We start from the raw sequence: 457168 nt of genomic DNA, 5'->3' as shown, positions 1-457168 counted from the left end.
GTCGATGAAGACGATCTCCGACGACGACCCGGTGAGATCCCGGACCAGGGTGGCCAGCTCCAGCATGGTCACCTCGTCCGGGTTGCCGATGTTGACCGGCCCGGCGAAGTCGCTGCGCGCCATCGCCATGATCCCGGAGACGGTGTCCTCGACGTAGCAGATCGAGCGGGTCTGCGAGCCGTCGCCGGTGATCGTGATCGGCTCGCCGGTCAGCGCCTGCCGGATGAACGTCGGGATGGCCCGGCCGTCGAACGGGCGCATCCGCGGGCCGTAGGTGTTGAAGATGCGCACGATCCCCGTGTCGGTGCCGCGCGAGTGCCGGTAGGCCGTGGTCAGCGACTCGGCGAAGCGCTTGGCCTCGTCGTACACGCTGCGCGGCCCGACCGGGTTCACGTTGCCCCAGTACGTCTCCTTCTGCGGGTGCTCCAGCGGGTCGCCGTACACCTCGCTGGTGGAGGCGAGGACGAACCGGGCGCCCTTCTCCCTGGCCAGCCCGAGCGCGTGCAGGGTGCCGACGCTGCCCACCCGCAGCGTCTCGATGGGATAGCGCAGGTAGTCGGCGGGCGAGGCGGCCGAGGCGAAGTGCAGCACCAGGTCCAGCCGGTCCGGCACGTGCACGAACCCCGTCAGGTCGCTCTCGACGAGCCGGAACTCGGGCCGCTCCATCAGGTGCTCGACGTTGCGCGGCCCGCCGGTGAGGAAGCTGTCCATGCAGACGACCTCCGCCCCCTCCTCCAGCAGCCGTTCGCACAGGTACGACCCGAGGAAGCCGGCGCCTCCCGTGACCAGAGCCCTCATGACGTGACCTCCAGGGCAGCTTCGACGACTTCGGAAACCTCGATCTTGAGCAGGCCGGGATGCGGCCGCTCGCCGTGCGGGTCGCCGTTCTCGCCGGCCCACAGGGCCACGTGCCGCCACCCGGGCGGCGGCCCCCACAGCGCCGGCGAGACCGGCCCGAACAGCACCACCGACGGCACGCAGAACGCGGTCGCCAGGTGCGCCACGCCGGTGTCGCCGCACACGACGAGCCGCGCCCGGCCGACCAGGTCGATCAGGTCGGCCAGCCCGGTGCGCCCGGCGAGCACCCGCTCCGGCGGCAGACCGGCCAGCTCGCCGACCTTGCGGGCGATCGGCACCTCCTGCTCGTTGCCGGTCACCACCACGTCCTCCAGCGCCGCCGCGACCTGCGCGAAGCGCTCGGGCGGCCACCGACGCGCGGGGAACGACGCGCCCGGGTGCACGACGGCCGGGCCGCTGCGGTCGGAGATCCCCAGCGTCAGGTCGGTGGGGTCGGCCGGGATGCCGTGCCACTCCAGCAGCTCGCACCAGCGGCGCACCTCGTGCACGCCGTCGCGCCAGCGCGGGCCGGTGCCGTAGCTGATCAGCCGGCCCGGCTGCGTGCCCCGCAGCGCCTCGATGCTCTGCGGCCCCTTGCCGTGCAGGTTGACGGCGATGTCGGGCCGCTCGTACGGCAGCTCGTCCATCGGCACGGGCCCCGGTCCCGCGACGTCCACCTGGCCGTCCACCGCGCCGGTCAGCGGCAGCAGCGCCTCCAGCGCCCGCGGCGCGGCCAGCGTGATGCGGTGGCCGGGGAACGCCTGGCGCAGGGCCCGCAGCGCGGGCACGGCCGTGAGCAGGTCGCCCAGGCCGAGCCCGCGCAGAGCCAGGAGCTCTAGGGCCATGACGTCTCCGTCGACGGGCAGACCACGAGCTCTCTCACCTCGCATCCGGCGGGCTGCCGCAGCGCGAACACGACCGTCTGGGCGACGTCGGCGGGGTCGTTGAGCCCGGCCTCGGGCCCCGGTTTGTACTGGTCGGGCCGGCCGTCGAAGAAGCTCGTGCGCATGCCGCCGGGGATGAGCAGGGTGACCCCCACCTCGCCGCGCAGCTCGACGGCCAGCGCCCGGGTGAGGCCGACGACGCCGAACTTCGAGGCCGAGTACGCCGAGGCGTCGCTGAGCGGCCGCAGCCCCAGCGTCGAGGCGCAGGTGACGATCCTGCCGCGGGTGTGCTTCAGGTACGGCAGCGCCGCCCGGATGACCGACGCCGTGCCCAGCAGGTTGACCTTGACGACCCGCTCCCAGTCGTCGGCGGGCACGTCCTCCATCCGGCCGCAGGCGTCGATGCCGGCGGCGGTGACGACGCCGTCGAGGCCGCCGGCCCGTTCGGCCAGCTCCCGGACCGCCCGCTCGGCCTCGCCCCGGTCGGACAGGTCGGCCGTGACGTGCTCGAAGCGCTGGTCCGGCGGGCGTACGTCCACGACGAGCGCCCGCCAGCCCTCCTTCTCCACGGCCTCGGCGGTCGCCAGGCCCAGTCCGGAGGCTCCCCCGGTAATCAAGATCTTCACTGGATCTCCCTGATCAGGTTGGTGGTGGAACGCCCCGGCAGGGTGCTCAGCACGACGATCTCCGCGCCGAGCCTGCCGAGGACCTCGGACTCGGGCAGGAACTCCCCCTCGTAGTCCCCGCCCTTGACCCACACGTCGGGGCGCAGCAGCGAGATCGCGCGGTCCGGGGTGTTCTCCTCGAACACCAGCACCGCGTCCACGCAGCTCAGCGCCCTCAGCACCTCGACCCGGTCGCGCACGTCCACGACGGGCCGCTGCGGGCCCTTCAGGCGGCGTACCGAGTCGTCGGAGTTGACGCAGACGACGAGCGCGTCGCCGAGCGCCCTGGCCCGCCGCAGCAGGCTCACGTGGCCCGCGTGCAGCAGGTCGAAGCAGCCGCCGGTGGCGATGAGGCGGCCCCCGTTGGCGCGGGTGAACTCGGCCACCTCCAGCGCCGTGCGCGGCCGGTCGCCGAGCTGCTGCTCGGCGACCTTGACGTTGGCGGCGCCGCCGCGTTCGACGAAGCGCGAGGCCTCGCCGACGCCGATGGTCACCGCGTCCCTGACGTCGAGACCGTCGCGCAGGGCCAGCGCGGCGGCGCCGGCGAAGCGGTCGCCCGCGCCGCAGGCGTCCCGGCCGCCGGCCTGCACGGGCGGCGGCACGTGCGCGGACGGGCCGCCCTCCACGGCGAGCGCGGCCCCGTGCGAGCCCGTCGTCACGGCCACGGCCCGCGCCCGCAGCCTGCGGACGAGCTGCCTGGCCGCCTGCTCGGGCCCCGCCCACCCGATGGGGCACAGCGCCCGCGCCTCCGCCTCGCTCGGCGTCAGCAGCGAGCAGCCCGGCATCGGCTGCTCGCCGCGCGGATGCGGGTCCCACACCACGGGCACGTCCGTGCCGTGCAGCAGCTCGCGCGCCATCCTGGCCATGCCTCTGCCGTAGTCGGACACCAGCACCGCGCCGGCCCGCCGGACGGCCTCGATCGCCGCGTCGGTCGGCGCGTAGCGGGCCAGGCCGTCGCCGGTGTCCAGCCGGACCAGGGTCTGCCCGCGCGAGCGGACCCTGGTCTTGCGCACCGTGCCGCCGTCCAGCGGCAGCCGGAGCAGCTCCACCTCCTCCGACAGCAGCCCGCACAGGCGGTGCCCGTCGGGGTCCTCGCCGATGGCCGTGACCAGCACGACCTCGGCCCCGTCGCGGGCGGCCAGCAGCGCGGCCAGCCCGGCCCCGCCCGGCCGCGCCTGCTCGGCGGCGACGTCCACCACCGGCACCGGCGCGTCCGGGCAGAGCCGGCCGGAGTCACCCTCCACGTCGACGTCCAGCAGCGTGTCGCCGATCACCACGAGCGGCCCCATCTACAGCGCCTCCTCTAGCGCGTCGCACAGCAGGTGGATCATGGCCAGGTGCACCTCCTGCACGGTGGCGGTCTCCTCGGAGGGAACGGCCACCGCGCCGTCGCACAGCTCGGTCAGCGGATTGGGACCCGGGCCCGTCATGGCCCAGGCCAGCACCTCGCCCTCGCGGGCGGCGCGCGCGGCGGCCAGCACGTTGGGGCTGGAACCGCTGGTGGACAGGCACAGCAGCACGTCGCCCGGGCGGCCGTGCGCGCGCACCTGGCGGGCGTAGACCTCCTCGGCCCCGAAGTCGTTGGCGATCGCCGTCATCGACGAGGTGTCGGCGTGCAGCGCGATCGCCGCGTACGGCCGCCGGTCGTCGCGGAAGCGGCCGACCAGCTCGGCCGACAGGTGCTGCGCCTCGGCGGCCGAGCCGCCGTTGCCGCAGACCAGCAGCCGGCCGCCGGAGCCGAGCGCGCCGGCCAGCGACACCCCCCAGGCGCGTACGACGGCGGCCTGGTCGTCGACCTTCTCCAGCGTGTTCCAGAGCTTCTTGAGATGGACGTCCATCCGCTACCCCCCCATCGCCTCAAGGCCGCACAGCCTGCCGCCGATGACCTGCGCGTAGACGGCCTCGGTGCGCTCGGCGACGCGCGGCCAGCCGTAGCGCTCGCGGGCGCGCCTGGCCCCGGCGGCGCCCACGCGGGCCCGCTCGTGCTCGTCGCCGAGCAGGTCCAGCAGCGCCCTGGCCAGCGCCCGGGGCCGGCGCGGCGGCACCAGCACGCCGCAGCCGGCCACGGTGTCGAGGTGCCCGCCGACGGCCGAGGCCACGACGGGGACGCCGCAGGCCATGGCCTCGACCGTGACCATGCCGAACGGCTCGTACCAGGGGACGGTGACCAGGACGTCGGCCGCGCGCATCAGCGCGGGCACGTGGGCGCGCGGCACGCTGCCGATCACGTGCACGCGCTCCTCCAGCCCGTAGGCCGCGGCCAGGTCGCGCAGCCGGGCGGCCTCCTCGTCGCCGGGGCCGCCGCCGGCGATCACCAGCTCGGCCCCGGGGACCTGGCGCAGCGCCGCGATCACGGTGTCCACGCCCTTGCGCGGCACCATCCGGCCGATGCTGAGGATCATCGGGCCGGCGGTGCGCGGCGCCTTCGGCCCGTCGGGCCGGAAGTGCTCCAGGTCCACGCCGCAGGGCACCACCGCGATGCGCTGCTCGGGGATGCCCATCGCGCACAGCTCGCCCACCTCGTCGCCGCACGTGGCGAGCACGGCGTCGGCGCGTTTGCCGATCTCGCGCTCGGTGTCGATCCGGTGCGCGGGGCTGGTGTCGGCCTCGCCCTGCCAGCGCCGCTTGACCGTGCCGAGGGCGTGGAACGTCTGCACCACGGGGAAGCCGTCGGCGGCCTGGAGCGCGGCCTGCCCGCTCATCCAGAAGTGCGCGTGCGCGACGTCGGGCGGGTCGATCGCCCAGCGTTCGGCGAGGAAGTCGGTGAACTCGGGCATGTACGGCGGCAGCTCGTCCTTCGGGAGGGGAGCCGCGGGCCCGGCGGGGACGTACTGGACGACGACGCCGGGCGCCAGGCGCACCGAGCGGGGCTGGGACGGCGACGAGCGCCGCGTGTGGACGACGACCCGGTGGCCGCGTCCGGCCAGCGCGAGGGCGAGGGCGGCCACGTACACGTTCTGGCCGCCCGAGTCCACGCCGCCGACGGCGGCCAGCGGGTCCGCGTGCTCGGAGATGAGATCGACCTTCACTGCGTCAGCTCCCTCACTGCCTTGACCACCTGCTCACTCGTCACCTGGGACAGGCATGGGTGTCCGGGGACCGGGCAGGTGCGCGCCCTGCTGTCCCTGCAGGGCGCCTGCTGGTCGCCGAGCAGCACGGTCGCGACCCCGTACGGGGCCCACCGGGCGGCCGGGACGACGGGAGCGAACAGGCTCACGACCGGCGTGCCGACCGCCGCGGCGAGATGCGCGGGACCGGTGTTGCCGGCCACGAGCACGCTCGCCCGCTCGATCACGGCGGCCAGTTCGGCCAGAGTGGTCGCGCCGCCGAGGTCGGCGGCGTCGTCGCCGGCGACATAGGCGGTGAGGTCTCGTTCCGTGCCGGTCACCGCGACCCGGTGCCCGTCCTCCACCAGCTCCCGCACGGCCTGCCGGTGCCGTTCGGCGGGCCAGTTGCGCGCGGGGGCCGACGTCCCTGGATGCACCACGACATAAGCGCCTTTGTCGGCCTCGGCGCCGACACCGAAGAAGTGCCCGGTAATCGCGGTGATATCCGGCAAGGGGTGCTGAACAGCGAGTTTGCCGTCGTCGCCCGGTGGCGGCGTGAACCCCGCCGCCCGCGCCACGGCCAGCATCCGCTCGGCCTCGGGCACGTCCACGCTCTCGTCCCACCGGTGGCGGACGTCGAGCAGCGAGCCCGGGTAGTCGTTGCTGATCGCGGTGATCCGCCCCACCCCGGCCAGCCGCAGCAGCAGCGCGAGCGGCAGCGCGGACTGGTGGAACGAGGTGAGGATCACCGCCTCGTCGAGGCCGCGCAGGCGGGCGACGAGCCCGTCCACCTGCTCCTGGCCGACCGGCGGGGGAGTGTGGTCGATCCACGGCGCCCGCCACGTGAGCACGCGGTCCACGCCGGGCAGCAGCTCGGCGGCGGCCCGGCCGTTCGGTCCCGCGAGGAAGACGACCTCGGCGGCGTGCGCCGCCACCGCCCGCACGGCGGGACCGGCCAGCAGCACGTCGCCGGCGTCGTCCAGCCGGGCGACGAGCACGCGCCCCCTGCCGCCGGGCCCGCCGGCGGCTCGCGGCGTCCTGTCGCTCATCGGCGCACCTTCCATTCCCCCCGCATCCGGTGCGCGCACGCGACCGGCGGGATCACCACGCTGGTGACGGTCATCCGCCACAGCTCGTCGGGGGTACGGGGACCTGGCGCGATCCTGCGCCAGGCGAACTCGGCGGTCAGCGCCGCCCAGGCGGCCCCGGCCGTCACGGCCAGGGCGGGGACCAGCCGCGCCCGGACCCCGGGGACGAGCGGCCCCCTGACCCGGACGGCCAGCGCACCCAGCGCCAGCGCGGCCAGCCCGGCCGCCGTCGTCGCCGCGTGCGTCCGCAGCCGGCCGCGCCCGCCGCCGATCAGCTCGCGCCAGCCCGGCCCGTGCAGGCGCCGCATGAGGGCGTCGTCGGCGTTGCCGCGCTGGAAGCGCACGCTGGCCCAGAAGCCGTCCTGGCGGACCGGGTGCCGGGTGACGCGGGCGCCGCGCACCAGCCGGTGCCCGGCCCGCGTCACCCGCAGCGCCAGGTCGGCGTCCTCCCGGTAGGCGCGGGGGAAGCGCTCGTCGAAGCCGCCTGCCTCCTCCAGCGCGGCGCGCCGGTAGGCCATGTCGGCGGTCACCCACGACGCGCCGGTGAGCCCGGCGGTGTGCCGCTCGCCGTCGGTGGGGGGCCGGTCCCGCGGCAGCGGGACGACGATCCGGCCCTGGCTGCCCGCGACGTCGCCGGGCAGGCCGGCCAGATCCGCGCGGAGCGCCTCCGCCCAGCCGGGCTCGGGGATCACGTCGTCGTCGAGGAAGACGATCCAGGGGGTGTCCGCCGCACGCCATCCGGCGTTGCGGGCGGCTGCGGGACCTCTTCCGCCACTGCGCACCAGGCGCACGTGGGCAGGCGGATGTTTCAGAACGGTGGGCATGCCGAACTCCCTTGAGTGGCTGCCACCGCCATCACCGACTGTACCCGACGCGACGCGGTCGGTAACAACGCTTTCCGCGACGGCGGAACCGGGGCGATCGTCCACCACGACGACCGGCACGCCGGAGCCGATCGCGGCGATCGTCTCGCGCAGCGTCGGCCGCCCGACGGTGGGGATCACGACGGTGATCACGGACCGAACACCTCCTGGCGCCGCACCACGTACGGGCCCAGGACCAGCACCTCCACCGGCGCGGACCCGAAGCACTCCAGGGCGTCGCGCGGATCGTCCACCATGGGCCGGCCCGCGGTGTTCAGGCTCGTGTTGACGACCACCGGCAGCCCGGTGCGCCGCTCGAACTCGGTGAGCATCCGCGCCACCAGCGGCTCGGCGTCCGGCGAGACCGTCTGGACGCGGGCGGTGCCGTCCACGTGCACGACCGCCGGGATGCGGGCGGCCCAGTCCGGGCGCACGTCGTGCACGAACAGCATGTACGGCGACGGCACCGGCCCCCGCCCGAAGACCTCGCGGGCCCGCGACTCCAGCACCATCGGCGCGACCGGCCTGAACTGCTCGCGCCCCTTGACGTCGTTGAGCCGCTCGGTGTTGGCCGCGTGCCCCGGGTGCGCCAGCAGCGACCGGTGGCCGAGCGCCCGCGGGCCGTACTCCGCCCGGCCCTGGAACCAGGCCACGATCCTGTCGGCCGCCAGCTCGGCCGCGACCTCGGCGGCCAGGTCGGCGGGCCGCGTGTACGGCACCCGCGCCACGTCCAGCCAGGCCCCCAGCTCCTCGTCGGTGAAGCCGCGGCCCAGCGCCGCCGTGCCCATGGGCGCGGCCGGCTCGCCGTACGCCTGCGCGAGGTGCAGCGCGCCGCCGAGCGCGGTGCCGGAGTCCCCGGCCGCGGGCTGCACCCACACCTCCGCGAACGGCCCCTCCCGCAGCAGCCGGGTGTTGGCCACGCAGTTGAGCGCGACGCCCCCCGCCAGGGCGAGGCGCCGCTCGCCGGTGCGCTCGTGGAGCCAGCGCGCCAGCTCCATGAGCACCTCCTCCAGCCGCGCCTGCACGCTGGCGGCGAGGTCGGCGTGGTCGGAGGTCCACGGGGCGCCCTTGGGCAGCGCCTTGGCGTAGACGTCCCAGTCGACCGGCTCCACGCGGAACCCGCCGTCGCCGGTCGTGCGGATCACCTCGCGCAGCGCGTCCAGGTGGCGGGGCCGGCCGTAGGAGGCCATCGCCATGACCTTGTACTCGTCGCTGGAGCGCAGGAAGCCCAGGTGCTCGGTGACGTCCTCGTACATGAGGCCGAGCGAGTGCGGCAGCTCCTGCGCGGCCAGCACCTCCAGCCCGCCGTCGCGGTAGCGGCCCGCGAGGTGCGAGACGTTCTCGCCGCGGCCGTCGCACACCAGCACCGCGCAGTCGCGCCAGGGCGAGGCGAGGCCCGCGGAGGCGGCGTGCGCCACGTGGTGCGGCACGTACGTCACCCGCGCAGGGTCCAGCCCCGGCAGCGCCGTGGCGAGGAACAGCGGGGCGCGCACCGCGTACGTCGTGCGCAGGTCCTCCCAGTCGCCCTCCGGCCGCCGCACCACGAGCGACGGGTCGTAGGAGTAGGCGACGGCGTCCACGTCCTCGGGGGCGAGGCCCGCCTCGCGCAGGCACCACGCGGCGGCCTGCTCGGGGAGCTCCCAGGCGGAGAACGCCAGCGGCCGCTTGCCGTGCTTGCGGCGGCTGAAGCGCTCCTCCTCCGCCGCGGCGACGATCCGCCCGTCGGCCACGAGCGCCGCCGCCGGGTCGTGGAAGATCGCGTTGATGCCGAGAAACCTCATGCTGCCTCCCCGATGGGATGTCGAGAACCGCTACCGAGAGAAGCGGTTGTCAAACCTCGCGTAACCTTCTCAAGTGCGGAAATGTCCTCAGAACCCCCTCTCTCGCCTGCCGATCGTCACGCTCCGTGGTTGTTTGCGGGGGTGCCTCCCGGGTAGCTGGGCGGCACGCGACGGAGGCGAGAGGTGGGTGAGAGGTGTTCGAACGACGACGTCCCGGCGCCGTGCTCTTCGACCGGGACGGGACCTTGATCAGGGACGTGCCCTACAACGGCGACCCGCGCAGGGTCGAGCCCATGCCGGGAGCCGCCGAGGCGCTCTGCCGGCTCCGCCGCGCCGACGTGCCCGTGGCCGTGGTCACCAACCAGTCCGGCGTCGCCAAGGGCCTGCTCACGCCCGACGAGATGGACCAGGTGAACGCCAGGGTGGAGGAGCTGCTCGGGCCGTTCGACGCCTGGGCGATCTGCGTCCACGACGACGGCGACGGCTGCACCTGCCGCAAACCCGCCCCCGGCCTCGTGATCAGGGCGGCCGCCGTCCTCGACGTCAGCCCCCGCGACTGCGTGGTCGTGGGCGACATCGGCCGGGACATGGAGGCGGCGCGCGCCGCCGGCGCCCGCGGCATCCTCGTGCCCACCGCCGTCACCCTGCCCGAGGAGATCGACCAGGCGCCCGAGGTCGCCGAGGACCTGACCGACGTGGTGGACCGCGTCCTCAGCGACGCCGAGGGGCCCGTGCCGGCCGTCGCCGCGCCGTGGGCGCGCGCGATGGGCTGGAGCCGCTGGTGAGGATCCTGCTCTGGCACGTGCACGGCTCCTGGACCGACGCCTTCGTCCGCGGCGCGCACGAGTACGTGCTGCCGCTCGTCCCCGGCCGGGGACCCGACGGGCGCGGCCGGGCCGGCACCTACGACTGGCCCGCCGCCGCCCGCGAGGTGCCCTGGGACCGCCTGCGCGACGAGCGCGTGGACGTCGTCGTCTGCCAGCGCCCGCACGAGCCCGCCCTGGCGAGGGAGTGGCTCGGCCGCGACGTGCCCGCCGTGTACGTCGAGCACAACACCCCGGCCGGCGACGTGCCCCGCACCCGCCACCCGCTGGCCGGCCAGGACGCCGTCACGCTCGTCCACGTCACCCACTTCAACGAGCTCTACTGGGACAACGGCCGCGCGCCCACCCGCGTCATCGAGCACGGCGTCCCCGACCCCGGCCACCTCTGCACGGGTGAGCTGCCCAGGGCCGGGGTCGTGGTCAACGAGCCGGTGCGGCGCGCCCGCGTCGCCGGCACCGACCTGCTGCCGCGCTTCCACGAGCGGGTCCCGCTGGACGTGTTCGGCATGAAGGTCGACGGGCTGCCGTACGGCACCTACGAGGACCTGCCGCGGTACGTCATGCACGCCGAGCTCGCCCGGCGCCGGGTCTACCTGCACCCGTACCGGTGGACCTCGCTCGGCCTGGCCCTCATCGAGGCCATGCACCTCGGCATGCCGATCGTGGCGCTGGCCGCCACCGAGGCGATCGAGGCCGTGCCGCCCGAGGCCGGGGTGCTCTCCACCAAGGTGCACGTGCTCGCCGACGCGCTGCACGACTTCGCCACGGATCCGGAGCGCGCCGCCCAGGCCGGAAAGGCCGCCCGCGCCGCCGCTCTGGCGCGCTACGGGCTCGACCGCTTCCTCGCCGACTGGGATCGCCTGCTCAGCGAGGTATGACCGTCTTCCGCCCGGGTAGGCGCCAGAAGCATGATGATGCTCGACTGGACACGCAGGGCCGCCTGCCTCGACCTGGACCCGGAGCTGTTCTTCCCGATCACCATGGAAGGGCCGGGCCGGTCACAGGTCGAGCAGGCGAAGACCGTCTGCCGCGGCTGCCCGGTGCGGGAGCCGTGCCTGGCGTACGCGCTCAGCACCCGCCAGGCGTACGGCGTCTGGGGCGGGACCGATCCCGACCAGCGCCGTGAGCTCAGCCCGACGGCAGCGCGGCGGCCAGAAACCGTTCCCGCTCAGCCGCTTCGAGGTGATCGCTGAACAGCACGCCGTCGAGATGGTCGGCCTCGTGCTGCAGCACCCTGGCCAGGACGCCGAGCGCCCGGAGCGTCACCGGCTTGCCGAACATGTCCCGGCCACGCGCGGTGACCATGTAGGAACGTTCCAGTGGCCACCACACGCCGGGCGCGGACAGGCACGCCTCGTCGGCGACCACCCGCCGCTCCGACAGTTCGAGCCGCGGGTTGACCAGATGGCCCGCGCGGCCGTCGTAGTCGTACACCAGCACCCGCACCGGCTCGCCGACCTGCGGCGCGGCCAGCCCGGCGCGGCCGGCGCCGGCCCGCATCGTCGCGGTCAGCGCCTTCACCAGCCGGCGCAGCTCGCGGTCGAAGTCACGCACCGGCTCGGCCGGCTCGCGCAGCGCCGGATCGTCGAACGTGCGAATGGGCAGGACCGTCACCCGTGGCTCCCCGGTAGGCGGCGTCGTCACGCTGAGAGCTTCCCATGATCGTCACGTGCCAATCGCCCGGGTCCCCGCTTGTAGCACAGCGGTAACAGAAGAGACCCCGGGGCGAAACCCCCTGAAAGCAGTATCGAAGGGTGATCTCACTTGCGTCACACGCGCCTGTGATGCCTGGCCGGGCGCTCGGGGCCCGGCCAGGCTCCCACGAGTACCTGGAGGTGACGGCATGACCGCACTCGCCGTCGGCAACGGCACTTCCCCGGAGACGGCGCCGGACGCCCTGGCGGGCTTCACCGTCGGCGTGACCGCGACCAGGAGGCGCGAGGAGTTCGGCGCGCTGCTGGAGCGCCGCGGCGCGCGCGTGGTCAGCGCCCCCGCCATCCGGCTGGTGCCGCTGGCCGAGGACGCCGACCTGCTCGCCGCCACCCGGCGGGCCCTCGGCGCGCCGCTCGACGACGTCGTCGTCACCACCGGCGTGGGCTTCCGCGGCTGGATGGCCGCCGCCGAGGGCTGGGGCCTGTCCGCCGACCTCGGAGCGCTCCTCACCCGGTCCCGCCTGCTCACCCGCGGCCCCAAGGCCAGGGGGGCGGTGCGCGCCGCCGGGCTCAACGACCACTGGACGCCCGCCACCGAGTCCTGCCAGGAGGTCAAGGAGTACCTCCTCGCCCAGGACCTGCGCGGCCGGCGCATCGCGGTCCAGCAGCACGGCGAGCCGCTCAGCGAGTTCGTGGCCGAGCTGCGCGCCGCCGGCGCCGAGGTGATCGAGATCCCGGTCTACCGGTGGCTGCCGTACCGGGACATCTCGCCGCTGCGCCGCCTCATCACCCAGACCGTCTCCGGCGCGGTGGACGCCGTCGCCTTCACCAGCGCCCCCGCCGTCAACGCCATGCTGAACGCGGCTCGCGCCGAGGGCCTGGAGGACGCGCTGCTCGCCGCCTTCGGCGGGCCGGTCGTGGCCGCCTGCGTCGGCCCCGTCACCGCCGACCCGCTCACCTCGCGCGGCGTGGCCACCCTGCAGCCGGACCGCTCGCGGCTCGGCGCGCTCGCCAGGGCCCTCGCCCGCCACCTGCCCGAGCACGGCGTCACCCGGCTCGCCGCCGGGGGGCACCAGCTCGAGATCCGCGGCCACGCCGTCGTCGTGGACGGCGAGCTGCGCCCGCTGCCGCCCGCCCCGATGGCGGTGCTCAAGCGCCTGGCCGACAAGCCGGGGCACGTCGTCTCCCGCGCCGACCTGCGTACGGTGCTGCCGGGCAGCCTCGCCCGCGAGTCCGCCGAGCACGCCGTCGAGATGGCCATCACCCGGCTGCGCCGCGCGCTCGGGCCGGGCGGCATCGTCGAGACCGTGGTCAAGCGCGGCTACCGGCTGGCCTGCCAGTACGACGGCCCGTACGAGGGGGGGATGTGACGCCCGCGCCGGCCCTCGTCCTGGCCGCGCACGGCACGCGCAGCCCCGCCGGTGAGGCGGCCCTCGCGGCCCTGGCCGAGACGGTCAGGAGGGCGCGGCCCGGGCGGCGGGTCGAGCTGAGCCACCTGGAGATCAGCTCGCCCCTGCTGGCCGACGTGCTCCCCGCGGTCCGCGGGCCGGTGGTGGTGGTCCCGCTGCTGCTGGCCGGCGGTTACCACGTCCACATCGACCTGCCCGAGATCGTCGCCGCGTGCCGGCCCGACGCGGTGGTGGCCGGCGCGCTCGGGCCGCACCGGCTGCTGACCGGCGTGCTCGCCCGCCGGCTCGGCCGGGCGGGGCTGCGCGCCACGGACGCGGTCGTCCTCGGCGCGGCCGGCTCCTCCGACCCCGCCGGGCTCGCCGACGTACGGGCCGCCGCCCGCATGCTGGCCGTGCGGCTGGCCAGGCCGGTCACCGCGGCCTTCGCCTCGGCGGGCTCGCCGTCCCTGGAGGAGGCCATGGAACGGCTCGCCGCGACGCCGGCCGCGCGCGTGGCGATCGCCTCCTACGTGCTGGCTCCCGGGTTCTTCCACGACCGGCTGGCCGCCGCGTCCGCAGGGCCGGTGAGCGATCCCCTCGGGGCCGACCCGGACGTGGCCGCGCTCGTCTGGCACCGCCACGACGAGGCCGTCCGCGCCGCCCGGAGCGTCCCTCAGACGGCGGCCGGTGCGGAGGGCGCGGGTTCCAGCCGCAGTTCGCGCACCACCTCCCGGGCGCTGGCCTCGCGCGACGGGCAGGTGTCGGCGCCGACGAACATCTCGACGTAGGCCCGGTGGAAGCAGCCCGCGATCAGCAGGCGGGCGCTCGCCTCCGGGTCGGCGTCGGCCCGTACCCGGCCGAGGCGCTGCTCGGCCGCCAGGTACGCGGCCAGCGGCGCCGCCTCGGTCCACGGGCCGAGCCCCGTCTCGCGCACGGCCTGGCGGAAGCGCACGGTGACGTTCGGCGAGGTGAACGCGGGCAACGCCGCGCTCTGTACGTCGATGTAATATTGAATGCCTGCTTGTGCTATCGCTTGAAGATTGTCCTCTACGCTCCCTTTCCCGATCCGATGCGCGAGATCGTGGAGCATGCTGAGCCAGGACGGGAGCCGGTCCTGGAGCAGGGCGAGGAAGTGGTCGACGGAGCCGCCGCCGCGGTCCTCCCGGAGCGAGACGGCCATCTCCAGGACGCGCCGCCTGGCGTCCTGGCTCCGCTGGTAAGGGTCAACATGGGATGTCGCCATGGCGTGCCTAACGTGCGCGGTCAGAGGAGTAGGCATCGCGGCGCGAAGCCGGTGAGTCGCGATTTGTTGGTATGCGTGGGATGGGTGGCTCGGATCCCAACTTAGTGCAAAGTTCTACGGTCACCGATTATTACCTGAAACTTCGAAAAAGTGTCAGATTTAATCCCTGACGGTTAGCTGTCAGTGGCGCGTCCGGAGAGCCCCCAGGTGCCCAGGGGTGACAACGGTGCCCCTGAGAGCCCTCCGGACCCACGCGCCAAGCCTCATCCCCCAGCGGGAGGCCAGGGCAGGCTTCCCCGGATGGGTGCGGGCCCTGATCCGCGTCACGAACGGGGGAAACCCCCACGTCCCGGCCTGGCGACGACGGCCTCGGCGGTGGACTTCCTGGTCACGCTGATGCCCGTCACCGCCAGGGCCGCGGCCTGGCGCCGTCCCGTACGGCTCGACGGCGCGGCCGACCTGCCGGCCCTGGTCACGTGCGACATGGTGCTGCACCGGAGGGACGAGGCGTCCCGGACGGTTGGGGAGGCGGACGGGCTCTTCCAGACCCGGACCGACAAGCCGGTCACCCGGTTCTACCCGTACGTCTTCGACCTGTCGGGGTCGTCCGTCCCGCTCGCGGCGGTCGTGGCCGACCTGATCGGCCGCTGCCAGGCGAAGGCGCCCTGCGACGGCTGGGCCTGGGCGGTCCCGACGGCCGCCGAATGGCTCGCCCTGGCCGGATGCCAGGAGGGGACGGACCATCCTTGGGGAGCGGAGCCGATAGGCCCGCACCACGCCAACCTGCGGACGGGAGGCCCGGCCAGGCTGGAGCCCGTCGGGATCCGGCCCGCGGGCCGGTCCGTCACCGACACCTGGGACTGCCTGGGCAACGTGCACGAGCTGGTGGCCTGGGACGACGACGGCTACCGCCTGGCGGGTGGCTGCATGCGCAACGCGCCGAGCCAGGTGGACGCCCGCCGCTTCCGCCCGCTGCTGGACAGGAAGCCCCGGCGGAGGAACGTCGGCCTCCGGCTCATCAGGTACAGGGTGAAGGACGCGGAGCGCCGGACGGCCGTGCTGCGCGCCTACCGCTCGAGCCGTCCCTCCGTCTGAGGCCCGGCAGGGCAGGCCGCCGGAGCGGGCCGGGCGCTCAGGTGTCGGTGTCGCGGTCGCGGCGGCGCAGGTAGCGCTCGAACTCGGCCGCGATGGCGTCGCCGCTGGCCTCGGGCAGCTCGGCGGCGTCCTTGCGCTCCTCGAGCTCCTTGACGTAGTCGGCCACCTCGGAGTCCTGCGAGGCCAGCTCGTCGACGCCGCGCTCCCAGGCCCGCGCCTCCTCGTCGAGGTCGCCGAGCGGCATCGGGATCTCCAGGACGTCCTCCAGCCGGCGCAGCAGCGCCAGCGTGGCCTTCGGGTTGGGCGGCTGGGCGACGTAGTGGGGGACCGACGCCCACAGCGAGATGGCGTCGAGCCCGGCCTTGCCGAAGGCGTGCTGCAGCACCCCGACGATGCCCGTCGGCCCTTCGTAGCGGCTCAGCTCCAGGTTGGTCGAGCGGGCCAGCCCCTCGTCGGTCGCGCCGCCCAGGATGGGGACGGGCCGGGTGTGCGGCGAGTCGTTGAGCAGCGCGCCCAGCATGACGGCCAGCTCCACGCCGAGCTCGCGGCAGATCTCGATGATGTCGGCGCAGAACGAGCGCCAGCGCATGTTGGGCTCGATGCCGCGCAGCAGCACCACGTCGCGCTCGACGCCCGGCGGGCGGGCGCGCAGCAGCCGGGTGGTCGGCCACACGATCGACTGGGTGAGCCCCTCGCTCATCTCGACCACGGGCCGCGTCACCTGGAAGTCGTAGTAGTCGTCGGGGTCGAGGGCGATGAGCGGCTCGGCCTTCCACGCCGACTCGAGGTGCGCGATGACGCCGCTGGAGGCCTCACCCGCGTCGTTCCACCCCTCGAACGCGGCAATGAGCACCGGGTCGACGAGCTCGGGGAGCCCTTCGAGCTCTATCACGGGTCGCCTCCTCTCTCCATTGTCCCGCTTAGCCTATGCGCTGAGGAGGCTCCGGCGTCACTGATCTCCTCGCGAACCCCTTGCCCCGCACGGCCTCCCGTCACTCCCGTCCGTACGGAACCCGCCGCCGGTCCAGGGCCGCGTCGCCCCGCCCGTACCGCACAGGTGTTCGCGCTCAGCGCACAACCGGGGCGGGCGCGGTCAGCGCCCGCCGTCCGTGGTGTGCGCGACCAGCACGTCACACGCCGCCCGGTGCAGCACCCCTGAGGGCACGGAGCCGAGCAGCCGCCCGGCGAGGCTGTTGAGCCCGCGGTTGCCCACCACCACGAGGTCGGCGCGGTGCCGCGCGGCCAGGGCGATCAGCACGTCCACGGCGTCGCCCTCCTCGGCGGCCAGCACCACGTCGGAGGCCCCCGCCGCCACGGCGTGCTCGCGCGCCGCCCGCAGCGCGTCGTCCGCGGGGGTGGAGCCGCTCACCTTGTACGCCAGCTCGCCCAGCCGGTCGGCGGCGACCGCCCGCTCGCTCTCCCGCATCGGCAGGTACGCGCAGGCCAGGACGAGGGTCGCGCCGGACGCCGCGGCCAGGGACGCCGCCGAGGTCACGGCGCGGAAGGAGGAGGCGGAGCCGTCGGTGCCGACGAGCACGGTGCGGTAGGCCATGGGAGCCCCAATTGGACGCGATGTTCAATTGACAACCGGCAGACTAGCGCCCGTTCGCCCGGATCATCACGGAACACCCAGAATGATCTTCTGTCCTGGCTCCGAGCAGCGGCCGGAGAGCACCCGATAAGCTCTACTGCATGAGCATCTCCCCGTCCTTCCGTGAAGTGCTTGACCAGCGCGTGATCGTCGCCGACGGCGCCATGGGCACGATGCTCCAGGCCCAGGACCCGACGCTCGACGACTTCCACGGCCACGAGGGCTGCAACGAGGTGCTCAACGTCTCGCGCCCCGACATCGTGCGAGGCGTCCACGACGCCTACTTCGCCGTCGGCGTCGACTGCGTCGAGACCAACACCTTCGGCGCCAACCTCGCCGCGCTCGGCGAATACGACATCGCCGACCGCGTCTTCGAATACTCCGAGGCCGGCGCCCGCATCGCCCGCGAGGCGGCCGACCACTGGTCCACGCCCGAGCAGCCGCGCTTCGTCCTCGGCTCGATGGGCCCCGGCACCAAGCTGCCCACGCTCGGCCACCTGCCCTACGCGAGCCTCCGCGACGCCTACCGCGACAACGCCGCCGGCCTCATCGCGGGCGGCGCCGACGCCCTCATCGTCGAGACCTGCCAGGACCTCCTCCAGGTCAAGGCCGCCGTCATCGGCGCCAAGCGGGCCGCCGAGGACTCCGGCCGCGACATCCCGATCATCGCCCAGGTCACCATCGAGACCAACGGCGCGATGCTGCTGGGCAGCGAGATCGGCGCGGCGCTGACCGCCATCGAGCCGCTCGGCGTCGACGTCATCGGGCTCAACTGCGCCACCGGCCCCGCCGAGATGAGCGAGCACCTGCGCCACCTCGCCCGCCACTCCCGGCTCCGGCTGAGCTGCATGCCCAACGCGGGCCTGCCGGTGCTCACCTCCGACGGCGCCTACTACCCGCTCAGCCCCGGCGAGCTGGCCGACGCCCACGGCGCCTTCACCCGCGACTACGGGCTGTCCCTGGTCGGCGGCTGCTGCGGCACCACCCCCGAGCACCTGCGCCAGGTCGTCGAGCGGGTGCGCGGCAAGGAGACCGCGCCGCGCCGCCCCCGCCCCGAGCCGGGCGTCTCCTCGCTCTACCAGAGCGTCCCGTTCCGCCAGGACACCTCCTTCCTCGCCATCGGCGAGCGCTGCAACACCAACGGCTCCAAGGCATTCCGCGAGGCGATGCTGGGCGGGCGCTGGGACGACTGCGTCGAGATGGCCCGCGAGCAGGCCCGCGGCGGCGCCCACATGCTCGACCTCTGCGTCGACTACGTCGGCCGCGACGGCGTCGCCGACATGAAGGAGCTGGCCTTCCGCTTCGCCACCGCCTCCACCCTGCCGATCATGCTCGACTCCACCGAGCCCGAGGTGCTGCGCGCGGGCCTGGAGATGCTGGGCGGCCGGGCGGCGGTCAACTCCGTCAACTACGAGGACGGCGCCGGCCCCGACTCCCGCTTCCAGAAGATCATGCGTCTGGTGCGCGAGCACGGCGCCGCCGTGGTCGCCCTCACCATCGACGAGGAGGGCCAGGCCCGCACCGCCGACTGGAAGGTGCGCGTCGCGAGCCGCCTGATCGAGGACCTGACCACCAACTGGGGCATGCAGGTCGAGGACATCATCGTCGACACCCTCACCTTCCCCATCGCCACCGGCCAGGAGGAGACCCGCCGCGACGGCCTGGAGACCATCGAGGCCATCCGCGAGCTCAAGCGCCGCTACCCGGGCGTGCAGACCACGCTCGGCGTCTCCAACATCAGCTTCGGCCTCAACCCGGCCGCCCGCATGGTGCTCAACTCGGTCTTCCTCAACGAGTGCGTCAACGCCGGGCTCGACTCCGCGATCGTGCACGCCTCGAAGATCCTGCCGATGGCGCGCATCCCCGACGAGCAGCGCCAGGTCGCCCTCGACATGGTCTACGACCGCCGCCGCGAGGGCTACGACCCGCTGCAGCGCTTCATGGACCTGTTCGAGGGCGTCGACGCCGCCGCGCTGCGCGCCGGCAAGGCCGAGGAGCTGGCCTCGCTGCCGCTGTGGGAGCGGCTCAAGCGGCGCATCGTGGACGGTGAGCGCAAGGGCCTGGAGGCCGACCTCGACACCGCGCTGGAGCAGCGCCCCGCGCTGGAGATCATCAACGAGGTGCTGCTCGACGGCATGAAGACCGTCGGCGTGCTGTTCGGCTCCGGGCAGATGCAGCTGCCGTTCGTGCTGCAGTCGGCCGAGGTCATGAAGGCCGCGGTCGCCCACCTCGAGCCCCACATGGAGCGCGTGGAGGGCGAGACCAAGGGCCGCATCGTGCTGGCCACCGTCAAGGGCGACGTCCACGACATCGGCAAGAACCTCGTCGACATCATCCTGTCCAACAACGGCTACCAGGTCGTCAACCTCGGCATCAAGCAGCCGGTCTCGGCCATCCTCGAGGCCGCCGACGAGCAGAAGGCCGACGTGATCGGCATGTCCGGGCTGCTGGTCAAGTCGACCGTGGTGATGAAGGAGAACCTGGAGGAGATGAACTCCAGGGGCCTGTCGGACCGATACCCGGTGCTGCTCGGCGGCGCCGCGCTCACCCGCGCCTACGTCGAGCAGGACCTCGCCGAGCTGTTCGAGGGCGAGGTGCGCTACGCCCGCGACGCCTTCGAGGGGCTGCGGCTCATGGACGCGTTCATGGCCGTCAAGCGTGGCGAGAAGGGCGCGACGCTGCCGCCGCTGCGCGAGCGGCGGGTCAAGACCGGCGCGGTGCTCCAGCGCACCCCGGTCGAGGAGCTGCCTGCCCGCTCCGACGTCGCCGCCGACAACCCGGTCCCGGTGGCCCCGTTCCTCGGCGACCGCGTCGTCAAGGGCGTCTCGCTGGCCGACTACGCGGCCTTCCTCGACGAGCGCGCGCTGTTCCTCGGCCAGTGGGGGCTCAAGCCCACCAGGGGCGGCGAAGGTCCCGGCTACGACGAGCTGGTCGAGACCGAGGGCCGGCCCCGGCTGCGCATGTGGCTCGACCGCATCCAGACCGAGGGCCTGCTGGAGGCGGCCGTCGTCTACGGGCACTTCCCGTGCGTCAGCGACGGCGACTCGCTCGTCATCCTCGACGACGCGGGCGGCGAGCGCACCCGCTTCACCTTCCCGCGCCAGCGCCGCGACCGCCACCTGTGCCTGTCCGACTTCTTCCGCCCGAAGGAGTCCGGCGAGGTCGACGTGGTCGGCTTCCAGGTCGTCACCATGGGCGCGAAGATCGCGCAGGCCACGGCCGAGCTGTTCGCCAAGGACGCCTACCGCGACTACCTCGAACTGCACGGCCTGTCGGTGCAGCTCACCGAGGCGCTGGCCGAATACTGGCACGCCCGGGTGCGCGCCGAGTGGGGCATCGGCGGAGACGAGACGCTCGACGACATGCTCAAGGTCAACATCCAGGGCTGCCGCTACTCCTTCGGCTACCCGGCGTGCCCCAACCTGGAGGACCAGGTGCAGCTCTTCCAGCTCCTCCAGCCCGAGCGCATCGGGGTGAGCCTGTCGGAGGAGTTCCAGCTCCACCCGGAGCAGGCCACGTCCGCGCTGGTGGCGCACCACCCCGAGGCCAAATACTTCAACGTCTGACAGCGGCGGCACGGGCACACGGGGGCACGGGTCACAGGGGCATGGAAGCCGTCTTCTTCGACATGGACGGGCTGCTGGTCGACAGCGAGCGGGTCTGGCTGGAGATCGAGACCGGGGTGATGGCCAGGCTGGGCGCCGCGTGGACGCCCGAGCACCAGGCCCACCTCGTCGGCGGGTCCATGGAGCGCACGGTCGGCTACATGCTGGCCGTCTCGGGCGCCGAGGTGCCGCCCGCGACCGTGCGGGCGTGGATGGTCGACGGCATGGTGGCCCGGCTGTCGGCCGGGGTCGAGCTCATGCCGGGGGCCGCCGAGCTGCTCGACGCCGTGCGCGCCGAGGGGCTGCCCGCCGGGCTGGTCACCTCCTCGCTGGCCGAGATCGCCGACGCCGTGCTCAAGGCCGTCGGGCGTGAGCGCTTCGACGTCGTCGTCACGGCCGACGACGTGACGCGCACCAAGCCCGACCCGGAGCCGTACCTCACGGCGGCCAGGCTGCTGGGGGTGGAGCCGGTGCGCTGCGTCGTGCTGGAGGACTCCCCGAGCGGGGTGGCCGCGGCGACGGCGGCCGGGTGCGCGGTGGTGGCCGTCCCGAGCATCCTGCCGATCGAGCCGGCCCCCGGCCGCCTGGTCGTCCCCTCTCTCACGGACGTCACCGTGCCCGACCTGCGCGCCCTCCTGCCCGGGTGAGCCCGGACGTCCGGGCCCGGGTGTCTGGCTCGGCCCTGAGCGTGCCCGCAACGGCCGCTACGCCCCGTTCGGTGGGGTTGGCCCTGAAAGGATGGCAGGGGGCGAGCGGCGTTCCCCTAGGGGACGGCTGGTTCTCGCGGAGGAGAGCGAACGGCCGTTCGCATGCCAGGATGGAGGCAGAAGCCGAGACGAAGGGATGGCCGGATGGACTTCAACCAGATCGCGTGGCTGCCGCTGTGCACCGGTGCGACGGTGGCGGGCCTGGTCCTGAGCTTCCTGGCGTTCCGCCGGAGGGGAGCGGCGTCGGGCCTGCGGATGGCGGCGTGGGCGCTGCTGCCGGCGGCGGCCTATCTGACGGACGCGCTGCCGGCGCTGTGGACCATCGGCACCACGGCGGTGAAGTTCGTCACCGGCCTGGTGCTCAACCCCGCGGTGTGGGCGGGCGTCGCCGTGGCCGGGCTGTCGGCGGTGCTGTTCGTGGTGTCCGGGTTCATGCGCGGCCGCAGGCTGTCCGCCGGGCGCAAGGGCGCGGACGAGACGAAGGGCACGGGCGAGACGCCCGCGCAGCGGCCGGCCCAGCCGGGCGCGGCCAAGCCCGCCGCACCGGCCGCCGCGGCCAAGCCGGCCGTCGCGGCGAAACAGCGCAAGGCTCCCGCCGACGACGACTTCTCCGACATCGAGGAGCTTCTGAAGCGGCGCGGTATCAGTTGACCACGGGTGTGTCACGAATCCGAGACGTAACCGGGACCGGGCCACGACATTCGAATCAAGATCAGTACGAATGAGTTTCGCATCAATCACAGATTAGCCACATAGCGGCCTGAGGGACTGGTCATAGCAGCTCAGGCCATAGATTCTGCCTCCTGAGGTCGCGACTCGCGGTCTAAGTCCAGTTTCAATAGACAGCGTCGTCTGGATCCAGGGGGCTATTTCGCATGACCGCGCCGCTTGACGTGCCCGGTTCCGCGGCAGAAGCGCAACCGGAGTCGGTGCTCGCGGGAGCGGGCAAGGCCATCCAGGGCCGGTCCCTCACGAGGATCGCCTGGCTGCGGCTGAGGCGGGACAAGGTCGCCCTGGGCGGCGGCGTCGTCGTCGTCCTGCTGATCCTCGTGGCGATCTTCTCCGGGCCCATCATCTCGGTCTTCGGGCACGATCCGCTGGAGTTCCACCAGGACGCCATCGACCAGAGCACGCTGCTGCCCCAAGGCTCCTTCGGCAACATGGGCAGCGAATACCTGCTCGGCGTCGAGCCGGTCAACGGCCGCGACATCTTCAGCCGCATCGTGGCCGGCGCGTGGATCTCGCTGCTCATCGGCTTCCTCGCCACCCTGGTGTCAGTCGTCATCGGCACCGTCCTCGGCGTGGTCGCCGGCTACTTCGGCGGCTGGGTCGACCAGGTCATCGGCCGCATCATGGACGTCTTCCTCGCCTTCCCGCTGCTGGTCTTCGCGATCGCGCTGGCGGGCGTCGTCCCCGACAAGGGGTTCGGCCTGGAGGGCAACGGCCTGCGCATCGCCATGCTGATCTTCATCATCGGCTTCTTCAGCTGGCCCAGCATCGGCCGCATCGTCCGGGGCCAGACCCTCTCGCTGCGCGAGCGGGAGTTCGTCGACGCCGCCCGCAGCCTCGGGGCGCGCCACGGCTACATCCTCTTCCGTGAGGTGCTGCCCAACCTGCTCGCGCCGATCCTCGTCTACGCGACCCTGCTCATCCCGACCAACATCCTGTTCGAGGCCTCGCTCTCCTTCCTGGGCGTCGGCATCAACCCGCCCACCCCGACCTGGGGCGGCATGCTCTCGGAAGCGGTGCGCTTCTACACGCTGCCGCACTTCGTGCTCTTCCCGGGCCTGGCGATCTTCATCACGGTCCTGGCGTTCAACCTGTTCGGCGACGGGTTGAGGGACGCCTTCGACCCCCGCGCGCACTGACCTTCGCCTACGCTCCATCCCCCATCTCACTACCAAGGGGTTAGTCAATGAGAAGGAAATCCGCACTGGCGGCGGCCGCGACAGCGGCCCTGGCCATGGTGCTCTCCGCCTGTGGCGGAGGTGGCGGCACGCCGCAGCAACCCGCGCAGTCGGCGTCCGGCGGCGGCGCGCAACCCGCGTTCAACGCCTCGCTCACCGGTGTGTACAACCCTTCGACGAAGAAGGGGGGCACGATCAAGGCAGCGCACTCCTCCGACTGGGACAGCCTCGACCCGGCCGACACCTACTACGGGTACTCGTTCAACTTCGGCCGCCTCTACTGGCGGACGCTGACGACGTACAAGACCGGGCCGGGCCCCGACGGCAACCAGGTCGTCCCCGACCTCGCCGAGGGTCTGGGCACGCCGAGCGAGGACGGCAAGACCTGGACGTACAAGATCCGCCCGGGCCTCAAGTACGAGGACGGCACCCCGATCACGGCCAAGGACGTGGCCTACGCGGTGGCCCGCTCGTACGACAAGGAGACCTTCCCGCACGGCCCCTCGTACCTCAACGAGCTGCTCGCCTGGCCGAAGGACTTCAAGGGCGTCTACAAGACCCCCGACGTCGACTACAAGTCGGCCGTCGAGGCGACCGACGACACCACGGTGGTCTTCCACCTGGTCAAGCCGTTCGCGTCCATGGACTACATCGTCCAGATGCCGATGACGGCGCCGGTGCCGAAGGACAAGGACACGGGCGCGAAGTACCGCGAGCACGTGATCTCCTCGGGTCCGTACAAGTTCGAGACCAACGAGATCGGCAAGCGCTTCACCCTGGTCCGCAACGACCAGTGGGACCCGGCCACCGACCCCAACCGGCCCGCGCTGCCGGACAAGTGGGAGGTCCAGCTCAACGTCAACGCCGACGACCTGGACAACCAGCTCATGTCGGGCAGCATCCAGCTCGACATCCCGGGCACCGGCATGCAGCCCGCGGCGCTCGGCAAGGTCCTGCCGGACCCGGCGCTGAAGGCTCGTACCGACAACCCGACGATCCAGCGCCTGTGGTTCATCTCGGTCATCCCGGACACCAAGCCGCTCGACAACGTCGAGTGCCGCAAGGCCGTGATGTTCGCCGCCGACCGTGTCGCCAACCAGACCGCCTTCGGCGGCCCGGTGGCCGGCGGCGAGATCGCCACGAACGTCATGCCGCCCGGCATCGTCGGCCAGGAGAAGTTCGACCTGTACCAGACGCCGGAGAACAAGGGCGACGTCGAGAAGGCCAAGCAGGCCCTGGCCGCCTGTGGCCAGCCGAACGGCTTCGAGACCACGATGACGTTCCGCGCCGACCGCCCGCGTGAGAAGGCCCTCGCCGAGGCCATGCAGCAGGCGCTGTCCAAGGCCGGCATCAAGCTGACGCTGAAGGGCTTCCCGGCCTCCAGCTACTTCTCCGACTACGCCGGCAACGTCGACTACGTCAAGAAGAACGGCATCGGCCTGGCCACGCACGGCTGGGGCTCCGACTGGCCCGACGGTTACGGCTTCATGCAGGCCATCGTCGACAGCCGGACCATCCGCCCGGCGGGCAACTACAACCTGAGCGTCAAGAACGCCGAGGTCGACAAGCTCGTCGACCAGGCCGCGGCCGAGCTGGACGCCGCCGCCCGCGCCAAGCTGTGGGTGGACGTCGACAAGAAGGTCATGGAGGACGCCTCCCTCCTTCCCGTCGTCTGGGCCAAGTCGCTGCTCATGCGCGGTCAGGGCGTGACGAACATCGCCTACAACGAGGGCCAGCAGATGTTCGACTACGTGCTGCTCGGCGTGGAGTGACCAGGCGAGGTTCGGGGATCTAGCGAAGGCAGGTGAAGGCAGGAGTGGCCGGCCCGGGACGGGCCGGCCACTCGGCCGGCAGCGGTGCTCACATACATCATCAGGCGTCTGATCGGCGCGCTCGCGATGCTCATCGTGGTCAGCATGGTCACCTTCGGCATCTTCTTCGTCGTGCCGCAGTGGGCCGGGGCGACTCCCGAGGCCCTCGCCTCGCGCTACGTCGGGCGCGCGGCGACCCCGGAGACCGTTCACCTGGTCGCCGAGCGGCTCGGCTTCAACGACCCGGTGGTCGTGCAGTACGGCAGGTTCGTCAAGGGCATCTTCACCGGCGCCGAGTACGACTACGGCGCGGGCGTCGAGCAGTGCCCCGCCCCCTGCTTCGGCTACTCCTTCATCAGCGGGCAGCCCGTCTGGCCGGACCTGGTCGACCGCATGCCGGTCACCTTCTCCCTCGCCATCGGCGCGGCCATCCTGTGGGTGCTGGGGGGCGTCGCCATCGGCGTGCTGTCGGCGCTGCGCCGCGGCAGCTTCTTCGACCGGCTGTCCATGGGCACCGCCCTCGCCGGCGTGTCGCTGCCCATCTTCTTCACCGGCATGGTCTCCCTGGTCGTCTTCAGCTACGGCCTCGGCTGGACCCCGCCGGGCGGCGCGTACACACCGCTGGCGGAGAACCCGGCGCTCTGGGCCTACGACCTGCTGCTGCCGTGGATCACGCTGGCCTTCCTGTTCGCCGCCACCTACGCCCGGCTCACCCGGGCCGGCATGTTGGAGACCATGGGGGAGGACTACATCCGCACCGCCCGCGCCAAGGGACTGAAGGAGCGGGAGGTCATCGTCAAGCACGGCCTGCGCGCCGCGCTGACGCCGATCCTCACGCTCTTCGGCATCGACTTCGGCCTGCTGATCGGCGGCGCCGTGCTCACCGAGACCACCTATACTCTGCCCGGGCTCGGCCAGTACGCCATCCTCGCCATCAGGAACCAGGACCTGCCGCAGGTCATGGGGGTCGTGCTGGTCGCCGCGCTGTTCGTGGTGGTCGCGAGCCTGGTCGTCGACCTGCTCTACGCCGTGGTCGACCCGAGGGTGAGGTTGTCGTGAGCTTCCTTGAGGTCAAGGACCTGAAGATCCACTTCCCGACCGACGACGGTCTGGTCAAGTCCGTCGACGGGCTGACGTTCGACCTCGAACGCGGCAAGACGCTCGGCATCGTCGGCGAGTCCGGCTCCGGCAAGAGCGTCACCAGCCTCGGCATCCTGGGGCTGCACAAGGGCGGCCGCGCCAACATCTCCGGCGAGATCTGGCTGGACGGCGAGGAGCTGAACGGCGCCTCCGCCGAGCACGTACGCTCCCTGCGCGGCAAGAAGATGGCGATGATCTTCCAGGATCCGCTGTCGTCGATGCACCCCTACTACACGGTCGGCCACCAGATCATCGAGGCCTACCGCATCCACAACGACGTCAGCAAGCAGGCCGCCCGCAAGCACGCGATCGACATGCTCGGCCGCGTCGGCATCCCCGAGCCGGCCAGGCGCGTCGACAGCTACCCGCACGAGTTCTCCGGCGGCATGCGGCAGCGCGCGATGATCGCCATGGCGCTGTCGTGCGACCCCGAGCTGCTCATCGCCGACGAGCCCACCACCGCGCTCGACGTGACCGTCCAGGCCCAGATCCTCGACCTCATGGTCGACCTGCAGCGCGAGTTCAACTCCGCGCTGATCATCATCACCCACGACCTGGGCGTGGTGGCCGAGCTGTCCGACGACATCCTCGTCATGTACGCCGGCAAGTGCATCGAGTACGGCCCGGCCGACAGCATCTTCTACCGCCCCGAGCACCCCTACACCTGGGGCCTGCTGGGCTCCATGCCCCGCCTCGACCGGGAGCCCACCGAGCGGCTGCTGCCCATCAAGGGCTCGCCCCCCTCGCTCATCAACGTGCCCTCCGGCTGCGCCTTCCATCCGCGCTGCCCGTACGCCGAGCGCACGCACGGCAAGGCCGACACCGAGGTGCCCGCGCTGGCCGAGACCGAGGGCGGCCACCTGGTGCGCTGCCACATGAGCCGCGACGAGCGGCGCGGCCTGTGGGAGAACGAGATCAAGCCAGTGCTGGAGACCCAGTGAGCGAGCCGAACTACGACAGCGAGCCGCTTCTTTCCGTGCAGGACATGGAGAAGCACTTCCCCGTGACCAAGGGCCTGTTGAAGAGACAGGTCGGCGCGGTCAAGGCGGTCGACGGCATCAGCTTCGACGTCTTCAAGGGCGAGACCCTCGGCCTGGTGGGGGAGTCGGGCTGCGGCAAGTCCACGACCGGCCGCCTGGTCACCCGCCTCCTGGAGCCCACCGGGGGCAAGGTCGTCTTCGAGGGCCAGGACATCACGCACATGAGCCAGGGCCGGCTGCGGCCGCTCCGGCGCGACATGCAGATGATCTTCCAGGACCCCTACTCGTCGCTGAACCCCCGGCACACCGTCGGCGCCATCGTCGGCGCGCCGTTCCGCATCCAGGGCGTGCAGACCGAGAACGGCATCAAGAAGGCCGTCCAGGACATCCTCTCGCTGGTCGGCCTCAACCCGGAGCACTACAACCGCTATCCGCACGAGTTCTCCGGCGGCCAGCGCCAGCGCATCGGCATCGCCCGCACGCTCGCGCTGAAGCCCAAGCTCATCATCGCCGACGAGCCGGTCTCCGCGCTCGACGTGTCCATCCAGGCCCAGGTCGTCAACCTGCTGGAGGACCTGCAGAACGAGCTGGACCTCACCTACGTCGTCATCGCCCACGACCTGTCGGTGGTGCGCCACATCAGCGACCGGGTCGCCGTGATGTACCTCGGCAAGATCGTCGAGATCGCCGACCGCAAGCGGCTCTACAGCACGCCCATGCACCCCTACACCAACGCCCTGCTGTCGGCCGTGCCCGTGCCCGACCCCAAGGCGCGCAAGGGCCGTGAGCGCATCCGGCTGGCCGGCGACGTGCCGAGCCCGCTCAACCCGCCGCCCGCCTGCCGCTTCCACACCCGCTGCTGGAAGGCGCAGGAGATCTGCAAGACGGTCGAGCCGCCGCTCGGTGAGGTGGCGAACGGACACCGCGTCGCCTGCCACTTCCCGGAGAACGCCGTGGAGACCCCGGCGGCCGCGGCCGCCGAGCAGAGCTGAGACGCGCCGGGCGTCCCTGACGACGGGCCGCCCGGCCCGGTCAGGACAGGGCGCCCGGCGTGATCAGCCCCGTCTCGTAGGCCAGCACCACCGCCTGCACCCGGTCCCGCAGCCCCAGCTTGGTCAGCACGTTGCCGACGTGCGTCTTGACCGTCGTCTCGCTGACCACCAGCTTGGCGGCGATCTCGGCGTTGGACATGCCCTTGGCGATCAGCCGCAGCACCTCCAGTTCGCGCTCGGTCAGCCGGTCGAGCCGGGCCGGGGCCGCCTGCTCGTACGCCGACGGCAGCCGCGCCGCGAACCGGTCGAGCAGCCGCCGGGTCACGCTCGGCGCGACGATCGCCTCGCCCGCGGCCACCACCCGGATCGCCTGCACCAGCTCGTCCGGCGGCACGTCCTTCAGCAGGAACCCCGACGCGCCCGCCCGCAGCGCCTCCACGATGTACTCGTCGAGGTCGAACGTGGTCAGCACCAGCACCTTCGGCACGTGCGCGGACGGCGCCGCCTCCCGCACGATCCTGCGGGTCGCCTCGATGCCGTCCACCCCCGGCATCCGGATGTCCATGAGCACCACGTCGGGCAGCAGCGCCCGGGTCTGCTCCGTCGCGTCCTTGCCGTCGCCGGCCTGCCCCACCACCGTGATGTCGGGCTCGGCCTCCAGGATCAGGCGGAATCCGGTGCGCAGCAACGGCTGGTCGTCCACCAGCAGCACTCTGATCGTCATTCGCCGTCCTTCAGCGGGAACCTCGCCCGCACCTCGAAACCGCCCCCCGGCAGCGGACCGATGCTGAGGATTCCACCATAGAGTGCCACTCTTTCGCGAATGCCGACCAAGCCGTGCCCTTGCCCCGATGACGGATCCCCGGCCGTGCCGCCTGTCCCGTCGTCCTCGACCCGTACGTCCAGCTCACGCGGCTTGTGCCGGACGGTGACCGTCGCCCCGGCCCCCGCCCCCGCGTGCCGCAGGCTGTTGGTCAGCCCCTCCTGCACCAGCCGGTACGCCGCCAGGTCCACCCCGGCGGGCAGCGCCCGCGGCTCGCCCTCCACCAGCAGCCGGACCGGCAGTCCCGCCTCCCGCATCTGCTCCACGAGCGCCGGCAGGTCCCGCACGCCCGGCTGCGGCCCCAGCTCGGCCCGCGCGTCGGCGCGCAGCACCCCGACGATCGTGCGCATCTCCGCCATCGCGGTGCGCCCGGTGTGCTCGATGGCCGACAGCGCCTCGCCCGCCAGCCCCGGATCCGCGGCGAGCACCCGCCGCGCCGCCGCGGCCTGCACGATCATGACGCTGACGTGGTGGGCCACCACGTCGTGCAGCTCCCGCGCGATCCGCGAGCGCTCCTCGGCCCGCGCCGCGCGGGTGTCGGCCGCGTGCGCCCGCTCCAGCCGCGCCGCCCGGTCCTTCAGCTCCTCCAGGTAGGCCCGCCGCAGCCGCAGGCTGCGCCCCGCGCCCCACACCGCCGTCACGACGATGACGACCGCCACGTGGTCGGTCCAGGCCGCCAGCCGCACCGGACCGGCCGTCGCCCCCAGGGCGTACGCCGACAGCGACACCAGCAGCCCGCCCAGCGCCATCGCCAGCCCCCGGTGCGAGGCCACCGAGTAGAGCAGCACCAGCCCGGCCAGGCCCGGCACGCCCGCGCCGTAGCCGGCCATCGTCAGCAGCAGGCCCGGCACCAGGGACGCGCACAGCGCCGCCAGCGGCCAGCGCCGCCGGAAGGCCACGGGCACGCCCGTCACGGCCACCAGCGTCACGCCCAGCGCGTCGGGCGGCCGCAGCCCGCCGGACGTCGGGATCAGCGGGTCGTCGAGGGTGTGGAGCACCACCGAGACGATCGCCACCGCCACGGCGAGAACCGGGTCGTGGAGCCGGGGTCGGTCGATGCGCACGGCTTCACTGTAGGACCGCCCGCGAGTCCGCTTCCTCCTCCCCGGGGAGGATTAGTCCTGCTAAAGCTCGTCGGTCGCGGCCCGCCGGCTGCTGCGCACGGTGTCGCCCGGCTGCCGGTCGGGCACCGGGGGAGGGGTGCCGCCGAACTCGGGGCACAGCGCCTGGTGGTCGCACCAGTCGCACAGCCGGCTGCGCCGCGCCCGCCACTCGCCGCTCCGCATCGCGCGCTCGATCGCCGTCCAGAGCGCCATCACCTTGCGCTCGGTGGCCTGCAGGTCGGCCTCGTCGGGGGCGTAACGCAGCACCTCGCCCTGGCCGCCGAGGTAGACGAGCTGCAGCAGCCGCGGCACCCGGCCGCGCAGCCGCCACAGCACCAGCGCGTAGAACTTCATCTGGAACAGCGCCTTGGCCTCGAAGTCGGGCCCCGGCGCGCTGCCGGTCTTGTAGTCGACCACCCGGACCTCGCCGGTCGGCGCCACGTCGAGCCGGTCGACGTAGCCGCGCAGCATCAGCCCGCCGTCGAGCACCGCCTCGACGTAGAGCTCACGCTCGGCCGGCTCCAGCCGGGTCGGGTCCTCCAGCGTGAAGTAGCGCTCCAGCATGCCGCGCGCCTGCGCCAGCCACTCGGCCTGCTCCTCCTCGCCGGAGAACATCTCGGCGTATTGGGGGTCGTCGTCGAGCAGCCGCCGCCACTGCGGCTCCAGCAGCTCCAGGGCCGCCGCCACCGACCGGCGCGGGGCCGGCAGGTCGTAGAGCCGCTCCAGGACCGCGTGGACCACCGTGCCGCGCACCGCCGCGGGGGAGGGCCGCTCCGGGAGCTGGTCGATCACCCGGAAGCGGTAGAGCAGCGGGCAGGTCATGAAATCGCCCGCGCGGGAGGGGGACAGCGCTCCGATGATCACCGGCTCGGTCAGCGTCATGAACGGCACTCTAGGTCACGGCCCCGACAGATTGTCCCCCGGCGCGACGATGGGCGCTCCCTACGGCGCGTAGCATCAAGGCAGCGAGACCACGCACCGCCGGGGCCCGACCGCACGCGGACCCGCCGGAAAGACGTACGAGGAGAGCGGTGAGCGAGCAGAGCCCCCGGCAGGAGTTCTCCGGCGTCCCGATGGGGAGGCTGTTCGGCATCCCCGTCTACGTGTCCTGGACCTGGTTCCTCGTGGCCGGCTTCATCACCGTGATGTTCGGCCCCTACTTCGGGCGGATGCTGCCCCACCTCGGCGAGGCCGCCGCCTACGGCGTGGCGTTCGTCTTCGCGGTGCTGCTCTACGTCTCGGTGCTGCTGCACGAGCTGGCGCACAGCGTCCTGGCCAAGGCGTACGGCCTGCCGGTGCGCCGCATCACCCTCTACCTCCTCGGCGGCGTGTCGGAGATCGAGAAGGAGCCGCCCACGCCTGGCAAGGAGTTCCTGGTGGCCGCGGCGGGGCCGGGGCTGTCGCTCGGGCTGGCCGGGCTCGGCTGGCTGGCCGACGTCTACCTCATCAACGACGGCGGCATCCTCGAGGTGCTGGTGCTGCAGCTCTGGTTCGCCAACCTCATCGTCGGCGTCTTCAACCTGCTGCCGGGCCTGCCGCTCGACGGCGGGCGGATGCTGCGCGCCGGCGTGTGGAAGGTCGCCGGCAGCCCCGGCACCGGCACGATCGTCGCCGCCTGGGGCGGCCGGGTGCTGGCCGTGCTGCTGGCCGCCGTGCCCATCGCGTCGGTGCTCACCGGCGGCGGCGACGCCGACTTCACCGACGTGATCTGGCCGCTGGTGCTGGCCTCCTTCATCTGGATGGGCGCCTCGCAGTCGCTGCGCGTGGCCAAGATCCGCGCCCGCATCCCCAAGGTCAACGCGCGGGCCCTGGCCCGCAGGGCGGTGCCGGTGAGCGGCGACACGCCGCTGTCGGAGGCGCTGCGGCAGGCGGGCGAGCGGCACGCGGGCGCCATCGTCGTGGTCGACCACGACGGCCGGCCGGTCGCGATCGTCAGCGAGGCCGCCGTGCAGGCCACCCCCGAGCACCGCCGCCCGTGGGTGAGCGCCGCCTCGCTGGCCAAGTCCCTCGACCCGGCCATGGTGCTGGCCGCCGACCTCGTGGGCGAGCCGCTCATCGACGCCATGCGCGAGGCTCCCGGCAGCGAATATCTCCTCGTGGAGCCGGGCGGCGAGGTCTACGGCGTGCTGTCCACCGCCGATGTGAACCGGGTGTTCACCGGCGTCTGATTTGTCCCACTCGTTTAAGCCGCGGCCCCCGGATAGGGTCGTGTCCAGCGGTTTCCGGGTTCCGGAGCGGACCCGGGCGATTTCTGCGATGCGATGACTGGCCGATAGTGTGCTGTTTGGCCAAACTTGCACAGTTAAGGGGTTTGTTGCGGTCCACCGGTTCATCGAATCGAGACGACGGGGGCGCGGCGCGGCTCCGTCGTCTGGGTATGCGTATGGCTGGTGGCCGGCACGGCAGTGCGGGTGCCGTAACATCGCCGGCTTCCGGGGAGGAGAGTTGAGTGACCGAGCGCAGCGAGGGCACCTATGAGCGCGGCACGGTCGTCATGAGGGAGGACGCATGACCGACCAAGGCTTCGGAGTGGTGCGCCCGCTTCCTGGTGACGGTCTCGTCGCCTACCTGGGCGGGCTGCTGCTGGTGTGCGATCCGGGCGAGGCCACCGCCGACGGCCTGCTCGACGCGCTGCGCGAGACCGCGGCCTCCGGCGGCGACGGCCGGGCCCTCGCGCGCCGCGCGGCGCAGGTGCTGGCGGCCAACATGGCGGGCGACCCGGCCGCGTGCGCGGTCGCGGGCCCGGTGACCGGCGGCGTCGCCGTGCTGGTCAGCGGCTCGGCGTCGGCGAGCGTCGTCACCTCCGCGGGCGAGACGCGGCTGGCCGGCAGCGACTCCCTGACCTGGGCCGACCGGCTCGTCACCGGCACCGTCGAGCGGGTCGAGCTGAGCCTGCCCGGCGCCGGCTCCCCGCATCCCGCCGTGCGCCTCGACGGCGGCGTGGTCCACGGCGGCGGCCTGGTCAGCGACCTCGCCGAGCAGCCCGCGGGGCGGTCGTCCGCGGCGCCCGCGCAGTCCCGGCCGCTGACCAGCGAGATGCCGGCCACGGCCTTCCACATCGAGGCCGACCTCATCCAGCCGCCCGCCCAGCAGCAGCCCCAGAGCCAGCCGCAGCACCAGCCCCAGCCGCAGAGCCAGCCGCAGCACCAGCCGGTGGAGCGGCCGCCCTACCCGCTGGCCGACCAGCCGCCGGCCGTGCCGAGCCCGCCCTCGGGCCCCCAGCCCGTCCCGGCGGCCATGGAGCAGCAGCCGCACTACCACACGCCGCAGGACCAGCCCTACCCGTCGCAGGAGCAGCACGCTCCCTACGGGCCGCCGCACGACCAGCCGCCCTACCCCTCGCGCGAGTCGTCGCCGTCGCTGCCCGAGCCGGCCCCCTACCCGTCCTACGACGAGCCGCCGCCGTCCGGCAACGGCCTGCCCGACCAGCAGGCGCCGCAGCCCTTCGGCGGCCCCGACCACTTCGGCGACCAGCAGGCGCCGCCCCCGCCGCTCGGCCAGCCCGACCACTTCGACCACCCGGGCCCGCCGCCGCAGCAGCAGGAGCAGCAGCCCGAGCACGGCGACCGGCCGCTGGTCTACGGGGTCGACTGCAAGAACGACCACTTCAACGACCCCCGCGTCCCCTACTGCGCGGTCTGCGGCATCGCCCTGGTCCAGCGCACCCTCGTCCCCTACAAGGGCCCGCGCCCCTCGCTCGGCGTGCTCATCCTCGACGACGGCACCGCGCTGCCGCTGGAGAGCGACTACCTGCTCGGCCGCGACCCCGAGCGGGCCCCCGAGGTGGCCGGCGGCACGGCCCGCCCGGCCAAGGTGACCAGCCCCGACGGCTCGGTCTCGCGCCGCCACCTGCGGGTGGCGCTCGACGGCTGGGACGTCAACCTGGTCGACCTCGGCTCGGTCAACGGCACCCAGATCCAGCCGCCCGGCGACCCCAACTTCTACGACATCCCGCCCAACGAGCCCGTCACCATCGCGCCCGGCACGACCGTGCGCGTGGGCGTCTCCCGCACCCTGCGCTACGAGGCGCACCGCGGCTGAACGCCGGCCGGCCGCGTCCCCCGGGCGGGGGCGCGGCCGTGAACGGGGTCCCAGGAGCCCGCGCGCGGCGGGTGGCACGACGGCCCGTCAGGCGGACGGAGCGGCGGCCCGTCAGGCGGGGCGGAAGGCCCGCACGCCCCGCAGCAGCCGCACCGCCGCCTCCAGTCCGCTGGCCGCCTCCAGCGCCCGGCCGGCCGCGATCGCGTACCTGCTCAGCAGATGCTCGTCGCCGTCGCAGAAACCCCGCCCCGCGACCCACACGTACACGTGGTCGCACGACAGCGCGGGCACCGGCGTCGCGAGGAAGCCCGGCTCGCCCACGCCCGGGTCGTACGCCAGCCGCACCGGCTCCACGGCGTACGCCAGCTCCTTCAGCACCCCCGACTCCGCCAGCCAGCTCCGCACCCGCAGCGGATCTCCGGGCGGCACGAGCACGTACATCGGCCGGGCCTCCTCGCGCTGCGGGTCCACGCGGACGAAACCCGCGTACGAGGTGTTCGCCACCGCGGCGGCGGCCCGCGCCAGCCGGTCGACCAGGTCCGCGGCCTCCAGCCCGGAGAAGGCGGAGATGAGTTCGCGCATGGCGACGTCGACACGGTTGTATGGCATCGCGTGATCCCTCGGCGGGGCGGCGGCGAGTTCGCGCGAGCCGATCACGCGACCCTCGAAAGCGGCTGCCCCGACTATCACTCCCGACGTGACCCTTGACCAGACCCCAACAGGAAATCGGGATTTCTCCCCATTCCGGGCCGTCCTCGGGCGCCTGAACGGCGGTCGTCAGGAGGAGCGGACGCGGGCCCAGGCGATGTCGTCCACGCGCCTGCCGCCGCCCTTCGGGAACATCTCCCGGTGCACGCCCTCCCGGCTGAACCCGGCCCGCTCCAGCACCCGGTGTGAGGCGAGGTTGCCGGCCTCGGTGCCGGCCACGATCCGGTGCAGCGCCGTGTGCGCGAACGCCCAGTCCGTCAGCAGCCGCACCGCCCGCGTCATGAACCCCTTGCCGCGGAAGCCGGGCATCAGCGAGTAGCCGACCATCGCCTGCCCGAGCGCCGGCGTCACCTGCGTGAGCTGCACGTGCCCGGCGAACGCGCCGGACCCGGCGTCGCGCACGGCCAGCTCGATCCGCTGCCCCGACACCCACCAGTAGCCGGTGTAGCGGCAGCGCCGCTCGTCGTCCTGCAGCGTGCTCGGCGGCCCCACCTTGTACGCCGCCACGACCGGGTCGGCCAGCATCCGGTGGAAGTCGCCCGCGTCGGCGGGGGCCATCGGCGTCAGCCGCACCACGCCGTCGGAGAGCTCGCCGCCCTCGAAGAACGGCAGGTACGGCTCCGTCTCCAGCGCCGCCTCGCCCGGCAGCCGCCCGAAGGTCACCAGGTCGGCGGGACGCCCGTCGCGCAGCGACTCGGCCTCGCGCCGCAGCCCCTCCTCGCGGAACCCCGCCTTGTACGCCACCCGCAGCCCGGCCACGTTCTCCACCTCGGCCTCCATCTCGACCCGGCGCACCCCCTGGTCGAACAGCCAGTCGGCGACCGCGCGCACGGCCGTCGAGGCCACGCCCTTGCCGCGCGCCCACGGCGCGACCAGGCAGCCGAGCCGGGTGACCCGCCGGCGGTCGGGCGGCCGGACGCCGATCGAGCCGGCGTACCGGCCGTCCTGGGTGATCGCGAACTCGGCGCCGCCGGCCTCCCACCTGGCCCGGGCGTGCTTGAGATGGTCGGAGGCGTCCGCGAGCCCGTACGGCGAGGGCAGCAGCGGCAGGAAGCGGGCCGTCACCGGGTCGTCGCAGGCGCGCGCGATCGCCTCGGCGTCGGAGTCGGAGGGAGCCCGCAGGACGAGGGGACCGGCGGAGATCACGTGGCGCGCGAGCATCCCCCATACTTATCGCGCGTCCGGAGCCGTCCGAAAGCCCTATAACCTTGCCGCCATGGGTTTCCGCAGGCATGGGCCTTTCCACGTCGGGGATCAGGTGCAGCTCACCGACCCCAAGAACAAGCGCCACACGATCACGCTCAAAGAGGACGGCGTCTTCCACACCCACAAGGGCGCCATCCCGCACAGCGACCTGATCGGGCAGCCCGAGGGCTCCGTGGTGCGTTCCTCCGGCGGCACCCAGTACCTCGCCTTCCGTCACCTCCTCCAGGACTACACGCTCGCCATGCCGCGCGGCGCGGCCGTGATCTATCCCAAGGACGCCTCGATGATCGTCGGCATGGCCGACGTCTTCCCCGGCGCGCGGGTGATCGAGGCGGGCGTCGGCTCCGGCGCGCTCACCTGCTTCCTGCTGCGCGCCGTCGGCCCCGACGGGCACGTGACGAGCTACGAGCGCCGCCAGGACTTCGCCGACGTGGCCCGCAAGAACGTCCAGAACTTCTACGGCGGCCCCATGGACGACACCTGGCGGCTGGTGGTCGGCGACCTCAACGACTCCATCGACGAGGCCGACGTCGACCGGGTGATCCTCGACATGCTCGCGCCCTGGGAGTGCGTCGACGCCGCGGCCAAGGCCCTGACGCCGGGCGGCGTGATCTGCTGCTACGTGGCGACGACCACGCAGATGTCGAAGACCGTCGAGGTCATTCGCGATCACGGGTGTTTCACCGAGCCGCATGCGTGGGAGACCCTGGTTCGCGACTGGCATGTCGAAGGGCTCGCGGTGAGACCGGATCATCGGATGATCGGCCACACGGGGTTCCTCGTCTCCGCCCGCCGCATGGCGGACGGAGTGACGCCCCCGCCGAGACGCCGCCGACCGAAGGGGACGACCGAAGAACTATGACAATTTGGCCACGAGGGTGCGTTGGTGCGTGACAGGGGAACAGATCGTCGTGTTCCTGTGCTGGGAGTATTAAACGCGCTATTGAGGATTTATCGCCGAACACTGAATGTCACTCTACGAACACTGCCCGGCCAGGTTACGGAGGGGCCCGAGATAGGTAAGGTCCTTAGTAGTCGCCCTCGACTGGGAAGGAGGTGACGGGGCGTGGCAGCTCGCGATGATGCTGAGGCTCGAGCCGCGCAGCGCGAACGGGAGGTCGCTGATCTTTCAACACAGGTCTCCTTCCTCCAGGAGGAGATCACCGCGCTGAGGCGGAAACTGGCCGAGTCACCCCGTCAGGCCAGGGTCCTCGAAGAGCGTCTCCACGAGGCCCAGGCGAATCTGTCGGCCGTGACCGGCCAGAACGAACGCCTTGTGGCCACACTCAAGGAGGCCAGGGACCAGATCGTCGCTCTCAAGGAGGAGGTCGACCGGCTGGCGCAGCCGCCGTCCGGTTTCGGCACCTTCCTGGAGGCCAGAGAAGACGGCACGATCGAGGTGTTCACCGGCGGCCGCAAGCTGCGGGTGAACGTCAGCCCCGCCGTCGACGTCGACTCGCTGCGGCGTGGCCAGGAGGTCATGCTCAACGAGGCGCTCAACGTGGTCGAGGCGCTCGGCTACGAAGAGGTCGGCGAGATCGTGATGCTCAAGGAACTGCTCGACGAGGGCAAGCGGGCCCTGGTCATCTCGCACGCCGACGAAGAGCGCGTCGTGCGGCTGGCCGACTCGCTGCAGGGCCAGCCCGTCAGGGCCGGCGACTCGCTCCTGCTGGAGCCTCGTTCGGGCTACGTCTACGAGCGCATACCCAAGTCCGAAGTCGAAGAGCTCGTGCTCGAAGAGGTCCCCGACATCTCCTACGAGGAGATCGGCGGCCTCGGGCGGCAGATCGAGCAGATCAGGGACGCCATCGAGCTGCCCTACCTGCACGCCGACCTGTTCCGCGAGCACCTGCTGCGGCCTCCGAAGGGCGTGCTGCTCTACGGCCCGCCCGGTTGCGGCAAGACGCTCATCGCCAAGGCCGTCGCCAACTCCCTGGCCAAGCAGGTCGCGGAGAAGACCGGCCAGTCCGGCAAGAGCTTCTTCCTCAACATCAAGGGCCCGGAGCTGCTCAACAAGTACGTCGGCGAGACCGAGCGGCACATCCGCCTGGTCTTCCAGCGGGCTCGTGAGAAGGCCTCCGAGGGCACCCCGGTGATCGTGTTCTTCGACGAGATGGACTCGATCTTCCGCACCCGTGGCTCCGGCGTCTCGTCCGACGTCGAGAACACCATCGTCCCTCAGCTGCTGTCGGAGATCGACGGCGTCGAGGGCCTGGAGAACGTCATCGTCATCGGCGCCTCCAACCGCGAGGACATGATCGACCCCGCGATCCTGCGGCCCGGCCGCCTGGACGTGAAGATCAAGATCGAGCGGCCGGACGCCGAGGCGGCGAAGGACATCTTCTCCAAATACCTGCGTCCCGACCTGCCCCTGCACCCGGACGACCTGGCCGAGCACGGCGACTCGCGCCAGGGCACCATCCAGGGCATGATCCAGAGCGTCGTCGAGCGCATGTACACCGAGAGCGAGGAGAACCGCTTCCTCGAGGTGACCTACGCCAACGGCGACAAGGAAGTCCTCTACTTCAAGGACTTCAACTCCGGCGCGATGATCCAGAACATCGTCGACCGGGGCAAGAAGATGGCGATCAAGCAGTTCCTCGAGACCGGCCAGAAGGGCCTGCGGGTGCAGCACCTGCTCACGGCCTGCGTGGACGAGTTCTCCGAGAACGAGGACCTGCCCAACACCACCAACCCCGACGACTGGGCTCGCATCTCCGGCAAGAAGGGCGAGCGGATCGTCTACATCCGCACGCTGGTCTCCGGCAAGCAGGGCAGCGAGGCCGGCCGGTCGATCGACACCGTCGCCAACACCGGCCAGTACCTGTGACCCCTTCCCGAGAGGGCCACGGCACGTAACGCCGGCACGACGGACGAGCGGGAGGGCCTCCGGGCCCTCCCGCTTCCCGTTCCCGCTGGTCGCCGCGCGTGCCGCGACACGCGCGATAGGCATGCGCGACCCGCCTCCCCGAGCGCACACTTGGCCATGTGACCACTTCCGGCCAGGCCAGGTTCGATCAGACGGGGTTCGATCAGACGGGGTTCGACCAGGTGGGGCTCAAGCGTGTCGAGGTGCACGTCGAGGGCCTCGTACGGGGAGTCGGCTTCCGCCCCTTCGTCCGCGCCCTCGCCCGGCGGCTCGGCCTGGCCGGTCAGGTACGCGACGACGTCAACGGCGTGCACATCGAGGTCGAGGGCGACCGCCCTCGCGTCGCGGAGTTCCTCACCTCGCTCGAACGCGACGCCCCCGCCCTGTCGGAGATCGAGCGGGTCACCGTCGTCCGCGCCGAGCCCGCGGGCGGCAGCGGCTTCACCGTCGCCGCCGGCGACCCCTCCGGCCTGCGCCGCGCCGCGGTCTCCGCCGACCTCGCCACCTGCGACGACTGCCTGCGCGAGCTCACCGACCCGGCCGGCCGCCGCCACCGGCACCCGTTCGTCTCCTGCGCCCACTGCGGGCCGCGCTTCACCGTCGTCCGCGCCGTCCCCTACGACCGGCCGCTGACCACCATGGCGGGCTTCGCGATGTGCGCGGGCTGCGCCGCCGAGTACCACGACCCCGGCGACCGCCGCTTCCACGACCAGCTGATCTGCTGCCCCGGCTGCGGGCCCCGGCTGCGGCTGCTCGACGGGCGCGGCGGCGAGCTGCCGGGCGATCCCGTCGCCACCGCCGCCGCGCTGCTGCGCGCGGGCCGGATCGTGGCCGTCAAGGGCCTCGGCGGCTACCACCTGGCCGTCGCCGCCTCCAGCGAGCCGGCCGCCGCCGCGCTGCGCCTGCGCATCCACCGCGAGCACGAACCGTTCGCCGTCATGGCCGCCGGCCTCGCGCAGGCCCGCCTGCTCTGCCTCGTCGACGAGAACGCCGCCGGGCTCCTCACCAGCCGGGCCCGCCCGATCGTGCAGCTCCCGCGCCGCGACACCCCGCACGCCCCGCGGGTCGCCCCCTCCGTCGCCCCCGGGCTCCGGGACCTCGGCCTCGTGCTGCCCGGCACGCCGGTGGACCACCTGCTGCTCGCCGAGGTCGCCGGGCCCGTCGCCCTCACCGGCGGCGCCGCCGGCGACGAACCCGTCGCCTGCGCCGACGCCGACGCCCTGGCCCGGCTCGGCGGCGTCGCCGACGCCTTCCTCACCCACGACCGGCCCACCCACGTCCGCGCCGGCGACAGCGTGGTGCGGCCCACGGCCGGCGGGGTCACCGTGCTGCGCCGGGCCCGCGGCTACGCGCCCGAGCCGCTGCCGCTGCGCCACTTCGTCCCCCGTACGGTGCTCGCCTGCGGCGCCGGCCCCACGAGCGCCTTCTGCCTGGCGCGCGACCGGCGCGCGTTCCTCTCCCCGCACCCCGGCGGCCAGGAGAGCCACGAGACCCCGCGCTCGTACGCCGCCCGCGTCGAGCACTTCCGCGCCCTGTTCGACCTGTGCCCCGAGGTCGTCGCCCACGACCTGCACCCCGGGCACCTCTCCGCCGTCCACGCGCTGGGGATGACCGGCGTCGAGCACGTCGGCGTCCAGCACCACCACGCCCACATCGCCTCCTGCCTGGCCGACAACGGCGAGCCGGGCCCCGTGATCGGCGTCGCCTTCGACGGCGCCGGCCACGGCACCGACGGGACCGTCTGGGGCGGCGAGTTCCTGCGCGCCGACCTGGCCGGCTTCGAGCGCCTCGGCCGGCTGGAGCCCGTGCCCATGCCCGGCGGCGACGCCGCGGTCCGCGAGCCCTGGCGCATGACCGCCGCCTACCTCGGCCCCGGCGACGGCCCGCCCAAACTGGACGTCGTACGCCGCCATGCTGATCAATGGGCCGGCGCGCTCGCCCTCTCCGCCGGCTCCCCGCTCACCTCCAGCGCGGGCCGGCTCTTCGACGCCGTGGCCGCGCTCCTCGGGGTCCGCGACCGGATCACCTACGACGGCCAGGCCGCCGCCGAGCTCGAACAGCACGCCGACCCCGCCGAGACCGGCGCCTACCGCGCCCGCCTCACGCCGGGGGAGCTGCTCACCGTGCACGGCGCCGACCTCGTCCGCGCCGCCGCCCGTGACCTGGAGTCCGGCCGGCCCACCCCCGTGATCGCCGGCCGCTTCCACAACGGCGTCGCCGCCGCCGTCGCGGCCGCCTGCGCCGCCCTCAGGGACACCACCGGCCTCACCGCGGTCGCCCTGTCCGGCGGCGTCTTCCAGAACGTGCTCCTCACCGAGCGCACCGTGCGGCGGCTGCGCGCGGCCGGCTTCCGCGTCCTCACCCACCGGCGGGTGCCGCCCGGCACCGGCGGCCTCAGCCTCGGCCAGGCCGTCGTCGCCGCCGCCCGCGATCGGGCCCGCCTATCACTCTGACGCTCCGTGACGAATGTGAACAGCGGCACCAGGGGAACCAAAGTGATCGCTGTGACGTCAAAAGGGGCGTGCGCACCCCCACCCGGCCGAAGCATGCCCGCGAGAACGGCCGGTTGGCCGAGCTCGACCTCCTCAGGTTCCTCGCCGCCCTCGCCGTCGTCGCCTTCCACTACCTCGTGGCGTACGCCAGCGTGTGGGGGGACCGGCCCGCGGAACTCTTCCCCGCCGTGGCCCCCGTGGCCGGGCTCGGCATCCTGGGCGTCGAGCTGTTCTTCATCATCAGCGGGTTCGTCATCCTCATGACGGTGTGGGGGAAGGGGCTCGGGGCGTTCGCCCGTTCCCGTCTGATCCGGCTCTATCCGGCGTACTGGCTCAGCCTCGCCGCCGTCGCGGCCCTTTACGGCCTCACCGGCGCCAAGGCCCTGGATCCCAAGCTGTCCACCGGCGAGTACCTGGTCAACGCCACCATGTTCCAGCGGCTGTTCAAGATCACCGACGCCAGCGGCGTCTACTGGTCGCTCTGGGCCGAGCTGCGCTTCTACCTGCTCATGGCCGTCCTCGTGCTCGTCGGTGTCACCTACGGGCGCGTCCTGGCCTTCTGCGGGATCTGGCTCGCCGCCGCCCTCGCGCTCAAGCTGCTCCAGCACGGAGACGTCGCCGTCCCTCCGATGATCACCGAGACCGTCATGCCCGACTACGCCCCCTACTTCGTCGCCGGCATGGGCCTCTACCTCGTTCACAAGCACGGCCACGCCTGGCTGCCGTGGATCTACGTCGCCGCCGGCTACGCCCTGTCGCTCGACAGCGCCCTGGCCCGCGTCCACCGCCGCATCGACGCCGCCGGGTTCAAGAACATGCCCGTCACCGACACCAGCGTGATCATCGCGATCACGATCATCTTCGCGCTCATGGCGCTGGCCGCCACCGGGATGCTGCGCCTCAAACCGTCCAGGACGCTGACCGCGCTCGGGGGCGTCACCTACCCGCTCTACCTGTTCCACAGCATCGTCGCCGTCGCCGTCATCCCCGTGCTCAGCGGGGATCTGCCGCCGTGGATCGTCGCCTCCTGCGCCACGCTGATAGCCGTACTCCTGTCCTATCTGGTCTACGTCTTTGCCGAGCGCCCCATCCAGCGCATACTCAAGCCCCGCGGGCGCACGCGCACCTCGGCGGCTTCCGCCGTACAGATGGAAAAAGCGTCGGTGCCATAACCTTGTGGCCCTGGGGCACTGTGAAGGGCATAGGCTCGGGCATATAAACGGCGGATAGACAGACCCGGACGAACAGAGGATGTTGCATGACGGTGCGTCGGGTGATGGGCATCGAGACCGAGTACGGCATTTCCGTACCCGGCCAGCCAGGCGCCAACGCGATGGTGACCTCCTCGCAGGTCGTCAACGCGTACCTCGCCGCCTCGGCGGCCCGCGCGCGCCGCGCGCGCTGGGACTTCGAGGAGGAGAACCCGCTGCGCGACGCGCGCGGGTTCGACCTGGCGAGAGAGGTCGCCGACCCCACGCAGCTCACCGACGAGGACCTCGGGCTCGCCAACGTCATCCTGACCAACGGGGCCCGGCTCTACGTCGACCACGCCCATCCCGAGTACTCCGCGCCCGAGTGCACCAACCCCCGCGCCGCGGTCATCTGGGACAAGGCAGGCGAGCGGGTCATGTACGACGCCGCCACGCGTGCCTCGGCCATCCCCACGAACGCGCCCATCCAGCTCTACAAGAACAACACCGACGCCAAGGGCGCCAGCTACGGCTGCCACGAGAACTACCTCATGCGCCGCGCCACGCCCTTCGCCGACATCGTGCGCCACCTGACCCCGTTCTTCGTCAGCCGGCAGGTCGTCGTCGGCGCGGGCAAGGTCGGCATCGGCCAGGACTCCCGCGGCGAGGGCTTCCAGATCAGCCAGCGCGCCGACTTCTTCGAGGTCGAGGTCGGCCTGGAGACCACGCTCAAGCGGCCCATCATCAACACCCGCGACGAGCCCCACGCCGATCCGGAGAAATACCGGCGCCTGCACGTGATCATCGGCGACGCCAACATGTCGGAGATCTCGACCTACCTCAAGCTCGGCACCACCGCGCTCGTGCTGGCCATGATCGAGGAGGGCTTCCTCAGCCGCGACCTCGCCGTCGAGAGCCCCGTCCAGGCCCTGCGCGCGGTCTCCCACGACCCGACCTGCCGCTACGAGATCGCCATGCGCGACGGCCGCAAGCTCACCGCCGTCCAGCTCCAGATGGAATACCTGGAGCAGGCGCGCAAGTTCGTCGAGGAGCGCGGCACCGCCCAGGACGAGATGAACAAGGACGTCCTCGACCGCTGGGAGTCCGTGCTCACCCGCCTGGCCGAGGACCCCATGCAGCTCGCCCGCGAGCTCGACTGGGTCGCCAAGCTCGAACTCCTGGAGGGCTACCGCAGCCGCGACGGCCTGGCCTGGTCCCACCCCCGGCTCCAGCTCGTCGACCTCCAGTACAGCGACATCCGGCCCGACCGCGGCCTCTACAACCGCCTGGTCGCCCGGGGCCGCATGCAGCGCCTGGTTTCCGAGGAGGAGGTGCAGCGCGCCGTCGAGCACCCGCCCACCGACACCCGCGCCTACTTCCGCGGCCGCTGCCTGCGCCAGTACAGCGAGGCCGTCGCCGCCGCCTCCTGGGACTCCGTCATCTTCGACATCCCGGGCCGCGAGTCCCTGCAGCGCGTCCCCACCCTGGAGCCGCTGCGCGGCACGAAGGCGCACGTCGGCGAGCTGTTCGACCGCTGCCACACGGCCGCCGACCTGGTCGCCGCGCTCACCGGCGGCGAGTGACCGCCCGCTGACGCCCGGGGCGGCCGGCCGCGTTCACAGAAGGCCGACGCCCAGTGTCAGCGTGCCCACCGCCAGGCCCGCGCCGCCCGCCACGGTCAGCCAGATCAGCTTGTTCGGCCTGGTGTCGGCCGGGCGGGCCACCGACAGGAAGAAGCCCAGCGGCATCAGGATCGGCGCCGCCACGATCAGCACCCGGGTCAGCGTCCTGAGGCCGTCGGGGAGCGAGGTCTGGTCCACGTACAGCATCGCCACCAGGGCGAACAGGACCAGCACGCCCGCGTGCGCGTGTCCCGCCCGCCACAGACTCCGCCGGACGGGGTTGTCCCGGTAGCCGGGAACGCCCCGCATCAGGAACGTCAGCAGCGACACGCCGCCGAACGCGATCGTCGGGACTGTGATGAGGAGCACACCTGCCGTGCTCAGGGACATGGGGGACATTTCGCAACCTCCGTGTGCGTAGGGGATTCATTATTAGATAGCTCTGCTATCCAGTCAACCGATACAAGATCGCGCAAGGTTGGGCGCGAAATGTCGCACGGTTCGGGGAAGATATGCCTAGGAGGCAGTCCCCCAAGCGGAGGTAGGACATGGCAACCAAGGACACCGGCGGTCAGAAGCAGACGGGGCGGCGCGAGACCGAGGTTGAGGAGACCGAGGCCTCGGCGGCACCCGACGTTCAGGAGCGCCAGGAGAAGCTCACCGACGACGTCGACGCGATCCTCGACGAGATCGACGAGGTTCTCGAGGAGAACGCGGAAGAATTCGTGCGCAGCTACGTCCAGAAGGGCGGGGAGTAAGAAACCCGGCACGCCACCATCACGATCGAGAGTCACGGCACGACCGAGGACGACGTCGAGCGCGCGCTCGCCCGCCAGGGCGGGCCCTGCGCCGTCGCCCTCGGCGCCGCCCCGGCGGCAAGCACCTTCAGGAGACGGACACACGAACGGGGAAGTCCTCCGGCCGGAGCCATGAATCCCGCCGGAGCCGGGGGAGAGGGCCCGGCCCCGCCTCCCGAAGCCCCGCCTGGCAGGCGATGACCGGCACCACCCCGCCCCCGACATGCCCTGAACATCGGGCAGATGACCGGCACCTCACCTTCGCTCCCGGCACGCACGCTGACACGGGCCCACCCACCCCCGCTTGATGGCCGGCGACGCGGCGACCGCAACCAGCCGCACGAATGCCAGCCGTACGAAGACCGGCCGCGTGGATGCCGGCCGTACGAATACCGGCCCCGTGGGTGCCGGGCACATGGGATGTCGGCCGCATGAATGCCAATCACATGGAGCCGGCAGTACCAAAGGCGGCCAGGAGCCTCGCTGGGGCCAGAAACACGCGCACGCCACTCAACGACGCCTGCCACTGCCATCACGCACGTCACTGCCATCGCGTCACTGCCACGCCCGTCACTGCCACGCCCGCCACTGCGCGCATGCTGCGGCCCTCGGGCGTGTTGCCGCTGTCCTCGCTGTGGGTGCCGGGGCCAGGGCGTGGGGCGAGGAGTTGCCCGCGCCCGGCGACCTGGTCACGGTCCCTCAGGGCGGGCGGGCCGGTGGCGGGAGCCCGGACGGGGTTCCTGCCGGTGAGGGGGCCGGCGTCGCGGCCCGCTGCGAACCGGGTGAAGCGCTTGTCCCGACCCCCCAGCCTCCTGACGTCGGGCCGGAGTCGGCGAGCGGGCCGGCGCCTTGCGGTGACGGCCGTAAGGAAACGATCCGGACAATGATCGCCTCGCGCAGGGGTAGGTTGGCCGCGGTGGGGGAGGGTTCGCCGTGAGCTGATCGTGGGAAGTGCGGACAGCAACGCAACAACAGTAGGGTCGCCCTAGGGACATGACGTTTGGGAGGGAGTCGCGTGGCATCGCACAGGGATCTGCCCGTCGGCTTGGTGAATCGGCTTTTCCAGAACTCTGGGAGCTCCTCGTTCACAGAGTTTGTCAGCTCGTACGCGCCGGAATTGCTGCCACGGCGGGATGAGGTTCTGGCCACCCCGATCGGCGACCAGGTTCCGCACGCGACCACGATCGTCGCCGCGACCTTCGCGGGCGGAGTGATCATGGCGGGCGACCGGCGGGCGACGTCGGGCAACGTGATCTCGCAGCGTGACGTGCAGAAGGTGTTCAGGACCGACGACTACTCCTGCATGGGCATCGCGGGCACGGCGAGCACCGGCATCGAGTTCGCCCGGCTGTTCCGGGTCGAGCTGGAGCACTACGAGAAGCTCGAAGGCCGCACGATGTCCGTGGCGGGCAAGGCCAACCGGCTGGCGACCATGATCAGGGGCAATCTCGGCATGGCGATGCAGGGGCTGGTGGTGGTGCCGCTGTTCGCCGCCTATGACGCCGACAAGGACGAGGGCCGCATCTTCAGCTATGACGTGGCGGGCGGCCCCTACGAGCGGGAGCGGTTCGACGCGATCGGTTCCGGCTCGATCTTCGCCCGCGGGTCGTTGAAGAAGCTCTACCGCGACGGCGCGTCGGCCGACGACATGGCGATGACGCTCATCCAGGCGCTCTACGACGCGGCCGACGACGACTCGGCGACCGGCGGCCCCGACGTGACCAGGAAGATCTGGCCGGTCGTGGGGGTCATCGACGCCGACGGCTTCCGCCGCCTCACCGACGAGCAGGTCGCCGGCTACGTCGACCAGATGCTCGAAGCCCGGATGATCTCGCCCGACGGCCCCATCGCCCCGCTGCGCTAGAAAGGACCACCTGCCCGTGTCCATGCCTTTTGGATATGCGTCCCCTGAGCAGATCATGCGGGACAAGGCCGACTACGCGCGCAAGGGCATCGCGCGGGGCCGGTCGGTCGTCGTGCTCCAGTACGTCGACGGCATCCTGTTCGTCGCGCCCAACCCGTCGCGGGCGCTGCACAAGATCAGCGAGATCTACGACCGCATCGGGTTCGCGGCCGTGGGCCGCTACAACGAGTTCGAGGAGCTGCGGCTCGGCGGCATCCGCTACGCCGACATCAACGGCTACACCTACGACCGTTCCGACGTGACCGGCCGCGGCCTGGCCAACCTCTACGCCTCCAACCTGGGGCGCATCTTCACCGAGTCGATCAAGTCGCTGGAGGTGGAGGTCGTGGTCGCCGAGGTCGGCGAGACCAAGGACGGCGACGCCATCTACCGGCTCACCTTCGACGGGTCGGTCTTCGACGAGCACGGTTTCGCCGCCATGGGCGGGCAGGCCGAGGCGGTCGCGGGGCGGCTGAAGGAGCGCTACCGCGAGTCGATGTCGCTGGCCGACGCGCTGGAGGTGGCGCTGACAGCGCTGACCGAGCCGGGCGGGGAGCGGCCGCCGGTGGCCCAGCTCGAGGTGGCGGTGCTCGACCGCAACCGTGAGCACCGCAAGTTCCTGCGGCTGACGGGGGCCCGGCTGGAGCGCCTGCTGGCCCAGACGAGCCAGCCGCCCGCCTCGCCGCCCCCGTCGTCCGAGTCGTCATCGGAGTCGTCGCCGGAGTCGTCTTCGGGGCCGTCGTCCGAGCCGCCGTCGAAGGGCTCCGCCGGTTCGTCCGGGGACACCCCGCCGCCCACGGGCCCCGAAGGCCCGGTGGACGACGGCTCCTCGCCCCTGTAATTCACGCGCCTGTCTCCCGGCGGGGCCGCCGTCCACGCGGCCCCGCCGTTTCATCACGCGGCCCCGCCGTTTCATGCTGTCCGGCCGCGCGCTGGTGTGGCGAGGAGCGCCCGCCGGTCGCCAGCCGGCCGGCACAGTGTGAGCTGGATCACTGGGCCGGGCGCGAACCGGAGGTGCGTGGCGAGGGTCTCAAGGTCCGTGAACACTTCGTTGCGCACCCTCCTCGCCGGCGGCGTGGCCGCCGCGGCGCTGGTGGCGTCCGGCGGCGCCGTTCAGGCCGAGACCGCCGCCTACCCCCGCTTCAAGGCGCCGAAGATCTTCGGCACCACCTTCCAGCCCGACCCGAAGCACGACTTCACCAAGCGCATCAGCCCCCGTCACGACGGGATCCTGCGCGGCTGGATCACCCACGTGAGCGGCGGCGTGGCCGAGTACCAGCCGATCAGGTGGAAACGGGACAAGCACACAATGGGCTACTTCGTGGGCCCGCGCGAGGGCGACGCGATGGCCTACGCCTCGCCGATCGCGAAGAACGTGGTGTTCCTGTCGGCGTACGGCTGCAAGCAGTCGGCCGGTTCGCTCACGGTGAGCAGGAAGACCGGCCTGGGCGCCAAGCGCTGCCCAGCGTCGGTGCTGGTCAAGCGGCACGGCAAGCAGCGTCAGCCGTCCCTCATCACGGTCTACCGGGGCAAGATCGTCAAGGTCCAGGAGATCTACGTCCCGTGAGTGCGCCGCCGTGCTCTTCAGGGGCGGGCACGGCAGGGCACGGCGAGGACGAAACGCCTCAAATGGGACGGCCACCGAAAACACCCGGCACGATCTCTCCCGATCGCCGATCCATGGGCATAGTGTGAGGTGATGGATCGTCGCATCTTCGGGCTGGAGAACGAGTACGGCGTGACCTGCACGTTCAGGGGGCAGCGCAGGCTGTCCCCTGACGAGGTCGCGCGCTACCTGTTCCGGCGAGTCGTGTCCTGGGGCCGATCGAGCAACGTCTTCCTCCGCAACGGCGCCCGCCTCTACCTCGACGTGGGCAGCCATCCTGAATACGCAACACCCGAGTGTGACAACGTCATCGAGCTCGTCACCCACGACAAGGCGGGCGAGCGCATCCTGGAAGGTCTCCTCGTCGACGCCGAGAAGCGGCTGCGCGAGGAGGGCATCGCCGGCGACATCTACCTGTTCAAGAACAACACCGACTCGGCGGGCAACTCCTACGGCTGCCACGAGAACTACCTCGTCGGCCGGCACGGGGAGTTCGGCCGCCTGGCCGACGTGCTGATCCCCTTCCTCGTGACGCGGCAGATCGTCTGCGGGGCCGGGAAGGTGCTGCAGACGCCGCGGGGGGCGGTCTACTGCGTCTCGCAGCGGGCCGAGCACATCTGGGAGGGCGTCTCCAGCGCCACCACCCGGTCGCGGCCCATCATCAACACCCGTGACGAGCCGCACGCCGACGCCGAGCGCTTCCGCCGCCTGCACGTCATCGTCGGCGACTCCAACATGAGCGAGACCACGATGCTCCTCAAGGTCGGCGCCACCGACCTGGTGCTGCGCATGATCGAGTCCGGCACGGTGATGCGCGACCTGTCGCTGGAGAACCCGATCAGGGCCATCCGCGAGGTCTCCCACGACATGACCGGGCGGCGGCGGGTGCGCCTGGCCAACGGGCGCGAGGCGTCGAGCCTGGAGATCCAGCAGGAATACCTGTCCAAGGCGAAGGACTTCGTGGACCGGCGCGGCGGCGACGCCATCGCCCACCGCGTACTGGAGCTGTGGGAGCGCACGCTGCGCGCGGTCGAGACCGGCGACCTCGACCTGGTCTCGCGCGAGATCGACTGGGTGACGAAATACCAGCTCATCGAGCGCTACCGGAAGAAGTACGACCTGCCGCTCTCCTCGCCCCGGGTGGCGCAGCTCGACCTCGCCTACCACGACGTGCACCGCAAGCGCGGCCTCTACTACCTGCTGCAGAAGCGCGGCTCGGTGGAGCGGGTCGCGTCCGACCTGAAGATCTTCGAGGCCAAGTCGGTGCCGCCGCAGACCACGCGGGCGCGGCTGCGGGGCGAGTTCATCCGCAAGGCGCAGGAGAAGCGGCGCGACTTCACCGTCGACTGGGTGCACCTGAAGCTCAACGACCAGGCGCAGCGCACCGTGCTGTGCAAGGACCCGTTCCGCAGCGTGGACGAGCGGGTGGACAAGCTGATCGCCGGCATGTGAGCCGCCGGGCGGGCGGGACGCGCGCGGTGCGTTTACCTCGGGCCTACCCGAGCTTCGGGTAGGGTGACGCGAATCTGACGTCTTTTCCGAGGGAAACGCATGCGCCGCGTTCTGGCCGTTCTGACAGCGATGCCGCTGATCTTCTTCGCCGCGGGATGCGGCTCCGACGGCGGCGCCACCGGCGCCGCCTCCGGCGGGTCCGCCGGGGTCAAGGTCGCCGGGGATCTCGGCGCCAAGCCCACGCTGACCTTCCCGTCCGGCACGCCGGCCACCAAGTCGTCCTACGAGGTGATCCAGCCGGGCAGCGGCACCGAGATCAAGACCGGTGACAAGGTCATCGTCAACCTGACCGTCTGGGACTGGGACGGCAAGACCAACGCCGCCCAGGGCTCGTCGTACGACACCAAGGCCCCCGAGACCATCTCGGTCAACGAGCAGCTCCCGCAGGTGCTGCAGGAGGGCTTCACCAAGGTCAAGCACGGCGGCCGGCTGCTGGCCGTGCTGGCGAACGACTCGGTTCCCCAGCAACAGCAGCAGCAGCAGAGCGCGCCGGCCGAGCCGACCAAGGTGTTCGTCTTCGACGTGGTCGGCACGCAGCCGCCCGCGCTGAAGGCCGCCACCGGCAAGGAGACCGGGCAGTCCATCAAGGGCGTCAAGGTCGACAACCCGGGCGGCGAGAAGGCGCCGACGCTCACCACGAAGACCGGCGAGAAGCCCCCGGGCGAGCTGGTCGTCAAGACGGTGATCGAGGGGACCGGCGCGAAGGTGCAGCCCAACCAGACGCTCACCGTCCACTACACGGGCAAGATCTGGGGCACCGACAAGCAGTTCGACTCGAGCTGGGAGCGGGGCGAGGCGGCCGAGTTCCCGCTGAGCGGGGTCATCCAGGGCTGGCAGCAGGGGCTCGCCGGGGTGCCGGTCGGCAGCCGGGTCGTCATGAGCATCCCGCCGTCCCTGGGCTATGGCGACCAGGAGCAGCCGAACATCCCGGCCAACAGCACGCTGGTGTTCGTCGTGGACGTCCTGGGCGCCTACTGAGCCGTTCGGCCCCGGTGTCCGCGATTTGCGGATTCGGCGGGGTTTGTGGCGGGCCGGCGCGGTAGCATCGCGAGCCCCGGGGACACCCCCGGGGCTCGCCGCGTAGGGAGGGCCCGATGCTCCGCCATGCCATCGCGCCGAAAGCCGCGCGGAAGCCCATGCCGGTGACAGGGCCGGTGACAGGGCCGGTGACAGGGCCGGTGGTTTCGCCGGGGCCTGGGGCGGTGTTCGTGCGGGTGCTGAGGGCGGTGCTCGTAGGGGCGGTGCTGGCGGGCTGCAGCGCGGCGCCCGCCGAGGGGCTGGAGCTGAAGGTGGCGGGGGCGTTCGGCGCGCGGCCCACCGTCGACTTCCCCGAGGGCAGGCCCGCGCCCGGCCTGCAGGTGGACGAGCTGACCACGGGCAAGGGCGCCCGCCTGGAGCCGGACGACGTGGCGGTCGTGCAGTACACCGCCCACGTCTGGGACGGCGGCCGCAACCGCCTGGTCGACTCCAGCTTCACCCGTGGCGCCCCTGCCGCGTTCCCCGTGGGTGGCCTGCTGCCGGGCCTGGACCGGGCCCTGGAGGGGCGTACGGTCGGCAGCAGGGTCATCGCCGCCGTCCCGCCCGGCGACGGCTTCGGCCCCAACCCGCCGCGCGGCGTGAGCCCCTCCGACGAGCTGTTCTACGTCGTGGACATCCTCGGCGCCCACCACAAGGGCGCCTCGGTCGAGGGCCGCGCGGGCACGCTGGCGGGCGTGCGCGTGAGCGGCGGCGCGCGCCCGGCGCTGCGGGTGCCCGCGGGCGCTCCGCCCGCCCGGTTCGCGTCCACGGTGGTCGAACGCGGCTCAGGCCCCAGGGCGCGGCCGGGCCGTCTCGTCGTCGCCCAGTACGCGGGCGCGGTCTGGGGCAGCCGCCGCGTCTTCGACACCACGTGGACGAGCGGCCTGCCGAAGGCGTTCAAGCTCGGCGACGGCGGCCTCATCAGGGCGTGGGAGCAGGCCCTGACCGGCGTTCCGGCCGGCAGCCGGGTGCTGATGGTCGTCCCGCCCGCCTACGGGTACGGCGCTCCGGGCTTCCCCGCGTACGGGATCAAGGGCGACGACACCCTCGTCTTCGTCGTGGACGTGCTGGCCGTCTATTGAGCGGGGCCGCGCACATAGACTCCCGCCTGTGAGCACCGACGACCTCGACGCGCTGGCCCTGCTGAACGACCCGGTACGCCGCAGCCTCTACGAGGCCGTCGCGGCCGGCGGCGGCGACGTCGGCCGGGGGGAGGCCGCCGAGGCGGCCGGGGTGTCGCGGACGCTCGCCGGCCACCACCTCGACAAGCTGGTCGAGGCCGGGCTGCTGGAGAGCGGGTTCCGCGCGCCGGCGAAGAAGGGGCCGGGCAGCGGGCGGCCGGCCAAGGTCTACCGCAGGGCGAGGGGCGAGCGCTCGGTGAGCCTGCCGCCGCGCGACTACGTCACGCTCGCCTCGGTCCTGGCCGGCGTGGTCGACCTGCTGGGCGCCGAGGAGCAGGCGGAGCAGGCGGCGCGCGGCGCGGGTGAGCGCATCGGGGCGCGGCACGCGGGCGAGCCGGTGGAGCGGGTGCTGGGGGAGCGGGGCTACGAGCCGTACGAGGAGGGCGGGCTGCTGCGGCTGCGCAACTGCCCGTTCCACGTGCTGGCCGTGGAGGAGCCGCTGCTGGTGTGCTCGATGAACCTGGCGCTGTGCCAGGGGCTGCTGCGTGGGCTGGGCGAGGACCCGGGGCGGGCGCGGCTCGATCCGCGGCCGGGGGAGTGCTGCGTCGCCCTTTCTAAAACAAATGGAGATTGACATAGAACGCCGGGGGGTGATGTGCTGAGCGTCATGCATCTCGCCCAGCTCAACCTCGCCCATCTGCGCGCGCCCATCGACTCCGCCGAGCTCGCCGAGTTCGTCGCACTGCTCGAACCGATCAACGCCGTTGCCGACGCCGCCCCCGGGTTCGTCTGGCGGCTGAAGGAGAGCGAGAGCGACCCCACCGCGACCGTCCGCCACGACTACGGCGACTACCTGCTCGTCAACTTCTCGGTGTGGGAGTCGCTGGAGTCGCTCTGGAACTACGTCTACCGCTCCCCGCACCTGGACGTGCTGCGCCGGCGCAGGGAGTGGTTCCAGCGCATGGCGGAGCCGACGATGGTGATGTGGTGGGTCCCCGAGGGCACCATCCCGACGCTGGCCGAGGCCATGGAGCGGCTCGAACGCCTCAAGACCGAAGGGCCGAGCCCGGAGGCGTTCACCTACAAGGACGCCTACGACAGCAGCGAGGCCGCGAACCTGCCCGCCGCCGCCGAGGCCAGGAAGTAGGCCAGGTCCTCCTCCAGGCCCCGGCCCATCGTCGAGAGCCGGACCGGGGCCGCCCGCAGCGCCTCGTGCAGGCCGTCCACCGGCACCGGCACCAGGCGGTGCCGCACCGCCAGCAGCTCGGCCTGGTCGCGCACCCGCGCCCCGAACTCGCCCGGCAGGTCGGGCACGGGAACGTCGGCCGGGCACAACGCCACCCGCCCGAACGCGGTCAGCGAGTGGTGCGACACGCCGAGATGCCGCTCGCGCCGGTCGCCCTCGCTGACCCGCAGCGCCGCCACCGGCCGCCCCCGCAGCACCCCGGCCGCGTTGACCGCCTCGCCCGCCTGCACGCCGGAAAAGCCCCACCGGGTGCCCGAGCCCAGGTTGCCGGGGCCCTGCGCGACGATCGCCACGTCGGCCTCCAGCACGTGCCGGGCCGCCAGCAGCGCCGTGTGCACGGTCACCGCCTCCAGGTCGCCGCCGAACGCCTGCCCCGCCGTCACCACGCCCGCCAGCCAGCCGCACTCGCGCAGCCGCGCCGCCGTCATCGAGAACCACGCGGGCAGCGCGCCGCCGTCCTGCATCACGTACGCGACCCGGGTGCCCGGCGCGGCCTCGTACAGGCCGGCGAGGATCGGCGCGAGCGCCGAGTGCAGGTCGGCCACCACGACGGGCATCCCGTCCAGGGAGTCGGCCTCGCGCAGGACCTCGTGGTGGGGCGAGTCCTGCTCGTCCGCGCCCTGCACCGTGGCCTGCAACGGCGTGTACCGGGCCTTCACCAGGTGCCCCGGCCCCTGAGGATCTTCCGGCAAACGGTTCGGGACGGCCACCACCATGGCGTAACCTCCCGTACCGAGACCCATCGCGAGCGCGGTCGTGTTGAGCAGCACGTCGTCGCCGGGTTCCGGGCGCCCCACCAGCGGGGGGTACGCAAGCGCCCGGCACTCCCCCTCGGGGACGGCGACGTCCAGCTCCACCGCTCCCGGCCACTCGCGTCGGATCCGTACGACCTCGCCCCTGCGCCATCTGATCACGGGGGCAGGGTAGCGTCGATGAAGGAGGAATGAGGCAGATGTCGCGCCGGAAGACGGAACGGCTGCTCAATCTCGTCATCTGCCTGCTCGCCACCCGGCGCCCGCTGTCGGCCGAGCAGATCCGCCAGGCGGTGCCCGGCTACGACCGGGACGGCGACGAGGCGTTCCAGCGCATGTTCGAGCGGGACAAGAACGAGCTGCGCGAGATCGGCATCCCCATCGACGTCGTCCGCGACCCGTGGGAGGACGAGCCGGGCTACCGCATCCAGCGGGAGTCGTACGAGCTGCCGGAGATCACCCTGGAGCCCGACGAGGCCGCCGTGCTCGGCCTGGCCGCGCAGGTGTGGCAGCGGGCCAGCCTGGCCGAGGCCGCCTCGGGCGCGCTGCTCAAGCTGCGCGCCGGCGGCGTCGCCACCGACCAGCCGGTCGGCACGGGCGCGCTGGAGCTGCGCGTCGACACCCGCGACCCGGCCTTCCCCGCGCTGTGGGAGGCCGTGCGCGACCGGCGCGTGGTGCGCTTCGACTACCGCGGCGCCGGCAGCGAGACCGTACGCGCCCGCACGGTCGAGCCGTGGGGCGTGGTGAGCCGGCGCGGCCGCTGGTACCTCGCCGGGTTCGACCGCGACCGGCAGGCGCCGCGCGCCTTCCGGCTCAGCCGCATCGCCGGCCAGGTCGCGCACGTCGGCAGGCCCGGGGCGGTCCGCGTGCCGGACGGCGTCGACCTGCGGGCCATGGTCGGCTTCCCCGACGAGACGACGGACGAGCGGGTCGCCGTCGTACGGGTGCGCCAGGGGGCGTGCGAGGGGGTGCGCCAGCTCGCCAGGGCCGTCCACCCCGGCATCGACGGCTGGGACGAGGCCGAGCTGACCTTCTCCGACCCCGAACGGCTGGCCGGCTGGATGGCCAGCCTCGGCGGCGACGTCGAGGTGGTCGAGCCGCCGGACGCGCGCGAGGCGGTCATCCGCAGACTGAAGGGGGCCATGGCGTGAACGCGCAGGCCGTGAGACGGGGGGAAGACGCATGAGCGGGAGCGCGGACCGGCTGCCGCGGCTGCTGGCGCTGGTGCCGTACCTGATGTCCCATCCCGGGGCGCAGGTCGGCGAGGTGGCGGCCGTGTTCGGGCTGAGCGAGAAGCAGCTCATCGACGACCTGCAGCTCGTGTGGATGTGCGGGCTGCCCGGCCACACCCCGGGCGACCTCATCGACGTCTCCTGGGACGGCGGCGAGATCCTCATCGACAACGCCGACACGATCGCCCGGCCGCTGCGGCTCGGCATCGACGAGGCCAGCGCCCTGCTGGTCGCGCTGCGCATGCTGGCCGCCACCCCCGAGCTGGCCCTGCCCGCCGCCAGGGAACAGGCGGGCGGCGGACAGGCGGGCGGGGTGACCGGCGACGCGCTCGCGCGGGTGACGGCCAAGCTGGAGCGGGCCGCGGGCGAGGGCGCCGCCACCGTCAGCAGCCAGGTCGCCGTCGACGTCGACGCCGCCCCCGACGCGCTGCCCCGCGTCCGCGAGGCGCTGACCGGCGGGCGGCGGCTGTCGCTGCGCTACTACGTGCCAGGCCGCGACGAGGTCACGCCACGCGAGGTCGACCCCACCCGCGTGGTGGTCGTGGACGGCCGGGCCTACCTGGAGGGCTGGTGCTACCGGGCCGAGGCGATGCGGCTGTTCCGCCTCGACCGGATGCTCGGCGTGGACGTGCTCGACGTGCCCGCCGACCCGCCCGCCGAGGCCGAGCCGATCGACGTCACCCGGGGCGTCTTCCGGCCCTCGCCCACGGACGAGCTGGTCGAGCTGGAGCTGAGCGCGGCCGGGCGGTGGGTGGCCGAGTACTACCCGTGCGAGGAGGTCGCCGAGCTGGGGGAGGGCCGGCTGCGGGTGGCGCTGCGGGCCCGCGACGAGGACTGGATCGTCAAGCTCGCGCTGCGGCTCGGCGACACCGGCCGGGTCGTCGCGCCGCCCCGGATGGCCGAGACCGTGCGCGCGGAGGCCGAGCGGGCCCTCGCCCTGTACGCTCACGGGTCATGACGTGGATCATGCCGGCGGCCGTCGTCGTGCCGGCCGGGCTGGCCGTTCTGGGGGTCCTGACGGCCCGCGTGGTCGTCGCCGCCCGTGCCCTGAACAGGGAGGTTGCTCGAATTAACCAGCAATTCAGGGTGAAAGCGGACTCCAGGGGATGAGGCAGGGCCCTCGGCAGCGTACGATCGGGTTTGGACAGCACTCGGCTCACCTGTAAGGACGTCACATGAACCTGGGAGCTCCGGAGATCATCCTGATCCTGGTGGCATTGGTCCTGCTCTTCGGGGCCAAGAAGCTGCCGGACCTGGCCCGTGGTGTCGGCCGGTCCCTGCGCATCTTCAAGGCCGAGACCAGCAAGATGAACGACGACGACGACGAGCGTCCGACCGTCGTCCAGGCCCAGGCCCAGGCCCAGCCCGCGCCCCCGCAGCAGATCCCGGCCGCCGCGCCGGCGCCGCAGCCGTCCGTGGAGGAGCAGGCCCGCCAGCTCGAGGAGCAGGCCGCCCGGCTGCGTGCCTCGGCGCAGGCCGACAAGCGCGTCTGAGCCTTCCCCTTCATCCGACCCCTCGTCCCCGAGGACTCACTAGATGGCGCTGCTGAAGAAGTCGGGCCCGAAGCCGTCGCGGGACCCGGAAGGCCGGATGCCGCTGATGGAGCACCTCCGGGAGCTCCGCAACCGGCTGCTCATCGCGATCGCCGCCGTGGCCGTCGGCCTGGTCGTGGGCTGGCTCGTCTCCAGCCCGGTGTGGGAGATCCTCAAGGAGCCCTACTGCCAGACGGCCCAGGCCCGGCAGCTCACCGGTGAGTGCAGCCTGACCTACAACGGCATCTTCTCGTCGTTCTTCATCACGCTGAAGATCTCGCTGATGGTCGGCCTCGTGGTGTCCTCGCCCGCGTGGCTCTACCAGATCTGGGCGTTCGTCACCCCGGCGCTCTACCGCACCGAGAAGCGCTACACGCTGACGTTCCTGGGGCTGGCGATCCCGCTGTTCGCCCTCGGCGCCTGGCTCTGCTACTTCATCATGGACACCTCGCTGTCCTTCCTGCTGGGCTTCTCGCTGGACGGCACGGTGGCGACGATCGCCATCGACGACTACCTCGACTACGTGCTGATCATGTTGATGATCTTCGGGGTGTCGTTCGAGCTGCCGCTGCTGCTGATCTTCCTCAACCTCATCGGCGTGGTCTCGCACGCCGCCATCGCCAAGCACCGGCGGCTGGTCGTCTTCCTGATGTTCGTCTTCGGCGCGGTGATCACGCCGGGCGGCGACCCCATCACCATGATGGCGCTCGCGGCGCCGATGATCCTGCTGTTCCTCGCCGCCGAGCTGTTCATGTACCTCCGCGAGCGCAGGCGGCCGGCGGACGAGTTCGCCGGGCTGTCCGACGACGAGGCCTCGCCGCTGGCCGACGACGACAGGCCCCTCGACGACCCTCCGCTCGATGACAGGCCCCTCGATGACAGGCTGGTCTCCGACACGGCGGTCCGTGACAGGCCGGTTGCCGACACGGCGGTCGCTGACAGGCCGGTTGCCGGTGCTGACAAGTCCGTCGGTGACCTGGCGGACGCTGAAAAGCCCGTCGGTGACGTGGCGGACGCTGAAAAGCCCGTCAGTGACGTGGCGGCCGACGACAAGCCGGCCGACGACAAGCCGGGCGGTGACAAGCCGGGCGGCGGGGATCCTGCTGGGCGATAGGCGGCAGAGGATTCCGGTTCGGCGCGATAGGCGATAGGTTCCGGGCGTGTCCCCCCAACTCGCCCTGCTCGTCAACCCGGCCGCCCGCGGCGGCCGGGCCCTGCGCCAGCTCGAACCCGTGGCGCGCCGGCTGCGCGCCGGCGGGGCCGAGCTGTCGGTGATCGTCGGCGCCGACGCCGCCGACGCGCTCGAACGCGCCTGCACCGCCGTCGCCGAGCGCCCCGACGCGCTCGTCGCCTTCGGCGGCGACGGCCTGGTGCACCTGGCCGTGCAGGCCGTGGCCGGCACCGACGTGCCGCTCGGCATCATCCCGGCCGGCACCGGCAACGACATCGCGGCCGCGCTCGGCGTGCCGTTCAAGGACCCGATGGCCGCCGCCCGGGTCGTGCTGCGGATGAAGTCGCGGCTGGTCGACGCCGCCCGCGTCCGCGCCGGGCGGGCCGAGGAGCTGTTCGCCGGGGTGCTGTGCTGCGGCTTCGACTCGCGGGTCAACGAGCGGGCCAACCGGCTCACCTGGCCGGCCGGGTCGGCCCGCTACGTGGTGGCCATGGTGGAGGAGCTGCGCTCGTTCCGGCCCGTGCCGTTCCGGCTCGTCCTCGACGATGACGAGGTGATCGAGCGGGAGGCCATGATGGTGGCGGTGGCCAACACCCGTTCGTACGGCGGCGGCATGCGGGTGTGCCCCGACGCCGCGCCCGACGACGGGCTGCTCGACGTGCTGATGGTCGGGGCCCTGCCGAAGAGCGAGTTCCTGCGCGTCTTCCCGAGCGTCTACCGGGGCACGCACGTCGGGCATCCGGCGGTGACGACGCGCCGGGCGCGGGCGGTGCGCCTGGAGGTGGCCGACCCGGCGGGCATGGTGGCCTACGCCGACGGCGAGCGCGTCGGGCCGGTGCCCGTGGAGTGCGAGATCCGGCCGGGCGCGCTGCGTGTCCTCGCTTGAGATCTACTTTGTAAAGGCGCCGGGCCGGGATCGCCCGTGCCCGGCCGCGTACGGAAGGACGGACCGGAATGGCGGTTTCGGTAGGCTGACGGGTATGACAACGCCAGCGGAACGTTATGCGGCCTTCCGCCAGAAGCACGCCGACGACGGGGCCGCGCTCACATCGTTCCGAGGTCTCTACGACTTCGAGCTGGACGACTTCCAGCTCGACGCCTGCCGGGCCCTGGAGGCCGGTGACGGCGTCCTGGTGGCGGCGCCGACAGGGTCGGGCAAGACCGTCGTCGGCGAGTTCGCCGTCCACCTGGCCCTGCAGCAGGGCATGAAGTGCTTCTACACCACCCCCATCAAGGCGCTGTCCAACCAGAAGTACAACGACCTGGTCAAGCGCTACGGCACCGCCAAGGTGGGCCTGCTGACCGGCGACAACAGCGTCAACGGCGAGGCCCCGATCGTGGTCATGACCACCGAGGTGCTGCGCAACATGCTCTACGCCGGGTCGGCCACGCTGGCCGGGCTCGGCTTCGCGGTGATGGACGAGGTCCACTACCTGGCCGACCGGTTCAGGGGCGCGGTGTGGGAGGAGGTCATCATCCACCTGCCGGAGTCGGTCCGGCTGGTGGCGCTGTCGGCGACGGTGAGCAACGCCGAGGAGTTCGGCGAGTGGCTGGGCGACGTGCGCGGTGACACCACGGTCATCGTCGACGAGCACCGCCCGGTGCCGCTGTGGCAGCACATGATGATCGGCAACCGGATCTACGACATGTTCGTCAACGACGACCTGACGCCGCGCATCAACCCCACGCTGATGCGGGTGACCAGGGACGCCGAGCGGCTGACGGCGGGCCGGGGGAGGGGCCGGGGCTACGGCCGGCCGCAGCGGGCCAGGCCGCCGGACCGGGTCCAGGTGATCGAGAAGCTCGACTCCGAGGGGCTGCTGCCGGCGATCACGTTCATCTTCTCCCGTGCGGGCTGCCAGGCGGCGGTGCAGCAGTGCCTCTACGCGGGCATCAGGCTCACCACCGACCGCGAGCGGCACGAGATCCGCCAGCTCGTCGACGAGCGCACCGCCCACCTGCCCGACGAGGACCTCGCGGTGCTGGGCTACCTGGAGTGGCGCGAGTGCCTGGAGCGCGGGCTCGCCGCCCACCACGCGGGCATGCTGCCGGCCTTCAAGGAGGTCGTGGAGGAGCTGTTCACGCGGGGGCTGGTCAAGGCGGTCTTCGCGACGGAGACGCTGGCGCTGGGCATCAACATGCCGGCCCGCAGCGTCGTGATCGAGAAGCTGGACAAGTGGAACGGCGAGACGCACGCCGACCTGACGCCGGGCGAGTACACCCAGCTCACCGGCCGGGCGGGGCGGCGCGGCATCGACGTCGAGGGCCACGCCGTGGTGCTGTGGCAGCCGGGCATGGACCCGCTGTCGGTGGCGGGGCTGGCCGGCACGCGGACCTATCCGCTGCGTTCCAGCTTCCAGCCGTCGTACAACATGGCGGTCAACCTGGTGGGGCAGTTCGGCCGCGAGCGGGCGCGGACGCTGCTGGAGGAGTCGTTCGCGCAGTTCCAGGCCGACCGGGCGGTGGTGGGGCTGGCCAAGCAGCTCCGCAAGCACGAGGACGCGCTGGAGGGCTACCAGGAGGCCATGACGTGCCACCTGGGCGACTTCCCCGAGTACGCCGCGCTGCGGCGGCGGCTGTCGGACCGGGAGGCCGAGCTGTCCAGGCAGCGCGGCGCGGCCCGGCGGGCGGCGGCGGTGCGGTCGCTGGAGGCGCTGCAGCCGGGCGACGTGATCCGGGTGCCGGGCGGGCGGCGGGCGGGGCTGGCGATCGTCCTCGACCCGGGCCGCAACCCGCGCGGGCACGGCCCGAGCCCGCTGGTGCTGACGATCGGCAAGCAGGTCAAGAAGCTCGACCCGGCCGACTTCCCGGTGCCGGTCGAGCCGCTGGAGAAGCTGCGCATCCCGAAGAACTTCAACGGCCGCTCCCCGAAGGAGCGCGCCAACCTGGTCTCCACGCTGCTGGCCAAGATCGGCGACCGTGACCTCGGCAAGCCGCCGCGCGTGCGTGACCACGCGATGGAGGACGACGAGATCAACGAGCTGCGCAGGCGCATCCGTCAGCATCCGTGCCACGGCTGCGACGAGCGCGAGGACCACGCCCGCTGGGCCGAGCGCTACTACAAGCTGCTGCGCGAGACCGAAGGGCTGCGCCGGCGGGTGGAGGGCCGCTCGCATGTCATCTCGCGGACGTTCGACCGCATCTGCTCGGTGCTGGAGCAGCTCGGCTACCTCGACGGCGAGACGGTCACCGACGAGGGCCGCCGCCTCGGCCGCCTCTACACCGAGCTGGACCTGCTGACGGCCGAGAGCCTGCGCCAGGGCCTGTGGGAGGAGCTGGACCCGGCGGAGCTCGCGGCGTGCGTGTCGGCGCTGGTGTTCGAGTCACGGGCGGCCGACGACGCGCGCCGGCCGAAGATCCCGGCCGGGCGGGCGCAGGACGCGCTGACGGCGATGCTGCGGCTGTGGGGGGAGCTGGAGGGCATCGAGTCCGACCACGGGCTGTCGACGCTGCGCGAGCCGGATCTGGGGTTCGCGTGGGCGGCGTTCCGGTGGACGAAGGGGCACACGCTCGACGCGGTGCTGATGGACGGCGTCAACGGCAACGAGCTGGCCGCCGGCGACTTCGTCCGGTGGGTCAAGCAGCTCATGGACCTGCTGGGGCAGCTCCAGAACGCGGCGGCGCCGGGCAGCAGGATCAGGCAGACGGCGGGCAAGGCGGTCGACGCGATGCGGCGCGGTGTGGTGGCGTACTCGTCGCTGACCTGACGCGCGGGGCGCCGGTCTCGCGGGCCGGCGCCCTCATTCGTCGCCGTGGGCGGCGCCCGCGACGGTGAGCACGAGCCCGAGCAGGCCGGTGACGATCGCGGCGGCCGTCAGCGTGCCGCCGTCGAACACCAGGTGGAGCAGGCCGAAGTCGCGGTCGAAGACGTGGGCCGCGACGAGGGCGCCGAAGCCCTGGATCATGAGGAGCGCGCCGAGGGTCGTCATGGGTCCCATCGTGGCGAGCCGTGACGGGGGCGGGCATCGGCCGAAAGTAGCGGTCGGGCCGACTTGTGGCCACGTCCGGGAGGCGTTCTCTTGGCGCCGGCGTGGCGTTTCTTTGGTTCTTTTACTCGTTTGCGGCGGATTTAACAAGAAGGGCGAAACGCCGTTCTCGTCGCGCTTTACCGGTCAAACTTTCACGGTTTCATCGGAAATGTCGTGATTTATGTGAATTGAGCGGGTAACGTCCGAATTGTCAAGTCTTCAGCCGTTCAACGGGGGAGGAATCATGACGAACACTCAGCTCACACACGTCGGCTACCAGCAGGGATGGGGCTGCCGACGCCGCCGCTGGCGCCGCCGCTGGTCCTGCGGCCGGCGCAGGTGGTGGGGCTGGGGGTGCTGAGAGTGCCCCGTGAGAGCCGGCGGCTGAGCCGCCGGCTCTCCTTTTCCGCCTCCGGCCGAGAACTCGCGCCGGCGATCACCCTTCGCCGGACTTTCCGCGAGTTCTGGCCGGACACTCGCGGGCTGCGGCGGCTGTTCGCGGCCGGAGTGGTGTTCGCCATCCTGGCCGCGTTGTGCGAGGTCGCCGCGATCCGCCTGTTCGGCCACATCACGGACGAGGTGCTCACCACCCGGGACCTGGGGGCCTTCTGGGCTCCCGCGTTCAGCTGGCTGGGGCTCGCCGCGGTCGCGGGGGTCGCGTCCTTCGCCGGGACGTACATCACCGCCCTCGGGGCCGAACGCTTCCTGCTGAGACTGCGTGACCGGATCTTCGGGCACCTGCAGACGCTCGCGCCCGACTACGCCGAGAAGCGGCGGCTCGGCGACCTCATGGCCCGGCTCACCGACGACGTCGAGGCCATCGAGGAGCTCGTCGGCTCGGGGCTGGTCAAGGCGATCACCACCGCCGCCAGCGTGGTGTTCTTCGCCGGGGCCGCGTTCCTCGTCCGCTGGGACCTGGCGCTCGTCACGCTCGCCCTGATCCCGGCGTTCCTGCTGGTGTCGAAGGTGTTCGCGGCGAGGTTCCGCGTCGCCGCCGCGCGCGAGCGGCACAGCAACGGCGCGATGAACAGCGTCCTGGAGGAGGGGCTGGCCAACCAGCCGCTGGTGCAGGCGTACAACCGGCAGCGCGACGAGGCGCGCAGGCTGCACCGCGAGGGACGGACCTGGCTGCGCGCCAACCTGTCGCAGGCGTGGCTGTCCGGCCTGTACAGCCCGGTCGTGCAGGTGATCGAGACCGTCTGCCTGATCGTCGTGCTCGGCGTCGGCGCGTGGGAGATCGCCGCCGGCCGGCTGACCATCGGCGGGCTGCTGGCCTTCGCCGCGTACCTGGCGCTGCTCTATCCGGCCGTCCAGGGGCTCGGCGAGCTGGCGCTCACCGTGTCGGAGGCCGCCGCGGGCTCCGACCGGATCATCGAGGTGCTGCGGGCCCGGCCCGCCGTCACCGACGCGCCCGGCGCCGTCGCCGCGGATCGTGGCCGGGGTCGGGTGGAGTTCGACCGGGTCGGGTTCGCCTATCCGGGGCGCGCCTCGCGACCCGCGCTGCGCGAGGTGTCCTTCACCGCCGAACCGGGGGAGGTGCTGGTGATCACCGGGCCCAGCGGGGCGGGCAAGTCCACGCTGGCCAAGCTGCTGCTGCGCTTCTACGACCCGGACGAGGGCCGCGTCCTGCTGGACGGCGCCGACGTCCGCGGACTGACGCGCGAGTCGCTGCGCGAGAACGTCACCGTGCTGCACCAGGAGACGCTGCTGTTCTCCGGGTCGGTACGGGACAACATCGCCTACGGGCGGCCGGGAGCCTCCATGGAGGAGATCGTCCGGGCCGCGCGGACGGCGGGCGTGCACGACTTCGTCAAGGACCTGCCCCAGGGGTACGACACGCCGGTGGGGCAGCGTGGGCGGCTGCTGTCAGGAGGGCAGCGGCAGCGGGTCGCGATCGCCAGGGCCGTCCTGCGGGACGCGCCGGTGCTGGTGCTCGACGAGCCCATGACCGGGCTGGACGAGGAGACGGCCGCGCAGGTCATGGGGCCGCTGGGGCGGCTCATGGCCGGGCGGACCACGATCCTCATCACGCACGACCTGCGGCAGGTGCCGCCGGGCTCGCGCGTCATCGGGCTGCGGCCGGTGCCCCGGCACGAGCGCATCCGCCTCCGGCGCGCCGGCCTCCCGCGCCTGGCCAGGGACAGGACCGGCACGCGCCGCGGCGCCTCCCGCGCCGGCCGCCAGGAAGCGGCCCACCAGGCGGACGCCGGGCGAGGCCGCCGGCTCGCGCCTGAGCGTGGCAGCCAGGGCTTGGGGTCCGAGCCTGAGCCGATCTCCGGGCCGTGAGGCGGTGGGGCCGCGTATGAGACACCCGTCCTTTCCGAGGGCGGGTGTTCTCGTGTGGTCGGGGCTGTATGTCCGGGAAGTCCGCCCGTAGAATCGGAGAGAACTCTCCGGTTGCCGGGTGAAGGCGGGTGGAGCGCATGGGCGACGATCACAGCACGGCCAGGCCGCTCCGCGCGGACGCCCGCCGCAACCGGGAACGGGTGCTGCAGATCGCCCAGGAGGCCCTGGCCAGCGACGGCCTGGCCATCTCCTTCGACGAGATCGCCCGCAGGGCCGGGTTCGGCGTCGGCACCGTCTACCGGCACTTCCCGACCAGGGAGGCCCTGTTCGAGGCGGTGCTGCTCGGCCGGATGGAGCGCTTCGTGGCCGACGCGCGGGCGCTCGCCACCGCGGAGGACCCGGGCCGGGCGTTCTTCGGCTGGTTCCGCGCGGTGGTCGAGCAGGCGTCCGCCAACCAGGCGCTGTGCGAGATGCTGGAGGGCGGCGCGGTCCCGGCGTTCCGGCGCGGCACCACGCTGGAGGCCGACTTCGCCGCCGCGCTGGGCCGGCTGCTGCAGCGCGCCCAGCGGGCCGGGGCGGTGCGCGGCGACCTCCGCGCCGAGGACGTCCAGGACCTGCTGCGCGGCTGCCTCACCGCCGAGCGGCGGGCGCGGGCCAGAGGCGGGAAGGTCCCGATGGCCGAGGTGGTCTGCGACGGCATGCGCTCACACCCCCGCTGAGCCCCGCCCACGAGGGGGAGCGTCTCAGGGGGAGCCGTCGAGGGTGAAGCGGACCTCGCGGGTGGACGGATCGGCCTTGGTCAGGCGGACCGTGACCCGCGCGCCGAGCGGTAGCGCCCCGTCGCAGCGGGCGATCACCGCGGGATCGACGAGCTGGACCTGGCCGCCGCCGCGCCGCTCGTCCACGTCGATCACCACCGCCTCGAACGCCTCCCCGACCCGCCCCCGCAGCAGGAACGCCTCCACCAGGTCCACGCACGCCCGGTCCACCGCCGAGGCCCGCCGCCCGGACACCGCCATCAGCTCCGGCAGGCCGGCGAGACCCGCCCGCACGTCGGCGGGCACCGGCTCGCCGGCCGCGACCGCCAGGCACACCTCGGTCGCGTACCGGTCGACCAGCCGCCTGAGCGGGGCCGTGACGTGCGCGTACGGCGCCGCGACCGCCGCGTGCTCCGCCTCCTTCGGCGGCGCCCCGTCGAACGCCTCGTAGCCGGAGCCGCGCAGCAGCACCCGCGACTCGTGCAGGAACGCCGCCTGCCGCGGGTTCTTCGGATCCAAGCCGTGCACCACCTCGCCGTACCCGGCGCCGTCCGGCCACGGCACGTCCAGCGCCTCCGCCACCCGGCGGACCTTGGCCAGGTCGTCCCGCCGGGACGCGGGCAGCACGCGCAGGATGCCGATCTCCGCGTCGAGCATCATCGCGGCCGCGGCCATGCCGGTCAGCAGCGAGATCTGCGCGTTCCACGCCTCGGCGGGCAGCGGCAGCCGGAACTCCAGCCGGTAGCCGTCGCCGTCCGGGACGACCTCCTGCTCGGGCGTCGGCAGGGTGACGCCTCCGCGCTCGCGCTCCAGCTCCAGCCGCAGCCGCCCGATCTCGGCCAGTAACCCGAGCACGCCGTCGGCGGTGCCGGTGTCGACGGCGGCCTGCACGTAGGCGTAGTCGAGGCGTTCGCGGCTGCGTACCAGGGCGCGCCGCACGTCGGCGCCGATCGTCCGGCCGTCGGCGTCGAGGTCGATCCGCCACACCGCGGCCGGGCGGGGCAGGCCGGGCAGCAGGCTGGCCGCGCCCTCGGACAGGACCTGGGGATGCAGCGGGACCTTGCCCTGTGGCATGTACACCGTCTCGCCCCTGGCCCGGGCCTCGGCGTCGATGATCCCGCCGGGGCGGACGAACGCGCCGACGTCGGCGACGGCGTACCAGACCCGGTAGCCGGCGCGCAGCCGTTCCAGGTGGAGGGCCTGGTCGAGGTCCAGGGAGCCGGGCGGGTCGATGGTGACGAACGGCACGTCCGTGAGATCCTCGCCGCTGAGCCGCGGCACCTGCGCCACCCACGCCGCCTCGTCCAGCACGACGGGCGGGAAGCCGGTGGGCAGCGCCAGCTCCCGCCCGATCCGGTCGAACCCGTCTTCCAGCTTCAGCGGGATCTCTTCGGGAACCTGAATCATCGACACGCGCACAACCTATCGAGACCGCCTCACGGCGGGGCTTTTTGCGAAATTACCGCTTTGCGTGATCGCTCACATTACGCTGCTGCCCCGGTAGGTACGAGGGGGAGCGCAACGTGTGGATCGCAGTCGCGGTGCCGGCCGCCGCCGTCGTCGGGATCGTGCTCTGGTGGCTGCGCCGTGAACGGCCCGCCCGCGCGGACACCGGCGGCGCTCTCACGGCCGGGCGGGCGGTGGAGTGGGAGCCGGGCCTGACGCCGGAGGCGGACGCCGCGTTCGTGGAGGGGCTGGGCGCGTACGACGCCACGGGCGAGGCACTGCGGCCGGACTGGGACCGGGGAGTGCTGGCCGTGGACGGGACGCCGCCGCTGCTGGTCTCGCTGCCGCTGCTCGCCGGCGGGTTCGCCGCCCTGGGTGAGGCCGCACCTGGGTACGCCCCCCGGCGGAGCGGGAGCGCGACACCCTGACGGCGGCCTGCGCCCCGCCCTCGGACTGAACCTCCGTCACCCCCCGCCGGCCTCTTCCCGGCCGGCCGCCGCGGCGCAGGCGGCCTCCAGACGCTCGAACGGGCCTGGACCGTCGTGCGGCTTCGCCGGCGCGCCGAGGTGGCGGACGCGAAGCTCGTCCATGAGCTCCTCCAGGAACGCCGGGCCCTGGTCGCGCAGGAACTGCTGCCGGGCTCGGAGCTCGTCGCTGCCCGGGCGCCAGTCGAGGCCCCAGTCGCCGAGGGCGTGGATGACGGGCAGAGTCCGGATGCCGGCCTCGGTGAGGCTGTAGCGGGCACGCTGTCCCCGTACGGCGGTGCCGCGGGTGAGGATCCCCGCCTCGACGAGCCGTACGAGGCGGTCGGCGAGGATGTTCGAGGCGATGCCCTCGGCCGACCCGGTGAGCAGCCCACGGAAGTAGCGGCGGTCGCCGAACATGATGTCGCGCAGCACGAGCAGCGACCAGCGGTCTCCGAGCACCTCGACGGCGGCGTTGACCGGACAGCCGGACCGTGGTTCCACGATTCCCTCCTTGACAGGTATTTCGCCCTCCCGATAGTAGTTGCATACTACAACCACTTGGGATGAGGAGCTGATGGGCCGCTTCGTCTATGCGATGCAGGTATCCCTCGACCTGCGCATCGAGCAAGTTCCGGGGGACAACGGCGCCGGCGAGTGGCTGCGCGTCGACGAGGAGCTGCACCGCGCGGCCAACGAGCTGACGAGGGCGCTCGCGCTCATGGTCCACGGCCGGGTGTACTACGAGGTGATGGAGGAGTACTGGCCGCGGGCGCACGAGGACACGTCGCTGCCGGACGTCATGCGGGAGTACGGCGAGATCTGGACCGCCAAGCCCAAGGTGCTGGTCTCCCGCACGCGCCGCGACGCCGGTCACAACACCCGGGTCATCGGCGGCGACGACGCGATCGAGCAGCTCGCCGCCCTGCGGGCCGGGACCGACGGCGGCATCAGCGTGGGCGGCGCGACGCTCGCGACGCAGCTGCTCAGGGCGGGGCTCCTCGACGAGCTGCTGCTCTTCACCCATCCCGCGGTCCTCGGCTTCGGCAGGCCGCTGTTCGACGACTACGACGTGCCGATCGAGCTCGACCTGATCGAGCAGCGGTCGTTCAGCCAGGGGGTCACGATGCACCGCTACGCCGTGCAGGACGTGAAGGAGGCGAGCTCGTGCTGACCCGGGTCGCGGAGGGTGTGCTGGTCCACGAGAGCGCGTTCGTGCAGAGCAACGCCGTCGTGGTGCAGGGCCGGGCCGGCGTGCTGCTCATCGATCCCGGGGTGACCGGGTCCGAGCTGGACTGCCTCGCGGACGACCTCGCCGCATCGGGTCAGCCCGTGGTGGCGGGGTTCTCCACGCATCCGGACTGGGATCACCTGCTCTGGCACGCCCGGCTCGGCGAGGCGCCCCGCCACGGCACGGCGCGCTGCGCGGACACCGTCAGGGACCTGCTGTCGGACCCGGACGTGACGGCCCGCGTCGCCGACCACCTGCTGGAGACGGAGATCGCCGGGCAGGTGCCGCTGGACCTGTTCGGCCTCGTCACCGGCCTGCCCCCCGGGACCGGGCAGATCCCCTGGGACGGCCCTCAGGTCCGGATCATCGAGCATCAGGCGCACGCCCCGGGGCACGCGGCGCTGCTGATCGGGGAACGCCGGGTTCTCGTCGCCGGCGACATGCTCTCCGACGTCCTGGTCCCGATGCTCGACCTGGAGGGCGCCGCCGACCCGGTCGAGGACTACCTCGCCGCGCTGGAGCTGCTCCAGGACGTGGCGGCCGACGTCGACGTCGTCGTCCCCGGCCACGGGTCCGTCGGCGGGCCCGGCGAGGCGCAGGCGCGGATCGACCTGGACCGGGCGTACGTACGGGCGTTGCGTGACGGCCGGGCTCCCGCCGACCCGCGGATCGGCCCGTCGGCCAGGCCCGGCTGGGAGTGGGTGAGCGGCATCCACGAAGGGCAGCTCCAGCGTCTCGCCCGATGAGGCGCCGCGCCGGCGACGGCGTCAGCCGCCGCCCTCGGCGCGGCCCTCACGCCAGTACCCCATGAACGCGACCGCCCGCCGGTCCATCCCCCGCTCGCCCACCAGATGCCGCCGCAGCGTCTTGATCACGCCCGCCTCGCCCGCCAGCCAGGCGTACAGCGGGTCGGCGGCGTCCTCCTGCGGCACCTCCCACAGCTCCCCGGCGTCCACGTCGACGTCCATGTCCGCGTCGGGGGCGGCGTCGCGGAGGCCGTCAGGCCGCCCGCCGGAGGAGGACAGCAGCCGCTGGGCGGCGGCCTGGACGGCGGGGACGAGCTGTCCGCCGCGCTCGCCGCCGTTCCTGGCGAGCCAGCCGACGCGCACCGAGCAGGAGGTCTCGACGGGCAGGGCGTCGTCGTCGAAGGGCACCTCCATCAGGGCCTCGCCGGTGACCCCGGCGGGCAGGCGCTCCAGGACGGAGCAGATGGCGGGCACGGCGGTCTCGTCGCCGGCGAGCAGCACGGTGGTGCCGCCGGTGGGCAGCCGGAACTCCAGCCCGCCGTGCACCCCGTCGTAGCGGGCGTCGGGGCCGAGGATCGCGGCCTCGTCGCCTGGCTGGACCCGCTCCGCCCAGCGGGCGACCGGCCCGCCGTCGGGGTGCATGACGACGTCCACGTCCAGCTCGCCGGCGTGCGCCCGCACCTGGCGCGCGGTGTAGGTGCGGATGGGGTTGCGCCTGGAGTCGTCGAGCTGCCGCCACTGCTGGTACCAGTCCGCCCCGGACGGCAGGTACGACAGCCCGCACCCGGGCAGCGGCAGGACGAGCTTGATCCGCTGGTCGTAACCGTTGTCGGCGAAATGGCACAGGTCGTCCCCGGTGAAGGTGACCCGCAGGAACGACGGGCTCAGCCGCCGCAGCCGGTCCACCTGGACGTGGAACATGTGAAACGGCGAGCTCATCCCCGACTCCTCCAGCAACGTTAGGTGAGCCTAACCTAAACGATCGCCGGAGGGCTGGCCACCGTGCGGGCCGCTCACGGCCGCGCACGCAGGGGAGTCACCGCAGGTGGCGGCCTGGATCACCGAACTCGACAAGCCGCTGTGATGAAACTTTCAGCGGCGATTGACACCGGGAAAGCGCTTACCTACGCTGTGGCGTGTTCGCTTTCACGTACGTCGATCATGTATGTGAACGGATGCTCGCTGGGGGGACACCATCCGCAGACCTGACAGGTCTGCCCGGGCCGGCAAGGAGCAGAAACGTGCGACACGAATCCATCGGCAGGACGGGCGCGGTCCTCGCGGGCGTCGTCACCCTCACCGCCTCCGCGGTGACCGGCGTCGTCATGGCCTCGGCGGCGGAGGCCGCTCCCGCGCCCGGGGCGTACACGATCGTGAACAACGCGAGCGGCCTGTGCCTCACCGTGCCGGGCGCCGGAACGTCCGACGGCGTCCAGCTCACCCAGGCCGGCTGCGGCGGCTCCGGCCAGGTCTGGAACCTGGCCGCCGCCGGCTCCGGCTACACGGTCAAGGCCGCCCACAGCGGCAAGTGCGCGGGCGTGGAGGGCGCGAGCACCTCCGCGGGCAAGGCCGTGCAGCAGGAGAGCTGCACCGGCGCCTCGTCCCAGACCTGGACGGTGACCGAGTCCGGCGGCACCGTCAGGATCGCCAACGCCAACGGCGGCAAGTGCCTCAACACCAAGGACAACTCCACCTCCTCCGGCGCCCTGGTGCAGGTCAACTCCTGCGACTCGGTCGCCACCAAGCAGTGGAGGCTGGCGCCCGCGAGCGGCGGCACCACCGGCCCGACCCCGACGACCACGCCCACCACGCCGCCGCCCGGCGGCGGAACCCCGAACGGCCTGGTCGGCTGGGCCACGCAGGGCGGCGGCACCACGGGCGGCGGCGGCACCAGCCCGACCACCGTCACCTCCTCCTCGGCCCTGTCCAGCGCCCTGTCCGCGAGCGGCGCGGCGGTGATCCGGGTCTCCGGCACGATCTCCTGCTCAGGCATGCTGAAGGTCGGCTCCAACAAGACGATCCTCGGCAACTCCGGCGCCGTCATCTCCGGCTGCGGGCTCAACATCTCCCAGGCGTCCAACGTCATCGTCCGCAACCTCACCTTCAGGAACTGGAACGACGACGCCATCAACGTCCAGTACTCGACCCGGGTGTGGATCGACCACAACAGCTTCAGCAACGGCTACGACGGCGCGGTCGACGTCAAGCGGGCCAGCGACTACGTCACCATCTCCTGGAACAGGGTCAGCTCCCACGACAAGACGATGCTGCTCGGCCACGACGACGGCAACGGCTCGGAGGACCGCGGCCACCTGCGGGTGACCTACCACCACAACTGGTTCGACGGCACCAACCAGCGCCACCCGCGGGTGCGCTTCGGCAACCCGGTGCACGTCTACAACAACTTCTACGGCAACATCGGCAGCTACGGCGTAGCCTCCACCCAGGAGGCGGGCGTGCTGGTCGAGGGCAACTACTTCGAGAACACCGACGACCCGTACCACCGGGGCGAGGGCGACTCCGGCCCGGGCAGCCTGGTCGCGCGCAACAACTGCTTCGTCAACTCCGGCAGCGGCGAGGCGGGCGGCAGCGTCGCCTCCATCCCCTACTCCTACACGCTGGACACCCCCTGCAACGTCAAGTCCATCGTGACCGGGGGCGCGGGCGCCGGGCGGATCTCCGTCTGAACGCCGTCCCCACCCCGATCGAGGCCCCTCCGGCGACCGCCCGCCGGAGGGGCCTTCCCTCGCCTGGCGGGGCCGGGTTCGATAGCGTCTTTCCGCGCGTCACACCCCCTGAGCCCGTTTGCGTGAGGAGCCCGGCTTGTCCTTCCTGATGCTGTCCGCGGCGGATGTCGCCCTCCTGCTCGACGCCTCCGGCCCCGGCCTGCCCCGCGTCCGCCACTTCGGCGCCGCGCCCGGCACGGACGACGGGGCCGAGCTGCTTCCCCTGCTGGCGTCCCTGGTGCCGGCGCCGCCGCTGCTGCCCGCCCAGGGCGACGGCTGGTACGGCCGCCCCGGCCTCGCGGGCTCCCGCGACGGCGAGCACTGGCCGGTGCGCTGGACGACGGCAGGCGTGGACGTCTCGGCGGAGCCGGGCCGGGGCGGCACCGTGACGGTCACGGCCGCCGACGAGCGGGCGGGCCTGGCGCTGGTGAGCGAGGTGGCCATGGACGCCCACGGCGTGGTGACGCTGCGGCACACGGTGACGAACACGGCCGCCTCGGCGTACCGGCTGGCGGGCCTGGTGTGCGCGCTGCCGGTGCCGGCGCGGGCCGACGAGCTGCTGGACTTCACCGGGCGCTGGGCGCTGGAGAAGGTGCCGCAGCGGCGGGCGTTCGGGCACGGCGTGTGGAGCAGGGAGAACCGGCGCGGCAGGACCGGGCACGACGCGACCGGCCTGCTCGTGGCGGGCGGCGCGGGCTTCGGCTTCCGCTCCGGCGAGGTGTGGGCGGTGCACGCAGGCTGGAGCGGCGACCACGTCCACTACGCCGAGCGGCTGCAGGAGGGGGCGGCGCTGCTGGGGGCGGGCGAGCTGCCCGAGCCCGGCGAGATCGTCCTGCGGCAGGGCGAGAGCTACCGCACGCCGCTCGTCTACTTCACCTGGTCGGCGGAGGGCCTGGACGGGGCGAGCGCCCGGCTGCACGACCACCTGCGCGCCGCCCGGCCGCTGCCGGTCCGGCCGGTCACGCTCAACAACTGGGAGGCGACGTACTTCGACCACGGTCTGGACCGGCTGCTGGAGCTGGCCGGCCGGGCCGCGGCGGCCGGGGTCGAGCGGTTCGTGCTCGACGACGGCTGGTTCCGCCACCGCCGCGACGACCGGGCCGGGCTCGGCGACTGGTACGTCGACGAGGGCGTCTGGCCCGCCGGCCTGCACCCGCTGGCGAAGCGCGTGCGCGAGCTCGGCATGCAGTTCGGCCTGTGGTTCGAGCCGGAGATGGTCAACCCGGACTCCGACCTGGCCCGCGCCCACCCCGACTGGGTCCTCGGCCACGCCGGGCGCCTGCCGCCGCCGCACCGCAACCAGCAGACGCTCGACCTGGCCAGGCCCGAGGTGTACGCGTACCTGCTGGAGCGCATCGACGCGCTGATCGGCGAGTACGCCCTCGACTACCTCAAGTGGGACCACAACCGCGACATCGCCGAGCCCGTCCACGACGGGGTGTCGGGCGTGCACGCGCAGACCCTCGCGGCCTACCGCCTGCTGGACGAGCTGCGCGCCCGCCATCCGGGGCTGGAGATCGAGTCGTGCTCGTCGGGCGGCGCCCGCGTCGACTACGGGGTGCTGGCGCGTACCGACCGGGTGTGGGCCTCCGACAGCAACGACGCACTCGACCGGCAGGCGATCCAGCGCTGGACCGGGCTGCTGGTGCCGCCGGAGCGCATGGGGGCGCACGTCGGCGCGCCGCGCGACCACATCACCGGCCGGTCGCTGCCGCTGGCCTTCCGCGCGGGCACCGCCCTGTTCGGGCACATGGGCGTGGAGTGGGACCTCACCTCGGCGAGCGAGGCGGAGCTGGAGGAGCTGGCCGTCTGGATCGCGCTGCACAAGCGGCTGCGGCCGGTGCTGCACGCTGGGCGGGTGGTCCGCGCCGACCATCCGGACCCGTCGGCGCTGCTGCACGGCGTGGTGCTGCCGGAGCGGGCGGTGTTCGGCTACGCGCAGCTCGCCTCGCGGCCGGAGTCGGCCCCCGCGCCGCTGCGGCTGCCGGGCCTGGACCCGGCCGCCCGCTACGAGGTGCGCGTGGCCGGTCCGGTGCCCGGCTCGGCGCTCATGCCGTGGTGGGCGAGTGAGCCGGTGCGGCTGCCGGGGGCGGCGCTGGCCGAGCTGGGGCTGCCGGCCCCGGCGCTCCAGCCCGCCTCGGTGGTGGTGATCGAGCTGGAGCGGGTCTGACGGGCTCGCGCGGCTACCGGGGCACGTTGTAGGGGTAGGGGGCCGGGTAGGCGACGGGCGCGGGCCGCCAGGCCGCCCAGTCGATCCGTACGCGCTCGCGCCGCTGCCGGTCGACCTTGACCGGCAGCACCGCGCCGGGCGCGAGGATCCCCGCCGGGACGCGCGGCAGCGACTGCCGGTGCGTGACCCGGTAGACCTCGCCGTCGGCGGCGCGCACGGCGAGCACGAAGCGCGCCACCGGCCGCTCGTCGACCGACATGCCGGTGTCGCTCACGGACTCGACGACGGCCTGCGCGGGGACGCCGGTGGCGAGCAGCCGCCGCCCGCCCCACGCGGTGACGGCGAACGGCACCCAGACCCCGGCCGTGATGAGCATCGTCACACCTGCGATCGCCAGGGGCAGCCACATTCCCGAGCTCACTGTCTCTCCCCGTTCTTCCTGTTCTCCGACCTTCCTGGTGTTTTCTAGGCTTGGCCGTTTGCATGCCGCTTGATCACCGCTTGCGAAATCCCGGCTTCACGCAGGGCCGCCGATGGGAACGCATAGAGGCACAGTGAAAAGCCCGGTAGCCTTCGTGTCGATTCACCACAAATCACCCCATCTTCGGGAGCACACCTTGACAGCTCACGGCGACGCCGGCCAGCTCCGCATGAAGGAACTCCTGCGGGAGCGGGAGGAGACCGTCCTCAAGCGCTGGACCGACATCGCGGGCGCCACCGTCGGTGGCAGGGCGGACCGCAGCGTGCTGGCCGGGCGGCTGCGCGAGATCTACCACGCGCTCACGCAGTTCATCGGAGAGGGAGGGGACGCCTCCGACCTGCGCGGACTGCTCGCCGACCTGTCACGGGCCCAGGCACGGGAGGGCTTCACGCCGTCGGAGACCGCCGCCGTGGTGTTCGGACTGAAGGAGGCGGTGTACGCGCTGATCGAGTCCGAGGACGACGCGGCGACCCTGCGCGGCTACATCTGGCTGTCGGGGCACATCGACGACCTGGGCCTGTTCACGTTCGAGACCTTCGTCAGCGCCCGCGAGCGGATCATCACCGACCAGGCCGAGCAGCTCCTGGAGCTGTCCACGCCGGTGGTCAAGCTGTGGGACGGCATCCTCGCGGTGCCGCTGGTCGGCACGCTCGACTCCGCCCGTACGCAGGTGGTGATGGAGAAGCTGCTCCAGGGGCTGGTGGAGACCGGCTCCGAGCACGCGGTGATCGACATCACCGGCGTGCCGGCCGTCGACACCCAGGTGGCGCAGCACCTGCTCAAGGCGGTGGTGGCGGCCCGCCTGATGGGCGCCGAGTGCGTCATCTCCGGCATCCGCCCGCAGATCGCCCACACCATCGTCACCCTCGGCATCGAGTTCGGCGACATCGTCACCAAGTCCTCGCTGGCCGACGCCCTCGCCTACGCGCTGCGCAAGAGCGGGGTGCAGGTCACGCAGCGGGCCGACAAGCACGTCGTGGTCGGGCTGGAGCGAGCCTGATGGAACGTGTCCCCGTTCTCAAGCTCGGCGACCTCCTCATCGTCTCGATCCAGATAGACCTGCAGGACCAGAGCGTGCTCATGCTCCAGGAGGACCTGGCGGACGCGATCGTCGAGAGCCGGGCCCGCGGCGTGATCATCGACATCACCGCCGTGGAGATCGTCGACTCCTTCATCGGCCGCATGCTCTCGACCATCGCCTCGATCTCCCGCATGCTGGACGCGGAGACCATCGTCGTGGGCATGCGCCCGGCGGTCGCGATCACGCTGGTCGAGCTGGGCCTGTCGCTCGGCGGCGTCCGCACCGCCCTCAACCTGGAGAAGGGCGTCGCGATGCTCAAGGAGCGCGACGGAGCCGACGCGGCAGCGGTGCCGGAGTGACGTCCGTCATCGAGCTCGCCATCGCGGGCAACAGCGACGTGGTCATCGTGCGCCAGCAGGTGCGTAACAGCGCCCAGCAGGTCGGCCTGTCGCTGGTGGACCAGACCAAACTGGTCACCGCGGCCAGCGAGCTCGCCCGGAACGCCCTGATCTACGCCGGGGGCGGCCGGGTGCGGATCGAGGTCGTCAACAACGGCGTACGCGACGGCCTGCGCCTGGACTTCACCGACGAGGGCCCCGGCATCCCCGACCTGGACCAGGCCCTGACCGACGGCTGGTCCACGGGCGGCGGCCTCGGCCTCGGGCTGAGCGGCTCGCGCCGGCTCGTCGACGAGTTCGACCTGGACTCCAAGACCGGCGAAGGGACCCGGGTCACAGTGATCAAGTGGGCGCGATGATCCGCTCCGGGGACCAGCCCTGGGTCCGCATCGAGGACGACAGCGCCATCGGGGCGGCCCGCCGGGCCGCCACGACGATGGCGGAGGCGTGCGGCTTCGGCGAGCACGACCGCGGGCGGGTCGCCGTCGCCGTCAGCGAGGCGGCCTCCAACCTGGTCAAGCACGCCGTCGAGGGCATGATGCTGATCCGGGCGCATCCCGAGTCGGCGACCGCCGTCGAGGTGATCGCCCTGGACAAGGGGCCGGGCATCCGCGACGTGCGCAGCGCGGTGCGGGACGGCTACTCCACGGCGGGCACCCTCGGCGTCGGCCTCGGCGGGATCACCAGAATGGCTTCGGCCCACGAGGTCTACTCGCTGCCCGGCCGTGGCACTGTGGTGACCATGTGCTTCACCGCCGCCGGCGCGCCGGCCCCCGTCTCCCGGGTGAGCGGGCTGACCCGCCCCATCGGGGAGGAGATCGTCTCGGGGGACGCCTTCGCGTACGTCGAGGGTGGCGACACCGCGATCGGCCTGCTGTGCGACGGACTCGGCCACGGCCCCGCCGCGGCCGCCGCCTCCCGCGAGGCGGTGCGGGTCTTCGAGCACCAGCACGATCTCCCTGTGCTGGAGCTGCTGGAGCGCGTCCACAAGGCGCTGACGGGCACCAGGGGCGGCGCCGTGGCCATCGCCCGGCTCGACCGCGCGCGCGGGACGGTCCGCTACGCCGGGCTCGGCAACGTCTCGGGCTGGATCGTGCACGCCGAGGGCCGGCAGGGCATGATCTCCGTGCCGGGCATCGCCGGGCACCAGCGCAGCCGCCTGCGCGAGTACGAGTACACCGTCCCCCCGCACAGCGTGCTCGTCATGCACTCCGACGGGCTCTCCGACCGCTGGGACCCGGTCTCCTTCCCCGGCCTGGCCGCCCGCTCCCCGGCCGTCGTGGCCGCCACCCTGCTGCGGGACGCCGGCACGCGCAGGGACGACGCCGCCGTGCTCGCCGTGGGGACGGCCCCATGACGCACGGCCCCGCGAGGAGGGCGCCGTGAGGGCGGCCCAGCTGGCCACGGTCACCGTCGCGGGCGAGGCGGACGTCTTCGCCATGCGCCAGATGGGCCGCGAGGTCGCCGCCGTGCTCGGCATGTCCCAGCAGGACCAGATCCGGGTGGCGACCGCGCTCAGCGAGCTGGGCAGGGAGATCGTCATCGAGGGCGCGGCCGGCATGGTCGTCGCCTTCGCCCTCGACCTCGGCGACCTCGTGATGGAGGTGAGCTTCTCCGACGCCGCCGCGCGCCACGTCGCCGAGGGCGTCACCATGGCCGGGCGGCTCATGGACATGGTCGACACCGGCGAGCGCGGCCGGGTGGTCCTGCGCAAGCGGCTGCCGGCGAGCGCGTCCGCGCTGTCGGCCGCCCAGGTCCGCGCCCAGGTCAACGCCCTGGCGCCGGCCAGCGCGCTGGACGAGCTGCGCCAGCAGAACCACGAGCTCGCCTCGACCCTGGAGGCGGTCCGCCAGCTCAACGCCGAGCTGGAGGAGACCAACCACGGGGTCATGGCGCTGTACAACCAGCTCTCCGCCGAGCTGGAGGAGACCAACCGCGGCGTCGTCGCCCTCTACGCCGAGCTGGACGAGAAGTCCATGCAACTGCGCGAGGCCAGCGACGCCAAGAACCGCTTCTGGGCCACGGTCAGCCACGAGCTGCGCACGCCGCTCAACTCGATCATCGGCCTGGTCCGGCTGCTGACCGGACCCGGCGGGGACCCGCTGGGCGAGGAGCAGGCGCGGCAGGTCGAGCTGATCGGCTCCTCGGCCGAGACCCTGCTCGCCCTGGTCAGCGAGCTGCTCGACATCGGCAAGGCCGAGTCGGGACGGCTCGACCCGCAGCTCACCACCGTCGACCTCGTCGCCCTGGCCGAACGGCTGCGCATGACCATGGGCCCGGCGCAGAGCACCGACCGGGTCACGCTGCGCGTGAGCGTCCCGCCGCCGCCGTTCACCATGCCGGCCGACGAGGCGATGCTCACCAGGATCCTGCGCAACCTGCTGGCCAACAGCCTGAAGTTCACCCAGGAGGGCGAGGTCGTGCTGGAGGTGGCCCACGACCTGGCCGCCAGCGAGACGGTCTTCACCGTCACCGACACGGGGATCGGCATCCCCGCCGAACACCTGGAACGGGTCTTCGAGGAGTTCTACCAGGTGCCGGGGCCCGCGCAGACCCGCGCCAAGGGCACCGGGCTCGGCCTGGCGTACGCGCGGCGGCTGGCCGAGGCGATGGGCGGCACCCTGACGCTGGCCAGCACGGTGGGAGAGGGCACCACTGCGGTGCTCCGGCTGCCGTACGAGCCGCACGACGTGCCCGTCGTGCGGCGCGTCCTCATCGCCGACGACGACGAGAACTTCCGCGCTGGGGTGCGGCGCATGCTCACCGGGTTCGCCGCGCACATCGACGAGGCGCCCGACGGCGCCGCCGCGCTCGCCGCGATGGCCGCCGCGCCGCCCGACCTGGCCCTGCTGGACCTGCTCATGCCCGGCCTCGACGGCACCGCCGTCCTGCAGCGCATGGCCGACGACGAGCGGCTGCGGGACGTGCCCGTGATCATCGTGACGCTCGCGCAGGCGCACCGCCGCCCCGAGCGGGCCGAGGCCGTGCTCGGCAAGCAGGGGCTGCGCAGGGACGTGCTGCTGAACGCCATCCGCCAGGCCCTGGGGAGCCGTGATGAGTGACGCGACGCCGTCGAGGGCGACGATCCTCGTCGTCGACGACACCCCGACCAAGCTCTACATCCTGTCGAGCTGGCTGCGCCGGGCCGGGTACGAGGTCGTCGAGGCCACCGGCGGCCTGGAGGCGCTGCACCGCATCGCCGACCTCCACCCCGACCTGGTGGTGCTCGACGTCCGGCTGCCGGACATCTCCGGCTACGAGGTGTGCGAGCGCATCAAGAGCGACCCCGCGACCTCCTCGATCCCCGTGATCCAGATCTCCGGAGCGGCGATCACCGCCGCCGACCGGGCGCTCGGCCTGCACCGCGGCGCCGACGGCTACCTGGCCGAGCCGATCGAGCCGGACGAGTTCGTCGCCACCGTGGAGGCGGCCCTGCGCTACCACCGGGCACGGCAGCGGGCCGAGCGCCTGGCCGCCCGCCTCGGCGCGCTCACCGACCTCACCCTGGCGATGAACGCCGCCCAGACCTTCGACGAGCTGCTGTCGACCGCCGTCTCGGGCACCAGCCGCATCCTGGGGCGCAAGGCCGGGGTGGTGGCCCTCGCGCCCGACGGGCGCACCAGGCGGCTGACCGCGCTGCCCCCGGAGGGGACCCCCACGTTCAGGACGGTCCAGCCCTCCGTGCTGGAGCTGCTCGGCGAGCGGGCCCTCGGCCAGCGGGCCGGCACCGAGTTCCTCATCATCCCGCACGACTACTGGTCGGCGATCGCGCCCGACACGCCGTCCCGGCTCGACATCACGGCCGTGCTGTCGCGCACCAAGCGCGACCGGCCGCCCGTCCTGCTCGGCGTGGAGCCGGACCCCGAGCTGGACGAGGACGAGCTGAGCATGCTGCGCCAGCTCGGCCAGGCCGTGGCGCTGGCGGTGGAGGCGCTGCGCGCCTACGCCGAGGAGCACGCCATCGCGCTGACCCTGCAGCGCAGCCTGCTGCCCTCGCGCGTCCCCCGGGTGCCGGGGCTCGACATCGTCTGGCGCTACCAGCCCGCGGTGGACAACGTCGAGGTGGGCGGCGACTTCTACGAGGTGCTGGAGCTGGGCGAGAAGGTCCTGGTCGCGGTCGGCGACGTCCAGGGCCACTCGCTGCTGGCCGCCACCGTGATGGCCGAGCTGCGCCACGCGCTGCGCGCCTCGCTCATCGGCAAGGTGGAGCTCGACCAGTCGTTGTCGCTGCTCAACGACGTGCTGCGCCGCTACCACCCGCGGATGACCGCGACCGTGTGCCTGACGCTGCTCGACCCGGTGACCGGCGAGGCGCAGATCGCCAACGCCGGCCACATCCCGCCGCTGCTGCTCGACGGCGACGGCGGGGCCCGCTACCACGAGCGCTTCGGCAACCTGCTCCTGGGTGTCGCCGAGGAGGTCTACCGGATCGACCGGGTCGTGGTGCCGCCGGGCGGCTCGGTGCTGATGTTCACCGACGGGCTCGTCGAGGACCGTGACAAGTATCTCGACGACAGCCTGGAGATCGCCCGGCGTGCCGCGGAGGAGATCGGCGACGACATGGACGAGGCGGCCGGCCGGCTCATCGACACCTTCGGCGCGCGCGAGGACGACGTCGCCTTGGTGATCGTCCGCCGCCACCCTCCGCTCATCGCTCGATGAGCGTGACCTCCAGCGAGTAGAGCGAGGCGCGGTAGACGTGCGAGCCGTGCTCGACCGCCCGGCCCTGGTCGTCGTAGGTGGTGCGGACCATGGTGAGCAGCGGGGCGCCGCGGCGCTCGTCCAGCAGCCGGGCCTCGGCCTGGGAGGCGGCGCGCGCCCCGATGCGCTGGTTGGCCACCCGCATGCGCACCCCCGCGCCGCGCAGCAGCTCGTACAGGCCGCGGCTCTGCAGGTCGGCGCGGGTGAGCTGGGCCAGGCCCAGCGGCAGCCAGTTGTGCAGCACGGCCAGCGGCTCGCCCGCCGCGAAGCGCAGCCGCTCCAGGTAGAGGATGTCCGCGCCGGGCTCGACGCCGAGGATGGCGGCGACGTCCTCGTCGGCCGTGCGCGGCTCCAGCGCCAGCACCTCCGTGGCCGGCTCCTGGCCGGAGCGGCGCAGGTCGTCGTAGAGGCTGGTCAGCTCGACCGAGCGCTTGACCTGGCCGTGCACCACCTGCGTGCCCACGCCCCGCTTGCGGACCAGCAAACCCTTGTCCACGAGGTACTGGATCGCCTGGCGGATCGTGGGGCGCGACAGGCCGAGCCGGTCGGCCAGCAGGATCTCGTTGTCGAGTCGTGAGCCGGGGGGCAGGTCGCCCCGCCGGATGGCCTCGGCGATCTGCTCGGCCACCTGGAAGTAGAGCGGCACGGGGCTGGATCGATCCAGGTCGATCGCCAGGTTCGAGGTCATGCTGATCAGCTTAACCGAGGTCAGAATGTCATGACAAATAGGTGAAAGGTTAGGGTAGGGGACGATGGATGCGACAGAACTGCTCGGCACCGCCGTAGAGGCGGCCAGGTCCGTCGGCCCCCGGCTGCGCGAGGCGTTCCGGTCCCGGCCCGAGGTGGACACCAAACGCGACTTCCACGACCCCGTCACCGAGCACGACCGCGCCGCCGAGGAGACGATCCGCGCGGTCATCGAGGCGCGCGCCCCCGGCAGCGCCGTCGTCGGCGAGGAGGGCGGGGCCACCGGCTCCGGCGACCTCGTCTGGTACGTCGACCCGATCGACGGCACCGCCAACTTCGCCGCCGGGCTGCCCTACTTCTGCGTCTCCGTCGCCGCCGCCGTCCGCGGGGAGCTGGTGGCGGGCGTCGTCCACGACCCCGTGCGCGACGACACGTTCACCGCGAGCACCGAGGGCGCCTGGTGCAACGGCGAGCCGATCCGCAGCCGCGGCGCGGCCGGCGACCGCGAGGCCGTGCTGCTGTGCGGCTACCCGCAGCCGATCGACCTCGACGCCGAGGGCGAGGAGGCGCTGCTGCGCTACGGCCGCTTCCTGCGCTCGTTCTCCACCATCCGGCGGCCGGGCAGCGCGGCGCTGAACCTGGCGCACGTCGCGGCCGGCTGGTCCGACGCCACCTACGGCACCTGGTCCCATCCCTGGGACGTCGCCGCCGGGGCGCTGCTGGTGCGCCGGGCGGGCGGCGTCTACCTGGGCGACCCCCTGGTCAAGGGCGACTACCTGGCGCACGTCGGCGGCTTCGACCTGGCCGGCTCCGCCCTGGCCGAGGTGAGCGGGCGGCTGCGCCGCGACGAGCCGAGCCCGTACTGACCGCACTCAGCGGAGCGCCGCCACGAGGGCGGGCAGGGCGGCCGCCGCCGCGTCGGCGGCGGCCCGGTGGTCGAGCAACGTGCCGTCCAGGTCGAACAGGACCCCCCTGATCATGGCCCCGACGTTACCGGGTGCGTCCCGGTCGCGGCCGAGACGGCGATGCGCTCGGCGGTCTCGTGCGGCGGATAGCCCAGGGTGAGGCCGCGCACCGACAGCGGCGCCCGGGTAGCCGTACCAGACGGTGACGACCTCGACCCGCCGGTCGGGGAGGGGGCGCTGGTAGGTGCCGTTCATGATGTGGCCGCCCTCGGGGTGCCGCCAGGGGCCGGGGGCGATGCCTGCGCCGGTGGGGACCGGGGGAGTCCGGTAGTCGGGATGCAGGATCCACGTGTCCGCCACGGTTGGGGCCCTTCCCGATCGACGTGTGCGTGCGGTGCGGGAGCATCAGAGTGGCATCGTGCCCACCCCGTTGCAACAGGGCGGGTCAGGTGCGGGCGCGGAAGGCGCCGGCGTGGCGGACGTGCTCGATCATGACGCGCTCGGCCGCGTCGCCGTCGCCCGACGCCAGGGCCGCCAGGATGCCCTCGTGCGCGTCGAGCTGCGCCTGGACCTGATCGCGGGCCAGCCACAGCGACGCCTCCGCCGGCACGGGGACGCTGTTGCGCACCGCCCGCGCGTGCGCGCCCAGGAACGCGGGCCCGCCGATGTCCACGATGCGCAGGTGGAAGCGGAGGCTCTGCTCGCCCAGGCGGTCGTTGCGGCCGCGCGCGGCGTCCTCGACCATGGCGGCGTGCAGCTCGCGCAGCTCGGCCAGCTCACCGGCCGTGACGCGGGCGGCGGCCAGCCGGGCGCCGAGCCCTTCGACGACGGCGCGCAGTCCGTAGTACTCCGCCAGCGCCTCCTCGCCGAGGTCGACGACCGTCGCCCCGTGGTGCGCCTCGTATCTGATCAGGCGGTCCTTCTCCAGCCTGCGCAGCGCCTCCCGCACGGGCGTGACGGACACGCCGAGCCGCCTGGCCACCTCGCCGGCGCGCAGCGCGGTGCCGCCGGGGATGCGCGCGTTGCGGATGTCGTCGAGCAGCGTGTTGTAGACGTATTCGGCCTTGCTCACAGGGGGCCGCGGCTCCAGCGCTGACATGTCGTCCAGTGTCCCGCACGTTCTCGTCGAATTGACCTATGACATATTTCTTATAACTTACATCCATGACGATCCTCGGCGACCTGCGGATCATCGACGCGGCGACGTTGTTCGCCGGTCCCTCCGCCGCGATGATGCTCGGCGACTTCGGCGCCGACGTGATCAAGATCGAGCACCCCCGGCGCGGCGACCCGTCCCGCGGCCACGGCGCCTCGGCCGGCGGCGTCGGCCTGTGGTGGAAGACGCTCGCCCGCAACAAGCGCACCGCCGCCGTCGACCTGTCGTGCGCCGAGGGCCAGGAGATCCTGCGCCGCCTGTGCGAGCGCTCCGACGTGCTCATCGAGAACTTCCGCCCCGGCACCCTCGAACGCTGGGGCCTCGACCCCGACGACCTGATGAAGCTCAACCCCCGCCTGATCGTGGCCAGGATGACCGGGTTCGGGCAGCACGGGCCGATGGCGCGGCAGCCGGGGTTCGGCACGCTGGCGGAGGCCATGAGCGGGTTCGCGGCCATGACCGGCCTGCCCGACGGCCCGCCCACGCTGCCGCCCCTGGCCCTCGCCGACGGCATCGCGGGCCTCGCCATGTCGTACGCGGTCATGCTCGCCCTGCACGCCCGCGAGCGCACGGGGCGCGGCCAGGTGATCGACCTGGCCATCATCGAGCCGATCATGGGCCTGCTGGGGCCGCAGATGACGGCGTACAAGGCGCTCGGGGTGGTGCCGCGGCGCACCGGCAACCGCTCCAGCAGCAACGCCCCCCGCAACACCTACCGCACCCGCGACGGCCGCTGGCTGGCGATCTCCACCAGCGCCCAGCCGATCGCCGAGCGCGTCGTCGCCCTCGTCGGCCGGCCCGACCTGGTCGAGCAGCCGTGGTTCGCCACCGGGCAGGGCCGCGTCCAGCACGTGGACGAGCTGGACGAGGCCGTCGCCTCCTGGATCGCCGAACGCGACGCCGCCGAGGTCATCGCCCGCTTCGAGGAGGCGCAGGCCGCGGTCGCGCCCATCTACGACGTCACCGACATCGCGGAGGACCCGCAGTACAAGGCGCTCGGCACGTTCGTCGAGCTGCCCGACGAGGAATTGGGGACCGTCACCATGCAGAACGTGCTGTTCCGGCTCTCGGACACGCCTGGCGAGATCCGCTGGCCCGGGAGACCGCTCGGCAGGGACACCGACGAGGTGCTGGGCGAGCTCGACTACTCCCGCGAGCGCGTCGCCGAGCTGCGCGAGGCCGGGGTGATCGCATGATCCCGCCGGTGACCTGGCTGTACGTCCCCGGCGACCGGCCTGAGCGGTTCGCCAAGGCGGTCGCGTCCGGGGCCGACGTCGTCATCATCGACCTGGAGGACGCGGTCGTGCCCGCCCGTAAGGACGAGGCCCGCGCCAACGCCGTCGCCTACCTGCGCGAGCGGCCCGCGAGCGCCGCCGCCGTGCACGTCCGGGTCAACGACCTCGCCACCGCGCGGGGCCGGGCGGACCTGGAGGCGGTCGGCGACCTGGCCGACGGCGTACGGCTGCCGAAGGTCGAGGACCCCGCCGTGCTCGACGGGGTCGCGGACGGGCGGGCGTACCCGCTGCTGGAGTCGGCGGCCGGGATCCTGCGGGCGGCGGCCGTCGCCGCCCATCCGGCCGTGGCCGGGATCGCGCTCGGCGAGCAGGACCTCTCCGCCGAGCTGTCGATGACCGACGAGGCCGCCATGAACCACCTGCGGCTGCAGGCGGTGCTCGCCGCGGCGGCGGCCGGGCTGCCGCCGGTGCCGATGTCGGTCTACCCCGACGTCAGGGACGAGGAGGGGCTCGCCGCCTCCTGCCGGGCCGGGCGCGCGATGGGCCTGTTCGGCAGGACCGCGATCCACCCCCGGCAGATCCCGGTGATCCGGCGGGCCTTCCGGCCGGGGGAGGAGGAGCTCGCGCGGGCGCTGGAGATCGTCGAGGCGGCCGAGCGGGCCGAGCGGGCGGGGCTCGGCGCGGTGGCGCTGCCGGACGGCCGTTTCGTGGACGTGCCGGTGCTCGCCCGCGCCCGCCGTACGGTCGCGCTCGCCCGCCACCTCGACGGCGAGGTCTGAGTCAGGAGCCGGTCCACCAGCGGGAGGACAGCTCCTCGTCGGTGACCGCGGGGCCGGGCAGCTCGCGGCGGGCGGGCGGCAGGCGCAGTGCGTCCATCATCAGGGCGAGGTGGCGGTGGCGCAGTTCGGAGATGCGCCGCTCGTCGCCCACCCGGATGGAGGCGATCTGCTCCAGCAGCAGCGCGATGTCGGCGGTGGTGAGGTCGGGGCGCAGCACGCCCGCCTCCACCGTGCGCCGGTGGATCTCGGTGGCCAGGGCGCTCGCCCGCATCGCGTAGTGGCCCAGCTCCTCCGTCGGCTGGAAGGTCCCGGCCAGCTTGATCGTCAGTGAGTTGGTGTCGGCGTCGACGATGCCGCGCAGGTAGCCGGCGAACGCCTCCCACGGGTCGCCCTCCTCGGCCAGCGCCCGCTCGGTCACCTCGATGTAGAGCTTCAGCCCGTCGCCGCAGAGCTTCTGCAGCAGGGCCTCCTTGCTGGGGTAACGGCGGTAGAGCGCGCTGATGCCGACGCCCGCCCTCTCGGCCACGGCCGCGATGGGGGCGCCCGGGTCGGCGGTGAAGACGGCCCGCGCCGCCTGGAGGATGAGCTCGTCGTTCCGCGCGGCCTGTGCCTTACGGCCGCTCATGGGTGCGCTGGTCATGTGTGCCATTATAGGGAACGTAGTCTTCCGTTCTGCAAGTACGTGTGTCCTTATGTCTATACGACACGTTGACCATGGGGTAGAACCAGGCCAAGCCTGTTGGTCCTGGAGGTGTCCCTGTGAGACGTACCCCGATCGTGCTGGCACTCTTAGCCGCCCTCACCCTCACCGGCTGCTCGTCGCCGGACGGGCCGAGCGCGCAGAGCAGCGCCCCCGCTGCCGAACCCGCGGCCCCCGGCGGCGGCAAGTACGCCGTGATCACCCACGGCGCCGCCGGCGACGCCTTCTGGGACGTGGTCAAGAACGGCGCCGAGGCCGCCGGCAAGCAGTACGGCGTGACCGTCACCTACCAGGGCGACGGCGACCCGGCCAAGCAGTCCCAGCTCATCGACCAGGCCGTCGCCGAGAAGGTGGACGGCATCGTCGTCTCCATGGCCAACCCCGACGCGCTGAAGGAGGCGATCGGCAAGGCCGTCACCGCGAAGATCCCCGTGGTGACCATCAACTCGGGGGCCGGCTCCTCCAAGGCGTTCGGCGCCCTCACCCACGTCGGGCAGTCCGAGGACGTGGCCGGGCGCGGCGCGGGCGAGCAGCTCAAGGCGGCCGGCGTCACCAAGCTGCTGTGCGTCATCCACGAGGCCGGCAACGTCGGCCTCGACCAGCGCTGCAAGGGTGCCGAGGAGACCCTCGGCGGCGCCGTCGAACGGCTCCAGGTGGACATCGGCAACCTGGCCGACGTGACGTCCAAGGTCACCGCCAAGCTCCAGTCGGACAAGCAGGTCAACGGCGTGCTGGCGCTCAACCCGGCGGTCGCCGTGGCCGCCAGGGACGCCGTCAGGGACTCGGGGTCGGCGGCCAAGGTGGCGACGTTCGACCTGTCGGCCGACGTCGTGGACGCGATCAAGGCCGGCGAGGTCCTGTTCGCCGTGGACCAGCAGCAGTACCTCCAGGGCTACCTGCCCATCACGTTCCTGCGCCTCTACACCACCAACCTCAACACCGTGGGCGGCGGCCTGCCGGTCAACACCGGGCCCGGCTTCGTCACCAAGGACAACGCCGACCAGGTCGCCAAGCTGGCGGAGGCGGGCACCAGATGAGCTCGGGGACGGCGCCAGGGACGGAGGTGGCCGCCGACGAGCGGATCGCCCGCGTCGGCCTGCCCCGCCGCCTGCTCATCCGGCCCGAGCTGGGCGCGGCGGTCGGCGCGGTGCTCGTGTTCGCGTTCTTCGCCGCCCAGTCGCCGGTGTTCCGCTCGCCGGCGGGCGTCGCGAACTGGCTCGACCCGGCCGCCACCCTCGGCATCATGGCGGTCGCGGTCGCGCTGCTGATGATCGGCGGCGAGTTCGACCTGTCGGCGGGCGTCCTGACCGGCACCAGCGGCCTCATCCTGGTCACGCTGGCCACCCGGTTCGGGCTCGACGTGTGGCTCGCCATGCTGGCCGGGCTGGCGGTGGCGCTGGCCGTCGGGTTCGCCAACGGGCTGATCGTGACCCGCACCCGGCTGCCCAGCTTCATCGTCACGCTCGGCACGTTCCTCATGCTGCAGGGCGTCAACCTCGGCGTCACCAAGGCCATCACCGGCACCGTCCAGGTCGGCGGGCTGCGCAGGGCCGACGGGTACGACGGCGCGAGCGCCCTGCTGGCCGGGACCTTCGACGTCGGCGGCACCTCGTTCCGGGTCGCGATCCTGTGGTGGCTGCTGGTGACGGCGGTCGCGACGTGGGTGCTCATGCGCTCCAGGGCGGGCAACTGGATCTTCGCGGTGGGCGGCGACGAGCGGGCGGCGCGCGCGGTCGGCGTGCCGGCCGCGCGGACGAAGATCGCGCTGTTCATGACGACGGCGTTCGCCGCCTGGCTGGTCGGCTCGATCCTGGCGCTGCGCTACACCTCGGTCCAGGCCAACATCGGCATCGGCCAGGAGTTCATCTACATCATCGCGGCCGTCATCGGCGGCTGCCTGCTCACCGGCGGGTACGGCTCCGCCGTCGGCGCCGCCATCGGCGCGGTCATCTTCGGCATGGCCGACAAGGGCATCGTCTTCCTCGGCTGGGACGCCGACTGGTTCAAGTTCTTCCTGGGCGCGATGCTGCTGCTGGCCACGCTGGCCAACCGGCTGGTCCGCCGCTACGCCGAGGAGGTGCGGCATTGATCCTGGAGACCCGCGGCATCGGCAAGACGTTCGGCTCGGTGCTGGCGCTGCGCGAGGTGTCGATGGGCGTGGCGGCCGGGGAGGTGCTGTGCGTGCTCGGCGACAACGGCGCCGGCAAGTCGACGCTCATCAAGATCCTGGCCGGCGTGCACCAGCACGACACCGGAGCCCTGCTCGTGGACGGCCGGGAGGTGCGCCTGTCGAGCCCGCGCGACGCGCTCGACCGCGGCATCGCCACCGTCTACCAGGACCTGGCGATGATCCCGCTGATGTCGGTGTGGCGCAACTTCTTCCTCGGCTCCGAGCCGCGCAGGGGCCTCGCCTTCGACGTGGCGAGGGCCCGCCGGGTGGCCCGCGAGGAGCTGCGGGCCATGGGCATCGACATCCGCGACGTGGACCAGCCGGTCGGCACGCTGTCCGGCGGGGAGCGGCAGTCGGTGGCGATCGCGCGGGCCGTGCACTTCGGCGCCCGCGTGCTGATCCTCGACGAGCCGACCTCGGCGCTCGGCGTCAAGCAGGCCGGGGTGGTGCTGCGCTACATCGCCCGCGCCCGTGACCGGGGGCTCGCCGTGGTCTTCATCACCCACAACCCGCACCACGCCCACCCGGTGGGCGACCGGTTCCTGCTGCTCAACCGGGGCACCAGCATGGGCCAGTACGCCAAGGCGGACATCACCCCGCAGGAGCTGACCGCGCTCATGGCGGGCGGGGCGGAGCTGGAGGAGCTGGCGCACGAGCTGCGGCGCGAGAGCGGCTCTTGAGCGGGAATTGACGGTTCCTGGCGGGTTCCTGGAGGGAGGCCGAGGCACAACCATCCCAGGCGCACACGAGAGCCTGGAGGTCGCCGGTGTCCACGACGCTCAGCGGGAAGGTCGTGCTGGAGCAGGCGGCGCGGGAGTTCGCCGAGGCGACCTCCGAGCCGCCCTTCGTCTACGAGGTGCCGCCCGAGCACGGCCGCGAGCTGCTGGAGAAGCTCCAGTCAGGGGCCGGCGTGCCCAAGCCGGAGATCGACGAGGAGTGGATCCAGGTCCAGGGCGGCCCGACCGGGATGGTGCCGGTGCGCGTGGTCAGGCCCAAGGGTGCCACGGGGACCCTGCCGGTGATCCTCTACATCCACGGCGCGGGCTGGGTGCTCGGCTCGGCGCACACCCACGACCGGCTGGTACGCGAGCTCGCCGTGCGCTGCGAGGCGGCTGTGGTCTTCCCCGAGTACGACCGCGCGCCCGAGGCGAAGTACCCCACCCAGATCGAGCAGAACTACGCCACCGCCCGGTGGGTGACGGAGCACGGCGGCGAGAAGGGCCTCGACGCCGGGCGGATGGCCGTCGCCGGCGACTCGGTCGGCGGCAACATGGCCGCCGTGCTGGCCCTCATGGCCAAGGAACGCGGCGACGTGCGGCTGCGCGGCCAGGCGCTGTTCTACCCGGTCACCGACGCGAGCTTCGACACCGAGTCCTACCACCGGTTCGCGACCGGCTACTACCTCAACCGCGACGGCATGAAGTGGTTCTGGGACCAGTACACGACCGACGCCGGGCAGCGGGCCGAGAGCCACGCCTCGCCGCTGCGGGCCAGGGACGAGGAGCTGCGCGGCCTGCCGCCCGCGATCGTCCTCAACGGCGAGGCCGACGTGCTGCGGGACGAGGGCGAGGCGTACGCGGCGCGGCTGCGCGCGGCCGGCGTCGACGTGACCGCGGTCCGGCTGGCCGGGATGCTGCACGACTTCCTCATGCTCGACGCGCTGCGCGACACCAACGCCGCCAGAGCCGCGATGGCCCTGGCCACCGGCGCGCTGCGGACCTGGCTGCGCGCATGACGTACCGGATCCGCAGGAACGGCCGGGAGCTGCTGCGGAGCGGCCCGTTATTACGCCGCCTCCGGCCGGGGCCCGCGGGCCCCGGCCGGATCTCCGCACCGGCGAGGGCTGGGGGAGAGGCGCCTTCGCGTGGCATGCTCGTGGCAGCCGGAAGGAGGCCCCCTGTTGCCCGCCCGTCCTGATGGCCGCCTGCTCGCGGTCAGTGACCTGCACGTCTCCTACGCCGAGAACCGCGCGATCGTCCAGGAGCTGAAACCGCACGCGCCCGGAGACTGGCTGCTGGTGGCGGGAGACGTCGCTGACTCCCTGGAGGACATCCGCTGGGCGCTGCGGCTGCTCGCGGGCCGCTTCGAGCGGGTGGTGTGGACGCCGGGCAACCACGAGCTGTGGACGCCGCGCGGCGACCCGCCCGAGCTGCGGGGCGTGGCGCGCTACGAGCACCTGGTCGCCATGTGCAGAGAGCTGGGCGTCCTGACGCCGGAGGACCCCTACCCGCTGTGGGAGGGGCCGGGCGGGCCGGTGCGGATCGTGCCGCTGTTCCTGCTCTACGACTACACCTTCCTGCCGCCCGGCATCGCCTCGAAGGAGGAGGCCCTGGAGTACGCCCGCGGCACCGGCGTGGTGTGCACCGACGAGTACCTGCTGCATCCGGACCCGTACCCGAGCAGGGAGGCGTGGTGCCGGGCGCGGGTGGCCGAGACCGAGCGGCGGCTCGCGGCGGCGGCCGGCGACGGCGCGCCGCTGGTGTTCGTCAACCACTACCCGCTCGTCCGCGAGCCCACCGACGTGCTGTGGTACCCGGAGTTCGCGCAGTGGTGCGGCACCACCGCCACCCGCGACTGGCACCGGCGCTTCCCGACCGCCGCGATGATCTACGGCCATCTGCACATCCCGCGCGTCACCCGGTACGACGGGGTGCGCTTCGAGGAGGTCTCGCTCGGCTACCCGCGCGAGTGGCGCCGCCGCCCGCCCCGCGACCTGCTGCGCGACGTGCTGGTCCCGCAGGAGCCGCCACCCGGGCCGATGAGCCCGCTCACATGAACGCCTGGGCCAGGGCCGCGCCGCAGTAGGCCGCGCCGAGCCCGGCGACGATGCTCGCGGCGGCGTTGGCCACCGCGTGGAAGCGGGCGCCCTCCTCCATCAGCCGCACCGTCTCGTAGCCGAACGTCGAGTACGTCGTCAGCGCCCCGCAGAACCCGGTGCCGGCCAGCGCCATCAGCCCGCCGTCCACCGGCAGCGCGGCCAGGAACCCCAGCAGCGCCGACCCGGCCACGTTGACGGCGAGCGTCCCCCACGGGAAGACCGTGTCGTGCCGGGCCTGCACCGCCCGGTCGGCGAGGTAGCGCAGCGGCGCGCCCACCGCCGCGCCCGCCACGATCAGCAGCAGCGTCATCCCGCAGCCGCCCGCCTCCCGGCGAGGCGCCGGGTCAGCCACATGCCGGCGGCGACGGCCGCCAGCGCCGCGGCCAGCGTGGCGGCCAGGTAGGCCAGCCCGACGACCGGAGCGCCCGCCTCGACCACCCGCCGGATGTCCGCCACGTACGCCGAGAACGTCGTGTAGCCGCCCAGCACCCCCACGCCGAGGAACGGCCGCACGAGCCGGTGCGCCGGCCGCACCTCGGTGATCACCACCATGAGCACGCCGATGAGCAGGCAGCCCGACACGTTGACCCCGAACGTCGCCCACGGGAACCCGCCCGGCGGGGCCGGCAGCGCGGACTGCGCGCCGTGGCGGGCCAGCGCCCCGAGCGCGCCGCCCGCCGCGATGGCGGCCAGGACCGGCCAGTGCAGCTCGGCGCGCTGCGCCGGGACGTGGAGATCGACGTCCGGATCGATCGGGCGTTGGGTCACGCAATCCTCCCCGTGTCGGAACAACTCAAGCCGGGAATTTCTCTAGAGATCTGGAAGCGTTGTCGGAGGCCCGATTGAGTACGAAGGACGCCATCGCCCTTCTCGCGGGAGCCATCATCGTCGTTTCCTTCGTCGGCACGGCCAGGACGCCACCGGCCACGGCGGCCAGCCCGCTGGGCAACGCCGGCGGCACCTTACCCGGTCTGGCCCCCATCATCTCCAACGCCGACAAGGCCGAGGCACGCGCCCTCATCCGGCGGCTGCGCACCCGGGGGCTCGGTTCCAACGCCGGCTACGAGCGCACCCGCTTCGGCGAGAACTGGGCCGACACCGCGCCCGGCGTGCCGTACGCGGGCAACGGCTGCCGCACCCGCGACGACCTGCTGGCCCGCGACGGCCGGGACGTGAAGTACCGCGCGGGCTCGCGCTGCGAGGTCGTGTCGCTGACCCTGGAGGACCCCTACACCGGCCGGCTCATCCGCTGGCACAAGAACCGCGCGGGCGAGGTGCAGGTCGACCACGTGGTGCCGCTCAACTACGGCTGGCGCATGGGCGCGCCGCGCTGGCCCATGTCGAAGCGGCTCGACTTCGCCAACGACCCGCTCAACCTGCTGCCCGTGGCCGGCGCGGCCAACGAGGAGAAGGACGCCTCGGGGCCGTCGGGCTGGCTGCCGCCGCAGCGGCGGGTGCGCTGCGCGTACGTCACCCGCTTCGCCCAGGTCGCCGTGAAGTACGGGGTGCCGGTCACCCCGGCGGACAAGAAGGCGATGCTGGCGCAGTGCCGATGACGAGGCCGCGGATCAGCGCAGGTCGATCCAGTCGAAGCCGCGGCCGAAGGTCTGCGCGGCCAGCACCCGCTGCCCGGCCGCGCTGGGGTGGAAGAAGTCCCACTTGCTGACGTGCTCCAGCGTGAACGGGAAGGAGAAGACCGCGCCGCCGTCGGTGTCGCACTGCGGGCCGTAGGCGGCGCAGACCTCGGCGGCGGCGCGGTTGTAGTCGATCACCCGCGCCCGCACCCGGGCCCGGCGCTCGACGTCGGCCTTCTTCACCGACGACGGGCTGGCCAGCATCGACGGGCAGACCCGGCCGAGCGTCCAGAACGTACGGGCCACCGGGTGGTCCTTGCCGACCTGCCACAGCCGCCGCAGGTCGGGGATGCTCGCGACCAGCACCCGCGCCTGCGGCATCCCGGCGCGCAGCGTGTCCAGGGCGGTCTCCAGGCGCCGCCGGTAGGTGGCGACCGGGGTCATCGCCTTCTCGGTGCGCACGCAGGCGTCGGTGGCGCCGATGAGGACGGTCACGTAGTCGGCCTTGGCCTCGACCGCCTTCCTCACCTGGCCGAGCAGGTCGGCGCTGGTCGCGCCGGGGACGGCGAAGTTGAGGTTGTGGCCCTGGAGCGTTCCAGACAGCTTCGACAGGCGCAGGTAGTGGCTGGAGACGGCGGCGTGGTCGCCCGCCGACCACGAGCGCGAGGTGCAGGAGACGTACCAGCCGCAGGCGTTGAAGCCGGTGGAGATGGAGTCGCCGAGAGCGGCCATGACCTCGGGGACGGGCTGCGCCGCGGCGGTGGCCGCGGCGGCCGGCGCCGTGACCGAACCGGTGAGGACACTGGCTGCGGCGAGGACATGGGTCAGGCGACCGATCATGGCCCCACGGTAGAGAGCCGGCCCGGCCCCGGCCATCGGGTCCGGGCGGCTCTGCCGTTTCAGGACCGACTTCATATGACGGCTTGACAGGCCGAAGCCCGGACGGGCCGGCCGCAGCCCGCACGCCATCCGCTTTTTCCCGATTCGCTTGCCTTAACGTGGCATTCGTGGGGGTCCGAGTCGAACATGTTCAGGTGACGCATAGCATGTCTTGAGTGAGTGTCGCGCTCGGAACAACCCGCCCGCTGCCGGTTCGCACCACACCCGTCGGCGATCCCGGCGACCTGCTGGCCTCCCTGCCCAGGTCGTCGCCGTACGCCTGGATCAGGAACGGTGAGGGGATCGTCGGATGGGGTGAGGCGGCCCGCGTCGCCGTGCCCCCGGGCTCGGGCCGCTTCGCCTGGGCCCGCGAGTGGCTGGCCGGCGTGCTCGGCGGGGCCGGGTTCCCCGGCGCCGACAACGGAGGGCCGGGCACCGGCCCGGTCGCGTTCGGCAGCTTCACCTTCGACGAGGACGCGCCCGGCTCGGTGCTCGTCGTGCCGCAGGCCGTGCTGGCCCGCCGCGACGGCCGCGCCTGGCTGACCACGATCGGCGACGCGCCGCTCGGGACCGTCACGCCGGTCCTCGACCCCGGCCGCATCAGCTACGGCGACGGCAGCCTCACCGCGCCCGAGTGGGAGCACGTGGTGGCCCGCGCCGCCGCCCGCATCCGCGACGGCGAGCTGGAGAAGGTCGTGCTCGCCCGCGACCTGGTCGCCACCGCCGAGCGGGCCATCGACGTGCGGCTGCTGCTGTCGCGGCTGGCCCGCCGCTACCCCGAGTGCTACACCTTCTCCGTCGCCGGGCTGGTCGGCGCCACGCCCGAGCTGCTCATCCGGCGCACCGGCCAGGAGATCGAGTCGCTGGTGCTGGCCGGCACGACCGCGCGCGGCACCGGCCCCGCCGACGACCTCGCCCGCGGGGCCGCGCTGCTCGCCTCCGCCAAGGACCGGCACGAGCACGAGTGCGCGATCGCCTCCGTCCGCACCGCGCTCGGGCCGCTCTGCTCGTCGCTGGAGACGCCCGACGAGCCCGAACTGCTCGTGCTGCCCAACGTCCAGCACCTCGCCAGCCACGTCACCGGGCGGCTCGCCGACGGGGCGTCGGTGCTCGACGTGGTCGCCGCCATGCACCCGACGGCCGCCGTCGGCGGCACCCCGACCGACCTGGCGTCCAAGCTCATCCGCGAGCTGGAGGGCATGGACCGCGCCGGCTACGCCGGGCCGGTCGGCTGGATCGACGCCAACGGCGACGGCGAGTGGGGCATCGCGCTGCGCTCGGGGCTGGTGCGGGGGCGGCGGGCCCGGCTGTTCGCCGGCTGCGGCATCATGGGCGACTCCGACCCGGCCGCCGAACTGGCCGAGGCGCAGGCCAAGTTCCGCGTCATGCAGTACGCCCTGGAGGGATAGCGCTCAGGCGGGGACGTGCACGTCCTCGCCGACGCTCACCCGGGCGCGGCCCGCCGTCAGCGTCGCCACCCAGTCGGTGAAGGCCGCCACCTCGTCCTCGCCGACCGCCACGCTGAAGGTGACCTGGGCGGCGTAGGCGACGTCCTCGAGGGCGTACCGCGAGGCGCGCAGGTCGTTCTCCACCCGGCCCGCCTGGTCGTGCGCCACCGCCACCCGCACCCGCCTGGCCGGCACCATCCGCACCGGCTCGGCCCGGTCCAGGGTCTCCGTCACCGCGGACCCGTAGGCGCGCACCAGCCCGCCCGCGCCGAGCAGCACGCCGCCGAAGTAGCGCGTCACCACCGCCACCACGTCGCTGTAGCCGCGCCCCACGAGCGCCTGCACCATGGGGGTGCCCGCGGTGCCGCCCGGCTCGCCGTCGTCGTCGCCCTTCTGGACGCGCTGCCCGATGACGTAGGCCGTGCAGTTGTGGGTGGCGCCGGCGTGCTCGCGCCGCCGCCCCGCGATGAACGCCGCCGCCTCCTCCACGCTGCGCGCGGGCGCGACCGCGCAGATGAAGCGCGAGCGCCGCACCTCGGTCTCGTGCTCGACGGGGCCGGTGAGGGTGAGGTACGGGGCAGACACATCCGACAGGGTATTCCCTCGCCGGTGAGGCCCGGCGAGCTACCATCGCCTTCGGAGCTCAGGGGAGGGTCTCATGCCCATTCCGACGGAAACGCTCGTGGACGTCGCCGACGACGTCATGCCCTTCGCCACCCTCGCCATCGGCGTCTACGGCGTGAGCGTGCTGGCCAGGACCAGGGAGTCGGCCGCAGGCACCCCGGTCGCCCTCGGCACGCGGGTGCTGCAGCGGGTGTTCGGCCGCGGCGACACCCACACCCGAGGGCTCATCGAACGAGTGGCGAGGGCGACCGGCGACGCCCGCCCCGGCGACGGCCGGGAGGCGTTGCGCTCGGCCATCGTGGCAGCCTTCCACGACGACCCGATCCTGGCCCCCGAGGTGGCCGCGATGCTGCTCCGCGCCCCAGTAGGCGCCAACCGCGCCTGAACCCGCGCTTGGGCCCGCGCCTGAACCCGCGCTTGGGCCGGCGCCCGGACCCGCGCTCGGGCCGGCGCCTGAGGCCTTGTGGCCTCATGGGCTGCCGGCCGCCTCCGGCACGGCGTCGGAGGCGGGCGGGCCCTGGCCGCGGAGGCGGTCCATGTCGCGGGCGGCCGGGTGCAGCCCCGCGAGCGTGGTGGTGAGCCCGTAGACCACGCCGCATGCCACCAGCACCGGCGCGAGCCCGGCCGCCGCGACCGCCGCCCCGGCCAGCACCCCGGCGACGGGGATCCCGGAGAACGCCAGCGACGTCTGCAACGCCCCCACCCGGCCGAGCAGGTCGCGGGGCACCCGCTCGTACGCGACCGCCCCCAGGATGGGGTTGAGGAACCCGCCGCAGAACCCGCCCACCCCGAACACCGCCATCACCGCCCACACCGGCACGCCGTCCACGGCCAGGACCAGGTACTGCGGCGGCCCGGCCACCAGGAACGCGGCGAAGAACACCGGCCGCCGCCGCAGCCGGTGCGCCAGCCCCGCCGCCACCAGCCCGCCCCCGATCGCGGTCAGCCCCATGAGGCCGCGGCTGAGACCCCACACCGCGGGCCCGTGGCCCGACTCCTCGGCCCACACGGGCCCGAGCACCTGGGCGTAGGCCGCGTCCAGCAGGTTCGTCACCGCCACGGTGGCGATCAGGACGAGCAGCAGCGGCTGCTCCCGCAGGAACGCCCACCCCTGCCCGAACCGCCGCCAGTACCCCGCGGACCCGCCGTCCTCCCGCTCCGGAAGGGCGGGGGCGCGGTGGCCCATGCCGCGCGGCAGCGCCAGGGCCACCACCACCGAGCCCAGCGCGAAGCAGCCGGCGCTGACCGCGAGCCCGGCCGGCGCGCCCACCGCCGCGACCGTCGCGCCGCCCGCGACCGGCCCGACGAGCTGCGCCAGCCGCTCCACCGCGCCCATCAGCCCGGTGGCCCGCTCCAGCGGCACCCGCCCCCGGTCGGCCGCCTCGGGCACCATGATCGACTTGGCCAGGTCGCCGGGTCCGCGCGCCGCCCCGATGACCGCGACCAGCCCGGCCAGCACGCCGAGCGGCAGCAGCGACAGCGCGTGCAGCAGCGCGATCGCCCCGGCCGCGGCCGCGCTCACCACGTCACCGGTCAACGACACGCGCCGCGGCCCGATCCGGTCGAGCAGTGGCCCGGCCATCAGCTTGACCACCACGTACGGCGCCATCTCGGCGAACGCCACGACGCCCGTCCAGACCGGGCTGCCGGTGGTCACCAGCACGAACCAGGGCACCGCGATGGCCGACACCCGCGTGCCGGTGAGCGACACGGCGACGGCCGCCAGCACCCCCGCGAGCGGCCTGGGTAACGCGGTCGCGGCCATCAGCCCCCCTCGGCCTCGCCGCCCGCCCCGCCGCCCGTCCCGTCAGCGGCCCCGTTGCCGGCCCCGTTGCCGGCCCCGTTGCCGGCTCTGTCGTCGAGTTCGGGCAGGAGCTCGGTGATCAGCGTCACCCGCCGGGCGTCCGGGGGCGCCTCCTCGCCGTCGCGCCGGTAGCGGGCGATCACCTCGCCCAGCTCCTCCCGCAGCCGCCACCCCTCCTCCTCGGTGAGGCGCAGCGCGAAGGAACTGAGGTCGAGCACCCGCCGCCAGCCGCGCGGCATGGTCTGCAGCTCGTTGAGCGCCTGCTGGGTGCGCAGGTTGTACAGGGCCGCGATGGAGTGCAGGTAGGCGTGCACGGCCTCCGGCTCGGCGTCGGCGAGCCCTTCGTCGTTGAGCCGGGTGACGCGGTGGATCGACCGCCACCAGCGCTCCCGGGCGTTGCCGCGCTCGGCGTCCTCCTCCACGAACCCGGCCGCGCCCAGCTTGCGCAGGTGGTAGCTGGCGGTGCCGGAGTTGACGCCGAGGCGTTCGGCGAGGCGGGTGGCGGTCGAGGGGCCGTGCTTGCGCAGCAGCTCCACGAGCTGGACGCGGACGGGGTGGGCGAGCGCCCGCAACCCTTTGGCGTCGAGGACGACGACGCCGCTCTCCCGGGAATCGGCCATGGCTCCACCCTAGACCGCAAACACTTCTTCGCAAACAGTTCTTCGCGAAGGAATGTTTGCGGTCTGGCGCCGGCTCACGGCATCAGGGCGTGACCTCCGGAACGACCGGCACCACCGCGAGCCGTACGGGGGGCTCGGCGACGGCCTGCGCAGGGGGCTCCGGTGCGGCCGGCTGGACGGGCGCCTGGGCGGCCGGCTCGGCGGGCGGCTGGGCCGTGCGCGGGACGTAGCTGCCGTCGCGGCGGGCCAGCAGCTCGGCCAGCAGCGCGTCCCACTTCCGCCCGACCTCCTCCACGCTGTACGTCGCCGCCGTCTCCAGCGCGCGGGTGCCCAGATCGCGGCGGAGCTGCTCGTCCTCGATGACCCGGATGATGCCGGCCGCGAGGTTGGCGTTCGTGCGCGGCTTGATGAGCAGCCCGTCCACCTCGTTCTTGATCATCTCCTTGGGGCCGTGCGGGCTGTTGAAGCTGACGATCGCCAGCCCCTTGGCCATCGCCTCCAGGACCGTCATGGGGAAGCCCTCGTGGCGCGAGCTCATCACGTACAGCGACGCCTTCTCCAGCTCGGCGCCGACGTCGGTGGTCGGCCCCGGCAGCTCGACCTTGTCCTGCAGCCCCGCCTCGGCGATCTGCGTCCGCAGGTTGTCCTCCTGCGGCCCGGCGCCGAAGATGCGCAGCGTCCAGTCGGGGTGGGCGGCGGCGACGGTCTCCCAGGCGGTGATGAGCCGGTGGAAGCCCTTGATCCGGGTCATGCGGCCGACCGCGACGGCGACCTTGGCGTCCAGCTTGGACGGGTCGCCGGTCATCGGCGGCACGGCGTTGGGGATGCGGGTGAGCTTGCGCGGCTTCTTCGGCAGCGTCTCGCGGTAGTCGTTCAGATCGGCCCTGGTGAGGGTGACGAGGGCGTCGAGACGGCGGTAGCGCCACTTGATGAGCTTCTGCACCGGCTCGGGCTGCGTGCGCAGCGCCACGTGCTCCTGCCCGATCGTGATCACGCCTGGCTGCGCCAACTGGGCCATCGCGAGGTTGAGCCCCGGGCGGGTGCCCATGAGCACGCCCGTGTCGAGCGAGCGGATGTAGCGGGCGAGCCGCAGGTCGGTCCAGAGGTTGAAGCGGTGGTAGGCCGACTCCTCCTTCGGGATCAACCGGCTCGGCCGCTTGGAGAGCAGCAGGCGCAGCGGGTTGCGGCTCGGCCGCAGCCGGTCGTCCAGGAAGCGGAAGCGCACCCGCGGGTCGATGGGGAAGAACGGCTCCTCGGCCTCCTTCAGGATGCTCACGATCTCCACGTCGTGCTCCTCGGCCAGGTAGCCGGCCAGGTTGAACACGGTCCTGATCGTGCCGCCCATGCCGTGGGCGTGCAGCAGCAGGATGCGGATCCGCCGTGTCGAGGGGGGTGGCGCGTTCCGCGCCTTGCGCCGGTTGTACCCCCGATAGAGCCGCACCGCGGCCGACTTGCCCTTACGTGCCAGTGCGCGCACCTGACAGGTCCCCCTTTAGAACGTGAAAGCAGGCAACATCACTTCACGGCCCGGCGCGTGGTCGTCTGCCGATGCGCCGGCCGGCGTTCGTCTGAGCGGTCTTGCGTGAGCGGGAAGCACGGCTCATCCCCGGTGTGCTTTCCCCACTTATGATCATTAGACGCCGTGAAGGTGACTAAGGTTGCATACGCGGCCGATGCCGTGAATCGGGCGTGTGTGGGGGATGCTCGGCCAGCAGCTCCAGCGCCACGTCGATGGCCCGTTCGAGCTGCGTGTCCACGCCGCGCGCGTAGTCCTGCGGGGTGATGTCCACCTCGATGTCGGGATCGGTGCCGTAGTTCTCCACCTGCCAGCCGACGTCGTCGAAGGCGAAGGAGAACTCCGGCTGCGTCGTCACCGTCCCGTCGGCGAGCTGGTGGCGCGGCCAGATGCCGATGACGCCGCCCCAGGTGCGCCTGCCCACCAGCGGACCCAGCTTCAGGACCTTGAAGGTGTGGCTGAAGATGTCGCCGTCGGAGCCCGCCCACTCGTTGGTGACGGCGACCAGCGGCCCGCGCGGCGACTCCGGCGGATACGGCTCCGCCGCCCCCCATCGCGGGTAGTCGTAGCCGAGCCGCCGCCGGGCCAGCTTCTCCAGCAGCAGCGCCGAGACGTGACCGCCGCCGTTGAAGCGCACGTCCACGATGAGCGCGTGCCGGTCGTGCTCGGCGAGGAACCCCCGGTGGAACTCGCCGAACCCCTCCGGCCCCATGTCGGGCACGTGCAAATAGCCGACACGGCCCGCGGAGCGCTGGTGGCACCGGGCCCGGTTGAGGTTGACCCAGTCGCGGTAGCGGGCGGGCTGCTCGTCGGCCAGGGCCCGCACGGTGACCGCGAACACCTTCTCGCCGCGCCGCAGGGTCAGCTCGACCTCCTCGCCGGCCTGGTTGACCAGGCGCTCGTTCGGGGTCGCGACGCCGTCGCCGATGGGCGCGCCGTTGATGGCCAGCACCGCGTCGCCGGGGCGTACGTCCAGGCCGAGGCGGTTGAGCGGCGAGGTCGCCTTCGGGTCCCACGGGTCGCCGGTGACGACGGAGGCGATGTGGTAGACGCCGTCGCGGTGCTCCCAGTCCACGCCCAGCTTGCCCTGCGTGTAGTCGGGGCCCGGGCGGTACTCGCCGCCGCTCTCGTAGGCGTGACTGGTGGCCAGCTCGCCGTGCAGCTCCCACAGCAGGTCCGAGAACTCGCCCCGGGTCGTCACCCGGTCCACCAGCGGCTGGTAGCGGTCGTACACGGCCGGCCAGTCGACGCCCGCCATGTCCTCGGTCCAGAAGTTCTCCCGCTGCAGCCGCCACGCCTCGCGGAACATCTGCCGCCACTCGGCCTCCGGGCACACCGACACCTTGATGCGCGACAGGTCGATCCAGCCGCTCCCGCGCCCCGGCCGGTCGTCGTCGTGGCCCGGCACCTCGCCCGCCTTGACCACGCGCAGCCGCGAGCCCGCCCGGTACAGCAGCGTCTTGTGGTCGCGGCCCAGCTCGAAGTCCGTGACGCCCTCGGCGAACGTCTCGTTGTCGTTCTTGGCGAAGTCGTACAGGTGCAGGGTGTTGTCGCCCTCCAGCGGGCTGGTGAGGACGAGCGCCTTGCCCTTCAGCCCGGCCACCCGCTCGTAGCGGCCCTCGGGGAGGGGGAAGGCGGTGACGCGGCGGGCCAGGCCGTCCACGTCCACGCGCAGCGTCTCCGGCCGCTCCTCGCCGTCCTCCTCCTCGCCCTCGCCCTCGTCGTCCTCGTCGTCGTCCTTCTGCTCCAAGGGACGCTGGCGCGGCACGAACGGGTCGGGCACGTCGGCGCGCAGCGCCACCGCGTACGGGCGGGTGCCGAGCGGGAAACCCAGGTCGAACTGGAGCTGGTCGTAGACGGGGGAGAAGGTCCGCTGGCCGATGAAGTAGAGGTAACGGCCCTCGGGGTCGAAGGCCGGCATCGAGTCGATCAGCACCGGCTCGGTCGCCTGCACGGTCCGCCCGCTCTCCGGATGGTGCAGCTTGATCGCGGTGGTCTGGGCGTTGAGCGGCGCAGCGTAGGCGAGCCACGAGCCGTCGGGCGACCACGCCGGGTCCTCCGGCGAGCCGTACGGGTTGGCCTCCACCAGATCGCGACGGCCCGTGGCGAGGTCGAGCAGGTGCAGCTCGTAGCGGTGGTTGACCACGGCCACCCGGTCGTGCGCCGGGTCGGGCACCAGCGCGGTGATCCGGCCCAGCCGGGCGACCTCCGTGCCGGGGCCGCCCGCGCCGCTCTCCAGGACGACCAGCCGCTCCTCGTCGCCGTCGTCGCTGGCCGCCGCGATCAGCCGTACGCCGTCGTTGAGCCAGGTCAGGAAGCGGTAGCGGACGCCGTCCTCGGCGCCCTGGCGGCGTACCGGGCCCTCCCAGCCGGCCATCGTGTACGCCTTGCCGCGCGCGGTGATCGCCAGCGCGCTGCCGTCCGGGCTGAGCGTGGCGTTCTCCAGGTAGTCGGCGGCCTCGACGAAGCGCCGGTTGCGCTGGGTGCGCGAGCTGGCCAGCGCCACCTCCAGCCGGCGCGGCCGCTCGCCGGGCTCCAGCAGGTAGAGGTCCGCGCCCGCGTGGTAGACCAGCCGGTGCCCGTCGCCGGACAGGTTGCGGGCGTAGTAGTCGTCGTGGTGGGTGAGCTTGCGCAGGTCGCTGCCGTCGGGCAGGCACGAGTAGACGTTGCCGACGCCCTCGTGGTCGCTGATGAAGCACACCCGCTCGCCGCTCCAGCAGGGGGAGGCGAGGTTGCCCGGCAGCCGGATCAGCCGCCGGAACTCGCCCCCGCCGGTGGGGTCGATCCACAGGTCGCCGACCGTGCCGCCCCGGTAGCGCTTCCAGCGGGCCGGGTCGGCGGTGTTGCGGCCGAGCACGATCATGCCGCCGGGACCGTGCGCGATCGAGTTGGCCGGTCCGTACGGCAGCCGCTCCGGCACCCCGCCCGGCGCCACGCGGTGCAGCCACTTGCGCCCCTCGAAGGGCTGGGACTGGTCGCTGGCGTAGAGGATGCGGCCCTCGGGATCCCAGCCGGTCACCGTGCAGCGCGCGCCGTGGAAGGTCACCCGGCGGGCCGCGCCGCCGGACGCCGGCATGACGTAGACCTCCTCGGGGCCCTCCTCGCGGCCGACGAAGGCGAGCTGGTCGCCACGGGGGGAGATGCGCGGATAGCCCGCCTCGGCCAGCCCGGCCGTGAGGCGGAAGGCCCGGCCGCCCTGGGCGGAGACCATCCACAGGTCGTCCTCGGCGGCGAACACCACGACGTCCTGGAACACGGACGGGAAGCGCAGGTAGGCGGACATCGCGGCAGCTCCACGGTCGATGCGACAGCCGGGAGCCGGGCTCCCGGCTGTCCGATCATGTCACCATAGATCAGCTCTCGTCAGAGCCCTTCCTGGTTTCCTTCTTCGTCTCCTTGGCCTGCCTGCTGCTCTTGATGGCCTGCTTCTTCGACTTGCCCGACTTCGTGGCAGGTTTCTTCTTCGTGTCTGCCATTGGAAATCCCCCCTGTACGGACATGACGCACGGATGATTCGTGCACCAAACCCATTGATACCCATTTGCCCACGAAACCCGACATGTCGCCAGTTCGCCCCTCACAACAGGCGAAGCTGCTCGACCACCGGCCCCTGGGCCGGGCGGGGCGGCAGGCGGCGGGGCCTGGCCGGGGCCGCGCGGCCGACGCCGAAGCGCTCGGCCAGCTCGTGCACCCGGGCCACGATGCGCGCCTGGTAGGGCTTGGGCGCGTAGGCGCCGCGCCCGTACAGCTCCAGGTAGCGCGGCACCAGGCGCGGGTGCTCGCGGGAGAGCCAGCGCATCCACCACTCGCGGGCGCCCGGCCGCAGATGCAGGACGATGGGCGTCACGTGCGTGGCGCCCGCCTCGGCGATCTCCTTGACGGTGCGGGCGAGCTGGGCGGGGGAGTCGGTGAGGTAGGGCAGGACCGGCGCCATCAGCACGCCGCACGCGATGCCGTGGTCGTTGAGCGTGCGGCAGACCTCCAGGCGGCGCAGCGGGTGGGGCGCGCCGGGCTCGACCGCCCGCCACACCTCGGGGTCGACGAACCCGGCCGAGACGGCGGCGCTCACCTCGGTGACCTCGGCCGCCTCGGCGAGCAGGTCGAGGTCGCGCAGGATCAGCGTGCCCTTGGTGAGGACCGAGAACGGGTTGGCGGCGTCGCGCAGCGCGGCCAGGATGCCGGGCATCAGGCGGTAGCGGCCCTCGGCGCGCTGGTAGCAGTCGACGTTGGTGCCCATGGCGATGTGGTGGCCGCCCCAGCGCGGCGAGGACAGCTCCTTGCGGGCCAGCTCGGCGGCGTTGACCTTGACCACGATCTTGGCGTCGAAGTCCGCACCGGAATCCAAATCCAGATATTCGTGTGTTTTCCGGGCAAAACAGTAAACGCACCGATGGCCGCAGCCGCGATAAGGGTTGATCGTGTACTCGAACGGGACCCGGCTCGCGGCGGGCACGCGGTTGACGATCGAGCGGGCCTGGATCTCGTAGAAGGTCATGCCCTGGAACTCGGGCGTGTCGAAGGTCCGCGTGACCGCTCCCCGAGCGAACAGCGGGACGGACGGATCGGCCTCACCGTCGGCGGTCAGGCGCAGGTTGTCCCAGCGCATGCCATGATTAGAACAAAAGTTCGAGCTTGATCGCAAACCGAAAAGAGGGTGCAATTACCTGGTCAGGCCGTGGCTAATGATCTTCATGGTTGGGCAGGAAGAGGCCACAGAGCTTGCGTTCCGGAGGTGCACGTATGGCCTGGTCGCAGGACGAGGAGCGGATGCTCGCCCAGATAGAGCAGCACCTCGTCGAGGACGATCCGCGGCTCGTCGCCCGGCTCGAGTCCTTCAACGAGCGAGTGCGCCGCAGCGAGGCGAGGTCGCAGGGGCAGTCCGGCGGCTGGCGCCGGCCACGCCGCTCGACGGTCATCATCCTGATCAGCTGGGTGCTCATCGCGACGCTGGTCGCCACACTGCTGATCATGGTCCTGCACAACGAGCCCGCCGCCGCGGGGCTGTCGCTGGGGGCGGTGCCCGGCGAGCCGGCGGCGGAGGTCGCCGCCGACACCGCCGACGCCACCCTGGCGGGGGCCCTCTGACGCCTCGCCGCCCTCCGGCCCAGGCCGTCCAGGACGGCGCGGAGCTGGGAAACCCGGCGACGGGGCGTGCAGTCGTCTCCTCACCATGATCCTGGTGAACCCCCTGCACAACCCGATCTCACGTGGCGGCGCGCACCTCCGGCTCGTGGCGTACCGGGAAGTTCACCGAGGCGGCGATGAAACAAGCCTTGTGGGCGTCGGCGTGCAGGGCGGCGGCCTTCACCGCCATCTCCGGCGCGGCCACCGTGACCTCCGGGCGCAGCACGACCTCCGTGAAGCGGCCGCCCTCCGCGCCTGCCGCCATCGTGCCGGTGGCGCGGTCGACGTACGCGGTGACGACGACGCCGTTGACCGAGCACAGGTGCAGGTACCACAGCATGTGACACTGCGACAGCGAGCCGACCAGCAGCTGCTCGGGGTTCCAGCGGGACGGGTCGCCGCGGAAGGCCGGGTCGGAGCTGCCGAGGATGGTGGCCGGGCCGTCGGCGGACAGCTCGTGGTCGCGGGCGTAGTCGCGGTAGCCGGTCGTGCCGGAGCCCTTGTCGCCGGTCCAGGTCACGACGGTGGCGTAGGTGTGGTTGCGGGTCATGAGCGGTCTCCTTCGGATCGCGGTCCGGGCTCGTGGCCGGTGGTCGTGCGGGTGTCCAGGACGTGGGCGCGGGCGACGGCGGCGGCCTCCTCGGGGCGGCCCTCCGTGATCGCGGCGAGCAGGTCGTCGTGCTGCGCGGTGACGTGCGCGTGCCGGGCGGGCGGCGCCAGCGAGCGCAGCGTGGACACCTGGATCTGGTCCCAGACGCGCTCCAGCGTGCGCAGCGCCAGGGCGTTGCCGGCCAGCTCCGCGATCGCCCGGTGGAAGCGGCGGTTGAGCGGGACGGCGTCGGCCAGGCGGCCCTCGGCCGTGGCCGCCGCCGTCCGCGCCGCGACGTCGCGCAGCGCGCGCAGGTCGGCGGGGGCGATGCGGCCCTCGCGCTGCCGTACGGCGGCCAGCTCGGCGGTGAGCGCCTCCAGGGCGGCCCGCACCTGGTAGGCGTCGTCCAGGTCGTCCTCCTCCAGGGCGACGACCGTGACGCCGCGCCCGGCCGGCCGGACCAGGCCGTCGGCGGCCAGCGCCCGCAGCGCCTCGCGCACGGGGGTCCTGCTCATCCGCAGGCTCGCGGCCACCTCCATCTCGGTCAGCCGCGCGCCCGGCGGGTAGACGCCGCCGAGTATCAGCTCCCGCAGCCGGCTGCGCGCCACGTCGGTCCGCATGGGACGAGACTAGCGGTTTGTATGCAATGCATGCAAAGAAGCACATTGCCGCCAAATACTCGCAGACGTATACTCGCGAACGAGTAAAGGAGGACGACATGGCGAAGCGGCGGCCCGTGCGCAACCTGCTGGGACTGGCCGTGCTCACCGTGCTCGTGCAGCGCCCCATGCATCCGTACGAGATGGCCTCGGTCCTGCGCGCCCGCGCCAAGGACCGCGACATGCGGATCAAATGGGGCTCCCTCTACACGGTGGTCCGCAACCTGGAGAAACACGGCCTGATCGCCGCCGTGGAGAGCAGCCGCCAGGGCGCCCGCCCCGAGCGCACCGTCTACCGCGTCACCGACGCCGGCCTCGCGGAGGCCGCCGACTGGACGCGGGAGCTGCTGTCGGCCCCGGCGGACGAGACGTCGGCGTTCGAGGCCGGACTGTCGGTCCTCGGCGGTCTCGGCCCCGACGAGGTCGCCGGGCTGCTGCGGCGGCGGCTCACCACGCTGGAGCGGCGCCTCGCGGAAGGCCGGGAGGAGCTGGAGCGCGACGGGCGGGAGCTGCCCCGGCTCTTCCTCCTGGAGGCCGAGTACGCGCTCACGATGCGCCAGGCGGAGGCCGCCTGGGTGCGCGGCCTGCTCGCCGAGCTCACGGACGGCACGTTCCCCGGCCTGGACGCCTGGCGCGCCTACCACGAGACCGGCCGGCTCCCCGACGACGTGGCCGCCGCCGCGGAGAGGGGACGCCGGGACGACTGAGCACACAAGAACCCGGCGGCGGTGCTGGCACACCGCCGCCGGGTGACCTCGCATCCGACAGACCCGCGGAGCGGACCCTGGCCACGAGGTGGCAACGGCAACAATAGCCGGGCTCCCCGCCGCGGTCCCGACCATGGGGAGCAATCATGATCACTCTTGACCGCGTGACGTCACAGGACGGCACCACGATCGCCTACCGCCGCCTCGGCGGCGACGGCCCCGGCCTGGTGCTGCTGCACGGCGCCATGCAGACCGGGCACAGCAACATCGAGCTGGCCGAGGCCCTGTCCGGCGCGTTCACCTGCTACGTCCCCGACCGGCGCGGCCGGGGCCGCAGCGGGCCCGCCGGGCCCCGCCACGGGCTGGCCCGCGAGGTCGAGGACCTCTCCGCGCTGCTGGCCGCGACCGGCGCCGAGCACGTCATGGGCGTCAGCTCGGGCGCCGTCATCGCCCTGCGCACCGCCCTGGCCCGCCCTGAGCTGAGCACGGTCGTCGCCTTCGAGCCGCCCCTCGACCTCGACGGCTCCAACCCGACCGGCTGGCTGGAGCGCTTCGACAGGGAGCTCGCCGCGGGCCGCGTCCCGGCGGCACTGGTCACCGGCATGCTGGGGACCCGCATGGGCCCGGCGTTCCTCGGCCTGCTGCCGCGGCCCCTGCTGGAGGCCATGACCGCCGCGATGCTGAGGCGGCAGGACCGGGCGGCCGCCGACGGCGAGCCCACCTTCCGCGAACTCGCCCCGACCCTCCGCCAGGACGTCCAGGTCGTCGCCGACACCGCCGGCGACCTCGACGCCTACCGCCACGTGACCGCCGAGGTGCTGCTGCTGGGCGGCACGAAGAGCCCCGCCCACCTCAAGGGCGCCCTCACCGCTCTGCACGGGACGCTGCCCCGCTGCCGCCGCGCGGACCTGCCCGGCCTCGGCCACAGCGCCACCTCGAACGCCTCCATGCGCGGCAGGCCGGACCTGGTCGCGGCGGAGGTGTGCCGCTTCCTGCTGCCGCCGGGTTAGAGGTTCTTCAGGAAGGTGGCGGCGACCGGCGCGGCCACCGCGCCGCCCCCGCCGCCGCCCTCCACGATCACCGCGAACGCGACGTCCCCCTTGAACCCCATGAACCAGGCGTGGGTCTCCAGCTTGTCGCCGACGTTGTACTCGGCCGTCCCGGTCTTGCCGTGCGTGCCCGCCGGCAGGCCGGCCTTCTTGGCGGTGCCCTTGGTGACGACGGCCGCCATCATCGTGTGGAGCCGGCTCTTCACCCCGTCCGGCAGCGCGCGTTCGGCCGCCTTCTGCTTCAGCGACGGCACCAGCGTCGGCGGGCGCCACGTCCCGTCGGCGATGGCGGCCGCCACCGAGGCGATCGACAGCGGGCTGGCGGTGATCCTGGCCTGGCCGAACGCCTCGGCCGCGAGCTCGGCGTCCGACTGCGGCTTGGGGAAGCTCGCCGGGGTGGCGGGGACGCCGATGGTGAGCGGCTGGTTGAAGCCGACCGACTCGGCCGCCTTCATCAGCTTGGCCGCGCCCAGCTTCGACTGGGCGAGCGGCGCGAAGGTCGTGTTGCACGAGTGGGCGAAGGAGTCGAGGAACGACAGCGACCCGAACGCCTCGTTGTCGGAGTTGCGGATCTTCAGGCCGCCGACGGTGGCGTACTCGGGGCAGGCGACGGTGTCCTCCGGCGACATGCCCGCCGCCAGCAGCCCGATCGCGGTGACCGCCTTGAACGTCGAGCCCGGGGCATAGCGGCCGTCCAGCGCCCGGTTGAACCCGCCGCGGTTGTTGACCACCGCCAGGATCTCCCCGGTCGAGGGCCGGATCGCCACCATCGACGTGGGCTTCTCGATGTCCTTGACCGCGGTCACCGCGGCGGCCTGCGTACGCGGGTCGAGCGAGGTCCTGACCGGCTCGCCCTCGCTGCCCTCGATGGTCTCCAGCGTCTCGCCGCCGAGCCGGATGTCGGTGGACGGGGTGCCGGCCAGCCGCTTCTGGAACGTCTGCTGCAACCCGGCGCGGCCGATCGGCTGCCCCGCCTTGTAGGCCGAGCCGAGCTTGGCGACGTCCTCCTTGGTGGCCTTGCCCAGGTAGCCGACGAGCTGCTGCACCGAGCCGCCGGCCGTGCCGTCGTCGATGCGCCCGCCGTCGGCGTCGGTGATCTCCGCCCGCCGCGGCCAGCGCGTCTTGATCGAGAACTCCGCCCCCGCCGTGAGCCGCGGATGCAGGGCCGCGGGCGACCAGTCGACCTTCCAGGCGCGATCGGCGACGACCAGGTCGAGGCGGCCGTCGTAGGACCAGTCGCCGACGTTCTTCAGCGTCAGCGTCACGGTGTACGGGACGCCGGCCCTGCCGTCGCCCTCGGCCACCCGGCCGAGCCGCACCGAGGTGCGCTCCACGCCGAGCGCGGCGCGCTGCTGCTCGTAGACGCCGAGCTGCTGGGGCGTCGCCAGCTCCCTGGCCATCGCGGCGGCGTCACCCGCCTGCCAGGCCGCGACGAAACGCTGCGCGGTGCCGTCGGGCGTGCCCCGGGTGTGCAGCACGTAGTAGGCGCCGCCGGCCGCGGCTCCCACGGCCAGCACGGCCGCGGTGGAGACGATCGCGATGGTCCGGCCCCGTGCCACCGATCAGCCCCCCGCCTCCGCCGACGACGTACGGGCCGGGGCGCCGCCGTCGGCCCCCTTGACGCTGGAGGCGTAGACGGGGACGTACTCCTGACCGGAGAGCCGCTGGATGGCGGCCATGATCTCGTCGGTGACCCGCCGCCGGTCGCGCGCGCTGCGGTGGTCGCCCTCGAAGCGCATCGGCTCGCCGATCGCGATGCCGATCCGCGCCGGGCGCGGCACCTTCGAGCCCAGCGGCAGCACCTTCTCGGTGCCGCTGAGCGCCACCGGCAGCACCGGCGCGCCCGTCTTCAGCGTCAGCCAGGCCACGCCGATCTTGCCGCGGTAGAGGCGGCCGTCGGGGGAGCGGGTGCCCTCGGGGTGGATGCCGAACAGCTCGCCCCGCTCCAGCAGCGCCGCGGCCTCGTCCAGCATCGTCTGCGCGGCGCGGGCGCTCTCGCGGTCGATCGGCAGGCTGCGCCCGAGGCGCATGAAGAAGCCGGAGACCGGGTTGCCGTCGAAGTACTCGTTCTTGGCGGTGAACGTCACGTGCCGCGGCAGCAGGGCGGGCAGCAGGAACGAGTCGAGCACCGACAGGTGGTTGGCGGCCAGGATCCCGGGCCCGCTCCTCGGGACGTGCGCCGCGCCGGTGATGTGCGGCCGGCACATCGCGTGCGTCAGCGGAGCGGCGGCGAACTTGACCACTTCGTAAAGCAACAGGCTCTCCTGGATCATCGGCGTTCGGCCACCAACCATAGAGCAGGCGCCCCGCCGGTGAGCGGAGCGCCTGGGAAAGATTGAGGCCGATGTGGCGGTCGCCTCCTCGGCGAGGTGCACAACACGGCTCCAGCCGGACGGTATTCCGTGAAGGCGGTAATTTGCGGCCCGGGGGACACTAACCACATCGGCCTCATGATGCTAACGGACGTTCGGGGGCCGCTATTCCATCGGCCCGCCGACACGCGGGGTCATGTCCGCGTCCAGTGGGGCTGGACCACGTCGAAGACCCGCTGCTCGCGCCCCCGCAGCGCCACCTCGGCGAACTGCCACAGGATCGCCCCCGTGGGCGCGTGGATCACGATGGACGGCCCCAGCGGCATCTGCAGCAGCTCGCCCTCCCACCGCGGCACCCCCGGCGCCAGGAACCGCTCCAGCGGCACCTCGTGCACCGACGCCACCTCCCGAGGGTCGGCCACCGGCCGCTGCCGGCCGCCGAACGCCACCACCGGCGTGATCACGAACCCCGAGTCGGTGACGAAGTCGTCGAGCAGCCCCGCCACCTCGACCCCGGTCAGGCCCGTCTCCTCGGCCAGCTCGCGCAGCGCCGCCTCCACGGGCTGCTCGCCGTCGTCCAGCCGCCCGCCGGGCAGCGCCCACTGCCCCGGGTTGCGGCCCCGAGGCGCCCGCTTGATCACCACGGTGTACGGGACGCCGCCGGCGTCCTCCAGCACGCACACGGTGACGGCGGCCCGGCGGATCCCGCCCGCCGGAGGCACCTCCCGCCGGTCGAAGGCGGCCAGCCGGGCGGCCACCTCCTCGCGCAACACGTCGATCGGGGACAGCACCCGTCCAGGATCTCACGCCGGTCCCCTGAGCCGCCGGAGCGGTCAGGACATGACGCTCTGCAGGACGAGCGTCAGCGCCGTGCCCGCCACCATGCCCGCGCCCGCCGCCACCGCGGCCCACCTGCCCAGGGGCTCGCCCCGCAGGTGGCCCGCGACGCCGAGGACGATGCCGGCCAGCCCGAACAGGACGGGGGCGTACAGCACGGCCACCGCCGCGCAGACGCACCCGAGAATCGACAGCACCTGATCGGCCCCCCGCCGCCGCCCCCCGGAGGCGGAGGGCGGGGTGCGCGGGGTGGGCGGGCCGGCGCGGGGGAGGGCGGGCGGCGCGTCGGGAGGGGCGGGGGCGTCGTCCGGGGGCGGGTCCTCGGCGTCGGGCACCTGACGGGCTCCTTCCGGCGGGAACCACATCACACACCTCCGCCGGGACCTTGTCGAGCCAGGTCAGCCCGCCGCGTCCCGCCTGGCGACCCAGGTCATCCCGCCTCGTTCGGCCGGGCGAGCCAGGTCAGCCCGTCGCGTCCGGGCGGGCGAGCTGGGGCGGGAGCGGTCGCGCGTGCACGACGTCGAGCCGGGACACGGCCCGGGTGAGCGCCACGTACAGCCGGTTGAGCCCCCGCCGCTCGCCCTCGGCGATGGCGGCCGGCTCGGCGACCACCACGTGGTCGTACTCCAGCCCCTTGACCAGGGACGCCCCCACCACGCTGAGCCGGCCGCCGAGGTCGAACCCCTCGTCGCGCAGGGCCGCCGCCAGCTCCCCGGCCCCCGGATCGGCGGCGATCACCCCGATCGACCCCTCGAACCCGTACGCCTCCCGCACCGCCGCCACCACCCCCTTCCCCAGCTCCTCGACGGCGCTCACCCGCACCCGCCCGTCCGGCCGGTACGACCGCGTCGGCGGCACGTCCACCTCCAGCGCCTCCAGCAGCCCGTTGGCCAGCTCCACCACCGCCCCCGGCACCCGGAAGCCGGTCGTCAGCGCCACCACCTCGCCCCCGGGCTTGCCGAGCAGCGCCATCCGCTCCGGCCACGAGGCCGCCGCCCACAGCGTGGTGCCCTGGGCGAGGTCCCCGAGCACGGTGAGCGAGCCGTGCTCGCTGCGCCTGGCCACCGCCCGGCACTCCATCGGGGACAGGTCCTGGGCCTCGTCCACGATGACGTGGCCGTAACCGCGCGGCCGTTCGACGAGCCCGGCGATCTCGTCGAGCAGCACCACGTCCGCGGCCGTCCACCGGGCGCTCCTGACGCTGCGCGGCGGCCTGGCCCAGGTGATGGCGGCCCGTTCGGCGCCGGTCAGCACTCCGCGCGCCGGGTCGGCGCCGTCCTCCGCCGGGCCGCGCAGGACCTCGTACAGGACCTCCACCGGCTTGACCGGCGGCCACAGGGCGTCCAGGGCGGGGGCGAGCGCGCGGGCCGTCTTCCGGGTCCAGGCGGCGGTGGCGTTCACGCCGCGCGCCTCGGCCTGGCGGCGGACCGCGGCGAGCGCCCTGGCGTGCACGCGCTCGCGGCCCACGCCGTAGGGGAGGGAGGCGCGGCGGGCGTCCTCGACGATGCGGCGCAGCTCGTCCACCTGGACCCGCCACCGGTAGGAGCCGTCGGCGACGGCCACCGGCTCGACCGGCTCGCGGACGCGCCCGTACAGCGCCCTCCGCAGCACCTCCGCCATGCGGGCGTCGTGCTTGACGGCCGCCGCCTCCTCGCCGTCGGCCGCGGTGACGGGGACGGTCGCGAGCAGCCGCTCCAGCGTGGTCTGCTCGACGTCCACCTCGCCGAGGGCGGGCAGGACGGCGGAGATGTAGCCGAGGAAGGCGCGGTTCGGGCCGAGGACGAGCACGCCGCCGCGCTCCAGGCGGCGGCGGTGGGCGTAGAGCAGGTACGCGGCCCGGTGCAGGCCCACCGCGGTCTTGCCGGTGCCCGGCGCGCCCTGGACGCAGACGCTCACGTCGAGCCCGGCGCGGACGAGGTCGTCCTGCTCGGGCTGGATGGTGGCGACGATGTCGCGCATGGGGCCGACGCGGGGGCGTTCGATCTCGGCGGCCAGGAGCTGGCCGCCGCCCTCCTCGCCCTGGTCGAGCCGCTCGTCCTCGTACGAGGTCAGCGTCGTCCCCGACCAGCCGAACCGGCGGCGCACGGCGACGCCCTGGGGGTCGCGGGCGCCGGCGCGGTAGAAGGCCCGCGCGACCGGCGCGCGCCAGTCGACGACGACGGGCGGCCCGCCGTGCTCGCCGGCGATGTGCCGCCGCCCGATGTGGTACGCGCGGCCCCGGTGCTCGGCCGAGTCCTGCCCGAAGTCGAGGCGGCCGAAGAACGGCGGGCCTTCGGGCTCCTCGCTGAGCTCCTTGGCGAGGCTCTTGAGATGGCGGCCCAGCCGCTCGGCGCTGTAGCGGTCGCCGGCCACGCTCTCGCCGACGATCACGTTGTCCCGCGCGCCCTCCAGCATGCGGCGGAGGCCCGCCCGGCAGCGTTCGACGTACGCGCGCTCCTCGTCGAGCGTCCCCATCGCGCCTCCTCAAAGTCTTAACTCGGTCAATAACTTGACCAGGTTAACACTTTGCTAGAGTGATCTCGTGACGGGACTACGGGAGCTTCAGCGGCAGCGCGTGCGCGAGGCCATCTCCGCCGCGGCGATCGGGCTCTTCCTGCGCCGGGGCTTCGACGAGGTGCCGGTCACCGAGATCGCGGCGGCGGCCGGCGTGTCCAAGCCGACGCTGTTCAAGTACTTCCCGACCAAGGAGGACCTCGTCCTGCACCGCATCGCCGACCACGAGGGCGAGCCGGCGCGCGTCGTGCGGGCGCGGGCCGAGGGGGAGTCGCCGATCGAGGCGCTGCGCCGCCACTTCCTCGACGGGCTCGCCCGCCGCGACCCCGTCACCGGGCTCAACGACCATCCCGAGGTGGTGGCCTTCCATCGCCTGGTGTTCTCGACGCCGGGCCTCCAGGCGCGGATGTTCCAGCAGATCTCCCGCGACGAGCGGGCCCTCGCCGACGCCCTCGCGGAGGCGGGAGGGCCGGACGACCTGACCGCCGCGCTGCTCGCCGCCCAGGTGCTGGCCGCGCAGCGGGTGCTGGCCCGCCGTATCTGGCAGTGGCTCGCCGACGGCCGTCCGCTGGACGAGGTCGAGCCGGAGGCTATTGACGCCGCGAACCGGGCATTCTCCTTGTTGGCGATTAAGGGTTATTAATCCGGTAATGCAGCTTTCCGCTGTGCGCGAGACGGCCGGTGTTCAGCCAGGTCGCCCCGGGTGTGCTTGATATTCTGAACAGCGCCTTGACGCGGTACATAGTCACGCAGCGGGCGTTTCTGGATTCTCTTGACCAAAAGGAGCGAAAATGGAAGGCTCATTTACGGATAAGTACGATTACCGTACGATTCTGAAGGACCACGGATCGTGACGGGCGTCCGGCTCTCCTTCGCCTGGGCGCGCCTGCGCGCGGTCCTGCCCGACCCCGCCGACCTCGCCGCCATGACCCGCACCCCGCGCCGCGACCTGACGGCCGGGCTCACCGTGGCGATCGTCGCCCTCCCGCTCGCGCTCGGCTTCGGCATCAGCTCCGGCATGGGCGCCGAGTCCGCCCTCGCCACGACCGTCGTCGCCGGGGCGCTCGCCGCCTTCTTCGGCGGCTCACGGGTCCAGGTGTCCGGCACCAGCGGCGCCATGACCGTCATCCTCATCCCGATCATGAGCGTCCACGGCGCCGCCGGAGTGCTCACCGTCGGCGTCCTGGCCGGGCTGCTGCTGATCATCCTCGCGCTGGCCCGCGCGGGCCGCTGCATCGCGCTCGTGCCCGCCCCGGTGGTGGCCGGGTTCACCGTGGGCGTGGCCTGCGTGATCGGGCTGCAACAGCTCCCGTCCGCGCTCGGCGTACCGGCCAGCGGCCACGACAAGGTCGCCGTCGTCGCCTGGCACGCCCTGCTCGACTTCCTGGCCCGCCCCCACTGGTGGGCCATGTCCGTCACCCTCGCCGTGGCCGCCGTGCTGCTCGTGGGGGCCAGCCTGCGGCCCAGGGTGCCGTTCTCGCTGCTCGCCGTGGTCGTCGCCGCCGTCGTCGCCGAGGCGGCCGAGCTGCCGCTGGCCCGCATCGGCGCCCTGCCCGCCGGGCTGCCCGCGCCGTCGCTCGGCTTCCTCGACCCGGCCGCGCTGCCGTCGCTCGTCGGGCCGGCCGTCGCGGTGGCCGCCCTCGCCGCCCTGGAGTCCCTGCTGTCGGCCTCGGTCACCGACGGCATGACGCGGGGCCCGCGGCACGACCCCGACAGGGAACTGTTCGGGCAGGGGGTGGCCAACCTGGTGGCGCCGCTGTTCGGCGGCATGCCCGGCACGGGGGCGATGGTCCGCACCGCGGTCAACGTCCGCGCCGGCGCCCGCTCACGGCTGGCGGCGCTCTCGCACGCGGCCATCCTCGCCGCCATCGTCTACGCCGGTGCCGGGCTCGTGTCCAAGATCCCGCTCGCCGCGCTGGCCGGCGTGCTGGTCGCCACGGCCATCCGGATGGTCGAGGTCGACACCGTCCGCGCCCTGTTCCGCTCCACCCGGTCCGACGCCTTCGTCCTGGTGCTCACCGCCGTCGCCACGCTCCTGCTCGACACGGTGCTCGCCATCGTCGTGGGGCTCGTGGTGGCGGGGGCGCTCGCGCTGCGCACGCTCGCCCGCAACGCCCGGCTCGACGCCGAGCCGCTGCGCCACGAGGAGCACCTGCAGCACACCGAGGACGAGCACGCGCTGCTCGCCGAGCACATCGTCACCTACCGGCTGGCGGGGCCGCTGTTCTTCGCGGCGGCCCACCGGTTCCTGCTGGAGCTGTCGGCGGTGACCGGCGTGTCGGTGGTCGTGCTGCGCCTGTCACGGGTCACCAGCATCGACGCCAGCGGGGCGCTGGTGCTGGGCGACGCCATCGAACGCCTCGAACGGCGCGGCATCCTCGTCTACGTCTCCGGGATCCCGGACGGTCACCACCAGCCGCTGGAGGCGGTGGGGGTGATCGCCCGGCTCAGCGAGGCGGGCCAGGTCTTCGCCACCACGACGGAGGCCATCGCGGCCGCCCGCGACCGGCTCCGCACCACCGGCATCCTGCCCCGCCTCGCCGGCTGACCCCCCACCCACCCCGGCCCCGGACTGGACGGCCGGGGTCGGGGAGTTGCCTGTCCGGGCAGGGGGGCGGGGGTGGTCAGGTGAGTGCCGGGGGTGGTCAGGTGAGTTGGGCGATGCCGTTCAGGAGGCGGTCGACGTCGGAGCGGTCGTTGTAGGGGGCGAGGCCGGCGCGTACGGCTCCGCCGGTGTCGCGGATGCCCATCGAGCCCGTCAGCTCCCAGGCGTAGTTGTGGCCGTTCCAGACGTTGACCCGCAGCCGGGCCAGGTGCTCGGCCACCTCGCGCGGCGTCCGCCCGGCGACGTTGAAGTACGCGGTGGCGGTGCGCCGGGCCGGCTTGCCGTACACGGTGACGCCCGGCAGCGTCTCCAGGCCCTCGATCAGGACACCGAACAGCTCCAGCTCGTGCTCCTCGGCCGCCGCCATCGAGGCGAGCAGCCGCTCGCGCCGGTTGCCCGTGCCCGGCACCATGGCCGCCAGGTGGTCCACGGCGGCCGTCACGCCCTCCAGGTCGGCGAAGGCCGCCGTGCCGAGCTCGAACCGTTCCGGCACCGTGTCGGGGGAGGAGGCCAGTTTGTCCGGCCGCAGCGTCTCCAGCAGCGCCGGGTCGGCCACCACCGCGCCGACGTGCGGCCCCGACCACTTGTACGCGCTCGTGGCGTAGAAGTCCGCGCCGAGCGCCCGCATGTCGACCGGGCCGTGGGCGGTGGCGTGCACGCCGTCCACGTACATCAGCGCCCCCGCCCGGTGGGCGATCCCGGCGATGGCGGCGACGTCGGGGCGGGTGCCGATGATGTTGCTGGCCGCGGTCACGGCCACCACGCGGGTGCGCTCGTTGACGAGGCTCGCGTACTGCTCGACGGGCAGCTCGCCGGTCACCGGGTCCACCTCGGCCCAGCGCACGGTGGCGCCGGTCTGCGTCCAGGGGCGGACGTTGGCGTCGTGGTCGAGCCGGGAGACGACGACCTCGTCGCCGGGCCCGGCGACGGCCCGGGACAGGCGGTAGGTGAGGGTGGTCATGTTGGGGCCGAGGATCACGCCGCGGGGGTCGCCGCCGACGAGGTCGGCCACGGCGGCGCGGCAGGCGGCCACGATCGCGTCGGAGCGGTGGCTGGCGGGGAACGCGCCGCCCACGTTGCCGATCCCGCCGCGGTAGGCGTCGGAGATGGCGTCGATCACCGAGCGCGGGGTCTGCGTGCCGGCGGCACCGTCGAGGTAGGCGTAGCCGTCGTTGAGAGCGGGGTAGCAGGCGCGTACCGCTTTGATGGGGAAGGGCATGATAGGTAAATGCTCACCCTCCGCGACCTCAACCGTGCGACCTTGGCCCGGCAGCACCTGCTCGACCGGCACGAAGGCGACGTGACGGACGTCGTGCACCGGCTGGCCGGGTTGCAGGCGCAGGAGCCGCGGCCGCCGTACCTCGGGGTGTGGTCGCGCCTGGCCGGGTTCGAGCGCGACGGGCTGCACGCGGCCCTGCACGCCGGGACCGTGCTGCGGGCCACGATGTGGCGGGCCACCCTGCACCTGGTGACGGCGGCGGACTTCGCGGCGTTCCGGCCGCTGCTCGCGCCCGTGCTGGCCGCCGCGGCGCGCCGCTTCGACGGGTACGACGCCGCGTCCGTGGTGGCCGCCGCCGAGCGGATGCTGGCCGAGCGGCCGCACACGTTCAACGAGCTGCGCCCGCGGCTGCTGGAGGAGTTCCCCGGCGCGAACGACCGGGCCCTCGGGTACGCGGTGCGCATGCTGACGCCCCTCGCCGTCGTGCCGACCGAGGACCGGTGGAGCTTCCCGCGCGACCCCGCCTTCGGCCCGCCCGGCCTCGTTCTGGACGCGGAGCCCCGCCCGCAGGCGCTCGTCGAGCGCTACCTGGCCGCGTACGGCCCCGCCACGCCCGCCGACGTGCAGGCCTGGTCGGGGCTCGGCGGGCTGCGGCCGGTCATGGAGGCGATGGAGCTGGACCGGCTCGCCGGGCCTTCCGGCAAGGAGCTGTTCGACCTGCCGGGCGCGCCCCGGCCGGGCGGCGACGTGCCCGCGCCCGTGCGCTTCCTGCCCGACTTCGACACCCTCGTCCTCGGCCACGCGGACCGCACCCGGCTGCTGGCCGACGCGCACAAGGGCCTGGTCACCACCAAGAACCTGCGGGTGCGGGCGGTCGTCCTGGTGGACGGGTTCGCGGCCGGGACGTGGCAGGTCAAGCGCTCGGGCAGGAAGGCGACGCTGCTGGTCACCCCCTTCGAGGACGGCTTCCCGCGGGACGCGGTGGCGGAGGAGGGCCTGCGGATGCTGGCCTTCGCCGAGCCGGACGCCGCCACGCACGACCTGAAGCTCGTGACCTGACCCGGCTTGTCCCGCCGGGGGGAGTCTGGTTTGTTCGGGAGGGAGGTGGTACGCCGTGCCGCAGCTCACCGCCCTGGACGCGCAGTTCCTCAACATCGAGACCGCCACGAACGTCGCGAACATCGCCGGCCTCGCCATCCTGGAGGGCGAGCTCGGCCGCGCCGACCTGCAGGCCCTGCTCGAACGGCGGCTGCCGTACGTGCCCGCCCTGCGGCGCAGGCTCGCGCCGGTGCCGTTCGGGCTGGACCACCCGTACTGGGTGCAGGAGGACGACCTCGACCTCGACTACCACGTCCGCGAGATCGGCCTGCCGCGGCCCGGTGACGAGCGGCAGCTCGCCGAGCAGGTCGCCCGGCTGCACGCCCGCCGCCTCGACCGCGGCCGCCCGTTGTGGGAGATCTACCTCGTCCACAACCTGTCCGGCGGGCGCACGGGCCTCTATACCAAGATCCACCACGCCGCCGTGGACGGCATGGGCGGCGCGGACGTGCTGGCCGCGCTGCTCGACACCACCCCCGAGCCGGCCCCGCCGCCCCTGGCCGGGCCCGAGCGGGACGAGCCGCCGCCCGGCCCGGCCGAGCGGGTGGCGCGGGGCCTCGCCAGGCTGGCGGCCAACCCGGCGCGGGCGGTCCGGTTCGCCGCGGCGGCCCTGCCGGCCCTGGACGAGATCCCCGTCGTGTCGTGGCTGCCCGGCACCCGGCTGCTGTCCGGGGCCGCCCGCAGGCTGGCCGGAGCGGGAGGCGCGCCAGAGCTGCCCGTCCTGCCCGCGCCGAGGACGCCGTTCAGCGGGCCGGTCTCACAGCACCGGCGTTTCGCGTACGTGTCGCTGCCGCTGGAGGAGGTCAAGGCGGTGCGCAAGGCGTTCGGCGTCACCGTCAACGACGTGGTCATGGCGGTGTGCGCGGGCGCGCTGCGCGGCTGGCTGGCCGGGCACGGCGGCGTGCCCGGCCGGCCGCTGGTGGCCGGGGTGCCGTTCTCGCTGCGCGAGGCGGGCGTGCCGGGGCCGGGGAACCAGGTGACGATCATGACCGCGCCGCTCGCCACGCACGTAGCCGACCCCGTCGAGCGGCTGCACGAGGTGCGCGGGGCCATGCGCCGGATCAAGGACCGCTTCGCGCTGGCGCCGGCGCGGTGGCTGCGCGAGTTCAGCGCGTCGATGCCGGCCGCCCTCATGGGGCTGGCCGCGCGCTCGGCGTTCGCGCTGGTGGGGGAGACGGTCCCGCCGATCAACGTGATCATCTCGAACGTGCCCGGCCCTCAGTTCCCGCTCTACGTGTGCGGCAACCTGCTGCTGACCCACTATCCGGTCTCGGTGATCACGGACGTCAGCGGCGGCGTCAACATCACCGCCTTCTCCTACCATGGCTCGCTCGACATCGGCGTCGTCACCGACCGCGCCATGATCCCCGACGCCTGGGAGCTCGCCGCGCACCTGCGCGCCGCCCTCGACGACCTGCTGAACGCGGAATCATCCTTGCCGCGTTGACGCCTACGGTCGGTGCATGATCCTCGACCGCCGGGTGCTCAACCGTACGACCCTGGGCCGCCAGCTCCTGCTGGAGCGCGCCGCCCTGCCCCCCGCCGAGGCCGTGGCGCGGCTGGTCGCGCTGCAGGGCCAGGAGATCGACGCGCCGTACGTCGGGCTCTGGTCGCGCCTCGCCTCCTTCACCCAGGACGACCTGACCGCCCTCCTCCATGGGGCGCGGGTCGTCCGGGGGACGCTGCTGCGCGCCACCCAGCACCTCGCCCTCGCCGACGACTACGTGTGGCTGCGCCCGCTCGTGCAGCCGGTCCTCGACCGGATGAGGAGGGGCGCCTTCTCCCGCGACCTCCAGGACGTGGACCCGGCCGAGCTCGCCGAACTGGCCCGCGCTCACCTGGCGGACGCGCACCGCGACGGGCGCGTCCTCACCCGGCCGCAGCTGCGCGACCTGCTGCGCGAGAGGTGGCCGCAGGCCGGCCCGATGGCGCTCGGCTACGCGGCGCAGACGCTGCTGCCCATCGTCCACACCCCGCCGAACGGCGTCTGGGGCCGGGGCGGCGCGACGCCGTTCACCCTGGCCGAGGACTGGCTGGGCCGCCCCATGGACGACCCGCTCGGCCCGGAGCCCGCCGCCGAGCGCCTGGTCCGGCGGTACCTGGCCGGCTTCGGGCCGGCGTCGGTCATGGACGTGCAGTCCTGGTCGGGACTGACGCGGCTGCGCGCGGTCATGGAGCGCATGCCCGACCTGCGGACCTACCGGGACGAGACCGGCCGCGTCCTGTACGACCTGGCCGGGCTGCCGCTCGCCGACCCCGGCACCCCCGCGCCCGTGCGTTTCCTGCCCTGGTTCGACAACCTCGTGGTCGCCTACGCCGACCGCGGCCGGCTCATGACCGCCGAGCAGCGCAAGGCGGTGTGCGTCGGCGCCGTGATCTACCCCACGTTCCTCGTCGACGGATTTGTCGGCGGCATGTGGAACCTTGGTGGAGGGGTGCTGACGGCCGAGCCCTTCCATCCGCTGCCCGCCCGGGTGCGCGAGGAGGTGGAGGCCGAGGGGGCGCGCCTGATGGCGTTCGCCGGCGTCGAGGAGGGGAGGTTCACCTGGCTGCCGCCCAGGGCGGACCGGCGCGCCGGGAGCTCGAGGGGCTGAGCGTGCTGTCGAGTCGTTCCTGTTGGGTAGCTTGGAGGTGGGCGGCCCGTGCGGCCGGTGGTTGTTTCGTGAGGTCCGAGGTGGCGATGCCGTAGTCCGTTCTCACCACGTGTTCCGTGCGTCCGTCCCATGCGAGCGAGGAGAAAGTCTTGTCCGAAGCAGCAGAGGTTCTAGAACTGGACGACACCAGCGCCGACGGCGGTGCGCCCGTCGGCGCCGACTCGGTCAAGGCCTACCTCAAGGAGATCGGCCGGGTGCCGCTCCTCACCGCCGAGCAGGAGATCGACCTCGCCAAACGCATCGAGGCCGGGCTGTTCGCGCGCGAGCGCCTCGACACCGAGGCCGGGCTCTCCGACGAGCTGAGAGGCGATCTGGAGTGGATCGCCGCCGACGGCGTCGAGGCCAAACGCCGCATGCTGGAGGCCAACCTGCGGCTGGTGGTCTCCATCGCCAAGCGCTACACCGGCCGCGGCATGCTCTTCCTGGACCTCATCCAGGAGGGCAACCTCGGGCTGATCCGCACCATTGAGAAGTTCGACTACCGCCTCGGCTACAAGTTCTCGACGTACGCGACCTGGTGGATCAAGCAGGCGATCACCAGGGCCATGGCCGACCAGGCCCGCACCATCCGCATCCCCGTCCACATGGTTGAGCTCATCAACAAGGTCGCGCGGGTGCAGCGCCGCCTGCAGAGCGACCTCGGCCGCGAGCCGACCCCGGAGGAGATCGCCGCCGAGACCGACCTCGACCCCGAACGGGTCGTCGAGGTCCAGGGCTACGGGCGCGAGCCCGTCTCGCTGAGCATGCCGCTCGGCGAGGAGGGCGACAGCGAGTTCGGCGACCTCATCGAGGACACCGAGGCCGTCTCCCCGGCCGAGGCGGTGTCGTTCACGCTGCTCCAGCAGCAGCTCCACCACCTGCTCGACCAGCTCTCCGAGCGGGAGGCGGGCGTCATCACCATGCGCTACGGGCTGGCCGACGGCAAGCCGCGCACGCTCGACGAGATCGGCAAGGTCTACGGCGTCACCCGCGAGCGCATCCGGCAGATCGAGGCCAAGACGATGTCCAAGCTGCGCCACCCCTCCCGGTCGCTGGCGCTGCGCGACTACCTGAGCTAGCCAGGACACGGGTGTTCCGCCGGTGGCGAGAAAGGCTGCGCAAACAAGCACTCAAAGTGCCGCAAGGGCCCGCTGACCGCACCGGCGGCTGACCTACGTTCGTAGGGTGAGACGCACCCGATCGAGCCTCGTCCACCAGATGGCCTACGCCGCGGGCCACCCGCACCGGATCGCGCCGCACCTGCGGCGCCTGGCCCGCGACACCTGGTACCGCCTGCGCACCCGCGACCACATCGCCTACTACCGCCGCGTCATGCGCTCCGACACCGCCCGCGACCCGGAGGGCGCGGTCGGCTCGCACACGCACAAGCGCTGGCTCGCGCTCGGGCGCACCCAGTTCGACTACCTCGTCCGGCACGGGCTCAAGCCGGAGTGCCGGATGCTGGAGATCGGCTGCGGCAACCTGCGGGCCGGCCGGCTGTTCATCGACTACCTGCACACCGGCAACTACTACGGTCTCGACATCTCGCCCGACATCCTCATGGCGGCCCAGGACACCCTCGTCCGCTACGGCCTGCGGGAGAAGCTGCCGCACCTGACGCCGGTCCGCGACCTGCGCCTGGAGTTCCTGCCCAGCGAGTTCTTCGACGTCGTGCACGCCCACAGCGTCTTCTCGCACTCGCCGCTGGAGGTCATCGAGGAGTGCTTCGCGCACGTGGGCCGGGTGATGAAGCCGCAGGCGCACTTCGACTTCACCTTCGACCGCACCGAGGGCCGCGAGCACCAGGTGCTGCGCGAGGACTTCTACTACCGCACCGAGACGCTGGTGGAGCTGGCCGCCCGCCACGGTTTCACCGCGACGTTCATGGCGGACTGGGAGCCGCTGCACAAGCAGTCCAAGCTCCGCCTCACCCGGCGGCCGGAGGCGTGAGAGCCGATCGGCGGGCGATCCTGACGACCGCCGCGCCGAGCGGCGCCAGCTCCACCCGCCCGGCCACGGCCCGGCCGGTGAGCAGGTCCGTGCCGTCCGTCTCCAGAGGCACGGACGCGCCCGACTCGCCGCTGTGGTTGAGCAGGAACACGTACTCGTGGGTCTCGTCCCCGCGCACCGCGCACTCCACGTGGGCGGGGACGCCCGCGAAGCGCGTACGCACCCCCGCCGCCTCGACCGTGGCCGCCACCAGCTCGTCGAAGGCCGCCTGCTCCAGCAGGGTCGCGACGTAGACGACCCGCCCGGCGCCGTAGCGGTTCTCCACCACGGCGGCCCGGCCGGCGAGCAGCCCGTCGGCGTAGGTGGCGAGGGCCGTGCCGCCTTCGAGCCGCAGGTCCTCGCGCCACCAGGTGGAGGTGGCGGTGCGCCCGCCCATGAACTCCACCGTGAACCGCTCGTCCGGCCTGGCCGGCCAGTACTCGTCGATCTTCGCCCCGATGAGCTCGCGGAACGCGCCCGGGTACCCGTCCGGCCGCACCCGGTTGTCGGCGTCCACGACGCCGGAGAAGAACGACATGAGCACGGTGCCGCCGGCCCGCGCGAACCCGGTGACCCGCCGCACGCCCTCGTCACCCATCAGGTACGCGTTCGGCACCACCAGCACCTTGTACCCGTCGAGCGGCGCGCCGGCCGGCACCACGTCCACCGCGTGGTGCCGCTCCCACAGCGGCGTGTAGTGCCGCATCACCGTGCCGGTGTAGCCGAAGTCGCTGCGCGGCAGCCCGAAGACCTCCTCCAGCCCCCACCAGCCGTCCCAGTCGAACAGGATCGCGATCTCGGCCCGCGAGGTGGTCCCGGCGACCGGGGCCAGCAGCCTCAGCTCCCGCCCCAGGTCCTTGATCTCCCTGAACGTCCGCGAGTCCGGGCCCGAGTGCGGCACCATCGCCGAGTGGAAGCGCTCCTGCCCGCCCCGGCTCGCCCGCCACTGGAAGAACATCACCGAGTCCGACGCCCGCGCCAGCGCCTGCAACGAGCCGAGCCGCATCCGCCCCGGCTCCTTGACGACGTTGAGCCGCCACTGGCTGACGGCGCTGCTCGACTGCTCCATCAGTAGCCACGGCTGCCCGCCCTTCAGCGAGCGGAACAGGTCGAAGTTGAACGCCGCGGGGACGTGCGAGCCGGGGTCGGCGGGGTCCGGGTAGATGTCGAGCGCCGCCGCGTCCTCCTCCGGCGCCCACCTCCAGTAGTCGGCGTGCCGGAAGAAGCGCATGAAGTTGGTCAGCACCGGCAGGTCGTCGCGGAAGGAGCGGACGATGTCGCGCTCGGCGACGAAGCACTCCAGCAGCGCGTCGGAGGTGAAGCGCTTGAAGTCGAGCCGGCGGGTGGGGTTCATCCAGGTGCGCGGGATGTGGGGGACGTCGATCTGCTCCCAGTCGGTGTAGACCTGGCCCCAGAAGCGGGTGGTCCACGCCTCGTTGAGCCGGTCGAGGGTGCCGTACCTGCGGCGCAGCCAGCGGCGGAAGCTCACGGCCGCGGCCTCGTTGTAGGCGGTGGGGCCGTACTCGTTGCTGATGTGCCACATCGCGAGCGCCGGGTGGAAGGAGTAGCGCTCGGCCAGCTTCGTGGTGATCGCGGCGGCGTGGCGGCGGTAGATCGGCGAGGAGGGGTCGTAGTGCAGGCGGTTGCCGAAGCCGAACGGCTGGCCGTCCTCCCTGACGGGGAACACCTCGGGGTGCAGGTGCGTCAGCCAGACGGGCGGCGCCGCGGTCGGGGTGGCCAGGTTGACGGCGATGCCGTTGTCGTGGAGGAGGTCCATGACCTCGTCCAGCCAGCCGAACTCGTACGTGCCGGGCTCCGGCTCCAGCGACGCCCACGCGAACACGCCCAGCGAGACCAGGTTGACGCCCGCCTCGCGCATCAGGCGCACGTCCTCCCGCCACACCTCGCGGTCCCATTGCTCGGGGTTGTAGTCGCCGCCGTAGGCGAGGCCCCCCATGCGGGCGCGGAAGGCGTCCATCCGGCTCATGTCACACTTCCCGCTCGACGGTCACGGCGGTCAGGCGCGGCTCCTCGCCGGTGATCTCGTGGACGGGGCCGGTCAGCGTCACGTCCCGCTCCTCGATCACGTCCCGCGCCGACCGGCGGAAGGACAGCCCCACCGCGCCGGGCTCCACGATCCGCCGCCCGTCGCGGCCGGTGAAGGCGAGCAGCCTGGCGGGCACCTCGAAGCCGACCCGGGCCCGCTCGCCGGGGCCGAGCTCGACGCGGGCGTACCCGACGAGCTGGGCGACCGGCCGGGTCACCGAGGCGACGCGGTCGGTGGCGTAGAGCTGGACGACCTCGGCGCCGCGCCGGTCGCCGGCGTTGCGCACGGTGACCGAGCAGCGGATCGGGCCGCCGGCCGGGGCCTCGGCGTCGGCGGTCATGTCCGCGTAGCCGAAGGCCGTGTAGCTCAGCCCGTGGCCGAAGGGCAGCGCGGGCGCGGGGTCGACGTTGCTCACGGAACCGGCCCCGCCGAGCCTGGGGTGCAGGTAGCTGTAGGGCTGGCCGCCGCTCGCTCGCGGCAGGCTCATCGGCAGCCGGCCGGACGGGTTGACGGCGCCGCTCAGCACCCGGGCGATCGCCCCCGCCCCCTCCTCGCCGGGGAAGAACGCCTGCACGACGGCGGCGGCGTCGCGGAGCAGGCCGGGCACCGCGTACCCGCGGCCGGTCATCAGCACCACCACGACCGGCGTGCCGGTGGCGATGACCGCCTCGGCCAGCTCCCGCTGCGCGCCGGGCAGCTCCAGGCTCTCCACGTCGCAGCCCTCGCCGGACGTGCCGCGGCCGAACAGCCCCGACCGGTCGCCGAGCACCACCACCGCCACGTCGGACGCGGCGGCGAGCCGGGCGGCCTCGGCGATGCCGGAGCGGTCGCCGTCGTCCACGCCGGTGCCGCGCGCGGTCTCGATCACCGCGCCGGGCAGCTCCGCGCGCAGCGCCTCCAGCAGCGTCGGCGCGGCGATCCCCGCCTCGACGCCGGGGAAGTGCGGCAGCACGTGCTGGACGAAGGAGTAGCAGCCGAACAGCGCGGCCACCTCGTCGGCGTTCGGCCCGACCACGGCCAGGCGGCGCCCCTCGCAGGGGCCGAGCGGCAGCACCCCGTCGTTGGACAGCAGCACGACCGACTCCTCGGCCAGCAGCCGCGCCACCTCGCGCGACTCCGGCCCGTCGAGGTCCACGGGCTCCGCCGGCTCCGCGGGCTCGTCCGCCGTGGGGCCGTCGTCGAGCAGCCCGAGCCGCGCCTTCTGCCGCAGCACCCGCAGCAGCGCCCGGTCCACCAGGTCCTCCCCGACGCGGCCCGAGAGCACGGCGTTCCTCAGCGGCTCCAGGTACGCCACGCCGGTGGGCAGCTCGACGTCGATGCCCGCCGTGAGCGCCTGCACGGCCGCGTCCTCGGCGTCCTCGGCGACGGCGTGCAGCGTGTGCAGGAAGGCGACGGAGAAGTAGTCGGCCACGACCGTGCCCTCGAACCCCCACTCCTCGCGCAGGACCCTCGTCAGGTAGTGGGCGTCGGCGGCCACCGGGACGCCGTCGATCTCGGCGTAGGAGTTCATGACCGAGCCCGCGCCGGCGTCGCGCACCGCCACCTCGAACGGGAACAGCAGCGTGTCGGCCACCTCGCGGGCGCCGGCGTGCACCGGCGCGAGGTTGCGGCCCGCCCGGGAGTTGGAGTAGCCGACGAAGTGCTTGAGCGTGGCGATCACGCCCGCCGACTGCAGGCCGCGCACGTAGGCCGCGCCGATGGTGGCCACCTCGTACGGGTCCTCGGAGACGCACTCCTCGACCCGCCCCCACCGCTGGTCGCGGATGACGTCGAGCACCGGTGCCAGCCCCTGGTGGACGCCGAGCAGCCGCATGTCCGCCCCGATCCGCGCCGCCATGCGCTCGACCAGCGCGGGATCGAACGACGCCCCCCACGCCGGCGGCACCGGGTAGACCGTGGCCCGCCAGGCGGCGAGGCCGGTCAGGCACTCCTCGTGGGCCAGCGCGGGGATGCCGAGGCGGGTCTCGCGGCGCAGCCACCGCTGGCGGGCGGCCAGCACGCCGCTCGCCCACCCCGGCTCGACCGGGCGGGTGCCGTAGTGGCGGGTGACCTGGCCCAGGCCGTCGCCGGCGAACGCCTCGAACTCCACCTCCTCGCCCTGCATCGAGTCCTGCAGCGGCGCGACCACGCCCTCGTCGCGGTTGACGTTCAGCCACACGCCCACGAGCTGGGCGAGCTTCTCGTCCAGCGTCATCTCCGTCATCAACTCACGGACCCGCCGCGCGCGGCGTTCCTCCAGCTCGGACGCCGGCTGCTCCACACGTGCAGGCATGACCCCTCGAAGTCGTCCCAGAAGCTCTTACAGAAGTCGGTCGGAAAGTTTCTGTTTAACTTTCCGAAATATTACTGTGACATTGCCGAAGCGTTACGGTAGGCTCCTGCCCGGGATACTGTCAACAGGTCTCCGGAAGAGCGGCAGGCTCGCGGTAACCGCAGCTCATCGGGGATGTCAGGATTTCCGATACTTTCCGAAAAGTTGTGGAGGTGCGAGATTTCGGTGCGCCGAGCCACGCTCGCGGACGTCGCGGCGGCAGCCGGAGTGTCGGTGCCCACGGTGTCCAAGGTCCTGAGCGGCAAGAAACACGTCTCCGCCGCCACCAGGGACAAGGTCCTGGAGGCGGTGCGCGCCTTCGGCTACGAGGCCCCGCGCCCGCCCGCCACGCCCCGCGCCGGCATCGTCGACATGCTCATCGACGGGCTCGGCTCGCCGTGGGCGCACGTCGTCGTCGACGGCGCGGAACGGGCCGCCGCCCGCTGGGGGTTCTCGCTCGTCGTGACCTCCTCCGCGCGGTCCGACTTCGACCTGCGGCGCTGGATCGGCATCATGCGCAAGCGCGGCACCGACGGCATCGTGCTCGTGCTCTCCCGCGCCGGCGCCGAGGAGATCAGGGCCATCGAGGAGCTGCTGCACGTCCCGCTGGTCCTGCTCGACCCGGTCGGGCAGCGCGACCCGCGCCTGTCCGCCGTCGGCGCCACCAACTGGAACGGCGGCGTCCTCGCCACCACCCACCTGCTGGAGCTCGGCCACACCCGCATCGGCTTCATCGGCGGGCCGCTCGACATCCAGTGCACCCTCGACCGCTACGAGGGCTACCTCGCCGCCCACCGCACCTTCGGCATCGAGCCCGACCCCGGGCTGACCCGCTACGGCGACTTCCTCGTCTCCGGCGGCAAGCGCCACGGGGCCGAGCTGCTCGACCGCGACGACCCGCCCACCGCCGTCTTCGCCGGCTCCGACCTCCAGGCCGCGGGCGTCTACCAGGCGGCGGCCGAGCGCGGCGTCCGGGTGCCCGCCGAGCTGTCGGTGGTGGGCTTCGACGACTCGCCGCTCTGCGAGACGATGTCGCCGCCGCTCACCACCGTCCGCCAGCCGCTCGACGACATGGCGAACGAGGCCGTGCGGCTCATCAGCGAGGAGCTGACCCACCCGCGCGGCCCGGCGGGGACCCGCATCGAGCTCGCCACCACCCTCATCCCGCGCGCCAGCACCGCCCCGCCCGCCAAGGGCTGACCTAGTTGGCGCAGTCCTGGGTGTTCAGGGCCAGCGCGATCTCGTAGACGCGGTTCTTGGCGTTGACCAGGAACGCGTAGTACGCCTTCGGGTTGCCGGGGACCTTGGCGTACGGGTAGCCGCTGGCGGCGGTCCTCAGGCCGGGGTAGGCCTTCTTGAGGCTGGTGAGGGTGGCGCCCACGCCGATGCCCGCGGGGGTGCGGGCGCCCTTCGGGGCGAAGATCATCGCGACGCCGCGCTTCTTCGAGATGTAGAGCCCGACCGCGTCCTTGCCGGCCGGGTGCGCCTTCAGCTCCCACCCGGTGCAGGTGGTGGAGTCGAAGGCGCGCTTGTACCTGATCTTGCCCGTGGCCTTGGCGGCCTTGGCGCTCATGCCGAGCCGGACGCCGCCGTAGCCGTGCGGGCCGAAGGTGCCCTTGGCCGTCGCGGCCTGTGCGGCGGGGGCGGTGCCGGCCAGCAGGAGCCCAGCGGCCAGCGTCGCCGCCAGCGCGGCGCGAGCCGTCGTGTGTGGTGTCATGCACGGTACGACGGCCGAATCCGCCGTCAGGTTCACGCGGATCCGGAGGAGCCGCCGGCTCACCCCTGAGCCGGCCCGGTCGGCCGCGCCGGCGGTCTGGATGCGGCCTCCCGGGCGCCGGTCACACCCTCCGCTGCCCGCGGCCGGGCAAAGACAATCCTGCCCGCCGTCCGGAAGTGGTCAACGCCCAGGAGCGGGCCGTGGCCGGGGGGTACACCACGGGCGTGACCAGCACGTCCTACGAGATCGGCCGGACCGCCGTCCTCCTCGTCGACCCGTACAACGACTTCCTGTCCGAGGGCGGGAAGATCTGGCACCGGGTACGGGAGATCGCCGAGCGGGTGAACCTCCTGGCCCACCTGCGCGCGATCACCGCCGCCGCCCGGGAGGCCGGGATGCTCGTCTTCATCGTCCCGCACCGGCAGTGGCGGCCCGGCGACTACGACGACTGGGACCATCCCAACCCCACCCAGCGCGGCATCCAGGAGCGCCACTCCTTCGAGCGGGGCACCTGGGGCGGCGAGTGGCGCGACGACCTCGTCTCGCCGGGCAGCGACATCGTGGCCAAGCAGCACTGGGCGCAGAGCGGGTTCCCCAACACCGACCTCGACCTGCTGCTGCGCCAGCACGGCATCACCCACGTGATCCTCATCGGCCTGCTCGCCAACACCTGCGTCGAGTCGACCGGCCGGTACGCGATGGAGCTCGGCTACCACGTCACCCTGGTCAGGGACGCGACCGCGGCCTTCAGCGAGGAGCTGATGCGCGCCGCCCACGAGCTCAACGGGCCGACGTTCGCGCACTCCGTCACGACGACCGCGGACCTCCTCGCCGCGATCAGGTCGGCGCGCGGCGAGGAGGAGGACCGTCAGGTCAGGCGAAGGCCCAGGTGAAGATGTGCATCTGGCCCTCGTCCACCGGCGCGAAGGTCAGGCTCCTGACCCGCTTCGCCGGGTCCAGCGGGATCGGCTGGGCGGCGTAGACGTAGGTGTTGATGGGGTGGAGCTCCCACGAGCCCCAGTACAGCCGGTAGGGGGTGGTCGCCACGATCTCGTTGCCGAAGCTCGGCTGGTCCTGGTTCCAGTCGAGGATCCAGTCGCTGAAGCCGAGGACGGCGCTGCTCGTCGTGCCGTCGGTGTAGGTGATCGTCACCTTCGACTGAGGGTCGCCGTGCGTGCCCGAGCCGAGGAAGGCGATCCGGCTCGCGCCGGCCGGGGCGGCCACCTCCAGCGGCTGCGTGCCCGGCCGGAGGTTGTCCCACTCGCCCTTCCGCCGGTCCGGCCAGGTGAAGCGGAAGTCCTTCCAGGTCACCGCCTCGCCGGGACGCAGCCCCGCGCCCGCCAGCGCCTGCCCCGCGTAGCTGAACCCGGCGCCGTCGAGGTTGGCCTCGCCCTGCGCGCTCTCGTCGCCGATGCCCGCGTTGTTGTGGTGCCACTCGGGGCTGCCGCGCCGGGCGACGTTGAGCCGTACGGAGGCCACGGTGTCGCCCACCGTCACCGGCACCGTGACGAAGCCGGTGGCGAGCGAGGCGGACACCGTGACGGTCAGCGCGACCCTGGCCTGGCCGGAGGCGGCGACGTTGAGCGTGCCGCCCGGCGGCGACACCGTGACGCCGGCCGGCGGCCTCGCCTGCCAGGCGAGCGTGGCCGCGCCGCCGAGCGAGCGGACCGCCAGCTCGGCCTTGAACACCCCGCCCGGCTCCACCGGCCCGCTGCCCGGCGCCATCCCCGCGAGGTAGGGCCGCGAGCCCTGCGCGAACGAGGGCGGCGCGTCGGCGGCGGAGGCGCCGAACGACGGGGCCGGGCTCGTGCCCACGGTGACGTCGAGCCGCCCGCCCCCGGTCGCGAACGTCTCAGGCAGCCACGCCTTCGCCGTCGGGACGCCGTCGACGCGCAGGGCGCGGACGTACCCGCCGGCCGCGCCGGGCGCGTTGACCACGATGTCGCCGGCCGGGCGGTCGATCGTCACCCGGTCGAACAGCGGCGTGCTCACGAACAGTTCGGCGCGGCCGGGGATCGCCGGGTAGAGGCCGATCGCGGACCACACGTACCAGGAGCCCATCGCGCCCAGGTCGTCGTTGCCGACCAGGCCGTCCGGGCCGGGCCCGAACAGCTCCTTCTGCGCCCGCCGCACCACTTCCTGCGTCTTGTGCGGCTTGCCCAGCCAGGCGTACAGCCACGGCGAGGACAGCGCCGGCTCGTTGCCGAGGTAGGCGTAGGGCCGCGCCGGGCCGGCGTTCAGCTCCTTGAAGTAGGCGTCGAGCCGGGGCTCCACCTTGGCCGCGCCGCCCATCGCGGTGAACAGGCCCACCGGGTTGTACGGCACCATCCAGTGGTACTGGGCGCCGTTGCCCTCCATGTACACGTCGGGATGGGCCGGGTCGAACGGCGCCTTGAACGAGCCCTCGCCCATCCGCGGCTGGATCCAGTCCTCGCCCGGGTTGTACATGCTCTGCCAGGCGGCCTGCGCCCGCTTCATGAACTCGCCGGCCGTCACCCGGTCGCCGAGCCGGGTGGCGAGCTGGGCGATGCCGAAGTCGGCGGCCCCGTACTCCAGCGTGGCCGAGGGGTCGTACGGGACGTGGCCCTTGCTCATGTAGGCCGCGTTGCCTGGCCGCTCGTCGTAGCCGAGCAGCGGATGGCCGATGTCGCGCGGGCCGACCCTGCGGGCGGCCTCCGCCATCGCCTTGAGCGCCGAGGCGAAGTCGAAGCCGCGGGCGCCGAAGGCGTACATGGTGGACAGGATCACGTGGTACGGGTCGCCGACCATGACCCCGGTCACCGCGTTCTGGTGCGACCAGCGGTCCCAGACGTTGCCGAGGGCCTGGGCGTTGTCGTACATGGACTGGGCGATGTCGCTCGCCACGTCGGGCGCGAGCAGGGCGAGGAGCTGCACCTCGCTGCGGTAGATGTCCCAGCCGGAGAAGGTGGCGTAGTGGTGGCGGCCGGGCGCGACGGTGCGCGGTTCGCCGTCCATGCCGGTGTAGACGCCGTCCACGTCCTCGAACACGTACGGCTGGAGCAGCGCGTGGTAGAGGTTGCTGTAGAAGGTGCGCCGCTGGGCGTCGGTGCCGCCGCCGATCCGCACCTGGCCGAGCCGCCGGTCCCAGACCGCGGCCGCCTCGGCGCGCACCTGGTCGAAGCTCTTAGCGCCGATCTCGGCGGCCAGGTTCTTCGCCGCGCCCGCGAGGCTCACGTACGACAGCCCGACCCGCATCTGCACCGGCCGCGCGGGATCGAACTGCAGGTACGCCCCCGACCCCGGCCCGTCGACGACCACGTCGTCCTGGGTGACGACGTCGCCGCGCACCCGGGCGGCGCCGGCGTTGGCCACCGTTCGCGCCCCCGGCCGCACCTCGTCGTCCTTCCAGGTGCCGAAGGCCGTGAAGGGCTGGTCGAAGGTGGCGCGGAAGTAGACCTTGTAACGCATGGGCGGGCCGCAGAAGCCGCCCGTCTGGACCCACCCCTCGACGGCGTCGCCGCTGATCCTGGTCTCGCCGTCGTCCACGCCGTTGATCGAGCCGCTGGTGTTCAGCAGCAGCGTCCCGGGCTTGCCCGGCGGGAAGGTGAAGCGGCCGACGCCCGCCCGCATGCTGACCGAGAGCTCGGTCCTGATCCCGGTGTCCAGGGTGGCGCTGTAGAAGCCGGGCGCGGCCCGCTCGCCGGAGTGCGCGAACGTCTGGACGTAGTCCTCGCCGTGCGTGGCCGGCGAGCGGCCGATCGCGCCGGAGAACGGCAGCACCGGGAAGTCCTGCGCGCCCGTGCAGCCCGGCCCGGACAGGTGCGTCATCGAGTAGCCGCGCAGCCGGTTGTCCTCCCACCGGTAGCCGCCCCCGGCGTCGGCGACCGTGTCGGGGCTCCACTGCATCATCCCGAACGGCAGCACCGCGCCGGGGAAGGTCATCCCGCCGCCTCCGCCGTGGCCGAAGTCGGCCGCCGCCTCCTTGGTGCCGTGGAACACGTTGACCAGCGCGGCCGGATCGCGCACCATGTCGACGTCCTGGGCGGCGGCCGGGATCACCGGCCCCGCGGGGAACGCCGCCCCCACGACCAGGGCGGCGACGACGGGTAAGGACCAAACAGACACGACGGGCCTCCAAAGGTGGGGTCGAGGCCACCCAACCGGGGGCGTCCGCGGGGGTCAACGAGCAGAAACGACGGCCGGAAGCTGCCACAGGGGACGGCCCCGCTAGGGGTTGGCGGGGCCGCGCGCGGCCGCCACTGTCGCAAGTACCCGTGTCCCGCCGGCGTGAGGAAGTGCGATGACGGTCGTGTCCCCGGTGCCCGTGCACCCCGTGCCGCCCGCCGGCCCCAGGGCCCCGTCGGCGCGCCTGGCCCGCCTGCTCGACCCGGACGGCGCGGTGCCGCTGCACCGGGCCGACGACAGCGGCGTGCTGGCCGTGCACGGCACCGTCGGCGGCGCCCCCGTCGTGGCGTACTGCACCGACGCCCGCCGCATGGGCGGCGCGCTCGGCGCGGCCGGGGCCGGGCACATCGTGGCCGGCATCGAGACGGCCGTGCGCGAGGGCTGCCCGGTGATCGGGGTGTGGCACTCCGGCGGCGCCCGGCTCGCCGACGGCGTGGAGTCCATGGACGGCGTGGGCCGCATGTTCGCCGCCATGACGTGGGCCTCCGGCGTCGTGCCGCAGCTCTCGGTCGTCCTCGGCCCCGCCGCGGGCGCGGCGGCCTACGGCCCGGCGCTCACCGACCTCGTGATCATGGCCGAGGCCGGGCGGGTCTTCGTCACGGGCCCCGACATCGTGCGGGACGTCACCGGCGAGAGCATCGACATGGCCGGGCTCGGCGGCCCGGAGGCGCACGGCCGCAAGTCCGGCGTGGCCCACGTCCTGGCCGGGGACGAGGACGACGCCCTGCACCGCGCCCGCCGCCTGACCGGCCTGTTCACCCACCGTGGCCGCTCCGATCTGGCCGCGCTCGCCGAGCCGCGCGACCTGCGCGACCTGCGCGCCCTGCTGCCCGACTCGCCGCGCCGCGCCTACGACGTGCGCCCGCTGGTGCGCCGGCTCCTCGACGCCGACGGCTTCGAGGAGCTGCAGCCGCGCTGGGCCGCCAACATCCTGACCGGCCTCGGCCGGCTCGGCGGCCGGACCGTCGGCGTGCTCGCCAACAACCCGCTGCACAAGGGCGGCTGCCTCGACTCCCTGTCGGCGGAGAAGGCCGCCCGCTTCGTCCGCATGTGCGACTCGCTGGGCGTGCCGCTCGTGGTGCTGGTGGACGTCCCCGGCTACCTGCCGGGCGTGGGCCAGGAATGGGGCGGCGTCGTACGCCGGGGCGCCAAGCTCCTGCACGCCTTCGCCGAGTCGGTGGTGCCGCGCGTCACGCTCATCACCCGCAAGGCGTACGGCGGGGCCTACATCGCCATGAACGCCCGCTCGCTCGGCGCGACCGCCACCTTCGCCTGGCCGGGGGCCGAGGTCGCGGTCATGGGCGCGGAGCCGGCGGTCGGCGTCCTGCACCGCAAGGCGCTGGCGGCGGCCCCGGAGGAGGAGCGCGAGGAGCTGCGCGCCCGGCTGGCCGAGGAGCACCGGCGGACCGCCGGCGGCGTCGAGCGGGCCGTGGCCCTCGGCGTCGTGGACGAGGTCATCGCCCCGGAGACCTCGCGGCTGCGCCTCGCCGAGGCGCTCGCGCGGGCCCCGCGCGCCCGCGGCCGCCACTCCAACATCCCGCTGTGAGCACCGATCGACAGGAGGCGCACCATGTCCCAGATCAGAGTCGTCCTGGTCGGCGGCCCGGCCGGGCTGCCCGCCGAGCGGCGCGTGCAGAGCGTCGGATCCGCCGGCGACCCGGTCAAGCTGCCGCTCGGCGCCGGCTACGAGCACTTCCGGCACCAGGGCGAGCGCACCACCGTGGACGGTGAGGAGGCGCTCGTCTACCGCTGGGTGATGCGCACGGCCATCGCCGAATGACGCCTCCGGGGCCCCCGCCCGGGGCCCCGGAGCTCACACCTGCCCGCCGACCAGCTTGGCGGGCAGGTCCGCGCGCCGGGACACGTTCAGCTTGCGGTAGACGCGGGTGAGGTGCTGCTCCACGGTGCTGACCGTGATGTAGAGCTTGGCGGAGATGTCGCGGTTGGAGTAGCCGTCGGCGGCCAGGGCCGCCACCCGCCGCTCGGCGTCGCTGAGGATCGGCTGGACGCCCGCCGCGTCGCCGTCGTGCTCGCCGTCCGGCGACAGCGCCTGGCTCAGCCCGTCGGCGTGGCACTCCACGGCCAGTGAGCGGGCGCGCCGGGTCAGCATCCCGGCCCGGCGGTACTCGCCGATCGCGTGGTACGCCTGGATGAGGTCGAAGAGCGTACGGGCCAGCTCGTAGCGGTCGCCGCCGCTCTGCAGCAGCTCCGCCGAGCGGCGCAGCAGCATCACCCGGTGCCGGCTCTCGCCGGTGGCCGCCAGCACCCGCATCGCCATCCCCTGCACCCGCCGCGAGCGGCGGTCGCAGCGGGCGAGCTGGTCCTCCAGCAGCAGCCGCGCCTGCTCCTGGTCGCCGAGCCGGACCAGGGCCTCGGCGGCGTCCACCCGCCAGGCGATGAACTCCGGCGCGTCGAGCCGCCACAGCGCCATCAGCTCGCCGCACAGCCGCAGGTCCCGCAGCGCCTGCTCGGCCTGCCCGGCCGTGAGGGTGAAGCGGGCCTTGCCGTGCAGGTAGAGCAGCCCGAAGCGGGTCTCCAACATGGCCTCGGGCACCGGCTGGGTGACGTACGGCAGGCACTCCTCGTGCCGCGACATGGCGGCGCCGGCCAGCAGCAGCGCGCCCAGCGGGCCGCCCACCGCGACGCCCCAGCTCCCCGGCGGGATGATCTCCAGAGCCTGCCGGGCGTCCCGCGCCGCGGCGGCCAGGTCGCCGGTGCGCAGCCCGATCTCGGCGCGGATCGCCGACAGCCTGGCCCGCCTGCTCGGGGCGTGGCGGGAGACGGCCTCCTCGACGAAGGCGTCGCACCACGGCGCCGCCCGGTCGGCGCGGCCGGAGTAGGTGAGCGTCAGCAGCGCGCTCTCGACCGTGTCCATGGACATCTCGTCCAGGCGCGAGCCGCGCAGCACCCGCTCGGCGACCGCCACCGTCTCCGGCCTCGGGGCCTCGGTCAGCGCCCGGACCAGCGCGTTCGCGGACTCGATGCGGCGGCTGACGCCGAGCGAGTGCGCGGCGCTGTTGGCCTCCTCGGGGCTCGCCTCCGGCAGGTGCGGGAGGAACGACGGGCACGCGCCGCGCAGCCAGGCCCGCGCCACGGCCAGCTCGGCCAGCCCCTCACGGTCCAGCCCGTCCAGCTCCCGCAGGTGGTGCAGGACGTCCTTGGCGTCGGCCACGTGGCCGTGCCACAGCAGCGCCTTGGCCAGCACGACGGCGTCGCCGCCGCCCAGGTGGCCCTTGTGCAGGGCCGCGGTCAGCTCGGCCAGGTGCCCGGCCGGCGTGCTCGGGTTGATCCGCCAGGCGGCCCGTACGAGCTTGGTGGCGATCCTCGCCCGCCGCCGCTCGTCGCCGCAGCCCTGCCAGGCCAGCTTCAGGTACTCGATCGCGGCCTCCACGCCGCCGTCGCGCAGCGCCAGCGCCGCCGCGTCCTCCAGCACCGACAGGGCCCACGGGTCGCTCGCGCGGCCGGACAGCAGCAGGTGCTCGGCCACCACCGCCACCGGCGCGCCCTCGTCGTGGGCCAGCTCGGCGGCCCGCCGGTGCAGGTCCGTACGGTCGCCGGGATCGAGCGCGGCCAGCACCGCCGCGCGGGCCCCGTCGTGCCGGAACCGGCCGCCGGCCAGCAGCCCGGACCGGTTGAGCGCCTGCAGCGCCCGCGCGGTCGCCGCCTCGCCCCGGCCCACCAGCCGGGCCACGCCCTCGGGCTCGCCCAGCACCGCGAGGCCGCGGGCGGTGAGCAGCAGCTCGGGATCGGTGCCGTGCAGGCAGGTCAGCACCGCCTCGGCGTACCGCTCGCCGGGGCCGCCGCCGGACGTGAAGTCCTCCAGCAGGGCGTCGACCAGGAGCCGGTTGCCGCCGCTCAGCTCGTGGCAGGCGGCCCCGAACCGCCCCGCGGCCTCCTCGCCCGCCCGCTCGGCCACCCGCCTGGCGACCGCCTCGGCGGACAGGTGGTCCAGCCGGACCGGGCGGCAGTGCGGCTGGCGCAGCAGGTCGGCGTGGAGCAGCGACCGCTGGTGGGCGTGGTGGTCGGGCGCGGCGAACAGCAGCATGATCTTGGCGTACTTGATCCGGCGCGCCAGGTAGGTGAGGCAGAGCTGGGAGGCGCGGTCGGTGTGGTGGGCGTCGTCCACGGCGACCAGCAGCGGGCAGCGCTCCGACAGCTCCAGCAGGATCGTGCAGAGCGCGTCCACGATCTGCACGTCCACGTGGTCGAGGGTGTCGCCGGTCAGCTCGGCGCGGGCGCCCTCCTGCAGCAGGCCCAGCGTCACCGCGCGGTGCTGCTCCATCATCGGCGTGTTGTGGACGAGCTGCGAGATCACGCCGAGCGGCAGGTCGCGCTCGGCGCGCGAGCCGGTCGCGGCGAGGGGCAGCGCCCCCTGGTCGAAGGCCTGCTCGGTGAGGCCGTAGAGGAGATGGCTCTTGCCCGTCGCGATCGCCCCCGTGACGACCGCGATGCGGCCGCGGCCCGCCACCGCCTCGTCCAGGAGCTCGCGCAGGAGGGTCATCCCCTGCCGCTGGTTGTGCTCGGCCATGACGGCCCTCCTCGGTCTGCTGGTGCTCGTCAGCCCGCCGCGGCGAGGCGCCGGCGCGGTTCGGCGCGGGCGTCGGCGGGGGCGTCGGCGGGGGTGTCGGCGAGGACGCCGGTCGGTGCGGGGCACGCCCTGGCCCGCTCGATCGCCGCCCGCACCGCCGAGAAGGCGCAGACGGCCACGTCGGCGCCGATGCCGGCGCCCCACTCCGTGCTCCTGCCCGCGCCCGTGTCGCACTCGGCGTAGACGACGATCTCGCCGGGCGCGCGGCGGCCGGGCTCCGGCTCGGCGTCGCCCAGCGGCGGCGCGGTGCTGTAGACCGCCCGTACCTGGATGCCCCAGGGGGCGAGCAGCGCGCCCAGGCCGCGCACGGCCGCCGCCTGCTCGTCGTCGAGGACGAAGCCGCAGTCCACGTGGAGCGCCGCCCTGACGGGCTCCGCGCCCACGGGCAGCGGGCGCGACGGGTCGCCGCGGTAGAGGTAGCGCTCGCGGAACAGCGCGCCGATCCGCTCCGGCGACAGCTCGCCGCCCTCGGCGTCGGCCCGTGCCTGCACCCGGGCGGCCAGGTCGGCCTGGAGGCCGCGCGGGAGGTTGAGCCCGTGCCTGGCGCTCATCACGTACGCCACCCCGCCCTTGCCCGACTGGCTGTTGATCCGGACGACCGCCTCGTACGTCCGGCCCACGTCCCTGGGGTCCACCGGCAGGTACGGCATCCGCCACGGCAGCTCGCCCGCGGGCGTCCCGGTCGCCGCGGCGACGCGCTCCCGCTCGTCGAAGCCCTTCTTGATGGCGTCCTGGTGGGAGCCGGAGAAGGCGGTGTAGACCAGGTCGCCGCCGTAGGGGTGCCGGGGGTGGACCGGGAGCTGGTTGCACTGCTCGACCGTGTCGCGCACGGCGTTGAGGTCGGAGAAGTCGATGCCGGGGTCCACGCCCTGGACGTACAGGTTCATGCCGAGCGTCACCAGGCAGACGTTGCCCGCGCGCTCGCCGTTGCCGAACAGGCAGCCCTCGACCCGCTCGGCCCCGGCCAGCAGGGCCAGCTCGGCCGAGGCCACGCCGGTGCCGCGGTCGTTGTGCGGGTGGATCGACAGGCAGACGTGCTCGCGGCGCGACAGGTTGCGGTCCAGCCACTCGATCTGGTCGGCGAAGACGTTGGGCAGCGAGCGCTCGACGGTCGTCGGGAAGTTCAGGATGATGCCGCGGCCCGCCTCGGGCTGCCAGACGTCCATGACCGCCTCGCAGACCTCCAGCGAGAAGTCCAGCTCGGTCTCGTTGAACAGCTCGGGGGAGTACTGGTAGCCGAGGTCGCAGTCGCCGAGCGTGCGCTCGGCGTGCTCCACCATCACCCGTGTGGCGTGTACGGCGAGGTCCCGGCAGCCGTCCCTGCCGATGCCGAAGACGAGCCTGCGGAACAGCGGCGACGTCGCGTTGTAGATGTGGACCATCGCGCGGGGCGCGCCCCTGAGGGCGTCGAGGGTGGCCCGGATGAGCTCCTCGCGGGCCTGGGTGAGCACGGTGATGCGGACGTCGTCGGGGATGAGGTCGCGCTCGATGAGCAGCCGGACGAAGTCGTGGTCGTCCTGGCTGGCGACGGGGAAGCCGACCTCGATCTCCTTGTAGCCCATGCCGACGAGCAGCTCGAACATCATGAGCTTGCGCTCGGGCGACATCGGCCGGGCCAGGGACTGGTTGCCGTCGCGCAGGTCGGTGGACAGCCATCGGGGCGCGGTGCGCAGGCGTCTGGAGGGCCAGGTGCGGTCGGCCAGGTCGACCGGCCGGAATTCAGCGTAACGTTCGGCGCCGTGCATCTTCGGAAATCCTTTCCTGAATGACCGTCGTCGGATGACGTGCATCGGGCCGCCGAATTCCCCGCCGGGACGGGCGGGGACTTTCACGAGCGCGACGCGCGGCGCGAGGGGAGCGAAACGCGAATCCACGGCGGATCGGTCGTCCCCGGTGGAAATCTGGCTGACACTGCCCGAAGCTATAGAGGGCCCGGGGGACGGACAAGACAGGGGGTCAGGAGTTCGCGCAGGATATCCGGGGTGAGCACCGCGGGGGTATCGAAAGGCGTACACCCGCTACCGCTTTCGGAGCACGCCTCTTAACGTGATCCGTGAGACGGGGTCACACTCCGGTCATGACGGCCATCCTTCGCGTTGCCGTGCTCTGCGTCGCCGAGGCGCGCCCCCTGGTCCTGGCGGTCTCCCTGCTCCGCTTCCTGACCGGCGCCGCCCTCGCCGTCCCCGTCGCCGCCGCCCCCGACCCGCGCACGGTCCTGCGCGGGGCGGCCGCCTGGGTGCTGTCCATCCTCGCCGTCTACCTCTTCAACGGCGTCACCGACGTCGTCGAGGACCGTGTCAACGGCTCCGGCCGGCCGATCGCCCGCGGCGACCTCCAGCAGGGCCACGCCCTGGCCGCCGCCGTCGTGGCGGGCTGTCTGGCGCTGCTGGCCACCGTGGGCCTGCCGGCGGCGATGCTCTGGGTGGTGGCGGGCAACCTCGCGCTCGGCTACCTGTACTCGGGGCCGCCGCTGCCGCTGAAGGGCAGCGCGGGCGGCACGATGGCGGTGCTGTGCCTGTCCGGCATGCTCGCCTACGGCGGCGGGTTCATCGTGGCGACGGCGGGCGCGGACGCCGCCGTGCCGCCCGCGCTCGTCGTCTTCGCCGCCGGGGCCATCTGCTGGATGGTGTTCGTCGGCGTGCCCGCCAAGGACCTCTCCGACATCCAGGGGGACGCCGCGGCGGGCCGCCGCACGCTGGGCGTCCGGGTGGGGGAGCGGCGTTCGCGGCGGGTGATGGTCGTGGCGGCGCTCGCGCTGCTCGTCGCCTTCGCGCTGGCGGTCGCGCTGCTGCGGGTGCCGCTCGTGGGCGTCGCCCTGGCGATGGCCGTGGGGGTGGCCGCGGTGACGGCCGCCGGCCTGCGCCGGCCCGCTCCCGCCCCCGGGGACGGCGCCGTGGAGGGGCGCAGTAGCCGGCGGCGCTCTTACGGGGCGTTCATGGGGGCGCAACACCTGGTTCACCTGACCGCGCTTGTGTGCCATATATGACGACAAATGTTGCGCCGTTGCGTGGGTCAGGGGATAGTTAGGGGCGTTCGAACACTCGTCCCGCTGTGGCGGAGGGGGGACATTGGGCGCGGTACACGGGGCGGCAGCGGATCCGGCGAGATTTGTCGAATTATGTCGCGACGAAATACTTGCCGAGTTCGAGACGGTCCTCCAGTCCTCCGGTAGCGCCGTCTTCGCAGATCAGCGCGCCAGGGACCAGGCTCTCTCCACCGCCGGGCATGTCCTGGACGACGTCGCCGCGACGCTACGCGCCGGTAAGGTTCAGGTAAGCGAGCAGTACAAATTTCAAGCATGGGAAGTCGGCAATATCCGGGCCGCGGACGGGGTCCATCCGAAGGTCTCTCTTGAGGCGGGCTCACACTTTTTCCGCTGCGCTCTGCGCCATATGGCGCGCAGAATAGCCGACGAGTCCTGCACCCCCGCCGAACACTTCGTCCTGGCCGTCGCCGGCATGGAGGAGAGCCTGTCGCGGCGCATCCGCGAGTCCGCCGACAGCTACCACAGCTTCCTGCTCAACCAGGTCCACCGCGCCCAGGAGGAGGAGCGCCGGCGCATCGCCCGCGAGCTGCACGACCGCATCGGCCACGGCATCAGCGTCGCCCACCAGCAGCTCGCCCTGTCGGAGGCCTACCGGGTCGCCGACTCCGCGCGCGCCTCCGCCAAGATCAGCGTGGTGCAGCAGGCCATCCTGGAGACCATGGAGAACCTGCGCCAGCTCACCTCCGAGCTGCACCCGCAGACCTCGCTGCGCGGCCTGGAGAAGGCGCTGATGGGCTTCCTGGAGGCGGTCGAGGACGACGGCGTCAACGTCGCGCTCGCCGTCGGCGGCGACGAGTCGTGGGCCGACCCCCGGGTCCTCGACGAGGCGTTCCTCATCGTGCGCGAGGCGGTGCGCAACGCGCTCACCCACGGCGCCCCGACGATGGTCCTGATCCGGGTCAACATCGCCCCCCACGAGCTGTCCGCCTCCGTGCAGGACAACGGGCGGGGCTTCGACCCGGTCGCCGTGCGCGGGCGCGGCGGGGTCGGCCTGACCTCCATGCGGGAGCGGGCCGAGCTGCTCGGCGGCCGGGCGATCGTCTCCAGCGAGCCGGGGCAGGGCTGCCTGGTCGAGCTGTTCATCCCTCTGGCGAGGCAGTCCGGTGGCCGCGGCGACGTCTGAGGCCCCCATCTCCGTCGTGCTGGTCGACGACCACGCGCTCTTCCGCGAAGGGCTGCGCGAGATCCTGGAGTCCGACGGCGACATCGCCGTCGTGGGCGAGGCGGGCGACTCCGAGGGCGCGGTCTCCGCGGTCGCGCGCACCCGCCCCGACGTCGTGCTGCTCGACGTCGAGATCCCCGGCGACGAGGTCACCGAGACCGTCGCCAGGATGCGCACGTCCTCGCCGGACAGCCGGATCATCATCCTCAGCATGTACGACGGCCCGCAGCTCCTCACCCGGCTGCTCGTCGCCGGCATCCGCGGCTACCTGCTGAAGAGCGTCCACCGCCACGAGCTGCTCGCCGCCGTGCACAGCGTCCACGAGGACGCCTCGCGCATCGTGCTGGCCGTCTCCACCCACAGCCTGGCCCACGTCGAGTCGCCGCGCAGCGGCGTGCTGTCGGACAAGGAGGTGGAGGTGCTGCAGCTCGCGGCGCAGGCGCTGAGCAACGCGCAGATCGCCCGCCGGCTGGGCGTGGCGGAGGCCACCGTGAAGCGGCACATGCGCAACATCTTCGTCAAGCTCAACGCGGTCTCGCGGATCGACGCGGTCAACAAGGCGGTGGCCGCGTCGCTGATCCAGCCTCAGAGCAGGGCCGAGGGCGACTGATCGTAGTGGGCGGCGGGCGGCGAACCGGCGAGCGCGTCGATGATGTGCGGCGGCAGCCGGACCGCCGCGGCGGCGAGGTTCATCTCCAGGTGCACCTGGTCACGGGTGCTCGGCACCGGCACGACGTGCTCGCCCTGCGAGAACAGCCAGCTCAGCGCGAGCCGGCCGGTGCCGAGGTCGAGCTGGGCCGCCACGGACTCCAGCGCCCGCAGCCGCCGGTCGGCGAAGCGCCGGTGCTCGGGCCGGAAGCGGGGATCGGCCTGCCGCCAGTCGCCCGGCCCGAGCCGCGCGGGCCGGCGCAGCCGGCCGGTGAGGAAGCCCCTGCCCAGCGGGCGGGCGGCGACCACGGCGATGTTGAGCTCGCGCGCGGTGTCGAGCAGGACGGGTGACGGGGGCGGGCCCCACAGCGAGAACTCGACGCCGACCGCGCACACCTCGTGCACCGCGTGCGCCCGCTTGATCTGCTCGGGTGTGCCGTTGGACAGGCCCACGTGCCGGATCTTGCCGGCCCGCACCAGGTCCGCCAGCCGGGTCATGCTGGCCTCCAGCGGCACCCGGTCGTCCTGGCAGTGCAGGTAGTAGAGGTCGATGCAGTCGGTGCGCAGGCGGCGCAGCGAGGCGTGGCAGGACTGTTCAAGGAAGTCGGGGTCGCCGTCGAAGACCGCCCGGCCCGCCGGCCGCGGCAGGCGCACGCCGCCCCTGGTGCTGACCACCACGTGCTCGTGCCGGCCGGCCAGCGCCCTGCCGATCAGGCTCTCCACCCCGCCCGCGGCGTAGAAGTCGGCGGTGTCGAGCAGCGTGACGCCCGCGTCGACCGCCCGGTGGATCAGCCGCCCCGCCTCACCCTGGTCGACCCTGCCGTAGGCCCCGCTGAGGGCGAGCGAGCCGAGGCCGAGGACGGAGACCACCGGCCCCTCGGGACCCAACCTCGTGTATCGCACGAAATCCCCTTCGCGCTGCGGGCTTTCCGTCAACAGGATCAGTCAAGGTGCGTGCAAATTTACTGTCAACCCGCGTCACCGGTAAAGAGGTGTGCGGCATATCACAGCGAACCCGTACGCGATGGTAGGACACCTGGGGATGGTTCCGACAAGAAGGTATGCGTTCCCGGCCCCTACGCGAACCCCTAATGTGCGGTGCTCAAGCCACAGAACTTCACTATTGCCCTTTTCGTGAAATATGGCATTTGGTTACTGTGCCGGTGTTCCCGCAGAACCGAGCGTGAGGAGGCCGGGTGATCGAGGAGATCCTGCCCGCCACCGTCATGGCCTTCGACGCTTTCACCGACCCGCCGGGAATCACGCTCTTCCCCGAGGAGGCCGAGCTGGTCCGGCGGGCCGCCGAGAAACGCCGCAGGGAGTTCACCACCGCCCGCCACTGCGCCCACCGCGCGTTGGACCGCCTCGGCGTGCCCCCCGTCCCGGTGCTGACCGGCGCCCACGGGGAGCCCGCCTGGCCGCCCGGGGTCGTCGGCAGCATCACCCACTGCGCCGGCTACCGCGCCGCCGCCGTCGGCGCCGCGCCGTACGCCATCGGGATCGACGCCGAGCCCGACGGGCCGCTGCCGCCCGGCGTGCTGGAGGCCGTCGCGGTGCCCGAGGAGTGCGAGCACCTGCGCCGGCTGGCCGCCGAGCACCCCGGCCCGAGCTGGGACCGGCTGCTGTTCAGCGCCAAGGAGTCGGTCTACAAGGCGTGGTACCCGCTGGCCAGGCGCTGGCTCGACTTCCAGGACGCGGTGATCGACCTCGACCCCGTACGCGGCACCTTCGACGCCCGCCTCCTCGTCACCGGGCCCTGCTGGCAGGGCGGGCGGGTCAGCGGCTTCACCGGCCGCTGGACGGCCGCCCGCGGCCTGGTGCTGACGGCGATCGCCATGACCGCCCCACCCGACGCCAGGAAGGCGGCCTGACCGTGACCGGAGCCAGGACCAGGTTCGGGGTCGTGCTCATCGCCGAGCACGCCACCAGGAAGGAATGGATCGGCCGCTGCCGCCGCGCCGAGGCGCTGGGCTTCGACGTGATCGCGGTGCCCGACCACCTCAACCTCCTGTCGCCCTTCCCCACCGCCGTGCTCGCCGCAGAGGCCACCGAACGCCCGGCGATCGGCACGTACGTGCTCAACGCCAGCTTCCACCGCCCCGCCCTGCTCGCCAGGGACGTCGCCACCGCCGCCGGCCTCCTCGGCGACCGCTTCGAGCTGGGGCTCGGCACCGGCTACGTCGAGGCCGAGTTCGCCGCCGCCGGGCTGCCCTTCGACCCGGCCACCCGGGTCGCCCGCCTGGCCGCGCTGGCCCGCGCCCTCGACCGGCTGCCCGCCCGGCCGCCGCTCCTGATCGGCGGGCACGGCGACCGCGTGCTCCGCCTCGCCGCCCGGCACGCCGACGTGGCCGGGTTCACCGGCGCCCGCCACCGCCCCGAGTACGGCCGCACCGCGCTCGTCACCGCAGGGGCGCTGCTGGAGCGGGTGGCGTACCTGCGGGCCGCGGCCGGCGAGCGGGCCACCCGGCTGGAGCTCAACGTGCTGTCGAAGGCCACGGTGCTGACCCGCGACCGGCGCGCGGGCGTGGAGAGCCTGCGCCGCTACGCCCCCGACCTCACCACCGAGGAGCTTCTGGAGGTGCCGACCCTGTTCGTCGGCACGCCGGCGCAGATCGCCGAGCAGGTGCGCGCGGACGAGGAACGCTTCGGCTTCACGTACGTCACCGTCATGGACTCCGCCATGGACGCCTTCGGGCAGGTCATCGAGCGGCTGCGCTGACCGCCGGCTCGCGCGAGCCCAGCGCCAGGGCGTGCAGGCAGGCGTTGAGCGTCCGGGCCTGCACGTTCAGGTAGTAGCTGTGCCGCAGCAGCTCGTCGAGCTGGTGCAGGGCGATCCAGCGGAAGGCCGGATGGCCGGGCAGCGGGTTCTCGTCCACCTCGATCACCTGGTAGCGGTTGCGGGCGTGGTAGAAGCGCCCGCCCTCCTCCGACAGCACCGTGTCGAAGCGCACCCGCCCGGCCGGCGCGGTCAGCACCTCCGCCAGCAGCGGCGGGCGGGCCGCCGCGGGAAGCCGGTCGTAGTTGCCCGGCGTGCACTGCACGGTCGGGGCCAGCTCCACCACGTCGGTGTAGCCGGGCTCGACGCGGGCGTGCGCCAGCGCGTGCACCACGCCGCCGATCCGGCGGACCAGGAAGGCCACCACGCCCGTCCCGACCGGCGCGATCATCGGCTGCGTCCACGAGGCCACCTCGCGGCCCCTCGCCTCCACGCCCACCCCTATCACCTCGAAGAACCGGCCGCTCTCGTGCGCGATCCTGCCGTCGCTCCGCCGCCAGTGCCGTACCTGGGCGAGCGGCACCGGGCGGGCGTGCACCTCCACGGTCGAGCGCACGCCGCTGAGCCAGCTCAGCAGCTCCGGCAGGCCGTGCCTGGCCCCGGCGCGCGGGTCGCGCGAGCGCGCCACGGCCGCTCCGAAGCCGCCGTCGGAACGGGGCTCGCCACCACCCAGGACGGGCAGGCAGGCCAGCACCGTACGGGCGTCCATGTTGACCAGGTCAGGCGCCGACAGCAGCTCCCGCACCCGGCGCAGCGGCAGCCACCGGAAGCCCTCGGCCGCCTCGACGTGCTCGCTCACCTCCACGACCATGTTCCTGTTGCGCTTGCGGAAGAACCACGCCCCCTGCTCCGACTGCCGCACGTCCGCCAGCACCCGCCCCCTGGGCCGCCGGAACAGCTCCAGGTACGGCACCGCCCGCCCCCGGTGCAGCCGCGTGTAGTTGCTCCGCGTCGCCTGCACCGTGGGGGAGAGCTGGACACCCCCGGGGTTGCCCGGCTCGTTCTTGGCCTGCATGAGCAGGTGGGGCTCGCCGGCCACGCGCCGCAGCAGGATGCCGAGAATGCCCGCCTCGGGCTGGTTGATGATGGGCTGGCTCCAGCCGGGCACCGCCCAGCCGGGACGGCGCACGTCGAGCCCCTCGACCGTGAAGAACCCGCCGCTGACGTGGCGCAGGTCGCCCGTCACCGGATCGGCCCGCCAGCCGGCCAGCTCCTCCAGCGGCAGCCGGGTCACCCGCATGGACGTCTGCCCGGCCACCTCCCGCAGCCAGTCGTGAACGTCGATGACGGCACCCCCTCCCAGCGTCCGCCGAGGTCCGATGCCGCCGAAGCTGTCACGCGGGCAGCCGCGCCTCAACCCCTGCCCGCCCGGCCGCCGCCCCCTGCCCGCTGGTTAGGGGTTCTTCGGCTGGGCCGGATCTTCGTAGCCTTTTACTGTGGACGCCATGACCGATCATCGGGAAGTGCGGGCCGGCGACCGCGACCGCGAGCGCGTGGCCGAGATGCTCCGCGTCGCGGTCGCCGAAGGGCGCATCACCCTGGAGGAGCTGCACGAGCGCGTCGACCGCGCCTACACCGCGCGCACGCTCGGCGACCTGGACGAGGTCGTCGCCGACCTGCCGGTCCCCGGCGTCCCGTCCCCGCCCGTCCCGGTGCCCGTGTTCGCCGACGCCGCAGGCGCGCTGGAGCTGCACACGGTCAGCGGCCGGGTCGAACAGGCGGGCCGCTGGAGGGTCCCCGCGCACATCAGCGCCAAGGCGGGCCGCTGGGGCAAGGCGCGGATCGACTTCACCCGGGCCGAGTGCCCCCACCGCGAGGTCGTGCTCGACGTCGAGATCACCTCCTGGTTCGGCGACATCGTCGTCGTGGTCCCGCGAGGCTGGCGGGTGCGCGACGAGGACGTCGTCCGCCGCTGGATGGGCGCCGTCCACAACCACCCGCCCGTGCCGCTCGCCGCCGACGGCGTCACCGTGCGCCTCACCGGCTACGTGCAGACCGGCGACGTCTGGGTGCGATACCGCCGCCCACCGACCTGAGGAGGACCTCATGGCGTGCCGGATCTGTTCGGGCCGTCTCCACCCGTTCGCCGACTTCGGGAGCCAGCCGCTCTCCGACGCGTTCGCCGCACCCGGCGACCCGGCCGAGCCGTTCGCCTTCCACCTCGCCGCCGGCGTGTGCGCCGGCTGCTCCACGGTCCAGCTCCTGGAGGAGGTGCCGCGCGAACGCATGTTCCACGCGGACTACCCCTACCTGTCCTCCGGCTCGGCCGTCATGCGCGAGCACTTCGAGAGCCTCGCCAAGCGGCTGCTCACCACCGAGCTGACCGGGCCCGACCCGTTCGTGGTCGAGCTGGGCTGCAACGACGGCGCCATGCTGGCGGTGATCGCCGACGCCGGCGTGCGGCACCTCGGCGTCGAGCCGTCCGGCGGGGTCGCCGACGTCGCGGCCGCCAAGGGCGTACGGGTGCGCAAGGACTTCTTCGAGGCCGCCACCGCCGCCGCCGTCCTGGCCGAGGACGGGCCCGCCGACGTCGTCTACGCGGCCAACACCCTCTGCCACATCCCCTACCTCGACTCGATCATGGAAGGGCTGGACACCCTGCTGCGGCCCGGCGGCGTGTTCGTCTTCGAGGACCCCTACCTCGGCGACATCGTCGAACGCGCCTCCTTCGACCAGATCTACGACGAGCACTTCTACTACTTCAGCGCCACCTCCGTACGCGGCCTGGCCCGCCGCCACGGCTTCGAGCTCGTCGACGTCGAACGCCTGCCCGTGCACGGCGGCGAGGTCCGCTACACCCTCGCCCGCCAGGGCGCCCGCACCCCCGCCCCGGCCGTCGCCGAGCTGCTGGCCGCCGAGGAGGCCGCCGCGCTGCACGAGCCCGCCACCCTGCGCCGCTTCGCCGCCCGCGTCGCCGGCACCCGCGACCGCCTGGTCACGCTGCTCACCGGCCTGCGCGACCAGGGCGCCCGCGTCTACGGCTACGGCGCCACCGCCAAGAGCGCCACCGTGCTCAACTACTGCGGCATCGGCCCCGACCTGATCACGTTCGTCAGCGACACCACCCCCGCCAAGCAGGGCAGGCTCACGCCCGGCTCGCACATCCCCGTACGCGGCCCCGAGGCGTTCGCCGACCCCTACCCCGACTACGCGGTGCTGTTCGCCTGGAACCACGCGGCCGAGATCATGGCCAAGGAGAGCGGCTTCGGCGCGGCCGGAGGGACGTGGATCCTCTACGTCCCCGAGGTCCACCTGGTACGGGCCTGAGCCGATGCGGCACCGCGAACTCGCCGTCGCCGGCGCCTACGCCTTCTTCCCCGACGTCTTCGCCGACGAGCGCGGCGACTTCGCCTCGCCGTACCAGGAGCGGGCCTTCGCCGCCGCGACCGGGCGGCGTCTCTTCCCCGTCGCCCAGGCCAGCAGAAGCGTCTCCGCGCGCGGCGTGGTGCGCGGCCTCCACTACACCCTCGTCCCGCCCGGCACCGCCAAGTACGTCTACTGCGCCGCGGGGCGGGCCCTGGACTACGTGGTCGACCTGCGGTCCGGCTCGCCGACGTTCGGCCGGTGGGAGTCCCTGGAACTGACGCCCGCGACCGGCGCCGCCGTCTACCTCCCGCCCGGCGTCGGCCACGCCTTCGCCGCCCTGGAGGACGGCACGGCCGTGTGCTACATGCTGTCGGAGGAGTACCGCAGGGAACACGAGCTCGCCCTGTCCGTCTTCGACCCGGAACTCGCCCTGCGCCTCCCGCCCGGCCCACCGGTCCTCTCCGACCGCGACCGCCGCGCCCCCACCCTCGCCGAAGCCGCCGCCCAGGGCCTCCTGCCCCGCTACGACGGCTGAAGCGTTCGAGGGGGGTTTCGACCCGTCGCCCGCCTGGTGCGACAACGCGGAGGCCGGTCATGCCTGTGACCTTTTCTCAAGTCATCAAGGGCGATGCCTGAACGGGTCGATGGTGGAGGTCGGTGGCGACCGCGCGGGAGAGCTCAGATGGACCAGGCGATAGCAGGGTGCATCCGGAATCCGCGCCGGAATCGCACGGTGCCTGCGTGTATGCCGGGGTGTTGTTCACCGGATGCTCGGCTCGCGATGCGTGATCTGCAGGACAGGGCCCGGCTGGGGTTACGCCCAGCCGGGCCCGCACTTACCCCTGAGACGTTCTCAGGGGCACAGGTGTAAGTGGAGACCTACCAGTTGACCCATCCTGAGGGAACCGGAAGGATATTCGTGTCTATGAGCCCCTTGTCTTCTCGTATATGGAACGCGCCTGCTGAGATGACCTGGAACTTCTCCAGGGAGCAGGGAGTTGTCGCCCCCTGCCAGCAGGTTCCCTGAACAGCGTCGCTCAGGACCCCCACACGGGTCCGGAAAGCCCTCTTGTACGTTCCGGCGCCGATGATCGGTCCGTTGTTGCCCCCCGGACTCCCTGCAGTACTCGAAGGACTGGGGCAATCCTTCGTCTTCATCTGGCTGTAGACCCCGGAGAAGGCGCCGCTGTACGAGACGTTCACCCATTGAGCAGGAAAACCGCCCGACAGCTCGGCACCGATCTGCACACCGAACTGCCATTGCGTCTGCACGGCCACAAAACAGGGGGATGCGGCCACGTCGACCGATGTGAGTTGGATGAGACGATCGTTCCGCTTCTTCTGGGCGGTGTTACGGACCCATGCGTTCTGTGTTTTCTTTCCCGGGTCCCGGAAGGCGTTGCTCGTCCAGATGACAGCTGAGGCCGCCATCTTGTCGACTGTCCATGCCGTGGTGTCGGGGCGCCCATGGCACCTGTCCCACTGTGCTACTCCGGTGACCGTGAAATACATTCCCTTGGCGCCTGCGTAGATGACCTTCTTGGTTTTTGTGAGCTTTCCTGGGAGGAACGGCGCCTGTGTCCGGTCACAGGCGTCGCCGGCCATGGTCGAACGGGTATGGCCGGGGATCAGGAAATTGTCCCACTGGACCTCTTGCTTGAGCAGTTCAACCTCGTCGTTGTCGCCCATGAAGTCTGAGGGATCCGACTCCACTTCGAGCGCAACTTGGATGATCGTGAGGCCGCCGCACCGGTCGAAGACGAAGATGTCGATGATCGGCTCGCTGGGCTCGACCACGCCGCCTGCCACGCTGGTTGTCTTCGAACTGCCGGCAGCGGCGGCCGGCCCGTCGATCTCCCAGGTGCGCCTGACAGTCGCGGTAACCCATACCCGACCGTCGGGGCCCTCTCTCGGGACCACGTTCTCCACCGTGACCGTGGAGTTGCTGCGGGTGATGCCGGCGGCGTCCTGCCGGAGTTTCTCCTCGATGAGTTGATTGTTCAGCAGCGAGACCATCGCCGTCTCGGACGCCTCTGGTGTTACGCCGGGAGCCTGCCACACAGTGGCGGCTCGGCCCTCAAGTACCGCGTCCTGGGCCTGGAAATAGCGCTTGATGCGATCGGCGTAATTCTGCCCGGTGGTAGCGGTGGTTGCCTTGGCGGCTCCGGCTGGTGGTGGTGTCACTTCCAGCACACAGGTTGCTTCATCGGCAGGGGGCGGCGGGGCCGCTTTCGGCGTCACTGTCGCCGATGCCCAAGCGCTGGTGCCGTACGGCGTCTTCGCCCTGACTTTGACGGTGTATTCCGTGCCGTTGGTCAGGCCGTCGATCGCGACCCAGGGGTCCGCGACCGACATGGACTTGACGGTTTCGCTGCCTTCGGCGACCTCGACATCGTAGCCGGACAAAAGAGCGGTGCTGCCGGTACTCGCGGGAAGTCCCCAACTCGCGATCGCGCTCGTGTCGCCGGGCTCTGTGCTGAGGTTCATGACAGAGTCGGGCGGCTCCGGAGGAGTGTAGGTGATGTTGATCGAAGTAGGCGTGGCGGATTCAGCGGCCCCGAAGGTGATGGCTTCATCGCCGCTAGAAGTGATCATGAGCCATTGGCCGGCAACGACGGCGATGTCCGCCTGCGGCGCGTTCATCGGCAGGGTGTAGGTGGCCCTGGGGTCGATGTCCTGCGCCAAGTCCGAGCTGCTGGTCGTAGAAGTCACTGGGCTCTTGAGCGGCACTGCGGTAACGACCGTCTCCTCAGGGCAGGGCCCGGAAGAACAGGTGGGCGTGCCCAGGTGGAGAAGCGCTTTGGTGATCGCGGAGCCGCTCGGCAACTCGTCGAGTTTGACTTTCAGGATCAGCGCCTTCTTCTCCGCGCCGCTGCCGCCCACCTGCAGAGTTGTGGTGTCCGCCACTGCACAGGGGCCACCGTCGCACGCGGTTGGATCGACCTTCACTGTTTTCGCGACGAAGTTGTCGCGCTGCAGCGTGATTTGCGCATCGTTGTTCGGTGTGTCGATGATCTCACCGTCTGCTGCCGGGGTCTCGAACAAGACCGGTGCGGTCTTCGGCGAGCAGACTTCGTCGATGACGCCCCCGGCAGTGGTGGTGGCACCTGCGATGGACGACTGAGCGGCGAGGGGAGCCAAGCTCGCTCCGCCGATCGGCGTGTTCATGTCGGTGGTGATCTGGGCTGCGGTTTGGGCGCGGTTGTAGATGCGAACTTCGTCGATCACGCCCTTGAAATACTCACCGTAGATGCCGTTGCCGCCGATGTGCAGCAACCCGGCGTCGTTGGAGACCGAGCCGCTGAAGCCGGCTTGGCCGATCTGGGTGCCGTTGCGGTAGATGCGCGCGGTGCTGCCGTCGTAGGTGACGGCGATGTGCGCCCAGGTGTTGGCGGTCAAGGTGCTGGCGGCGTCTACGGACTGGGACTGTCCGTTGACGTTGAACCAGCCGCTGGGGCCGCCGTCGGCGGCGGCATAGAGACTGTAGGACAGGTCGAAGACGCTGTCGTTGTCCTTGGCGATCACGGTGCGCCAACTGTCCAGTGTGCTGGGCTTGACCCAGGCTGAGAGGGTGAGCGCGTTGCTCAGACGCAGGGAGGGCGAGTCCTCGATGTCCACGGTGCCGTAGGTGCCGTTGAAGGACAGCGCCTGGCCGTACTTGCCGGCGACCCAGGTGGTGCCGAAGGCACTGCCGTCGTGGTCTCCGATCGGGTCGGCGATGGTGTCGCCGGTGCCTTCGTTCATTCCGTAGGCTGCGACGAGCCCAGCCGGGGTCGGCGTAGGGGTCGGCGTGGGCGTGGGCGTGGGCGTGGGCGTCGGCGTGGGCGTCGGGGTGGAGGTGGGCGTCGGCGTAGAAGTTGGTGTGGGAGTCGGACCCGGGCCAGTGCCGCCGCCGTCCTGTGGGCCGGTGACGCAGGCCGTCATCTGCCACTTGTACGTCCTGCCAGGCTGCACGATGCCGGCCGGGACCTCCAAGGAGGCGCGTTCCCCGCCGTTGACGGTGCTGCTGCCGAGCGGGGCGGAGCCGACCGGCAGGCCCTGGCTGTCGTACAAGTAGTACTTGGCCGTCACCGCTCCGCCGGAGGGGCGGTTGACCATGCCGGAGAGGATCGGCTGAGTGGGGTCCGCCATGCCGGTCTCGGTCTGGAACGGCAGCACGGGCGCGTCCGAGGTGATGCGGTAGGCCGGGCTCTCGTTGCAGGAGGGCGGGGTGATGCCGCTACGGCAGGCCTTGACCACGAACTTGAAGCTGGCCGGGTTGTCCAGGGTGAAGACCTTGTCCAGCGGCTGACCGGAGGGGATGTTGTTGTGGGTGGTGGTGCCGGGGACGCCGACCAGGGAGCGGATCTCGTCGCCGGTGAGCACCCGCTGGTAGGCGTGCACGTCGTCGATGGCGCCGTCGAGGGTGGCCTCGTCGCCGGCGATGACGGTGCCGCGGCCGATCTCGAAGGCGCCCCGGGCGTTCCATCCGGCGGTGTGGTCGCGTTCGGCGTTGAGTTCGCCGTCGACGTACAGGCGCATCTTGTGGTCGGTCGCGTCGTACTGGGCGGCCAGGTGCGTCCAGCGGCCGACGCCGGCCAGCTTCTTCGACCCGATCGGGACCGGGTTGGCGTTGGGGGTGTCGGTGTCGTTGAGGGTGAGGATCCAGCGCTGGTCCAGTTCGGCGGCGTTGGAGGCCAGGTAGCCCAGGGTGAAGCCGGGCTGGTTGGTGCCCATCTGGGAGAACACGGCCTGGTCGCCGGCGCCGCTGTCGAGCCGTACCCAGGCGGTGACGGTGTAGCTCTGATTGGTGTTCAGGACCGGTGCGCCGGTGCGGATCAGGCCGCCGGGCGACAGCTTGACCGCCTGGCCGAGCTGGCCGGGGACGCGGCTGTAAGCGCCGCTCAGGGCGGCGGTGAAGCCCTTGCCGGTGGCGTCGGCGGCGCTGGCGCCGGCGGTTTCGTCCAGCTTCCACCATGCCGCTTCGCCGGTGGGCAGTTGGGCGGCCGGGGGCGCCATGGTGGAGTCGTTGACAGTCACGGTGTAGTCCAGGTTCGTCGCCTCGGGGACGCTGGACTTGTAGGTGACCTTGACGTTGGTGCTGCGGGCGATGGCGTCGTTGCCGGTCATGGAGTCGATCGACTCGGCGGCGACGGTGGGGATCTCCGGCGGGAGCACCCAGTCCACGCTCAGCTTGGGAACGCGGGACCCGCCCCACATCTGGGCCCAGAAGTTGTACGACTCGCTGAGGTCCTTGGGCACCGGCAACTCGGTGCCGAGCCGGAGTTGCAGCCCGTGGTTGGCGGTGCCGGTGGCCCAGGCTTGGGCCATCGCGGTCAGGTTCCAGCTCCAGATCGCCCCGTCGGTGCGTACTTGGGCACAGGGGTCGAGAGAGGAGCGTTCGTCGGGGCTGGTGGCCGGCTGGTCGGCCCAGTAGGTGTCGTCGGCGTCCCACGCTTCGGTGATGCGGGAGGCGATGACCGCCTGCAGGCTGCTGCACGTGATGGCGTCGCCGTGCAGGGACAGTTGCATGGTGGCCTTGACCACCTGGCGGCCGTTGATCGGCGCGGTGTCGAAGGCCAGCAGCGCGCGGGTGGCGGACTCTCTGGTATAGCCGCAGGTGGAGGGGGTGGGGCAGGTCCGGGGGTTGGACCGGGACACCTGACCGGGGCCTGTCCCCAAGTTGGGGGACATGACCGACGTCTCCTGCGTCACGGTCAGGGTGGTGGTCGGGTCCACGGTGACCGGGTACTGGGTCGCCGGGTCGGCCAGCCACTTCGCGTCCGGCTTCAGCACCAGGACGGTGTCGCCGTTGCCGCCCTTGACCACATCGGTGGCGACCTTGGCCTCGCGGCCCGGCTGCTTGGCGTCGGCCTTGGCCGCCGCGGCGTCCCACATGCGGGGCGCGGGCGCTGAGGCGATCTTCTTGTCCTTGTCCTTGCCCTCGTCGTCGGACAGGGTGAGCGCGCCGGATTTGGTCTTGGCCAGTTTGACGCCCTGGGCCTGGACCGGCAGGCGGAACTCCACCGGCCCGGTCGGCCGCTCGCGCAGTACCACGTCATGCCGGAACCCGGTGGGCAGCGCGGTGACCACCAGGTCGGCGGAAGGGCCGGCGACGCCTGTGTAGGTGGCGACGTTGCCCTTGATCTGTGGCTTGGGGAGCCTGGTGGGCCAGGACAGGCCGAAGCTGGTGTCGCGCGCCATGCGGATGGTGGCGAACGGTCCGTCGCCGCCGGGTGACAGCCGTAGCCCGGCCTTCGCCAGCCGGGGCCTGAGTACCCCGTTCTCTTCCACGAGGGTGGTGTCGATCCACGCCCATGTCTTGCCGCGCCGTAATTGGGCGGGGCCGTTATAGGACTGGGTAGACAGATGGCCGTCCGGATAGGCCCACGTACGCGAGGATTCGGTGTACGCGGCTTCTACCGCGACCGGCTTGTTATTTTTCTTCGCTTCGGCGAGCGCGGCGCGTAACGGCGCGTCCGGATCCTCCGGCCGGGGAAACGTGGTTATCGATGGAGTGGTCGATCCGGGCGGCTCCGGTTCGGCCTGGGCTGAGGGAATGGTTCCTGCGACGAGCAGCGATGCTGTCACCGTGAGCACCGTTGCGATCGCTAATTGTCCAGGGGTGGGCCGGCCGCGTTTCGATGTGCTTACTAACTTGTTCACTAACACCTCTGAATCGGGGTGAGTATGAGGTAGCGAACAAGCTTTACCGGCAACGAACTTGATGATCAATGTGATTAAGATCACCATAAATTGCGGCTAAATAACCTGTAACACTCGGGGGTCACGCTCAGAGGACGGCGTGGAGTGCCGCGATGACCTTGTCCTGGAGGCCGGCCGGGAGGGACGGGTACATCGGCAGGGAGAAGATCTCGCCGGCCAGCGCCTCGGTGACCGGCAGGCTGCCGCGGGGCCGGCCCAGGTGGGCGAAGCCGGACATCGTGTGGATCGGCCAGGGGTAGCTGATGTTGAGGTGGATGTCGTGGCGGCGCAGGGACTCGATGATCTCGTCGCGGCGGGGGTGGCGGACCACGTACAGGTAGTAGGCGTGCTCGTTGCCGGGGGCGGTGGCGGGCAGGACGAGGTCGGTGCCGGACAGGGCCTCGGCGTAGCGGGCGGCCACCGCGCGGCGTCCGGCGAGGTAGTCGTCGAGGCGGGTCAGCTTGCGGCGCAGGATCTCGGCCTGGACCTCGTCCAGGCGGGAGTTGTGGCCCGGGGTCTCGACGACGTAGTACGTCTGCTCCATCCCGTAGTACCGCAGCCGCCGCAGCGCCCGGTCGGTGTCGTCGTCGCCGGTGACGACGGCGCCGCCGTCCCCGTACGCGCCGAGCACCTTCGTCGGGTAGAAGGAGAACGCCGCGGCGTGGCCCATCGAGCCGGCGGTGCGGCCGTGGTGGCGGGCGCCGTGCGCCTGGGCGCAGTCCTCCACGATGACCAGGCCGTGCGTCCTGGCCAGCCGTTCCAGGGGCGCCATGTCCACGCACTGGCCGTACAGGTGCACCGGCAGCAGGCAGCGCGTGCGCGGCGTGATGAGCGCCTCCACCTGGGAGACGTCCATCAGGTACGTCCCCGCGTCCACGTCGGCGAACACCGGCGTCGCGCCCACGGCGTCGATGGCCAACACGGTCGGCGCGGCCGTGTTGGAGACCGTGATCACCTCGTCGCCGGGGCCGACCCCCAGCGCCTGCAGGGCCAGTTTGACGGCGTTGGTGCCGTTGTCCACGCCGGCGCAGTGGCGTACGCCGAGGTAGGCGGCGAACTCCTCCTCGAAGCCGCGCACGCTCCGGCCGAGCACGAGCCGGCCGGAGCTGAAGACGGTCTCGACCGCGTCCAGGATGTCGGCGCGCTCTGATTCGTATTCCGGCAGATAGTCCCAGACAAGGGTGGCCATGGCACCAGTGAACGCCCTGCCGCCGCCCCCGCGGAACCCCTAGACGCGGGGGCGGTTTTCTGGGGACCGGTAGGGGGTGACGCGCGACGGTCAGGCTCATTACCGTGACGATGGCACAGTTCATGAGAATGAGCCGAAAGAATTCACATGACGGGGCATCTGCTTTTTATGTGCTTTCCTGATCGCGGCCATGTCATTCCGACGCTGGCCGTGGTCGCGGAATTGACGCGACGGGGAAATCGGGTCACCTATCTGACCGGCGGCAGTGCGGCGGAGGCCGTCGCGGCGGCCGGGGCCGAGGTCGTCACCTACGACTCGCCGTACGAGCGGGTCCGCTCGCGGGCGGCCGAGGACGATCCGCTCGCGCTGCTGTCGCTCCTGCTGGACGAGAGCGAGGCCATGCTGGCCGCCGCCGCCCGCCTGCTGGTGCGGCCGGACGCCATCGCCTACGACATCTCCACCCTGCACGCCGGCCGCGTCCTGGCCAGGGCCACCGGACTGCCGGCGACCCAGCTCATCCCCATCTTCGCCTCCAACGCCCACTACTCCGTCCTCGCCGCCACCTACGAAGGAGAGGCCGCGGGCCGCCTGGACCGGGAGCTGCCCGGCTGGGTGGACGGCATGCTGGCGAGGATCGGGGCGCTCGCGCGCCGGCACGGCGTCCACGACGACCCTGCCGCGCTGTGGTGGGGGGTCCAGGACTCCAACCTGGTCGCGCTGCCGCGCTCGTTCCAGTACGCGGGGGAGACGTTCGACGAGCGGTTCACCTTCGTCGGGCCCTGCCTCGGCGAGCGCCGCTTCCTGGAGGAGTGGCGCCCGCCGGGCGACGGGCTGCCGGTCGCGCTGCTGTCGTTCGGCAGCGTCGGCACCACCCGGCCCGAGCTGCTGCGCACCTGCGCCCAGGCGCTGGCCGAGCTGCCCTGGCGTACGGTCGTCACGCTGGCCGACGGCACCGATCCGGCCGTGCTCGGCCCGCTGCCGCCCACCGTCGAGCCGCGACGGCGGGTCTCGCACCTGAGCGTGCTGCGTCACGCGAGCGTGGCGGTCACGCACGGCGGCCTCGGCACCGCGATGGAGGCGCTGCACCGCGGCTGCCCGCTGGTGGTCGTGCCGACGACGGCGATGGACGGGCCGGTCGCGCGGCGCGTCGCCGAGCTGGGCCTCGGCCGCGCGCTGGACCCGGCCGGGCTCACCGCCGCCGAGGTGGCCGAACGGGTGCTCGCCGTCGCCGCCGACCCGGCCGCGCGGCGGGCCGCCGCGGCCATGAGCGCCGACATCCGCGCCTCCGGCGGCGCCGCCCGCGCCGCCGACCTGCTGGAACGCCTCCCGTCCCGGGCGGCGGCGTGATGGCGGGGCCGGCGTTCGCGTTCCACGTGCTGGGGCCGCTCAAGGTGGTCAGGGACGGCGTCGAGCTGCCCATGAGCGCCAACCGCGAGCTGGTCATCCTGGCCAGCCTGCTGCTCAACGCCAACCGCGTCATGAGCGTCGAACGGCTCATCGAGGCCGTCTGGGCCGGGTCCGCGCCGCCGAGCGCGTGGCGGCAGGTCGCCATCTGCGTCTCCCGGCTGCGCCGCACCCTGGGCGCCGGGGTGATCGAGACCTCCAGCCCCGGCTACCTGCTGCGGGCCACGCCCGACAGCATCGACTGGCTGCGTTTCTCGGCGATGGTGTCCCGGGCCCGCGCGCTGGCCGGCGGCGGCCGGGCCGAGCCCGCCGTGCTGCTGCTGCGCGAGGCGCTGGCGCTGTGGCAGGGGCGGCCGTTCGAGGACATCAGGGGGCTGCGCTACGACGCGGCGCGGATGGAGGAGTCCCGGCTGGAGGCGCTGGAGACGTGCCTGGAGCTGGAGATCGGGCTCGGCCGCCACCACCAGGTGATCCCCGAGCTGCTGGCGCTGGTCGCGGAGTGGCCGCTGCGCGAGCGGGTACGGGCCCAGCTCATGCTCGCCCAGTACCGGGCGGGGCGGCGCGCGGAGGCGTTGCGGACGTACCAGGAGACCCGCCGCTACCTGCTGGAGCAGATCGGCCTGGAGCCGGGGCCGGCGCTGCGGCGGCTGCAGGAGCAGATCCTCAGGGACGAGTCCCACCTGATGCGCCCGCCCGCGGCCGTCCCGCGGCCCGGCGGGCTGGTGCCGTGCCAGCTCCCGCCGCGGGTCCTGCCGTTCGTGGGGCGGGCGGGCGAGCTCGCGGCGCTGGACGCCGCGCTGCTCGGCGACGGCGCCGCTCCGTTCATGGTCATCAGCGGTCCGGGCGGGGTGGGCAAGACCAGTCTCGCCCTGCACTGGGCGCACGCGCGCATCGACGCCTTCCCCGACGGGCAGCTGCACGCCTGCCTGGGCGGCGCCGCCGCGCCGGACGCCGTGCTCGACCGTTTCCTGCGCGCGCTCGGCGTGCCCGCGCCCGACCTGCCCGCCGACCCCGACGAGCGGCTCGCCCTCTACCGGAGCTGCACCGCCTCCCGGCGGCTGCTCGTGGTGCTGGACGGGGCCGAGGACGGCGACCAGGTGCTGCCGCTGCTGCCCGGGGGCGCGCGCTGCCGGGTCGTGGTCACCGCCACCGGCCCTCTCGACGATCTGGTGGCCCGGCAGGGGGCGCACCGCGCGTTCCTGCGTCCGCTGCCCGAGGACGCGGCGCGGGAGCTGGCGGGGCTGCTGGTGGGGGCGTCGTCGCCGTACGGGGACGACACGGTACGCGAGCTCGTGGCCGCCTCCTGCGGCAACCCCCTCTCGCTCCGCCTCGCCGCCGCCCGCCTCCACCCCCGCTGACCGCCGCGCCCTGCGGGTCAGGGGCGGCACAGCACCGTGTCGAGCGCCGTGACCAGGGCGTCCGCGGAGGGCGCGGCGTCGTGGGCGCGCCAGGCGACGTGGCCGTCCGGGCGGACGAGGACGGCGCCCCGGGGACCGAGACCGTACTCCTTGGCCCAGGTGGGCGAGGACAGCGGGCCGTCGCCGCCGATCTCCACCGCCGTGAGCGGCACGCCCGTGACGGCGGACGCCTGGGCGGCCCAGCCGGAGCCCGCCGGGGTGAGCAGCGTGAAACGGGGCCCGAGCAGGTCGAGCGTGGACACCTGGCCCCCGTCGCCGGACAGCCACACGTGCGGGGCGCGGTGACCGGGGCGGGCCACCGGCACGTACGTCCGGTACGGATCCGCGACCGCGGGCGGCGCGCTGCCGTCCGGGACGACGGCCGCCGACTCGTAGTGGAAGCCCAGCACCAGCCCCTCCGAGCTGCGCCGGTCGGCCTGCTGCCTGATGGCCTCCGCCATGGGCAGCCGGCCCTCCATCATCCGCCAGGTGATCAGCGCGTTGGCCAGGCTCTCGTCCACGGTGCGGGCGGCGACCGGCCGCCGCTCCTCCCCGTACGTCTCCAGCAGCGCCTCCCCGGCCCCCCACCGCAGCACGGCGGCCAGCTTCCAGGCCAGGTTGTGCGCGTCCTGGATGCCGCAGTTCATCCCGAACCCGCCCTGCGGCGTCGCCACGTGCGCCGCGTCGCCCGCCAGGAAGACGGGCCCGGCGCGGAAGGCGGCGGCGAGCATCGCCTGCTGCAGCCACGGCAGCACGCCGACGAGCCGGACCGGCAGGCCGGGCACGCCGACGGCGTCCCGCACCGCCCGCAGGCACACCTCCTCGGTGAAGTCCTCGGGGCTGCCGCCATGCTCGGGCTCGTAGCCCGTCTGCACCATCCAGCGTTCGCGGTGGTCGACGGCCTCGACCGCGCACGGCGGGTCGGTGAGGAAGGACAGGGCGGCGCGCCGGTCGGCGGGCAGGAAGCCCAGGTCGGCCTCGAACATGATGCTGATCATGTGCCCGAGCGGCGGCGGGCCCTCCCAGGCGATGCCGAGGGAGTCGCGCACGCCGCTGCGGCTGCCGTCGGCGGCCACGAGATAGCGGCAGCGGACCAGGCTCTCGCCGTCCGGGCCCGACACGACGGCCTCGACGCCCTGCCCCGGCCGGCCGCCGCCGCCCGCCCGCAGGCCGGTCATCTCGGTGCCGAACCGCACGTCGGCCAGCTCCGACGCGAGCCGGCGCAGGATCACCTCCAGCGCGTCCTGCGCGCACAGGAAGGTGTAGGTGGGGCTCTGCGGGGCGTCCCGGTCCAGCTCGGCGGCCGACCGGACGAAGTCGGGGGCGCTCAGCGAGCTGCCCACGCCCACCGCGAGGTACTCCTCGCGCGGCATGCCGGCGGCCTCCACCTCCCCCTCGACGCCCCAGGCGCGGAACAGCTCCATCGTCCTGGTGGTGATGAGCCGGGCCTTCGGGAAAATCGACGTTCCCTGGTGCCGTTCGACCAGCAGGACGGATATTCCGTGGCGGGAGAGCTCGATGGCGGCGCAGAGCCCCACCGGTCCGCCGCCGACCACCAGAACGTCCACCGCGCGCTCATTCATAGCGCCCAGAGTCATATATCGCGATTTCTCGGTCAATGCCGGGATAACCGCGTGATACAGGCGTGATAACGCGCCTTAGTAGCTTGTGGAAGCAGAATCAGATTCGCGCCGACCGGCGAAAGTCGAATTCCTGGAGTCCATCATGCTGTTTGCGCAGGGCACCGTGGCGCTGGTGACCGGCGGATCGCGCGGGATCGGCAGAGCCGTCGCGCTCGACCTGGCCAGGGAGGGCGCCCACGTCCTGGTGAACTACGCGCGTTCCGAGCGCGCGGCCAAGGAGGTCGTGGCCCTCGTCGAGGAGGACGGCGGCAGCGCGGCGGCGGTCCAGGCGGACGTCACGGACGAGGAGGCCGTACGCGCCATGTTCCGCGCCGTGCGCGCCGAGCACGGACGCCTCGACGTGCTGGTGACCAGCGCCGGCATCACGGCCGACCGCTATCTCATCGCCATGGGCCTGGAGCAGTTCCGCGCGCCCGTCGAGACCAACCTCGTCGGCACCTTCCTGGCCTGCAGGGAAGGGCTCAAGCTCATGCAGCACCAGCGCAGCGGCGCGATCGTCACGCTGTCCTCCTCCAGCGGCCTCGACGGCGGCTTCCCCGGCCAGACCAACTACGTGGCCTCCAAGGGCGCGATCATCGCCTTCACCTCCGCGCTGTCCAACGAGGCGGCCCCGCACGGCGTGCGGGCCAACGTGGTGTGCCCCGGCTTCGTGGCCACCGACATGACCCGCAAGGTGCCCGCGAACCTCAAGAAGCAGTACGAGTCCCGCATCCGGCTGGGCCGCATGGGCCGGCCCGAGGAGATCGCCTCCATCGTCAGCTTCCTGGCCTCGGACAAGGCCTCGTACATGTCCGGCTCGGTGGTCGTCGCCCACGGCGGCGGCCTCGGCTGAGCGCGGGAACGCCTTTCCCCGCCGCGCCACCGCCCGCCCACTCCCGCCCCCCAGCACAAGGAGCATCGCCATGACCATCGACGAGCTGCGCGCCAAGGCCGCCGAGCGGCAGCAGACCTGCAGCCAGATCAAGAAGATGATCGTCTCCCGGCTGGACCTCGAGATCGAGCCCGGCTGGATCACCGACGACCAGCCGCTGTTCGGCCGCGGCCTGGAGCTGGACAGCCTCGACGTCCTGGAGCTCTACGTGGCCATCGAGGCCGAGTTCGGCGTGGCGCTCTACGACAGCGAGATGGCGGTCTTCGGCTCGGTCTCGCGCCTGGCCGACGAGGTCAACCCGGCGTTGCGGGCCACGGCATGACGGTCACGGAACGGGCGCCGGCCCGGGGGGAGGCGATCACCGGCCTCACCCACGACCAGGTCCGCCAGGTGCTGCCGCACCGCTGGCCCATGCTGCTGCTCGACCGGGTCGGCGCGGTGGTCCCCGGCGTCAAGGGCACGGCCACCAAGAACGTCGCCGGCACCGAGCTGTGGTTCCAGGGCCACTTCCCCGGCGAGGCCGTGCTGCCCGGCGTCGTGATCGTCGAGGCCATGGCGCAGCTCGCCGGGGTCGTCTTCGCCCTGGCCGGAGCCAGTGAGATCAGCTACCTGGCGGGGGTGCGCTCCATGCGGTTCCGCCGCCCGATCGTCCCGGGCGACCAGGTCACCCTGACGGCCGAGCGGACCGCCGGCGGCGGCGGCTTCGCCGAGTTCCGGGTCGCGGCCCGGGTGGACGGCCAGGTCGCCGCAGAAGGAAACCTCACGATCGCCGACCCGGCGTCGCAACGCACATCGCGAAAGGTGTGAACATGCCAAGCGTCCTCGCGGCCACGCATCCGACGGACACCGTCTACGGCGAGGTGGGCGACGCCACCGTGCCCCTGCGCTTCTCCGCCTCCTCCGCCTCCTCCGCCGCCGAGTACGGCGTGCTGCGGGAGCGCGCCGCCGTCCTCGACCTCGGCGGGCACGGCCTCGTCGAGATCACCGGCCCCTCCGCCGTCGACTTCGCCCAGCGCCTGCTGGCCCGCGACGTCGAGTACCTCACCTCCGACCGCTGCATGATGAGCCTCGTCCTGGACGAGGACGGGCAGGTCGTCGACCAGGTGGTCGCCTTCGGCCGGGAGGACGGGCTGCTGCTGGAGAGCTCCTGCGGCGCCGGCGGCCGGCTCCTGGAGCACCTGCGGGCCCACCAGGAGGACGGCGTCGAGATCACCGACCGTTCGGGCGAGCTCACCGTCATCGGACTGGAGGGCCCCTACGCCTGGGGCGTCGTGGGCCGCCTCATCGACGCCGAGCTGGCCTCGCTGCCGTTCGAGTCGGTCGCGGACGCCACCTGGGACGACACGGAGATCGTCTTCGCCCGTACCGGCCTGACCGGCGAGTACGGCTACCAGATGATCGTCCCCGCCGAGGCCGCCGCCGCCCTGTGGACCAGCGCGCTGGAGCACGCGAGACCCGCCGGGCTGGAGGCGCTGGAGCTGGCCATGCTGGAGGTCCGCCAGCCGATCCCGCGCCACGAGGCCACCCCCGGCGCCACGGTCATCGAGATCGGCGCCAACTGGCTCGTGGACATCACCAAGGACGACTTCGTCGGCAAGGACGCCGTGACCGAGGCGTTCGAGAGCGGCGGCGGCCGGCGCACGGTCGGCTTCACCGGCTGCGCCGGCGTCCCCGCGCCCGGCACCCGCGTGCTCGCGGGCGGCCAGGACGTCGGCGAGATCGTCCACGCCGTGCACAGCGCCGGACTCGACGCCACCCTCGGCCTGGCCAGGGTGGACGCCGACCTCGCGGCGGCCGGGCTGGAGCTCACCGTGGGCGGCCTCACCGTGACCACCCTGACCAGCCCCTACATCGTGCCCAAGAGCTGGAGCATCCCGATCATCTGATCGGCCGGCGCGCTGGAAGAAGGAGACAAGCATGGCGCTGCGGCCCGTCGTGGTCACCGGCCTGGGCATCATCTGCGCCGCCGGACGCGACCCCGCCGAGTTCTGGAGCCGGCTCGTGAAAGGCGAGGGCGGACTCACCCCCATCGAGGACGAGGCGTTCGCCGTGTTCGCGGCCAGGCACGCCGGCCAGGTGCCGGACGCGTGGATCGACGACCAGCTCCCCCAGGAGGACGCCGGCCGCGACCGCACGGCGAGGCTCGCCCTCGTCGCCGCCCGCCAGGCGATCGAGCAGGCGGGTCTGACGGATCGCCGGGCGGGCGGCCCGGCCCCGGGACGGTTCGGCATCATCCTCGGCAAGTGCCAGGCCACCCCCGACGCGGCGGGCCGCTACCAGCCGATGCACCGCACGGCCGACGTGGTGGCCGCCCGCCTCGGCCTCGGCGGCCCGCGCGTCCTCGTCTCCACCGCCTGCGCGGCCGGGGGCAACGCCGTCGGACTGGCCAAGGACAAGATCCTCACCGGCGAGGCGGACGCCGTGCTCGCGGGCGGCGTGGACCCGCTGCTGTTCGGCACGTACGCGGGCTTCGCCGGCCTCCAGGCGCTGAGCACCGGCCCGTGCCGCCCCTACAGCCACTCCGACGGGCTCAACCTGGGCGAGGGCGCCGCCTTCCTCCTGCTGGAGCCGCTGGACCTGGCCCTCGCCCGCGGCGCCACGCCGCTCGCCGAGGTCGCGGGCTACGGCCTGTCCGCCGACGCCTACCACGCCACCGCCCCCGACCCCACCGGCCGCGGCGGGGCGAGCGCCGTCCGCAGGGCACTCGCCGACGCCGGGCTCGCCGCCGCCGACGTCGACTACGTGAGCGGCCACGGCACCGGCACCCCCGCCAACGACGCCATGGAGGCCAAGGTCATGCGCCTGGTCTTCGGCGAGCGGGCCGGGCAGGTGCCGACCAGCAGCATCAAGTCGTTCGTCGGCCACACGCTGGGCGCGGCCGGCGCGGTGGAGGCCGTCGCGAGCGTGCTCGCGCTGCGCCACGCCACCGCCCCGCCGACCCTCGGCTTCGGCGGCGCGACCGGGGCGGCGAGCGACCTCGACTTCGTGCCCGACCAGGCCAGGCCGATGCCCATCGGCACCGTCGTCTCCAACAACTACGCCTTCGGCGGCAACAACGTCTCGCTCGTGCTGACCGCCCCGCGCGGCCCCCGCCCGTACGAGGAGCTGCCCGAGCGCGCCGCCGTGATCACCGGGCTCGGGCCGGTGACCGGCGTCGGCGCGGGGATCGCCGAGGTGGCCCGGGCCGTCGCCGCCGGGCACCGGGCCCCCGGACGGCCGCCGTCGCTGGACGGCCGGACGTACGCGCCGCGCTCCCTGTGGCGGCACATGAACCAGCTGTCCCGCATGGCCATCGCCGCCTCCCGCCTGGCCTGGGAGGACGCCGGGCTCAAACTGCCCAGGAAGGCGCTGGACGACGTGGCGCTCGTCTTCGCCACCGGGGCGGGCTCGGCCGAGAGCACCGGCGGCTTCGACGAGAGCATCGCGGTCAACCCCAGCAAGCCGGCCGTGCTCAGCTTCTCCAACGTCGTGCTCAACGCCACCGGCGGCGCGGTCTGCCAGACCCTGGGCCTGCGCGGGCCCACCACCACGATCTGCAACGGCGGGGCCTCCGCCTCGATCGCCCTGGACTGCGCGCTGGAGCTGATCCGGGCGGGCAAGGCCGAGGTGGTCCTGGTCGTCGCCGCCGACGAGACGACCGGGGGAGGGGAGGCCGATCCGGGGCCGGTGCCGTACGACTCCGGCGCGGCCGGGCCGGTCAAGGGGTCGGCGGCCGTCGCGTTCGTGGTCGAGTCGGCCGAGCACTGCGCCGGGCGCGGCGCGGTCCCGTACGCGAAGGTGGCCGCCACCCGCCACGCCGGCGAGCCGGAGCAGCACACCCCGGACCCACCCGGCGGGCCCCTCGGCGGGCTGCTCGACGCGCTGCTCGGCGGGCTGCTCGGCGGGCAGGCGCCCGAGCTGGTCATCGGCGCGGCCACCGGCGGGCCGGAGGACGGCGCGGAGGCCGCCGCCGTGCGCGCCGCCGCCCCCGGCGCCCCGCTCACCGGCACCGCCGCCCTCACCGGCGACTGCCAGGCGGCCACCGGCGCGCTCAACGTGGCCCTCGCCGCGCTCGCCGTCCGCGACGGCATCGCGCCCGCCCTGACCGGGCTCACCGCCCCCCTCGCCGGCGACCTCACCGCTTACCTGACCGAGCCGGACCTGCCGGCGCCCGCCAGGCGCGTGCTCGCGCTGACCGCCGCGCCGGGATCGGTCCGCGGCGCCGTCCTGCTGGAGGCGGTATGACCGCCGCCGGCGCGAACGGGACCGGCACGCCGTTCGACGTCGCCGAGACCGACCGGCTGCTGACCACCACCCGGTCCGTACGCCGCCGCCTCGACCTGGACCGCCCCGTCCCCCGCGAGGTCATCCAGGAGGCCCTGGAGGTCGCCGTCCAGGCGCCCACCGCCAACAACCACCAGAACTGGCGCTGGCTCGTGCTCACCGAGCCCGCCACCAAGGCCAGGCTCGCCGAGCTGATCCGCTCCTCCTGGCAGTTCCACCTCAACGACATCTGGACCAGGGCGGGCCGGCGCCGGCACGACGCGCAGGCCCGCCGCAACCACGCCTCCGCCCAGGCGCTCACCGAGACCATCGCGGCGGTGCCCGCGCTGGTGATCCCGTGCGTGCTCGGCCGCCCGCCGGACGTCGCCGCGATCAACGACGCCTGGCGGCGGCGCATGGCCGACAAGGTCGCCGAGGACCCCGGCCACCTCGTGCAGCACGGCGAGACCCGGGCCAGCATCTTCTACGGCTCGATCTTCCCCGCCGTCTGGTCCTTCCAGCTCGCGCTGCGCAGCCGGGGACTCGGCAGCACCATCACCTGCCTGCACGTGCCCCACGAACGAGAGGTGGGGCGGTTGCTCGGCATCCCCTCCGGGGTCACGCAGGTGTGCATGATCCCGGTCGCCTACACGGTGGGCACCGACTTCCGCCCCGCCGACCGCTACAGCGCCAAGGAGCGCACCTACTGGGAGAGGTGGGGCACGTGACCCGACGAACCGAACAGCCCGACGTCGTCATCGTGGGCGGCGGCATCTCGGGCGCGTCGGCCGCCTGCCGGCTCGTCGCGGGCGGGCTCTCGGTGACGCTGCTGGAGAAGCAGGACGCCTACCGCGACCTGGTGCGCGGCGAGTGGCTGGCCCCGTGGGGCATCAGGGAGGCGCAGCGGCTCGGCGTCTACGACTGCTTCTCCGCAGGCGGCGCCTGGGAGATCCGCGAGTGGATGACCTGGGACGAGGCCGTCACCGAGGACGAGGTCGAGGCGGTGGACATGACCCGCTTCATCCCCGGCATCGGCGGCCCCATGTCGTTCCCGCACCACCAGGTCTGCGAGCTGATGGCCGAGCAGGCCGCCGCCGGCGGCGCCCGCCTCGTCATGGACGCCGCCAAGATCGGCGTCAGGCCCGGCCCCGAACCGGTCGTCACCTACCGCACGCCGGAGGGCGAGCACGAGCTGCGCCCCCGCATCGTGCTCGGCGCGACCGGCCGCGGCAACACGGTCGGCCGCCAGATCGGCGTCACCATGCGCAACTCCATGCACCACTGGGGCGGCGGCATGATGGTCGAGGGCCTCGACGACTGGCCGCAGGACGTCCAGGCCATGGGCACCGAGGGCGACGTCATGTTCATGGTTTTCCCCCAGGGCTACGGCCGGGCCCGCCTCTACCTCAACTTCCCGACCGCCAACAAGCACCGCTACCGCGGGCCGGGCGGCGTCGAGCGCTTCCTCGCCGCGTTCGAGCTGGACTGCCTGCCCGACCGGGGCAAGGCGGTCACCGCGGCGATCCCGGCCGGGCCGCTGTCGGTGTGGCCGTCGGTCTCCAGCGTCCCCGAAGGGCCGCCGCTGACCGAGGGCGTGGTGCTGATCGGCGACGAGGCGGGCAACGCCGACACCGTGCTCGGCACCGGCCTGTCCTGCGCGATGCGCGACGCCAGGACCGTCTGCGACATCCTGCTCACCTCCGGCGACTGGTCGCCGGCGGCGTTCGCCCCGTACGTGGCGGAGCGCGACTTCCGGCTGGAGCGGCTGGACTTCGGCGCCTCCATCGTCAGCAGGCTGCACGTCGAGTTCGGGCCGGCCGCGCTGGAGCGCCGCCGCCGGGTGCGCCGGCTGATGGCGAGGAACTTCGCCGCGCAGGTGACCGGGCTGCTCAACATGGTCGCCCCCGAGGACGTACCGGAGTTCGGCTTCAGCGAGTTCTTCGCTGAGCGGCTGTTCAGGGAGACAGCATGACCACCGAGAAGAACGTCGTCCACGTCAACGGCGTGGACCTGGCCTACGTGGACGAGGGCGAGGGCGACCCCGTCATCCTCCTCCACGGCTTCCCCGACTCCTCCTACCTGTGGCGGCACCAGATCCCGGCCCTCGTCGAGGGCGGCTTCCGGGTGATCGCGCCCGACCTGCGCGGCTTCGGCGACTCCGGCAAGCCGCAGGAGGCCGAGGCGTACGGCATGCAGACCATCGTCAACGACGTCGTGGGCCTCACCATGAAGCTCGGCATCCGCCGCCCGCACCTCGTCGGCCACGACTGGGGCGCCGCCATCGCCTGGATGTACGCCTTCCTCATGCCCCGCAGGATCGACCACCTGGCCGTGCTGTCGGTCGGCCACCCCGGCGTCTTCGCCACCCCCTCCATCGAGCAGCGGGCGGCCTCCTGGTACATGCTCTTCTACCAGTTCCCGGGCGTGAGCGAGGAACTGCTGCGCCGCAACGGCTGGCGGCTGTTCAAGGAGATCATGGGCCGCGACGGCGACCACGACCGCTACCTGCGCGACCTGGCCCGGCCGGGCGCGCTCACCGCCGGGCTCAACTGGTACCGCGCCAACCGCTCGCCGGCCGCCGAGCTGCGCCCCGCGCGGCCCTTCCCGCCCGTGCTCGCCCCCACGCTCGGCATCTGGGGGGACGGCGACAAGGCGCTGCTGGAGGAGGGCATGACCGGCTCCGGCAAGTTCGTCAAGGGCCCCTGGCGCTACGAGCGCGTCGAGGGCGCGGGGCACTGGCTGCCGCTCGACGCCCCCGACCAGGTCAACAAGCTGCTGCTCGGCTTCCTCGGCACGGAGCGGCCCGCCCACGAGGAACGCCGGCCGCGCCGCCGGCTCTAGCGACCGGCCGGCCTCGCGCGAGGCGGCAGGCGAAGGGAGTGACGTTGAAGCTCGGCTATCTCTTCCCCGGGCAGGGGACCGTCCGCGTCGGGATGGGCGGCTGGCTGCGCCGCCGGCCCGTCGCGCGGGACCGGCTGGACCTGGTGGACGCGCTGCTGGACCGCCCGATCTCCCCGCTGTGCGCCCGCGGCCCGCTCGACCGGCTGGTGGCCACCGAGCACGCCCAGGTGGCGGTGACCGCCTGCAACCTGGCCGCGCTGGCCGTCCTCGCCGAGGAGGGCCACGCGCCCGCCGTGGTCGCCGGGCACAGCGTGGGCGAGCTGAGCGCGCTGCACGCGGCCGGCGTGCTCGCGCTGGCCGACACCGTACGCCTGGTCGAGACGCGGGCCCGGCTCATGGCCGCGGTCGGCGAGCGCGGCGGCATGCGGGCCGTGATGGGCCTGCCCGTCGAGCGGGTCGAGGAGCTGGCCGAGGCCGCCGGCGCCCCCGGCGAGCCCGTCGTGGTGGCCCTGGAGAACGCCCCCGGCCACGTGGTCGTCTCCGGCTCCCCGTACGCGCTCGACCGGTTGACCGCGCTCGCCACCGACGCGAGCAAGGTCGTCCCGCTCCAGGTCGGCAACGCCTTCCACTCGCCGCTCATGGCCCCCGCCCTGCCCGGCTGGGCGGCGGCGGTGCGCGCCGCGGCGATGCGCGAGCCGCGCGTGCCCGTCGTCCCCAACGTCACCGGCGAGCCCACCACCGACGTCGCCACGCTGCGCGAGGCCCTGATCGGCCAGCTCACCGGCCGGGTGCTGTGGACCCGTACGGTCGCCGCCGTCGACGCCTTCGCCTCCGGCGTCGAGGTGGGCGACAGCAAGGTGCTCACCGGCCTGTCGCGCCGGGCCGAGGCCCGCTGCCTGAGCATGTCCGACCCCGCCACGCTGCGCCGCCTGGCCAAGGCGGTGGCCGCGTGAGCGGGCAGGCGGGGCGCTGGGGCAGCGCCGTCGTCCGCCACGCCGGGCTCGACCGCCCCGCCGACCTGCTCGCCGACCTGCCCGGCGGCGCCCGGCTGGAGGAGGTCTTCACCCCCGCGGAACGGGTCCGCTCCGCCCGGGGCCGCACCCTGCAGCACTGGGCGGGCCGGCTGGCCGGCAAGCGGGCCGTGCTGCGCCTGCTCGGCCTGCCCGCCACCCCGCGCCGCCTCGGCCAGGTCGAGGTGCTGCCGCGCCCCACCCGCGCCTGCCGCGCCGACGCGGCCTGCCTGGACGGCCACCCGCCCGCCGTCCGCCTGACCGGCGAGCTGTCCGGCCTCGCCGGAGCGGGGGAGCACATCCGCCTCTCGCTCAGCCACACCGCCGAACGCGCCCTCGCCGTGGCGCTGGACGCCCAGCCGGAGGAGCAGCGATGACCAGTGACGCCCCCGCCGGAGGACCAGGCATGACAGGCGACGCCCCCGCCGGAGCGAAGATGACCGGCGACGCCCGCAAACTCGCCCAGGACCACCTGCGTGCCTGGTGCGACGGCGACCCCGAGGCGGTGGCCGCCACCGCCGCGAGCTACGCCGACCCCGACTCCGGCGGCGTGCTCTCCGGGCCGGCCCTCGCCGCCCACGCCGCCGCCACGCTGGCCCGCTTCCGCGGCCCCGGCTTCGAGACGGGCCACCTCGTGGGCGACGCCGACGCCGCCGTGCTCGGCTGGACGCTGCGCGCCGACCACCGCGAGCCCTACCTGGGCATGCCCGCCACCGGCGGCCGGGCCGAGGTCTCCGGCACCGACCTGGTCACCGTCGACGGACGTGGCGCGCACGTACGCCGCTCCTACGACCGGCTGGCGCTGGCCGAGTCGCTGGGCTACACCGCGCGGTTCGTGCCCGCCGCCGACGAGGTCCGCGAGTTCGGCGTCAGCGCCCGCGCCGGCAGCGCCCGCACCGAACGCCCCGGCGCGCTCGTCCTGACCTGGCTGGAGGTCCGCGACGACGCCGAGGCCGCCGAGGTGGACCTGCTCAGCGTCGAGATCGTCAAGTCGCTGCGCGCCGCCCGCGGCTTCCTCGGCCTCACCACCTTCGACCTCGGCGACCGCAAGTACACCCTGAGCGCCTACGACCGGCTGGAGTCGGTCCGCGCCGTCCACGCCCGGCCGCACCAGCGGGCCATGCGCCGCTTCTTCAAATCCGGCCTGTGCGAGCGCGTCCACACCAGCGTCTGGCGTCCCGTCAGCGCCCGCGACTACGCCCGCTGCCCCGGCTGCGCCGCCACCGTGCGGACCGACGCGGCCTGCGGCTGCGGCTGGACCCCCGCCGCCGTACCGACCCTGTGACTGGAGACCCGATGCACGAGTTCACCGCCGAGCACCTGCCCGGCGACGGCAGGCCGGCCGTGGTGTTCATGTCCGCGCTGTTCGCCGGCGGCTGGATCTGGGACCACCCCTTCCACGCGCTCGCCGCCGACGGCCTGCCGGTGCTGCGCACCAACGAGGCCGTCTGCGCCCTCGACCGCCAGGTCGCCGGCTCCGTCGAACGCCTCGGCGACGCCTTCCTGCGCGCCTGCGACCGGGCGGGCGTCGGCGAGGCCGTGATCTGCGCCAACTCGCTCGGCGGCCTCGTCGCCATCGACCTGGCCGGCCGCCGCCCCGACCGGGTGCGCGGCATCGTGGTCAGCGGCGCGCCCGGCCTGACCGCCGACCCCGACGTGGGGCTGAGCTTCGACCGGCGGGGCAGCGTCCGGCCGTTCGGCGACGACTTCGGCGAGCGCATGGTCGCCGCCCTCTTCCACAGCGGACGCAGCCACTTCGCGCCCGAGCGCATGGCGGAGGCCGGAGCGCTGCTGCGGCGGCCGGAGGCGATGGTCAGCATGGCCCGCAGCCTCAAGGCCACCCGCCGCTACCAGGTCAGGGCGGCGCTGGAACGGGTGAGCTGCCCGGCGTCCTTCGTCTGGGGACGCCACGACCGTATGACGCCGGTAGGGCCGTGGCTGGAGCTGCTGTCGGCGTACCCGCGGCACGAGGTCCTGGTCGTCGAGGACAGCGGCCACATCCCCATGGTCGAGCGGGCCGAGGAGTACACGGCCGCGCTGCGCGGCTTCGTCGCCCGGTGCGCGGGAGCGCCGGTATGAGCGCCGTCCTCGTCAGCGCCGTCCTCGTCGGGGTGGACATCGTGGAGAGCGACCGGCTGGCCCGCGCGGCGGCCCGCGGCGGGACGATACTCACCCGCCGCCTCACCACCCCCGCCGAACGCGACCGCGGCCCCGGCCCGGCCGCCTTCTCCGTCAAGGAGAGCCTGATCAAGGCCGTCGGGCTGCGCCCGCCCGGCTTCACCTGGCACGACTTCGAGGCGCTCGCCGCCCCGCCGCGCGGCTGGGCCGGCCGGCTCATGGAGGAGGCCGCGGGCGAGCTCGCCGCCTCCACGGGGGTGCGGCTGAGCACCGGCGCCTCCTACGCCGTACGCGGCGCCAGCGCCCGCGCCGCCCGCGAACGGCTCGGCCCCGGCACGGCGGCCGGCGCCGCCCGCTGGGGCGAGGGCGGCGGCCTGTTCGTCTCCCTCGCGATCGTGTACGTCGAGCAAGCCCTTGGCGAAGAGAGGAGCGCGTCATGACCGTGACCGTGACGGGGACCGTGACCGTGGCTCCCGGCGAGCCGGTCCAGCGGGCGCTGGACGAGGCCGGGCCGGGCGCGCGCGTCGAACTGGCCGAGGGCGTGCACCCCGGCGCGGTCTGGATCCGCCACCCCGGCGTGACCCTCGCCGGCGCCGGCCCCGGCCGGACCGTCCTCGCGCCAGGCCCGTCCGGCGGCCTGCCCGCGGACGTGCCGCGCCTGCACGACGCCGGCCCGGAGGTCGTCAGCGGCGTCACCGTCCACGGCCCCGGCGTCGCCGACGTCCGCGTGGAAGGGCTCGCCGTGCGCGGCTTCTCCGGGGCGGGCGTCTACGCCCACTCGGCCGCCCGCGTCACCGTCCACGACGTGGCCGCCGAGGACAACGCCGTCTGGGGCGTCTACCTGCGCGAGTCGGCCGCCTGCCGGATCACCGCCTGCCGGGCCCACGGCAGCCGGTACGCCGGCGCCGCCCTCAGCTTCTGCCCCCTGTCCGACCACCTCGTCGAGGGCAACGACCTGCACGGCAACGCCTTCGGCCTGTTCGTCGACAACTCCTCGGGCGTCCGGGCCGTCCGCAACGCCTGCCACGGCAACGCCATCGGCATGCTCCTGCTCAACCAGGTCTACGAGGGCGAGCCGCCGGGCGGCGTCACCGACTGCCTGGTGGCCGGCAACGACCTGCACGGCAACTGCCTGGCCGCCGGCGCGGAGCCGGACGGGCTGGGCGCGGCCGGGCCGCCGATCTCCGGCGTCGGCCTCGCGCTCATCGGCACCCACCGGGTCGCCGTCGTCGACAACCACATCCACGGCAACCACCCCAGCGGCGAGTCCGTCATGGGCGCCGGCTTCGTCCTCGGCTCCTCCAAGGACTGGGGCGGCGACGACGTCCTCGACACCCACGTCCTGTGGAACCGCGTCCACGGCAACACGCCCCTCGACCACCAGCTCGGCGCGGACCTCGCCCGCCAGTGCTTCGCCGCCAACACCGCCGGCAAGGGCGACCCGCCCGAGAGCCCCGGATGGCGGCGATGACGGCCCCCGCCCTGGCCTGCCGGGGCCTCACCAAACGCTACGGCGACCTCACCGCCGTCCAGGACGTCGGCCTCGCCGTCGCGCCCGGCCAGGCGTACGGGCTGCTCGGCCCCAACGGCGCGGGCAAGACCACCACGATCGCCATGCTCGTGGGGCTGCTGCGCCCGGACGCCGGCCACGTGACCGTCTGCGGCGTGGACCTCGCCGCCGACCCGATGCGGGCCAAGGCCAGGCTCGGCTACGTCCCCCAGGAGGTCGCCCTCTACCCGGAGCTGACCGGCCGCGAGAACCTGCGCTTCTTCGGCCGTCTCTTCGGCCTGCCGCGCAGGGAGCTGCCCGGCCGCATCGAGGAGGTGCTCGACCTGATCGGCCTGACCGGGCGGGCCGACAGCAAGCTCGGGACGTACTCGGGCGGCATGCGCAGGCGCGTCAACATCGGCGCCGCGCTGCTGCACCGCCCCGAGGTGCTGATCCTGGACGAGCCCACCGTCGGCGTCGACCCGCAGAGCCGCAACGCCATACTCGAAGGCGTCGAACGCCTGGTCGCCGGCGGCATGTCGCTCCTCTACACCTCCCACTACATGGAGGAGGTCGAACGGGTCTGCGACCGCGTCGCCATCATCGACCACGGCCGGGTCATCGCCGACGGCACCCGCGAGGAGCTCATCGCCCTGGTCGGCGGCCACGACAAGGTGGAGCTGTCGCTCGACGGCGACATCGCCACCGCCCTCGCCAAGCTCCGCGCCGTCGAGGGCGTCATCGAGGGGGCGCGGACCGGCGGCACGTCCATCCGGCTGATCACCGACGGCGGGCGGCGGCTGCTGCCCTCCCTCATCACCGCCGTGGACGGCTGCGCCACCGTGACCGCCACCCGGGTCGTCGAACCCGACCTGGAGGCCACGTTCCTGCACCTCACCGGCAGCAGTCTGCGGGACTGACCATGAGACGAACCCCCTTCACCCCGCTCCTCACGGTGGCCGCGCTCGAACTGCGCACCCGCCTGCGCGACGGCACCGCCCTGGTCATCGCGGTCGTCGTGCCGGTCGCGCTGGCCGCGCTGTTCGGCGTCGCGCTCGGCGGCGACGACCCGCCGCTGAAGGCGACCGTCGGCATCGTGGACCTGGACGGCGGCGAGTTCCCCGCGAGCGTGCGCCGCGAGGTGGCCGGCTCGGCCGAGCTCAAGGGCAGCGTGACGCTGCGCGACCTGCCCAGCAGGGACGCGGCGGCGCGCGCCCTGGAGGCCGACGAGATCGGCTCGGCCGTCGTCTTCCCCGCCGGGTTCAGCGGCAGCGTCGGCGCGGGCGAGGGAGGCCGGCTCGACGTGCTCACCTCGCCGCGCTCGCCCCTCGCCGGCGTGGTCGCCCGCGCCATCGTGGACCGCATCTCCGCCCTGGTGGACGCGCGCACCCTCGCCGTCCGCGCGGCGCTGCTCGCCGGGGTACCCGGCGACGAGGTGAAGGAGCTGGTGGAGCGCAACGGCGCGGCCGGCCCGGCGCTCACCCTCGACGACGACCCCCTCGCCGGCGGCAAGGTGGACCTGGCGGTCTACTACGGCTCCGGGATGGCCGCCCTGTTCGCCTTCTTCGTCGTCGGCGCCTCCTTCCGCGGCCTGCTGACCGAGCGCAAGCTCGGCACGCTGGACCGGATGCGGGCCGGGCCGCTCGCCGTGTGGGTGCCGTTCGCCGGCAAGGCCGTGGTCGGCTTCGCGCTGGCCCTGGTGAGCGTCTGCGTCACCTGGGCCGCCTCCGTCCTCGTCTCCGGCGCCACCTGGGGCGACCCGCCGGCCGTGCTCGCGGTGCTGGTCGCCCACGTCCTGGCCGCGGCGGCGATCACCATGCTGGTGACCTCCCGCGTCCGCACCGACGCGCAGGCCGACGGCGTGATCATGGTGGTGTCGTTCGTGGCGGCTTTCCTCGGCGGCAGCCTCGTGCCGATGCACAACCTGCCCGGCGTGCTCCAGGCCGCGGCCCTGCTCACCCCCAACGGCTGGACCTCGACCGCGCTCACCGAACTGGCCGGCGGCGGCGCCGGCCTCGCCGCCGTGGCCGGGCCGATCGCCGTCCTGTGCGCGATCGCGCTGGTCGCGGGCGGGCTCGCCGTGGCCGGGCTGAAGAAGGGAATGCTGCTGTGACGGCTCCTGACCGCCCCGGCGTCCCCCGCCCCGTGCTCGCGCTGGTGGCCGCCAACCTGCGGCGGCACGCCCGCGACCGGGTGGGCCTGTTCTTCATGGTCGTCATGCCGTTCGTCTCCATCGTCTTCGTCGGCATGGCCATCGGCGACGCCGCCGACCGGCTGCCGGTCGGCGTCGTCGCCCCCGGCTCCGACGCCGTCACCGCCGCGCTGCTGGCCGAGCTGCGCGCCCGTCCCGACCTGGAGGTCACCCTGGCCGGCTCGGCGGCGGAGCTGCGCTCGGGCGTGCGCTCCGGCGCCCTCGCCGCCGGCCTGGTGATCCCGCCCGGCTCCACCCGGCTCGGCCTCGTCGTCACCCAGACCAACGGCAGCGGCATGGCCGCCCGCAGCGCCGTCGACGTCGCCGTGGGCAGGGTCGCCGCCGTCCGCGAGGCCACCCGCGCCGCCGAGGCCGCCGGCGCGAGCCCCGCCGAGGCCGCCGCCCTGGTACGCCGCGCCCAGGCGGAGTCCGGCCGGGTCGCCGTGACCGGCTCGGCCGCCGGAGCCGCCGACCCGCGCGGCTTCGCCTACACCGCCCCCGCGAACCTGCTGCTGTTCACCTTCATCAACTCGATGGCCGTGGCCGCCGCGCTCGTCGAGAGCCGCCGGCTCGGCCTGCTGCAGCGCGCGCTCACGGCGCCCGTGCGCCGGGCGTCCGTGCTGCTCGGCGAGGCGCTGAGCCGCTTCCTCGTGGCGCTCGCCCAGGCCGGGCTCATCGTCGTGGTCAGCGCCGCGGCGTTCGGCGTCTCGTGGGGCGACCCGCTCGGCGTGACGGCCGTCGTGGTGGCGTTCTCGCTCGTCGCGACGGGAGCCGCGCTGCTGGTCGGCACGCTGCTGCGCACCCCCGACCAGGCGCCCGCCATCGGGCCGCCGCTCGGCGTGATCCTCGGCATGCTCGGCGGCTGCCTGTGGCCGCGTGAGTCGTCCGGCGACGTCATCAACGCGCTCGGCCACCTCTTCCCGCACGCCTGGGGCATGGACGCGCTGCTCACCCTCGCCCAGCCGGGCACCGGGCCGGGCGAGATCCTGCCCCAGCTCGCCGTGCTGGCCGGGATGGCCGCCCTGCTGCTCGGCGCCGCGCTGACCCTGTTCCGCCGCCGCGCGCTGAGCGCCCACTAGGAAAGGACGGGGACGCCATGAAGGGCATCCTGCTCGCCGGCGGGAGGGGCACGAGGCTGCTGCCCACCACGCTGGCGGTCTCCAAGCAGCTCCTGCCGGTCAACGACAAGCCGCTGATCTACTTCCCGCTGTCGGTCCTCATGCTGGCCGGGATCACCGACATCCTGCTCGTCACCACGCCCGAGGACGCCCCCCAGCTCCAGCGCCTCCTCGGCGACGGCTCCCACCTGGGCCTCGCCATCTCCTACGCCGAGCAGCCCGAGCCGAACGGCATCGCCGAGGCCCTCGTCATCGGCGCCGACCACATCGGCGACGACTCCGTCGCGCTCGTCCTCGGCGACAACGTCTTCCACGGACACAACTTCCAGGAGCTGCTGCGGCAGGCGTGCCACGCCGTCGACGGCTGCGTGCTGTTCGGCTACCCGGTCAGCGACCCCCACCGCTACGGCATCGCCGAGGCCGACGCCGCAGGGCGGCTGCTGTCCATCGAGGAGAAGCCCGCCGCCCCCCGCTCCAACCTCGCCGTCGTCGGCCTCTACCTCTACGACAACGACGCCGTCGACATCGCCAAGAACCTCGCCCCGTCCGGCCGCGGCGAGCTGGAGATCAGCGACGTCAACCGGGCCTACCTGGAACGCGGCAAGGCGCGCATGGTCCACCTCGGCCGCGGCTTCGCCTGGCTCGACGCGGGGACGCCGGAGTCCCTGCTGCAGGCCGGGCAGTACGTCCAGCTCCTGGAGCAGCGGCAGGGCGTCCGGATCGCCTGCCTGGAGGAGATCGCCCTGCGGATGGGCTACATCGGCGCCGAGGACTGCCACCGGCTCGGCGTCGCGCTCGGCTCGTCCGCCTACGGCCAGTACGTGATCTCGGTGGCCGAGCAGTTCGGGAACAGACAGCAGGAGGCACGACCATGACGTTGACGACGTCGTACGCGGGCGGGCCGCCCGCAGGAGAGGGCGAGTCCGAGACGATCGGGGCCATCGAGGCGGCCGCCGCCGACCTCGGCATGGGAACCGGCGAGCTGCGCCAGGCGGTGCGGCACCTGGAGCGCGAGATCTACCGCCGCCGCGAGCTGATCGACCAGATCCGCGAGCGCATCACCCTGTTCGAGCCCCGCCAGGGCGGCGACGGCGACGGACGCAGCACCGTCGAGTACCTGACCGGCACGATGGAGGTGCGCGGCTTCCTCAAGACCGCCTCCGACGGCTGCCGCGAGGAGGTGCTGGTGCTGCAGGCCGGCGGCGTGGTCGAGGAACTGTCGGACACCTATGTCGGGCTGGTCGCGCGCGGCGTGACCGTGCGCATCATCTGCCAGCACCGCAACCGGGCCGACGTGGCCACCCGGATGCGGATGAAGCGCCTCACCGACGCCGGCGCGATCATCTACACCGTCAGCCACGTGCCCCGGTCGGCGATCGTCTTCGACCGGTCGCTGGTCGTGCTGTTCGGCGTCGGCGACGCCGAGGCCAACGTGGCCAGGGTGCACAACCAGGGGATCGCGCAGTTCTTCCTGGACCTGTTCAACCACCTGTGGGAGATGGCGACGCCGCTGGAGGGCATCGACTTCGGCTACGCGGGCGTGGCCGACGACCTGCAGCAGTCCATCGCCTCGCTGATGGCCAAGGGCTACACCGACGAGGTGGTGGCGCGCAAGCTCGGCATGTCCGTGCGGAGCTGCCGCCGCCACATCGCGACGATGATGCGCGACCTCGACGCCACCAGCCGCTTCCAGGCCGGCGTCCAGGCGGCCAGGACCTTCCTGGGGGCGGGCTGAGCCGCCCCGCGCGGCTCAGCCCTGTGCCGGCGTGGCGGCCGTCGTCACGCCGGCCAGGGCGCGGGCCCGCTCCACCAGCAGCTCGACGCCGAGCGCCAGGTCCGCGAAGCTGATCCCGGCGTCCAGGCAGATCCGCACCGAGCAGTTGGCGTCCTCGGCGGGGACGCCGATCGCCGTCAGCACGTACGACGGCTCCTGCGAGCCGGAGTTGCACGCCGAGCCGGTGGACACCGCGACCGTCCGCAGGCTGGAGACCAGGCTCTCGCCGCGCACGCCCGGCAGCACCACGTTCAGCACGTGCGGCACGCTCGCGTCCGGGTCGCCGTTGACCCGCAGGCCCGGCACGCCGGCCGCCAGCACGCCCAGCGCCGTCGCGCGCAGCTCCCTCACCCGCCGCCACTCGGCGTCGAGCCGGGCCGCGGCCAGCTCGCACGCCTTGCCCATGCCGACCACGAGATGCGTGGGGATCGTGCCGCTGCGCAGCGCGTGCTGCCCGCCGCCGTACATGACCGGGCGCAGCCGGTGGCGGATCTCCGGCCGCACGTACAGCGCGCCGACGCCCTTCGGCCCGTGGATCTTGTGCGCCGACAGCGACAGCGTGTCGGCGCCCGCCTCCCGCACCCTGATCGGGATGCGGCCCGCCGCCTGCGCCGCGTCCACGTGCAGCAGCGACCCCACGGCGGCACACAGGCCCGCCATCGCCGCGACCGGCTGCACCACGCCGATCTCGCTGTTCACCCAGGCGGCCGTCACCACCCGCGTGTACGGGTCCAGCCGCGCGGCCAGGTCGTCGAGGTCCACCTGACCGCTCGGCCGCACCCGCGCCGTCCGCGCGTCCAGGCCCCGCGCGGCCAGCGCCTGCCCGACCGCCAGCGACGACTTGTGGTCGATCGGGCAGAAGAAGCCGTTCACCGGGGCCCGCTCGTCATGGCCGAACACGCCCAGCAGCGCGATGTTGTTGCCCTCCGTCGCGCCCGAGGTGAACACCACGTCCTCGGGGTCGGCGCCGATCAGCCGGGCCACCGACGCGGCCGCCTCGTCCACGGCGCGGCGGGCCCGCTTGCCCAGCATGTGCGGCGACGACGGGTTGCCGAACTCCTCCCGCAGGAACGGCAGCATGGCGTCCACGACCTCGTCGTCCACGCGGGTGGTGGCGCAGCCGTCCAGGTAGATGACCTTCATCGGGGTCACCGCCGGAACGTGCTGACGGTGACGAGGTTGCCGTAGATCTCCTCGGCCGACATCTCGCCGCTGCCGCCGGGGTCGGCGATCACCACCCGCATGCCGGGCAGGTCGTACAGGCTGAGCGCGATGTCCACGCCCGTCTCCACCGGCATCAGGCACTCGCCCGGCGCGAAGATCAGCAGGTTGCGGTGCCCCGCCCGGTACACCTCCGACACCATCTCCGTGATCTCGCCCGCGCAGCCGGTGACGCCGCAGCTGATGAGCGTGCGATAGTTGCCGTCGCCGTCCAGGAACGCCACCTCCGTGTCGCGCGGCCCCGAGTCGAGGTAACGCTTCTCCAGCCGGCCCTCCTTGACTAAACGGTCGGCGGCCTTCTGGAAGCGGTACTTCAGCCACGTCTCCGGGAAGGCGAGAGGATGCTTCCTGCTCGGCAGCACGCTCTCCTGCGACAGGCCCGCCTCGCGCAGCGCCTCCTCGTACGAGGGGGGCAGCGCGCTCAGCCCGGCGAAGAACTCCGCCCGCAGCTCGGAGGCCGGGCGGCCGCCCGTGGGCACGTACTGCCAGTCGTTGATCAGCAGCAGCAGCCGGACGTCCGCGCCCGCCGCCGCGTACTCGCCGAGCAGCCCGATCGACATCCGCCAGGTGTAGCCGGGGAAGATCCCGACCCGGCCGGCGATGCGGCCGCGCATGGTCTCGTCCGGCTGCTCCTCGATCACGCCCGGCGTCAGCCGGCCCGACGACGGGTCCTCGAACAGCATGAAGTGGCCGCCCATGACCACCAGGTCGCCGAGGCCGGCGGCGGGCAGTTCGCGGGCGATCGCCTGGCGCAGCTCCTGCTCCGAGGCGACCAGGCGGCGGCTCTTGGCCACCTGGCCGGTGAGGGTGTGGTTCATGTCGCTTTTCACTCCGAACTGCTAGGGATCTGGGTGGACGGAGTACGCGGGCCGGGAGCCAGCCGGGCGGCCAGCGCGCCCAGCGGCGCGGGCCCGGTGAGCTGGTGCAGTGTCAGGCCCTCCCAGCCGCGCTCGCGCAGGAGGGCCAGCACCCGCGGGACGCGCAGGGCCAGGCCGCCGGCGAGGACGTAGCTGTCGGACGGGTCGACGTGGGGCAGGCCGTGCGTCTCCCGCACGGCCTCGGCGAGCGCCGCCACCGCGGCGTCCGTCACGGCGGCGTCCGTCACGGCGGCGTCCGTCACGGCGGGGTCCGTCGCGGCGGGGTCCGGCGGGGGCTCGGCGGGCGGGGGCTGGGGGGACCGGGGCTGCGGGGGAGGGGCGAGCGGGGGCGGCCCAGCGGCGACGGCGGCCCGCACGCCGGCGCGGTCCCCCGCCCGTGCGCCGGCGCCGCCTCCGGCCCGTGCGCCGGCGCTGTCTCCGGCCCGTGCGCCGGCGCTGTCTCCGGCCCGTGCGCCGGCGCTGTCGTCGGCGCTGTCGTCGGCGCGGTCCTCGGCGAGGACCAGGGCCTCCATGCCGCGCAGGAACCACTCGACGTCCTCGCGGCCCATCACCGCCGCGGCGGCGTGCAGCGACAGCGAGACGGCGTCACGCCACTCGTCGATCCGCAGGTACGTGTCCAGCTCGCAGCGCGCCCACGACACCGGCTCCGGGTTCCAGGTGAAGGCGGTGCGGCGCCCGCCGTACTCCTTGGTGCGCTGCTTGATGAAGTTGACCTCCGAGCCCAGGCGCACCTCGCCGCCGCGCCGCGAGCCCTCCCTGGAGATCATCTCGACGACCTTGTCGTAGGGCACGTACGCGTGCTCCCTGGCCCGCTCGAAGCCGTCCGCCAGCCGCCGTACGAGCTCGCGGAACGGCGGGTCGCCGGAGGCGTCGACGGTCACCAGCATCGGGGAGAACATGCAGGTCAGCACGTCCGGGTACGGATGCGCCTCCCGGTTGCCCGCGAACACCCTGCACCCCACGACCCGCTGCCCGGTGTAGAGAGCCGTCATCGCCGCGTACGCCGCCACCGTCACCAGCGACGGCCACACCCCGTGCCTGGCCGCCACCCGCCGCCCGGCCGCGAGGAGCGCGGGCGAGACCAGCGTGGCGTGCCCCGCCCCCTCGGCGGGCCTGCGCCGCCGCGCGAACGGGTCGCGCGGCAGCCGCGCCACCCCCTCCTGCCAGTACGCCATGGACCGGGCCGCGACGATGGCCGCGTCCGCCGACGCCTCGTGACGGGCCAGGTCCGACGGCTGGTGGCGGACCGGGGCCAGCGCCGCCGGGCGGCGGGAGGCGAGCCCCGCGGCCTGCGTGCGCAGCTCGCGCTTGATCTCGTCCAGCGTCCAGGCGTCCACCGCGAGGTGGTTGAAGACCAGCACGCACTGCTTCGGCACGCCGCCCGAGGTGATGAGGCAGGCCCGCACCGGCCACTCGCCGCCCAGGTCGAACGGCCGGCGGCCGAGCTCGTCCACGACGTCCGCGGGGCCGGGGGTGCCGTCCCGCTCCGTGGTGGCCACGGTCACCGGCAGCGGGCCGGGCGGCTCCACCCGCTGCGCCGGCTCGGGCTCCAGCCGGTACGTCGTCCGCAGGATCTCGTGCCTGCGGGCGAGATGGGTGAGCATCGCCCGGCACTGGGCGACGCTCAGCCCGCCGGGCACCTGGAACCGGAGCACGACGTGCGTCTCGTGCTGGTGCTCAGGCGGGAGCTGATGGACGCGCAGCCACATGTAGCGCTGCCCCCAGCACAGGCTCGCGGATTTCATCAGGACGTCACCCCGGCACGGTTCGCGCGGTTCGAATACCCTGAGAATTGGCCTTTCCCGGCCGCGGGGCAACGGGCGCGCGATGGCCGGTTCGGCGTGGCACAACCTGTCAGCGGGCGCCGATTGACCGGCGACCCCTTATTTCGGCAGCCTTTTGACACAAGGGTTGATTCCATGAGATGGGGGTCCGCGCCATGCTGGATATACCCAGTGGTTTTCAGAGCATTTTGCGCTCGCATTTGCCGTACGCCGATTCCGGCGAGCTGGCCGCCCACGACGAGCTGGGGGCGCTCGGGCTCGACTCGATGGGGGTCGTGCGGCTGCTGGTGGAGGTCGAGGACGCGTACGGGATCGAGCTGCCGGACGAGCTGCTGAACGAGTCGACGTTCGCGACGGTCGGCTCGCTCTGGCAGACCCTCGCCAACGTGTGGCCCCCGCTCCGCTGACGACCGGCGGGGCGGTCAGAGGGCCAGGGCGGCGGCGGTGGCGCGGCGGTCGATCTTGCCGTTGGCGTTCAGTGGCAGGGCGTCGAGGACGGTGACCGAGCGCGGCACCATGTACCCGGGCAGGACCCCGGCCACCCCGCGCACCAGCGCCGGCGGCTCCAGCCCCGCGCCGGTGCAGGCCGCGACCAGCCGCGGCTCGCCGTCCGCGCCGGGCAGCGCGAGCACCACCGCCTCGTGCACGCCCGGCTGCCCCCGCAGGGCCGCCTCCACCTCGCCCAGCTCCACCCGGTGCCCGGAGATCTTCACCTGCTGGTCCAGCCGGCCGAGGTGCACCAGCAGCCCGTCGTGCCAGGCGACCCGGTCGCCGGTCCGGTACCACAGCTCAGGCGGCACGCACGGCTTCCCTGGGGAGGGCGCGGCCGGTGAGCCGTCCGGGTGCGCGAAGCGGCCCGCGTTCACGCCGGGGTCCGTGTAGCCGGGGAAGCGCTGCACGCCGCGCAGGCACAGCTCGCCCGCCGCGCCGCCCTCCACGGGCCGCCCGGAGGCGTCCAGCACCACGTGCTCCACCCCGGGGTACGGCAGCCCGATCGGCACCGTCCCGTTCGGCGTCCGCGGCCAGGCGGCCGGGTCGGCGGGCAGCCGGTACTGGGTGCAGCTGATCGTGACCTCCGTCGGCCCGTACAGGTTCTCCAGCACGCTTCCCGGCGCGGCGGCCCGCCACGCCTCCGCCTGCCGCAGCGTCAGCGGCTCCCCGCAGAACAGGCTCCAGCGCAGCGACGGCATCGCGCCCGGCGTCAGCCGGCGCAGCCGCATGGCCAGCGACACCACCGACGGCACGCTGAACCAGTGCGTCAGCCGCTCGCGGGTCACGTACGCGACCGGCTTGAGCAGGTCGTACGGCCCCGGCACGACGAGCGTCGCCCCGCTGCCCCAGGCCGCGAACATGTCGAACACCGACAGGTCGAAGGTCAGGTCGAAGGTCTGCGACAGGCGGCAGCCCGGCCCCAGCCCGTAGCGGGGGATCACGTGCGAGAGGTAGGCGTCCACGCTGCGGTGCCGCACCGGCACACCCTTCGGCACGCCGGTCGAGCCGCTGGTGAACAACACGTACGCGGCCGCGTCCAGGTCCTCGGGCCCGCTTCCTGGCGCGACCGGGGGACCGCCGCGGGCCCGGTCGGCGCGCACCACCGGCGTCGCGGCCGGCAGCGCGCCGGGGGGCGGCGGCCCGTCGGCCAGCACCAGGTCCAGCCCGGCCGCCGCGGCGACCGCCCGGTTGCGGGCGGGCGGCGCGGCCGGGTTCAGCGGGACGACGGTCGCGCCGAGCCGCTGCACCGCGAGGTACCCGGCGTAGGCGAGCACGCCGTGCGCCGCGTACAGGCCCACCCGGGACGGCGGCCCCCCGCAGGCGCGGGCGACCTCCGCGGCCAGCCGCAGGGACAGCGCGTCCAGCTCGGCGTAGGTGTGCCGGTCTCCGCCCACCTCCAGCGCGACCCGGCCGCCGTGCCGGGCGGCCGAGTCCGCGAACCACCGGTAGAGCGTGCGTTCCATGGGTCTCTCCACGATGCGAGGCGAGGCGCCCCCGGCGCGGTCACGCCGGCGGCGGCTCGGACGGGAACAGCTCGGGCGGCGGGGTGGCGCCCGCGCCCCACAGGTCCTTCAGCGCCCGCCCAGGATCGGTCACGGCGAGCCGCGTCCCGGCCGCCACCGTACGCATGACGTCGGTCATCGCCTCGGCGGGCAGCACCTCGGGATCGGCCAGCATGAGCACGCTGGTCCGGCCGCCGCGCACCTCCACGCGGACCCGGAACGCCTGCCCGTACTGCTGGGCCAGCGGCGTCCAGGCCAGCTCGGCCGGGGCGGGGTCGCGCGGGTCGCTCGGCGCGCGGTCCACCTGGATGTAGTTGAACCAGGCCCGGAACAGGTGGTTCACCCAGCAGTCGTGCCCCGGCCGCTCGCCCAGCCCCGCCGCCATGGCCGCGATCCGGTCGATGTCGTAGCAGGAGTGCCGGTAGGCCCTGGCGCTCGCCCAGTGCAGCCGCCTGACGTGCTCGGCGAGCGTGGCGCGCAGGTCCACGCCGGCGACGAACGGGATGAGCTGGTTCATGGTGCCCACGTTGTGCTGGTCCTCGGGCGCGAACCGGTTGGACGACATCAGGCTCAGCGTCACCCGGTCGGTGCCCAGGTGCCGGGCCAGGCCCGCGGCCACGAACGCCATCAGCACCGCCGGGGCCGTCACGCCGTGCATGCGGCCGGCCTCGGCCGCGTACCCGCCGAGGGCGCGCGAGTGCAGCGTCAGCTCCAGCCGGTCGCGCTTCACCCTGGCCGGCAGCGTGGGCAGGGCGTCCGTCAGCCCCTGCTCCAGCACGCCGCGCCAGTAGCGCTCCGAGCTCTCCTGCCGGGGCCGCCAGGACTCCTCCCGCTGCCGCCGCCCGACCTCGCGCGGCGCCGGCCCGGTCACCGCGGTCGCCCCGGGGTCGGCCAGCAGCGCCTTGAACTGGTCCTGGATGTGGTGGATCGACCACACGTCCACGATGAGGTGCGAGAACGTCAGCGTCATGTAGAGCGGCACGCCGTCCGTGCTGACCAGCCGCGCCCGCCAGTTGAGGTCGTCCTCCATCGCGAACGGGATCGCCAGCTGCTCGGCCTTGGTCCGCTCGTGCTCGGACGGATCGGTCACCACCCGGTCGTCGTGCAGGACCGGCGGCTCGACCGTCTCGTGCACGCGCTGCACCGGCGTCCCGCCGGCCACGTGGTACGTCGTCCGCAGCGCCTCGTGCCGGTCCACCACCCGCCGCAGCGCCCGCATGACCTGCTCCATCGAGGTCCCGCGCAGGTCCCAGGTGCTGGGCAGGTTGGCCTCGGCCAGCCAGTCACGCGGATACCGCTCGATCTCCCGCCAGCTGAACAGCTGGCCGTTGCTGAGCCGCGCCTCGACGGGCATGCCGTCCCCCCTCCGCGAGCCTTTTCCGTCCGTCATTCATCGCGGACGCGAATGCCCGGGGTCAAGGCCGTCACGGCGGCGGGCCGATGGCCACTAATGGCGGCAACTTCATGCCGATGGCGCGGGCGTGTGCCGGGCCGGACGGCCACCTTAAAGTCGCACTGTCCATGTAATAGCCGCGAACTCCACGGCTGTCGAGTAATTCACACGCGGCCGTCCGGACAAAAACCGTCGGCGTCGTACACCGACGATTCCCGAGGCTTTGAGGTGGCGCATTGATGGCTGGTGAGTCGACGCAGCGGGCCGTTCAGGACGAGCCGGTGGCCGTCGCGGTCGTCGGCATGGCGTGCCGGCTCCCGCGGGCCGCCGATCCCGGGCGGTTCTGGAGACTGCTGAAGGACGGCGTGGACGCGGTCACCGAGGCGCCCGAAGGCCGCCGCGAACCCGGCGCCGCCTACCCGCGCGGCGGGTTCCTGGACGACGTGGACGGCTTCGACGCCGCCTTCTTCGGCATCTCGCCCAACGAGGCCGCCGTCATGGACCCGCACCAGCGGCTCGCGCTCGAACTCGCCTGGGAGGCGCTGGAGAGCGCCCGCGCCGTGCCCGCCACGCTGCGCGGCAGCGCCGCCGCGGTCTTCCTCGGCGCCATCTCCAACGACTACGCGGCTTTGCAGGACCGGCTCGGCCTCGGCGGGCTCGGGCGGCACGCCTACACGGGCGCGAACCGGGCCATGATCGCCAACCGGGTGTCGTACGTGCTGGGCCTGCGCGGCCCCAGCCTCACCCTCGACACCGGCCAGTCGTCGTCGCTGGTGGCCGTCTGGATGGCCGCCGAGAGCCTGCGCCGCGGCGAGAGCGACCTCGCCCTGGCCGGCGGCGTCAACCTGAACCTGCTGCCCGAGACCACCACCGCCATCGGCAACTTCGGCGCGCTCTCGCCCGACGGCCGCTGCCACGTCTTCGACGAGCGCGCCAACGGCTACGTACGTGGCGAGGGCGGCGCGCTGGTCGTGCTCAGACGGCTCGCGGACGCGCTCGCCGACGGCGACCCGGTGCACGCGGTGATCCTCGGCGGCGCGGTCAACAACGACGGCGGCGGCGACGGTCTCACCGTGCCGAGCGCCCGCGCGCAGCAGGAGGTCATCGCGCTCGCCTGCGACCGCGCCGGGGTCCGGCCCGGCCAGGTGCGCTACGTCGAGCTGCACGGCACCGGCACCAAGGTCGGCGACCCGGTGGAGGCCGCCGCCCTGGGCGCCGCCTACGGCACGTCCCGCCCCGCGGGCGACCCCCTGCTCGTGGGCTCCGTCAAGACCAACATCGGCCACCTGGAGGGCGCGGCGGGCATCGCCGGGCTGCTGAAGGTGGTGCTCGCGCTCAAGCACCGCGAGCTGCCGCCCAGCCTCCACTTCACCACGCCGCCGGCCGAGATCCCCCTGGACGACCTGCGCCTCGACGTCGTACGGACCCTCCGCCCCTGGCCGGGCGACGCCGCACCCGTCGTCGCCGGGGTCAGCTCCTTCGGCATGGGCGGCACGAACTGCCACCTCCTCCTCACGGGCCCCCCGCCCTCCTCCGAGCCGCCCTCCTCCGAGCCGCCCGCCTCCTCCGGCGTGGGTGGCGGCGCAGGGGCGCCGTGGGCGGTGTCCGCGCGCGCCGACGAGGCGCTGCGGGAGCAGGCCGGACGGCTCGTGGCGACGGCCGCCGACCCCGCGACCGACCCCGGCGACGTCGCGCTCAGCCTCGCCGCCACCCGCTCCGCCTTCGAACGCCGCGCCGTCGTCCTCGCCCAGGACCGCGACACGCGCCAGGCCGCCCTGCGCGCCCTGGCCGAGGGCCGCGCGCACGACGACCTCGTCACCGGGACCGCCACGGGCGACGGCAGGACGGCGTTCGTCTTCCCCGGGCAGGGCTCGCAGTGGCCGGGCATGGCCCGCGACCTGCTGTCCGCCTCGCCGGTGTTCGCCGCCCGCGTCGCCGAGTGCGCCGACGCGCTCGCCCCGTTCACCGGCTTCTCCCTCCTCGAAGTGCTGAGCGAACGCCCCGGCGCCCCCGGTCTCGACCGAGTGGACGTCGTCCAGCCCGCCCTCTGGGCCGTCATGGTCGGCCTCGCCGAGCTGTGGCGCGCGCACGGCGTCGAGCCCGCCGTCGTCGTGGGCCACAGCCAGGGCGAGATCGCCGCCGCCGCCGTGGCCGGCGCGCTCTCCCTGCCGGACGCCGCCCGGGTCGTCGCGCTGCGCAGCCGCGCCATCGCGGGCATCGCCGGCCGTGGCGGCATGATGTCCGTCGCCGCCCCACTCAGCGTGGTCGAGGAGGCCGCCGCCGGGCTCGCCGTGCACGTCGCCGCCGTCAACGGGCCGCGCGCCGTCGTGACGTCCGGCCCGCACGACGCCCTGGCCGCGCTCGCCGCCCGGCTCGACGGCCACCCCACCAAGATCATTCCGGTGAACTACGCCTCCCACTCGCCCGAGGTCGAGCAGGTACGCGACGAGGTCCTCGCCGCCCTCGCCCCCATCCGGCCCATGAGCTGCGCCACGACGTTCGTCTCCACCCTGACCGGCGAGCCGATGGACACCGCCGGCCTCGACGCCGGCTACTGGTACCGCAGCCTGCGCCACCCCGTGCGCTTCGCCGAGGCCGTGGGCACGGCGCTCGGCGCGCGCTGCGAGCTGTTCGTCGAGTGCAGCCCGCACCCGGTGCTGGTCGCGGGCGTGGAGGAGACCGCGGAGGCGGCCGGCGGGGACGTCACCGCGATCGGCACCCTGCGCCGCGACGACGGCGGGCCAGGACGGGTCGCGCGCTCGCTGGCCCACGCCTACGTCTCCGGCGCGCCGGTGGACTGGGCGGGGCTCTGCCCGGGGGCGCGGCTCGTGGACCTGCCGACGTACCCGTTCCAGCGCCGCCGCCACACTCCGCGGTCCCTCCCGCGCCCCCGCCAGGGCGTCGAGCCGCCCGTGACGGCGGAGCCCGAGGCCGTGGCGTCGCCCGGCCGCTCCCGCGAGGACCTGCGCCGTCTCGTCCTCGACAGCACCGCCCGCCTGCTCGGCTACGCGGACGCCGCCGAGGTGCCGCCCGGCCGTACGTTCAAGGACCTGGGACTGGAGTCGGCGGCGGCCGTCGAGCTGCGCGACCGGCTGCGCGCGGCGACCGGGCTGCGCCTCCCGACCGGCCTGCTGTTCGACCACCCGACCCCCGAACGCCTCACCGACCACCTCCACACCCGGCTCACCGCCCTCGACGGGCCCGCCGGCACCGAGGAGGAGCCTGCGAAGGGGGCCGCGTCCGCCGAGGAACCGGCCGCGACCGTCGGCGACCTGGCGACCGACGACGACCGGATCGCCGTGATCGGCATCGGCTGCCGCTACCCCGGCCAGGTGTCGTCCCCCGAGGACCTGTGGCGGCTGGTCATGACCGGCACCGACGCCATCGGCGACTTCCCCGCCAACCGCGGCTGGGACCTCGACGCGCTCCTCGCCGCCGGCCCGGACCGCGCCGGCACCAGCGACACCCGCCACGGCGGCTTCGTCCACGACGCCGACCTGTTCGACGCCGCGTTCTTCGGCATCAGCCCCCGCGAGGCCGCCGCCATGGACCCGCAGCAGCGGCTGCTGCTGGAGATCTGCTGGGAAGCCCTGGAACGGGCCGGGATCGACCCCGCCGAGCTGCGCGGCTCACCCACCGGCGTGTACGTCGGCGCCATGGCCCCCGACTACGGCCCCCGACTGCACCAGCCCACCGGCGCCGCCGACGGCCATCTGCTCACCGGCACCGCGCTCAGCGTCGTCTCCGGCCGCGTCGCGTACACGCTGGGCCTGCGCGGCCCCGCCATCACGACGGACACCGCGTGCTCGTCCTCGCTGGTCTCCATCGTGCTCGCGACGCAGGCGCTGCGGCGCGGCGAGTGCTCGATGGCGCTGGCCGGCGGCGTGACGGTCATGGCGAACCCGGGCATGTTCGTGGAGTTCAGCAGGCAGGGCGGCCTGGCCGCGGACGGCCGGTGCAAGGCGTTCTCCGCCGGCGCGGACGGCACCGGCTGGGCCGAGGGCGCCGGCGTCCTGCTCCTGGAGCGCCTGTCCGACGCCCGCCGCCGCAACCACCCGGTACTCGCCGTCATCAGGGGCGGCGCGATCAACCAGGACGGGGCCAGCAACGGCCTCACCGCCCCCAGCGGCCAGGCACAGCAGGAGGTCATCAGGGACGCCCTCGCCGACGCCCGGCTCTCGGCCGCCGACGTGGACGCGGTGGAGGCCCACGGCACCGGCACCCGGCTCGGCGACCCCATCGAGGCCGAGGCCGTCATCGCCGCGTACGGCCGGGAACGCCCGGCCGACCGGCCCCTCTGGCTCGGATCCCTGAAGTCGAACCTCGGGCATACGCAGGCGGCTGCCGGGGTGGCGGGTGTGATCAAGATGGTGATGGCGTTGCGGCACGGTGTGCTGCCGAGGACGTTGCACGTCACGGAGCCGACGCCGCATGTGGATTGGTCGGCGGGTGGGGTGCGGTTGCTGACCGAGTCTGTGGAGCTGGTGGGGCGGGCTCGTGCGGGGGTGTCGAGTTTCGGGGTGAGTGGCACGAACGCGCACGTGATCGTGGAGAGCGCTCCGGAGGTCGAGGTCGAGGCGGTTGTGGGGGAGCCGCTGGTCTCGGGCGGGCCGGTGCTGGTGTGGGTGGTGTCGGGCAGGAGTGGGCCGGCGTTGCGGGCGCAGGCGGCGCGGTTGCGTGAGTACGCGGCGTCGGTGGCGGAGGAGGAGCTGGGTGCGGCGGGCCGCGAGCTCGCGCGCCGGGCGCGGCTCGCGCACCGGGCCGTGGTCGTGGCCTCCGGACGGGACGAGCTGCTGGCCGGCCTGGAAGCGGTGGCCGCCGCCCGCCCTCACCCGTCGGTCCTCACGGGCGTGGCCCCGGGCGAGACCGGACCGGTGCTGGTGTTTCCGGGTCAGGGGTCGCAGTGGGCGGGGATGGCGGTCGAGCTGGCGGGGTCGTGTGCGGTGTTCGCGGCGGCGTTGGAGCGGTGTGATCGGGTGCTGGTGCCGTTGACGGGGTGGTCGGCGGGTGGGGTGTTGCGTGGTGAGGCGGGGGCGCCGGAGTTGGTGGGTTCGGCGGTGGTGCAGCCGGTGTTGTGGGCGGTGATGGTGTCGTTGGCGGAGGTGTGGGCTGCGGCTGGGGTGGTGCCGCAGGTGGTGGTGGGTCAGTCGCAGGGGGAGATCGCGGCGGCGTGTGTGGCGGGGGCGTTGTCGTTGGAGGACGCGGCTCGGGTGGTGGTGGTGCGGAGCCGGGCGTTGGAGCGGGTGGCGGGTTCTGGGGGGATGGCGGCGTTGGATGTGCCGGCGTCCCGCGCGGAGGAGTTGCTGGCTTCTGGGTGGGGGGGCCGGTTGTGGGTGGCGGTGGAGTCGGGTCCGTCGGGGTGTGTGGTGGCGGGGGAGGCCGCCGCATTGGAGGAGCTGGCCGGTTCTGCTGTTTTCGATGGGGTGCGGGTGCGGCGGATCGCGGTGGATTACGCCTCGCACACGCCGCACATGCGTGCTCTGGAGGGGGAGCTGGACGCGGCTCTGGAGCGGGTGGGGTCGGGGCCTGGCCGGGTGGGGTTCTGTTCGTCGGTGACGGGTGGGCTGGTGGCGGGGGAGGAGTTGTCGGGCCGGTATTGGGTGGACAACTTGTGCCGGCGGGTGCGGTTCGACGCGGCGGTGCGGGTGGCTGCGGGGTCGGTGCGGTGGCCGGTGTTCGTGGAGGTGAGTCCGCATCCGGTGCTGGTGGGGGATGTGGGGGAGATCTGCGGGGACGCCGGTGTGGCGGCGGGGGTGTGCGGGTCGCTGCGCCGGGGTGAGGGTGGTCCGGGGCGGTTGCTGGTGTCGCTGGCTCAGGCGTGGGTGCAGGGCGCACCGGTGGAGTGGGCGGCCGTGCTGGGTGGCGGGCCGCGTCCGCGGACGCAGCCACCGACGTACGCCTTCCAGCGCAGCCGTCACTGGCTGGACGCCGACGCGGCCTCGTCCAGGCACCCGCTGCTCGACCAGGCCGTCCCGCTGGCCGTCGACGGCGGCTTCCTGCTGACCGGCCGCCTGTCGCTCGCCGCCACCCCGTGGCTGGCCGACCACGCCGTGGACGGCGTCGTGCTGCTGCCCGGCACGGCCTTCGCCGAGCTGGCGCTGGAGGCGGCCTCCCGTACGGGCTGCGACCTGGTCGAGGACCTGACGCTGGAGGCCCCGCTGGTCCTCCCGGCCACCGGCGCCACCCACCTCCAGGTGACGGTGGGCGGCCCGGACGAGCACGGCCGCCGCCCGCTGGGCGTGCACGCCCGCCGTACGGACGACGACCCCTGGACCCGCCACGCGCACGGCCTGCTCGCCACCGCCCCCGCGACCGCACAGGAGCGGGAACGCCTGACGTCCTGGCCGCCCGAGGGCGCCGAGCTCGACCCCGACGACCTCTACGAACGGCTCGCCGCCCGCGGCTACGGGTACGGCCCCGCCTTCCGCGGCCTGCGGGCCGCCTGGCGCGGCGCGGACGGCGCCGCCTACGCCGAGGTCGCGCTGCCCGAGCCGGCCCGCGCCGACGCGGCCCGCTTCACCCTGCACCCCGCGCTGCTGGACGCCGCGCTCCACCTCGCCGTCGGTGAGGCGGACGCGACGGACGACGCCCTGCTGCTGCCGTTCTCGTGGAGCGGCGTACGGGTGGCCGCGCTCGGCGCCGAGGAGCTGCGCGTCCGCCTGGACGACCGCGGCGAGGACCGGATCGCGCTGGCCCTCTTCGACGGCACGGGGGAGTGGATCGCCGGGATCGACACGCTCGCCCTGCGCAGGACGGCCAGGAACGCCGCCCGCCCCGCCGCCTCGACCCCGGCGTACGCGGTCGAGTGGGCCGAGGCGCCCGCCCCCGCCGCACCCGCGCAGCGCTGGGCGGTGGTCGGGTACGACGAGCTCGCCGACGAGATCGAGGCGGAGATGCCGGCGTCCGGCGTCACGGCCCCGCGCTACTACGATCTCGCCTCCCTGGCCGACATGACCGCCGGCGAGACCCCCGGCCTGGTCCTCGCCCCGCTGCGGGGCGACCAGGACGACCTCCCGTACGCCGCCCACGACGGCCTCGGCCAGGCGCTCGACCTGGTGCAGGGGTGGCTCGGCGACGAGCGGTTCGCCGGCTCGCGGCTGGTCCTCGTCACCCGCCCCGGCGACCTGGCCGGCGCGGCGGTACGGGGCCTGGTGCGATCGGCGCAGTCGGAGCAGCCGGGCAGGTTCGCGCTGGCCGAGCTGCCGGAGGGCTTCTCCGCCTGGGAGCGGCTGGCCGCGGCCGTCGCGGCGGGCGAGTCGCAGCTCGCGGCCCCGGACGGCACGCTGCGAGCGCCCCGGCTGGCCCGCCGCGACGCCACCGACGAGGCCGTCCCGGAGCTGACCGGCACGGTGCTGGTCACCGGCGGCACCGGCGGTCTCGGCGCGCTGGTGGCGCGGCACCTGGTGGAACGGCATGGCGTGCGGGACCTGATCCTGCTGTCCCGCAGCGGCCCCGGCGCTCCCGGCGCGGCCGAGCTGACCGCCGAGCTGGAGAAGCTGGGCGCGCATGTCACCGTCACCGCCTGTGACGTCGCCGACCGTGAGGCCCTGCGCGCCGTTCTGGACGCGGCCCCCGGCCTGTCCGGCGTCGTCCACGCCGCCGGAGTCCTGGACGACGCCCTGGTACAGGACCTCACCCCGGACCGGATCGCGTCCGTCCTGGCACCGAAGGGCGACGCCGCCTGGCACCTGCACGAGCTGACCTCCGATCGGCCGCTGTCGATGTTCGTGCTGTTCTCCTCGGTGGCGGGCGTCCTGGGCAACGCCGGCCAGGGCAACTACGCCGCCGCGAACGCCTTCCTCGACGCCCTCGCCGAACACCGCCACGCCCTCGGCCTGCCCGCGGTCTCCGTCGCCTGGGGTCTGTGGGACACCGCCTCCGCCATGACCGGCACCCTCGACCAGGCAGACCTCGCCCGCCTGGCCCGCGCCGGCATCGCCCCCCTCACCGCCGACCAGGGCCTGGCCCTCTTCGACGCCGCACTCACCACCCCCGACCCGCTCATGGTCGCCGCCCGATGGGACAACGCCGGGCTGCGCGCCCGCGCCGAGCGGGGCGACCTGCCGCCCGTGCTGACGGGCCTGGTCCGGGCCCCGCGCCGGGCCGCGCCGCAGGCCAGGACGGCACCGGCCGCCACCGCCGGGCCTGGGCCGACCGAGCTGCTGGCCGGGATGACCGAGGCGGACGGCCGCGCCCACCTGACCCAGCTCGTGCGCGGGCACGTGGCCGCCGTGCTCGCCCACTCCAGCCCCGACCAGGTGGAGGTGGACCGCGTCTTCAACGAGCTGGGCTTCGACTCCCTGACCGCCGTCGAGCTGCGCAACCGGCTCGGCGCGGACACCGGGCTGCGGCTGCCCGCCACGCTCGTCTTCGACCACCCCACCGTCACCTCGCTCGCCGACTACCTGTTCCAGTCGCTGGCTCCGGACGGGCCCTCGCCCGAGGACGCCCTGCGCGCCGCGGTGGACCAGGCCGAGGCGGCGCTGCTGGCCGCCAACGGCCAGGCGGACGCCGTCCGCCGCAGCCTGGTCGCCATCCTGCGCAGCGCCCTGACCAGGCTCGGCGCCGGCCAGGAGGCCGGGCGGCCCGGTTCCGGCGGGGCCGCCGAGGAGATCGTGTCCGCCTCGGACGAGGAGATCTTCGCCTTGATCGACAACCGATCGATGACGTCCCCCCTGAGGACCTCCGTGGAAGGGCCCGGCCATGGCCAATGAGGACAGGCTTCGCGAATACCTGAAGCGGGTCGCCGTCGAGCTGACCGAGGCTCGCCAGCGGCTCGCGGACGAGGAGAGCCGCCGGCACGAGCCGGTGGCGATCGTCGGCATGGCCTGCCGCTTCCCCGGCGGCGTGGGCTCGCCGGAGGACCTGTGGGAGCTGGTGGCCGAGGGGAGGGACGCGATCGGCGAGTTCCCCGGCGACCGGGACTGGGACGTCGAGAGCCTGTACGACCCCGACCCGGAGGCGATCGGCAGGACGTACACCCGCCACGGCGGCTTCCTGTACGACGCGGGCGACTTCGACGCGGCCTTCTTCGGCATGAGCCCGCGCAGCGCCCTGTCCACCGACCCGCAGCACCGGCTGTTCCTGGAGTCGTCCTGGGACGCGCTGGAGCACGCCGGCATCGACCCCGCCTCACTGCGTGGCAGCGACACCGGCGTCTACGCGGGCAACATGTACAACGACTACTCCTCGCGCCACATGCACGGCGCGGTGCCGCCGTCGCTGGAAGGAAGCCTGCTCACCTCCAGCACGCCGAGCGTCCTGTCCGGGCGCGTCTCGTACACGTTCGGCCTGGAAGGGCCGTCGCTGACGGTGGACACGGCGTGCTCGTCGTCGCTGGTCGCGCTGCACCTCGCCGTGCAGGCGCTGCGGCGCGGCGAGTGCTCGCTGGCGCTGGCGGGCGGCGTGACCGTGATCGCCAGCCCGGACGCCTTCGTCGAGTTCTGCCGGCAGCGCGGCCTCGCCCCGGACGGGCGGTGCAAGTCGTTCTCCGCCTCCGCCGACGGGGCCGCGTGGGCCGAGGGCGTCGGCGTGCTCGTCCTGGAACGCCTCTCCCAGGCCCGCCGCAACAACCGGCGCATCCTCGCCGTCGTGCGCGGCACGGCCGTCAACCAGGACGGGGCCAGCAACGGCATGACCGCGCCCAGCGGCCCCGCCCAGGAGCGCGTCATCCAGCAGGCGCTGGCCGACGCCCTCCTCGACACCCGCGACGTCGACGTGGTCGAGGCGCACGGCACCGGCACCACCCTCGGCGACCCCATCGAGGCCCAGGCCCTGCTCGCCACCTACGGCCGCCGGCGCCCCGCCGACCGTCCCCTCTGGCTCGGCTCGGTCAAGTCCAACCTCGGCCACACCCAGGCCGCCGCCGGGATGGCCGGCGTCATCAAGATGGTGATGGCGCTGCGGCACGGCGTCCTGCCGAAGACCCTGCACGTCACCGAGCCCACCCCGCACGTGGACTGGTCGGCGGGCGACGTCCGGCTCCTCACCGAGCGGACGGAGTGGGCGCGCGGCGACCAGCCGCGCCGGGCCGGGGTGTCCAGCTTCGGCATCAGCGGCACCAACGCCCACGCCATCGTCGAGGAGTACGACCCCGCGCCGGAGCCGCCCCCCGCCCCCGTCTTCACCGGCCCGCTCGCCTGGCCGATCAGCGCCCGCGGCCCCGGGTCGCTGGCCGCGCAGGCCGGGCGGCTGCACACGTACGTCACCGGCGGGCGGCCCGGCGCGGCCGACGTCGCCCGCTCCCTGGCCGCGCGCCCCGCGCTCCCGCAGCGCGCCGTCGTGCTCGGGCACGACCGCGAGTCCCTGACCGGGCAGCTCGCCCGCTACGCGCGCGGCGAGAGCGCGCCCGACGTGATCGAGGGCGTCGCCGGGGAGCAGCCCCGCCTCGCGCTGCTGTTCACCGGCCAGGGCGGCCAGCGGCCCGGCATGGGGAAAGGGCTCGCCGCCGCCTCGCCGGTGTTCGCCGCCGCGCTGGACGAGGTGCTGGCCGCGCTCGCCCCGCACCTGGACCGCCCCCTGCGCGACGTCATGTGGGCCGCGCCCGGCACCCCCGAGGCCGCGCTGCTCGACGACACCGCCTACACCCAGCCCGCGCTGTTCGCCTTCGAGGTGGCCGCCCACCGGCTGCTGGAGTCCCTCGGCGTGAGGCCCGCCGTGGTCGCCGGGCACTCCGTCGGCGAGTACGCCGCCGCCCACGCCGCCGGAATCTGGTCGCTCGCCGACGCCGCCCGCCTGATCGCCGCCCGCGGCCGGCTGATGCGCGAGCTGTGCGAGCCCGGCGCCATGGTCGCCGTCGCCGCCACCCCCGGCGAGCTCGCCCCCACCCTCGACGGGCTGGCCGACCGGGTCGGGGTCGCCGCCGTCAACGGCCCCTCCAGCGTCGTGATCTCCGGCGCGGAAGGGCCCTGCCTGGCGGTCGCCGAGCACTGGCGGGCGCAGGGCCGGCGCACCCGCAGGCTCCCGGTCAGCCACGCCTTCCACTCGCCGCTCATGGAGCCGATGCTCGACGCGTTCGCCGCCGAGCTGGCCGGGGTGACGTTCGGCGCGCGCCGCGTCCCGTACGTCACCGGCGCCCCCGGCGACTGGACGGACCCCGGCTACTGGCTCGCCCAGATCCGGCAGCCGGTCCTGTTCCACGCCGCCGTCACCGCGCTGGAGGAAGGCGGCGCGGGCGTCTACCTGGAGGCCGGGCCCAGAGCCGTGCTCGCCGGCATGGCGCACGACTGCGTCACCCGCGACGACGCCGCGATCCTCGCCCTGCACCGCCGCGACCACGACGAGCCGGACGCCCTCGCGGCCTGCCTGGCCGGCGCGTGGACCGCCGGGATCGACGTGGACTGGGCGGAGCTGTCCCGCCACGGCCGCCGCCTCGACCTGCCCGGCTACGCCTACGAACGCGAACGCTACTGGCTCGGCGGCCCCGTACGCGGCGCCGGCCTGGCCGCCGCCGGACTGCACGACGCCGGGCACCCGCTGCTCGGCGCGGCCGTCGAGCTGGCCGACGACGGGCCCGTGGCGCTCACCGGCCGCCTGTCCGCCGCCGCGGCCCCCTGGCTGGCCGACCACGCCGTCGGCGGCTCCGTCGTCCTGCCGGGCGCGGCGCTCGCCGACCTCGTGCTCGCGGCCGGGGCCCGCGCCGGGCTCGGGCTGGTGGAGGAGCTGATGTTCGAGACGCCGCTGGTGCTGCCCGCCCGCGGCGAGGTCGCCGTCCAGGTCGTCGTGGACCGGCCGGACGATTCAGGGACCCGGCCCGTACGGGTGCACTCCCGCCCGGCCGCCGACCCCGACGCCGGCTGGACCCGCCACCTGTCCGGCACGCTCGCCGAGGACCGCGACGACGACGGGCCCGCCGCCTGGGCGACCTCCTGGCCGCCCGCCGACGCCCTGCCCGTCGAGCTCGCCGGCGGCTACGAGCGCCTGGCCGGTCAGGGCTACGAGTACGGCCCCGCCTTCCAGGGCCTGCGCGCCGCCTGGCGGCGCGGCGAGGACCTGTACGCCGAGGTGGCGCTGCCCGACGACGTGGACCCCGACGGGTACGGCATCCACCCCGCCCTGCTGGACGCCATGTTCCACCCGCTGCTGGTCGCCGGGGACGCCACCGGGGACGGCGCCCTGCGGGTGCCGTTCGAGCTGCGCCGGGTGCGCCTGCTCGCCGCCGGCGCCAGGGAGCTGCGGGTACGGCTCACCCCGGCCGGCGGCGACGGATGGGCCATCGAGGCCGCCGACCAGGCGGGACGGGCCGCGTTCGCGCTCGGCTCGGTCCGTACCCGGCCGCTGCCCGCCGGCGCGCTCGGCGGCTCGCCCGCGCCCGCCTCCTACGGCGTGGACTGGGTGGAGGCCGCCGCCGAACCCGGCGACGCCGAGGCCGTCGTCATCCCGTGCGTGAGCGGGCCCGGCGGCACGCCCGCCGAACTCCGGCGGCTCACCGCCCAGGTGCTGGACGCCCTCCACGACGAACGGCTGGCCGACTCGCGGCTGCTGTTCGTCACCCGGCCCGGCGACCTGGCCGGCGCCGCCGTACGGGGTCTGGTGCGGGCGGCGCAGGCCGAGCAGCCCGGCCGGTTCGTGCTGGCCGAGGCCGAGGAGGACCACACCGACTGGTCCCGGGTCGTCGCCACCGGCGAGCCGCAGGTCCGCGTCCGCGACGGCTGGCTCCTCGCGCCCCGCCTCGCCCGCCGCGCCCCCGTCCCCGCGCAGGCCGCGGAGCCGCCGGACCTGCCGGGGACGGTGCTGGTGACCGGCGGCACCGGCGGCCTCGGGGCGCTGGTCGCGCGGCGGCTGGCCGAGCGGCACGGGGTACGCGACCTGCTGCTGCTGTCCCGGCGCGGCCCCGGCGCACCTGGCGCGCCGGACCTCGTGGCGGAGCTGGAGGAGCTGGGGGCGCGTGTCACCGTCAGGGCGTGCGACGCCGGCGACCGGGACGCGCTGGCGGCCGTGCTCGCCGAGGTGCCCGTACTGACCGGGGTCGTGCACGCGGCCGGCGTCCTGGACGACGCCCTCGTCGCGGACCTGACGCCCGAACGGGTGGCCACGGTGCTCGCCCCCAAGGCGGACGCGGCCTGGCACCTGCACGAGCTGACGCTCGACCGGCCGCTGTCGATGTTCGTGCTGTTCTCGTCGCTGGCCGGGGTGCTCGGCAACGCCGGTCAGGGCAACTACGCCGCCGCGAACGCCTTCCTCGACGCCCTCGCCGAGCACCGCCGCCACCTCGGACTGCCCGCCGTCTCCGTCGCCTGGGGCCTGTGGGACACCGCGTCCGGGATGAGCGGCGAGCTGAGCCGCGCGGACGTCGCCAGGCTCGCCCGCGCCGGCATCGCCCCGCTGGCCGTCGAGCAGGGCCTCGCCCTGTTCGACGCCGCCCTGACCGCCGCCGACCCCCTCGTGGTCGCGGTCCGCTGGGACAACGCCGGCCTGCGCGACCGGGCGGCGAACGGCGGCCTGCCGCACCTGCTCAAGAACCTGGTCCGCGCGCCCCGCAGGGCCGCCGCCGGCGAGCAGGGCGAGAGCCTGACCTCGCTGATGTCCCGCCTGGCCGAGCTGACCAGGGAGGAAGGGCTGCGCCTGCTCACCGACCGGGTACGCAGGCACGTCGCCGTCGTCCTCGCCCACGGCAGCGCCGACAAGATCAGCGTCGACCGCGCGTTCACCCAGCTCGGCTTCGACTCCCTGACCGCCGTCGAGCTGCGCAACCGGCTCAACGCCGACACCGGGCTGCGGCTGCCCGCCACGCTCGTCTTCGACCACCCCACGGTCGGCTCGCTCGCCGAATACCTGTTCAGCACGCTCGCCCCCGCCGCCGCGACCCCCTCGCCGGAGGAGACGCTGCGCGGCGCGCTCGAACGGGTCGGCTCCATGCTCAGCAGCGCCAAGGACGACGGCGAGGCCATCCGCAGCAAGCTCGTCGCCGTGCTGCAGAGCGGCCTGGCCAGGTTCGGCGCCCCGCAGAGCGCTCCCGGCACCGTCATGGACAAGATCGACGGCGCCTCCGACGAGGAGATCTTCGCCCTCATCGACAACGAACTCTGAGCGGAAGGCGCCACCCCTATGCGTACCGAGGACAAGCTGCGCGACTACCTCAGGCGGGCCACGGTGGAGCTGTCGGAGACCCGGCGGCGCCTGGCCGAGGAGGAGGGCCGCCGGCACGAGCCGGTGGCGATCGTCGGCATGGCCTGCCGCTTCCCCGGCGGCGTGGGCTCGCCGGAGGACCTGTGGGAGCTGGTCACCGCCGGCGTGGACGCCATCGGCGAGTTCCCGGAGGACCGGGGCTGGGACGTCGAGGACCTCTACGACCCGGACCCCGGGGCGGCCGGCAAGTCGTACACCCGGCACGGCGGCTTCCTCCACGACGCGGCCGACTTCGACGCGGCCTTCTTCGGCGTCAGCCCGCGCAACGCCCTCGCCACCGACCCGCAGCACCGGCTGTTCCTGCAGACCTGCTGGGAGGCCCTGGAACGGGCCGAGATCGAGCCGGGCACGCTCCGGGGCAGCCGCACCGGCGTCTACGCGGGCAACATGTACGACTACTACTCCACCCGCTTCCTCGCCGGCGCGCCCGAGTCCGTCGAGGGCACCCTGTTCACCTCCAGCGCGCCCAGCGTGATGTCCGGGCGCGTCTCGTACACGCTCGGCCTGGAAGGGCCGTCGCTGACGGTGGACACGGCGTGCTCGTCGTCGCTGGTCGCGCTGCACCTCGCCGTGCAGGCGCTGCGGCGCGGCGAGTGCCCGCTCGCGCTGGCCGGGGGCGTGACGGTCATGTCGTCGCCGGTGCCGTTCGTGGAGTTCTCCCGGCAGCGCGCCCTCGCACCGGACGGACGGTGCAAGTCGTTCTCGGCCTCGGCCGACGGGGCCGCGTGGGCAGAAGGCGTCGGCGTGCTCGTCCTGGAACGCCTGTCCGACGCGCGCCGCAACAACCGGCGCATCCTCGCCGTCGTGCGCGGCACGGCCGTCAACCAGGACGGGGCCAGCAACGGCATGACCGCGCCCAGCGGCCCCGCCCAGGAGCGCGTGATCCGGCAGGCGCTGGCCGACGCCCTCCTCGACACCCGCGACGTCGACGTGGTCGAGGCGCACGGCACCGGCACCACCCTCGGCGACCCCATCGAGGCCCAGGCCCTGCTCGCCACCTATGGGCGCGGACGTCCCGCCGACCGGCCGCTGTGGCTGGGCTCGGTCAAGTCGAACCTCGGGCATACGCAGGCGGCTGCCGGGGTGGCGGGTGTGATCAAGATGGTGATGGCGTTGCGGCACGGTGTGCTGCCGAGGACGTTGCACGTCACGGAGCCGACGCCGCATGTGGACTGGTCGGCGGGTGGGGTGCGGTTGCTGACCGAGTCTGTGGAGCTGGCGGGGCGGGCGCGTGCGGGGGTGTCGAGTTTCGGGGTGAGTGGCACGAACGCGCACGTGATCGTGGAGAGCGCTCCGGAGGTCGAGGTCGAGGCGGTTGTGGGGGAGCCGCTGGTCTCGGACGGGCCGGTGCTGGTGTGGGTGGTGTCGGGCAGGAGCGGGCCGGCGTTGCGGGCGCAGGCGGCGCGGTTGCGCGAGTACGCGGCGTCGGTGGCGGAGGAGGAACTGGCCGGGGCCGGGCGTGCGCTGGCCCGCCGGGCGCGGTTCCCGCATCGCGCGGTGGTGGTCGCCGCCGGTCGGGAGGAGCTGCTGGCCGCTCTGGACGCGGTCGCCGAGGGGCGGGCGCACGCCTGCGTGATCAGCGGCGTCGCGCCGGGGGTGGGGAGCGCCGTGCTGGTGTTTCCGGGTCAGGGGTCGCAGTGGGCGGGGATGGCGGTCGAGCTGGCGGGGTCGTGTGCGGTGTTCGCGGCGGCGTTGGAGCGGTGTGATCGGGTGCTGGTGCCGTTGACGGGGTGGTCGGCGGGTGGGGTGTTGCGTGGTGAGGCGGGGGCGCCGGAGTTGGTGGGTTCGGCGGTGGTGCAGCCGGTGTTGTGGGCGGTGATGGTGTCGTTGGCGGAGGTGTGGGCTGCGGCTGGGGTGGTGCCGCAGGTGGTGGTGGGTCAGTCGCAGGGGGAGATCGCGGCGGCGTGTGTGGCGGGGGCGTTGTCGTTGGAGGACGCGGCTCGGGTGGTGGTGGTGCGGAGCCGGGCGTTGGAGCGGGTGGCGGGTTCTGGGGGGATGGCGGCGTTGGATGTGCCGGCGTCCCGCGCGGAGGAGTTGCTGGCTTCTGGGTGGGGGGGCCGGTTGTGGGTGGCGGTGGAGTCGGGTCCGTCGGGGTGTGTGGTGGCGGGGGACGCCGCCGCATTGGAGGAGCTGGCGGCGCTGGCCGAGGCCGCTTCCCCGAACGGGACCGCTTCCCCGAACGGGACCGCTTCTCTGGCGGGGGCCGCCGCGCCGAGCGGGACCGCTGGGCTGGCGGGGGTGCGGGTGCGGCGGATCGCGGTGGATTACGCCTCGCACACGCCGCACATGCGTGCTTTGGAGGGGGAGCTGGAGGCGGCTCTGGAGCGGGTGGGGTCGGGGCCTGGCCGGGTGGGGTTCTGTTCGTCGGTGACGGGTGGGCTGGTGGCGGGGGAGGAGTTGTCGGGCCGGTATTGGGTGGAGAACTTGTGCCGGCGGGTGCGGTTCGACGCGGCGGTGCGGGTGGCTGCGGGGTCGGTGCGGTGGCCGGTGTTCGTGGAGGTGAGTCCGCATCCGGTGTTGGTGGGGGATGTGGGGGAGATCTGCGGGGACGCCGGTGTGGCGGCGGGGGTGTGCGGGTCGCTGCGGCGGGGTGAGGGCGGTCCGGCGCGGTTGCTGGTGTCGCTGGCTCAGGCGTGGGTGCAGGGCGCGCCGGTGGAGTGGGCGGCCGTGCTGGGCGGTGGGCCGCGTCCGCGGACGCAGCCTCCGACGTACGCCTTCCAGAACAGCCGCTTCTGGCTCGGCGACGGGATCGCGAGCGGTGGCCGCCCGCGCGGCGAGGGCCTCGACGGCTCCCGCCATCCCCTGCTCGACACCGTGGTCTCCACCGCCGACGACCGGTACGTGCTCACCGGCCGGCTCGCCCGCAGGACGGCGCCCTGGCTGGCCGACCACGCCGTACGCGGCGGCGTCCTGCTGCCCGGGGCCGCCTTCGCCGACCTCGCGCTCGAAGCCGCCGCCCACGCGGGCTGCGACCGCCTGGACGAGCTGGTCATCGAGACCCCGCTGTACCTGTCCGGCGGCACGGTCACCCTCCAGGTCACCGTCGGCCCGCCCGAAGCCGGACGCCGCCCGGTCGAGATCTTCTCCCGCCCGGCGGATGGCGACGCCTGGCAGCGGCACGCCTCCGGCGTCCTCGCCGAGGACCCGTCGCCCGCCGCCCCGTACGCGTGGGCCGCCGCCTGGCCGCCCCCGGGCGCGACCCTGATCGACCTCGCCGACGGCTACGGCCGCCTCGCCGGGCAGGGCTACGAGTACGGCCCCGCCTTCCAGGGCCTGCGCGCTCTCTGGCGTTCGGGCGACGACCTGTACGCCGAGGTCGCCACGCCCGACGGCCTCGACGTGACCGGTTTCGGCATCCACCCGGCCCTCCTCGACGCCGCCTTCCACCCCCTGGTGCTCGCCCGCGGCGACGACGAGCTGCGCCTGCCGTTCGCCTTCACCGGCGTCCGGCTGTACGCGGCCCAGGCGGACGCCCTCCGCGTCCGGCTGTCCGCCGCCGGGCAGGACGCCACGGTCGAGGCCGCCGACAGCTCCGGCGCGCCCGTGCTCGCGATCGAGGCCCTGCGCACCCGGGCCACCGCCGCTCCGGCCGCCGTGCCGGTCCCGTACGGCGTGGACTGGACGGAGACCGCGCTCCCCCCGGCGGCGGGACCCGAGCCCGTCGTGATCACCTGCGTGAGCGACGACCCCGACCCGGCCGCCGCCGCCAGGGACCTGACCGCCCGCGTCCTGGACGCCATCGCCATCCATCCCGACGATGGGCCCCTCGCGTTCGTCACCCGGCCGGGCGACCCCGCCGGCGCGGCGGTGCGCGGCCTGGTGGGCGCGGCGCACGCGGAACAGCCGGGCAGGTTCACGCTGGTCGAGACCGAGGACGGCGACACCGCCTGGGGCCGGCTCGCCGCCACCGGCGAGCCGTGGATCCGGGTACGCGACGGCAGGTACTGGGTGCCCCGCCTGACCCGCCGCGACCCCGCCCCCACCACGCCGGAAAGCGCTCCGCACGGCACGGTGCTGGTCACCGGCGGCACCGGCGGTCTCGGCGCGCTGGTGGCCCGGCATCTGGTGGAACGGCACGGCGTGCGGGACCTGATCCTGCTGTCCCGCAGCGGGCCCGGCGCTCCCGGCGCGGCCGAGCTGACCGCCGAGCTGGAGAAGCTGGGCGCGCATGTCACCGTCACCGCCTGCGACGTCGCCGACCGTGAGGCCCTGCGCGCCGTCCTGGACGCGGCCCCCGGCCTGTCCGGCGTCGTCCACGCCGCCGGAGTCCTGGACGACGCCCTGGTACAGGACCTCACCCCCGACCGGATCGCGTCCGTCCTGGCCCCCAAGGCCGACGCCGCCTGGCACCTGCACGAGCTGACCTCCGACCGGCCGCTGTCGATGTTCGTGCTGTTCTCCTCGGTGGCGGGCGTGCTGGGCAACGCGGGCCAGGGCAACTACGCCGCCGCGAACGCCTTCCTCGACGCCCTCGCCGAACACCGCCACGCCCTCGGCCTGCCCGCCGTCTCCGTCGCCTGGGGCCTGTGGGACACCGCCTCCGCCATGACCGGCACCCTCGGCCAGGCAGACCTCGCCCGCCTGGCCCGCGCCGGCATCGCCCCGCTCACCGCCGACCAGGGCCTGGCCCTCTTCGACGCCGCACTCACCACCCCCGACCCGCTCATGGTCGCCGCCCGATGGAACACGGCCGGACTGCGCTCGCGGGCGGCGAACGGTGACCTGCCGCCTCTGCTCAAGGGCCTGGTCCGCGTGCCCCGCCAGATGGCGACCCCCGGAGCCGCCGCCCAGGCCGGGCTCGCCGGGCGCCTGGCCGCCCTGCCGCGGAAGGAGGCGCTGCGGGTGCTCACCGAGACCGTCCAGGCCCACGTCGCCGCCGTGCTCGCGCACGTCAGCGCCGACAGCGTCGACGTGGACCGCCCTTTCAACGAGCTCGGCTTCGACTCACTCACCGCCGTCGAGCTGCGCAACCGGCTCAACGCCGACACCGGGCTGCGGCTGCCCGCCACGCTCGTCTTCGACCACCCCACCGTCACCTCGCTCGCCGCGCACCTGTCGGAGACGCTGACCCCGCCCGACACCCCGCCCAGGACGCCGGCGCCGCCGGAGGACGGGCTCCGCGCCGCCCTCGACCACCTCGACCAGGTGCTCGAACACGCCAACGGGGAGGCCGCCGCCATCCGCGAGCGGGTCGTCCCCCTCCTGCAGAACGCGCTCGTCAAGCTCGGCTCGGCCCTGGCGACCGCCGGAGGCGTGCTGGACAAGATCGACTCCGCCTCGGACGAGGAGATCTTCGCCCTCATCGACAACGAACTGTGACCCACGTCCGCGACCGCGACAGGAAAGGCTTCCCGATGGGGACCGAGGAAAAGCTCCGCTCCTACCTCAAGCGCGTGACCGTCGAACTGGCCCAGACCCGCCAGCGGCTCGCCGACGTGGAGGAACGCCGCCACGAGCCCGTCGCCGTCATCGGCATGGCCTGCCGCTACCCGGGCGGCGAGTCCGTCGAGGAGTTCTGGGACCTGCTGCGGCGCGGCGGCACGGCGGTGCGCGAGGTGCCGGCCGCGCGGTGGGACATCGACGCCTACTACGACCCGCGGCCCGGCGTGCCCGGCGGTATCTACACCCGGTACGGGGCCTTCCTGGACGACGTCACCGGCTGGGACGCCGCCTTCTTCGGCCTGTCGCCCCGCGAGGCGCTGCGCATGGACCCGCACCAGCGCCTCCTGCTGGAGCTGGCCTGGGAGGGCCTGGAGAGCGCCGGGCTGTCGCCGGGCCGGGTGGCGGGCAGCCGTACCGGCGTCATGGTCGGCTTCATGGACACCCTCCAGTACGGCCGCCTCCAGATGGAGCACCAGGGCCCGCACGCCGTCTCCGACCCCTACCTCGGCCAGGGCGCCATCCCCAGCGTCGCCGCCGGCCGCATCGCCTACCAGCTCGACCTGACCGGCCCCACCGTCACGGTCGACACGGCCTGCTCCTCGTCCCTGATCGCGATCCACCTCGCCGCCGAGAGCCTGCGCCGGGGTGAGTGCGACCTCGCCCTCGCCGGCGGGGCGTCGCTCACCCTGCACCCCACCACGTTCCAGCAGGCGTGCGCGGGGCTGATGATGTGCGCCGATGGGCGGTGCAAGACGTTCGACGAGCAGGCCGACGGCTACGTCATGGGGGAGGGCGGCGGCCTGCTCGTGCTGGAGCCGCTGTCCAGGGCGCTGGCCAACGGCCGCCGCGTCCGGGCCGTGCTGCGCGGCTCCGCCGTCAACCAGGACGGCCGCAGCAACGGCCTGACCGCGCCCAGCCGGCGCGCCCAGAACGACGTCATCACCCGCGCCCTCGCCGCGGCCCGCGTCTCCCCGGACGAGATCGGGTACGTCGAGGCGCACGGCTCCGGCACCCACCTCGGGGACGCCATCGAACTGTCCGCCCTGCACGACGTCTTCGGCGGCCGGCCCGCCGAGCATCCCCTGCGGGTGGGCGCGGTCAAGACCAACATCGGGCACACCCAGGCCGCCGCCGGGGTCGCGGGCGTCATCAAGACCATCCTCATCCTGGAGAACGGGCTCATCCCGCCCAGCCTCAACCTGTCCACGCCGGCCGCCGCCATCCCCGAGGACGGCACCGTACGGCCCGTCACGGCCGCCACGCCGCTGGACGGCGTCGCCTTCGCCGGGGTCAGCTCCTTCGGCCTGTCCGGCACCAACGCCCACCTCGTCCTCCAGTCCGCCGTCCCACCCGCCGCCCCGGCCGATGCGGCCACGGTCGCGGGGCCGTACGTGCTGCCGGTGTCGGCCGCCGCGCCCGCCGCGCTGCGCGAGCAGGCCGGGCGGCTCGCCGACTGGCTGGACGCGCACCCGGGCACCGCGCCCGGCGACCTCGCGCACACCCTCCAGACCGGCCGCGCCGAGCTCGACCACCGCCGCGCCCTGATCTGCGCCGGCACCGGCGACGCCGTACGGCGGCTGCGCGCGCTCGCAGGGGAGGGCGGCGGGCACCACGTCAAGGGCACGCCCCGCGTCGCGTTCCTGCTCCCCGGCGTCGGCGACCAGTACGCGGGCCTCGGCGCCGAGCTGTACGCCACGGAACCCGTCTACGCCGAGGCCGTCGACCACTGCGCCGACCTCGTACGTCAGCGCACCGGCGTGGACCTGCGCCCCTGCTTCGCCCCCACCGCCGCCCCGGCCGGCTCCTCCGGTGACCTCGCCGCCCTCCTCGGCCGGGCCCCCGCCGGACCGGACCCCGGCGACGACCCGCTGAGCCACGCCGCCGTGGCCCACCCCTTCCTCTTCACCGCCGAGTACGCCCTGGCCCGCCTCCTCCGCCACTGGGGCGTCGCCCCCGACCTGCTCATCGGCTACAGCCTCGGCGAGTACGTCGCCGCCACCCTGGCCGGCGTCTTCAGCCTGGAGGACGCCCTGCACGTCGTCATCGAGCGCGCCCACCTCATCGGCGCGGTCCCCGCCGGCCGCATGGTCGCCGCCGCCGCGCCCGAGGAGCGCATCCGCGCCGCCCTCGCCGCGGCCGGCGTCGAGGTGGACGTCGCCGCGCTCAACGGCCCCGCCATGACCGTGCTGAGCGGGCTGCCCGCCGAGATCGAGGCCGCGACCGCCCTGCTCACGGCGGACGGCGTCGCCTGCCGGCCGCTGCGCTCCGCGCACGCCTTCCACTCCTCGCTGCTGCAACCGGCCAGGGAGAAGCTGGCCGCCGTGCTGGAGACCGTCCGGCGGAACCCGCCCGCCGTCACCGTCGTCTCCAACCTCACCGGGCGGCCGCTCACCGCCGAACAGGCCACCAGTACGTCGTACTGGGCCGACCAGCTCGTCAGCACGGTCCGGTTCGCCGACGGCGTCCGGTACTGCCTGGACCAGGACGTGACCGCGTTCGTCGAGCTGGGGCCGGGGCAGACCCTGGGCGGGCTGGTCCGCCAGAACCTGGCGGGCGGCGAACCGGCCGCCGTCCTCGGGACGCTGGCGCCGTACTGGACGGCGGGGGCGCGGGCCCGCGAGGACCGCGCCGGCCTGCTCGCCACCTGCGCCGCCCTCTGGGAGCTGGGGGCCGACGTCGTCTGGGAGCGCACCCGGCCGGCGGGCGGGCGCGTCCTCACCCTGCCGACCTACCCCTTCCAACGCACCCGCTTCTGGCCAGATCCCGACCCGGCCCTCTTCACCCCGCCCCTGACCCCCCACCCTTCCGCCGCCCCGACGGGGCCCACCTCCCCCCAGCCCTCGGCCCGGCCGGCACGCGCCGAGCCCGTGGTCGCCGAGCCCGCCGCCGCCCGTGCGGGGGACACCGAGCCGGGGGACGCCGGGGCGGAGGAGGCCGAGCCGGGGGACTTCGCGTTCGTGCCTGTGTGGCGGCGGGATCCCACCTGCGGGGGCACGCCGCCCGCGGCCCTCGCCCTGCCGGGGCCGCTCGTCGTCTTCGCCGACCCCGCGGGGGTCGGGTCCGCGCTCGCCGACCTCGCCGCCGCCTCCGGCACCCCCGTCGTCGAAGTGAGGGCGGCGGCGGTGCCTGAGCCGGCGCGCGAGGGCCGCCGCCTGGCCGTCGACCCGGCCGTGCCCGGCCACTACGCGGAGGTGTTCGCCGCGCTGCCGCCCGGCCCGGTGCACGTCGCCCACCTGTGGAGCCTGGCCGCCCCGGCCGCGCTGCCTGCCGGCGACGACGACTTACGGCAGGCCGTCGGCCACGGCTTCGACAGCCTCATGCTCGCCGTCCAGGCCCTCGGGGACCGCCCCGCCCGGCTGCTGACCGTCAGCCGCGGCGCGACGGAGATCCTCGGCGGCGACGTCCCCGCCCCCCATCAGGCGCTGGCGCACGGCCTCGGCCGCGCCGCCCGCCACGAGTACGCCGCCCTCACCTGGACCGGCGTCGATTTGGACCCGGAAACCGACCTCGCCGCCGCTGTCACGCCCGCCGCCGCTGCGTCCGCCGCCGCCCAGCTCGCCTGGGAGCTGACTCGCCCCCCGCAGGAGGACGCCGTCAACCCCGACGCGCCCGACCCGCTGTCCGGCTGGCGTCGTGGCCGCCGCTGGGAACGCGCCTGGACCGAGCTCCCCGTGCAACAGCCCGCGGCGCCCGTGTGGCGTCCCGACGGCGCGTACCTGATCACCGGCGGCACCCGCGGCCTCGGCATGGCCCTGGCCCGGCACCTGGCCCGCGCGGGCGTCCGCCGTCTCGCCCTCCTCGCCCGCACCCCCCTCCCGCAGGACGCCGCCGCGGACGACGAGACCACCGCGCGGACCCGGCGCGACGTGGCCGAGCTGGCGGCGGCCGGCGTCGAGGTGCTGCTGCTCGCCGCCGACGCCGGCGTGCCGGACGAGCTGCGCGCGGCCCTGCGCCGCGCCCGCGAGCACTTCGGCCGCCTCACCGGCGTCGTCCACGCCGCCGGCCTCCCGGCCGGCGGGATGCTCCGCCGCCGCACCCCGGCCGAGGCCCGCCGCGTGCTCGCCCCCAAGGTGCTCGCCATGGGCCCCCTCGCCGAGCTGGCCGGCCCGGCCACCCTGCCCGCCGACCGCCCCGAGCTGCTGGTCCTCTACTCCTCGGCCGTCACCGCGTACGGCGGCGTCGGCGAGGCCGACTACTGCGCGGCCAACACCCTGCTCGACGCCTACGGCCAGGCCCTGGCCGCCGCGGCCCCGTCCACCCGCGTCGTGTCCGTCGCCTGGGGCCCGTGGCGGCACGACGTCTGGCAGTCCGAAGGGCTCAAGGCGACCGGCGGCGGCCTGGCCGACCGGGTGGCCGGCTACCGCGCCCGCTACGGCTTCCCCGACGACGCCGGCTGCGCGCTGCTCGACCGCCTCGCCGCCGCCGGGCACGGCAGTGTCATGGCCGTACGCCAGCCGCTGCGCGAGGTGCTGCGCGCCTGGTCGGCCATGCTCGACCTGGACGACCTCGTCGGAGCCGCCGTCGTCCCGCAGGGCCGCCGCTTCCCCCGCCCGCAGCTCCGCACCGACTACGCCGCCCCCCGCACCGGCGCCGAGACCGAGCTCGCCGACCTGTGGGGCGCCTACCTCGGCATCGACGAGGTGGGCGTGCACGACCCGTTCTTCGACCTCGGCGGCAACTCCCTGCTCGGCATGGCCATGGTGCTCGCCCTGGAGAAGCAGCTCGGCCGCCCGGTCGCGCCCGCGCTGCTGTTCGAGCATCCGACCGTGGCCGAGTTCGCGGCGGCCCTGCACGGCGGCGCGGACCAGGCGGACGCGCTCACCACCAGTTCGGCACGGGGGCAGCGGCGGCGCCGGGCCCGTTCCAGCAACCGCAAATGAGGCCGGAAATGAGAACGGTAGACGTGAACGACGACATCGAAGGCCCCGGCAGCGACATCGCGATCGTCGGGATGTCCGGCCGCTTCCCCGGCGCGTCCGGCGTCGCCGAGCTCTGGTCGGCCGTCCGGGCGGGCCGCTCCGGGATCACCCGCTTCGGTGACGACGAGCTGCGCGCCGCCGGGGTGCCTGAGGAGACGCTGGCCGATCCCGCGTACGTCAAGGCCGCCCCCGTCATCGACGGCGTCGAGCTGTTCGACGCCGCCTTCTTCGGCTTCGGCCCCAAGGAGGCGCAGATCCTCGACCCGCAGCACCGGCTCTTCCTGGAGCACAGCTGGGCCGCGCTGGAGGACGCGGGCTGCGACCCCAAGCGGTTCGACGGGGCGATCGGCGTGTTCGGCGGCTGCGCCCACAGCTCGTACCTGCAGAACAACCTGGTGCCCAGCGGCGTCGGCGCCGTCATGGGCGAGCTCGCGCTCGGCCTCGCCAACGACAAGGACTCGCTCACCACCCGCGTCGCGCACGCGCTCGGGCTGTCCGGCCCCAGCTACGGCGTCCAGAGCTACTGCTCCACCTCCCTCGTCGCGGTCTGCGCGGCGGCCACCAGCCTCGCCGGGTTCGAGTGCGACCTGGCACTGGCCGGCGGCGTCGCCGTCAACGTCCCTCACCGCGTCGGCTACCTGTACCAGCAGGGCGGCATCGCGCCGCCGGACGGCGAGTGCCGCGCCTTCGACGCGGGCGGGCTCGGCAGCCCGCTCGGCAGCGGCGTCGGCGTCGTCGCGCTGCGCCGCCTGGAGGACGCGCTCGCCGACGGCGACCAGATCTACGCCGTCATCCGCGGCTGGGCGGTCAACAACGACGCCGGGCGCAAGGTCGGCTTCACCGCCCCCGGCGTGCAGGGGCAGGCCGCCGTCATGGCCGAGGCCCTGGCCAGCGCCGACCTGACGCCCGCCGACATCGACTACGTCGAGACGCACGGCACCGGCACCGCCCTCGGCGACGCCGCCGAACTGGCCGCGTTGCAGCAGGTGTTCCGCGGCCAGTCGCTGCTGCTCGGCTCGGTCAAGACCAACGTCGGCCACCTCGACAGGGCGGCCGGCGTCACCAACCTCATCAAGGCCGCGCTCGCCCTCTGCCACGACGAGATCCCGCCCACGCTCAACCTGTCCGAGCCCAACCCGCAGCTCGCCTCCGGCGAGGCCGCGCTGGAGGTCGTCACCCGGCTGCGGAGCTGGCCGCGCGAGGCGGGCAGGACCCGCAGGGCGGGGGTGAGCGCGTTCGGCATCGGCGGCACCAACGCGCACGTCGTGCTGGAGGAGGCGCCGCTGGTGCCGCGTACCGAGGAGCCGGCCAGACCCGAGCCGCTCGTCTGGTCCGCCCGTACGGCCGAGGCCGCCGACGCGATGACCGCCCGCCTCGCCGCCCACCTCGAAGGCGGCGGCAGCGGGCAGCGGCTGGCCGACGTGGCCCACACCCTGCAGACCGGCCGCCAGGTGTTCGGCCACCGCAGGACGCTGGTCGCCGCCACCCCCGCCGAGGCCGCCGCCGCGCTGCGCGAGGGGGCCGCGCTCAGCCGTACGGAGAGCCGCGGCGACCGGCCCGTGGCCTTCCTCGTCGCCGGGACGGGCGAGCAGTACCCGGGGCTGGCCGAGGAGCTGTACCGGTCGGAGCCGGTCTTCCGCGAGACGCTCGACCGCTGCCGCGCCGGGCTGCGCCGCCACCTCCGCGACTCCCCGGACTCCTCCGGCGGCTCTCCTGACGACGGACGTGACCCGCTCGCCGAGATGCTCGCCCCCCGCGCCCGCCCCGGCGGCGACGGGCTCGGCCGCCTGCTCGGCCGCGCCCCCGCCGCCGGCGCCGTCCCCACGGAGATCCTCCAGCCCGCGCTGTTCGCCGTCGAGTACGCCCTGGCGAGCCTCGTCCTGTCCTGGGGCGTCCGGCCCGCCGCGCTCGCCGGCTACAGCCTCGGCGAGTACGTGGCCGCCACCCTGTCCGGCGTCCTGACGCTGGACGACGCCCTCGCCCTCGTCGCCCACCGCGCCCGCCTCATCGGCGAGCTGCCCGCTGGCGCCATGAGCGCGGTCCCGCTGCCCGCCGCCGACCTCGCGGAACGCCTCCGCCGCGCCGGGATCACCGGCCTCGACGTGGGCGCCGTCAGCGGCCCCGCCCTCACGGTCCTGTCCGGCGAGCCGGACGCCATGCGGGCCGCCAGGGAACTCCTCGAGGCCGACGCGGTTCCGTGCCGGCCGCTCGCCACCACGCACGCCTTCCACTCCCGGATGATGGAGCCCGTCAGGGACCGGCTCACCGCGTGGATCGCGGAGAACGTCACGCTTCGCGCGCCCTCCGTGCCGTACGTGTCGAACGTCACCGGCCGGCTCGTCACCGCCGAGCAGGCCGGCGATCCGGCGTACTGGGGCGAGCACATGTGCGCGCCCGTGCAGTTCGACGCCGTCCTGGAGACGCTGCTCACGCTGGACGGCGAGGCGGCGCTGCTGGAGATCGGGCCGGGGCGCTCGCTCGGCGCCATGGCGCGCGGCCACCGCGCCTGCCCGCCCGAACGCTGGCCGCTCATCGTCGCCACCCTGCCCGGGGCGGACGACCCGCGCGCCGCCCGGGAGGTGCTGGCGGAGGCCGCCGGGCGGCTCTGGCTCGCCGGCGCCCCGATCGACTGGTCCGGCTACCGCCAGGACCGGCCGGTCGCCAAGGTCGCCCTCCCCACCTACCCCTTCCAACGCGCCCGCTACTGGATAGACCCCCCCACCCCCGGCTCCACCGCAGGCGGGCCCAGTGCCGCCGCCACCACCGACACCCCCGCCGGGCCAGGCGCGCGTGGCGCCGCTGAGGGCGGCGGTGCTGTCGCTGGTGGCGCTGCCGGGCTGGGCGCGTCCGGCCCCGCGGCCGCGTCCGGCGCTGACGCGGCCCAGGATGCCGGCGGTGGGGCGCATGTGCGGCTGATGGTGCCGCGCTGGACGCCGGCTCCCCTTCCGCCTCCGCCCGCGACCTCCGCCGTCTCGCCCCTTCCCGGCGGCATCCGGGACGTGGCCGGGGGATGTGTGGTGCTGGCGGCGGACGCGGCGAGTGCGGAGCCGGTCGCCGCCGCGCTGCGCGCCGCCGGTACGGAGGCCGTCACCGTCCTGCCGGGGCCCGGCTTCGCCGCGACGGCCGAGGGCGTCACCATCGACCCGGAGTCGGCGGCCGACCACGCCGCGCTGGCCCGGCACCTGCGCGAGGCCGCCGTCGTGCTCGACCTCCGCCTCCTCACCCGTTCTGAAGGCGAGGGGCACGCCGACGGGCGGGACACAGTGCTCCCTGCCGCGCGGCTGCTGCACGCCTGGGGAGAGGAGGGCGGCGACGGGACCCGCGTCGTCCTGGTCACCCGGGGCGGGCAGGCGGTGCTCGCCGGTGAGGTCCCGGACCCTGGGCAGGCCGCCGCCGCGACGCTGCCGACGGTGGCCAATCAGGAGTACCTCACCCTCGACTGCGCCGCCGTCGACGTCGCGCCCGACGCGACCCCCGAGGAGGTGGCCGGGTTCCTGGCGGCCGAGGCGCGGGGTCCCGGCGCCGGTGGCGGTACGTTCATCGCCTGCCGGGACGGCGTCCGGCTGGTGCGCGAGCACGCCGAGGCCGGGCCCGGCGAGGACCCGCCTGCTCCCGGGATCCGTCCCGGCCGCACGTACGTGATCACGGGCGGGCTCGGCGACGTCGGCCTGCTCATCGCCGGGCACCTGGTACGGGCGGGCGCCGATCGCCTCGTCCTGACCGGCCGCGGCGGTCTCCCCGACGACGAGGACGATCCCCGCCACCGCGCGGTTCAGCGGCTGCGCGCGTCCGGGGCCGAGGTCCTGACCCCGCGCGTGGACGTGACCGACCCCGCCGCCATGCGCGACGCCCTCGCCGGCGCCCTGGACGGCGGAGGGCGGATCGGCGGGGTCGTGCACGCGGCCGCCGAGACCTCGCCCGCCACCTTCCTCCCCCTCCGCGACCTCGACGGGCCCGCCGTGGCGCGGCACTTCGCCGCCAAGGTGACCGGGGCGCTCGTCCTGGAGCGGGTGCTGGCCGAGCTGGGCGAGACGCCCGAGTTCTGCGTGCTGTTCTCCTCCACCTCCGCCCTGCTCGGCGGCATCACGTTCGGCAGCTACGCCGCCGCCAACGCCGCGCTCACCGCGCTCGCCCACCGCAACCCCGGCTGGGTGGCGGCGAGCTGGGACACCTGGCAGGTCACCCTGGACCGCCTCGACGGCGGCCTCGGCGCGGCGATGGCCGCGCACGCCATGACCGCCGGGGACGCCCTGGCGGCCTTCGACCGGCTGCTGCCGGCCGCCCGCCCCGACGTGGTCGTGGCCGCCGGCGGGCTGGCGGACCGGCTGCCGGGCCGGACGGCGCCCGTCGCGCAGGGGCCCCGCGACCGGTTTCCCCGCCCCGAGCTGCCCCAGCCGTACGCGCCGCCGCTCACCCAGGCCGAGCGTGACCTCGCCGGGCTGTGGTCGGAGGTGCTCGGCGTCGAGCCGGTCGGCACCCGGGACAACTTCTTCGACCTGGGCGGCAACTCCCTGGTGGCGTTGCAGATGCTGGCGCTGGTGAAGCAGCGCTTCGGGGTGGCGGTGCCGACCGTGGTGCTGTTCGAGGCCCCGACCGTGCACACGCTGGCCGCCGTCATCGGCGAGCGCGCCGCCGCCCCGAGGCCGGAGCCCGCCCCGAGGGCCGTGGACACCCCCCGGCCCCCCGCGGACGCGGGGCCCGGCGAGGACGACCGGCGGATCGCCGTCGTCGGCATGGCCGGGCGGTTCCCCGGCGCGCCCGACGTCCAGACGTTCTGGCGGAACCTGCGCGACGGCGCCGAGTCCATCAGCTTCTTCTCCGAGGAGGAGCTGCTGGCCGCGGGCGTGGCCGCCGAGCAGCTCCGCGACCCGGCCTACGTCCCCGCCCGCCCGGTGCTGGACGACGTGGCGGGCTTCGACGCCGCCTTCTTCGGCATGAGCCCCCGCATGGCCGCGATCACCGACCCGCAGCAGCGGGCCTTCCTCGAGGTGTGCTGGGAGGCGCTGGAGCAGGCCGGGTACGCGGCCCCGGAGCACCGCGGCCGGGTCGGCGTGTTCGGCGGCTCGAACATCAGCACCTACCTGCTCCGCCAGACGGCCCGGCTGCTCGGCGGCGGGCATCAGGAGTTCAGCGACTTCGAGGTCATCATGGGCAACGACAAGGACGCCCTGCCCACGACCGTGTCGTACCTGTTCGACCTGCACGGCCCGAGCGTCGCCGTGCAGACGTTCTGCTCGACCTCGCTGGTCGCCGCGCACCTGGCCGTGCAGAGCCTGCGCAACGGCGAGTGCGAGCTGGCCCTGGCCGGCGGCGTGTCCATCCGGGTGCCCGACCGGGTGGGCCACCTGTACGGGCCCGGCGGCCAGGAGTCGCCGGACGGCCACGTACGGACGTTCGACGCCGCGGCGAAGGGCAGCATGTTCGGCGACGGCGCGGCCGTGGTGCTGCTCAAGCGGCTGCCGGACGCGGTGCGCGACGGCGACCACATCTGGGCGGTGATCCGCGGCTCGGCCATGAACAACGACGGCGCGCTCAAGGTCGGCTACACCGCCCCCAGCGTCGTCGGCCAGGCGCGGGTGATCGCCGACGCGATGGCGGACGCGGGCGTCACCGGGGACGACATCAGCTACGTCGAGGCGCACGGCACCGCGACCGAGCTGGGCGACCCCATCGAGGTGGCGGCCCTGACCCGCGCCTTCGGCCCCACGAGCGCCAAGGGGTACTGCCCGATCGGCTCGGTCAAGACGAACGTCGGCCACCTCGACCGGGCGGCGGGCGCCAGCGGCCTGATCAAGACGTCGCTCGCGCTGCGCGAGGGCGTCATCCCGGCCAGCCTCCACTTCACCGCGCCCAACCCGGAGATCGACTTCGACGACAGCCCGTTCTACGTCAACACCGAGCTGTCGCCGTGGCGCACCCGCGGCACGCGGCCCAGGATCGCCGGGCTGAACTCGCTCGGCATGGGCGGCACGAACGTCCACATGGTGGTCGAGCAGCCGCCCGAGCGGGCGGCCGGAGGAGCGGAGGGGCGCCGTTTCCACGTCCTGCCGGTCTCCGCGCGTACGGCCGCCGCCGCCGGCCAGGCGTGCGACCGGCTCGCCCGGCATCTGGCGGACGCGCCGGACGTCCGGCTGGCCGACGTGGCGTACACGCTGCAGGTGGGGCGCAAGACCTTCGAGCACCGGCGCGCCGTCGTCGCGGGCGGCGCCGCCGCGGCGGCCACGGCGCTGGGCGGGGAGGCCGGGCCGATGGGGCGGGTGGACACCGTCCAGGGCCGCCCGGTCGCCTTCCTGCTCGCCGGCGTCGGCGAGCAGTACCCCGGCCTGGCCGCGGACCTGCACCGGCACGAGCCCGCCTTCCGCGCCGCGCTCGACGAATGCCTCGACCTGCTCGGCGAGTCCGTCCCCGGTCTCGCCGCCCTGCTGCTGGGCGAGCGCGGCGAGGCCGGCGCGTCCGTGGCCGCCGCGCTCGAACGCACCGAGGTCGTCCAGCCCGCCCTGTTCGCCGTCGAGTACGCCCTGGCCCGCACCCTCGTCTCCTGGGGGCTGCGCCCGAGCCTCATGCTCGGCTACAGCCTCGGCGAGTACGTCGCCGCCACCCTGGCCGGCGTCCTGTCGCTGAAGGACGCCCTGTCCCTGGTCACCCACCGGGCGCGGCTCATCGCCGGGCTGCCCGCGGGCGCCATGCTGGCCGTGTCGCTGCCCGCCGACGCGCTGCGCCGCCGCTTCCAGCTCGACGGGCGCGGCCTGGACGTGGCCGCCGCCAACGGCCCTCAGGTCACCGTCGTGGCCGGCCCGCCGGACGCCGTCGCCCGGCTGGCGGACGACCTGGGCGCGGCCGGCGTCCCGTGCCGCCCGCTGGAGACCACCCACGCCTTCCACTCCCGCATGCTGGAGCCCCTGACCGGCGAGCTGACCCGGTGGGTGGAGGCCAACGTGCGGCTCAACGCGCCCGCGTTGCCGTACGTGTCGAACGTGACCGGCGGCGTCGCCGACGCCGCCCTCGTCCGCGACCCCGGCTACTGGGCCCGCCACATGTGCGGCACGGTCCGCTTCGCCGACGGCGTGGAGCGCCTGCTCGCCGATCCCGAGCTGGCCGTCGTCGAGATCGGCCCCGGGCAGTCGCTCGGCGCGCTCGTGCGCGGCGCCGGCTGCCCGCCGGAGCGGTGGCCGCTCATCGCCGCCACGCTGCCCGCCGCGGCCGACGCCCGCCCCGCCGACCAGGTGCTGGCCGACTGCCTGGCCCGGCTGTGGCTGTGCGGCGTCACCGTCGACTGGGACACCTACCACGGCAGGACCGGCGAGCCCGGCCAGGACGCGGGCGCGCTGCCGGGCCGGGTCCCGCTGCCGACGTACCCGTTCCAGCGGCAGCGCCACTGGATCGAGCCGCCCAAGGCCGCGCGGACGGTGGAGGCCGAGCCGGACGACCTGTTCGAGGCGATCACCAGCCTGCCCAAGCTGCCCGAGGAGGACTGGCTCCACCTGCCGGTGTGGCGGCAGAGCGCCCCGCCCGCGCCCGCCCCGGACGGCGAGGGCCCGTGGCTGGTCCTCACCCGCGACGGCCTCGCCGACGCCGCCGCCGAACGGCTCCTCGCCACCGGCGCGGACGCCGTCCTGGTCCGGCCCGGCGACGCCTACCGGGCCACTCCCGAGGGCGGCACCGTCCGCCCCGGCCACGCCGCCGACCTGCGCGCCCTGCTGCGCGACCTGCGCGCCGCCGGCCGCGCCCCCTCGCGGGTGCTGCACCTGTGGACGCTGGAGCCGGGCCCTGACACGGTCGCGTACGGCCTGCACACGCTCGTCGCGCTGGCCAGGGCGGCGGGGGAGTCCGGCATCACCGAGTGGTCGCTCGACGTGGCCGTCTCCGGCACCCAGGAGGTCACCGGCGGGGACGCCGTCCACCCCGAGGCCGCCACGCTGACCGGCCCCTGCCTGGTCATCCCGCTGGAGTACCCCAAGGTCGCCACCCGCCTGATCGACCTGCCCGCCGGCCCAGGCCCGCGCGACCTCGACGCGCTGGCCGCCGAGCTGGCCCGGCCGCGCGCCGACCGCGTCGTGGCGCTGCGCCGGGGCCGCCGCTGGCTGCCCGGCTACGAGCGGCTGCCCGTCCAGGAGCCGGCCGGCGCGGAGCCGTTCAGGGACGAGGGCGTCTACCTGATCACCGGCGGGCTCGGCGGCATCGCGCTCGGCCTGGCCGCCTGCCTGGCCCGTGACCACCGCGCCCGGCTGGTCCTGCTCGCCCGGCACGGCCTGCCGCCCCGCGACCGGTGGCCCGCCCTCCTGGCCGGGACGGGGGAAGCGGAGAGCGACCCGGTCCGGCGGCGCGTCGCCCAGGTCGCCGAGCTGATCGAGCTCGGCGCCGAGGTCGAGATCGTCACCGGCGACGCGGCCGACCCCGGCGACGTCCGCCGCGCCGTCGAGACGGCCCTGACCCGCTTCGGTGCGCTGCACGGCGTCCTGCACGCCGCCGGCGTCCCCGGCATGGGGCTCATGCAGTTCAAACGCCCCGAGGAGCTGGACCAGGTCCTCGCCCCGAAGGTCGCCGGCACGCTGGCCCTCGCCGAGGCGCTGCGCGTCGGCGAGCCCGGCGAGATCGAGCTGGACTTCCTCGTGCTGTTCTCCTCGATCACCTCGGCCACCGGCGGCGGCCCCGGCCAGGTCGACTACTGCGCCGCCAACGCCTTCCTCGACGCCTACGCGGCCAAGCTCGCCGCCACCGGCCGCCGCGTCGTCGCCGTCGACTGGGGCGAGTGGACGTGGAACGCCTGGGAGGCCGGCCTGGACGGCTACGACGAGGCGCTGCGCGCGTTCTTCAAGGACAACAGGGCGAGGATCGGCATCGGCTTCCCCGACGGCTGGCGCGCCCTGCGCCGCGCCCTCGCCACCGGCGAGCCGCGCGTCGTGGTCTCCACCCAGGACTTCGCCACCCTCGTACGCGGCAGCTCCATGTTCACGCTGGAGGCCGTCACCGCCCCCGCCGCCGCCGGCGCGAGCGGCACGCCGCACCCGAGGCCCGAGCTGCTCACCGCCTACCAGGAGCCGTCCGGGCCCGCCGAGGAGGCCGTCGCGGCGATCTGGCGCGAGTCGCTGCGGCTCGACCGGGTCGGCGCCGCCGACAACTTCTTCGAGCTCGGCGGCAACTCCCTGCTCGGCGTGACCATCGTGGCCGCGGTGCGCGCCGCGTTCGAGCTGGACGAGCTGCCCCCGCACATCCTCTACGAGGCCCCGACCGTGACCGCGCTCAGCCGCACCGTCGAGGCGCTGCGGGCCGGGACGGCGCCCGCCTTCGCGGACGCCGACGGCGGCAGCCAGGTACGCGCCCAGCTCCGCCGCTCCGGCCTCGAAGCCTCCGCCGCCCGCCGCCGCGGCCGGCAGCCCCAGGAATCCACCCCATGAACAGGACCGGACAAGGAGCCACCACCAATGAGCGGAACGGAGCGGACATGACCGTGATCGGAGTCATCGGCGCCGGCGTGATGGGCGTCGGCGTCGCGCAGAACCTCGCCCAGACCGGCCACGACGTGGTCCTGGTCGACAAGGACGAGAAGACACTCGCCGACGCGCTCGGCGCCATCGCGCGCAACACCCGGCTCAGCCGGCTCATGGGCGGCCCCGCCCTCGACCCCGACGAGGTGCTGGCCAGGATCACCACCTCCGTCGGCGTCGGCGGCGCCGCCAAGTGCGACCTGGTCATCGAGAACGTCACCGAGAACTGGGACGTCAAGCGGGAGGTGTACGAGGAGCTCGACGCCGCGTGCGGCCCCGGCACCGTCTTCGTGGTCAACACCTCCGCCATCCCCATCACCAAGGTCGCCGCCGTCACCGGCCGGCCCGACAAGGTGATCGGCGTGCACTTCATGAACCCGGTGCCCGCCAAGCCCGCCGTGGAGCTGATCCCCGGCTTCCACACCTCGCCCGGCACCGTCCAGCGCACCCGCGACCTGCTGACCGCCATGGGCAAGAAGTCCGTGGACGTCAAGGACTCCTGCGGCTTCATCTCCAACCGGGTCCTCATGCTCACCGTGAACGAGGCCGCCTACCTCGTGCACGAGGGCGTCGCCGACGCCGAGTCGGTGGACGAGGTCTTCCGCAGCTGCTTCGGCCACCCCATGGGCCCGCTGGAGACCGCCGACCTCATCGGCGTCGACACGATCCTCTACAGCGTCGAGGTGCTCTACGAGCACTACGCCGACAGCAAGTACCGGCCCTGCCCGCTGCTCAAGCAGATGACCGACGCGGGGCTGCACGGCCGCAAGTCCGGCCGCGGCTTCTACACCTACGCCACCGCCAACTGACCCATCAGAAGGAGTACGGCATGTCGAACACCGTCAAGGAGCAGATCCTCGGCTTCGTCCGCGACAGGTACCCGCAGGCCGAGATCGACGGGACGCAGGACATCTTCGCGCTCGGCTTCGTGAACTCGCTGTTCGCGATGGAGCTGGTGATGTTCGTGGAGAAGACGTTCGGCGTCACCATCCCCAACGAGGAGCTGCGCATCGACAACTTCCGCACCGCGACCGCCATGGCCGAGCTGGTGGCCCGGCTCTCGCCCACCCTGGCCGTCGCGTGACGCTCGTCGCCACGGCGCCGCCCCGGGTCGTCGACCGGAGCTCGGCCCGGGCGTTCGTCGACACCCACGTCGTGCCGTACGCCGACGCCTACGACAGGAGCGGCCGGGTCCCCGAGGACCTGCTGCGGCTGACCGCCGCGGCGGGCCTCTGGGCGCCGTTCCTGCCGGTCGGGTCGGGCGGGGCCGGGATGGACCTGGTCACGCTCGGTGAGGTGCACGAGGAGGTGGGCCGCGGCTGCTCGTCGCTGCGCAGCCTGCTGACCGTGCACACCATGGTGTCCTGGACCGTGCAACGCTGGGGCACCCCCGCCCAGCGGGAACGCTGGACGCCCGCGCTCGCGGCCGGCGACGTGCTCGGCGCGTTCTGCCTGTCGGAGCCGGGCGCCGGCAGCGACACCTCGGGCATCACCACGACCGCCGCCGAGCGCGGCGACGGCTGGCTGCTCAACGGCGTCAAGACGTGGACCACGGGCGGCCAGCGGGCGGACCTGTTCCTGGTGTTCGCCCGCACCGCCACCAGCATCGGAGCGTTCCTGGTGCCGCGCGACGCCCCCGGCGTCGAGGTGCGGCCCATCGACGACATGCTCGGCACCCGCGCCTCCATGCTCGCCGAGATCACCTTCAGGGACGTCGCGCTCGGCGGGGACGCGCTGCTCGGCCCGAGCGGCTTCACCGCCGGCATGGTGCTGACCGGCACGCTCGACCTCGGCCGCTACAGCGTGGCGGCCGGCTCGGTCGGCATCGTCCAGGCGTGCCTGGAGGCGTCGGCCGCGTACGCCGCCGAGCGCCGGGTCGGCGGCAGGGCGCTCGCCGAGCTGCCGCTCATCCAGGCCAAGCTGTCCGACATGGTGACCGACGCGCGGGCGGCCCGGCTGCTGCTCGCCGAGGCCGGCCGGCTCAAGGACGCCGGCGAGTCCGGCACGATCATGGCCACCTGGATCGCGAAGTACTTCGCCTCCACGGCCGCGGTCCGGCACGCCGCCGAGGCCGTCCAGATCCACGGCGCGAACGGGTGCAGCCCGGACTACCCGGTCGCGCGGCTGTACCGGGACGCCAAGGTCATGGAGATCATCGAGGGCAGCAACGAGATCCAGCGCATCACCATCGCCGCCCAGGCGGAACGGGAGACGACCTCATGAGCGTGACCACCGAACGGCAGGGCTCCGGCGCCTTCGTGGCCCCGGAGAAGCCCCGCCGGGGCCGCGTCAAGTGCATCGTCTGGGACCTCGACAACACCCTCTGGGACGGGGTGCTGCTGGAGGACGGCGAGGTCACCGCGCGGCCGGCCGTGGTCGAGCGCATCCGCGAGCTCGACCGCAAGGGCGTCCTGCACTCGATCGCCAGCAAGAACGACCACGACGCCGCGATGGAGCGGCTGACCGCGCTCGGCCTGGCCGAGCTGTTCCTCCACCCCCAGATCAACTGGAACGCCAAGTCCGAGTCGATCAGGTCCATCGCCAAGGCGCTCAACCTGGGCGTGGACGCCTTCGCCTTCGTCGACGACCAGGAGTTCGAGCGCGCCGAGGTCGCGCACGAGCTGCCCGAGGTCGTCTGCGTGGACGTGCTGGAGCTGGAGGAGGCGCTGGCCAGGCCGGAGTTCCGGCCGCGCTTCGTCACCGACGAGTCGGCGCGGCGGCGCGAGATGTACCGGGGGCAGCTCGCCAGGGACGAGCTGGAGGGCGCGTTCGTCGGCACCAGCGAGGAGTTCCTGGCCGGGCTGGAGATGGAGTTCGCCATCGCGCCCGCCCGCAGGGAGGACCTCCAGCGGGCCGAGGAGCTGACCGTGCGCACCAACCAGCTCAACTCCACCGGGCGCACCTACTCCTACGAGGAGCTGGACGCCCTGCGCGAGTCGCCTGACCACCTGCTCCTGGTCGCCTCCCTGACCGACCGCTTCGGCAGTTACGGCAAGATCGGGCTGGCCCTGGTGGAGAAGGGGCCGGACGCCTGGTGGCTGCGCATGATGCTGATGTCGTGCCGGGTGATGTCCAGGGGCGTCGGCATGGTGCTGCTCAACCACCTCCTGCGGCTGGCCGCCGCCGAGGGCGTCGCCCTGCGCGCCGACTTCGTCGAGACCGGGCGCAACCGGATGATGCAGATCACCTACGCCTTCGCCGGCTTCCGCGAGGTCGAGCGGGACGGCGCCCACGTGGTGCTGGAGGCGGACCTGGAGGCGGTGCAGCCGCCGCCTCCCTACGTGCGGCTGGAGATCACGACATGAGCGTCACCGTCGGCGACGACGTGCTGTCGCGGTGGCTGCCGTTCCGCGCCCTCACGGGCGCGGAGCCCGGCGCGCTGCCGCTGTACTGCCTGCCGCACGCCGGGGGAGCGGCCTCGGCCTTCCGCACCTGGCAGGGCAAGCTGCCGGGCGTCGCCGTCCAGCCGGTGCAGCCGCCGGGACGCGAGTCCCGGCACAGGGAAACGCCCTACGAGCGGATGCCGCCGCTGGTGTCCGACCTCGCCGACGCCGTGCTCGCCGACGTCGAGACGGCCGCGGCCGGCCGCCGCTACGCCCTCTACGGGCACAGCCTCGGCGCGATCGTGGCGTTCGAGCTGGTCCGCGAGATCCGGCGGCGCGGCGGGCCGCGGCCCGTCCACCTGTTCGTCTCCGGCTCCGACGCGCCCCACCTCACCCGCGAGGACGGGCCGCCGGTCGGCCGGATGAGCAGGGCGCAGGTCGTGGCGCTGCTGCGCACGCTGGGCGGCACGCCCGAGTGGCTGCTGGCCGACCAGGGGGCGCTGGAGATGATCCTGCCCGCCGTGCAGGCCGACTTCACCGTGAAGGAGACCTACCGGTACGAGGCGGAGCCGCCGCTCGACGTGCCGGTAACGGCGATGCCGAGCGACGCCGACCCCCGGGTGGCGTTCGCGAAGGTCGCCGGCTGGGAGGCGCTGACCGCCGGGCCGTTCGACCTGCACGCCTTCCAGGGCGGGCACTTCGCCGTCTTCGAGCAGGCCGCCAGGACGCACGCGATCGTCGCGGAGGCGCTGCGGCCATGGGCGTGACCGGCCCCGGGGCGCGGGCGTGGCGGGTGTTCCTCGACGGGCCCGAGCGGCCGGGACGGTGGGAGTGCCTGTCCGCGGGCGAGCGGGAGCGGGCGCTGGGGCTGGCCACGGCGCTCGACCGGCGCCGCTACGTCGCCGCGCACGCCGCCCTGCGCACCGTGCTCGGCCGCGCCTGCGGCGTCCCCCCGCACCGGGTCCGCCTGACCGCGGACGAGGCGGGCCGCCCCTGCCTGCACCCGCCGGCCGGCGGCGGAGCGCCGGACTTCAACCTGTCGCACTCCGACGCGTGGGCGCTGATCGCGCTCGCGCCCCCGGGCACGCGGGCCGGGGCCGACGTGGAGCGGATGCGCGACGACCTCGACCCCCTGGCCATGGCGGCCCGCCTCTACCAGCCGGAGGAGACCGCCCGCCTGCGCGCCGCCGCCCCCGGCGCCGCGCGGACGGGCGGCTACTTCCGCCTGTGGACCGCCAAGGAGGCGTTCGTGAAGGCCACCGGCGCCGGCCTCGCGGGCCTGACCGACGTCCTGGTCACCGAACGCCCCGGCACGCGCGAAGGGAGCGCCACCTCGCTGAGGTCGCGCTCCCTCTCCGGCCCCGTACGCTGGCTCGCCGTCGCCCCCGGCTACGCCGCCGCGCTGGTCACGATCGCTTCGACACCGGCACCACGTACCGGCTGAACACCAGGTCACGCAGCACGTCGTCGCCGCCCTCCACGATGGACACATACCGCATGTCGCGCAGCAGCTTGCCGATCACCGACTCGTGCGTGTAGCCCAGCCCGCCGAACATCTCCGACGCCGTCGAGGCGATCCCCCAGCCCGTCTGACCGCAGAACATCTTCGTCGTCAGCGCCTGCTTCAGCGTCCCCACCCGCAGGAACTCCTCGCCCGCGTCAGGACGGGCGGCGATCTCGTCGTACGCCCGCGCCGCCGCCAGGCACTGGTTCGCCATGACCTCGATCTGCATCTCGAACTGCCCGAGCCGCCCCGCGAACACCGCGTTCGCGGTCAGCGGCGCGCCCTTGACCGACTTCGACTTCGCGTACTCCATGCACACGTCCCGCACCCGGCGGGCGATGCCGAGCGCCGTGGCGGCGATGAGGATGCGGCTGGCGTTCAGCCCCACCTCCAGCAGGCGCAGCCCGTTGCCGCGCAGCACGTTCCCGGCCGGGACGCGCACGCCGGACAGCGCCACCTGGTACGTCGCCGACGAGCGCAGCCCGATCACGTCCCACCGCTTCTCCACGGTGATCCCCGGCGTGTCGCGCGGCACCAGGACGGCCAGGTAGCCGGCCGGGTCGTCCTCGGCCCGCGCGATCACCACGATGAACCGCGCGAAGTCGGTGTTGGTGGAGAACGCCTTGCGCCCGTCGAGGACCACCGCGCCGCCCTCGCGCCGCGCGGTGGTGGAGATCCTGGCCAGCTCGCTGCCGGCGGCGTGCTCGCTGCCGAGCGTGGCGCAGAAGCCGTTCCCGGCCACCAGCGGCCCGAGGTGGCGCTCCCTCAGCTCGGCGTCGCCGTACCAGTTGACCATGCTGGTGGCCAGCACCGGGATGAACAGGGTGAAGGCCGCGCCGGCGTCGGCGTAGGCGAGCTCGGCGGCGATCCGCACGCCCTCCTCCAGCCCCATGCCGGGCCCGCCGAACTCCTTCGGCATCCACCAGTTCGCCAGCCCGGTGCCGGCGAAGCGCCCGTAGAGCGGCAGCGGCGCCTCGGCCAGCGCGTCCAGGTACGCCTCCTTGCCCAGCAGCTCGCGCCGGGCGAAGCCCTGCACGGCCCGCAGGTAGTCCGGCTGCTTCATCAGGCGTCCCCCTCGTCGCGGTCGTCCAGCAGCTCGGCCAGCAGGCGGACCGTCGGGCACTCCAGCAGGCCGGTCACCGGCACCGACGCGGCGAGGCTCCGGCGGATCCTCGTGGTCAGCTCGATCGCCAGCAGCGAGTGGCCGCCCAGCTCGAAGAAGTTGTCCAGCGCGCCGATCGGCTCGATGCCGAGCACCCGCGACCAGATGTCGGCGAGCGCCGCCTCGGTGCCCTCGCGCGGCTCCACGTACGGGTTGTTCAGCTCCGGGCGGGGATGGCGCTCGCGGTCGTCGAAGTCGTCGTCGCCCTCGTGCAGGTCGCCGGTGACCCACTGGGCGATCCTGGCCTCCAGCGAACCGGTCGAGATCACCAGGTGGCCGGCCCGGTCGGCGGCCGACAGGGCCCGCTCCAGGACGTCCAGGCCCTCGGCGGGCGTCATCGCGTAGTCGATCACCGCGCCGCTGTGCCCGGCGACCCGGTCGGGGTCGATGTTCCAGGTGTCCCAGTCCACCGTCACCCAGCGGCCGGCGCCCTCGGCCCGCGCCACGCGCACGTACGCGTCGAGCGCCGCGTTGGCCGCCGCGTACGGGCCGAGCGTCATGCCGCCGAGCACCGCCGCGATCGACGACAGCGTGATCCGCCGGTCGGCCGCGTGCCCGCCGAGCACCTTCTGCAGCACGTGGAAGCCGGTCACCTTGGCCGCCAGGTGCGCCTCGCACTGCGGCCGGTCCATGAGGTGGGCGAAGTTGAAGTACGCGCCGTCCTGCACGCCCGCGCCGTGCACCACCACGTCGATCCCGCCGAACCGCTCGACGGCGGCGGCGACCACGGCCGCCATCCGCTCCTCGTCGGCCACGTCCGCCGACAGGGCGAGCACGCTCGCGCCCCGGCGCTCCAGGTCCAGGAGGTTGCCGAGGTGCCGGGCGGTGCGCTCGCCGCCGGGCGGGGGCGCGGACAGGTAGGCGTCCCACTCCTCGCGGGGCGGCAGCGGGGAGCGCACGGTGAGGACGAGGCGGCAGCCGTACCGGTCGGCCAGGTGCCGGGCGAGCACCAGGCCGACGTCGCCGAGGCCGCCGGTGATCAGGACCGTGTCGCCGTCGTGGAAGGGCCGCTCCTCCGGCTCCGGCTCCGGCACCGGGTAGGGCTCGTAGTGCCGCAGCCACGTCTCCTCGCCGCGCACCGCCATCGGGCCCTCGTGCGGGCAGACCGCGGCGGCCAGCACCCGGACGGCCTGCGCGTCGGCCGCGGCGGCGCCGGAGACGGCGTCGACGTCGAGGTGCCGGCAGCGCAGCCGCGGGTTCTCCTGCTGCAGGGACGGAGCGAGCGCGGCCAGCGTGGCGTGCTCGGGATGCCGCAGGTCGGGCCCGGCCACGCCGACCGCCTGCGGGGTGAGCAGCACCAGCTCGGCCCGCGGCGCGGCGCCGGTGTTGTCCACCAGCTCCCTCGCCAGGGCGAGCGCGGAGTAGAAGCCGAGGCGCTGCCCGGCGGCGAAGTGCGCCACCGGATCCGCCCCCGGCTCGGGCGGGACGGCGGCGAGGCTCAGCCCGTGGACGATCGCGCGCGGCATGGCCACCAGCGAGTACATCAGCTCGGCCACGTCGTCCGGCTTGTCGGCCCGGATGGTGAAGTCGCCGCTGTCCTCCATCGCGAACCGGTCGCCGACGCGGACCGCGGTCACGTCGGCCCCCGCCTCGCCCAGCCGTCTGACCAGGGCCTCGCCCCGCTCGTCGGCGGCGAACACCAGCCACGGGCCGGCCTCGCGCAGCCGTTCGTCCAGACCGGCGACCGGGAGGGGCCGCTGCCGCCAGGTCGGCAGGTGGGTCCAGCGGGCCCGGTCGTACGTCTTGCCCTCGCCCGCCTGGGCCGCCGCCTGCGGGGGCGCGGCCTTCACCCAGAAGCGGCGGCGCTGGAACGGGTAGGTGGGCAGCTCGACCCGGCGGCCCTCGCCGCCGTGCAGCGCGGCCCAGTCGGGCGCGGCGCCCGCCAGCCACAGCCGCGCCACGGTCGCGAGCAGCCACTCGGCCGCGGTCAGCCCCTCCTCGGGCCCCACCACGACCTCCTCGACCTGCCCGACCGCCTGGCCCTGCCCGACCGCCTGGCCCTGCCCGACCGCCTGGCCCTGCCCGACCGCCTGGCCCTGCCCGACCGCCTGGCCCTGCCCGACCGCCTGGCCCTGTCCGGCCGGCCGCGCCTGCCCGGCGGCGGGGTCGCGGAGGACCGGGACGCCGAGGGCGCCGAGGGCGTCGGCGAGCGCGCCCAGCGCCGCCTCCCTGGAGGACGAGGCGGGCGCGGGCCCGTGCCGCAGGACCGTGCCGACCGCCGCGCGCAGCTCGTCCCACCAGCCGGCGTCGGGCGCGGCGTCCGGCACGACCAGCCGGACCTTGGGGTTGCGCCGCTGCGTCCTGCCGCCGATCCACCGGGCGGGGTCGCCCAGCGCCGCCACCGCGTCCGCCCGGTCCCTGCACACCACCGCGCGGCGCAGCGCGAAGCCGCCCCGCGACACCTGGAGCGTGAACGCCACGTCCGCCAGGTCCTCGCCCGCGCCGCCCTCCGCCAGCCGGCGGCGCAGCCGCTCGGTCACCTCGCCGAGCGCCTGCTCGTCGGCGGCGCTGAGGACCAGCAGGTGCGGACCCGGCCGCGCGGGCCGCTCCGGGCGCGGCGGCGCCTGCTCCAGCACCACGTGCGCGTTCGTCCCGCCGAGCCCGAACGAGCTCACCCCGGCCCGCCGCGGCCCCGGGCCCGCCGGCCACGGCCGGTCCTCCGTCAGCACCGTGAAGCGGTCCTGCGCCGAGGCCAGCGCCGGGTTCGGCGTCGCGTAGCCCGGCACGCCGGGCAGCACCTCGTGCTTGAGCGCCATCGCCGCCCGCATCAGCCCGGTGACGCCGGAGGCCCGGTCCAGATGGCCGAGGCTCGGCTTGAGCGAGCCCAGCACGCACGGCGTCTCGCGCGGCGTGGAGAACACCCGGTTCATGGCCGCCAGCTCGATCGAGTCGCCCAGCATGGTGCCGGTCGCGTGGCACTCGACGTAGCCGACCGTGTCCGGCTTGACCCCGGCCACGCCGAGCGCCGAGTCGATCACGTCGGCCTGGCCGTCCACGCCCGGCGCGGTGTAGCCGGCGCGCAGCCGCCCGTCGTTGTTGGCCGCCGAGCCCAGGATCACCGCGTGGACGACGTCGCCGTCCCGCAGCGCGTCCGACATGCGCTTGAGCGCCACCACGCCGGCCCCGCTGCCCATCACCGTGCCCGCCGCCTCGGCGTCGAAGCTGCGCACCCGCCCGTCGGGCGACATGATGCCGCCCTGCTCGTACAGGTAGCCGGAGGGCTGGGGGAGCGGCGTGAACGCCCCGCCCGCCACCGCCACGTCGCACTCGTACGTCAGCAGGCTCTGGCAGGCCAGGTGCACCGCGACCAGCGAGGTCGAGCAGAACGTCTGCACCGACACGGCCGGCCCGCGCAGCCCCAGCTTGTACGACACCAGCGACGCCAGCGAGTCCCGCTCGTTGCCCACGGCCATGAGCAGCGCGCCGCCCGGCTGCGCAGGCAGGTGCTGCAGGTTCTGCACGATGTAGTCGGGGAACCCGCACCCGCCGAACACCGCCACCTGCCCCGGCACGTCCGTCGGGCAGTAGCCGGCCGCCTCCAGCGCCTCCCACGAGCACTCCAGGAACAGCCGGTGCTGCGGGTCCATCGTCTCGGCCTCACGCGGGTTGATGCCGAACACCGTGGCGTCGAAGCGGTCGAGGCCGTCCAGCGGGCCGCCGACGCGCACGTACCGCGGGTCGGCCAGCCGGCCCGGCTCGACCCCGGCCTCGCGCAGCTCCTCCTCGGTGATCGTGCGCAGCCCCTTGACCCCGGCGAGCAGGTTCTCCCACAGCTCGGCGACGCTCCCGGCGCCGGGGAAACGCCCGGACATGCCGACCAGCGCCACCGCGGAGTCGTAGTCGGCGCCGGCCGCGTCCGTTCCTGTCATGTCGGTTCCGGTCATGACGTCCTTCCGCTCTTGAGCATGTTGCGCCGCTGGGCGATGCGGGACCGCTGCTGGTCCCTGTCCTGGCTCGGCTGCTCGCCCGCGTCCTGGTCCGCCCGCGCGGCCTCGGCGAGCGAGGCGATCGTCGGGGCCTGGTAGAGGATGTGCGGCGGCAGGTACGACAGCCCGAGCGCCCTTCTGACGTCGGCGATGATCTCCATGCCGAGCAGCGAGTTGCCGCCCAGCTCGAAGAAGTTGTCGTGCACGCCCACCTGCTCCAGGCCCAGCGCCTCCGACCACACGGCGGCGATGGTCTCCTCCGTCTCCGACTGCGGCTCGACGTAGGCGGTGGACAGGTCGGGGCGGGGGTGCCGGCCGAAGGCGTCCCGGAGCTTCTTCACCGTCGCCTGGTGGCTCTCGATGGACGACCTGCGGCTCATCGCCACCAGCGGCGCGAAGTCCTGCGTGGAGGCCACGACGTGCCGCTCGCCGCTCGCCAGCGCCCGCAGCAGCGTCTGCCAGCCCTGGTCGAAGGTGAGGCCGAAGTTCTCCCGGTACCAGGCGAAGTACTGCTTGGAGCCCTCGTCGTAGTTCTCCAGGCCCTCGGTCCAGCCGTTCCACGTCCACTCGCACCAGCCGACCGAGACGATCGCGGTGCCGGGCAGGTCCTCGCCGAGCGCGAAGGCGTCCAGGAAGGCGTTGGCGGCGCAGTAGTCGACCTGGCCCGCGCCGCCGCCGGTGGCGGAGGTCGTGGAGGAGTACAGCGCCAGGAAGTCCGCCGGCCGGTCCGGCAGCGCCTCGCGCAGCGCGGCGGCGAGCGCGAGCGTGCCCATGACCTTGGGGGCCAGCACCCGTTCCATGTCGGCGACGGTCTTGAACTGCATGAGCCCGACGGCGGGCACGCCCGCGCAGTGCAGCACGCCGTTCAGCTCGCCGAACCGCTCGATCGCGGCGTCCACGGCGCGGCGGGCGTCCTCGGGGCGGGAGACGTCGCCGGCGACGGTGACGACCTCGGCGCCGGCCGCCTCCAGCCGCCGCAGCCCCTCCAGCCGCCTGCGGACCTCGGGCACGGCGCTGTCGGAGGCGAGGATCGCGTCCCACTCCTCGCGGGGCGGCACGGGCGTCCGGCCGAGCAGCACCAGCCGCGCCCGGAACTGCTCGGCCAGCCGCTCGGCCATGGCGAGGCCGATGCCGCCGAGTCCGCCGGTCACCAGGTAGACGCCGCCGCGGCGCACCTCGGCCGCGGGGGGCCCGGCCTCGATGACGGCCGCGTCCAGCACCTCGTGGTCGGGGATCCAGCGCCGTCCGCCGCGCAGCCCGACGAGCTGGTCGGCCGGTTCCGCGCGCAGCTCGGCGAGCAGGGCGTCCCCGGAGGCGTCGTCCACGTCGACGAGGCGGGTGCGCACCCGCGGGTACTCGACGGGGATCAGCCGGGTGGGGCCGAGCAGGGTGCCGAGCGCGGGACGCACCCGGTCGCCGGGCAGCACGCGCTGGCCGCGCGAGGTGACGATGTCCAGCGTCCAGCCGCCCAGGCCGAGGTCGCCGGCCGCGCGGGCGAGGGCGACGAGGGTGTGCAGGCCGCGCTGGAGGCTCTCCTCGACGGGCGCGTCCGTGGCCGGCCACAGGTGCACGACGCGCTCGGGCTCCCAGCCGCGGCCGGCGAGGTCGCGCAGCGCGGCGAGGGCGTCCTCGGGCGAGCCTGGACGCACCCGCAGGCCGTCGGGACCGCTGGAGAAGCGCTCGCCCGGCCGGACGAGCACCACGTCCCGCCCCTCCAGGTACGCCAGCAGCGGCGCGGCCAGCTCGCCGGCCGGACCGTCGTCGGTGTAGACGAGCCAGCGCCCGGCCTCCTCCTCGCGCGGCGGGCGGAGCGTGGTCTGCTTCCAGACGGGCGTGTGGATCCAGCGGGTGTCGGGCAGGCGCGGATACGCCTTGGCGATGCTCGTCGGGTCACTCTCGTCGAACGCGGGGGCCCCGCCGCGGGCCGCGCTCTGGTCGATGTCCAGCCAGTAGTCCTGGTGCTCGAACGGGTATGTCGGCAGCGGGACCCGCCCCGGCCGCCAGGCGACGTCACCGGCGGGCTCGTCCCCGTGCAGCGCCGCCCAGTCCACGGGCACGCCGGTCAGCCAGAGGCGGGCCACGGCCGTGGCGAGGGCCGCGCCGGCGTCCTGCGGGTCGTTCGCGGCGGGCAGCGTCGTCACGATGAGCGGCCACTGGGCCCGGTCGCAGGCCGGGTGCCCGCGGGTGAGCGCGCCCAGCGACTGGCCGGGCCCGATCTCGGCGAGCGCCAGGTCGGCCTGCCCCAGCAGGTGCCCGAGCCCCGCGCCGAACTCGACGGTCTCGCACATGTGCCGCGCCCAGTACGCCGGATCGGTGACGACCTCGGCGGTGGCCGGCTCGCCGGTCACGTTGCTGAGGTAGGGGATCTCCGGCGGGGAGAGCGTGACGTTGTCGGCGATCCACGCCGTCAGCTCCCCGGCGACCGGCTTCAGCATGCGCGAGTGGAAGGCGTGCGTGGTCTCCAGCCGCCGGTGCCCGATCCTGGCCGTGAGCAGCAGCGCGGCGGCGGCCTCGACGGCGTCCTCGGGCCCGGCCAGCACCACCTGCGAGCCGGTGCGGACGGCCACGTCCAGCTCCCGCTCGAACAGCTCGCCCAGCAGCGCGCGCAGCCGCCGCTCGTCGGCGGAGACCGCGAGCATCGCCCCCTCGGGGCGGGAGGCGATGAGCTTGGCCCGGTAGGCGACCAGGCGCAGCGCGTCGGGCAGCGACAGCACGCCCGCCAGGCAGGCGGCGACGTACTCGCCGAGGCTGTAGCCGATCATGACGTCCGGCTCGATGCCCCACCGGATGAGCCTTCTGGCCAGCGCGTACTCGGCGACGAACACCGCCGGCTGGACGAGGTGGGCCTCGCCGGCCGGGCGCGGGGACCCGGGCCCGGCCCGGCCGAGCAGCCGGGCCAGGTCGCCGGCCGTGTCCTCGGCCTGGGGCGCGGCGGGGACGAAGATCTCCGAGAGCTGGGCGGGCTCCGTCAGCCCGAGCACGGCCAGGCACTCGTCCACGTCGGCGCGGAAGCCCGGCTCCTCGGCGTACAGGGCGGCCACCATGCCGGGGTACTGCTCGCCGACGCCCGCGATGAGGAAGCCGGTCTTCCTGCCCACGGTCGCGTCGGCCCGGCCGAGCGGGCCCGCGGGGTCGGCGAGCCTGGCCGCGGCGGCCTGCGCCGTGTCGGCCACGACGACCTTGCGGTGCCCGAACACCCTGCGCCCGGCCTGCAGCGTGTACGCGATGTCCCCCAGGTCGTCGGCCGTGTCCGTCAGGTGCTCGGCCAGCCGGGCGCACGACCGTTCGGCCGCGGCCTGGGTGCGGGCCGAGACCGGCAGGATCTGCCAGCGGCGGGTACGCGCCCCGCGCCGCTCCGGCAGCGGCGCCTCGGTCACGATGGCGTGCGCGTTGGTGCCGCCCATCCCGAGCGAGCTGATGCCCGCGACGCGCGGCCGGTCGGGGTCGCGCGGCCACGGGGTGGGCTCGGCCGTGACGCGGAAGGGGCTTGCCGCGAAGTCGATCTCCGGGTTGGGCGAGCGGTAGTGCAGCGTGCCGGGGATCAGCTCGTTGCGCAGCGACTGCACGACCTTGATCAGGCCGGTGGCGCCGGAGGCGCGGTCGAGGTGGCCCACGTTCGGCTTGATCGAGCCGAGCACGCAGTACTGCTTGCGCGCGGTCGGCCCGAAGGCCCGGGTCAGGGCGGCCACCTCCATCGGGTCGCCGACCTCGGTCGCGGTGCCGTGCGCCTCGACGTAGGAGATGTCGGCCGGGTCGACGCCGGCGCGGGCGAGCGCGGCCGAGACGCAGCGGCGCTGGCCGTCGATGCTGGGCGCCAGGTAGCTGAACTTGACCGCGCCGTCGTTGTTGATCGCCGAGGCCCGGATCACGGCGTGCACGGTGTCCCGGTCGGCGACCGCGTCCGCGAGCCGCTTGAGCACGACGACCGCCGCGCCGTCGCCGAACATGCTGCCCCGGCCCTCGGCGTCGAACGTGCGCACGTGCCCGTCGGGCGACTCCTGGCCGCCCTCCTCCCACAGGTAGCCGACCCGGTCGGGGATGCGCACCGACACGCCGCCGGCCACCGCCATGTCGCACTCGCCGCGCCGCAGGCTCTCGCTCGCCAGGTGCACGGCGACCAGCGAGGTCGAGCAGAACGTCTGCACCGACAGGCTCGGGCCGTTCAGGTCGAGGCGGAAGGAGACGTTCGTGGCGAGCGAGTCCTTGTCGTTGCCGATCATCAGCGCGCTGGTGTCGATGCCCATCTCGAACGCCATGAGCCGGGTCAGCAGGTAGCCGCTGATGTTCATGCCGGCGAAGACGCCCACGCTGCCGCGGCCCTCGGGGGCGGCGTACCCGGCCGACTCCAGCACCTCCCACACGCACTCCAGGAAGATGCGCTGCTGAGGGTCGGCGAGGGCCGCCTCGCGCGGGTTGTAGCCGAAGAACCCGGCGTCGAAGCCGCGCACGTCGTCGAGGACCGGCCGCGCCCGCACGTAGTTCGGCTGCTGGAAGACGGCGGGGGAGACGCCCGCCTCCAGCAACTCCTCGTCGGTGAAGCGGGTGAAGGACTCCACACCGGTGCTGATGTTGCGCCAGAACGACGGGATGTCCGAGGCGCCGGGGAACCGGCCGGCCATGCCGATGATCGCGATGCCGCCGTCGGCCGGTGAGCCGGCCGGTGAATGGTGCTGGTTCATCGAGACGCCTTTCTTGGTGGAGGTCGCACTCACAGCAGCCCGCCCCGTCCCCAGCCGCGGGCCAGGCGGCGGGCGGCGAACACCCCGGCCAGCAGGCCGAGCCCCAGCAGGACGGCGGCCGGCGTCAGGACGCCCGGCAGGTCGGCACGGACCGCGGCCTGCATCATGGCCAGCGCCCAGTAGCCGGGGGAGACGTGCGCGGCGGCCTGCGCCCAGTCGGGCATGATGCTCAGCGGCACCAGCGCCCCGCCCAGCGAGCTGAGGGTGAGCGCGCCCACGTCGGAGATCACGCTGAGCTCGCCGTGGCTGCGCACCAGCGTGGCCAGCGCCGCGCCGATCGCCAGCAGCGCGAACGCCCAGACCAGGATGGCCGCCAGCACCAGGCCGGGATTGGCCGGCATGGGCAGCCCGATGGCCAGCACCCCGTACACCACCAGGATCGCCTGCTGCGCGATCATGACCGCGAACAGCGGCAGCGTCTTGCCGATCAGCAGCTCGAACGCCGGCGCCCGGCTGACCCGCAGCCGGTCCCAGGTGCGCCAGGTGCGCTCGGACAGGATCGAGTTGCCCGCCATGGAGATCGCGAACACCGAGAACATCACCATCAGGCCGGTCGCGATCTGCGTCGTGCCGCCCGGCATGGCCCGGACGTAGAGGGGCTTCAGCACCAGCATCAGCACCATCGGCATGACGACGTAGCTGATCATCTGGCCGGGGTCGCGCAGTCGCAGCGTGAGGTTGTGCCGGGCCAGGGCCCCGATCCGGTGGACGGAGTCGAGCAGGCCCAGCCCGCGCGGGGCGGCGGCCACGGGGGCGGGGGCGGCGCCGTTCGGCGGGGTGTCAAGGAGCATCGTGGACCGCCAGCGATCGGTAGAGGTCGTCCAGGGACGGGTTGCGCACGTCCACGCCGGTGACCGGGCGGTCCACGCGGCGGAGCAGGTCGATGAGGGTCGCGGCCGGCTCACGGGTGGAGACCGCGATCTCCTCCTGGCCGTCCAGGGTCACCCTGACCTCGCCGGGCAGGTCGCGCAGCAGCTCGTCGCAGGCGCCCCTGGCGATGATCCGGCCCTCGCGGGCGACCGCGATCGTGGCCTGCAGCTCGGTCAGCTCGGGCAGGTAGTGCGTCGTGTAGACGACGGCGGCGCCCTCCCCTGCGCGCTGCTTGACCACGTCCAGCATGGCCTGCCTGGTCTCCAGGTCGGCGCCCGCGGTGGGCTCGTCGAGCAGCAGCAGGCCGGGACGGTGCACGAGGGCGCTCGCGGCCTGGGTACGGCGCTGCTGGCCGCCGGAGAGCTTGCCGGCCCGCCGTTCCATGAGCCCGGCGAGCCGCAGGACGGCCGAGAGTTCCTCGATCGCCGCGCGCAGCGCGGCCCGCCGCAGCCCGGCGAGCCTGCCGTAGAGCTCCAGGTGCTCGCGCACGGTGGCGGACGGGTACAGCGCGATGTGCTGGGGCGCCACGCCGACCTCGCCGCGCGCGGCGGCCGGGGGCCTGCCGTCGATGGTCACCCGGCCGCCGTCGGGGCGGACCAGGTGGGACACGATCTCCACGAAGGTGGTCTTGCCTGCGCCGTTGTGCCCGAGGAGCCCGACGATCTCTCCGGGCTCCACGTTCAGCGAGAATCCGTCGAGGGCCTGGATCGTGCCGTACCGCTTGACAAGCTCGGTTGCCACCAGCAACGTGTCACCTCCCCGTGTTCCGATGGATATGAGCGGGCAGATACGGATGAAGCCATGGTGGCCGGATCCTCCGGGGAAAGAGGCGCCCGGCAGGTGGCAGGTAGTTGCCGGAAAAGTCGGCCAGTGGTGCGACATTTCTTGACCCGTCTTGACTGCCTAACCTGACCCCTATGCATGTGGGGTCGTTGATCGCGTCGGGATGCGACTGCGAGATCTTCGAGGCCGGGCCAGGCCGGGTCGTCCGCCGCGCCCGCGACGGCCGGAGCCTCGAACGCGAGGCCGCCGTCATGCGCCACGCGCGCCGGCACGGCTTCCCCGCGCCCGAGGTCTTCGACGCCGACGGCCCCGACATCCTCATGGAGCGCGTGAACGGCCCGAGCCTCATGGCCGAGGCGGTCCGCGTCCCCGAGCGGGCGCCCGAACACGGGCGGCTGCTGGCCTCGCTGCTGCGCGCGCTCGCCCGCGTCCAGGCCCCCGGCTGGCTCCAGGCCGCGCCGGGCGGGCCCGGCAACCGGCTGCTCCACCTGGACCTGCACCCCGCCAACGTGCTCCTGACGCCGGACGGGCCCAGGGTCGTCGACTGGGCGAACGCGGCCAGGGGCGCGGCCGGCGCGGACGTCGCCTGCACATGGCTGGTGCTCGCCACCGCGCCCCTGGAGGCGTCGATGGACGTCTGGCGGAGCGGGATGCTCGCGGCGTTCCTGGCGGGCGTGGACACCGTCGCCGCCCGCCGGTACCTGCCCGCCGTCGCCGATCGGCGCCGCGCCGAGGAGCACCTTTCGGCGGCGGAGAAAGCGGAGATCTCCGCGTTTCTCGCCCGCAGCCCCTTCCCCGACGAACAGGCGGGAGCTTGACCATGGACCAGTACCGCGACGTACGCGCCTCCGACGCCGATCGGGAGGCCGCCGCCGAGCGGTTACGGGTCGCCGTCGAGGAGGGCTGCCTCGACTTCGGGGAGTTCAACGACCGCATGGGCCGCGCCTACCAGTCGGTGACCAGGGGAGAGCTGGCCACGCTGGTCGCCGACCTGCCCGCCGGCCGTCCCGCGGCCACGGTCACCGCCTCCTCCGTCCGGCCGCGCCGCCTGCCCCGCTGGGCCAAGGTGCTCTGGGCCGGCTGGGGGACGCTCTTCGCGGGCAACGTCGCCGTCTGGGCCGTGGTCAGCGCCTCGGACCCGTGCCCGGTGGACTTCTGGCCGACCGGGCTGCTGCCGCCCGGCTTCGTCCTCGCCATGGTCACGGTGGGCACGGTCCTCCGCAACCGCGACGCCACGGCCGGGGACTCCTGACATGCGGCGCGCCGACCTCGACTCGCTCCGCGTCCTCATGGTCGCCGGGCTCGTGCTCTTCCACTCCGCGCTGGTCTTCGACGCCCACGACGACTTCTACGTGCACAACGCCGAGACCACCGAGCTCACGCTCGTCATCGCCGCCGTCGGCGTGCTGTGGGCGATGCCGCTGCTGTTCTTCGTGGCCGGGCTCGGCGCCTGGCACTCGCTGGGCCGGCGCGGCACCGCCGGCTACGCCGCCGAACGCCTCCGGCGGCTGGGCGTGCCCCTCGTGTTCGGGACGGTCGCGCTCGTGCCGGTCCCGCAGTGGCTGCGGATGCGCGGCGAGACCGGCGAGCGGATCTCGTACCTGGAGTTCCTGCCCCGGTTCTTCCGGATCCGCCTGGAGCCGGGGAACGTCCCGTTCGTGCTGCAAGGCGACTTCTTCGAGACCGGGCACCTGTGGTTCCTGGTGCTGCTGCTGACGTTCTCGATGATCCTGGCGGGGCTCAGCCGGTGGCTGCCAGGCGGGCCGGTGGCGCGGCTCCGGGAGCGGGCCGCCGCGTACGCGCTGCGCCGCCGGGGCGCGGTCCTGCTGCCCGCCGTGCCGCTCGCGCTCTTCTGCGCGCTGGCCGGGCTGGAGCAGGAGTACGCGGGATGGAACCGGTGGGCGTACCTGATCTTCTTCCTGGCCGGCTTCGCCTTCGCCGCCGACGGGCGCTTCCGCACCGCCCTGCGCCGGGACGCGCGGCTGGTCGCCGGGGCCGGGCTGGCGCTGTTCGCCGCCGGCGTGCCCGTGCTGCTGGTCGCCGGCGACGCCGCCTTCACCGGCCCGGACCCGCTCGCCATGGCGGGGCGGTTCCTCTACGGGGCGGCGGGCTGGTGCTGGCTCACCGCCATCCTGGGACTCCTCGACCGCCCCCGCCGTCCGGCGTCCGGCGGCGCGCCCGGCTCGCCGGCGTCCGGGCGGCGGGCGTACCTGGCCGAGGCCGTGCTGCCGCTCTACGTGCTGCACCAGCCGGTCGTCGTCGCGGTCGCCCACGTCGTGGTCGGCTGGGAGGCGCCGATCGCCGTGAAGTACGCCGCGATCGTCGTCGTCTCGCTCGCCGTCATGGCCGCGCTGTACGACCTGCTGGTCCGCCGCACCGCCGTGACCCGCTTCCTGTTCGGCATGCGCCCGCGCCCGTCGCGGGACGTCAGCCCCGCGGCGGACCCGGTGCCGGCCGCGCCGCCCCGCTCGGAGCCGTGACCTCCTCCGTACAGTGACCTCCTCCGTACAGTGGCGGGCCGAGGGGAATGCGGGCCCGCCCTGGTGGCGTTACGTATCCGACGCTTTACCTACCGAGGTAGATCTATGCCGGATATATGGCGATTTGTTTGCGTCTGTCCAGGTTTAGTAGGTAGCTTGGTAGGTGTTGGCCAAGGGGGACCCAGTCTTCCCCTTGGCATTGGATCACCGGACTCCCCGGATCCCCCCGCGCTCCACGTAGCGACCGCATTGGCTCAGGCCCGGCTACATCAGTCAAGCGAGCGCAACCTCCGTGTTCCCTAACGAAGGACTTTCCTTGACCATGTCCGTTCGCACGCGAGCTCTCAGCCTGCTGACCGCCGCCACGCTCGGCGGCCTGACCATCGGCGCGGCCACCGCGCACGCCGACGTGAAGACCGCCGCCTCCGCGAGCGACGCCAAGTCCCAGGCGATCCTGCTCACGGGCTCGACCAAGGCGTCGTACTTCTGGGACGACTCCTCCGGCCGGGCCGGCGACACCGGACTGCCGGCCGCGGGCAAGCCCATGCAGAAGGGCCTCGCCGCCAGCCCGAGCTGGCCGCTCATGACCGAGGGTTACGTGGTGTACAAGGGCAAGAAGCTGCCCTTCTTCGTCGGTGACCGCGGCCCCGGCGAGCCCTCCGACCGCGGTGTCATGCTGGACCTCGACGCCAAGACGTTCGCCGAGCTGACCGGCGGCCGCTTCAACCCCGACACCCTGGGCGTGGACGGCGTCGGCGGCGAGGGCCACATCAAGATCAACTACGTCATCACCAAGTGGGGCGACGGCATCGGCCGCAAGAACGTGCCCGTGGCGTTCTCCACCGGCGCCTGGGCCGAGAAGGACACCGGCGTCCGCCCGGTCTCCGTCAAGAACCCGTGACCCCGCAGGACTGACCTGCCGGTCACCGGACCACGAGGAGGGCGTCCCCGCGAGGGGGCGCCCTCCTCGCGTTCCCGTTCAGCGCGTCCGCGGCACCGGCACCTTCGACCAGTCGAGGTCGGAGGCGAGGTAGAAGCTCGGGTAGGCGGGCTGGTTGTACGCCGTCTGCTGCCGCGCCACCTCCACCCGGTACTGCGGGTCGTGCATCAGCGTGTACAGCTTGCGATCGGTGACCTCGGTGCTGAGGTGGACGCGCAGGGCCGAGCTGTCGGCCGTGCGCACCAGCAGCTCCTCCCGCCAGTCGCCGAACACGTCGGCCACCAGGCCCGGGTTGCCCTTCGTCCAGTTGTTCGTCAGCGTGCCCTCGGCGGTCAGCAGCGTGCCGCGCCGCCGGTCGTCGATCGTGGGCGTCTGCAGGACGGTCGTGGCGGTGCCGTTGACGAGCTGCGTCGTCATGTCGGCCGCCCACCGGATGCTCATGTTCGTCCCCGGCACGTCGTCGCGGCCCAGATAGTCGCCGCGGGCCGACCACAGGCCCCCCTGGACGGTCTGGCCGGGCGGCATCGACGACCACGCCTCCAGGCCGCGGATCGCCGGGTCGACGTCGCCGGCCATGCCGCGGCCGGTGTCCACGCCGCTGTAGCCGCCGAACAGCACCCGCCCGGTGGCCGCGTCGCGCATCGCCCATCCGTACGGGGCGCTCCGCCCGCCTTCGTGCACGGTCCAGATCTCCAGGCCGGGACGGTCGGGGTCGAGGTCGCCGACGTGCATCGCGTCGCCGTGGCCGAGCCGTACGGTCTGGCCGGGCACGTTGCTCTGCGGCGGGGCCTCGGCGAAGGACGAGTACAGCACGTCGCCGTCGTCGTCGAGCGTGGCGGCGCCGTACACGATCTCCTGCCGGCCGTCGCCGTCCACGTCGGCCGCGCTCATCGAGTGGAAGCCCTGCGTGGTTATGTCGGCATATTTCGGGTTGGTGCCGGGCTGGCCGTGCGGGGAGGCGTTGAACGGGTTCGCCATCGGCACATGGCCGCTGTCGGCGTACCAGACCTCCTTGAGCCGCCGGCCGTCCCAGTCGTAGGCGACGAGCGTGGTGCGCGTGTAGTAGCCGCGCGCGAAGACCGCCGAAGGACGCCGGCCGTCGAGATAGGCGACTGCGGACAGGAACCGGTCCACCCGGTTGGCCGGCTCGACGCGGGCCATCGCGTAGTCGCCCCACATGAGGCCGTCGTCGCCCCTGCCCGGCTTGTACGGGACGGTCTGGAGCTCCTTGCCGGACGCGCCGTCGAGCACCGACAGGTACTCGGGGCCGCTGACGACGAACCCCGCGAACTCCCGCAGCCGGTTGTTGGCGCTGCGGCCGGGCGCGTACACGTCCACGAAGTGGTTCGCCAGCTCGACGGCGGCCTCGTGGGAGAGCGGGTACGTGTGCGCGGGCGCGATGCCGAACGCCTCCTCCAGCGTCCGCGGCCAGCGCCCGGCGACCACCTCGGGGTGCTCGTGCCACTTCTCGAACATGGCCACGAGGTGGTCGAAGTAGCCCTCGGCGCTCAGCCGGTAGTCGTCGGCGTGGGAGTGCCCGGCCCTGACGTCGGCCCTGGGCATCGTGACGTAGCGCTCGGAGACGACCTGGCCGCGGGGGCCGTACCGGATGATCTTCGTGCCGGGGGCGGTCTTGAGCATCAGCTCCGAGCGGCCGTCGCCGTCGAAGTCGTAGACGAGGAACTGCGTGTAGTGGGCGCCGGAGCGGATGTTGACGCCGAGGTCGAGCCGCCAGCGCAGGGTGCCGTCGAGCTCGTAGGTGTCGAGGTAGGTGTTGCCGGTCCAGCCGCGCTGGGAGACGTCCTTGGAGTTGGACGGGTCCCACTTGACGACGTACTCGTACTGGCCGTCGCCGTCCACGTCGCCGACGCTCACGTCGTTGGCGGAATACGTGTACGCCTCGCCGGCGGGGGTGACGCCGTCGGCGGGTTTGGTGAGCCTGATGTCGAAAAACGATTTAAGCCAGGGCGTGGCAACGGCGCTGCGGCGGCCCTCGTGGCCCTCCGCGACCGGGGCCACCTGGTAGCGGGAGTCGGGCGTGCCGGCGGGATCGAGATGGTTCGTGCTGCCGGTCACCGTCGCGATCGGGCGGCCGTCGCGGTAGACGCGGAAGTCGGCGCCCGTCATGCCCGTGGCGCCGTGGCCGGTGACCTCCTCGCCGAGCAGCCGCCAGCTCAGGAAGACGCCGCCGGGGGTGGAGGCGGCGACCAGGCCGCGGTCCAGGCGTTCGAGCCGCGGCCCCGCGCCCGCGCCGCCGGTCGCGACAGTGGCCGTGGAGGTGGCCGGTGCGGACGGCGGCGCGGCGGTGGCGGGCGGGGGCGCCGTCGCCAGGGTGGTGAGGAGGGCGGCCAGCGCGAGGGTCGCGGCGCGGCGGCGCTCGCGCGGGCCGAGGGGGAGTCTCATCGTGACGGGCTCCTCGCAGTGAGGCCCGCATGGGGGTGCGGGATTAAATCGATATAATCAATGCGCAGGTGAGGTTTGTCAAGGATTTGTTTCCTGCTTATTTCTCGCAGTATTTTCGCGAAATTACTGCATCTGTTGTGCAGTGAGCCCCCGCGCCCGCCACCCCCGCCCGGCTGCCGGAATGACCACGGATTGACATGGATTGGGCGTCGCTCTGATCACGGTGCCTTGCCGCGTTCCTCGACAAACCGTACGAACGGAACGCACCTCTCATTCATGCACATGGAGGCCGCCGTGCGCTTATCCATCCCGTTGGCGAGCATCGCCGTCTCGGCCGTGCTCCTCGTCCCGGCAGGGACGGCGACCGCCGAACCACCCGCCCCGCCCCAGCCGGCCGTCCGCGACTTCGGCAACGGCCCAGAACGCAACGACGAGGCGGCCGGCGGCGACGAGCGGGCCCAGGCCCTCCGCACCGCCCCTCCGGCGCCCGCCGAGCCGTCCGGCGGACCCTCCCGCGACCTCGGCTACCCCCGCCGCACCACGCTTCCCGAACCGGCCGAGAACCCCGCCGACGCCTCCGTCAAGCTCGGCCTGGTGCCGTACCACGGCATCGCCCCCAAGCTCAACGACCTGCAGCGGCGCAGCGACCGGGTGAGCGCCGAGATCATCGGCCGCAGCGCCCAGGGCCGCGACCTCTACCTCGTCACCGTCACCGCCCCCGAGACCCGCGCCGAGGCGCGCGAGCAGGCCCGCCTCCGCGAGCGCATCGCTGGCGACCCGGCCGCCGCCGCCCGCGACCGCAAGCTCGCCGCCCGCTACAAGGCCCCCCTGTACGTCAACGCGAACATCCACGGCAACGAGTGGGAGGGCACCGACGCCGCGCTGCGCACCATCGAGGAGCTGGCCACCAGCGCCGACCCGAAGGTCGCCGCGCTGCTCGCCCGCACCCGCCTCTACTTCAACGTCACCGCCAACCCCGACGGCCGGGTCAACGGCGTACGCCCCAACGGCAACGGCTTCGACCTCAACCGCGACTTCGTCACCGCCTCCCAGCCGGAGGTCAGGGCGATGCGCCGGCTCATGATCGACGCCCAGCCGGTGACGATGATCGACCTGCACGGGTACGTCAACGGCACCCTCATCGAGCCCACCACCCCGCCCCACGGCGCGAACTACGAGTACGACCTGTTCATCAGGAACGCCTACGCCAACGGCCTCGGCATGGAGGCCGCCGTCAACGGCCTCGGCTACACCCCCGAGAAGGACGGCGTGCACCCGGCGCAGATCCCGTTCCGCGACAGCGCCGAGGGCTGGGACGACTGGCCGCCGATCTTCACCCCGCAGTACGCGCCCTTCCACGGGGCCGTCGCCGCGCACACCGTCGAGATCCCGCTGCGGGTCAACAACGCCGACTACACCAACCTGCCGGTCGAGGAGCTGCGCCGCCGCTCGGCGATCAACACCGACGTGGCCGCCGCCGCCATCCGCGCCTCCTGGGCCTTCGTCCAGGACCGGCACGACACGCTGATCGCCGACCAGATCGAGGTGTTCCGGCGGGGCGCGGCGGGCGAGCCGTCCAGGACCGTGCCGCTCGGCATCGTGCCCGGCTTCGGCCCCGAGGACGTCTACACCACGACCTTCCCCCGCGCGTACGTCATCACCGGCGAGCGCTCGGCCACCGCCGCCGCCCGCCTGGCCGACCACCTCGTGGCGAACGACGTCCGGGTCGGGCGGGCCAGGCACGCCTTCCGGGCGGGAGGCCGGACCTACCCGGCCGGGTCGTACGTCGTGGACATGCGCCAGCCCAAACGCGGCCTGGCCAACGTGATGCTGGAGCCGGGCGCGGACATCTCGCCCCGCGTGGACGCGATGTATGACATCTCCGGCTGGAGCCACGCCCTGCTGTGGGGCGCCACCGTGGAGCCCGTGACCGGTCAGGCGCCGCGCGTCGCGGCCGAGCCGGTCAAGGCCGCCGCCCCGACCGGTTCGGTGCCGCGCGGGTCAGGGCCGCTCGCGGTCGCGGTCGTGGACGCCAAGGAGGTCCAGGCGGTCAACGACCTGCTCGCCCAGGGCGTCGCCCTGACCTGGACGGACGACGGCCGGGTCATCGTCCCGGCGAGCGCCCGCCGCGCGGCCGGGACCGTCGCCGACCGGTACGGCGTCGCCTTCACCCAGGCCGCCGGCGCGACCGGCACGCCGCTGGCGCCGGTCCGCCTGGCCGCCGCCGTCTCCGCGGACGAGCTGTTCACGCTGCGCGAGCTGGGCTTCCCCGTCACCCCGGTGTCGACCGCCGTGCTCAACGCCGGCTTCGACTGGAGCGCCACGGACGTGCTGGTCGTCTCCAGCGGGCTCAGCCACGCCGCGCTGAACCCGGCCGCGCGCGCGGCGCTCGACGCCTTCCTCACCACCGGCGGCGTCATCACCCGGGGCGGCACGGGCGCGGCGTTCAACGCGGCGGCCGGGCTGCTCACCGTGACCGCGGTCGCCGGCCGTTCTGACGCCAACGGCGTCGTGCGGGTGGCGTCGTCCGGCGGGCCGGTGGGCGGCGGGTCGCCGGACCACTCGTTCGTGTACGCGCCGCGCTGGTTCACCGGGCTGGGGCCGGAGGTCAGGGTCGAGCAGGCGTACGCGGCGGACGGTCCTCTCGTCGCCGGTCACTGGCGGGCCGACCCCCGGACCGGCGCGGGCGGGCCCGAGCAGGCCAGGGGCCAGGCGGCGGTCGTGAGCGGCCGGGACGAGCGCGGCGCGGCCGTGGTCATGTTCGGCACCGAGCCGATGTTCCGCAACCACCCGAAGGGCCTGTTCCCGCAGGTCGCCAGAGCCGCCTACTGGACGGCGACAGCGAAGGCGAAGGCGGCCGCGGCCACCGCCCCATGAGCCGGCCGAGGGCCGCGACGGCCGTCACCCCGTGAGCCGGGCGGGCCGGGCGGATCGAACCGCCCGGCCCGCGCCGGTCACGGCGCCGGGGCGTAGCCGGCGCGCACAGGGTCGCGCCCGCGCGGGCCGCCCTGAGCCCGGCCAGCGCCACGATGTCGCCCGCGACCGCCCGGTCCACTTCGGCGTGCCGATGGGCCTGCACCCGCAGGATCCGCCCGGCCCGCTCGACGCGTCCCGCGCCGGCGTCCAGGTCCGGGTCCTCTCGAGGGAACCGTCGCCTTCGGGTGACGTCAGAGTTCTCCGTTCGTCGCCGCGGTGAAGGCGCGGCACTGGATAATGATCGTGTGATTCCTCGGGTGGGCACCTGGCCCGGCGCGGCGTATGACCTCGGGTACCACGTGAGGTTCCCGGACCGTCGCCGCCCGGTGCTGGGCGGCCCGGTTGTGGGCGGCCCGGTTGTGGGCGGCCGGACGAAGGACCGCCCGCGGGAGTTGATCCGCGCCGAAGTAGCCAGGGCGGTCGAGCGCGATCGGCGGATCGTGACGCTGGAGGCCATGCCCGAGCACGTGCGCCTGTTCGTCAGGTCGCATCCCCGGCACTGGCCGCCGTACAAGGTCGGCCGGTTCGGCCGGCTCACCTCCCGCCACCCGCGCACCGAGTTCCCGCACTCGCGCTCCCAGTCGTCCGTGCCGGTCGCCACGCTGTCGGGCCAGATGATGTGGCGCCCTGTCGAAAGGCGGGACGAGCGCATCCTCCGGGGGGATGGCCGTGCGTAGGTCGTTCAAGTTTCTGTTGCGTCCGACCCGTCAGCAGGAGATCGCGCTCGCGGCCTGCCTGGAAGATCACCGGCAGTTGTACAACGCCGCTCTTGAGCACCGGCGCACCGCCTACCGTCGAGCCGGGGTGACGATCCGCTACGGGGACCAGTCCAGTGAGTTGAAGCACATCCGGGCCGACGATCCGGAGGGTCAGGCCCGGTGGTCGTTCTCCTCTCAGCAGGCCACACTGCGCAAGCTGGACAAGGCGTTTCGCGCGTTCTTCGACCGCGTCAAGGCGGGGCGGGCGCCCGGGTTCCCGCGGTTCAAGGGCCGGGGACGCTTCAACGCGGTGGAGTGGCCGAAGGACGGTGACGGCTGCCGCTGGGACTCCCAGCCCGCGCACCCCACTGCCACGTTCGTCCGGTTGCAGGGCGTGGGGCATGTGCGGGTGCATCAGCACCGGCCGGTCATGGGCAGGGTGAAGACGATCAGCGTCACGCGGGAGGGCTCGCGCTGGTACGTGGTGCTGTCGTGTGACGAGGTGCCCGCCGAGCCCCTGCCCGCGACGGGTGCGGCGGGCGGGATCGACATGGGTGTGGCGTCGCTGGTGACCACCAGCGACGGCGAGCACCTCGCCAATCCGCGTCACCTGGCCGCCTGCGCCGACCGGCTCGCGGCGGCCCAGCGGGACCTGGCCCGCAAGAAGCGCGGCTCCAACCGCCAGCGCAAGGCGGTGGCCAGGGTCGCGGCGTTGCACGCCAAGGTATGCCGTCAGCGCCTCGACACCGCGCACAAGGCCGCGCTGGCGCTGGTGCGCGCCTATGACGTGATCGTGCACGAGGACCTGCGGATCGCGAACATGACCCGTAGCGCGTCCGGCACGATCGAGGCGCCCGGCCGCAACGTCGCGGCCAAGTCCGGTCTGAACAAGTCGATCCTGGACGCGGGTTGGGGGGTGTTCCTGCGGGTCCTCGCGTACAAGGCTGAAAGCGCCGGTCGGGAGCGGATCGCGGTGAACCCCGCCAACACCTCCCGGACGTGCGCCGAATGCGGCCACGTCGCCAAGGAGAACCGTGTCACTCAGGCCATGTTCCGATGTCGGGCGTGCGGGCATACCGCGCACGCCGACGTGAACGGCGCGGTCAACATCCTCAGGGCAGGGCTTGCCCTTCGTCAGGCTGCGCAGGCGGCTTAGCGAGAAGCCGCTCCCTTCAGGGAGCGGAGGAGTCACCTTGTTGACGAACGCCCCCCCGTGGCACCCCGTGCCGGTCGGCCCCGCGCCACACAGACTCGATCTGCGGCTCGACCCCGGCCACGCCGTCGAAGACGGCCACTCGATCGCGGCGGGTTCGGGGCGAGTGTAGTGAAGGGGCTCCGGCGGGGGAAACGGGTTTTCTCCCGCCCGTCACGGCTCGACGACGTGCCCGACGCGGAAGAAGCCGTCCGGGTCGTAGGCCCGCTTGACCTCCCGCAGCCGCGCGTGGTCCGCCCCCGACCAGGCCGCCGCGGTGCGCCGCGTGTCGGCCAGGAAGTTGAGGAACGTGCCCCCGTTGTCGTACGGCCGCAACGCCTCGGCCAGCCCAGGCACCGGCGTGTCCACGATCACCGACAGCCGGGTGTCCCGGTGGCTCACCGGCCCGGCGTCCGGCCCCGGGCGGCTCATCGCGCCGCCCCAGTGCCGCACCTCCACGGTCTGCGCCTGCCCGGCCGCGGCCACCAGCACGTCCACGACCGCGCCGGGGACCTCCTCCAGCATGGACATGTGGCGGTTGGGGGTGCCGCCCATGGCCGTGTCCGCGTACGTCGTGGTGCGGGTCTCGTCCAGCAGCGCCGGGCCGGCCGCCCGCAGGAGCGGCGCCAGCAGCCGCCGGCCCTCCGCCTCGTCGCCGGCGTGCACGACCTTGAGCTGCGCCACGTGCCGCCCGGCGAGCGGCCCTTCTGCGGGCATCCGGCGGAGCACGACCGCGGTGCTGAGGTCGTCGGGGGCGGTGTCGATCCACGTCCGGTACGCCTCCAGCAGGTCGCCCGCCGCCTCGACCGGGAAGTACGCGAACCCGCTGTAGACCCGCGAGACCGGGTGCAGCCGGAACTCCAGCGAGGTGACCACGCCGAACCCGCCGCCGCCTCCGCGCAGCGCCCAGAACAGCTCGGGGTGGCTGTCCGCGCTCGCCGTGACGTGCCGTCCGTCGGCCAGCAGCACCTCGGCGCGCAGCACGCTGTCGGCGGCGAAGCCGTGCCTGCGCGCCAGCCAGCCGAGCCCGCCGCCGAGCGTGTAGCCGGTGACGCCCACGTCGGTGGCCGAGCCGGACAGCGGCGCCAGCCCGAACGGCGCGGCGGCGGCGATGACGTGGCCCCAGCGGGCGCCGGGCCCGACCCGCGCGATCCGGCGGACGGGGTCCACCAGCACCGACGCCATCGGCGTGGTCCGGACCAGCACGCCGCCGTCGGCGCCGGCGTGCGTGCCGTGCCCGGTCGCCTGCACCGCGAACGGCACCCCGTGCGCCCGCGCCGCCAGCAGCGCCGCCCGCACGTCCGCCATGCCGTACGCCTCGGCGACCAGCGCGGGCCGGGAGTCCACGGCGGGGTTGAGCGCGCGGCGCAGTTCCTCGTAGCGGCCCTCGCCGGGCCGGTGCGCCCGCCCGGTGAAACCGGTGAGGGTGATGTCGTCGTCGATCCTGTACGGCCGGCTCATCTCGTCGCCCTTTCGTCAAGTCCTGCGATCAGGGTGCGGGAGGGCGCTTACGGTCTCGTTCCCGTCGCCTTACCGCACCTCTTAAGACCGGATGAGAGCCAGAATCTCGTCGCGGCGCGGCCGGCGAATCCCGCCGCCGTCGCCTTCGCCGCTACGCCGCTCGCGGTAGGCGGGAGCCGGGCTGCTGCGGCGGGAGTGGTACCGGCGGATGACCTGCCCCAGCGCCCGCGCCGCGTCGTCGCCCAGGCCGGGGCCGCGGCGGCGCTGGGGGACTTCGGCGGGCGGCCCATCGGCGTCTTCGGCCCCCACCGGCTCAAGGACGGCGGGCGCGACGTGGTCAGGTGACGGGCACGATCTCGGCCCTGGTCAGGACGCCGTCCTCGACGGTGAGCAGGCCCACCGTGCCGTGCGGCTGGCGGCGGCGGTCGGTGGGCGAGCCCGGGTTGAAGATGCGCAGGCCGTCGCCGTACTCGTCGAGCGGGATGTGGGAGTGGCCGAAGACCACCAGGTCCGCCTCGGGGAAGCGGCGCCGCAGGCGGGCCAGGCGGCCCTTCGCCGGGCCGCTGTCGTGGATCATGCCGATCCGCAGGCCGTCCAGCGTCAGCTCCAGGGTCTCCGGCGCGGTCACGTCGGGGCCGTCGTTGTTGCCCTTGACCGCGTGCACCGGCGCGTACGCGGCCAGCTCGGCCAGCACCGAGGCGACGCAGACGTCCCCGGCGTGCAGGATGACGTCCGCGCCCCGCAGGTGCTCGGCGACCCGGGGCGGGCAGGAGCGCCAGCGCCGGGGCGCGTGGGTGTCGGACAGCGCGACCACGTTCACGCCCTGCTCCTGCCCGCCGGGCCCGGGGTCGTCACGTCCCGCCGCCGCGGGCGCCGGCGGGGGCCGTCAGCTCAGGCGGACCGCCCGGCCCTCCAGGTAGTCCCGCTCGGGGACGCTGGCCGTCAGCAGGGCCGCCTCGCGGTAGGCGCCGGCCGCGCCGGCGTGGTCGCCCGCCAGCTCCAGCAGGTGCGCCCGGACCGCGGCCGGCCGGTGGTGGCCCTTGAGCCGGCCGTCGGCCGCGAGCCGGTCGAGCCGGGCGAGCCCGGCGCGCGGGCCGTGCACCATGGCCTCGGCCACCGCGTGGTTGAGCTCCACCACCGGGTTGTCCTCCAGCCCCGACAGCACCCGGTACAGCGCGAGGATCTGCGGCCAGTCGGTCTCCGCGGCCGAAGGAGCCTCGTCGTGCACGGCCGCGATGGCCGCCTGCACCTGGTAGGGCCCGAGCGGGGCCGTGGACAGAGCCCCGCTCACCAGCTCCACGCCCTCGGCGACGAGCCGCCGGTCCCACAGGCCGCGGTCCTGCTCGGCGAGCGGGACCAGCCGCCCGTCCGGCCCGGTGCGGGCGGGCCGCCTCGCCTCGGTGAGCAGCATGAGCGCCAGCAGCCCGGCCACCTCGCCGTCGTCAGGCAGCAGCCGGTGCACGACCCTCGCCAGCCTGATCGCCTCGCCGGTCAGCTCGTCGCGGTGCAGCTCCGGCCCGGCCGTCGCGGTGTAGCCCTCGTTGAAGATCAGGTAGAGCACGTGCAGCACCACCCGCAGCCGCGCCGCCCGCTCGCCCTCCGGCGGCGGCTCGAACCGCGCGCCCGCGGCCTTGATCCGCTGCTTGGCCCGGCTGATGCGCTGCGCCATCGTCGCCTCGGGCACCAGGAACGCGCCCGCCACCTGCGCCGTGGTCAGCCCGCCCACGGCCCGCAGCGTGAGGGCGAGCTGCGAGGGCGCAGACAGCGCCGGATGGCAGCACAGGAACAGCAGCGTGAGCGTGTCGTCCCGGTCGCCCACCGGCTCCTCGCCCGGCCCGGCCACCGTGCGGGCGTCGGACGGCTCGGCGGCGGACGCGCTCTCCTCGCGCCGCCGCCGGGCGTGCTCGCTGCGTACGAGGTCGATGAGCCGCCGCGAGGCCACCGTCACCAGCCAGGCCCGCGGGTTGTCCGGCACGCCCTCCCGCGGCCACTGGACGGCGGCGTCGAGCAGCGCCTCCTGGACGGCGTCCTCGCAGGCGGCGAACTGCTCGTGGCGCCGGACGAGAATGCCGAGCACCTGCGGCGCCAGCTCCCGCAGCAGCGCCTCGACCTCGGTCATCCCCGCGCCGGGCCGCCCTCGCCCGCGGGCGGCCCGACCTCGTCGATGATCGGCCGCACCTCCATCGCGCACAGCCGCGCGTCCGGCCACCGGGCCGCGATCTCCGTGGCCCGCTCGACGCTCGCGCACTCCACGATCAGGTAGCCCGCCAGGAACTCCTTGGCCTCCAGGAACGGCCCGTCGGTGACGGCGGGCACGCCGCCGCGCACCCTGACGACACGCGACGTGCCGGGCCCGTCGAGCGCCTGCCCGCCCACCAGCTCCCCGCTGTCGGTGAGCTCCTTCATCAGGGCGTCCACCTCGGCCATCACGTCGGACTCGTGGGCGGCTACGTGCTGCTGCGACTCGGCGTTGGCGTAGATCATCAACATGTACTTCACCCGCTCATGCTAGATGTCCCGGGGCATCCACTCGGCCCTGCTTCAGGGTGGCCAGGACGCCCCTTTCTTTCCGCCGTCCTGGCGAATTCGCCCGCCCAATGACGTACCGCAGGAACATACCGGCCTGTAGGGTGCGCAGCGTGATCGTGCTGCTCATATCTCGGCTTTCCGTTTATGCGGGTACGTCGACCCAAATTCTCGGCATATTGCTCGCCCTGTTATGGTTCGCGTTCATCGTCGGGCTCCCGGCCGCGGTCTTTCTCCTGGTCCGCCGGATTCTGCGCGGCCAGGCAAAGCCGCGTCCGCGGATCCACGCGCATCCGCCGGACGCGTCCTGGTATTCCCGTCCCAGCCCCGGGCACATTTACTGGGCGGACGTGCCTTTCGCCGACGGCACCGGGTCGAAGGTGCGTCCCTGTCTGGTGATAAGGACGCATGAGCAGACGATCGAGGTCCTGAAGATCACCAGCCAGGACAAGTCCGGCCGCCGCGACTGCGTCCCGATCCCGACCGCCCACTGGGACCGGCGGGCCGAGAAGAACAGCTGGCTCGACCTGGGGACGACGTACGTGATCAGCGACCGGGCGGTGAACCGCCGCGCGGGGGCGTGCGACCCGTCCACGTGGAGCCTGGTGACGCGGCGGTTCCCCACCGGCTGGGTCTATCTGGCCCGGGCGCGCTGAGGTCAGCGCCGGGGCGGGCGGCCCCAGATGCGGCGGAAGTCGGTGAGCGGGTAGGGGACGTCGGCGGGCGGCAGGTCCCAGAGGCGGGTGCGCCGCTGGTCGAGGTCGAAGCGGGGCCAGCCGGGGTCGCCGGTGGCGGCGAACGACGTCCAGGCGCGGCGGACGCGCTCCGACAGCTCGGCGAAACCGGCGGGCGGCGGGGAACCCAGGAGGCGGGCGGCGAACCGGCTGCGGCCGTCGCCGAAGGTGAACGGCACGTCCACGCCGTGCGCCGCGCCCAGCGCCGGGCCCTTCCAGGTGAAGTCGTACAGCCAGGTCCTGCCGCCGGCCCGCGCGTGGGCCTCGGCGGTCCACGTGGTCGGCATCCGGACCAGCGCGTCCGACATCAGCACGGTGAACAGCTCGGCGTCGCCCGCCCCCGGATGCGCCAGCCCGTACGTGGGCACGGCGTCGGCGTCCAGCCCGAACGAAGCCGCCGCCGTGGCCGGATCGACCCCCGCGGGCGGCCCGCCAGGGGCGAGCCCGCGGTACTCCTCGTGCGTGAACCCGCAGACCAGCTCCACGGCGCGGGCGCCCGCACCGGCCATGCCCGCCCAGGGCGGCCCCGTGACCAGGTCGCCGTCCACGACCGGCCCGAACGGGCTCCCGCCCGCCCCCGTGACGTCGCGCGCCGCGAGGACGGCCTCGGGCGGCAGCCCCGCGAGACCCTCGTACGTCGCCGGCACCCCGGCCGCCGCGGCCAGCGCCCCGGTGACGCGCCCGGCCTCGGCGCGGGTGCGCAGACCGGCCGGGATGCTCTGCGCGATCGCCCGGCGGAACAGGCCCGCGGCGGCCGGCGCGGCCGTCAGCAGCGCGATCGAGGCCGCGCCCGCCGACTGGCCGAACACGGTCACGTTGCCGGGGTCGCCGCCGAACCCGGCGATGTTCCCGCGCACCCACTCCAGCGCGGCGAGCTGGTCGCGCAGGCCGCGGTTGTCCGGGACGCCGGGCAGGTGGCCGAAGCCCTCGAAACCCACCCGGTAGTCGACGGTCACCACCACGACGCCGGAGCGGGCCAGCACGGCGCCGTCGTACTGCGGCATGGCCGTCGCGCCGACCTGCCACGCCCCGCCGTAGAACCAGACCATGACCGGCAGCCCCGCGCCTGCCGGGTCGGGGCTCCACACGTTGAGGTTCAGGCAGGCCAGGCCGTCGCCGGAGCGCCAGATCGGCGGCACCCCCGGCGCAGGGGGGAGCTGGGGCGGTGCGGCGCCGTACGCGACGGCGTCCCGCACCCCGTCCCACGCGGGCGGCGGGGCGGGCGGACGGAAGCGCAGCGGGCCTTCCGGCGCGGCCGCGTACGGGATGCCCAGGAAGGAGGCGACGCCCTCCCGCGTGAGGCCCCGCACGGACCCCTGGGCGGTCTTCACGATGACGGCCGCCCGTTCGGGACCGCCGTGGCTTGCCTGCATGTCCCCAGCCTGCCCGCGCCCGCTTGGAGATCACTTGGACGCGGCTGCACCCGGCTCAGCCGCGCAGCCGGGACGACGGCGGCGCCGGGGACCTCGGACGGCCGACGCGGGCGATGTGCAGCAGCGAGGAGGGGTCGGCGACGCCCAGGCGGCGGGCGAGCTCGCGCCGGGTGCCGGGGCTGTCGATGATCTGGCTCAGCGGATGCGTCGTACAGCCGGCGGCGGACAGGGTGAGCCAGTGGCGGAGGAGGAGCCGCCCCTGCTCCACCTCGTCGCCCGCCGGGCCGGTCAGGACCAGCACGTCGCCGTCGTGGTCGAGCAGCCCGCGGGAGGCGCCCGCCAGGAGGCGGGGCAGGCCGAGCGGCCGGAGCGCCGGGTAGAGCGCCAGCGACGCGCGCAGCGCCACCGCCTCCAGCCGGGTCAGCCGCAGCGCCCGGTCGCTCAGGCCGTCGAGCAGGTAGCGCCGGTGCCTGCGGGTCAGCCGCAGCCACTGGCGCAGCTCGCGGGTCACCTCCGGCGAGCCGTACTGGTGCAGGTCGGCCGCGTGCAGCAGGTCGGCGAGGTCGCGGCACGGGACGCGGCGCATCCCGGTCAGCCCGGCGACCAGCTCGTCCGGCAGGCGGCCGGGATGGTACTCGCCCCGGTTGGCGCCGCGGGCGCGCACGTCGGCCGTGGTGAAGGGCGTCGCGTACGGCTCGCCGGCCCTGCGGAGGTGACCGACGCGCAGCGGGCCGGGATCGGCGTCGAACGCCACGGGCAGGCCCGCCGACGCGCAGACGATCAGGCAGCACTCCACGAACGCCCCCAGGCCGAGGCGCAGGTCGCGGCCCGTGGGGTCGCTGACCGGCAGCGCCCGGTCCGGGTCCCAGCCGACGGTCACCCGGTCGTCCTCGTACGTCAGCGTCCAGGGCTGCGTGTTGTGCGCGCTCGGCGCGCGCCAGAAGTCGGGCTCCAGCGCCCGCAGCTCGTTCACGTGAGGTCCTTGGCGTAGAAGGCGTAGCCGTGGAGGGGGCGGCCGCCCATGGCGACGTACTGGGCGGCGGAGCCGGGGTTGGTGCGCTCCACGTACGTGCTGCGCAGCGTGTGGTAGCCGCCGCGGCGCAGGCCCTCGTGCAGCTCCCGCGAGAGCAGGCGCATGTAGCCGCGGCCCTGCTCGTCCGGCACCGTGCCCTTGATCACGAGCACGGCCTCGCGCCGGTGACGGGAGCGGGTGGCGAGCAGGCGGAGCTGGTTGAGCAGGTGGAGGTCGCCGCGCACCCGCATCACGAACTCGGAGATGTCGGGCAGGCACAGCACGAACGCGATCGGCCGCCCCGCCTTGGTCAGGTACAGCAGCAGGTCCTCGTCCAGCAGGTGCGCGAGCCCGTCGGTCTGCGCCGCGAGCTGGGCGGCGGAGATCTCGGTGTAGTAGCCGAGCCGGGCGAAGGCGGCGTTGAGCATGCCGCGCAGGATCGGCAGCTGCTCGGCCACGCGGCGGCGGTCGCCGCGGTGCACCTCCAGCCCTTCGGCCGCCACGCGGGCGTCGTCGAAGGCGAACACCGGCTCGTCCGGCACCGGGCAGATCCAGGTGTCGGACTCGAAGCGGCGGGTGAAGCCGTACGCCTCGTACGCGGCCGGGTAGGAGGGCGGGTTCCAGGCGCTGTCGATGAAGCCGCGCTCGGCGAAGCCCGAGGTGATGACGCCGCCCGCCTGGTTCGGCAGCAGCGAGACCGGGCCGAACGCCGTCCGCCGCCCGCCGGCCCGGCCCGCCGCGCACACGGCGTCGAACAGCTCCTCGGCGGCGTCGTCGGCGAACTCGGTGAGGCCGAACAGCTGCAGCCGATCGCCCAGCTTGGCGTCGAGGGCGGCGTCGGTGTGCAGGGTCGTGCGGGCGACCACCCGGCCGGCGCGGCGCAGCACGTACAGGGCCACGCCCTGGCGCAGCCACGCGCGGACCTGGGCGCGCAGCGGCGGGACGAAGCGGGGCGGCTCGTCGCCCGGGTCGTGCAGGCGGTCGGTGAGCGACAGGAAGTCGCGCAGGCCGGCCCGGCTCTCGACGCGCTCCAGCCCGTGGACGCGGCCCAAGGTGCTCACGGACGCCTCACCGGGGGACCCGCGCTCTCCGTCGACAGCGGCGTGAACGTCTCGATGTGCGCCATCCCGCCGCCCTCGGCCCGCCACACCCCGTTGCTGTAGCCCTCGGGCTCGGCGTTGTAGACCCGGATGTAGCCGCCGGTGGCGTTCCTCGTGCCGTCGGTGACCCACTGCATCAGCCTGCGGTGGTGGCGGGTGCGCGCGAAGCGCATCAGCGCGTCGCGGTCCTCGAAGAACGCCAGCGTGCCCAGCGTGAACGGGAACTCCCAGTAGACCTTGTGCCACCGGTAGCCGCGCATCCGCTTCATGTCGCGCACCATGCGCCACCAGGTGAAGGAGAGCACGACGATCGACAGCGGCCCCCGGTAGCGGGTCGCCCCGACGAACATCGCCGTCGCCTGCCCCTGCGGCGGCGCCTTGCTGAAATCGGTGGTCCTCATGCGTCCTTCACCAGGTAGACGTTCTTCATCTTGGTGAGCCCGGCGAACGGGCCCTCGCCCGGGCCGAACACCCGCACCCGCAGGTCGGCGGCCGTCGGGTCCTCGCGCAGCGACTCGGCGAAGTCGCGCGAGACGGCGCTCAGGTGCGCCAGCACGCCCTTGCGGCACAGCGCGGCCAGCTCGTCGCGGTCCACCCCGTCGTCCACCCCGCCGCGTACCTCCAGGTTCACGACCGGCCGGTACTCCAGGCCGGGCAGTTCCTCCAGCGACAGGCAGAACCGGTTGATCGCGGCGGCGTACGGGTTGCCCTGGTAGAGGCCGTACTCGACGTCCTGCGGATACAGGTTCGCCCCCATGTACGAGATCGTCGAGTCCTTGCGGCCGAACAGGAACAGCAGCGGCAGGTTCAGCCGCTCGTCGGTCCAGGCCCGCTCGTACGCCTCGTCCCCGAGCGCGGCGCGCACCTCGGCGAGCGTGCGCAGCGCGGCCTCGTCGCCCACGTTGTAGCGCAGCTTGGGCTGCAGGCACGTCTTGGTGTTGATCGTGCACAGCAGCTCGCCGGCGGCGTTGACCTCCAGGAACGTCTCCAGCGGGTTGTAGTGGAAGATCATCGGCAGCCGCTGCTCGCCCGGCCCGAGCAGCCGCTCGCGCAGCTCCCCGTCGACGGCCAGGCGCTTGCGCAGCCACACGCTGAACCCGCTCTCCGCGCCCATCCCGATCGTCAGGTCGCTCGCGCCGTAACCGGAGCGGACCTCCTCGAAGCGCTCCTCCAGGTAGTCGCGCAGCGCCTCGGTCATGCCCTCGCCGCCGACCATGCCCCGGATCCGGTAGTCCCGCCAGGGGAAGCCCCGCTCGTCGAGGTGGTCGCGCAGGTGCTTGAGGAACGGCGGGTAGGCGGCCACCACGTAGTCGTAGCCGGGCCCGAAGTGCTCCAGCGTGTCGGCGATCTTCTCCAGGTCGGGGCCGGTGTTCTTGACCATCGCGATGCGCGCCATGGCCGCGCCGGTGGTGGTGCCGGTGGCCCAGGCGCCCATCGAGTACGCGTTGACCACGAACAGCCGCCTGCCGGGGAAGACCAGCTCGATGTAGCCGGCCGCGTTGCGGTGGACGCCCTTGAGCTCGCGCGGCCCGCGCACCCAGTTGTACGGCTTGCCGCTCGACCCCGACGACTCGTCCACGATCACGCCCGCCCGGTGCAGCCTGCCCTCCTGGCAGCGGCTCTCCTCGTCGTAGGCGGCGGCGTAGTTCTGCTTGGTGGTCTCGGGGAAGTCGGCCAGCCGCCGGGCGTGCTCGGCGCCGTTGGCGCGCAGGAAGTGCCGGTAGGCGGGCACGTCCACGGCGGCGAACTGGCAGGCCACGCGGGCGTGCCTGGCGGCCACCCGGTCCAGCGCCGGATGGTAGCCGCGGGCCACCAGCCGCCAGATCGCGGGATGCAGCGCGCCGAGCCGGTAGGCGCCGGTCAGGGACCAGGAGTACGCCTGGAGCCTGAGGCGGCGCCAGCGCTGGCGCGCGGTGAGGGGGCCGAGACGGGGACTGAGCCGGTTCATGATCGGTGACCCTAATGATCCCGGATTGCCGATCACTTGCGTCGCACTTGAACCACCGACGCGGAACGTACCTTTCCGCGTTTCCCCCTACGGTGAGTGGTGCAGGCGGACGGGCTGACGGACGGAGTACGTGATGATCGCACTGTCGTGGCCGCAGGTGAGCGCGCGGCGGCTGGAGCGCGCGGGCCTGGGCGCGGAGCCGGCCGGGACCGGCCCCGCCGAGGCCGTCGCGGCCATGTGCGGCGCGCACGCCCAGGTGACGGCGGCCGCCGAGGTCTCCGTCGGCCTGCGTCTCGCCGGCGCCACCCGCGCGCACGTGCGCGCCGCGCTGCGGCCCGGGGGCGAGCTGGTCAGGACGTACGGGCCGCGCGGCACCGTCCACGTGCTGCCCGCCCGCGACCTGGCGTGGTGGGTGAGCGCGCTGTCGTCGCTGCCGCCCGGCAGGAACCCGCACGCGCCCTCCGTGCGGCTCACCCCCGATCAGACCGAACGGGTGGTGGCGGCGATCACCGAGGCGGTCGCCGCGGACGAGCTGACCGTCGACGAGCTCAACGACCGGGTCGTGGACCTCGCCGGGCCGTGGGCGGGCGACCTCGTCGTGCCCGCGTTCGGCGGGCACTGGCCGCGCTGGCGGCAGGTGATGCACCTGGCCGCGCACCGGGGCGCGTTCGTGTTCGGGGCCGGGCGCGGACGCAAGGTCACCTACACGGCGCCGCCCGCCGCCGCCCCCGCCGAGGACGGGCTCGGCGAGCTGGTCCGCGGCTACCTGACGGCGTACGGGCCGGCCACGCCCGAGCAGTTCGCGCAGTGGGCGGGCGGGCCGGTGAGGTGGGCGGCACGCGCCTTCGAGGGGGCCGGGCTGGAGGAGGTGCTGTTCGAGGGGCGGCCGGCGTGGGTGGTCGCCGGGGACACGGCGGTGCCGGACGAGCCGCCGCGCGGGGTGCGGCTGCTGCCGTACTTCGACGCGTACGTGGTGGCGGGGCGGCCCCGCGAGCTGCTGTACCCGGGCGCGGCGGCCGCGCGGGCGCTCAACCGCGGGCAGGCGGGCAACTTCCCGGTGCTCCTCGTGGACGGCGTCGTGGCCGGGGTCTGGCACCAGCGCCGCTCCGGCGACCGCCTCCACGTGACCGTGGAGCCGCTCCACGACCTAGGCCCGGCGCGGGAACGGGAGCTGGAGGAGCGGGTCGAGCGGCTGGGCGAGGTGCTGGAGGCCCGGCCCCGGCTGACCATCGGCACCGTCACCGTGGGCGCTCACGCCTGAATGACTCCCTTTCGTGCCCTACGATAGGGAACGATATGGAGCAATACACCGTGGAGCAGGCGGCCGCGCTGCTCGGGCTGCACGTCAAGACCGTGCGCGCCTACATCCGTGACGGGCGGCTGCCCGCCGTGCGGGTGGGCAAGCGTTACCGGATCGCCAAGGACGACCTGGCCGCGTTCGGCGGGCTGCCGCCGGAGGAGCCGGCGCCGCCGCGCGCCGCCGAGGTGTCGGCCATCGTCCAGCTCGACGGGATCGGCCGCGCCGAGATGGACCGCGTCACCACCATGGTCACCGGCGCCCTCGCCGGCCGCCCCAACGGCGTGCGGGTCCAGTTCGCCTACGAGGAGGAGCGCGCCCACCTCAAGGTGATCGTGCTCGGCGAGCTGGAGCCCGCCGCGCAGGTGCTGCGCCTCCTCGACGCGCTGACGCGCCCGTGACGCCCCGCCCCCGACCCCTTCTGAGAGGCATCATGCTCGACGACGTCCACGTCTGCCCGTCCGACGGCCCGCCGCTGCGGGAGGAGCGCGACGCGCTCGACCTCATCGGCGAGACCTGGGGGCGCGGCGCCACCTGGGTGGCGGTGCCCGCTGAGCGGCTGCACGACGACTTCTTCGCCCTCACCACCGGCGTCGCGGGGCGGATCACGCAGAAGTTCGCGAACTACGGCCTCGGGCTCGCGGTCGTCGGCGACATCTCACGCTTCACGGCCGCGAGCGCCGCGCTGCGCGCCTGGGTGGCGGAGTCCAACCGGGGGCGGGAGCTGTGGTTCGTCCGCGACCTGGACGAGCTGGCCGCCCGCCGCACCTGACCCGGTCAGGTCTCGCGGGCGGCGGCCTCGATGCCGTCGAGCACCACCTCGAGGCCCGTGCGGAACGCCTGGCGGGTCCGGTGCTCCAGGAACGGCTCGCCGTCCTCGCCCGGCCAGTCGTCCTCCGACTCCACCCACCGCGCCATCGGATAGCGCCCGGCGAACCCGGGAGCCACCTCCTCCAGCAGCGACGCGCGGGCCCGCCACCACTCCTCGTCCGACACGCCGGTCTCCGACGGGGCCTGGCGGGACTCGGCGACCGTACGGGCCGCGCCGCGCACGAAGTCGTACAGCAGGGCCACCACGCCCCGCACCCGGCCCGGCCGCAGCCCGGTCGCCCGCAGGATCCCGACCAGGGTCTCCAGCGCCGCGAACTCGTTGGGCCCCAGCACCGGCCGGGCCTGCGACACCTGGAGGATCCACGGGTGGCGCAGGTAGAAGGCGCGGGTCCGCTCCGCCCACGCCGCGACGGCCGGCCGCCAGCCGCCGCTCAGGTCGTACTCGGCGGGCAGCTCGGCCATGGCCCGGTCGTACATCAGGTCGACCAGCTCGCCCTTGCTCGGCACGTACGTGTAGAGCGCCATCCCGGTGCGGCCCAGCCGCTCGCCGACCTTGCGCATCGACAGGGCCGCCATGCCCTCGGCGTCGGCCACCTCGATGGCGGCGTCGACGATCACGTCCACGCTCAGCCCGGGCTTCGGCCCCGGCCGGGGCTCGCGCCGCTGCTGCCCGTCGCGCCACAGCAGCGCCATCGAACGGCGGGCGTCCCCCTGACCGGCGTAGACGACCAACGCGCGACTCCCCGTGCGGACCCGACTGCTACGCCGTGAAGCGTAGCAGCGCCGTCCCGGCCTCCGCCGGGGCGTCAGACGCCGTTCTCGCCGGGGACCAGCAGGACCTCCGACCCGGTCGGGGCGTACCCGGCCGCGAGGAAGGCGCGCACGCTCGCCGCGTTGCCGGGCGCGACCTGCGCCCACAGCGGCCGGGGCGCCAGGTGGCGGGCGGCCGTGGCGAGCAGCCGGCCCAGCCCCCGGCCCCGGTGCCCCGGCTCCACCTCGACGGCGGCCTCCCAGCGGCCGGCCACGCCCCGCCCCACGGTCAGCAGGCCGCCCGCGCACGTCCAGACGCGCACCTCGTCCCGGTAGGCCAGCGCCCGCTCCACCCGGGGGTGCCCGGTCCCGGTCACCTCCTCCAGCGCGAGCGGCGGCGGCCCGGGAAGCGGGCCCGCCACGGCGAGCAGGTCGAGGTTCCCGGCGCTCCGCCCGGTCCGCAGGCCCAGCTCCAGCAGGAACGGCGGGCTCACCGGGGCCGAGAGGTCGCCGGCGGGCAGCCGCTCGCGCACCCAGGAGGGCGGCAGGTCGGCGAAGACGACCGTGTGCCCGGTGAAGGCGATCACGCCGAGGTCGCGGGGGGGACGGCTGGGGCACGACCGTCAGCCCGCCGTCCGCGGCCGGCGGCGCGCCGCGCTCGGCGGCGGCGAGGACGGCCTCCAGCGCGCTCAACTCCCGGCCTCCCCCGACGCCGCCGTCCGCTTCGCGGCCTCGACCGCCGCCAGGTAGGCGAGGATGCGGTCCCGGTTGCGGGACATGCACTCCACCCGCTGCTGGATGCGGGCCGCCTCCGACCTGAGCAGGTCGGCCAGCTCGGGCGTGAGGCAGTCGGGATGGAGGTGGATGTCGTCGGGCCGGTCCAGGAACGGGATGACGCGCCGGATGATGTCCGTGGTCAGCCCCGAGTCGAGCAGCCCCCGGACCTGCTGGACCCGGTGCACCGCCGCCTCCGGATAGACGCGGTAGCCGTTGGCCGCCCGGTCCGGGCGCAGCAGGTCCTGCTCCTCGTAGTACCGCAGCATCCGGGCCGGCACGCCCGTGCGGCGCGACAGCTCCCCGATCCTCATGCGCCCTCCTCGCTTGCCTTCTCATCGATGTGAAGGTTTCAGCATGGTCGCATGACCGACACGATGACCGCCCCTCCGGGGCAGGGCGCCCGCCTGCCGTGGGCGGGCCTGCTGGCCTTGTTCACCGCGGCGTTCACCGCCGTCATGACCGAGCTGCTGCCCGCCGGGCTGCTGCCGCGCATGGCCGGGGCCCTCGACGTGACCGAGGGCCGGGTCGGCTTCCTCGTCACCGGGTACGCGGTGGCCTCCACGCTCGCCGCGATCCCGCTCACCGCCCTGGTGCGCGGGCTGCGGCGGCGGCCCGTGCTGGTCACGGCGCTGAGCGGGTTCGCGCTGCTCAACGCCGTGACCGCGGCCTCCTCGTGGTACCCGCTCACCTTCGCGGCGCGGCTGCTCGCCGGGGTGATGGGCGGGCTCCTGTGGGCCATGCTCGTCGGGTACGCCGCCCGCATGGTCCCCGAAGGGCGGCGCGGACGGGCCATCGCCGTCGTCTCGGCCGGCATCACCGTCGCCCTGTGCGCGGGACTGCCCGCGGGCGCGGCGCTCGCCGCGGCGTTCGGCTGGCGGGCCGCCTTCGCCGGGCTGGCCTGCGTGGCCGCCGCGCTGGTCGCGTGGGTGCTGTGGAAGGTGCCGGACTTCCCCGGCGAGGCGGCGGGGGAGCGGGCGCCGCTGCGGCGGGTGGCGGCGGCGCCCGGCGTGCGCGTCGTCCTCGGCACGACCGCGCTCGTCCTGGTCGGGCACCAGGCCGTCTACACGTACCTGGCGCCGCTCGCCGAGCTGTCGGGGGCGGCGGCGACGAGCGTCGTGCTGCTGGTGTTCGGGGCCGGGACGGTCGCCGGGATCTGGGCCACCGGCGCGGTGATCGACCGGCGGCCACGCTCGGCGCTGCTCGTGGTCCTGGCCGCGATGGCCGCCGCCATGCCGCTGCTGGGCGGGCCGGGCTGGACGCCGGTGGCCGCGGTGGCGTTGTGGGGGGCCGCGTTCGGCGGGGTGCCGACGCTGCTGCAGACGGCGCTGGTGCGTGCCGCGGGGCCCGGCCACGCCGACGTCGCCACCTCCATGCAGACCACCGTCTACAACGCCGGCATCGCCGCCGGCTCGCTGACCGGCGGCCTCGTGCTGGAGTCCGCCGGCGCGGCGGCGCTGCCGTGGACCGCGCTCCCGCTGCTGGCCTGCGCCCTGGCGGCCGCCGCCGTGGCCCGGCGGCACGCGTTCCCCCGGCGGGCCGCCGGGACGCGGGATTGACCCTCTCTTGTGCCGCCTCGCGGCGGCGCTTGGCACGGCCGAGGGGAGGTTGACGATGACTGCTGTTGCCCGCCGCGAGGAGACGCGCATGACGACCAGACGACCTGCCAAGGCGACCCGGCCCAAGACCGGCAGCCAGCCGTGGCCGCACATGAACGGCGTGCAGATCCAGGAGTTCGGCACCGTGCGGATGTTCCCGCTCGGGCTGTCGCGGGACGCCCGGATGTACTCCTGCGGCCGGCTCAACCAGATCCTGGCCGACACGCAGATCCTCTACGCCCTCTACAAGAAGCACCACTGGCTCATGCGCGGCCCGACCTTCTACCAGCTCCACCTGCTGCTCGACAAGCACGCCGGCGAGCAGGTCGAGCTGGTGGACCAGCTCGCCGAGCGGGTGCAGACCCTCGGCGGCGTCGCCGTCGGCGACCCGCGGCACGTCGCCGAGATGACCGTGATCCCTCGCCCGCCGAACGGCTGCGAGGAGGTGCCGGCCATGCTCTCCCGCCTCATCGAGGCCCACGAGACCATCCTGATCGCCGCCCACGACGCGGCGGCCCGCGCCCAGGAGATGGGCGACGACGGCACCAACGACCTGCTCGTCTCCGAGGTGATCCGGACGAACGAGCTGCAGACGTGGTTCCTCATCGAGCACTTGGTGGACACGCCGCTCGTCGAGACGCCCGAGAGCTGAGCGAGGGCACGGGAACTGTCGGAGCCGCGCGATAGCGTCGGCCTCTCGGCGAATGGGAGGCCCACATGATCGACGACGAGGTGGCGGCGCGGCTGCGGGAGATCTGCCTGGCCCTGCCCGAGACGCAGGAGCAGCCGTTCGGCGGGCACACCGCGCCCAGCTTCCGGGTGCGGGGCAAGCTGTTCGTCATGACGAGCGAGGACGGGCGGTCGATGACGTTCAAGGCCGAGCCCGGCGTGCAGGAGGCGCTGGTCGGCTCCCAGCCGGAGCGCTTCTTCGTGCCGCCCTACGTCGGCGCCAAGGGCTGGGTGGGCGCGTGGCTGACGGCCGGGCACGACTGGGACGAGCTCGACGAGCTGATCAGGGACAGCTACCGGCTGGTCGCGCCCAGACGCCTGGCCGCGCTCCTCGACGGCTGAGCGCCCGCGCCTGGGGCGACGCGATCCCGCGGATGGCCGATAATGGCCGAGGCCCAGCGTGCGGGCGCCTCCGCACCGTCCCCGCCCGTTCGAAAGCGACTCCGCCCATGCTGCCCGACGACCTCCGCACCGCCCTGGACCAGGCCCTGGCCCGGCACTCGCCCCAGGAGCTGGCCCGCTCGGTCGCCCGGCTCACCGAGCGCTACCGCGGCGGCGCCTCCGCCGACGCCGTGCGCCTCCTCGGCCCCTCCGGCGGGCCCGCGCACGTCGGCGGCCCCTCCGGTGAGGCGCCGCACATCCGGGGGCAGGCTGACGTGGCCGCCTACGCCGCCTATCGCATGCCGGCCACCTACGAGGCCGCCGCGCTGGCGATGCGGCAGGCGGCGGCCCGGGTCCCGGGCTTCGAGCCGCTCAGCCAGCTCGACGCCGGCGGCGGCACCGGGGCGGCGATCTGGGCGGCCGGGTCCGTCTGGCCGTCGCTGCGCCAGGTCACGGTCGTCGAGCGCGACCCGCACGTCATCGACCTCGGCCGCCGCCTGGCCCGCGCGGCGCGGGCCGCCGGGGTGCGCGGCACCGCGTGGCGGCAGGCCGCCGTCGCGCCCGGCCTCGACCGGCCGCGCGCCGACCTCGCGACCATGTCGTACGCGCTGGGCGAGCTCCCCGAACGGGACCGCCCCGACGTCGTGCGCTGGCTCGCCCGCGACGCCGCCATGGTGATCGTCGTCGAGCCCGGCACGCCCGCCGGCTACGCCACGGTCGCCGCCGCCCGCGAGGTGCTGCTGGCCGAGGGGCTGAGCGTCGTCGCCCCCTGCCCCCACGACCGCGCCTGCCCGATCGAGCCAGGCCGCGACTGGTGCCACTTCTCGGTGCGCCTGCCGAGGACGTCCCTGCACCGCCAGGTCAAGGCGGGCACCCTCAGCTTCGAGGACGAGAAGTTCGCCTACGTCGCCGCCACCGCCCGCCCCGCGCCGCGCCCCGCCGCCGACCGGGTGCTGCGCCATCCGCAGAAGCGCAAGGGCGTGGTGTCGCTGCGCCTGTGCACCGACACGGGCGGCATCCGCGACGAGCTCGTCTCCAAGCGGCAGGGCGAGCTCTACCGCCGGGCCAGGGACGCCGGCTGGGGGGACGCCTGGGGAGACGCCGGCGGGGATGCCGGGGGAGACGGCCGGCCCGCGGCCGTCGCCGGGGAGGGGTGACCGCGCCGCCCGCGGCGCCGACTTTCTCGAATCCCCCCGAACCGGCCGACCTCGCACGCCATCCTTAGGGGGTGCACGTAAGCGATCTTCTTCATCCCCTGTACGCCCGGCGCCTGCGCCGCCAGGTCTCGACCGGCCCGCTGCCCCGGCACGTCGGTCTCATCATCGACGGCAACCGCCGCTGGGCCAGGCAGAAGGGCCTGCCGAACCCGAGCATCGGCCACCAGTACGGCGCCGACCACATCCAGGACGTGCAGGCGTGGTGCGAGAGCCTCGGCATCAGGCACCTGACGGTGTTCCTGTGCTCGACGGAGAACCTCCAGCGCCGCGGCGACAAGGAGGTCGCCTTCCTGCTGCGGGTGATCGAGGAGATGGTCGCCGACCGGCTCGCCCGCCCCGGCGCCCGCTGGCGGGTCCACGTCGCCGGGCTGCTCGACATGCTCCCCGACACCACCGCCCGCGCGCTGAAGAACGCCGTCGAGGCGACCCGCGACTGCGCCACCGGCTTCCACCTGACGCTGGCCATCGGCTACGGAGGCCGCCAGGAGGTCATCGACGCCCTGCGCGAGCTGCTGTACGAGCGGGCCGAGGCCGGGCAGAGCATGCACGAGCTGGCCGAGACGCTGACCGCCGACGACCTCGCCGGCCACCTCTACACCGCCGGCCAGCCGGACCCCGACCTGGTCATCCGCACCAGCGGCGAGCAGCGCATGTCGAACTTCCTGCTGTGGCAGTCGGCCTACTCCGAGCTGTACTTCTGCGAGGCGTACTGGCCGGCCTTCCGCGAGATCGACTTCCTGCGCGCGCTGCGCAGCTTCGCCGCCCGCCAGCGGCGCTTCGGCGGGTGAGCGTGAACCACGACGAGGTGCTGAGCCTGTACGAGCGGCGCTTCCGCCGCGAGCCCAAGCCCGAGATGCCCGGGGCCGTGGTGGAGCGGGCGGGCGCGGTGGTGCGCCAGTCCGGCCCCGCGCCCTGCTGGAACGGCGTCCTGTGGTCCGACCTGGACGAGAGCACGGCGGACGCCGCCATCGCCGACCAGATCCGCCACTACGCGGAGCTGGGCACGGAGTTCGAGTGGAAGCTCTACGGCCACGACCGCCCGGCCGACCTCGACCGGCGGCTGCTCGCGGCCGGTTTCACCGCCGAGCCGCCCGAGACCCTCATGGTCGCCGAGACCGCCAGGATCGCCGTCCCCGCCGCCGTGCCCGCCGCTGAGCCGGAGTGGCGGGGGCGCGGCGTCTACCGGGCCCTGGTCGCCTACCGGGCCCGCGACGCGCTCGCCCGCGGATACCGCTACCTCCAGGTGGACGCCTCCGCCGAGAGCCGGCCGATCCTGGCCCGGCTGGGCTTCGCCGCCCTGGCCACCACCACGCCGTACACGCACGGGTGACTATCCTGGAGCGTCCGCCCGCGTTCGAGGAGATCCGCACGTTGCACCCCGCCGAGCCCCTTGCCGACGACTTCCGTGACCTCGGACTGCTCGCCGACTGCGGCAGTTGCTTCGGCCTGTGCTGCGTCGCGCTGCCGTTCGCGGCGTCGGCCGACTTCGCCGCCGACAAGGCCGCGGGCGAGCCCTGCCGCAACCTGCGCGAGGACTTCCGCTGCTCCATCCACGAGCGGCTGCGCCCGAGCGGCTACCCCGGCTGCACGGTGTTCGACTGCTTCGGGGCGGGACAGAAGGTCTCGCAGGTCACCTTCGGGGGGCGGAGCTGGCGGGCCGCGCCGGAGACGGCCGGGCGGATGTACGCCGTCTTCCCGGTCATGCGGCAGCTCCACGAGCTGCTGTGGTACCTCGCGGAGGCGCTGACCCTGGAGCCCGCCCGGCCGGTCCACGCCGAGCTGCGCCGCGCGCTCGACGAGACCGACCGGCTCACCCGGCAGGACGCCGGCGCACTGGAGACGTACGACGTGGCTCCGCACCGGGCCGCGGTCAACGAGCTGCTGCTGCGGGTGAGCGAGCTGGTCAGGGCCGGCCACCAGGGCGGGGGCCGCGACAGGGGCCGGGGCAAGGACCGGCGCGGGGCCGACCTCATCGGGGCCCGGCTCAGGGGCGCGGACCTGCGGGGGGCCAACCTGCGGGGGGCTTACCTCATCGGCGCGGACCTGCGCGGCGCGGACCTGCGCGAGGCCGACCTCATCGGGGCCGACCTGCGCGGGGCGAATCTCGCGGGCGCCGACCTCACGGGCGCGATCTTCCTCACCCAGGCCCAGCTCAACGCCGCCGCCGGCGACGCCGCCACCCGCGTCCCTCCCGCCCTGACCCGGCCCGCCCACTGGCCGGAGACCGCCTCCCGGGCGCCCGCCCGCCGCGCGCGCCGCCGCTGAGCCGGGGCCGGGCGCGCGGCCCGGGGCGCGTGGGAGCATCGTGCCGACGTGACGTCCAGCACCCTGGAGGAGATCGGCATGAGCATCGCCGCGTACCCCGTGACCGACCCGGTGTCCGAGCACGGTGAGGGGCCGGTGTGGTCCGCGCGCTGGGGCGGGCTGCGCTGGGTGGACATGCTGGCCGGCGACGTGCTCGCGCTCGACGGCGCGACGGTGCGGCGGCGGCGCGTGGGCAAGGTCGCCGCCGCGCTGCGGCCCCGCGTGGCCGGCGGCTACGTCGTCGCCGCCGAGCGCGAGCTGCTGCTGGCCGACTCCGACGACCTCGACGCCCCGCTGCGCCCGCTGGGCGGCGAGGCGTGGAGCGACCCGTCCGTACGGATGAACGACGGCGGCTGCGACCCCGGCGGCCGTTTCTACATCGGCAGCATGGCCTACGACGCCGCCCCCGGGCGCGGCTCGTTCTACGTGGCCGGGCCCGGCGGCGCCCTGAGCGTGGTGCTGCCGGAGGTGACGATCTCCAACGGGTTCGACTTCAGCCCCGACGGCTCGCTCGCCTACTACGCCGACACCGCCACCGGCCGGGTGGACGTGCTCGACTACGACCCTGACAAGGGGCTCGGCGGGCGGCGGCCGTTCGCGTACGTGGACCCGGAGCGGGGGCAGCCCGACGGGCTGACGGTCGACGCCGAGGGCGGCGTCTGGGTGGCGCTGTGGCAGGGCGGGGCCGTGCACCGCTACGACCCCGCCGGCCGCCTCGACGCCGTCGTCGCCCTGCCGGCGCGCAAGGTCACCGCCGTGGCCTTCGGCGGCGACGACCTCGGCCGGCTGTTCATCACCACCTCGGCGCTGGACGTGGACCGGGCCGAGCAGCCGGAGGCGGGGGCGGTGTTCGCGGCCGACCCGGGTGTGCGGGGCCGGCCGGTGCTGCCCGCCGCCCTGTGACAGGAAAACCCTTTGCGCCCCCTTAGCTAGGAGTCCTAGGTTTGATCCTAGAGTTCCTAGTTTCTGGGAGAAGAGTCATGCGTCCCCTCACTGAGCGCGACCTGCGCGCGTCCTTCGTCAACTGCTCCAAGGGGGAGGCCCGCAGGCTCGGGCTGCCGCGCGACCTCGCCGGCGCTCCCTGGGCCGACCTCGACTTCCTGGGCTGGCGCGACCCGGGGGCGCCCGAGCGGGCGTACCTGGTGGCCGAGCGCGGCGGCGGGCTGACCGGCGTCGCGCTCCGCCTCGCCCAGGACGTGCGCAGGAGCCTCGCCAAGAGCACCCTGTGCTCGGTGTGCGTCACCCCGCACCCCGGCACCGGCGTCGCCCTGTTCACCGCGCCCCGCGTCGGGGCGGCCGGCCGCCAGGGCAACACGGTCGGGGTCTACATGTGCGCCGACCTCGCCTGCTCCCTCTACGTGCGCGGCAGGAGACAGGCCGAGCCGGGCCCGCGGTTCGAGACGCTGACGGTGGAGGAACGCGTCGCGCGGGCCGTGGCCAACCTGGACGCCTTCCTCGGCCGGGTGCTCGACGACACCCTCGCGACCGCCTGAGCCCCGCGCCGGCGGCCCGCGGGCCTCGGGCGGGCCGCCCTGGCGCCGGTGCGGCGCAGTAGCGCCTGCTCGGCGACCGCCGCCACGGCGTCCTCCTCGAACGCGAGCTCGACGCCGTCCAGCTCGAACAGCCGCTGGTACTGCCTGATCAGCGCGTTGCGCGGCTCGGTCGGCATCCGGACCAGCCCGGCCCGCTCCAGCGGGCGCAGCGTCGTCAGCACCGGCAGCCGGCCCGGCGGGGGCCGCGGCGGCCTCCTCCTCGGCGATGAGCTCGGTGCGTCGCCCGACGCACTCCTCGCAGGTGCAGACCGACGGCGGCCCCGCGATCAGCCGCCGGACCTCGTGCTGCCCCTTCCCGCAGAACGAGCAGAACGAGCAGGCCGGTCCGGTCGAGCGGGTCATGGGCCTCAGCCCGCCGTGCCCAGGGTGACCGGCAGTGACAGCAGCCGGGCCGTGCCCGGGTCAGGGACGCGCCGCGGCGCCCCCGCGAGCGCCAGGCCGGGGAAGCGGCGCAGCAGCGCGCCGAGCGCGACCGCGGTCTGCACGCGCGCCAGCGACGCCCCGGCGCAGAAGTGCGGCCCGTGCGCGAACCCGAGCTGCCCCGCGGCGTCCCGCCGCACGTCGAACCTGCCGGGATCGGGGAAGACGCGCGGGTCGCGGTTGGCGGCAGGGATCGCGACCGTCACCGGCTCGCCCTGCGGCACCGTCACGCCGCCGATCTCGACGTCCTCCGTCGTGAACCGGGGGATGGTCAGCAGCTGCGGCCCGCACCAGCGCATCAGCTCCTCGACCGCGCCGGGGGTCAGCGCCGGGTCGGCCCGCAGCGCGGCGAGCTGATCGGGATGCTCGTGCAGGGCGGCCACGGAGTTGGCGATGAGGTTCGCCGGCGTCTGCCCGGCCAGGACGAGCTGCCACACCATCGTCACCAGCTCGGTCTCCGACAGGCGGTCGCCGTCCTCCTCCTGGACGCGGGCCAGCTCGGAGACCAGGTCGTCGCCCGGCTCGGCCCGCGCCCTGGCCACGGCGGCCTTCGCGCCCTCCAGGATCCCGGGGATCGCCTCGGCGAACGCCGCCCCGTGCCCCGCCGCGACGTCCGCGCCCCACGCGCGCCAGCGCGGCCGGTCGGCGGCCGGGATGCCCACCAGCTCGCAGATCACCTCCATCGGCAGCGGCCGGGCGAAGTGCGCCAGCAGGTCCACCGTGCCGTCTCCCTGGCCGTCCTCCGCCCGTTGGGCGGGCAGCTCGTCCAGCAGGGCGTCCACGACCCGCTCGACCCGCGGACGGAACCGCTCCGCCTGGCGCGGCGTGAACGCGGGCGCGACCAGGCGGCGCAGCCGGGCGTGCTCGGCGCCGTTCAGCTCCGACATCGTCGTCATGTACGGCAGGCATCCGGCCGGGACGTCCGGCCGCCGGTAGCTGTTCTCGTCGGTGCGGAGCCGGGGGTCGGTGAGGACCGCCCGGCCCTCGGCGTGCCGCAGCACGACCCAGAAGGCGAACCCCGGCCCGGTCAGCCGCGCCACGGGGGAGTCGCCGGCCGCCCGCACGTACGCGGCGGAGGGGTCGCGCAGCAGCGCGGGGTCGGTCATGTCGAGCTCCGGCACGTCGGCCATCCAGGCGCCCCTTATTTAAGATGATCCCATCATTTGAGTGTTCACGGTATCTTGACCGGCGGGACACGGCAACGCGAGGAGGACGATGGCCCGCCTGACCAGAGCGCAGGCCCAGGAGCGCAACCGGGCGAGAGTGCTGGCCGCGGCGCGGGCGGAGTTCGCCGAGCGCGGATACCGGGAAGCGAAGATCGACGGCATCGCCGACCGCGCGGAGCTCACGCGCGGCGCGGTCTACTCCAACTTCCCGGGCAAACGGGCGCTGTACTTCGCGGTGCTGGCCGAGCTGGCCGAGACCGCCGAGCCCCCCGCCCCCGCGCAGCCCGCGCTGACCGTCGGGGAGGCGCTGCGGGAGGTGGCCCGCGCCTGGGTCACCCGGCTGCCGCTCGCCACCGACGACGAACGCGGGCCGAGCCGGCTCGGCATGCACCTGATGCCGGAGATCCTCGCCGACGAGTTCACCCGGGTGCCGTACGCGCAGCTCGTGAAGCTCGACGCGATCCTGCTCGGGCTGGCGCTGGAACGGCTGAGCCCGCCGCGCGCACCGGACGGGCGGCTGGTGCGGCTCGCCGAGACCGCGCTCACCGTGCTGCACGGGGCGGGGCAGCTCGCGGCGGCGGCGCCGGGGTTCGTGGAGCCGTTCAACGTGGTGCGCGCCTGCGAGCGGCTGGCCGGCCTCGACCTCGGCGACCGGTGGTTCGTCGCGCCGCTGCGGCCGCGCGTGTCGGCCGGCGACGAGCCGTGGTCGCCGCCGTCGCCCGTGCCGGACGCGGTCAGCGGCGAGCGGGTGCCCCTCACCGGCGACGGCGTGGTGGCGGTGCTCGGCATGCACCGGCTGTCGTCCGTCGAGGACGCCGTACGGGCCGCGCCGCCCGGGGCCGAGGTCACCGCCGTCGTCGTCAGCGGCGCGCCCGAGGAGCTGTTCCCGCTGGCCAGGCTCACCCTCGCCGAGCTGTGCGGCTGCCTGCGCCCGGCGGTCCCGAGGGCGGCCTGGCCGCGGCTCCGGGTCGTGTGGGACGAGAGCGGCGACCTCGCGGCGGCGGCCGGCGTCACCGCGCCGGACGACGCCACGGAGGTGGCGCTGCGCGTCGAGGCGGGCCGTGTCAGGCTGCGCGCCGAAGGCTACGGCGCCGCCCACGCCGCCGCCCGGCACCCCGCCTGATCGCCCCGCCTGATCGCCCCGCCTGATCGTTCTGCCTGATCGCCCTGCCTGATCGCCCTGCCTGACGCCCGCCTGATCGCCCTGTCCGCGGATGCGCGTCATGCTGGTGGCAGGCGGGACCGGCCCTGTGGGGCCGCTCGCGGTGACATGACGGGCATCTGATAGGAAAGTCGCCCATGTCGAGCTTTTTGTCGTCCGAGGAAGCCACTCCCGGCCTGGTCGCGCAGCTCAGGGCGGCCGGGTGCGTGTTCGCCGAGGACGAGGCGGCGCTCATCCTCGCCACCGCCCGCACCCCTGACGAGGTCGCGGAGATGGCCGGGCGCCGCGCCTCCGGGCAGCCCCTGGAGCACGTGCTGGGCTGGGCCGGGTTCTGCGGGCTGCGGCTGGCCGTCGAGCCGGGCGTGTTCGTGCCGCGGCCCCGTACCGGGTTCCTCATCGCGCAGGCCGTCGCCCTGGCGGGGGAGGTTCCCGGCACGCCCGTCGTCCTCGACCTGTGCTGCGGCACGGGCGCGATGGGCGCCGCCCTCGCCGCCGGGCTGTCCAGGCCGGTCGAGCTGCACGCGGCCGACCTCGACCCCGCCGCCGTGCGCTGCGCCCGCCGCAACCTGCCCGGCGCCTCCGTCCACCAGGGCGACCTGTACGAGCCGCTGCCCGCGACACTGCGCGGCCGGGTGGACCTGCTGATCGCGAGCCCGCCGTACGTGCCGTCCGCCTCCGTCGGGCTGCTGCCCCCCGAGGCCCGCCTGTACGAGCCGCTGACCGCGCTCGACGGCGGCGACGACGGCCTCGACGTGGTCCGCCGCGTGATCGCCGGCGCGCCCGCCTGGCTCGCCCCCGGCGGCCACCTGCTGGTCGAGACCAGCGAACGCCAGGCCGAGGCCACCGCCCGCGCCGCCGAGGACGCCGGCCTGACCGCCCGCGTCACCGGCTCAGACGAGCTGGACGCCACCGCCGTCATCGCCACCGCCCCGCCGGCGTCCTCCTGAGATCCTTCCCGGGCCGTCCGCGACGGGCCGGGAGGTAGGGACCAACGGCACCCCTGTCCAGGGACTTCGTCCCCGGGTGCGGCGCGCCGCCGGCGGCCATGATGAAAGGGGAAGGTCGAGCCGCTGGAGGATGCCATGAGCGTCGAGACCCTGGTCGCCGAGCAGGTCATGAGCCGAATTCTGGTCGTCGTCAAGCCCGAGGAGTCGCCGCTGATGGCGTGGGAGCTGATGCGCCGCGCCAACGTGCACCACCTGCCCGTCGTGTCCCGCGGGCACCTGCTCGGGGTGCTGAGCCGCGAGGATCTCGCGGCCGCGTGGTCCGGCGGGCCGTGGGAGCAGTCGGGACGCCAGGTGGGCGCGCTGCTGACCGGCGAGCGGCGGCCGCGGGTGCGGCCCGGCACGCCGCTGCCGAGGGTGGCGGCGGTCCTGGCCGACTCCGGTTGTGACGCGCTGCCGGTGGTCGGCGAGCACGGGCTGGTCGGGCTCATCACCGCCTCCGACGTGGTGGCCGCCGTGGCGGGCCGCCGGCCGCGCCGCAACGGCACGGCGGGCGAGGTGGTGACCGGCATGTTCCACCTCGAACCGGTGCTTCCGCAGGAGAGCTGAGGGAGGAAGAGCGCCATGTACGCGCTGGTGGTGTACGAGTCGATGTACGGCAACACGAAGGCGGTCGCCGAGGCGGTCGCCGAGGGGCTGGCGAGCGTCATGCGCGCCGAGGTGGCCGAGGTCGCCACCGCCCCCGACGTGGTGGGCGCGGACGTGGGCCTGCTGGTCGTGGGCGGGCCGACGCACGCGTTCGGGATGAGCAGGGTCTCGACCCGGCAGTCCGCCGCGCAGCAGGCCGAAGGCGCTCCGCTGGTCTCCAGGGGGCGCGGGGTCCGCGAGTGGCTGGCGGCGCTGCGCACCTCGTCGGCCGCGCTCGACGCGGCGGCCTTCGACACGCGCGTCGCCAAGCCGCGCATGCCGGGCTCGGCGGCGGGCGGCGTCGCGAGGCGGCTGCGCAAGGCCGGGGTCCGGCTGGCCTGCCCGGCACGGAGCTTCTACGTCGAGGGCACCCTGGGGCCGCTCCTTCCCGGCGAGCTGGACCGGGCCAGGGAATGGGGTGAGAGCCTGGCCCGCGCCCACAAGGTCCCGGTGGCATAGCGCTCAGGAGAGCCCGCGCGGTGGCGATGATTCGCCGCCGCGCGGTTTTTTGTTTCTCATGAAATGCCGAGATTAACGGCGTTCGCCGCTTCCACCTGCATGGACTTCCCGCGGGATTCGCGATTTCATTTCCCCGTCATCGCCGTTCCATGAAGGGGGGAATAAATGGTGCAGAAGCGCCGAACAATGGCGGTCGCCGTCATTCTGGTGGTGGTGGTGGTGGCGGCGTTCTCGGCGCAGCCGGTGTCGGCGGCCGGGCGGCGCGACCCGGTGCGGATCACCCGCCTCCTCGGCGAGCGGAGCCTGCCGCACATGACCCGCCTGGACGGCACGACCGTCGGCGGCCTGTCCGGCATCGACCACGACCCCCGCACCGGCGTCTGGTACTTCGTCTCCGGCGACCGCTGGCGTTACAACCCGGCCCGCTTCTACACCGGCCGCCTGCAGATCGACCGCGACACCGGCGAGTTCCGCGGCGTACGGCTGACCGGCGTCACCACGCTGACCCGCGCCGACGGCACGCCCTACCCCGGCTACGGCAAGCGCGAGTCCGCCGACCCCGAGTCGATCAGGTTCGACCGCTGGAACGGCCGGCTGCTGTGGGGCGACGAGGGCGACCGGCCCGACGACCGCAACCCCCGCATCCCGCTCTCCCAGCCCGCCGTCCGCGGCATGGACCGGCAGGGCCGTCACCTCGGGGCGTTCCCGCTGCCGCGCGTCCTGCGGCTGACCCGCGCGGAGCGCGGCCCGCGGCGCAACTTCGGCTTCGAGGGCCTGGCCGTCACGCCGCGCGTGGTCACCGCCGTCACCGAGGGCCCCCGCTACGAGGACGGCGCGCTGCCCACCGCCGGGCGCGGCGCGCCCGTCCGGGTGACCGTGTGGAGCCGCGACGGCAGGCTGCGCGGCCAGTACGCCTACCCGCTCGGCGCGCTGCCCGCCGCGCCCGTCCCGCCGACCGGCGACGCCGACAGCGGCGTGTCGGAGATCCTGGCCGTGGACGACCTCCGCTACCTCGCGCTCGAACGGTCCTGGATGCAGGGCGTCGGCTACCGCGCCCGGCTGTACGAGTTCGACCTGCGCGGCGCCACCGACGTCCTCGGCCGGCGCTCCCTGGCCGACGGGCGGCCGTACCGGCCGGTGACCAAGCGTCTCGTCCTCGACCTGAGCGCGGCGGCCTCACAGGCGGACACCCAGGTCCAGAACTACGAGAGCCTGGCCTGGGGTCCGCGGCTGGCGAGCGGCGAGTGCACGCTCGTCGTCGGCTCCGACGACAACTTCAGCCAGGAGGAGGTCACCCGGTTCCTGGCGTTCGGGGCCACGGGCTGCCGCTGAGCGCCCGTGGCCCCGCGCTCGTCCGCCTCAGGCGCCCGAGACGGCGGCGGTCACGACGGCGGCGAAGCCCCGCATGCCGAGCGCGTTCGGGTGGAAGGGGGTCGCGGGCGAGGCCGGCACGTACGGCTCGATCCAGCGCGTCCCCGGCGCGGTGCACGGGTCGTGGCCGACGCTCGGGGTCTGCAGGTCGATGAAGCCGACGCCGGCCGCGGCGGCCTGCTCGGCGAGCATCTGGTTGAAGTACTGCAGGGTGGCGCGGATGTAGTTGGCGTCGGCCTTGATGATGGGGACGCGCGGGTAGCAGCCGTTGGGCGGCGCGTACGTCGCGTAGCCGACGACGAAGACGCGGGCCTGCGGGGCGCGGGCGCGGATGTCGGCGGCGAGCTGGGTCAGCCGGGGCCGCAGCGCGTCGGTCTTGACCCGCCAGCTGTCCTGGCCGTTGACGATGTAGTCGTCGTTGCAGGCGTCGCCGACGGGCGGCGGCAGCAGGTTGAGGCAGTCCTCGATGAAGCCGGTCAGGCCGACGTCGTTGGCGCCGATCTGCACGGTGACCAGCGTGGTGTCGGAGGTGACGGCGTCGAGCTGCGGCGCCACCGAGCCGAGGTCGGTGTTCTGCGACTGGTACATGTGCGTGGTCTTGGCGCCGGAGCAGGTGACGTCGCGCAGCGTGCGGGCGCCGATGGCCTGGGCGGTCAGGTGCGCGTAGTTGCGGTCGGAGCGCCAGCAGCCGAGTTCGGGCAGCACCTGGTTGGGGATGAGCGGGCCCGCCGCGGCCGAGTCGCCGAGCGCCACGTAGACGTCGTTCTGCGCGGCGGCCTGGGCGGGCGGGGAGACGGCTGACAGCAGGGCGACGGCGGCGAGCATGGCGAGGACACGTCGGGACATGGGGGGACTCCTCGGGCGAAGGGGGGTGAGTGGGGGGTGCCGAGTTTCCGATCGATGATGATGACCCGCGGCTCAACGATGATCCCCGAACCTCATTCTGTGAATTGGACGGAGGAGTAAAAGAAAGCTGTCAAATCCGGTACATCTCACCAACCCCTACGGGCTCTTGTGCGCCTCACCCGCACCCCTCTTCACGCGCGCCGGGGTCATCCCGAACCATAAGAAACCTGGGCCGGTCCGCTTGAAAGCGGACGACGTGGGCACTGGGGCTTGGTGTCTTCTGTGCTCCCATCGCTCCGCCCCGCCGAGGCCGTGCACACGCAGCTCGGCGAGGACCTGGCACCGCTGCGCGAGCTGGTGCGCGCGTTCGCCGTCCGGGCCGGGCTGGAACGCTCGCGTGCCGATCTGCTGGTGCTCGCGGTCAGCGAGGCCGCGGGGAACGTCCTGGAGCACGCCCGCGCCCCCGGCACCGTGAGCCTGCGCAGCGACGCCGACGGCGTCACGGTGCACGTCGCGGACGAGGCCGGCGCCCTCACCCCCGACCACCTGCGCTGCCCCCCGCGTCGGCCCGGCCACGGCGGCCTCGGGCTGCGGATCATCCAGCGCGTGTGCGATCGCGTGCGGCTCGACCACCCCGGCGGCCGTACCCGGCTGGAGCTGTTCATGAGCCGCCGGCTGAGCACGGCCTGACCCGCCGGACCACCCCGGCGGGCCCCGACCGGCCGTTTCGGCCGCGCCGGAAAGGGAACCTGGGGGCGATGCCGCTCGACAACACCCCACTCATGCTCCTTGAAGGCTACGGCTGGCTCCCCGCACGCCGCCGCGAGGCGCCGGACGGCGTGGCCCGCACCCGCGTCCTGGGCCGCCGCGCGACGGGCCTGTGCGGACCGGACGCCGCCCGCTTCCTCTACGACGAGGACCACGTGCTCCGCCACGGCGCGCTCCCCGGCCTCGTGCAGAGCACCCTGTTCGGCCACGGGCCGGTCCACACCCTGGACGGCGCCGACCACCGGGTCCGCAAGGCGATGTTCCTGTCGCTCATGACGACCGCGGGCATCGCCGACCTCCGCCGCCGCACCGCCGCCGCCTGGGACGAGGCCGCGGCCGGATGGGCGGCCGGCGGCGAGCCGGTCGTGCTCCTCGACGAGGCCGCCCGCGTGCTGGGCCGCGCCGTCAGCGCCTGGGCCGGCGTCCCGCTGTCCCCGGACGAGGCCGACGAGCTGGCCGGCGACTGCGTTGCCATGGTGGACGGCTTCGCCACGCCCGGGCCGCGCCACTGGCGCGCCCGCCGGGCCCGGGCCCGGCAGGAGGCCCGGATGACGCGCCTGCTGGAGGACGTGCGCCGCGGCGCGCGCCACGCGCCCGGCGGCTCGGCGCTGGCCGCGGTCGCCCGGCACGCGGACGCCCACGGCGAGCGCCTCGACCCGCACCTGGCCGCGGTGGAGCTGCTCAACGTCATCCGGCCCACGGTGGCCGTCTGCTGGTTCGTCGCGTACGCGGCCCACGCGCTGCACCGCCGGCCCGAGCACCGGGCCCGGCTGCGCAGCGGGGACGAGGACTTCGCCGAGGCGTTCGCGCACGAGGTGCGGCGCTTCTACCCGTTCGCGCCGTTCGTCGGCGGGCGCGCGGCCCGCGACCTGACCTGGCGCGGCCACGAGATCCCCGAAGGCACGCTCGTCCTGCTCGACCTGTGGGGCCAGAACCACGACCCGGACCTGTGGCCCGAGCCCTACGCCTTCCGCCCGGAACGTTTCCTCGGCCGCGCGATCGACCCCTTCGAGCTGGTCCCGCAGGGCGGCGGCGACCCGCGCACCGGGCACCGCTGCCCCGGCGAGGACATCACCGTCACGCTGCTGCGGGAGCTGGCGGTCAGGCTGGCGCGGCTCGACTACGACCTGCCGCCGCAGGACCTCGGCATCTCGCTGCGCCGCGTCCCCGCCCGCCCGGCGAGCGGCGTCGTGATCAGCGACGTCCGCCCCGGCGCGACCTCGCGGCTCCTGGGCGTCAGGGCCAGCCGTGGACCTTCTTGATCGCGGTGGCGATCTCGGTGACCAGGCCGGCGTCGCTGCCGTTGGCCAGGACGGCGAACCCGGCGCCGAGCTTCGGATAGCCCTGGAACAGCGAGCGGAACCCGTAGTTGGAGCCGTCGTGGCTGTAGGAGAAGCCGTCGGTCCCCGCGCCCGCGAGGAACAGCCCGCGTCCCATGCCCGGCTGCGGGCCCTGCGACAGCAGGGTGCGCACCGACGCCCTGCTGAGCGGGCCGGCGATGTCCGCGGAGGCGGTGTACGCCCGGTTGATCCAGGACACCAGCCGGCACAGGTCGAGGACGTTCGTGTAGAGGCCGGCGGCGGCCGACTCGGGGTAGCGGTTGCGCTTGCCGGGGATCACGGCGCCGGTCGAGGTGTGGCCGGAGGCCAGCTCGAAGGCGGGCGCGAGCGCGTACGAGCTGGTCGTCATGCCGAGCGGCGCGAACACCTCCGCCTGCATGTAGTCCGTGAGCGTCCGCCCTGTCCGCTGCTCCAGCATGCGCTGGAGCAGCACGAACCCCGCGCCGGAGTAGTGGTACTCGGCGCCGGGCGCGGTGGTCAGCTCGATCTTCGGCGAGTTGCCCTCGCCGTTCATGACCTGCAGCAGCGTCGGCACGGCGGCGTCGGGGCCGTAGCCGGCGAAGCCGCCGCCCCCGGAGGTGAAGCCGGAGCAGGCGCCGGCGGGCGAGGTCGAGCCGCGGCCTGCCACGCCGGCCCGGTGGGTGAGCAGCCGGTCGATCGTCGGAGCGGCGGTGGAGGTCACGCAGTCGCGTTGCGGCAGCGTCCAGCCGAGGTGCGGCCGGACGTCGGCGCTCAGCGCCGGGCCGCCGGTCTGCGCCAGGCGCAGCACGCCGAGCGCCGCTACGGCCTTGCTGATCGAGGCGGCCTGGAACGCGCTCTCCGGATGGGCCGCCGCCGCGCCTCCCGCCTCCAGCCGGCCGTAGCCGGTGGACCAGGCGATCTTGTTGCCGACGACCACGGCGACCGTGACGCCCGGCGTGCGGTAGGCGCTCATGCGCTGCCAGAGCGTCGCGCCGCCGACCGCGTTCTCGACCTGGCGCACCTTGTCGGCGGGCAGCGCGGGCGTCTTGCCGCGGGTGCTCAGCACCCATCCGCCGCCCGGCGCGAAGGCCACGGTGTGCAGCTGCCAGCCGCCGCCGGCGAGGGTTCCCATCTTCGTGAAGCAGGCGTCGGGGACGCCGCGCGCGAAGTACTCGTCCTGCGCGACCACCACCCAGCCGCCCGCCTTGGGGAAGGCCACCCGGGTCACCTTCCTGCCGCCCTGGGTGAGGTTGCGCATCATCTGGTAGCACTCGTCGTCCACGCCCTTGGCGTGGAAGCCGCTCGTGGTGGTCACCACCCACCGGTCGCCGCCCGCGGGCGGGAACGCCACGTCCACGACCTGCTTTCCGGCGGCGTAGGAGGACTTGATGCGGTCCAGGCACGTCGCGGTCAGGCCGCGCGCCGACACGCCCTTCTCGGTGGTGATCACCCAGCGGTCGCCGCCCTCGGGCGGGAAGGCCAGGCAGTGGATCCGCCGGCCCGCCTTGACCAGCGCCCCCAGCTCGGTGAAACAGGCGTCGGGGATGCCGCGGGCGAAGTAGCGGCCGTCCTGGGTGACGACCACCCAGCCGCCGGACGGCGTGAACGCGAACGCGGTCACCCCGTACGGCGCCAGCTCGCCCAGCTTCGCGTGCGCCTCGGCGGTCACGCCCGCGTCATAGAAGGGGTAGCTCGCCGCCAGCGCCGGGCCGGCGGACCCGGCGGCGGCCAGGCTCGCGGCGCCGGCCAGGGCGAGAAAACGTCTGCGTTCCATGCGGTCACTCCTCACGTCGAGCCCCCGGGGCGAGGCGCGCCGAAGATCTTACGACCGCACGGCACGGGCGCGGGAATCGCTGTCAGGACGGGCGGCGGGGCGGCCCGCCGCGCATCGTGATCCAGCGGTCCCGGCGAACGCTCAGTCCAGGTGTCCGGCGATCTCCTCGATCTCCGCGGTCTGCGCCCGGACGATGCGGTCGGCCAGCTCGCGCGTCGGCCCGTGCTCGCCGCCCGCCCGCACCTCCTCGGCCATGTGGATGCCGTGTTCGAGATGCCGGGACACGAGCGTCAGCCAGCCCCGGTCGAAGCCCGGCCCGGCCTTCAGCTCGGCGCCCGCCGCCGAGGACTCCTCGGGCGGCACCGGCTGGTCCCAGGACGTGAGCCAGCCCGACATCGCCTTGATGTCGGCCTGCTCCTGGGGGATGAGCTTCGCGCCGAGGTCGCGTACGTACGCGCCGGAGCCGCGTTCGACGGCCAGCCCGGCGAGGTGGATCGTCTCGCGGTGATGGGTGATCATCTGCTGGTTGAACCGCACGTCGGCCTGCGAGTAACCCGGGTCGGCGCCGGCCGCGGCGCACCCGGCCGCCAGCGGGCTCGTCAGCAGGGTCGTCAGCAGGGCCGCCGTGGCCATCCTGGAGCGCATGCAGGAGGGTACGCGGGCGGCGCCCGGCGGGTTCAGCCGAGCTTGGCGGCCAGCTCCGCGGCCAGGACCAGATCCTCGGCGATCAGGCCCGAGGAGGTGAACAACGTCGGCGCGCCGGGCGGCGGCGTGCCCTCGCCGGTGAGCACGTGGTGCAGGTCGGTGTCGCAGCCCGGCATCCCCGCGTGCTCGCCCACCACGTACGGCCGCCAGCTCCCGGGCTCCGGCGTCCGGCCGCCGAGCACGTTGACGTGCGACCCCGGCGCCGGGACCGGGATCGGCCCGGCGAACAGCGGGCCGGGCCGGCAGACGCACACGATGTCCGCCTCCGCCACGTCGTCCGGGGTGCCGGGGATCACCTTCGCGCCGTGCTCGGCGTCCAGCTCACCGGCCAGGCGGCGGGCCCGGTGCGGGTCCTGGCCGACGACGCGCACCTCGTCGGGCTGTCGTACCGCGAGCATGGCCCGTACGTGTGCGCGGGCGTCGGCGCCCGTCCCGAGCACCACCAGCCGGCGGGCGTCGGCCTTGGCGAGGTGCCGGGTCGCGAGCGCGCTCGCCGCCGCCGCCCGCAGCACGGCGAGGGCCCGCGCGTCGAGCAGCAGCCGCGGCCGCAGCTCGGCCGCCTCGAACACCACGAAAACCGCCGCCGCCCCACCGTCCCCGAAGTGCCCGCCGTCCCCGGCGGGCCAGGCGCCGGTGACGGGCTCGGAAGCGGCGGGGCTGGGGCGGGACGTGGGGGCGGAGGCAGGGCGGGATGCGGGGGCGGTGGTCAGGCGGGCGGCGGCCCAGCGACCGCGCTCGCCCGCCGACAGCACCAGCTCGCCGCCCCCCAGCCCCGCGCGGGCGGCGGGCGCGTCGGAGCCGGGCGGGCCCGCGCGGAAGGCCGCCTCCAGCGCCATCACCGCGTGTTCCATCGGCAACATGCGCCGGATCTGCTCGTCTCCCAGGTACGGCGGCCCGGCCACGCGCGTCTCCCCCCGTCTCGGCTCGGCTGCGGCGCCAGTCTGCCGCAGCCCCGCACCCCCCGACAGGGCCCCGGGCACGGTGAACCGGCAGGGGAGTAGTCGCCGCGCACACCCGCGGCGATCGCGGCGGGACTACCGTCACGTCACCGCCTTGCTAGAGAACCGCCTTGCTAGAGAGGAGCTCGCCCATGAGCCGATACCGGGTCTCCATGGATATCGGCGGCACGTTCACCGACGTCATCGGGTACGACGAGACGACCGGCCGCTACCATGTCGGCAAGTCGTCCACCACGCCCGACGATCTGACGAGGGGTGTGCTGACCGCGCTGGAGTCCTTGGTGGACTCCCCCCGTGACATCTCGTTCACCGTGCACGGCACCACGCAGGGACTCAACGCCTTCCTCGAACGGCGCGGGGTCAAGGTGCTGCTGCTGGCCTCCAAGGGGGCGGGCGACACCTACCACATCGCCCGCGGTCCCCGTACCCGCCTGTACGACCTGCACTTCCGCAAGCCCGAGCCGCTGGTGCCGAAGCGCGACATCGTGGAGGTCGGCGGCCGTTTCGACGCCGCGGGCGAGGAGCTGGAGCCGCTGGACGAGCAGGCCGTGCGCGAGGCCGCCCGCCGTTACCGCGAGGGCGGGTTCGGCGCGATCGCGGTCGCCTACCTGTTCAGCTACCTGGACCCGGCGCACGAGCTGCGCACCAGGGAGATCCTGCTGGAGGAGCTGGGCGGCGAGGTGACGGTGTCGCTGTCGCACGAGGCCGCCAAGGAGTGGCGCGAGTACGAGCGCACCTCCTCCGCCGTGGTCGAGGCGTACACGGGCCCGGTCGTGCGCCGCTACCTGGAACGCCTTGAGACCAACCTCAAGGAGCGCGGCCTCACCGTGCCGATGCACGTCATGCAGTCCTCCGGCGGCATCCTCACCGCGGAGTCGGCCCGCCGCCGCCCGCTGCAGACGCTGCTGTCCGGCCCCGTCGGCGGCGCCATGGGCGGCGTCGAGCTGGCCCGCGCCATCGACCGGCCCAACCTCATCGGCGTGGACATGGGCGGCACCTCGTTCGACGTGTCGCTGGTCATCGACGGCCAGCCGGACATCTCGCCCGAGGCCAACATCGAGGGCCTGCCGATGCTCATGAGCGTCGTCAACATCCACACCATCGGCGCCGGCGGCGGCTCGGTGGCCTGGCTGGAGGCGGGCGGCCTGCGGGTCGGCCCGCGCTCGGCCGGCGCGACCCCGGGCCCGGCCTGCTACGGCCGCGGCGGCACCGAGCCGACCGTGACCGACGCCAACCTCGTGCTCGGCCGCATCGACCCCGACTGGTTCGCCGGCGGCACGCTGGACCTCGACACCGAGGCGGCCCGCCGCGCGCTCGACACCGTCGGCCAGGGCCTCGGCCTGGACACCCTCGCCATCGCCGAGGGCGTCTGCGACGTCGCCAACGCCAAGATGGCCCAGGCCATCAGGACGATCACGGTCTCGCGGGGCATCGAGCCGCGCGAGTTCACGCTCGTCGCCTTCGGCGGCGCCGGGCCCATGCACGCCGTCTTCCTGGCCCGCGAGCTGGGCATCAAGGAGGTCGTGGTGCCGCGCTTCCCCGGCGCGTTCTCCGCCTGGGGCATGCTGCAGACCGACATCCGCAAGGACTTCTCCGACACCTACTTCCACCTCGACGCCGACCTCGACGGCGCGGACATGGCGGCCAAGCTGCGCGGCATGGCCGAGGAGGGCCTCGCCTCGCTGGCCGGCGAGGGCGTCCCGGAGGAGAACCGCCGCGTCGAGCACGCCGTCGACATCCGGTACGCCGCCCAGGAGTACACGCTCACCGTGCCGCTGGCCGACGCCGACGAGCCGGCCGCCGAGGGCTTCGTCGAGGTCATCGCCAAGCGCTTCGCCCAGCAGCACGAGACCCGCTACGGCCACGCGAACCTGGGCGCGCCCATCGAGTTCGTGACGCTGCGCACCACCGCCTTCGGCGACCTCGGCCGCGGCGCCGCCGAGCAGGTCGGGCAGGCGCAGGGGCCGGACTTCGCGCACGAGACGCGCGAGGTCGTCTTCGACGGGCAGGCCCGCCCGACCATCCTGGTGCGCCGCGAGGCGCTGTCCGCCGGCCACACGTTCGAGGGCCCGGCGATCATCGTGGAGAGCACCGCCACCACCGTCGTCCCGCCCGGCTTCTCGGTGTCGGTCGACCCCATCGGCTCGCTGGTCGTGCGCAACACCGAGGAGGAGCAGTGACCACCCCCACCCAGACCGTCGACCCGGTCGTCGTCGAGATCATCCGCAACGCGCTCGCCGCCGCGGCCGACGACATGAACGCCACGCTCATCCGGTCGGCGTACACGCCGATCATCTACGAGTGCGGCGACTGCGTCGTGGCCCTGCTGGACGACCAGCACCAGGTCCTCGGCCAGTCCGCCGGCCTGCCGATCTTCCTGGGCAACCTGGAGACCTGCACCAAGGCCACCGAGGAGCAGTTCGGGCGGGAGGTGTGGCAGCCGGGCGATGTGTGGATCCTCAACGACAGCTACCTCGGCGGCACCCACCTCAACGATGTGACCATCTTCGGCCCCGTCTTCGTGGACGAGGAACTGGTCGGGTTCACTGCCACCCGCGCCCACTGGATCGACGTCGGCTCCAAGGACCCCGGCGGCTCCATGGACTCGGTCAACATCTTCCAGGAGGGCCTGCGGCTCGCGCCGCAGAAGCTGGTCGAGGGCGGCGTGGACGTCCACGGCGCGATGAGCACGATCGCCACGAACGTGCGCTTCCCGTACCAGACCAGCGGTGACATGCACGCCATGATCGCCACGATCAAGATGGGCCAGGCCCGCCTTGAGGAGATCGTGCGCCGGTGGGGCCTGGACACCCTCCGCGCCGCCCGCGACGAGATCTTCGCCCAGACCGAGCGCCTGGAGCGCGAGGTCATCGCGGCCATCCCCGACGGCGTGTACGAGGCCGAGGGCTGCCTCGACAACGACGGCATCGACCTGGACACGACGATCCCGATCAGGCTGAGGATCACGGTGTCCGGCTCGGAGATCGACTTCGACGTCCGCGACTCCGCCGACCAGACCGTCGGCCCGGTCAACTGCGGCGTCTCGCAGACCGTCTCGGCCTGCCGGGTCGGCTACAAGCTGCTGGTCAGCCCGGACGTGCCAGGCAACGGCGGCTCGTTCCGCCCGATGACGGTCCAGGTCAGGGAGGGGTCGGTGTTCGGCGCGGTGGCGCCGGCCGCCTGCCAGTGGTACTTCTCGCACCTCGGCCTGCTCATCGACATGGTCGCCAAGGCGCTCGCCCCCGCCATGCCGGACAAGGTCGCCGGGGCCAGCCACGGCGACTCGATGATCGTCCTGCTGGCCGGCACCGACCCGCGCACCAGGCGCGACTACGTCAGCCTGGAGGCCACGCTCGGCGGCTGGGGCGCCTGGGACGGCTCCGACGGCGAGACCGCGCTGATCAACAACGTGAACGGCTCGCTCAAGGACATCCCGGTCGAGGTGTTCGAGACCCGCTACCCGTTCCGGATCAGCGAGTACGCCATCCGCCCCGACTCCGGCGGCGCCGGCCGCTTCCGCGGCGGCAACGGCGTCGTCCGCGAGTACACCGCGCTGCACGACTGCACGGTGTCGCTGTGGTTCGAGCGGTCGCTGACGCCCGCCTGGGGCCTGTTCGGCGGCCACGACGCCACCCCGCCGGAGATCATCATCAACCCGGGCAGGGAGGACGAGCGCCGCCTGCTGAAGTGCAACGGCATGAAGCTGAAGAAGGGCGACGTCATCCTCTGCAAGACCGGTGGCGGCGGCGGCTTCGGCGACCCGGCCGAGCGTGACGCCGAGGCGGTCAGGGCCGACGTGCTCGACGGCCAGGTCTCGGCCGCGCGGGCCGGGGAGGTCTACTCCTTCTCGGCCTGACCCGCGGACGCCCGCCCTCCGGAGGCCCGCCCTCCGGAGGGCGGGCCGTCGCCGGCCTGCCGGCCGTTCTGCTGACCGGCCTGCTGACCGGCTGGGCGGCCGTTCTGCAGCTCGGGCAGCAGCGCGTAGCAGGCCAGATGGAGCGCGAGCCGCTGGTCGGGGTGGTCGAAGTCGACGCCCCGGGCGCGGATGCGCTCCACCCGGCCGAGCACCGTGTTGCGGTGCAGGCCGAGCCGCGCCGCCGCGCGCCCGGTCGAGCCGCCGCAGTCGAGCACCGCGGCCAGCGTCACCACCAGCACCGGCCCGTCCGGCGCGGCCAGCAGGTCGGCCAGCACCAGCCGCGCGGAGGCGGCCAGCTCCGCCTGCCCCAGCGTGCCGAGCAGCGCCCGGTAGCCGAGCTCGTCGAACGTGCGCACCTCGCCGTGCCCGAGCCGGACCGTCGCGCCCGCGGCCAGCACCGCCTGCTCCAGCGAGGCGCGCAGCCCCTCGCCGCCCTCCGCGGCCCGGCCCACGCCCGCGCTGAGCGGCACCGGGACCCGCATCCTGGCCAGATGCCTGCGCAGCGCCGCCGCGACCTGGCCCGCCTCGACCTCCGGCTCGGTCCACCAGCTCGCCCACCCGTCCTGCCACGGGGCGAGCGGCAGGTCGGGCAGCACCTCCTGCCAGGCCGACACGACGCCCGGCGACAGGCCGGCGCCCTCCAGCGCGGGATCGGTGCGCAGGAACACCGCCACGTGCCGCCCCTCCAGCCGCCACCCCGGCAGGTCCACCTCAGGCTCGGCCTCCACGGCGCGCCCCGGCCGGGCGAACAGCGCCGTCAGCGCGGCCCTCGCCTGCTCGGCGCCGTAGACGGCGCTGACCCGCTCCCGCGCCACCGACGTCGTCAGCGGGGCGCGCGCCAGGCGCAGGATCAGCCGTACGCTCTCCGCCCACGTCGGCGCCGGGGGCGCGGACAGGCCGGCGACGAGATCGGCCCAGCGGCGGCCGTCAGGGCCGGGGACCTCCACCCGTACCTGGTGCTCGGCCCGCGCCGCCGCCGACTGCCCGGCCAGCAGGTGCCCGTCCGGCAGCAGCAGCGCCGCCGCCACGCCGGGCACCTCGGCGTTGATCACGCCGAGGATGCCGCGCGGGCTGCTGCGCTCGGTGAACAGCTCCGCGCAGCGCGCCGCCAGCCGGGCCCGCGCCGCCTCGGGGCTCGCGACCACGGCGGCCAGCTCCAGCGCGTACGCGGCCGGGTCCTCGCCCACCGCGAACACCGGCAGCCGCATCCGCGTGGCGAGCTGCGCCGTCGCCGAGGTCGGCCCCGCCTCGGCCGGGCTGACCAGGCAGGACGCGCTGCGCTCCCACGCCAGGCGGAGCGCCGACTCCACCACCCAGGCGCCGTGGCCGAGCGTCGCCGACAGCACGACGACCGTGCCGGGGCCGTGGGAGCGGATCTGGTCCAGCTCCGACACCAGCGCCACGCGGGACACCCGCCGGCCGAGGTCCTCGCCGACCAGCATCTGGGCGCGGCCCAGCGGGCCGTACCTGACCAGCTCGTCCACGGTGAGCTGCTCGGCGACGCGCGGGGCGCGTACGCTGCTCATCGGCTCGCCTCCTTCGGGTGCCGCAGCGGGAAGCCGAACGCGCCGGGGCCGCCGAGCGCCAGGCCGGGGATCGTGTGCCAGAGCGGCGCGGCGGGCACGACCAGCACGTCCACCAGGTCGCCCGCGGTCAGCCTGCCGGGGCCGGTCATGCGCAGCGTGCCGCGGTCCAGCAGGCACAGCAGGTCGGGCACGGCCGCCGCCAGCGAGCCGTCCGACAGGGCGAGGATCAGCTCGTTGTGCGCCTCGATGCGGATCAGCCGGCCGCTGTCGTGGTCGTGCACGGCCAGGCCCACCGGGTTGCCCGGGAAGAGGGCGGCGGCCTGGCGCGCCGAGGGCCCGATCTCGACCAGCCGGCCGCCGCCGAGCACGCTCGCGCCCGTGACGGCGGTCAGCTCGGCCAGCAGCCGCTCGTGCGGCGCCACGACCCCCCGCCGCCCCGGCCCGCTCTCCGGGGAGGGCCCGTTCTCCCAGGGCGGGTGCGCCGGGCCGCCGGCCCAGGCGGGGCGGCCGGGCGCGTGCGCGAGCAGGACGCGCCCGACCTCCAGCACCCGGCTCACCGAGCCGGGGATCGCCGCCCCCGCCAGCTCGCCCACCCGCGCCGGGTAGAGCGCGCACAGCAGCCACCCGCCGGCGCTCTGCGCCACGACCCGCGCCAGCCGCTCGACCCGCGCCGACCCGGTCTCCAGCAGCAGCGAGTCGTATCCGGCGCTGACCGCCGCCATGGGCCCCAGCGACAGCCCGGCCAGCTCGAACGTCGTCTGGTGGATGAGCGGGAACACCCGCCCCATGCCGTCGCCGTCGATGAGCGGCAGCCCGAGCAGCGCCGCCGCCGCCACCGGGAACAGCGCGTTGACGCTGGCGGCGTTGAGCGGCAGCACCGCGCCGAGCGGCCCGCACCGGCCCTCCAGGCTGCGCGCCAGCACGGCCGGCTCGTCGCCGGAGGGCGGCAGCTCGGCCATGGCGGTGGTGGAGCCCATGCCGCCGATGGCGGCGCACACGGTGCCGGGGTCGAGGTCGCCGGCCGCGACCAGGCGTACGGGACCGGTGTGGGCCAGGATGTCGCCCAGCCAGACGCCGGCGAAGTCGATGCCCTCGCCCGCCGCGCTGGTGGAGAAGAACTCCGCCCCGGCCAGCAGCGCGGGCACGTCGGCGGCGGTGATCAGCCGCTCGCTCACGTGTCCTCGCCCGCCTCGCCGCCCGCGCGGACCATCAGCCGGTAGGAGCCGCTGCGCAGGAACGACATCGACACCGCCCGCGAGCTGACCACGCGCTCGCTGCCGAGCCTGGCGCCGCTCTCGGCCACCAGCGTCAGCGCGCGCTGCTCGGCGATGGCGCGCTGGCGGTCCAGCTCCTCGCGCGACTCGGCGTAGACGACCGTGTCGAGCCAGGCCGTCGGCTCGGTGCAGGCCGCGCCGATGGCCGCGAGCTCGCCGCCGGGCAGCACCAGCCGCCCCGGCGCGGGCAGCCGGGCGGCGACGGCCCGCGCCCGCTCGGCGGCCTCACCGGTGGAGCCGGCGGCCACGACGGCCTGGTCGGGTTCGTGCTCGGCCAGCAGGGCGAACGCGGCGGCCGAGGCGGCGGGGGAGCCGGGGATGCGGGTCAGCGACGCGGTCGGCACCGCCATCCGCACCCCGCCGGGCCCCGGCCGGTCGACGGTCACCTCGGGCAGGCCGCCCGAGACGTGGCCCACGGCGAGCGCGTCCGGCAGGGCCAGCCCCACCAGCGCGTCGCCGATGCCGGACAGCCAGGCCGCGCCGGTCAGCGCGGCCGCCTCCGAGGCGGCCAGCGCGAGCACCGGCAGCAGCCGCAGCCGCTCCGCCGAGATGCGCCCGCCGTCGCCGGCCGCGAACCAGGTGGACACCTGCGGCCCGACGAGCTCGCCCACGCGCACGCACCGCTCGGCCAGCTCGGCCGCCCGGGCGAGCAGCGCCGCGTTGATGACGGTGGCGGCCTCCCTGTCGAGCAGCCCCAGCCCGCCCACCTGGTGCGACAGCGACACCCGCGCCTCGGGGCGGGTGTCGTGGACCAGCTCGGCCGCGACCAGCTCGTGGTCGGCGCAGCCGGGCGCGCCGCTCGCGGTCACCGCGAGCGCCGGGATGCCGCGGGCCGCGGCGGCCTCGGCGAGGACGGCGTAGATGTCGAGCGGCGCCAGCTCGACGCCGAACAGGTCGTGCCCGCCGACCACCGCGCCCCGCCGCGCCTGAAGGGACCGCAGCAGCGGAGAGGGGTGGCCGGAGCCGAGCCCGCCCGTGGGCAGCCGGGGCACGACGCGCAAGGCCGCGACCTGCGTCCCGGCCAGTGCGGGGTCGAGCTCGGCGGAGACGTCCCAGGTGACGGAGCCGACGCGGGCGTCGCCCGCGAGGCCGCGCAGCATCCGGGCGAGGACCCGCTCGCTCGCGTTGGGACCGGTGGCGTGGCGCACCTCGCCGTCGCCGACGAGTGCGGCGTGCGCGCGCCCCGCACCCAGCAGGATCCCGATCCGCGCGCCCTCCACCTAGCTCCTTCGGCCTCGCAGCAGCCGGTCGAGGCTCACCGCGCCGAGGATGAGCGCACCCTGTACGACCTGCTGATATATCGTATCCCAGCCCAGCAGGTTGAACCCGTTGCCGATCAGCGTGATGAGCAGGACACCGATGAGGCCGCGCCAGATCGCGCCCTCGCCGCCCATGACGCTGGTGCCGCCGACGACGGCCGCGGCGATGGCGGTCATCTCCATGCCGGTGGCGAGGCTCGCCTGCGCCGACCCGCCGCGGGCGGCCAGGATGAGCCCGCCGAGCGCCGCGCACACGCCGCTGATGGCGAACACCGCCACCTTGATCTGCCCGACCCTGATGCCGGACAGCCGGGCGGCCTCCTCGTTGCCGCCGATCGCGTACACGCGGCGGCCGAACGTGGTGCGGGCCAGCACGATCCAGCAGACCGCGACCACGAGGAGGAACAGCAGCGACGCCGCGGTCACCCCGCCGAGCACGGTCGGCCAGCTCAGCGCCTGGAAGGCGGTGGCCCGGTCCTCGGCCGGGTAGACGATCGCGCCGGCCGTGAGGATCACCGCCACGCCGCGGTAGATGATGCTGAGCGCCAGCGTCGCGATGAACGAGTGCACCTTGATCCGGACGACCACGATGCCGTTGATCATGCCGAGCACCGCGCCGGCCAGCACGCCGGCGACCATGCCGGGCCCTACCCCGGCCACGTTCGTGACCGCGACGGCGACGATCGCCGACAGGGCCAGCACCGCGGTGATCGACAGGTCGAACGACCCCGAGATGATCACCAGGGTGGCGGCGGTCGCCAGCAGTCCCACCACGGCGGCCTGGTCGAGCAGGTTGACCAGGTTGCCCGTGGTGAGGAACGTCGAGGTGCTGACGGACAGCACCACGATGATGAGGACCACGCCGAGCACGATCCCCAGGTCGCGCAGGCGGGCCGAGCGGCCGGGCGCGGCTTTCACGTCCTTGACGTCCGCGGTGGTGGCGGTCATCGGTTCTCCTCAGGAAGTTCGGTGTCGGGGGTGTCGGCGAAGGCCAGCGCGACGACCTGCTCGGGCGTGGCCCGGCCGCGCGCGAACTCCCCGACGAAGCGGCCGTGCCGCATGACCAGCACCCGGTGCGCGAGGCCCAGCACCTCCTCGACCTCGGAGGAGACCACCAGCACCGCCATGCCCTCGGCGGCCAGCTCGACGAGGAGCTGGTGGATCTGGCCCTTGGCGCCCACGTCCACGCCGCGGGTCGGCTCGTCCACCATCAGGACCTTGGGCCGGTCCATGAGCCACTTGCCGAACAGCACCTTCTGCTGGTTGCCGCCGGACAGCGTCCAGACCGGGCCACCGAGGTCGGAGCCGCGCACGTCGAGCCCGGTCAGCATCGCGCCGGCGGCCTCGCGCTCGGCCCCGCCCCGGACGAACCCGGCCCGCTGCCGGGTGCCGAGGCTGGCCAGGGCCACGTTCTCGCGGACCGAGCGGCCGAGCACGAGGCCCTGGTCCTTGCGGGACTCCGGCACCATGGCGAGCCCGGCCTTCATCGAGCGGGCGGGGGAGCCCGCGGGCACGGCCTGGCCGGCCACCTCGACGACGCCCGCGTCGGGCGCGTCCGCGCCGAAGATGGCGCGCAGCGTCTCGGACCGGCCGCTGCCGACCAGGCCCGCGATGCCGACGATCTCGCCCGCGCGGATGTCCAGCGACACGTCACGCACGGCGGTCCCGCGGCGCAGGCCGCGGGCGCTGAGCAGCACGGGCGCGTCCTCGCGCACCGGCCGCGGCTCGGGGTAGAGCAGCTCGACCGGCCGGCCCACCATGTCGCCGACCAGGCTCTGCGGCGTCTGCTCCACGGCCGGGCCGGTCCTGATGTGCCGGCCGTCGCGCAGCACGGTCACGTCGTCGCAGACCGACAGCACCTCCTCCAGGAAGTGCGAGATGAGCACCACGGCCGCGCCGTCGGCGGCCAGGCGCCTGATGACCTCCATCAGGCGCTCGGTCTCGTTCTGGGTCAGCAGCGCGGTCGGCTCGTCCATGCCGATGACCGACGCGCCGGAGGCCAGCGCGCGCAGCACCTCGACCTGCTGCTGCGCGGCGATCGGCAGGTCCCTGACCAGCGCGGACGGGTCCAGCTCGAACCCGGTCCGCTCGGTCAGCTCGGCGAAGCGCCGCCGGTCGGCGCGGCGGTCGCGCCAGCCGAGGCGGTTGCGCCAGCGCCCGAGGTACACGTTGTCCAGCACCGTCATGGCCGGCACCAGGGCCAGCTCCTGCGAGATGAGCGTGAAGCCGTGCCGCAGCGCGTCCCGGGGCGAGCCGACCGTGATGGGCCGGCCGTCCAGCAGGATGCGGCCGGTGTCCGGGGCCACCGCCCCGCACACCGCCTTGAGCAGCGTGGACTTGCCCGCGCCGTTCTCGCCGAGCAGGCCGTGCACCCGGCCGCCGTGCAGGGTGAACGACACGTCCCGCAGGACGGGCACGCCGCCGTAGGACTTGCCGAACCCCTCAAGGTCGATCCTCACCGGCGGCTCCTCCTACTCGTCGTACTCGCCGGTGACGCCGGCCAGCGCCTCCTTGGTGCCCTTGCCGTCGTTCGGCGCGAGCAGGGTCTCGCTGTTGGACTCCTCCACCTGCTGGCCGCGGGCCTTGGCCAGGCCGAGCTCGGCGGCCTTGGCGCCGGCGCTCTTCTCCGGCAGGTAGTAGGTGGCGAACCAGCGGCCCTCCTGGACGGCCTTGACCGCCTGGCGGGAGCCGCCGTTGCCGATGAGCAGCACGCCCTTGCCCTTGACCACGCTCTCCGCGCCGGCGATCGCCTGGGAGCTGCCGATGACGACGTTGACGTCCGGCTGGGCCTGCAGCACGTCCTGCATGGCCTTGCGTCCGCCCTCCTTCGTGTAGCCGCCCTCCACCCGGGAGGCCAGCTCGACGCCGTCGGCCGCCTCCAGGGCCTTGACCGCGGCCTCGGTGCGGGCGTTGTCCAGGGGCAGCGACTTCATGCCCTCCAGGTAGGCGACCTTGCAGGGGTCGAGGTTCTTGCTGCGGCACGCCTCGACGCCGAGCTCGCCGAGCTTCTTGCCGTTGTCGGCGGGCACGTCCACGAGCGTGATCACGCCGGGGACCTGCGACTCGGCGGTGTCGTACGCGGTCCCGACCGGCGTGAACTCGGCCACCACCGTGATCCCGGCCGCGACGGCCTGCCGGAGCGCCGGCACCACGGACGCGCCGTCGTTGGCCTGCACGATGAACACGTCGAACCGCTTGCTGGTGACGGCGTCCTGGATCTGCTGGACCTGCGTCTGGGCGTCGAAGTTCGGGTCGAAGAACTCGGCCGTGGCGTTGTTGGCCTTGGCGTACTCCTCGATGCCGTTCCACGTGGCGACGGCGAACGCGTTCGCGCGGGCGAAACCGAAGAAGGCGATCCGCTTCTGCGCGCCGGCGTCCTGGGCGGCCTGCGAGGCCGTCGCGGTGCTCGCCGTGCCGGTCTCCGACCCGGGCGCGACGCACGCGGTGCTGAACGCGAGGATCGCGGCGGCGGCGCCGGCGGCCATCCCTGTCTTCCTGACCTGCCCGTATTTTCTGATGTGCATGGGATTTCCCGTTCTCGGTGCGCGGCTGGACGCTGTGGAGAGCCCGTCGCCTTACCCCCGGCGCGTCGGCCTCCTCCGACGTGCTGGAAACTGTAGGAAGCCCCTCCCGGACCCCATGGGCGCGGCGCACATCCCGGCAGAGCCCCACTGTGCCGCGTGCCGCGCACCGGGGGAGAAGCCTCTGGAGGCCCGTCCCCGGGCCCTTGGCCGCCCCTCGAATCCGTGACGAGTCCGGGTGGCCGTTAAGGTGAACAATCCCGCGCGCGGGCGCGCGGCGGGTCGCGCTGAACGAGTCACGAACGGATGGTCGGTCATGGGTGGCAAGCCGGAACGGCGGGTGGCGGTGTTCGGTGCCGGGTACATCGGGCTGGTGACCGGCGCCTGCTTCGCCGAGCTCGGGCACCGGGTGGTGGTCAGGGACATCGACCCCGAGAAGGTCAGGCTGCTCCGGGCCGGCGACGTGCCGATCTACGAGCCGGGGCTCGGCGACCTGATCGCGCGCAACAAGGAACGGCTGTCGTTCACCCTGGACCTCGCCGAGGCGCTGGACGGCGCCGAGGTCGCGTACGTGTGCGTGGACACCCCGCCCTCGGCCTCCGGCGACGCCGACCTGTCGCGCGTGTGGTCCGTGGTGCGCTCCCTGGAGGGCGCCACGGACCTGAAGGCCGTCGTGGTGAAGTCGACCGTGCCGGTCGGCACCGGCTCGCGCGTCCGGGCCGTCCTCGACGAGAGCGGCCTCGCGCACGTCGGCTACGCCTCCAACCCCGAGTTCACCGCCGAGGGCACGGCCGTCCACGACTTCCTGCACCCCGACCGGGTCGTCGTCGGCGCCTCCGACGAGGCGGTCGCGCGGCTCGTCGCCGACCTGCACCAGGGTGTGGAAGGGCCGGTCGTGACGATGGACGTGCGCTCGGCCGAGATGGTGAAGCTGGCCTCCAACGCCCTGCTCGCCACCAAGATCAGCTTCATCAACGAGATCGCCACGCTCTGCGAGAAGACCGGCGCGGACGTCACGGAGGTCGCCCACGCCGTCGGCCTCGACCACCGGCTCGGCCCCCACTTCCTGCGGGCCGGCATCGGCTGGGGCGGCTCCTGCTTCCCCAAGGACTCCGAGGCGCTGCGGCAGCTCGCCAGCAACACCGGCTACCACCTGCAGCTGCTGTCGGCCGTCATCGAGGTCAACAACCTGCAGAAGCGGCGGGCCATCCAGCAGCTCAACGACGAGCTGGGCACGCTCGCCGGAGCGCGGGTGGCGCTGCTGGGGCTGACGTTCAAGCCGGGCACCGACGACATGCGCGAGGCGCCGAGTACCGTCCTGGCCTCGCGGCTGCTCGCCGAGGGGGCCGAGGTGCGCTGCTGGGACCCGATGGCCAGGCCGGGCGCGGCCGAGCCGTGGGCGTCCACCACCCGCCATCCGACGCCGGAGCTGGCGATGGCCGGGGCCGACGCCGCGATCGTGGTCACCGAGTGGCCGCAGCTCCAGGAGGTCGACTGGGCGGCGGTCGCCGGGGCGATGCGGCGGCCGGTCCTCTACGACGGGCGCAACCTGCTCGACCCGGCGGCGATGCGGGCGCTCGGGTTCACGTACATGGGGGTCGGCCGGCCGTAGGCCCGCCCGGGGCCCGCCCGAGGGCGCCGTCAGCAGGCGGCCGCGCGGGACTCCAGCAGGGCGCGCTCGCGGGCGTTGCGGGTCAGCGCCGCCGCGCGTTCGAACTCGGCGCGCGCCTCCGCGCGGCGGCCCAGCTTGAACAGCAGGTCGCCGCGGACGCTCGGCAGCAGGTGATAGCCCTTCAGCGCGGGCTCGCCGGCGATCTGGTCGAGCAGGCCGAGTCCCACCTCAGGGCCGTACGCCATCGACAGCGCCACCGCCCGGTTCAGCTCGACCACGGGGGAACGGAGAAGCTTGGCCAGCTCCTCGTAGAGGGCGGCGATGCGCGCCCAGTCGGTGTCCTCGGCGACGACGGCACGCGCGTGGCACGCGGCGATGGCGGCCTGCAGCGCGTACGGGCCGGGAGCGCCGCCGGCCAGGCTCTCCGCCTGGCGCAGCGCGGCCAGGCCGCGGCCGACGAGCAGGCGGTCCCAGCGGGTGCGGTCCTGCTCCAGTAGCAGGATCGGCTCGCCGGACGGGCCCACGCGGGCCGCCGAGCGCGACGCGTGCAGCTCCATGAGCGCCACCAGGCCGTGCACCTCGGGCTCGCCCGGCATCAGCCCGGCCAGGACGCGGCCGAGGCGCAGGGCGTCCTCGCACAACGCGGGCCGCAGCCAGTCGTCGCCGGCCGTGGCCGAGTAGCCCTCGTTGAAGATCAGGTAGATGACCTCCAGCACGGCGGCCAGCCGCCCCGCCAGCTCGCCGCCCGCGGGCACCTCGAACGGGACGCCCTTGTCGGCCAGGGCGCGCTTGGCGCGGACGATCCGCTGCGCGACCGTCGTCTCCTGCACGAGGAACGCGCGGGCGATCTCCTCGGTGGTCAGGCCGCCGAGCACGCGCAGGGTCAGCGCGACCCGCGCCTCCATCGACAGCGCGGGATGGCAGGCCGTGAACACCAGCCGCAGCAGGTCGTCCTCGATCTCGTCCGGCTCGGGACGCCCCTCGTCGCCGCCGCCCTGCTCCAGCCGGTGGCCCAGCTCGGCGAGGTTGAGGCGCAGCCGCTCGTTCCTGCGGATCAGGTCGATCGCGCGGCGCTTGGCCACCGTCATGAGCCAGGCCCCCGGGTTGCCCGGCACCCCGGACTCGGGCCACTGCTCCAGCGCGGCGACCAGCGCGTCCTGCGCCAGCTCCTCGGCCAGGCCGACGTCGCGGACCAGCCCGGCGAGCCCGGCGATGAGCCGGGCGGCCTCGATCCGCCACACCGCCTCCACGGTGCGGTGCGGATCGGCGCTGGTGGTGCGGTGCGCGCCCGCGTCCGTCGTCACCCTCCCATCCCACCAGCGCCCCCGCCGCGCCCGCAACCCGCGACGGGCGCCGGGGATCAGGCGCGGGATCAGGCGCGGGGATCAGGCGCGGGGATCAGGCGCCGGGGACGTCGCCGCGCAGGTGTGCGTGCAGGGCCCGGTCGCGCTCCTCCTCCGGCAGCGTCTCGTCGAGCGGGTCGGAGGGGTCGAAGACGCGCCACACGTCGAGCCCGATGCCGTCGTGGCCGGGCGGCACCGGCACCCGCAGCGCCCACTCGATCGCCTCCTCCCGCGACTTCACCTGGATCAGCCAGAACCCGGCGATCAGCTCCTTGGACTCGGCGAACGGCCCGTCCAGCACGCTCGCCCGCCCTCCGCTGTAGGCGATCTGCGCCCCCTCGGAGCTGGGGAGCAGCCCTTCGGCGGCCAGCAGCACCCCGGCCTTGGCCAGCGCCTCGTTGTAGGCGTGCATGGCGTCGACGAGTTCCTGAGGAGGCAGCTCACCGGCCTCGGTCACGGCGTTGCCCTTGCCCACGATCATGAACTTCACGGTGTGCTCCCTCTTTCGCGCGTCCTGTGCGTCGTCCGTGCGTCGAACGGCCGGGGGCCGGATCGACATGTGGCCCCCGATTGTCGTACATCGGGGGCCGGGGGAGGCACGCGCCTGTCACCGCGCCGCCACTCCTCGCCTGTGACCAGCGCTGACTACTCGTCGTCAAGCAAAAGTAGCTTCCTGCCGGGCTGTGTCTGGTGTCGCTGGGCGTCCCGGCTGACCCGGGAGATCAGTTGATCTACAACGTAAAGGCGCTCAGTCGATCTGCATGACGACGGCCTTCGGCTCGGTGAAGAACTCGCGGCTGAACGTGCCGCCCTCGCGCCCCACGCCCGAGTCGCCCACCCCGCCGAACGGCGCGCGCAGGTCGCGGACGAAGAAGCAGTTGACCCAGACCGTGCCCGCCCGCAGCCGGGCCGAGACGCGGTGCGCCCGCGACAGGCTCTCGGTGAACAGCATGGCGTTGAGCCCGTAGCGGGTGCCGTTCATGAGCGCCACGACCTCGTCCTCGGTGTCGAACGGCGTCACCGTCACCACCGGGCCGAAGATCTCCTCCCGCTGGTGGCGGGCGGCGGCGGGCAGGCCGGTGACGATCGTCGGCCGGACGAACCAGCCGTCGCCGAGGCCGCCCGCGTGGACGGTGCCGCCCTCGGCGGCGACGGTCTCGACGTAGCCGCGCACCTTGCGGTAGTGGGTCTCGGAGGCCAGGGGCCCGATCTCGGTGCCGTCCGACTTGGGGTCGCCGAGGCGCATCGCCCCGGCGGCGGCGGTGAAGCGGGCCAGGAACTCCTCGAACACCGGGCGCTGGACGTACAGGCGGGAGCCGGCCAGGCAGACCTGCCCGGCGTTGGTGAAGATGGCGCGCAGCGACCAGCTCACGGCGTTGTCCAGGTCGGCGTCGGCGAAGACGGCGTTGCCGCCCTTGCCGCCGAGCTCCAGGCTGACCGGGACGAGGTTGCGGGCGGCGGCGGCCGAGATGGCGCGGCCGGTCGCCGACTCGCCGGTGAACGTGATGCGGTCCACCCCGGGATGCTCGGTGAGCGCCTGCCCGGCCGCGTCCGGGCCGTACCCGTGCACGACGTTGAGCACGCCGGGCGGCAGGCCCGCCTCCAGCGCGAGCCTGGCGAGGAGCGTCGCGGAGGCGGGCGTGTCCTCGGCGGGCTTGAGCACGACCGTGTTGCCCCAGGCCAGCGCGGGCGCGATCTTCCAGGTCTCCAGCATGAGCGGGAAGTTCCACGGCGCGACGGCGGCGGCCACGCCGACCGGCTCGTAGCGGGTGTAGGCGTGGTGGCCGGAGTCCATCGGCAGGGCCTCGGCCGGGGTGAGGCGGGCGTGGTCGGCGAAGAAACGGAGGTTGGCGGCCGCGCGCGGCACGTCGTGGCCGCGGCTCTGCGTGATCGGCTTGCCCATGTCGCGGGTGTCGGCCAGGCCGAGCCGGTCGGCGTTCGCCAGGACGAGGTCCGCGAGGCGGTGCAGCAGCCGCCCGCGCTCGGCGCGGCCCATGCGCGGCCAGGGCCCCTCGTCGAACGCGCGCCGCGCCGCCGCGACGGCGAGGTCCACCTCGGCCGGGCCGCCGAGCGCGGCCTCGGCCCACGGCTCGCGGGTGTAGGGGTCGACGCTGGCGAAGGTCTCGCCGCTCGCCGACGCGACCTCCGCGCCGTCGATCACGTGCCCGAAGAACTCCATGTCAACCGCCCTTGCTGATCTCGTCGCGCTCGGCGAGCGTCTGGTCGCCGGCCGCCCAGTGCGTACGCGGCACCTCCCTGACGATCACCCTGATGCTCTGGGCCGGCGAGCCGATCGCCCGCTCGACGGCGGCGTGCAGCTCGTGGATGAGCGCCCGGATCGCGGCCGGGTCGCGTCCTTCCGACAGGGACACCTCGACGAGCGGCATGTCAGGACTCGCTTCCCGTGGCGGGCCGGCCCGGCAGGGGGCGGCGGATCTGCGGCTGGGTGTGGACGCGGCGGGTGGGGCCCTGCCACATGTCGATGGAGCCCGGCTCGGCGGGGTCGAAGTAGCGGGGGCGCCAGGCGTCCTCGTCGGTGATGAGGCGCACGCCCCACGAGTACTCGTACGTGATGCCCTCGGGGCCCTTGAAGTAGACGAAGACGGCCGTGGACTGGGGGTGGCGGCCGGGGCCCATCTCGATCTCGACGCCGTTGGCCTCCAGGAAGTGCCAGTTGCGCATGACGTCGTCGAGCGAGTCCACCTGGAAGTTGATGTGGCACAGGCCCGGCCGGCTGCCCTGGAAGACGGCGAGCTTGTGGTGGACCTGGTCGATGCGCATGAGGCAGGCCCAGTCGCCGATCCAGTCGGAGACGCGGGCGTTGAACAGGCCGTTCCAGAACCGGTACGCCTCACGCACGTCCGGGGCGTCCAGGCACAGGTGGCCGAACTCGGTGATGCCGGCCTCGCGGCCGTGCCGTACGGGGGCGGTGAGCGTCACCTGGTCGATGACGAGGTCGACGCGGTTGCCGAACGGGTCGTCGAAGGACAGGAAGTCGCGGACCCGGCGCGAGCGGGCCTCCTCGGCGCCGCCCCGCGCGACGGCGACGCCCGCCTTCTCCAGCTCGGTCTCGGCGGCGGCCAGCGCGTCCTCGTCGCGGACGGTGAAGCCGGAGCTGATCACGCCGGACTCGCCCTCGACCAGGGCGAGGCAGTGGTGGCGCTGGTCGGCGCGCAGGTAGGCGACGCCGTTCTCCTGGGCGGTGAGCTCCATGCCGACGACGTCGACCGCGAAGCGCGCGGCGGCGTCCAGGTCGGCGGCGCCGGAGCGGACGTAGGCGATGTCCGTCAACTCGATCATGACGACTCCTGGAGGTGGGACCAGATGCGGGCGAGGAGCTCGGGCGCGGCGGCCCGCCACGCCTCCTGCTCGGCGGGGGTGAGGGGGACGGGGGTTCCGGCCGCGGCGGCGGTGGCGTTCATGCGGGCGGCGGCCTCCAGCACCCACATGAGGGCGACGGCCTCGCCGACGCTCGCGCCGGTGGTGACCGCGCCGTTGCCCCGCATGACGAGGGCGGGGGAGTCGCCGAGCCGGTCGGCGAGCGCCCGGCCGCGGGCCCGGTCGCGGACGAGCACGGCGTCGTCGAGCACGGGCACCTCGGGCCCGAGGAAGGCTCCCTGCCCGTGCAGCGGCCGGATGGGCACCCCGGCGGCGGCGAGGGCGGTGGCGGTGGGCGGCTGCGCCCGGCAGACGGCCAGGACGCCGGGGCGGGCGCGGGCGATCTCGACGTGGATCCACGCCTCGCGCGGCGCCCCCGCGGGCAGGTCGGCGGCGTCGAGGGGGATCTCGGCGTACGGGGACGCGGCGGTGAGGGTGCCGAGGGGGACCGGCGGCGTCATCAGCAGCCGGTCGCCGCCGGTCCGGGCGGAGACGTGCCCGAACGCGGTCACCAGCCCCGCCGCCGCCAGCGCCCGCCCGGCCCTGGACAGCTCGTCCGGTAAGTGCTCCATCGGTCGCCCACCCTGCTCGCGAGATCGTTCCGAAGACAGGGAGGACAATACATGTATCTCCATACCTGTTCTAGAGGAACGGATCAGGCTCTCCCTATGCTGGAGGGCATGTCGCTTCAGCACGCGCTGCTCGGCGTCCTGGAGGCGCGCCCCATGAACGGGTACGAGCTGACCCGCTTCTTCGAGGCCGCCCCGCGCTGGGTGTGGTCGGCGCCGCAGAGCCAGATCTATCCCACGCTGCGCCAGATGGAGCAGGCCGGGCTCATCGAGGGCCAGAAGGAGATCCGGGGCACCAGGCTGAGGCGGACCGTCTACTCCATCACCGAGCGCGGCCTGGCGGAGCTGCGCGCCTGGCTCGGCACCGCCCACACCCCGCCGCCGGCGCGGGACGCGTTCTTCCTCCAGGCGCTGTTCTTCGACATGATCGAGCCGGACCGGGCGGCGTCGGTGCTCAAGGCGTTCATCGCCGAGCAGGAGCAGCTCGCCGCCGAGTGGCGGGCGCACAGGGAGGCGCTGCTGGCCAAGGACACGCCCCTGCTCAAGGAGCGGCTGAAGAACCGCCCCGCGGGCGAGCACGACCGCATCGCCGCGCTGAAGGCGCACGTCTTCGCGGGCCAGATCGCCGTCGCGACGGCCCGCGCCGCGTGGGCCCGCGAGAGCCTGCGGCTGCTGGAGGAGCCCACGCCGCCCTGACGGGCGGGGCCGCCGACGCCGACGAGCGCGCGTCCCCGGGCGAAAGGGACACGCGCTCGTACGTGCGGAAGGTCAGGGGGCGTGCGGGAGGGAGGTCAGGAGGCGTACTCGGGGTAGCCGTAGCCGACGACCTGCGACTTCGGCCGGACGCGCTCCTCCACCTTGCCGTTGCCGGTGTTGCCCTCGATGGTGGAGATGGTGCCGTTCTGGTTGTCCTTCACGACGAACCCGACGTGGTCGATGGCGTCGAGGCTCTTGCTGCCGTCCCAGGCGAAGAAGACCACCGCGCCGGGCTTGGCGAGGGTGCCGAAGCGGTCGTTGGCCTTGAACCACTTGGCGTGGGTGACGGTGTAGGCGTCCCAGCCGACCTGGGGGCGGGCGCCCGTCTTCTCGCCGACCCAGGAGACGAACATCGCGCACCAGGGGGCGTTGAGGTAGCCGGCGGGGGTGCCGCCGTCGCGGGCGATGGTCTCGGCGGCCCGCTGCGAGGCGGCGTACCACTGCTGGTACGGGGTGCCGCCGCCGGCGGAGTTCTCGCTGGTGCCCACCTGGGAGCGGGCCACGGCCAGCACCTGGTCGGCGGTGACCTGGATCCTGCTCTCCTGGGCGCGGGCGCGGGGGGCGGAGCGTTCCGCGGGGTTGTTGAGGGTGCTGCCGCCGTGCTGCCCGGTGACCGGAGGGGTGTCGGCGTACGCGGCCTGCGAGCCGAACGTGGCGGCGGCCACGGTCGCGCCGATGACGGCGAGGCTCAGCTTTTGGGCAGCGGTGAAGCGGTGCTTGGCCATCGAGGGGGTTACTCCTTGCTTCCATGCCGCTTACCGGGTTAGCTGACGGGTTCGGACGTGGAAGCTGTCCTACGGCACGTGGTGCCGATTCACCCCGAAGGACGTGGGTCCCCGGTTCCGCGCGTGGCGGATTCAGCGGTCACAGGACGATCCTGTGATGTGATCTCACTTGCGATGGTCAGACATAATCCGACAAAACGGACTTATGCCCTGAGGTGCACCATAAGGTAATACACACGGCAAGAGATTACAACTCCATAAAAGCCAGGTCAGGAGAGCTGTTGCCGGGCGTCGGCGAGGAGCACCATCATGGCAAGGGACTCGTCAAGCGGCATGATCGCCGATTCGGTCCGCCCCTCGGCCACGGCGGCCCGCACCTCGCGCACCTCGCCCGCGTAGCCGTTGTCGGCCGGATCGAGCACGTGCTCCTCGGGCTCCATGCCGGGCGCGGACAGCACGATCCGCTGCGGCGCCCAGAACGCCGCCGGGATCTCCGCCCGCATGCCGGTGCCCACGACGTGGGCGGAGTTGGGGTAGTGCGCGAGCAACGAGGTCGCCACCACGGCGTGCCGCCCCCCGGCGTACGTCAGCAGCCCGGCCGCCTCCGCGTCCACGCCGCTGGGCGCGAGGGAGCCCGTGACCCGCAGGCTCTCCGGCATCCCGAGCAGCAGCTGCGCCAGCCCGAACGGGTAGATGCCGAGGTCGAGCAGCGCGCCGCCGCCCAGTTCCGGCGCCCACAGCCGGTGCGCGGCGTCATAGGGGTGCGCGAAGCCGAAGGACGCCTGCACCGAGCGGATCTCCCCGAAGCGCTCGTCGGAGGCGATCAGGCGGATCAGCGGGTTGAACCGCATCCACATGGCCTCCATGAGGAAGACGCCCGCCTCACGCGCCAGGCGCACCATCGTCTCGGCGTCGGCCACGCTCGCCGCGAGCGGCTTCTCGCACAGCACGGCCTTGCCGTTCGCGATGGCGGCCGCCGCCACCGGGAGGTGCTGGGCGTGCGGCGTGGCGACGTAGACCGCGTCCACGGCCGGGTCGGCGCACAGGTGCTCGTAGGAGCCGTACGCCGACTCCGCGCCCAGCGTCGCGGCCAGCGCCCGCGCCCGCCCGAGGTCGCGGGAGCCGACGGCGGCCACCCGCATGCCCGGCTCGGCCGCGATGGCCGCCCCCACGGTCTGAGCGATGCCGCCGGTCGCCGCTATGCCCCACGCAAAATCTCGCACAAGGCGAGATCGTAGAGGGTTCAGGCGCCGTTGAACGTGTCGGGGTCCGGCCCGAGGCGCTTGCCCTGGTTGAGCGCCCCGATGGCGGCCATGTCCTCGGCGTCCAGGATGAAGCCGAACACGTCGATGTTCTCCTTGATCCGCGACGGCGTGACCGACTTGGGGATCACCACGTTGCCGAGCTGCAGGTGCCAGCGGAGCACGATCTGGGCGGGCGTCCTGCCGTGCTTCCCCGACAGCACCGCGAGCGCCGGGTCGTCCAGCAGGCCCCTGCCCTGGCCGAGCGGGCTCCACGCCTCCGTCAGGATGCCGTTGGCCTCGTGGAACTGGCGCATCTCGCGCTGCTGCAGGTAGGGGTGGAGCTCGATCTGGTTGATCGACGGCGTGATGCCCGTCTCCTCCATCAGCCGCGTGAGGGTGGCGACGGTGAAGTTGGACACGCCGATCGCCCTCGCGCGGCCGTCCCGGTAGATCTTCTCCAGGGCCTTCCACGCCTGGACGTACTTGTCCTGGCGCGGCGCCGGCCAGTGGATGAGGAAGAGGTCGACGTGGTCGAGGCCCAGCCGGGCCAGGCTCTCGTCGAAGGCCTGCTCGGCGCGGCCGTGGTCGCCGTTCCACAGCTTGGTGGTGATGAACACCTTCTCGCGCGGCAGCCCGCCGGCGCGCACGGCCCGGCCCACGCCCTCCTCGTTGCCGTAGGCGGCGGCCGTGTCGATGTGCCGGTAGCCGGCCTCCAGCGCGGTGCGCACGGCCCGCTCGGCCTCGTCGTCGGTGACCTGCCAGACGCCGAGCCCGAGCTGCGGGATCTGCACGCCGTCGGTGTTGAGCATGAGCGAGTTCATAGCCTCCATTGTTCACGTCGCGTTCCTGGCGGCTTAAGGCGACGGGGGTAACTTAACGGCGTCATGGACGGGCCATCACCCTGCTGGGAGGCCCATCGGCCGGGAGGGGCAGGAGTGGTCGGACAGGCGTCGGCCTGGGTGGAGTCGCCGCTCCAGATGCTGTGCGCCGTCGAGGCCCACCACGCGGGGATCCTCGGGCCCGTGACCACGGTCGTGCCGCGCGCGGGGTTGCGCGCGCTCAAGGCCACCCGCGCGGAGCTGCGTTCCCTCGGCGCGCCCGAGGGGCTGGTGCTGGCCGAGCCGCGCGGGCGCATGCCGCGCCGGGTCCTCGCGGTCGGCGACGCCTTCTCCGGCAGGGTGCAGGTGCGCTGGCTGGCGTCCTGGCCCGGCCGGGTCGTCATCGTGGACGACGGCCTCGCCACGCTGCGCCTGCTGGAGCTGCTGGCCGCCGGGCCGTCGCGCCCGCTGCTGCGCGCCCGCGCCGAGCGGTCCGCGCCGCGCGCCGCCCTCGGCCTGGCCGCCGCGCTGCGGCTGCGCCTCAGCCGGGTGTCGGTCTTCACCGCGCTCGACGTGGACGACCAGCTCGCCGAGGCCGTCCGCGCCGCCGGCGTCGAGCTGGTACGGCACGACTTCGCCTGGCTGCGCGCGCAGCCGCCGAGCCCGCACGGCCCCGCGGAGCGTACGGTCGTGCTCGGCACCTCGCTCGTCCGCAACGGCCTGGTGCACCGCGGCCGTTACCTGCGCTGGCTGAGCGACCTGGCCGCCCGCGAGCCGGTCGCCTACTACCCCCACCGCCGCGAGGACCCGGTGGACGTGGCGCTGATCGGGGAGCGGCCCGGCGTCACCGTGCACGACGCGGGCGCGCCCGCCGAGCTGACGCTGCGCGGCCTGCGCCCGGACCAGCGGGTGCTCAGCCTCCCCTCGACCGCCGTCACCTCGCTGCGGGTCCTGCTCGGCCCGCGCGGTGTCGCCGTCGAACTCGTGGACGTGCCCGACGACTGGTGGACCAGCAGGGCGGCGCCCGCCCTGCGCTCGCATCTGACGGGAGTGCCCGGTTGAACGTGCTGGCGGTGGCCGACTCCGACTCGTACCTGAAGTGGGCGGCCTGCCTGCTCGACGACCTGCCCGCGGGGTCTTCCGCGGACCTGGTGGTGGTCCGCACGCCGATCGCGCCCTCGCCCGAGCAGATCGCCGCAGCGGTGAGCGGGGGCGGCCGGCCGGCGCCGCCGGTGCTGTCGGCCAGGTCGGTGCGCCGGCTGGCCGTGCGCACCCGCCCCGACGTGATCCTCGTGGCCTGCACGGGGCCGGTGGTGGACGTGCTCGTGGCCGACGTGCTGGACGGGCTGCGGCCGAGACCCGTGTTCGTCAGCGGGCTGCCGGGCATCTCGGTGCCGGCGACGGAGAAGGCGTGGATCTACCGCAGCGGCTGCGACCTGTTCGTGGTGCACAGCGAGCGGGAGGCGGCCGAGTTCGGCGAGATCGCCCGGCGGCTCGGCGGGGGAGGGGCGGTCGGGCTGGCCCGGCTGCCGTTCCTGCGCGCGGGCGCGGCCCCGGCGGGCGGCGACCGGGTCGTCTTCGCCACCCAGGCGAAGGTGCCGCGCGGGCGCGAGCAGCGCGAGCGGATCCTCGCCGCCCTGGCCGAGCTGGCCGGGCGCCGGCCGGACCTGGACGTCGTGGTCAAGCTGCGGGCCCTGGAGGACGAACGGCAGACGCACCGCGAACGCCACCACTACCAGCGGCTCTGGCGCGAGATGGGCGAGCCGGGGCGGCTGCGCTTCGCGGCCGGGCCGATGCACGAGCAGCTCGCGCACGCGGCCGGGTTCGTCACCGTCAGCTCGACGGCGGCCCTGGAGGCGATCGCGGTGGGCGTGCCGTCGCTGGTGCTGACCGACTTCGGCGTCAGCGCCGAGATGATCAACCTGGTGTTCGAGGGCAGCGGCCTGCTCGGCACCCTCGACGACCTGGCCGGAGGCCGGTTCCGCGCGGCCTCGCCCGCCTGGTGCACGGCCAACTACTTCCATCCGGCCGAACGGGACGACTGGGCCGCGCTGCTGGCCGGGCTGGTGTCGGCGGGGCCGGGCGGTCCCGCGGCGTCCCTGCTGGACGGCCCCGGGCACGCGGCCGCCCGCCGGCGGGCCCGGCTGCGCGTGGAGGTGCACCCGTCCATGCTGCGGGCGGGGTACAGGGCGAAGCGGCGAGTGCGCCGCTACCTGGCCGCACTCGGCTGAGCGGCCGGTGGCGGGCGGGCCGTTGTCCAACAGCGGCCGGCTGAGCCGCCGGAGGTGGAGCCGGGTGGTCAGCCGAGTGGGCGGAGGCGCCGCCGGAGCCGGTCCAGCGTCGTCGGCCTGGCCGCCGCCGGCCGGTCCAGGAGGCCCAGCACCTCCAGGCGCCGGCGCTTGAAGTAGCGGGCGTCGAAGTCGATCCGCGCCGGCCGCAGCTCCGGATACGCCTCGGCCTGCATGCAGTAGCCGACCGCGCGCACCAGCCCGGCCAGGTCCACCGGCGGCGGCTCCGTGACGCCGCCGTCCGCTGCCAGCCGGGGCAGCAGCGCGTCCACGACGGTGAGCGGGACGCGGTTGCTGTTCTCGTACGGGGCCAGGCGCTCCAGCACCCGCTCCGTCCCGTACGAGGCGACCGGCAGCCCGAAGTAGCGCCGCGCCGTCATCAGCCCGGTGGAGAAGCAGCCCACGACCAGCCCGGGCCGCAGCGCCGCGAAGCACACCTCGGCCGGCACGCTCTCCCCGGCCACCGACAGCCGCACCCCGAGCCGCCCGGCCGCGGCGCGCAGAAGCCTCGCGTGCCGCCGTCCCGCCGCCGGATGCGGCTTGAACACCACGTGGTCGTGGCCGCGGGCGGCCAGCGCCGCCAGCATCCCCTCGTGCAGCCCGGCCTCCTCCTCGGCGCTCAGCAGCTCCAGCGCCGACAGGTACTGTCCGAGGACGACCGCCCCGCCGGCCGGCACGGCGGGGGTGGCGACCCCGGGCGCCTCGGCGACCTCCGCGACGACGGCGAGGAAACGCTCGCCGGGCAGCGTCACGGGCGGCACCCCGTACTCGCTGAGCAGCAGCGGCGTCAGCCCCGGCACCAGGTCCAGATGGAGCAGGCGGGTGACGCGGCGGTGGATCTCGGCCGGGAGCGGGTCGCGGGTCGGGCCGTAGCTCATCAGCCCGTCGGCGTAGACGGTGACCGGGCAGTCGCGCACCAGGCCGGCGATCGTCCGGGCGGGCGGCACCGCGATCGACTCCAGCACCAGCTCATCGACGTCGTCCAGCCCCCAGTGGGAGCGGATCAGGCGCTCCGTCATCGGCACCTCGATGACCCGCGCCCGCCAGTCGGACGGATGCAGCGGCGCGATCAGCTCGTTCCACGAGCCCACCTCGTCGAAGCGCCCGCGCAGCGCCGCGAAGCCGGGCGTCTCCTCCAGCGGCGTCGCCACCTCGGGGACGGCCGCGTTGTTCGACACCACGAGCAGCCGCCGGCCGTCGCCGAAGCGGCCGTCGTCGATCGCGGCGGCCAGCGTCATCGCCCCGAACAGGGTCGAGGCGTAGAAGACCTTCACGTCGCGCTCCTGGTCCTGGCGTACGGGTCGGGGGGCAGTCCGGGCAGCAGGGCGCGCAGCAGCGCCGCCCGCTCGGCGGGCATCCGCGCCACCGCCCCGGCCACCAGCTCGCGCGGCAGCGCGGACGCCATCAGCGCGCCGCGCTCCTCGAAACGGGCGCGCAGCGGCGGCGCGAACCGCTCGCCGAGCTCCAGGTGGTGGGCCAGCAGGGCGCAGAACGTCCGTACGGCCTTCGGCAGGAACTCCGGCTCCAGGTCCTTGAGCACCAGCTCGAAGGCGTCGAAGAAGTGCAGTTGCCGCTCGTCGCCGATCTGGGTGAGCGAGCCGGCGACCTGGCGGCGGTAGAACACCCCGGCCAGCGACACCACGGCGAACGTGGCCGCCTCCCGGTGCAGCCGCCAGATCCACGGCCGGTCCTCGGCCGTGTGCAGCGAGCCGGGGAAGCGCAGCAGGTCGCCCAGCGAGCGCCGGTAGATCCCGGCCCATGCGTAGGGGTAGTCCACCATGGTGCGCGTGCCCGCGGGCAGGATCGCCTCGCGGGGGTCGAGCACCACGCCCCTCCGCGCCAGGGGGGCGCGGTGCACGACCCGTTTGCGGCCCTCGGCCTGGACGTGGTCGACACGCACGAAGTCGCAGCCGAGCCCGTCGGCCGCCTCGACCAGCCTGGCCAGGTAGCCGGGCGCGAGCCAGTCGTCGCCGTCCAGGTACGTCACGTACCGGCCGGACGCGGCGGCGAGGCCCGCGTTGCGCGCGTCGGCCAGCCCGGCCGGCACCGCGTGGCGGATCACGGCCAGGCCGGGCAGCTCGGCGCGGAAGTCCTCGACGATGTCCGGGGTGGCGTCCACGGAGCCGTCGTCGACGACGACGAACTCGAAGTCGCGCCGGGCGTTGCGGGCCAGCGCGGTGAGCGCGTCGGCGATGTGGCGCTCACCGTCGCGGATCGGCACGACGACCGAGAGAGTGGTCAACGGGGGGTCTCTCCAGGATCGAGGGGCAGGGGGTCAGGCGGTGACCCGGCGCAGGCGGGCCTTGGGGGCCTCCTCGCCGGGGAAGACGCGCTTGACGCCGTCGCCCTTGGCCTGCTCGATGATCCGGATGTCGCGTACCAGGTGCTCCAGCCCGGCGGGCTCCAGCGAGGCGGCGTGGTCGGAGCCCCACATGGTGCGGTCGAGCGTGATGTGCCGCTCCACGCACACCGCGCCGAGCGTCACGGCCGCCAGCGAGATCTGCAGCCCGCGCTCGTGGCCGGAGTAGCCGACCGGCACGCCGTAGCGCTCCTTCAGCGTGGTGATCGTGCGCAGGTTCGCCTCCTCGGGCGGCAGCGGGTACGTCGAGGTCGCGTGCATCATGATCAGCCGGTCGGTGCCGAGGATCTCCACCGCCGCGTCGATCTCCGACAGCGTGGACATGCCGGTGGACAGGATGACCGGCTTGCCGGTGGCGGCGAGGGCGCGCAGGAGCTGGTGGTCGGCCACGCCGGCCGAGGCCACCTTGTGCACCAGGACGTCCATCTCCTCCAGGAACTCGACGGAGGGCACGTCCCACGGCGAGGCGAACCAGTGCAGGCCGCGCCCGGCGCAGTGCTCGGCGATCGCGGCGTACTCGTCGCGGCCGAACTCGGTGCGCTCCTTGTACTCCAGGTACGTCATCTCGCCCCACGGCGTCTGCCGGATCTGCCCCTTCTGCTCCTCGGGCACGCAGATCGCGGGGGTGCGCTTCTGGAACTTGACCGCCTGGCAGCCGGCCTCCGCGGCCACGTCGATGAGCCGGCGGGCGATGTCGAGGTCGCCGTTGTGGTTGATGCCGATCTCGCCGATGACGTAGACGGGCTCGCCGTCGCCCACCAGCGTGTCGCCGATCGCGACCGGGCCGAAGCGGGGGCGGGCCGGGCCCGCGGGAACGGCCTGGGCGGAGGGCTCAGGCCGGGCGGCCACCACGCGGTCGCACAGCTCGCGCACCGCGCCCGAGCCGCCGTTCCTGGTGAGCACGACGCGGGCGGCGGCGCGCACCCTCGGGTGGGCGTCCGGGGTCGCGACCGGCCAGCCGACCTCGCCCATCGGGCCCAGGTCGTTGACGTCGTTGCCGACGTAGGCCACCCTCGCCGGGTCCAGGCCCTCGATGTGCAGCCAGTCGCGCAGCACCGTGCGCTTGTCGGCCAGGCCCTGCAGCACGGGCACGCCGAGCTTGCGGGCGCGGGCGGCGACCACCGGGTTGTGCTCCGTGGACATGATCAGCACCTTGACGCCGGAGCGGCGCAGCAGCGACACGCCCATCCCGTCGGAGCGGCTGACCAGCACCATCTCGCGGCCGTCGGAGTCGACGTAGGCGCGGTCGTCGGTGTGCACGCCGTCGAAGTCGGTGATCACCGCGTCCACGTCGATCGGCTCCGGCCGGTCGATGAACGGCGCCAGCGCCCGGACCAGTTCCAGGTCCCCGGGCTCGTCCACCTCGATCGCGTGCCGGGCCGGCACCGGCTGGACCGCGGTGCGGCCGAAGAAGCGGTGGCCGTGCTCGCGCAGGCCGGACGCGCGCATGGCGTAGAACGCGCCGTTCTCGCGGAACTGGGGCTCACGGTCCTGCCGGCGCGGGCGGACGGCCGGGTCGTGGTTGACGCCCGCGCCCGCGGCCGTCCAGAGGAACTCGTGCGTCGGCAGCCCGGACACCACCGAGTCGGCCTCGCCGTCGAGGACCCTCCGCACGGCGGCCGACAGGTCCTCCGGGTCGATGAACGCGCTCGTGCACTGGACGAGCACGACGACCTCGGGGTCCGCGCCGAGCGCGTCGAGCGCGTGCAGCACCGCCGACTCGCTGGAGGCGGTCGCGCCGCTGAGCTCGGCGGGCCGCTCCACCACCAGCGCGCCCGCCTCGCGGGCGGTCGCCGCGATGCCGTCGTGGTCGGTGCTGACCACGACCTGGTCCACGAGCTCGGCGGCCAGGCAGGCGCGCACGGCTCTGGTCACCAGCGGCACGCCCCCGACCAGGGCGAGGTTCTTCAGGGGAACGCCCGCCGAACCTCCGCGGGCGGGAACTACTGCCAAGACTCGCAACGGTATCTCCTCAAAGCTTCTGATGGCAACCAGAAGCTAGAGGTCCGGATTGAACGCCCGGCGTCACCGTCATTAACGCTCCATGGGGATCCGGTAGAGCAGTTCTGGACGCCCCACCGCGCCGTACTGCGGCATGCGGACCGCCGTACCCAGCTCGACCAGGTGTTCCAGGTAGCGGCGGGCGGTCACGCGGGACACCCCGATCGCGTCGGCCACCGCCTGCGCGGCCATGCCGCCGGGCCGCCCGCGCAGCTCGGCCGCGACCGCGTCCAGGGTGTCCCTGGAGAGTCCCTTCGGCAGGCCGGAGCTGCCGCGCAGCGTGCCGAGCACGCGGTCCACGTCGCCCTGGCCGGCCGCGACCCCGGCCTCGTCCTTGAAGCGGGCGTAGCGGGTGAGCTTCTCCAGCAGCGTGGCGTACGTGAACGGCTTGAGCAGGTATTGAGAGACGCCGAGCGACACCGCCGAGCGCACCATCGCGAGGTCGCGGGCCGAGGTGACGGCGATGACGTCGCACATCAGGCCGCCCGCCCGGATGGCCCGCACCACCTCCAGCCCGTGCAGGTCCGGCAGGTACAGGTCGAGCAGGACGAGGTCCACCGGCCGGCGGCGCAGGAAGCGCAGCGCCTCGCCGCCGGAGCGGGCCACCCCGGCGACCGCGAAGCCGGGCACCCGCTCGACGTAGACGCGGTTGGCCTCGGCGGTGATCTCCTCGTCCTCGACGACCAGGACGGAGATCGCGGGGCGGGTCATCGGACGCGCTCCGGGATCGGCAGCCGGACGGTGAACGCCGACCCGCGCACCTCGATCTCCCCGCCGAGCCGCCGCACCGCCTGCCCGACCAGCGCCAGGCCGAGGCCGCGGCCGTCGCCCTTGGTGGTCCAGCCCCTGGCGAAGGCGGCCGGTCCCGCGAGCCCGGGACCGTCGTCGGCGACCCTGATGACGGCCCGGCCGCCGTCCGAACCGAGCCGCACCTCGACGCGGGTGCCCGCGTCGATGGCGTTGTCGATGAGGTTGCCGGCGATCGTGACCAGCGCGCGCGGGTCGAGGCCCCAGTCGTCGAGCGGCTCGTCCTCGCCGCCCTCGTGGACGATCACCAGCTCGACGCCGCGCTCGGCGGCCTCGGCGCTCTTGCCGAGCAGCAGCGCCGCGAGCACCGGTTCGCGGACCGCGCCCATCACGCGGTCGGTCAGCTCCTGCGCCGCGCGCAGCTCGGCGGTGCCGAGGGCGACGGCCTCCTCGGCGCGGCCCAGCTCGACCAGCGTGATCACGGTGTGCAGCCGGTTGGCGGCCTCGTGCGCGGCCGAGCGCAGCGACTCGGCGAATCCGCGCTCGGCGTCGAGCTGGCCGGTCAGCGCCTGCAGCTCGGTGGTGTCGCGTACGGTCACCACCCGGCCGAGCCTGCTCGCGGCGCTGTTGACCGCGAGGACCCGCTCGCCCACCAGGTGGACCCGCTCCTCGCCGGCGGCCGGCAGCTCGGCCAGGCCCAGCTCGTCCACGTGCCGGCCCTCGGCGTCGGCGGGCAGGCCGAGCAGCAGCCGGGCGGCGTCGTTGCACAGCGTCAGCGTGCCGTCCGCGCCGACCAGCAGCAGGCCCTCGCGGACGGCGTGCAGGACCGCGTCGTGGTGCTCGTGGATGCGGCCCAGCTCCACCGGGCCGAGCCCGTGCGTCTGGCGGCGCAGCCGGGCGGTCACCAGCCACGTGCCGGCCGCGCCCAGCCCGAGCGCGAGCGCCACGAGCAGGCCGCCCCAGCCGAGCTGGCCGCGCAGCATGGCGCTGATCCTGTCCACCGTGATCCCGGCGCTGACCAGGGCCACCACCCGGCCGCCCGACAGGACGGGGGTGACGGCCCGCTCGGACGGGCCGAGCGTGCCGGTGTAGGTCTCGGTGAACGTCTCGCCGCGCAGCGCGGGGCCGGTGTTGCCGAGGAAGCGCCGGCCGATCTCGTAGCGGTGGGGGTGGCTGAGCCGGGTGCCGTCCGGCCGCATGATGGTGATGAAGTCGACGCCCGTGCTCAGCCGCACCCGCTCGGCGAAGGGCTGCAGCCGCGCGCTCGGGTCGGCGTCGTCCAGGGCGTCGGCGACCTCGGGGGAGGCGGCCACGCTGACCGCCACGGCCGTGGCCCGGTGCCCGGCGTCGTCGGTGAGCAGCCGGTGCGCCTGCACCAGGGCGAGCACGGCGCCGCCCGCCGCGGTGACCGCGACCACGAGCAGTTGCAGGACCAGCATCTGGCCGGCCAGGCTCCAGCGACGCATGGTGAGAACACCTTTTTCCGGCTTTGGTGGTGAACGTAACTTACTCAATCGTGACCTGGGTCACGTAGGCCGCGCATAGTCGCACCACTGGAACATCTGTCCGCAGTGGCTGGAGACAACCCCCCATGCGCGATCGCACACGTTATCTGTACCTGGCCGTCATCGGGGCGGTCCTGCTCGGGATCCTGGTCGGGTTCGTCTGGCCGGAGGCCGGCCAGGCGCTCAAACCCCTCGGCACCGGGTTCGTCGCCCTCATCAAGATACTGATCGGGCCGATCATCTTCTGCACGATCGTGCTCGGCGTCGGCTCGGTGAGCCAGGCCGCCAAGGTCGGCAAGGTCGGCGGCCTGGCGCTCGGCTACTTCCTGGTGATGTCCACGGTCGCCCTGCTCATCGGCCTGGTCGTGGGCAACGTCATCCACCCGGGCGAGGGGCTGCGGCTCACCGACACCGCCCGGCAGGCGGCCGAGGCGGAGGCGGCCAAGGGCGCCGAGAGCGGCACCGTCGACTTCCTGCTCGGCATCATCCCCGACACGCTGCTGTCGTCCCTGACCGCGGGGTCGGTGCTGCAGGCGCTGCTGGTGGCGCTGCTGACCGGCTTCGCGCTCCAGGCCATGGGGGACAAGGGCAAGCCGATCCTGCGCGGCGTCGAGCACCTGCAGCGGCTCGTCTTCCGCATCCTCGCCATGATCATGTGGGCCGCGCCCGTGGGGGCGTTCGGCGCGATCGCGGCCGTCGTGGGCGCCACCGGCATCGAGGCGCTGAAGAGCCTCGCGATCATCATGATCGCCTTCTACACCACCTGCGTGCTCTTCGTGGGCATGGTGCTCGGCCCGATGCTGTGGCTGGTCGCCCGGATCAACCTGTGGTCGCTGCTGCGCTACCTCGGCCGTGAGTTCCTGCTGATCCTCTCGACGTCCTCCTCCGAGACCGCGCTGCCGCGGCTCATCGCCAAGATGGAGCACCTGGGCGTCAGCAGGACCGTCGCGGGCATCACCGTCCCGACCGGCTACTCCTTCAACCTCGACGGCACCGCCACCTACCTCACCATGGCCACGCTGTTCATCGCCACCGCGACCGGCTCGCCGCTGGAGTTCGGCGAGCAGGTGGCGCTGCTGCTGTTCATGATGATCGCCTCCAAGGGCGCGGCGGGCGTGACCGGCGCGGGCCTCGCCACCCTGGCGGGCGGCCTGCAGGCGCACCGGCCCGAGCTGGTGGACGGCGTCGGCCTCATCGTCGGCATCGACCGCTTCATGTCCGAGGCGCGGGCGCTGACGAACTTCGCCGGCAACGCCGTGGCGACGGTCCTCGTCGGCACCTGGACCGGCGACTTCGACCGGGAGCGCGCCGGCGAGGTGCTGTCGGGCCGGGCCCCGTTCGACGAGGCCACCCTTCTCGACGAGGACGAGGACGAGGCCGCTGGTGAGCGTCCCGAACCCGACGCCGGGGAGCGGGAGATGGCCCGCGCCTGACCCACGCCCCGTCCGGTCCGGCCGGTCCAGGGCTCAGCGCCCGGACCGGCCGCACCCGCGTGAGCGGCACCCCTGCCGCGACCGCCAGTACGGTGCCCAGGACCGAGACCCGGGAGAGCAGGTCCCGGTGCGTCAGCGGGTCCCCCAGCAGGCGGCGCCTGGCGGCCCGGACGCCGAGCAGGAAGGGCGCGACGTGGCCGACATCGGCGAGGCGCTCGTGACCAAGCATCTGATCGACAAGGGTGTCCCGCCTACGGACGAGGTGCTTGAGCCGGTCGTGCGCTCATGGGGGACGTTCTCAGCGCAGCTTGCGGGCGATGCCCGCGTAGCCCATGCGGGCCGTCTCCTCGTCCACGATCGTCGGGTGGGCGGGGTCGGCGAACGGCCACACGGCCGGCCCGAGCCCGTTGGCGAGACCCGGCGGGATCAGCTCGAAGTCGCCGAAGAAGGACTCGATTTTCTTGCCCGGCCGCGGCGTGAACGGCATCCCCGACTGCCGGTAGAACCCGGCGATGCGGGCGGCCCGCTCGGTGGCCACGTCGTTGCCCATGTGGGAGATGGCGAGGTAGCTGCCCGGGGCCAGCGCGTCGCGGTAGGCGGCCAGGAAGCCGTGCGGGTCCTCCTCGTCCGGCACGAAGTGCAGGATGAACATCATGAGCACGGCTACGGGCCGGGAGAAGTCGAGCAGCCCGCGCACCTCGGGGTCGGACAGGATCTCCTCCGGCCGGCGCACGTCGCCCAGCACCATGGCCACCCGGTTGGGGTCGGCCAGCAGCGCCCGGCCGTGCGTGGCCACCACGGGGTCGTTGTCGACGTAGACCACGCGGGCCTCGGGAACGATCCGGTGGGCGACCTCGTGCACGTTCTCCTGGGTCGGCAGACCCGAGCCCAGGTCGAGGAACTGCGTGATGCCTTGCTCGCACAGGTAACGGACCATGCGGCCGATGAACGCGCGGTTCTCCCGGGTGCCGTCGCGGACTTCGGGCATGACGCCGAGCACCATGTCGCCGAGGTCGCGGTCGGCCTTGAAGTTGTCCTTGCCGCCCAGGAAGTAGTCGTACATGCGGGCCGCGTTGGGGATGTGGGGGTCTACGCCCTGCGGCGCCTGCTCCGTCATGGACCAATGATCCACTATCGGAACGGTAGAAATCACGTAACCGCCGGAAGTTTGAGGACGAACCGGGCACCGCCCGGGAAGTCCTCCGCGGAGATCTGGCCGCCGTGCGCGAGCGCCACGTCCCGGGCGATGGCCAGGCCGAGGCCGGTGCCGCCGGCGTCGCGGCTGCGGGAGGCGTCCAGGCGGGTGAAGCGCTCGAAGATGCGCTCGCGCTCGGACTCGGGGATCTCCTGGCCGTCGTTCTCCACCGACAGCACCGCCGTGCCGTCCTTGCGCGTCACGCGCACCTGGACGTGGGTCTCGGCGTGCCGCTGGGCGTTGTCCAGCAGGTTCGTCAGCACGCGGGCGAGCTGCAGCCGCACCCCGTCCACCTCGACGCCGTCGGCGAGGTCGGCGTGGACCGGCAGCTTGTCGCTGCGCCGGTCCAGCTCCTGGCGCACCAGGCCGGCCAGGTCCACCCGCTCCTTGGCCGCGTCCACCCGGGAGCCGATCCTGGCGAGCAGGAGCAGGTCGGTGATGATCGCCTCCAGCCGGTCGGTGTCGCGCAGGGTGCTGTCCACCAGCGAACGCAGGTCGGTGTCCTCCGGGTAGAGCTGCGCGCTCTCCAGCTGGGCCCGCAGCCCGGCGATCGGGGTGCGCAGCTCGTGGGAGGCGTCGGAGGCGAACTGGCGCTGCTGCTCGGCGGAACGTTCCAGGCGGGTCAGCGTGCCGTTGATCGAGCGGGCGAGCTGGGCGACCTCGTCCTCGCCCGGCGGCTCGCTGACGCGGCTGCTCAGGTCGCCGGTGTGCACCGCGTCGAGCTGCTCGCGCATGGTGGCGACCGGGCGCAGCGCCCGCCCGGTGATGAGCCAGGTCGCCCACCCGGCCAGCGCGACCAGCACCGCGACCTCGGCGAAGACGATGAGCTCCAGGGTGCGCGTGGCCAGGACGTCCGGGGTGCTGCGCCCGGCGAGGACGACCGGCGAGTCGGGGGAGACGTTCACCCGGATCGCCGACAGGTGCACGCACTCGGTCGGCAGGCAGTTGTACACGTCGATCTCCGGGTCCTGCGGCGTGGGGCGCAGGTCGGTGAGCGGCGGGAGGGCGCGGGCGGCGTCGCTGGTGGCGAGCGTCCGCCCGTCGGTGCCGATGACCTGGATGAGGTCGACCGACGGGTTCGGCAGCGGGATGGCGGCGCCCTCGGGCAGGTTGCCGGAGCGCATCTCGTACGCCACCCGCTGGGCGGTGTCGCGGGTGTCGGCGAAGACGGACGACTCGACCAGCGTCCGGGAGAGGACGACGGCGGCGACGCCCACGGGCACCAGCACGAGGGCCGCCACGATCGTCGCGATCAGGGTCACCCGTCCCCGGAGGGAGCTGCCCCAGATCGACCGGAACACCGCCGACATCCCACGACATTACCGAGCGTCATGGCTCACAGATGGCGCGAGCAGGGAAAGATCCCCCAAAGCGTCAGTTATGACTCGTCAGGGCTGGATCCGGACCGTTGGATCCAGACGGCGGTGTCGGGCGGGATCGACCCGTCGGCCTCCAGCGGGCCGCTGGCCAGCAGCACCTCGCCCGCGACGTCCGGCCGCACCGGACGCTCGCCGGTGTTGAGCACCACGACCAGGCCGGGGTGCCGCTCGACGGCCAGGACGTCCTCGGGGGAGTCCAGCCAGGTCAGCGTGCCGCCGCCGAGCGCCGGATGCCGTCTGCGCAGGCGCAGCGCCGCCCGGTAGAGGTTCAGCGTCGAGTCCGGGTCGTCCTCCTGGGCCGCGGCCGACAGCGCCGTCCACTCCGCCGGGATCGGCAGCCACGGGTCGACCCAGCCGCAGCCGGGCTCGGCGGTCCACGGGATCGGCACCCGGCAGCCGTCGCGGCTCTCGCCCCGGCGCAGGAACGCCGGGTCCTGGCGCAGCTCGTCCGGCAGGTCGAGCACGTCGGGCAGGCCCAGCTCCTCGCCGTTGTAGAGGTAGGCCGAGCCGGGCAGGGCCAGCATGAGCAGGGTGGCCGCGCGGGCGCGGGCCAGGCCGCCGTGGCGGGTGGCGTGGCGCGGCTTGTCGTGGTTGGACAGCACCCAGGTGGTGGGCGCGCCGACCAGCTCGGCCTCGGCCAGCGACTTCTCGATGACCGCGCGGAACGACTTGGCGTGGAAGTCGGCCATCATGAACTCGAAGTTGAACGCCTGGTGCAGCTCGTCCGGGCCGATGTAGCGGGCCAGGCGCTCGGGGGAGGAGACCCACGCCTCGGCCACCGCCATCCTGCCGCCCGGGTAGGAGTCGAGGATCGGCCGCCACTCGCGGTAGATGTCGTGCACGCCGTCCTGGTCGAAGTACGGCACCTGCTCGTCGCCGAGCATCTCGGCCTGCGGGCCGTCCTTCGCCCCGACGTCCGGGAGGCCGGCGGCCTTGACCATGCCGTGGGCCACGTCCACGCGGAAGCCGTCCACGCCGCGGTCCAGCCAGAAGCGCAGGATGTCGCGGAACTCGGCGCGCACCTCGGGGTGGTCCCAGTTGAGGTCGGGCTGCTCCGGCGCGAACAGGTGCAGGTACCACTGGCCGTCCTCGACCTGGGTCCACGCCGGGCCGCCGAAGATCGACTCCCAGTCGTTGGGCTGGTCGCGGAAGACGTAGCGGTCGCGCAGCCCGGCCTGGAACCAGGGGTGCTGGTCGGAGGAGTGGTTCGGCACCAGGTCCACGACGACCCTGATGCCCTTGCCGTGGGCGTCGGCGACGAGCGCGTCGAAGTCGGCGAGCGTGCCGAAGCGCGGGTCCACGTCGCGGTGGTCGGCCACGTCGTAGCCGCCGTCGGCGAGGGGAGAGGTGTAGAAGGGGCTCAGCCAGATCGCGTCCACGCCGAGGCGGGCGAGGTAGTCCAGGCGGTCGCGCACGCCCTGGAGGTCGCCGGTGCCGTCGCCGTCGGCGTCGGCGAAGCTTCGCGGGTACACCTGGTACACGACGGCGTCCCGCCACCAGTCGTCGTTGCCGAGCAGCATGGTCGTCCTTCCCCCGGTGGACCCGAGCGGTCCGGTGATGTTCAGGTGGTTCGGTGGTGTTCTGGTGAAGGATGTCCCGATCGCCGGTTCCCGGTCAAGCGCAACTTTCCGCAAGTTGCAGGAGTGACGTGGGGGTTTGGTAGCGCTATTTCGCAAGACCTTCCAATTCTTGCAAAGTGCCGCTGACTTCGTGTGGTCACCCCGATCCTCGCGTGTTCCTCTGGAGCAGAGGTACGTCGTCCCCGGCCTCACGGCCGGCGCTGTCAAGGGATAGGTGCATTGCGCTACGTCGAGGAGCCGCATCACGACGGCTCGGCCCTGTACGTCCCCGACCAGGAGCCCGCGCTCGGCGCGCGGGTGACGCTCTGGCTGCGCGCGCCGCTGGCCGCGGGCGTCACCGCCGTGCGCGTACGGGCCGTCCACGACGGCGAGCCCCGCTACGCCGAAGCCGCGCCCGCCGCCAGGGACGTCCCCGGCCTCGGCCGCCGGGACACCTGGTGGCGGGCCGTGATCACGGCCGTCAACCCGGTCACGCCCTACCGGTTCCTGCTGGCGACCCGGCGGGGCCAGGTGTGGCTGACCGCGGCCGGCCTCGCCCCGTACGACGTCACCGACGCCACGGACTTCCGGCTGGTCTGCCACGAGCCGCCGCCGCGCTGGATGCGGGACTCGATCGTCTACCAGATCTTCCCCGACCGCTTCGAGCGCTCCCGCCCGATGCCCGGCCTGCCCGAGTGGGCGCTGCCGCGCGACTGGGACGCCGACCCCGTCATCCCCTCGGGGCCCGGGACCTCCCAGCAGTTCTACGGCGGCGACCTCGACGGCGTCGTCCGGCGGCTCGACCACGTCCAGAGCCTCGGCGCCGACACCGTCTACCTGACGCCGATCTTCCCGGCCCGCTCCAACCACCGCTACGACGCCGCCACCTTCGACCGGGTCGACCCGCTGCTCGGCGGCGACGCGGCGCTGCGCCGCCTGGCGGACGCGCTGCACGCGCGCGGCATGCGCCTGCTCGGCGACATCACCACCAACCACTGCGGTGACACCCACGCGTGGTTCACCGCCGCCGTCTCCGACGTCGACGCGCCCGAGCGTGAGATGTTCTACTTCGACCGTGACACCGGCGACTACGAGTCCTGGTGGGGCGTCAAGACGCTGCCCAAGCTCAACTGGACCAGCCCGCGCGTGCGCGAGGAGATGCGCGCGGTCCTGACCCGCTGGCTCGGCCCGCTCGACGGCTGGCGCGTGGACGTCGCCAACATGACCGGCCGGCGCGGCGCCGACGACCACGCGCACGAGGCCGCCGCGTACCTGCGGGCCGCGCTCGGCCCGGACGCGGCGCTCATCGCCGAGCACAACCACGACGCGAGCGGCGATCTCGACCGCGGCGGCTGGCACGGCACCATGAACTACGGCGGCTTCACCCGCCCGGTCTGGGCCTGGCTGCGCGCCCCCGACCTGGACCTCGACCGCTTCCTCGGGGTGCCGGGCGGCGTGCCCGAGCGCGACGGGCCCGCCACGCTCGCGACCATCAGGACCTTCGCCGCCCACATGTCGTGGCGCTCGTTCGTGCACTCCTGGCAGCTCCTCGACTCCCACGACTCGCCGCGCGTACGCACCGTCACCGGCTCGCGCGAGCGCCACCTGCTCGCCCTCGGCCTGCAGGCCACGCTGCCCGGCACGCCCATGGTCTACGCCGGCAGCGAGTTCGGCCTGACCGGCGTCAACGGCGAGCACTCGCGCACCCCGATGCCTGGAACCGGCCCGCCGACCAGGACCCCGCCACCCTCGCCGGCTACCGGGCGCTGCTCGGCCTGCGCCGCGCCGAGCCCGCGCTGCGCCATGGCGGGCTGCGCTGGCTGCACGCCGACGCCGACTGCCTGGTCTTCGCCCGCGAGACGGAGGAGGAGACGCTCGTGGTGGCCGCCCGCCGGGCCCCGGGCGGGCCGCTGCGGACCGGCGTCCGCATGGAGGGCGTGCACGGCGCGGCGGACGGCGACGAGATCCCCGGCAACATTTCCGGCGACGCAGAGTCACTGAGTGTGTGGCGCGTCACACACTGAACACGCTACGGTGGCCTGTGTTAATTGCCGTTTCAATTAGATAGTGGTGCGCTAGATGAGGTTGCTGTCCGTAGCCGTCCTGGCCTCGATTCTGCCCGCCGTTCCCGCGACGGCGGCCTCGGCCCGAGCGGGCACCACCTACTACGTCGACTCCAGGGCGGGCGACGACTCGGCCGCGGGCACCAGCGCCCGCGCGGCGTGGAGGACGCTCGACGCGGTCAACGCCGCCGACCTCAAGCCCGGCGACACCGTCGCGCTCAAGCGCGGCAGCTCCTTCACCGGCCCGCTCAGGCTGACCGCCAAGGGCACCGCCGCCCGGCCGATCTCCGTCAAGTCCTACGGCAAGGGACCGCTGGCCAGGATCAGCGGCTCCGACAACGACTGCGTGATCATCCGCGGCGACAACTGGCGGGTCAGCGACCTGCGCGCCTCCCGCTGCCGCTGGGCCGGCTTCCGCGTCGACGGCCGCGGCAACCAGCTCTCCGGCGTGCGGGCCGACGGCAACGTCGCCGGGGTGCAGATCACCGGCTCGCGCAACACCGTCCGCGACAGCGTCCTCAGCGACAACAGCCGCATGAGCGTCAACAACGCGGGCGGCGACGACGACTCCGGCGCCTTCGGCGTGCTGCTCAACGGCGACGACAACGTGATCACCGGCAACACCATCACCGGCAGCTACGCCAGGAGCGCCGACTACGGCACCGACGGCGCCGCCATCGAGATCTACGACGGCGACCGCAACCTCGTCACCCACAACATCTCCCGCGACAACGAGACCTTCACCGAGCTCGGCGCGCGCAAGGGCAGGACCGCCACCGGCAACGTCTTCGCCTTCAACGTCGTGACCTCCTCCCGAGGCCGGGCCTCCTTCCTCGTCACCCGTGGCCCCGGCCACGTCGTCGGGCCGGTCAAGGGCACCATCGCGGTGCACAACTCGGTCTACCTGCCCGCCAAGGAGACCATCGGCTGGTCCTGCCACGACGGCTGCTCGCCCGGGATCCTCAAGCTCCGCAACAACGTCATCATCGTCGGCGGCGAGGCCGGCTGGGAGGACGGCAAGGGCGCCGACGAGGCCGGCAGCGTCTACCAGGGGCGCACCAAGTTCAAGCTCGGGCCCAAGTCCGTCGTGGCCGACCCGAGGTTCGTCTCCCGCACCGACCTGCGGCTGCGGCCCGGTTCCCCGGCCATCGGCCGTGCCCTGCCGCTGAGCGCCGCCTGGTTCGGCGGCGGCAAGGGCCGCCCCAAGGACATCCTGGGCCGCGAGCTGGACGGCACGCCGGACGCGGGGGCCTACCAGAGCGGCCGTTAGCATGGGGCGGTGGTAGCTCCTGATCTTCGCCGGCCGCTGGTCCGGCAGCTCGCCGAGTCCGAGGGCCCGCGCCGCTACTGGCACACCGCCGACGACGCGGGCCGCGTGTGGCTGTTCGAGAGCGTCGAGGGCGGCGATGGCGAGCAGTGGGCGATCCGGCAGGTCGAGGTCGGCCCCGACCGCGCCGCCCGCCGCTACTGGTGGCGGCACCTCCAGGACGAGCAGGGCTTCCTCACCGACCAGCCGCTGGAGATCTGGGACCTCACCGAGATCACCGGGGCCGCCTTCGACTCCGTGTGGGAGGCGGCCGGCTGATCAGCCCCGCGCGCCGGCGCCCGCCGCGCCGCCTTCCAGGCCCCGGACGATGAGCTCGACCGCGATGTTCAGGCTGCGCCCGGTCTCCTCGGGGTCGTCGGGCAGGTGACCCCGCAGCTGCGACGAGATGATCCCCGACACGAACGCGTACAGCACGTCGCTCGTGCGCCGCAGCTCCTCCTCGGGCACCCCCGCCAGCCGCAGGATGCGCTCCAGCACCTGCCACAGTGACATCCGCCGGTCGGCGACCATGCGCGGATGACCGTGCACGTAGATCCACAGGGCGGGGTGCTGCCGTGCGTGCCGGTGGTAGGCGAGCGCCAGGGCGCGAAGCTGCTCCTGCCACGGCCGGCCGTCGTCGGACGGCAGGCTCATCCGGCGCGCCGCCGTGGCGCACACGAGCTCCAGCAGCGCCTCCTTGCTCTCCACGTGGTGGTAGAGCGACATCGGGTTGACGGCGAGCTCGGCGGCCAGCTTGCGCATGGACAGCCCTTCGACGCCGCCGGCGTCCACCAGTCGCAGCGCCGCGGCGCTGATCTCGTCGATGTTCAGCGGGGTTCCCCTGCGCGCGCTCACGGCCATACACCGTATGGTAGCGTCAGCCATACGGTGTATGGCTACCTTCCTGGAGCACGTGATGGCACGGACGATCCCCGCCCCGCAAGGGCTGCCCCTCCTCGGCAACACGTTGCAGATCCCCGCGCACGCGCCGACGGAGCACTTCGTCGAGGTGGCGGCCCGTTACCGGGAGGAGGGCGTCTTCCGCCTGGAGGTCGCCGGCCGGACCATCGTGATGGTCTTCGACCCCGACCTGGTCGCCGAGGTGTGCGACGAGAGCCGCTTCGTCAAGCGCATCCGGCCGCCGCTGTCGATCGTGCGCGAGTTCGGCGGCGACGGCCTGTTCACCGCCGAGCGGCACGAGCCGGTCTGGGGGCAGGCGCACCGCATCCTGCTGCCCGCCTTCAGCCAGCGCTCGATGAAGGCGTACTACCCGCAGTTCCTGGAGGTCGCCGAGCGGCTCGTCGCCTCCTGGGCGGCCCGGCAGGGCGAGGACCTGCCCGTCGCCGACGACATGACCAGGCTCACGCTCGACACGATCTCGCTCACCGGGTTCGGCCACCGCTTCGACTCCTTCGACTCGCCCGAGCTGCACCCGTTCCTCAAGGCCATGGGCGGGGCGCTCACCGAGGCCATGCTGCGCAACCAGCAGCTCCCGTTCGTCACCCGGCTCAAGCGCCGGCACGAGGAGGCCTACCAGCGCGACATCGCCACCATGCGGGCCCTGGTCGACGACGTCATCAGGGAGCGCAGGGCCGGGGGCGGCGGCGGGTCGGGCGACCTGCTCGGGCTCATGCTGGAGGCCGCCGACCCGCGGACCGGCGCCCGGCTGTCCGACGAGAACATCCGCAACCAGGTGCTCACCTTCCTCATCGCCGGCCACGAGACCACCAGCGGCCTGCTCTCCTTCGCGCTGTACAACCTGCTGCGCGAGCCCCACACGCTGGCCCGCGCCTACGAGGAGGTGGACCGGCTGCTGCCCGGCGACGAACCGCCCTCCTACGAGACGATCATGAAGCTCGACGTCGTCCCCCGCGTCCTGGAGGAGACGCTGCGTCTGTGGTCGCCGATCCCCGCGTTCGGCGTGAGCGCGATCGAGGACACCGAGATCGGCGGCTACCCGATCCCCAAGGACCAGGGCGTGGGCGTGCTGCTGCCGGTCCTGCACCGCCATCCCAAGGCGTGGGAGCGGCCGGACGAGTTCGACATCGACCGCTGGCTGCCCGGGCAGCGCGAGCACCACCATCCGGCCGCGTACAAGCCGTTCGGCAACGGGGAGCGGGCCTGCATCGGCCGCCAGTTCGCGCTCACCGAGGCCAGGCTGGCGCTGGCGATGATCCTGCGCCGCTTCGCGCTGTCCGACCCGGACGCCTACCGGATGAAGATCAAGCAGACCCTCACCCTCAAGCCGGACGGGTTCACCCTGCGGGTACGCGAGCGGCGCGCCCACGAACGAACCGTCGCCGCCCTCCCCGCCGCCGCCCTGCCCGCCGCCGTCACGTCCGAGCGGGAGCGGGACGTGGAGGTCGCCGGGGTGCCGCTCACCGTCGCCTACGGCTCCAACCTCGGCACCAGCGCCGACCTCGCCGAACGGCTGGCCGAGCGGGCCGGGCGGGCCGGCTTCGCCACCACGCTGACCACGCTCGACGAGCTCGCCGCCACGCTCACCACGCCCGGCGAGGCCGGCCCGCCGCCCGAGGGCCCGCTGATCGTGGTCGCCTCCTCCTACAACGGCAAGGCCCCCGACAACGCCCAGCGCTTCGACGCCCTCGGCACGCTGCCGGACCTGTCCGGGACACGCCTCGCGGTGCTCGGCTGCGGCAACACCCAGTGGCCGACCTACCAGGCGTTCCCGCGCCGCGTCAGCGACAAGCTGACCGCCGCCGGCGCGGTGCCGCTGGTCGAGCGGGGCGAGGCCGACACCGACGGCGACTTCGACGGCGACGTGTCGGCCTGGACCGCCCGCCTCTGGGCGGCCCTCGCCGGGGAGTACGGCGCCGGCGCCGCCGCGACCGGCCCCCGCTACACGATGGAGGTGCTGAGCGAGGCCGAGGTCCGGCCGGCCGTCGTCTCCGAGCGGGCCGTCCCGCTGACCGTCGTCGCCAACGAGGAGCTGACCGGCGACCCCGCCGGGCTCTGGGACTTCTCGGCCGAGGCGCCCCGTCCCGGCGTGCGCTCCATCGTGGCCCGGCTGCCCGAGGGCGTCACCTACACGGCGGGCGACCACCTGGCCGTCTTCGCCAAGAACGACCCCGAGCTGGTCGAATGGGCGTTGCGCTGCCTGCGCGTCCCCCGCGAGCAGGTCCTGCGGCTGCGCGCCTCCGGCGCCACGCACCTGCCCGTGGACACGCCGGTGACCGCCGGGCTGCTGCTGAGCGAGTTCGCCGAGCTGCAGGAGGTCGCCACCCGGGCCGATCTGGAGGCGCTGGCCGCCCACACCGGGTGCCCGTTCACCCGCCGCCAGCTCGCCGAGCTGACCGCGAACTACGCCGAGGAGGTCCTCGCCAAGCGCCTGTCCCCGCTGGCGCTGCTCGACCGCTTCCCCGCGATCGAGCTGCCGCTGCCGGTGTTCCTGGAGCTGGCCGGGCCGATCAGGCCCCGCTACTACTCGGTCTCCTCCTCGCCGCTGGCCGATCCGTCGCTGGCGCGGCTCACGGTCGGGCTCGTCGAGGGCCCCGCGTGGTCGGGGAGCGGCACCTACCACGGCACCTGCTCGGCGTACCTGGCCGGGCTGGGGGAGGGCGAGGTCTTCTACGGCTACGTCCGGGTGCCCGCGCCCGCGTTCCGGCTGCCCGCCGACCCGTCCACGCCGGTGATCCTCGTCGGCCCCGGCACCGGGTTCGCGCCGCTGCGCGGCTTCCTGGAGGAGCGGGCGCTGTCGGCCGCCCCCGGCCGGGTCCTGGTGTTCGCCGGGTGCCGGCACCCCGAGCACGACCTGCTCTACCGCGACGAGCTCGCGGCCTGGGCCGGGCGGCCGGAGGTGAGCGTGCGCACCGCGTTCTCGGCCGTCGCCGGGCATCCGTACCGGTACGTCCAGGACGCGCTCGCCGCGCACGGCGAGGAGGTGTGGGAGCTGCTGGAGCGGGGCGCGCACGTGTACGTCTGCGGCGACGGCCTGCGCATGGCGCCCGCCGTCCGGCAGGCCCTGCTGGACCTGCACCGGGAACGCTCGGGCGGGGACGGCGCCGCCTGGCTGGCCGGTCTGGAGGAAGTCGGCCGCTACCAGCAGGACGTGTTCGCCTGACCTCGGATCGTCGTCAGCCGTCCGGCTCTTGGGGCACGATCTGCGAAAACTCCAGCCCGCTATGGGCAGACCGTGGTTGATAATCCGGACTTAAACCCGAATCTAGGGATAGAAGCGCAGCATGTACGAAATTTCCGTGGAACAAACAGGAAACCTTTCCACGGCACTGTGAGAGCTCGGGAAAGGGGGCGGCGATGTTGCTGCGACTGAGGGTGTCCCTGCCGGACCGGCCGGGCGGGCTCGGCCAGGTGGCCAAGGCGCTGGGCACACTCGGAGCCGACATCCTGCAGGTCACCGTGCTCGAACGGGAGACCGGGCGGGCCGTGGACGACTTCACCGTCTCCTGGCCGGGCCAGGTGACCCCGGCCGAGGCCCGCGAGCGGCTGTCGGCGGTGCCCGGACTGCGCGTCGAAGGCGTGTGGACCACCAAGGAGGTGCCGGGGTCGGCGCTCGACTACGACCTGCTCTCGCACGTCGTGGCCGAGCCGGGCCGCGGCCTCGCCACCCTGGTGGACGCGCTGCCGGGGCTGTGCGGGGCGGAGTGGTCGCTCGCGGTGGCCGACGGCGCGGTGCGGCACGCCTCGCTGGCCGCCCCCGACACGTTCGAGCTGCCCGCGCCGCCTCCCCGCGCCGTCGCCGTGGACGCCCGCGAGCTGCGGCTCATGCTGCTGCCGGTGCTGGACCACGACATGCACCTCGTCGTGGCGCGGGCCGCGGAAGGACCGGTCTTCCACCGCGCGGAGATCGAGCGCGCCGTCCGCATCGTGGACGTCGTCGCCAAGCTCGCCGCCCGGACCACCGCGTAGGACCTCCGCTTCGCAGGACATTGACCTGGTAAGTGCCGCCTTATTAACGTGAGCTGCCTGATCAGCGAGCGGACGGGGATTCGAGGCACATGGATTTCGAGCTGACCGACGAGCAGAAGGCGTTCCGGGAGACCCTGCGCGCGTTCGTGGACAAGGAGATCGTGCCGGTCGCCGTCGAGTGGGAGCACTCCGGCAGGTACCCGGCCGAGATCGTCGACAAGATGAAGCAGATGGGCCTGTTCGGCCTGTCCGTGCCCGAGGAGTACGGCGGCATGGGCGCCGACATGGTGTCGTTCGCCCTGGTCTTCGAGGAGATCGCGCGCGGCTGGATGGGCGTGGCAGGCACCATCGGCTCCCACTCGCTCGCCTGCTGGATGATCAACCGGCACGGCACCGAGGAGCAGCGGCGCCTCCACCTCAGGGACCTCGCCACCGGCGCCCGCCGCACCGCGATCGCCCTCACCGAGCCCGGCGCCGGCACCGACCTCCAGGGCATCCAGACCCGCGCGGTACGCGACGGAGACCACTACGTGGTGACCGGCACCAAGACGTGGATCACCAACGCCCGCCACGCCGACCCGCTGCCCGTCCTCGTCAAGACCTCGATCACCGAGCCCGCCCACAAGGGCATGTCCGTGCTGCTCGTGGACCCGTCCTCGCCCGGCTTCAGCGTCAGCCGCGACCTGCCCAAGCTCGGCTACAAGGGCACCGAGACCTGCGAGGTGGTGCTCGACGAGGTACGGGTGCCGGTCTCCGCCCTGCTCGGCGGCGTCGAGGGGCGCGGCATGCAGCAGGTGCTCGGCGGGCTGGAGATCGGCCGGGTCAACATCGCCGCCCGCGCCGTCGGCGTGGCGCAGGCCGCCTACGACGCCGCGCTCGGCTACGCCCGGCAGCGCACCGCGTTCGGGCAGCCCATCGCCGACTTCCAGGCCGTCCAGCTCAAGCTCGCCGACCTGGCCACCGAGATCCAGGCGGCGCGGCTGCTGACGTACTGGGCGGCGTCCCAGGCCGACAGCGGCAAGCGGGTGGACATGGAGGCCGGGATGGCGAAGTACTTCGCCTCCGAGGTGGCGCTGAAGGCGTCCCTGGAGTCGATGCGCATCCACGGCGGCTACGGCTACTCGCAGGAGTTCGCGGTCGAGCGGCTCTACCGGGACGCGCCGCTGATGGCGATCGGCGAGGGCACCAACGACGTGCAGCGGCTGGTGATCGCCCGCGCGCTGGTGTCGGGCAAGGGCAGGATCGGCTGGTGACGGCCGGCTCCCTATCCTGGTGCCAGTGACGGCCTGCGCGAGCGAGGGGTGCCATGGCTCACCAGCGGAACTCCGGCCCCGACCATGATCACGGCCCCGACCATGATCACGGTCACGGGCATGGTCACGGGCAGCGGCGTGGTCTCAAAGGGCTGGTGAGGCGGGTCGCGCACGTCGTGACCCCGCACACCCACGACAGCGCCGGCCGCACCGACACCGCCCTGGAGTCCAGCAGCCGCGGCATGCGGGTCCTCGCCGTCTCCTTCGCCGCGCTGATGGTCACCGCCGCCGTCCAGGCGGTCATCGTCGTGGCCTCCGGCTCGGTGGCGCTGCTCGGCGACACCCTGCACAACGTCGCCGACGCCCTCACCGCCGTCCCGCTGGCCATCGCGTTCTCGGTCGGCCGCCGCGCGGCCACCCGCCGCTTCACCTACGGCTACGGCCGCGCCGAGGACCTGGCGGGCATCGTCATCGTCGCGATCATCGCCGCCTCCGCCGCCCTCGCCGGGTACGAGGCCGTCCAGCGCCTCCTGCACCCCCAGGACATCCGCGCCGTCGGCTGGGTGGCCGCCGCCGCGGTCGTCGGCTTCCTGGGCAACGAGTGGGTGGCCCGCTACCGGATCAGGGTCGGCAAGGAGATCGGCTCGGCCGCCCTGGTCGCCGACGGCCTGCACGCAAGGACCGACGGCTTCACCTCGCTCGCCGTGCTCCTCGGCGCGGGCGGCGCCGCGCTCGGCTTCCCGGTCGCCGACCCCGTCGTCGGCCTGCTGATCACCGTCGCCATCTGCTTCGTCCTGCGCGACGCGGCCCGCGAGATCTACCACCGCCTCATGGACGCCGTGGACCCCGCTCTGGTGGACGCGGCGGAGGGCATCCTCACCGGGGTGCCCGGCGTGCGGAGCGTCGGCTCGGTCCGGCTGCGCTGGATCGGCCACGCCCTGCGCGCCGAGGTGGAGATCCTGGTGAGCCACGACATGTCGGTCGTGGACGCGCACGCGGTGGCCGTCGAGGCCGAGCACCGCCTCATCCACGAGCTGCCCCGCCTGCGCGCCGCGACCGTCCACACCGACCCCTACGGCCCGGACGGCGCCGACCACCACGCCTCGCTCACCGCGCACCGGAGCGAGTGAGGAGACGGGCGGCATCACCCGCCGCCGTACGGGTAAGTTGGTGCGGGTGTCCGCAGCCACCGCTCCGCTCGTGCCCAGCGACCCCGGCGGCCAGGGCGGCCCGGCGGGCCCCGGCCCGTCCGGCACCGGCGCCCGGCTGGCCTGGCTCGACGCCCTGCGCGGCATCGGGGCGACGGCCGTGGTGGCCGAGCACCTGCTGCCGTGGTTCCTGCCGGGGCTGCGGCCCTACTGGTTCAGCCTCGGCGTCTACGGCATCCTGGTGTTCTTCCTGGTCAGCGGCTACATCATCCCGACGTCGCTGGAGCGCCACGGCGACGTGCGGGCCTTCTGGATCAGCCGGTTCTTCCGCCTCTACCCGCTCTACCTGGCCGTGACCGCGCTCGTGCTGGCCCTCTCCTGGTGGGTGCCGGTGCGCGCCGAGGTGCCGCGCGACGGGAGCGCGGTCGCGGCGCACGCCACGATGCTGCTCGACGTGGTCAGCGTCGGCGGCGTGGCCGACACCATGTGGACGTTGTCGTACGAGATGGTCTTCTACCTCGTGGTCACCGCGCTGTTCCTGGTCGGCGGTCACCGGGGGAGCGGGACGCTGGCGATGGTGTTCGCCGCCGGGGCCGTGGTCGTGGGCCTGGTGGCGGGCGGGGCCGTGTTCCGTGGCGTGTGGCCGGCGTACGTGACGGCGGTCGTGTTCGCGGCCGGGCTGGCGTGCGTGCTGTGGGGGCGGGCCCGCACGGCGGCGGCCTGCGTGCTGGGCGTGACCGCGCTGGCGGCCCTGGTGCTGAGCAGCCGCATCCCGTGGCTCGGCGTGGCGGTGGTGGCGGTCATGTTCGCGGGCACCGCGATCCGCCGCTGGGAGGAGGGCACGGGCCCGCTGTGGCCGGTGGCGGTGACGGCGGCGCTGGTCGTGCTGGCGCCGCTGCAGGCGATCGAGGCCGGCTGGTGGTGGGTGGAGGCCGACGTCTGGCTGACCACGATCGCGCTGGCGGGCGGCACGTTCGCGGGCGGGATGGCGCTGCGCGGGCGGCGGCTGCCCCGGGCGCTGGTCTGGCTGGGCCTGGTCAGCTACTCGCTCTACCTGGTCCATCATCCGCTGCTGAAGTACTTCACGGAGCTCTCGGGCGACCTGCGGCACGCCGAGCCGGCGTTCCAGGCGGCGATGGCGGTGCTCGCCCTCGCGCTGGTGCTGGGGGCGAGCGCCCTCGCCTACCGCTACGTCGAGCGGCCCGGCCAGGCGTGGGGCCGCCGGGTCGCGCGCGCCTTCTCAGGCGCCGGCCGCGGCGGGCTCCGGAGCGGCGGCGGGCGGGCCGGATAGGGCCGCTCCGAGGCGCGGGTGGCGGGCCAGCGCCCGGGCCACCACCGGATCCTCGGCGACGAGGAAGGCCAGGTGCCGCACGGCGTGCGCGACCACGTTGGCGAGCGTGACGTGATCCGGCGACGGCGTCGCGGGCCCGGCGCCCCTGGCGATCTCCAGGTCGGGCGCGTGCTCGGCGGGCAGCCAGGGGGCGGGGTCCGGGCACACGGCGTACGTGAGCACGACCCGGCCGTCCGGCTCGTAGCGCCAGCTCGTGGAGTGCAGCACCACGCCGGGGTCGTCGCCGCGCACCCCGGCCAGCCGCCGCGCGGCCTCGTCGGGGGTCTCGCCGGCGCGCGGGCTGGTCGTGGCGTGCCGGTACGACCAGCGATTGTCGGTGCCCACCCGTAGCATGAGCGTCTCAACAGAGACCACGTGTCCTGCCGTCATCGCCACCAACCTACTGCAATCCATGCGCAACTACGGGCACCACGCAATGTGCCCTTCGCTCTTGAACCGCGCGGCGAGCCCGGCTGTAGTCGAAGGGCGGGCGACAGAGAGGGGCATAACAACGATGCCAGGTGTGCTGGTGCTGATGGGGTCGGGCGAGACGAGCCCGACCATGGTCGAGGTCCACCGCGCCGCCACGCGCGAGCTGCGCCCGGGAGCGCGGGCGGTGCTGCTCGACACCCCCTACGCCTTCCAGGAGAACAGCGCGGACATCTCCGCCCGCGCCCGCCGCTACTTCGCCCACAGCGTGGGGCTGACGGTCGAGGTGGGCACCGGCATCGCGGGGGCCGACTGGGTGTTCTCGGGGCCGGGGAGCCCGACCTACGCGCTCGACCGGTGGGCCGAGTCCGGCGTGGCCGGCGACCTGCGGGCGCGGGTCCGCGCCCGGCAGGGGGTGACCGTGCTCGCCTCGGCGGCGGCCTGCACGGCCGGCCTGGCCACCGTCCCCGTCTACGAGATCTACAAGGTGGGCGCCGAGCCCCACTGGCGCGAGGGCATCGACCTGCTGGAGCCGCTCGGGCTGCGGGCCGTCCTCATCCCGCACTTCGACAACGCCGAGGGCGGCACCCACGACACCCGCTACTGCTACCTCGGCGAGCGGCGGCTGTCACGGATGGAGCGCGAGCTGCCGGAGGGCACCGCGGTGCTCGGCCTCGACGAGCACACCGCGCTCGTCATCGACCTGGAGAGCGAGAGCGTGCGCGTCGCCGGGCGGGGCGGGGTCACCGTGCGCCTGCCGGGGTCGGCGGCGGTGCTGCCGGCGGGCACCCGCACCGACCTCGCGGAGCTGCGCCGGCTGGCCTCCGGCGTGGGCGGCGCGCCCGTGCCGCCGGCTCCCGCGGAGCGGGCCGCCGCGCCCGCCGAGGTGACGCTGGAGGAGACGATCCGCGCCGGCGAGGCGCGCTTCCGCGCGGCGGAGGCGGAGGCCGACCTCGTGGCGGCCGCGCAGGCCGTCCTCGACCTGGAGGCCGAGATCGTCAAGTGGGCCGCCGACACCGAGGAGGACGCCGGCGGCGTCGAGCAGGCGCGCGAGCTGATGCGGCTGCTCATCGCCCGCCTCGGCGAGCTGGCCGCCGACTCCGGCCGCCGCTCGGCGAGCCTCGGCAGCCTGGTGGAGTCGCTGCTCGCGCTCCGCGCCGCGCTGCGCGGGCAGGGCCGCTACGACGTCGCCGACGCCCTGCGCGAGGCGATGCGCGCCGGCGGCGTCCAGATCGAGGACACCCCAGACGGCCCCCGCTGGAGCCCGTGACCCCGGCGGCATGCCGATCGAGGGCAACGGCCCCCCGCTGGGGCCGGGTCCGCGACCCGCCGGCGTCAGCGGCGGGGCGGGTCGATGCGGGCGCCGTCCGGCCGGAAGATCATGATGCGCGAGAGGTCCACCGCGACCTTGGCGGCGTCGCCCGCGCGCCAGACCGGGCGGTTGCCGAGCCGGACGATGAGGTCCGCGCGGCGGTGGATGCCGCTGCCCGCGCTGCCGACGCGCTCCTGCTCCTGGGGCTCCACCTCCTGGACAGGGGCGAACATGCGGCGCATCAGGCCCGACAGCCCGCCGGGGCCGCTCTTGGCGCCCTGGGCCCGCCGCCGGCTCGGGTCCGGCGGCTCGGGCACCGGGACGGCGGGCATGCCGCACTCCAGGTACGCCATCCACTCGTGCCCGTGATACTCCAGCGCCCGCACCCGCCCGAAGAACGACGGCCCCTCGTACGACTCCGGCACCGGCGCGAGCCCGTCGGGCCGCATGCCGACCAGGACGTGCCCGCCGGTGTGCTGCGAGATGGCGTACGCCCTGGGATCGCTCCAGGGCATCGTGAGCCGGTGCGGGCCGAAGTCGAGCAGCACGTACTGGTTCTGCGGCGTCCTGACCGTGGCCGCCAACAGGTTCAACTGCTGGGAGTTGAGGAAGGCGGCCACGAAGGCGGTCGCTGGATCGTTGTAAATCTGGGACGGCGTGCCGACGTCCTGGAGGACCCCGCGATTCAGGATCGCGATGCGGTCGGCCAGCGTCAGGGCCTCCACCTGGTCGTGGGTCACGTAGATCGTGGTGACGCCGAGCGACCTGACCAGCGCGGAGATCTCCATGCGCAGCTCGGTGCGCATGCCCGCGTCCAGGTTGGACAGCGGCTCGTCCATGAGGAACAGCTTCGGCTGCCGGACGATCGCCCGGCCCATCGCCACGCGCTGCCGCTGCCCGCCGGACAGGGTGCCGGGGCGGCGCTCCAGCGTCTCGTCGATGTGCAGCACCTTCGACAGCTCCGTCACGCGCTCGCGCACGAGAGCCGGGTCGGACTTCGCGATCTCCAAGGGGAAGGCGATGTTGCCGCGCACGGTACGGTGGGGGTAAAGGGCGCCGTTCTGGAAGACCATGGCCACGTCGCGGTCACGCGGCGGCAGATGGTTGGCGAGCTGGCCGTCCAGCCACAGCTCCCCTTCGGTGATGGCCTCCAGGCCGGCGATCATCCGTAACAACGTCGACTTGCCGCAGCCTGAGGGGCCCAGGAGGACGAGGAACTCGCCGTCTTCAGCCCGCAGGCTCAGCCGGTCGACGGCCAGGTAGTCGCCCGGATACACCTTGGTCACGTTGTCGAGAACGACCGAGCTCATGGGCCTGCACCTTGCGCGCGTGTCACCTGTGACAAGACGGATTGATGAGGTAGTACATCGCGCCTTAACGCTGGATGTCCACCCTTGACATAAAGAATCTCCGTCCGAGGCGTTTCGGCCCGGAGTTTTGGGCGTCCGAAGGCTGATATTTCCGGATTACCGATGCTTGCAAAAGGCTTGCGTAAAGTTACGGAAACGGCTTTCATGGTCGGGACGTCAGGTGGAGACGGGCTCGCGCCCGCTCTGGCTGTCCCCCGGAGCAGCGGATTCGGCGGCAGGGTGGAAAGTAAAGTAGCTCACATGAACGGTCGCCCTCGTCTCGCCGACATCGCCGCCCAGGCCGGGGTGAGCGAGGCCACCGTCAGCCGGGTGCTCAACGGCAAGCCAGGGGTCTCCTCGACCACCCGCCAGGCGGTCATGACCGCGCTCGACCTCATGGGCTACGAACGCCCGCCCCGCCTGCGCCAGCGCAGCAACGGGCTGGTCGGCCTGGTGACGCCCGAGCTGGACAACCCGATCTTCCCGGCGTTCGCGCAGGCCATCGAGAAGGCGCTGACCCAGCACGGCTACACGCCCGTGCTGTGCACCCAGCTCCCCGGCGGCGCGCCCGAGGACGAGTTCACCGAGCTGCTGGTCGACCGCGGGGTGAGCGGCATCGTGTTCGTCTCCGGGCTGCACGCCGACACCACCGCGAGGATGGACCGCTACACCCGCCTCACCGATCGCGGCCTGCCGATCGTGCTGGTCGACGGCTACAGCGAGCGCATCGACGCGCCCTTCATCTCGCCCGACGACCGCATGGCGGCCCGGCTGTCCGTGCAGCACCTGGTCGACCTCGGGCACGAGCGCATCGGGCTGGCGCTCGGCCCGCGCAGGTTCGTCCCGGTGATCAGGAAGATCGAGGGATACAAGCAGACGATGGCGCAGCTCCTCGGCGCGACCGACGTCGACGACCTGATCGCGCACTCGCTGTTCTCGGTGGAGGGCGGCCAGGCGGCGGCCGCGCAGCTGCTGGCGCGCGGCTGCACCGGCATCGTGTGCGCCAGCGACCTCATGGCGCTCGGCGCGATCCGCGCGTGCAGGGAGAAGGGGCTCGCGGTGCCCGGCGAGGTGTCGGTGGTCGGGTTCGACGACTCGCCGCTCATCGCGTTCACCGACCCGCCGCTGACGACGGTGCGCAAGCCGATAGGCGCGATGGCCTCGGCGGCGGTGCAGACGCTGCTGGAGGAGGTCAACGGCGCGCCCGCCAGGCACGTCGAGCTGATCTTCCAGCCCGAGCTCGTGGTCCGCGGCTCCACCGGCTCAGGCCCGCTGGTCAACCGGTGACCCGCGACGTCCTCGTCCTCGGCGGCGCCGGCGTCGACACCACCGTCTACGTCCCGGAGCTGCCGCTGCCCTACCGCGACTCCTACCAGGTGCCGCCGGTCGTCGACCGCATCGGCAACACCGGGGCGGGCGTGGCGCTCGGCTGCCACGCCCTCGGCCTCGACGTCGCCTTCGCCGACCTGATCGGCGACGACCCGCAGGGGGCGCTGGTCCGGCACGCGCTGCGCGGCCTCGCCTGCTCCTACGGCCGGGCCGAGGCCGGCACCCGCAGGAGCGTGCTGCTCGTCGGTCCCGACGGCCGGCGCACCTCCTTCTTCGACGCCAAGGCCACGCCGGGGGAGCGGCTGCCGAAGGAGACCTACGCCGGCGTCCGCGCCCGCCACGTGCACGTCTCCCTCACCGACTTCTGCCGCCACCTCTACGACGACCTCGACGGCGTGCCGATCTCCACCGACCTGCACGACTGGAACGGCGCCGACGACTACCACAAGGACTTCGCCCACCGCTCCGACCTGGTGTTCCTGTCGGCCGTGGCGCTGCCCGACCCGGCCGCGGCGATGCGCGGCATCCTCGCCGGGGGCCGCGCCCGCACCGTGGTCTGCACCCGCGGCGCGGACGGCTGTCTCGTGCTGACCCGCGACTCCGGCGAGGTGCGGGACTTCCCCGCGCAGCCGCTGCCGGGGCCGGTCGCCGACAGCAACGGCGCGGGCGACGCGTTCGTCTCCGGCTTCCTGTACGGCACGCTGCGCGGCCGGCCGCTGGAGGAGTGCGTCCGGCTCGGGGCCGTCGCGGGGGCCCACGCGTGCACCGTGCCCGGCACCCACGAGTCGCCGATCACCGAGAAACTGCTGCTGCGGCGGGCGGCGACCGGCCCGCGCCCGGGTCAGCCGAGCTCGCGCCAGGCCCTGCCGACGAACGGCGGCAGCGAGACCAGCACATAGACGCAGGTGAAGGCGAGCAGGGCGGCACGGAGCCCGGCCAGCTCCGTCAGCGCCCCGGCCAGCAGCCCGCCCACCGGCATGGCCGCGTACGCGGCGGCCGCCATCGCCCCGATGACCCGGGCCCGCAGCACCTGCGGGATCCGGTCGTACTGCAGCACGCCCAGGATCGGGTTGATCGCGCCCGCGGCGAAGCCCGAGGCCAGCGCCACCCCGACGGCCACCGGCAGCGGCACGTCCAGGGCCAGCACCAGCACCCGTGGCACCCCGGCCAGCAGGAACGCCACCCCGTACGTCAGCCTGCGGGGCAGCCGGCCGCCGGCGGCGGCGTAGGCGACGGTCCCGGCCAGCGCGCCCGCCGCCACCGACCCCGCCAGCAGGCCGAACGCGCGCGGGTCGCCCGCCACGTCCCTGGCGTACAGGGCCAGCAGCACCTGCGTGACGCCCGTGTCCAGCATGTTCACCACCACGAGCATCCCGGTGGCGCTGAGCTGCAGCCGGTCACGCCACAGGAAGGCGAACCCGGTCCGCAGCCCCCGCAGATAGCCGTCACCGCCGCCGGGCCGCGCGGCGTCGCCGGGATCCGGCCGCGGCAGCGTGCCCACCAGGGCCGCCGACAGCAGGAACGTGACGCCGTCCACGACGAGCAGCGCGTGCGTGCCGAGCCAGACGATCAGCACCCCGGCCAGCGGGGCGCCGACCATCGCGGCCCCGCGGTAGACCCCGTCGTAGGCCGCCGCCGCCCGCTCGATCGGCACCCGCCCGAGCGCCGCCAGCTCCGGCAGCATCGCCTTGCGCGCCGTCTCGCCGGGCGTGGCCGTGAGCCAGCGCAGGAACAGCAGCGCCAGCAGCAGCGGGTACGACAGCCCCGAGCCCTGCGCCAGCAGCGGCACGGCCAGCACGACGAGCCCGCTCATCAGGTCCGACGCCATGCTCGCCCGGTGGAAGCCCAGCCGGTCCACCAGCGTCCCGCCGAACGCCGCCGCGACGACCACGGGCAGCGTCGTCGCGAACGCCGCCAGGCCGGTGAGCGCCGCGCTGCCCGTGGTCTCCAGCACGAACCATGGCACGGCGAGGACGCACAGCATGGTGCCGGTGACGGAGAGGGCGTTGGCGGCCAGCAGGATGATGAATGGACGCCTCACACGCTCCAGCCCCGTTCCCGAACCGAAAGTTGCTCAGGGTAGACGGGTGACGGACGCATCTGGATGACACCCTTGCCCGATTGGCGAAGGCGATCTCGCACTACGATGGGGACGCATGATCCACCGGTCACCCGAGAAGGCCCAGCCGTGAGCGTCGTGGTCTGCGGCGAGGCGATGCTGCTCATGCTGGCCGAGCCCGGCGTCCCCCTGGAGCGCGCCACCTCCTTCCGCCGCTCGATCGCCGGCGCCGAGTCCAACGTCGCCGCCGGCCTGGCCCGGCTCGGCCACGAGGCCCGCTGGCTCGGCCGGGTCGGCGCCGACCCGGCCGGCAGGTCGGTGCTGGCCATGCTGCGCGCCGAGGGCATCGACACCCGACATGTCGTCGTCGACCCGCACGCCCCCACCGGGCTGCTGCTGCGCGACAGCCATCCGGCGAGGGCCATCGACGTCCACTACTACCGCGCCGGCTCGGCCGCCTCCCGCCTCGCACCCGGCGAGCTGACGCCCGAGATGGTGAGCGGCGCCCGGCTCGTCCACGTCACCGGCATCACGCCCATGTTGTCCGGCTCGGCGCACCTGGCCACGCTCCGCCTGCTCGACCTGGCCCGCGAGGCGGGCGCGACGGTCTCCTTCGACCCCAACGTCCGCCTCAAGCTCGGCCCGCCCGAGCTGTGGCGCGAGCGCGTCGCGCCCCTCATGGCCCGCGCCGACGTGGTGTTCGCCGGCGAGGACGAGCTGGAGCTGCTCGGCGTGGACCCCGCAGGGCTGCCGGGGCTGGCCGTGGTCAAGCACCGCGACAAGTCGGCGAGCTGCGCGGGAGTGCGGCAGGAGGCGTTCCCGGTGCCCGTGACCGATCCGGTGGGGGCCGGGGACGCGTTCGCGGCCGGGTTCCTGTCGGGGCTGCTGCGCGGAGAGCCCCACGAGGTCTGCCTGCGCGAGGCGGCGGCCGTGGCGGCACTGGTCGTGCAGTGCGCGGACGACACCTCCGGGCTGCCCGACCGGGACGGCCTGGACCGGGCGCTGGCCGCGTTCGCCTCCTCGGGCGAGACCGTCCACCGCTGAGCCCGTCCACGTACGACCAGGAGGAATTCCGATGACCGTCGCCGTCCACGTCGGCCCCGAGCCCGTGCCCGCCCTCGTCGAGGCCGTCCGCCGCGGCGGCGGGCGGGTCGTGCCGCTGGAGGAGGCCGAGGCGCTCGTCTACTACGGCAGCGGCGACCCCGGCGAGCTGCGCCGCATGATCGGCGAGCGGATCCGGTGGGTGCAACTGCCGAACGCGGGCGTCGAGCGCATGGCCGCCGCCGGCGTGATCACCGACGAGCCGGTCTTCACCGCCGCCACGGGCTCGTACGGCCCGCAGGTCGCCGAGCACGCCCTCGCGCTCATGCTGGCCGCCGCCCGCGAGCTGCACCGGTACGCCAGGGCCACGACCTGGAGCCCGGACGGTTCGGCGCTGTTCGCCGGCTCGACCGTCGCCGTCGTCGGTCACGGCGGCATCGGTCGGGCGCTCACGCGGCTGCTGGAACCGTTCGGCTGCCCGGTGATCGCCGTCACCGACCGCGGCGACGCGCCCGGCGCGGCCCGGATCCTGCCCCGCGACCGCTTCCGCGAGGCGCTGCCCGAGGCCGACTACGTCGTGGTCGCCGCGCCGCTCACGCCCCGCACCCGCGGCATGTTCGGGGCGCGCGAGTTCGCGCTCATGCGCCCCGGCGCCTGGCTGGTGAACGTCGCCCGCGGCGCCCTCGTCGTCACCGACGACCTGGTGGCCGCGCTCCGCGAGGGCCGCATCGGCGGGGCCGCCCTCGACGTCACCGACCCCGAGCCGCTGCCCGACGGGCACCCGCTCTGGACGATGGACAACGTCCTCATCACGCCGCACAGCGCGAACCCGCGCGCCGCCTACTGGCGCACCCTGGCCGAGCGGGTCGAGGACAACGTACGCCGCTTCGCCGAAGGCGCCCCCCTGGAAGGCCGGGTCTCCCCGTCGGAGGGCTTCTGACGGTTCCGGCGGCGGCCCCGGGCCCGGCGGCTCAGACGAACGTGATGCGCGCGCCGGAGCTGAGGCCCGAGTCGTGCGCCTCCAGGCCGACGGGCTTGCTCTTCCTCGGCAGGTCGAACACCAGCGTCCCGGTGAACGCCCCGCCCGACTCGATCCGGATCGGGGTGATCTCCCTGCCGGCGGCGTCGAGCAGCTTGACCCCGCCGTGCACGGCGTCGTCCGCGCCGACCAGCTTCTGCTGGCCCGGATAGAGCACGCGGGCGTCGGGCCCCACGTTGTCCACCTGGACGCCGACCCGGCAGGTGCGCCTCGTGGCCGCCTTCGCCGGCTTCGGGCACGTCGTGCCGGTCACGGCGAACCTCAGCTTGCCGTCCTGCACCTGACCGTCGGCGCCCGCCTCCGGGCCGCGGAACAGCCACGCGAGAGCGGCCAGGACCAGCACCAGCAGGACGGCCGCCACCACCAGCGCGGTCAGGCAGCCGGTGGCGACGCTCCGCTTCCTGCGCGGCTGCGGGTACCCCGGCAACGGCCCCTGCCCGGTGGTCGCGTGATGCGGGAGCGGCCCCTGGCCGGCGCGCGGATGACGGGGGAGCGGCATCTGCCCGGTCTGATGCGGCGGCACCATCCCCCCGGGCACCGGCCCCGTCCGGTCCACCCGCGGCATGGGCCCCGTGTGCTCCACGTGCGGCACCGGCCCCGTACGGTCGGCGCGCGGCCCCTGCCCACCGCGCTCCCCGTACGTCACCGGCCCGGTGCGCTCCACGTGCGGTACGGGCCCCGTGCGGTCGGGGTGCGGCACCTGCCCGGTGCGGTCGGGGTGCGGCGGAGCGCCGGCGCGGCCCGGCGCCGGCGGCCTCGGGCCCCGCCGTCCGCCCTGCCCCTGCCCGGAGGCATGCGGCGGTGGCGCCATGCCGGGCACCGGCCCGCTCCGCTCGGCGGGCGGCACCGGCGGCACGGACACGCCAGGGTGCGCGGAGACCTCCGGACGCGGGGAGGCCCCGGGATGCGAGCTGGCCCCGGGATGCGGGGAGGACGCGGGATGCTGGGAGGACGCGGGCGGCGCGGACACGCCGTGCGGCACGGGCCCGTCCGAGTGCGGCAAACCCCCCGGCGGCATGTGCTGCGCCGGGGACCCCTGCTGCGGGATCTGAGAGGGCGGGGTGCCCTGGGGAGGGACGTGGGGGCCTCGGGCGCTTCCGGGGGTGGGGCCGGTGCGTTCGGCGGGTGGCGGCTGCATGCCGGGGGCCGGGCCGGTGCGTTCCGCGAGCGGGACCCCGTACGGCCCCGGGCCGGTGCGCTCGGCCGGCGGCACAGCGCCGGGCCCCTGCCCGCCAGGTGCCTGCCCGCCAGGTGCGGCGGCGCCGGGTCCCGGGACGCCGGGTCCGTGCGGGGCGGGTCCGTGGGGGCCGGGCGCCTGGGTGAGGGGGGCGAACTCGGAGGCGTTCCAGGTGTTCGTCAGGTGCTTGGTGGCCGCGAGCTGGGCGGCGGGCTCGTCGGAGGCGCCCACCAGCTCCAGCAGCAGTTGCCGCGCCGTCGGCCGCCGCGACGGGTCGGGGTGGATGGCCGCCGCCACCAGCCGGTCGAGCGGCGCGGGCAGGCCCCGCAGGTCGGGCGGCGCCGTACGGGCCCGCGCCGCCATGACGTAGGCGTCCCCCTCGCCGAACGGATGCCCGCCGAGCCCCGCGTACGCGATCAGCGACCCCCACGCGAACACGTCGCCCGCCGGGCTGGTGCGCCCCTCGAAGACCTGCTCGGGAGCGATCCAGCCGGGCGTGCCCATGACCATGCCGGCGTTGGTGTGCCGGGCGTTGACGTGCGTCGAGCGGGCCAGCCCGAAGTCGATGACCCGCGGCCCGGCCAGCGTCAGCATGACGTTGGCCGGCTTGAGGTCGCGGTGGACGAGCCCGGCGGCGTGGATGGCGGTCAGCGCGGCGGCGACGCCGACGGCGGCGGAGTGCAGCACCGACGGCGACAGCGCGCCGTGCTCGATGAGGTGGTCCTCCAGCGAGATGCCGTCGATGTACTCGGTGACGAGGTAGAGCACGCCGCGGTCCTCGCCGTGGTCGAGCACCCGCGCCGTGCAGAACGAGGCGACCTTGCGCGCGTTGGACACCTCTTCGTGGAAGCGCGCCCGGTAGACCGGGTCGGCGGTGTAGTCGCGCCTGATGGCCTTGAGCGCCACCCGGGAGCCGTCGGCGGCCTTGGCGAGGTAGACGACCCCCATGCCGCCGGAGCCGAGACGGCTGACCAGCTCGTAGGACCCGATCGCCGGCGGGTCTTCCGGCTTCAGCGGAGTGCCTGCGGAGCGCCCCAAAGTCGCCGTCCTCTCGCCGTCGTCATCCCGTCCCCAACCGCACCGAACCTCCGCCCGGCATGCCGTTTCGTACCCCAGACTCTAACGGAGGAAGGAGCCCTCCGTAGGCCACTGGCGCTGAGCAGGCATGGCCTCAGGAACGGCCGGGCTTGCGGCGGGTCTGGCGCATCCGGACGCGCAGCCGGGCGGGGTTGACGGCGTTGGGGATCGGGCGGTGCGGGGACAACAGCCGCCCGATCGGCTTGGGTTTGGCCTCCCGCAGCACGGCGGCCAGGAACGCGGTTCCGACGGCGAGCGTGAGGTGCACGGCGTCGCAGCCGGGACGGGCCCACCACTCGTCGGCGGCGGTGCCGTTCAGCCAGATCTCCGGCGCGAAGGAGTCGGCGTACGGCAGCCGCGCGCTGCGCTGGTGCACCGCCAGGGGGACGAGGACGGGGGTGCCCGCGGGCAGGGTGGCGCCGTACCAGTGGGTCTCGGCGGCGGTGACCCGGGACAGCGCGGGCACCGGCGGCCACAGCCGCAGCGCCTCGCGCAGGCAGGCCCGCAGGTGCTCGGGGTCGGCGCGGGCCGCCTTGCGGTGCGCCGGGTGCGTGGACAGCAGCGCGAGCGTCTGCATGAGCGCGGCCGAGACGACGCCGAGCCCCATCAGCCAGTACGCGGCCTGCATGAGCCCGCGCGACTCGGCCTCGCCGTGGGTCTCGGCGATCAGCCCGGCGAGGCTCCCGGGCTCGGCCCGCCGCAGGTGGTCGAGGATGCGGGCGTCGTAGCGGCCGGACAGCAGCTCCCGCCGCCGCCTGGCGCGCCGCCGGCCGGCCCGCGCGAGGCCGGTCAGCAGCCGGGTCAGCTCCTCGTCGCCGGCCGCGCCGTCGCCGTAGACGCAGCGGCGGGCGACACGCTGCCAGCGCGCGTCGAGCCGGGCGAAGTCCACGACGCCGCTGGTCAGCTCGGCGGCCTCGGCGCGGGCGATCTCGATGAACGCCGGGCGCAGCACGTCGGCCGGCAGCCCGAAGGGCCGCTCCTCCATGCACGCCTCAAGGCCCGCCTCCATGCCGGCGACGTAGACGTCGCGCTCCTCGGTCAGGACGCGCAGGGCGTCGCGCCGGGACAGCACCAGCAGGGCGGGGCCGCGCCGGCCGCGGACGAGCACGGGACGGCCTCCGTAGCGGGACTCCAGGCCGGCCAGCAGGGGACGGCCCCGGAGCAGGTCGCGTCCGGGGAGCGTGTGCGGCGCCCACGGAGGGACGAGCGCGGCCGAGAGCCGCAGGCTCTGCAGCGCGCCCGCCCTGGGCAGCCCCCTAGGCACGCGCGACCTCCCGCCAGATGGAACGTTCCATCGGCGCCCGCGGGTCCGGGGCCGTGCGGGCCCGTGCCCAGCGGACCGCGGACGCCTCCGGGACGGCCGGAGCGGGAAGCAGGTCCATGCAGCTCATGTGATCGCGCGCCCGGCCCGCCCGCAACGCGAGGTCTCGGTCAGTGGAACGCTTCCGGCCGCGACGCCCTCCGGCGTTCCGGTCATCGGGACGGCTGCTCGCCGAGCAGCGCCGCCGAGATCGCCTGAGCCGCCCCGCGCACCGCGATCGCGAGCCGCCCCAGCGGCGCGCCGTACGCGGGGGCGGCCACGCCCACGGCCATGCGGACCCGCCCGCCCGGCGCCCCGAACTCCGGCCCGAACACCGGCGCCGCCACGCACGACACGCCGTCGGCGAACTCCTCCCGCGCGTACGCCACCCCGTGCCGCCGCACCTGGGCCAGCTCCCGCTCCAGCCCCGCCAGCGTGGTGATCGTGCGGCCGGTCAGCCGCTCGAACGCGCCGCGCGCCAGGAACTCCTGCCGCAGCCCGGCGTCGAAGGCCAGCAGCGCCTTGCCGGTGGCCGTGCAGTGCAGCGGCGCGCGGTCGGTGGCGTCGGAGGGCGAGGCGACCCGGTCGTGGCCGTACAGCCGCTCCACGTAGCGGGCCTCCAGGCCGGAAGGCACCGCCAGGTTCACCGTCTGCCGGGTGGTCTCGTACAGGTAGAGCAGGTACGGAAGCACCGCCCGCCGCGCGCCGGGACCGCGCTCGGGCCCGCCCGCGAGCACCTCCAGCAGGTCGCCAGGCAGGTAGCCGGTGCCCGCCCGCCTGGCCAGCCCCCGCCCGCACAGCACGCCGAGGATGCGGTGGGCGGTGGACTTGGGCAGCCCGGTGCTGCGGCAGAGCTGCGCGAGGCTGACCGGCCGCGGCGCCCCGCTCAGCGCGAGGAGGATGTCAATCCCCCTCTCCAGGCTCCCCGGCTGCGACACCGGGCGGTCATCGATGAGCGGTGGCTCCTGGCCGGCCGTTTGCGTGAGCATGAACTTCCCTTCGCTCTCCGCGAGCAAGAGGGGGCTTCCCCGAGACTGCGGCTTGACGCTCCTTGGCCTACCCCGGCGGCCGCGTCCCCAAAAACCCAGGTCAGCGTAATTTGATGAGCTCGGCGTAGACCGAGACGGCCACCTCCCCGGGCGTTCTGGCCCCGATGTCCAGACCCGCCGGGACCCGTACGCGCTCGCCGCCCTCCACCCGCGCGAGGACGGCCGCGCCGCGCGCGCGGCTGGCGATCAGCGCCACGTACGGGACGTCCTGGGCCAGCGCCGCCCGCAGCACGGGCTCCTCGCCGACGCCGTGGCTGGCCACGAGCACGGCGGCGGCGCCGGCGGCGACCGGCGCCCCAGGACCGCCGCCCGCCTCCACCTGGTAGCCCATGGCCCGGCCGACGGCGGCGAGGGCGCGCGCGATGGGGCTGTCGCCGTGCACCTGGACGAGCACGGGGGGCAGCACCGCCTCCAGGAAGATCTCCAGCGTGCCGCCGGACAGGCACGGCTGGCCCACCGCGACCAGCCCCTCCTCCTCGTGCGGCTCCTCCGCCTCGGGCGTGATGCGCAGCAGCGTGGCCCGGCCGGTGCTCAGCAGGCGCAGGCCCTGGGCGCGGACGGTGTCCGTGGCGCACACCCCGCCCACGAACCCCTCGATCGTGCCGTCCGGGAGCACCAGCGCCCGGTCGCCCGCCTTGGCGCTGGTCGGCCGCTGGGCCCGCACGACGGTCGCCAGCACGTACGGCTCCCGCCCCGACCGCAGCTCCGCCGCCCGCGCCTGCACGTCAGCGCCGGACGCCCCGGACACCACCGGGGCCGGAACAGGGGCCGGCGCCCGCCTCCTGGGCGCCGGCATGCCGAGGAACTCGCTCACGGGATCGCCAGGTCGGTGCGGAACGGCCGCCCCTGGACCACCCGCCACACGTTCGCCGGGGTGAGCGGCATGTCCGCGTGCCTGATCCCGTACGGGCCGAGCGCGTCCACCACGGCGTTGACCACGGCCGGCGGCGACCCGACGGTGGCCGACTCGCCGACGCCCTTGGCCCCGATGGGATGCGCCGGCGACGGCGTCACGGTCTCGCCCAGCTCCCACGACGGGCACTCCACCGCCGTCGGCAGCAAATAGTCCATGAACGACGCCCCCAGGTGGTTGCCGTCCTCGTCGAAGGCCATCACCTGCATGAGCGCCATGCCCACCCCGTCGGCGAGCCCGCCGTGGATCTGCCCCTCGACGATCATCGGGTTGATGCGCACCCCGCAGTCGTCCACCGCGACGAACCGGCGCACCTTGACCTGCCCGGTCCCCGGGTCGACGTCCACCACACAGATGTAGGCGCCGAACGGGTAGGTCAGGTTGGGCGGGTTGTAGACGATCGCCGCGTCGAGGTGGCCCTCGACGCCCTCGGGCAGCTCCAGGTCACTGTGCGCGGCCAGCGCGAGCTCCGCCAGCGACTTGCCCGTGGACGGGTCGCCGACCACCGACCAGCGGCCGCCGGCCCACTCCAGGTCGTCGGGGGACGCCTCCAGCATGGCCGCCGCCACGATCTTGGCCCGGTCGCGCACCTTCCGCGCCACCAGCGCCGTCGCCGCGCCGGAGACGGGGGTGGAACGGGAGCCGTACGTGCCGAGGCCGAACGGCGTCTGATCGGTGTCGCCGTGCACCACCTCGACGTCGTCGGCCGGGATGCCCAGCTCCTGCCCGACGATCTGGGCGAACGTCGTCTCGTGCCCCTGGCCCTGGCTCTGGCACGACACCCGCAGCACCGCCTTGCCCGTGGGGTGCACGCGCAGCTCGGCGCCGTCGGCCATGCCGAGGCCCAGGATGTCCATGTGCTTGCGCGGGCCCGCGCCGACGGCCTCGGTGAAGAAGCTGATCCCGATGCCCATCAGCTCGCCCCTGGCCCGCCGGTCGGCCTGCTCGGCGCGGAGCTCGTCGTAGCCGGCCAGGTCCAGGGCCAGGCGCAGCGCCTTCGGGTAGTCGCCGGAGTCGTACTCCCAGCCCGTGGGGGACACGTACGGGAACTGCTCGGGCCTCAGCAGGTTGCGCATGCGCAGCTCGGCCGGGTCCAGGCCGAGCTCGGCGGCGAGCATGTCGACCAGGCGCTCGACCAGGTAGACGGCCTCGGTGACGCGGAAGGAGCAGGCGTAGGCGACGCCGCCGGGCGCCTTGTTGGTGTAGACGCCGGTGACCTCGCAGTGGGCGGCCTCGACGTCGTAGGAGCCGGAGAAGACGTGGAAGAACCCGGCGGGGAACTTCGTGGGCTGCGCGGTGCCGTTGAAGGCCCCGTGGTCGGCCAGCACCTTGACGCGGATCGCCTGGATCCGCCCGTCGCGGGTGGCGGCGATCTCGCCGCGCATGTGGTAGTCGCGGGCGAAGGCCGTGCTCATGAGGTTCTCGGAGCGGTCCTCCATCCACTTGACCGGGCGGCCGGTGACGATGGAGCCGACGATCGCGCACACGTAGCCCGGGTAGATGCCGACCTTGCCGCCGAAGCCGCCGCCGATGTCCGGAGAGATCACCCGGATCTTGTGCTCGGGCAGCCCGGCCACCATCGCGTACAGCGTGCGGTGGGCGTGCGGGGCCTGCGTCGGGCACCAGACGGTGAGCTTGCCGGTGACCTTGTCGAAGTCGGCGACCGCGCCGCAGGTCTCCAGCGGCGCCGGGTGCACGCGCGGATAGATCATGTCCTGCGCGACCGTCACCTCGGCCTGCTCGAACAGGGCGTCGGTGCGGGCGCGGTCGCCGGCCTCCCAGTCGAAGATGTGGTTGCCGGTGCGGCCCTCCAGGTCGTCCCTGATGACGGGGGCGCCGGGGTCGAGGGCGCGGCGGGCGTCCACGACCGCGTCGAGGGGGTCGTACTCGACGTCGATCAGCTCCAGCGCGTCCCGGGCCGAGTACGGGTCTTCGGCCACCACGAACGCCACCTCCTGACCCTGGAAGCGCACCTTGTCGGTGGCGAGCACCGCCTGGGTGTCCCGGGACAGGGTCGGCATCCAGGCCAGGCCCAGGCCCTCCAGGGTGCGGCCGGTGATCACGGCCTTGACCTTCGGGTGCGCCTCGGCGGCGCTCGCGTCCACGGAGACGATCCGCGCGTGCGCGTGGGGGCTGCGCAGGACGGCCCCGTACAGCATGCCGGGCAGCCGCACGTCGTCGGTGTAGGTGCCGCGCCCGCGGATGAACCTGGCGTCCTCCTTGCGGTGCATCCGCCCGAAGCTCATGACCGCGCCTCCTGTTCGGACGCCGCCGCCCACCTGATCGAGCGGACGATGTTCTCGTAGCCGGTGCACCGGCAGAGCTGGCCCGAGATGGCCTCCCTGATGCGGGTCTCGTCGGGGTCGGGATCGCGGTCCAGCAGCCAGCGGGCCGTCAGCAGCATCCCCGGCGTGCAGAACCCGCACTGCAGCCCGTGGCACTCCACGAACCCCTTCTGCACCGTGTCCAGCTCGCCGTCGCGCTCCAGCCCCTCGACCGTGGTCACCTCGTGGCCGTCGGCCATGACCGCGAGCACCGTGCACGACTTGACCGGGACGCCGTCGAGCCGCACCGTGCACACGCCGCAGTTGGAGGTGTCGCAGCCCCAGTGGGTGCCGGTCAGGCCCAGCTCGTCGCGCAGGAAGTGCACGAGCAGCAGCCGGGGCTCGACCTCTCTGGTGTGCGGTTGCCCGTTCACCGTGACCGTGACGCGCATGTCAGATCCTTCCCGCCGCCGTGGTGAGGGCGCGCCGGGTGAGCTCGGCGGCCAGATGACGCTTGTAGTCGGCCGGGCCGCGCTGGTCGGCGTGCGGCTCGCAGTGCTCGGCCGCGACCCGGCCCGCCGCCGCGAACGCCTCCGCGTCCGGCGGGCGGCCGACCAGCAGCTCCTCGGCCTCGGGGGCGCGGAAGCCCTCGGCCCCGACGGCGGTCAGCCCGACGCCGGCCCGGGTGATCACGCCGTCCTCGACCGTGAGCACGGCTCCGGCGGCGGCCACGGGCCAGTCGCCGACGCGCCGCTCGACCTTCTCGTACGCGCTGCCGGTGCCCGGCCTGACCGGGACGCGGAGCTGGATCAGCAGCTCGTTCGGCTCGACGGCGGTCTCGTACGGGCCGCGGTGGAAGTCCCGGATCGGGACGTGGCGCACGCCGCCCGGCCCCTGGATGACCGCGGTGGCGTGCAGGGCGGCGAACACCGCCGCCAGGTCCTCGGAAGGATCGCCCTGGCACAGCGAGCCGCCGACGGTCCCCCGGTTCCTGACGATCGGGTCGGCGATGACCCGCTCCGCATCCCGAAATATCGGGAAAAGGTCGGTGGCGGTGGCGCTGTCCAGCAACTCGGCGTGCCTGACCAGCGCGCCGATCGCCAGCTCGTCGCCCTCGACCGCGACGCGGCCCAGCTCACCGGCCAGGCCGTTGATGTCGATCAGGGCCTCGGGCTGGGCCAGGCGGAGTTTCATCATGGGGATGAGGCTGTGGCCGCCGGCCACGATCCTGGCGTCGGGGCCGTACCGCTCCAGGAGCGCGATCGCGTGCGGGACGCTGTCGGCACGTTCGTAGGCGAACGTCGCGGGAACCTGCATGCCTGCACAGTGCTGTCACCGATTTGTCGCGACAATCCACGAATAAGGGATTCCTTAATCCGCGTCGCGCGTCTATGAAGAGGGCGTGACACTCAGCCAGCTCGGCGCGTTCGTCTTCGTCGCCCGCCTCGGCTCGGTCAAGGCCGCCGCACGGGCCCTCGGCGTCAGCGAGCCCGCCGTCTCCCAGTCGCTCGGCCAGCTCCGCAGGCACCTCGGCGACCCGCTGCTCACCCGGTCGGGCGACCGCATGGTGCTCACCGAGGGCGGGCGCCGCCTGCTCGGCATCGCCTCACGGATGGTCGCGCTCGGCGCGGAGGCGTTCGACGCCGTCCGGCCCGGCCGCCCCGCCCGCCTCCACGTGGTCATGGACGCCGGCCTCGCCGAGTACGTCGCCGCCCCCCTGCTCTGCCTGTTCACCCAGCGCAAGCCGGTGGACGCCACGACCGGCGTCGCCGCGACGGCGGAGGTCCCGCTGCTGCTGTCCAGCCGCCTGGCCGACGTCGCGCTCGGCGCGCAGGCGAGCGGCGAGGGCCTCGCCGGCCGCCCGGTGCTGCGCTGCCGCCTGATCGTGGTGGGCGCGCCCGAGGGCCGCCGCGACCACTGGCTCGTCGGACCCTCCGGCACCGACCCGGCCAGCGACACGGGCCGCCTGCTCCGCCTCCTGCGCGTGCCCGAGTCCCAGGTGCGCGTCTACGCCAACCAGAGCGCCGCCTGGACGGCCGCGGCCGAGGGCGCCGGCCTCGCCCCGGCCACCGCCCACCTGGTCTCCTCGCAGCTCCGCCGCGGCACGCTGGTCCCCGTCGACACCCCGGCCACCCCGATGCCCGCCTACTGGTACGCCACCACCCTCGGCCCCGACGCCCGCCCGTCGGCCGCCGGGACCTTCCTCGACTTCCTCACCACCCCGGCCGCCACCCAGACCATGCGCTCCCCGGACGACGGCATCCCCCGCAGCCGCTTCCGCCCGCCGGTGCACGTCTCCATCTGGAGCTGAGCGGTCCGGGAGCCGGGCGGGCTCAGGGGCGCAGGGCGGCGGCCTCCGAAGCCAGCTTCTCGACGCGGGCCCAGTCGCCCGCGGCCAGGGCGTCGGCCGGGGTGAGCCAGGTGCCGCCGACGCAGCCGACGTTCGGCAGCGCCAGGTAGTCGGCGGCCGTCGTGGCGCGGATGCCGCCGGTCGGGCAGAAGCGCACGTCGGGGAGCGGCCCCGACAGGGCCTTCAGGTACGGCACGCCGCCCGCCGCCTCCGCGGGGAAGAACTTCAGCTCCCTGATGCCCCGCTCGGCCAGCGCCATGACCTCCGACACGGTGGCCGCGCCCGGCAGGTACGGCAGCCCGCTCGCCTCCAGCGCCTCGACCAGCGACGGCGTGGTCCCCGGCGAGACCAGGAACCGGGCTCCGGCCGCCGCGGACGCGGTGACGTCCTCGGCGGTGCGGACGGTGCCCGCGCCGACCACGGCCTGCGGCACCTCGGCGGCGATGCGCGCGATGGCCTCGCGGGCGACCGGGGTGCGCAGGGTCACCTCGATGGCCGGCAGGCCGCCGGCGACCAGCGCCCGCGCCAGCGGCACGGCGGTCGCGACGTCCTCGATCACCACGACGGGGATCACGGGGGCCAGATCGAGCAAGCTCATGCGGTTCTCTCTCCTCGTCGGCCCGCCGGCGGCGGGCCGTTCTCAGTTCACGGACGGAAGGCGGCGGCCGTCCTCAGCTCACCAGTTCCCGGCGGGCGCGCCGGTTCAGCCAGGCCGCCGCGCCGGTCAGCGCGGGTTGCGGGGCGACGATGAGCGCCGTCCCGATGCCCTCCAGATATGCCGACATGTCGGGGTTGGAGGTGAAGCGCGACCGGAAGTCGCTGGCCCGTACCCGCTCCACGATCCTGGGCAGCACCCCGCCGCCCAGGTACACCCCGCCCCGCGCGCCCAGCGTCAGCGCGACGTTCCCGGCGAAGCCGCCCAGCAGGCTGCAGAACACCTCCACCGTCTCCGCGCACAGCGAGTCGTCCAGCCTGGCCACGATGTCGGCGGCGGACAGCTCGGGCGCGCTCACGCCGTTGACCTCGGCCAGCGCCCGGTGCAGCCGGACCAGGCCGGGCCCGGACAGCACGTGCTCGGCCACCACGTGCGGCAGCCCCCGCGCCCGCAGGACCCGGACGACCTCCAGCTCCCGCTCGTCCACGACAGGCAGGGTGACGTGCCCGCCCTCGCCGGGGACGGGCGTCCAGCCGTGCTCCGCCGGCACCAGGGCGCTCACGCCCAGCCCCGTGCCGGGGCCGAGCACGGCCTTGACGCCGTGGCCGGGCTCCGGCCCGCCGAGCGGCACCAGGTCGTCGCCGGCCAGGTGCGGCAGCGACAGGGCCAGCGCCTCGAAGTCGTTGAGCAGCCGGGCGTACGGCACGCCGAGGTCGCGTACGGATCCGGCCCAGGCCGAGTTCGTCAGCCGGTAGCGGTCGCCGTCGATCGGCCCCGCCAGGGCCAGGCAGGCCGCGCCCGGCCGCGCCCCGCCCGCGTGCTGCGCGAGGTAGGCGGCCACGGCGTCGGGAAGGGTGGGGTGGTCGGCCCCGGCCAGGACCGCGACGCGCGACGGCGGCTCGTCCAGCGAGGTGACCAGCCCGAAGCGGGCGTTGGTCCCCCCGATGTCGGCGACGAGCCAGGGAAGGTCTAGGGCACTCACCGCGCACCTCCGGTGGTCAGGGCGGCGTCAAGATCGCTCGCCATCTCCCGAAGGATGCCATGGACGCTCACGGAGTCCCAGAGGGGATCGTGAGCACGTTCCGGGTGATGAGCGGTCATTGTCCGCCAAGCGGACATACGGCTACGTACCGTCATACAACACGCTACCGTGGCAGTCCGGCCGGACGGGTGCCGACCGGGACGCCCGTCTCCAGGTGGGAGGCGCCCGCCTCGGCGGGGAAGCCCAGCCCCGGGCCGTGGTGCGGCGACTCGGCGCCGCTCACGCCGAAGATCCCCGCGCCCTGCTCGGCGTGCCCCGCCATCCGGCGGAACGCGGCGAACAGCTCACGCCCGGTGCCCACCCACTGCGCGTCGCTCAGCGGCCGGCCCTCCGGCGCGCGCCGGGCCAGCTCCTCGGCCGGCACCAGCAGCTCCAGCGTCCCGGCCGCCGAGTCCAGGCGGATCACGTCGCCGTCGCGCACCAGCGCGATCGGGCCGCCGTCGGCCGCCTCGGGCGACAGGTGGATGGCCGCGGGGACCTTGCCCGACGCGCCCGACATGCGGCCGTCGGTGACGATCGCCACCCGCTGGCCGCGGTCCAGCAGCACCGCGAGCGGCGGGGTCAGCTTGTGCAGCTCCGGCATGCCGTTCGCGCTCGGCCCCTGGTAGCGGATGACCGCCACGAAGTCCTGCCCGTCCAGCTCGCCCGCCTCGAACGCCGACAGCAGGTCGAGCTGGTCGTCGAAGACCTTGGCCGGCGCCTCGATCACCAGGTGCTCGGGCTTGACCGCCGACACCTTGCTGACCGCCCGGCCCAGGTTGCCCGAGACCATGTGGATGCCGCCGTCCGCCGAGAACGGCTCCGCCACCGGCCGCAGCACGCCGAGGTCCTTGCTGCCGCCGGTCACCGGCGACCACACCAGCTCGCCGTCCACCAGCTCGGGGGCCTCCCGGTAGCGGTCCAGGCCGGGTCCGGCCACCGTCATGACGTCGCCGTGCAGCAGGCCCGCGTCCAGCAGGTCGCCGATGAGCACCTGCATGCCGCCGGCCTCGCGGAAGTGGTTCACGTCGGCCTGGCCGTTGGGGTAGATCTTGGTGAGCGACGGCACGACGCCGGACAGGCGGGCGAGGTCGTCCCAGGTCAGGACGATCCCGGCGGCGGCCGCCATGGCGACCAGGTGCAGGGTGTGGTTGGTGGAGCCGCCGGTGGCCAGCAGCGCCACGCAGGCGTTGACCACGCTGCGCTCGTCCACCAGCTCGCCGATCGGCGTGTACTCCGCGCCGTGCGCGGTGATCTCCACCGCCCGCCGCCCGGCCGCCCTGGTCAGCGCGTGGCGCAGCTCGGTGTGCGGGTTGACGAACGTCGAGCCCGGCAGGTGCAGGCCCATGACCTCCATCAGCGCCTGGTTGGAGTTCGCGGTGCCGTAGAAGGTGCAGGTGCCGGGGGAGTGGTACGACTTCGCCTCGGCGTCCAGCAGCTCGTCCCGGCCGACCTTGCCCTCGGCGAAGAGCTGGCGGGTGCGCGCCTTGACCTTGTTCGGCAGGCCGGAGGTCATCGGCCCGGCCGGCACGAAGATCGCCGGCAGGTGCCCGAAGTGCAGCGCCCCGATGAACAGGCCCGGCACGATCTTGTCGCACACGCCCAGCAGCAGCGAGGAGTCGAACATGTCGTGCGAGAGCGCGATCGCCGTCGCCATCGCGATCACGTCGCGGCTGTAGAGCGACAGCTCCATGCCGGGACGGCCCTGCGTGATGCCGTCGCACATGGCGGGCACCCCGCCCGCGACCTGCGCCACGCCGCCGGCCGCGCGCACCGCCGCCTTCAGCTCGGGCGGGTAGGTCTCGTACGGCTGGTGGGCGGAGAGCATGTCGTTGTAGCTGGTCACGATCGCCACGCCCGGCTTGGCCGTGCCGCGCAGCACCGGCTTGTCCGCCTCCGGCGCGGCGGCGAAGCCGTGGGCCAGGTTGGCGCAGCCGAGGTGGGCGCGGGCCGGGCCCTTGGCGCGGGCGGCCTCGCCGTCGCGGCGGATCCTGGCCAGGTAGTTCGCCCGGCTGGCGGCGCTGCGCTCCGCGATGCGGTCGGTGACCTCCTGGACGACGGCGTTCATGACGTTCACAGTTCCTCCTCGTGCCAGGCGCGACCGCTGCGGCCGAGCAGCTCGTGGGCTCCGGCGGGGCCGGTCGTGCCGGCGGGATAGGGCTCGGGCAGTGCGGGGGCGGACCTCCAGGCGTCCAGGATCGGATCGATCCAGCGCCAGGCGGCCTCGACCTCGTCGCGGCGCATGAACAGGGTGGGGTTGCCGGCCAGCACGTCGGTGAGCAGCCGCTCGTACGCCTCGGGCACGCGGGCGGTGAACGTCTTGCCGAAGCTCAGCGCCATCGGCACCGGCTTCAGCGTCACCTCGCCCGCGCCCGGCTCCTTGGCCATGAGGTGCAGCTCGATGCCCTCCTCGGGCTGCAGGCGCAGCACCAGGCGGTTGGGGCTGCCGCCGGGGAAGATGGAGTGCGGCACGTCCTTGAACTGCACCACGATCTCCGAGCGCCGGTACGGCATGCGCTTGCCCGTACGCAGGTAGAACGGCACCCCGGCCCAGCGCCAGTTCCTGATCTCGGCCCGGATCGCGGTGAAGGTCTCCACCCGCCGCGAGGACTCGGTGGGCGGCGTCGAGCCGGGCTCGTCGAGGTAGCCGGGCAGGTCGCCGGCGCCGGTGTACTGGCCGCGCACGGTGAACCGGTCGACCTCGGAGCCCGTGATCGGCCGCAGCGCCTGCAGCACCTTGACCTTCTCGTCGCGGATCGCCTCGCGGTCGTTCTGCGCGGGCGGCTCCATCGCGGTGAGCGTGAGGAGCTGGAGCAGGTGGTTCTGCACCATGTCGCGCAGCGCGCCGGCGTGGTCGTAGTAGCCGCGCCGGCCCGGCGTGCCGACGGTCTCGGCGGCGGTGATCTGGACGTGGTCGATCCACAGGGAGTTCCAGACCGGCTCCAGGAAGGCGTTGGCGAAGCGCAGGACCAGGAGGTTCTGGACGGTCTCCTTGCCCAGGTAGTGGTCGATGCGGAAGATCTGGCGCTCGTCGAAGATGGCGCCGACCTCGTCGTTGATGCGCTGCGCGCTCGGCAGGTCGTGGCCGAGCGGCTTCTCCAGCACCACGCGCGAGCGCGGCGTCACCAGGCCGGCCTCGGCGAGCTCGCGGCAGAAGGGGCCGAACGTGCGGGGCGGGCTCGCGAGGTAGAACACCCGGTCGCGGTCCTCCTGGCCGGCCAGCAGCCCGGCCAGGTGGTGCCAGCCGGTGCGGTCGGCGCCGCCGACGTCCACCGACACGTGGTGCAGCCGGCCCAGGAAGCGCTGCCAGACGGCGGGGTCGTCCACCGGGACGGAGTCGCGTACCTCGGCGTCCACCTTGCCGCGGAAGTCGGAGTCGGCGAGCCCGCCACGGGACATGGCGATCACGCGGGTCTCGGGGGAGAGCCGGCCGTCCCGGTCGCAGTGGTACAGGGCGGGAAGCAGCTTGCGCAGGGACAGGTCGCCGGTCCCGCCGAAGACGACGAGATCAGCGGTATGGACGGGGCCTGCTGCGGGAGGGGTGGACACGGTGTAGAGCTCCGAAGATCTTCCAATGCGAGGACAGAACGGACACTAACCAGAGTTTAGGTTGTGCACAAGCAGAGTTTTGGCATCTGAGATGAAAAAGTCTGGAGGTTCCATTACACAAGCGGGTGTGATTCACTTGGCCGATGTCACGTCGTACCGCCGCGAGCCTCGCCACGAGCGGCGAGGTGCTCCGCCTCATCCGCAGCGGTGAGGCCGTGACGCGCGCCGACCTCGGCCGCGTCACCGGACTGTCGCGCCCCGCAGTGCAGCTCCGCGTCGCCGAGCTGCTCGAACGCGGTCTCGTCGTGGAGCGCGCCGACGCTCCCTCGACCGGCGGCCGGCCGCCCGTCCGGCTGGAGTTCAACGCCGGAGGCGGCCTGGTGCTGGTGGCCGCGCTCGGCGCGACCCGCACCCGCGTCGCCATCTGCGACCTGGCCGGGCGCGAGCTGGACGGCCGCGAGTTCCAGATCGACGTCGAGCAGGGCCCCGACGTCGTGCTGCCGCTGGTCATGGACACCTGGGACGACCTCCTCGGCGACCGCCCGCGGGCGATGATCCGCGGCGTGGGCATGGGCATGCCGGCGACGGTCGAGTTCGCGCAGGGCCGCACCGAGAGCGCCCGCGTGATGGCCTCGTGGACCGGCGTGGTGATCCCGCCGGTCGTCCAGGCCCGCTTCCCCGTCCCCGTGCTGGTGGACAACGACGTCAACGTGCTGGCCATCGGCGAGCACCGCGGCCTCTACCCCGACGTCGACGACCTGATGTTCGTGAAGGTGTCCACGCGGATCGGCGCGGGCGTGATCGCCGGCGGCGGCATCCTGCGCGGCGCGCTCGGCGCGGCCGGTGAGATCGGCCACATCCCCGTGCTCGACGGCGGCGGCGTGCTGTGCCGCTGCGGCAACACCGGCTGCGTCGACTCCGTGGCCAGCGGCACCGCGCTGCTGCGCGAGCTGCGCGCGGCCGGCAAGGACGTCAAGACCATCGCCGACGTCACCGCCCTGGTCCGGGCCGGCGACGCCGAGACCATGGCCATGGTGCGCACGGCCGGCCGCCGCATCGGCGAGGTGCTGGCCGGCGCGGTCAACATCCTCAACCCGTCGATCGTGGTGCTCGGCGGCGACGTGGCCGAGGCGTTCGGGCCGCTGGTGTCGAGCATCCGCGAGGTCGTCTACCGCCGCTCCACGGCGCTCGCCACCCGGCGGCTGCGCATCGAGCCGAGCAGGCTGGGCGCGCAGGCCGGCATCAGCGGGTGCGCGGTGATGGTGCTCGACCACGTGCTCGCGCCCGAGGCCGTGGACGAGACCATGACGGTCACCGCCCTGCGCCGCCAGCCGGTCTGACTCAGGCGTCCCACACGGGCTCGTCGCTCTCCCGTACCGCGCCGTCCGCGCCGAGGATCAGGTGCCGGTCGAGGTCGCGGGCGAACCACCGGTCGTGCGTGACCGCCAGCACCGTCCCCTCGAACCCCTCCAGCCCCCGCTGCAGCGCCTCCGCGCTTGCCAGGTCGAGGTTGTCGGTCGGCTCGTCGAGCAGCAGCAGCGTGGCCCCGGACAGCTCCAGCAGCAGGATCTGCAGCCGCGCCTGCTGACCGCCGGAAAGCGTCTCGAACGTCTGCCCGCCCGCCGGGGCCAGCTCGTAGCGGGCGAGGGCGGCCATGGCGTCGTCGCGGGTCAGCGCGTGCCTGGCCATGATCAGCTCGGCGACCGGCCGGCCCCGCAGGTCGGGCCGCAGATGGGTCTGCGCGAAGTAGCCGGGGACGACCCGCGCCCCGAGCCGGGCCGCGCCGGTGTGCGCGACCGGCTCGCCGGCCAGCAGCCGCAGCAGGTGGGACTTGCCGGTGCCGTTCGGCCCGAGCACGCCGACGCGCTCGCCGAAGTGGATCTCGGTGGAGAACGGCCGCAGCAGCCCGGTCAGCTCCAGCTCCTCGCACGTCACGGCCCGCTTGCCGGTGCGGCCGCCGCGCAGCCGCATCCGCACGTTCTGCTCCTTCGGCGCCCTCCGCGGCGGGCCCTCGCGCTCGAAGCGCTCCAGCCGGGTGAGCGCCGACCGGTACGCCCCCGCCAGCGCGTCGTTGTGCGCCGAGCGCTGCCGCAGCGTGTGCACCAGGCGGCGCAGCCGGGCCCGCTCGTCCTCCCAGCGCCGCCGCCGGTCCTCCAGCCGCTCCGCGCGCCGCCGCCGCGCCTCGCCGTAGCCGGCGAAGCCGCCGCCGTGCACCCACACCGTACGCCCCTCCACGGTGACGATCCGGTCGGCCGCCTCGGCGAGGAGCTGCCGGTCGTGCGAGACGAGCAGCACCGTCTTGGCCGAGTCGCGGACCGCCCGCTCCAGCCACTGCTTGGCCGGCACGTCGAGGTAGTTGTCCGGCTCGTCCAGCAGCAGCACCTCGTCGGGGCCGCGCAGCAGCGCCTCCAGCATGAGCCGCTTCTGCTCGCCGCCGGACAGCGTGCCGAGGCCGCGGCCGGCGACCCGGTCGTAGGGCAGCCCGAGCGCCGCGTGCGCGCACACGTCCCACACGACCTCCAGCTCGTAGCCGCCGGCGTCGGCGTAGTCGGCGAGCGCCTGGGCGTAGGCGAGCTGCGCGGGCTCGTCGTCGCGCGCGGCCAGCGCCGCGGCGGCCGTCTCCACCTCCGCCGCCGCCTGCCGCACCCGCCGGGGCGCGACGCCGAGCAGCAGGTCGTGGACGGTGCCCTCGCCGAGGAACTGCCGCATGACCCCGATGCCGCCGCTGCTCGCCACCCGGCCGCCGGCCGGGCGCAGCTCGCCCGCGATCAGCCGCAGCAGCGTCGTCTTGCCGCCGCCGTTGGGGCCGACGAGCGCCGCCTTGGCCCCGCCGCCCACCTTGAACGACGCCTCCAGCAGCAGCGGCCGCCCGCCGGGCAGCAGGTACGTCAGCTCGCTCACCTCGATGTGCCCCAAGCCCCCGCCGCCTCTCTCGATCGCCGTTCCACTACTAGACCATTGATCCGGTTGGCGTACAACGTAATATCAGACGGGTGGAGAACGTGTGGTCGCGCCCCCGCAAGGTCCCAAGGCAGACGCTGACGCTGGAGCGGATCGTGGCCGAGGCCGTCGCGCTGCTCGACGAGGAGGGCGTGACCCGGCTGACCATGCGCCGGCTCGCCGAGCGGCTCGGCACCGGCTCGACCACCCTCTACTGGCACGTCACGACCAAGGAGGACGTCCTCGACCTGGCCCTCGACGAGGTCTTCGCCGAGGCGCCGCTGCCGGCCGCGCGGCCCGGCGAGCCCTGGCACGAGCCGGTGCGCGCGCTGATGGAGGGCTGGCGGTCGGCCCTGCTGCGCCACCCGTGGTCGGCGACCGTCCTCGACCGCCCGCTGCTCGGCCCGAACGCGCTGACCCGCACCGAGTTCCTGTTCCAGACCCTGATCGCGGCCGGGTTCGCCGCCCCGGGGGCCGCCGCGCACAGCCTGGCCGGCTTCGTCACGGGCTCGGTGATCTCCCAGGTCACCTGGCAGCGGCGCGCGGGGGAGGAGGTGGACGTGTTCCTGCGCGAGCGGGCGGGCGGCTGGCCGGCCCTCGCCGCGCACGGGCTCGCCCCCGACTGGGACGCCACGTTCGCCGAGGGGCTCGGCTACCTCCTGGCGGGGATGGACCAGGCGCGGCGCTGACCGGGGTCAGCAGGTGCAGAGCAGGCCGCGCAGCGCCGTCTCCAGGCACGTGCCGGACCGCGCGGGGCGCGGCCAGGGGAAGCGCACGAGCGACTCGTCGGCCCGTACGGTGGCGCCCAAGCGGTCCAGCTCCCACAGCCACACGTCGCCCGCCTTCTCGCCGAGCTGCCGCGACACGCCGGCGGTGAGCTGCGCCCGGTGGGAGGCGTTGACGTGGGCCAGCACCCGTTCGGCGAGGTCGGCGAGCGGATCGGGCGCCGCGTCCAGGTAGTCGTCGGCGTCCAGCGTCCCCGACTCCTGGCCGGTCAGGTAGACGACCTGGGCCACGTCCAGGCGCAGCAGGCGGGGCGCGTCCGGCCTCCCGAACCGCTCCAGGGCCTCGAACAGGCTCTCGTCCGCGTGGTGCGCGGCCACCGCCACCGCCGCGGCGCGCGCCTCCTCCTCGGGAACGGCCTCGGCCCAGCCCTGCACCTCGATGAGGCCGCGCGGGTGCGCGGCCTCGCCGAGCCGGCGCATCGCGGTCAGGTTGACCGCCACCACGGCGTCGCCGGTCAGGCCGTGCAGGGTCTCGCCGGGGCGCACGAGGAGCACCGGCCGCCCGCGCTCGTCCACGCCGCCGCGGGCGGGCGAGGGAACGCCGTCGACGGCGAGCTCGGCGACCTCGGCGGTCGCGGCGAGGGTACGGACCCGCTCGGGGATCGGCAGCATGACGCCTCCTTCGGCACGACAAAGTGATAGGTTAGGCTTACCTAAGTAAGGGTTACCTAATCACATTGAGGTGAACGTGCGCTACACCGGCCCCAAGGTGCGACTGTCGCGTCGCGCGGGCGTACCGCTGACCAGGAAAGCCGTCCGTTACTTCGAGACGCGCCCCTACCCGCCGGGCGAGCACGGCCGCAGGACCAACCGCCGCACCACCGGCGACTACGGGCTGCGGCTGCTGGAGAAGCAGAAGCTGCGCTGGTACTACGACGTCTCCGAGCGGCAGCTCCGCCGCTACTGGGACCTCGCGGTGCGCAAGCCGGGCGCCTCGGGCGCCGAGCTGGTGACGCTGCTGGAGACCCGCCTGGCCTCCCTCGTGCTGCGCGCCGGGCTCGCGCCGTCGATCTACGCCGCCCGCCAGTACATCGCCCACGGGCACATCGCCGTGGACGGCCGCAAGGTGGACATCCCGAGCTACCTGGTCAAGCCGGGGCAGGTCGTGTCGGTCAGGGAGCGCTCGCGCGGGATGCAGCCGTTCGTGGCCGCCGCCGCGGGGATCCACGCCGACGAGCGGACGGCGGCGTACCTGTCGGTGGACCTCGCCGAGCTGCGCTTCACGCTCACCACCCGGCCCGGGCGCGAGCAGATCGCGGTCCCCGTGGACGAGCAGCTCGTGGTGGAGTTCTACTCCCGATGACGGCGGCGGGGAGCGCCGCGCGCCACGCTCCCCGCGCCGGGGGTTCACTCGACCGGGCTGCGCCCCCGCAGCTCGGCGACCTCCCTGCGCAGCTCGGCCAGCTCCCGCAGGATCAGCTCGGAGTGCGCGACGCCGTCCTGGATGGCGGCGAGCTCCTCGGCGCGCTCCTCGGCGTTCTCCTCGTCCATGGCGCTGACCACGACCGCCATGAACAGGTTCAGGATCACGAACGTGCACACCAGGATGAAGATGGTGAAGAAGATCCAGGCCGACGGGTGCCGGGTCATCACCTCCCTGGCGATGTTGCCCCAGTCGTCGCCGGTCATCGTCTGGTAGAGGGTGAACAGCGAGGTCGGCAGGCTGCCGAAGCGGTCGGGGGCGGCGGTGCCGTAGAGCTTGGTGGCCATCACGGCGGCCACGTACAGGACCAGGCCCAGCAGCACCACGATGGAGCTCATGCCGGGCATCGCGCGCAGCAGCGCCGAGACGACCCTGCGCAGGCTGGGCACCACGGACAGCAGCCGCAGCGCGCGCAGGACGCGCATCGCCCGCAGCACCGACAGGCCACCGGTCGCCGGCGCGAAGGCGATGGCGACGATGACGAAGTCGAAGATGTTCCACGGGTCGCGGACGAACCGCGCCCGCTGGACGTAGATCTTGGCCAGCAGTTCGACGGCGAAGATGTAGAGCGCGGCGTGGTCCACCACGGTCAGCAGGGTGCCGTAGCGCTCCACGACGGGTGGGAACGTCTCCAGGCCCAGTGTGGCGGCGTTGACCAGGATGACCCCGACGATGAAACGCTGGAAGCGCTTATGGGCGAGTACGGCACGAGTGCGTTCGCGCACGGATGATGCTCCTAGGGGAATGGATCAGGTGCCGTACCATGATGGCGTAACATGATCAAGACAGTGGCGGTATATAAGAAGCCATGTCATATCCCCCATACGACCCGCCCTACTACGGGCCTCAGCAGCACAACCACCCCAACGGCACGACCATCCTCGTGCTCGGCATCCTGAGCCTGGTGGTGTGCACCTTCATCGGCCCGTTCGCCTGGTCGATGGGCAACAGGGCGCTGCGCGAGATCGACGAGAGCGGCTACGTCTTCGCCAACCGCGGCCACGTCCAGGCCGGGCGCATCTGCGGGATCATCAGCACCGTCCTATTCGCCCTCACTCTGCTGTTCGTCGCCTTCGGGGTCACCGTCGCCATCGTCACCTCCTGAGGCTTCCGCCGGGGCTCGCCGGCCGTAGTCGCCGAGCCCCGACTCCAACAGGTCGAACGCCCGCTCCGCCTGCGCCCTGAGGCCGGGCTCGACGCTCGCCCAGTCCTCGCCCGCCGTCACGCGGCCGAGCGCGTACGCCCCGAGCAGCCGCGTGGCGGCGAGCACCTGCGCCGCCACGAGCCGGGGGGAGAGGTCCTCCGGCGCGGTGTCCAGCTCGTCGGCCAGCGCCCGCGCCAGAGCCTCCTCGCGTTGCTCCTGCATCTCGCGCATCCGGGCGACCAGTGCGGGGCTCGCGGCCACGATCCCGGCGAAGACGTCGGCGCCCTGGTTGAGCCCGTAGCGCCAGTCGCGGCCGGCGACCGCGTCGAGGAAGTCGCGCCGGAAGGCCCGCACCACGCTCTCGCCCGGCTCCCGCTCCCGCAGCACCCGCGCCGGCAGGTCGACGGCGACCTCCTGCCGGTCGGCGAACAGGTCCTCCTTCGTGCCGAAGTAGTTGAAGACGGTGTTCACCGACACGTCGGCCGCGCGCGCCACCTCGGCCACGGTCACGTGGTCGAACCCCTTCGCCATGAACAGCCCCATCGCGACGTCGGCGATGCGCTGCCTGGTCTCGCGCTTCTTCCGCTCCCGCAGCCCTTCTTCCATGCCTGCATGCTATCCAAATTGCAGTGACTCCAAAATTATGGTTACCTCAATCTTGGAGGCGATGAAATGATCAGGACAACAGGTCTGACGAAGACCTTCGGCGACGTGACCGCCGTCGCCGGCGTGGACATCACCGTGGAGCCCGGCGAGATCGTCGGGTTCCTCGGCCCCAACGGCGCCGGCAAGACCACCACCATGCGCATGCTGGCCACCCTGCTGCGGCCCACCTCGGGCGCCGCCGTCGTGGCCGGCCGCGACCTGCTCGCCGACCCGCGTGGCGTGCGCCGGCGCATCGGCTACGTGTCCCAGGGCGGCGGCGTCCCGCCCGCCGAACCGCTGCGCGGCGAGCTGGAGCTGCAGGGCATGCTGTACGGCCTCGGCCGCGAGGAGTCGGCCGCCCGCACCCGCGCCCTCCTCGCCCGGCTGGAGCTGACCGGGCTGGAGGAGCGGCCGGGCGCCGCGCTGTCGGGCGGCCAGCGGCGCCGCTTCGACATCGCCTTCGCCCTGCTGCACGAGCCGGCCCTGCTCTTCCTCGACGAGCCCACGACCGGCCTCGACCCGCAGAGCCGGGCCAACCTGTGGGACCACGTCCGCGCCCTGCGCGCCGAGCGCGGCCTCACGGTCCTCCTCACCACCCACTACCTGGACGAGGCCGACGCCCTCTGCGACCGGCTGCTGATCATCGACCACGGCCGCATCGTGGCCGAGGGCACGCCGGCCGCGCTGAAGAGCGGCGGGCGCACCCTCGACGACGTCTTCCTCGACATCACCGGCCGCTCGCTGCGCGAGGAGGCGGGGGTCTGATGCTGCGCGACACCTGGGTGCTGTTCCGCCACGGCGTGCGCACCACGCTGCGGCAGAAGGCCGGCATCGTCTTCGGGGCGGTGCAGCCGCTGCTGTTCCTGGTGCTGTTCGGGCCGCTGTTCACCGCGATCGGCACGTGGGAGACGCTCGTGCCCGGCCTGATCATCCAGCTCGGGCTGATGAGCATGGGCCTGGCCGGGTTCGGGGTGGTCTTCGAACGGAGCTCCGGCGTGCTGGAGCGCCTGCGCGTCACCCCCGTCAGCCGGCCGGCGCTGCTGCTCGGACGGGTGCTCGGCAACGCGGTCACGCTGGTCGTCCAGACGGCGCTGCTGCTGGCCGTGGCCTACGCCCTCGGCCTGCGGGCCCCGGCGGGCGGCGTGCTGGCCGGGTGCGCGCTGGTGCTGGTGCTGGGCGTCAGCCTGGCCGCGCTGTCGTACGCGGTCGCGCTCACCCTCGACCAGAACCTGTTCGCGCCCGTGATGTCCACCGCCGTGATCCCGCTGGTGCTGCTGTCCGGCGCGTTCCTGCCGATGTCGATGGCGCCGGGCTGGCTCGACGTCCTCTCCCGGCTCAGCCCCTTCCGCTATCCGCTGGAGGCGCTGCGGGAGCTGTTCCACGGCCGCTACGCCAACGGGACCGTGGCGCTCGGCGTGGCGGTGACGGCGGTCTTCGCGGTGGTCAGCCTCACGATCGGCACGCGCGTGTTCACCAGGGAGAACGCCTGAGGCGTCAGGCCGCGCTCCGCGAGCGCCGCTCCAGCGCGGCCATGACCGCGGCGGGATCGACGGTGCCGTAGCCGAAGGCGTAGTCGAAGCCGACCTCGCTGCGGTCCTCGGCGGTGCGCCGCAGCAGCGCCCGGAGCTGCGCCGGCGACAGCCGGGCGGCCGGCCACCTGGTGCGGACCGCGGCCACCAGCCCGGCCGCGACGGCCGCCGCCGCCGAGGTGCCCCCGTCCGGCTCGCCCTCGCCGAACGCCCGCGAGCCCGCGAAGCACGTGTACGCGCACACGTCCGGCTTGCGGGCGGTCAGCCGCCCCGGGCCCCGCGAGGAGCGGCCCACCAGCGCGCCGTTGACGTCCACGCCGCCGACGGACAGCGCCCGGGGGTGGGAGTTCGCGCCCGCGATCGGCCGGTCCGGGAACCCGCGGCGTCCGCCGGGGCGATCGCGCCCGCAGTCGCCCGCCGCGAACACCACGTCCGCGCCCATCCGGTCGAGCGCGGCCACCATGAGGTTGAACGGATGCGCCGCGTTGTCGGAGTAGTTGCCCGGATGCCCGACGGGGAAGTCCCACTCCGGCGAGAACGACCCCCACGAGTTGCTCACCACCAGCGCCCGCGTCTCGGCCGGCTGGGCCTCCAGCACCGCGCGCAGATGCGCGAAGGCGGCCACCGCGTCCGACAGCAGGCCGTCCGTGGCCGTGCCGCCCGGCCGGGTGGACAGCAGCAGCGGGATGTCGACGAGCGCCGCCCGCGGAGCGGCGATCAGCGCGTCGAACGCGCACATCGTCCCGTGGCCCGCCGCGGCCTCGCCCGGCGCCGGGGCCGGGCGGCCGGTCACCCCCGGCGGGCTCCAGCACCGGGCGGCGTCGACCGTCACCGCCCGGCCGAGCCGGCGCGCGGCGTGGCCGGCGTCGACGCCGGTGTCCAGCACCGCCAGCGCCACGCCGTCGCCGTCCAGCCCCTCGGCGTGCAGCCCGGCCACGCCGAGCAGCCGCTCGACGTCGTGCCAGTCGCCGGCCGGAGTCTCGCCCGCGCGGACGGGCGCCGACTCCACGACCGGGTCGGAGAACACCCCGGCGACGTCCGGCCGCAGCGTGGGCAGCAGCGCGACCCTGGTGGCCGGCTCGTCGTCCGAGATCGTGCCGCGGACCAGCACGGAGGCGTCGCCGGCGGCCAGCGAGAAGTCCAGCGGCTGGTTGAGCGAGAGTGGGTCGCCGCCGGCCGGGGGGACCGGCCGCGGTACCGCCACGGGCGCGAACGCCGCGTCGAGCTCGACGCCCGGCAGGCCGTCCGCCACGTCGGCCGCGGTCGCCGTCACGGACGGGTCGGCGACGGCCGCGACCAGGTCGGGGGAGGGCCGGAGCTGGATCATCACGCGCATGGGTCACCACCGGAGGTCGTGGGGATCGAATCACCCAACCTTGGTCCATCCGGCGGAGCCCCGTCCAGCGCATTCGGCGGGTTTGACCTGCGCAAACGCCGCTAAAGACACGAATCGGACGGCATTTCTTCCGGCCTGTCAGGCTTCCATGATCCCGGCCCGTTCACTACGGTGAGGCTGCATGACGCTCCAGGCACGGAAGCCGGTCGACGACGGAGAGAAGGCCCACTGGCTGGCGGTGCGGCCGAGGCTCGTCCTCGCCAGCGCCTTCATGCTCTTCCTGGAGCTGGCGCTGATCCGCTGGACCGGGTCGAACATCGTCCACCTGAGCTACTTCACGAACTTCGTGCTGCTCGGGTCGTTCCTCGGCATCGGGCTCGGGTTCCTGCGCGTCGGGCGCTCGCGGCGGCAGCCGTACTACTCGCCGGTCGTGCTCGCCGTGCTCGCCATCGTCGTGCTGGCCTTCCCCGTCACCGTCGACCGCGACACCGAGGGCGTCCTCTACTGGACGAGCCTGTCCACCACCGGGCCGCCCGCCTGGCTCATCCTGCCGGTCATCTTCTGCGCCGCCGCGCTCGTCCTCATGGGGCCCGCCGAGCTGGTCGGCCGCTGCTTCCCCGAACTGCCCCGCCTGGAGGCCTACCGGTACGACCTCATCGGCAGCCTCACCGGCATCGCGGCGTTCACGGCGCTGTCGTTCCTGAGCGCGCCGCCGGTCTTCTGGGCGCTGATCGCGGCGATCTGCTACGGGGTGCTGCTCGTGCCCCGGCCGCGCTCGCTCTACCTCGGGCTGGTCACCGTCCCCTCCCTGGCCGTCGTCGGGCTGCTGCTCACCGAGACGCTCACCGCCGGGGCGGTCTGGTCGCCCTACTACAAGGTCACCTCCAAGCCGCTGACGGTGCTCGGGGTGCCCGTCACCGACATCGCGGTCAACGGCATCCCGCACCAGCAGGCCGTGCCCGCCGCCACCCGCCTGCAGTGGGAGGCCCAGTACGGGCTGCCGTACGAGCGGGCCGCCAGGCCGCCCCAGGACGTGCTCATCGTCGGCGCGGGCAGCGGCACCGACGTCGCGATCGCGCTGTCCAAGGGCGCCCGGCGGGTGGACGCCGTCGAGATCGACCCCAAGCTGCGCGAGCTGGGCGGCTCGGTGCACCCCGACCGCCCCTACGACGACCCCCGCGTCACCACGCACATCACCGACGGCCGGGCCTTCCTGGAGCGCGGCGGCGGCGCCTACGATCTGATCCTGTTCGCGCTGCCCGACTCGCTCACCCTCGTCTCCGGCGCCAGTTCGCTGCGGCTGGAGAGCTACCTGTTCACCGAGGAGGCCATGCGGGCCGCCCGCGCCCGCCTCAAGCCCGGCGGCACGTTCTCGATGTACAACTACTACCGCGAGAGCTGGCTGGTGGACCGGCTCGCCGCCACCATGCAGCGCGCCTTCGGCCACAAGCCGTGCGTGGACGTCGTCAGCACCGCCGGGCAGCAGGCCGTCATCACCGCCGGGCTGACGGCCGCCGACCAGCGCTGCGCCGCCGAGTGGCCGGGCGCGGCCGCCGGCACGCCGCCGCCCGCCGACGACGACCGGCCCTTCCTCTACCTGCACGACGCCACGATTCCGCCGCTCTACCTCGTCACGCTCGGGCTCATCCTCGCCGTCAGCCTGATCGCCGTCCGCGTCGTGGCCGGCCCCTACCGGCGCATGCGCCCCTACCGCGACCTGTTCCTGCTGGGCGTGGCGTTCATGCTGCTGGAGACCAAGAGCGTGACGGGCTTCGCGCTGCTGTTCGGCACCACGTGGGTGGTCAACGCCGTCGTCTTCGCCGGCGTGCTGGTCGCGGTGCTCGCCGCCGTCGAGGTCACCCGCCGCTTCCGCACCCCGCCGCTGCCCGTGATGTACGCCGTGCTGCTGGCCGGCCTGGCGCTCGCCTGGCTCGTCCCGAACGCCTGGCTGCTGTCGCTGCCGGTGCCGCTGCGCGTCGTGGCCGCCGTCACGGTCGCGTTCCTGCCGATCTTCGCGGCCAACGTGGTCTTCGCCAAGCGCTTCGCCGAGACCGCCGACGCCACGACGTCCTTCGGCGCGAACCTGCTCGGGGCGATGGTCGGCGGCTGCCTGGAGTACGCCGCCCTGGTGATCGGCTACAAGGGCCTGCTCGTCGTCGCGGCCCTGCTGTACGTCGGCGCCTTCGCCCTGCTGCCCCGCCGCGCCGCCGCCACCGTCTGACGGCGGCGGCCCGTCAGGTGCCGCAGAGCTCGTCCAGGGACTTGGCGCCGGCCTTCTGGGTGTTGCGGGTGGGCGTCTGCGTGGGCGCGGCGGCGCGGGTCTGCGTCGGGGACGCGGAGGGGGCGGTGCCGCTGGGGGAGGCGGTGACGTTCGCGGTCTGGGCCTGGCGGGCCGGGCGGAGGGAGTCGGAGATCGCCTTCTTGGTCGCCTGGCGGATCTTGGCCCAGTCGGGGCGGCCCGAGTAGAACTCCGGCGGCACGAACTGCAGGCTGGTGATCTTGGCGTCCTTCACCTTGACGGCCAGCTCCATGATCGGCGGGAGCAGGGGCTGCGGGATGTTCGTCTGGGCCATGCGCTTGGTCGCGCCGGCGATCTTCCTGAAGTTGGTGAGGATGACCTGCGGGGTGGCCTGCTGGGCGAAGGCGCCGATGACGCAGCGCTGGCGGGCCATGCGGGAGAAGTCGTCGCTGTTGACGCGGGAGCGGCCGTACCAGAGGGCCTGCTCGCCGCTGAGGCGGCGGTAGCCGGCCTTGATCGTGCCGGCGGTGCCGTAGAGGCCGCCCCACTTGACGTCCTGCTCCACATGGACCTTCAGGCCGCCGATGGCGTCGACGAGGGCGGCGAAGCCGTACATGTTGATGAGGGCGTAGTAGTCGATCCTGAGGCCGAGGGTGTAGCCGATGGCGTCCATCAGCGCCCGGGGGCCCATGTTCCTGCCGCCCATGATCTGCGGGTTGTCGTTGGCGTACTGCCAGACCTCGTTGAGCAGGCCGCCGTTCGGCAGCTCGGCCATGTAGCCGTTGGGGAACTGCTTGTGCAGCGGCGAGCTGGCGGGGAAGTGCACGTGCTGGAGGTTGCGCGGCAGGCTGAACAGCACCGTGTTGCCGGTCTTGATGTCGATGCTGGCCACGTTCATGCTGTCGGTGCGCACGCCGGTGCGGTTGCCGGCCGCGTCGCCGCCGATGAGCAGGAAGTTGACGCGGGTCCTGCCGCCCCAGGGGTCCTCGGGGTTGTGCGCGACCGTCGGCGTGCCCGGGTCGGACGAGGACGGGAAGATGTCCTTCACGGTGCCGCGCAGGGTGGCCATGGTGTCGGCGACGAACGCGAACGGCGCCATCACCGCCACGCAGAGCACGCCCACGAGGATGCCGGTCAGGATCTGGCCCTGCTGGTCGAGCCGTTTGGGGCTGAGCACCACGTACGAGCTGACCACGATGGCGAACCAGGCCAGCGCGAGCGCCGAGGCGATGATGATCACCGCGAGCATCATCCCGTCGCCGATGAACGCGGCGGCGTCGGTCAGGTTGCGGGTCAGCCCGAAGGCGAGGGTGGCGAGCAGCAGCACCGCGTACACGCTCATGAGGATCAGCCCGGTACGGCGGCGCCCGGCGCGCAGGTGTGCGGCGCCGGGCGCGACGGCCGACAGGGCGGTCCAGCCGAGCACGGAGGCGGGGGTGAGCGGCCGGGCGAAGCGAGGGGCGCCGGGAGCCGGGCGGGGCCGGCGCGCCGGGCGTTCCTTCCTGCCTCCAGGCACGGTGCCCACCCCGTCGCGCTTTCTCACACCGGCTCCTTCAGACGCCTACCAGGCAGAATGTCCCCGACGTGGGGACAAGATTGCCAGGATTCTAGTCCCCATATCTGGACAACACAGACACTTGCCCAAGCTGAGATGAACTCCGCGTGGATTTCACAGCAGGCCCTCAGGACACCGTGGAGGCCGGGGCCATCCACGTGTTGCACTGGTACGGCTTGTTCTTCTCCCATCCCTGCCGGAACCAGCGGTTGTTGTTGGCGGGCGTCCCGTGGTCGCGCGGATAGCCCGGATAGTCGCCCACCTGGCCGTAGAACCAGTACAGCCGGCTGCGCAGCGACGTGGTCACCGGATAGGAGGCGGCGACCGAGCGCATCCACATGCCGCCGAGGCAGGTCGCCTGCAGCTCCAGCCGCCTGCTGAGGCCGAGCTTGGCGCTCCGGCTGGAGGAGGCCAGCGTGCTGTCCCACCAGGAGTTCATCAGGCCCGTGACGTTCTGGACGTGGTGGCCGTACTCGTGGGCCATCATGCTGATGATGCCGCCGTGCCAGGAGATGATCTGGCCGTAGCCGCGGGCGCTGCCGTTGCCGCGCGCCATCGCCGACGTCGAGGCGTAGATCGTGGAGTTGCGCGGGCAATAGTACGGCACCATGCTCCCGGCGCTCGGATAGTCGCCGCAGGCGCCGCGGCCCCGGCCCGAGGCGATGGCGTACCCCGGCGGCCGGAAGTCGAAGCCCTGCTTCTCCAGGACCGGCCCCCACGCCCGGTCCATGCACTTGGCCGTCTTCAGGATCAGCGACTTGAGCTGGCTGTGGCTGAAGATGCTCGCGTTGCCCGCCCGGCAGTTGATCCGCGGCAGCGCGCCTCCCCGGTAGAGGCTGTTGTTCTTGAGGCTTCGGTCGACCCGCACCTGCGCGGGCGGCGTCACCGTCTCGTCCGGCGTGCGGGTCTGCCGCGGGGTCGGCTGCCTGGTCGGCTCGCGGGTGGCGCGGCTGCGCTCCGGCGTGGGCTCGTACGTCGGGATCGCGACCGGCGTCGTCGTCTCCGACCGCGAGGAGTTCTTGAGCAGGGCCGCGCCGACGACGATCAGCACGAACAGCGCCGCCATCGAGCCGAACACCGCGCCGAGGACCCCGATGACCCCCATGCCCGACTTGCGGCGCGGCGGCGGCTGCCACTGCCGCGGCGGCATCGGCGGGGGCGGCATCGGCGGCGGCGGTGGCGGGGGAGGAGGCGCGGGCTGCCGGTAGTGCTGCGCGTACTGCGGCGGCGGGGGAGGCGGCGGCGGCATCTGCTGGGTGTAGGGCCGCGTCAGGCCGTCGTGCTGCGGCACCCCCTGCGGCTGCGGCGGGTACGGCGGCTGCCCCGGCCCTTGAGGCGGGTAGCCGGGACCCTGAGGCGGGTGGCCGGGACCCTGGGGCGGGTAGCCGGGTCCCTGGGGCGGGTAGCCGGGTCCCTCGGGTCCCTGGGGCGGGTAGCCCGGCGGGGGCGCCTGGGGAGGCGGCCCGTACGGGTGACCGCTCTGCGGCTGCTGCTGCCGGCCGGGCACGGGCGGCGGCCACGGCAGGGCCGGTGGCCGCTGTGGCTGGCCGGGCCCTTGTGGCGGGGGTGGATATTGCCCGTTACCTGTCACCCTGTCTCCCCGTATGCCCCGTTGTCTTATTGCCGAGCTTTGTCCGGCGACTTGACGGACCCTTGGCAAATTTGGGGCAAAAGCATACTCATTTATCACCCGTCACGGATGTAGCAGTGCACGGTCACAGTCCGAAATCATTCGAGGTGATCTCGGTTATCTTTCGGTCTGCGGAGCGGGTGGTGTCCTAGCTTTCTTGGCATGAATCTCCAGCAGCTCCGCTATGTGGTCGCGACTGCGGAGCACCGCACCATGACCGACGCGGCCAGGTCGCTGTACATCGCGCAGCCTGCGCTCTCCCGCGCGATCCGCGATCTCGAGCGCGAGCTCGGCATGACCCTGTTCGCCCGTTCCGGCCGTGGCGTCGTCGTCACCGCGCAGGGCCGGCGGGTGGTCAAGCTGGCGCGGGAGGCGCTCGACGCCGTCCACGAGATCGAGGGCCTGGCCCACCACACCGGCGCGTCCGACGCCGAACTGCGGATCGCCTCGACGCCCAGCCTCGAGCCCGGTCTGGCGGGGCGGCTGTTGCCCGCCTACGCCGCCGAGCATCCCGGTGTACGGGTCCAGATCGTGCGCTGCGAGGGCCGCGAGGCGGTCGTCAGCGCGATCCGGGACCAGCGGGCCGACCTCGGTCTCACCGACCTGCCGGTGCCCGCCGACCTCGTCACCCACCCCCTCGAACGCCAGGAGATCGTGCTGATCTCCCCGCCCGGGCTCGAACTGCCCAACCCGGTGCCGATGGGCAGGCTGCACGGCATGCGCCTGGCCCTCCCGGCCCGCGGCAGCACCCGGCGCAGGGAGCTCGACGCGATGTTCGGCAGATACTCCGTCACCCCGACGGTCGTCCTGGAGACCGACGAGCGCAACGGCTGGCTCAACGCCGTCCGCGCCGGCCGGGCCTCGCTCCTGTGGTACCGCGGCATGGCCGAGCAGGCCGCCCGCGCGGGCCTCGTGGTGCGCTCGCTCGAACCGGCCGTGCGGCGCGTGATCGCCGTCGTGCACGCCCGTCGCCGGCTGCCGCTCATCGCCCAGGACTTCCTGGCCACCGCGGAGAAGGGAACGACCGCCGCCTGACCCACCTGACCGGGGAACGCTCCACTCACCCCTGAAACCCCCGGAACCCCTGAAACCCCCGAAACCCCCGGAATCATCTGACCCCCCCCGAGAACCCTCACCCCCACACAACCCCCTACTGAAACCCCCCCAACCGCACCGAAGCGCACCGATCAAGGCCCGGCGTCCGTCCGAGCCCGGGGCCCGGCGACGCGGCCCGGCCCCCCGAGGGAGCCCTTTCCAGCGGCCCCTCGTCCAGCCCTCAGAGCACGGCCTCGCCCGTTCCACGGCGACAGGCGGCCTGGGGCGAACCTCCCCGGGACACGGGAACACCTCATCGGGACACGGGAAGCCGCACCACCGCACGCAGTCCGGGCGCGGCGTCCTCCAGCACCACCGTGCCGCCGTGCGCCCGCACGGTCTCGCGCACGATGGCGAGCCCGAGCCCGGCGCCGCCCTCGTCCCTGCTCCGCCCGGAGTCGAGCCTGGTGAAGCGGTTGAACACTCGCTCGCGGTCCTGCTCCGGGATGCCGGGACCGTCGTCGGTGACGGTCAGCACGCCGCCGGCGGTCAGCGCCACCTCGACCTTCGAGGAGGTGTGCCGCACGGCGTTGTCCAGCAGATTGGTCAGCACCCGGCTGAGGTCGAGCGCGTCGCCGCGGACCACGACCGGGTCGCAGGCCGTCAGCCGGACCTCGGCGTAGCGGTCGGCGGCCCGGCGTACGACCTCGTCGAGGTCCACCGGCTCGCGTCTGGCCGGGACCCCGCCGCGCTCGTCCAGCCGGGCCAGCGCGAGCAGGTCCTCGGCCAGCCGGGACAGGCGCAGGGTGTCCTCCAGGACGCCCTCGGCGGTCTCCTGCCAGTCCTGGCCCTCGGGGTGGCCGAGCGCGACCTCCAGCTGCAGTCTGATGCTGGCGAGCGGGCTGCGCAGCTCGTGCGCGGCGTCGGAGACGAGCGCCCGCTGGCGCTGCTCGGCCTCCTCCAGCCTGGCCAGCATGCCGTTGAGCGTGGTGGCCAGCGAGTGCACCTCGTCGCGTGAGGCCGGCACCGGCAGCCGCCGGGAGCGCGCCGTGTGCGTGATCTCGGCGGCGCCCCGGCGCAGCGCCGCGATCGGGCGCAGCGTGCGGCCGATCATCAGCCAGCTCGCCACGGCGAGCAGCACCACCAGGGCGGGCGTGCCCACCGTGAGGACCCGGCCGGCCGTGCCGAGGCTCGTGCGGATCTCGCTGATGGACCGCGCCGCGAGCACGGTCTGGCCGCGGTCCGCGCGCAGCACGACCACGTGCAGGAAACCCGGGACGGCGTACGGCCGCCCGTCCACCTCCACGGCCTTCCCCGATTCCAGCGCCCTGGCCCGGCCGGCGGCGTCCAGCAGCGGCACCAGCCGGTCGGCGCCGTAGGTGACGTGCGTGATCCGGTTCCGCGCGTCGAGGACCTGCACGATCGTGCCGTCGTGGGTGGTGATCGGCGTGGTGAGCGTGCCGGAGTCGGCCGCCACGCGCACGACGTCCGCCTGCCGCCTGGTGCCCTCGTCCACGGTCGCCATCAGCGTCCGGTCGAGGACGCTGAGCAGCACCCACGCCGACAGCGCCAGCGCCAGCGCGAGCACCGCGACGGCCACCGCGGACAGCCGGAAGCGCAGCCCCTGCCGCCGCCACCACGCGAGCGGCGAGCCGGGCGACCTGTCAGCCACCGTCGCCCGCCAGCCGGTAGCCGGCGCCGCGCACGGTCTGCAGCGCGTTCCTGCCGAACGGGACGTCGATCTTGCGGCGCAGGTAGCCGACGTACACCTCGACCACGTTCGGGTCCGTGTCGAAGGTGTCCCAGACGTGCTCCAGGATCTCCGACTTCGACACCACCTCGTCCCGCCGCCGCAGCAGGTACTCCAGCAGCGCGAACTCCCGTGGCGTCAGCTCGATCGGGGCGCCGTCCCGCTCCACCCGCCGCCGTGCCGGGTCCAGCGACAGGTCGCCGGCCTGCAGCACCGCCGGCCGCCGGCCCGCGTCGCGGCGCAGCAGCGCCCGCAGCCGGGCCACCAGCACCACGTACGAGAACGGCTTGGTCAGGTAGTCGTCGGCCCCCAGGTCGAGCCCGTCGGCCATGTCGTACTCGCCGTCCTTGGCCGACAGCATGAGGATCGGTACCCAGTTCTCCTCGGCGCGCAGCCGCTTGCACACGTTGTAGCCGGACAGCCGGGGCAGCATGATGTCGAGCACCACGACGTCGTACTCGCCGTGGCGGGCCGCGTGCAGCCCCTCCTCGCCGTCGTGGGCGAGGTCCACGGCGAAGCCCTCGGCCTGGAGGCCGCGCTGGAGCGCCGCCGCCATCCGCCGCTCGTCCTCGACGACAAGTACCCTCATGCGGTGATTCTCCCGTTCTGTCCCTGAGAGCGCGCTGAGAAGACTGAGAGGGGTCTCAGTCAGTCTCAGGTCCGCCTAAGGATGCCTCACGCAGGCTGTGACCATCGACATACCGTTAAGGAGTGAAATGCGTAGAGGCACGTTCGTGAGGTGGGGAGTCCCGATCGCGGCGGCGGCCGTGATCGGAGCCGCCATCGGCGCCGGCCCCGTCATAGCCGCGGTGAGCGGAGAGCCCGCACTGCCGGAGCGCTCGGCCGAGCAACTGCTCGCCGACGCCGCGGCGGCCACCGCCAAGGACCAGGGCATGAGGCCGATGTCCGGCACCGTGCAGCAGACCGCCTCGCTCGGCCTGCCCGCGCTGCCGGCCACCGGCGGCGGGACCGGCCCCCTCAGCCTGCTGTCCGGCACGCACGAGGTGAAGGTCTGGTACGGCGGCGAGAACAAGATCCGCGTCGCCATGCCGACGCACCTCAACGAGACCAACCTGATCTACAACGGCGAGCAGTCCTGGTACTGGGACAGCGCCACCAACACCGCCACCCGGCTGCGGATCAAGGCCGACGCCGGCGAGCGGCACGGCCTGCCCACGCCGCAGCCGACCGACGTGACGCCGCAGCAGGCGGCGCAGCGGCTGCTCGCCCAGGTGGACGAGCACACCGCGGTCCGGGTGATCAACACCGCCGAGGTGGCGGGCCGGCCGGTCTACCAGCTCGTCATCGCGCCCAAGGCGGGCAGCTCGCTGGTGCAGGAGGTGCGGATCGCGCTCGACGGCGAGACGTACATGCCGCTCCAGGTGCAGCTCTACGCCAAGGGCTCGGCCGAGCCGGCCTACCAGGTGGGCTTCACCCAGGTGACCTTCACCCCGCCGGCCCCGGAGAACTTCACCTTCACCCCGCCCCCGGGCGCCAAGGTGGAGGAGACCACGATCGGCGAGGAGGACCTCGGCGCGAAGGCCGAGGAGCGCGCCGAGCACGCCGCCGACATGGCCGGCAAGGCCAAGCTGGTCGGCGACGGCTGGACCACCGTCGCGGTCGTGCCGTTCTCCCTGGCCGACCTCCAGGCCGAGGCGGCCGGGCAGGACGGCCGGGGCGCGGAGGCGAACGCGCTGCTGGACAGCGTGCTCAAGTCCGCCACCCCGGTGAGCGGCACGTGGGGCTCCGGCAAGCTGATCAGGACGAAGCTGCTGACCGCCCTGCTCACCGACGACGGCCGCCTGCTGGCCGGCGCGGTCACGCCGGAGGAGCTCGTCCGCGTGGCGGGGGCGCAGTGACACCCGTCACCGTGACCGGCACGACGCAGGAAGCGGGGGCGCCCTTCGGGGCGGCCCCGCCCGCCGGTGACCCCGCCGCCGCCATCGTCACCCGCGGCCTCACCAAGCGTTTCCGCGGCGGCCAGGTGGCCGTGGACGCCCTGGACCTGACCGTGCCGCGCGGCTCGGTGTACGGCTTCCTCGGGCCGAACGGCTCGGGCAAGACCACCACGATCCGCATGCTGCTCGGACTGGTCACGCCCACGGCCGGCGAGTACGCGGTGCTCGGGCTGCCGCCCGCCCGCGCGCTGCCCCGGGTGGGGGCGCTGGTCGAGGGGCCCGCGTTCTACCCGTACCTGTCGGGCGCGGCCAACCTGCTGCGCTTCGACGCCGCCGACCCGTCCGCGCGCCGCGCCACCGCCCGGCGGCGGGTCGCCGACGCGCTCGACCGGGTCGGGCTGTCGGCCGCGGCCGGCAAGCGCTACCGGACGTACTCGCTCGGCATGCGCCAGCGGCTGGCCATCGCGGCCGCCCTGCTGGGCCCGCGCGAGCTGCTCGTCCTCGACGAGCCCACCAACGGGCTCGACCCGCAGGGCACCCGCGAGGTGCGCGCGCTGGTCAAGGAGATCGCCGCCGACGGCACCACCGTCTTCGTCTCCTCGCACCTGCTGGCCGAGATCGAGCAGATGTGCACGCACGCGGCCATCATGCGGACCGGCCGGCTCGTCGCGCAGGGCACGATCGGCTCGCTGAGCGCCGGCCGGGTCCCGCTCATCCGCGTGGAGACGCCGGACGTGGCCGAGGCGGCGCGGGTGCTCGGCGCGCTCGGGCTGGCCGGCGTGCGCACGGGCGCGGGCGAGCTGACGGCGGAACTGGGCGGTCAGCGGCCCGAGACGATCAATGCCGCCCTGGTGGGGCAGGAGGTGGCGGTACGAGGGCTCGCGGTCGTCCGGCCGAGCCTTGAGGACGTGTTCGTCGGACTGACAGGAGAGGGATTCGATGTCGACGGCTGAGACCCGTACCCAGGCGGGCGCGGGGGCCGCCGCGGCGGGGCAACCGCGCCGCATGCCCGGCCTGGTGCCGGTCACGGAGACCCTGCGCACCGTCGCACGCCGCGCGCCCGAGCCCCTGACCCGCGACGCCGGGGAGAGCGCCGGCGAGTACACGGGCCGGCCCACGGGAGAGGACACGGCCGGGGGACTGAGGATGGGCGCGTTCTGGCGGCTGCTCGGCTCGGAGCTGAACCTGACCTTCCGCCGCCCCCGCAACATGGCGCTGCTCGCGGTCCTCGGCGTCGTCCCGGTCGTCCTCGGCATCGGCCTGCGGCTCGCCTCGGGCACGGCGGGCGACGGCGAGATGAGCAGCATCGTCCAGGACCTCGCGGGCAACAGCCTCATGCTGACGTTCCTGTCGTTCTCGTTCCTCGTGCTGCTGCTCATGCCGGTGGCGGTGAGCGTGGTGGCGGGCGACGCGATCGCCGGCGAGGCTGGCGGCGGCACCCTGCGCTACCTGCTGGCCGCCCCCGTGGGCCGGGGACGCCTGCTCGCGGTGAAGTACCTCAACGCGGTCGTCTTCGGCTACGCGGTCACCGCCGTCGTGGCCGTGACGGCGCTGCTGACCGGGGTCGCGCTGTTCCCCGGCGGCTCGGTGACGCTGCTGTCCGGCACCACGATCACGATGGGGGAGGGGCTGCTGCGCATCCTCATCGCCGTCGGCTACGTCGGCGCCGCCATGGCCGCGCTGGCCGCCGTCGCGCTGGCGCTGTCGACCTTCACCGAGGTCGCCATCGGCGCCATCGCGGGGACCCTGGTGCTGCTGGTCGTCTGCCAGGTGCTGCGCGCGGTGCCGGACCTCGCGCCGATCGCGCCGTACCTGCTGCCCACCCGGTTCACCGCGTTCGACGCGGTGCTGCGCGACCCCATCGACTTCGCGGCGCTCCGCGACGGGCTGCTGTCCTTCGCCGCCTACATCGCGCTGTTCGGCTCGGTCGCCTGGGCGCGCTTCTCCGGCAAGGACGTCACGTCCTGAGCGGCCCCGGGGGAGCGGATCGCGGCCATGACGCGGTCGAGGGCGGCCAGGTCGTCGGGGCCGAGGGCGGCGAGGGCGCGCGGCGGGCGGCCCAGGATGCGATCGCCCTGCTCCGCGGCGGCCCGCCCCGCCTCGGTGAGCGTGACGATCCTGCGGCGGCGGTCGTCCGGGTGGACGGTACGCCGCACGTAGCCGCGGCCCTCCAGGTCGTCGACCACCAGCGTCGTGTACGGCTTGTCGGTGCCCAGCAGGGCCGTCAGCTCACGCATGGTCAGCGGGCCGGGCAGCAGGCGGCGCAGCGCCTTCGCCCGCGAGAAGCTCATGCCGAGGGCGTCGGCGACCTCCTTGCGGCGGTCCTCCTCCTCCAGCACCAGCGCGCGCATCGCCGCCCAGACGCGGAAGGCGGCCGCGGCCCGGTCGTCAGGGGCGTCCTGGCCGCTCACAAGGGGCCTTCCGTCCTGGCCGAGCCGTGGATGAGCCGCTCGGCGGTGCGGGCGGCGCTCCGCTCGGCCCGGCGGCCCGTGGTGAGGACGCCGAGCAGCAGGATCGCCGCGCCGCATCCGGCGCCCACCCACCAGCCGATGTGGCTGGCCTGAGGGAAGCCGGCGGGCAGCGGGCCGCGTACGGCGGAGGTGACCAGCGCGCCGATCACCGCGACGCCGAGCGACTGGCCGATCTGCCGGCTGGTGGAGGCCACGGCGGCGGCCACCCCCGCCTGCGCGACCGGCATGCCGGAGACGGCGGTGTTGGTGATGGGCGCGTTGAGCATCCCGAACCCCAGCCCGAACAGCACGTACGCGGTCAAGAGCTGCCAGAGTGGTGTGTGCGCGGTCAGACCGGTCAGCATCAGCATGCTGGCCGTGAGCCCCACCCCGGCGACGACCAGCGGGACGCGCGGCCCCGCCGTGCCGACGAGGCGGCCGGAGACCGGCGAGCACACCGCCGTGAGCGCGGCCATCGGCAGCGTCAGCAGGCCGGCGTGCAGGGCCGAGTAGCCCAGGGTCTCCTGCAGGTAGAGGGTGTTGAGGAACAGGAAGCCGCCGAGCGCGGCGAAGCCGCACACCGCGATCAGCGTCGCCCCCGTGAACGGCGCGCTGCGGAAGAAGCGCGGGTTGATCAGCGGCTCGCGGCGGCGCAGCTCGTACGGAACCAGCACCGCCAGCGCCAGCGCGGCGAGCGCGAAGCAGCCCAGCGTCTGCGCCGAGGCCCAGCCGGCGGCGGGCGCCTCGATCAGCCCGTACGTGAGGCTCGCCAGCAGCACGACGACCAGGGCCTGTCCCACCACGTCCACCGGCCGCGGGCGCGGCGCGCGCGACTCGGGCACGAACAGCGCGCACAGCACGAGCGCCGCCAGCCCGACCGGGATGTTGATCCAGAAGATGGACCGCCAGCCGACCGAGGCCACGAGCGCGCCGCCGAGCGGCGGCCCGAGCGCCATGCTGACGCCGACGACCGCCCCCCACACGCCGATCGCGCGGGCCCGCTCGCGCGGCTCGGTGAAGGTGTTGGTGATGATCGACATGGCGACCGGGTTGAGCATCGAGCCGCCGACGGCCTGCAGGGCGCGGGCGGCGATCAGCCATCCCAGGCCCGGCGCGAGCGAGCAGGCCAGGGAGCCCAGCGTGAACAGCACGAGCCCGGTCTGGAAGGTGCGCCGCCGGCCCACGCGGTCGCCGGTCGAGCCGGCCAGCATGAGCAGCGCGGCCAGCACGACGGTGTAGGCGTCGATGATCCACTGCAGGCCGGAGAGCGAGGCGCCGAGGTCGCGCCGGATGGACGGCAGCGCGATGTTCACGATCGTGTTGTCCAGCCCGACGATGAACAGGCTGGTGCAGCAGATGGCCAGGACGAGCCTCGGCCTCACGGGCCGGCCCTGCCGGGCACGGAGGCCGAGGTTCGTCAGCGCCATGAGACGATTATATTGCCATAACTAACTTTCTCCCCGCCCGGATGCCGGGCCTTCGGCTTCAGGCCGAGGGCCGGACCCCCGGCCCTCGGCTGTGGGCAGAGGGCGGGGGTGGGGGCCGGGCGCCGCGCGGGGGTCAGGCGGTGGGGCGGCGGCGGAGGGCGAGGGCGCCCACGACGACGCCGATCAGGCCCACGGCGAGGCCCGCTCCGCCCAGCAGGCGGGCGGCGCCGTCCGTGCCGCCGTCCGCCGGAGCGGCCACCGCGGCCGCGGTCGCGATCAGGGTCGGCGCGCCGGAGGCAGGGACCGCGCTCGGGGCCGTACTCGGGGCGGCGGCGCCGTGGGCGTCGTCGCCGGTGGCCGGGGTGAGCTTGAGCAGCGGCGCCGGGTGCTCGGCCTCCGTGCCGTCGGCCTTGGGCGCCTCCGACCAGTCGACGACCTCACCGCTGGAGTAGGTCTGCTTCGTCGGGAAGACGAGCTGCCCCGTGTCGGTGGGCAACTGCCCCATGGACACCTCGAACTCCTGGAACTGCCCCGGCTCGATCGCGCCGCCGGACCAGACGACCTTGGTCACGGCCTCCTTGAGCTCGCCGTACTGGGTCTTGACCGGCGTGGGCAGCTTGCCCTCGGTGACCTTCACCTTCCATCCGGGCACGGGCTTGACCGACACGAACGCCAGCGGGTGGTCGGCGGGGAAGGTGACCTCGACCTTGGTGGTCGAGGCGTCGTCACGCTCGTTCGGCACCCGGAAGGCGACCTTGGTGAAACCGCCCTGCTCGGCGGATCCCGGCTGGATGGTGACGTGGGCGAGGGCGGGCAGGGCGAGCCCGGCGGTGAGTGCGGTGGCGGCGGCGAGCACGGTCGCGGCCCGGCGTACGAAGGACATGCGGGAACTCCACTTGGCGAGAAAGGAAGGAACAGGGGTGTCAGAAGGTCAGGCGGGAAGTGGAGGACCGCGCCTGGCCAGGGAGTGCCGGAGGACCGGCTGGAGGGGGACGGCCCGCGCGGCGGCCACCGGCGGGCGGGGCCGCACGGCGGGCACGACGACCGGCCGCAGCAGCGTGAGGCGCCGCCCGGCCCGCCGGAGCAGGGCCCACAGTGCGGCCTCGCCGCGCGCCAGCCACAACCCCGTGAGGAGCGTGGCGGTGAGGTGGGCGGTCAGCATGCCGGCGTTGACCGCGAGCCCCTGCCCGTGCCCGTGCACCGGGACGTAGGCGACGTCCTGGGACCCGGCGTCGCGGGCGAACAGCTCGTGCAGCCCCAGTTGCGCGCCGACGAGCACGACGTTGACGGCCAGGGCGGAGCGCTCCCGGCCGGTCAGCGCGAGCCCGAGCCCGGCCGACGCCGCGAGCCCCAGCCCGGCGGTCCACGGAGCGGGCCCCGAGCCGCCGCCCAGCAGGTGGGCGAGGGCGGCGAGGGTCACGCAGACGGCGGAGAAGGCCGCCGTCCGCGCCAGCCTCAAGGGGAGTCGAGCGCGCATGGGTGTGCCACATCGTCTCACGGGGCACGGTTGCATGTGGCCTCAACCGGGCGATGCCTGGGCGTTGCGCACTGTTTGTCGCTAGGGTCGTGCCGATCTACGCTGACATAGAGGTGAGAACGTTGCGGCACTTAGGCGGTTTCCTCATCGGAGTGGTGGTCACGGCGGCCGTGCTGGCGGGCGGTGGCTGGGCCGTGACGCAGGCCGCCGCGCAGGCAGCCGCACAGGCCACGGCGCCCCCGCCCGACAACCAGAAGCTCTGGATCGCGCTCGGCGCGATGGCCGCGGTCGGCCTGGTGTACGGGCTCGTGGTGGCGGGCCGGATCTCGCCGCTCGCCACGTTCGTGCCGTCCATGGCGCTGCTGGCCTGGACGGTCGTCTACGCGCTCGACCCGGGGCGCGCGCTCTCCCTCGTCCCCGCCGAGCCGTCGGTGAACCAGATCGTCAGGGAGGCCGGCGCCGGCGCGCAGACCCTCCTGACGACGGGCGTGCTGGCCCTGCTCGGCGTGGCCCTGTTCATCCCCGTGCTGATGCCGTCGCGCTGGTCGCGCCCGCACGACGACCTCGACGACGACTACGAGAGCTCGCCCGAGGGCGGCTACTACTGATCCCGCCCCGCCGGCAGCTCGGCGGTGAGGGCCGCCTCGCCCTTGTAGAGGCGGGTGACGACGTCCTCGATGTCCGCGTGGCCGGGCGCCGTGGCCATGAGGTCCGCCAGCGTGCCGTCGAAGGCCAGCCGGCCGTGGTCGATGAGCATGACCCGGCGGCACAGGCGCTCGACGTCGCCGAGATCGTGGGTGGTCAGCAGCACGGTGGTGCCCTGCTCGGCGTTGACCCGCAGCAGGAACTCGCGGATGCCGGCCTTGCTGACCACGTCGAGCCCGATGGTGGGCTCGTCCAGCACCAGCACCTCCGGCGCGTGCAGCAGCGCCGCCGCGAGATCGCCGCGCATCCGCTGGCCGAGGCTGAGCTGGCGCACCGGCGTGCGCAGGAACGCGCCCAGGCCGAGGGTGCCGGTCAGCTCCTCCAGCCGGGCGCGGAAGGCGGCCCGGTCGACCTTGTAGAGCAGCCGGATCAGCTCGAAGCTGTCGGCCAGCGGCAGGTCCCACCACAGCGTGGTGCGCTGGCCGAAGACCACCCCGATGCGCCGGGCGAGCGCGGTGCGCCGGCGCGAGGGGTCGAGCCCGGCCACGCGCACCCGGCCCGAGGTGGGCGTGAGGATGCCGCAGAGCATCTTGATCGTGGTGGACTTGCCCGCGCCGTTCGGCCCGAGGCAGCCGACGAACTCTCCGGCGGACACGGTGAACGACAGGTCGCGTACGGCGTGGACGATGTTCCTCCTGACCTTGAACGAACGTCCCGCCCGGTCGAGCTCGATCATCGTCAACTCCCGGTGGATCGGTAGTGCCTGACGCCCTGCCGCCAGGCCAGCGCGGCCAGCAGGGCGAGGACCGGCGCGGCGACCGGCCCGAGGAAACGCATGAACTCCGGCGTGCCGAACGGGTCGGCGCGGCCCAGCACGTACAGGCCGGGCTGCCAGTTGACGAAGGCGAGCGGCAGCACGTACGTGACGCCGCGCACCAGGTCGCGCCCGTAGATGGCGAGCGGGTACTGGACGAGCTGGTGGCCGCCGTAGGTGAAGGCGTTGACCACCTCGGGGGCGTCGGTCAGCGCGAACTGGGCCGCGCCGGCCAGCGTCCACATCGCGGCGAAGACGACGATCCCCGTGACCGTCATCACCGGCAGCATCCACAGCCGGCCCGGGTCGGGGTCGAGCGCGGTGAGCGACCAGCCGAGCACGGCGGCGGCCTGGACGACCCGGCCCGCGCGGGTGGGGGTGAAGCGGTCGGCGGCGAGCTGCAGCCAGGCGCTCACCGGCCGGATGAGGAAGGTGTCGAGCGTGCCGTCCTTGATGTGCCTGCTCACCCGGTCGAGGTTGCTGACGAACAGGTCGCACAGCGTGAAGGGCAGGCTCGCGGCCCCGTAGAGGAACAGGACCTCCTCGCGGGAGAAGCCGGCGAGGCTGGTGGTGTTGGCGAAGACGATGAAGATGACGGCCACGTCGGTGGCGGCCACGGCCAGGCTGAGCACGGTCATCAGCCAGAAGGAGACGGGATAGGCGGCCGCGGCCCGCGTCCACGTCCAGGCCAGCAGGATATAGGTCCTAACCACCCTGGATCACCACCTTGTGACGGATCGCCCGGGTGGCGAGCGCGCCGAGCCCGAGCAGGACGGCCGCCCAGAACGCCTGGAAGGCCAGGGACGGCAGGACGGGCGCGGCCCCGAGGTAGAGGTCGGTCGGCACCTGGACCATGGCCGCCCACGGCAGCGCGGCGGCGAGGTCGCCGAGCGCGCCGGGGAAGATCCGCAGCGGCAGCATCATGCCGGACAGGAACGTGCAGAGCACCAGCGACAGCACGGCCACGCCGCGGTCGTCGGCGAGCCAGCAGACCGACAGCGCGACCAGGTAGCGCCAGCCGAAGCTGACCACGACCGCGAGCGCGAGGCCGGCCAGGAACGCGGCCCACTGCCCGGCCCCGGCGGGCAGCGTGATCCCGAACACCGCCGCGCCGGCCAGCATCGGCGGCAGCCCGCGCACCATGAGCAGGTAGGCGGCCCGTCCGGCGTCCTCGGCCAGCGTCCAGAGCTGCAGCGAGGCGGGGCGGACCAGGTCGAGCGCGATGTCGCCGCTGCGGATGCGTTCGGGCAGGCCGAGGCCGCCGCCGAAGATCTGCATCGGGCTGATGAGCGCCTGGGTGACGAAGCAGTAGGTGACGGCGTCGGTGAGGTCGTATCCGGCCAGGCCGGGGCGGGCCTGCCAGAGGGCGATGAGGACGTAGGCGCGCAGGACGCCGAACACGCTGTTCGTGAACGCCCCGGCGAGCGCGGCCCACACGTAGGTGGCGTGCTTGCGGAAGCCGTACCGGACGAGCCGGGCATAGAGCGGGACGGTTTTGCACCTCCGGAGGGTGAGGACACGGTGACGAGGCGTGTCCGGGGTCGCGCACGGGTCTGCTGTTGGGAAAGCACGGAATTATCCGTCGGCGGCCGGGCGGCCCGCAACGGATTTAACGCGCCCTCCCGGACGGAAATATCCTGGAAATATCTGGGTAAGGAATGAGATACCTACCGGCCGGTAGTGAGGCGGCATCCGGGGAAAGACACCTGTCGGAGGGTCGTTATGCGGATCAATGGGGATGTAGTACCCGAATACCCCTTGAGCTGGCAGGCCCGCGCGCTGACCGGCGTCATGTGGGGCACGCTGAAGCCGGCGTCCACGCTCCTCATGCGTCACCCGCTCGCGCTGGCCGGTGCCGCCCGCGTCGGCGAGCTCGCCCGGCTGGTCCAGGCGCCGCAGCCGGAGCACGTGTCGATCGTGCCGGCCGCGTTCTCCGACTGCGGCGGCGAGTGGGTACGGGGCGGCGAGGAGCTCGAGGAGGGCAAGGCCCTGCTGTACTTCCACGGCGGGGGCTACTTCTCGTGCTCGCCGCGCACGCACCGCTCCATCACCTGGCGGCTGTCGGTGGTGGCCAGGCGGCCGGTGCTGGCGCTCGACTACCGTCAGGGGCCGGTGCACAAGCTGGCCGACTCGCTGACCGACGCCCTCGACGCCTACGAGTGCCTGCTGCGGCGCGGCCACGCCCCCGAGGACGTCATCGTCGCGGGCGACTCGGCGGGCGGGCACCTCACGCTGGCCACGCTGCTGGCGCTGCGCGACCGGGGGATGCCGCTGCCCGCCGCCGCCGTCTGCATGTCGCCGTGGACCGACCTCACCGACATCCCGCGCCGCGCCAACCGCTGGCAGGACCCGCTGCTGCCGGCCAGCCGGGTGCGGTGGCTGGCCCGCCGCTGGACCGACGGGCTCGACCCCCGTGACCCGCTGGTCTCGCCGGTGCTCGGCGACTTCACCGGGCTGCCGCCGCTCATGATCATGACCGGCTCCACCGAGGTGCTGCGCGACGAGGGGCGGCGGGTGGCCGAGGCGGCGCGCCGCGCCGGCGTCCCCGTCAGGTACGAGGAGTGGCGGCGCATGCCGCACGTCTTCCCGATCCTCGCCGACGTGCTGCCCGAGGCCCGGATGGCCTTCCGGCACATCGCCAGGTTCCTCGCCGCCGCGGGCGCGCGGCCGGCGGTGCGGGACGACGAGGCGGCCGCCTGAGCCGCCTGAGCCGTCTCGCAGCCGTCCTGGCCGCCTTCGTCCGGTAGCGTGTAAGGTTAGGTATACCTTACTTGCGTCAGGGGGCAGAGACATATGGCGGACAAGCCCGTGGACCACCACCGGGGGATCGTCCAGCGGACCGAGAGGCTCTCGCCGCACATGGTCCGCGTCGTGGTCGGGGGCGACGGGCTGGCCGGCTTCGCGACCTTCGGTCTCACCGACCACTACGTCAAGATCGTCTTTCCGTACGAGGGCGTCGAGTATCCCCGCCCGTTCAGCGTGAAGGCGTGCAGGGAGACCATGCCGCGCGAGGTGTGGCCGCGCCTGCGTACCTACACCGTGCGCGCCTGGGACCCGGACGCGCTGGAGCTGACGCTCGACTTCGTGGTCCACGGGGACGAGGGCCTGGCCGGCCCCTGGGCCGAGCGGGCCGCGCCCGGCGACGAGGTGTTCCTGCTGGGCCCCGGCGGCGGCTACGCGCCCGACCCCGGCGCGGGCTGGCACCTCATGGTGGGCGACGAGAGCGCGCTGCCCGCCATCGCCGCCTCCCTGGAGGCCCTGCCTGACGGGACGCTCGCGTACGTCCTCATCGAGGTGGAGGGGCCGCAGGACGAGCTGAAGCTCGGCACGGCGGCCGAGGCGCACGTCACCTGGCTCTACCGCGGCGACCGCCCGGTGGGGGAGCGGCTGGTCAAGGCGGTCCGCGAGCTGGAGTTCCCGGACGCGGACGTGCACGCCTTCGTCCACGGCGAGGCCGGCTTCGTCAAGGAGCTGCGCCGCCACCTGCGCGTCGAGCGCGCGATCCCGCTGGAGCGGCTGTCGATCTCCGGCTACTGGCGCCGCGGCGTGGACGACGAGGCCTGGCGCGCGGTCAAGCGCGACTGGAACAAGAAGGTGGAGGCCGAGGAGGCCGCGGCCCTCGCGAGCTGACGCGGGAACACCAACCCCACAAGCGTGCTTCAGGCCATCGGAACCCACCCTTTCCTCACCTCAGGGGAACGACCGCCTTACCTCCAATACCCCTTATGCAAGACATGCGGACAGCCTCCGCGGATCCGGCCACAGTGTGGCTTGGCCGTGTCGCAGAGGAGAGGCGAGAACCGGATGGCGCGTGGTGAGAGCGGCACGCCTCCCGGCGTGCGCCCCCTGATGGTGGGCGACCCGGTCGTCATCGGCCGATACCCGCTCCTCGGCCGCCTCGGGGCAGGAGGAATGGGGGTCGTCTACCTGGCGGAGCACCCTCAGGGCGGCCTCGTCGCGCTCAAGACCCCGCACGCGGCGCACCTCCACGATGCCACGCTGCTGGCCCGCTTCGCCGAAGAAGTCGCCTTCTCGCGCAGATTGGTGCCGTTCTGCACCGCCGCCGTGCTGGAGGACGGCGCCGACCGCGACCGCCCCTACCTCGTCACCGAGTACATCCCCGGACCCGCGCTCTCGCAGGTCGTCCTCGCCACCGGGCCGCTCGCCCCCGGCCTCGCGTACGGCGTCGCGCTCGGCGCGGCGGCCGCCCTGGTGGCCGTGCACGAGGCGGGGTTCGTGCACCGCGACCTCAAACCCGCCAACGTGCTGCTGTCGCCGGCCGGGCCGCGCGTCATCGACTTCGGCATCGCCCGCGACGTGACCGGCGAGCGCGGCGCCGACGCCCACACCCAGGCGGGGCAGGTCATGGGCAGCCCCGGCTGGGTCGCGCCCGAGCGGCTCACCGGCGGGGCCGCCCTCCCGGCCGCCGATGTCTTCGCCTGGGGGTGCGTGGTGGCGTTCGCCGCGTCCGGGCGGCACCCGTACGGGAGCGGCCACGGGGCCGACGAGACGGAGGCGATCACCCGGCGCATCCTCTTCGAGCCGCCCCGGCTGGACGGCCTGCCGGTCCTGCTGCGGCCCGCCGTGGAGGCGGCGCTGGCCAAGGACCCCGGCCGCCGGCCCGGGGCCGCCGAACTGCTGCGGGCGCTGCTGGCGGCGGGCGGCGTCGGCGTTCCCTGGGATCTGCGGCAGGCGGTGGAGGGGGTGCTCGGGCGGATCTGGACGGCGGTGCCGTACCCGGCGAGCGACGCCACCCCACCCCCGGCCGCCCCGCCGGCCGCCCCGCCAGTCGGTCTGCCGACCGGGCAGCCGTCCGGATTGCCGTCCTCGAAGGGGGGCGGCCGGCGGCGGCCGGGCCGGAGAGGGGTGGGGGCGCACCTTCCGCATGCGACCTTCGCCGCCCTCGCCACCGTGTCGATCGCGGCCGTCACCGTCATCGCCGCCGCCACCGGTCCAGGTCAGGACGCCGGCGGCGAGTACGTCGCGCCGCCGCCCGCCGTGGCGCCGCAGGCCAGCGCCGGCTCCACCCTCCGTCCCCGTTCCACTCGCACCGCCGGCCCGCCGCCGCCCGGCCCGGCGGACACCCCGACGACGCTCCCCGTCGCGGCCGCGACCACCGCCGTCGCGCCCCCCGCCGTCACGACCCCGACGGTGTACGTCACTCGCACCCGTACGACGGCCCCCGTCACCGTCGTCACCCCGGCCCCGGACCGGGAGGACACCTCCCGGCCGCCCGCCGCCGGAGAGCCCGGCGACCCCGGCCCGGGCGAGTGCGCGAACCCGGCGAGCCGGCGGCGCGGCAACGCGGCGGCCCGCCGCGGCTGCCCGCGCCCGTCCGTCTCGCTCACCACGATCCCCCAGGACGGCCCTGGCGAGTCCCCGGATCCGTCCGCGTCGGCCTCACCGACGCAGACGGCCACGGGAGGCTCCTGACCGGGCCGGACGGGGGCACGGGTGCCGGCCGGACCAACTGGCGGGCGGCCGGCACCCGCGTGCCCCTCGGCACGGCGGCGGTCAGCGTACGCGGGTCCGGGAGGCCGAGGCGCCGCCGCGGGAGGGCTCCCATCCGGCGACCACGGCCGGGCCGGCGGCGAGGGCCCGGGTCAGCGGGATCTGCACCGTCGTCGTGCCCCGGCGCGGGACGGCGGTGACCGCCGAGCCCGCCGTGCCCTGGGCGTCCCGGACGAACAGGTGGGCCTTGCCCGGCCCCGCCGCACGGAACGTCACCGTGACCGCCTCCCCGGCCCGGACCGCCGTGACCACCTGCCCGGCGTCGGCCGCCGCGGGGCCGCCGGCCGGCGGCACGTCCACCCGGACCGCCTGCTCCAGCGACTGCGGCGAGTCCAGGCTGGACAGCGCCGTGTCCGGGATGACCGGTTCGGCCGCCGGCCGCTCCGCGCTCCGGTAGCCGGTCAGCGAGGCCACGCCCCACCGGTACGGGTCGCCCTGCACACCGCCCCACGTCGACCAGCCGATCCGGGTCTGCCCGGTCTTGTCCTGGGTGTCGGAGTCGTACACCAGGATGTTGAGCCCGAGGTGCTCCGGATCGACGGAGCCGGGCAGCAGCTCCAGCGGGATCGCCGCCTCCACCGTGTACTCGCCGGGGGAGACCGTGGACGCGATCCGCATCCCGGTGGCCGGGCCCTGCCGGTTGTCGGCGTCGCGCAGCGCGCACGGCGGCCCCTCGGCGGTCACCGGCAGCACCGCCGCCTTGAACGTCGTGGACGTGTTCTCCGACGCGCCGCGCGGGTCGAGCGCGATCTCGACGGCGTCGGTACGCCAGTGCCGCTTGCAGTCGGCGGCGGCCAGCCGCGTGCCGAGCACGTCGTCCTTGACCCGGACCGCCACGTACAGCGTGTCCTCGTGCCAGGCCAGCCTGGCCGTGGCCGAGCAGTCGGCCGCCGACGAGCACGCCGTGCCCTCCCACAGCCGGGAGACGTCGAGCGCGGGCCCCGGATAGCCGGAGTCGTCCCCGTCCACGTCCGGCGCCGCCTCCGCCCGCGGGATCGTGGCCGCCGGCACCAGCTCCAGCGCGGGCCGGCCGGTGACCACGCCGTCCACGGTGACGGTGTAGGCGTGGTCGCCGCCCTCGTTGGACGTCTTCATCGAGGCGTCGGTGTTCGTGACGGTGAACGGCACCGTCGCCGACGCGCCCGGCGCCAGCTCGGGGTAGGCCGCCTCGTCCCGGTCGGCGGCGAAGCCCGCGGGCACGTCCACGCGCACGGTGCCGGAGCGCGGCGCGTCGCCGACGTTCGTGACCACGACGCCGACCTGCCGCGAGCCGCCGGACGGCAGCGTCAGCACCGGCGTGACCAGGCCGCGCAGCTGCGGCACGCCGACCTCGGCGGTCCACTTCTCGAACTGGGCGACCTGGGGGAGGAGCTGCTGCTGCCCCCGTACGGCGGGGCTCGCCTCGACCTGCCGGTCGGTCCAGCCGCGGCCCCGCTCGGTGGTCAGCACCGCGCCGATCCGCGCCCGGCCCGCCGCCCCCGTCGCCGGCGTGACGGTGAACCGCGCCGACGCCGGCCGCCCGGCCGTGATCCTGCCGAGGTCGCCGGAGCCGGCGACGGTCCAGCCCTCGGGGACGCGCAGCGCGGCCGACGAGCGGCCCAGCGGGTCGCGGGCCGTCACCGAGACCTCGACCGTGAACGGCGTCCCCGGCCGCACGTCGAACGCGCCGGTCCGCAGCGAGAGCCGGGTGCCGAGCGGCACGGACCCCGCGGGCGCGGTCAGCACGCCGTCCAGGATCGCCGTGGGCGCCGCCGCGGCCGGGGTGCCCGGCTCGGGGAACGGCACCCGCGCGTCCACCTGGGTGAAGAAGTCGCAGCCGAGCTGCGCCGGGTCGGCGGGCACGTCGGGGAAGACGGCCCAGCCCTGGGAGGCGTAGACGCGCTGGGCGTCCCGCTCGATCGCCGCCCACGTCCGGCCCGCCCGCGACGGGCGCCCGCTCCACACGCCGTAGACGTTCTGCGCGGGGTTCGCCGGGCGGAAGGTCGCCCCGCAGGACGGCCCTGCTTGGGACGTGCCGCGCCCGCCGCCGGTCAGCAGCCGCGCCGGCGCGAACGGCTTCAGCCCCTCCCGCGTGATCTGCTCGGGGAACGCCTTCGGGTCGGCCGCCGCGTAGAACGCCTCGATCGCCAGCCGGGCCGCCTCCTGGTGGTTGCCGTGGTTGCCGGGCGTCGGGGCCGGGTCCATCGTCAGCAGGATCTCCGGCCGGGTCTGCCGGACGACCCTCACGACCTTCTCCAGCGTGTCGCCGCCCCACACCTGGTCGGTGAGCGGGGCGCTCACCGTGTAGTAGAAGTCGACGTCGTCGAGGTTGAACACCTCGCGCACGTCGGCCCGGCCGACGGCCGCGCGTTCCTCGGCCTCGCGCAGCAGCCCCAGCGCGGGCCCCTCCTCGGGGCCGACGGCGTTGCCGCCGCCCTCGCCCCGCGTGACGGTGACCACGCCCGCGCGGACGCGGTGGTCCTCGTTCCACTGGCCGAGGGTGGACAGGCTGAACGCCTCGTCGTCAGGATGCGCGCCGACGAACAGCGCGTCGAGGTCCACGGACGCGGCCGGGCCGGCCGCCGCCTCGGCGGGCGGGACGGCGGTGGCTCCCGGGACGAGCATCAGCAGGGCGGACAGGAACAATCGCATGGCGCCTCCGGAGGATCTACTCGCGGACCGCCCCCTGGAGCAGCCCGCGGACGAAGTGTCGCTGGAGGAACAGGTAGAAGATCACGACCGGGGTGGCGACGATCACCGACCCGGCCGCGAGCAGGGTGAAGCCCGAGGTGTGCTGGCCCTGGAAGAACGCCAGGCCGAGCGGCGCCGTGCGCAGCGACTCGCTGGTCACCATGATCAGCGGGATGAGGAACTCGTTCCACGTCCACATGAAGACCAGCACCGTCAGCGTCACCACCGCCGGCCGCGCCGGCGGCACCAGCACCTGCCACAGGATCCGCCACGTCGAGGCCCCGTCGATGCGCGCCGCCTCCACGATCGCCCGGTTCGAGGCACGGAAGTAGGCCCGCATCCAGAACGTCCCGAACGCCACCGACAGCGCCACCTGCGGCAGCGCCACCGACCAGAACGTGTCGATCAGGCCCAGCGAGCGCAGGTCGAAGTAGAGCGGCACCGCGACGGCCTCGCTCGGCATCATGATCCCGAGCATGAACAGGTAGAACAGCGCCGACTGCCCGCGAAAGCGCATCGTGCCGAACGCGTACCCGCTCATGACCGACAGCACGACGCTGACCACCACGACGAACGCCGACACCGCGAGGCTGGTCCGCAGGTACGTGCCGAACCGCCCTGCCTCCCAGGCCGCCGCGAAGTTCGCCGGCCCCGCCGTCCCGCCGCTGTCGGACGGGCCCAGCGCCGCCCCCAGGATCGTCACGATCGGGAGCAGCGCGAACACCGCGAACACCGACAGGATGACGTAGTTGGCCACCCGCTCGCCGCGCGAGATCACGTGAGCCCCCTGTCGGCGAACCGGTTGATCCCGAACGAGATCACGAAGATGAGCAGGGCCAGCGTGACCCCGACGGCCGCCGCCGAGCCCACCTGGCCGAGCCCGAAGGCCCGGTGGTACACCTCGTACGACGGCACCGTCGTGGACGTGCCAGGACCGCCCCGCGTCGTCACGTACACCAGGTCGAACGTGCGCAGCGCGGCGATGACCGTGAGCGTCAGCGCGACCGCGATCTCCCCGCGCACCGAAGGCAGCGTCACGGCGAAGAACTCCCGGACCGCGCCGGCCCCGTCCAGGCGGGCGGCCTCGTACAGGTCGGGCGGCACCCGGCTCATCCCGGCCAGCAGCAGCACGGTCACCAGCCCCGTCTCGACCCACGTGCCCACCACCCCGACCGCGGGCAGCGCGAAGGCGTAGTCGCCGAGCCAGCCGCGCGTCAGCGACTCCAGCCCGAGCGCGCCGAGCAGCGCGTTGAGCGTGCCGTCGGGCGCGTACACCCGCCGCCAGGCCACCGCCACCACGACCATTGCCACCACCTGCGGCAGGAACACCACCGTGCGGAAGAAGCCGAGCCCGCGCACCTTGGCGTGGTTGAGCACCGCCGCCAGCGCCAGGCCGACGGCCAGCGGGATCAACGCGTAGAACACGACGAGCACCAGCGCGTGCCCGAAGGCGTCGCGCAGCCCCTCGTCGGCGATGATGGCGGCGTAGTTGTCCAGGCCCGCCCACCTGCCCACGGACAGCCCGTCCCAGTCGTAGAGGGAGAACTGCACCGCCCGCCCGATCGGGAACAGCAGGAACGCCGCGTAGACCACGAGCGCCGGCAGCAGGTAGAGGTAGGCGACGCGCCGCGGCTCGCCCGGAGGCCGCCCCGCCGCCCTCCCCCGCGCCATCAGTTGCTCTCGGTGAAGGTCTTGTAGTCCTTCTCCAGCGTGGCCAGGAACTCCTGCGGGGTCACCTTCTTCGCGAGCAGGTCCTGCAGCGCCGCGCCGAGCGTGTCGGCGAAGGTCGGGGTGGCGTAGTCCAGGTACGGCACCAGCCCGTCCTTCCCGGTGACGGTGCCGAACGCGGTGAAGACGTCCTGCTGCGGCCCCGCCTGCACGCTCTGCTGCCCGGTCTCGGCGACCGGCAGGTTGCCGGTCGAGGTGAGCACCTTCATGGCGTCCGCGCTGGTGATGAAGTCGACGTACGCGGCCGCCGCGTCCGGATGGGGGCTCTTGGCGGTGATGGCGAACGGCAGCCCGGTGCCCCCGGTCGCGACCGGCGCCGCGCCGGCGGAGACGCCCGGCGGCAGCATGAAGCCGAGGTCGTCGCCGAGCGCCTTCTCCAGGTCGGCGAGCAGCCAGGTGCCCGCGATGAGGAAGACCCCCTCGCCCTTGCCGAACGCCTGCCAGGCGGGGTCGTAGCCCTGGCCGTTGAAGCCCTTGCCGAAGTAGCCCTTGTCGACCCAGCCGACGAGCTGCTCGGCGGCGGCGGTGTTCTCGGGCGTGGTCCAGGACGCGCCCTTGCGGCCGAAGGCGAGCGCGGAGATCTGGTCCGCGGGCACGTGGCGGCCCTGGACGGTGCCGAAGACGTGGATGGCGGGCCACTTGTCGAGGTTGCCGAGCTGCAGGGGCACCTCGCCGGCGGTCTTGGCGGTGCCGAGCGCGGTCTCGAAGTCGGCCCACGTCGCGGGCGGCCGCAGCCCGAGCTTGCCGAGCTTGGCCTTGTTGTAGAAGACGCCGACGACCTCGCCGACCTGGGGGAGGCCGTACAGGTTGCCCTCGCCGAAGAGCTTGCCGTCGGCGCTGTAGCGGGAGTAGCGCAGGACGGACTCCGGGTAGCGCCGCTTCCAGCCGTAGGCGTCGGCGTAGGCGTCGAGCGGGAGGAGCTGGCCGGCCTTGACGAACGCGCCCATGGAGGAGCGGCCGTTGTTGGCCTCGACGACGTCAGGAGGCTCGTTGCCGCTGAGGGCGAGGCGGAGCGTGGTGTTGAGGTCGTCGAAGGAGCGGGAGACCCGGTTGAGCTTGATGTTGGGATATTTGGCCTGGAAGGCGTCGTTGAGCTGCTTCATCTGGGCCGCCTGCCCGCCGCGGACCTCCTGGTCCCAGACGGTGAGCGTGACGTCGCCGAGGGCGGCGGCGTCGGTGCGCACGGCGGACGGGGCCTGGCTCGGCGGGGCGGGCGGCGCGGAGGAGCCGGGGGCGCACGCGGTCAGGGCGAGGGCGGCGGCGGCGAGCAGCGCGATCGCCGGGGTGCGGCCCGACCGTCGCGTCGAGGGCGTCATGGTTACTCCTTCTGCGCGGGCACGCGGGGGGTGCCGGGGTCCCCGTCGTCGTGCGCGGGGACTTCGTTCCGCGGATCCGCTTTCCTGGATCCGGCCTCCGTCACCGGGGTGGCCTCGCCGCCCGGCTGGGGCTGGGGGACGACGCCGACGTCGGCGTAGCGGGCGATGGTGGCGGCGGCGCGGCGTACCGCGCCGACCGGGTCGGTGGGCACCAGCCGGTCCAGGAAGCCGTAGCGGCGGGCGAGCGAGCTGCCGTAGGCGCCGCCGTGGCGGGCCCTGGCGCGCACCTCGTGCCACCAATCGGCGATGTCGCCCCAGCCGGGCGCGGCGAGCGAGCCGCCGAACTGCTGCACGGCGAGGGCCGCGCACACCTGTGCGAAGGCGACGCGGTCGGTGAGCGGCCAGCCGCACAGCGTGCCGAGCACGAAGCCCGCGCCGAACACGTCGCCGGCGCCCGTGGGGTCGAGCGCGTTGACCCGCGGCGCGGGCACGAACGCCTCCTCGCCGGTGGTGGAGTCGATGGCCATCGCGCCGTTGGCGCCGTCGGTCACCACGGCGACCGGCACGAGGTCGGCGATGGCGTAGAGCGCGTCGCGCGGGGTGTCGGTGCGGGTGTAGGCCATGGCCTCGACGGCGTTCGGCATGAAGGCGTGGCAGATCGACAGCTGCTCCAGCACCCCGGAGGACCAGGACCCCGACGGGTCCCAGCCGACGTCGGCGAAGATCAGCGCGCCGTCGTGGTGCGCCAGCTCGGCCCAGTTGCACGCGCTGCCGGGGGTGCCGAGCGGCTCGTCGGCGGCCAGGGTGACGATCACGGCCTTGGAACGGGGCGGCATGCCGATCATCTCGGAGGCCGGCATGGGGGAGGGGTGGCCGTGGGTCACCATGCTGCGGTCGCGGTCGACGGCCATGGAGACGGTGACCGGCGAGTGCCAGTGCTCGAAGCGGCGCGACCGCGACAGGTCGACCGACTCCTGCTGCTCCAGGGTGCGCCAGCAGAAGTCGCCGTAGTCGTCGTCGCCGAAGGCCGCGGCCAGGGAGGTGCGCAGGCCGAGCCGGCTGGTGGCGATGGCGAGGTTGGCGATGCCGCCGGGGCACGAGCCCATGCCGTCCGCCCAGATCTCGGTGCCGGCGGCGGGCATGGCGGGCAGGCCGGTGAAGATGATGTCCAGGAAGACCGTGCCCGCCAGGAACACGTCGAACTGCGGGCTGCCGGGAGCGCGCTCGCCGGCGAGAGGGTCGTACGCCTGGACAGTCACGGGAATGAGGCCTCCTCGACACGCCGCGATGTGCGCAATCTTGCACGTTTGCGCGCACAGTTCAAGCCCTTCGCGCGAACGGCGGAACGAATCGCGTACTGGTTGCTTCCTGAGTGCTTACTGTTGGGCGGAAATGACTGATACAGTGACGCCGTGCTTCAGCGCCTCCGGCATGCCGAGATCATGCGCCGCGTCCGGCTCTCAGGCGCCACCAGCGTCAGCGATCTCGCCAGCCAGCTCGGCGTGAGCCCGTCCACCATCCGCAGGGACCTCGAGGTGCTCGACCGCGACGGCACGCTGCGCCGCGTCCGCGGCGGCGCCCTGGCCTGCGTGGACGCAGACGCCGACCATCCCTTCGCCGAGGTGGCCGAGGTCGACGGGCAGGACAAGGAGGCCGTGGCGGCCCGCGCCGCCGAACTGGTCCGCGACGGCGACGTGGTGCTGCTCGACATCGGCACCACCACCGCGTGCCTGGCCCGGCGGCTGCGCGGGCGGCGCGTCACGGTCGTCACCTCCAGCCTCGCCGTGCTCGACGCGCTCCGCTGCGACCCCGAGGTCGAGCTGCTGCTGCTCGGCGGCATGGTCCGGCGTTCCTACCACTCCCTCGTCGGGGTGCTCACCGAGGCGGCGCTGAAGCAGGTGGTGGCCGACCGGGTCTTCCTGGGCGCCAGCGGCGTGCGCCCCGACGGGCAGCTCGTGGACACCACGCTCGCCGAGGTGCCGCTCAAGCGGGCGATGATCGCCGCGGCCGGGCAGGTGCTGCTGCTGGTCGACCGGCACAAGTTCCCCGGCACGGGCGCGCTGCGCGTGTGCGGGCCCGAGGACGTCGACGTGGTCGTCACGAACACCGGGGCCGATCCGGCCACGCTGCGCAGCCTGACGGCCGCGGGCGCTGAGGTGCTGCTCGCGTGAGGATGAGGGAGTTCGGATGAGACTGGCCGTTCTCGGGGGCGGAGGCTTCCGCGTGCCGCTCGTGTACGGGGCGCTGCTGCGCGACCGGGCCAAGCCGCGGGTGGAGGAGGTCGTGCTCCACGACGTCTCCGCCGACCGGCTGGCGGTCATCGGCCACGTGCTGCGCCGGCTCGCCGAAGGTCACGCCGACCCGCCCGCGGTGCGCGTCACCACCTCGCTCGACGAGGCCCTGCGCGGAGCCGACTTCGTCTTCTCCGCCATGCGGGTGGGCGGCCTGGCCGGGCGCGCCGCGGACGAGCGGGTCGCGCTGGAGCTGGGGCTGCTCGGCCAGGAGACCACCGGTCCCGGCGGCGTCGCCTACGGCCTGCGCACCGTGCCGGTCGCCGTACGGGTGGCCGAGCGGGTCGCCGAGCTCGCGCCGCGCGCCTGGGTCATCAACTTCACCAACCCGGCAGGCATGATCACCGAGGCGATGCGGCGGGTCCTCGGCGACCGGGTGATCGGCATCTGCGACTCGCCGATCGGCCTCATCCGCCGGGCCGCCGCCGCGCTCGGGCTCGACCCGGCCCGCGTCCAGCCCGACTACGTGGGGCTCAACCACCTGGGCTGGCTGCGCGGGCTCGGCCACGACGGCCACGACGTGCTGCCCGCCCTGCTCGCCGACGAGCCGGCGCTGCGCCAGGTGGAGGAGGCCCGGTTGTTCGGGCCCGGCTGGGTGCGCACGCTCGGCGCGCTGCCGAACGAATACCTCTATTACTACTACTTCACCCGCGAGGCGATCGCCGCCGGCCGGGGCCGCACCCGCGGGGAGAGCCTGCTCGACCGGCAGGACGCCTTCTACGCCGCCGTCCAGGCCGATCCCGGGCAGGCGCTGGCCGAGTGGCGGCGGGCGCGCAGGGAGCGCGACGAGTCGTACATGGCCGACGTCCGCGACACGGCCGAGGCGGGCGAGCGCGACGCGGCCGACCTGGAGGCGGGCGGCTACGAGGGCATCGCGCTCGCGCTGATGGCCGCCCTGTCGCGCGGCGAACCGTCCACGATGATCCTCAACGTGCGCAACGGCTCGGCCGTGCCCGGCCTGCCCGCCGAGGCGGTCGTGGAGATCCCGTGCGCGGTGGGCGGCGCCGGGGTGCGCCCGCTGGCCACCCGCCCGCTGCCGGGCCGGTTCCTCGGGCTGTTGCAGCAGGTGAAGGCGGTCGAGCAGACCGCCATCGAGGCCGCGCTGACCGGGTCGGCCGACCTGGCCGTGGAGGCGTTCGCCCTGCATCCGCTGGTTGACTCGGTCTCCACGGCCCGCGCCCTGCTCGACGGCTACCGCGCCCGCATCCCCGAGCTGGCGCGGGCCGTGCCCGGGGCGGTCTGACCCCACGAGGGGCCGCGGTTCTGTCGGTCCCGGCAGTGGCGGGAGGCCGGGGTCGTCGCGATCGTGGCGGCCGGCGGCGGCGTGGTCTGGTTCGCGGCCGAGCATCCGGTCTGGGCGGCGGCCGTCGCGGGCCTGCTCGCCGTGCTGTTCGCCGGCGCGCTGATCCTGCGGCGCCGCGCGATCGAGGCGGGGCGGCGGCGGTTCCTGGCCGCCAACGCCGAGCTGGAGAAGGTGGATCTGATGTCGGGCCGGGAGTTCGAGCACCTGGTCGCCGCGCCCCGCGCGGCGGGCATGAGAAGCATGGGCGGGCCGCGCCGGTGCTGGGGGGACCGGCGCGGCCCGCGTCGCCGGGGAACCGTCCCATGCCCTGGAGGTGGCCGGCGAGATCAGGGGTGCCCTAGTGGCCGAACTGCTCCTCCTCGGTCGAGCCCTTGAGCGCGGTGGTCGAGGAGTCGGGCGCCACGGCGGTGCTGACCAGGTCGAAGTAGCCGGTGCCGACCTCGCGCTGGTGCCGGGTGGCGGTGTAGCCGCGCCGCTCGGCGGCGAACTCGCGCTCCTGGAGCTCGACGTAGGCCGTCATGCCGTCGTTGGCGTAGCCCTGGGCGAGGTCGAACATCGAGTAGTTCAGCGAGTGGAAGCCGGCCAGGGTGATGAACTGGAACTTGTACCCCATGTGGCCCAGCTCGCGCTGGAACTTCGCGATGGTCGAGTCGTCGAGGTGCTTCTTCCAGTTGAACGACGGCGAGCAGTTGTAGGCGAGCATCTGGTCGGGATACTCGGCCTTGATCGCCTCGGCGAACTCGCGGGCCACGTCCAGGTCGGGCGTGCCGGTCTCCATCCACAGCAGGTCGGAGTAGGGCGCGTAGGCCAGGCCGCGCGCGATGCACGCCTGGATGCCGTTGCGGACCCGGTAGAAGCCCTCCGCGGTGCGCTCGCCGGTGGTGAACTCCTGGTCGCGCGGGTCCACGTCGCTGGTCAGGAGCGTCGCGGCCTGTGCGTCGGTCCGCGCGATGACCAGGGAGGGGACGCCGCAGACGTCGGCGGCGAGGCGGGCGGCGTTGAGCGTCTTGATGTGCTGCCCGGTCGGGATCAGCACCTTGCCGCCCAGGTGGCCGCACTTCTTCTCGGAGGCGAGCTGGTCCTCCCAGTGCACGCCCGCGGCGCCGGCCGCGATCATGCCCTTCATCAGCTCGAAGGCGTTGAGCACGCCGCCGAAGCCGGCCTCGGCGTCGGCCACGATGGGCGCGAGCCAGTGCGGGCCCTCGACGCCCTCGGACCAGGTGATCTGGTCGGCGCGCAGCAGCGCGTTGTTGATCCGGCGGACGACGGCCGGCACGGAGTTGGCCGGGTACAGGCTCTGGTCCGGGTACGTCTGCGCGCCCAGGTTCGCGTCCGCCGCGACCTGCCAGCCGGACAGGTAGATCGCCTTCAGGCCCGCCTTCACCTGCTGCACGGCCTGGTTGCCGGTCAGCGCGCCGAGCGAATGGACGTAGTCCTCGGTGTGCAGGAGCCGCCACAGCCGCTCGGCGCCGAGCCGGGCCAGCGTGTGCTCCTCCTGGACGCTGCCGCGCAGCCGGATCACGTCCTCGGCGCTGTAGGTGCGCTCGATGCCCTCCCAGCGAGGGTCGTTGTCCCATTCGTCCTGCAGCTGCTGAGCAGCTCCCTTGAGGCGATCGATCATGGTCACTCCTTTTTCGTCCCCTGGGTGCCTGTGCCGAGTCTGTGCCCGGGAGGACCCCGGCCAACAGGCGCAGCCGATCAGAAGAATCGCGAAAATTTCCTTTCTGGCCACTACTGACGGGTATTCGGTAGGAAAGAATTCGCTAGTTTTACCGTTGGCCTAGACCAATCCCCCGAGTGTGTCGAAGGTCTCGCCCGGCGTGCCCGATGGGCTAGAAGATGGGCAGATTTTCTGTCTAAGATGCGTCCATGGCCTCGTTGCTGGGCGAAGAACCGCTGTCTTTGACGCAGGAGCTCGATCTGATCGCGTTTGGCCAGCGCCTGCGCCACCTGCGTAAACAGCGCGGCCTGACACTGTCGGACCTCGGTTCCCGGGTCAACCGGGCACCCAGTCAGCTCTCCCTCCTGGAGAACGGCAAACGTGAGCCGAAGCTGTCCTTGCTCAAGTCGCTGGCCTCGGCGCTCGGCGTGCCCGTCGAGGAGCTGCTGCGCCGCCAGCCGCCCAACCGCCGCGCCCAGCTCGAGATCGCACTGGAGGAGGCCCAGCGCGACCCCCTCTACGCCGGGCTCGGCCTGCCCCGGCTGAAAGTCTCCGCCCGCGTGCCCAACGACGTCCTGGAGCACCTGCTCGGCCTGTACGGCGAGCTGCGCGCCCGCCAGGCCCGCGGCACCGCCACCCCGGAGGAGGCCCGGGTGGCCAACGCGGAGCTGCGCCGCCGCCAGCGCGAGGTCGGCAACTACTTCCCCGAGATCGAGCAGGCCGCGGCCGAGGCCCTGGACGCGGTCGGCTACCGCAGCGGCGCGCTGTCGCAGAGCACGATCCAGAGCCTGGTCACGCATTTCGGCTACACCGTGCACACCGCCCAGGACCTGCCGCGGTCGGTGCGTTCCATCACCGACATGCGCAACCGCCGCATCTACGTCAAGCACGAGCAGCTCGGTATGCACACCCCGCGCACGATCCTGCTCCAGACGCTCGGCCACCTCGCCCTCGGCCACGACAAGCCCCGCGACTTCGCCGACTTCCTGCGCCAGCGCACCGAGGCCAACTACTTCGCCGCCGCCGTGCTGGTGCCCGAGCGGGCCGCCGCGCTCTACCTCCAGGAGGCCAAGTCGGACCGGGCGCTGTCGGTCGAGGACCTGCGGGACGTCTTCGCGGTGTCGTACGAGATGGCCGCCCACCGTTTCACCAACCTCGCCACCCATCACCTGGGCCTGGTCTGCCACTTCGTGCGCAACGACGCCGGCGGCATCATCTACAAGGCGTACGAGAACGACGGCATCGTCTTCCCCGCCGACGAGCAGGGCGCGATCGAGGGGCAGCGGATGTGCCTGCAGTGGTCGGGGCGGCAGGTGTTCCTGTCGCCGGACCGCTTCTCGGTCTACTACCAGTACTCCGACTCGCCGACCGGCACGTACTTCTGCGTCGCGCACGTGGACCCCTCGCGGGAGCGGGACTTCGCGATCACGCTGGGGGTGCCGTACAAGGAGTCGCGGTGGTTCCGGGGGCGGGAGACCACCCATCGCACCAAGTCCGACTGCCCGAACGGCGAGTGCTGCCGGCGTCCGCCCGCCGAGCTGGCCGAGCGCTGGGAGGGTTACGCCTGGCCGTCGGCCCGCGCCAACTCGCACGTGCTCGCCGCGCTGCCGCCGGGCTCGTTCCCCGGCGTGGACGAGGCGGATGTGTACACCTTCCTGGAACGCCACGCAAATGGTACATAACCGGAGATAACGGGTATCGGGGGGTGTGGGGGAGGAGGTGGTCGGAGGATGCTGCCCGAGGTGCGCGGATGGCTGCGGCGCCGTACGTCGTCGGCCGCCGACTGGCCGGTCCGGGACCTGCTGGCCGCCAAAGGCGCGACGACCGTCAGCGTGGTGCTCCCGGCCCGCGACGAGCGCGAGACCGTCGGCGAGATCGTCGGGATCTTGCGCCGCGAGCTGGACGGCCTCCTGGACGAGGTCGTCGTCATCGACTCGCGCTCCCAGGACGACACCGCCCGCGTCGCCGCGCGGGCGGGCGCCCGCGTGCACGCCCAGGACGAGATCCTGCCCCACCTGCGGCCGCTCGACGGCAAGGGCGAGGCGCTGTGGAAGTCGCTCGCGGTCACCCGGGGCGACGTCGTCGTCTTCGCGGACGCCGACATCCGGCACTTCCGGGCCTCGCTCGTCGGCGGCGTGCTCGGCCCGCTGCTCGCCGATCCGACCCTCGCCTACGTCAAGGGCTGCTACGACCGCCCGCTCGACGGCGTGCCGAACGGCGGCGGCCGGGTCACCGAACTGGTCGCCCGCCCGCTCATCAACCTGCACTGGCCCGAACTGGCCGGGTTCGTCCAGCCGCTCGCGGGCGAGTACGCGGGCCGCCGCTCCGTACTGGAACGGGTGCCCTTCCTGACCGGCTACGGCGTCGAGCTGGGCCTGCTCATCGACGTGCTCGACCTGGCGGGGCTGGACGCCTTCGCCCAGGTGGACCTGGGCTCGCGCGAGCACCGGCCGCAGTCGACCGAGGCCCTGGGGGCGATGTCCGGCCAGATCATGCTGGCCGCCTGGTCACGGCTGCGGCGCCAGGGCAAGATCCAGACCTGGCACGAGCCGTCCTGCCTGCTGGCCCAGTTCCGGCGGGGACTCACCGGCCTCGACGTCACGTGCCGCGACGTCACCATCGCCGAGCGCCCGCCCATGCTCACCCTCCCGGATCGCCTTCCTGCCCGGGCCTACTGACCGGTAAGGTGTTACCACTGGTAACCCCGGCGGCGGGGATCGGAAGGGGAGTGTGCGGCCCATGAGCGGGTTCTGCCCGGAGCTCAGCGACGACGTCAAGCAGGTGCGCGACTGGGTGCACGAGTTCGCCCGCGACGTGATCCGCCCCGCGGCCGCCGAGTGGGACGAACGCGAGGAAACCCCCTGGCCGGTCATCCAGGAGGCCGCCAAGGCCGGCCTGTACTCCCTCGACTTCTTCGCCACCCAGTGGTTCGAGGAGAGCGGGCTCGGCCTGCCGGTCGCGTTCGAGGAGATCTTCTGGGGCGACGCCGGCATCGGCCTGTCCATCGTCGGCACCGGCCTGGCCGCCGCCGCCCTGTCCGCCAACGGCACCCCCGAGCAGATGGGGGAGTGGCTGCCGCAGATGTTCGGCACCGAGAACGACGTCAAGCTCGGCGCCTTCTGCGCCTCCGAGCCCGACGCCGGCTCCGACGTCGGCGCCATCCGCACCCGCGCCGTCCGCGACGGCGGCGACTGGATCCTGAACGGCGTCAAGACCTGGGCCACGAACGGCGGCATCGCGAACGTCCACGTCGTCGTCGCCTCGGTCGACCCCGACCTCGGCACCCGCGGCCAGGCGTCCTTCGTCATCCCGCCCGGCACGCCCGGCCTGTCCATGGGGCAGAAGTTCCGCAAGCACGGCATCCGCGCCTCGCACACCGCCGAGGTCGTCCTCGACGAGGTCCGCGTACCCGGCTCCTGCCTGCTCGGCGGCGCGGAGAAGCTGGAGGCCCGGCTGGCCCGCGTCCGCAACGGCGAGCGCGCCGGCGAACAGGCCGCGATGCGCACCTTCGAGACCACCCGCCCGACCGTGGCCGCCATGGCCGTCGGCATCGCCCGCGCCGCCTTCGAGTACGCCCGCGACTACGCCCGCGAACGCGAGCAGTTCGGCCGCCGCATCGCCGAGAACCAGGCCATCGCCTTCCTCCTCGCCGACATGGCCACCCGCGTCGACGTCGCCCGCCTCATGACCTGGCGCGCCGCCTGGATGGCCCGCAACGGCCGGCGCTTCGAACAGGCGGAGGGCTCGATGTCCAAGCTCGTGGCGAGCGAGACGGCGGTGTGGGTGACCGAGCAGGCGATCCAGATCCTGGGCGGCGCCGGGTACACCCGCGAACACCCGGTGGAGCGCTTCCACCGCGACGCCAAGATCTACACCATCTTCGAGGGGACGTCGGAGATCCAGCGGTTGATCATCGGCCGCGCCGTCACCGGCCTCCCGGTCCGGTGAAGACTTCCCAGTTCAGCAGGGTTACGCGACGCGGACAGGATGGCCGCAGCATGCCACCTTGCCCGATGCCTCACCGATCAGCATGACCTCCGTTCCGCCTGAATTCTGTCTCACTGGCTTCCGGTTCCCGGAGCTGTCGATCGATGGCTTCGCGAACTCGGTTGTGCGACGAAGGCAGCATGTGCGCATCGACACGGAGAGCAAGCGAGAGTGACACTGGCGAAGTAGTGGCGAAGCTGGTGCGTACCCTCCTGGCGGTTGGTGAGGTACTTACGCCGACCTCGTTCGTCCCTGACCGGCTCAGGAAAGCATGTGTGCCGCGTGTGGGACGCACGTGCCGGAGCGGGAGGCGTCGGGGCGGGTGGAGGAGGAGGTGCCTCGCTGATGGCGAGTCCGCCTTCATCTACGGGCGCGCGCGATAATCAACAAGGCAAGGAGAAGTCATGTGCAGGGCATGATCCCGCGTCGGGTCGCCTTGACGGAGCCTGGGTAGGTAGGGACGGCGACGTCGTCAGGCCATGTGTCCAGCCTCGCCACGCTTCGAAATCGGAGATGAGCCGGTGTTTCGTCGTTGTCGTCAGGGTGGGCCAGGGCATCGTCCAGGCTTGTCCTGTGACGTACAACATTGGGGCGTTGGCGACGGCCAGCTCCTGGCTACCGCCCCGCTCGTCCAGTTTGGTGGCTGATTCCCGGACAACGATTTCGCCTTCACTGCACGGTTGCACGACGAATTCCCATAGCTCGGTGGGCCGTTCGTTCGGTCTATGCAGGATGTACACATAGGCCCGCCGTGAGTTGGCGTTGCGCACGTTCCAGGCGTCGGCATCACGAATGGTCCCGAAGGGCTCGGCGACTATCTGGACATGGTTGGGAAATGCGTCTTTTGCGAGGTCGTCCGCTTCGGCCTTGGCCTGTGCCTCCTTCCGCTGGTCCTCTGCACGCTGCGCCAGCGCGTCAGCGCGTTGCTGCCGGCTGAGTGAAAGTGCGTTCATGGAAATGACAAGCTGCTCGGCTGCGCCGGGAGGCGGTGACGATTCGGCAGTGGGCGCGCCGGTACGGCGTGCGGGTGCTGGGGAAGTCGGGCCGTGAGGTCGTGTACGACTTCGCTGATCTGGCGACGATCGAGGGCTGTATCTGGCGGGGGGCTTCGACGCCTGAGGGCCGGGATGCGTCGCGGGCTCGGTTGGCGGCGGCTGCATAGGAGTGATCAGACATGGGTGGCTGTGATGGTACGGAAGTATCAGCGGGCGGCGCGTGCGGGGGCGCTGTCGATCTCGACGGGCCGATCGTACGGGTTCGTCCATCGGCTGCGAGGCGGGGTCGCCGCTGCGGCCGCGGGGCGGCAGCCAGAACGGCCCGCGTCCTAGTGCGGCAGCCGTAGATCGTGATCTTGGGTGTGGCGGCGTGACATGGGACAGCCACCACGTGATCATGTCGGGCTTGTGTCGAGTCCGAATGACCTGGTGGCGGGCTGGTCGCCGACCTGCATCAGCATGTACGTCATTGGGATAGCACTGCATCTAGTCGGTCGAAGCCCTCGGCCACACCGCGGGCCATGGGGGAGGAGACAACGAGATCGCGGGTGTACTGCGAATCGAACAGCACTGTGGTGGTCAGCGTCGTCCTGTCGTCCTGTTCGGTGAAGTCGTGGCTGACCAGCGACTCGCCCGGGTACCAATGGTCGTCGAAGGACTCCGTGTAAGCGAGGCGGGCGGGCGGATCGATCTCCCGGTAGACCCCGCCGGAGGCCATCGAGGCGCCGTCTGGCCCATCCCAGACGAAGCGCCACGCGCCGCCGACACGGAGATCGATCTTGGCCACGACCAGGTTCCAGCCGTGCGCGCCGTACCACTTGACCAGCAGCGAGGGCTTGGTCCAGGCGTCGAAGACGAGATGGCGAGGGGCGCTGAAGACCCGCAGCATCACCACAGTCCGGTCGGAAGGCGTCAGGACGGTGACCCCAGCCGTCATGCGGACCACCGCGGATCGCGGCCGATGAAGCCGAGCAGCCGGTCCTGCGGCGGGGCGTCCTCCTCGATCCGCACTTCCGGGCCGAACACCTCCACGCCTGGACCGAACGCACCGGGCGTGCGGTACTTCTCCAGCAGGTCCACCGGCAGCGCGGTGATGGCCGACCAGTGGTATTCCACATCGGCGGGGTCCATCGTGTCGTCCTGACCGGTGGCTCGGGCGAGGTCCCATCCGTGCAGCGGAAGATCGGCGCTTGGGACCTTGTCGATGTGCTCCTCGGCCGTCATCCTGCCGGTGGGCGTTTCACACTCAAGGCTTGCCAGCGAAGGGTCGTCCAGGATCGCCTCGACGTCGGCCCGCGCGGAACGGAACGCGGCGACCGGATCCTCGTCCACGGACGGCGCGGCGCTGAGCGTGCGGTCAAGCTGGCGCAGTATCACGCCGTGCATGTCGATGATGTGCTGCACCACATCCCGGGCAGTCCACTTCTCGCATGGGGATGGGTTGTTCCATTGATCGGGGCGTATGGCCGCGACCTTGCGATCAAAGGCGTCTGCGCGCCGCCGGTAGCGGTCGGCGATCTCACCCATCGTTGGCGTCTTCATCTTTGAGTTTGTCCAGTAGTTCGTCGAGATTCTGGTACCGGTTCTCCCAGAACCGGCTATAGTCCTCCAGCCAGTCGGTGGCGGCCTTGAGCGGACCCGCCTGGAGCCGGCAGGGTCGCCGTTGCGCATCCCGGCTCCGGGAGACGAGCCCGGCGCGTTCGAGCACCCTGAGGTGCTTGGAGATCGCCGGCTGACTCATGTTGAACGGGCGGGCGAGCTCTGTCACGGTGGCCTCGCCAGACCTGAGCCGGGCGAGGATCGCCCGCCGCGTCGGATCTGCGAGGGCGGCGAAGGTGTCGTCGAGCACACTTATCCATAACCTTGAAGTTCAATAACCACTTGGTTTTATACTGCACTGGCGGTTCGGCGTCAATCAGCACTCGTGCGGCGGCCAAGGGTTGTGGCTTTTATGGTTCTGCCGTCGGCGTGCGTCGCTGGCAGTGACAGGTTCGGGCGCGGTGTTGGTGTTGTCGTCGCCAGGTTGACCAGCGGATTCGGTACCAGGTGTCGCGGATCGGCTGGGCGATGAGGTGGTTGAAGAGGTGGTGGATTTCGTTGCAGGTCAGCGCGATCAGCCCCGCGGGTGCTGGGTTGGCGGCGCGTTCAGTGACGGCGAGGACGGCGAGGACGGCCAGGAACGCGTAGGCGAACATGGACAGCACGGTCCAGCGCTGCCAGGAGACCCAGTCGTACCAGCGGGGTCCTTTGGAGCCGATCCCGGCGGACAGCCGCTGCCAGGCGCGGGCGGGCAGGCTGGAGGCGATCTGGTCGGCGCGTCGCTTCCCGGCGGCGGTCGGGATCTGATGGCTGCACGCCACGGCCGGCACATAGCCGGCGCCGCGCCCCTCCAGCGCGCCGCGCAAGCCCGGGTCGCCGCTGTAGACCTCGTCGCCGGCCACCCACCGGGACCCGACTGTGGCATCGAGCGCACGCAGGACCATCTGTTTGGCCAAGGCGGGCTTGGTCGCGAACTCCACATCGTCGGGCGCGCCCGCCTCGGCGCGACGCTCGAGATCGTCGGCCCAGGACTTCGGAAGGGACAGTTCCCGGTCGATCAGCGCGTGCCCGGTGTCGGTGGTGCAGGTCAGGTACACCGCGACCTGGCAGTTCTCGATCCGGCCCGCGGTACCTGAGTATTGGCGCCGCGTCCCGACCTTGTGGCTGCCCTTCTTGAGGTCGCCTGTCTCGTCAACCACGAGAATCGCCTCGTCGGTCCCGAGATGCTCCACGACATAGTCGCGCCGGTCATCACGCACGCCGTCGTGATCCCACACCGACTTGGCCAGCAGGTGTTGCAGCCCGTCCGGTGACGCGTCGCCGATATGCTCGGAGATCGTCCAGCAATTCTTGTCCGGCAGATCGGATATCAGGCCGAGGATCAGGTCACGTGCGCGGCGGCGCGGCTCCACCCGCGAGAACCGGCCACCGCAAGATCAACTAGGATCGACACAAATCCGGCATGATCCAGCGGTGGCCGCCCTATGTCGCGCCGCCACACCCAAGATCACGAAGTCCGGCTGTCGTACTAGCTGATCAAGTTTACGAGCACACCAATCGGGATGGACAACAGCAGACCAGCCGCGAAGAACATCCACTGCTGACGGCGTTCGCTCCGGATCGTGGCTTTTGTCTCGCCGACAATAATCTTGCGGATTTTCTCGGCCTGCTCCTGATTGATAGCCAGGAGACTCTCCTGTTCCTCGGCTTGGGTAAGCAGTGCTTCGCTGGCGGCCTGCTGTGCCTGGATGTCTCGCTCAAGCTCGTCCATTTCCTGGCCGGCTGCGGTCACCGCTCTCTGGACTCAGCCGATACGTTCGCGGAGCGCTGTGGCGGGGTCCTCTTCTGCGCGTCCGATGCGTCTATTGTCCGCAAGTGTACTGAGAAGCGCCAGTAGGGTGAATCCTGACCAGAGGAAGGCGTAGCCGCCGACCCATCCGATCCATGGCACGTGGGGGATACCCTCTGCGCCCATGGCTATGGCGGCGCTGTAGATGCCATAGAGGATCATGATTGCGGGGATAGCCATCACGGTGGATCCGAATAAGATCACGTGATACCGAAAGGGATCCCTGTCAGCCATAGCCCTATTTGATAGCAATAGGCGCTGCTTGTCTTTGTCTGAGACCAGAATGCGACGCGTGCGGGTGCCGTACCCGAGCGGCTTCCATGATCACCAAGAGGGGGGCATGATTCAGGTTATGTTCCGCTCTCGGGGGTTACGCTCGTAGTGATCACCTTTTCGCGAAAGAAGATCATCATGAGCGTGAGAAAGTTCCCGCTGACTCTGCGTGTCACCGTGACCGGAGCAACGCCGGACGAGATCAGAGAAGCGGCCGTGGCGCAGGCCCTTGCGTTCTTCGGGTCGAGCACCGAGCTGGACATCATCAGCGCCGAAGCCGAGCCGGAGGGGGAGCATCACAGCCGCTACCGCGCGGTCGTCGTGTTCCGGAAAGTCGCCTGATGGGCCACGCCAGCGATAAGACCGGGGACGTTGTCAGCCGGCCTCCCGCTCCCGTACGGCGCAGGCGACGATCGCGCTGGCCCTGGCTGGGTCCGGCGACCTGGTCGTCATCGACGAGTTCACACTGGTCGTGGACCGGCAGGTCGCGAAGGTCGCCAGCCACACCATCCGGAAGACCGTACGGCGCAGCGGCCCTTGCCCGGCGCGCGGGGCGTGAAGGTCAGCGTGCCGGGCAGGCGCGGGGACATCCCGGTCATCGGCCCGACCTGGATGCGACGACGACCGCCAGTTCGGCCTGACGTTCAAGGTGACGTCGGCCACCCCTTCGGGGGCGGACGGCGGCTACGAGCAGATGGAGCGCAATCTGGAGGCGTTGACGGCGCTCCTCGGTACGCGGCATCGGCTGATGAAGCTGCGCTACCGGGCGCGTTCGCTGGTCCGCGTCGCTGACGTGCGAATCACGGCCACGAGCGAACCCGACGTCAACACCGGTGCGGCGACCGCCCGGCTCACAGCTCTGTCGAGGTGCCGGGTGCGCTATGGCGGGACGAATCCGAGTCCGCCTATGCGGAGGGCGCCCAACTAGTTCGCCCAGGCGGTGACCACGTCGGCGGGCTCGACCGGCCCCGTCACCGACGCGCTACTGCGCTTCGCCGGGTTGGCCGTGCAGCCGTCCGTCGGGGACGTCGCCACGGGCGGTTGGGTGCTGCGCCTGGGTGGGCTGCCGGCGGGGGAGCGGCTGCTGATCGACTGCGGGCGCAGGCAGGCATCGGTCGTCACTACGGACACGTGGGACCTGGCCGCCGGTGATGACGTGACGGGGGAGATGGACGCGATCGGCCCTGGCTCGCAATTCCGGTGGCTCCGCCTGAGCCCGTCCGTCGCCTTCGTAGATCCGTTCTCCCGCGCCGTACTGATGTCCACGGCCGCGCGACGAGCGTAGACGCAAATTCGAAGGTGGAGATTCGGGCGAGGCGCGCTTTCCCGTGACCTGGCGATCTTGGACTCCTTGCCAGAGGGGAACTCGGCGGCGTTCCCCATCAGAACGCCCGGACAAAATTCGTTGAGTGGGCTTGTCACAGGCTGCCGCGGGCCGCACGCTATTGGAGTGACTTCATCTCCGGACGGGATATCTCCGTCTGGCGGTTCCTCGGCCACCCCGCCTCCAGATCCTTTGATCGAGAAGCCCGCAGCCGCCTCTCCGAATCGAAGCGGCGGCGCTCGCTGGTGGTGGGGCGGTATTGCCGCATGGCTTTTTATCGGCGTGCCGCTCATCCTCCAGATTGCAGCGTGGGTGACAGGCCGCTCAACGGAAGGGCCGGAGCTCAGCAAGTATTATGACCAGAATTTTTGGTGGGTATTCTTTGGTGTCCCCTTAGGGCTCGCGATCGTCGGAGCTCTTGGATGGGGCGCCGTCTCGGGGTTGTTTGCGCTGTCGGCCCGCCGAAGAGACCGGGTGAAGCGGCGTGAGTTGGTGTTGACGGAGCGGACCAAGGGGTTGCAGGCGATGGTCCGCGAGGCGCAAGAGGTCTCGCGCGAGCTTGAACTTTATCTCGAAGAGCGGCTGGCTGCACTCAAAGAACTCAGTGAGCCGTTGTCGGTAACGAACAGTTGCTGTGCGTGATCTCCTTGGACCCGGCAAGCCAACCTAGTGATCAGCAAGCGTAAAGCCCCTGGTAGAAGTGGTCTTGACTAGAGATCAACTTCAGAACCAGAGGCTTCACGTGCCCACTAGTGTCACATACACCGCGACCCTCGACGTACGTCGCGAGACTGTGCTGTTCCTGGCCGCCCTGCTGCACACTGAACGCCGCCGTCGCGGCACCCGCAAAGGACGCCGGGCGCTGGGCTGCTTCGCCCAGGCAGTCTTGATCCTTCGCTGGTTCCTCGACAACACCCGGATCAAGCAACTGGCCACCGACCACCACATCAGCCGCAAGACCGCCTACCGCTACCTGCACGAAGGCATCGACGTCCTGGCAGCCCACGCCCCCGGCCTGCGGCAGGTGCTCGACAGCGCAGCCGACACGGGCCTGACTCACGTCAACCTCGACGGCATCGTCATCGCCACCGACCGCGTCGCCACGCCCGGCCCGAACGGCGCCGACCTGTGGTGGTCGGGCAAACACAAGCACCACGGCGGCAACATCCAGGTGATCTCCGCCCCGGACGGCTGGCCGTTGTGGGTCTCCGACGTACGCCCCGGCCGCGAACATGACATGACCTGCGCCCGCACCCACGGCATCATCGCCACCCTGGCCACCGCGCGGGACACGGTGCCGGCCCTGGCCGACCTGGGATATGAAGGCGCCGCCGACGTCATCCGGGTGCCGGTGAAGAAGAAGCGCGGCCAGGCCATACTCAGCGACGACCAGCACACCTACAACAAGCTGCTGCGGGGCCTGCGCGGCGTCGGCGAACGCGCGAACGCCCTGCTCACCGTCACCTTCAAGGCTCTGCGCCGAGTCAGCCTCGACCCCTGGCGCATCGGGCAGATCGTCCGAGCCGCACTCGTGCTACTGCACCGCGAGCACGATTGGACCATATCGGCATCACACAACGCGATCTTCGGTTACTGAGAACGACTCAGTGAGAAGGTGGATGACCAGGAGCGGCTGGCATCGCTGACTCCAGGACAGGTTGACGCGCTGAACAAGCTATTGCGGAGGCAGTTCACCGGAAGTCGCCGTTCGGGGCTGATTCAGCAAGTCGTCTTTCTGATCCTGGCTTTTCTGCTCGGTTTTGTCGTCAACTGGCTGTCCGGCCCTGTGCTGGGAATCGTGCAGCATTGGTTGTCCTGAAGTCCCGGGGCGTCGTGGAGCGCCCCGCCCCTCCTTCACCTGATGCCTGATGCCTGGTGCCTGTGATGAGGGGCGGGGCGCTTCACCGCTTCCAGCGGCTGTCAGACGGCTCTCCAGGCCGTGCACTGGTTGTTCGTGCCTGAAGGCCGCCAGCAGAACCTGACGTCGGTGGGATTGGACCTCAGGGTGTGGTTGTAACAGACGTTGGTCCAGATGGGCGCGTCATAACGGATGAGCGTGCCTCCGCTGTACCTCACCGTCCCCCAGACGTCCGAATCGGGCCAGGTGCCGAGCTGCCGGCAGACGTTCAGGTTCGCGTGGTTGGAGCTGATCTCCGCGAACCCCCAGTCGTTTCCGATCCTGAACGAATGCGCCTCCGCGGGGCCGGTCATGGCAAGGGCCGTCGCGGCCGCGGCGATGGCCACCTGCCCTGCCCGCATGATCTTCGTACGCAAGGTCGTCTCCTTCTCCGAAAGCCGAACTGACTTGAGTCTCGCGTCGGGGAAAGGCTCGGACCAGGACAGCAGCCGGACATTCACCGGCAAGCGCGCGGCCGTGAAGGTGCCGGGCGGCGGGGTGACGAACGGCGGCGTCAGTGGTGGTGGCCGCGCCGACCCAGAGTGTCCGCCGGAGTCGCGCCGGGGCGGGTCCACTGGGGCACGGGGCGGCTCTCCGGGCCCCAGGTGGCGTGCCCGTCGGCGTCGGAACGCCAGTACCAGCAGGCGTGGCGGCCCTCCGGCCAGCCCTCGGGCTTGTCCTCCCACGTCTCGCCCCGGCCGTACGGCGTCAGGTCGAGCAACGCCATGGACCCGTTGACCGGCTCGTTGCCGCGGCCCGTCGTGGAGTAGGTGAGGAAGACGCGCTCGCCGTCGCGCAGGAAGCAGGTCAGGTAGCCCATGTCGCCGCCGACCGGCTCGGCCACGTCACGCACCGAGTACCAGGGCTGGGTGTAGCCCATGAACGCGACGTACGACGCCACCTCCTCCCACCGGCCCGTGGTCACCACGGCGAACGAGACGCCGCGGGCGTTGAGGTAGACAGCGTCCTTCAGGTGCCAGGCCGTCGTGGTGCAGCCCTCGCACTGGCCCTGGTGCGGCGCGCCGTCGTACCACATGTGCTTGTAGACGACGAGCTCGTCGCGGCCTTCGAACAGGTCCAGGAACGGGGCCGGGCCGTCAGGCCCGACGACCTCGGCGGTTCCGTCGAACTCCACCATCGGCAGCCGGCGGCGGGCCGCGGCGAGGGCGTCGCCCTCGCGCGTGTGGGCCTTCTCGCGGATCAGCAGCTCGTCGCGGGCGGCCTGCCAGGTGGCCAGGTCGACGACGGGCGGGTGGCCGGGCGGCGGGGTGGTCGTCATGGTGTCCTCCGGATCGTGGCGCGCCGGGGGCCTCGTACGGCGGCCCGGCGACGGTCACCGGTGCAGACCGGTGACCTCGCCCGAACTCATCGGACATGGCGGCGACGGTTCCGGCGACGGTTCAGGAGAACCAGTTGGCGCCCAGCTCCTCGATGGTCCTGCCGCCCTTGGGCACCAGCAGGGCCTCGCTCAGCACCTGGTTGACGCTCTGGCTGCTGTTGATCAGGGCGAACAGGAAGAACGAGCCGCCGTCCGCGGTACGGAAGCCGAAGATCGAGCCGTGGCCCGCGAAGCGGACGTACAGCCCTTTGTACACGGCGGGGAACGCCTTGCGGCTGAAGCTGTCCTTGGCGAGGCGGTAGCCGGAGGCGCCCTCCTTCTTCTCGTGGTTCCAGAAGTTCCGGTACTCCTCGGCCACGGCGGCGGCCATGTCGTCGTCCATGTCGGTGACATAGCCGTCGGCGTCGAGCAGCGGCTTCGGCATCCGCCGGCCCCAGTGGATCGGGGTCGCGACGGCCAGCCTGAACGCCTGCCCGGGGGAGCGGAAGAACGCGAGCACGTGCGGGCGGGCACGGCCCTTGGTGTCCTTGTACGTGGCCCGCGCGACGAACCAGTCGCCGTTCGGCGGCTGCTTGTCCGGCCGGGGCAGGTAGATCACCGGGGCGCCGGTCAGGGCGATCGGCTTGTGGCCCGGCTTCTGGCCGGACTCCTCGTGGTTGCGTTCGAGCACGCCCTCGTGCAGGGCGCCCTCGATGAACAGGGCGTCGAGGCGGGTGTTCTGGCGCCACCACCTGGGCTTCCTGAGCGTCGCGTTGTACGCGCTCACCCAGGCGCGCATGGCCCGCGCCGCCTCCGGGGCGGTCAGCGGGGGCCGGGTGGGGGAGGGGGCGGGGGTGGACGGCGTGAGGGGAGGCGAGGTCGCGGGCGCGGAGGCCGTCGCCGGTGGGCTGGGCGCGGGCGAGGCGGCCTGGGACGGGGCGGAGTCGCCTGAGGGCCAGGTGATGCGCCCGGGGACGGCGGCGCAGCCGGCGGCCAGGCTCGCGGCCAGAGCCGCGATCAGCAGTGTTCTCCGCACCGGCATCGACCCCCCGAGAGTGAGCAAAGGCATGACCGAAAGAGAACTTATCGGACATCCGGTGGGGGCCGTGCGCTCGGAGCGACGGCAGAGTCAGGTGCGGCGGTCAAGGGGCGCCGAGCCAGGGTCGCAGTTCCTGGGCGCCTGCCGGCGGGCTACGGCGAGTCGGGCAGGGTGTGGTCCTCGTCGAAGATGTCCCCGGCCGAGATCACGATGAGCGGGTCGGGCGTGCCGACGACCTCGCGGTCCTTGCCCTCGTAGTCGAAGAGGCTGAGCACGTGCCGCATCGCCTCCAGCCGGGCGCGCTTCTTGTCGTTGCTCTTGATGACCGTCCACGGGGCGCGCTCGGTGTCGGTGTGCAGGAACATGTCCTCCTTCGCATGGGTGTAGTCGTCCCACTTGTGCAGCGAGGCCAGGTCCATCGACGACAGCTTCCACTGCCTGACCGGGTCCACCTGGCGGATGATGAAGCGGGTGCGCTGCTCGGCCCGCGACACCGAGAACCACAGCTTGACCAGGTGCAGCCCCGACTCCACCAGCAGGTCCTCCAGCCGCGGCGTCTGCTCGATGAACTCGAGGTACTCCTCCTCGGTGCAGAACCCCATGACCCGCTCCACGCCCGCCCGGTTGTACCAGGAGCGGTCGAACAGCACGATCTCCCCCTTCGCGGGCAGGTGGGCGATGTACCGCTGGAAGTACCACTGGGCGCGCTCGCGCTCGCTCGGCTTCTCCAGGGCCACGACGGTCGCGCCGCGCGGGTTGAGGTGCTCCGTGAACCGCTTGATCGTGCCGCCCTTGCCGGCCGCGTCGCGTCCCTCGAAGAGGATGACGAGCCGCTGGCCGGTGTCCTTGATCCAGTACTGCAGCTTGACCAGTTCGATCTGCAGCAGCCGCTTGTCGCGCTCGTACTCCTGGCGTGACAGGCGGGAGTCGTACGGATAGTGCTGGCGCCAGGTGTCGACCGGGCGGCCGTCGGCGCGCAGCAGCACCGGGTCGTCCTCCTCGCGGTCGTCCACCCACAGGCCGGGGGTGGCGTCGAGCAGGTCCGGTGTCGGGGTGTCGGCGCGGGGGCTGGTGTCCATGGACTCTCTCTTCACGCAAAGCGGGCCAGGTATGCGTGTCCGCAGGTCACGGACGGAAATTCAGGTGACCGCGCAGTCTCCAGGAGCACCCCCGCAGGCGGTAGAAGGACGCGGTGCCTGGCGGCGGAGCGCGCTGTGATGGCCCTTCATCGAACGCATGGGGGGAACCATGTCGAGAAAAATCCGCTTACGTCTCATCGCTGGGGCCGCGTGCGTCCTGCTGCCCGTCCTGGGCGCGGGAGCCGCCTCGGCCGCCCGGAGCGGCCACGACCCGGTACGCGAGCGGGTCCCCGACGGCAAACCGCCGATCAGCGACGCGACGGGGCCGCGCGAGCCCGTGCCCGGCGGGTTCGCCGGCTGGGCGGAGCTGTTCACCGAGCAGACGCGGCTGAACGCGGCGGCCGACCGCGTCCTCGACGCCGCCGAGAACGCCGAAGGCTACGCGGGGATGATCGTGGCCCCGGAGAACCACGAGGTCCGCGTCTACTGGCACGGCGAGGTGCCGCCGGCCGTCCAGAGCGCGCTGGAGGAGGGACGGCTGCGCGCGCCCGTACGGGTGCTCCCGGCCGCCTACAGCCAGGCGCGGCTCCTGGCCGAGGCCGCGGAGTGGACCGAGTCCGGCCAGGTCACGGGCGCCGCCCCGGCCCCCGACGGCAGCGGCGTGCGCCTCTCGGTCGCTGCCGAGGACGTCTCACCCGGCGCGCTGCTGCGGCCCACGGGGGCGAGCGCGCCGATCACCGTGGAGGGCGGCGAGGAGATGAGCCCGGCGTGGGACCGGCGCGACGACGTCCCCAGCTACTACGCGGGCGGCCGCACCAGGAACGCCGCCTCCGGCGCGGGCTGCACCTCCGGCTTCGCCGTCTACGACAAGAACGGCTCCCCCGGCTTCCTCACGGCCGCCCACTGCGGCAAGCTCTGGGACGCCTTCTACGACGGCGGCGGCACCGGCGACCCGGCGAACCGGATGGGCGAGTACTCCTGGTACGTCACCAAACGCGACGCCGCGATCGTGCTCGCCGACGCCACCGCCAACGCCTTCGACGGCAGCCCGTCCTCCGCCTCGAACGCCCAGGTGGTGGCCCTGTGGAAGGCGCACGTCGGCAACTTCGTGTGCAACTCCGGGGCCAGCCTCGGCCAGGTCTGCCTGATCAAGGTGACCGAGGTGGGCTGGAGCGGCACGTACACGAACGGGCAGAAGGTCAAGCACATGGTGCGCGCCAAGCACGTGTCCGGCGGCTGCGCCGTGGCCGCGGGCGACAGCGGCGGCCCGATCTTCTCCTACCCGGGCGCGGCCTGGTGGCAGGTGGCGGCCCAGGGCATTGTGTCGGCCTGGGGCAAGCAGGTGTACTGCGGCGGCCTCGACGGCGGGCGGGTGCTCACCTTCCCGCGCGTCTGGGACGTGGACAAGGAGTTCGGGGCGCTGCTGCAGGTCTGGTGAGGCACAGGGCGGCCTGAGTCCGGCCGCCCTGCGTCGGCAGCTTGTCCAGACGGAGGTCGCGGCGGCGGCGAACGCCGAAGTCGTACGGGCCAAGCTGCGAGCGCTCGCCCCGCTCCCGCACGACGACGGGACGAGGTCATCCTCAAGGTCGTGTACCGGCCTCCCGTCGTCGTATCTCGGGATTTGGTACCGCTCGCCGGAGTTGAGATGAATATCACCTTGGCGACCGTGACCCCCCGTTCCACGGGAGAAGTTGTCCCTCGCGAGAGGTAAGGAAACCCACCTGCGGGATGACGATCCTTAGCCGCCGAGCGCCCCGCGCGCCGCGCCGGGCACGCGCGCGGGGCATACTGCGAGATGGCGCGCCCCCCGAACGCGCCGGGACGGCGACGGATGCGGAAGCGCCGGGTGTGACCCGTCGTGTCCTGGGCAAAAGCCCTCCTGATCGCATGCCCGTACGACGACTCCCCACCGAAAGGGCCACCATGACCGCCGACCAGCCCCTCGTCTGCCCGACCTGCCAGGGCGTGCTCGTCGCCCCCGACAACAGCGCCTACACCGCCGCGCGCGGCCGGCTGATCGTCAGCAACGGCTACTGCCAGGGGCACCGCGCCGATCCGCGGCAAGCCCGGGCGGCCGAGACGCCCGCGAGCCCCGCCGTCACCGCCCCCGCGCCGCAGCGGCGGCCGGCGCAGGTGGCGGCTTCCTCCACCCCCGCCCCCTGACGCCCGGCGCCGGGAGGCGGGAGGAAGGGCGGGGAGCCCTACCCGGCGAGGTGCCGGGCGAAGAACCGCAGCGCGCTGCCGGTCTCGGGCTCGGGGATCTCCTCGTGCCCGCCGGGGTTGGCGTGCAACGTCCTGCCGGGCGAGGCCAGGGCGTCGAACAGCGCCAGGCCGTGGTCCCGTGGCACCCTGTCGTCGTCCCACTGCAGCAGGAACAGCACGGGGACGGCGACCTCGGCGGCGCTCTCGGTCAGGCCGTGCGCGCCGAGCAGGCCCAGCACCGCGGCGCCGATCCGCGGCTCGGCGGCGACGAGGGGGACGCCGAGCCCGCAGCCCATCGACATGCCCCAGTAGCCCGCCGGCCCGTCGCCGACGGCGTCGAGCTCCCGGAGGGCGGTGAGGACGGCCCGCCATTCGGGCACGGCCTGCCGGGCCAGGAACGCGTGCATGGTGGCGAGGTGCCCGCCGGCGTCCTCGCCCGCGGCCATGCCGGCCCTCAGCCCGGCCATGACCTGGAAGAACTCCTCGGTCTTCGGCCGCTCGCCGTGGTGGGGCGCGTCGATCGCGGCCACCGCGAAGCCGCCCTCGGCGGCGAAGCGCCGCGCGCGGGCCTCGACGCCGGGGGCCTTCTTGTGCTGCCCGCCGCCGTGCCCCATCAGGATCAGCGGGCGGGGGCCGGCGGCGTCACGCGGCGTCCAGAGCACGCCGGGGATCTCGCCGAGGGTGAACAGTCGTTCGTCGACGCCGTCGGACGACGTCAGGGAAGTGAAGCGCAAAGCGGCTCATGCCTTTCGGGATGACTGCTGCGGGCGCTCCCTAGGCCATGCGAGGGAGGGAGCCCCGATCTGTCACAGCGTTGATCGGTCTCACCTCCTCAGGTCGTGGCCGATGCACGGCGACGCCGAACCTATCACGACATCGCCGTCGATGATCACGTGACCGCCGGGCGGGACGAGCGCGGCGGCGGCGGCCACCGGATCGTCCCGCACGCCGGTCGACGGGCAGGCCGTCAGGCCGCCCGGGGCGGGGTCTCGGCGCAGCCGTCGCAGTGACGGCGCTGAGGCCGCCGCATGAGCTGTTCGAACGGGATCAGCGCGCCGCAGCGCAGGCAGGTGCCGTAGCATCCGCGGTCCATGCGCTCCAGCGCCGCCTCGATGGCGGCCGCCCGGCGCGCCGACCGGGCGTCCCGGTGGCGCCTGGCGGCGGCGAGCTGGTCGTGCAGCAGCGCGCGCAGGCTCTCCAGCCGCTCCAGGTGCTGGTCGTAGTGCCGCATGAGGTCGTGAAGGGATCCAACGCCGGCCATGACGAAGATCGGCTCCTTCTCGGAAGGGAAACCACGGGGAAGGGCCACGACCCGCGACGGCGGGCGGCCCGGAAGGTACGGGGAACGTGGGGCGGGAGGCGGTCAGCTCCGAGGCGGGCTGCGCGAGCCCGCGGCACAGTGCCCGAGCTGCTGGGGGTTCCTGAACGCGGCCGGCTCGGCGCACGTCCCCGACGGCAGCGCCAGGTGCGCCTCCGCCTCGGCGTCGCGGTCACCGCGTGGCCAGGGCGACAGCGCGTGGAGCTCACGGGTGGTGACGTGCTGCGCGGGAGGCAGGCTCGACAGGCGGGCGTCCAGGCCGTCGGGCGTCCAGCCGGAGTGGGAGACCGACGCCGAGGCGTGAGCGGCGCCCGCGGCGGAGCCGGCGTTCGTGCAGACCATGAGCACCATGGACAGCAGAACCAGGCCCATCACGCCGAGACGTGCGATGGACCCGGGTGCAGTCCGCCACGGTCCCGTCATACCGGTGACCATAGCCCAGACGACACCAAAAGGCATGTACATCCGCGAGCCGCTGTCAACCGAAACCCCCTCCCGGCCGGTAGTCATCGCCGGAACCGACAAGACGGAGCTGATCGATGGACGACGGGTTCGCCGAGTACGTGGCGCAGCGTCACCTGCGCCTGTGCCGGACGGCATATCTCCTCGCCCGGGACTGGGGCACGGCCGAGGACCTGGTGCAGACGGCGCTGGCCAAGGCGTGGCTGGCCTGGCGGCGGATCGAGGGCAACCCCGATCCGTACGTCTACCGCATCATCGTGAACACCCACTCCTCCTGGTGGAGACGGCGCTGGCGGGGCGAGATCCCGGCCGCGACCCTGCCCGACACGGCCGACCCGCGCGACCCGGCCGCCGAGGTGGAGGACCAGGACGCGCTGTGGAACGCGATCGGCGCCCTCTCGCCGCGCCAGCGCGCGGTGGTCGTCCTGCACTACTTCGAGGGCCGGACGCTCACCCAGGTCGCCGACATCGTCGGCTGCTCGACGGGAGCGGTGAAGAGCCAGCTCGGCCGGGCGCTCACCCGGCTGCGCGTCGATCCGGACATCCAGGCCATGACGTTGGAGAGGACCTCGCGATGAGACACACGGAAGCGACGAGACACACGGAGAGCGACCTGCGCGCGCTGCTCGGCGCGCGCGCCCACGATTCGGCCGGGCGCGAGCCGGCCGCGAGCCTCGGCGCGATCGTCCGGCGGGGCCACCGCCTCCGCAGGGGCCGCCGCGTCCGCCGGGCGCTGACCGCGGGCGGCGCGCTCGCCGCCGCCGTCACGCTGGCGTTCACCCTCCCGATCAGCCGGCCGGAGGCGCCGCCGGTCTCGACGGCCGCGAGCGGGCCCGCGGACACGGCCCGGATGGGCCGCGCCCCCGAGCCGCCCGCGACGTTCCCGGTGGTGCTGTCCACCGAACGGTTCGAGCTGCCGCTCATCCACGCCGAGCGGTTCTCCACCGTCGGCGTCCCCCGGACCGTCACCTTCACCCCGGCCAGCCACTACACCGGATACAAGGTGGTCTGCGCCGACCCGCGGGCCTGGGTCGTCACGGTCGCCGCCACCAAGAGCGGGGAGCCGAGCGGCACGACCGGCCGGTGCGGGAAGGAGGGGGGTGGCGGGCACCACGACGGGCTGTCGGCGCCGTCCGGCTGGCTGAAGCGCCCCCAGTCCGTGGAGGTCTGGGTCTTCCCGGCGGACGCCCCGATCAGGAAGGTGATGGAGCCGATCGTCGGCTGCGACCGGACCGGGTGCGACGAGAAGGGCCAGGCGTGGGCGCTGGCGAATCCCGAGGTGCGCGACCGCCTGGCGGCCGAGGTGGGCGAGCAGCCGGGCGCCTGGGCCGTCGGCGTCTACGACGCCCCGCGCGAGAAGTAACGACACGGCGACGGCACGTCACGCGGGCGAGGCCGGTGGTAATGGGATCAGGTCCGGCGGGTAGGGGGAGCGGGAGGTGAGTCGGAGAACGCCGGACCATGCGGGCCGCCGGTGTCAGGAGCGGCCCCCCGGGCCATCCAGGCGGAGGACGGACGGCTCGCGGGTCACCCGGCCGAGGACGGACAGGCGGAGGACGAGCGCGTGGAGAGCGGGCGGGCCGAGAGGGGGCGGGCCTGGCGGCTGCCCGAGCTCGTCGACGCCGGCGCGTACATCGTGGACGACCACGGCCTCATCGTCGAGGTGAACGCCCAGGCCGAGCGGCTGGTCGGCCGCCGGGCCGCCGACCTGCTCGGCCGCGACGCCCATGAGCTGCTGCACCGCGACAGCCGGGGCGAGTCGATCCCCGGCATCCGCTGCATGGTGAAGCAGGCGTTCCTGTCCGGCCGCACCCTCCGCAGCGAGCTCGCCTGGTTCGAGCGCGGCGACGGCTCCCTGACGCCGGCGGCCTGGACCGTCGCCCCCTGCGAGCTCGCGCCGGGGCGGCGGGGCGCGCTGGTGCTCTTCCATCAGGTCGACCCGGCCGTGCTTCCCGGCCCGTGGGCGGCCGACGCCGAGGGGCCGCTGTCGGAGCTGGACCGGCTGGCCCTGCTCGCGGAGACGACGACCACGCTCACCTCCACCCTCGACGTGGAGGAGATCCTGCGCCAGCTCGTCCGTCTGGTGGTGCCGCTGCTCGCCGACTGGGCGGTCGTGGACCTGCTCACCGAGGAGGGCGGCGTGTCGCGGCAGCTCGTCGTGCACCACGAGAACGGCGTGCTCGTCCACCACGAGGACCTGGAGGGAGGCATGCCGCCCGTCCCGGAGGCGTCCTCGATGCCGCTGTCACGGGCGCTGCGCGGGGTCACCGCGGCCCTGGCGGGGCCCGAGACCTACCGGGGCCGGCCCGACTCGGCCCTCGCGGTCGTCCAGCAGGAGCTGTTCCGGGCGACGGGCATGCACTCGGCGAGCATCGCGCCGATCCGCGGCGTCAGGGAGACGCTCGGGGCGCTGACCCTCGGCCGGTCCGGCCGCCACGACGCGTTCACCCAGGGCGAGCTGCTGCTGGCGGAGGACATCGCGCGCCGCGCCGGGCTCGCGCTGGACAACGCCCGCCTGTACGAGCGGCAGCGCCGGGTCGCCGAGACCATGCAGCGCCACCTGCTGCCGCGGCTGCCGGTCGTGCCGGGCGTGCGGATGAGCGCCAGGTACGTGCCCGCGCCCGGGGCCTCGCAGGTCGGCGGCGACTGGTACGACGCCTTCCCCCTGCCCAGCGGCGCGACCGCCCTGGTGATCGGCGACGTCGTCGGCCACGACCTCGATGCCGCGGCCGGCATGGCGCAGATCTGCAACATGCTGCGCGCCTACGCCGGCGACCAGGACGAACCGCCGCACGCCATCGTGGACCGGCTCGACCAGGCCGTGACGCGCATGGTCCAGCCCGTCATGGCCACGATGGTCCTCGCCAGGATGGAGCCCGCGCCGTCCGGCCACTGGACGCTGCGCTGGAGCAACGCCGGCCACCCGCCGCCGCTGCTGGTGGAGCGCGACGGGCGGGCCCGCTACCTGGAGGAGGGCCACGGCCTGCTGCTGGGCACCGGCATGCGCGCCTCGCGGCCGGACGCCGCCGTCGAGCTGCCGCCTGGCTCCACGCTGCTGTTCTACACCGACGGGCTGATCGAGTCGCCGAGCCGCATCCTCGACGAGGGGCTCGGCAAGCTGGCCGCCTGCGCCGCCGCGCTGGCGGAACGGCCTCTGGACTCCTTCTGCGACCTGCTGCTGTCAGGCGTGCGGCCGGACGACAACGACGACGACGTGGCCATGCTCGTCCTGCGACTGCCGGGCTGAGCGGGCCTCCCGGTGCGACGTACCCCTGACACAGCCCGGTGGTTGCGGAAGAATACGCTAGTGCAACCCGTGTGAGACGCAGAGTCGCGGAGTCGGTAGGTCGTGGCGTTCATGCCGGTTTCATCTCTCGAACGGTATTGGAGGGGGTCCACGCCATGCATGAGGCGTCGGTCGACACCAACGACGACGGCGCGCTGCGCGTGACGCTGCGCGGCGAGATCGACTTCACGAACGCGGCCGAGATTCACAAGATCATCACGGACGCCGTGTCCGAGCGGCGTCCCGCGGCGGTCCGCGTCGACCTGGCCGGGGTGACGTTCATCGACTCCACGGGGATCGGCGTGCTCGTCGACGCCATGCGCGTGGCCCTGGCCGCGCAGGCCGACTTCCGCGTCGAGAACCCCACCCGGCGCATGCTGGACCAACTGCGCACGACCGGGCTGCTGACGGCGTTCGGCCTCGAATGACGGACCCGCTGGAGGGCTACCGCGGCCGGCTGGCCGACCTCGACGACCGCCTCGCGCGGGTGCGCTCCCACCCCGAGGTGCTGCTGGCGCGGGCGAGCGGCCTGCTGGCCGGGCGGACCGGCTGCCGGGTGGGGGAGGCCCACGCCTACCTGGTGCGGCTGGCGGCCGAGCGGCGGCGGCCCGTCCAGGAGCTGGCCGGCGAGGTGCTGGCGGCGCTGGAACGCCTGCCCCCGCGCGGGGAGGCCGGACTGGCCGCCACGGTGGAGGCCGCCCTGCCCGCCCGCCGCGGCCCCGCCCGCCACGCCACCCTGCCACCGCCGGGGCCGCTGACCCCGCCGCTCCCTGCGTCGCCCCCCGCGCCGCCGCGGCGGGCGTGGATCGAGGCGGTGCGGCAGGTCCTCGACACCCTGCCCGAGCGCCGCATCCTGATCCTCCCCGAGTACGACCCGGCGGGCCAGGTCGCCGACTACGTCATCGCCGCCGCCGCCCCGTCCGTGGTGGACCTGTCGGGGCGCGGCGGCGCGGAGATCGTCGGCCGCAGGATGAGCGAGATCTACCCCACGATCGTCGGCGGGCCCATCTGGGACGCCTGGCGCGAGACGCTGCGCGACGGCCGCCCGCGCGAGGTCGGCCCCGTCCCCTACGCCACCTCGGCGGAGCGCGCGCCCGCCGAGGTGCCGCTCACCGTGAAGGTGTGGCCGGTCGGCGGCGGGCTGCTGCAGAGCTGGGTCCGCCACGACGAGGAGACCCGGCTGGCCGAGCGCATCGCCCAGACCGAGCGCCTGGGCAACATGGGCTGGGCGGAATGGGACCTCGTCACCGGGCAGACCCGCTGGTCGGCGGGGCTCTACCGGATCTACGAGCGCGACCCCGCCGCCGGGCCGCTGCCCCGCGAGGAGAGCGAGGCGCTGGTCCTGCCCGAGGACCTGCCCGTGCGCCGCGAGGCGGCGGAGGCGTTCGGCCGCGGCGAGGCCGTGGACGCCACCTTCCGCATCGGGGTGGCCGGCCGGGTCAAGCACGTCCGCACCGTCGTGGACGCGGTCCGCGACGGCACGGGCGCCCCGGTCAAGGTGTACGGGATCGTCCAGGACGTCACCGCCCGCGAGACCAGCAGGCTCAGGCTCACCGAGATCGAGGAGCAGCTCCGCGAGCACCAGCGCATCCTCGCCGCCGAGCACGAGCTGGCCGGGCGGCTCCAGCAGATCGTGCTGCCGATGCCGCGCGAGCCGATCGACCTGCCCGGCCTGCGGGTCGCGGTCCGCTACCTGCCCGCCGAGCAGGTCAGCAGGGTCGGCGGCGACTGGTACCACGCCGCGCCCGCCGGCGACGGCGCCGTCCTGCTCGCCGTGGGCGACGTGGCCGGGCACGGCATCGAGGCGGCCGCCGCGATGGCCCAGCTCCGCCACGCCCTGGCCGCGCTGTCCGTCACCACCACCCGCGACCCGGCCCGGCTGCTCGCCGCGCTCAACCGGCTGCTGTTCGCGGGCGACCCGACCGGCCCGCCGCGCGGCGGGGTGCCCGTGACGGCCACCGCCGTCGTGGCCCGCTACGAGCCGGCCACCGGCCGCCTGGTGTGGGCCCGAGCCGGGCATCCTCCGCCGCTGCGGGCCCGCGCCGGCCGGACCGTCGAGCTCGACCGGCCCGGCGGGCCGCTGCTCGGCGCCTTCCCCGACGCCCGCTACTCCACGACCTCCACCCGCCTGCGCCCCGGCGACGTGCTGCTGCTCTACACCGACGGCCTCGTCGAGCACCGCCGGCGCAACCTCGACGAAGGGCTCGCCTCCGTGCTGGCCGTCCTCGACCGGATCACCGCCGAGCCCGCCCCCCACCCGCTGGCCGACCTGCTGAAGCAGCTCCGCCACGCCAACCCCGACGACGACACCTGCATCCTGGCCGCGCGCCCCCTCCTCCCTGGGGAGGCGCGATGAGCGAGTCCCCGCCCCCGGACACGCCGCCGCCCGGCCCGCAGGCCCTGCTGGCACGCGAGTTCGACCGTCACACGCTGGTCCGGCTCCGGCACGAGGTGGAGCGCGCCTGCCGTGGACGGGGGCTGACCGGGCTGACCCTGTACCGCTTCGTCGTCGCGGTCAACGAGATCACCACGAACGCGGTGCGGCACGGCGGCGGGCACGGCCGGCTGAGCCTGTGGCAGCAGGGCCGGAGGCTCTACTGCCGTGTCCTCGACCAGGGGCCGGGCGGCGCGGCCGAGCCCCGCCTGCCGCCGCCGGACCATCCGCGCGGCAGGGGTCTCTGGCTGGCCAGGAACAACGTCGAGCGCTTCACCCTGCACTCCGACACCCACGGCACCACCGTCGTGCTGGAGACGTCGTCATGAGCCCGCCGCGCCGCCCCGGCCGCGCACCAGCGGCAGGAACACCTCGTCGACGATCTCGACGAGGACGTCGTCGGGCGCGGTAGGGACGCCGCGCACCACGAACTCGTCGCGCAGCAGCACCATGGCCACGGTGGCGACCCGCGGGTGCAGCGCCTCAGGGGCGGCCTCGCCGCGGGCGACCGCGCGCCCGAGGATGGTCAGCCAGGTGGCGGCCGTCGTGTCGGTGGACTGCTCGGGCAGGTGGGCCAGGAGGCCGGTCGCGCCTCCGGCCGCCGCCATCAGCTCGCGCAGGATCATGCCGAGCGGTGAGCTCCAGTGCCGGTTGGCCCTGCGCAGCATCTCCAGGGCGTCCTCGCGCAGGTCGCCGGTGTCGGGAGGCCGGACGGTCGCGGCCAGCAGGCGGTAGGCGGCCACGCCGAGGGCGAGGCGGTTGGGCCAGCGGCGGTAGAGGGCGTTCTTGTTGGTGCCCGCGCGGGCGGCGACGCGGTCCATGGTGAAGCCGGCGTAGCCGGACCCGGCCAGCTCGTCGGCCGCGGCGCGCAGGATGGCCTCCTCCAGCGCGGCGCCGCGGCGGCGGGGCCGCTTCGTCGAATCGCTCACGTCCGTACCCTAGCGGAACGGAGTTGTGCCCTGCCCGACATGCGTCTACGGTACTGCTCGTACCCTAATCGAGGAAGGGGGCGTGCTGCCGTGCGCGCCAGAGGCATCAGCTACGAGACCGGCTTCCGCCACAAGGGCAAGCTCTCCCGCCGGAAGTTCGACCCCGCCATGGTCCGCCGCGAGCTGCGGATCATCCGCGACGACCTGCACTGCACCGCCGTCCGCGTGATCGGCGGCGACCCCGACCGGCTGGAGTTCGCCGCCGCGTACGCCGCGGAGCTCGGCCTGGAGGTGTGGTTCTCGCCCTACCCACTGGAGCTCACCCCCGGGGAGTGCCTGGAGCTGTTCGCCGACTGCGCGGAGCGGGCCGAGCGCGTGAGGCGGAGCGGCGCCGACGTCGTCTTCGTCACCGGCGCCGAGCTGAGCCTCATGAACCCCGGCTTCCTGCCCGGCGGCGGTCTCAGGGAACGGCTCGACCTGCTCCTGCGGGGCGAGGGACTGCCGGAGCGCGTCGCCGAGGTGAGCTCCCGGGTCAACGACTTCCTCGCCGGGGCCGTGGCGCTGGTCCGCGAGCGGTTCGGCGGCCGGGTCACCTACGCCTCCATCCCGCTGGAACGCGTCGACTGGACGCCGTTCGACCTCGTCTCCGTGGACCTCTACCGGTCGGCGGAGACCGCCGGCCACTTCGAGGAGGGCGTGCGCGCGCTGGTGGCGCAGGGCAAGCCGGTCGCCGTCACCGAGTTCGGCTCGGCCGGCTACCGGGGCGCGGGCGACCTGGGCGCCACCGGCCTGGACGCCGTCGAGTACGACGACGAGCGCGGCCCGGTCCGGCTGCGCGGCGTGTACGAGCGCGACGAGCCCGGCCAGGCCGCGTACGTGCGCGAGCTGCTGGAGGTGTTCGACGCCGCGGGCGTGGACAGCGCGTTCGTGTTCGTGCTCGCCCTCTACGACCACGTGCACCGCCCGGACGGAGACCCGCGCGAGGACCTCGACCTGGCCAGCTACGGCATCGTCAAGGTGCTGGAGCACGGCCGTGGCACGACCTACCCCGACCTGCCGTGGGAGCCGAAGGAGGCCTTCGCCGCCGTCGCCGCGCACTACGGCGCCCCGGCCAGGTGATCACAGCCCGTGGATGCGCCGCCCCGTGATCTGCTGCGGGACGATCCTGACGTACAGGTGGCGCTCGCCGCCCGCCCACGGCGTCACCTCGCATCCGGCCGCCGTGGCCGCCTCCTCCTCCGGCACGTGGTGCGCGGCTCCCTGGACCAGCACGCTCCACCCCTCCCTGCGGGCCTCGTCGATGCGGTCCACCTCGAAGGCGATCTTGATCTCGACGCCCGCCACGCCCGACCGCAGGTCCTGGTCCATCGGCCCGCCGTAGGCGGTGCGGAAGACGACCGCGCCGCGGTGCATCTTGAAGTTCACCGGCAGCACCGTCGGGCCGTGCGAGCCGGAGAAGGCCACCCGCCCGATCCCGCCCGGCGCGATCAGCCGCCGGCACTCCTCCTCGCTCAGCACCTCCAGCGAGGGATGGGCCATCGCGGGGCCGCGCCCGGGAGGGCGGTCGCGGCCTCCGCCGAGCAGCTCGTCCATCGTCGTGCCCAGGGCGTCGGCCAGCCGGTGCAGCGACCCGGTCTCCGTCATGTCGGCGTGCTCCTCCAGGTACTGCAGGTAGCCCGCCGACATCTCGGCGCGCGCCGCGACCTGCTCGCGGGTCAGGCCGAGGCGCTCACGGTGATGGATCAGGCGCCGGCCCAGATCGCCGGTTCCGGTCATGATGGTTCCCCCCAGTCCCTAGGCCGCCCGGCGGCCGGCGTCGGACGGAGCCGCGCCGGTCGCCGGAGCGGTGGCCATGTCCTCGACGCTACCCCCGCGGCTCCGGGCCAGCCATGGCGGCCCGGCCCGCCCGCGGGCCGTTGGACCCGGCGCCCCGGGACCTCCGGCCCTGCACCCGGCCACCGCCGGCGCGGTCGACTTGAGGTGTCAGCAGGAGCGGCCGAGGAGGAAGTCATGATCGTTGTGGGTGTCGACGGATCGGTGGCGGCGCGGGCCGCCGTGGAATGGGCCGCCGCTGACGCGCTGCGGACGGGGGAGTCGCTGCGCATCGTGCACGCCGTGGACCGCACGCCGTACCAGATCGGCAGGTTCCCCAACCCCGTCCTGCCCGACGTGCTGCTGCGCGAGGGCCGCAGGATCCTGGACGAGGCGGTCGCGCTGGTCCGCGAGCGGCAGCCGCACGTCGAGGTGGAGACCCGCGAGGTGGAGGGCGCCGCCGCCGTCGTGCTGCGCGAGCAGGCCGAGGACGCGAGCGAGATCGTGGTGGGCAGCCGGGGGCTCGGCGGCTTCGCCGGGGCGCTGCTCGGCTCGGTCAGCACGCACGTGGCCGGGCACGTCCGCTGCCCCGTCGTCGTGGTACGCGCGCAGCGGCAGCCCGTGAGCGGCGAGATCGTGGTCGGCGTCGACGACTCGCCCGAGTGCCGGCCCGCCCTCGCCTACGCCTTCCGCCTGGCCGAGCTGCGCGGCGCCAAGCTGCGGGTGGTGCACGCCTGGCAGCTTCCCGTGCACGCGTTCGCGCCGGAGATCGCCTACGACGTGGACGAGATCCGCGCCGCCCAGCACCAGCTCGTCATCGGCGCGCTGGAGCCCCTCCGCGGGGAGCACCCGGACGTCGAGGTCATCGAGGACACGCCCTCGGGGCACCCGGTGGACGTGCTGACCGCCGCCGGCGCGCAGGCCGACCTCGTGGTGGTCGGCTCGCACGGGCGCGGCGCGGTGGGCTCGGCCCTGCTCGGCTCGGTCAGCCGCGGTGTCCTCCACCACGCCCGCTGCGCCGTCGCCGTGGTGCGCTGATCCTTGCCCCGGCGGCCCGGGGCAGGGTTGGCTGCCATGATGAGCACCGACGCGGGCAACGGCCGGTTGAAGCGCAGACCGTACGAGAAGGAGCTGTTCCGCCTCCAGGCGGAGCTGGTCAAGCTGCAGGAGTGGGTGAAGGACGGCGGCCACAGGGTCGTCGTGATCTTCGAGGGCAGGGACGCCGCCGGGAAGGGCAGCACGATCAAGCGGGTGGCCGAGTACCTCAACCCGCGCGTGGCCCGGATCGCCGCCCTGCCCGCCCCCACCGAGCGGGAGCGGACGCAGTGGTACTTCCAGCGCTACGTGGCGCACCTGCCGGCGGCCGGGGAGATCGTGCTGTTCGACCGGAGCTGGTACAACCGGGCCGGGGTGGAGCGGGTGATGGGTTTCTGCACCCAGGAGGAGTACACCCGGTTCCTGCACCAGTGCCCGATCTTCGAGCGGCTGCTGGTCGAGGACGGCATCCTGCTGCGCAAGTACTGGTTCTCGGTGAGCGACGCCGAGCAGGAGCGGCGCTTCCGCGCCCGGTCCGGGGACCCGATGCGGCGGTGGAAGCTGTCGGAGATGGACCTGGAGTCGATCACCCGGTGGGAGGACTACTCGCGGGCCAAGGACGAGATGATGGTGCACACCCACATCCCCGAGGCCCCCTGGTACGACGTGGAGAGCGAGGACAAACGGCGGGCCCGGATCAACATGATCGCCCACCTGCTGGCCTCGATCCCGTACCACGAGGTGCGGCGGGCGCCGCTGGAGATCCCCGAACGGCCGCCCCCCACCGGCTACCGCCGCCCACCCCGGCTCGGGTCCCAGATCCCCGACGTCACCCGCGACCTGCCGGAGTGACGTCCCGCGCGGACCGGGCCGCGAGCACGCCGATGGCCGCCGCGGCCACCCTGAGCCCTTGCGTCTCGGAGTCGTACAGGCGGATCCACCACGAGGCCCAGGCGTCCGTCAGGTCCGGGAAGCACCCGGGGGCGTCGTCCTGCGTGACGGACTGCCCCGTGGCGAGGAAACGGGCCAGGGTGAGGCACAGGACGACGGTCCAGACCGCGGCCACCGCCGCGGGGACCCGGCGGGGGCCGTCGAGGCTACCGCGCCAAGATCATTCCGGGGAAGGGGGCGGAGGTCAGGCTCCGCCCCACATGGGGATGTCGGCGACGTCGTCGCGCTTCCAGCCCATCTCGTCGCGCACCGCCACGACGCCGTCCACGCTCCCGGTCACCCGCGCCGCCGTCATCGCCTCGCTGTGCCGGTCGACCGCGCCGGCGAGGGTGACCACGCCCTCGCTCACCTCCACGTCGACCCCCGGCGGGACGGCCGCCGCCACCAGGGCCTTGATCTCCTGGTCGGGGCGGACGAACACCTTGATCAGGTCGCGCCGGCTGACGATGCCGGCCAGCCGCCCGCCGGCGTCCACGACCGGCAGCCGCTTGACGCCGTGCCGGTCCATGAGCCGCGCGGCCTGGACGACGGGCGTCTCGGGGGTGACGACGTGGGCGGGCGAGGTCATCAGCTCGCCGGCGGTCTCGCCGAGCGCCTTGCGGCGGCCGCTGCCCTCGCTGCCCGCGTGGTGGCGGACGCGGGCGCGCAGCGGCGGCCGGTAGTCGTCGCCGTAGTAGCGCTCCTTGAACTCCTCCTTGGCCAGCAGGTCGGCCTCGGAGACGACGCCCCTGACGCGGCCGTCGTCGTCGAGCACGGGCACGCCGCTCACGCCGTGCCTGATCAGCAGCTCGGCCACGACGTGGAAGGACGCCTTCTCGTTGACGGCGGCCACCTGGGTGGTCATGACGTCCCGGACGGTCGTTCTCATGGTGATCACCTCGGATGCCTGACCCGGACGATGCCGGGGACGGTGCGGGCGAGCACGTCGGCGACCTTGTCCGCGTGCTCGTGGCGGGGGCCGCGCAGTTCGGCGACGCCGTCGTGCACGGCGACCGTCCAGTGCGGGCCCAAGGGGTACTGCTCGCGCAGCGCGGCCTCGACCGCCGCGCGCAGTTCCTCGTCGCTGCGGGCCAGCATCGCCATCAGGTCGCGGCGGCTGACCATGCCCACGATCTCCTCGCCCCGCAGGACGGGCAGGCTCTTGATCCGCCTGCCCACCATGAGCTCGATCGCGGCGGTGACGTCGGTGGTCTCGGTGACGGTGACGACCGTGCCGCCGGTGACGGCGGTCATGACCTCGTGCACCTGGCGGGGCGGCGGCGCCTCGAGGAGGGGCAGGCGGCGCGCGGTGGCGCGCGGGTCGGGTCCGAACTCGCCGCGCAGGAGGTCCAGTTCGCTGACGACGCCCACCAGGCGGCCGTCCTCGTCCACGACAGGGGCGGCCGTGATGTCCTTGCCGTGGAGCACCCGGACGGCGTGCCGCACCGAGTCGGTGCGGCGTACCGTGATCGCCGGGGTGCTCATGACCTCGCGCACCAGCATCGCTACCGCGCCTCCCACTTCGTGTCGTCCTGCTTCCAGGTCAGCTTGTCGACGACGCCGACCACGCCGTTGACCCGGCTGGTCATGCGCACCGCGATGGCCGCCTCGGTGCGGCGGTCCATCCAGCCGGTGAGCGTGACGACGCCCTGGTGCACCTCCACGTGGACGCCCGCGGTGTCCACCCACAGCGCCTGGTCCAGGATCTCGTCGCGGACCTCCTTGACGATCTCCTCGTCCGGGCGCAGGAACACCTTGACCAGGTCGCGCCGGCTGACGATGCCGGTCAGGCGGCCGTCGTGGTCCACCACGGCCAGCCGCTTGACGTCGTGGGCGTCCATGAGCCGGGCGGCCGAGACGGCCGTGGCCTCGCCCGTGACGGTGACGGCGGGACTGGTCATCAGCTCCGCGGCCGTGTCGCCCTCGGCCTTCTGCCGGCCCTTGGGGTGGCGCAGCCGGGCGCGCAGCGGGGGACGGTAGCCCTCGCGGTAGAACTCCTCGCGGAACTCCTCCTTGCGCAGCAGGTCGGCCTCGGACACCACGCCGACCACGTGGCGGTCGTCATCGACGACCGGGACGGCGCTGATGCCGTTCTCGATGAGGGTCTGGGCGATGTCCTTGAACGGTGTCCCCTCGGTGACGGAGACCACCTCGCCGGTCATGACGTCCGCTACGGTCATTCGCATGCCTGCCTCCTTTGCGGTCGCCTCCATGACATCTCCCGGCCGTCCTGGGCAGTAGGGACGGAAGTCCCCGAGGGGGCGGTCCTTGGTCAGGCCGCACGCCGGCCGGGCCGCCACGGGGCCCGACGCCTCTACCCGGAGGGGACCTTCGGCCCTCATCGGCCACCGTTCCCCGTGATGGGCTGGTCGTATCGTCCGCTGGAGGTGGAGACATGAGCATCCGTACAGCGAGCGACGCCGTCCAGGCCGCGCTGGAAGCCGCGCGCTGGGCCCCGTCCGTGCACAACACGCAGCCCTGGTCGTTCGCCGTGTCCGGCGACGAGATCGGGCTGCGCGCCGACACCGAGCGCCGGCTGCGCGTCGGCGACCCGGCCGGCAGGGAACTGCTCATCAGCTGCGGCGCGGCGCTGTTCAACCTCCGCACGGCGATCCGCCGCGCGGGCTTCGAGCCCGTCGTGCGCGTCCTGCCCGACCCCGACCGCCCGTCGCTGCTGGCCCTCGTCCGGCCCGGTGGCGAGACCGAGCCCGACGAGCAGACGCGCGTGCTGGCCGGGGAGATCGAGCGGCGGCGCACGCACCGGTCCGGGTTCACCACCCTGCCGGTGCCGGACCGGCTGGTCCAGGCGCTGGTCAGGACCGCCGAGGAGGAGGGCGCCGGGCTGCTCGCCCTGGCCCCGCCGGCCGTCGTGGCGGTCGCCGCGCTGACCGAGGCCGCCCAGATCGCGCAGAGCGAGGACCGGGGCCGCCACCTGGAGGTCGTCCGCTGGGCCCGGCCGCCGGGCAGCTCCCGCAGGGACGGCGTGCCCGCCGGCGCCTATCCGCACGACGAGCCGCGCACCGAGCCCGCCTTCGCGCAGCGCGACTACGCCTGGCGCCACGAGTGGGGCAGCCCCGCCGACCAGGCCGGCTCGACCTCGCCCGGCGTCGTGATGGTGCTCACCACCGCGGCCGACACCAGGGAGGACTGGCTGAAGGCCGGCCAGGCGCTGCAGCGCGTGCTGCTGCGGGCCAGCGCGTACGGCGTGTCGGCGGCCTTCCACACCCAGGTCCTGGAGATGGAGCACCTGCGCGCGTTCCTGCGCGAGGAGCTGTGCGACGGCGCGTACCCGCAGATGATCATGCGGCTCGGGATCACCTTCGACGACGCCGAGACGGTCCGCCGCCCCGTCAGCGACCTGCTCAGGTAGGCGGAGGTCCCGGAGGGAGAGGACCAAGGTCCCGTCTCGCAGGGCCCCCTGTCCCTAGGTGAGGCCCGAGATCTTGCAGGACGCTGATCTGCATGGACGTCCTCGACCTCTCCCGATGGCAGTTCGGGATCACCACCGTCTACCACTTCCTGTTCGTGCCGCTGACCATCGGACTGTCGGTGATCGTGGCCGGGTTCCAGACCGCCTGGTACCGCACCGGCAAGCAGGAGTACCTGCGCATGACCCGGTTCTGGGGCCGGCTGTTCCTCATCAACTTCGCGATGGGCGTGGTGACCGGCATCGTGCAGGAGTTCCAGTTCGGCATGAACTGGAGCGACTACTCGCGCTTCGTCGGGGACGTCTTCGGGGCCCCGCTCGCCATGGAGGGCCTGATCGCGTTCTTCATGGAGTCGACGTTCCTCGGCCTGTGGATCTTCGGATGGGACAAGCTGCCGAAGAAGGTGCACCTGGCCACCATCTGGCTCGCCGCCATCGGCACCAACGTCTCCGCGTACTTCATCCTCGCGGCCAACTCCTGGATGCAGCACCCGGTCGGCTACCGCATCAACAACGGCCGCGCCGAGCTGACCGACATCTGGGCGGTGCTCACCAACTCCACGACGCTCGTCACCTTCCCGCACGTCATCGCCGGCGGCTTCCTCGTCGCGGGCGCCTTCGTGCTCGGCGTCAGCGCCTGGTTCCTCATGCGCCGGCGCGAGGTGGACGTCTTCCGCCCCGCGGCCCGGGTCGCCATGGTCGTCAGCCTGGTCGCCGCGGTCGGCGTGTCGCTGTCCGGCCACTGGCAGGCGCAGATCATGACCGAGCAGCAGCCGATGAAGATGGCCGCCGCCGAGGCGCTGTGGGAGGACGAGAGCTCGGCCGGGTTCTCGCTGTTCGCGATCGGCGACGTCGAGAACGGCCGCAACCACGTCAACCTGCAGATCCCCTACGGCCTCAGCCTCCTCGCCACCAACACCCTGGACGGCAAGGTCGAGGGCGTCAACGACATCCAGGAGCGGTACCAGGCCATCTACGGCCCCGGCGACTACCGGCCGGTCGTCGGCCTCGCGTACTGGTCGTTCCGGCTCATGATCGGCTTCGGCATGCTGTCCGCGCTGCTGGCCCTCGCCGGGCTCTGGCTCACCCGGCGCGGCCGGCTCCCCGCCGGCAAGTGGGCCTACCGCCTCGCCATGCTCGGCATCGGGCTGCCGTTCGTCGCCAACTCGCTCGGCTGGATCTTCACCGAGATGGGCCGCCAGCCGTGGACGGTGTTCGGCCTCATGCGCACCGCCGCAGCCGTCTCGCCCGGCGCCGACGTCCCCTCTGTCGCGATCACCCTGGTCGGATTCACCCTCGTGTACGCGGTCCTCGCGGTCATCGAGGTGCGGCTGCTGATCAAGTTCATCAAGCGCGGCGCGCAGGAGGAGCTCGAACCCGAAGCTCCCGTGCCCGCCCTGTCCTACTAAGGAACTAACCGGTCATGGAACTCACCACCGTCTGGTTCTTGCTCATCGCCGTGCTGTGGACCGGCTACTTCGTCCTGGAGGGCTTCGACTTCGGCGTCGGCATCCTGCTGCCCTTCCTCGGCGGCAGCGACGGCGAGCGCCGCACCATCGTCAAGACGATCGGCCCCGTCTGGGACGGCAACGAGGTGTGGCTGCTCGTCGCCGGCGGCGCCACCTTCGCCGCCTTCCCCGAGTGGTACGCCACCCTCTTCAGCGGCTTCTACCTGCCGCTGTTCCTCATCCTGCTGGCCCTCATCGTGCGCGGCGTGGCCCTGGAGTACCGAGGGAAGAGCGACAGCACCAAGGGCTGGGACCGCGCCTTCTTCTGGGGCTCGCTCGGCCCGGCCCTGCTGTGGGGCGTCGCCTTCGCCAACATGGTGCGGGGCGTGCCGCTCGACGCCGGCCACGAGTACACCGGCACCCTGTTCACCCTGCTCAACCCGTTCGCGCTGCTCGGCGGCGTGGCCCTGCTGCTGCTCTGCACCCAGCACGGCGCGGTCTTCCTCGCCCTGCGCACCACCGGCGAGCTACGCAAGGGCGCGGCCAGGATCGCCGCGACGATCGCGCCGATCACCGTCGCCGTGGTCCTCGTCTTCCTCCTCATGGCGCGGGCCGGCGTCCTGTCCTGGGTCGCGGTCGCCGTGGCCGCGATCGGGCTCGCCGTCGCGCTCATCGCCACGCTGCGCGGGCGCGACGGGTGGGCCTTCACCGGCAGCGCCGTGGCCATCGCCGCGTTCGTGGCCACCCTGTTCACCAGCATGTGGCCGAACGTGCTGCCCGCCCTCGACCCGGCCAACAGCCTCACCGTGACGAACGCGGCCTCCTCGCCGTACACGCTGACCGTGATGACCTGGGTGGCGGCGATCTTCACGCCCGTGGTGCTGGGCTACCAGGCGTGGACGTACTGGGTGTTCCGCCGGCGGCTGACGGGGGCGTACTCGGCCTGAAGGCCCCGCGCGGTGGGGGTTCGCACTGGCAGGGTAGGACCTCCGACGGCAGGCGTGAACCCCCACCCCCAGGAGGCTTGACATGACAGCACGTACCGGGCGCGCCGTGGTCCTGCTGATCGCGCTGGGGGCCGCGGCGGCGGGCTGCGGGGGCGAGCCCGGCCGCACCCCGCCCGCCGCCGTCTCGTCCCCTGCCACCGCCCCTCCCTCCGAGGCCCCTCCATCCGAGACCTCGCCCTCCGAGACCCCTTCCTCCGCGACCCCGCCCCCCGAGACCTCCCCGCCGCCGGGGACTCCTGGGGCCCGTGACCTCGTGGCCGGGCGCTACCAGCCGCTGTGGCCGTTCGCCGACGCCGCCGAGGCGGAGGCGTGGCGGAGCCGCCACCGCGAGGACGGCAGCGACGCCTGGCACCTCGACCCGGCCAGGACCGCGGTCCGCTTCGCCCGCGACCACCTCGGCTTCACCGAGATCGACCGCGCGGTCAGGACGAGTCTCGACGGCGCCCACGCCCGCGTGCACGTCGGCCTGACCGCTGAGGAGGGCCCCCGCCCGCTGGTCGCCGCCGTCGTCCACCTGGTCCGCTACGGGAAGGGCGACGGCGCCCCCTGGGAGGTCGTCGGCACCGACGACACCACCTTCTCCCTCACCACCCCCAAGTACGGCGCCTCCGTCGGCTCCCCGATGACGGTCGGCGGCCGGATCACCGGCGTGGACGAGAGCATCCGCGTCCATGTGCGCCGCCCCGGCGGCGGCAAGGCCCTCGGCGAGCACTGCTGCGTGGGCGCGGGCGGCGAGCGGTCCCCTTGGTCGGCCGAGGTCACCTTCAGACCGGGGCCGAAGACGACGCCGGGCACGACCTTGACCGTCGTGGCCTCCACCGGCGGCCACGTCGCCGAGGTGGAGCGTTTCGCCGTCACCGGCGTGACCGTCCCCTGACGCCGCGCCGCCGTCCACCTGCGATAAGCAGGGAGGACCCGCAGGTCGCTTGCTAGCATGCGCGGTTGTCCGAACGTCGCGACCGAGGTGCCCATGAGCCAACTGGAAGAGACCGCGCCCGAGAGCGGGTCGCTCGCCGAGCTCGCCAGGAAGCACGGGCTGCGCCCCGCCATCGCGCGCCCCCGCTTCCCCGCGTACCTGCGCCAGCTCTGGGAACGGCGCCACTTCATCCTGACCTACGCCACCTCGCGCAACGTCTCGAAATACTCGGGATCGGCGCTGGGGCAGTTGTGGCAGGTTCTCACGCCGTTGCTGAACGCGGCCATTTATTACGTGATGTTCGGCCTCATTCTCGGCGGCAGCAAGAACATTCCCAATTATCCGGCGTTCCTGCTGACCGGAATGTTCGTGTTCACCTACACGCAGCGCACGGTCACCGCGGGCGCGAAATCCATCTCAGGGAACCTGTCCCTCATCCGGGCGCTGCACTTCCCCCGGGCCTCGCTGCCGCTGGCGTACACGATCCAGGAGCTGCAGCAGCTCGCCGTCTCCATGGGCGTGCTGCTGGTCATCGTGCTCCTCACCGGGGAGCCGATCAGCTGGTACTGGCTCGCGGTCCCCGTGGTCCTGCTGCTGCAGACCATGTTCAACATCGGGGCGGGGCTGGTCATGGCCCGGCTCGGTGCGTCCCTGCGGGACCTCAACCAGCTCCTGCCGTTCATCATGCGCACCTGGCTGTACGCCTCCGGCGTGTTCTTCGCCATCCACGACAAGGTCGTCGGCTCAGCCGGGCTGCCCGAGTGGGTGGCCACGGCGATGTACCTGAACCCGGCGGCCTCGTTCATCGAGTTCATGCGCGACCTGCTCCTCGCCCGCCACACGCCCCCGCCGATGGTGTGGCTGTCGTGCCTGTGCTGGGCGGTGGTCACGCTGGCCGGCGGGTTCTGGTACTTCTGGCGGGCCGAGGACCGCTACGGCCGCGGCTGACACCGGCCCGCGCCGGCGCGGGGTCAGGTGCCTCCGCCCCCGCACCCGCCTCCGCCCCCGCACCCGCCGCCGCCCCCGCACCCGCCGCCGCCCCCGCACCCGCCGTGACCTCCGCCGTCGGGGCCGCTGCCCGGGTCGTAGGGCGAGCCCGGTCCCAGGGGAGGGAACCCCGCCGGCACGTCGTTGCCCGCCATGGGGTACGACCCGCCGTGGCCGGGCGCGCAGCAGGCGGCGGTCCTGCCGCGCCGGACCCGGGTGTCCCTCCGCAGCGCGCCGGCCAGCCGCCGGTCCGGCAGCCGGTCCGTGCCGTGCAGCGCCACCGCGCGCACGTCGTCGAACCCCGGCCACCGCACGTCCGCCGGCACGGGGACGCCGGCCGCCGCCAGCGCCGCCCGCCCCGCCCGGGTGACCGGGTCCGCCATGACCCGGCGCAGCCAGGCGAAGCAGCCGAAGGCCAGCGCCGCCGTCGTCCCCGCGACGAGCACCGCCACCACCGGCGCCCGCGCCAGCGCCCCGGCGACGCCCACCACGGACGCCGTCACGGCGAGGACCTGGAGCCAGAACGTCCAGCGCCAGGCCCGCGCCCGCACGGCGGGGGCCGCGATCAGCCCCTGCCGCCACAGCGGCGCGGCCAGCCGCGCCATCACGTGGTCGGCCGCCACGGCGTGCCGCACCTGCGCCGCCGTCAGCCCGCCGGGAGCCGCTCCCGCGTGCCTGAACACCACCCGCTCGACGGGCCTGCCCTTGCTCGGCCGGAACCCGTGGACCGGCGTGACCACCCCCTCGCCGGACACCCGCACGCCGCCCTGCTCGACGAGCGAGACCAGCGCCGTGTCGGCCACCCGCCGGGGGCCGCCCGCCAGGTACGCCGCCTCGTACACGCCGAGCGGCTGCGCGCCGGCCCGCACCCGCGCGCAACGGGCGAGGAACAACGCCACCCGTGTACGGATGGCGATGAACGCGACGAGCGCGAACAACACGATCGCGACGGCGTGGAAAAGACCGTTCATGGGTGCCCTCCCGACGTGATTCCCGGCGGAAAAAAGCTTGTTTCTCACCTGACGTTCCCGATCGGCTCCGGGGTTCCCCCGCGCGTTTTCTAAATGAGCAGAAGCCGTGCGGCGCGAAAAAACCCGGCCCGGCGGGGATGATCGGGCGGGCCGCATGGGTTGCCGAGGGGGAAGGATCCGTACCGTTGCCACTGAGGAGCACGCATTGAGCACGAACGCCGGGAACCGCAGCCAGGTCCGCCAGCTTCGCCTGGTCGTCGAGGCCGAGGACTACGAGGCCGCGCTGGCCTTCTACCGGGACGTCCTGGGGCTGCCCGAGGAGGCGGCCTTCTCCACCGGTGACGGCGCCAGGGTGGCGATCCTGGACGCCGGCCGGGCCACCCTGGAGATCGCCAATCCGGCGCAGAAGAAGATGATCGACGACGTCGAGGTGGGGCGCCAGGTCGCGCCCAAGTTCCGGGTGGCGTTCGAGGTGGACGACTCGCGCGGCACGACCGAGCGGCTGGTGGCGGCCGGCGCGACCGAGGTGGCGCCGCCGACCGTCACCCCGTGGGAGTCGCTGAACGCCCGCCTGGACGCGCCCGGCGGCATGCACATCACCGTCTTCCAGGAGTTGCGCGACGCCGAGGAGCGCAAGACGCTGGACGGTTTCGGCACCGACGACACCCGCGGCTGAGCCCCGTCTCAGCCGAGCGGGCGGCGGGCGCGGCCCTGGCGGGCCCAGGCCGCGTCCCAGGCCCGGTCACGGGCGCGGTCCAGCAGCCGGCGCAGGACCGCGATTGCCGCGGCCACCAGGGCGGCGCCCGCCGCCCAGACGAGGACGCCCGCCACGGCCGCCGTCGTCGCCAGCTCCCCGGCGCTCGGCGGCGGCGACGTGGGCCGGCCGCTCGCGTCCAGCCAGATCGGCACCCGCGTCCCGGCCTTCGCCAGGGCGGGCGCGGGCACCGGCCCGGTGCGCTGCTCGCCGGAGGGCGTCGTCCAGCGCGCCGGGGCGGCCTCGGCCATCCCGACCACCCCGGACGACAGGTCCATGACGGGGGCGTCGGCCAGCAGCGTCGCCGTGGCCGGCGTGGGCCCGCCGGTCCCCGTCCCGTCCGCCGCCTCCCGCCCGGCCGCCACCGCCGGCCACAGGCACAGCAGCATCAGCAGCGCGGCCACCAGCAGCCCGGCGCTCTCGGCCCGGTCCGTACGCCGCCGCAGCGGATTGCCGTCGAACCGGTGCCTGCGCACCCACCACGTCACACGCTCCATCGCACCCCCCGCAAGGGGACTTTAGGCGTTCTGAGGCGGCTCCGGGAGCTACTTGGGGGCAGGACGGGCGCGGACGTGCATGCGTTCGCCCTGCGGCCCGAACAGGGCCAGCACCTCGGCCGGCTGGTCGCCCGGGTTGTGGAAGGCGTGCGGGGTGCGGGTGTCGAACTCGGCCGCCTCACCCTGCCGCAGCATCACCTCGTGCGGGCCGAGCAGCAGCCGCAGCCGCCCCGAGAGCATGTACAGCCAGTCGTATCCCTCGTGGACCCGCTGCTCCGGCACGAAGCCCGGCCAGCCTGGCGGGTAGATCAGCTTGACCGCCTGCAGCCCGCCGGGGTTCCGGCTCAGCGGGATCAAGGTCACGCCGTTGCGCTTGACCGGCCGCATGCTCACCCGCGGGTCGCCGGTCTCGGGCGCGCCCACCAGCTCGTCGAGCTGCACCTGGTGGGCGCGGGCCAGTGGCAGCAGCAGCTCCAGGGTGGGTTTGCGCTGCCCGGACTCCAGCCGCGACAGCGTGCTGACCGAGATGCCGGTGCTCTTGGACAGCTCCGCCAGCGTCACGTCGCGCTCCTGGCGCAGCGCGCGCAGCCGCGGCCCCACTGCCAGCAGCACGTCATTCACTTCCATGGCCACAGACTGCCATCAGCGGGACGCCGAGCGCCGCTCGGTACGGGCACACGGAAGATCATGCGTGCCGGGCGCTCCACGTGGCCCGCATTATTGGGGATTTCTATACATATGTCGCGGGATCGAGCTACCGTTCCACGGTTACGCTCGGTCATGGAGTGATGACTCTCAATGGGGGTGTCCTATGGCGCCGAAGGCTTCCGCGACCAGCGCGACGGGATCCATGGCCGACATACGCTTCGACGACAGTCTCGACGAGGATCAGCGCCGGTGCGTCGAGCAGTCGATCGCCGGCCTGAGAGAACGCTCCCGCGAGAGAATCGCCAGCAGGCGCGCGGCGCAGGCGGAGTCGTCCAAACCCGCGCGCGAGGCCAACGCCAAACTGGTGAAGTATCTGGAGGAGCATCCTGACGCCGCGCTCATGTTCCAGGCGATGCGCGGACGCTCCCTGCTGGCGGAGGACGGGCAGGCCGATGCGGAGCCTGTTCTCGGCCGGCCAACGCTCTCCCCGGTTCTGATGGACGTCGAGGTCCGCGAGAACCTCAAACTCTTCGGGACGCCGTTTCACTACGACTGGAAGTGGTCCGACAGCGACGGAGGCAACTTCCCCAGGATGTCGGTGAGCCGTGAGACCGCGGTGGCGAAGATCGATGTCGGCATCAGGCAGATCGAGGGCGATTCGACCTGGATCACCGCCCACGCGGGTGTCGGCGTCGCGATACGGGTGGACAAGCAGGTCGGAGCGATCGGGCGGGCATACCGCACGACAAGTGAGTACGGCAAGGTCACCCAGCACGGTTTCGACGCGGACGCCACCAGCGAAGGCGGCACGGAGCTCACCGTGTTCGAGGACGGCAGGTTCGTCACCTCCGCCACGGACAAACGATGGCGCATCCGAGTCGCCGGCGACACCCCCAACACCAGCCACAGCAGCGAGGGCTTCGCGGTGGGTGAGCTGATGGAGGTCACGTGGGTGATGCGCCCCGGCAGGACGTACACGTTCAACCTCGGCGCCTGGGTCTACGCGGAGGCACATGACGGCTTCGACCTCTTCGGCCTCATCAGGGAGAGCACGGCCGTGTCCTCCATCGATTCGAGACTGCTGCTCCTGAGCCTCTTCACCTAGTTTCGCCGTCCGTGCGACTGCCCCCAATTTGCCGTTCCGGCAACGAAGTTTGTCAATCTGGCCCCTTGTCGCGGACAGTGGCGCTCAGACATGACGCGGAGGGAGTCGAAGCGGTGAACACGAAGTACGACGTGGTGATCGTGGGCGGTGGGGCCGCCGGGCTGAGCGGGGCGCTGACCCTGGGCCGGGCCCGGCGCAAGGTGCTGGTCGTGGACGCGGGCCGGCCGCGCAACGCCCCCGCCCGGGGCGTGCACACCTTCCTGACCAGGGAGGGCACGCCGCCGCACGAGCTGCTGGCCACCGGCCGCGAGGAGGTCGCCGGGTACGGCGGCGAGATCGTCACCGGGACCGTCGTGGCCGCCGAGCGCCTGGGCGGCGAGGAACCGGGACCCTTCAGGGTGACGCTGGCGGACGGGTCCGCGGTCGAGGCCGAGCGGCTGCTGCTGGCCACCGGCCTGGTGGACGAGCTGCCGGACGTGCCCGGCCTTGCCGAGCGGTGGGGGAAGGACGTGCTGCACTGCCCGTACTGCCACGGGTGGGAGGTGCGCGACCGGGCCATCGGGGTGCTGTCCACCGGGCCGCTGGGGGTGCACCAGGCGCTGCTGTGGCGGCAGTGGAGCGAGCGGGTGACGTTCTTCCTGCACGACGGGCCCCTGCCGGACGACGAGCAGCGCGAGAAGCTGGCCGCGCGGGGCGTCACCGTGGTCGAGGGGCGGGTGACCGGCGTGGAGACCGACGGCGACCGGCTGACCGGGGTGCGGCTCGCCGGCGGGCGGGTCGTGGCGTGCGAGGCGCTCGCCGTCGGCACCCGGCTCAGCGCCCGCGCCGACCTGCTGCCCGGCCTCGGGCTGGAGACCGCCGAGCTGGTGATGGCCGGGCACGTCATCGGCACCCACGTGCCGGCCGACCCGACCGGCGCCACCCGCGTGCCGGGCGTGTGGGTGGCGGGCAACGCGGTCAACGTGACCGACCAGGTCATCGCCGCGGCGGCCGGCGCCGTGCGCGCGGCCGCGGCCATCAACGCCGACCTGATCGAGCAGGAGAGCCGCCGCGCCGTCGCCGCCCTCCGCACGCCGGCCCACGGCCCTGCGAACCAGCACGGGCACGGGCACGGGCAGGGGCACGGGCAGGGGCACGGGCACGGGCACGGGCACGGGCACGGGAACAGCGGCTTCGAGGTGCCCGAAGGGGTCACGGCCGAGGAGTTCTGGGACGGCCGCTACGGCGAGCAGGACCGCATCTGGAGCGGCGCCCCCAACGTCGCCCTCGTCCGCGAGGCCGCCGGCCTGCCGCCCGGCCGCGCGCTCGACCTCGGCTGCGGCGAGGGGGCCGACGCCATCTGGCTGGCCCAGCGCGGCTGGCGGGTCACCGCCACCGACATCTCCCAGGTGGCGCTGAACCGCGCCGCCGAGGAGGCGGCCCGGGCCGGCGTCGCCGACCGGATCGAGTGGCGCCGCCACGACCTGGCGACGTCCTTCCCCGAAGGCTCCTACGACCTGGTCAGCGCGAGCTACCTGCACTCCCCGGTGCAGCTGCCGCGCGAGGAGGTCCTGCGCAAGGCCGCGGCGGCCGTCGTGCCCGGCGGGACGCTGCTGATCACCGGCCACCTGGGCTGGCCGTCCTGGGTGGAAGAGCCGCCCGTCGAGGTCGCCTTCCCGACGCCCGGCGAGGTCCTCGACGCGGTCGAGCTGACCGGGCCCGAGTGGGAGGTGCTGACCTGCGAGGAGTTCACCCGCGAGCGCACCGCGCCCGACGGCGGCCCCGGCACCCACGTGGACTACGTCATCAGGGCCCGCCGGCGCTCCTGAGGGCCGATCCCTCGACGGGGGAGCGCTACACCGCGGATTGCGGCATAGTGGGCCGACATGGTGAGGAAGCTAGGCTTCTCCCTCGTGGCGTTGACGCTCGCCGGCTGCGCCGCCTCCGGCCCCGCCGCGTCACCGCCCGTGTCGCCGTCCGTGCCGTCGGGCACGTCGCCGGCGGTCGCGTCCTCGCCGGTCATGGTCACCCCGGCCGCCTCGCCGGATCCGCGGCGGAAGCCGCGGTGCGGCGGTGACGGGGTGCCCGGCGACCTCGACGGCGACGGGTACGCCGACCTCGCCTTCGTCTGGCGGGGCGCCACGGGCGAGTCGCTCAGGCGGGGGCAGCTCGTGGTGGTGCGGGGATCGCCGCGCGGCCTCGACCTGTCCACGGCGCGCCTCGTGGGCGACGGGAGCATGTCCGGCGATGCGGTCCCGCAGCTCGCGGATCTGGACGGCGACGGTTGCGCGGACGTCGTCATCCGGGACGCCTCGTTGTCGATCTTCTGGGGCGGGCGGGCTCCGGCCACCGTCCTGGCGTCCGACGGCGGCACCGGCGTGGCCGACCTCGACGGCGACGACGCGGTCGACCTCATGGCGGTCGACAGGGGCGACGGCGCGGACGGCGCCCGCCTCGTCCTCCTCCACGGGCCGTTCACCAGGTCCGGCAGGCCGGCCCGTGAGACGAGCCGGCCGCTGCCCGCAGGGGAGTGGCCCGGCCGGCTGATCACCGACCCGCACGGTCCTGGCGCGGTCCTGTACGGGCCCGAGGACGGCGAGCAGGCCCGCGCCTGGCTGCTCGCCGGCGGGGAGCTCCGTGAGGTGGCCACGGGCAGCTCGGCGGTGTTCGGCGACTTCGACGGCGACGGCCGCCGCGACGTGGCGATCGGCGACAGCGGAAGCCGCAACGACGAGCCCGGCCACGAGACGGAGGCCCCGTCCGTCGACGGCGTCACCCGCGTCTTCTACGGCCGCGGGGGCGACCCGCAGGTCCTCACCGGCCTGCGGGGCAGCCTCGCCTCCGGAGACCTGGACGGCGACGGCCGCGACGACCTCGTCTCCGGCGAGGTCGCCGCCTCCGCCGGCGCCACCGGCAGGGCGGAGATCCTGGCCGGCTCCGCGCGAGGGCTGCGCCGTCCCGGCCTGGTCGTCACCCACAGAGGGCCCGACCGGACCCCCGACGGCAAGCGGCTCAAGGAGTGGCAGTCGGGCGCGGTGACGACCTGGTCGGTGGCCGACCACGACGGCGACGGCAGGGCCGAGCTGCTCCGCGTCTGGCGCGGCGACCTGGGCTTCGCCCGCTTCTGGCGGGTGGACGCCGGGGGAAGGACCCTGCAGACCTTCGATCTGGCGGGCAGGGGCGAGGAGCGCCGGGACAGGGCCGGCGGCATCAGGCAGTAACGACGCCCCCCGGCGTGGGAGTCAGGACGTCGCAACAGCGTGCGGGCGAACGCCGTGGGATGGGTGACGCAGCCCGCGTGCCCGCCGGGAACGGCCACCGCTCAAGGGCAGCCCCAGCACGATCGGGCCACGATCTGACCAGCAGGAGCCTCGGCTCAGAGGGCGGTCGCCAGGGGCTGCTCGTCCTCGCGGGCGCGTACGCGCTCGTCGAGCCCTTCCATCGCGCGGACGAGGGCCAGGTTCGCCGCGCTGAGCGTGCGCACCTGCTCCTCCAGCTCGGAGAGACGCTTCCTGAGCGCCAGCAGCTCGAGGTCGAGAGCCGGCGCCTCCATGAGCATGCGACCGCCAACCATGATCGGTTCACCTCCGGAAAACGGGGACACCTTGATGGTGGCCGGGCGGCGGGGCCTGGGGGTAGCGGCGAAGGACTCGACGTGCCGGGACCTACGGCACTGTTCGCCGTCGATGAAGCCGCATCACAGGGGATGCCTGGCTTGTCAAGCTCCTGGGGTCGCCCGGTAGGCGGTCCCCTTACCCTCAAGACGGGTGGTCGAAACCTCCGCGGGGATGAAAACCGACTCTCCGGGGCGCAGCGCGGGGACGCCGTCCAGCCGGGCCTCGCCCTCGACGCAGACCACGATCTGCGGCACGCCGCCGGGCAGCTCGTGCGCCCGCTCGCCGTCGAGCTCGTGCCGGGCCAGCGCGAACTCCGGCGCGGGCGGCAGGTAGCGGTGCTCGCCGGGACCGCCACGTTCGGGGGCGACCCGGTGCGGCTCGCCCGGCGTGAAGCCGACCACCCGCATCAGCTCGGGCACGTCGATGTGCTTGGTGGTCAGGCCGCAGCGCAGCACGTTGTCGGAGTTGGCCATGATCTCGACGGCGACGCCGCCGAGGTAGGCGTGCGGCACACCGGCCCCGAGGTAGAGGGCCTCGCCGGGGGCCAGCTCGACGTGGTGCAGCAGCAGGGCGGCCGTCACGCCGCGGTCGCCGGGGCAGGCGCGGGCGATCTCGGCGTACGGGGCGAGCTCGGGGTCGCCGGCGGCGAGCAGGGCGCGCTCGACCTCCGCGCGCAGCGGCGCGGCGGCGTCGCCGAGCATCTCGGCGAAGACCGCCCGCAGCGCCGCGGCGGGCTCCTCCGCGCGCAGCATGCCGATCCAGGGGCGCAGTCCGGGCACGCCCAGCCGGTCGAGCAGCCCGGCGGTGCCGGCGGGGGAGCGGAAGCCGCACAGCCCGTGGAACGGCGTGACGGCGCACACCATCTCGGGCTTGTGCGAGTCGTCCTTGTAGGTGCGTTCGCGGGCGTCGAGCGGGATGCCGCGCGCGTTCTCCGCGGCGTAGCCGGCGCGCGCCTGCCCGGCGCTCGGGTGCACCTGCAGCGACAGCGGGCGGGCCACGGCCAGGATCTTGAGCAGGTAGGGGAGCCGGCCGCCGAAGCGCGCGGCGGCGCCGGGGCCGAGGGCGGCGGCCGGGTCGGCGGCGATGACGGCGTCGAGCGGGACGCCCCCGACGGTGGAGGGCGCGCCTGGATGGGCGCCCATCCAGAGCTCGGCCTGCGGCTGCCCGGTCGGCTCCGTGCCGAACAGCTCGGGCAGCGCGGTCACCGACCCCCAGTCGTAGGGGCGGATGGTGGTCGCCAGGCGCATCGGGGCGCGCAGATCGGGCTGAGACACGTGAAGCAGGCTATCGCCCCCAAGGCGGCCGGGGGCGCCGGAGGAGCCCGTTCCTCCGGCGCCCCCTACGCCTATCGGGCGCGGGGCCCGAGCACGACCGGCATCGTACGGGTGCTGTTGCCGAGCAGCGTGTCGATCTGGCGCAGCTCCTCCCGGGGCCCGGCGGCCCTGATCGCGGGGAAGGCCGTGAACAGGGCCCGCAGCGCGATCTCGGCCTCCAGCCTGGCCAGCGGCGCGCCCAGGCAGAAGTGCGGCCCGTGCCCGAAGGCCAGGTGCGAGGCCGGCGGATCGGTGAGGTCGAAGCGGTCGGCGTCCGCGCCGAACCGCTCAGGGTCCCGTCCCGAGGAGGCGAAGCAGGCCAGCACGGCCTCTCCCGCCCGCAGGTGCACGCCGTCGATCTCGACGTCGCGCTTGGCGTAGCGGAACGGGAAGTAGGCGACCGGCGAGTCCCAGCGCAGCGTCTCCTCCACGGCCGCGCTGAACGGGCAACGGCCCGAGCGCAGCAGGGTGAGCTGGCCGGGCTCGTGCAGCAGGGCGCCGACGGCGTTGGTGATGAGGTTGACCGTCGTCACGTGACCGGCGATGAACAGCAGGTCGATGGTGGCGAACAGCTCGTCCTCGGAGAGCCTGCCCCCGTCCTGCTCGCGCAGCCTGATCAGGTCGGTGATGATGTCCTCGCCGGGCGAGCGCCGCCGCTCCTCGATGATGCGGCGCAGCAGCGCGCGCAGCTCCTCGCGCACCCGCGGGCCGTCCGCGAGGTCCGCGCTGACGTGCGCGACGGCGTCGGTCAGCTCGTGCATCCGCTCCCGGTGGGCCGGCGGGATGCCGATCATCTCGGAGATCACGTCACGCGGCAGCGGATAGGCGAAGCGCGCCCGCAGGTCCACCGGCTCGTGCGCGGGCAGGGTGGCGAGGTCGTCGATCAGCGCGCCGGTCAGCGCCTCGATCGTGGGCCGCAGGCGCTGCACCCGGCGCGGGGTGAAGGCGGCGGTGAGCGGCGCGCGCAGCCGCCGGTGCTCCTCGCCGTCGGCGTTCAGCATGGAGATGTCGGTGACGATGCGGTCGATGGCGGTCCCCGGCGGCAGCTTGGAGCGTTCCAGAGGGTCCCAGTACTGGATCTCCCTCGTGAGGTCGGGGTGGGTGAGGACGGTCATCAGGGTCGCGTACCGGGTGGCCGCCCAGGCGTCGACGCCCTCGGCGGTCACCGGCACGAGCGGCCCGGCCGCGCGCAGCCGGTCGTCGTCGGCGTGCGGGTCCTGGGCCGCGGGATCGATGATGAAACGCACGAGCTCGGTCATGGGTCATCCCGTTCGTTGTCTGCCGACCGCGAACGCGGTCATGTCGATGCCGGGGTCCTGGTCGAGGTAGAGGTCGCGGACGAGCTCGCCGGCGGCCGGCGCGTTGCACAGGCCGTGCCCGGAGAAGCCGGTGGCGTACAGGAACGCGGGCGGCCCCGGCAGGTGGCCGATGAAGGCGCGCCGGTCCGGGCTGGCGTCGCGCAGCCCGGTGACGGCCGGGTGCAGGTCCAGCTCCGCCAGACCCGGGTACGTCTCCGCGAACCGCTCCGCCACCTCGCGCCGCCACGCCTCCCGGTCGGGACCCGGGTACCCCATGCCGACGAGCAGCCGGTCGCCGCGGGTGCGCGACAGCAGGCCGCTCGCCGCGTGCAGGGTGCACGGGATCTCCGGCGTGCCGGGCGGCAGCGGGTCGGTGACCAGCAGCTCCTGCTCGATGGGCGCGGTCATCGGCAGGTCCACGCCCGCGCCGCGGACGAGGGCGGGCGACCAGGCGCCGGCCGCGCAGATGACCGCCTCGGCCGTCAGCTCGCCGCCGTCCTCGGTGAACACCCGCCCGGCCGCGGAGTCGATCCTGGAGACGGGGCGGCCGGTGAGCAGCGTGGCGCCGGAGCGCCGGGCCGCCTCGGCGTAGGCGGTGACGATGGCGGCGGTGTCGGAGACGTACGCCTGCGGCGACCAGGCGGCGGCCAGCAGCGGCAGGTCGCCGAGGAGCGGGTTGCGCTCCCTGGCCTCCTCCACGCCGATGAGCCGGACGTCCACGCCCGCCCGCCGCTGCGCGGGCAGGTCGGCCTCGAAGGCGGCGACCTGCTCGGGCGCGGAGAACAGGACGAGGTAGCCGACCTGCCGCAGCGGCAGGTCGGTCCCCGGCCGGACCGGGAAGGCCCGGTAGGCCTCCAGGCTCCGTACGGCCAGCGCCGAGCTGACGGGGTTGCCGGCGAAGTACGACCGGACCACGTCGGCGGTGGCGCGCGAGGCGCCGGAGCCGAGCGCGCCGCGTTCGAGCAGCGTCGTCTCGACCCCGGCCTCCGCGAGGTGGTAGGCGATCGACAGGCCGATGACGCCGCCGCCGATCACCGCCACGCGCGTGTCGGTCATACGTGGGCCTCCACGCGGCGCAGGCTGTCGCCCGCCTCCCACGGGAACAGGTGCAGGTTCCACCCGCCGAGGCAGTTGCAGTAGAGGGCCATGGTGGCCATCACGGACATGAAGTCGACGTGGTCGTTGACGCGGTCGAGGTTGTCCAGGAGCCGCCGGGTGAAGCCCCAGAGCGTGTCCAGGCCGCAGTAGCCGAGGAACTCCGCCGGGGTGTGGGCCAGCAGCCGGGTCATCTGCCGCAGCCACGGCATCGGCATGCCCTCGATGGCCGCGCGGACGAGGCCGCCGTAGCAGCTGTAGCCGAGCGGCCGGGTCTCGCCGTTGACGAACAGCAGCGTGGTCAGGACCGTCTCGTAGCTGCCCGCGCGGGAGGCGATGCGGCCTTCGTGCAGGTCCACCAGCTCGCGCGGCGGGTCGAGCCAGATGCGTTCGGTCTCGGCGTGCACGTCGGTGATGAGCGCGTTGACCTGCGGGTCGCCGACCGGGAGCCGGGGCAGCCGGTGGCCGCCGGACTCTCCGGCGCGGCGCACCTCGGCGATGACGGGCTCCTTGGTGGTGTAGACGGCCCGCCAGACCTCGCGGCCCGCCTCGATCAGGGCGTCCAGGTGCTCCGGCAGCACCTGGCCGATGGGTGTGGCGGTCATGGGTTCGGTGAGCTCGCCGTACTTGATGCCGAGATGCTGCAGCCGCGAGCAGAACAGGGTCCCGTCCGGGACGGTGCGCCGGTCCACGCGGTGCTCCGCGGGCGCGTGCAGCAGCGAGTGGACCGGTGCGACGTGGTAGAGGTGATGGCCGGCGACCAGGGCGTGACCTTGCAGGCTGCGGTAGGGCAGCGCGTCCCAGAAGCACTGGGCGAGGGCCGGGTTCCGCTGGTCGAGTTCGGCGGCCACGGTGACACCGAGGCCGGGCCAGGCTATTTCCACGAGCTTCTCGTTCACAATTTGTCACTCTAACGTCACAAATTGTGCCGATTCGGGTGGGGGTGGGCCTTTGACCAGGGCATGACCGCTTCTGGGGGTGAGCCGCCGCCCTACAGCGGGGTGCGCAGGAACTGCTGGTTGTACCGCGAGTCGTTGACCGGCCCGCCCCACGCCCCGGCCCACCTGTCGCCCAGATACAGGTACGAGGTCCCGGACATGCCCTGCACCGGCAGCACGTACGCCGGCTGCGACCCGGAGGTCGTCGCGTCACCCACGTCCTGCCAGGGGCTCCAGGAGCCGGTGATGGCGGTCGCGGTGGCGTGCCTGGCCTGGTTGGGCTGCCGGCCGGTGGCGCCCCAGGTCAGCATGAAGTACACGCCGCCCCGCTTGAACAGCGCCGGGCCCCACAACCACCTCGACCTCGGCCACTTCGTCCTGCGCGCGGGCGGCCGGCCGATCCTGGAAGAGCTGGAGGTACGCGGCCACGACGGCCGCTGGGAGACCGTCCATCGCGTACGGCTGACCGCCTCCGTCCCCACCGGCACCTGCGTTTTCACCTTCCGGATGCCGTAGGGACGAAAGTCCGTCCATTTGGATTCCTTAGCCTCCGTACCCGTGGGTAGGCCCAGTGGTGTGCTGGGATGGCGACCCCTTCACCCGCGTCGCCCGCCGAGAGGAGCGGCCCCTGTGAGGCACCTGCTGCGCATCGCCGGCCTGGACCGGCACGAGCTGCGGTTCCTGCTCGACCGTGCCGACCACTTCAAGGCCCGGCCGCTCGCGGCGCCCGGGCTGCTGCGCCGGCGTACCGTGCTGATGTACTGCGCCCGGCCGTGCGCCCGGATCCGCGTCCCGATCGAGACCGCCGTCTCCCGGCTCGGCGGGACCCCGCTGCACGCCGGGCCCGACCCGCGCCGGCCCGGCCGCGTGGGACGGCTGGGGGAGCCGTCACAGGTGATCGGCGCGTACACGGCGCTCGTGGTGCTGCAGATCTGTGACGACGCCGAGGCGGTCAGGTTCGCGCGGGCGGCGCACGTGCCGGTGCTCAACGCGCTGACCGACGACCACCACCCGCTCCAGGCCCTCGCCGACCTCATGACGCTCCGCGAGCACCTCGGCGACCTGCGGGGCCGCAAGCTCGCCTGCGTCGGCCCGGCCTCGAACGTCACCCACAGCCTCATCGAGGCCGTCGCCCTGACCGGCCTGACCCTGGCCGTCGCGGCCCCCGAAGGCGCCGGCCCCGACCCCGCCGTCCTGGCCAGGGCCGAGGAGGCCGCCTCCGGCGGCGGAAGGGTCATCGTCACGCCCGACCCGTACGAGGCCGTCAAGGAGGCCGACGCCGTCTGCACCGGAGCGTGGCCCGTCTCCAGGGCGGCGACGGCGGGGCTCGCCCCCTACCGGGTCACCGCCGACCTGCTCGCCGCCGCCGGGCCCGACCCGATCTTCCTGCACCACCTGCCGCTCCGCCGTGGGGCCGAGGTCGAGGCCGCCGTCGTCGACGGGCCCGCCTCGCGCGTGCTCGCGCAGGCCGCCAACCTGCTGCCCGCCGCGCAAGCCGTCATGGAGGCGCTGCTCACCAACCGCCTGGCCGCCTCCCGCTGACCCCCGGCCGGCCTCAGCGGGCCGGCGTGAAGTCGTACGGGGCCAGCGGGCCGAACAGGCGCAGGTCGATCCGGCCCGCCCAGCGTTCGGCCAGCGTGTCCAGGGCGCGCTCCAGCTCGCCGGCCCGGCCGGTCTCGGCGAGGACCGCCAGCCTGGCCGTGTCCCGCCTGCCCGTCGGCCGGGTCGGCGACAGGCGCACCGACACCGGGGCCAGCGCCTCGACCAGGGCACGCACGTCGGGCTCCGACGGCCGTCCGGACTCGGCGTAGCGCAGCTCGACCAGGTACTCGGCCCGCCCCTCCAGCTCGCGGAGCGCCCGGGCGAACTCGTCGTGACGCGGCTTCAGCAACTCCTCCAGGACCGTCGCCCGGTCCGGGACGATCGTCCCGGAGGGGAGCGGCACCACCGGGACCTCGGCGGCGGTGGCGTCCAGCAGGTCCTCGTGCGCATCCCCGCCGGCGGGCTCGTCGTCGTCCGTGGCGCCGGTGGACCGGTCCGTCTCGCTCACCAGGGCGGCGATCTCACGGTGGCGGATCACCTGCACGGTGCCGGGCCCGCCGACGCCGTGCGCCTGCTCGTCCACCTCGACGTCGGCCGGGATGATGCCGTACACGTACAGGGCGGGCGCCCGGGGGCGCGCGCCCTGCCTCTGCTCGCTCTGGACCGCCATGGTCAGGACCTGCGGCGGACCGGGCGCATCGATTCCCTGGGCCTGCCCGCCCGGCGCGGCTCCGCCCGAACCTCACGCCTCCCCTCAGCAGCCGACCGCTCCTCCGGCTCCTCAGGCTCCTCGGGCTCCTCTTCCTCAGGCTCCTCCTCCTCTTCGGGCTCCTCCTCTTCGGGCTCCTCCTCTTCGGGCTCCTCCTCCTCAGGCTCCTCCTCTTCGGGCTCTTCCTCTTCAGGCTCCTCTTCAGGCTCTTCGCCTTCGGGCTCCTCTTCCTCGGGCTCTTCCTCCTCAGGCGCCGCCTCTTCGGCGCCTTCCTCTTCTTCCTCTTCCTCTCCGGGGGCGCCTTCCTCCTCGGTCGCCTCGCTTACTTCGCCCTCGTGGATCTTGCCCCGCCAGCCGTCCTCGGCCATCTCCTCGGGGTTCAGCATCACGTGGGACATGACGTGCCGGGCGAAGTGCTTCAGCTCCAGCCGCACCCGCCGTCCCTGGGCACGCCACAGGTTGCCGGTGTGCTCGAACAGACCCTTCGGGTAGTACTCGAGGATCACCACGACGCGGGTCAGGTCGGGCGTGAGCTCGTGGAAGGTGACCGAGCCGTCCACGTACCCCTTGTCGCCCTCCGACCGCCAGATGATCCGCTCGTCCGGCACCTGCTCCAGGATCTTGGCGCGCCAGTTCCGGTGGGACCAGAAGACCTGAGCCTTCCAGGCCAGTCTCTCGTCGGCCTGCTGGTCGATGTTCTCGACCTTCTTCATGAACGTCGGGAAGTCCCTGAACTGCGTCCACTGGTTGTAGACGATCCGGCGCGGCGCCCCGATGTCGATCGTCTCGACGATGTTGGTGACCTTGAGCGTCTTGCCGCCCGAGCCCTTGCCGCGCTTGAAGATCTTGCCGAACACGCCCTTGATGGCGCCTTTCGCCGCCCCGGCAAGCGTCGAACCGCCGATCGACCCGCCTCCGGAGCCGCCGAGCAGCTTGCTTGCGGCGCCGCCGAGCAACCCGCCTCCCGAGCCGCCCTCCGAGCCGCCTCCGGAGCCGCCGCCCGAGCCGCCGGGCGTGAAGTCGTTCAGCCGCCCGTTCATGCCCTCGACCTTGCCGATCACCGACGACAGCGCCCGCTCGGCCGCGACCACCCCCAGCCGCCGCAGGGCTGAGGTGAGCTGTCCTGTCGGCAGCTTCGAGGCCGCCTTGCCGACGACCGGCGTCTTGCCGAGGGTCTCCTTACCCTTACCGACACCCTTACCGACGACCTTCTCCGCCGCCTTCAGCGCTTCGGCCATCGTGCTCACTCCCTCGTCTTGTCCCGATCGGACGACCGGCGCCGGGTCACGCCCGCCGCGGCCGACCTGACCCGATCGGCGGCCCTCGGCACGTGCGGCTTCGGCACGCGCGGCTTCGACAGGCGGGATCTCGTGCTGCGGGGCTTCTCCTCGTCCTCTTCCTCGCCGCTCCTCTCAGCGGCGCTCTTCTCACCGCCGCTCTCCTCTTCGCCTTCGCCGCCCTCTTCAGCGCCTTCCTCCGTGCCTTCCTCCGTGCCTTCCTCCGCGCCTTCTTCGGGACCCTCTTCGGGGCCCTCCTCGGCGCCCTCGTCGGCCTGCCCGGTCTGCTCCTGCTGCCCGGCCTGCTCCAGCCGGTCGGCCAGGGCCTCTATCTGCCGGACCGCGGCCGTCATGGCGGCGGACTTCGTCAGATCCAGCAACTCGCCGCGCAGCCGTCCCGTCAGCGCACCCAGCTCCGGCGAGGCACTCAGCAGGTCGCCGCCGTTTCGTTTCAGCCGGCGGAAGAGCACCGTCGCCGCCATGGCCGTGGCCATGCGCAGCTTGTGCCGTCTGCCGAGGTAGTAGCCGGCGACGAGGGCCAGCGCGACTTTGCCCGTTTCGTTCATGGCCCGCTCCTTTGCGCGTATGCGCCCGGTCGGAATCCGTCCCTCCATGCCCGCAGCCCTCAGCAAAAAACGACATATGCCGACAAAAGGGACTTATTTTGGGCCGAGGCGGTGAGCAGCGACGACGCATGACAGGGGCCGGAGACGGGTAGCCGCTGACCGAGGGGCGGACCAAGGGGGACAACATGCGCGCGAGCACGGACGACAGAGCCACCGGAGAGCGGCGCGGATCGGGGAAGGCCGCCACGGCGGCGGCGGGATTCTGCGCCGGGGCCGCGGTGGCGTACCTCTTCGACCCGGTACGAGGACGCAGCCGCCGGGCCAGAGGACGGGACAAGGCCGCCCACGCCACGCACAAGGTGCGCGACGGACTCGGCGTCCTGAGCCGCGACCTGGCCAACCGCGGCCGGGGACTGGGGGCGGCGGTCCGCTACCGCTACCGAGGCCACTCGGTCGACGACCGGGTCCTGCACGAGCGCGTACGCGCCGAGCTGGGCCGCCACGTCAGCCACCCGCACGCCGTCGAGGTCCAGGTGCACGACCGGATCGTCACGCTCGCCGGCGACGTACTGGCCGTGGAGGACGAGCGGACCCGCAAGGCGATCCGCCGCGTCCCGGGCGTGCGGCGGGTCGAGGCCACCTGGACCACCCACATCGAGGGCGGCGGGACGCCCCGGCTGCGTGGCGGCCGGCTCCGGCGTCCGGTGCCCGAGCTGCTGCAGATGCGGTGGTCGCCGACCGCCCGCTTCCTGGCGGGCGCCACCGCGGCCGTCCTCTGGACCCTGCGGCTGCCGGCCCCGTTCGCGACGGCGGCGCGCGGCCTGGCCGGGGTGCTGGCCGTCCGCGCCGCGACGAACCTGCCGCTGCGCCGCCTGACCGGGATCAACGCCGGACGCCGGGGCATCGACGTCACCGCCGCCGTCACCGTGAACGCGCCCCCGGACGCCGTCTGGGACCTGGTCAGCGACTACTCGGCGTTCCCGAACTTCATGCCGAACGTGTACGAGGTACGCCTGTCCGCCGACGGCCGCACCTCCCACTGGCTGGTCAGCGGCCCCGGCGGCACTCCCGTCAGGTTCGACGCGAGCGAGACCCGCCGCGTGGAGGGCCGCGAGCTGGCCTGGAAGTCGGCCGAGGGCGAGCTCATCGCCCACGCGGGCACGGTGCGGCTGGCCCCGGTGCCGGGCGGCCGGACCCAGGTGCAGGTGCGGCTCACGTACAACCCGGTGGCGGGGGCGGCCGGCCACGTCGTGGCCCGGCTGCTGGGCGCCGACCCCGAACGCCGGCTGCGCCAGAACCTCTCGATGCTCAAGACGTACGCCGAGCACCCCGCGCTCCCGCACACCGTCGGCGTGTGACCGCGGGACGGGCCCGCCTCCTAACGTGACGGCGACGGCGACGCGGATGACGGAGGGGAGATGGAGGCGGCGGGCGCGGCCGTCTCCGGCGGCTTGCCGAGCGAGGTGACCACCAGCACCCCGGTACCGACCGCCACCACCGCCACCAGAGCGACGGCGACCAGCACGAACCTGCGCACCGCCCGCTTGTGCCTGACCTGCCGCGCGGCCTCCTCGCGCCGCAGCTCGGCGCGCCTGCGCTTGACCTTCCTCTGTGACATGAACGCTCCCGGGTCTTCCTCGGGCGTCACCATAGAAGGCACGCTGTAATACCCACCTAAATAGACGAACGGAGGCCGTAAGTGGAGCGGAGCGCCCCTGTGCGACGCCTGGCCGGACTGCGCCCGGACGAGCTGGACGAGGACCAGCGGCAGGTCTACCAGGCCATCGCCGGCGGCCCCCGGTCGCTGGGCCCGCAGCCGTTCGCGCTGGCCGACGAGGAGGGGCGGCTGCGCGGCCCGTTCAACGCGATGCTGCTCAGCCCGCCGGTCGGCGGCGCGCTGCAGGCGGTGGGGGCCGCGGTGCGTTACGGCTCGGTCCTGCCCGCCCGCGTACGGGAGCTGGCGATCCTGGCGGTGGCCGCGCACTGGGGCAGCGCGTTCGAGCGCGAGGCGCACGAGGCGGCCGGCCGGGCCTGCGGCCTCACCGAGGACGAGCTGGCCACGCTGCGCGAGGGCGGCCTGCCCGAGCCGGACGACCCCGCCGAGCGCGCCGCGCTGGGGGCCGTCGCGGCCCTCACGGCGCGCGGCCGGCTGGCCGACGAGGAGTACGCGCGGGCGGTGGCGGCCCTGGGGGAGCGCGGCCTGTTCGAGCTGACGACGCTGGTCGGCTACTACGGCACGCTCGCCCTGCAGCTCCGGGTCTTCGCCGGCGAATGACTCCCGGCGCTCAGTGCTCGATGCTGGCGTTGAAGTGCGCGAGCCCGCCGGCGAAGGACTCCAGCTCCTCCTCCGTCCAGTCCGCCAGCACCTTGGCCAGCCCGCGCAGCCGGCAGTCCCGCTCGGCCCGCGCCCGCCGCAGCCCTTCCTCGGTGACGCGCAGCTTGCGCGCCGTGCCGCCGTCCGGGTCGGGGATGCGTTCGGCCAGCCCGGCCCGCAGCAGCACGGCGGTCTGCCGGTTGACCGTGGAGGTGTCGAGGCCGAACGCCCGCGCGAGCTGCCCGATCGACAGCGGCCCCTCGGCCTCCAGCCGGCTCAGCAGGATGTAGCTGCTGCGTTCCAGCGTGCGCTCCTCGGGCCGGTCGGCCGCCACCAGCTCCTTGTAGCGGCCGATCAGCATGAGCTCCCGCTCGATGTCGGCGATCTCCCTGCGCACCTTGCCTCCCGTCGCGGGAGTCAAGAATATCCGTTGAGTGGGCATGTGTATGATGCACACCATTTGCGGCCGGTGGGCGGGCCGAGGAGCGGGGGAGCGACGCATGGACGAACCGGGCACGACGCCGCGCAGCGGACTGGTCGTCGGGGTGCTGGCGGCGGCGGGCATCACGGTCTCGCTGATGCAGACCCTCATCGTCCCCCTCATCGCCACCCTCCCCGCCCTGCTGCACACCACCACCGCGAACGCCTTCTGGGCCATCACCGCGACGCTGCTCGCCGGAGCGGTCGCCATGCCCGTCTCAGGCCGCCTCGGCGACCTGTACGGCAAGCGCCGCGTCATGGTCGCCAGCGCCCTCCTGCTGTCCGCCGGCTCGTTCGTGTGCGCGCCCGCCGAGTCGCTGGTCCCCATGGTCGCCGGCCGTGCCCTGCAGGGCCTCGGCATGGGGGTGATCCCGCTCGGCATCGCCATCATGCGGGACGTGCTCCCGCCGCAGCGGCTCGGCTCGGCCATCGGCCTCATGAGCTCCTCGCTCGGCGTCGGCGGCGCGCTCGGCCTGCCCGCGGCCGCGCTCGTCGCCCAGTACGTGAGCTGGCACGCCCTGTTCTGGGCGGCGGGCGGGCTCGGGCTGCTGATGAGCGTGCTGATCCTGCTGATCGTGCCGGAGTCGCCGGTCAGGTCGCCCGGCCGCCTGGACGTGGTCGGCGCGATCGGCCTGTCGGCCGGCCTGGCGCTGTTCCTGCTGCCCGTCTCCAAGGGCAGCGAGTGGGGCTGGACCAGCGGGATCACGCTCGGCATGTTCGGGGCCTCGGCGCTCGTCCTGCTGCTGTGGGGCTGGTGGGAGCTGCGCGTGCCCGCGCCGCTGATCGACCTGCGCACCTCCGCCCGCCGCCAGGTGCTCATGACGAACCTGGCCTCCATCGTGATCGGCTTCGCCATGTACGCGATGTCGCTCATCACCCCGCAGCTCCTCCAGCTCCCCGCCGCCACCGGCTACGGCCTGGGCCGCTCGATGGTCGAGGCCGGCCTGTGGATGGCGCCCGGCGGGCTGGTCATGATGGCGATCTCGCCTGTGGCGGCCCGGCTGTCGGCGGCGCGGGGGCCGAAGACGTCCCTGCTGCTCGGCGCGCTCGTCATCGCCGCCGGCTACCTGATGGCCCTCGTCCTCATGGGGCACGCCTGGGGGATCCTGATCTTCTCGTCGGTGGTGGCCGCCGGGATCGGCTTCGCGTACGCGGCCATGCCGTCGATCATCATGGCGGCGGTCCCGCGTACCGAGACGGCCGCCGCCAACGGCCTCAACAGCCTCATGCGCGCGATCGGCACCTCGTCGGCCAGCGCCGTGCTCGGCGCGGTGCTGGCCAACATGACGATCAAGGTCGGCCCGGCGACGCTGCCGTCCGAGGCGGGCTTCCGCACCGGGTTCGTCATCGGGGCGGGCGTGGCGGTGCTGGCGGCGCTCATCGTCACCACGATCCCCGGCCGCCGCGCCGCCGCCCGCCACCTCGCCGGCGCTCCCGCCGGCCTGGACGAGGAACTGCCCGCCCGCTGAAGCGTCCCTTACCCGGCGGACCAGCCGCCGTCCACGGGGACGATCGCGCCGTTGACGAACGAGGCCGCCTCCGAGGCCAGGTACAGCGCGGCGTCCGCCATCTGCTCCGGCTGCGCCATGAGCTCGCCCAGGGCCAGCACCGGCGACAGGCGGGCGGCTCCGGCCGGGTCGAAGGTGGCCCCGTCGGCGATGTTGGTCGCGGTGGGGCCGGGCAGGATGGCGTTGCAGCGGATGCCGTCCTTGGCGTACGCCCAGGCGACGCTCCTGGTCAGGCCGATGAGCCCGTGCTTGGAGGCGGTGTAGGCGGCTCCGGCCGCGCCGCCGCGGATGCCCGCCTCGGAGGCGGTGTTGACGATCGCGCCCCGGCCCTGGCGCAGCATGTGCGGCAGCACCGCGTGGGTGACCAGGAACGCGCCGGTCAGGTTGACGCGGATCACCCGCTCCCACACCTCGGGGCTGATGTCGGCGGGCAGCGCCATGGTGTCGAGGATGCCGGCGTTGTTGCAGAGCACGTCGATCCGGCCGTACGCGCCGATCGCCGCCTCCACCAGCGCCGCGACCGACGCCTGGTCGCCGACGTCGGCGGTGACGGCGAGCGCGGCCTCGCCGACGAGGGCGGCCGTCTCCTCGGCCCGCGCCCGGTCCACGTCGGCGGCCACCACCCGGGCGCCGGCCTTGGCGAAGGCCACCGCCATGGCCCGGCCGATCCCCGACCCTGCTCCCGTGACGAGGGCGACCCGGTCGTCGAATGCGTTCATGAGCCTGTCCTTACGTCGGGCGGGCGGGCCTTCCTGGAGGGTGCTCGCCTACCGGACATCTCTGTCCGGTTGTTACGATAGCCCTCATGCCGGTGCCGCGTCGACCGAACAGAGGACCCAGCGCCGCCGCCGAGAACCGCGCCGCGCTGATCACCGCCGCGCGCCGGGTCTTCGCCGCCGAGGGCTACGGCGCCCCGCTCAGCTCCGTCGCCCGCGCCGCCGGCGTCGGCCAGGGCAGCCTCTACCGGCACTTCCCCGACCGCGTCGCGCTGGCCATGGCCGTGTTCGAGGAGCAGGTCGCCGCCCTGGAGTCGCTCGCCGCCGAGCCAGGCAGCACCATCGACGACCTGCTCGCGGTGATGACCGAGAACGCCGTCGCCTCGACCGCGTTCATCGAGCTCGTCTCCCGGGCCTCCGCCGAGCCCGACCCGCGCATCCTCGGCCTGCGCGAGCGCGTGGTCGGCCTGCTCCAGGGCGTCCTCGACGACCCCCGGCGGGCCCCCCGCATCCGCCCCGGCGTCTCGGCCGACGACCTCGTCCTGATCTTCGGCATGATCGCCGGCGCCCTCGCCCACATCCCGGCGTCCCAGCGCCACGCCACCGTCCGTCGCGCCTGGTCCCTGCTCCGCGAAGGCGTGGAGCTCTGACGCGCCGCTCAGCCCGCGCCGGTCAGCCTTCCCTCGGCGGTCGAGCCTTCTTCCTGCTGAACTGCACGGCGAGTACGACGATCAGCCGGCACTCGACGGCCAGGAGCACCACCGCCACCAGCCCTGACACGGCGGTCGTCTCCTCCTCGGAAAGCCCGCCGACACATTCCGTCAGATTGCCGCCTTCGTACGGGGAAGCACACCCGTGCCCCAGGACGAGGTCCACGACGAACCAGTTGGCCAGCAGAAGCGGCGCTGCCAGCAGGACGAGGAGCAGCGCGATGCGGCTCGCCACTGTCTCAGATCACCCACCATCTCCGGTATGAGGACTCTGCCCTTCTGAGTCCGTTCCCGGCTCGATGATGACACTCATCAGCCCCTGAGGTCTGCTCCGGACGTCCGTGCATGGAAGCGGGGCGGAAACCTAGCAGGTGACTAGTTGTTCCATCGCCTTGGCCGTCTCCCCGGCGATCTCGACCCCTTCGCGCAAGCGTTCGAAGACGGCTTTCATCAGCCCTTTCCGGGCGATCGTGGAGGAATTGACCTGAGAGCCTGAACGTACGCGCGCGTCGATCGCCAGCACGGCCATCACGTCTTTACCGGCGAACGCGCTCTCGAACAGGCGGACGAAATCGTCGCCCTCTGCCTCTTGCAGGAGGCGCGCCTCCGCCTCGCTCACCTCGGCGTAGATCCAGACGTTGCCGACCATTGCGTGGCCCTCCACGCAATCGAAGACGAACAGCTTCCGTCCTTGCCTCACCAGGCCCGATGTCGGCATGTCGTACCGGTCGAAAATCTCGATGGACTCGGTCGTGGGTGTAGGCAGCCAAGGTCGCTCTCCGATCCTCAGCTGGATCAGGTCGCTCACAGTTGGCCTTCCTTCCATGCTTTCGACTCGAAGCAGTCATCGAACCTCTGACTGTCATCATCAGTCCAGGCTCGGTTGCCGTCCAGTGGCATAACGGACACATGACCGGGGATCTTCCTGGTCGGGGAGCGCCATACACGAAAGCCTTCGCTGCGGAGTTTTCCCACGCGAGCGTGGCGCACGCCATCGCCAGGTAAGGCGCTGCCCGCTCGCCTGCGATTGACGGTCGTCGCTGCCTCGTCTGGGGTCAACTTGCCCGCGAGAAGCGAGAGTTCTTGAGGGTCCTCATGAATAAAAGGTCGACACTTGAAGGGCTTTCCTCCGATAGGGGCATGGATCGTCCCGAATTGGCTGACCCAGTCATCGTCGTCGAGATCATCCATAATGCTGCCTGCTTATCGAGGGGGTGGCGCGGATTCAGACTGTAACCACCTCGTGCCTCGCGCGCAGCTCTACCAACCGGTAACGCATAAATGAAGCGTCTATGGCATTCCGTTATGTTCCTCGGCAGGTGTTTGGTGATGAATGCCAACTAGGGGAGAATGTGAATAGGTTTACGTTTTTTGGCCAGGTGACGTGCGACGGCAGAAGCCGAATCAGCATGGTC

At 73.6% G+C, this 457168-nt stretch carries 400 protein-coding genes, 3 pseudogenes and 1 riboswitch (1 of these 404 running past the window's edge); of the genes and pseudogenes, 217 read left to right on the top strand and 186 right to left on the bottom strand.

Annotated features, from left to right (window positions below; all coding sequences use genetic code 11):
• The 9 genes in view from Nocox_RS26365 to Nocox_RS26325 are tightly spaced (at most 3 nt apart) and all read right to left on the bottom strand, a layout consistent with a single transcriptional unit that may run on beyond the window.
• Positions 1-798, bottom strand: the 5' portion of a protein-coding gene (locus Nocox_RS26365) for a UDP-glucuronic acid decarboxylase family protein (protein ID WP_020547556.1). It extends 162 nt beyond the left edge of the window; the window shows 798 of its 960 coding nt (coding positions 1-798); it begins with the start codon at positions 796-798; the stop codon falls past the left edge of the window.
• The gene (locus tag Nocox_RS26360) at positions 795-1682 is read right to left on the bottom strand and encodes a glycosyltransferase family 9 protein (protein WP_020547557.1); all 888 of its coding nucleotides are present in this window, start codon (positions 1680-1682) and stop codon (positions 795-797) included. Before Nocox_RS26360 ends, Nocox_RS26365 begins: the two co-directional genes overlap by 4 nt.
• Positions 1673-2347 (bottom strand): SDR family oxidoreductase, encoded by a 675-nt coding sequence (locus tag Nocox_RS26355; protein ID WP_020547558.1) that lies wholly within the window; start codon positions 2345-2347, stop codon positions 1673-1675. Before Nocox_RS26355 ends, Nocox_RS26360 begins: the two co-directional genes overlap by 10 nt.
• Positions 2344-3675, bottom strand: coding sequence for a PfkB family carbohydrate kinase (locus tag Nocox_RS26350; RefSeq protein WP_020547559.1), 1332 nt, complete (start codon positions 3673-3675; stop codon positions 2344-2346). The genes Nocox_RS26355 and Nocox_RS26350 overlap by 4 nt, the downstream gene beginning before the upstream one ends.
• The gene (locus Nocox_RS26345) at positions 3676-4224 is read right to left on the bottom strand and encodes a D-sedoheptulose-7-phosphate isomerase (protein ID WP_020547560.1); all 549 of its coding nucleotides are present in this window, start codon (positions 4222-4224) and stop codon (positions 3676-3678) included.
• 3 nt (positions 4225-4227) lie between these two features.
• Positions 4228-5415 carry a glycosyltransferase gene (locus Nocox_RS26340; protein WP_020547561.1) on the bottom strand — a complete coding sequence of 396 codons (1188 nt, stop codon included), beginning with the start codon at positions 5413-5415 and terminating at the stop codon, positions 4228-4230.
• A complete protein-coding gene (locus Nocox_RS26335) occupies positions 5412-6482 on the bottom strand; it encodes a glycosyltransferase family 9 protein (RefSeq protein ID WP_020547562.1) in 1071 nt (356 codons plus the stop codon). The genes Nocox_RS26340 and Nocox_RS26335 overlap by 4 nt, the downstream gene beginning before the upstream one ends.
• Positions 6479-7537: a glycosyltransferase family 2 protein gene (locus Nocox_RS26330; protein ID WP_020547563.1), complete on the bottom strand. Its 1059-nt coding sequence runs from the start codon at positions 7535-7537 to the stop codon at positions 6479-6481. Before Nocox_RS26330 ends, Nocox_RS26335 begins: the two co-directional genes overlap by 4 nt.
• Complete coding sequence (locus tag Nocox_RS26325; protein ID WP_020547564.1) at positions 7534-9165, bottom strand: carbamoyltransferase family protein; 1632 nt, start codon at positions 9163-9165, stop codon at positions 7534-7536. Before Nocox_RS26325 ends, Nocox_RS26330 begins: the two co-directional genes overlap by 4 nt.
• A 194-nt stretch (positions 9166-9359) precedes the next feature.
• Here Nocox_RS26325 and Nocox_RS26320 point away from each other — a divergent pair, with 194 nt between their 5' ends.
• Genes Nocox_RS26320 through Nocox_RS26310 form a run of 3 tightly spaced genes read left to right on the top strand, consistent with a single transcriptional unit; the run spans position 9360 to position 11182 of the window.
• Positions 9360-9950: a D-glycero-alpha-D-manno-heptose-1,7-bisphosphate 7-phosphatase gene (locus tag Nocox_RS26320; protein WP_157383499.1), complete on the top strand. Its 591-nt coding sequence runs from the start codon at positions 9360-9362 to the stop codon at positions 9948-9950.
• Positions 9947-10867: a glycosyltransferase gene (locus Nocox_RS26315; protein WP_026215237.1), complete on the top strand. Its 921-nt coding sequence runs from the start codon at positions 9947-9949 to the stop codon at positions 10865-10867. The genes Nocox_RS26320 and Nocox_RS26315 overlap by 4 nt, the downstream gene beginning before the upstream one ends.
• A gap of 30 nt (positions 10868-10897) precedes the next feature.
• Complete coding sequence (locus tag Nocox_RS26310; protein ID WP_020547567.1) at positions 10898-11182, top strand: WhiB family transcriptional regulator; 285 nt, start codon at positions 10898-10900, stop codon at positions 11180-11182.
• On the opposite strand, the gene def is transcribed toward Nocox_RS26310, so the two are convergent.
• Positions 11118-11603: a peptide deformylase gene (gene def / locus Nocox_RS26305; RefSeq protein ID WP_020547568.1), complete on the bottom strand. Its 486-nt coding sequence runs from the start codon at positions 11601-11603 to the stop codon at positions 11118-11120. The genes Nocox_RS26310 and def overlap by 65 nt on opposite strands.
• Before the next feature lie 229 nt (positions 11604-11832).
• Between def and Nocox_RS26300 the strand changes: the two genes are divergently transcribed.
• Together Nocox_RS26300 and Nocox_RS26295 are read left to right on the top strand one after the other, a co-directional pair.
• Positions 11833-13011: a uroporphyrinogen-III synthase gene (locus tag Nocox_RS26300; protein ID WP_020547569.1), complete on the top strand. Its 1179-nt coding sequence runs from the start codon at positions 11833-11835 to the stop codon at positions 13009-13011.
• Entirely contained in the window at positions 13008-13817 is an 810-nt protein-coding gene (locus Nocox_RS26295) for a sirohydrochlorin chelatase (protein WP_020547570.1), read from the top strand. Before Nocox_RS26300 ends, Nocox_RS26295 begins: the two co-directional genes overlap by 4 nt.
• On the opposite strand, the gene Nocox_RS26290 is transcribed toward Nocox_RS26295, so the two are convergent.
• On the bottom strand, positions 13703-14272 hold the full coding sequence (locus Nocox_RS26290; RefSeq protein ID WP_026215238.1) for a TetR/AcrR family transcriptional regulator C-terminal domain-containing protein: 570 nt from the start codon (positions 14270-14272) through the stop codon (positions 13703-13705). The two genes, Nocox_RS26295 and Nocox_RS26290, sit on opposite strands and share 115 nt — an antisense overlap.
• Positions 14273-14572: 300 nt before the next feature.
• On the opposite strand from Nocox_RS26290, the gene Nocox_RS26285 reads away from it, so the two are divergent.
• Entirely contained in the window at positions 14573-15367 is a 795-nt protein-coding gene (locus tag Nocox_RS26285) for a hypothetical protein (protein WP_157383500.1), read from the top strand.
• 37 nt (positions 15368-15404) lie between these two features.
• Here Nocox_RS26285 and Nocox_RS26280 read toward each other — a convergent pair whose 3' ends face one another.
• Together Nocox_RS26280 and Nocox_RS26275 are read right to left on the bottom strand one after the other, a co-directional pair.
• Complete coding sequence (locus Nocox_RS26280; RefSeq protein ID WP_020547573.1) at positions 15405-16259, bottom strand: PAC2 family protein; 855 nt, start codon at positions 16257-16259, stop codon at positions 15405-15407.
• A 201-nt stretch (positions 16260-16460) separates the two neighbouring features.
• On the bottom strand, positions 16461-16919 hold the full coding sequence (locus Nocox_RS26275) for a universal stress protein (protein WP_020547574.1): 459 nt from the start codon (positions 16917-16919) through the stop codon (positions 16461-16463).
• 140 nt (positions 16920-17059) lie between these two features.
• Between Nocox_RS26275 and metH the strand changes: the two genes are divergently transcribed.
• From metH to Nocox_RS26235, 8 genes are all read left to right on the top strand, one after another.
• Positions 17060-20524 carry a methionine synthase gene (gene metH, locus Nocox_RS26270; RefSeq protein WP_026215239.1) on the top strand — a complete coding sequence of 1155 codons (3465 nt, stop codon included), beginning with the start codon at positions 17060-17062 and terminating at the stop codon, positions 20522-20524.
• 41 nt (positions 20525-20565) lie between these two features.
• Entirely contained in the window at positions 20566-21210 is a 645-nt protein-coding gene (locus tag Nocox_RS26265; RefSeq protein WP_020547576.1) for an HAD family hydrolase, read from the top strand.
• Between the two features lie 204 nt (positions 21211-21414).
• The gene (locus Nocox_RS26260; protein ID WP_020547577.1) at positions 21415-21921 is read left to right on the top strand and encodes a hypothetical protein; all 507 of its coding nucleotides are present in this window, start codon (positions 21415-21417) and stop codon (positions 21919-21921) included.
• A 224-nt stretch (positions 21922-22145) separates the two neighbouring features.
• Positions 22146-23138, top strand: a complete 993-nt coding sequence (locus tag Nocox_RS26255) for an ABC transporter permease (RefSeq protein WP_026215240.1) — start codon at positions 22146-22148, stop codon at positions 23136-23138.
• A 47-nt stretch (positions 23139-23185) separates the two neighbouring features.
• A complete protein-coding gene (locus tag Nocox_RS26250; RefSeq protein ID WP_026215241.1) occupies positions 23186-24949 on the top strand; it encodes an ABC transporter substrate-binding protein in 1764 nt (587 codons plus the stop codon).
• 84 nt (positions 24950-25033) lie between these two features.
• A complete protein-coding gene (locus Nocox_RS26245; RefSeq protein ID WP_020547580.1) occupies positions 25034-26047 on the top strand; it encodes an ABC transporter permease in 1014 nt (337 codons plus the stop codon).
• A complete protein-coding gene (locus Nocox_RS26240; protein ID WP_020547581.1) occupies positions 26044-27069 on the top strand; it encodes an ABC transporter ATP-binding protein in 1026 nt (341 codons plus the stop codon). The genes Nocox_RS26245 and Nocox_RS26240 overlap by 4 nt, the downstream gene beginning before the upstream one ends.
• 44 nt (positions 27070-27113) lie before the next feature.
• Entirely contained in the window at positions 27114-28100 is a 987-nt protein-coding gene (locus Nocox_RS26235; protein WP_211212861.1) for an ABC transporter ATP-binding protein, read from the top strand.
• Positions 28101-28140: 40 nt separating this feature from the next.
• Here the strand turns inward: Nocox_RS26235 and Nocox_RS26230 are convergent, their stop codons facing one another.
• The 3 genes from Nocox_RS26230 to Nocox_RS26220 are packed head-to-tail and all read right to left on the bottom strand — an operon-like array spanning position 28141 to position 30908.
• Complete coding sequence (locus tag Nocox_RS26230; RefSeq protein ID WP_020547583.1) at positions 28141-28824, bottom strand: response regulator; 684 nt, start codon at positions 28822-28824, stop codon at positions 28141-28143.
• Positions 28821-29987: a sensor histidine kinase gene (locus tag Nocox_RS26225; protein ID WP_020547584.1), complete on the bottom strand. Its 1167-nt coding sequence runs from the start codon at positions 29985-29987 to the stop codon at positions 28821-28823. The genes Nocox_RS26230 and Nocox_RS26225 overlap by 4 nt, the downstream gene beginning before the upstream one ends.
• 60 nt (positions 29988-30047) lie before the next feature.
• Complete coding sequence (locus Nocox_RS26220) at positions 30048-30908, bottom strand: RecB family exonuclease (protein WP_033411486.1); 861 nt, start codon at positions 30906-30908, stop codon at positions 30048-30050.
• Positions 30909-31057: 149 nt separating this feature from the next.
• Between Nocox_RS26220 and Nocox_RS26215 the strand changes: the two genes are divergently transcribed.
• Both Nocox_RS26215 and Nocox_RS26210 read left to right on the top strand, forming a co-directional pair.
• A complete protein-coding gene (locus Nocox_RS26215) occupies positions 31058-32194 on the top strand; it encodes a site-2 protease family protein (RefSeq protein WP_020547586.1) in 1137 nt (378 codons plus the stop codon).
• 340 nt (positions 32195-32534) lie between these two features.
• Complete coding sequence (locus tag Nocox_RS26210; protein ID WP_020547587.1) at positions 32535-34067, top strand: FHA domain-containing protein; 1533 nt, start codon at positions 32535-32537, stop codon at positions 34065-34067.
• Positions 34068-34178: 111 nt separating this feature from the next.
• Here the strand turns inward: Nocox_RS26210 and Nocox_RS26205 are convergent, their stop codons facing one another.
• Positions 34179-34676, bottom strand: coding sequence for a hypothetical protein (locus Nocox_RS26205; protein WP_157383501.1), 498 nt, complete (start codon positions 34674-34676; stop codon positions 34179-34181).
• A 168-nt stretch (positions 34677-34844) separates the two neighbouring features.
• Positions 34845-35936, bottom strand: coding sequence for a GNAT family N-acetyltransferase (locus Nocox_RS26200; RefSeq protein ID WP_020547589.1), 1092 nt, complete (start codon positions 35934-35936; stop codon positions 34845-34847).
• 55 nt (positions 35937-35991) lie between these two features.
• Between Nocox_RS26200 and Nocox_RS26195 the strand changes: the two genes are divergently transcribed.
• The 5 genes from Nocox_RS26195 (at position 35992) to dop (ending at position 44115) form a co-directional block, all read left to right on the top strand.
• On the top strand, positions 35992-36843 hold the full coding sequence (locus Nocox_RS26195) for a tRNA (adenine-N1)-methyltransferase (RefSeq protein ID WP_026215242.1): 852 nt from the start codon (positions 35992-35994) through the stop codon (positions 36841-36843).
• Between the two features lie 204 nt (positions 36844-37047).
• On the top strand, positions 37048-38811 hold the full coding sequence (gene arc / locus Nocox_RS26190; protein WP_026215243.1) for a proteasome ATPase: 1764 nt from the start codon (positions 37048-37050) through the stop codon (positions 38809-38811).
• A gap of 158 nt (positions 38812-38969) precedes the next feature.
• Positions 38970-41303 carry a carbamoyltransferase HypF gene (gene hypF / locus Nocox_RS26185; protein WP_020547592.1) on the top strand — a complete coding sequence of 778 codons (2334 nt, stop codon included), beginning with the start codon at positions 38970-38972 and terminating at the stop codon, positions 41301-41303.
• A gap of 68 nt (positions 41304-41371) precedes the next feature.
• Positions 41372-42514 (top strand): acyltransferase family protein, encoded by a 1143-nt coding sequence (locus Nocox_RS26180; protein WP_020547593.1) that lies wholly within the window; start codon positions 41372-41374, stop codon positions 42512-42514.
• Between the two features lie 86 nt (positions 42515-42600).
• Positions 42601-44115 (top strand): depupylase/deamidase Dop, encoded by a 1515-nt coding sequence (dop, locus tag Nocox_RS26175; protein WP_026215245.1) that lies wholly within the window; start codon positions 42601-42603, stop codon positions 44113-44115.
• A gap of 33 nt (positions 44116-44148) precedes the next feature.
• On the opposite strand, the gene Nocox_RS26170 is transcribed toward dop, so the two are convergent.
• Positions 44149-44553, bottom strand: coding sequence for a hypothetical protein (locus Nocox_RS26170; protein WP_026215246.1), 405 nt, complete (start codon positions 44551-44553; stop codon positions 44149-44151).
• A gap of 149 nt (positions 44554-44702) precedes the next feature.
• Here Nocox_RS26170 and Nocox_RS26165 point away from each other — a divergent pair, with 149 nt between their 5' ends.
• The 9 genes from Nocox_RS26165 (at position 44703) to Nocox_RS26125 (ending at position 53257) form a co-directional block, all read left to right on the top strand.
• Complete coding sequence (locus Nocox_RS26165) at positions 44703-44912, top strand: ubiquitin-like protein Pup (protein ID WP_020547596.1); 210 nt, start codon at positions 44703-44705, stop codon at positions 44910-44912.
• Positions 44913-45966: 1054 nt separating this feature from the next.
• Positions 45967-46815 carry a proteasome subunit beta gene (gene prcB / locus Nocox_RS26160; RefSeq protein WP_051112791.1) on the top strand — a complete coding sequence of 283 codons (849 nt, stop codon included), beginning with the start codon at positions 45967-45969 and terminating at the stop codon, positions 46813-46815.
• A gap of 22 nt (positions 46816-46837) precedes the next feature.
• A complete protein-coding gene (gene prcA, locus Nocox_RS26155) occupies positions 46838-47695 on the top strand; it encodes a proteasome subunit alpha (protein WP_051112801.1) in 858 nt (285 codons plus the stop codon).
• Between the two features lie 198 nt (positions 47696-47893).
• On the top strand, positions 47894-48421 hold the full coding sequence (locus tag Nocox_RS26150) for a hypothetical protein (RefSeq protein WP_157383502.1): 528 nt from the start codon (positions 47894-47896) through the stop codon (positions 48419-48421).
• A 132-nt stretch (positions 48422-48553) separates the two neighbouring features.
• Complete coding sequence (gene pafA / locus Nocox_RS26145) at positions 48554-49912, top strand: Pup--protein ligase (protein ID WP_020547600.1); 1359 nt, start codon at positions 48554-48556, stop codon at positions 49910-49912.
• A gap of 99 nt (positions 49913-50011) precedes the next feature.
• Positions 50012-50950, top strand: a complete 939-nt coding sequence (locus tag Nocox_RS26140) for an FKBP-type peptidyl-prolyl cis-trans isomerase (RefSeq protein ID WP_084685973.1) — start codon at positions 50012-50014, stop codon at positions 50948-50950.
• Positions 50951-51180: 230 nt separating this feature from the next.
• Positions 51181-52071 carry an FKBP-type peptidyl-prolyl cis-trans isomerase gene (locus Nocox_RS26135; protein WP_169577098.1) on the top strand — a complete coding sequence of 297 codons (891 nt, stop codon included), beginning with the start codon at positions 51181-51183 and terminating at the stop codon, positions 52069-52071.
• 28 nt (positions 52072-52099) lie between these two features.
• A complete protein-coding gene (locus tag Nocox_RS26130) occupies positions 52100-52744 on the top strand; it encodes a helix-turn-helix transcriptional regulator (RefSeq protein ID WP_020547603.1) in 645 nt (214 codons plus the stop codon).
• Between the two features lie 33 nt (positions 52745-52777).
• Entirely contained in the window at positions 52778-53257 is a 480-nt protein-coding gene (locus Nocox_RS26125) for a DUF3291 domain-containing protein (protein WP_033411493.1), read from the top strand.
• Here Nocox_RS26125 and Nocox_RS26120 read toward each other — a convergent pair.
• Entirely contained in the window at positions 53203-54270 is a 1068-nt protein-coding gene (locus Nocox_RS26120) for a DUF3866 family protein (protein WP_084685975.1), read from the bottom strand. The two genes, Nocox_RS26125 and Nocox_RS26120, sit on opposite strands and share 55 nt — an antisense overlap.
• A gap of 38 nt (positions 54271-54308) precedes the next feature.
• Between Nocox_RS26120 and Nocox_RS26115 the strand changes: the two genes are divergently transcribed.
• The 7 genes from Nocox_RS26115 to Nocox_RS26085 all read left to right on the top strand — a co-directional run bounded on the left by Nocox_RS26115 (position 54309) and on the right by Nocox_RS26085 (position 61750).
• Positions 54309-55259 carry a helix-turn-helix transcriptional regulator gene (locus tag Nocox_RS26115; RefSeq protein ID WP_026215251.1) on the top strand — a complete coding sequence of 317 codons (951 nt, stop codon included), beginning with the start codon at positions 54309-54311 and terminating at the stop codon, positions 55257-55259.
• A 31-nt stretch (positions 55260-55290) separates the two neighbouring features.
• The gene (locus Nocox_RS26110) at positions 55291-56298 is read left to right on the top strand and encodes a helix-turn-helix transcriptional regulator (RefSeq protein ID WP_020547607.1); all 1008 of its coding nucleotides are present in this window, start codon (positions 55291-55293) and stop codon (positions 56296-56298) included.
• Positions 56295-56450, top strand: a complete 156-nt coding sequence (locus Nocox_RS26105; protein WP_020547608.1) for a hypothetical protein — start codon at positions 56295-56297, stop codon at positions 56448-56450. The genes Nocox_RS26110 and Nocox_RS26105 overlap by 4 nt, the downstream gene beginning before the upstream one ends.
• A gap of 65 nt (positions 56451-56515) precedes the next feature.
• A complete protein-coding gene (gene tatA / locus Nocox_RS26100) occupies positions 56516-56833 on the top strand; it encodes a Sec-independent protein translocase subunit TatA (protein ID WP_020547609.1) in 318 nt (105 codons plus the stop codon).
• Positions 56834-56876: 43 nt separating this feature from the next.
• A complete protein-coding gene (gene tatC, locus Nocox_RS26095; RefSeq protein WP_020547610.1) occupies positions 56877-57986 on the top strand; it encodes a twin-arginine translocase subunit TatC in 1110 nt (369 codons plus the stop codon).
• 46 nt (positions 57987-58032) lie between these two features.
• Positions 58033-58929 carry a diacylglycerol kinase gene (locus tag Nocox_RS26090; protein ID WP_020547611.1) on the top strand — a complete coding sequence of 299 codons (897 nt, stop codon included), beginning with the start codon at positions 58033-58035 and terminating at the stop codon, positions 58927-58929.
• A 94-nt stretch (positions 58930-59023) separates the two neighbouring features.
• Entirely contained in the window at positions 59024-61750 is a 2727-nt protein-coding gene (locus tag Nocox_RS26085; protein ID WP_020547612.1) for a DEAD/DEAH box helicase, read from the top strand.
• Between the two features lie 33 nt (positions 61751-61783).
• Here the strand turns inward: Nocox_RS26085 and Nocox_RS26080 are convergent, their stop codons facing one another.
• Positions 61784-61972 (bottom strand): hypothetical protein, encoded by a 189-nt coding sequence (locus tag Nocox_RS26080; protein WP_020547613.1) that lies wholly within the window; start codon positions 61970-61972, stop codon positions 61784-61786.
• A gap of 324 nt (positions 61973-62296) precedes the next feature.
• On the opposite strand from Nocox_RS26080, the gene Nocox_RS26075 reads away from it, so the two are divergent.
• Both Nocox_RS26075 and Nocox_RS26070 read left to right on the top strand, forming a co-directional pair.
• Positions 62297-64297, top strand: a complete 2001-nt coding sequence (locus tag Nocox_RS26075) for an ABC transporter ATP-binding protein (RefSeq protein ID WP_020547614.1) — start codon at positions 62297-62299, stop codon at positions 64295-64297.
• 137 nt (positions 64298-64434) lie between these two features.
• The gene (locus tag Nocox_RS26070; RefSeq protein WP_026215253.1) at positions 64435-65016 is read left to right on the top strand and encodes a TetR/AcrR family transcriptional regulator; all 582 of its coding nucleotides are present in this window, start codon (positions 64435-64437) and stop codon (positions 65014-65016) included.
• Positions 65017-65040: 24 nt separating this feature from the next.
• Here Nocox_RS26070 and Nocox_RS26065 read toward each other — a convergent pair whose 3' ends face one another.
• Complete coding sequence (locus Nocox_RS26065) at positions 65041-66462, bottom strand: RNB domain-containing ribonuclease (RefSeq protein WP_020547616.1); 1422 nt, start codon at positions 66460-66462, stop codon at positions 65041-65043.
• Between the two features lie 116 nt (positions 66463-66578).
• On the opposite strand from Nocox_RS26065, the gene Nocox_RS26060 reads away from it, so the two are divergent.
• Positions 66579-66929 carry a hypothetical protein gene (locus Nocox_RS26060; RefSeq protein WP_020547617.1) on the top strand — a complete coding sequence of 117 codons (351 nt, stop codon included), beginning with the start codon at positions 66579-66581 and terminating at the stop codon, positions 66927-66929.
• Between the two features lie 36 nt (positions 66930-66965).
• Here Nocox_RS26060 and Nocox_RS26055 read toward each other — a convergent pair whose 3' ends face one another.
• Positions 66966-67469, bottom strand: coding sequence for a winged helix-turn-helix transcriptional regulator (locus Nocox_RS26055; RefSeq protein WP_020547618.1), 504 nt, complete (start codon positions 67467-67469; stop codon positions 66966-66968).
• Between the two features lie 73 nt (positions 67470-67542).
• On the opposite strand from Nocox_RS26055, the gene Nocox_RS26050 reads away from it, so the two are divergent.
• Together Nocox_RS26050 and Nocox_RS26045 are read left to right on the top strand one after the other, a co-directional pair.
• Positions 67543-68139: a dihydrofolate reductase family protein gene (locus Nocox_RS26050; RefSeq protein ID WP_020547619.1), complete on the top strand. Its 597-nt coding sequence runs from the start codon at positions 67543-67545 to the stop codon at positions 68137-68139.
• Positions 68133-68942: an MBL fold metallo-hydrolase gene (locus tag Nocox_RS26045; RefSeq protein WP_020547620.1), complete on the top strand. Its 810-nt coding sequence runs from the start codon at positions 68133-68135 to the stop codon at positions 68940-68942. The genes Nocox_RS26050 and Nocox_RS26045 overlap by 7 nt, the downstream gene beginning before the upstream one ends.
• Positions 68943-68963: 21 nt before the next feature.
• Here Nocox_RS26045 and Nocox_RS26040 read toward each other — a convergent pair whose 3' ends face one another.
• Positions 68964-69881: a siderophore-interacting protein gene (locus tag Nocox_RS26040; protein WP_157383503.1), complete on the bottom strand. Its 918-nt coding sequence runs from the start codon at positions 69879-69881 to the stop codon at positions 68964-68966.
• A 302-nt stretch (positions 69882-70183) separates the two neighbouring features.
• On the opposite strand from Nocox_RS26040, the gene Nocox_RS26035 reads away from it, so the two are divergent.
• Complete coding sequence (locus tag Nocox_RS26035) at positions 70184-71629, top strand: pectate lyase family protein (protein WP_020547622.1); 1446 nt, start codon at positions 70184-70186, stop codon at positions 71627-71629.
• Between the two features lie 136 nt (positions 71630-71765).
• A complete protein-coding gene (locus Nocox_RS26030; protein WP_020547623.1) occupies positions 71766-73838 on the top strand; it encodes an alpha-galactosidase in 2073 nt (690 codons plus the stop codon).
• Between the two features lie 13 nt (positions 73839-73851).
• On the opposite strand, the gene Nocox_RS26025 is transcribed toward Nocox_RS26030, so the two are convergent.
• Positions 73852-74259 (bottom strand): DUF3592 domain-containing protein, encoded by a 408-nt coding sequence (locus tag Nocox_RS26025; protein ID WP_157383504.1) that lies wholly within the window; start codon positions 74257-74259, stop codon positions 73852-73854.
• A gap of 196 nt (positions 74260-74455) precedes the next feature.
• On the opposite strand from Nocox_RS26025, the gene Nocox_RS26020 reads away from it, so the two are divergent.
• From Nocox_RS26020 to Nocox_RS25995, 6 genes are read left to right on the top strand one after another with little or no spacing between them, the layout of a single operon-like run.
• Positions 74456-75319 (top strand): STAS domain-containing protein, encoded by an 864-nt coding sequence (locus tag Nocox_RS26020; protein ID WP_246649549.1) that lies wholly within the window; start codon positions 74456-74458, stop codon positions 75317-75319.
• On the top strand, positions 75319-75699 hold the full coding sequence (locus Nocox_RS26015) for an STAS domain-containing protein (RefSeq protein WP_020547626.1): 381 nt from the start codon (positions 75319-75321) through the stop codon (positions 75697-75699). Before Nocox_RS26020 ends, Nocox_RS26015 begins: the two co-directional genes overlap by 1 nt.
• Complete coding sequence (locus tag Nocox_RS26010) at positions 75696-76097, top strand: anti-sigma regulatory factor (protein WP_020547627.1); 402 nt, start codon at positions 75696-75698, stop codon at positions 76095-76097. The genes Nocox_RS26015 and Nocox_RS26010 overlap by 4 nt, the downstream gene beginning before the upstream one ends.
• Positions 76094-77095, top strand: coding sequence for an ATP-binding protein (locus Nocox_RS26005; RefSeq protein WP_051112802.1), 1002 nt, complete (start codon positions 76094-76096; stop codon positions 77093-77095). Before Nocox_RS26010 ends, Nocox_RS26005 begins: the two co-directional genes overlap by 4 nt.
• A 25-nt stretch (positions 77096-77120) precedes the next feature.
• A complete protein-coding gene (locus tag Nocox_RS26000) occupies positions 77121-78800 on the top strand; it encodes an ATP-binding response regulator (RefSeq protein ID WP_020547629.1) in 1680 nt (559 codons plus the stop codon).
• Positions 78793-80400: a fused response regulator/phosphatase gene (locus Nocox_RS25995; RefSeq protein ID WP_020547630.1), complete on the top strand. Its 1608-nt coding sequence runs from the start codon at positions 78793-78795 to the stop codon at positions 80398-80400. The genes Nocox_RS26000 and Nocox_RS25995 overlap by 8 nt, the downstream gene beginning before the upstream one ends.
• On the opposite strand, the gene Nocox_RS25990 is transcribed toward Nocox_RS25995, so the two are convergent.
• Positions 80387-81127: a GntR family transcriptional regulator gene (locus Nocox_RS25990; protein WP_020547631.1), complete on the bottom strand. Its 741-nt coding sequence runs from the start codon at positions 81125-81127 to the stop codon at positions 80387-80389. The two genes, Nocox_RS25995 and Nocox_RS25990, sit on opposite strands and share 14 nt — an antisense overlap.
• 64 nt (positions 81128-81191) lie before the next feature.
• On the opposite strand from Nocox_RS25990, the gene Nocox_RS25985 reads away from it, so the two are divergent.
• Entirely contained in the window at positions 81192-81992 is an 801-nt protein-coding gene (locus Nocox_RS25985) for an inositol monophosphatase family protein (RefSeq protein WP_051112792.1), read from the top strand.
• Between the two features lie 484 nt (positions 81993-82476).
• Here the strand turns inward: Nocox_RS25985 and Nocox_RS25980 are convergent, their stop codons facing one another.
• A complete protein-coding gene (locus tag Nocox_RS25980) occupies positions 82477-83130 on the bottom strand; it encodes a GntR family transcriptional regulator (RefSeq protein WP_026215257.1) in 654 nt (217 codons plus the stop codon).
• A gap of 65 nt (positions 83131-83195) precedes the next feature.
• Here Nocox_RS25980 and Nocox_RS25975 point away from each other — a divergent pair, with 65 nt between their 5' ends.
• Positions 83196-84383 carry a CaiB/BaiF CoA transferase family protein gene (locus Nocox_RS25975; protein WP_020547634.1) on the top strand — a complete coding sequence of 396 codons (1188 nt, stop codon included), beginning with the start codon at positions 83196-83198 and terminating at the stop codon, positions 84381-84383.
• Complete coding sequence (locus Nocox_RS25970) at positions 84380-85201, top strand: HpcH/HpaI aldolase/citrate lyase family protein (protein WP_020547635.1); 822 nt, start codon at positions 84380-84382, stop codon at positions 85199-85201. Before Nocox_RS25975 ends, Nocox_RS25970 begins: the two co-directional genes overlap by 4 nt.
• A gap of 1 nt (position 85202) precedes the next feature.
• Here the strand turns inward: Nocox_RS25970 and Nocox_RS25965 are convergent, their stop codons facing one another.
• A complete protein-coding gene (locus tag Nocox_RS25965) occupies positions 85203-85841 on the bottom strand; it encodes a TetR/AcrR family transcriptional regulator (RefSeq protein ID WP_246649547.1) in 639 nt (212 codons plus the stop codon).
• Positions 85842-85960: 119 nt separating this feature from the next.
• Here Nocox_RS25965 and Nocox_RS25960 point away from each other — a divergent pair, with 119 nt between their 5' ends.
• From Nocox_RS25960 to Nocox_RS25940, 5 genes are all read left to right on the top strand, one after another.
• The gene (locus Nocox_RS25960) at positions 85961-86938 is read left to right on the top strand and encodes a sugar ABC transporter substrate-binding protein (RefSeq protein WP_020547637.1); all 978 of its coding nucleotides are present in this window, start codon (positions 85961-85963) and stop codon (positions 86936-86938) included.
• Positions 86935-87990 (top strand): ABC transporter permease, encoded by a 1056-nt coding sequence (locus Nocox_RS25955; RefSeq protein ID WP_051112793.1) that lies wholly within the window; start codon positions 86935-86937, stop codon positions 87988-87990. Before Nocox_RS25960 ends, Nocox_RS25955 begins: the two co-directional genes overlap by 4 nt.
• Positions 87987-88751: an ATP-binding cassette domain-containing protein gene (locus tag Nocox_RS25950; RefSeq protein ID WP_020547639.1), complete on the top strand. Its 765-nt coding sequence runs from the start codon at positions 87987-87989 to the stop codon at positions 88749-88751. Before Nocox_RS25955 ends, Nocox_RS25950 begins: the two co-directional genes overlap by 4 nt.
• An 86-nt stretch (positions 88752-88837) precedes the next feature.
• On the top strand, positions 88838-89806 hold the full coding sequence (locus Nocox_RS25945; protein ID WP_020547640.1) for an alpha/beta hydrolase: 969 nt from the start codon (positions 88838-88840) through the stop codon (positions 89804-89806).
• 165 nt (positions 89807-89971) lie between these two features.
• On the top strand, positions 89972-90847 hold the full coding sequence (locus Nocox_RS25940) for a metallophosphoesterase family protein (RefSeq protein ID WP_020547641.1): 876 nt from the start codon (positions 89972-89974) through the stop codon (positions 90845-90847).
• Here the strand turns inward: Nocox_RS25940 and crcB are convergent.
• Both crcB and Nocox_RS25930 read right to left on the bottom strand, forming a co-directional pair.
• A complete protein-coding gene (gene crcB / locus Nocox_RS25935; protein ID WP_020547642.1) occupies positions 90840-91199 on the bottom strand; it encodes a fluoride efflux transporter CrcB in 360 nt (119 codons plus the stop codon). The genes Nocox_RS25940 and crcB overlap by 8 nt on opposite strands.
• Positions 91196-91657 (bottom strand): FluC/FEX family fluoride channel, encoded by a 462-nt coding sequence (locus Nocox_RS25930; protein WP_020547643.1) that lies wholly within the window; start codon positions 91655-91657, stop codon positions 91196-91198. Before Nocox_RS25930 ends, crcB begins: the two co-directional genes overlap by 4 nt.
• Before the next feature lie 74 nt (positions 91658-91731).
• Between Nocox_RS25930 and Nocox_RS25925 the strand changes: the two genes are divergently transcribed.
• Positions 91732-92445 (top strand): HNH endonuclease family protein, encoded by a 714-nt coding sequence (locus Nocox_RS25925; RefSeq protein ID WP_020547644.1) that lies wholly within the window; start codon positions 91732-91734, stop codon positions 92443-92445.
• 12 nt (positions 92446-92457) lie between these two features.
• Here the strand turns inward: Nocox_RS25925 and Nocox_RS25920 are convergent, their stop codons facing one another.
• Complete coding sequence (locus Nocox_RS25920; protein WP_033411500.1) at positions 92458-93303, bottom strand: GDSL-type esterase/lipase family protein; 846 nt, start codon at positions 93301-93303, stop codon at positions 92458-92460.
• Between the two features lie 215 nt (positions 93304-93518).
• On the opposite strand from Nocox_RS25920, the gene Nocox_RS25915 reads away from it, so the two are divergent.
• The gene (locus Nocox_RS25915; RefSeq protein WP_020547646.1) at positions 93519-94751 is read left to right on the top strand and encodes an isochorismate synthase; all 1233 of its coding nucleotides are present in this window, start codon (positions 93519-93521) and stop codon (positions 94749-94751) included.
• A gap of 3 nt (positions 94752-94754) precedes the next feature.
• Here the strand turns inward: Nocox_RS25915 and Nocox_RS25910 are convergent, their stop codons facing one another.
• Positions 94755-95375, bottom strand: coding sequence for a YigZ family protein (locus tag Nocox_RS25910; RefSeq protein WP_020547647.1), 621 nt, complete (start codon positions 95373-95375; stop codon positions 94755-94757).
• A 73-nt stretch (positions 95376-95448) separates the two neighbouring features.
• Here Nocox_RS25910 and Nocox_RS25905 point away from each other — a divergent pair, with 73 nt between their 5' ends.
• Positions 95449-95799: a hypothetical protein gene (locus Nocox_RS25905; protein WP_157383505.1), complete on the top strand. Its 351-nt coding sequence runs from the start codon at positions 95449-95451 to the stop codon at positions 95797-95799.
• A gap of 84 nt (positions 95800-95883) precedes the next feature.
• Here the strand turns inward: Nocox_RS25905 and Nocox_RS25900 are convergent, their stop codons facing one another.
• From Nocox_RS25900 to Nocox_RS25880, 6 genes are all read right to left on the bottom strand, one after another.
• The gene (locus tag Nocox_RS25900; RefSeq protein ID WP_020547649.1) at positions 95884-97179 is read right to left on the bottom strand and encodes an MFS transporter; all 1296 of its coding nucleotides are present in this window, start codon (positions 97177-97179) and stop codon (positions 95884-95886) included.
• The gene (locus Nocox_RS25895; RefSeq protein WP_020547650.1) at positions 97179-97838 is read right to left on the bottom strand and encodes an ArsR/SmtB family transcription factor; all 660 of its coding nucleotides are present in this window, start codon (positions 97836-97838) and stop codon (positions 97179-97181) included. Before Nocox_RS25895 ends, Nocox_RS25900 begins: the two co-directional genes overlap by 1 nt.
• A gap of 82 nt (positions 97839-97920) precedes the next feature.
• Positions 97921-99315: a glycosyltransferase family 4 protein gene (locus Nocox_RS25890; RefSeq protein WP_020547651.1), complete on the bottom strand. Its 1395-nt coding sequence runs from the start codon at positions 99313-99315 to the stop codon at positions 97921-97923.
• Between the two features lie 175 nt (positions 99316-99490).
• Entirely contained in the window at positions 99491-102637 is a 3147-nt protein-coding gene (locus Nocox_RS25885; RefSeq protein ID WP_020547652.1) for a S41 family peptidase, read from the bottom strand.
• Between the two features lie 70 nt (positions 102638-102707).
• Positions 102708-102830 carry a hypothetical protein gene (locus tag Nocox_RS43775; RefSeq protein ID WP_020547653.1) on the bottom strand — a complete coding sequence of 41 codons (123 nt, stop codon included), beginning with the start codon at positions 102828-102830 and terminating at the stop codon, positions 102708-102710.
• A 101-nt stretch (positions 102831-102931) separates the two neighbouring features.
• Positions 102932-103960: an Rv2578c family radical SAM protein gene (locus tag Nocox_RS25880; RefSeq protein ID WP_020547654.1), complete on the bottom strand. Its 1029-nt coding sequence runs from the start codon at positions 103958-103960 to the stop codon at positions 102932-102934.
• A gap of 134 nt (positions 103961-104094) precedes the next feature.
• Here Nocox_RS25880 and Nocox_RS25875 point away from each other — a divergent pair, with 134 nt between their 5' ends.
• On the top strand, positions 104095-104439 hold the full coding sequence (locus Nocox_RS25875) for a DUF3040 domain-containing protein (protein WP_020547655.1): 345 nt from the start codon (positions 104095-104097) through the stop codon (positions 104437-104439).
• A 118-nt stretch (positions 104440-104557) separates the two neighbouring features.
• On the opposite strand, the gene Nocox_RS25870 is transcribed toward Nocox_RS25875, so the two are convergent.
• Together Nocox_RS25870 and Nocox_RS25865 are read right to left on the bottom strand one after the other, a co-directional pair.
• On the bottom strand, positions 104558-105028 hold the full coding sequence (locus Nocox_RS25870; RefSeq protein ID WP_020547656.1) for an OsmC family protein: 471 nt from the start codon (positions 105026-105028) through the stop codon (positions 104558-104560).
• Positions 105025-105687, bottom strand: a complete 663-nt coding sequence (locus tag Nocox_RS25865; RefSeq protein WP_020547657.1) for a GntR family transcriptional regulator — start codon at positions 105685-105687, stop codon at positions 105025-105027. The genes Nocox_RS25870 and Nocox_RS25865 overlap by 4 nt, the downstream gene beginning before the upstream one ends.
• A 98-nt stretch (positions 105688-105785) precedes the next feature.
• Between Nocox_RS25865 and Nocox_RS25860 the strand changes: the two genes are divergently transcribed.
• Together Nocox_RS25860 and Nocox_RS25855 are read left to right on the top strand one after the other, a co-directional pair.
• Positions 105786-106433, top strand: a complete 648-nt coding sequence (locus tag Nocox_RS25860; RefSeq protein WP_020547658.1) for a PadR family transcriptional regulator — start codon at positions 105786-105788, stop codon at positions 106431-106433.
• A gap of 146 nt (positions 106434-106579) precedes the next feature.
• Positions 106580-107443, top strand: coding sequence for an alpha/beta fold hydrolase (locus tag Nocox_RS25855; RefSeq protein ID WP_033411457.1), 864 nt, complete (start codon positions 106580-106582; stop codon positions 107441-107443).
• Here the strand turns inward: Nocox_RS25855 and Nocox_RS25850 are convergent.
• The 5 genes from Nocox_RS25850 to Nocox_RS25830 form a co-directional block, all read right to left on the bottom strand.
• Entirely contained in the window at positions 107440-109041 is a 1602-nt protein-coding gene (locus Nocox_RS25850; protein WP_020547660.1) for a penicillin-binding transpeptidase domain-containing protein, read from the bottom strand. The two genes, Nocox_RS25855 and Nocox_RS25850, sit on opposite strands and share 4 nt — an antisense overlap.
• A gap of 3 nt (positions 109042-109044) precedes the next feature.
• Positions 109045-109737, bottom strand: coding sequence for a lysophospholipid acyltransferase family protein (locus tag Nocox_RS25845; RefSeq protein ID WP_246649546.1), 693 nt, complete (start codon positions 109735-109737; stop codon positions 109045-109047).
• Positions 109738-109988: 251 nt separating this feature from the next.
• A complete protein-coding gene (locus Nocox_RS25840; RefSeq protein WP_020547662.1) occupies positions 109989-110585 on the bottom strand; it encodes an NUDIX hydrolase in 597 nt (198 codons plus the stop codon).
• A gap of 42 nt (positions 110586-110627) precedes the next feature.
• Positions 110628-110966 (bottom strand): hypothetical protein, encoded by a 339-nt coding sequence (locus tag Nocox_RS25835; protein WP_020547663.1) that lies wholly within the window; start codon positions 110964-110966, stop codon positions 110628-110630.
• A gap of 127 nt (positions 110967-111093) precedes the next feature.
• Positions 111094-113085 carry a HelD family protein gene (locus Nocox_RS25830; protein ID WP_020547664.1) on the bottom strand — a complete coding sequence of 664 codons (1992 nt, stop codon included), beginning with the start codon at positions 113083-113085 and terminating at the stop codon, positions 111094-111096.
• Positions 113086-113152: 67 nt separating this feature from the next.
• Between Nocox_RS25830 and Nocox_RS25825 the strand changes: the two genes are divergently transcribed.
• Together Nocox_RS25825 and Nocox_RS25820 are read left to right on the top strand one after the other, a co-directional pair.
• Positions 113153-113767 (top strand): TetR/AcrR family transcriptional regulator, encoded by a 615-nt coding sequence (locus Nocox_RS25825; RefSeq protein WP_026215259.1) that lies wholly within the window; start codon positions 113153-113155, stop codon positions 113765-113767.
• Positions 113768-113974: 207 nt separating this feature from the next.
• Positions 113975-115672, top strand: a complete 1698-nt coding sequence (locus Nocox_RS25820) for a SulP family inorganic anion transporter (protein WP_020547666.1) — start codon at positions 113975-113977, stop codon at positions 115670-115672.
• 97 nt (positions 115673-115769) lie between these two features.
• Here Nocox_RS25820 and Nocox_RS25815 read toward each other — a convergent pair whose 3' ends face one another.
• Positions 115770-116948, bottom strand: a complete 1179-nt coding sequence (locus tag Nocox_RS25815; RefSeq protein ID WP_020547667.1) for a cysteine desulfurase-like protein — start codon at positions 116946-116948, stop codon at positions 115770-115772.
• A 9-nt stretch (positions 116949-116957) separates the two neighbouring features.
• Here Nocox_RS25815 and Nocox_RS25810 point away from each other — a divergent pair, with 9 nt between their 5' ends.
• From Nocox_RS25810 to Nocox_RS25790, 5 genes and pseudogenes are all read left to right on the top strand, one after another.
• On the top strand, positions 116958-118007 hold the full coding sequence (locus tag Nocox_RS25810; RefSeq protein WP_020547668.1) for a winged helix DNA-binding domain-containing protein: 1050 nt from the start codon (positions 116958-116960) through the stop codon (positions 118005-118007).
• Positions 118008-118062: 55 nt separating this feature from the next.
• On the top strand, positions 118063-119493 hold the full coding sequence (locus tag Nocox_RS25805) for a WS/DGAT/MGAT family O-acyltransferase (protein WP_020547669.1): 1431 nt from the start codon (positions 118063-118065) through the stop codon (positions 119491-119493).
• Between the two features lie 16 nt (positions 119494-119509).
• Entirely contained in the window at positions 119510-120640 is a 1131-nt protein-coding gene (locus Nocox_RS25800) for a winged helix DNA-binding domain-containing protein (protein WP_020547670.1), read from the top strand.
• A 167-nt stretch (positions 120641-120807) separates the two neighbouring features.
• Positions 120808-121758, top strand: a pseudogene (locus tag Nocox_RS25795) (RNA polymerase sigma factor); the annotation flags it as partial.
• Positions 121759-121897: 139 nt separating this feature from the next.
• Positions 121898-122629 (top strand): class I SAM-dependent methyltransferase, encoded by a 732-nt coding sequence (locus Nocox_RS25790; protein WP_020547672.1) that lies wholly within the window; start codon positions 121898-121900, stop codon positions 122627-122629.
• Here Nocox_RS25790 and Nocox_RS25785 read toward each other — a convergent pair.
• Complete coding sequence (locus Nocox_RS25785) at positions 122607-124655, bottom strand: beta-galactosidase (protein ID WP_033411461.1); 2049 nt, start codon at positions 124653-124655, stop codon at positions 122607-122609. The two genes, Nocox_RS25790 and Nocox_RS25785, sit on opposite strands and share 23 nt — an antisense overlap.
• A 1-nt stretch (position 124656) precedes the next feature.
• Entirely contained in the window at positions 124657-126987 is a 2331-nt protein-coding gene (locus Nocox_RS25780; protein ID WP_051112795.1) for a beta-xylosidase/alpha-l-arabinosidase, read from the bottom strand.
• Positions 126988-127212: 225 nt separating this feature from the next.
• Between Nocox_RS25780 and Nocox_RS25775 the strand changes: the two genes are divergently transcribed.
• A complete protein-coding gene (locus tag Nocox_RS25775; RefSeq protein WP_211212852.1) occupies positions 127213-128226 on the top strand; it encodes a LacI family DNA-binding transcriptional regulator in 1014 nt (337 codons plus the stop codon).
• 1 nt (position 128227) lies between these two features.
• Here Nocox_RS25775 and Nocox_RS25770 read toward each other — a convergent pair whose 3' ends face one another.
• Entirely contained in the window at positions 128228-128743 is a 516-nt protein-coding gene (locus tag Nocox_RS25770) for a hypothetical protein (protein ID WP_020547676.1), read from the bottom strand.
• Between the two features lie 200 nt (positions 128744-128943).
• On the opposite strand from Nocox_RS25770, the gene Nocox_RS25765 reads away from it, so the two are divergent.
• Positions 128944-129636: a cysteine hydrolase family protein gene (locus tag Nocox_RS25765; RefSeq protein WP_246649544.1), complete on the top strand. Its 693-nt coding sequence runs from the start codon at positions 128944-128946 to the stop codon at positions 129634-129636.
• On the opposite strand, the gene Nocox_RS25760 is transcribed toward Nocox_RS25765, so the two are convergent.
• Positions 129617-132829 (bottom strand): GH92 family glycosyl hydrolase, encoded by a 3213-nt coding sequence (locus Nocox_RS25760; protein WP_211212853.1) that lies wholly within the window; start codon positions 132827-132829, stop codon positions 129617-129619. The genes Nocox_RS25765 and Nocox_RS25760 overlap by 20 nt on opposite strands.
• A gap of 175 nt (positions 132830-133004) precedes the next feature.
• Here Nocox_RS25760 and Nocox_RS25755 point away from each other — a divergent pair, with 175 nt between their 5' ends.
• Together Nocox_RS25755 and Nocox_RS25750 are read left to right on the top strand one after the other, a co-directional pair.
• Entirely contained in the window at positions 133005-134435 is a 1431-nt protein-coding gene (locus tag Nocox_RS25755) for an acyl-CoA carboxylase subunit beta (RefSeq protein WP_020547679.1), read from the top strand.
• Between the two features lie 24 nt (positions 134436-134459).
• Complete coding sequence (locus Nocox_RS25750; protein ID WP_020547680.1) at positions 134460-134669, top strand: DUF5988 family protein; 210 nt, start codon at positions 134460-134462, stop codon at positions 134667-134669.
• A gap of 33 nt (positions 134670-134702) precedes the next feature.
• Here Nocox_RS25750 and Nocox_RS25745 read toward each other — a convergent pair whose 3' ends face one another.
• Complete coding sequence (locus tag Nocox_RS25745; protein WP_020547681.1) at positions 134703-137417, bottom strand: helix-turn-helix transcriptional regulator; 2715 nt, start codon at positions 137415-137417, stop codon at positions 134703-134705.
• A 29-nt stretch (positions 137418-137446) separates the two neighbouring features.
• The gene (locus tag Nocox_RS25740) at positions 137447-139222 is read right to left on the bottom strand and encodes a 2-isopropylmalate synthase (RefSeq protein WP_020547682.1); all 1776 of its coding nucleotides are present in this window, start codon (positions 139220-139222) and stop codon (positions 137447-137449) included.
• Positions 139223-139554: 332 nt separating this feature from the next.
• On the opposite strand from Nocox_RS25740, the gene Nocox_RS25735 reads away from it, so the two are divergent.
• The 3 genes from Nocox_RS25735 to Nocox_RS25725 all read left to right on the top strand — a co-directional run bounded on the left by Nocox_RS25735 (position 139555) and on the right by Nocox_RS25725 (position 142295).
• Positions 139555-140463 (top strand): UbiA family prenyltransferase, encoded by a 909-nt coding sequence (locus Nocox_RS25735; protein WP_084685976.1) that lies wholly within the window; start codon positions 139555-139557, stop codon positions 140461-140463.
• A gap of 406 nt (positions 140464-140869) precedes the next feature.
• The gene (locus Nocox_RS25730; RefSeq protein WP_020547684.1) at positions 140870-141646 is read left to right on the top strand and encodes a sensor histidine kinase; all 777 of its coding nucleotides are present in this window, start codon (positions 140870-140872) and stop codon (positions 141644-141646) included.
• 16 nt (positions 141647-141662) lie between these two features.
• Positions 141663-142295: a response regulator gene (locus Nocox_RS25725; protein WP_211212854.1), complete on the top strand. Its 633-nt coding sequence runs from the start codon at positions 141663-141665 to the stop codon at positions 142293-142295.
• On the opposite strand, the gene Nocox_RS25720 is transcribed toward Nocox_RS25725, so the two are convergent.
• Positions 142271-143236, bottom strand: coding sequence for an aldo/keto reductase (locus tag Nocox_RS25720; protein ID WP_026215263.1), 966 nt, complete (start codon positions 143234-143236; stop codon positions 142271-142273). The genes Nocox_RS25725 and Nocox_RS25720 overlap by 25 nt on opposite strands.
• 293 nt (positions 143237-143529) lie before the next feature.
• Between Nocox_RS25720 and Nocox_RS25715 the strand changes: the two genes are divergently transcribed.
• Both Nocox_RS25715 and Nocox_RS25710 read left to right on the top strand, forming a co-directional pair.
• Positions 143530-144204, top strand: a complete 675-nt coding sequence (locus Nocox_RS25715) for a 4'-phosphopantetheinyl transferase family protein (RefSeq protein WP_020547687.1) — start codon at positions 143530-143532, stop codon at positions 144202-144204.
• 2 nt (positions 144205-144206) lie between these two features.
• Complete coding sequence (locus Nocox_RS25710; protein WP_020547688.1) at positions 144207-145052, top strand: TIGR03621 family F420-dependent LLM class oxidoreductase; 846 nt, start codon at positions 144207-144209, stop codon at positions 145050-145052.
• Here Nocox_RS25710 and Nocox_RS25705 read toward each other — a convergent pair.
• A complete protein-coding gene (locus Nocox_RS25705; protein ID WP_084685978.1) occupies positions 145033-146466 on the bottom strand; it encodes an NDP-hexose 2,3-dehydratase family protein in 1434 nt (477 codons plus the stop codon). The two genes, Nocox_RS25710 and Nocox_RS25705, sit on opposite strands and share 20 nt — an antisense overlap.
• Before the next feature lie 88 nt (positions 146467-146554).
• Between Nocox_RS25705 and Nocox_RS25700 the strand changes: the two genes are divergently transcribed.
• Genes Nocox_RS25700 through Nocox_RS25690 form a run of 3 tightly spaced genes read left to right on the top strand, consistent with a single transcriptional unit; the run spans position 146555 to position 148950 of the window.
• Entirely contained in the window at positions 146555-147145 is a 591-nt protein-coding gene (locus Nocox_RS25700; RefSeq protein ID WP_033411509.1) for a DUF1707 SHOCT-like domain-containing protein, read from the top strand.
• Between the two features lie 10 nt (positions 147146-147155).
• Positions 147156-148376, top strand: coding sequence for a class I SAM-dependent methyltransferase (locus Nocox_RS25695; protein ID WP_020547691.1), 1221 nt, complete (start codon positions 147156-147158; stop codon positions 148374-148376).
• A gap of 4 nt (positions 148377-148380) precedes the next feature.
• Entirely contained in the window at positions 148381-148950 is a 570-nt protein-coding gene (locus Nocox_RS25690) for a dTDP-4-dehydrorhamnose 3,5-epimerase family protein (RefSeq protein ID WP_020547692.1), read from the top strand.
• A 344-nt stretch (positions 148951-149294) separates the two neighbouring features.
• On the opposite strand, the gene Nocox_RS43770 is transcribed toward Nocox_RS25690, so the two are convergent.
• Both Nocox_RS43770 and Nocox_RS25680 read right to left on the bottom strand, forming a co-directional pair.
• Entirely contained in the window at positions 149295-155129 is a 5835-nt protein-coding gene (locus tag Nocox_RS43770) for a LamG-like jellyroll fold domain-containing protein (protein ID WP_169577099.1), read from the bottom strand.
• 58 nt (positions 155130-155187) lie between these two features.
• The gene (locus tag Nocox_RS25680) at positions 155188-156288 is read right to left on the bottom strand and encodes a DegT/DnrJ/EryC1/StrS family aminotransferase (RefSeq protein ID WP_020547693.1); all 1101 of its coding nucleotides are present in this window, start codon (positions 156286-156288) and stop codon (positions 155188-155190) included.
• A 222-nt stretch (positions 156289-156510) separates the two neighbouring features.
• Between Nocox_RS25680 and Nocox_RS25675 the strand changes: the two genes are divergently transcribed.
• The gene (locus Nocox_RS25675; RefSeq protein WP_020547694.1) at positions 156511-157635 is read left to right on the top strand and encodes a macrolide family glycosyltransferase; all 1125 of its coding nucleotides are present in this window, start codon (positions 156511-156513) and stop codon (positions 157633-157635) included.
• Positions 157635-159050, top strand: coding sequence for an AfsR/SARP family transcriptional regulator (locus tag Nocox_RS25670; protein WP_020547695.1), 1416 nt, complete (start codon positions 157635-157637; stop codon positions 159048-159050). Before Nocox_RS25675 ends, Nocox_RS25670 begins: the two co-directional genes overlap by 1 nt.
• Before the next feature lie 17 nt (positions 159051-159067).
• Here the strand turns inward: Nocox_RS25670 and Nocox_RS25665 are convergent, their stop codons facing one another.
• A complete protein-coding gene (locus Nocox_RS25665; RefSeq protein WP_026215266.1) occupies positions 159068-160672 on the bottom strand; it encodes an FAD-dependent oxidoreductase in 1605 nt (534 codons plus the stop codon).
• Between the two features lie 142 nt (positions 160673-160814).
• Between Nocox_RS25665 and Nocox_RS25660 the strand changes: the two genes are divergently transcribed.
• From Nocox_RS25660 to Nocox_RS25570, 19 genes are all read left to right on the top strand, one after another.
• Positions 160815-161564, top strand: coding sequence for a 3-oxoacyl-ACP reductase family protein (locus Nocox_RS25660; protein WP_020547697.1), 750 nt, complete (start codon positions 160815-160817; stop codon positions 161562-161564).
• A 70-nt stretch (positions 161565-161634) separates the two neighbouring features.
• The gene (locus tag Nocox_RS25655) at positions 161635-161925 is read left to right on the top strand and encodes an acyl carrier protein (RefSeq protein ID WP_020547698.1); all 291 of its coding nucleotides are present in this window, start codon (positions 161635-161637) and stop codon (positions 161923-161925) included.
• Complete coding sequence (gene fabZ, locus Nocox_RS25650; RefSeq protein ID WP_020547699.1) at positions 161922-162410, top strand: 3-hydroxyacyl-ACP dehydratase FabZ; 489 nt, start codon at positions 161922-161924, stop codon at positions 162408-162410. Before Nocox_RS25655 ends, fabZ begins: the two co-directional genes overlap by 4 nt.
• A 2-nt stretch (positions 162411-162412) precedes the next feature.
• Positions 162413-163489: an aminomethyl transferase family protein gene (locus Nocox_RS25645; RefSeq protein WP_033411464.1), complete on the top strand. Its 1077-nt coding sequence runs from the start codon at positions 162413-162415 to the stop codon at positions 163487-163489.
• Between the two features lie 31 nt (positions 163490-163520).
• Positions 163521-165827 carry a beta-ketoacyl-[acyl-carrier-protein] synthase family protein gene (locus Nocox_RS43765; RefSeq protein WP_020547701.1) on the top strand — a complete coding sequence of 769 codons (2307 nt, stop codon included), beginning with the start codon at positions 163521-163523 and terminating at the stop codon, positions 165825-165827.
• Positions 165824-166573, top strand: a complete 750-nt coding sequence (locus Nocox_RS25635) for a nitroreductase family protein (RefSeq protein WP_020547702.1) — start codon at positions 165824-165826, stop codon at positions 166571-166573. The genes Nocox_RS43765 and Nocox_RS25635 overlap by 4 nt, the downstream gene beginning before the upstream one ends.
• Complete coding sequence (locus Nocox_RS25630) at positions 166570-167817, top strand: FAD-dependent oxidoreductase (protein ID WP_033411511.1); 1248 nt, start codon at positions 166570-166572, stop codon at positions 167815-167817. Before Nocox_RS25635 ends, Nocox_RS25630 begins: the two co-directional genes overlap by 4 nt.
• Positions 167814-168686, top strand: coding sequence for an alpha/beta fold hydrolase (locus Nocox_RS25625; protein ID WP_020547704.1), 873 nt, complete (start codon positions 167814-167816; stop codon positions 168684-168686). Before Nocox_RS25630 ends, Nocox_RS25625 begins: the two co-directional genes overlap by 4 nt.
• Positions 168687-168730: 44 nt before the next feature.
• The gene (locus tag Nocox_RS25620; protein WP_020547705.1) at positions 168731-169639 is read left to right on the top strand and encodes an ACP S-malonyltransferase; all 909 of its coding nucleotides are present in this window, start codon (positions 168731-168733) and stop codon (positions 169637-169639) included.
• Positions 169636-170073: a holo-ACP synthase gene (locus Nocox_RS25615; protein WP_020547706.1), complete on the top strand. Its 438-nt coding sequence runs from the start codon at positions 169636-169638 to the stop codon at positions 170071-170073. Before Nocox_RS25620 ends, Nocox_RS25615 begins: the two co-directional genes overlap by 4 nt.
• A 29-nt stretch (positions 170074-170102) precedes the next feature.
• On the top strand, positions 170103-170981 hold the full coding sequence (locus Nocox_RS25610) for an ester cyclase (protein WP_020547707.1): 879 nt from the start codon (positions 170103-170105) through the stop codon (positions 170979-170981).
• A gap of 11 nt (positions 170982-170992) precedes the next feature.
• A complete protein-coding gene (locus Nocox_RS25605; RefSeq protein WP_020547708.1) occupies positions 170993-171775 on the top strand; it encodes an alpha/beta fold hydrolase in 783 nt (260 codons plus the stop codon).
• Positions 171772-172254, top strand: a complete 483-nt coding sequence (locus tag Nocox_RS25600; RefSeq protein WP_020547709.1) for a 4'-phosphopantetheinyl transferase superfamily protein — start codon at positions 171772-171774, stop codon at positions 172252-172254. Before Nocox_RS25605 ends, Nocox_RS25600 begins: the two co-directional genes overlap by 4 nt.
• Positions 172251-173285 carry a right-handed parallel beta-helix repeat-containing protein gene (locus Nocox_RS25595; RefSeq protein WP_020547710.1) on the top strand — a complete coding sequence of 345 codons (1035 nt, stop codon included), beginning with the start codon at positions 172251-172253 and terminating at the stop codon, positions 173283-173285. The genes Nocox_RS25600 and Nocox_RS25595 overlap by 4 nt, the downstream gene beginning before the upstream one ends.
• Positions 173282-174223: an ABC transporter ATP-binding protein gene (locus Nocox_RS25590; protein WP_026215270.1), complete on the top strand. Its 942-nt coding sequence runs from the start codon at positions 173282-173284 to the stop codon at positions 174221-174223. The genes Nocox_RS25595 and Nocox_RS25590 overlap by 4 nt, the downstream gene beginning before the upstream one ends.
• Positions 174224-174225: 2 nt before the next feature.
• A complete protein-coding gene (locus Nocox_RS25585) occupies positions 174226-175416 on the top strand; it encodes an ABC transporter permease (protein ID WP_051112796.1) in 1191 nt (396 codons plus the stop codon).
• Positions 175413-176573: an ABC transporter permease gene (locus Nocox_RS25580; protein WP_020547713.1), complete on the top strand. Its 1161-nt coding sequence runs from the start codon at positions 175413-175415 to the stop codon at positions 176571-176573. The genes Nocox_RS25585 and Nocox_RS25580 overlap by 4 nt, the downstream gene beginning before the upstream one ends.
• Positions 176574-176590: 17 nt before the next feature.
• A complete protein-coding gene (gene rfbA, locus Nocox_RS25575; protein ID WP_020547714.1) occupies positions 176591-177487 on the top strand; it encodes a glucose-1-phosphate thymidylyltransferase RfbA in 897 nt (298 codons plus the stop codon).
• Complete coding sequence (locus Nocox_RS25570; protein WP_020547715.1) at positions 177484-178347, top strand: hypothetical protein; 864 nt, start codon at positions 177484-177486, stop codon at positions 178345-178347. Before rfbA ends, Nocox_RS25570 begins: the two co-directional genes overlap by 4 nt.
• Before the next feature lie 15 nt (positions 178348-178362).
• Here Nocox_RS25570 and Nocox_RS25565 read toward each other — a convergent pair whose 3' ends face one another.
• From Nocox_RS25565 to Nocox_RS25555, 3 genes are read right to left on the bottom strand one after another with little or no spacing between them, the layout of a single operon-like run.
• Positions 178363-179529, bottom strand: a complete 1167-nt coding sequence (locus Nocox_RS25565) for a cysteine desulfurase family protein (protein ID WP_020547716.1) — start codon at positions 179527-179529, stop codon at positions 178363-178365.
• A gap of 5 nt (positions 179530-179534) precedes the next feature.
• Positions 179535-180425: an LPD16 domain-containing protein gene (locus Nocox_RS25560; protein WP_020547717.1), complete on the bottom strand. Its 891-nt coding sequence runs from the start codon at positions 180423-180425 to the stop codon at positions 179535-179537.
• An 8-nt stretch (positions 180426-180433) separates the two neighbouring features.
• Complete coding sequence (locus Nocox_RS25555) at positions 180434-182230, bottom strand: condensation domain-containing protein (protein WP_084685981.1); 1797 nt, start codon at positions 182228-182230, stop codon at positions 180434-180436.
• A gap of 239 nt (positions 182231-182469) precedes the next feature.
• On the opposite strand from Nocox_RS25555, the gene Nocox_RS25550 reads away from it, so the two are divergent.
• On the top strand, positions 182470-182676 hold the full coding sequence (locus Nocox_RS25550) for a phosphopantetheine-binding protein (protein ID WP_020547718.1): 207 nt from the start codon (positions 182470-182472) through the stop codon (positions 182674-182676).
• 15 nt (positions 182677-182691) lie between these two features.
• On the opposite strand, the gene Nocox_RS25545 is transcribed toward Nocox_RS25550, so the two are convergent.
• Together Nocox_RS25545 and Nocox_RS25540 are read right to left on the bottom strand one after the other, a co-directional pair.
• Entirely contained in the window at positions 182692-184224 is a 1533-nt protein-coding gene (locus Nocox_RS25545; RefSeq protein ID WP_020547719.1) for an amino acid adenylation domain-containing protein, read from the bottom strand.
• A 40-nt stretch (positions 184225-184264) separates the two neighbouring features.
• Positions 184265-185617: a condensation domain-containing protein gene (locus Nocox_RS25540; protein ID WP_020547720.1), complete on the bottom strand. Its 1353-nt coding sequence runs from the start codon at positions 185615-185617 to the stop codon at positions 184265-184267.
• Between the two features lie 278 nt (positions 185618-185895).
• Between Nocox_RS25540 and Nocox_RS25535 the strand changes: the two genes are divergently transcribed.
• The 11 genes from Nocox_RS25535 to Nocox_RS25485 are packed head-to-tail and all read left to right on the top strand — an operon-like array spanning position 185896 to position 224336.
• Positions 185896-194370, top strand: a complete 8475-nt coding sequence (locus Nocox_RS25535) for a type I polyketide synthase (RefSeq protein WP_219495507.1) — start codon at positions 185896-185898, stop codon at positions 194368-194370.
• Between the two features lie 19 nt (positions 194371-194389).
• Entirely contained in the window at positions 194390-199684 is a 5295-nt protein-coding gene (locus tag Nocox_RS25530; RefSeq protein WP_425517803.1) for a type I polyketide synthase, read from the top strand.
• 18 nt (positions 199685-199702) lie between these two features.
• A complete protein-coding gene (locus Nocox_RS25525; RefSeq protein ID WP_219495505.1) occupies positions 199703-205102 on the top strand; it encodes a type I polyketide synthase in 5400 nt (1799 codons plus the stop codon).
• A 35-nt stretch (positions 205103-205137) separates the two neighbouring features.
• Positions 205138-210045 carry a type I polyketide synthase gene (locus Nocox_RS25520; RefSeq protein ID WP_157382812.1) on the top strand — a complete coding sequence of 1636 codons (4908 nt, stop codon included), beginning with the start codon at positions 205138-205140 and terminating at the stop codon, positions 210043-210045.
• An 8-nt stretch (positions 210046-210053) separates the two neighbouring features.
• Complete coding sequence (locus Nocox_RS25515; protein WP_169576998.1) at positions 210054-219479, top strand: type I polyketide synthase; 9426 nt, start codon at positions 210054-210056, stop codon at positions 219477-219479.
• 47 nt (positions 219480-219526) lie between these two features.
• Entirely contained in the window at positions 219527-220378 is an 852-nt protein-coding gene (locus Nocox_RS25510) for a 3-hydroxyacyl-CoA dehydrogenase family protein (RefSeq protein WP_020540995.1), read from the top strand.
• Positions 220379-220398: 20 nt separating this feature from the next.
• Positions 220399-220653, top strand: a complete 255-nt coding sequence (locus tag Nocox_RS25505; RefSeq protein WP_020540996.1) for an acyl carrier protein — start codon at positions 220399-220401, stop codon at positions 220651-220653.
• Positions 220650-221792: an acyl-CoA dehydrogenase family protein gene (locus Nocox_RS25500; protein ID WP_020540997.1), complete on the top strand. Its 1143-nt coding sequence runs from the start codon at positions 220650-220652 to the stop codon at positions 221790-221792. Before Nocox_RS25505 ends, Nocox_RS25500 begins: the two co-directional genes overlap by 4 nt.
• Entirely contained in the window at positions 221789-222874 is a 1086-nt protein-coding gene (locus Nocox_RS25495; RefSeq protein WP_020540998.1) for an HAD-IIIC family phosphatase, read from the top strand. Before Nocox_RS25500 ends, Nocox_RS25495 begins: the two co-directional genes overlap by 4 nt.
• Positions 222871-223659 carry a thioesterase II family protein gene (locus tag Nocox_RS25490; RefSeq protein WP_020540999.1) on the top strand — a complete coding sequence of 263 codons (789 nt, stop codon included), beginning with the start codon at positions 222871-222873 and terminating at the stop codon, positions 223657-223659. The genes Nocox_RS25495 and Nocox_RS25490 overlap by 4 nt, the downstream gene beginning before the upstream one ends.
• Positions 223650-224336 carry a 4'-phosphopantetheinyl transferase family protein gene (locus tag Nocox_RS25485; RefSeq protein WP_020541000.1) on the top strand — a complete coding sequence of 229 codons (687 nt, stop codon included), beginning with the start codon at positions 223650-223652 and terminating at the stop codon, positions 224334-224336. Before Nocox_RS25490 ends, Nocox_RS25485 begins: the two co-directional genes overlap by 10 nt.
• Here the strand turns inward: Nocox_RS25485 and Nocox_RS25480 are convergent.
• The 5 genes from Nocox_RS25480 to Nocox_RS25460 are packed head-to-tail and all read right to left on the bottom strand — an operon-like array spanning position 224299 to position 235834.
• Positions 224299-225459: an acyl-CoA dehydrogenase family protein gene (locus Nocox_RS25480; protein ID WP_020541001.1), complete on the bottom strand. Its 1161-nt coding sequence runs from the start codon at positions 225457-225459 to the stop codon at positions 224299-224301. The genes Nocox_RS25485 and Nocox_RS25480 overlap by 38 nt on opposite strands.
• Positions 225459-229442, bottom strand: a complete 3984-nt coding sequence (locus Nocox_RS43760) for an SDR family NAD(P)-dependent oxidoreductase (RefSeq protein WP_051112442.1) — start codon at positions 229440-229442, stop codon at positions 225459-225461. Before Nocox_RS43760 ends, Nocox_RS25480 begins: the two co-directional genes overlap by 1 nt.
• Positions 229439-234163 (bottom strand): type I polyketide synthase, encoded by a 4725-nt coding sequence (locus Nocox_RS25470; protein ID WP_026213891.1) that lies wholly within the window; start codon positions 234161-234163, stop codon positions 229439-229441. The genes Nocox_RS43760 and Nocox_RS25470 overlap by 4 nt, the downstream gene beginning before the upstream one ends.
• A 29-nt stretch (positions 234164-234192) precedes the next feature.
• Entirely contained in the window at positions 234193-235014 is an 822-nt protein-coding gene (locus Nocox_RS25465) for an ABC transporter permease (protein ID WP_020541002.1), read from the bottom strand.
• Positions 235004-235834 carry an ABC transporter ATP-binding protein gene (locus Nocox_RS25460; RefSeq protein WP_246649543.1) on the bottom strand — a complete coding sequence of 277 codons (831 nt, stop codon included), beginning with the start codon at positions 235832-235834 and terminating at the stop codon, positions 235004-235006. Before Nocox_RS25460 ends, Nocox_RS25465 begins: the two co-directional genes overlap by 11 nt.
• A 176-nt stretch (positions 235835-236010) precedes the next feature.
• Between Nocox_RS25460 and Nocox_RS25455 the strand changes: the two genes are divergently transcribed.
• From Nocox_RS25455 to Nocox_RS25440, 4 genes are all read left to right on the top strand, one after another.
• Entirely contained in the window at positions 236011-236694 is a 684-nt protein-coding gene (locus Nocox_RS25455; protein ID WP_084685299.1) for a phosphotransferase, read from the top strand.
• 2 nt (positions 236695-236696) lie between these two features.
• A complete protein-coding gene (locus Nocox_RS25450; protein WP_020541005.1) occupies positions 236697-237128 on the top strand; it encodes a DUF1707 SHOCT-like domain-containing protein in 432 nt (143 codons plus the stop codon).
• Position 237129: 1 nt separating this feature from the next.
• Positions 237130-238356, top strand: a complete 1227-nt coding sequence (locus Nocox_RS25445; protein WP_020541006.1) for an acyltransferase family protein — start codon at positions 237130-237132, stop codon at positions 238354-238356.
• A 322-nt stretch (positions 238357-238678) separates the two neighbouring features.
• Complete coding sequence (locus tag Nocox_RS25440) at positions 238679-239257, top strand: hypothetical protein (protein ID WP_020541007.1); 579 nt, start codon at positions 238679-238681, stop codon at positions 239255-239257.
• Positions 239258-239335: 78 nt separating this feature from the next.
• Here Nocox_RS25440 and Nocox_RS25435 read toward each other — a convergent pair whose 3' ends face one another.
• Positions 239336-241699 (bottom strand): rhamnogalacturonan lyase, encoded by a 2364-nt coding sequence (locus Nocox_RS25435; protein ID WP_020541008.1) that lies wholly within the window; start codon positions 241697-241699, stop codon positions 239336-239338.
• Between the two features lie 294 nt (positions 241700-241993).
• On the opposite strand from Nocox_RS25435, the gene Nocox_RS25430 reads away from it, so the two are divergent.
• The 3 genes from Nocox_RS25430 to Nocox_RS25420 all read left to right on the top strand — a co-directional run bounded on the left by Nocox_RS25430 (position 241994) and on the right by Nocox_RS25420 (position 246529).
• Positions 241994-244576: a M14 family zinc carboxypeptidase gene (locus Nocox_RS25430; protein WP_246649541.1), complete on the top strand. Its 2583-nt coding sequence runs from the start codon at positions 241994-241996 to the stop codon at positions 244574-244576.
• A 344-nt stretch (positions 244577-244920) separates the two neighbouring features.
• On the top strand, positions 244921-245352 hold the full coding sequence (locus Nocox_RS25425; protein ID WP_026213893.1) for a transposase: 432 nt from the start codon (positions 244921-244923) through the stop codon (positions 245350-245352).
• The gene (locus tag Nocox_RS25420; protein ID WP_020541011.1) at positions 245339-246529 is read left to right on the top strand and encodes an RNA-guided endonuclease InsQ/TnpB family protein; all 1191 of its coding nucleotides are present in this window, start codon (positions 245339-245341) and stop codon (positions 246527-246529) included. The genes Nocox_RS25425 and Nocox_RS25420 overlap by 14 nt, the downstream gene beginning before the upstream one ends.
• A gap of 210 nt (positions 246530-246739) precedes the next feature.
• Here the strand turns inward: Nocox_RS25420 and Nocox_RS25415 are convergent, their stop codons facing one another.
• Positions 246740-248026 carry an FAD-binding oxidoreductase gene (locus Nocox_RS25415; RefSeq protein WP_020541012.1) on the bottom strand — a complete coding sequence of 429 codons (1287 nt, stop codon included), beginning with the start codon at positions 248024-248026 and terminating at the stop codon, positions 246740-246742.
• A gap of 195 nt (positions 248027-248221) precedes the next feature.
• Between Nocox_RS25415 and Nocox_RS25410 the strand changes: the two genes are divergently transcribed.
• Positions 248222-248371 carry a hypothetical protein gene (locus tag Nocox_RS25410; protein ID WP_020541013.1) on the top strand — a complete coding sequence of 50 codons (150 nt, stop codon included), beginning with the start codon at positions 248222-248224 and terminating at the stop codon, positions 248369-248371.
• Here the strand turns inward: Nocox_RS25410 and Nocox_RS25405 are convergent.
• From Nocox_RS25405 to Nocox_RS25395, 3 genes are all read right to left on the bottom strand, one after another.
• Positions 248364-248846, bottom strand: coding sequence for a metallophosphoesterase family protein (locus Nocox_RS25405; RefSeq protein WP_020541014.1), 483 nt, complete (start codon positions 248844-248846; stop codon positions 248364-248366). The genes Nocox_RS25410 and Nocox_RS25405 overlap by 8 nt on opposite strands.
• 66 nt (positions 248847-248912) lie before the next feature.
• Positions 248913-250145 carry an RNA polymerase sigma factor gene (locus Nocox_RS25400; RefSeq protein WP_020541015.1) on the bottom strand — a complete coding sequence of 411 codons (1233 nt, stop codon included), beginning with the start codon at positions 250143-250145 and terminating at the stop codon, positions 248913-248915.
• A complete protein-coding gene (locus tag Nocox_RS25395; RefSeq protein ID WP_246649896.1) occupies positions 250142-250516 on the bottom strand; it encodes a YciI family protein in 375 nt (124 codons plus the stop codon). The genes Nocox_RS25400 and Nocox_RS25395 overlap by 4 nt, the downstream gene beginning before the upstream one ends.
• Positions 250517-250665: 149 nt before the next feature.
• Here Nocox_RS25395 and Nocox_RS25390 point away from each other — a divergent pair, with 149 nt between their 5' ends.
• Positions 250666-251208: a type II toxin-antitoxin system PemK/MazF family toxin gene (locus Nocox_RS25390; RefSeq protein WP_211212530.1), complete on the top strand. Its 543-nt coding sequence runs from the start codon at positions 250666-250668 to the stop codon at positions 251206-251208.
• Positions 251209-251210: 2 nt separating this feature from the next.
• Here Nocox_RS25390 and Nocox_RS25385 read toward each other — a convergent pair whose 3' ends face one another.
• From Nocox_RS25385 to Nocox_RS25365, 5 genes are read right to left on the bottom strand one after another with little or no spacing between them, the layout of a single operon-like run.
• A complete protein-coding gene (locus tag Nocox_RS25385; RefSeq protein WP_020541017.1) occupies positions 251211-252659 on the bottom strand; it encodes a carboxylesterase/lipase family protein in 1449 nt (482 codons plus the stop codon).
• A gap of 55 nt (positions 252660-252714) precedes the next feature.
• Positions 252715-253632: a nitroreductase family protein gene (locus Nocox_RS25380; RefSeq protein ID WP_020541018.1), complete on the bottom strand. Its 918-nt coding sequence runs from the start codon at positions 253630-253632 to the stop codon at positions 252715-252717.
• Positions 253629-254732 (bottom strand): hypothetical protein, encoded by a 1104-nt coding sequence (locus Nocox_RS25375; RefSeq protein WP_020541019.1) that lies wholly within the window; start codon positions 254730-254732, stop codon positions 253629-253631. The genes Nocox_RS25380 and Nocox_RS25375 overlap by 4 nt, the downstream gene beginning before the upstream one ends.
• Entirely contained in the window at positions 254729-255172 is a 444-nt protein-coding gene (locus Nocox_RS25370) for a hypothetical protein (protein ID WP_020541020.1), read from the bottom strand. Before Nocox_RS25370 ends, Nocox_RS25375 begins: the two co-directional genes overlap by 4 nt.
• Entirely contained in the window at positions 255169-256719 is a 1551-nt protein-coding gene (locus Nocox_RS25365; protein WP_020541021.1) for a phenylacetate--CoA ligase family protein, read from the bottom strand. Before Nocox_RS25365 ends, Nocox_RS25370 begins: the two co-directional genes overlap by 4 nt.
• A gap of 133 nt (positions 256720-256852) precedes the next feature.
• Here Nocox_RS25365 and Nocox_RS25360 point away from each other — a divergent pair, with 133 nt between their 5' ends.
• The 3 genes from Nocox_RS25360 to Nocox_RS25350 are packed head-to-tail and all read left to right on the top strand — an operon-like array spanning position 256853 to position 258788.
• The gene (locus Nocox_RS25360) at positions 256853-257980 is read left to right on the top strand and encodes a winged helix DNA-binding domain-containing protein (protein ID WP_020541022.1); all 1128 of its coding nucleotides are present in this window, start codon (positions 256853-256855) and stop codon (positions 257978-257980) included.
• 35 nt (positions 257981-258015) lie between these two features.
• Positions 258016-258417, top strand: a complete 402-nt coding sequence (locus tag Nocox_RS25355) for a helix-turn-helix domain-containing protein (RefSeq protein ID WP_020541023.1) — start codon at positions 258016-258018, stop codon at positions 258415-258417.
• 32 nt (positions 258418-258449) lie between these two features.
• Positions 258450-258788 carry a DUF4180 domain-containing protein gene (locus Nocox_RS25350; protein ID WP_020541024.1) on the top strand — a complete coding sequence of 113 codons (339 nt, stop codon included), beginning with the start codon at positions 258450-258452 and terminating at the stop codon, positions 258786-258788.
• A 5-nt stretch (positions 258789-258793) separates the two neighbouring features.
• Here the strand turns inward: Nocox_RS25350 and Nocox_RS25345 are convergent, their stop codons facing one another.
• The 3 genes from Nocox_RS25345 to Nocox_RS25335 form a co-directional block, all read right to left on the bottom strand.
• Positions 258794-259579, bottom strand: a complete 786-nt coding sequence (locus Nocox_RS25345) for a TetR/AcrR family transcriptional regulator (RefSeq protein WP_020541025.1) — start codon at positions 259577-259579, stop codon at positions 258794-258796.
• A 74-nt stretch (positions 259580-259653) separates the two neighbouring features.
• Positions 259654-260184 carry a GNAT family N-acetyltransferase gene (locus tag Nocox_RS25340; RefSeq protein WP_020541026.1) on the bottom strand — a complete coding sequence of 177 codons (531 nt, stop codon included), beginning with the start codon at positions 260182-260184 and terminating at the stop codon, positions 259654-259656.
• A gap of 102 nt (positions 260185-260286) precedes the next feature.
• Positions 260287-260685 (bottom strand): MerR family transcriptional regulator, encoded by a 399-nt coding sequence (locus Nocox_RS25335; RefSeq protein WP_020541027.1) that lies wholly within the window; start codon positions 260683-260685, stop codon positions 260287-260289.
• Positions 260686-260736: 51 nt separating this feature from the next.
• Between Nocox_RS25335 and Nocox_RS25330 the strand changes: the two genes are divergently transcribed.
• The 9 genes from Nocox_RS25330 (at position 260737) to Nocox_RS25290 (ending at position 268093) form a co-directional block, all read left to right on the top strand.
• On the top strand, positions 260737-261930 hold the full coding sequence (locus Nocox_RS25330; protein WP_020541028.1) for an MFS transporter: 1194 nt from the start codon (positions 260737-260739) through the stop codon (positions 261928-261930).
• An 88-nt stretch (positions 261931-262018) separates the two neighbouring features.
• Positions 262019-262621: a Dps family protein gene (locus Nocox_RS25325; protein WP_020541029.1), complete on the top strand. Its 603-nt coding sequence runs from the start codon at positions 262019-262021 to the stop codon at positions 262619-262621.
• A 65-nt stretch (positions 262622-262686) separates the two neighbouring features.
• Complete coding sequence (locus Nocox_RS25320; RefSeq protein ID WP_020541030.1) at positions 262687-263040, top strand: MmcQ/YjbR family DNA-binding protein; 354 nt, start codon at positions 262687-262689, stop codon at positions 263038-263040.
• Between the two features lie 107 nt (positions 263041-263147).
• On the top strand, positions 263148-264236 hold the full coding sequence (locus tag Nocox_RS25315; protein WP_020541031.1) for a small ribosomal subunit Rsm22 family protein: 1089 nt from the start codon (positions 263148-263150) through the stop codon (positions 264234-264236).
• Between the two features lie 71 nt (positions 264237-264307).
• Positions 264308-265084 (top strand): polyprenyl diphosphate synthase, encoded by a 777-nt coding sequence (uppS, locus tag Nocox_RS25310; RefSeq protein WP_020541032.1) that lies wholly within the window; start codon positions 264308-264310, stop codon positions 265082-265084.
• The gene (locus Nocox_RS25305) at positions 265081-265626 is read left to right on the top strand and encodes a hypothetical protein (RefSeq protein WP_211212531.1); all 546 of its coding nucleotides are present in this window, start codon (positions 265081-265083) and stop codon (positions 265624-265626) included. Before uppS ends, Nocox_RS25305 begins: the two co-directional genes overlap by 4 nt.
• 41 nt (positions 265627-265667) lie before the next feature.
• Positions 265668-266561 (top strand): pentapeptide repeat-containing protein, encoded by an 894-nt coding sequence (locus tag Nocox_RS25300; RefSeq protein ID WP_020541034.1) that lies wholly within the window; start codon positions 265668-265670, stop codon positions 266559-266561.
• A gap of 48 nt (positions 266562-266609) precedes the next feature.
• Complete coding sequence (locus Nocox_RS25295; RefSeq protein WP_020541035.1) at positions 266610-267503, top strand: SMP-30/gluconolactonase/LRE family protein; 894 nt, start codon at positions 266610-266612, stop codon at positions 267501-267503.
• A gap of 77 nt (positions 267504-267580) precedes the next feature.
• The gene (locus Nocox_RS25290) at positions 267581-268093 is read left to right on the top strand and encodes an FBP domain-containing protein (RefSeq protein WP_020541036.1); all 513 of its coding nucleotides are present in this window, start codon (positions 267581-267583) and stop codon (positions 268091-268093) included.
• A gap of 29 nt (positions 268094-268122) precedes the next feature.
• Here Nocox_RS25290 and Nocox_RS25285 read toward each other — a convergent pair.
• The 3 genes and pseudogenes from Nocox_RS25285 to Nocox_RS25275 form a co-directional block, all read right to left on the bottom strand.
• Positions 268123-268326: pseudogene (locus Nocox_RS25285) on the bottom strand (ATP-dependent Clp protease ATP-binding subunit ClpX); the annotation flags it as partial.
• 79 nt (positions 268327-268405) lie between these two features.
• A pseudogene (locus Nocox_RS44230) lies at positions 268406-268495 on the bottom strand (ClpX C4-type zinc finger protein); the annotation flags it as partial.
• Positions 268496-268500: 5 nt separating this feature from the next.
• Positions 268501-269703 (bottom strand): cytochrome P450 family protein, encoded by a 1203-nt coding sequence (locus tag Nocox_RS25275; RefSeq protein WP_020541038.1) that lies wholly within the window; start codon positions 269701-269703, stop codon positions 268501-268503.
• 85 nt (positions 269704-269788) lie between these two features.
• Between Nocox_RS25275 and Nocox_RS25270 the strand changes: the two genes are divergently transcribed.
• The 5 genes from Nocox_RS25270 to Nocox_RS25250 all read left to right on the top strand — a co-directional run bounded on the left by Nocox_RS25270 (position 269789) and on the right by Nocox_RS25250 (position 274323).
• On the top strand, positions 269789-270862 hold the full coding sequence (locus Nocox_RS25270; protein WP_020541039.1) for a TetR/AcrR family transcriptional regulator: 1074 nt from the start codon (positions 269789-269791) through the stop codon (positions 270860-270862).
• Positions 270863-271038: 176 nt separating this feature from the next.
• A complete protein-coding gene (locus tag Nocox_RS25265) occupies positions 271039-271848 on the top strand; it encodes a putative protein N(5)-glutamine methyltransferase (protein WP_033408104.1) in 810 nt (269 codons plus the stop codon).
• A 135-nt stretch (positions 271849-271983) separates the two neighbouring features.
• On the top strand, positions 271984-272454 hold the full coding sequence (locus Nocox_RS25260; protein ID WP_020541041.1) for a CBS domain-containing protein: 471 nt from the start codon (positions 271984-271986) through the stop codon (positions 272452-272454).
• Between the two features lie 15 nt (positions 272455-272469).
• On the top strand, positions 272470-272991 hold the full coding sequence (locus Nocox_RS25255; RefSeq protein WP_020541042.1) for a flavodoxin family protein: 522 nt from the start codon (positions 272470-272472) through the stop codon (positions 272989-272991).
• Positions 272992-273156: 165 nt separating this feature from the next.
• Positions 273157-274323, top strand: coding sequence for an esterase-like activity of phytase family protein (locus tag Nocox_RS25250; RefSeq protein ID WP_211212532.1), 1167 nt, complete (start codon positions 273157-273159; stop codon positions 274321-274323).
• Positions 274324-274350: 27 nt separating this feature from the next.
• On the opposite strand, the gene Nocox_RS25245 is transcribed toward Nocox_RS25250, so the two are convergent.
• Positions 274351-275208 (bottom strand): SGNH/GDSL hydrolase family protein, encoded by an 858-nt coding sequence (locus tag Nocox_RS25245; protein ID WP_026213900.1) that lies wholly within the window; start codon positions 275206-275208, stop codon positions 274351-274353.
• A gap of 282 nt (positions 275209-275490) precedes the next feature.
• Between Nocox_RS25245 and Nocox_RS25240 the strand changes: the two genes are divergently transcribed.
• The gene (locus Nocox_RS25240) at positions 275491-275898 is read left to right on the top strand and encodes an ATP-binding protein (RefSeq protein WP_020541045.1); all 408 of its coding nucleotides are present in this window, start codon (positions 275491-275493) and stop codon (positions 275896-275898) included.
• A gap of 68 nt (positions 275899-275966) precedes the next feature.
• Complete coding sequence (locus Nocox_RS25235) at positions 275967-277238, top strand: cytochrome P450 (RefSeq protein ID WP_020541046.1); 1272 nt, start codon at positions 275967-275969, stop codon at positions 277236-277238.
• Here the strand turns inward: Nocox_RS25235 and Nocox_RS25230 are convergent.
• The 3 genes from Nocox_RS25230 to Nocox_RS25220 all read right to left on the bottom strand — a co-directional run bounded on the left by Nocox_RS25230 (position 277213) and on the right by Nocox_RS25220 (position 280658).
• Positions 277213-279051: a serine hydrolase domain-containing protein gene (locus Nocox_RS25230; RefSeq protein WP_020541047.1), complete on the bottom strand. Its 1839-nt coding sequence runs from the start codon at positions 279049-279051 to the stop codon at positions 277213-277215. The genes Nocox_RS25235 and Nocox_RS25230 overlap by 26 nt on opposite strands.
• 141 nt (positions 279052-279192) lie before the next feature.
• A complete protein-coding gene (locus Nocox_RS25225) occupies positions 279193-279696 on the bottom strand; it encodes a DUF305 domain-containing protein (RefSeq protein WP_020541048.1) in 504 nt (167 codons plus the stop codon).
• 32 nt (positions 279697-279728) lie between these two features.
• A complete protein-coding gene (locus tag Nocox_RS25220; protein ID WP_020541049.1) occupies positions 279729-280658 on the bottom strand; it encodes a hypothetical protein in 930 nt (309 codons plus the stop codon).
• A 188-nt stretch (positions 280659-280846) separates the two neighbouring features.
• On the opposite strand from Nocox_RS25220, the gene Nocox_RS25215 reads away from it, so the two are divergent.
• Positions 280847-282895: a hydantoinase/oxoprolinase family protein gene (locus Nocox_RS25215; RefSeq protein ID WP_020541050.1), complete on the top strand. Its 2049-nt coding sequence runs from the start codon at positions 280847-280849 to the stop codon at positions 282893-282895.
• Positions 282892-284571 carry a hydantoinase B/oxoprolinase family protein gene (locus Nocox_RS25210; protein WP_020541051.1) on the top strand — a complete coding sequence of 560 codons (1680 nt, stop codon included), beginning with the start codon at positions 282892-282894 and terminating at the stop codon, positions 284569-284571. Before Nocox_RS25215 ends, Nocox_RS25210 begins: the two co-directional genes overlap by 4 nt.
• Here Nocox_RS25210 and Nocox_RS25205 read toward each other — a convergent pair.
• The 6 genes from Nocox_RS25205 to Nocox_RS25180 are packed head-to-tail and all read right to left on the bottom strand — an operon-like array spanning position 284553 to position 292214.
• A complete protein-coding gene (locus tag Nocox_RS25205; RefSeq protein WP_020541052.1) occupies positions 284553-286157 on the bottom strand; it encodes a PucR family transcriptional regulator in 1605 nt (534 codons plus the stop codon). The genes Nocox_RS25210 and Nocox_RS25205 overlap by 19 nt on opposite strands.
• A complete protein-coding gene (locus tag Nocox_RS25200) occupies positions 286154-287332 on the bottom strand; it encodes a DUF917 domain-containing protein (RefSeq protein ID WP_020541053.1) in 1179 nt (392 codons plus the stop codon). The genes Nocox_RS25205 and Nocox_RS25200 overlap by 4 nt, the downstream gene beginning before the upstream one ends.
• Entirely contained in the window at positions 287329-288651 is a 1323-nt protein-coding gene (locus Nocox_RS25195) for a hypothetical protein (protein WP_020541054.1), read from the bottom strand. Before Nocox_RS25195 ends, Nocox_RS25200 begins: the two co-directional genes overlap by 4 nt.
• Positions 288652-289638, bottom strand: a complete 987-nt coding sequence (locus tag Nocox_RS25190) for an ABC transporter permease (RefSeq protein ID WP_020541055.1) — start codon at positions 289636-289638, stop codon at positions 288652-288654.
• Positions 289635-291149: a sugar ABC transporter ATP-binding protein gene (locus Nocox_RS25185; protein ID WP_020541056.1), complete on the bottom strand. Its 1515-nt coding sequence runs from the start codon at positions 291147-291149 to the stop codon at positions 289635-289637. The genes Nocox_RS25190 and Nocox_RS25185 overlap by 4 nt, the downstream gene beginning before the upstream one ends.
• Before the next feature lie 12 nt (positions 291150-291161).
• Positions 291162-292214 carry a sugar ABC transporter substrate-binding protein gene (locus tag Nocox_RS25180; RefSeq protein ID WP_211212533.1) on the bottom strand — a complete coding sequence of 351 codons (1053 nt, stop codon included), beginning with the start codon at positions 292212-292214 and terminating at the stop codon, positions 291162-291164.
• 313 nt (positions 292215-292527) lie between these two features.
• Between Nocox_RS25180 and Nocox_RS25175 the strand changes: the two genes are divergently transcribed.
• Positions 292528-293823: a UDP-glucose dehydrogenase family protein gene (locus Nocox_RS25175; protein ID WP_020541058.1), complete on the top strand. Its 1296-nt coding sequence runs from the start codon at positions 292528-292530 to the stop codon at positions 293821-293823.
• 29 nt (positions 293824-293852) lie between these two features.
• On the opposite strand, the gene Nocox_RS25170 is transcribed toward Nocox_RS25175, so the two are convergent.
• From Nocox_RS25170 to Nocox_RS25145, 6 genes are all read right to left on the bottom strand, one after another.
• On the bottom strand, positions 293853-295127 hold the full coding sequence (locus Nocox_RS25170; RefSeq protein WP_020541059.1) for an RNA polymerase sigma factor: 1275 nt from the start codon (positions 295125-295127) through the stop codon (positions 293853-293855).
• A 94-nt stretch (positions 295128-295221) separates the two neighbouring features.
• Positions 295222-295647, bottom strand: coding sequence for a YciI family protein (locus Nocox_RS25165; RefSeq protein ID WP_211212537.1), 426 nt, complete (start codon positions 295645-295647; stop codon positions 295222-295224).
• A 267-nt stretch (positions 295648-295914) separates the two neighbouring features.
• Positions 295915-297345 carry an aldehyde dehydrogenase gene (locus Nocox_RS25160; RefSeq protein ID WP_020541061.1) on the bottom strand — a complete coding sequence of 477 codons (1431 nt, stop codon included), beginning with the start codon at positions 297343-297345 and terminating at the stop codon, positions 295915-295917.
• Position 297346: 1 nt separating this feature from the next.
• A complete protein-coding gene (locus Nocox_RS25155; RefSeq protein WP_020541062.1) occupies positions 297347-297553 on the bottom strand; it encodes a tautomerase family protein in 207 nt (68 codons plus the stop codon).
• Position 297554: 1 nt separating this feature from the next.
• Positions 297555-298466 carry a VOC family protein gene (locus Nocox_RS25150; protein WP_020541063.1) on the bottom strand — a complete coding sequence of 304 codons (912 nt, stop codon included), beginning with the start codon at positions 298464-298466 and terminating at the stop codon, positions 297555-297557.
• Complete coding sequence (locus Nocox_RS25145) at positions 298463-299116, bottom strand: class II aldolase/adducin family protein (protein WP_020541064.1); 654 nt, start codon at positions 299114-299116, stop codon at positions 298463-298465. The genes Nocox_RS25150 and Nocox_RS25145 overlap by 4 nt, the downstream gene beginning before the upstream one ends.
• A 108-nt stretch (positions 299117-299224) precedes the next feature.
• Here Nocox_RS25145 and Nocox_RS25140 point away from each other — a divergent pair, with 108 nt between their 5' ends.
• Entirely contained in the window at positions 299225-299809 is a 585-nt protein-coding gene (locus Nocox_RS25140) for a PadR family transcriptional regulator (RefSeq protein WP_026213901.1), read from the top strand.
• Positions 299810-299904: 95 nt separating this feature from the next.
• On the opposite strand, the gene Nocox_RS25135 is transcribed toward Nocox_RS25140, so the two are convergent.
• The 3 genes from Nocox_RS25135 to Nocox_RS25125 all read right to left on the bottom strand — a co-directional run bounded on the left by Nocox_RS25135 (position 299905) and on the right by Nocox_RS25125 (position 302659).
• On the bottom strand, positions 299905-300594 hold the full coding sequence (locus Nocox_RS25135) for a CHAP domain-containing protein (protein WP_020541066.1): 690 nt from the start codon (positions 300592-300594) through the stop codon (positions 299905-299907).
• Between the two features lie 12 nt (positions 300595-300606).
• Positions 300607-300742: riboswitch (cyclic di-AMP (ydaO/yuaA leader) on the bottom strand.
• Between the two features lie 121 nt (positions 300743-300863).
• A complete protein-coding gene (locus Nocox_RS25130; RefSeq protein WP_051112444.1) occupies positions 300864-301817 on the bottom strand; it encodes a Gfo/Idh/MocA family protein in 954 nt (317 codons plus the stop codon).
• Positions 301818-301837: 20 nt separating this feature from the next.
• Positions 301838-302659, bottom strand: a complete 822-nt coding sequence (locus Nocox_RS25125) for an aldo/keto reductase (RefSeq protein ID WP_020541068.1) — start codon at positions 302657-302659, stop codon at positions 301838-301840.
• A gap of 114 nt (positions 302660-302773) precedes the next feature.
• Between Nocox_RS25125 and Nocox_RS25120 the strand changes: the two genes are divergently transcribed.
• Together Nocox_RS25120 and Nocox_RS25115 are read left to right on the top strand one after the other, a co-directional pair.
• Positions 302774-303718 (top strand): hypothetical protein, encoded by a 945-nt coding sequence (locus Nocox_RS25120; protein WP_020541069.1) that lies wholly within the window; start codon positions 302774-302776, stop codon positions 303716-303718.
• A 2-nt stretch (positions 303719-303720) separates the two neighbouring features.
• Positions 303721-304887, top strand: coding sequence for a DUF6716 putative glycosyltransferase (locus tag Nocox_RS25115; RefSeq protein WP_246649894.1), 1167 nt, complete (start codon positions 303721-303723; stop codon positions 304885-304887).
• 68 nt (positions 304888-304955) lie between these two features.
• Here the strand turns inward: Nocox_RS25115 and Nocox_RS25110 are convergent, their stop codons facing one another.
• The 5 genes from Nocox_RS25110 to Nocox_RS25090 all read right to left on the bottom strand — a co-directional run bounded on the left by Nocox_RS25110 (position 304956) and on the right by Nocox_RS25090 (position 311517).
• Positions 304956-306218 carry a polysialyltransferase family glycosyltransferase gene (locus Nocox_RS25110; protein WP_020541071.1) on the bottom strand — a complete coding sequence of 421 codons (1263 nt, stop codon included), beginning with the start codon at positions 306216-306218 and terminating at the stop codon, positions 304956-304958.
• The gene (locus tag Nocox_RS25105) at positions 306215-307186 is read right to left on the bottom strand and encodes a glycosyltransferase family 2 protein (RefSeq protein ID WP_020541072.1); all 972 of its coding nucleotides are present in this window, start codon (positions 307184-307186) and stop codon (positions 306215-306217) included. The genes Nocox_RS25110 and Nocox_RS25105 overlap by 4 nt, the downstream gene beginning before the upstream one ends.
• Before the next feature lie 33 nt (positions 307187-307219).
• On the bottom strand, positions 307220-309256 hold the full coding sequence (locus Nocox_RS25100) for an N-acetylneuraminate synthase family protein (RefSeq protein WP_246649536.1): 2037 nt from the start codon (positions 309254-309256) through the stop codon (positions 307220-307222).
• Positions 309257-309337: 81 nt separating this feature from the next.
• On the bottom strand, positions 309338-310015 hold the full coding sequence (locus Nocox_RS25095) for a response regulator (RefSeq protein WP_020541074.1): 678 nt from the start codon (positions 310013-310015) through the stop codon (positions 309338-309340).
• Positions 310012-311517 (bottom strand): sensor histidine kinase, encoded by a 1506-nt coding sequence (locus tag Nocox_RS25090; RefSeq protein ID WP_020541075.1) that lies wholly within the window; start codon positions 311515-311517, stop codon positions 310012-310014. The genes Nocox_RS25095 and Nocox_RS25090 overlap by 4 nt, the downstream gene beginning before the upstream one ends.
• 125 nt (positions 311518-311642) lie before the next feature.
• Here Nocox_RS25090 and Nocox_RS25085 point away from each other — a divergent pair, with 125 nt between their 5' ends.
• Positions 311643-312989, top strand: coding sequence for a C4-dicarboxylate transporter DctA (locus tag Nocox_RS25085; RefSeq protein ID WP_020541076.1), 1347 nt, complete (start codon positions 311643-311645; stop codon positions 312987-312989).
• A 298-nt stretch (positions 312990-313287) separates the two neighbouring features.
• Here Nocox_RS25085 and Nocox_RS25080 read toward each other — a convergent pair whose 3' ends face one another.
• The 3 genes from Nocox_RS25080 to Nocox_RS25070 form a co-directional block, all read right to left on the bottom strand.
• Positions 313288-314106, bottom strand: coding sequence for an SAM-dependent methyltransferase (locus tag Nocox_RS25080; protein WP_020541077.1), 819 nt, complete (start codon positions 314104-314106; stop codon positions 313288-313290).
• Between the two features lie 32 nt (positions 314107-314138).
• On the bottom strand, positions 314139-315494 hold the full coding sequence (locus Nocox_RS25075) for a sensor histidine kinase (RefSeq protein WP_020541078.1): 1356 nt from the start codon (positions 315492-315494) through the stop codon (positions 314139-314141).
• 68 nt (positions 315495-315562) lie between these two features.
• Positions 315563-317083 (bottom strand): glycoside hydrolase family 13 protein, encoded by a 1521-nt coding sequence (locus Nocox_RS25070; RefSeq protein WP_020541079.1) that lies wholly within the window; start codon positions 317081-317083, stop codon positions 315563-315565.
• 279 nt (positions 317084-317362) lie between these two features.
• Here Nocox_RS25070 and Nocox_RS25065 point away from each other — a divergent pair, with 279 nt between their 5' ends.
• From Nocox_RS25065 to Nocox_RS25055, 3 genes are all read left to right on the top strand, one after another.
• On the top strand, positions 317363-319123 hold the full coding sequence (locus Nocox_RS25065) for a glycoside hydrolase family 13 protein (protein WP_211212534.1): 1761 nt from the start codon (positions 317363-317365) through the stop codon (positions 319121-319123).
• A 78-nt stretch (positions 319124-319201) separates the two neighbouring features.
• Positions 319202-320455 (top strand): right-handed parallel beta-helix repeat-containing protein, encoded by a 1254-nt coding sequence (locus Nocox_RS25060; protein WP_026213905.1) that lies wholly within the window; start codon positions 319202-319204, stop codon positions 320453-320455.
• Between the two features lie 9 nt (positions 320456-320464).
• Positions 320465-320770, top strand: a complete 306-nt coding sequence (locus tag Nocox_RS25055) for a hypothetical protein (protein ID WP_020541081.1) — start codon at positions 320465-320467, stop codon at positions 320768-320770.
• Here the strand turns inward: Nocox_RS25055 and Nocox_RS25050 are convergent, their stop codons facing one another.
• A complete protein-coding gene (locus Nocox_RS25050; RefSeq protein ID WP_020541082.1) occupies positions 320771-321352 on the bottom strand; it encodes a TetR/AcrR family transcriptional regulator in 582 nt (193 codons plus the stop codon). It lies immediately after the preceding gene.
• Positions 321353-321407: 55 nt separating this feature from the next.
• Here Nocox_RS25050 and Nocox_RS25045 point away from each other — a divergent pair, with 55 nt between their 5' ends.
• The 5 genes from Nocox_RS25045 to Nocox_RS25025 all read left to right on the top strand — a co-directional run bounded on the left by Nocox_RS25045 (position 321408) and on the right by Nocox_RS25025 (position 329070).
• Positions 321408-324572, top strand: coding sequence for a bifunctional cytochrome P450/NADPH--P450 reductase (locus Nocox_RS25045; RefSeq protein ID WP_020541083.1), 3165 nt, complete (start codon positions 321408-321410; stop codon positions 324570-324572).
• Positions 324573-324766: 194 nt separating this feature from the next.
• Positions 324767-325378, top strand: coding sequence for an ACT domain-containing protein (locus Nocox_RS25040; RefSeq protein ID WP_020541084.1), 612 nt, complete (start codon positions 324767-324769; stop codon positions 325376-325378).
• Positions 325379-325467: 89 nt separating this feature from the next.
• A complete protein-coding gene (locus Nocox_RS25035) occupies positions 325468-326631 on the top strand; it encodes an acyl-CoA dehydrogenase family protein (RefSeq protein ID WP_020541085.1) in 1164 nt (387 codons plus the stop codon).
• 155 nt (positions 326632-326786) lie between these two features.
• Positions 326787-327761 carry a cation diffusion facilitator family transporter gene (locus Nocox_RS25030; RefSeq protein WP_246649532.1) on the top strand — a complete coding sequence of 325 codons (975 nt, stop codon included), beginning with the start codon at positions 326787-326789 and terminating at the stop codon, positions 327759-327761.
• Between the two features lie 46 nt (positions 327762-327807).
• Entirely contained in the window at positions 327808-329070 is a 1263-nt protein-coding gene (locus Nocox_RS25025; RefSeq protein WP_246649531.1) for an acyltransferase family protein, read from the top strand.
• On the opposite strand, the gene Nocox_RS25020 is transcribed toward Nocox_RS25025, so the two are convergent.
• The gene (locus Nocox_RS25020; protein WP_157382813.1) at positions 329020-329499 is read right to left on the bottom strand and encodes an NUDIX hydrolase; all 480 of its coding nucleotides are present in this window, start codon (positions 329497-329499) and stop codon (positions 329020-329022) included. The two genes, Nocox_RS25025 and Nocox_RS25020, sit on opposite strands and share 51 nt — an antisense overlap.
• Positions 329500-329632: 133 nt before the next feature.
• On the opposite strand from Nocox_RS25020, the gene Nocox_RS25015 reads away from it, so the two are divergent.
• A complete protein-coding gene (locus Nocox_RS25015; protein ID WP_026213907.1) occupies positions 329633-330808 on the top strand; it encodes a hypothetical protein in 1176 nt (391 codons plus the stop codon).
• Between the two features lie 65 nt (positions 330809-330873).
• On the opposite strand, the gene Nocox_RS25010 is transcribed toward Nocox_RS25015, so the two are convergent.
• Positions 330874-332160 carry an ABC transporter ATP-binding protein gene (locus Nocox_RS25010; RefSeq protein ID WP_020541089.1) on the bottom strand — a complete coding sequence of 429 codons (1287 nt, stop codon included), beginning with the start codon at positions 332158-332160 and terminating at the stop codon, positions 330874-330876.
• 300 nt (positions 332161-332460) lie between these two features.
• Here Nocox_RS25010 and Nocox_RS25005 point away from each other — a divergent pair, with 300 nt between their 5' ends.
• Positions 332461-333486 (top strand): LacI family DNA-binding transcriptional regulator, encoded by a 1026-nt coding sequence (locus tag Nocox_RS25005; RefSeq protein ID WP_020541090.1) that lies wholly within the window; start codon positions 332461-332463, stop codon positions 333484-333486.
• Positions 333483-334427, top strand: a complete 945-nt coding sequence (locus tag Nocox_RS25000; RefSeq protein ID WP_020541091.1) for a carbohydrate kinase family protein — start codon at positions 333483-333485, stop codon at positions 334425-334427. The genes Nocox_RS25005 and Nocox_RS25000 overlap by 4 nt, the downstream gene beginning before the upstream one ends.
• Here Nocox_RS25000 and Nocox_RS24995 read toward each other — a convergent pair.
• The gene (locus Nocox_RS24995; protein WP_020541092.1) at positions 334370-335569 is read right to left on the bottom strand and encodes an MFS transporter; all 1200 of its coding nucleotides are present in this window, start codon (positions 335567-335569) and stop codon (positions 334370-334372) included. The two genes, Nocox_RS25000 and Nocox_RS24995, sit on opposite strands and share 58 nt — an antisense overlap.
• Before the next feature lie 147 nt (positions 335570-335716).
• Between Nocox_RS24995 and Nocox_RS24990 the strand changes: the two genes are divergently transcribed.
• Together Nocox_RS24990 and Nocox_RS24985 are read left to right on the top strand one after the other, a co-directional pair.
• Entirely contained in the window at positions 335717-336631 is a 915-nt protein-coding gene (locus Nocox_RS24990; protein ID WP_020541093.1) for a sugar kinase, read from the top strand.
• Between the two features lie 31 nt (positions 336632-336662).
• Positions 336663-337568: a D-isomer specific 2-hydroxyacid dehydrogenase family protein gene (locus tag Nocox_RS24985; RefSeq protein ID WP_020541094.1), complete on the top strand. Its 906-nt coding sequence runs from the start codon at positions 336663-336665 to the stop codon at positions 337566-337568.
• 31 nt (positions 337569-337599) lie between these two features.
• Here the strand turns inward: Nocox_RS24985 and Nocox_RS24980 are convergent, their stop codons facing one another.
• The 7 genes from Nocox_RS24980 to Nocox_RS24950 form a co-directional block, all read right to left on the bottom strand.
• Complete coding sequence (locus Nocox_RS24980; RefSeq protein ID WP_051112445.1) at positions 337600-339882, bottom strand: serine/threonine-protein kinase; 2283 nt, start codon at positions 339880-339882, stop codon at positions 337600-337602.
• Between the two features lie 133 nt (positions 339883-340015).
• Positions 340016-341185 (bottom strand): cytochrome P450, encoded by a 1170-nt coding sequence (locus Nocox_RS24975; protein WP_020541095.1) that lies wholly within the window; start codon positions 341183-341185, stop codon positions 340016-340018.
• Between the two features lie 209 nt (positions 341186-341394).
• On the bottom strand, positions 341395-342210 hold the full coding sequence (locus tag Nocox_RS24970) for an IclR family transcriptional regulator (RefSeq protein ID WP_157382815.1): 816 nt from the start codon (positions 342208-342210) through the stop codon (positions 341395-341397).
• 100 nt (positions 342211-342310) lie between these two features.
• A complete protein-coding gene (locus Nocox_RS24965) occupies positions 342311-343084 on the bottom strand; it encodes an XdhC family protein (protein ID WP_211212535.1) in 774 nt (257 codons plus the stop codon).
• Positions 343081-345429: an aerobic carbon-monoxide dehydrogenase large subunit gene (locus Nocox_RS24960; RefSeq protein WP_020541099.1), complete on the bottom strand. Its 2349-nt coding sequence runs from the start codon at positions 345427-345429 to the stop codon at positions 343081-343083. Before Nocox_RS24960 ends, Nocox_RS24965 begins: the two co-directional genes overlap by 4 nt.
• Positions 345426-345899 carry a (2Fe-2S)-binding protein gene (locus Nocox_RS24955; RefSeq protein ID WP_020541100.1) on the bottom strand — a complete coding sequence of 158 codons (474 nt, stop codon included), beginning with the start codon at positions 345897-345899 and terminating at the stop codon, positions 345426-345428. The genes Nocox_RS24960 and Nocox_RS24955 overlap by 4 nt, the downstream gene beginning before the upstream one ends.
• A gap of 1 nt (position 345900) precedes the next feature.
• Positions 345901-346764 carry an FAD binding domain-containing protein gene (locus Nocox_RS24950; protein WP_020541101.1) on the bottom strand — a complete coding sequence of 288 codons (864 nt, stop codon included), beginning with the start codon at positions 346762-346764 and terminating at the stop codon, positions 345901-345903.
• An 85-nt stretch (positions 346765-346849) separates the two neighbouring features.
• On the opposite strand from Nocox_RS24950, the gene Nocox_RS24945 reads away from it, so the two are divergent.
• Positions 346850-347758, top strand: a complete 909-nt coding sequence (locus Nocox_RS24945) for a LysR family transcriptional regulator (RefSeq protein WP_020541102.1) — start codon at positions 346850-346852, stop codon at positions 347756-347758.
• A gap of 22 nt (positions 347759-347780) precedes the next feature.
• On the opposite strand, the gene eda is transcribed toward Nocox_RS24945, so the two are convergent.
• From eda to zwf, 4 genes are all read right to left on the bottom strand, one after another.
• Complete coding sequence (gene eda / locus Nocox_RS24940) at positions 347781-348395, bottom strand: bifunctional 4-hydroxy-2-oxoglutarate aldolase/2-dehydro-3-deoxy-phosphogluconate aldolase (RefSeq protein ID WP_020541103.1); 615 nt, start codon at positions 348393-348395, stop codon at positions 347781-347783.
• A 73-nt stretch (positions 348396-348468) separates the two neighbouring features.
• On the bottom strand, positions 348469-349434 hold the full coding sequence (gene glk / locus Nocox_RS24935) for a glucokinase (RefSeq protein WP_020541104.1): 966 nt from the start codon (positions 349432-349434) through the stop codon (positions 348469-348471).
• A gap of 163 nt (positions 349435-349597) precedes the next feature.
• Positions 349598-351541, bottom strand: a complete 1944-nt coding sequence (gene edd, locus Nocox_RS24930; RefSeq protein WP_033408144.1) for a phosphogluconate dehydratase — start codon at positions 351539-351541, stop codon at positions 349598-349600.
• A 5-nt stretch (positions 351542-351546) separates the two neighbouring features.
• Positions 351547-353022 (bottom strand): glucose-6-phosphate dehydrogenase, encoded by a 1476-nt coding sequence (zwf, locus tag Nocox_RS24925; RefSeq protein ID WP_020541106.1) that lies wholly within the window; start codon positions 353020-353022, stop codon positions 351547-351549.
• Between the two features lie 143 nt (positions 353023-353165).
• Here zwf and Nocox_RS24920 point away from each other — a divergent pair, with 143 nt between their 5' ends.
• The gene (locus Nocox_RS24920) at positions 353166-354362 is read left to right on the top strand and encodes an ROK family transcriptional regulator (protein WP_020541107.1); all 1197 of its coding nucleotides are present in this window, start codon (positions 353166-353168) and stop codon (positions 354360-354362) included.
• A 1-nt stretch (position 354363) separates the two neighbouring features.
• On the opposite strand, the gene Nocox_RS24915 is transcribed toward Nocox_RS24920, so the two are convergent.
• Positions 354364-355938, bottom strand: coding sequence for an ATP-binding cassette domain-containing protein (locus Nocox_RS24915; protein ID WP_020541108.1), 1575 nt, complete (start codon positions 355936-355938; stop codon positions 354364-354366).
• Positions 355939-356015: 77 nt separating this feature from the next.
• Between Nocox_RS24915 and Nocox_RS24910 the strand changes: the two genes are divergently transcribed.
• The gene (locus Nocox_RS24910) at positions 356016-356651 is read left to right on the top strand and encodes a TetR/AcrR family transcriptional regulator (protein ID WP_020541109.1); all 636 of its coding nucleotides are present in this window, start codon (positions 356016-356018) and stop codon (positions 356649-356651) included.
• Positions 356652-356657: 6 nt separating this feature from the next.
• Here Nocox_RS24910 and Nocox_RS24905 read toward each other — a convergent pair whose 3' ends face one another.
• Complete coding sequence (locus Nocox_RS24905) at positions 356658-357359, bottom strand: hypothetical protein (protein WP_020541110.1); 702 nt, start codon at positions 357357-357359, stop codon at positions 356658-356660.
• A gap of 76 nt (positions 357360-357435) precedes the next feature.
• Here Nocox_RS24905 and rpsD point away from each other — a divergent pair, with 76 nt between their 5' ends.
• Positions 357436-358050, top strand: coding sequence for a 30S ribosomal protein S4 (gene rpsD, locus Nocox_RS24900; RefSeq protein ID WP_026213911.1), 615 nt, complete (start codon positions 357436-357438; stop codon positions 358048-358050).
• A gap of 44 nt (positions 358051-358094) precedes the next feature.
• Here the strand turns inward: rpsD and Nocox_RS24895 are convergent, their stop codons facing one another.
• The gene (locus Nocox_RS24895; RefSeq protein WP_020541112.1) at positions 358095-358895 is read right to left on the bottom strand and encodes an ion transporter; all 801 of its coding nucleotides are present in this window, start codon (positions 358893-358895) and stop codon (positions 358095-358097) included.
• A gap of 83 nt (positions 358896-358978) precedes the next feature.
• On the opposite strand from Nocox_RS24895, the gene Nocox_RS24890 reads away from it, so the two are divergent.
• A complete protein-coding gene (locus Nocox_RS24890) occupies positions 358979-359275 on the top strand; it encodes a DUF4190 domain-containing protein (protein ID WP_020541113.1) in 297 nt (98 codons plus the stop codon).
• Here the strand turns inward: Nocox_RS24890 and Nocox_RS24885 are convergent.
• Positions 359213-359920 carry a TetR/AcrR family transcriptional regulator gene (locus tag Nocox_RS24885; RefSeq protein WP_020541114.1) on the bottom strand — a complete coding sequence of 236 codons (708 nt, stop codon included), beginning with the start codon at positions 359918-359920 and terminating at the stop codon, positions 359213-359215. The genes Nocox_RS24890 and Nocox_RS24885 overlap by 63 nt on opposite strands.
• Positions 359921-359986: 66 nt before the next feature.
• Between Nocox_RS24885 and Nocox_RS24880 the strand changes: the two genes are divergently transcribed.
• Together Nocox_RS24880 and Nocox_RS24875 are read left to right on the top strand one after the other, a co-directional pair.
• Positions 359987-360724: an ABC transporter ATP-binding protein gene (locus Nocox_RS24880; protein ID WP_026213912.1), complete on the top strand. Its 738-nt coding sequence runs from the start codon at positions 359987-359989 to the stop codon at positions 360722-360724.
• Positions 360724-361449 carry an ABC transporter permease gene (locus Nocox_RS24875; protein WP_020541116.1) on the top strand — a complete coding sequence of 242 codons (726 nt, stop codon included), beginning with the start codon at positions 360724-360726 and terminating at the stop codon, positions 361447-361449. Before Nocox_RS24880 ends, Nocox_RS24875 begins: the two co-directional genes overlap by 1 nt.
• Before the next feature lie 4 nt (positions 361450-361453).
• Here the strand turns inward: Nocox_RS24875 and Nocox_RS24870 are convergent, their stop codons facing one another.
• Entirely contained in the window at positions 361454-362824 is a 1371-nt protein-coding gene (locus Nocox_RS24870; RefSeq protein WP_020541117.1) for a S8 family serine peptidase, read from the bottom strand.
• A gap of 181 nt (positions 362825-363005) precedes the next feature.
• Here Nocox_RS24870 and Nocox_RS24865 point away from each other — a divergent pair, with 181 nt between their 5' ends.
• Entirely contained in the window at positions 363006-365045 is a 2040-nt protein-coding gene (locus tag Nocox_RS24865; RefSeq protein WP_020541118.1) for a spermidine synthase, read from the top strand.
• A 13-nt stretch (positions 365046-365058) separates the two neighbouring features.
• Here the strand turns inward: Nocox_RS24865 and Nocox_RS24860 are convergent, their stop codons facing one another.
• Positions 365059-366606, bottom strand: coding sequence for an LCP family protein (locus Nocox_RS24860; RefSeq protein ID WP_157382816.1), 1548 nt, complete (start codon positions 366604-366606; stop codon positions 365059-365061).
• 139 nt (positions 366607-366745) lie between these two features.
• Positions 366746-368209, bottom strand: coding sequence for a neutral zinc metallopeptidase (locus Nocox_RS43755; protein ID WP_281426309.1), 1464 nt, complete (start codon positions 368207-368209; stop codon positions 366746-366748).
• 201 nt (positions 368210-368410) lie between these two features.
• On the opposite strand from Nocox_RS43755, the gene Nocox_RS24850 reads away from it, so the two are divergent.
• Positions 368411-369283: a LysR family transcriptional regulator gene (locus Nocox_RS24850; protein WP_026213913.1), complete on the top strand. Its 873-nt coding sequence runs from the start codon at positions 368411-368413 to the stop codon at positions 369281-369283.
• 313 nt (positions 369284-369596) lie between these two features.
• On the opposite strand, the gene Nocox_RS24845 is transcribed toward Nocox_RS24850, so the two are convergent.
• Together Nocox_RS24845 and Nocox_RS24840 are read right to left on the bottom strand one after the other, a co-directional pair.
• Positions 369597-370955 (bottom strand): sensor histidine kinase, encoded by a 1359-nt coding sequence (locus tag Nocox_RS24845; RefSeq protein ID WP_020541122.1) that lies wholly within the window; start codon positions 370953-370955, stop codon positions 369597-369599.
• On the bottom strand, positions 370948-371622 hold the full coding sequence (locus Nocox_RS24840) for a response regulator transcription factor (protein ID WP_026213914.1): 675 nt from the start codon (positions 371620-371622) through the stop codon (positions 370948-370950). The genes Nocox_RS24845 and Nocox_RS24840 overlap by 8 nt, the downstream gene beginning before the upstream one ends.
• A 127-nt stretch (positions 371623-371749) precedes the next feature.
• Between Nocox_RS24840 and Nocox_RS24835 the strand changes: the two genes are divergently transcribed.
• The 3 genes from Nocox_RS24835 to Nocox_RS24825 are packed head-to-tail and all read left to right on the top strand — an operon-like array spanning position 371750 to position 374899.
• A complete protein-coding gene (locus Nocox_RS24835; RefSeq protein WP_020541124.1) occupies positions 371750-372892 on the top strand; it encodes a LolA family protein in 1143 nt (380 codons plus the stop codon).
• An 11-nt stretch (positions 372893-372903) separates the two neighbouring features.
• On the top strand, positions 372904-373884 hold the full coding sequence (locus tag Nocox_RS24830) for an ABC transporter ATP-binding protein (protein WP_051112450.1): 981 nt from the start codon (positions 372904-372906) through the stop codon (positions 373882-373884).
• Positions 373871-374899: an ABC transporter permease gene (locus tag Nocox_RS24825; RefSeq protein ID WP_020541126.1), complete on the top strand. Its 1029-nt coding sequence runs from the start codon at positions 373871-373873 to the stop codon at positions 374897-374899. The genes Nocox_RS24830 and Nocox_RS24825 overlap by 14 nt, the downstream gene beginning before the upstream one ends.
• Here Nocox_RS24825 and Nocox_RS24820 read toward each other — a convergent pair.
• The 4 genes from Nocox_RS24820 to Nocox_RS24805 all read right to left on the bottom strand — a co-directional run bounded on the left by Nocox_RS24820 (position 374836) and on the right by Nocox_RS24805 (position 378285).
• On the bottom strand, positions 374836-375342 hold the full coding sequence (locus Nocox_RS24820; protein ID WP_020541127.1) for a MarR family winged helix-turn-helix transcriptional regulator: 507 nt from the start codon (positions 375340-375342) through the stop codon (positions 374836-374838). The genes Nocox_RS24825 and Nocox_RS24820 overlap by 64 nt on opposite strands.
• Positions 375339-376808: an MFS transporter gene (locus Nocox_RS24815; RefSeq protein WP_020541128.1), complete on the bottom strand. Its 1470-nt coding sequence runs from the start codon at positions 376806-376808 to the stop codon at positions 375339-375341. Before Nocox_RS24815 ends, Nocox_RS24820 begins: the two co-directional genes overlap by 4 nt.
• Positions 376809-376941: 133 nt before the next feature.
• Complete coding sequence (locus Nocox_RS24810) at positions 376942-377691, bottom strand: YcnI family copper-binding membrane protein (protein ID WP_020541129.1); 750 nt, start codon at positions 377689-377691, stop codon at positions 376942-376944.
• A 48-nt stretch (positions 377692-377739) separates the two neighbouring features.
• Positions 377740-378285, bottom strand: a complete 546-nt coding sequence (locus tag Nocox_RS24805; protein WP_063711599.1) for a hypothetical protein — start codon at positions 378283-378285, stop codon at positions 377740-377742.
• A 122-nt stretch (positions 378286-378407) separates the two neighbouring features.
• On the opposite strand from Nocox_RS24805, the gene Nocox_RS24800 reads away from it, so the two are divergent.
• Positions 378408-378893, top strand: coding sequence for a hypothetical protein (locus tag Nocox_RS24800; protein WP_026213915.1), 486 nt, complete (start codon positions 378408-378410; stop codon positions 378891-378893).
• Here the strand turns inward: Nocox_RS24800 and Nocox_RS24795 are convergent.
• The 3 genes from Nocox_RS24795 to Nocox_RS24785 are packed head-to-tail and all read right to left on the bottom strand — an operon-like array spanning position 378887 to position 381181.
• Entirely contained in the window at positions 378887-379666 is a 780-nt protein-coding gene (locus Nocox_RS24795; protein ID WP_020541132.1) for an ABC transporter ATP-binding protein, read from the bottom strand. The two genes, Nocox_RS24800 and Nocox_RS24795, sit on opposite strands and share 7 nt — an antisense overlap.
• A 2-nt stretch (positions 379667-379668) precedes the next feature.
• On the bottom strand, positions 379669-380457 hold the full coding sequence (locus Nocox_RS24790; protein ID WP_020541133.1) for an ABC transporter permease: 789 nt from the start codon (positions 380455-380457) through the stop codon (positions 379669-379671).
• Positions 380450-381181: an ABC transporter permease gene (locus Nocox_RS24785; protein WP_020541134.1), complete on the bottom strand. Its 732-nt coding sequence runs from the start codon at positions 381179-381181 to the stop codon at positions 380450-380452. The genes Nocox_RS24790 and Nocox_RS24785 overlap by 8 nt, the downstream gene beginning before the upstream one ends.
• A gap of 321 nt (positions 381182-381502) precedes the next feature.
• Here Nocox_RS24785 and Nocox_RS24780 point away from each other — a divergent pair, with 321 nt between their 5' ends.
• From Nocox_RS24780 to Nocox_RS24770, 3 genes are all read left to right on the top strand, one after another.
• A complete protein-coding gene (locus Nocox_RS24780) occupies positions 381503-382444 on the top strand; it encodes an alpha/beta hydrolase (protein WP_020541135.1) in 942 nt (313 codons plus the stop codon).
• A 93-nt stretch (positions 382445-382537) separates the two neighbouring features.
• Positions 382538-383374, top strand: coding sequence for a siderophore-interacting protein (locus Nocox_RS24775; RefSeq protein WP_020541136.1), 837 nt, complete (start codon positions 382538-382540; stop codon positions 383372-383374).
• 174 nt (positions 383375-383548) lie between these two features.
• Positions 383549-385177, top strand: coding sequence for a serine/threonine-protein kinase (locus Nocox_RS24770; protein ID WP_051112446.1), 1629 nt, complete (start codon positions 383549-383551; stop codon positions 385175-385177).
• Positions 385178-385258: 81 nt separating this feature from the next.
• On the opposite strand, the gene Nocox_RS24765 is transcribed toward Nocox_RS24770, so the two are convergent.
• Genes Nocox_RS24765 through Nocox_RS24745 form a run of 5 tightly spaced genes read right to left on the bottom strand, consistent with a single transcriptional unit; the run spans position 385259 to position 392228 of the window.
• The gene (locus Nocox_RS24765) at positions 385259-387886 is read right to left on the bottom strand and encodes a sugar-binding protein (protein WP_033408110.1); all 2628 of its coding nucleotides are present in this window, start codon (positions 387884-387886) and stop codon (positions 385259-385261) included.
• Between the two features lie 16 nt (positions 387887-387902).
• The gene (locus Nocox_RS24760) at positions 387903-388703 is read right to left on the bottom strand and encodes a carbohydrate ABC transporter permease (protein WP_020541138.1); all 801 of its coding nucleotides are present in this window, start codon (positions 388701-388703) and stop codon (positions 387903-387905) included.
• Positions 388700-389596, bottom strand: coding sequence for a carbohydrate ABC transporter permease (locus Nocox_RS24755; protein ID WP_020541139.1), 897 nt, complete (start codon positions 389594-389596; stop codon positions 388700-388702). The genes Nocox_RS24760 and Nocox_RS24755 overlap by 4 nt, the downstream gene beginning before the upstream one ends.
• On the bottom strand, positions 389596-390969 hold the full coding sequence (locus Nocox_RS24750) for an extracellular solute-binding protein (RefSeq protein WP_020541140.1): 1374 nt from the start codon (positions 390967-390969) through the stop codon (positions 389596-389598). The genes Nocox_RS24755 and Nocox_RS24750 overlap by 1 nt, the downstream gene beginning before the upstream one ends.
• Before the next feature lie 2 nt (positions 390970-390971).
• On the bottom strand, positions 390972-392228 hold the full coding sequence (locus tag Nocox_RS24745; protein ID WP_020541141.1) for a PfkB family carbohydrate kinase: 1257 nt from the start codon (positions 392226-392228) through the stop codon (positions 390972-390974).
• Positions 392229-392381: 153 nt separating this feature from the next.
• On the opposite strand from Nocox_RS24745, the gene Nocox_RS24740 reads away from it, so the two are divergent.
• The 3 genes from Nocox_RS24740 to Nocox_RS24730 all read left to right on the top strand — a co-directional run bounded on the left by Nocox_RS24740 (position 392382) and on the right by Nocox_RS24730 (position 394938).
• The gene (locus tag Nocox_RS24740) at positions 392382-393140 is read left to right on the top strand and encodes a DeoR/GlpR family DNA-binding transcription regulator (RefSeq protein ID WP_020541142.1); all 759 of its coding nucleotides are present in this window, start codon (positions 392382-392384) and stop codon (positions 393138-393140) included.
• A gap of 16 nt (positions 393141-393156) precedes the next feature.
• Positions 393157-394503, top strand: a complete 1347-nt coding sequence (locus Nocox_RS24735; protein ID WP_020541143.1) for a 6-phospho-beta-glucosidase — start codon at positions 393157-393159, stop codon at positions 394501-394503.
• Between the two features lie 63 nt (positions 394504-394566).
• Complete coding sequence (locus Nocox_RS24730) at positions 394567-394938, top strand: hypothetical protein (RefSeq protein ID WP_157382819.1); 372 nt, start codon at positions 394567-394569, stop codon at positions 394936-394938.
• On the opposite strand, the gene aceA is transcribed toward Nocox_RS24730, so the two are convergent.
• On the bottom strand, positions 394901-396184 hold the full coding sequence (gene aceA, locus Nocox_RS24725; protein WP_020541145.1) for an isocitrate lyase: 1284 nt from the start codon (positions 396182-396184) through the stop codon (positions 394901-394903). The genes Nocox_RS24730 and aceA overlap by 38 nt on opposite strands.
• A gap of 248 nt (positions 396185-396432) precedes the next feature.
• Here aceA and Nocox_RS24720 point away from each other — a divergent pair, with 248 nt between their 5' ends.
• From Nocox_RS24720 to Nocox_RS24710, 3 genes are all read left to right on the top strand, one after another.
• A complete protein-coding gene (locus Nocox_RS24720) occupies positions 396433-397905 on the top strand; it encodes a helix-turn-helix transcriptional regulator (RefSeq protein ID WP_051112447.1) in 1473 nt (490 codons plus the stop codon).
• A 48-nt stretch (positions 397906-397953) separates the two neighbouring features.
• Positions 397954-398901: a glucosyl-3-phosphoglycerate synthase gene (locus Nocox_RS24715; RefSeq protein ID WP_020541147.1), complete on the top strand. Its 948-nt coding sequence runs from the start codon at positions 397954-397956 to the stop codon at positions 398899-398901.
• A 61-nt stretch (positions 398902-398962) separates the two neighbouring features.
• Complete coding sequence (locus tag Nocox_RS24710; RefSeq protein ID WP_020541148.1) at positions 398963-400171, top strand: acyl-CoA dehydrogenase family protein; 1209 nt, start codon at positions 398963-398965, stop codon at positions 400169-400171.
• Positions 400172-400593: 422 nt separating this feature from the next.
• Here the strand turns inward: Nocox_RS24710 and Nocox_RS24705 are convergent, their stop codons facing one another.
• From Nocox_RS24705 to Nocox_RS24670, 7 genes are all read right to left on the bottom strand, one after another.
• Positions 400594-401163, bottom strand: coding sequence for a hypothetical protein (locus tag Nocox_RS24705; RefSeq protein WP_157382820.1), 570 nt, complete (start codon positions 401161-401163; stop codon positions 400594-400596).
• Between the two features lie 508 nt (positions 401164-401671).
• Positions 401672-402142: an SRPBCC family protein gene (locus tag Nocox_RS24695; protein ID WP_026213917.1), complete on the bottom strand. Its 471-nt coding sequence runs from the start codon at positions 402140-402142 to the stop codon at positions 401672-401674.
• Positions 402139-402732, bottom strand: a complete 594-nt coding sequence (locus tag Nocox_RS24690; RefSeq protein WP_026213918.1) for a TIGR03086 family metal-binding protein — start codon at positions 402730-402732, stop codon at positions 402139-402141. The genes Nocox_RS24695 and Nocox_RS24690 overlap by 4 nt, the downstream gene beginning before the upstream one ends.
• The gene (locus Nocox_RS24685; protein WP_020541153.1) at positions 402725-403054 is read right to left on the bottom strand and encodes an ArsR/SmtB family transcription factor; all 330 of its coding nucleotides are present in this window, start codon (positions 403052-403054) and stop codon (positions 402725-402727) included. The genes Nocox_RS24690 and Nocox_RS24685 overlap by 8 nt, the downstream gene beginning before the upstream one ends.
• Positions 403055-403154: 100 nt before the next feature.
• Positions 403155-404156, bottom strand: coding sequence for an IS701 family transposase (locus tag Nocox_RS24680; protein WP_020541154.1), 1002 nt, complete (start codon positions 404154-404156; stop codon positions 403155-403157).
• Positions 404157-404272: 116 nt separating this feature from the next.
• A complete protein-coding gene (locus tag Nocox_RS24675; RefSeq protein ID WP_157382821.1) occupies positions 404273-404536 on the bottom strand; it encodes a hypothetical protein in 264 nt (87 codons plus the stop codon).
• 12 nt (positions 404537-404548) lie between these two features.
• A complete protein-coding gene (locus Nocox_RS24670) occupies positions 404549-404827 on the bottom strand; it encodes a hypothetical protein (protein WP_157382822.1) in 279 nt (92 codons plus the stop codon).
• Between the two features lie 177 nt (positions 404828-405004).
• Here Nocox_RS24670 and Nocox_RS24665 point away from each other — a divergent pair, with 177 nt between their 5' ends.
• Positions 405005-405208: a hypothetical protein gene (locus Nocox_RS24665; protein WP_157382823.1), complete on the top strand. Its 204-nt coding sequence runs from the start codon at positions 405005-405007 to the stop codon at positions 405206-405208.
• A 33-nt stretch (positions 405209-405241) separates the two neighbouring features.
• On the opposite strand, the gene Nocox_RS43750 is transcribed toward Nocox_RS24665, so the two are convergent.
• Positions 405242-405376, bottom strand: a complete 135-nt coding sequence (locus tag Nocox_RS43750; RefSeq protein ID WP_281426308.1) for a hypothetical protein — start codon at positions 405374-405376, stop codon at positions 405242-405244.
• A 430-nt stretch (positions 405377-405806) separates the two neighbouring features.
• Here Nocox_RS43750 and Nocox_RS24660 point away from each other — a divergent pair, with 430 nt between their 5' ends.
• The 4 genes from Nocox_RS24660 (at position 405807) to Nocox_RS24645 (ending at position 408009) form a co-directional block, all read left to right on the top strand.
• On the top strand, positions 405807-406151 hold the full coding sequence (locus Nocox_RS24660; RefSeq protein WP_020541159.1) for a hypothetical protein: 345 nt from the start codon (positions 405807-405809) through the stop codon (positions 406149-406151).
• Between the two features lie 231 nt (positions 406152-406382).
• Positions 406383-406832 (top strand): hypothetical protein, encoded by a 450-nt coding sequence (locus Nocox_RS24655; protein ID WP_157382824.1) that lies wholly within the window; start codon positions 406383-406385, stop codon positions 406830-406832.
• Positions 406833-406932: 100 nt separating this feature from the next.
• Positions 406933-407787 (top strand): HARBI1 family protein, encoded by an 855-nt coding sequence (locus Nocox_RS24650; protein WP_219495500.1) that lies wholly within the window; start codon positions 406933-406935, stop codon positions 407785-407787.
• Positions 407788-407805: 18 nt separating this feature from the next.
• Positions 407806-408009 (top strand): hypothetical protein, encoded by a 204-nt coding sequence (locus Nocox_RS24645; protein WP_020540128.1) that lies wholly within the window; start codon positions 407806-407808, stop codon positions 408007-408009.
• A gap of 101 nt (positions 408010-408110) precedes the next feature.
• On the opposite strand, the gene Nocox_RS24640 is transcribed toward Nocox_RS24645, so the two are convergent.
• The 4 genes from Nocox_RS24640 to ppk2 (Nocox_RS24625) form a co-directional block, all read right to left on the bottom strand.
• Positions 408111-408464, bottom strand: coding sequence for a hypothetical protein (locus Nocox_RS24640; RefSeq protein ID WP_020540129.1), 354 nt, complete (start codon positions 408462-408464; stop codon positions 408111-408113).
• 137 nt (positions 408465-408601) lie between these two features.
• Positions 408602-409366, bottom strand: a complete 765-nt coding sequence (locus tag Nocox_RS24635; protein ID WP_020540130.1) for a DUF899 family protein — start codon at positions 409364-409366, stop codon at positions 408602-408604.
• 121 nt (positions 409367-409487) lie between these two features.
• Positions 409488-410441, bottom strand: a complete 954-nt coding sequence (locus Nocox_RS24630; protein ID WP_026213728.1) for a DUF8094 domain-containing protein — start codon at positions 410439-410441, stop codon at positions 409488-409490.
• A 155-nt stretch (positions 410442-410596) separates the two neighbouring features.
• Positions 410597-411523 carry a polyphosphate kinase 2 gene (ppk2, locus tag Nocox_RS24625; protein WP_020540131.1) on the bottom strand — a complete coding sequence of 309 codons (927 nt, stop codon included), beginning with the start codon at positions 411521-411523 and terminating at the stop codon, positions 410597-410599.
• Between the two features lie 169 nt (positions 411524-411692).
• Between ppk2 (Nocox_RS24625) and Nocox_RS24620 the strand changes: the two genes are divergently transcribed.
• Together Nocox_RS24620 and Nocox_RS24615 are read left to right on the top strand one after the other, a co-directional pair.
• On the top strand, positions 411693-412961 hold the full coding sequence (locus Nocox_RS24620; protein WP_020540132.1) for a chymotrypsin family serine protease: 1269 nt from the start codon (positions 411693-411695) through the stop codon (positions 412959-412961).
• Positions 412962-413446: 485 nt separating this feature from the next.
• The gene (locus Nocox_RS24615; RefSeq protein WP_020540133.1) at positions 413447-413686 is read left to right on the top strand and encodes a hypothetical protein; all 240 of its coding nucleotides are present in this window, start codon (positions 413447-413449) and stop codon (positions 413684-413686) included.
• A 38-nt stretch (positions 413687-413724) separates the two neighbouring features.
• Here Nocox_RS24615 and Nocox_RS24610 read toward each other — a convergent pair whose 3' ends face one another.
• The 3 genes from Nocox_RS24610 to Nocox_RS24600 form a co-directional block, all read right to left on the bottom strand.
• Complete coding sequence (locus Nocox_RS24610) at positions 413725-414459, bottom strand: dienelactone hydrolase family protein (RefSeq protein ID WP_020540134.1); 735 nt, start codon at positions 414457-414459, stop codon at positions 413725-413727.
• A gap of 233 nt (positions 414460-414692) precedes the next feature.
• Complete coding sequence (locus tag Nocox_RS24605) at positions 414693-414986, bottom strand: TraR/DksA C4-type zinc finger protein (RefSeq protein ID WP_020540136.1); 294 nt, start codon at positions 414984-414986, stop codon at positions 414693-414695.
• A gap of 102 nt (positions 414987-415088) precedes the next feature.
• Positions 415089-415418: a hypothetical protein gene (locus tag Nocox_RS24600; RefSeq protein WP_157382723.1), complete on the bottom strand. Its 330-nt coding sequence runs from the start codon at positions 415416-415418 to the stop codon at positions 415089-415091.
• 164 nt (positions 415419-415582) lie between these two features.
• On the opposite strand from Nocox_RS24600, the gene Nocox_RS24595 reads away from it, so the two are divergent.
• The 6 genes from Nocox_RS24595 to Nocox_RS24570 all read left to right on the top strand — a co-directional run bounded on the left by Nocox_RS24595 (position 415583) and on the right by Nocox_RS24570 (position 421554).
• The gene (locus tag Nocox_RS24595) at positions 415583-416083 is read left to right on the top strand and encodes a SigE family RNA polymerase sigma factor (RefSeq protein WP_020540138.1); all 501 of its coding nucleotides are present in this window, start codon (positions 415583-415585) and stop codon (positions 416081-416083) included.
• Positions 416080-416868: a hypothetical protein gene (locus Nocox_RS24590; protein ID WP_020540139.1), complete on the top strand. Its 789-nt coding sequence runs from the start codon at positions 416080-416082 to the stop codon at positions 416866-416868. Before Nocox_RS24595 ends, Nocox_RS24590 begins: the two co-directional genes overlap by 4 nt.
• A gap of 111 nt (positions 416869-416979) precedes the next feature.
• Positions 416980-418752: a SpoIIE family protein phosphatase gene (locus Nocox_RS24585; protein WP_020540140.1), complete on the top strand. Its 1773-nt coding sequence runs from the start codon at positions 416980-416982 to the stop codon at positions 418750-418752.
• A 155-nt stretch (positions 418753-418907) separates the two neighbouring features.
• Complete coding sequence (locus tag Nocox_RS24580; RefSeq protein WP_051112387.1) at positions 418908-419219, top strand: STAS domain-containing protein; 312 nt, start codon at positions 418908-418910, stop codon at positions 419217-419219.
• A complete protein-coding gene (locus Nocox_RS24575) occupies positions 419216-421147 on the top strand; it encodes a SpoIIE family protein phosphatase (protein ID WP_020540142.1) in 1932 nt (643 codons plus the stop codon). Before Nocox_RS24580 ends, Nocox_RS24575 begins: the two co-directional genes overlap by 4 nt.
• Positions 421144-421554 carry an ATP-binding protein gene (locus tag Nocox_RS24570; protein WP_020540143.1) on the top strand — a complete coding sequence of 137 codons (411 nt, stop codon included), beginning with the start codon at positions 421144-421146 and terminating at the stop codon, positions 421552-421554. The genes Nocox_RS24575 and Nocox_RS24570 overlap by 4 nt, the downstream gene beginning before the upstream one ends.
• Here the strand turns inward: Nocox_RS24570 and Nocox_RS24565 are convergent.
• Complete coding sequence (locus Nocox_RS24565; protein ID WP_020540144.1) at positions 421549-422154, bottom strand: TetR/AcrR family transcriptional regulator; 606 nt, start codon at positions 422152-422154, stop codon at positions 421549-421551. The two genes, Nocox_RS24570 and Nocox_RS24565, sit on opposite strands and share 6 nt — an antisense overlap.
• A gap of 90 nt (positions 422155-422244) precedes the next feature.
• Between Nocox_RS24565 and Nocox_RS24560 the strand changes: the two genes are divergently transcribed.
• The gene (locus tag Nocox_RS24560) at positions 422245-423273 is read left to right on the top strand and encodes a glycoside hydrolase family 113 protein (RefSeq protein WP_020540145.1); all 1029 of its coding nucleotides are present in this window, start codon (positions 422245-422247) and stop codon (positions 423271-423273) included.
• On the opposite strand, the gene Nocox_RS24555 is transcribed toward Nocox_RS24560, so the two are convergent.
• Complete coding sequence (locus tag Nocox_RS24555) at positions 423274-423930, bottom strand: helix-turn-helix domain-containing protein (protein ID WP_020540146.1); 657 nt, start codon at positions 423928-423930, stop codon at positions 423274-423276.
• Between the two features lie 234 nt (positions 423931-424164).
• On the opposite strand from Nocox_RS24555, the gene Nocox_RS24550 reads away from it, so the two are divergent.
• Together Nocox_RS24550 and ppk2 (Nocox_RS24545) are read left to right on the top strand one after the other, a co-directional pair.
• Complete coding sequence (locus Nocox_RS24550) at positions 424165-425004, top strand: universal stress protein (RefSeq protein ID WP_020540147.1); 840 nt, start codon at positions 424165-424167, stop codon at positions 425002-425004.
• A gap of 36 nt (positions 425005-425040) precedes the next feature.
• On the top strand, positions 425041-425853 hold the full coding sequence (gene ppk2 / locus Nocox_RS24545) for a polyphosphate kinase 2 (RefSeq protein WP_020540148.1): 813 nt from the start codon (positions 425041-425043) through the stop codon (positions 425851-425853).
• Here the strand turns inward: ppk2 (Nocox_RS24545) and Nocox_RS24540 are convergent.
• From Nocox_RS24540 to Nocox_RS24525, 4 genes are all read right to left on the bottom strand, one after another.
• On the bottom strand, positions 425831-426067 hold the full coding sequence (locus tag Nocox_RS24540; protein ID WP_020540149.1) for a hypothetical protein: 237 nt from the start codon (positions 426065-426067) through the stop codon (positions 425831-425833). The genes ppk2 (Nocox_RS24545) and Nocox_RS24540 overlap by 23 nt on opposite strands.
• 69 nt (positions 426068-426136) lie before the next feature.
• Entirely contained in the window at positions 426137-426820 is a 684-nt protein-coding gene (locus tag Nocox_RS24535; protein ID WP_033407773.1) for a CBS domain-containing protein, read from the bottom strand.
• A 5-nt stretch (positions 426821-426825) separates the two neighbouring features.
• Positions 426826-427434, bottom strand: coding sequence for a CBS domain-containing protein (locus Nocox_RS24530; RefSeq protein ID WP_026213730.1), 609 nt, complete (start codon positions 427432-427434; stop codon positions 426826-426828).
• A gap of 2 nt (positions 427435-427436) precedes the next feature.
• Positions 427437-428117, bottom strand: coding sequence for a CBS domain-containing protein (locus Nocox_RS24525; RefSeq protein ID WP_033407712.1), 681 nt, complete (start codon positions 428115-428117; stop codon positions 427437-427439).
• Positions 428118-428326: 209 nt separating this feature from the next.
• On the opposite strand from Nocox_RS24525, the gene Nocox_RS24520 reads away from it, so the two are divergent.
• From Nocox_RS24520 to Nocox_RS24500, 5 genes are all read left to right on the top strand, one after another.
• Positions 428327-429301, top strand: coding sequence for an Acg family FMN-binding oxidoreductase (locus tag Nocox_RS24520; protein WP_020540153.1), 975 nt, complete (start codon positions 428327-428329; stop codon positions 429299-429301).
• A gap of 92 nt (positions 429302-429393) precedes the next feature.
• Positions 429394-430767 (top strand): cytochrome ubiquinol oxidase subunit I, encoded by a 1374-nt coding sequence (locus tag Nocox_RS24515; RefSeq protein WP_020540154.1) that lies wholly within the window; start codon positions 429394-429396, stop codon positions 430765-430767.
• A gap of 14 nt (positions 430768-430781) precedes the next feature.
• The gene (cydB, locus tag Nocox_RS24510) at positions 430782-431753 is read left to right on the top strand and encodes a cytochrome d ubiquinol oxidase subunit II (protein ID WP_020540155.1); all 972 of its coding nucleotides are present in this window, start codon (positions 430782-430784) and stop codon (positions 431751-431753) included.
• 82 nt (positions 431754-431835) lie between these two features.
• A complete protein-coding gene (locus Nocox_RS24505) occupies positions 431836-432690 on the top strand; it encodes a hypothetical protein (RefSeq protein ID WP_157382724.1) in 855 nt (284 codons plus the stop codon).
• Positions 432691-432783: 93 nt separating this feature from the next.
• Positions 432784-433677, top strand: a complete 894-nt coding sequence (locus Nocox_RS24500) for an ABC transporter permease (protein WP_020540156.1) — start codon at positions 432784-432786, stop codon at positions 433675-433677.
• A gap of 23 nt (positions 433678-433700) precedes the next feature.
• On the opposite strand, the gene Nocox_RS24495 is transcribed toward Nocox_RS24500, so the two are convergent.
• The gene (locus tag Nocox_RS24495) at positions 433701-434687 is read right to left on the bottom strand and encodes a TIGR04222 domain-containing membrane protein (protein ID WP_020540157.1); all 987 of its coding nucleotides are present in this window, start codon (positions 434685-434687) and stop codon (positions 433701-433703) included.
• A gap of 205 nt (positions 434688-434892) precedes the next feature.
• Here Nocox_RS24495 and Nocox_RS24490 point away from each other — a divergent pair, with 205 nt between their 5' ends.
• On the top strand, positions 434893-435363 hold the full coding sequence (locus Nocox_RS24490; RefSeq protein WP_020540158.1) for a VOC family protein: 471 nt from the start codon (positions 434893-434895) through the stop codon (positions 435361-435363).
• Between the two features lie 8 nt (positions 435364-435371).
• Here Nocox_RS24490 and Nocox_RS24485 read toward each other — a convergent pair whose 3' ends face one another.
• A complete protein-coding gene (locus Nocox_RS24485) occupies positions 435372-435938 on the bottom strand; it encodes an Rv1733c family protein (protein ID WP_063711576.1) in 567 nt (188 codons plus the stop codon).
• A gap of 48 nt (positions 435939-435986) precedes the next feature.
• Positions 435987-436565, bottom strand: coding sequence for a helix-turn-helix domain-containing protein (locus Nocox_RS24480; RefSeq protein WP_026213732.1), 579 nt, complete (start codon positions 436563-436565; stop codon positions 435987-435989).
• 184 nt (positions 436566-436749) lie between these two features.
• Between Nocox_RS24480 and Nocox_RS24475 the strand changes: the two genes are divergently transcribed.
• The 3 genes from Nocox_RS24475 (at position 436750) to Nocox_RS24460 (ending at position 440891) form a co-directional block, all read left to right on the top strand.
• On the top strand, positions 436750-437691 hold the full coding sequence (locus Nocox_RS24475) for a hypothetical protein (RefSeq protein WP_026213733.1): 942 nt from the start codon (positions 436750-436752) through the stop codon (positions 437689-437691).
• Between the two features lie 113 nt (positions 437692-437804).
• Positions 437805-439499, top strand: coding sequence for an FAD-dependent oxidoreductase (locus Nocox_RS43220; RefSeq protein ID WP_020540162.1), 1695 nt, complete (start codon positions 437805-437807; stop codon positions 439497-439499).
• 57 nt (positions 439500-439556) lie between these two features.
• Positions 439557-440891, top strand: a complete 1335-nt coding sequence (locus Nocox_RS24460) for an FG-GAP repeat domain-containing protein (RefSeq protein WP_157382725.1) — start codon at positions 439557-439559, stop codon at positions 440889-440891.
• A gap of 155 nt (positions 440892-441046) precedes the next feature.
• On the opposite strand, the gene Nocox_RS24455 is transcribed toward Nocox_RS24460, so the two are convergent.
• The 6 genes from Nocox_RS24455 to Nocox_RS24430 all read right to left on the bottom strand — a co-directional run bounded on the left by Nocox_RS24455 (position 441047) and on the right by Nocox_RS24430 (position 446251).
• Positions 441047-441244, bottom strand: a complete 198-nt coding sequence (locus Nocox_RS24455; protein ID WP_157382726.1) for a hypothetical protein — start codon at positions 441242-441244, stop codon at positions 441047-441049.
• A gap of 144 nt (positions 441245-441388) precedes the next feature.
• Positions 441389-442561: a mannose-6-phosphate isomerase, class I gene (manA, locus tag Nocox_RS24450; protein ID WP_246649528.1), complete on the bottom strand. Its 1173-nt coding sequence runs from the start codon at positions 442559-442561 to the stop codon at positions 441389-441391.
• Positions 442562-442632: 71 nt separating this feature from the next.
• Positions 442633-443859, bottom strand: coding sequence for a cytochrome P450 family protein (locus tag Nocox_RS24445; protein ID WP_020540166.1), 1227 nt, complete (start codon positions 443857-443859; stop codon positions 442633-442635).
• Positions 443860-443862: 3 nt separating this feature from the next.
• The gene (locus Nocox_RS24440; protein WP_020540167.1) at positions 443863-444954 is read right to left on the bottom strand and encodes an NAD(P)/FAD-dependent oxidoreductase; all 1092 of its coding nucleotides are present in this window, start codon (positions 444952-444954) and stop codon (positions 443863-443865) included.
• Positions 444951-445892, bottom strand: coding sequence for a cucumopine synthase-related protein (locus Nocox_RS24435; protein ID WP_020540168.1), 942 nt, complete (start codon positions 445890-445892; stop codon positions 444951-444953). Before Nocox_RS24435 ends, Nocox_RS24440 begins: the two co-directional genes overlap by 4 nt.
• A 92-nt stretch (positions 445893-445984) precedes the next feature.
• Complete coding sequence (locus tag Nocox_RS24430; protein ID WP_020540169.1) at positions 445985-446251, bottom strand: glycoside hydrolase family protein; 267 nt, start codon at positions 446249-446251, stop codon at positions 445985-445987.
• A 10-nt stretch (positions 446252-446261) separates the two neighbouring features.
• Between Nocox_RS24430 and Nocox_RS24425 the strand changes: the two genes are divergently transcribed.
• Together Nocox_RS24425 and Nocox_RS24420 are read left to right on the top strand one after the other, a co-directional pair.
• A complete protein-coding gene (locus tag Nocox_RS24425; RefSeq protein WP_020540170.1) occupies positions 446262-446447 on the top strand; it encodes a hypothetical protein in 186 nt (61 codons plus the stop codon).
• A 114-nt stretch (positions 446448-446561) separates the two neighbouring features.
• On the top strand, positions 446562-447473 hold the full coding sequence (locus Nocox_RS24420) for an ornithine carbamoyltransferase (RefSeq protein WP_020540171.1): 912 nt from the start codon (positions 446562-446564) through the stop codon (positions 447471-447473).
• Positions 447474-447486: 13 nt separating this feature from the next.
• Here Nocox_RS24420 and Nocox_RS24415 read toward each other — a convergent pair whose 3' ends face one another.
• Genes Nocox_RS24415 through Nocox_RS24405 form a run of 3 tightly spaced genes read right to left on the bottom strand, consistent with a single transcriptional unit; the run spans position 447487 to position 450025 of the window.
• Positions 447487-448143: a GvpL/GvpF family gas vesicle protein gene (locus Nocox_RS24415; protein ID WP_020540172.1), complete on the bottom strand. Its 657-nt coding sequence runs from the start codon at positions 448141-448143 to the stop codon at positions 447487-447489.
• A gap of 2 nt (positions 448144-448145) precedes the next feature.
• Positions 448146-449420: an SRPBCC family protein gene (locus tag Nocox_RS24410; protein ID WP_246649525.1), complete on the bottom strand. Its 1275-nt coding sequence runs from the start codon at positions 449418-449420 to the stop codon at positions 448146-448148.
• Between the two features lie 5 nt (positions 449421-449425).
• Positions 449426-450025, bottom strand: coding sequence for a hypothetical protein (locus Nocox_RS24405; RefSeq protein ID WP_020540174.1), 600 nt, complete (start codon positions 450023-450025; stop codon positions 449426-449428).
• 185 nt (positions 450026-450210) lie between these two features.
• Between Nocox_RS24405 and Nocox_RS24400 the strand changes: the two genes are divergently transcribed.
• Positions 450211-451383 (top strand): SRPBCC family protein, encoded by a 1173-nt coding sequence (locus tag Nocox_RS24400; protein ID WP_020540175.1) that lies wholly within the window; start codon positions 450211-450213, stop codon positions 451381-451383.
• A 20-nt stretch (positions 451384-451403) separates the two neighbouring features.
• On the opposite strand, the gene Nocox_RS24395 is transcribed toward Nocox_RS24400, so the two are convergent.
• A complete protein-coding gene (locus tag Nocox_RS24395; RefSeq protein WP_020540176.1) occupies positions 451404-451643 on the bottom strand; it encodes a hypothetical protein in 240 nt (79 codons plus the stop codon).
• 99 nt (positions 451644-451742) lie between these two features.
• On the opposite strand from Nocox_RS24395, the gene Nocox_RS24390 reads away from it, so the two are divergent.
• On the top strand, positions 451743-452300 hold the full coding sequence (locus Nocox_RS24390) for a carboxymuconolactone decarboxylase family protein (protein WP_020540177.1): 558 nt from the start codon (positions 451743-451745) through the stop codon (positions 452298-452300).
• A gap of 10 nt (positions 452301-452310) precedes the next feature.
• On the opposite strand, the gene Nocox_RS24385 is transcribed toward Nocox_RS24390, so the two are convergent.
• Positions 452311-452736 (bottom strand): MarR family winged helix-turn-helix transcriptional regulator, encoded by a 426-nt coding sequence (locus Nocox_RS24385; RefSeq protein WP_020540178.1) that lies wholly within the window; start codon positions 452734-452736, stop codon positions 452311-452313.
• Positions 452737-452839: 103 nt separating this feature from the next.
• Here Nocox_RS24385 and Nocox_RS24380 point away from each other — a divergent pair, with 103 nt between their 5' ends.
• On the top strand, positions 452840-454288 hold the full coding sequence (locus Nocox_RS24380) for an MFS transporter (protein WP_020540179.1): 1449 nt from the start codon (positions 452840-452842) through the stop codon (positions 454286-454288).
• A gap of 8 nt (positions 454289-454296) precedes the next feature.
• Here the strand turns inward: Nocox_RS24380 and Nocox_RS24375 are convergent, their stop codons facing one another.
• The gene (locus tag Nocox_RS24375) at positions 454297-455046 is read right to left on the bottom strand and encodes an SDR family NAD(P)-dependent oxidoreductase (RefSeq protein ID WP_020540180.1); all 750 of its coding nucleotides are present in this window, start codon (positions 455044-455046) and stop codon (positions 454297-454299) included.
• Positions 455047-455132: 86 nt separating this feature from the next.
• Here Nocox_RS24375 and Nocox_RS24370 point away from each other — a divergent pair, with 86 nt between their 5' ends.
• Positions 455133-455693, top strand: coding sequence for a TetR family transcriptional regulator (locus tag Nocox_RS24370; RefSeq protein ID WP_020540181.1), 561 nt, complete (start codon positions 455133-455135; stop codon positions 455691-455693).
• A 22-nt stretch (positions 455694-455715) separates the two neighbouring features.
• Here the strand turns inward: Nocox_RS24370 and Nocox_RS24365 are convergent, their stop codons facing one another.
• The 3 genes from Nocox_RS24365 to Nocox_RS24355 all read right to left on the bottom strand — a co-directional run bounded on the left by Nocox_RS24365 (position 455716) and on the right by Nocox_RS24355 (position 456944).
• On the bottom strand, positions 455716-455988 hold the full coding sequence (locus Nocox_RS24365; protein ID WP_020540182.1) for a hypothetical protein: 273 nt from the start codon (positions 455986-455988) through the stop codon (positions 455716-455718).
• Positions 455989-456117: 129 nt separating this feature from the next.
• On the bottom strand, positions 456118-456561 hold the full coding sequence (locus Nocox_RS24360; RefSeq protein ID WP_020540183.1) for a hypothetical protein: 444 nt from the start codon (positions 456559-456561) through the stop codon (positions 456118-456120).
• Entirely contained in the window at positions 456558-456944 is a 387-nt protein-coding gene (locus Nocox_RS24355) for a hypothetical protein (protein WP_157382728.1), read from the bottom strand. Before Nocox_RS24355 ends, Nocox_RS24360 begins: the two co-directional genes overlap by 4 nt.
• Between the last annotated feature and the right edge of the window lie 224 nt (positions 456945-457168).

It is taken from the genome of Nonomuraea coxensis DSM 45129 (assembly GCF_019397265.1).
Lineage (GTDB): Bacteria > Actinomycetota > Actinomycetes > Streptosporangiales > Streptosporangiaceae > Nonomuraea > Nonomuraea coxensis.
This window is presented reverse-complemented; position numbering and strand designations above follow the sequence as displayed.

Coding starts and splice junctions, on each gene's coding strand:
- Nocox_RS26360 (WP_020547557.1), bottom strand. CDS start 1,682: ATGGCCCTAGAGCTCCTGGCTCTGCGCGGGCTCGGCCTGGGCGACCTG.
- Nocox_RS26350 (WP_020547559.1), bottom strand. CDS start 3,675: ATGGGGCCGCTCGTGGTGATCGGCGACACGCTGCTGGACGTCGACGTG.
- Nocox_RS26345 (WP_020547560.1), bottom strand. CDS start 4,224: ATGGACGTCCATCTCAAGAAGCTCTGGAACACGCTGGAGAAGGTCGAC.
- Nocox_RS26335 (WP_020547562.1), bottom strand. CDS start 6,482: ATGAGCGACAGGACGCCGCGAGCCGCCGGCGGGCCCGGCGGCAGGGGG.
- Nocox_RS26325 (WP_020547564.1), bottom strand. CDS start 9,165: ATGAGGTTTCTCGGCATCAACGCGATCTTCCACGACCCGGCGGCGGCG.
- Nocox_RS26310 (WP_020547567.1), top strand. CDS start 10,898: ATGATGATGCTCGACTGGACACGCAGGGCCGCCTGCCTCGACCTGGAC.
- Nocox_RS26300 (WP_020547569.1), top strand. CDS start 11,833: ATGACCGCACTCGCCGTCGGCAACGGCACTTCCCCGGAGACGGCGCCG.
- Nocox_RS26290 (WP_026215238.1), bottom strand. CDS start 14,272: ATGGCGACATCCCATGTTGACCCTTACCAGCGGAGCCAGGACGCCAGG.
- Nocox_RS26285 (WP_157383500.1), top strand. CDS start 14,573: ATGGGTGCGGGCCCTGATCCGCGTCACGAACGGGGGAAACCCCCACGT.
- Nocox_RS26275 (WP_020547574.1), bottom strand. CDS start 16,919: ATGGCCTACCGCACCGTGCTCGTCGGCACCGACGGCTCCGCCTCCTCC.
- metH (WP_026215239.1), top strand. CDS start 17,060: ATGAGCATCTCCCCGTCCTTCCGTGAAGTGCTTGACCAGCGCGTGATC.
- Nocox_RS26265 (WP_020547576.1), top strand. CDS start 20,566: ATGGAAGCCGTCTTCTTCGACATGGACGGGCTGCTGGTCGACAGCGAG.
- Nocox_RS26260 (WP_020547577.1), top strand. CDS start 21,415: ATGGACTTCAACCAGATCGCGTGGCTGCCGCTGTGCACCGGTGCGACG.
- Nocox_RS26255 (WP_026215240.1), top strand. CDS start 22,146: ATGACCGCGCCGCTTGACGTGCCCGGTTCCGCGGCAGAAGCGCAACCG.
- Nocox_RS26250 (WP_026215241.1), top strand. CDS start 23,186: ATGAGAAGGAAATCCGCACTGGCGGCGGCCGCGACAGCGGCCCTGGCC.
- Nocox_RS26235 (WP_211212861.1), top strand. CDS start 27,114: ATGGAGAAGCACTTCCCCGTGACCAAGGGCCTGTTGAAGAGACAGGTC.
- Nocox_RS26230 (WP_020547583.1), bottom strand. CDS start 28,824: ATGACGATCAGAGTGCTGCTGGTGGACGACCAGCCGTTGCTGCGCACC.
- Nocox_RS26220 (WP_033411486.1), bottom strand. CDS start 30,908: ATGACGCTGACCGAGCCGGTGATCATCGGAGCGCTGTCCCCCTCCCGC.
- Nocox_RS26210 (WP_020547587.1), top strand. CDS start 32,535: ATGACCGACCAAGGCTTCGGAGTGGTGCGCCCGCTTCCTGGTGACGGT.
- Nocox_RS26205 (WP_157383501.1), bottom strand. CDS start 34,676: ATGCCATACAACCGTGTCGACGTCGCCATGCGCGAACTCATCTCCGCC.
- Nocox_RS26200 (WP_020547589.1), bottom strand. CDS start 35,936: ATGCTCGCGCGCCACGTGATCTCCGCCGGTCCCCTCGTCCTGCGGGCT.
- Nocox_RS26195 (WP_026215242.1), top strand. CDS start 35,992: ATGGGTTTCCGCAGGCATGGGCCTTTCCACGTCGGGGATCAGGTGCAG.
- dop (WP_026215245.1), top strand. CDS start 42,601: ATGACGGTGCGTCGGGTGATGGGCATCGAGACCGAGTACGGCATTTCC.
- Nocox_RS26170 (WP_026215246.1), bottom strand. CDS start 44,553: ATGTCCCCCATGTCCCTGAGCACGGCAGGTGTGCTCCTCATCACAGTC.
- Nocox_RS26165 (WP_020547596.1), top strand. CDS start 44,703: ATGGCAACCAAGGACACCGGCGGTCAGAAGCAGACGGGGCGGCGCGAG.
- prcA (WP_051112801.1), top strand. CDS start 46,838: ATGCCTTTTGGATATGCGTCCCCTGAGCAGATCATGCGGGACAAGGCC.
- pafA (WP_020547600.1), top strand. CDS start 48,554: ATGGATCGTCGCATCTTCGGGCTGGAGAACGAGTACGGCGTGACCTGC.
- Nocox_RS26140 (WP_084685973.1), top strand. CDS start 50,012: ATGCGCCGCGTTCTGGCCGTTCTGACAGCGATGCCGCTGATCTTCTTC.
- Nocox_RS26125 (WP_033411493.1), top strand. CDS start 52,778: ATGCATCTCGCCCAGCTCAACCTCGCCCATCTGCGCGCGCCCATCGAC.
- Nocox_RS26115 (WP_026215251.1), top strand. CDS start 54,309: ATGTCGCGCCGGAAGACGGAACGGCTGCTCAATCTCGTCATCTGCCTG.
- Nocox_RS26110 (WP_020547607.1), top strand. CDS start 55,291: ATGAGCGGGAGCGCGGACCGGCTGCCGCGGCTGCTGGCGCTGGTGCCG.
- Nocox_RS26105 (WP_020547608.1), top strand. CDS start 56,295: ATGACGTGGATCATGCCGGCGGCCGTCGTCGTGCCGGCCGGGCTGGCC.
- tatA (WP_020547609.1), top strand. CDS start 56,516: ATGAACCTGGGAGCTCCGGAGATCATCCTGATCCTGGTGGCATTGGTC.
- tatC (WP_020547610.1), top strand. CDS start 56,877: ATGGCGCTGCTGAAGAAGTCGGGCCCGAAGCCGTCGCGGGACCCGGAA.
- Nocox_RS26085 (WP_020547612.1), top strand. CDS start 59,024: ATGACAACGCCAGCGGAACGTTATGCGGCCTTCCGCCAGAAGCACGCC.
- Nocox_RS26080 (WP_020547613.1), bottom strand. CDS start 61,972: ATGACGACCCTCGGCGCGCTCCTCATGATCCAGGGCTTCGGCGCCCTC.
- Nocox_RS26075 (WP_020547614.1), top strand. CDS start 62,297: ATGGGGCTGCCGACGCCGCCGCTGGCGCCGCCGCTGGTCCTGCGGCCG.
- Nocox_RS26070 (WP_026215253.1), top strand. CDS start 64,435: ATGGGCGACGATCACAGCACGGCCAGGCCGCTCCGCGCGGACGCCCGC.
- Nocox_RS26065 (WP_020547616.1), bottom strand. CDS start 66,462: ATGATTCAGGTTCCCGAAGAGATCCCGCTGAAGCTGGAAGACGGGTTC.
- Nocox_RS26050 (WP_020547619.1), top strand. CDS start 67,543: ATGGGCCGCTTCGTCTATGCGATGCAGGTATCCCTCGACCTGCGCATC.
- Nocox_RS26040 (WP_157383503.1), bottom strand. CDS start 69,881: ATGAGCTCGCCGTTTCACATGTTCCACGTCCAGGTGGACCGGCTGCGG.
- Nocox_RS26015 (WP_020547626.1), top strand. CDS start 75,319: ATGGAACGTGTCCCCGTTCTCAAGCTCGGCGACCTCCTCATCGTCTCG.
- Nocox_RS26005 (WP_051112802.1), top strand. CDS start 76,094: ATGATCCGCTCCGGGGACCAGCCCTGGGTCCGCATCGAGGACGACAGC.
- Nocox_RS25995 (WP_020547630.1), top strand. CDS start 78,793: ATGAGTGACGCGACGCCGTCGAGGGCGACGATCCTCGTCGTCGACGAC.
- Nocox_RS25990 (WP_020547631.1), bottom strand. CDS start 81,127: ATGACCTCGAACCTGGCGATCGACCTGGATCGATCCAGCCCCGTGCCG.
- Nocox_RS25985 (WP_051112792.1), top strand. CDS start 81,192: ATGGATGCGACAGAACTGCTCGGCACCGCCGTAGAGGCGGCCAGGTCC.
- Nocox_RS25980 (WP_026215257.1), bottom strand. CDS start 83,130: ATGTCAGCGCTGGAGCCGCGGCCCCCTGTGAGCAAGGCCGAATACGTC.
- Nocox_RS25975 (WP_020547634.1), top strand. CDS start 83,196: ATGACGATCCTCGGCGACCTGCGGATCATCGACGCGGCGACGTTGTTC.
- Nocox_RS25970 (WP_020547635.1), top strand. CDS start 84,380: ATGATCCCGCCGGTGACCTGGCTGTACGTCCCCGGCGACCGGCCTGAG.
- Nocox_RS25965 (WP_246649547.1), bottom strand. CDS start 85,841: ATGACCAGCGCACCCATGAGCGGCCGTAAGGCACAGGCCGCGCGGAAC.
- Nocox_RS25955 (WP_051112793.1), top strand. CDS start 86,935: ATGAGCTCGGGGACGGCGCCAGGGACGGAGGTGGCCGCCGACGAGCGG.
- crcB (WP_020547642.1), bottom strand. CDS start 91,199: ATGACGCTGCTGCTGATCGTGGCGGGCGCGGCGGTGGGCGCGCCGCTG.
- Nocox_RS25920 (WP_033411500.1), bottom strand. CDS start 93,303: ATGATCGGTCGCCTGACCCATGTCCTCGCCGCAGCCAGTGTCCTCACC.
- Nocox_RS25905 (WP_157383505.1), top strand. CDS start 95,449: ATGCCCATTCCGACGGAAACGCTCGTGGACGTCGCCGACGACGTCATG.
- Nocox_RS25900 (WP_020547649.1), bottom strand. CDS start 97,179: ATGGCCGCGACCGCGTTACCCAGGCCGCTCGCGGGGGTGCTGGCGGCC.
- Nocox_RS25895 (WP_020547650.1), bottom strand. CDS start 97,838: ATGGCCGATTCCCGGGAGAGCGGCGTCGTCGTCCTCGACGCCAAAGGG.
- Nocox_RS25885 (WP_020547652.1), bottom strand. CDS start 102,637: ATGTCCGCCTACCTGCGCTTCCCGTCCGTGTTCCAGGACGTCGTGGTG.
- Nocox_RS43775 (WP_020547653.1), bottom strand. CDS start 102,830: ATGGCAGACACGAAGAAGAAACCTGCCACGAAGTCGGGCAAGTCGAAG.
- Nocox_RS25880 (WP_020547654.1), bottom strand. CDS start 103,960: ATGCGCTGGGACAACCTGCGCCTGACCGCCGACGGTGAGGCCGATCCG.
- Nocox_RS25875 (WP_020547655.1), top strand. CDS start 104,095: ATGGCCTGGTCGCAGGACGAGGAGCGGATGCTCGCCCAGATAGAGCAG.
- Nocox_RS25870 (WP_020547656.1), bottom strand. CDS start 105,028: ATGACCCGCAACCACACCTACGCCACCGTCGTGACCTGGACCGGCGAC.
- Nocox_RS25865 (WP_020547657.1), bottom strand. CDS start 105,687: ATGCGGACCGACGTGGCGCGCAGCCGGCTGCGGGAGCTGATACTCGGC.
- Nocox_RS25860 (WP_020547658.1), top strand. CDS start 105,786: ATGGCGAAGCGGCGGCCCGTGCGCAACCTGCTGGGACTGGCCGTGCTC.
- Nocox_RS25855 (WP_033411457.1), top strand. CDS start 106,580: ATGATCACTCTTGACCGCGTGACGTCACAGGACGGCACCACGATCGCC.
- Nocox_RS25830 (WP_020547664.1), bottom strand. CDS start 113,085: ATGGGGACGCTCGACGAGGAGCGCGCGTACGTCGAACGCTGCCGGGCG.
- Nocox_RS25815 (WP_020547667.1), bottom strand. CDS start 116,948: ATGCCCTTCCCCATCAAAGCGGTACGCGCCTGCTACCCCGCTCTCAAC.
- Nocox_RS25810 (WP_020547668.1), top strand. CDS start 116,958: ATGCTCACCCTCCGCGACCTCAACCGTGCGACCTTGGCCCGGCAGCAC.
- Nocox_RS25800 (WP_020547670.1), top strand. CDS start 119,510: ATGATCCTCGACCGCCGGGTGCTCAACCGTACGACCCTGGGCCGCCAG.
- Nocox_RS25790 (WP_020547672.1), top strand. CDS start 121,898: ATGGCCTACGCCGCGGGCCACCCGCACCGGATCGCGCCGCACCTGCGG.
- Nocox_RS25785 (WP_033411461.1), bottom strand. CDS start 124,655: ATGAGCCGGATGGACGCCTTCCGCGCCCGCATGGGGGGCCTCGCCTAC.
- Nocox_RS25780 (WP_051112795.1), bottom strand. CDS start 126,987: ATGCCTGCACGTGTGGAGCAGCCGGCGTCCGAGCTGGAGGAACGCCGC.
- Nocox_RS25770 (WP_020547676.1), bottom strand. CDS start 128,743: ATGACACCACACACGACGGCTCGCGCCGCGCTGGCGGCGACGCTGGCC.
- Nocox_RS25755 (WP_020547679.1), top strand. CDS start 133,005: ATGACGGTCGTGTCCCCGGTGCCCGTGCACCCCGTGCCGCCCGCCGGC.
- Nocox_RS25750 (WP_020547680.1), top strand. CDS start 134,460: ATGTCCCAGATCAGAGTCGTCCTGGTCGGCGGCCCGGCCGGGCTGCCC.
- Nocox_RS25745 (WP_020547681.1), bottom strand. CDS start 137,417: ATGGCCGAGCACAACCAGCGGCAGGGGATGACCCTCCTGCGCGAGCTC.
- Nocox_RS25740 (WP_020547682.1), bottom strand. CDS start 139,222: ATGCACGGCGCCGAACGTTACGCTGAATTCCGGCCGGTCGACCTGGCC.
- Nocox_RS25735 (WP_084685976.1), top strand. CDS start 139,555: ATGACGGCCATCCTTCGCGTTGCCGTGCTCTGCGTCGCCGAGGCGCGC.
- Nocox_RS25730 (WP_020547684.1), top strand. CDS start 140,870: ATGGCGCGCAGAATAGCCGACGAGTCCTGCACCCCCGCCGAACACTTC.
- Nocox_RS25700 (WP_033411509.1), top strand. CDS start 146,555: ATGACCGATCATCGGGAAGTGCGGGCCGGCGACCGCGACCGCGAGCGC.
- Nocox_RS25695 (WP_020547691.1), top strand. CDS start 147,156: ATGGCGTGCCGGATCTGTTCGGGCCGTCTCCACCCGTTCGCCGACTTC.
- Nocox_RS25690 (WP_020547692.1), top strand. CDS start 148,381: ATGCGGCACCGCGAACTCGCCGTCGCCGGCGCCTACGCCTTCTTCCCC.
- Nocox_RS25680 (WP_020547693.1), bottom strand. CDS start 156,288: ATGGCCACCCTTGTCTGGGACTATCTGCCGGAATACGAATCAGAGCGC.
- Nocox_RS25670 (WP_020547695.1), top strand. CDS start 157,635: ATGGCGGGGCCGGCGTTCGCGTTCCACGTGCTGGGGCCGCTCAAGGTG.
- Nocox_RS25665 (WP_026215266.1), bottom strand. CDS start 160,672: ATGAATGAGCGCGCGGTGGACGTTCTGGTGGTCGGCGGCGGACCGGTG.
- Nocox_RS25660 (WP_020547697.1), top strand. CDS start 160,815: ATGCTGTTTGCGCAGGGCACCGTGGCGCTGGTGACCGGCGGATCGCGC.
- Nocox_RS25655 (WP_020547698.1), top strand. CDS start 161,635: ATGACCATCGACGAGCTGCGCGCCAAGGCCGCCGAGCGGCAGCAGACC.
- fabZ (WP_020547699.1), top strand. CDS start 161,922: ATGACGGTCACGGAACGGGCGCCGGCCCGGGGGGAGGCGATCACCGGC.
- Nocox_RS25645 (WP_033411464.1), top strand. CDS start 162,413: ATGCCAAGCGTCCTCGCGGCCACGCATCCGACGGACACCGTCTACGGC.
- Nocox_RS43765 (WP_020547701.1), top strand. CDS start 163,521: ATGGCGCTGCGGCCCGTCGTGGTCACCGGCCTGGGCATCATCTGCGCC.
- Nocox_RS25635 (WP_020547702.1), top strand. CDS start 165,824: ATGACCGCCGCCGGCGCGAACGGGACCGGCACGCCGTTCGACGTCGCC.
- Nocox_RS25625 (WP_020547704.1), top strand. CDS start 167,814: ATGACCACCGAGAAGAACGTCGTCCACGTCAACGGCGTGGACCTGGCC.
- Nocox_RS25610 (WP_020547707.1), top strand. CDS start 170,103: ATGACAGGCGACGCCCCCGCCGGAGCGAAGATGACCGGCGACGCCCGC.
- Nocox_RS25605 (WP_020547708.1), top strand. CDS start 170,993: ATGCACGAGTTCACCGCCGAGCACCTGCCCGGCGACGGCAGGCCGGCC.
- Nocox_RS25600 (WP_020547709.1), top strand. CDS start 171,772: ATGAGCGCCGTCCTCGTCAGCGCCGTCCTCGTCGGGGTGGACATCGTG.
- Nocox_RS25595 (WP_020547710.1), top strand. CDS start 172,251: ATGACCGTGACCGTGACGGGGACCGTGACCGTGGCTCCCGGCGAGCCG.
- Nocox_RS25590 (WP_026215270.1), top strand. CDS start 173,282: ATGACGGCCCCCGCCCTGGCCTGCCGGGGCCTCACCAAACGCTACGGC.
- Nocox_RS25585 (WP_051112796.1), top strand. CDS start 174,226: ATGAGACGAACCCCCTTCACCCCGCTCCTCACGGTGGCCGCGCTCGAA.
- rfbA (WP_020547714.1), top strand. CDS start 176,591: ATGAAGGGCATCCTGCTCGCCGGCGGGAGGGGCACGAGGCTGCTGCCC.
- Nocox_RS25570 (WP_020547715.1), top strand. CDS start 177,484: ATGACGTTGACGACGTCGTACGCGGGCGGGCCGCCCGCAGGAGAGGGC.
- Nocox_RS25565 (WP_020547716.1), bottom strand. CDS start 179,529: ATGAAGGTCATCTACCTGGACGGCTGCGCCACCACCCGCGTGGACGAC.
- Nocox_RS25560 (WP_020547717.1), bottom strand. CDS start 180,425: ATGAACCACACCCTCACCGGCCAGGTGGCCAAGAGCCGCCGCCTGGTC.
- Nocox_RS25555 (WP_084685981.1), bottom strand. CDS start 182,230: ATGAAATCCGCGAGCCTGTGCTGGGGGCAGCGCTACATGTGGCTGCGC.
- Nocox_RS25545 (WP_020547719.1), bottom strand. CDS start 184,224: ATGGAACGCACGCTCTACCGGTGGTTCGCGGACTCGGCCGCCCGGCAC.
- Nocox_RS25540 (WP_020547720.1), bottom strand. CDS start 185,617: ATGCCCGTCGAGGCGCGGCTCAGCAACGGCCAGCTGTTCAGCTGGCGG.
- Nocox_RS25535 (WP_219495507.1), top strand. CDS start 185,896: ATGGCTGGTGAGTCGACGCAGCGGGCCGTTCAGGACGAGCCGGTGGCC.
- Nocox_RS25525 (WP_219495505.1), top strand. CDS start 199,703: ATGCGTACCGAGGACAAGCTGCGCGACTACCTCAGGCGGGCCACGGTG.
- Nocox_RS25520 (WP_157382812.1), top strand. CDS start 205,138: ATGGGGACCGAGGAAAAGCTCCGCTCCTACCTCAAGCGCGTGACCGTC.
- Nocox_RS25515 (WP_169576998.1), top strand. CDS start 210,054: ATGAGAACGGTAGACGTGAACGACGACATCGAAGGCCCCGGCAGCGAC.
- Nocox_RS25510 (WP_020540995.1), top strand. CDS start 219,527: ATGACCGTGATCGGAGTCATCGGCGCCGGCGTGATGGGCGTCGGCGTC.
- Nocox_RS25505 (WP_020540996.1), top strand. CDS start 220,399: ATGTCGAACACCGTCAAGGAGCAGATCCTCGGCTTCGTCCGCGACAGG.
- Nocox_RS25495 (WP_020540998.1), top strand. CDS start 221,789: ATGAGCGTGACCACCGAACGGCAGGGCTCCGGCGCCTTCGTGGCCCCG.
- Nocox_RS25490 (WP_020540999.1), top strand. CDS start 222,871: ATGAGCGTCACCGTCGGCGACGACGTGCTGTCGCGGTGGCTGCCGTTC.
- Nocox_RS25485 (WP_020541000.1), top strand. CDS start 223,650: ATGGGCGTGACCGGCCCCGGGGCGCGGGCGTGGCGGGTGTTCCTCGAC.
- Nocox_RS25480 (WP_020541001.1), bottom strand. CDS start 225,459: ATGAAGCAGCCGGACTACCTGCGGGCCGTGCAGGGCTTCGCCCGGCGC.
- Nocox_RS43760 (WP_051112442.1), bottom strand. CDS start 229,442: ATGACCGGAACCGACATGACAGGAACGGACGCGGCCGGCGCCGACTAC.
- Nocox_RS25470 (WP_026213891.1), bottom strand. CDS start 234,163: ATGAACCAGCACCATTCACCGGCCGGCTCACCGGCCGACGGCGGCATC.
- Nocox_RS25465 (WP_020541002.1), bottom strand. CDS start 235,014: ATGCTCCTTGACACCCCGCCGAACGGCGCCGCCCCCGCCCCCGTGGCC.
- Nocox_RS25455 (WP_084685299.1), top strand. CDS start 236,011: ATGCATGTGGGGTCGTTGATCGCGTCGGGATGCGACTGCGAGATCTTC.
- Nocox_RS25450 (WP_020541005.1), top strand. CDS start 236,697: ATGGACCAGTACCGCGACGTACGCGCCTCCGACGCCGATCGGGAGGCC.
- Nocox_RS25445 (WP_020541006.1), top strand. CDS start 237,130: ATGCGGCGCGCCGACCTCGACTCGCTCCGCGTCCTCATGGTCGCCGGG.
- Nocox_RS25440 (WP_020541007.1), top strand. CDS start 238,679: ATGTCCGTTCGCACGCGAGCTCTCAGCCTGCTGACCGCCGCCACGCTC.
- Nocox_RS25435 (WP_020541008.1), bottom strand. CDS start 241,699: ATGAGACTCCCCCTCGGCCCGCGCGAGCGCCGCCGCGCCGCGACCCTC.
- Nocox_RS25420 (WP_020541011.1), top strand. CDS start 245,339: ATGGCCGTGCGTAGGTCGTTCAAGTTTCTGTTGCGTCCGACCCGTCAG.
- Nocox_RS25415 (WP_020541012.1), bottom strand. CDS start 248,026: ATGAGCCGGCCGTACAGGATCGACGACGACATCACCCTCACCGGTTTC.
- Nocox_RS25400 (WP_020541015.1), bottom strand. CDS start 250,145: ATGACCGAGGTCGAGGCGCTGCTGCGGGAGCTGGCGCCGCAGGTGCTC.
- Nocox_RS25395 (WP_246649896.1), bottom strand. CDS start 250,516: ATGTTGATGATCTACGCCAACGCCGAGTCGCAGCAGCACGTAGCCGCC.
- Nocox_RS25385 (WP_020541017.1), bottom strand. CDS start 252,659: ATGCAGGCAAGCCACGGCGGTCCCGAACGGGCGGCCGTCATCGTGAAG.
- Nocox_RS25370 (WP_020541020.1), bottom strand. CDS start 255,172: ATGAGGACCACCGATTTCAGCAAGGCGCCGCCGCAGGGGCAGGCGACG.
- Nocox_RS25365 (WP_020541021.1), bottom strand. CDS start 256,719: ATGAACCGGCTCAGTCCCCGTCTCGGCCCCCTCACCGCGCGCCAGCGC.
- Nocox_RS25360 (WP_020541022.1), top strand. CDS start 256,853: ATGATCGCACTGTCGTGGCCGCAGGTGAGCGCGCGGCGGCTGGAGCGC.
- Nocox_RS25355 (WP_020541023.1), top strand. CDS start 258,016: ATGGAGCAATACACCGTGGAGCAGGCGGCCGCGCTGCTCGGGCTGCAC.
- Nocox_RS25350 (WP_020541024.1), top strand. CDS start 258,450: ATGCTCGACGACGTCCACGTCTGCCCGTCCGACGGCCCGCCGCTGCGG.
- Nocox_RS25335 (WP_020541027.1), bottom strand. CDS start 260,685: ATGAGGATCGGGGAGCTGTCGCGCCGCACGGGCGTGCCGGCCCGGATG.
- Nocox_RS25330 (WP_020541028.1), top strand. CDS start 260,737: ATGACCGACACGATGACCGCCCCTCCGGGGCAGGGCGCCCGCCTGCCG.
- Nocox_RS25325 (WP_020541029.1), top strand. CDS start 262,019: ATGACGACCAGACGACCTGCCAAGGCGACCCGGCCCAAGACCGGCAGC.
- Nocox_RS25320 (WP_020541030.1), top strand. CDS start 262,687: ATGATCGACGACGAGGTGGCGGCGCGGCTGCGGGAGATCTGCCTGGCC.
- Nocox_RS25315 (WP_020541031.1), top strand. CDS start 263,148: ATGCTGCCCGACGACCTCCGCACCGCCCTGGACCAGGCCCTGGCCCGG.
- Nocox_RS25290 (WP_020541036.1), top strand. CDS start 267,581: ATGCGTCCCCTCACTGAGCGCGACCTGCGCGCGTCCTTCGTCAACTGC.
- Nocox_RS25275 (WP_020541038.1), bottom strand. CDS start 269,703: ATGGCCGACGTGCCGGAGCTCGACATGACCGACCCCGCGCTGCTGCGC.
- Nocox_RS25270 (WP_020541039.1), top strand. CDS start 269,789: ATGGCCCGCCTGACCAGAGCGCAGGCCCAGGAGCGCAACCGGGCGAGA.
- Nocox_RS25265 (WP_033408104.1), top strand. CDS start 271,039: ATGTCGAGCTTTTTGTCGTCCGAGGAAGCCACTCCCGGCCTGGTCGCG.
- Nocox_RS25260 (WP_020541041.1), top strand. CDS start 271,984: ATGAGCGTCGAGACCCTGGTCGCCGAGCAGGTCATGAGCCGAATTCTG.
- Nocox_RS25255 (WP_020541042.1), top strand. CDS start 272,470: ATGTACGCGCTGGTGGTGTACGAGTCGATGTACGGCAACACGAAGGCG.
- Nocox_RS25250 (WP_211212532.1), top strand. CDS start 273,157: ATGGTGCAGAAGCGCCGAACAATGGCGGTCGCCGTCATTCTGGTGGTG.
- Nocox_RS25245 (WP_026213900.1), bottom strand. CDS start 275,208: ATGTCCCGACGTGTCCTCGCCATGCTCGCCGCCGTCGCCCTGCTGTCA.
- Nocox_RS25235 (WP_020541046.1), top strand. CDS start 275,967: ATGCCGCTCGACAACACCCCACTCATGCTCCTTGAAGGCTACGGCTGG.
- Nocox_RS25230 (WP_020541047.1), bottom strand. CDS start 279,051: ATGGAACGCAGACGTTTTCTCGCCCTGGCCGGCGCCGCGAGCCTGGCC.
- Nocox_RS25225 (WP_020541048.1), bottom strand. CDS start 279,696: ATGCGCTCCAGGATGGCCACGGCGGCCCTGCTGACGACCCTGCTGACG.
- Nocox_RS25215 (WP_020541050.1), top strand. CDS start 280,847: ATGAGCCGATACCGGGTCTCCATGGATATCGGCGGCACGTTCACCGAC.
- Nocox_RS25205 (WP_020541052.1), bottom strand. CDS start 286,157: ATGAGCAGCGTACGCGCCCCGCGCGTCGCCGAGCAGCTCACCGTGGAC.
- Nocox_RS25190 (WP_020541055.1), bottom strand. CDS start 289,638: ATGACCGCCACCACCGCGGACGTCAAGGACGTGAAAGCCGCGCCCGGC.
- Nocox_RS25180 (WP_211212533.1), bottom strand. CDS start 292,214: ATGCACATCAGAAAATACGGGCAGGTCAGGAAGACAGGGATGGCCGCC.
- Nocox_RS25175 (WP_020541058.1), top strand. CDS start 292,528: ATGGGTGGCAAGCCGGAACGGCGGGTGGCGGTGTTCGGTGCCGGGTAC.
- Nocox_RS25165 (WP_211212537.1), bottom strand. CDS start 295,647: ATGATCGTGGGCAAGGGCAACGCCGTGACCGAGGCCGGTGAGCTGCCT.
- Nocox_RS25160 (WP_020541061.1), bottom strand. CDS start 297,345: ATGGAGTTCTTCGGGCACGTGATCGACGGCGCGGAGGTCGCGTCGGCG.
- Nocox_RS25155 (WP_020541062.1), bottom strand. CDS start 297,553: ATGCCGCTCGTCGAGGTGTCCCTGTCGGAAGGACGCGACCCGGCCGCG.
- Nocox_RS25150 (WP_020541063.1), bottom strand. CDS start 298,466: ATGATCGAGTTGACGGACATCGCCTACGTCCGCTCCGGCGCCGCCGAC.
- Nocox_RS25145 (WP_020541064.1), bottom strand. CDS start 299,116: ATGGAGCACTTACCGGACGAGCTGTCCAGGGCCGGGCGGGCGCTGGCG.
- Nocox_RS25140 (WP_026213901.1), top strand. CDS start 299,225: ATGTCGCTTCAGCACGCGCTGCTCGGCGTCCTGGAGGCGCGCCCCATG.
- Nocox_RS25135 (WP_020541066.1), bottom strand. CDS start 300,594: ATGGCCAAGCACCGCTTCACCGCTGCCCAAAAGCTGAGCCTCGCCGTC.
- Nocox_RS25125 (WP_020541068.1), bottom strand. CDS start 302,659: ATGAACTCGCTCATGCTCAACACCGACGGCGTGCAGATCCCGCAGCTC.
- Nocox_RS25095 (WP_020541074.1), bottom strand. CDS start 310,015: ATGACCCGCCCCGCGATCTCCGTCCTGGTCGTCGAGGACGAGGAGATC.
- Nocox_RS25090 (WP_020541075.1), bottom strand. CDS start 311,517: ATGCGTCGCTGGAGCCTGGCCGGCCAGATGCTGGTCCTGCAACTGCTC.
- Nocox_RS25085 (WP_020541076.1), top strand. CDS start 311,643: ATGCGCGATCGCACACGTTATCTGTACCTGGCCGTCATCGGGGCGGTC.
- Nocox_RS25080 (WP_020541077.1), bottom strand. CDS start 314,106: ATGACGGAGCAGGCGCCGCAGGGCGTAGACCCCCACATCCCCAACGCG.
- Nocox_RS25075 (WP_020541078.1), bottom strand. CDS start 315,494: ATGTCGGCGGTGTTCCGGTCGATCTGGGGCAGCTCCCTCCGGGGACGG.
- Nocox_RS25070 (WP_020541079.1), bottom strand. CDS start 317,083: ATGCTGCTCGGCAACGACGACTGGTGGCGGGACGCCGTCGTGTACCAG.
- Nocox_RS25060 (WP_026213905.1), top strand. CDS start 319,202: ATGAGGTTGCTGTCCGTAGCCGTCCTGGCCTCGATTCTGCCCGCCGTT.
- Nocox_RS25050 (WP_020541082.1), bottom strand. CDS start 321,352: ATGGCCGTGAGCGCGCGCAGGGGAACCCCGCTGAACATCGACGAGATC.
- Nocox_RS25045 (WP_020541083.1), top strand. CDS start 321,408: ATGGCACGGACGATCCCCGCCCCGCAAGGGCTGCCCCTCCTCGGCAAC.
- Nocox_RS25040 (WP_020541084.1), top strand. CDS start 324,767: ATGTTGCTGCGACTGAGGGTGTCCCTGCCGGACCGGCCGGGCGGGCTC.
- Nocox_RS25035 (WP_020541085.1), top strand. CDS start 325,468: ATGGATTTCGAGCTGACCGACGAGCAGAAGGCGTTCCGGGAGACCCTG.
- Nocox_RS25020 (WP_157382813.1), bottom strand. CDS start 329,499: ATGACGGCAGGACACGTGGTCTCTGTTGAGACGCTCATGCTACGGGTG.
- Nocox_RS25010 (WP_020541089.1), bottom strand. CDS start 332,160: ATGAGCTCGGTCGTTCTCGACAACGTGACCAAGGTGTATCCGGGCGAC.
- Nocox_RS25005 (WP_020541090.1), top strand. CDS start 332,461: ATGAACGGTCGCCCTCGTCTCGCCGACATCGCCGCCCAGGCCGGGGTG.
- Nocox_RS24985 (WP_020541094.1), top strand. CDS start 336,663: ATGACCGTCGCCGTCCACGTCGGCCCCGAGCCCGTGCCCGCCCTCGTC.
- Nocox_RS24970 (WP_157382815.1), bottom strand. CDS start 342,210: ATGCTCACGCAAACGGCCGGCCAGGAGCCACCGCTCATCGATGACCGC.
- Nocox_RS24960 (WP_020541099.1), bottom strand. CDS start 345,429: ATGAGCTTCGGGCGGATGCACCGCAAGGAGGACGCCAGGTTCATCCGC.
- Nocox_RS24955 (WP_020541100.1), bottom strand. CDS start 345,899: ATGCGCGTCACGGTCACGGTGAACGGGCAACCGCACACCAGAGAGGTC.
- Nocox_RS24950 (WP_020541101.1), bottom strand. CDS start 346,764: ATGCAGGTTCCCGCGACGTTCGCCTACGAACGTGCCGACAGCGTCCCG.
- eda (WP_020541103.1), bottom strand. CDS start 348,395: ATGAGCTTGCTCGATCTGGCCCCCGTGATCCCCGTCGTGGTGATCGAG.
- edd (WP_033408144.1), bottom strand. CDS start 351,541: ATGAACGCCGTCGTCCAGGAGGTCACCGACCGCATCGCGGAGCGCAGC.
- Nocox_RS24920 (WP_020541107.1), top strand. CDS start 353,166: ATGTCACGTCGTACCGCCGCGAGCCTCGCCACGAGCGGCGAGGTGCTC.
- Nocox_RS24905 (WP_020541110.1), bottom strand. CDS start 357,359: ATGCTGCCGATCCCCGAGCGGGTCCGTACCCTCGCCGCGACCGCCGAG.
- Nocox_RS24890 (WP_020541113.1), top strand. CDS start 358,979: ATGTCATATCCCCCATACGACCCGCCCTACTACGGGCCTCAGCAGCAC.
- Nocox_RS24885 (WP_020541114.1), bottom strand. CDS start 359,920: ATGGAAGAAGGGCTGCGGGAGCGGAAGAAGCGCGAGACCAGGCAGCGC.
- Nocox_RS24880 (WP_026213912.1), top strand. CDS start 359,987: ATGATCAGGACAACAGGTCTGACGAAGACCTTCGGCGACGTGACCGCC.
- Nocox_RS24875 (WP_020541116.1), top strand. CDS start 360,724: ATGCTGCGCGACACCTGGGTGCTGTTCCGCCACGGCGTGCGCACCACG.
- Nocox_RS24870 (WP_020541117.1), bottom strand. CDS start 362,824: ATGCGCGTGATGATCCAGCTCCGGCCCTCCCCCGACCTGGTCGCGGCC.
- Nocox_RS24865 (WP_020541118.1), top strand. CDS start 363,006: ATGACGCTCCAGGCACGGAAGCCGGTCGACGACGGAGAGAAGGCCCAC.
- Nocox_RS24850 (WP_026213913.1), top strand. CDS start 368,411: ATGAATCTCCAGCAGCTCCGCTATGTGGTCGCGACTGCGGAGCACCGC.
- Nocox_RS24840 (WP_026213914.1), bottom strand. CDS start 371,622: ATGAGGGTACTTGTCGTCGAGGACGAGCGGCGGATGGCGGCGGCGCTC.
- Nocox_RS24835 (WP_020541124.1), top strand. CDS start 371,750: ATGCGTAGAGGCACGTTCGTGAGGTGGGGAGTCCCGATCGCGGCGGCG.
- Nocox_RS24825 (WP_020541126.1), top strand. CDS start 373,871: ATGTCGACGGCTGAGACCCGTACCCAGGCGGGCGCGGGGGCCGCCGCG.
- Nocox_RS24815 (WP_020541128.1), bottom strand. CDS start 376,808: ATGGCGCTGACGAACCTCGGCCTCCGTGCCCGGCAGGGCCGGCCCGTG.
- Nocox_RS24810 (WP_020541129.1), bottom strand. CDS start 377,691: ATGTCCTTCGTACGCCGGGCCGCGACCGTGCTCGCCGCCGCCACCGCA.
- Nocox_RS24805 (WP_063711599.1), bottom strand. CDS start 378,285: ATGCGCGCTCGACTCCCCTTGAGGCTGGCGCGGACGGCGGCCTTCTCC.
- Nocox_RS24795 (WP_020541132.1), bottom strand. CDS start 379,666: ATGATCGAGCTCGACCGGGCGGGACGTTCGTTCAAGGTCAGGAGGAAC.
- Nocox_RS24775 (WP_020541136.1), top strand. CDS start 382,538: ATGGCGGACAAGCCCGTGGACCACCACCGGGGGATCGTCCAGCGGACC.
- Nocox_RS24770 (WP_051112446.1), top strand. CDS start 383,549: ATGGCGCGTGGTGAGAGCGGCACGCCTCCCGGCGTGCGCCCCCTGATG.
- Nocox_RS24765 (WP_033408110.1), bottom strand. CDS start 387,886: ATGCGATTGTTCCTGTCCGCCCTGCTGATGCTCGTCCCGGGAGCCACC.
- Nocox_RS24755 (WP_020541139.1), bottom strand. CDS start 389,596: ATGGCGCGGGGGAGGGCGGCGGGGCGGCCTCCGGGCGAGCCGCGGCGC.
- Nocox_RS24750 (WP_020541140.1), bottom strand. CDS start 390,969: ATGACGCCCTCGACGCGACGGTCGGGCCGCACCCCGGCGATCGCGCTG.
- Nocox_RS24735 (WP_020541143.1), top strand. CDS start 393,157: ATGAGACTGGCCGTTCTCGGGGGCGGAGGCTTCCGCGTGCCGCTCGTG.
- aceA (WP_020541145.1), bottom strand. CDS start 396,184: ATGATCGATCGCCTCAAGGGAGCTGCTCAGCAGCTGCAGGACGAATGG.
- Nocox_RS24720 (WP_051112447.1), top strand. CDS start 396,433: ATGGCCTCGTTGCTGGGCGAAGAACCGCTGTCTTTGACGCAGGAGCTC.
- Nocox_RS24715 (WP_020541147.1), top strand. CDS start 397,954: ATGCTGCCCGAGGTGCGCGGATGGCTGCGGCGCCGTACGTCGTCGGCC.
- Nocox_RS24710 (WP_020541148.1), top strand. CDS start 398,963: ATGAGCGGGTTCTGCCCGGAGCTCAGCGACGACGTCAAGCAGGTGCGC.
- Nocox_RS24705 (WP_157382820.1), bottom strand. CDS start 401,163: ATGAACGCACTTTCACTCAGCCGGCAGCAACGCGCTGACGCGCTGGCG.
- Nocox_RS24695 (WP_026213917.1), bottom strand. CDS start 402,142: ATGACGGCTGGGGTCACCGTCCTGACGCCTTCCGACCGGACTGTGGTG.
- Nocox_RS24690 (WP_026213918.1), bottom strand. CDS start 402,732: ATGGGTGAGATCGCCGACCGCTACCGGCGGCGCGCAGACGCCTTTGAT.
- Nocox_RS24670 (WP_157382822.1), bottom strand. CDS start 404,827: ATGGCTGACAGGGATCCCTTTCGGTATCACGTGATCTTATTCGGATCC.
- Nocox_RS24665 (WP_157382823.1), top strand. CDS start 405,005: ATGAGCGTGAGAAAGTTCCCGCTGACTCTGCGTGTCACCGTGACCGGA.
- Nocox_RS43750 (WP_281426308.1), bottom strand. CDS start 405,376: ATGGTGTGGCTGGCGACCTTCGCGACCTGCCGGTCCACGACCAGTGTG.
- Nocox_RS24635 (WP_020540130.1), bottom strand. CDS start 409,366: ATGACGACCACCCCGCCGCCCGGCCACCCGCCCGTCGTCGACCTGGCC.
- ppk2 (WP_020540131.1), bottom strand. CDS start 411,523: ATGGACACCAGCCCCCGCGCCGACACCCCGACACCGGACCTGCTCGAC.
- Nocox_RS24620 (WP_020540132.1), top strand. CDS start 411,693: ATGTCGAGAAAAATCCGCTTACGTCTCATCGCTGGGGCCGCGTGCGTC.
- Nocox_RS24615 (WP_020540133.1), top strand. CDS start 413,447: ATGACCGCCGACCAGCCCCTCGTCTGCCCGACCTGCCAGGGCGTGCTC.
- Nocox_RS24605 (WP_020540136.1), bottom strand. CDS start 414,986: ATGGCCGGCGTTGGATCCCTTCACGACCTCATGCGGCACTACGACCAG.
- Nocox_RS24595 (WP_020540138.1), top strand. CDS start 415,583: ATGGACGACGGGTTCGCCGAGTACGTGGCGCAGCGTCACCTGCGCCTG.
- Nocox_RS24590 (WP_020540139.1), top strand. CDS start 416,080: ATGAGACACACGGAAGCGACGAGACACACGGAGAGCGACCTGCGCGCG.
- Nocox_RS24580 (WP_051112387.1), top strand. CDS start 418,908: ATGCATGAGGCGTCGGTCGACACCAACGACGACGGCGCGCTGCGCGTG.
- Nocox_RS24575 (WP_020540142.1), top strand. CDS start 419,216: ATGACGGACCCGCTGGAGGGCTACCGCGGCCGGCTGGCCGACCTCGAC.
- Nocox_RS24570 (WP_020540143.1), top strand. CDS start 421,144: ATGAGCGAGTCCCCGCCCCCGGACACGCCGCCGCCCGGCCCGCAGGCC.
- Nocox_RS24555 (WP_020540146.1), bottom strand. CDS start 423,930: ATGACCGGAACCGGCGATCTGGGCCGGCGCCTGATCCATCACCGTGAG.
- Nocox_RS24550 (WP_020540147.1), top strand. CDS start 424,165: ATGATCGTTGTGGGTGTCGACGGATCGGTGGCGGCGCGGGCCGCCGTG.
- ppk2 (WP_020540148.1), top strand. CDS start 425,041: ATGATGAGCACCGACGCGGGCAACGGCCGGTTGAAGCGCAGACCGTAC.
- Nocox_RS24535 (WP_033407773.1), bottom strand. CDS start 426,820: ATGAGAACGACCGTCCGGGACGTCATGACCACCCAGGTGGCCGCCGTC.
- Nocox_RS24530 (WP_026213730.1), bottom strand. CDS start 427,434: ATGCTGGTGCGCGAGGTCATGAGCACCCCGGCGATCACGGTACGCCGC.
- Nocox_RS24525 (WP_033407712.1), bottom strand. CDS start 428,117: ATGCGAATGACCGTAGCGGACGTCATGACCGGCGAGGTGGTCTCCGTC.
- Nocox_RS24520 (WP_020540153.1), top strand. CDS start 428,327: ATGAGCATCCGTACAGCGAGCGACGCCGTCCAGGCCGCGCTGGAAGCC.
- Nocox_RS24515 (WP_020540154.1), top strand. CDS start 429,394: ATGGACGTCCTCGACCTCTCCCGATGGCAGTTCGGGATCACCACCGTC.
- cydB (WP_020540155.1), top strand. CDS start 430,782: ATGGAACTCACCACCGTCTGGTTCTTGCTCATCGCCGTGCTGTGGACC.
- Nocox_RS24505 (WP_157382724.1), top strand. CDS start 431,836: ATGACAGCACGTACCGGGCGCGCCGTGGTCCTGCTGATCGCGCTGGGG.
- Nocox_RS24500 (WP_020540156.1), top strand. CDS start 432,784: ATGAGCCAACTGGAAGAGACCGCGCCCGAGAGCGGGTCGCTCGCCGAG.
- Nocox_RS24495 (WP_020540157.1), bottom strand. CDS start 434,687: ATGAACGGTCTTTTCCACGCCGTCGCGATCGTGTTGTTCGCGCTCGTC.
- Nocox_RS24485 (WP_063711576.1), bottom strand. CDS start 435,938: ATGGAGCGTGTGACGTGGTGGGTGCGCAGGCACCGGTTCGACGGCAAT.
- Nocox_RS24480 (WP_026213732.1), bottom strand. CDS start 436,565: ATGGAAGTGAATGACGTGCTGCTGGCAGTGGGGCCGCGGCTGCGCGCG.
- Nocox_RS24475 (WP_026213733.1), top strand. CDS start 436,750: ATGGCGCCGAAGGCTTCCGCGACCAGCGCGACGGGATCCATGGCCGAC.
- Nocox_RS24460 (WP_157382725.1), top strand. CDS start 439,557: ATGGTGAGGAAGCTAGGCTTCTCCCTCGTGGCGTTGACGCTCGCCGGC.
- Nocox_RS24455 (WP_157382726.1), bottom strand. CDS start 441,244: ATGGTTGGCGGTCGCATGCTCATGGAGGCGCCGGCTCTCGACCTCGAG.
- Nocox_RS24445 (WP_020540166.1), bottom strand. CDS start 443,859: ATGACCGAGCTCGTGCGTTTCATCATCGATCCCGCGGCCCAGGACCCG.
- Nocox_RS24440 (WP_020540167.1), bottom strand. CDS start 444,954: ATGACCGACACGCGCGTGGCGGTGATCGGCGGCGGCGTCATCGGCCTG.
- Nocox_RS24415 (WP_020540172.1), bottom strand. CDS start 448,143: ATGGCGGTCCAGAGCGAGCAGAGGCAGGGCGCGCGCCCCCGGGCGCCC.
- Nocox_RS24410 (WP_246649525.1), bottom strand. CDS start 449,420: ATGGCCGAAGCGCTGAAGGCGGCGGAGAAGGTCGTCGGTAAGGGTGTC.
- Nocox_RS24405 (WP_020540174.1), bottom strand. CDS start 450,025: ATGAACGAAACGGGCAAAGTCGCGCTGGCCCTCGTCGCCGGCTACTAC.
- Nocox_RS24400 (WP_020540175.1), top strand. CDS start 450,211: ATGCGCGCGAGCACGGACGACAGAGCCACCGGAGAGCGGCGCGGATCG.
- Nocox_RS24395 (WP_020540176.1), bottom strand. CDS start 451,643: ATGTCACAGAGGAAGGTCAAGCGCAGGCGCGCCGAGCTGCGGCGCGAG.
- Nocox_RS24380 (WP_020540179.1), top strand. CDS start 452,840: ATGGACGAACCGGGCACGACGCCGCGCAGCGGACTGGTCGTCGGGGTG.
- Nocox_RS24375 (WP_020540180.1), bottom strand. CDS start 455,046: ATGAACGCATTCGACGACCGGGTCGCCCTCGTCACGGGAGCAGGGTCG.
- Nocox_RS24370 (WP_020540181.1), top strand. CDS start 455,133: ATGCCGGTGCCGCGTCGACCGAACAGAGGACCCAGCGCCGCCGCCGAG.
- Nocox_RS24355 (WP_157382728.1), bottom strand. CDS start 456,944: ATGGATGATCTCGACGACGATGACTGGGTCAGCCAATTCGGGACGATC.